This is a genomic window from Burkholderia ambifaria AMMD, assembly GCF_000203915.1.
Classification (GTDB): domain Bacteria; phylum Pseudomonadota; class Gammaproteobacteria; order Burkholderiales; family Burkholderiaceae; genus Burkholderia; species Burkholderia ambifaria.
Window position 1 is genome coordinate 1661627 of record NC_008391.1, and the last position, 454874, is coordinate 2116500.

A 454874-nucleotide genomic window follows, 5' to 3' on the forward strand; every position below is an offset into this window, starting at 1 on the left:
CGCGTGCGTTCGACTCGCCGCCGAGAATCTGCCCCAGCACGTCGCGGTCGACGACCGCATCGAAGAACCGGCCGACCGTGATCGTCGCCGACTGCTTCGCGGTCAGCAGCGCGTTGTTGGCCTGCGTCAGCGCGTCGGTACGCAGGTTCTGGTCGCGTTCGTCGATGCCGCGGCGCTGCTCGAGCGCGAACACCAGCGCTTCCATGTCCTGCCTGAAACGGCGCACGGCGAGGCCGAACATGAGCGAATGCGCATCGGAGCCGGTCACTGGCCGCCCCTGGTTGATGGTCACGTCGAATTCGCTGCCGCCGAGGTCGCGCTGGAATTCGAGCAGCGCATTCGCGAGCACGCGCCCTTCGCTGTACTGGCCGATGCGGCTGCGCACGGAATGCGCGACGTCGCCGATCGCCTTCCATAGTCCGGCGGCGAACAGGTGGTCGCCCCGCTTGCTGATGTTCATCGGATGGCTCCTTATTGGTCTTGTGTCGGTCTCTCAGGCTCGCCAGCGGGCCGGACGGCCCGCAGCCTCGCTACTGTAGGAGAAATTCAGGCAACGCGGAAGGTGGGGGCCGGCACGTCACGGCAACACATCATCTGATGCGACAATTGACGCGTCGACTTACTCGCGAGCAGTTCATGCGCACCACCTTGTCCCTCGACGACGCACTGCTCGCCAAAGCGCAGCAATTGACCGGCGTCACCGAAAAATCGGCTCTGGTGAGAGAAGCGCTGCGCGCTTTGATCGCGCGCGAAAGCGCACGACGACTTGCCCGCCTCGGCGGCACCGAGCCCGACCTTGAATCCGTTCCACGCCGGCCGTCAGAGCCCGCATGATTCTTGTCGACACTTCAGATCGCGCAACCCGCGGCACGAAACTCCGCCACAAATGAAAACGGCGGACGCGCCCGTGGGCATCGTCCGCCGCCATCCATCAACGTACCGAATCGCGCCCCACTCGGGACGCGGCCTTCAGCCCGTCACGTTCAGCCCCCTCACTCCGCCTTGCCGTCCCGCAGCCGCGGAATCGCGAGCGGATTGCTTTCCTGCAGCCCTTCGGGCAGCAGATCGTCCGGGAAGTCCTGGTAGCACACGGGCCGCAGGAAACGCTCGATCGCGGTCGCGCCGACCGACGTGACGGACGAATTCGACGTCGCCGGGAACGGCCCGCCGTGCACCATCGCGTCGCACACCTCGACGCCGGTCGGATAGCCGTTGACGAGCAGACGCCCGGCCTTGCGTTCGAGGATCGGCAGCAGGCGGCGCGCGAGCGGCTTGTCGTCGGCGTCCATCTGCAGCGTGGCCGTCAGCTGGCCCTCCAGCGCGTCGAGCACGTGCGCGACTTCGTCGAGATCGCGGCAGCGCACGATCAGCGATGCCGGCCCGAACACCTCGTGGCTGAATGCCGGCTCCGCCAGGAACGCCTGCGCGGCGACTTCGTACACCGCGCCGCCTGCCTGGCATTCGGTCTGCGCCGTCTCGCCCGCGCCGATTTCACGCACGCCCGGCAGTTCGGCCAGCTTGCCGCGACCGTTGCGATACGCGTCCGCGATGCCGCGCGTCAGCATCACGCCGGCCGGCTTCTTCGCGAGCGCCTGCGCGGCGACCGACTCGAAGCGGTCGAGATCGGGACCGTCGATCGCCAGCACGAGGCCCGGGTTCGTACAGAACTGGCCGACGCCAAGCGTCAGCGAATCGACGAAGCCGGTCGCGATCGCGTCGCCGCGCGCGGCCAGCGCGGCCGGGAACAGCACGACCGGGTTGATGCTGCTCATTTCCGCATAGACGGGAATCGGCTGCGGACGCGCGTTCGCGAGCTGCACGAGCGCCATGCCGCCCTGCCGCGACCCGGTGAAGCCGACGGCCTGGATCGCCGGATGACTGACGAGCGCCGCGCCGGTCACGCGGCCCGGGCCAATCATCAGCGAGAACACGCCGGCCGGCATCCCGCACTTCGCCACCGCCGCGCGGATCGCGCGACCGACCAGCTCGGACGTGCCGAGGTGCGCCTCATGGGCCTTCACGATCACCGGGCAGCCGGCCGCCAGCGCCGACGCGGTATCGCCGCCGGCCACGGAGAACGCGAGCGGGAAGTTGCTCGCGCCGAACACGACGACCGGCCCAAGCCCGACCTTCTGCAGCCGCAGGTCCGAACGCGGCAGCGGCGTGCGCTCGGGCTGCGCGGGATCGATCGACGCTGCGAGGAAGCGCCCGTCGCGCACGACGCGCGCGAACAAGCGGAGCTGGCCGACGGTGCGGCCGCGCTCGCCCTGCAGCCGCGCGACGGGCAGGCCCGTTTCGGCGTGCGCGCGTTCGATCAGCGCGTCGCCGAGCGCGACGATTTCGTCGGCGATCGCTTCGAGAAACGCCGCGCGGGCCGCGAGCGGCTGGGCGCGGTACACGTCGAAGGCCTCACGCGCGAGTTCGCACGCGCGCTCGACGTCGGCCTGCGTCGCGACGCCGAAGGCCGGCGCATCGATCGGCGCGCCCTTCGACGGGTCGAACGCGTGCAAGGTACCGGCCGAGCCGGCCACCGCGTCGGCGCCGATCAGCATCTCTCCAGTCAATTGCATGGGGTGTGCTCCGTGGTTCGGGAATGATTCGCTCATTGTAGCTCAACAGATATGATGTCTGCCGACGACATTTCGACATTTGCGCGGCGCGTCGGCAGCGCGGCCGCGTGCGTCAAATCCTTACCCATTCAGCCTAAGCACGATTTTCTGACCCTTTCGCGTCACCCGGCAAAGGGAAAACCCGAGGTTTCTGCGTGGCGGCGTTGCTCATAAACTCGCGGTCATGTCATACGACGACGTACCTTAACGTGCCCAACAATCAGACCACCTCCCGCGATCTTCCGATCGAACTCGCCGGCAGCGCGCGCCGGACCGCTGTGCGCTACTGGATCCTGGCGATGCTGTTCGTCGTCACGACGCTCAACTATGCGGACCGGGCGACGCTGTCGATCACCGGCACGCCGATCCGCAAGGCCTTCGGCATCGATCCGGTGACGATGGGCTACATCTTCTCGGCGTTCAGCTGGGCGTACGTGCTCGCGCAGTTGCCGAGCGGCTGGCTGCTCGACCGCTTCGGCGCGCGCCGCGTGTATGCGGCGAGCATTTTCCTGTGGTCGGCGTTCACGCTGCTGCAAAGCACGATCGGCCTCGGCGGCAGCGCCGCGTTCGCGGTGACCGCGCTGTTCGTGATGCGCTTCGCGGTCGGCATCGCCGAGGCGCCCGCGTTTCCCGCGAACGCGAAGGTCGTCGCGAGCTGGTTCCCGACCGCCGAGCGCGGCACGGCGTCGGCCATCTTCAACGCCGCGCAGTATTTCGCGGCGGTGGTGTTCTCGCCGCTGATGGCGTGGCTCACGCATGCGTACGGCTGGCACCACGTGTACCTGTGGCTCGGCCTCGCCGGCATCGCGCTCGCGTTCCTGTGGCTGCGCGTGATGAAGGACCCGGTCGACCATCCGGCGGTGAACCGCGCGGAACTCGAGCATATCGAGCAGGGCGGCGGCCTCGTGCGCTCGACGGCCCGGCCGAGCGCGGCGCACGGTAGCGGCGCGGCGTCCAAGGCATCCGAAGGCAGCCGCGTCGCCGGCTGGTACTACGTGCGCCAGCTGCTGTCGAACCGGATGCTGCTCGGCGTCTATCTCGGCCAGTACTGCGTGAACGTGCTCACGTACTTCTTCCTCACGTGGTTCCCGATCTACCTCGTGCAGGCGCGCGGGATGTCGCTGCTGAAGGCCGGCTTCATGACGTCGCTGCCGGCGATCTGCGGGTTCCTCGGCGGTGTGCTCGGCGGGATGCTGTCGGACCTGCTGATCCGTCGCGGCGTGTCGCTGACGCTCGCACGCAAGATTCCGATCGTCAGCGGGATGCTGCTGTCGATGGTCATCATCGGCTGCAACTACGTCGACAGCGAAGTGCTGGTGATCGTGCTGATGGCCGTGTCGTTCTTCGGCAAGGGAATCGGCTCGCTCGGCTGGGCCGTCGTCGCGGATACCGCGCCCAAGGAAGCGATCGGCCTGTCGGGCAGCCTGTTCAACATGTTCGGCAACACGGCCGGCATCGTCGCGCCGATCGCGATCGGCTACCTGGTCGGCGCGAGCGGCTCGTTCAACGGCGCGCTCGTGTTCGTCGGGCTGAACGCGCTCGTCACGGTGTTCAGCTATCTGGTGATCGTGAAGGACATCAAGCGCGTCGAGCTGCGTCATCGCGACGCGTGAGCTTCGGCGGGAATGGAAGGATGATGACGGCGGCCGCGTGCAAACGGCCGCCGTTTTTGCGTCAGGCCGCCGAATGCGCGACGCGCAGCATGTCGTGCACGCCGGACGTCATCAGCGCGAGAAACGCGACCAGGCCGATGTAGCAGAGCGCGTAGGTCGTCTTCGTCTCGATCGACGTCGCGTAGTACGCGCGGTTCTCCGGCGCGGCCGGGTCGTAGCGCCACGCGCGCTTGAGCTGCGGCAGCGCGAGGATCGCCATCACGATCAGCAGCGGGCTCGGCCGGTACACGAACAGTGCGATCAGCACGGGCACGCCCGCGAACCAGATGCGCGGCGACAGCACCGCGGTGATGCGCCCGCCGTCGAACGGCGACAGCGGAATCATGTTGAACAGGTTCAAGAAGAAGCCCGTGTACGACACAGCGAGCAGCAGGTTGCTGTCGTAGTGGCGCGCGGCCGCGTAGCAGGCCAGCGCGCCGAGCGTGCCGACGAACGGCCCGGCCAGCCCGACGTACGCCTCGGTTTCGGCATCGTGCGGCATCTCCTTCAACTGGATCCACGCGCCGACGAACGGAATGAACGTCGGCAGCCCGACGTCGAGACCGCGCCGCTGCGCGGCCAGGTAGTGGCCGGCCTCGTGCACGAACAGCAGCGCGACGAAGCCGGCCGCGAAGCGCCAGCCGTAGAACAGCGCGTAGACCGCGATCGACGCGAGCATCGTGCCCGCGGACATGAGCACCTTGCCGAGCTTCAGGCCGCCGAAGATCAGCAGCAGCAGTTTCGTCATTCGTTGCGCTCCGTCTCCGGCACGCCGGACGCCTCGGCGATGACCGGTACCGCGGCTGCCTTCGGCTTGCGGCCGAAGAAGCGCTTCAGCGCCGCCGCGCCCCCCAGCAGCGCGATCGCGCCGACCTTGAAGAACTTCAGCGCGAACGCGCCGATCAGCGCGAGCAGGCCGAGCTTCTTCGCGCCGACGCCGACGATCAGCGCCGCGAGACCGTACTCGGCGACGTGGTCGGTCGACTTGTTGAAATCGGCGTAGCGCTTGCCGTCGTTGAAGCGGATGTTCGCGAGCAGGTCGTCGGCCGAGGGCTTGTACTTCGGCAGATCGGCGAGCGTCGACGCCATCGTCAGCGACAGGTAGCCGTCGCGGCCGAGCACGAGCGTGCGGTAGTTCACCCCGTCGTTCTCCGCGTTCGCGGCCGCGCCCTTGTCGCGGATGATCGCGGACCACACGAGCCGGTGCGTGGCCGCGTCGTATGCCGGCGCCTTCGCCCAGCCGGCCACCTCGGTTTCCGGCAGGCCGCGCTCTTTGCGCGCCGGGTTGCCCTCCTCGGTGCCGGCCTGCAGGCTCTTCAGCAATTCGTCGGGTTTCCAGTCCTTCGCGTCATCGTCGCGGATATAGCCGCTCGGCTCGAACGACACGACCGAGATCCAGTCGGCGTCCGGATCCTCCGGCAGCACGAGCCCGACCAGCTTCGATTCGTCGATCGAGTTGCCCATCGAGCGCAGGTAGCGGCCGGCTTCGGCGGCCGGCACGAACGATTCGCCCGCTTTCAGCTTCAGCACGGCTTCGTGCTTGATGTCGATATCGGCCGGCCCGCTGACGACGGCCTTGTTGGCGGCCGCGGCGGCGGCCCTCATTTCGACCTGCGCGGCTTCGGTTTGTGCGTGGCCGCGGGTCGCGGCGAATGCGAGCATCGCCACGCAGGCGACGCGGACGGCGAGTTTTTTCATTGTTGGATTCCCCTGGACTGCCTTGTTGTGAATGTGCACGGCGTCCGGCCCGAGCGTTGTGGTCGCGGGTCCGGCGCCGCCTCTCAGTGGCACGGAGGCTATGGTAACGCAGCGTCGCCGCGCGTCAGGGGACGAAATGCGGGGGCGGAAGGGAGTCCCGGGCGGCAGCCGGCGGAATCGGCGACGCACGCCGTTCCGGAATGCTTACCTGTCAGGTAATGCCCGGCGCGTGCCGGATTGCCTATCATCTGCACCATGAACTCGACCGCCACCCTCCATTCGCTCCCTCCGTCCGCCGGCCGCGCGTCCGGCATCGGTCCGCTGCTGCGCACCTGGCGTCAACGCCGGCGCCTGAGCCAGATGGCGCTCGCGCTCGAGGCGGAGGTGTCCGCGCGACACCTGAGTTTCGTCGAATCGGGCCGCGCGCAGCCGAGCCGCGACATGGTGCTGCATCTCGCGGAGCGCCTCGACGTGCCACTGCGCGAGCGCAATGCGCTGCTCGTCGCCGCCGGCTATGCGCCGCTGTTTCGCGAGCGGCCGTTCTCCGATCCGCAGCTCGATGCCGCGCGCCACGCGGTCGAGGCCGTGCTGCGCGGTCACGAGCCCTACCCGGCGCTCGCGGTGGATCGCCACTGGACGCTGCTCGCCGCGAACCGGATGCTCGGCGCGCTGGTCGCGCAAGCCGATCCGGCGCTGCTGCAGCCGCCCGTCAACGTGCTGCGGCTGAGCCTGCATCCGGACGGCCTCGCGTCGCAGATCGTCAACTGGCACGAATGGCGCGCGCATATCCTGCACCGGCTGCAACGGCAGATCGACGCGAGCGGCGACCGCGCGCTGCATGCGCTGCGCGACGAACTGGCCGCCTATCCGGCACCGGCCGGCCAGCGCGACGACACGCATGCTCGCACCGACTACGCGGACATCGCGGTGCCGCTGCGGCTGCGCACGGCGGCCGGCGAGCTGACGTTCTTCAGCACGACGACGGTGTTCGGCACGCCGGTCGACGTCACGCTGTCGGAGCTCGCGATCGAGGCTTTTTTTCCGGCGAATCCGGAGACGGTGGATGCGATGCGGGCACTGGCGGAGAAGTTGCCGGCGGAGTGACGCGATGGCTGACCGCCTTCACGTATAAAGCGACGCCTGCGGCAACTCTCCCGTCAGCGCAAACCGCCCGACGTCGCGCATCCGATAGTCGAGCGGATCGTGCAGCGTATGCGTGCGCGCGTTGCGCCAGAAGCGGTCGAGGCCGAGCGACGCGGCCGTCGCGCGTGCGCCGCACGCATCGAACAGCGCCTCGCCATTGTCGAGCGCCGCGCGCTGCGCGACGATCTTCGCCTCCGACACGGCGAGCGCCACTTCGGCACGTTCGTCGGCCGTCAGCGCATCGCGCCGCGACCATGCGCGCTCCAACTCGCGCGCCGCGCGGTCGGCCAGCGATGCGGCCGCGACCGCCCGCACGCGCATGTCGCCGAAGCGCTGCAGCGTATAAGGATCGTCGCTCGCCTGCGCGACGCCCGCATGTATCCACGGCCGGCCATCCTTCAGCACATAGTCGCGCGCCTCGGCGAGCGCGCCTTCGGCAAGCCCGACGAACAGATTCGTCAGCACCAGCTGCGACACCAGCGTGCGCAGCGTCGCGCGCGGAGTCGGCGGTGTTTCCGAGCGATGCAGCACGTCATCCGGCGCAAGCGTCACGCCGTCGAAGCGCACACTGCCGCTGTCGGTCTGGCGCTGGCCGATCGGATCCCAGTCCTCGTTGACCGTGATCCCGTCACGATCGGTCGGCACCACGCCGAACACGGTGCGGCCCGTTTCCGGATCGTGCGCGGACACGGTCATCCGCTGCGAGCCGCGCGTGCCCGAGCAGAAGCCCTTCACGCCGTCGAGCCGGTAGCCGCCGTCCGGCGTCGCGGTCGCCACCAGCCGCGTGTCGAGCGGGTTGACCGCATTGCCCCACCACCAGCGATGCTCGACCGTGCCGCGCAGATAGCGTTCGCGCTGGGCCGCGCTGCCCCACACGTCGACGCTCACGATCTGCAGGATCTGGAACCCGACCAGATGCGCGAGCGCGCTGTCGACGCGCGCGATCTGCCGGATCGTGTCGTAGATCGCCGGCCAGGCGGCTTCCTGTCCGCCGAATTCGCGCGGCACCGCGAGCGTCAGCAGGCCGGCGTCGGCGAGCCACTGCTTCTCGCCGGCCGCATGACCGCCCGCGCGGTCGCGCGCGGCCGCCGTCGCACGCAGCGAGTCGATCGCGCGCGCCAGCGCATCGGCGTCGGTCGCGCGTGCATCGGAATCCGGCGCAAACGTCGCCGGGCCGCGGCGATCGTTCATGCGACGGCTTCCCGTGCAACGGGTTCGTGCGCCGCGACTTCGCCGGACAGCGGCACCAGCGCGCCGAGCGAACGGCCGGTCAGCCGCGACAGGATCTCGCGCCGCCAGTCGTCGTAGATCGCGCGGTACTCGGCGATATCCGCACCGAACACATGCGCGGTATGCGCGTACTCGTCATGCAGATAACCGTCGAGCCGCGCCTGCGTTTCCTCGTCGGCCGCGATCACGCGGTCGATCAGCGCATCGCGCTCGGCGGCCGGCAGCGCTTTCAACGTGTCGAACCACCACTGGACGATCTGCACACGATGCCACTCCTCGTCCGGACGAATTCGGTTTTCGCCGTGCTCGCGCATCGCGCCATCCGCGATGCGGCCGGTCTTGCGCTGGATCCACAGCTTCGCGAGGATGTGCAGCTCGTAATGCCATTCGAACGCGAGAAAGCCCGCGACGTCGCGCACCGCGATATCGCCGATGCGCGCCCAGTGCGCGGCAACGAGTCGCTCGACTTCCGGCAGCGGATCGCGCCCCGTCAGTTCGGTCACGCGCTCGCGGCCGATCACCGCGTGCGCGCCGTCGTCGCCGAGCTGGCGCGACAGGATCAGCTGGAAATGCGGATCGTCGCGGAACAGCGTGTCGATCGCCTTCGCGACGACCTGCACGATGAACAGGTCGTGCGACGCCATCTTCGTGTAGTAGTCGGCGACGGCGGCCAGCTCGTCTTCGCTGCGCGGCTCGCGTGGCGGTGTCGTGAGCTTGTCGGGAAAGCCGGGACGATGGCGTCGCGCGACGTCCAGGAACAGCGCTTCCTCGAATTGTCCGTTCCATTCGCGCGGTGCGCCGATGGGCAAGGTCATGGGTATCGTTCTCTCAGGGTCTGGAAAAATGAAATGAGCCGCGCTCGTGGCGCCGCTCAGGTACGCCGGGTCACGTGTCGGACCAGGCGGTCGCCCGTGATTTGCACGGCCGATACGAGTGCGATCAGGATCACGATCACGGTCGCCATCACGGTGGTGTCGAAACGCTGGTAGCCGTAGCGGATCGCGAGGTCGCCGAGCCCGCCCGCGCCGACGGCGCCCGCCATCGCGGTCGAGCCGATCAGCGCGACGACGGTGATGGTGAAGCCGCCGAGCATGCCGGGCAGCGCCTCGGGCAGCAGCACGTGCCACACGATGTGGCGGCGTTTCGCGCCCATCGCGAGCGCGGCCTCGATCAGCCCGCGATCGACTTCGCGCAGGCTCACTTCGGCAATGCGCGCGAAGAACGGAATCGCGGCGATCGACAACGGCACGACGGCCGCCCACACGCCGATCGTCGTGCCGATCAGCACGCGCGTAAACGGCAGCAGCGCGACGAGCAGGATGATGAACGGCGTCGAGCGGAACACGTTGACGAGCGCGCCGAGCACGGCGTTCACGCCGCGCCGCTCGTAGATGCCGCCGGGCGCGGTCGTCACGAGGATCACCGCGAGCGGGATGCCGATCAGCGCGGCGACGGCGGCCGACGCGGCGACCATCGACAGCGTGTCACGGATCGCGTCGAGCAGTTCGGGCCACCAGAGTTCAAACATAGCCGAGCACCTCCGCGTGATTCGCATGGCGGCGCGCGCGCTCCAGCAACGCGGCGACCGCGCCGCCGTGTGCCAGCGACTGCCCGGGCGACGCGGCGATCACGAGGCGCCCCTGCGCATGCCCCTGGATCCGCTCGATCCCGCCATGCAGGAAACGCACCGAGCCGCCGAGCGCCGCCGCGAGCGCGCCGACATCCGGCTCGCCGCCGCTTTCACCCGTATAGCGGACGTCGAGCACGACCTGCGCGCCGTCCGGCAGCGCGGCCTGCTCGGGCAACGGCTGCACGCGCGCGGCCAGTTCGGCCGGCAGGTCGTGCACGAGCGTGCTGAGCAGCGCGCGCGTCGCGCCGTGGCGCGGATCGCCGAACACGCGCCATACCGGGCCCGTTTCGACGAGCTCGCCCTGCTCGATCACCGCGACCGTGTCGCACACCGCGCGGATCACTTCCATCTCGTGCGTGATCAGCACGATCGTGAGCCCGAGGCGGCGATTGATGTCGGCGAGCAGTGCGAGAATCGACTGCGTCGTCTCGGGATCGAGCGCCGACGTCGCCTCGTCGCACAGCAGCACCTCCGGATCGTGCACCAGCGCCCGCGCAATACCGACGCGCTGCTTCTGGCCACCCGACAGGCTCGCCGGATATGCGTCGCGCTTCGCGGCGAGCCCGACGAGATCGAGCAACGCATCGACCTTGCGCGTGCGCTCGGCCTTCGGCACGCCGGCGATCTTCAGCGGCAGCGCGACGTTCTCGAACACCGTCTTCGCCGACAGCAGGTTGAAATGCTGGAACACCATCCCGGTGCGGCGGCGCAGCGCGACGAGGCCATCCTCGTCGAGCGCGCCGACGTCGACGCCCTGCACGCGCACGCTGCCCGAACTCGGACGTTCGAGCCCGTTCACGAGCCGCAGCAGCGTCGACTTGCCGGCGCCGCTGCGGCCGATGATCCCGAACACTTCGCCGCGCCGTACGTCGAACGTCACGTCGCGCAGCGCGGCGGCGTGGCCGCGCGGCGTCGCGAACACCTTGCCGACGTGGACGAGCGACACGGCGGCGACGTCAGCCCGCGTGGCGGCTTCCTGATGCGCGCCATGCGCGTCGCGTGCCGCCGCGCCGGCCCGCACGGCCGATGTCTCGATGAAACCCAGCGTATCGAACAGTTGCGTCATCGCTTCGCTCCGTCACGTTCATGCATGCGCGGGATGCGCGGGTTCCGATGCTGGCGCGGCGGCCAGCCGGTGCCGCGCGCCCGTATGCCAGGCCGGCAGCCGCGGGCCGCCGCCGAACAGCTTCTCGCGCAGCGTCGGCGCGGGATCGTAGTCTTCCTTGTAGATGCCGCGGTTCTGCAGCTCAGGCACGACCCAGTCGACGAAATCCTCGAACGACTCGGGCATCACCGTGCGCGTCAGGTTGAAACCGTCGATGCCGGTCTCGTCGATCCACGACTGCAGTTCGTCCGCGACCTGCGACGGCGAACCGACGATCGGCGCGTAGCGCCCGCCGAGCGACATCTGTTCGAGCATCCGGCGCACGGTCCACGTGCCGGTCGTGCTCTTGCGCGAGATCGCGTCGACGGCCGACTGGATCGAATCGGTCTTCACGTACGAGATCGGCTCGTCGAGCCCGTACTTCGCGAAGTCGATGCCGGTCGAACTCGCGAAATGCGCGAGGCCGGCTTCGGGGCTCGCGTAGCGCCGGTATTCGTCGAACTTCTCGCGGGCGAGAAGCTCGGTCTCGGCGGTCACGACGCTCACGCCGGCGAAAATCCTGATCGAGGCCGGGTCGCGGCCCTGCCGTGCGGCGGCCGCGCGGATATCGAGCGCCGCCGCGCGCGCGGCGGCCTTGCTCTGCCCGTTCACGAACACGCACTCCGCGTGCCGCCCCGCGAACTCGACGCCGCGCGCGGACGAACCGGCCTGGTACAGCACCGGCGTGCGCTGCAGCGACGGCTCGCTCAGGTGGATCGCGTCGACCGAATAGAACGGCCCGTCGTGCTTGACGCGCCGCACCTTGCCCGGCTGCGCGAACACGCGCGCCTGCGCGTCGCGGATCACCGCATCGTCGTCCCAGCTTTGTTCCCACAGCTTGTAGACGACGTCCATGTAGTCGTCCGCGCGTTCGTAGCGGTCGTCGTGGCCGATCTGCTGCGCGAGGCCCATTCCGCGCGCGGCGCTGTCGAGATAGCCGGTCACGATGTTCCAGCCGATGCGCCCCTTCGTCAGGTGATCGAGCGTCGACATGCGGCGCGCGAACAGGTACGGCGGCTCGTAGGTCAGGTTCGCGGTCACGCCGAAGCCGAGATGCCGCGTGACCTGCGCCATCGCGGGCACGAGCAGCAGCGGATCGTTGACGGGCACCTGCACCGATTCGCGCAGCGCGGCGTCCGGGCCGCCGCCGAACACGTCGTACACGCCGACGATGTCCGCCAGAAAGATCCCGTCGAACTTGCCGCGCTCGAGCGTCCTCGCGAGATCGGCCCAGTAGTCGAGATCGGTGTAGTGCGCGGAGCGGTCGCGCGGATGCGTCCACAGCCCGTGGTTGATGTGTCCGACGCAGTTCATGTTGAACGCGTTGAGCAGGATCTTCTTGCGGTTCGGCGTCGTCATGTTCCCTCCGTCACCACGCGATCGCGTAAAGCGAGCCGAACGCGTTGTCGAGCGCACGGCGCACCGCCGGCGAGTGCTGGTAGATCGCGATGAACTTGCGGATGCGCGGATCGTTCACGCTCTCGGGCCGCACGACCCACTGGATCGCGAAGTTCTTGTTCTCGGTGCCGTCGAACAGCAGTGCGCTGTTCGGGTCGGTCGTGCCGGCGAGCTTGATGAAGCTCGGGTAGCCCTGCGCGAGGTCGACGTCGTCGAGCGAGCGCGCGAGCTGCGAAGCCTCGAGCGCGATGATCTTCAGGTGCTTCGGGTTGGACACGATGTCGTGCGTCGTCGCCCGGTAGTCGCTGCCCGGCTTCAGCGTGATGAGGCCAGCGCGCTGCAGCAGCAACAGACCGCGCCCGCCGTTGACCGGATCGTTCGCGATCGCGACGCGCGCGCCGTCCTTCAGCTCGGCGAAGCTTTTCACCTTCTTCGAATAGAGGCCGATCTTCATGATCGTGCCGGGCGCGATCGACACGAAGTTGTAGCCGCCCTGCTTCTTCGCGTTCTCGAGAAACGGGATGTGCTGGAAGTAGTTGACGTCGATGTCCTTGTTCGCGAGCGCCGCGTTCGGCGTATTCCAGTCGGTGAACTCGACGATCCGCACGTCGAGGCCCTGCTCCTTCGCCTCCTTCGCGGCGATCTTCAGCGCTTCGATCTGCGGGCTCGTCGAGATGCCGACCTTCAGCGGCGCGGTGTCGGCGCGCGCGCCGCCCGGCAGCGCGACGGCGAGCCACGCGGCGAGCAGCGCGGCCGCCGTCAGGCGAGCCGGCAGGATGAGCCGTGCGAGGCGGACGGCGCACGAGCGGGCGGATAAAACGGCATGCGGCATGGGAACCACTCTCCTGTCCAAGGACGGTATCGACGGATGAGCGACGCCGCGGCGAACGCGCGAGCGTTCTCCGGACAGTCGTCGCATCGGAAAAGGATCAGCCGATGATAGAGAGCGGCAGGAAGGCGGTCTACGAAGCGATTGTGCGAAGAAAATCGCGCGCGGCGATATGGCGCGCGATCGCGGTCGGCCCGGCGCCCGGCCGGCCGACAGGCCGAAATCTCGGCCTGCCCGCCGGACGAATTCCGAAATCTCGGCCGGCCAAGGCGGCCACCCTTTCCGCAGACGAAACAAATCCCTTATAAATCAATGCATTAAAAATATTCAGGCAGGCCGAAATTCTGGCACGGGGGTTGCGTAATAGACGGCACACGATGCCGCGAAGCGATGCAGGCATCCCACAATCAGGAGACACGTCTTGCAGACCTCTATCCATACCCCGTCCCACCCGGAACCGATTGCCGAAGCCAGCGCCGGCGCCGCCACGCGCACACGCTTCTGGCCGGAAGGCTGGTGGAAGCTGATGGAAATCCGCATCGGCATCATCCCGCTGCCGGTGTACGTGATCCTGTTCGCGCTGATCGTCGGTTTCTCGGTCACGGGCAAGGTGCCGGGCGAGATCTCGATGGCGATCGCCGTGCTCGCGTTCTTCGGCTTCACGTGCGCGGAACTCGGCAAGCGCCTGCCGCTCTTGCGCAACATCGGCGCGGCCGCGATCTTCGCGACCTTCGTGCCGTCGGCGCTCACCTACTATCACGTGCTGCCGAAGCCGGTGCTGAACCTGACGGTCGAGTTCACGAAGTCGACCAACTTCCTGTACCTCTTCATCGCGTCGATCATCGTCGGCAGCATTCTGAGCATGGACCGGCGCGTGCTGATCCAGGGCTTCGTGAAGATCTTCATCCCGCTCGCCGCCGGTTCGGTCGCGGCCGCGATCGTCGGCACCGCGGTCGGCACCGCGCTCGGCCTCGGCGCGCGCCACACGCTGCTGTACATCGTCGTGCCGATCATGGCGGGCGGTGTCGGCGAAGGCGCGATTCCGCTGTCGATCGGCTATTCGGAACTGATGCACCTGCCGCAGGGCGAGATGTTCGCGATGGTGCTGCCGCCGGTGATGCTCGGCAGCCTGACCGCGATCATCCTGTCGGGCGCGCTCGACATGCTCGGCAAGCGCCTGCCGCACCTGACCGGCAACGGTCGTCTGCAGGTCGGCGAAAGCGACGACCTGGCGCCGCAAAACGAAGAGATTCGCGGTCACGTCGACGTCACGCACATCGCGGGCGCCGGCATCACGGCGATCACGCTGTATCTCGTGGGCCTGATGGCGCACAAGCTGTTCGGCCTGCCCGCGCCGGTCGCGATGCTGTTCCTCGCGGTGCTGGTGAAGCTGGCGCGCGCGGTGTCGCCGCCGCTGCAGGAAGGCGCGTTCGTCGTCTACAAGTTCTTCTCGACCGCCGTCACGTATCCGCTGCTGTTCGCGATCGGCGTCGCGATGACGCCGTGGGACAAGCTGACCGCCGCCTTCACGGTCGTCAACGTCGTCACGATCGTGTCGACCGTCGCGACGCTGATGGGCACCGGTTTCGTGGTCGGCCGCCTGCTGAAGATGTACCCTATCGACACCGCAATCGTGAACGCCTGCCACAGCGGACAAGGCGGCACCGGCGACGTCGCGATCCTGACCGCCGCGAACCGGATGCAGCTGATGCCGTTCGCGCAGATCGCGACGCGCATTGGCGGCGCAATCGTCGTCACGGTGACGCTGATCCTGGTCGCGCACTTCGGATAATGCACGGCCGCGCGCACCGTCGCGCAGGCTGCTTCGCACGCGCCGCCGCCGGCCCTGCCGGCGCGCGGCGCGCGTCATTGCGGAGGGCCGGTTGCGGAGGGCCGGTTGCAGGTGACCGGTTGCAGGCTTCGATGAGGGCGAACGTGCAGAAGAGCTTCAAGGGAATCCCGTGGTGGGGCTGGGCGTCCGCCGTCGTGCTGTATGTCGGCGTGGCGGGCGCGGCCGTCGATTTCGCGTGGGAACGTGCGATCGACGCGCTGGAGGAAACCGGCGCGCACCGGCTCGACCTGTATGCGTCGAGCCTGAAGAGCGAACTCGGCCGCTTCGAGATCCTGCCCGGCCTGGTCGCCCGCCAGGACGGCGTGCGCGCGCTGCTGAAGGCCGCGCCGCAAGACCGGCCCGCGCTCGCCCACACGGTGAACACGTACCTCGAAGCCGTGAACCGCGACGCGGGCAGCGGCGCGGTCGACGTGATCGACCTGCGCGGCGAAGTGATCGCCGCGAGCAACTGGAACGAGACGATCAGCTTCGTCGGCACGAACGTGTCGTACCGGCCGTACTTCAAGGACGCCCTCGCGCACGGCAGCGGCCGCTTCTTCGGGATCGGCACCAACACCGGCGTGCCGGGTGTCTACTTCGCGAGCGCGGTGCGCGACGACGGCGTGCCGATCGGCGCGGCGGCCGTGAAGATCAGCGTCGACCCGCTCGAATCCGCGTGGCGCGCGCCGGGCGTCGCGGCGATGGTGGTCGACGGCAACGGCGTGATCGTGATCTCGACCGAGCCGGCGTGGAAATTCACCGCGCTGCGCCCGATCACCGCGCAGCAGCAGCGCGACATCCAGGCGTCGCGGCAATACGCGGGCCGCACGGTCGACGTGCTGCCGTACCGCCACATCGGCGACCGCAGCGCCGCCGCGTGGTTCGGCACGTTTCCCGATCCGCGTCGCGCCGGCCGCAACACGCGCTATCTCGTGATGTCGCGCCCCGCGCCGCAGGCCGGCGATTCGCTGATGGTGCTGCTGGACATCGCGAGCGCGCGGCGTCAGCAGGAGACCGCGTTCGTGTTCGTCACCGGCGCGTTCCTGATCGCCGCGCTGCTGGCCGGCTACGCGATCCAGCGCCGTCGGGCGATCGTCGCGCGGCTGAACGCGCAGGACGCGCTGCGCCGCGCGAACGACCGGCTCGAGCTGACCGTCGCGCAGCGCACCGCCGCGCTGACGGCCGCGAACGAGCGGATGCAGCGCGAGATCGTCGAACGCGAGCGCACCGAGCAGCGGCTGCGCGATTCGCAGCAGGAAGTCGTGCATGCGGGCAAGCTCGCGGTGCTCGGGCAGATGGCCGCCGGCCTCACGCACGAGCTGAACCAGCCGCTCGTCGCGATCCGAACGCTGTGCGACAACGCGCGCACGTTCTTCGAGCGCGGCCAGCCGGCGCCGGCATACGCGAATCTCGAACGGATCGGCAAGCTGGTCGACAGCATGGCGGTGCTCACCGGCGAGCTGAAGACCTTCGCGCGCAAGCCCGACGTCGAGCGCGTCGCCGTGTCGCTGACCGAGGCCGTCGCGCATGCACGGTTCATCTACGATGCGCGGATCCGCGACGAAGGCGTGCAGCTCGACGTGAACATCGCGCCGGGCACGACGGTGTCCGCCGAATCGAGCCAGCTGCAGCAGGTGATCGTGAACCTGCTCGGCAACGCGCTCGATGCGGTGCACGATGCGCCCGTGCGGCGGATCGTCATCGAAGCCGCCAAAGTGGACGATGCGAACGATGCGGACGAAGCCGGCCGCGTGCGCTTGACCGTCTCCGACAGCGGCGCCGGCATCGCGCCCGACGTGCTGCCGCACCTGTTCGAGCCGTTCGTCACCACCAAGCCGCGCGGCCAGGGCCTCGGGCTCGGCCTCGCGATCACGTCGCGCATCGTCGAGGCGTTCGGCGCGAAGATCGCCGCGACGAACCGCGACGCGGGCGGCGCGCAGTTCACCATCGAATTCGCGGCGGCGACGCCGCAGCAAAGGACAGAGCATGGAAGATGAGATTCGCGTGCTGGTCGTCGAGGACGATGAAAACGTCCGGATCGGCGTCGAGCAGGCCGTCGCGCTCGCCGGGTTCCCGGTCGACGCGTTCGCGTCGGGCGCCGACGCGCTCGCGCACGTCGCGCCCGGCGCGCCCATCGTGATCGTGTCGGACGTGCGGATGCCCGGCATCGACGGGCTGCAGCTGCTCGAGCGCGTGGTGGCCGTCGATGCGCAGATCCCGGTCGTGCTGATCAGCGGCCACGCCGACATTTCGACGGCCGTCGGCGCGATGCACGACGGCGCGTACGACTTCATCGAGAAGCCGTTCTCGTCGGACGTGATCGCCGGCCGCGTCGCGCGCGCGGTCGAGAAGCGCCGGCTCACGCTGGAGGTGCAGGGGCTGCGCGCGGCGCTCAACAACTGGCAGGGCATCGAGGCGTTCGTGCTCGGCAAGTCGCCCGCGATGGCCGACGTGCGCAAGAAGATCCTGCGCCTCGCCGATACGTCGGTGTCGGTGCTGATCACCGGCGAGACGGGCACCGGCAAGGAACTGATCGCGCGCAGCCTGCACGACTTCGGCAGCCGGCGCGACGCGCATTTCGTCGCGCTGAACTGCGGCGGCCTGCCCGAACAGATTTTCGAGAGCGAGCTGTTCGGCCATGAGGCCGGCGCATTCACCGGCGCGATCAAGAAGCGCATCGGCAAGATCGAATGGGCGCACGGCGGCACGCTGTTCCTCGACGAGATCGAGACGATGCCGATTCCGCTGCAGATCAAGATGCTGCGCGTGCTGCAGGAGCGCGTGGTCGAACGGCTCGGCGCGAACGAGCTGATTCCGGTCGACTGCCGCGTCGTCGCCGCGTCGAAGGCCGATCTCGCCGAGCTCGCGGCCGACGGACGCTTCCGCGCGGACTTGCTGTATCGGCTCAACGTCGCGCAGATCGAGCTGCCGCCGCTGCGCGAACGGCGCGAGGACGTGCCGCTGCTGTTCGAGCATTTCGTGCTCGCGGCCGCGCGTCGCTTCGGGCAGCCGGCGCCCGTCGTCACGGCTGCGCAGGTGTCCGAACTGATGACGCATGCGTGGCCCGGCAACGTCCGCGAACTGCAGAACGTGGCCGATCGCTTCGTGCTCGGCCTGACCGGCGACAGCCTGCTGTCGTCCGGCAGCGCGCCCACGGCGGGCGGCACGCTCGCGGAGCAGCTCGCGTATTTCGAGCGGATGCTGATCGAGGACATGCTCCGGCGTCACAACGGCAACGTTGCGGACGCAAGCGTTGCACTCGGCATGCCGAAGAAGACGCTTTATCACAAGCTGCGCAACCTGCGGATTCCCGCGCGCGGCGACGCGGCGGCCGACGGCGGCGAATGACGCGAACGAGGATACGCACAACGGCATGGATTGCATCGACATCTCCGAACGCGGCCGCCTCATTGGCCAACCCCGCGGCCACCTGATCCGCGGCATCACCCGCGCGCAGAAAACCTTCCGCCCGAGCGACTGGCCCGAACGGCTCGCGGGCGTCATCACGCTGTTCGTCGGCGAACGGCGGCCCGGCTATCCGTGCGCGCTGTCGCGGCTCGCGATGCCGGTCGTCGACGGCGGCGCCAAATGCCTGTTCGTGTCGGACGAATTGCGCACCGTCTGTGCCGATGCATTCGACTTCGCGATGCAGTTCGCCGCCGACAACGATCTGCCCGTCGAGCTTCAGACCGCGCCCGCGCTGGCGGTGCAGTGATCTTGGGGCCGCGTTCGGCGGCCTTTCCCCTTTTTCCTTCTGCCCCTCCGATGCGCGTGTGCGCAGGCGTTCGCACGCGCGTTCGGCGGCGAAACGAATCGTCAGATGATTGAAGGCTTCGATACATCCCCACGCTGCGACAAGGGTTTTCAGCCGAGCCATCAATAAAATTGATCGTCGCGATGAAAATTATGCGTTTTCCTTGCAGGTCGCCGTGATGCATAGTTGCGTCGTGTTGACGCACCTTTGAGTCTTTCAGCCATGAACATGCGAATCGAGCCGTCGGTGCTCGCGAACCCGGACCTGCAATTTGCGACGCTTTCGTCGGGCATCAGCCTGCCGTATGTCGAGCGGGGCAGCGGCGCGCCGATGGTGTTCGTGCACGGATCGTTGTGCGACTACCGCTACTGGGATCCGCAACTCGCATCGCTGTCGGCACATTACCGCTGCATCGCGCCGAGCCTGAGCCACTACTGGCCGGCCGTCGAAGCGGGCATCCAGGACGAGTTCAGCTGGCAGAACCACGTCGACGAGCTCGCCGAATTCATCGACGCACTCGATCTCGGCCCCGTGCATCTCGTCGGGCATTCGCGTGGCGGCAGCGTCGCGTTCAACGTCGCGCGCCAGCACCCGCACCTCGTCGAGTCGCTGACGCTCGCCGATCCGGGCGGTCCGCTGCAACAGCCGGGCGTGCGCGAAGCCGCGCTGCCGGCCGCCGCGATCGCGCTGCGCACGAAGGCCGTGAACCTGATCGGTCAAGGTGAAGTGGAAGCCGGCCTCGAGATGTTCGTCGACTCGGTGAGCCTGCCGGGCGCATGGAAGAAGAGCACGTCGCGCTTTCGCACGATGGCGATCGACAACGCGAGCACGCTGCCGAAGCAGCTGCGCGATCCGCTGCCCGCGTATTCGCAGCATGCGGCGTCGGATATCGCGTGCCGCACGCTGCTGATCGACGGTCAGCGCAGCCCGAAGATGTTCCGCAACAACGTCGACACGCTGTCGCAGTGGATCGGCGATGCGCAACGGCAGACCGTCGCCGGTGCGTCGCACGGGATGAACGCGGCAAGCCCCGCGGTGTTCAACCGTTTCGTGCACGAGTTCGTCGCCGCGTAACGCGCTCGGGCGGCATTCGTTCCGCCCGCAACTCCCCTTCTCTTTCGACGCGAATCGACGCGGCCCGCCCGCGTCGGTTCGTCATCCCATGCGTTACGCGATCGGTTCAGCCTTGCGCGTCACCGCATCCGGCAATCCGAACACGCTGTCGAACGACCAGTTGTACACGAACGTGAAGATCGGGAAGAACACGATCAGCACCGCGTCGTACAGGAACGCCTGCAGCAGCGACACGTCGAGCCACCACGCGATCAGCGGAATCAGGAACGTCACGAGCGCGATCTGGAATCCGATCGCATGCACGATGCGCCGCCCGACGGTGCGCGTGGTTTCCGCACGCCGCCGCTCCCACGCCTCGAAGCCGAAGTTGTAGAGGAAATTGACGGTGACGCCCGTCGTCGAGATCATCACGCCGAGCAGGCCGCTCGTCGTCGCGCTCGCGCCGCTCAGCATGCCGAGTACCGACGACGCGACGAGGATGCCGAGCACCTCGAACATCACGACGTAGACTATGCGTCTCTTCCATCCTTGCATCACTCATCACCTTCGTATCGAACCAGGTGGCGAGACTACAGCGGGCACTTCGCCCGCAAAAGTCAGGTCCTTTCAATTTTTCTGACAGGAGGCCGCACGTGCTGACCAGCGACCACATCGACATGCTGCTGACCGTCATCGACAAAGGCTCGTTCTCGGCCGCCGCGCGCGCGCTCGGTCGCACGCCTTCGGCCGTCAGCATGGCGATCGCGAATCTCGAGGCCGAGCTGGACCTCGTGCTGTTCGATCGCGGCACGCGCGAGCCGACGCCGACTGCCGCGATGGCCGCGCTGCTGCCCGATGCGCGGTCGATCGCCGAACGGCTGCAGGCGCTGCGCGCGCATGCGCAGCATCTGTCGGAAGGCGTCGAGGACACGCTGCGGCTCGGGCTCGCGGCGGAACTCGACGGCGCACCCGTTGCGCGTGCGCTGAGCGCCGTCGCCGCGAAGTATCCGGCGCTCGCGATCAGCATCGTCACCGCGCCGCAAGATGCGATCGTCGACGCGCTGCATCGCGGCGCCGTCGATCTGTGCGTCGCGTACGGCGGGCTCGATCTTCATCCGCAGGAACAGATCCACGCGCTGTGGACCGAGACGTTGATCGCCGTTGCCGCGCCGGGACATCCGGCGATCGCCGAAGCCGCGCATCCCGAGGCGATCGAGCGCTTGTCCGGTTTCCGGCAGATCGTGATCGCCGATCCGGAACGGCCGCTCACCGACGTGCGGCCGGTGATCGGTAATCGCACGTGGAAAGTGACCGACATGGCGACCGCGATCGCGTTGGTAAAGGCCGGCCACGGCTGGGCCAACCTGCCCGAATCGACGATCGGCCGGTATGTCGACACCGGCGAGCTTGCGCCGCTCGTGTTCGCGAACATCCGCAACGGGCTGCTGCTGCCGGTGTATCTGCGGCGGCCGAAGCACACGGGGCTTGGCAAGGCGGCGAGCGAACTGGTGCGGGCGTTGCGGGCTGAAGGCCACGCAGCCTGATCGGGGTGTGCGGCGGGACACCGCCGCACGCCCCCGTTCGGAGGGACTGGATGGGCCTGACCGTTAGTTGCGGTATAGACGACGCACCATGAAAAACCCCCGGTCACGCAGGCCTGAGCCTGCATGCCGGGGTTCTTCGATTCGCGGCCGACGAGCGACGAATCGCCCGCCGTTCACGCTCAGCGCGCCGCCACGTCCGCCTTGCCCGTCGCCGCATCACCCACCGCCGTCGGCGCCGGTGCATTCCCCCACCCGCCGCCCAGCGCGCGAATCAGATTGACGGTCGACACCGCCTGCGCACCGGTCAACTGGTTCGCCTGCAATTGCGACTGCAGCACCGACCGCTCGCTGTCGATCACGTCGAGATAGGCGACTTCGCCTTCCTGATACTGCGTACGCGACAGCGTCGCCGCACGGCGCGACGCGTTGACGGCCGCATCCTGCGCGCGAATCTGGTCGTCGAGCAGACGCAGATCGGCGAGGTTGTCCTCGACCTCGCGGAACGCGACGAGCACCTGCTGCCGGTAGTTCGCGACCTGCTCGTCGTACTGCGCGCGCGCCTGCTGCACGCCGGCCGCACGCCGCCCGCCGTCGAACAGCGGCAGCGTCAGCGCGGTACCGGCGAACGGCCCGAGCAGGAACGTGCGGCTCGACCACAGGAACAGGTTGCCGAGCGTCGACGCCTCATACCCGAACGCGCCCGTGATATCGAGCTTCGGGAAATACGCCGACTTCGCCAGGCCGATCCGCGCGTTCGCCGCCGCCATCGCGCGCTCGGCCGCCGACACGTCCGGACGCCGTTCGAGCAGCGCGGACGGCAGTCCCGCCGGAACCTTCACCGCGACCGGCACGATCGGCGTTTCCTTGAACGCGAAGTCCGCGGGCGCCTTGCCGAGCAGGATCGCGAGCGCATGCTCGGACGCCGCGCGCCGGCGCGCAACGCCGACCGCATCGGCCTGCGCGGTCGCCAGTTCGTTCTTCGCGCGCGACACGTCGAGCTCGCTGATGTCGCCTTCGTTGAAGCGACGCTGCACGAGCTTCAGCGCCTGGTCGCGCAGCTCGACCGTGCGGCGGTACAGGTCCTGGTCCGAGTCGAGCTGGCGCAGTTCGAAGTAGTTCTGCGCGACGTCCGCCTGCAGCGCGAGCTGCACCGAGCGGAACAGCGCTTCGCTCTGCGCCTGGTCGGCGCGCGACGCCTCGACGTTGCGGCTCACGCGGCCGAACAGGTCGGCCTCGTAAGACACCGTGCCCTGTGCGCGCCACAGCGTCGCGTTGGTCGGGCCCGTGCCCTGCGGCTGGAGCTGCGACGCCGACGACAGCCCCTGGCGCGTCGGCCCGAACCCGGCGCCGACCTGCGGGAACCACTGCGAGCGCGCGGTGCGGGTCGCCGCACGCGCTTCCTCGACGCGCGCCGCCGCGGCCTTCAGGTTCTGGTTCGCGGCGAGCGCCTGCGACTCGAGCGAGTCGAGCACCGGATCGCCGAACACCTTCCACCATTCGCCGCGATGCTCGCCGTCCGCCGGTTCGGCGGTCTTCCACGTGCCGGCCTGTTCGCCGGCCGCGAGCGTCGGCGCTTCCTTGAACGCCGCGGGCGTCGACACGTCCGGGCGCTTGTAGTCAGGGCCCACCGCGCACGCGGCGAGCAGCGTCGCGAGCAGGGTGCTCGCGGCCGCCACCTTCGCGAAGCGCATCAGGCCATTCGAGTTGTACATGTTGTCCATCTTGTTGTCCTCAAGCATCCGAAGCCGGCACGCCGGTAGCCGGCACGCCCGAACCCGACGCGCCATAGCCGGCGGAGTCCTTCCCGGCGACGTGGATCTTGCCGCCCGCGAGCGTGCGCAGCACCACGTAGAACACCGGCGTCAGCATCAGCCCGAACAGCGTCACGCCGAGCATCCCGAAGAACACCGCGATACCCATCGCATGCCGCATCTCCGAGCCCGCACCCGTCGACGTGACGAGCGGCACGACGCCCATGATGAATGCGATCGACGTCATCAGGATCGGGCGCAGCCGCAGCCGGCTCGCCTCGATCGCGGCCTCGAGCGGCGTCCTGCCGTCATGCTCCAGTTCGCGCGCGAATTCGACGATCAGGATCGCGTTCTTCGCCGACAGCCCCACCAGCACCATCAAGCCGATCTGCGTGAAGATGTTGTTGTCGCCCTGCGTGAGCCACACGCCCGTGAGTGCCGACAGAATGCTCATCGGCACGATCAGGATCACCGCGAGCGGCAGCGTCAGGCTTTCATACAGCGCGGCGAGCACCAGGAACACGAGCAGCACGCTGATCGGGAACACCCACATCGCCGAATCGCCCGCTAGGATCTGCTGGTACGTGAGGTCGGTCCACTCGAACCGCACGCCGCGCGGCAACGTTTCATGAGCGATGCGCTCGACCGCGGCCTGCGCCTGCCCCGACGAGAAGCCCGGCGCCGGGCCGCCGTTGATGTCGGCCGCCGTGTAGCCGTTGTAGCGCACGACCATTTCCGGGCCGAACGTCGGCGTCACCGTGACGAGCGACGACAGCGGCACCATCTCACCCTTGTCGTTGCGCGTCTTCAGCTGCAGGATGTCGTCCGCGCGCTGGCGGAACGGCGCATCGGCCTGCACGCGCACCTGGTACACGCGCCCGAAGCGGTTGAAGTCGTTCACGTACAGCGAGCCGAGATACACCTGCATCGTGTTGAACACGTCGGTGACCGGCACGCCGAGCTGCTTCGCCTTCACGCGGTCGAGATCGACGTTGAGCTGCGGCACGTTGATCTGGTAGCTCGTAAACAACGGGCCCAGTTCAGGCGCCTGCTGCGCGCGCTTGATGAAGTCGTTGGTCGCGTCCGACAGCTTCGCGTAGCCCACTGCGCCACGATCCTCGATCTGCATCTTGAACCCGCCGAGCGTGCCGAGGCCAAGCACCGGCGGCGGCGGGAACACCGCGACGAACGAGTCCTTGATCGCCCCGTACTGCTGGTTCAGCGCACCCGCGATCGCGCCGGCCGACAGCGCCTTGCCGTGCCGTTCCGAGAACGGCTTGAGCGTGACGAACACGATGCCCGCGCTCGAGCTGTTCGTGAAGCCGTTCACCGACAGCCCCGGGAACGCGACCGCGCTCTCGACGCCCGGCTGCTTCAACGCGATCGAGCCCATGTCGCGGATCACCTTCTCGGTGCGGTCGAGCGACGCGCCGTTCGGCAGCTGCGCGAACGCGATCAGGTATTCCTTGTCCTGCGCGGGCACGAAACCGCCCGGCACGATCTTCGACACCAGCACGGTCGCGCCCACCAGCACGAGGTACACGCCGAGCATCAGCGTCTTGCGCGACAGCACGCCGCGCACGCCGCGGCCGTAGTTCTCCGCGCCGCGATGGAACACCTTGTTGAAGCGCTTGAAGAAACCGCCGAGCACGCGGTTCATCACGCGCGTGAGCCAGTCCTCCTTGTCGCCATGACCCTTCAGCAGGATCGCGGACAGCGCCGGCGACAGCGTCAGCGAGTTGAACGCCGAGATCACCGTCGAGATCGCGATCGTCATCGCGAACTGCTTGTAGAACTGGCCGGTCAGGCCCGACATGAACGCGAGCGGCACGAACACGGCGACGAGCGTCAGCGCGATCGCGATGATCGGCCCGCTCACTTCCTGCATCGCCTTGTAGGTCGCCTGCCGCGCGTTCATCCCGCTTTCGATGTTGCGCTCGACGTTCTCGACCACCACGATCGCATCGTCGACCACGATACCGATCGCCAGCACCATCCCGAACAACGACAACGCGTTGATCGAATAGCCGAAGCCGAGCAGCAGCGAGAACGTGCCGATGATCGACACCGGCACCGCGATCAGCGGAATCAGCGACGCGCGCCAGGTCTGCAGGAACACGATCACGACGATCACGACCAGCGCGATCGCCTCGAGCAGCGTATGCACGACGGCCTTGATCGACGAACGCACGAACTGCGTCGGGTCATAGACGATCTTGTAGTCGATACCGGCCGGCATGTCCTGCTTCAGCTCGGCCATCGTCTTGCGCACTTCGTCGGAGATCTGCAGCGAGTTCGCGCCCGGCGACTGGTTGATCGCCATCGCGACGGCCGGCTTGTTGTCGAGCAGCGAGCGCAGCCCGTACTCGGACGCGTCGAGCTCGATGCGCGCGATGTCGCGCAGATGCGTGACGCCGCCGTCCGGCGTCGTCTTCACGACGATGTCGCCGAACTCGTCTTCCGTCTGCAGACGGCCGCGCGCGTTCACGGACAGCTGCAGCGGCGTGCCCGGCAACGACGGCGACGCGCCGATCACGCCGGCCGCGACCTGCACGTTCTGCTCGCGGATCGACCGCACGACGTCCTCGGCGGCCAGCCCGCGCTGCGCGACCTTCTGCGGATCGAGCCACACGCGCATCGCGTAGTCGCCCGAACCCCACAGCTGCACCTGGCCGACGCCCTGGATCCGCGACAGGCGATCCTTCACGTTGATCAGCGCGTAGTTGCGCAGGTAGGTCATGTCGTAGCGGTTGTCCGGCGAGATCAGGTGGACCACCATCGTCAGCGTCGGCGAGCTCTTCACCGTGGTGATGCCGAGCCGCTGCACGTCTTCCGGCAGGCGCGGCAGCGCCTGGTTCACGCGGTTCTGCACGAGCTGCGTGGCCTTGTCCGGATCGGTGCCGAGCTTGAACGTGACGGTGATCGTCATGTTGCCGTCGCTGTTTGCCTGCGACTGCATGTAGAGCATGTCCTCGACGCCGTTGATCTGCTCTTCAAGCGGCGACGCGACCGTCTCGGCGATCACTTTCGGGTTCGCGCCCGGGTATTGCGCCTTCACGATCACGGAAGGCGGCACGACTTCCGGATACTCCGAAATCGGCAGCAGGAACATCGCGATCACCCCGCCGAGCAGGATGATCACCGATAGGACTCCTGCAAAGATCGGCCGGTCGATAAAAAATTTGGAAATATTCATGGGTTGCTCTGTCTGGTTGAACGCGGAAGCGAAGCGGCGGGCCGCTTACGAATCCGCCTTCGCCGGTGCGGCCGGCTTCGCAGTGCTCGCGAGCGGCGCGGACGGCGCATCGCCGCCCGTCATCGGGACCATGTGCGGCTTCACCTGCTCGCCGGGTCGTACGCGCTGCGTGCCGTTCACGATCACGCGGTCGCCGGCGGAAAGTCCGCTCACGATGACGCGCCGGTTGCCGTGCTGCATCCCCTGCTGCACTTCGCGATACGACACGCGGCCCTGCTGGTCGACGACGAACACGAACTTCTTGTCCTGGTCCGTGTTGATCGCCGCGTCGTCGACGAGCAGTGCCTGGTGCGGCGCGCTGCCGCCCACCTTCACGCGCGCGTAGAGGCCGGGCACGAGCGCACCGTCCGCATTGTCGAAGCGTGCACGCACGCGGATCGTCCCGGACGACGTGTCGAGCCGGTTGTCGACCGAATCGATTTCGCCGCTGCGCGAGTAGCCGGTTTCGTTCGCGAGACCGAGCTCGACCGGCACCTTGCGGCCGTTGCGCGCGCCGTTGATGTATTGCAGGTAGGTCTGCTCGTCCGCGTCGAACGATGCGTAGATCGGCGACACCGACACCAGCGTCGTCAGCGGCGCGGCCGACGCACCGGCCGACACGACGTTGCCGAGCGTGATTTCCGCGCGCGACACGCGGCCCGAGACCGGCGCCGTGATCCGCGTATAGCCGAGGTTGATGCGTGCCGTTTCCAGCGCGGCTTCGGCGGCCTTCAGGTTCGCGCTCGCCTCGCGCGCGGCGTTCTGCTTCTCGTCGTAGTCGCGCTTGGCGATCGCGTTGTCGCCGATCAGCCGCTGCGCGCGCTGCCAGTCGCTCTGCGCGTAGCCATTGCGTGCCTGCGCGCCGGCGAGCTGTGCCGCGGCACGGTCGACTTCCGCCTGGTACGGGCGCGGATCGATCACGAACAGTACGTCGCCTTTCTTCACGAGCGCGCCGTCCTTGAAGTTCACCGCGACGATCGTGCCCGACACCTGCGGGCGCACGTCGACTTTCTCGACCGCTTCGAGGCGGCCCGAATAGCTTTGCCAGTCGGTGACGGTCTGCGGCACGACGGTCGCGACGTCGACTTCGGGCAGCGGTGCCGCCGCCTTTTCGGGCGCGTTCGCGCTCACGCGCATCGCGCCGAACGTGCCGAGGCCGACGACGGCGAGCGTCACGATCGCCGCGGTGGCGATTCGGGAACGGGAGGTGCGTAGGATGGCCATGTGGATCTCCAGTAAGCGTGGATTGGTCTGTTTATTCGGAACGGTTCGGCTGGCGCGCCTGGAAGCGGCACTGGAAGAAGCGGACGGCTTCCTCGAGCGCGGCTTCGTGCGTCGCGAGCGCCGCGTGCGTGACGTCCGGGTAGCGGATCACCTGCGTGAGCACGCCCGATGAAATCAGGCAGCCCGCATATTTCTCCGCTTCGACGTGCAGCACGTCGTTCTGCGCGGTGACTACGAGCGTCGGCGGCAGGCCCGCGAGGCGCACCGATTCGAGCGGCGCCGCATACGGGTGCATGCGCTGCGCCGCCTGCGGCAGATAGGCGCGATAACAGGCCGCGCATTCGCGCGCGGTGATGTCGGATGACAGGCGTTCGGCGTCGCCGATGCGCGTCATGCTCGGGTCGAGCATCGGCCCGAACAGCGCCTGCGCGGCGATCGACACTTCGCCGCGATCGCGCGCGATGAACGCGAGACAGTTCGCGAGCTGGCCGCCCGCGTCGTGGCCCGCGACGCCAATCTTCTTCGGATTGCCGCCGAACGCGCGGGCGCGGGTCGCGGCCCACACGGCGGCGCGATACGCATCCTCCGGCGCGGCCGGGAAAGGAAAGGCCGGCGCGAGCGAATAATCGACCGACACTACGAGAGCTGGTAAGCGTTCTGCTAAAAAGCGCGCGGCGAAGTCGGCGTCGTCGAGCGAGCCGCGCACGAAACCGCCGCCGTGGAAGTAAAGCACTACCGGCAGTCCGGTCTTGTCCGCGCGCCGATAGAGGCGCAGCGAGATGTCCTGCGCGTAGCCGGGGATTTCCACCTCCGCGACCGTCAGTGCCGCGCCGGCTCTGGCTTCGGCGGGCAATGCGGCTTTCAGGAATTTGCTGAATTCAGAAGCGTCCATGACGATGCAGGATCCATTTCGAGATGGAACGAATTCTGGGTCCGGCAGACATCGGGATAAATGCCTATAATCCGGCAACACAATTCAACACCCCCGAACAATCCCAGGCTGCGTTTACCCATGAGGTAGCGCAGCCTTGTTGTTCCGGTCATAAGATTGCGGAGGTTGTGATGGACCGGCTTCAGGCCATGCAGGTGTTTACTCGCGTCGTCGATACAAGCAGCTTCACCAAGGCAGCAGAAACGCTCGGCCTGCCGCGGGCGTCCGTCACGACGATCATCCAGAATCTGGAAGCTTTCCTCGGCGTGCGCCTGATGCACCGGACCACGCGCCGGCTGTCGCTCACGCCGGACGGCGCCGCGTACTACGAAAGGTGCGTGCGGATCCTCGCCGATGTCGAGGAAACCGAAGCGAGCTTCCAGGCAAACAATCGCAAGCCGCACGGAAAGTTGCGTATCGACATGCCAGGCTCGATCGGGCGGCTGCTCGTGATCCCGTCCCTATGCGAATTCCATACGCGCTATCCGGACATCGATCTGCAGCTCGGCCTGTCCGACCGGCCGGTCGACCTGCTGCAGGAAGGCGTCGACTGCGTGATCCGCGTCGGTGCGCTGCAGGACTCGTCGCTCGTCGCGCGCCGCGTCGGCCTGTTCGAATGCGTTTCGGTCGCGGCGCCCGCGTATCTGGAGAAGTACGGCGAACCGCAGACGATCGAGGACCTGAGCGATCACAAGGCCGTCAATTACTTCTCGAGCCGCACGGGCCGCACGATCGACTGGACGTTCCTGACCGACGGCAAGGAAGTCGAGGTCAAGATGAACGCGATCGTGTCGGTCAACGACGCCGACGCGTACGTGACATGCGGGCTCGAAGGCTTCGGGCTGATCCAGCCGCCGCTGTTCATGGTGCTGCCGCACCTGCGCGACGGCCGGCTCAAGGAAGTGCTGCCCGGCCTGAAGCCGCTGCCAATGCCGATCTCCGTCGTGTATCCGCACAGCCGGCACCTGTCGCCGAAGGTGCGCGTGTTCGTCGACTGGATCGCCGAAGTGTTCGACCGCTGCCCGCTGCTGAGCGGCAAGGGCAGCCTCGACGCGACGTGCAGCAAGCGCACGTTCGAGGAAGCCGAGCGCGCGCCGGTGCTCGACACGCCGGTCATCAACGAGTGGGTCGCGTAAAGAGCAACGGTGGGGCAAGCGCTCCGCTTGCCCTCTACGCTTCATCCGCGCGCTCACCGGCCTGACGAGCGCGCGGCGCGGCCGGACCGCCTCACCACCCGCGCGAGCGCCCTCGCCGCGCCGACGCGCTGCCCGCGAACCTGCCGTCCACAGTGACGTTCAACCACGCCGATCTGGTTGCTGAGGAACGCGATGGTCTGCTCGATCCCGCCGCGTACGCTCGGGTGGCATCGAGCCAGCAGCTGATATTCCGCCATCAGCGTGCGCGCGAGTTGCCGCCGGCGCTGCACCAGCGCCTGGACATGCTGCAGTTGCGGGTCGGCAAGCGGCTCGGCAAACCGGGCGCTCGACGGCGCGTCATCGAGTATGCACGCCAGTTCCGTCATCATGCGCGCATGGGCCCCTTTCCCCTCGAGCGGCAAGTCCAGCGATCGCGCGACGAACGCACGGGCCTGATGCAGGTGAACGACCGCCACCGGCAAGCGTGCCGCCTGCAGCGCGCACGCCGCTTCGCACTCGTAGCCGCCGGCCGATTCCACCACCACGAGCGCCGGTGACCACTCGGCAATCGCATCGGTCAACGATTCGATGCCGAACGTCTCGTTCCGGTAGCCGAACACGAGTCGCATCGACGAAGCGCACACTTCGATGATCTCGCGCGTCACGCCGACGCCGACGCAAATGCGCTCGGGCATGAGGTCCCCGCCGTCCGGCTGGTTCACGTCCGCGATCATCGGCGCCCCCTTCCCATGCGCCGGGAGCCGCAACCGGGGTGACCATTGCGAGAACTGATATAATCAAATTGTAATATCTGGAACCGGTTCCATTTTCGACGAGGTTCCGTCGATCGCGCGGCCGATCTCCGCCCCCGGGCGTTGGATTGCCAACGATTCGCGGCCGCATCGACCCGGCAAGCGGCGCGGGCACCCTCGATGGCCATTCGATGTTTTTTTATCGACTTCACGATCAGGATTCCTCATCTTCAGGTTGCTCATGCGATTCCGAGTCGATCAGAAACCGGTCTCGATCCTGACCGCGCAACCATACCGGTTCCCGCCCCACTCCCGACCAGGCCTGCCCCGTTTCCGGGTTGAAGTATTTCACCCGTCGCCGCTTCCCCGGCGCACCGCTCTGGGCGGGAAACACGTCCTTGACGCCAAATCCGAATTCCTCGATGCACTGCCGGATTTCGAGCAACACCATCGTCGCAATCGCGAGTCGCTCCCGAACCAGTTGCTCCTCGAGCAGCGCCTTCTTTTCCATGAACGACTTGTACACCAGCATGACCATCCTCCCCGAGCAACTCCTCCAGAATCCCATTGATTTGGATTACTAAAATGCTACGACACTCGATCCGAAGCTTCCATGTTCATGGCCGCCGCGTTCAGAATTGTTGACAATTTCCCGAATCGGACCCATGCGAACATGCGCCGCGGATCGCCGGCCGACATCCGGCTCCAAGCTGGGCGCGAATCCGCCTTATCCGCGTTGCGTCCGGCTCGATATCACCACACGCGACAAATAGGTGCACCCACCATGCACGTTCTATATCTCGAGGACGACACGACGTATGTCGAACTCATCAATTCGATACTGGGAGAGGCGGGACACAGCGTGCATTCCGTCGGCAACGGTCATGAGGCGATCCGCCATCTCGAACGCACGGTCGTCGATCTGCTGATCCTGGACTGGGAGGTACCGGGCCTGTCCGGCTTCGAAGTGCTCAAATGGGCACGCGAGCGGATCGGCGGCACGCTGCCGATCCTGTTCCTGACGATCCGCGCGCACGAAAACGAGGTTTTTTCCGCGATCACGGCGGGCGCCGACGACTACATGATCAAGCCGATCAATCGTTTCGAATTGCTGGCGCGCATCAACGCATTGCTGCGCCGCGCCTATCAGGGCGGCGATATCCAGCAGGACGTGCTGGACATCGGCATCTACCGGATCGATACGAAGGCGCGTGAGATATGGGTGCACGGCACCCCGGTGAAGCTGACGCCGCGCGAATTCGAACTCGCCGTCCTGCTGTTTCGCCATTTCGGCCGCATCATGCCGCGCGAAGCGCTGATCCGTTCGCTCTGGGGACGCGACATGGCCGGCGCGTCCCGCAGCCTCGACACGCACATCTACCGACTGCGCACGAAACTCGCGCTTCAACCGTCGAACGGTGTGCGTCTCAGCGCGGTCTACACGCTCGGCTACCGGATCGAAGCGGTCTGACGCGCGAGCATTCGATGCGCGGCACAGAAGAGACCTTTGCGCCGGCAAGGACAATCGCATCAGCCCACGCGCGATACGCGTCGCACCGCTGTCGCCCTTGCGGCATGGGGCTGCGGGGCGCGGTTCGCCGCCCTGATGGCCGTGTGGAATGCGATTGTTCCGCGCTGACGACAATTCAATTCGCGGCTGCGCCATTTATCGCAACCCGGCGGACACCTAGAGTAAACCCTGTCGCGCACCTCGTTGCGCATCGAACAGCCCCGTTTGACGGGACCGGAGCCAGCGCCCGCGCGCCAACTCCGACCAACACAGGAGTTACGTCATGAACCGCCGCCATCTTCTTTCCGCGCTCGCCCTCGCACTCGCCGTGTCCGCACCGGCCTTCGCCGATACGAACACCCCGCAAGCCGGCGATTACGGCAACGCGTCGTCGTACACGCAACACAACAATGGTCCGCGCACCCGCGCCGAAGTCAGCGCGGAAGTCGCGCAGGCGCGCCGCGACGGCACGCTGGCCTGGCTGCGCAAGGCGAATTCGTATCCGCAAGGGCTCGAACTCGCGCAAGGCCCGTATCGCTCGATGCCGGAAAGCAACCAGCTCGCAGGCGGGGGCCGGTAAACGTGCAACGCCGCGCAGCGGATGAACCGGTGCGCGGCGTCGTGACATCGCTGTCGAACACGCGATGAGTGAGTCAATTAGCTAGTCAGTTGCAGGAGCCTGTGATGAACGATCAACTTCCTTCGCCGCTCGATCATTGGGACGACACCACGCCGGTCTGGACGCCGTTCCGTTCGGCGCCGCGGTCGTCGCACTGACCGCCACGTCGACGTCTCGCTGATGCCGTCGTGCTGCCGTCAACGGCGCGGCACGCCGTCACGCCACTCGCCCCAGTGCGTGACGATGTCCTGGACGAGCGGATTGCCCGCGCGGTACAGGTTCTCGGTCGCCGGCGCGAAGCCCCCCTGGTCCGCGTAGTTCAGCAGGTTGTCCGCGCTCGTCTGCCCCGCATACGGCCGGTCGAAGTCGGACCCCGTGCGCAGCACCGCGACGCGCGACAGGTCGACCCGCTTCACGCTCGCCGCGCGCTTGAGCGCTTCAAACGTCGCGTTGTCTTCCTGCGCGGTCATGCAGTAGGTGCCCTTGCCGTCGGTCAGGATCTTCGTCCACTGGCGCGCGCGCTCGCCGATCAGCGTGCCCGAGAACCACGTGTTGCCCGATGACGTGTCGCACTGGATCACCGTCGGCGGCCGGTTCGCCGGCGCATACGTGAACTTCGCGCGCGCGGCCTGGGCCTGCGCGCTGTCGGCGAGCACGACGTTGCGCGACAGCGCATACGCGGCGTCAGTCAGCTGCGGATTGAGCTGGAACACTTCGGTGCGGTAGTCGAGCGGCGGCTTGTCGTTCGGACTCTTCGTGTTGATGCCGAGAAAGCCCGTGTTCCAGCCGGCCGGAATCTCGCGCGCATCGAGCTCCCACTGCAGGCTGAAATCGACCAGATATTTCGACCATGCGGCGGAGCCGACCGTGCCTTGCGCGGGGTCGACGCCCGCGATGCCCGAGATCAGGAAATACGTGCGGCGCAGGTCGAAGCGCTGCGAGAACGTGAGCGCCATGATCGTCGCCGACGCATTCGCATAGCCCATGCCGGTCGTGACCACGCATACGTCCTGCTTGTTGCAGTGGACGTTCGGGTAGTCAGGTGACAGGCCGGGCACGGCGATGTCGCGCCACGGGCCGATGCGGTCGAGCCACGCTTGGCCCTCGGGACCGAACATCGTGATGATCATGACCTTGACCGGGCGGCCCTGTGCACCGGTCTCGGCGAATGCGGCGTTGCCCGCGTTGTTGCCGGGGTTGTCCTGCGCGATCGACGGCGCGGTCGCACAGGCCGCGAGCGAGAATGCGGCGGCGGAAAGGATGGAGCGAGTCAGCATCGGCGTTCCTTGTTTCGGGATGTTGGGTGAGAACGGCTGTCGGAGACTGCGCGAGGAGTATAGAACGCGCCTGCGCGATGCGGAACCCGACTACGAAACGGCGGGCGGTGTTTCGTGCGAAGAGAGGCGTGTTGCGTGATGGAAACCGCACGGTCGCCGTTGCACCACAAACATCAGGAATGCTATCGGATTGGCCGCCACGTGCGACGTCGGCCGCCTCTCGCCGTTACACGCGCACGAGCCCCGCCACACCATAGCCGAGCACGACCAGCGCGGCGACCACATGGCTTGCCGCCAGCCACGCCGGCGACTTCACGAAACGCCCGATCGCGCTGCCACCGAACGCGAACACGAGCTGCCCCGCGAGGCTGCCCGCAAACACGCACGCGGCACTGGTCAGCCAGTGCCGATGCGCACCGGCGGCGACCGTTGCATAGCCGTAGAACAGCAGGATAGTCAGCGGATTCGCGAGCGTGACGACAAACATCGACGTGAACGGACGAATGCCCGGCGGCGGCGCATCGCCGTCGAGCGTGCGGCGCCGGTCCCGTAACGCGTGCCACAGCATGCGGGCGCCCATCGCGAGCAGCACGAGCGCGCCGACGGTGCGAAACAGCCACAGCTGCGACGCGAGCGTACTCGCGAGCAGCGCGCCGAGCGTGAACGCAAGGACCGCATAGCAGCCGTCGGCAGCGGCAACGCCCACCGCCGCGCGCACGCCGGTAGCCGTACCGGCACGCATGCCGTAGTTCGCGATCATCAGCGCAACGGGCCCGACCGACAGCGCGATCGTCAGCCCGAACAGGAAATCGTTCACCGGTCCTCGATGCCTTCGACGGAAGGCATCGATTCTAACCACGTCAAAATGATCCGCGGTGTGAATGCGGCGTCAGGCAACGTCGACGCGCGACGGCCCGTCCACCATCTCGCCGATCACGGCCGCGCGGTCGAAACCGTCGGCGCGGAAGCAGGCGAGCACGTCGTCGACCGCTTCCGGCGCACACGCGACCAGCAGACCGCCCGACGTCTGCGGATCGGTCAGCAGTGCCTGCGCGACGGGCGGCAGCCCGTCGGCGAGTCGGACATCGGTGCCGTACGCGGCCCAGTTGCGGCCCGACGCACCGGTGAACACGCCGTCGGCGACGAATGCCTCGACGCCCGCGAGCCACGGCAGCGACGCGTAATGCACGCGTGCGGTGAGGTTCGCGCCGCGTGCGAGCTCGAGCGTGTGGCCGAGCAGCCCGAATCCCGTGACGTCGGTCAGCGCATGCACGCCCGGCAGCGCGGCGAGCTCGGCGCCCGGCCGGTTCAGCTTGGTGGTGGTGGCGACCATCTGCGCGTAGCCCGCGGCGTCGAGCTGGTTCTTCTTCAGCGCGGCCGACAGCACGCCGACGCCGAGCGGCTTGCCGAGTACGAGCACGTCGCCCGCGCGCGCGGCCGCGTTGCGCTTCACGCGCGACGGATGCACGACGCCGATCGCCGCGAGTCCGTAGATCGGCTCGACCGAATCGATCGAATGGCCGCCCGCGACCGGAATGCCGGCCTCCGCGCACACCGATTCACCGCCGCGCAGGATCGCCGCGATCGTCTCGTGCGGCAGCACGTTGATCGGCATCCCGACCAGCGCGAGCGCGAGTATCGGCTTGCCGCCCATCGCGTAGACGTCCGACAGCGCGTTGGTCGCCGCGATGCGGCCGAAGTCGAACGGATCGTCGACGATCGGCATGAAGAAGTCGGTCGTCGCGACGATCGCCTGCTCGTCGTTCAGCCGGTAGACGGCCGCGTCGTCGGAGGTCTCGGTGCCGACCAGCAGATCCGGGAACAACGCCGGCGGCGTCGCCCGCTTCAGCAGCTCGGACAGCACGCCCGGCGCGATCTTGCAGCCGCAGCCGCCCCCGTGCGACAGGCTCGTGAGGCGCGGAACGGCGGGCGGGGTAAGGGTGGCTTCGGTCATCGTCGGCATCCGGTGAATAACAACGTTCCATTATCGACAATTCCGCGCGAGCGCGCCCGATACCCACATAATTGACGGCGCCCGCCGCTCCCGCCCCTCTCTTCGCTCATGGATCACCTCTTCATCGGCCTCGTGCTGTGCTCCGCGCTGCTGCACGCCATCTGGAATGCGTTCCTGCATGTCAGCGAGGACCGGCTCGTGCAGCTCGGCACGATGTCGCTGCCGTATCTCGCATTCGGCGCGGCGGGCGCCGCGCTGCTGCCCGCGCCGGCGCGCGCCGCGTGGCCGTACATCGCCGCGTCGGCCGCGCTCGAGGTCGCCTACTGTTTCACGCTCGCGCGTGCGTACCGCAACGGCGAGTTCGGCCAGATCTATCCGATCGCGCGCGGGATTTCGCCGCTGCTCGTGTCGGTGCTCGCGCTGGCAGCGCTGCACGAGCAGCCGACCCCGTTCGGCTTCGCGGGTATCGCGCTGGTGTCGTTCGGCATCATGTCGCTCGCGCTGCGGCGCGGCTTCAGGTTCTCCGGGGAAGGCGTGCCGTATGCGCTGCTCACCGGCGTGTTCATTGCCGCGTATTCGATCTGCGACGGCGTCGGCTCGCGCGTGTCCGGCAGCGCGCTCGGCTACATCGCGTGGGTGTACCTGCTGTGGAGCGTGCCGCAGCTCGTGCTGGTCTGCGCGCTGCGCGGCGGCCCGCGCGCGGTGCTCGGTTCGCGCACCGCGCTCACGCAGGGCGCGATCGCCGGCACGATCTCGCTCGCCGCGTACGGCATCGTGATCCTCGCGTACCGGCATCTGCCGGTCGCGACGGTGTCGGCGCTGCGCGAGACGAGCTCGATCTTCGCGGTCGCGATCGGCTGGTTCGTGATGCGCGAGCGGCCCGGCGCGCAGCGGCTCGCCGCATGCGCGCTGGTGGTCGCGGGCGCGGCGCTGATCCGACTTTGAGCGAGCAGAGGCGCGCCGCGCAACGCATGCGCCGGCCGCGTCTCGACATCCTGCACCACGCCGCGACAGCGCCGTCGCAACGCCCCCGTCAAGCCGGCGCAACGATCTCGCCGAACGCCCGCTCGTCGATCGCCTCGGCGAGCGTCGCGAACGCCGTCGCGATTTCGTCTTCCGGCACGCACGCATAGCCGAGCAGCAACCCCGACGCCGCGCGTTCGCGTTCCGCGTAATAGCCGGACAGCGGCCGCACGACGATATTGCGTTCGAGCGCGGCCTGCGCGACCGCGCGATCGTCGACCCCGTCCGGCAGCCGCGTGACGAGATGCAGCCCGGCGTCGCTGCCGAGTGCGTGCAGCGTATCGCCGTAGCGGCGCGCGACCGCATCGAGCAGCACCTCGCGGCGCTGTCCGTACAGCGTGCGCATCTTGCGGATATGCGACACGAAGTGCCCTTCCGCGATGAACTCGGCGAGCACGGCCTGCTGCAGCAGCTGACCCTCGCGGTACAGCTCGGCGCTCGCGGTCGCGAAGCTTTCCGCGAGCGGCTCCGGCGCGACCAGATAGCCGACCCGCAGCCCCGGGAACAGCGTCTTGCCGAAACTGCCGACGTAGATCACCTGCCCGGCCGTATCGAGCCCCTGCAGCGACGCGAGCGGCCGGCTGCCGTAGCGGAACTCGCTGTCGTAGTCGTCCTCGATGATCCAGCAGCCGTGCTGGCGCGCGTATTCGAGCAGCATCCGCCGCCGCGCGAGGCTCATCACCATCCCGAGCGGATACTGGTGCGACGGCGTGACGAGCATGAGCTTCGGCGGCTCGGCCAGATCGGCGGCCGATGGCGCGATCCCCTCGTCGTCGACCGGAATCGGCCGCGTGGTCAGCCCCGACACGTTCAGCACGCTGCGCACGCCCCAGTAGCACGGATCCTCGGTCCAGATGGCGTCGCCCGGATCGGTCAGCAGCCGCACCGCGAGGTCGATCGACTGGTGGATGCCGGTCGTGATCACGATCTGCTCGGGCGTGCAGCGCACCGAGCGCGACGTGCGCAGGTAGTCGGCCAGCGCCTCGCGCAACAGCGCGAGCCCGCCGCCCGGCGCGTAGGTCAGCAGGTCCGGGCGCAGGCGCCGCCAGTACTTGTTGTGCAGCCGCGTCCACACGCGCGCCGGAAAGCGCGACACATCGGGCACGCCCGGCATGAACGCGCCGCCCTGGCGCTTCGACACGCCCGCGCCTTCGACGAGCCGCGTGCCGCGCACGGACAGCCGCCGTGCCGACGATGGCACCAGCGCCGGGCCCGCGGCCGGATCGGGCGGGGCGCCGACGATTTCGTCCGGCGCGCTGTCGGCGACGAACGTGCCGCGCCCAGTGGCCGAGTTCACATAGCCTTCGAGCGCAAGCTGTTCGTAAACCTGCGTGACCGTGTTGCGGGCGATCCCGAGCTCGGCCGCGAGCAGCCGCGACGACGGCACGCGCGTGCCGGCCGGCAGTTCGCGCGACAGGATCGCCTGCTGCAGCAGCCGATGCAGCTGTCGGTAGATCGGCTGTTCGCCGCCACGCACGAGGCGCTGCGCCAGCCAGTCCGACAACACGCTTGCGCGCATGATTGGCTCCTGATTATTTATTGAAATGGCTCTGATTGTCAGAGCCAAATGTGATTATAGTCGCCTCCATGGGCTGCCAACGCGGCCGATTTTTATCCCACCGGACAGACATCAAGGAGATGACCGTGAAGAATGCCGACCTGCAGGCCCGCAAGAACGCCGCCACCCCGCGCGGCGTCGGCGTGATGTGTGATTTCTACGCAGCCCGCGCCGAGAATGCGGAGCTGTGGGATGTCGAAGGCCGCCGCTTCATCGATTTCGCCGCCGGCATCGCGGTGCTGAACACGGGCCATCGCCACCCGAAGATCGTCAAGGCGATCACGGAGCAACTGAATAGCTTCACGCACACCGCTTACCAGATCGTCCCGTACGCGTCGTACGTCGAGCTGGCCGAGAAGATCAACGGACGCGCGCCGGGCGACTTCCCGAAAAAGACGGCCTTCTTCACGACCGGCGCCGAAGCCGTCGAAAACGCGATCAAGATCGCACGCGCCGCGACCGGCCGTCCGGGTGTCATCGCGTTCTCGGGCGGCTTCCACGGCCGCACGATGATGGGCATGGCGCTGACCGGCAAGGTCGCCCCGTACAAGCTGAACTTCGGCCCGTTCCCGGGCGACGTGTTCCACGCCCCGTACCCGAACGCGCTGCACGGCGTGAGCACGGCCGACTCGATCAAGGCGATCGAGATGCTGTTCAAGGCCGACATCGATCCGAAGCGCGTCGCCGCGATCATCTTCGAACCGGTCCAGGGCGAAGGCGGCTTCTACCCGGCGCCGGCCGAGTTCGTGCGCGCGCTGCGCAAGATCTGTAACGAACACGGCATCCTGCTGATCGCCGACGAAGTGCAAACGGGCTTCGCCCGCACCGGCAAGCTGTTCGCGATGCAGCACTACGACGTGCTGGCCGACCTGATCACGATGGCGAAGAGCCTCGCGGGCGGCATGCCGCTGTCGGGCGTCGTCGGCCGTGCCGACGTGATGGACGCGGCGGCTCCCGGCGGCCTCGGCGGCACCTACGCGGGCAACCCGCTGGCGGTCGCATCGGCGCACGCGGTGCTCGAGATCATCGACGAAGAGAAACTGTGCGAGCGCGCGACGCAACTCGGCGACGTGCTGAAGGCGAAGCTGAATTCGCTGCAGGCCGACGTGCCGCAGATCGCCGATGTGCGCGGCCCGGGCGCGATGGTCGCGGTCGAGTTCCTGAAGCCGGGTTCGGGCGAGCCGGACGCCGACTTCACGAAGCGCGTGCAGGCGCGTGCGCTCGAGCGCGGGCTGCTGCTGCTCGTATGCGGCGTGTACTCGAACGTCGTGCGCTTCCTGTTCCCGCTGACGATTCCGCAGGCCGTGTTCGACGAAGCGCTCGTGATCCTCGAGGAAGTGCTGAAGGAGACGGTCGGCGTGCCGGCCTGAGTTCCCGCTGTCTTCCACTGATTGCGCCGCCGCCGTCTTCATGACGGCGGCGGCCGTTTCATCCGTCCTTTTTCAAAGCAGGCTATTCATATGAGCACGGTTCAGGAAACCCTGGCACTGAAAGACCCGTCGCTGTTCCGCCAGCAGGCGTACGTCAACGGCGAATGGCAAGGCGCGGCGAACGGCGAGTCGTTCGAAGTCCGCAACCCGGCGACCGGCGGCCTGCTCGGCACCGTGCCGGCGATGGGCACGGCCGAGACGCGTCACGCGATCGACGCCGCGAACGCCGCATGGCCGGCGTGGCGCAAGAAGACCGCGAAGGAGCGCGCGGCGATCCTGCGCAAGTGGCACGACCTGATGATGGAAAACGCCGACGACCTCGCGCTGATCCTGACCACCGAGCAGGGCAAGTCGCTGGCCGAGGCGAAGGGCGAGATCGGCTACGCGGCATCGTTCCTCGAGTGGTTCGCGGAAGAAGGCAAGCGCGTGTACGGGGACACGATCCCGACGCCGGCGAGCGACAAGCGCATCGTCGTGACGAAGGAAGCGATCGGCGTGTGCGCGGCGATCACGCCGTGGAACTTCCCGGCTGCGATGATCACCCGCAAGGTCGGCCCGGCGCTCGCGGCAGGCTGCCCGATCGTCGTGAAGCCGGCCGAGGCGACGCCGTTCTCCGCGCTCGCGATGGCCGTGCTGGCCGAGCGCGCGGGCGTGCCGGCCGGCGTGTTCAGCGTCGTCACGGGCGACCCGAAGGCAATCGGCGGCGAGCTGACGTCGAACCCGATCGTGCGCAAGCTGTCGTTCACCGGCTCGACGCCGGTCGGCCGCCTGCTGATGGCGCAATGCGCGGCGACGGTCAAGAAGGTGTCGCTGGAGCTCGGCGGCAATGCGCCGTTCATCGTGTTCGACGATGCCGATCTCGATGCGGCCGTGCAGGGCGCAATCGCGTCGAAGTACCGTAACAGCGGCCAGACGTGCGTGTGCACGAATCGCTTCTACGTGCACGAAGCCGTGTACGACCAGTTCGCGCAGAAGCTCGCGGCTGCGGTCGGCCAGTTGAAGGTTGGGCGCGGCACGGAGCCGGGCGTCACGCAGGGTCCGTTGATCAACGAAGCGGCCGTGCTGAAGGTCGAGGCGCACATCGAGGACGCGCTCGCGAAGGGCGCGACCGTCGTGACGGGCGGCAAGCGCCATGCGCTCGGCCACGGCTTCTTCGAGCCGACCGTGCTGACGGGTGTCACGCCGGCGATGAAGGTCGCGAAGGAAGAGACGTTCGGGCCGCTCGCGCCGCTGTTCAAATTCAGCAGCGACGACGAGGTGATCCGCCTCGCGAACGACACCGAGTTCGGCCTGGCCGCCTACTTCTTCAGTCGCGACATCGGCCGCGTGTGGAAGGTCGCCGAAGCGCTCGAATACGGGATGGTCGGCGTGAACACGGGCCTGATCTCGAACGAAGTCGCGCCGTTCGGCGGCGTCAAGCAGTCGGGCCTCGGCCGCGAAGGCTCGCACTACGGCATCGACGACTACGTCGTGATCAAGTACCTGTGCCTGGCTGTTTGATGGTTCAGGGCCTGTCGCGTTCGTGACAGGCCCTGACCGCCCGGCCGGAACCGGGCGGTCACGACGCGGGCCGGTACCCCTCTCCGCCGTGTCCGCGTCGCCTCCTTCCCGCGCGCGATGTCGACATGCTTCATGTGCGCGATGTCGATCCCGCGTCGGCCGAACGTCATACCGTTCGGCAATTTCGTCCAAGTCCGATTTCTCGTTGCGCTGCCACCCGCTAGATTGAGCGTTCCACCCCGCTCCGGTTGCCTGCGCATGAACACTTCTTCCGTCCGCCCGATCCGCGTGCTCTCCGCGCTGCGTCCTATCGCCCGCCCGGGCGTCGTCGTGACTTGCACGCAAGGAGCCCGCGCATGATCGCGAGAACGTCCGGTCCGGCGGGAAAGCCCGGCGGCGCGAGCAATCACCAGCCGTTCAACATCGTCTACGATGGGCCCGCGCTCGGCGAGCACCGGATGGACGTACGCGACCTCGCACCGGTGCTGCTCGCAATCGCCGACCTGTTCTCGTGCGCGAACAAGGAACTCAATGGCGAGCACGCCGAGGTACATCTCGAGGTCAGGGGCAGCTTCAAGGCCGGCTCGTTCCACGCCGAACTGATCTTCGTGCAGTCGCTCGCGAGCCAGATCCGCGATCTGTTCGCAGGGCCGAGCGCCAATGCGTTCAGCAACGCGCTGGCGATCCTCGCTGCACTGGGGATCGTCGGAGGCGGCGGCCTGATCGGCCTCATCCGCACGCTGCGTGGGCGCAAACCGCATCGCACCGAGCCGGACGGAACGAACGTCAGGATCTGGATCTCGGAGCAGGAATGCTTCGTCGTCGATGAACCGATCGTCCGGCTGTATCGGAACCGGGCCATTCGCGTGAACCTGCAGAAAGTGCTGTCGCCGCTCGAACGCGACGGCATCGACCGCTTCGGCATCGTGCGCGACGACACCGTGGAACTCTCGATCGAGTGCGACGAACTCGATACGTTCGCGAGCAGCGACGATCCCGGCGAAGTGGTCACCGACACCATCGCGCTCAAGATGCTGAAGCTCGAATCCGTCGTGTTCAAGGACGGCAACAAATGGCGCGTGCACGACGGCACGTCGGCGTTCTTTGCCGCACTGGACGACGAGCAGTTCATCGCGAAGGTCGATGCCGGCGAGCGCTTCGGAAAGGGCGACGTGCTGATCGTCGATCTGCGTCAAACGCAGATCATCACCGACGAAGGGCTTCGCAACGAATACCGGATCGTCAAGGTTCGCGAGCACCGCGCGCCGCTGCAACCGGCGCTGATTTGATTCCTGCCGTGGGCTGAGGTATGCGCGGGGTGCGCCCGCGCCCCCTTTCACCGAAACACGTTCACCGCATCCACCAGCCGCGTCGCCTGCTGCTTGAGGCTTTCCGACGCCGCCGTGCTTTGCTCGACCAGCGCCGCGTTCTGCTGCGTGATGTTGTCCAGATGCACGACCGCCTGATCGACCTGCGCGACGCCGGTGCTCTGCTCGGCCGTCGACGAGCTGATTTCCGCGATCAGGTCCGACACGCGCTTCACCTGCGTGACGATGTCCTCCATCGTCTTGCCGGCGCCGTCAACGATGCGTGCGCCGGATTCGACGCGGTCGACGCTCGCGCCGATCAACGTCTTGATTTCCTTCGCCGCGTTCGCGCTGCGCTGCGCGAGCGCCCGTACCTCGCCGGCGACCACCGCGAAACCGCGCCCCTGATCGCCCGCGCGCGCCGCTTCGACCGCCGCGTTCAGCGCGAGGATGTTGGTCTGGAACGCGATCCCGTCGATCACGCCGATGATGTCGGAAATCTTGCGCGAACTCGCCGTGATGTCGTTCATCGTCGCGACGACTTCGCTCACCGCCTGCCCGCCGCGCTCGGCCGCGTCGCTCGCGGACACCGACAACTGGTTCGCCTGCAGCGCCGTCTCCGCATTGCTCGACACCGTGGCCGTCATCTCGGCCATCGACGCGGCCGTCTGCTGCACGCTGGTCGACGCCTGTTCGGTACGCGCGCTCAGGTCGTTGTTGCCCTGCGCGATCTCGTTGCTCGCGCGCTGCACGTTGTGCACCTGCTCGCTGACGTCGTCGACGAGCCAGCGGAACATCAATCCGAGCTGGTTGATCGTGCGCAGCGTCATGCCGATCTCGTCGACGCGGTTCATCGCGACACCGGTGCGGCTCTCGCCGGTCGCGACGCGCAACGCCTGATCGCGCAACTGCATCAGCGGTCGCGCGATCTGCGCGTCGAGCCACAGCCCGGCCGCAACCGATACGCCGGCCGTCGCCGCCGCAAACACGGCCAGCCCGCCGCCAGTCAGCCCGCAGGCCCAGCCTGCGCCGACGACGGCCGGCGCGAGCACGCACAGCGTCGAATGCAGCCGCGCCCGCACCGACATCGTCTGGAACAGCGACGCGACGCGCATCAGCCCGGTCCGCACGATCAGCCCCTTGTGGAAACGGCGGTTGCCGGCCTTGCCTTCGCGGAACGCGCGATACAGCGCGTCGGCCGCCGCGATCTCGTCGCGCGACGCCTTCGTGCGCACCGACATGTAGCCCGTCGGCTGCCCGTTGCGCATCACCGGCACCGTATTCGAGCGCACCCAGTAGTGATCGCCGTTCTTGCGGCGGTTCTTCACGAGTGCGGTCCACGGTTCGCCGTTTTTCAGCGTCGCCCACATGTCGGCGAACGCCTCTTTCGGCATGTCCGGGTGCCGCACGACGTTGTGCGGCTGACCTTCGATCTCCTCGGGAGAAAATCCGCTGACCTGGATGAACGCGGCGTTCGCGTACTTGATGTAACTGTCCGCGTCGGTGGTCGACATCAGCGTCGCGTCGTCGGGAAATTCGAATTCGCGTTGCGTGACAGGCTGGTTATTGCGCATGGTATGGAGTTCCGGGTTGCGGATCTTGCGTCCGCTTGTGGATGGGATCGAGACCGTACGCATCGCGGTCGGCCCGCATGCGTTCGGTCACACTCCTGCGCTTTCGGCAAATCTGACGAAAACATTATGCCGGGCACGGGTAAATATGCATTAGATTTGCATCATCTTGATTCAGCCGAACATTTTGTTTATACGTGAATCAAAAAATCCATTTTTTATCCGATACCCATTTGAATCTCGTCGAATCGGAAACCCGAGATTCGCCGCCGACGATTACCGAAACACGTTCACCGCATCGACGAGCCGTGTCGCCTGCTGCTTGAGGCTTTCTGACGCCGCCGCGCTTTGCTCGACGAGCGCCGCGTTCTGCTGCGTGATGTTGTCCAGATGCACGACCGCCTGGTCGACCTGCGCGACGCCGGTGCTCTGCTCGGCCGTCGACGAGCTGATTTCCGCGATCAGGTCCGACACGCGCTTCACCTGCGTGACGATGTCCTCCATCGTCCTGCCCGCATCGTCGACCCGCCGGGCACCCGACTCGACCCGGTCGACGCTCGCGCCGATCAGCGTCTTGATTTCCTTCGCGGCGTTCGCGCTGCGCTGCGCGAGCGCCCGCACCTCGCCGGCGACCACCGCGAAACCGCGCCCCTGATCGCCCGCGCGCGCCGCTTCGACCGCCGCGTTCAGCGCGAGGATGTTGGTCTGGAACGCGATCCCGTCGATCACGCCGATGATGTCGGCAATCTTGCGCGAACTCGCCGTGATGTCGTTCATCGTCGCGACGACTTCGCTCACCGCCTGCCCGCCACGCTCGGCCGCGTCGCTCGCGGACACCGCGAAGCGGTTCGCCTGCAGCGCGGTCTCCGCATTGCTGTCGACGGTGGCCGTCATCTCGGCCATCGATGCGGCCGTCTGCTGCACGCTCGACGCGGCCTGTTCGGTGCGCGCGCTCAGGTCGTTGTTGCCCTGCGCGATCTCGTTGCTCGCGCGCTGCACGTTGTGCACCTGCTCGCTGACGTCATCGACGAGCCAGCGGAACATCAGCCCAAGCTGGTTGATCGTGCGCAGCGTCATGCCGATCTCGTCGACGCGGTTCATCCGCACGCCACGCCGGCTTTCGCCGGTCGCGACATTCAGCGCCTGGTCGTGCAGCTGCTTCAGCGGGCGCACGATCTGCGCATCGAGCCACAGCCCAGCCGCCACCGACACGCCGGCCGTCGCCGCCGCGAACGCCGCGAGCCCGCCACCAGTCAGCCCGCAGGCCCAGCCCGCGCCGACGACGGCCGGCGCCAGCACGCACAGCGCCGCATGAACGCGCGCGCGCACCGACATCGTTTGCGGCAGCGACGCGATGCGCAGCAGCCCGGTCCGGACGATCAGCCCCTTGTGGAAGCGGCGCTGGCCCGCCTTGCCTTCGCTGAACGCGCGATACAGCGGGTCGGCGGCCGCGACCTCATCGCGCGGCGCGCGGGTGCGCACCGACATATAGCCATGCGGCGCGCCGTTGCGCATCACGGGCACCGCGTTCGCGCGCACCCAGTAATGGTCGCCGTTCTTGCGGCGGTTCTTCACGAGCGCGGTCCACGGTTCGCCGTTCTTCAGCGTCGCCCACATGTCGGCGAACGCCTCCTTCGGCATGTCCGGGTGCCGCACGACGTTGTGCGGCTGGCCGACGAGTTCGTCGGTCGAGAAGCCGCTCACGTGCGCGAACGTCGTGTTCGCGTAGGTGATGATGCTGTCGGCATCGGTGGTCGACATCAGCGTGACGTCGTCGGGGAATTCGAATTCTTGCTGGGTGACAGGCTGGTTATTGCGCATGCAGGGCTCCGAAAGGCGGATCCGGGCACAGGATCCGCGCGGCGCGAAAATCACGCTCAGTAGCCGAAAAACGGTTTATCGCTTCACGACGGTCTCCTCTAACTGTCGGCAATTTCCCGAAAAACCTTAATCCGGACGCGCGTAAAATATCGAATTCGGCCTTCCGGATGATTTCGATCAAATAATCCCGTGATAAACGCGCCCGGCGCTTTGCGGGATGCAATCCGATTGCGTTAGGGAATAACGTCAAGCGACGCACCAATTCAGGCAATCGTTGCGTGTATCGAAACGATTCAGCCTGATCGGCTCCATTCAACCGGCATTCTCGTATTTCCATTCGCCCGATACCACCCACACGGAGAACGACATTGCAGAACCCGCCGCTGCCGCAGGCCACGCCGAAGATCCTCGTCAGCATGTGCGTGCTCGGTCACCCCGTCCGATACAACGGCTCGGCGAAGACCGCCGCGCACGAAACGCTTGCGCGGTGGCAGTGTGAAGGACGCTTGGTGCCCGTGTGTCCGGAACTCGCAGGGGGCATGAGCGTGCCGCGTCCGCCCGCCGAAATCGCGAACGGCGAATCGGGGCAACGCGTTCTGGCGGGTGCCGCGCGCATCGTCGACGTGCACGGTACCGACGTGACGGCGCAGTTCGTCGACGGCGCGCAAGCGGCGCTCGCGCTGGCACGCGCGCACGATTGCCGCTTCGCGATCCTGGCGGACGGGAGCCCGTCGTGCGGAAGCCGTTTCATTTACGACGGGAGTTTTGCGGGCCGGCGGCTTGCCGCTGACGGCGTGACGGCGGCGCTGCTGCGCCAGCATGGCGTGGAGGTATTCGCGGACACCGAGATCGACGCGCTCGCCGCGCGCCTCGCGCAACCATCGGCCCGCTGAATGACGATGTGGCCGGCACGAAGATCGCGCGCGGCCACATCGTCCGAAAAGGGAACACGATGAAGCGGCGCGCATGCCGCGCGCGCTTCACCGCTTCACCGCATCACACGCGTTCGATCGCGATCGCGATGCCTTGGCCGACGCCGATGCACATCGTGCACAGCGCGAAGCGGCCGTTGGTGCGATGCAGCTGGTACATCGCGGTCGTGACCAGACGCGCGCCCGACGCGCCGAGCGGATGGCCGAGCGCGATCGCGCCGCCGTTCGGGTTCACGCGAGGGTCGTCGTCGGCGACGCCGAGCATGCGCAGCACCGCGAGACCCTGCGACGCGAACGCTTCGTTCAGCTCGATCACGTCGAACTGGTCGATCGTCATCCCGAGCCGCGCGAGCAGCTTCTGCGTGGCCGGCGCGGGGCCGATGCCCATCACGCGCGGCGCGACGCCGGCCGTCGCGATGCCGAGCACGCGGGCGCGCGGCGTCAGGCCGAAGCGCTTCGCGGTGGCCTCGTTCGCGAGCAGCAGCGCAGCGGCGCCGTCGTTGACGCCTGACGCGTTGCCGGCCGTGACCGAGCCGTCCGGACGCACGACGCCCTTCAGCTTCGCGAGCGCTTCGAGCGACGTTTCGCGCGGATGCTCGTCACGCGAAAAGACGACCGGATCGCCCTTCTTCTGCGGAATCGTGACCGATACGATTTCCTCGGCGAGCGTGCCGTCCTGTTGCGCACGCGCGGCCTTCTGCTGGCTGCGCAGCGCAAACAGATCCTGATCGGCGCGGCTGATGTTGTAGTCGACCGCGACGTTCTCGCCTGTCTCCGGCATCGAATCCACGCCATGCAGCTGTTTCATCAGCGGATTGACGAAACGCCAGCCGATTGTCGTGTCGTAGATGTCGGCCTGGCGCGCGAATGCGCTGGCGGCCTTGCCCATCACGAACGGCGCGCGCGTCATGCTTTCGACGCCGCCGGCCACCATCAGCGCGGCCTCGCCCGACTTGATCGCGCGCGCGGCCACGCCGACCGCGTCCATCCCGGAACCGCACAGGCGGTTGATCGTCGAACCCGGCACGCCCTCCGGCAGGCCCGCGAGCAGCGCGGACATGCGCGCGACGTTGCGGTTGTCCTCGCCGGCCTGGTTCGCGCAGCCGTAGATCACGTCGTCGATCGCCGTCCAGTCGACGTCGCGGTTGCGCTCGACGAGCGCCTTGAGCGGCACCGCGCCGAGGTCGTCGGCGCGCACGCCGGACAGCGCGCCGCCGTAACGGCCGATCGGGGTACGAATCGCATCACACAGAAAAGCTTCGGTCATCAGTGTCTCCGGTCTCATGCAAAGCAGGGAAGTGAATGAAACGCGCCCCTTGCATTGCCCGCCGGGATGCGCTTAAATGTTCTATATACGAACATAAGATCGTGTATCGAACGTTCAACGCATCATAGGGAGTGCGGGGACAACCTGTCAAGCGCCCGGTCGGCGGGGCGGTTGGCGTGTCAGGCCCCATGCGCTATCTTCTCGGCTGCACGACAATCCGACCGTTCATGACAACCGAAGACATCCAGACGAAACCCGGCGACTCCTATGTGCAGTCGTTCGCGCGCGGCCTCGCGGTGATCCGCGCGTTCGACGCCCAGCGCCCGGAGCAGACGCTCACCGAGGTCGCCTCGGCCACCGGGCTGACCCGCGCGGGCGCGCGCCGGATCCTGCTGACGCTGCAGACGCTCGGCTACGTCGAAGCGGACGGCCGGCTGTTCCGGCTCACGCCGAAGATCCTCGAGCTCGGCTTCGCGTATCTCACGTCGATGCCGTTCTGGAATCTCGCCGATCCGGTGATGGAGCAATTGTCCGCGCAGATCCACGAAAGCTGCTCGGCCGCCGTGCTCGACCGCACCGAGATCGTCTACGTGCTGCGCGTGCCGACCCGCAAGATCATGACGATCAATCTGTCGATCGGCAGCCGCCTGCCCGCGTACTGCACGTCGATGGGCCGCGTGCTGCTGTCCGCGCTCGACGACGCGGCGCTCGACGAAACGCTCGCGCAGAGCAGCATTCGCGCGCATACGCCCCGCACGATCACCGACATCGGCGAGCTGAAGGCGACGATCGCGCAGGCGCGCCAGCAAGGCTGGGCCGTGGTCGACCAGGAACTGGAAGTGGGCCTGATGTCGATTTCCGCGCCGATCCGCAACCGGCGCGGGCAGGTGATCGCCGCGATGAACATCAGCGGCAACGCGCAGCGGCATACCGCGAAGCAGATGGTGAAGGAGTTTCTCGGGCCGCTGCAGCAGGCCGCGCAGACGGTGTCGGAGCTGGTGGCACGGCGCGGGTAAATCGGCCTGGCGCGCGCGGGACGTTTCCCTCGCAGCCGGGGCGCCGCGGTGGGCTGCCTCGATTTTCGTGTCGCGATACGACGATTCGCGCATAAAAAGACGGGCGGCATGCGCCGCCCGCTCAACTCTCTGACTCTATTGCAACGTCCTTCTCACGGAGGGCGGAGCGAACCCCGCACCCACCAATTTAGTGACGCGGCAAAGCGTGGTCAATTTGACTAGAACGAAATTGCACGGCGCTTTTCGGTCAGCGTGCCGCCCGGCCGCTCACGCGCCCAGCAACATCCCGTTGCGCACCGGTACCGTCCCCGTTACGCGCCCGAGCGGCGCGCCGGCCGTCACGAAGCGGATCGCGCGCCGCATGTAGAACACGCCGTCGGTGCTGCTCGATACCGTCGTGATCGCGCCGGTCAGCGGATCGACGATGTCGACCAGCGGATCGCCCGCGCGAATCGTCGCGCTGATCGCCGACCGGCGAACGCGCCCCCCTCGCCCGTCGGCCGGCGCGGATCACCCCAGCGGCGCGGCACGTCAGTCCATCGACTCGCGCGCGGTCTCGCGCAGCATCGCGACCGCGATCAGCGACAGCACCACGCATGCGGCCACATAGCCGGCCGGCGCGAGCTTGCTGCCGGTCGTCTTCACGAGCCAGGTCGCGACCAGCTGCGCGGTGCCGCCGAAAATCGTCACCGCGAGCGCATACGCGATCGAGATCCCCGTCGCGCGCACATGGCGCGGCAGCGATTCGCACATCAGCGCCATTTCGGATGCCGACCCGAGCGAATAGAACAGCAGCATCAGCGCAGTCAGCGGCAGGATCACCGACAGCGTCGGATGATGGTTCATCAGCCAGAACGCCGGGAACAGCAGCAGGACGAGCACGCCGCGGCCGACGAAGATCGGCATGCGCCGGCTGCCGAGACGGTCCGACAGCCAGCCGAACAGCGGACACGTCACCAGCATCACGCAGCCCGACGCGACGCCGACGAACATCGACAGCTTCATCGGCAGCCCGAGCGTATGGATCGCGTAGGTCGGCATGTAGAAGGTCAGGATGTAGGTCGACACCGTGCCGCCCATCACCGTCAGCATCAACAGCAGCACCGTGCGCGTGTGCCGCGAGAACAGCTCGAGCAGCACGCCGCGTTCGATGCCGTGGTGGCTGTCGCCGGGCGCATCGTCCGCGAGCCGGCGGCGCAGGTACATGCCGACTGGTGCGATCAGCACGCCCACGAAGAACGGCAGGCGCCAGCCCCAGCCCTCGAGCGCATCCTTCGTCAGCGTGTTCGACAGCAGCGCCGCGAAACCCGAACCCATCAGCGCGGCGCCGCCCTGCGTCGCGAGCTGCCAGCTCGCGCGGAACGCACGGTGCGACGTGCCGCCCTGCTCGATCAGCGTGGATGTCGCGGCGCCGAATTCGCCGCCCTGCGAGAAGCCCTGCATCAGCCGCGCGCAGACGACCAGCAGCGGCGCGGCCACGCCGGCCTGTGCGTAGGTCGGCGCGATCGCGATCAGGCCGGTGCCGAGCGCCATCAGCATGATCGTCAGGTTCAGCGCGGCCTTGCGGCCGCGGCGGTCCGCATAGACGCCGAGCACGACGCTGCCGAGCGGCCGCGTGAAGAAGCCGGCGGCAAACGTCGCGACCGACAGCAGCAGCGACGTGGTCGGGTCGCTCGACGGGAAGAACAGCTTGCCGATCAGTACTGCGAAAAAGCCGTACACGGTGAAATCGAAGAACTCCAGCCAGTTGCCGATCACGGCCGCCGCGATCGCGCCGCGCTTCGTGACGGCCGGTGCGCCGCGCGTATCGGTTCCGGCGGCGCCCGTCGACGCGGGGTGCAGCGCGAGATGGTCTTTCTGCATCGTTCGTCTCTCCTCTCAATGCGGCCGGAAGCGCCGGCCGGTCGTCGCCCGCCGCCGCCGGGATTACTGCCCGAGGTAACGCTCCACGAGGCGCGTCCAGAACGCCGCGCCGATCGGCAGATTGCGATCGTTGAAGTCGTACTTCGGGTTGTGCACCATGCAGCCGTCTTCCCCTTCGCCATTGCCGAGCCGCACGAACGAGCCGGGCCGCTGCTGCAGCATGAACGCGAAATCCTCGCTGCCCATCAGCAGGTCGGCCTGCTCGACGACGTGCGCGTCGCCGACCAGCTCGCGCGCGACCTGCGCGGCAAAATTCGTTTCGGCATCCGTATTGACGACGACCGGATAGCCTTCGATGTACTCGACGAGTGCGGTCGCGCCGTAGCTCGCGGCCTGCGACTCGGCGAGCTCGACGATGCGGCGCTTCAGCAGCGCGCGCACTTCCGGGCTGAACGAACGCACGCTGAGCTCGAGGCGCGCGCCGTTCGGAATCACGTTGTTCGCGGTGCCGGCGTGCATCGAGCCGACCGTGACGACCGCCGGCTGCGACGGGTCGACGTTGCGCGCGACGATCGTCTGCAGCGCCATCACGATGCTCGCCGCGACGACCACCGGGTCGACCGTCAGGTGCGGCCGCGCCGCGTGGCCGCCGACGCCCTCGATCGAGATGATCGCCTTGTCGCCGGCCGACATGAACGGGCCGCGCCGCGTGAGGAACACGCCGGGCGCCGCGCCCGGATGGTTGTGCATGCCGAACACCGCGTCGCACGGAAAACGCTCGAACAGGCCGTCGTCGATCATCTTCTTCGCGCCGCTGTCGACGCCGTGCTCTTCGGCCGGCTGGAAATACAGGTGCACGGTGCCGGAGAAGTTGCGCGTCTTCGCGAGATGCTGCGCGGCGCCGAGCAGCATCGTCGTGTGGCCGTCGTGGCCGCACGCGTGCATCTTGCCGTGCGTGCCGCTTGCATACGGCAGGCCCGTCGCCTCGAGGATCGGCAGCGCATCCATGTCCGCGCGGATGCCGATGCGGCGCGTGCCGTCGCCGACCCGCAGCGTGCCGACCACCCCCGTCTGCCCGACCCCGCGCGTCACCTGCCAGCCCCATTGCTCGAGCTTGTCGGCAACGAGCGCGGCCGTTTCGTGCTCCTCGTACGCGAGTTCCGGGTGGTGGTGAATGTGATGGCGGATCTCGCGCAGCCCGGCGGCGGCGGGCATCAGATCCTCGATTTCGGTGAATCGGACGTCGGTGGTCATCGAGCGGCTCCTGCTGATGGGAAAGCGAGCCACTATATCGAGCCGATATCGGCTCAATAAGATGCGGAATTTTTCACCGCGATAAGTTTTTTTAATCAGGGTTAATACGGGGTCATTCATGCGCGCGGCAAGACACCGATGTCCGCGGCGACAGCCCGCTTGATGTGTTGCATTGCTTTGAGGAAGCGGCGGCCGCGCGAGCCGTCGAAAGAACGGGGACGTTCGTGGCGAAGGTGTATCGCGACGCGGCCATGAGAGCTATCGACCTGGTCAAGAACCCTGAGCTGACCCACCCTTGGACGTATCCAGCTCTGCCAGCAGGACGCTGGGAGAACTGGATGGGCCAGCAATTCGGCAATCCGCCTGCGCGGCTATTACATCTGCGCGCCTTGCATCGACGGGTAATCGATGTAGCCTTCGGCGCCGCCAGCGTAGAAGGTATTACGGTCACCCGTGTTCAGCGGCGCGTTCGCCTTGAGGCGCTCCAGGAAGTCCGGATTAGCCAGAATGGCCTGACCATAGGCCTCGATGTCCGCCAGACCGGCCTTGACGTCCGAGCCGATCTGCTCGCGCGGCCGGCTGGGGCGGTTGACGATCAGCACCGTCCTCCACAGCGCCCGGATATCGGCCAGGAGCGGCTCGTTTCCCACGTGCAGAAGGTGGAGATAGGCCAACCCCAGTTTGTCCAGCTCGCGCACCAGATAGCGGTACAGGTCGGGACCTTCGGTGCCCTCGTCAATGCCGTTCATGGGAACGCCCGGCGACAGGCGAATGCCGGTGCGACCCGGTCCGATTTCCTCGGCGATGGCCTTGGCGACTTCGATCGCGAATCGGGCACGGTTCTCGATCGAGCCACCGTAGGCATCCGTCCGGGTGTTCGCGCTCGGTGCGATGAACTGGTGGATCAGATAGCCATTGGCACCATGGATCTCGACGCCATCGGCCCCGGCCTCGACGGCGCGGCGTGCGGCGATGCGGAAGTCGTTGACGGTCGCGGCGATCTCGTCAACGCTCAATGCACGCGGCTCCGGGATGTCGACCATGCCATTCAGCGTGAACATCTGGGCGCCTGGGGCAATTCGCGACGGCGCGACCGGCTGGCGATGATGGGGGGTGTTGTCAGGGTGCGAAACACGCCCGACGTGCATCAACTGAATGAACAGACGGCTACCCTTGGCGTGCACGGCAGAAGCAACGCCGCGCCAGCCCGCTACATGCGCATCGGTGTAGATGCCGGGGGTGGCCAGATAACCCTGACCATCATCCGACGGCTGCGTACCTTCGCTGATCAACAGACCGACGCTGGCGCGCTGGGCATAGTACTCGGCCGCCAGGTCGCCCGGCGTGCCGTCCGGCTTGGCGCGACTGCGCGTCATGGGCGCCATCGCGAAGCGGTTGGATAGTTCGATTGCGCCCAGTTCAACAGGCTGCCAGATATGTGTCATTTTTCGTTCCTCTATATGTTCCGAATCGAGCACTCCGGGTGCCGAAGCGAATGCGTTAGCCGATATTCAATGCCTGAACCAGCTGGCCACCTTCAGGCGTGCTCCAACTGCCGGCCAGTTCGGCGATGAGCTGGTTGGTGCTCGTCAAGGTGACGCCTGCACGCTCCATGCGGCGCAACGCAATGTCGTCGGCAATCTTGCTGGGCGAGCCACCTGCGTCGGCGACCACCTGCACCTCGTGGCCCTGTCCAACCAGGGTCAGCGCCGGATACACCGTACAGACGTCGTTGGTGACGCCTGCCAGGATGAACTTCGTACGGCCGGTCGCCTTGACGGCAGCAGCGAACGCTTCGTCGTCCATAGCATTGACGATGCCCGCGCGCTTGATGCGAGCAGCGAATTCGTCGGGAAGGATGGCTTCGAGCTCGCTCAGCAGCGGGCCTTGAGCCGCCTCTTCCATGCTGGAAGTCAGCACCGTCGGGATGCTGAGGATCTTGGCAGCCTTGGCGAGAATGATGGCATTCCTCTTCATTTCATCGAAGGATGTGGAAGTCACCCAGCCCATGGTACCGACTTGGTGGTCGATGAGGAGCAACGCTGCGCTCGCACCGGTGAGTCGTTGGAAAGTCACGATGTTCTCCTGGAGAAATTGACGTGCGGATTAAAGGTGGTTTGCAGGCACGATGGGGGAATCCAACGTGCCGAATTCACCGCGCTGGTAGGCGGCTATCGCGGATGCCAGCGCTGCACTCGAAGCCATGGCCATCGGGCCTTGCCAATGCACCGGCTGGCGTAACGGCGGTCCGCTGAAGAGCACGGCTTTTGCGTTACCTCGTGTCGCCGAAAGGACGAGTTCGTGTCCCGTCTTCTGCGCAGGAAACGCCGGCACGGCGAATTGCTCGCGCTCGAAAAGCTGCCCGTTGATCGCCAGGTCGCCGTAGATCGGCATCACGAATGCAGCATGTCCCGCGGGAACAGGCACGCAGAGTTCAGCGCCATCGTGCAGGGCGATATCGAGCAAGGTCAGCTCGGTCGGGGTTTCCAATGGCGACTTGGCACTACTGAATGTTCCAAGAGGCACCCGCACCTTGGCGCCAGCCGCATGGATCACCGGCACGTCGGAAGGCGCCAGGCTCAACGCGAACGGCGCGCCGTTCTGCCGCGCCTCGGGAAGGTTCACGAAGATCTGCAGGGTATGGACCGTCTTGCCTGTCTCGACGGGGAACTCTTCGTGCACCACGCCCCGCCCGGCGGCTGTCCAGTGCAGCCCACCAGGCTGGATCACATTGTGATTGCCGAGTGAATCACGATTGTCGATGCCGGTTTCCGAATCGAGGAACAGATAGGACACCGCAGAAAATCCGGCGTGCGGATGGGCGGGAAACTGAGGGGCGCTGATCCACGCGTGGTCCACGCCCAGAATCGGGTCGATCGGCTCGCCGTTGCCGCCCTCCGCGCGCAACGAATAGGCGCGGAAGTGGCTGCTCAGATTCATCGGTCGCAGGCGGGAAATCACCGGAGAGACGACTACTGGTTTTGCTTGCGCCGACGCCGTCACACCGCGCTCGTCGAGCAAGTCACCTGGCCGGCCATCGGCCGGGGGTCGAATCGCATCGGGGGTAATTGATTGGCTCATGGTCAGGTCCGCTGAATCGCAAGGCCCCATCATGAACCGGCTCGTTTACGGGATAAACCGGCTCCAGTAGAATTCATTGCTCCAATATTGGAGCAATGGTATGACCCATCTCGATGACATGGCGCTGTTCGTGGAGGTCGTGAAGGCCAAAGGGTTTCGGGGCGCGGCCGATGCGTTGGGCATGCCCAATTCAACCTTGTCTCGCCGTATAGGTGCCTTGGAAAAGGCGATCGGTTTGCGGCTGCTGCATCGCACGACGCGCAAGGTCGAACCGACGGAAGCCGGGCTGCTGTACTACGAACGCAGCAAGCGCATCGTCGAGGAGGCGAGGCTCGTTCATGAGCAGCTCGGAGAAATGCTTGCCCAGCCCAGCGGGCTGTTGCGCGCGTCGTTCCCCGAAGGCTTCGCCAACATCTTCCTGGCTCCGTTGGTGGCCGAGTTTGCCCGGCGCTATCCCGGCATACGCTTCGAGTTTGATTTATCCCCTCGCCTGGCAGATCTGGTGAGCGACCCGGTTGATGTCGCCATTCGGATGGGCGAGCCCGCCAACTCCAACTTGATCGCTCGCCAGCTTGCGCGATTGCCGCGACATCTCTACGCCTCACCTCGCTATCTCGATATGTTGGGCGAACCTCAGCATCCCGACGAGCTTGTCCAGCATGAATGTTTGCGGCTGCGCGGATCAAAGTCCGATATCTGGACCGTGCAAAACAGAGATGAAACGGTGGACGTCGCAGTTGGAGGACGGTTTCTGCTCAACAGCGTCGGCATGATCCAACGCCTGGCAGCCCTGGACATGGGGATTGCCATATTGGCGGAGAGCATCGTTACCGATGACGTAGCCCAGGGGCGGTTACGTCGTGTGTTGCCACAGTGGGAGGCCACCCCGGTACCCGTCTATGCATTGACCGAAACCCGTCTTTTGCCGGCGAAGACCCAGCGGTTCATCGACTTCCTGCGAGAGCATCTCTCGAGCATCTGACGCATCCACATTGATCAGCATGACGGTCGGACGATGACTGAATCGCTCAGGTGCGCGCCCACGCGTCGGCAGTTCTGGGCTCTCCGAATCTTTCTACCTTTAGAACCCGGACTATTTCTGGGGTAAGGGCCAATTGGCACCTTTGTTTCGCAAATAGCGACGCCATTATTCCCCCGTCAATCAAGTCGTTCATTTCGCATTTTTATACAATAAATTCGTTGACGCACACACCCCCAACGAAAAAGTAAATTTCTCGTTTTTAAAAAATTAAATCGTTTGTTATCGGATACTCCGCCGATATTGAGTATTTCTCTGGATTAACCGAGATTGATATGAAATTTTGCGAGACGTGCCATCGCGAACACTGCTAAGGTGCGTCGGTGCGGCTGCGCGCATGGTCCGGCGAGCCTCGACAAGCCCTTGCGCGGTGTGCCGCCGCTGCAATGGGCGCCTTGCATTATTCGATTGTGCTTCTCTATTTTCATTGATAGCGGAACAGCCTCAGACGAAAGTCTGGGACTGCGGCCAATGATGTCCGGATTTTGCGCGGAGGGGGCATCTCTTGCCGCGATTTCACCACGCCTTCCCGGTGTCATTTATCGCGATGAATCAGACACGTTATGACGCGTTACCGGACGAGTTGCGCGTTCAACTCGACAAGGCGTCACTATCCATTGAGGTTTTAAATCCTATGGGAAAGGTGGCATGAGCAATCCGATCAAGAATATCGTTATCGTCGGCGGCGGCACCGCGGGGTGGATGACCGCCTCGTACCTCGTCCGGGCGCTCCAGCAGCAGGCGAACATCACGCTCATCGAGTCCGCGGCGATCCCCCGCATCGGCGTGGGCGAGGCAACCATCCCGAGTTTGCAGAAGGTGTTCTTCGACTTCCTCGGGATACCGGAGCGGGAGTGGATGCCGCAGGTGAACGGTGCGTTCAAGGCCGCGATCAAGTTCGTGAACTGGAGGAAGTCGCCCGACCCCTCGCGCGACGATCACTTCTACCATCTGTTCGGCAACGTGCCGAACTGCGATGGCGTGCCGCTTACCCACTACTGGCTGCGCAAGCGCGAGCAGGGCTTCCAGCAGCCGATGGAGTACGCGTGCTATCCGCAGCCCGGCGCGCTCGACGGCAAGCTGGCACCCTGCCTGGCCGACGGCACGCGTCAGATGTCCCACGCGTGGCACTTCGACGCGCATCTGGTGGCCGACTTCCTGAAGCGCTGGGCCGTCGAACGGGGGGTGAAGCGCGTGGTCGACGAGGTCGTGGACGTTCACCTGGACGAGCGCGGCTACATCTCCAGCCTGTCCACCAAGGAGGGGCGCACGCTGGAGGCGGACCTGTTCATCGACTGCTCCGGCATGCGCGGGCTCCTGATCAATCAGGCCCTGAAGGAGCCCTTCATCGACATGTCCGACCACCTGCTGTGCGACAGCGCGGTCGCCAGCGCCGTGCCCCACGACGACGTGCGCGACGGGATCGAGCCGTACACCTCGGCGATCGCGATGAACTCCGGGTGGACCTGGAAGATTCCGATGCTCGGCCGGTTCGGCAGCGGCTACGTGTTCTCGAGCAAGTTCACGTCGCGCGACCAGGCCACCGCCGACTTCCTCAAACTGTGGGGCCTCTCGGACAATCAGCCGCTCAACCAGATCAAGTTCCGGGTCGGGCGCAACAGGCGCGCGTGGGTCAACAACTGCGTGTCGATCGGGCTGTCGTCGTGCTTTCTCGAGCCGCTGGAATCGACGGGCATCTACTTCATCTACGCGGCGCTTTACCAGCTCGTCAAGCACTTCCCCGACACGTCGTTCGACCCGCGGTTGAGCGACGCATTCAACGCCGAGATCGTCTACATGTTCGACGACTGCCGGGATTTCGTGCAGGCGCACTACTTCACCACGTCGCGCGACGACACGCCGTTCTGGCTCGCGAACCGGCACGACCTGCGGCTCTCGGACGCCATCAAGGAGAAGGTTCAGCGCTACAAGGCGGGGCTGCCGCTGACCACCACGTCGTTCGACGATTCGATGTACTACGAAACCTTCGACTACGAATTCAAGAACTTCTGGTTGAACGGCAACTACTACTGCATCTTTGCCGGCTTGGGGCTACTGCCCGACCGGTCGCTGCCGCTGTTGCAGCACCGACCGGAGTCGATCGAGAAGGCCGAGGCGATGTTCGCCAGCATCCGGCGCGAGGCCGAGCGTCTGCGCACGAGCCTGCCGACGAACTACGACTACCTGCGCTCGCTGCGTGACGGCGACGCGGGGGTGTCTCGCAGCCAGCGCGGGTCGACGCTCGCGGCGCAGGAAATCCTGTAGTGGAGCGCACCCTGGACCGGGTTGGCGCATTCGCGGCCACGCACGCCGCGGTGGCGGCCTGCGATCCGCTGCACGCGCGCGCGCTCGTTCTGCAGCTGCCGGGCCTGAACCGTAAAAAGGACGTGCCCGGTATCGTCGGCCTGCTGCGCGAGTTTCTCCCGACGCGCGGCGTGCCCGCCGGCTGGGGCTTCGTCGAAGCCGCCGCCGCGATGCGGGACATCGGGTTCTTCCTCGGGTCGCTCAAGCGGCACGGACACGAGCCCGCGGACGCGGTGCCCGGGCTCGAGCCGGTGCTGCTCGACCTGGCGCGCGCGACCGACCTGCCGCCGCGCGAGACGCTCCTGCATGTGACGGTCTGGAACCCCGCGGCGGCCGACGCGCAGCGCAGCTACACCGGGCTCCCCGACGAAGCGCACTTGCTCGAGAGCGTGCGCATCTCGATGGCGGCGCTCGAGGCGGCCATCGCGGTGACCGTCGAGCTGTCCGACGTGTCCCTGCGCTCGCCCGCGTTCGCGCAGGGCTGCGACGAGCTGGCAGCCTATCTGCAGAAAATGGTCGAGTCGATCGTGTACGCGTATCGCTTCATCTCGCTGCAGGTCTTCTACGACGAGCTGCGGCCCTACTACGAACCGATTCGAATCGGAGGCCAGAGCTACCTCGGCCCCGGTGCCGTGGAAATGCCCCTCTTCGTGCTGGAGCACGTGCTGTGGGGCTCGCAATCGGACCACCAGGCCTATCGAGAATTCAAGGAGACGTACCTGCCCTACGTGCTTCCCGCGTTCCGTGCGGTCTACGCGCGGTTCGCCGGCGAGCCGGCGCTCCTCGACCGCGCGCTCGGCGAGGCGCATGCGATCGGCACGCGGAGCGAGCCCGTGCGGGCCGGCCTGGCGGCCCTCGACCGGGTCTTCGAGGTTCTGCTGCGCTTCCGGGCGCCTCACGTCAAATTGGCCGAGCGCGCGTACGAAGTCGGGCGAAGCGGCCCCAGCATCGGCAGCGGCGGGTACGCGCCCAGCATGCTCGGCGATCTGCTCACGCTCACGCGCGCCGCGCGGTCTCGCATCCGCGCCGCGCTCGACGCATCCTGACACACGCGGCCATGTGTTCCATCTCACAAGGAGAGTTTGCCCCCATGACTCAGATGAGCCCCGCGAACGGGCGCGATAGCAACCACTTCGACGTGATCATCCTCGGCTCGGGCATGTCCGGCACCCAGATGGGCGCCATCCTGGCCAAACAAAAATTTCGAGTGCTGATCATCGAAGAGTCGTCGCATCCGCGGTTCACGATCGGCGAATCGTCGATCCCCGAGACGTCTCTGATGAACCGCATCATCGCCGATCGCTACGGCATCCCGGAGCTCGACCACATCACGTCGTTCTACTCGACGCAGCGTTACGTCGCGTCGAGCACGGGCATCAAGCGCAACTTCGGCTTCGTGTTCCACAAGCCCGGCCAGGAGCACGACCCGAAGGAGTTCACGCAGTGCGTGATTCCCGAGCTGCCGTGGGGCCCGGAGAGCCATTATTACCGGCAAGACGTCGACGCCTACCTGTTGCAAGCCGCCATCAAATACGGCTGCACGGTCCGCCAGAGGACGAGCGTGACCGAATATCACGCGGACAAGGACGGCGTCGCGGTGACCACTGCCCAGGGCGATCGGTTCACCGGCCGCTACATGATCGACTGCGGCGGGCCGCGCGCGCCGCTCGCGACCAAGTTCGGGCTCCGCGAAGAGCCGTGCCGCTTCAAGACGCACTCGCGCAGCCTCTACACGCACATGCTCGGGGTCAAGCCGTTCGACGACATCTTCAAGGTCAAGGGGCAGCGCTGGCGCTGGCACGAGGGAACCCTGCACCACATGTTCGACGGCGGCTGGCTGTGGGTGATTCCGTTCAACAACCACCCGCGCTCGACCAACAACCTGGTGAGCGTCGGCCTGCAGCTCGACCCGCGCGTCTACCCGAAAACGGACATCTCCGCGCAGCAGGAATTCGACGAGTTCCTCGCGCGGTTCCCGAGCATCGGCGCGCAGTTCCGGGACGCCGTGCCGGTGCGCGACTGGGTCAGGACCGACCGCCTGCAGTTCTCGTCGAGCGCCTGCGTCGGCGACCGCTACTGCCTGATGCTGCACGCGAACGGGTTCATCGACCCGCTGTTCTCCCGCGGGCTCGAGAACACCGCGGTGACCATCCATGCGCTCGCGGCGCGCCTCATCAAGGCGCTGCGCGACGACGACTTCTCCCCCGAGCGCTTCGAGTATATCGAGCGCCTGCAGCAAAAGCTGCTGGACCACAACGACGACTTCGTCAGCAGCTGCTACACGGCGTTCAAGGACTTCCGGCTGTGGGACGCGTTCCACAGGCTGTGGGCGGTCGGCACGATCCTCGGGCAGTTCCGGCTGGTGCAAGCCCACGCGAGGTTCCGCGCGTCGCGCGACGAGGGCGACCTCGATCACCTCGACAACGACCCGCCGTACCTCGGGTACCTGTGCGCGGACATGGAGGAGTACTACCAGTTGTTCAACGACGCCAAGGCCGAGGTCGAGGCCGTGAGCGCCGGGGACAAGCCGGCCGAGGAGGCCGCGGCGAGAATTCACGCCCTCATCGACGAACGGGAGTTCGCCAAGCCGATGTTCGGCTTCGGGTACTGCATCACGGGGGAAAAGCCGCAGCTCAACAACTCGAAGTACAGCCTGCTGCCGGCGATGAAGCTGATGTACTGGACGCAAACCAGCGCGCCGGCAGAGGTGAAAAAGTACTTCGACTACAACCCGATGTTCGCGCTGCTCAGGGCGTACATCACGACCCGCATCGGCCTGGCGCTGAAGTAATCGACCAACGACGACACAAAAACGATGGACGACATTCAATTCGATGAAGCGAGCGTCAAGGCGCAACCCCAAGCGGCGTACGACGCGACCACGCTCGTGGCCGCGAGCTGGTACGTCGCGATGCGCTCGGACGCCCTCAAGGACAAGCCGACGGAGTTGACGCTGTTCGGCCGTCCGTGCGTGGCGTGGCGCGGCACGACGGGCCGGGCCGTGGTGATGGACCGCCACTGCGCGCACCTCGGCGCGAACCTGGCCGACGGGCAGATCAAGGACGGGTGCATCCAGTGCCCGTTTCACCACTGGCGCTACGACGAGCAGGGCCAGTGCGTTCACATCCCCGGCCACAGCCAGACGGTGAGCCGGCTGGAGCCCGTCCCGCGCGGGGCGCGCCAGCCGACGCTGGTCACCGCCGAGCGATACGGCTACGTGTGGGTCTGGTACGGCTCACCGCAGCCGCTGCACCCGCTGCCCGAAATTGCCGCGGCCGACGTCGACAACAGCGACTTCATGCACGTGCACTTCGCGTTCGAGACGACGACGGCGGTGTTGCGGATCGTCGAAAACTTCTACGACGCGCAGCACGCAACTCCCGTGCACGCGCTGCCGATCTCGGCCTTCGAGCTCAAGCTCTTCGACGATTGGCGCCCGTGGCCGGAGGTCGAGTCGCTGGCCCGGGCGGGCGCGTGGTTCGGCGCCGGGATCGACTTCACCGTGAACCGATACTTCGGGCCCCTCGGCATGCTGTCGCGCGCGCTCGGCATGGACATGTCGCAGATGAACCTGCACTTCGACGGCTACCCCGGCGGGTGCGTCATGACGGTCGCGCTGGACGGCGACGTCAAATACAAGCTGCTCCAGTGCGTGACGCCGGTGAGCGACGGCAAGAACGTCATGCACATGCTCATCTCGATCAAGAAGGTGGGCGGGATCCTGCGCCGCGCGACCGACTTCGTGCTGTTCGGGCTGCAGACCAAGCAGGCCGCGGGGTACGACGTCAAGATCTGGAACGGGATGAAGCCGGACGGCGGCGGCGCGTACAGCAAGTACGACAAGCTCGTGCTCAAGTACCGCGCGTTTTACCGGGGGTGGGTCGACCGTGTCGCCGAGCCAGCCACACGACCGCGCCGCCGCGAGTGAACGCCGAGACATGCGCCGTTCGAAGCCTCGGGCGGCGTTCCTCGCAATCCTTCACTTGATCCTGACGACGACCTTGCCCTTGGCGCGTCCTTGGGCCAGGTATTCCAGTGCATCCTTTGCTTGTTCAAACGGAAATACCTTGTCGATCACAGGATGGATACGTTCGGATTCGAGCAGTTTGCCGATCTCGGCGAGTTGAGCTCCGTCGGGGCGTACGAAGAGAAACGAGTACGTGACGCCTCGCTTTTTCGCAAGCCGCATGATCTTGCGGCTCATCAGGCCGAATACGAACTGCAGAATGAAGTTCAGCCCGCGAGCACGGGCGAACGCTGCGTCCAGCGGCCCGATAAGAGAGACGATCTTACCGCCCGGCTTCAGGATTCCTACCGATTTTTCAACCGCGTCACCCCTGATCGTGCCAAGCGCCACATCGTAGTCGTGCAGCACTTTCTCGAACGCTTGCTTCTTGTAGTCGATTACTTCGTCCGCGCCGAGGCTTGTCACCAACGGGATATTGCCCGTGCTGGTATTGGTTCCCACCTTGGCGGCGAAATATTTGGCCAGCTGGATCGCAAACGTTCCAATACCGCCGGACCCCGCGGGAATGAACACCTTCTGACCCGCCTGAAGATTGGCACGCTCCTTCAGTGCTTGCCATGAAGTGAGCCCGACCATGGGGACCGAGGCGGCCTGCACGAAGTCCAGATTGACCGGTATCGGGGCTGCAGCGCTCTCCGGTACCACGGCAAATTCGGCGATGGATCCTCTTCCAAGGTCGAACAGACTTGCAAATATGGCGTCGCCTTTCTTGAAGCGAGTGACGCGGCCGCCGACATCGATCACGATACCGGCCAGATCGCTGCCCATGGTCGCGGGCAACTGGAACTTCACGACGGGTTTGAACATGCCCGTTGGAATCATGTTGTCGATCGGGTTCACCCCCGCGGCGTGAACCTCGACCAGCAGTTCGTCGGGCTCGAGCGTGGGGCGCGGCACTTCGGCGAACCCGATCTCGGGTGATTTGCCATAGCGTTTGAATGTGAGTGCTTTCATGTTGCGCTTGCTCCGATGCTGCGTTGTATTCGCGAGAAACTTCATACCCTCTGGTCTACAAGGTATTCATTGCGATAGAAATTCCAGTGCCGTGGGTACGAAGTTGGCGTAATGCTGGAAGATTCCGCCGTGGCCGGCGTCCTGATAAATGACGAGTTGCGCCTGCGGTATGCGGCGGGCCATATCGTGGCTGAGCGCGGTGGGCACCATGATGTCGTTATCCCCATTGGCGATCAGGACAGGCATGGGCAGGCTGGCGATATCCTGGGGCGCCTGCTGGCCCCACGCCTTGATCGCCTTGAGTTGACGAAGGAAGGCGCGAGGTGTCGGCCCCTTGTCGCGGCCAGCCTTACGTTCCTTCAACCGTTTCAAGAAGGCGCTTGCCGCCTGCTGGCCGTTGGTTGTGGACGTGAAGAACAGATACGCCTTCGAATCGCGCAGCGTTAGCAGGCCTTTGAGCATGAGTGGCGTGGACACGGCACCCACACGATCGATACCGTGACCGCCGGCAGGGCCCGTGCCAGTGAGAATGAGCTTGCGCACCAGGCCTGGCGCCTTGAGCGCCACGTCCTGCGCGACGAAGCCGCCAAGCGAGAAGCCGAGCAGATCGACTTGATCGAAACCCATTGCGCGAATCAGCGCGATGGTGTCGCGCGCCATCTCGTCCACGGTCACGGGCGCGATGCCACCGGATAAGCCGATTCCTCGATAGTCGATGGCGATAACGCGATGTTTTTGCGCCAAGCCATCGACGATGCGCGGATCGAAGTTGTCCAGCACCGCGCCCCAATGGTTCAGCAAAACCAAAGGAATGCCGCCGTGCGGACCCAGTTCGCGGTAGGCGAAGCGGGTTCCTGCCGCATTGACGAACTTGTTCGGTGCCCGTGCATACGACGTTATCGACTGGGTGTCCGCGTTGATGCTCTTCATCATTCACTCCTGGGTGCTGCTTTCATATGTCGAGCATCATGCTGACCGGAAAAAAGGTGGGACTTCAATCCGCGCCGAAAACCGATGCTCAAGTGTGGCCTCAAGCATCGATTCGGACAACGACTCTTCGTCGACTGCGCGCGGCGCTCAAATGCGCGCCCGCAGACGCCGCGTGCGAAACGTTCCCCAGCCGCTGCTGAAAGCAGACTTCAAGAATGCTGCAAGTCCGCCCTCGTCGGGGCGCGGTTCTCTCCCCCTCGCAATGCGCTTGAGCTGGCGCGTGTACCACAGCACCTCCATGATTCCGAGGCGATCGACAGCCTTGAGGCCGGTACTGATTGGTTGCACCTGCTGCGGGCTGTCGCGCCCTTGAAGCAAGGCGGCGGGCGCATCGGGATCGATCGCGAGCAGCCGCGCCAGGCCCACCACATCCAGCGCGCTGGAGTGCAGCGCCGCGTTCATGCCGGCGGCGGTCCGAAAACCACCGGTCACCATGAGCGGCACGTTGACTGCCGCGCGCACCTTCTGGGCAAAATCAAGGAAGTAGGCTTCCCGCGCCGCGGTGGATGCCTTCTTCGGTTCTTGCATCGCCCCGCTCATGGCAGGCGCCTCATAGGTACCGCCGGAAATCTCGATCAGATCGATCCCCGCATCGCTCAGCGCGCGGATTGTCTCGATCGATTCTTCTTCCGTAAAACCACCGCGCTGGAAGTCGGCCGAATTGAGCTTGATTCCCACCGGGAAGTCCGGGCCGACCTGCCGGCGGATTTCCGCATAGACGGCCAGGACGAAGCGGCGCCGCTTCTCGGGACTGCCGCCCCATTCGTCGCTGCGGCGGTTGTGGTGCGGAGAAAGAAATTGGCTGATCAGATAACCATGGGCTCCATGGATCTCTACGCCACTGAACCCGGCCTTCCTGCAAATGGCCGCGCTGCGCCCGAAGCGCTCGATGATGTCTTGAATCTCGGACGGGGTCGCTTCGCGCGGTGTCTCGAAGAATGCCACCATGTCCTCGCGGAAAGGAACCGCGGAGGGCGCCAGGTTGAAGGCGTTCAAACCCTTGGTCGATTGCTTTCCAGGATGGTTGAGCTGCACCCAGATCGACGCCCCTTGCGCGGTTGCAGCCTCCGCCCACTGGCGCAGCACGGGCAAGTCTGCGTCGTCCTCAATCACGACATTCCCGGGCTCGCCCAACGCGCGGCGGTCGATCATCACGTTCCCCGTCATGATCAGTCCGAGCCCCGACGCAGCCCAGCGTCGGTACAACTTCACCAGGTCCGGTGTCGGGCGATTATCGTAGGTGCCCAGGGTCTCGCTCATGGCGGCCTTGGCGAGCCGGTTGCGCAGCACGCTGCCATTGGGCAGGCGCAGCGGCTGGTTCAGCAAATCGGGTTTCATGGCAACTCAGAAGACGGTGCGGTCGTAAGGCAAGACGATTTTCGGAGGCTGCAGGAACGCCGTCAGGCCCTGGAACCACAACACTTCCCGGAAGTCGCCACTGATGATCAGGTCTTTACTGCCCACTCCCCTGAGGAAGGCCGCCTGGGCATCCTTGGCCGACAGAATCTCGAAGCCTTTGGCGGCACTCGTAAAGGTGAGCGTGAATCGAGGCGTCGCTGCCAGCCCCGCAAACGATCGGACGGTGCCATCTTTGATCACAAAGTAGCGCCCGGCACCCGAAACCGTACGAATCTGGCATACCAGGTTCTTGGACGCAACGTAGCGCGCGGCGTTGGCGTCGCGCCTGATCTTGCGTCTCAGCAGCTGGGCGAATGCCCACAACAGGAACTTGAACTTGAGCATTTCGGCATCCTTTTGATCTGAGAAAAGTGCGTTCGAACCATGACGAGCGTCGCGTCACTCGCTCAGGAACTGAACTGCGTGACCCAGGAAGCGTTGCGGGTACTGAAACTGCGCGGCGTGGCCGGCATCCGGGTAAATGAACAACTGCGCATTTGGCAGATTGCGCGCCATGTAGAAGGAGTTAATCGTCGGGACCATCACGTCGTTCACGCCATTGAGGATGAACGTAGGCTGCCGGATGCCGCGCAGATACGCGAAAGGATCGTCTTCCGAGAGCCTCGGCATATACAGCACGTTGGCCTCGATCTGTGCGATCGAGACCTCCGGCGAGGATGGCGGATCCTGGTCGGCTCGCATATGGCGCCGCTCCCAGAACGCCCTTGCCGCCTGCTCTGCTTCTGCTGATCGTCCGAAGAACAGGTAGAGAAAGTCTTCGAACACCGGGACCGGATTGACCGCGGTGGTCAACACGCGCTGCTCCATTTCCGGATTCCCCCCGCGCGGCCCGGTGCCCAGCAGCATCAGCTTGCGCACGAGCTCGGGATGGCGCCAGGTCAGGTCGAGCGCCTGAAACCCGCCCAGCGAAAAACCCAGAACGTCGATTTGCTGCAAGCCGAGTGCGCGAACGAAGGCCGCTGCGTCATCGGCCATGTCCTCGATGCGAGTTCGTGGTTGTCCGCCGGAGGAAGCGACGCCGCGACCGTTATAGAGAATGACTTCGCGGCTTTGGGCAAGCCCATCCGTCATCAGTGGATCCCAGTTGTCCATCCCGCCGCGGAAGTGCTGCAGGAACAGTAACGGCGGCTGCGAAGAATCTGCGTTACCCCAGCGGCGGTAGGCGAATCGAGTACCGTTGACATCCACGAAGCGCGTGGGCGTAGTGATATGGGTGTCGGTCATCGTGGTATCCATCGTTCCGCCGTTTGGTGCAATTGAATGGTCAAGCGCGGAGCTGATAACGCTCGGCCGCGTGTGCTTGTCGAATGTCCGACAACAGTCCCTGTCGAGCGCCATCCAGCGCGTCCCACCGCCCGGCTACGTGCAGCGGAGGGATCGTGACCAGTTCGCGACGGTCGAACCCGATCAGTGCGGCATCAACCAACTCGCCCACTTCCATCACCTCGGGCAGCGTGTTCACGTCGACCCCGGCGCGCTCCCAGATCTCCGTGCGCGTCGCCGCCGGCAGGACGGCTTGCACGTAGACACCCTTGGGTGACAACTCGAGATTCAGGCCCTGCGACAGGAACAGCACGAACGCCTTGGTCGCGCCGTAGATCGACATGCCGAACTCGGGCGCGAAACCCACCACCGAGCCAATGTTGACGATCGAGCCGTTACCGGACCGCACGAAGCGTGGCGCGACGGCGGCTGCAAGCCTCGTCAGTGCCGTCGTGTTGAGCGTGATCAGGCGTTCGATGCTTTCAGGGGTTTGCTGCAGGAAGCCGCCCGACTGAGCCACGCCGGCATTGTTGATCAGAATTCCTATTGGATCGTCATCGCGCAGACGAGCCTCGAGCGCGGACAGATCGGCGGACTGGGTCAGGTCGGCCTGCAGCACTTCCACGGCCACACCGCTTTCCTCACGCAGGCGCGCTGCCAGGGCATCGAGTCGCGCCTTGTCGCGGGCGACGAGGACGAGGTCATGGCCACGCCGAGCGAAGCGCTCGGCGTAGGTGGCACCGATGCCGCTGGAGGCGCCGGTGATGAGGACGGTCGGAAGCGAGGTCATGGGTACTTTCCTTTGCAAGGGTTCTTCTGGCGGAGACTCAGTCAAGGGCACGAAGCCTTAGCCGGAAATCGTCGGGTAATCGATGTAGCCCGCCGCGCCGCCACCATAGAGCGTCGCCGGGTTGAGTTGCGTCAGCGGTGCGCCGTGCTTCAGGCGTTCGACCAGGTCCGGGTTGCTGATGAACGGACGGCCGAACGCGAACAAGTCGGCTCTGCCCTCATTGAGTTGAGTGGTGGCGAATTCCACGTCGTAGCCGTTGTTGGCCAGATAGGTCTGCTTGAAACGGCGGCGCAGCGCGTCATAGTCGAACGCGGCGACATCGCGTGGGCCGCCCGTCGCGCCTTCGACCACGTGCAGATAGACGATGCGCTGCGCGTTGAGCTGTTCGGCGATGTAGTCGTACTGCGCTTGCGGATCGCTGCAGGAAATGCCGTTTGCCGGCGAAACCGGCGAGATGCGCACGCCGGTGCGCTCTGCGCCGATTTCCTTGACCACTGCGGCGACCACTTCGAGCAGCAGCCGCGCACGATTCTCGATCGAGCCGCCGTAGTCGTCGGTGCGCTGGTTGGCTCCGTCCTTGATGAACTGCTCCAGCAGATATCCGTTCGCGCCGTGAATTTCCACGCCGTCGAAACCTGCGGCAATCGCGTTGGCCGCAGCCTGTCGAAAGTCGTTCACGATGCCCGGCAGCTCGGCGAGCTCCAGCGCGCGCGGCTCGGACACGTCGGCAAATCCGTTGTTGACGAAGGTTTTCGTCTCGGCGCGGATCGCGGAAGGCGCGACCGGCGCCGTGCCGCCAGGTTGCAGGTCGGTGTGCGAGACGCGGCCCACATGCCAGAGCTGCACGAAGATGCGTCCACCCTTGGCATGGACGGCGTCCGTGACCCTCCGCCAGCCAGCAATCTGCTCGGGTGTGTACAGGCCGGGCGTGTCCTGATAGCCCTGGGCCTGGGCCGAAACCTGAGTGGCCTCGGTGATGATCAGGCCGGCCGACGCGCGCTGCGCGTAGTAGGTCGCGGCAAGCTCGCTGGGCACCAGCCCGGCGCCGGCACGGTTGCGGGTCAGCGGTGCCATGACGATGCGATTGGTGAGCGTCAGGTCACCGAGGGCGTACGGCTCGAAAAGCGTTTTCTCTGACATGTCGTTCCAGCTCGGGTGGTGAGAATGTCTTAATGATGACGGTCATAATCTAACGTGTCAAGACTTTGATGACGACCAACATCAATGTATAGTCAGGCCATCAGACAGGAACGCGCCCACGGAGAGGAAAAGTGAAAGTCACCAAGGCACAGGCCCAGGCCAACCGGGCCCACGTTGTCGAAACAGCGTCGACGCTATTCAGGGAGCGCGGTTTTGATGGGGTCGGAGTTGCTGATCTGATGAGTGCAGCCGGGTTCACCCACGGCGGCTTCTACAAGCACTTCCGCTCGAAGGCCGATCTGATGGCGGAATCGGCGGCCTGCGGCATGGCGCAGACCGTTGCGCTGTCGGCCGGGGTGGACGCAGCGGAGTTCGTGCGACAGTATCTCGCGCGCGAGCACCGCGACGCGCGCGCAACCGGCTGCACGATGGCCGCGCTGGGTGGGGATGCCGCGCGTCAACCCGAGGCGGTCCGGGCCACCTTCGCGGACGGCATCGAAAGACTGCTGGCGGCGTTGGTCCAGGAACGTGATCCGTCAGACGGTGCAGACGCGGCGGAGGCGCGAGCCGACTGCCTCGACATCATGGCGCATGCGGTCGGCGCGATTGTGTTGTCGCGCGCATGCCCGGATGATTCGCCACTGGCCGACGAAATCCTGACGGTATGCCGTGACAAGATTCTCGCGACACTCGGTCCGTCGAAGACAGCGCGCAAACCGGGCCGCAATCAGGGGAACGACAGCTCCGCCCAGTCGAAGTGACGCCGGGCGGCGGTGGCTGTGTGGAAGGGCTTTACATTGTTTACCGCAGCGAACCACCCGAACATCATCGGACAAGCGTCACTTATCGGCCGCATACGAAGCAAACACCTTCGTCAGGTGTGCGACGAATGCTTTGACATTCGGACTGCTGCGCCGGCTCTCCGGCCACAGCGCCGTGATCGTGGAGCGCGGTTCGACGAACTCGGTGAGGACCTGCACCAGCTCCCCGCGCTTGACGTAGGAATCGGCCACATAGGCGGGTGTGATGCCGACGCCTCCGCCGGCGACCATCACGGCGGCGACGGCATCGCTGGTATCGACGACGATGCCGGCGTCCGGTATCAGGTCGAGCGATCCGTCACCGGTGACAAAATTCCAGCGAAAGACCTGTCCTGAACTCTGAAATCGGAAATTCACGCAATCGTGATCCACGAGGTCGTCGGGGTGTTTGGGAACACCGCGCCGGGCCAGATAGTCCGGGGACGCGTACGCGCCGATATGGTGAGGGGAAAGCTGGCGCGAGATCAGACGAGAACCGGTTAGATCTCCTACGCGAATGGCCACATCGACGCCTTCACCGACCAGATCGACGAAATGGTCGCCCAGGCGCAGGTCGATGGACAGCTTGGGGAAACGCTTCCGAAACGCAGGTAGCGCAGGCGCGATCAGATGAATCCCGATCGGGAGCGGCGCGGTGACTTTCAGGGTGCCGGCCGGCTCGGATCGCGCCGAGACCGCGGCCTGCTCGATGGCCTCCATTTCCGCAAGCAGGCGCAACGTACGTTCATGCAGCTCGCGCCCCTCCTGGGTCAGCGTCAACGATCGGGTGGTCCGGTTGAACAGCTTGAGCTCGAAGTGCTGCTCGAGACGCTGGATGCTCTTGCTCACGGCGGACGGTGTGACGCCGAGCGCCCGAGCGGCGGCCGAATAACTCCCCAACGACGCCGCACGGCTGAATGCGATGAGACCCGTCAGGCGGTCCAGGCTGATTTGTTCCATGGCGGAATGATTGAAGAGAGTTTGGCGCTGATTATCAATATCAATTGGCAAGTATAGAGTGCTGTCCAAGACGCCGCACTGGGTTGCGTCAGCCGACAGGACCTACTTTCATGACTACCGATTTCGCCGCCCGTTCACTCGATAACAAGTCCGTCCTCATCATTGGCGGAACCTCCGGCATTGGCCTTTCCGCGGCCAAACAAGCGAAGGCCGCCGGGGCGAACGTCACCGTGATCGGCTTCAACGCGGAGGGCGCCGAACGCGTCGCCGCCGAGAATGGTTTCGCGGGTTGGCGCGCCGCCGACGTGACCAAGCCGGAGACCCTCACCGCGGCGCTGGCCGACATCGCACACGTCGACCATCTCGTCCTCCTCGCCGGGACCTTCGTGGCAGGCAAGGTGCTGGAAGCGGATGTCGACTATCTGCGTCGGGCGTTCGACGAACGTGTGTGGGCAGCCGTGCACACGTTGCGCACGCTCGGTGACCGCCTGGCCGCCGATGGCTCCATCACGTTCATTTCAGGCGTGCTGGCCGACCGGCCCAATGCGTACGGCACGGCCATTCTTGCGTCGGCGTCCGCCGCGATGGAAGCGCTGGCCCGTGGTTTGGTGCTTGAACTGGCGCCGCGCCGCGTCAACACCGTTTCGCCCGGCACCACCGACACGCCGCTGCTTGCCCGCACGCTCGGCGACGGTCGCGACGCATACGTGAACGCATTGAAAGAAAAATTGCCGCTGCATCGTTTGGGTACCGCCGACGAAGTGGGCGCCGCGGTGGTGTTCCTGATGAGCAACGGTTTCATGAACGGCGAGACGATCCACATCGACGGCGGCGCCCGTCTCGTGTGATGTGGCCTGAAAGGCTTCCGGTATTTCCACACTGACAAGGAACAAGAAGGAGGTTTGGTGCCTACGCTGTTTGATCCCATTCGACTGGGCGCGATCGAAGCGCCCAACCGTATCCTGATGGCGCCCATGACACGTGCCCGGGGAACACGCGAGCACGTACCCACCGCGATGATGGCCGACTATTACAGTCAACGCGCATCCGCGGGTCTCATCATCTCGGAGGCCATTGGCATTTCCCGGCAGGGGTTGGGTTGGCCCTACGCGACCGGCCTGTGGACGCCTGCCCAGGTGGCCGGCTGGCGAAAAGTGACCGACGCCGTGCACGAAGCGGGCGGCCGCATCATTGCCCAGCTGTGGCACATGGGCCGCGTGGTGCATCCGAGCTTTCTCGATGGCGCGCAGCCTGTCTCGTCGTCCATCACGACGGCGCCGGGCCATGCCCATACCTATGAAGGAAAGCAGTCCTACGCGCCGGCACGTGCACTGTCGATGAACGAAATTCCCGCCGTGATCGAACAGTTCGCCGCCGCTGCACGTAACGCACTGCAGGCCGGCTTCGACGGCGTGCAGTTGCATGCTTCGAACGGTTATTTGATCGATCAATTCCTGCGAGACAGCGCCAACTTCCGCAGCGACGCGTATGGCGGCTCGATCTCCAATCGGCTCCGGCTTCTGATCGAGGTAACCGAGGCTGTCGCAGATGTCGTGGGCGCCGATCGCACCAGCGTTCGCCTGTCTCCCAACGGCGAAACCCTGGGCGTGCGTGATAGCGATCCGGTGCCGCTGTTCATCGCGGCCGCCGAGGCGCTATCCACGGTTGGGATCGCGTTCCTGGAACTGCGTGAGCCACCACTGAACGGCAGTTTCGGCGTCGGCTATCTCGATCCGCTCGCGGCACGGATTCGCCCGGCTTTCAAAGGACCGCTGGTGCTCAACTCGGATTTCGACGCGGCCCGAGCCCAGGCTGAACTCGATGCCGGGATTGGCGATGCCGTTGCTTTCGGGCGCCCTTTCATCGCGAATCCGGATTACCCGCGCCGTCTAGCCAATTCGATTCCGCTTGCGTCGGACGACCCGACAACGTGGTTCACGCAAGGCGCGGACGGTTACGTCGATTACCCGGGCGCGACGTCGGCTTGACGACACGCTGCGTGACGCGGCTCAAGAGCGAACGGTGCCATCGGCAACGACGCACTTGTCGATCCGGCCGCGTTCGTTGACGGTCACTCGCGCACGCGCAATCTCACGCTCGCGGCCGTATCCGCGGCGATCGTGCCGCGCATGTCGACATTCACCTCGTCGGTATCACCGTGCGAACGCCGTGGCCTTGGTCGCATTTTTTTGACGCCACCCATCGCGAAGCCGAGCTGCCGTGCGCGCCCATCACGCGAGTTTCTTTTCGCCCGCATCCCGCATTGCCGAGACAACGACCGCTCGCGGTCGCGACGGCTCCATTCGCAGCAACCGTTACTTCCCTGCAACCGTACGAAAGGAAAACCATCATGTCATTCGTTACCACGCAAGACGGCGTCCAGATTTTTTACAAGGACTGGGGCCCGAAAGACGCGCAGCCGATCGTCTTCCATCACGGCTGGCCGCTTTCGTCGGATGATTGGGATGCCCAGATGTTGTTTTTCCTGTCGAACGGGTATCGCGTCATTGCCCACGACCGGCGCGGACATGGGCGCTCCGCGCAAGTCGCCGAAGGTCACGACATGGACCATTACGCAGCCGATGCGTTCGCCGTTGTCGAAGCGCTGGATCTCCGGCATGCAGTGCATATCGGCCACTCCACCGGCGGCGGTGAAGTCGCCCGCTATGTCGCGAGGCACGGCGAGCCGGCCGGGCGTGTCGCCAAAGTGATACTGGTCAGCGCGGTGACACCGCTGATGCTGAAGACCGAGGCCAACCCGGACGGCGTGCCAATCGACGTATTCGACGGGTTGCGCACCGGCACCGCGGCCAATCGCGCCCAGTTCTTTCTCGATGTGCCGAGCGGCCCGTTTTACGGATTCAATCGAGCCGGCGCGAAGATCGATCAAGGCGTGATTCGGAACTGGTGGCGCCAGGCGATGATGGGCAGCGCCAACGCGCATTACGAGGGCATCAAGGCGTTCTCCGAGACGGACCAGACCGACGATCTCAAGGCGATCAGCGTGCCGACGCTCGTACTGCATGGCGAAGACGACCAGATCGTCCCGTATGAGAATGCTGCGCTGAAGGCCATCAAACTGCTGAAGAACGGCACGTTGAAGACCTATCCGGGCTACGGCCACGGCATGCTGACGGTCAATGCCGATGTGCTCAATGCGGATCTCCTCGCTTTCGTGAAGGCTTGAAGATTCTCATATCGATCCGGTATCCGATGTTTCAGCGTGACGATTGTGACAAGGCTGGGGAAGCGCATTCCCGATGACGGGTCGCTTCCCGGCCACCACGAGGTTCCGAGACACGACGTGCGCAGCGCGATGCAGCGACGAGCACGATCCCACAACAGCCACGCGTTCGTGAAAGCGGTCGGCTCCCCGGACCGTGGCCGCAATGTCGACCGGTGCCGTGGTGACCTCCCACTGAGGATCCGGCACGTCGTCCGCCGCCCCGTCGAGCGAGCCCTTGATTTTTGAGACGAACGGTCTATTATTCACCCATGGACGTTCGAACTGATCCGCCTCGCCGCCGCGGCAGGCCACCGAAGCAGCACGAAGACCTCGTCGCGACGCGCGACATGCTGTTGCGCACCGGGCTGGAAGTGCTCACCGAGAAGGGCTTTTCGGCCACCGGGCTCGACGAGATCCTCGGGCGCGCCGGCGTGCCCAAGGGCTCGTTCTATCACTACTTCGACAGCAAGGAGGCGTTCGGCCTCGAACTGATCGATCGCTACGCGGACTTCTTCGCCCGCAAGCTCGACCGTCATTTCAGCCAGCCCGAGCCGTCGCCGCTGGCACGCGTGCGCGCGTTCGTCGACGATGCGCGCGATGGCATGGCGCGCCATGAATACAGCCGCGGCTGCCTGATCGGCAACCTCGGCCAGGAAATGGGCGCACTGCCGGAGAGTTTCCGTGCGCGTCTGCGCGCGACGTTCGAGGACTGGCAACGCCGGCTGGCCGCGTGCCTCACCGCCGCCCAGCAAGCCGGCGAGCTCGCCGAGTCGGCGGACCCCGCCGAGCTGGCCGCGTGCTTCTGGATCGGCTGGGAAGGCGCGGTGTTGCGCGCGAAGCTCGAACGCAGCGACGTGCCGCTTGCGCTGTTCGCGCAGTTTTTCTTCAATGGATTGCCTCGCCGCTGAATTTTTTTGCCATTAACTAGACGATCGGTCTAAAAAGGAGGACGCATGTTCCAGGGCATCGTGATCGACAAGGACGGCACCGGCCAGCACGCGCGGCTGCAAACGCTGGACGACGCGCAGTTGCCCGCGGGCAACGTGACGATCCGGGTCGGCTATTCGACGTTGAACTACAAGGACGGACTCGCGATCACCGGCAAGAGCCCGGTGGTCCGCAAGTTCCCGATGGTGCCGGGCATCGATCTGGTGGGCGAGGTCGAGCACAGCACGCATCCGGATTACCGCGCGGGCGATCGGGTCGTGCTCAACGGCTGGGGCGTCGGCGAAACGCACTGGGGCGGCCTGGCCCAGAAGGCACGCGTCGACGGCGACTGGCTGGTGCCGCTGCCGGCCGCGTTTTCGCCGCAACAGGCGATGGCCATCGGCACGGCGGGCTACACCGCGATGCTGTGCGTGATGGCGCTGGAACGGCATGGCGTGCGCCCGGACGACGGCGAGATCGTGGTGACCGGCGCGGCAGGCGGCGTCGGCAGCGTCGCCATCGCCCTGCTCGCGCGGCTCGGCTATCGCGTCGTCGCCGTGACCGGCCGCCCGGCCGATGCCGACTACCTGCGGCAGCTCGGCGCGGCGGAGATTCTCGACCGCTCGCAATTCGGCGCCCCGGGCAAGCCGCTCGGCAAGGAACGCTGGGCCGGCGCGGTCGACGTCGCGGGCAGTCACGTGCTCGCCAACGTGTGCGCGACCACGCGCTATCGTGGCGTGGTGACGGCCTGCGGCCTCGCCGCCGGCATGGACTTTCCCGCCACCGTCGCGCCGTTCATCCTGCGCGGCGTGACGCTCGTCGGCATCGACAGCGTGATGTGCCCGCGCGCCGAGCGGCTGGAGGCATGGCGCCGGCTCGCGTCCGATCTCGATGTCGGGAAGCTGGGCGCGATCGGTCATCAGGTCGGCCTGGGCAACGCCATACCGCTTGCCGAGGAACTGATCGCCGGCAAGATACGCGGCCGCATCGTCGTGGACGTCAACGCATGACGCCGGCAACCCGTCGTTTCATGTCCGGCCGGCGACTCGCGCGTCGTGTTCGCCCGTGCCACTTTATCCAGGAGACCTCATGACCGCTGCCAATCACGCGCCCGTCAGCCGCTTTCCGGTGCCGGCGCTCGACGACCTGCCCGACGACATTCGCGAACGGATCGCGGCCGTCCAGGAAAAGTCGGGCTTCATCCCGAACGTATTCCTCACGCTCGCGCATCGCCCGGACGAATTTCGCGCGTTCATGGCGTACCACGACGCGCTGATGGACAAGCCGGGCAACCTCACCAAGGCCGAACGGGAAATGATCGTCGTGGCCACCAGCGCCGTGAACCAGTGCCAGTACTGCGTCATCGCGCACGGCGCGATCCTGCGCATTCGCGCGAAGGATCCGCTGATCGCCGACCAGGTCGCGACCAACTACCGCAAGGCCGACATCACCGTCCGGCAGAAGGCGATGCTCGACTTCGCGATGAAGGTTTCGCAGAGCGCACACCTGGTGGGCGAAGCGGACTTCGACACGCTGAAGTCGCATGGCTTCACCGACGAGGATGTCTGGGACATCGCGGCGATCTCGGCGTTCTTCGGCATGTCGAATCGCATCGCGAACGTGACGAACATGCGGCCCAACGCGGAGTTCTACGCGCTGGGGCGTTGAGCGCGTGCGCCGGCCTCGGTCGGCGCGATCCGCCGAGCCGGACGCTGGAACCGCGCGACACGGAGAGGGATGTCGCGGGTCCGACGGGCCGGCTCACGGCAAGCAGGAGCAGGAGCCGGTCAGCGCTCGCTCCACTCCTTCAACGCCTCCAACCCCGCCGGCAGCGTCGCGTCCGGGAACACCGTCGACAGCGTCGCGTCACGCCACCGTGCCGCCTCCTCCGCGCGCTGCGTTTCCGCCTGCTCGCACACGAACAGCGCATCGCTGCCGAGCAGCAGCCGCATCGGCACGTCGTCGCGACGCGACAGCTCGACGATCAGCGCCGCGATCCGTGCGGGATCGCCGACCTCGTGGCCGCCATACGAACCGAGCAGTTCGAGAATCTTCCCGACCGACGGCTGATAGTCTGGCAGCAGGCCGTCGACGTGGCGCTTCGCCTGCGCGGCCCATTCGGTGCGCATCCCGCCCGGCTCGAGCGTGCACACGCGCACGCCGAACGGCGCGACTTCCTTCGACAGCACGTCGCTGAATCCGCCGACCGCCCACTTCGCGGCCTGATACGCGGACAGGCCGGCCGTCGCCGTGCGCCCGCCAACCGACGACACCTGGAAGATGTGGCCCGCGCGTTGCGCCCGCATCGTCGGCAGCACCGCGCGCGTCAGGTTGACCACGCCGAACAGGTTCGTTTCGATCTGGTCGCGGAAGTCGTCGGCGCCCATCTGCTCGAACGGCGCCGTATGACCGTAGCCCGCGTTGTTCACCAGCACGTCGATGCGTCCGAACGCGTCGCGGGCGGCGGCCACCGCATGCGCGGCCGCCGCTGCGTCGGTCACGTCGAGCTCGATCGGCAGCAACCGGTCGCCGTACTGCGCTTCCAGATCCGCGAGCCGCGCCGGATCGCGCGCGCCGGCCACCAGCCGGTCCCCCGCCGCCAGCACCGCTTCCGAGATTGCACGCCCCAGGCCGCGTGCGGCCCCTGTCACCAGCCAGACTTTCGACATTTCCATTTCTCCGTAACGTTGAAACCGCAAAAAATGAATGATTACTCACTCATTAATATGGGCGCTGAACCGGTCGTTTTGACCGTGCATCGCCCTGCCTGAAACCGCCTTCCATCGTCGTGGCGACGCCCGAACCGAACGCGCCGCCCTTCTCTCTCTACAACTTTCCGCTATCACACCGCGTGCAACACGGCCCACAGCGCGCGAAACCCGGCTTCCCGGTACGCATCGGCCCGCGCCGGATCGCGTGCGATCGACTCCATCGCCGTTTCCGCGATCGACGTGAACAGCGCCGTGCAAAACGCATGCGCATTGTCGGCGTCGAGCCCGCCCGCGGCGGCACTCTGCGCGCGCAGCAGCGCGGTGATCGCGCCGAAGCCTTCGGTGCCGGCCGCGCGATGCGCGTCGTCGATGCGGCCGCTCACGTCGAGCTGCCGCAGCGCGCGCTGCCCGTGCGGATCCGCGACGCCCCACGACACATAGCTGTTCCACACATGTCGCATGGCCTGCTCGGCCGGCGCGTGCTCGGGAAACCCGGTGATCATCGCGTCGCGCAGGTCGGCCTTCAGGCTCAGGTACAGCGCGTTCAGCAGCGCATCCTTGGTCTCGAAATAGGTGAACACCGTGCCTTCCGCGACGCCGGCGAGCCGCGCGATGCGCGCGGTGGTCGCACTCGCGCCGTCCTCCGCGAGCGCGCGGGCAGCCGCGGCGAGGATGGCGTCGTGCTTGTCGGGACTGCGCGGTCGGGCCACGTTCGATTCCTTTAATGAGTGAGCGCTCAATCATAATCGCGCCGACCACGGGACGGCAAGCCCTGTTACATAAGGGGGAACCCATCCGCAATCGGTCAAAAGCGTGCACTATTAGCGTTTCCACGTACTGGCGCGCCAACGCACCGGCGGCCGGCGCTTCGATGTTCGTTCCACGCTCACCCGTTTCAGACCGCGATCCACTCATGACGAATCAGCCCAACCAGACCGAAGCCGACCAGCCCGTCGACATGATCATCTTCGGCGGCGGCGGCGACCTGGCCGCCCGCAAGCTGTTGCCCGCGCTGTACATGGCGCACCTGCACTGCAACCTGCCGCCGCAGACGCGCATCATCGCGGTCGGCCGGCGCGACTGGGGCATCGACGGCTACCGCAAGTTCATGGACGAGCAGTCGCGCCCGTTCATCGACGAGAAGGCGTTCGACGCCGATGCATGGGCCCGCTTCCTCGACCTGTTCAAGTACGTGCTGATCGACGTGAACGCGCCGGAAGACTATGCGCGCCTCGCCGAAGCGGCGCGCCCCGACGCGATCCACGTGTTCTACCTGTCGACGTCGCCGGAGCTGTTCACGACGATCTGCGACAACCTGTCGGCCGCGCACCTCGTCGATGCGCGCTCGCGCGTCGTGCTCGAAAAGCCGCTCGGCCACGATCTCGCGTCGGCGCAGGCGATCAACGATGCGGTCGGCCGGCATTTCGCGGAATCGCAGATCTACCGGATCGACCATTACCTCGGCAAGGAAACCGTGCAGAACCTGATGGTGCTGCGCTTCGGCAACCCGATCTTCGGGCCGCTGTGGCAGGCGCCGAGCATCCGCAGCGTGCAGATCACGGTGGCGGAGACGGTTGGCGTCGGCAGCCGCGCGGGCTTCTACGACCATACCGGCGCGCTGCGCGACATGGTGCAGAACCACCTGCTGCAACTGCTGTGCATCGTCGCGATGGAGCCGCCGGTGTCGCTCGACCCGGATGCGGTGCGCGACGAGAAGCTGAAGGTGCTGCGCTCGCTGCGGCCGATGGCGCTGTCGGATGTCGCGCGCGATACTGTGCGCGGCCAGTACACGGCCGGCGCGGTCGACGGCCAGCCGGTCAAGGGCTATCTCGAGGAAGACAACGTGCCGGCGGACAGCCACGCGGAAACCTTCGTCGCGCTGCGCGCACACATCAACAACTGGCGCTGGGCGAACGTGCCGTTCTTCCTGCGCACCGGCAAGCGGCTGCAGCGCCGCCAGTCGGAAATCGTGATCGAGTTCGCGGACATGCCGTTCTCGATCATCCCGACCGGCCCGCGCCACTACAGCAACCGCCTCGTGATCCAGCTGCAGCCGGAAGAATCGATCCAGCTGCAGATGCTCGCGAAGGAGCCGGGCAGCGGGATGAAGATGGTGCCCGTCAGCCTGAACCTCGACCTGCAGCAGGCGATTCCGGAACGGCGCGCGGAAGCCTACGAGCGGCTGCTGATCGACGTGATCCGCGGGCGCCTCACGCACTTCATGCGCCGCGACGAGCTCGAAGCCGCGTGGTCGTGGGTCGAGCCGATCCTCAACGGCTGGAAGCAGCTGGGCGATCGTCCGCGTCTCTACACGGCCGGCACGTTCGGGCCGGCGGCCTCGTCGGCGCTGCTCGCGCGCGACAACATGTCGTGGTCCGAGGAAGCCTGATCACGGGATGACGGCAGGCCCGCGGCGCAAAGCGCCGTGCGGCATGCCGGATCACACCGGGCGCCCGATCGGGTGCCCGCCCCCAGCTCCGCGTCGCCCTCCACCCTCCCAATGCTCCGCCGTTACAGCGGCTCCAGCCACGCAGCCTTGCGCCGCGCCGGCGCCCCGCTGCCGCCGCTGCTGCCGCCCAGCACCTCGATCATGTAATCGACGAACGACGCGATCCGCGACGAAATCGCGGTGTTCCGGTAATACACCGCGTTGATCGGCTGTTCGACGTCGAGCGTCTGCCGCGCGAGCACCTGCACGAGCCGGCCGGCCTCGCGATCCTGCGCGGTCATGAAATCCGACAGGCACACGACGCCCGCGCCCTCCAGCGCGAGCTGCCGCAGCGTCTCGCCGCTCGACGACCAGATGGCGGGCTCGATGCGGCACGGCTCGCCGTCCGCGCCGAGGATCGGCCAGACGTTCAGCGATTCGGGCTGCGTGAAGCCGAGCAGCGTGTGCCTGGCGAGATCCTCGACCTTGCGCGGCTGGCCGTGCGCTTCGAGGTATGCGGGGCTCGCGAGGATGCGCAGCCGGCTGTTGCCGATGCGCCGGCTGTGCAGCGTCGAATCCTTGAGCCGGCCGATGCGGATCGCGACGTCGGTGCGCCGCTCCAGCAGGTCGATGATCCCCTCGTTGCTGTTCAACTCCAGTTCGACCTTCGGGAACCGTTCGCGGTAGCCGTGCACGAGCGGCACGATCACGTGCAGCATGAACGGCGTCGCGGCATCGACGCGCAAGCGCCCCGACGGCATCTCGCGCCGCGCGAGCATCTGCTCCTCGGCGGTCTCGACCGATTCGATGATGGCGCGCGCATCCTGCAGGAACGCACGCCCTTCTTCGGTCAATTCGAGCCGGCGCGTGGTCCGGCGCAGCAGCGTGGTCTTCAGCTTCTCCTCGAGCCGCGCGAGCGTGCGGCTCGTGGCCGACACGGTGAGGTCGAGCTGCTGCGCGGCAGCGGTGATCGAACCGGAGTCGACCACGGCGGCAAAGGCCTGGAGTTCGTCGAGCGTGATCTTCATTGATGGATTCTTGATTCAAAATCAAAACAATTTGGTTTATAGACCCATTTTTCCGCAAAAGTAAAGACGGCACACTGCGCTCCATCGTCACCGGACCCTGGAGCACCGTCATGCCACTTGCCCTGCTTGCGCTGACCATCAGCGCATTTGCCATCGGCACCACCGAATTCGTGATCGTCGGGCTGATCCCGACGATCGGCGCCGACCTCGGCGTCAGCCTGCCGTCGGCCGGCCTGCTCGTCAGCCTCTATGCGCTGAGCGTCGCGATCGGCGCGCCGCTCCTCACCGCGCTCACCGGCCGCGTGCCGCGCAAGACGCTGCTCGCCGCGCTGATGGCGCTGTTCACCGTCGGCAACCTCGTGGCCTGGCAGGCGCCCGGCTACGAATCGCTGATCGTCGCGCGCGTGCTCACCGGCCTCGCCCACGGCGTGTTCTTCTCGGTCGGCTCGATCATCGCCACCACGCTCGTGCCGAAGGACAAGGCCGCCAGCGCGATCGCCACGATGTTCAGCGGGATGACCGTCGCGTTCGTCGCCGGCATTCCGCTCGGCACCTTCATCGGCCAGCACTTCGGCTGGCGCGCGACGTTCCTGGTCGTCGCGCTGTTCGGCCTCGTCGCGTTCGTCGGCGCGGTCGCATTCGTGCCGCGCGGCCTGCCGCGCACGCCGCCGGCGCCGCTCGCCCGCCAGTTCCGCGTGCTCGCCCAGCCGCGCCTGCTGCTCGTCTATGCGATGACGGCGGTCGGCTACGGCGGCTCGCTGATCGCGTTCACCTACATGGCACCGCTGCTCGAACAGATCGCCGGCTTCACGCCGTCGCAGGTCAGTCTGGTGCTGGTCGGCTATGGCGTGTCGGTCGCGTTCGGCAACGTGTGGGGCGGCAAGCTCGCGGACGCCGTCGGCCCGGTCAAGGCGCTCAAGCGGATCTTCCTGTTGCTCGCGATCGTGCTGCTCGCGCTGACCTTCACGGTGCACGTGAAGTGGCTGGCGGTGCTGACGATGCTCGCATGGGGCGCCGTCGCATTCGGCAACGTGCCGGGGCTGCAGGTGTACGTCGTCAAGCAGGCGCGCCACTTCGCGCCGGACGCTACCGACGTCGCGTCGGGCTTCAACATCGCCGCGTTCAACCTCGGCGTCGCGGGCGGCTCGTCGCTCGGCGGCCTGATCGTCGCGAACGTCGGCCTCGGCCATACGCCGTGGATCGCCGCCGTCGTCACGCTCGGCGCCTTCGCGCTGACCGCATTGAGCGGCCGCCTCGACCGCGGCCAGGGCCTGCCCGAGCGCACGGCCGAACCCGTCGAACTTGCCCATTGAACGTCACTTTCCCGCAGGAGCGCATCAGCATGAACGCATCGACCCAACGTCCGCCGTTCGCCGGCAGGACTTTCGAAGTCCGTTACGACGGCCTCACAGCGCTGAACGCGTATGACGAGGACGGCCTCCACATGCGCTACGAGATCACCGAAGGCCCGTACGCCGGCGCGAAGGGCGAAGTCGCGTACACGTGGCGGCACGTCGCCGGCGAGACCTACGCGATCTCGTGGCAGGAAGCCGACCGCGCAACCGTCGTGCACCTCGACGATTTCGCCGCCGGCACGTCGCACGCATTCTTCACCGCGGCTTCGCTCGATTTCCACCGGCTCGAAGGCAGCCTGCGCGCGCGCTGAACGGAGCAACCCGACCATGTCCACTTCACTCGACAAGCTCGCCCGCGGCGGCTTCAGCATCGGCATCGAATTGCCGCTCGACAACGACTGGTCGCTGGCTGGCGCCGCGAAGCGCCAGCATGACGGCCGCCGTCCCGGCGTGCCCGACCTGACACTTCATGCGACGCTCGCGCGACTGGCCGACACGCTCGGCTTCCGCGCGCTCTGGGTGCGCGACGTGCCGGTGTACGACCCGTCGTTCGGCGATGCCGCGCAAGTGTTCGAGACCTTCTCGTATCTCGGCTACCTCGCCGGCATCACCCGCGACATCCTGCTCGGCACGGCAGCCGTCGTGCTGCCGCTGCGCGAACCGCTGCTGACGCTGAAATCGGCCGCGACGATCCAGGAGCTGAGCGACGGACGCCTGCTGCTCGGCGTCGCGAGCGGCGACCGGCCGGTCGAATATCCGCTGTTCGGCCGCGACTTCGCGTCACGCGGCGCGAATTTCCGCGACCAGATCGCGCTGCTGCGCGATGGCGCGCGCGGACACCTGCCGCCGGGCCTGGACGTGCTGCCGGCCGCGCGTTCGCCGGTGCCGCTGCTCGTCGCGGGCCTCGCGCAGCAGACGCCCGCATGGATCGGCGAACACATGGACGGCTGCCTCGCCTATCCGGGCACGCCGGACGATCACCTGCAGCGCGCCGCGAACTGGCGCGCGGTGGCCGGCGACAAGCCGTACGTGAGCTTCATCCACCTCGACCTCGCGGAAGATCCGCACGAACCGCTTCAGCGACACCGCTTCGGCGCGCGCGCCGGGCGCATCGCGCTGACGGAAGAGCTCGCGGCGATGCGCGACGCGGGCGTGCAACACATCGGCCTGCATCTGCGCCGCAATCGCCGGCCGCTCGACGAGACGATGGCCGAGATTGCCGCGGACGTGCTGCCGGCGTTCCATCCGGCCAGCAACCCGCACACGTGTGTCGCATGAGGCCGGCCCCGGCCAGCGCCGATTCTTGAATTTGAATCAAATATTTTTGACCTCTGAAGGCGTTTATCTCATCAGTCCCGAACGCCAGAATGACTTCCATACCGAACCCGTTCCACTTTCCCAGGAGCCCACGATGAGCAACGTTCCCGCATTCGGCCTCGGCACCTTCCGCCTGCAGGGCCAGGTCGTCATCGACTCGGTCCGCAACGGCCTCGACGTCGGCTACCGCGCGATCGACACCGCGCAGATCTACGGCAACGAAGCCGAAGTCGGCGAAGCGATCGCCGCATCGGGCGTGCGCCGCGAAGACCTGTTCCTCACGACCAAGATCTGGGTCGACAACTACGCGCCGGAAAAACTGGCGGCCAGCCTCGAGGAAAGCCTGCGCAAGCTGCGCACCGACATCGTCGACCTGACGCTGATCCACTGGCCGGCGCCGGGCAACGGCGTGTCGATCCACGCGTTCATGACCGCGCTCGCCGACGCGAAGGCGAAGGGCCTCACGCGCCAGATCGGCATCTCGAACTTCAACATCGAACTGACGAAGGAAGCGATCGCGGCCGTCGGCAAGGATGCGATCGCGACGAACCAGATCGAACTGAGCCCGTACCTGCAGAACCGCAAGCTGGTCGAGTTCCTGAACGGCGAAGGCATCCACGTGACGTCGTACATGACGCTCGCCTACGGCAAGGTGCTCGGCGACCCGGTGATCGGCGCGATCGCGCAACGTCACGACGCGACGCCGGCGCAGGTTGCGCTCGCGTGGGCGCTGCAGCTCGGCTACTCGGTGATTCCGTCGTCGACGAAGCGCGAGAACCTCGCGAGCAACCTGCTCGCGCAGACGCTGCGCCTGACCGACGAAGACATGGCGCAGATCGCCGCGCTCGAGCGCAACGGCCGCGAAGTCGACCCAGCCGGCCTCGCGCCGACGTGGGACTAAGCGCGCCTCACTCGTAATCGACCCGTCCGCGGCCAGCCGGCCGCGGCACCCGACAGGACCTCACCATGACCCACGACCCGCTTTTTCAACCGCTGCGATTCGGCGCGCTGACGCTGCCGAACCGTATCGTGATGCCGCCGATGACGCGTTCGCGCGCGAGCCAGCCCGGCGACGAAGCCAACGAACTGATGGCCGCGTATTACGCGCAGCGCGCGAGCGCCGGCCTGATCGTCAGCGAAGGCACCTACATCGCGCCGCTCGGCAAGGGCTACGCGTGGACGCCCGGCATCCACACGCCGTCGCAGGTCGCCGGCTGGCGCCGGGTGACGGACGCCGTGCACGCCGCGCACGGCCGCATTTTCGCGCAGCTGTGGCATGTCGGCCGGCTCAGCCATACGAGCCTGCTCGGTGGCAAGCAACCGGTGTCGTCGTCGCCGATCCAGGCGAAAGGCGTGAACGTGTTCATCGCCGGCGAGGACGGCAGCACGCCGGGCTTCGTGCAGGCGTCCGAGCCGCGCGCGCTGTCCGTCGACGAGATCCGCGAGATCGTCGATCAATACCGCGCCGCCGCCCGCAACGCGATCGAGGCCGGCTTCGACGGCGTCGAGCTGCACGGCGCGAACGGCTATCTCGTGAACCAGTTCATCGATTCGAACGCGAACACGCGCACCGACGCGTACGGCGGCTCGCTGGAAAACCGGCTGCGCTTCCTGCGCGAAGTCGTGCAGGCGCTGATCGAAGGCACCGGCGACGCGTCGCGCGTCGGCGTCCGCCTCGCGCCGCTGACCACGTTGAACGGCTGCGTCGACGACGATCCGGAAACGACCTACCTCGCCGCCGCGAAGCTGCTCGGCGAACTCGGCATCGGCTACCTGCACATCGCGGAAGCCGACTGGGACGACGCGCCGCTGATGCCGGTCGAGTTCAAGCGGCAACTGCGCGCGGCGTTCCCCGGCGTGCTGATCTACGCCGGCGCATACACGGCCGAACGCGCCCGCGAAGCGATCGCCGCCGGCTGGGCCGACCTGATCGCATTCGGCCGCCCGTTCGTCGCGAACCCCGACCTGCCCGAGCGCCTGCGCACCGGTGCCGCGCTCGCGCCGCACGATCGCAACACGCTGTTCGGCGGCGGTGCGAAAGGCCTGATCGACTATCCGACGCTCGCGCAGGCCGCGGCCTGAGCGGGCGGCCGCAACGACTCCGAGACTGCTCATGAGAATCACGCTCCCTTCCCGCCTGGGTTTCGGCACCGCGCCGCTGGGCAACATGTACCGGGACATCCCGCACGAAGAAGCGCTGGCCACCGTCGATGCGGCGTGGCGGGGCGGCATCCGCTACTTCGACGCCGCGCCGCTGTATGGCGCCGGCCTCGCCGAGCTGCGTCTCGGTGAAGCGCTCACCGGACGGCCGCGCGACGAATATGCGCTCGGCACCAAGGTCGGCCGGCTCGTCCTCGACGAACACGAGGACGCGTCGCAACGCGATCTCGGCGAAAAAGGCGGGCTGTTCCGTCACGGGCTGCCGAACCGGATCGTCTACGACTACACCGCGGACGGCACGCTGCGCTCGATCGAGGCCAGCCTCGCACGGCTGCGCACCGACCGGCTCGACACCGTGTGGATTCACGATCCGGCCGTCGATTTTCACGGCGACGCATGGCGCGACGTGTTCGACGTCGCGATGTCGGGCGCGGCGAAGGCGCTCACGCGGCTGCGCGACGAGAAGGTCATCAAGGGCTGGGGGCTCGGCGTGAACCGCGTCGAGCCGTGCGAACTCGCACTCGAGCGTTCGGATCCAGACGGCTTCCTGCTCGCCGGACGCTATACGCTGCTCGATCACGCGGGTGCGCTCGAACGGCTGATGCCGGAAAGCGCCGCGCGCGGGCTCGGGATCATCGTCGGCGGCCCGTACAACTCGGGCGTGCTGGCGGGCGGCACGCATTTCGAGTACCAGCCGGCCACGCAGGCGATGCTCGAGCGCGTCGCGCGCATCCGTGGGCTCTGCGAACGGTTCGGTGTCGACATTCGCGCGGTGGCCTTGCAGTTCTCGCTCGCCCATCCGGCCGTCGCGGCAGCGATTCCCGGCGCCAGCCGGCCCGAGCGCATCGACGAGAACCTGCGTCTCGCGGCGGCGCCGATCCCGGCGGCACTGTGGGCGGCGCTGAAGGCCGAGCGCCTGATCGCCGAGCACGCACCGACGCCGGCCGGCGCGGATTGAAGCGGTCTCAAGCGGTCTGAAGCGGCGGACGTAGCCGCTGCGGCGCGCAGCGGTGGCGTTCGCGCGCCGGCAATCGCGGCGGCTATCGTCGCGATTGCCATTTCCGAATTGCAGCCTGCGCAATCGGCGTCTAGCGTTTACGGGTTCGACTCCGCACGATCGTCACCCGACCTGAAAGGACGCGCCGCCATGCCAAGCCCCTCCCCGACACGCGACATGTTGCTGGCCTTCGCAGCCGGTCTTTCATTCGCGGCCTGCGCCGCGCCGGCCTACGCCGACGATGCCGCCGGCCTCGCGCCGCCCGGCCCCGCGACACCCGTGCTGTCGACGACGGCGACCGGCGTGCAGATCTACACATGCGAATACGATGCCGACCACCGGCTCGCGTGGGCATTCCAGCGCCCGGAAGCGATGCTGTTCGATGCCGGCGGCACGCTCGTCGTGCGGCACGGCGCGGGGCCGTCATGGGAAGCGCTCGATGGCAGCCGCATCACCGGCAAGAAGCTCGCGGAAGCGCCGAGCGCGCGCGCCGGCAGCGTTCCTCAATTGCTGCTCGCCGCGACGCCGGCCGCAACGGGCACGAAGGCCGCGGCCGGCACGCTCGCCGGCGTGCGCTTCGTGCAGCGGCTCGACACCGCGGGCGGCACGCCGCCGGAGCCCGCGTGTTCGACCGAGCATGCGGTCGGCCGCTTTCCGTATTTCGCGCGCTACGTGTTCCTGAAGTAACGCACGACGGCGGCCGCCCGAATCAGGGCGCCGCCGTCACATGCGACTTGATCAGTTATCCTTTGTTTTTACGGCATCGCTCCGCTTCCGCGCGATGCCTCAGCCTCAGCGAATCCGCATCGATAGTTCGACATCGCCACCGAACGGCACCGACAGATAGCCGTTCTGCGGCGCGCGCACGTAGGCGAGGTAGTCGGGGCTGTATTCCGCATTGTCGGCAACGACGAACGCGCCGGCCCGCAGCCGCGGCTCGACCCGTTCGAGAATCTCCGGATACAACGCCTTCGCGCCGTCGAGCAGCAGCAAGTCGACCGTGTCCGGCAGATCGCTGGCCAGCGTGCGCAACGCATCGCCTTCCCGAATCTCCACCAGATCGGCCAGCCCGGCCGCCGCCAGATTGGCGCGCGCCCGCGCGACCTTCGACGCTTCGAACTCGCTCGTGATCACCCGGCCGCCGCCGTTGTCGCGCAGCGCGGCCGCAAGGTGCAGCGTCGAGATGCCGAACGACGTGCCGAACTCGACGATCGACCGTGCGCCGCAGCCGCGCGCGAGCATGTACAGCAGCGTGCCCGTCTCGCGCGACACCGCGAGCGGATAGTCCTTCAGGCGTGCATAGAAATCGGCGTAATCGGTCTTGCTGCGCATCAGCCGCATTTGCTCGTCGTGCGACACGTTGGCGAAATCCGGGTTCGATGCGGGCGACGAGGCTTCGGCTTCGTCGAACAGGCGCGCGAGCAGCGACGCCAACGGGTCGTGAATCAGGGTGGTCATGCGAATCTCCGAAGTCAGGTTGAGTGCGTCAGTACGCCCGACTAGAATATGACGAATCATTCAGGTTTTACTATTCGCATTGGCAGACCCGTCATGACCGACCGCCGCAACGCCCCGATCGCCTCGCGCAAGCAGCCCAAGCAGGCCCGCTCGACCCGTCTCGTCGACGACGTGCTGCAGGCCGCTATTCAGGTTTTGGCGACCGAAGGCGCGCAGCGCTTCACGATGGCGCGCGTGGCCGAGCGCGCCGGCGTGAGTGTCGGCTCGCTGTACCAGTACTTCCCGAACAAGGCGGCCGTGCTGTTCCGGCTCCAGCACGACGAATGGCGGCAGACCTCCGAGATGCTGTGCGGGATGCTGCAGGACACGCGCCAGACGCCGCCCGAGCGGCTGCGCACTGCCGTCCACGCGTTCATCCGTTCGGAATGCGACGAGGCGTCGATGCGCATTGCGCTCGACGACGCCGCGCCCCTCTATCGCGACGCCCCGGAGGCGCGAGAAGTGAAGGCCGAGGGCAACCGCGTCTTCAGCGCGTTCATGCGCGAAATGCTGCCCGACGTGTCGGACGCCACGCATGCGCTCGCGTGCGAACTGGTCATGACGACGCTCACGACGGGCGGCAAGGCGTTCTCCGAAACCGAGCGCACGCCCGCGGAAATCGACGCCTATTCGAACGCGATGGCCGACATGTTCTGCGTGTACCTCGCGCATCTCGCGCAGGCTTGACGGACAAGGCGCCAGGACCAGGCGCCAGCGCGGCACCGATATCATCCGGATTTGGGTTGCGCGCGGCCGCTTTTAAGCGTCCGCCCGGCCTCGACGAAAGACATCCGTAAGCCTCGACGCATCACCCTGCCCGCCGCCCCCGCCTTCAAATAATCGCCTTAACGGATTCGAACTAGGCGTATACACGCGTTCCGCGACGACGAAGCCCCGTTGCACGCCGATATAAGCGCTGCGACATGCGCTGCATGCTCTTCCCCCAATGGGACGTGATGGGCCGTTCGCCTAACCTTCGCTACGGCAAAGCGCACGTGACGGGGTCGACCCCACCACGCGTCGTACGACGCGACACACTCGCGCCCGCTTCGAAGCGCGTACGACGACATGGCTCACGCGTCATGCGTCATGCGTCCCCACGACGTTGCCGACAATTTCAACCAGATACGAGACACCCTGACGACGGTCCGCTACAGGCCGTTTCAGCATGCTGATAAAGGAGCAAGCTCATGAGTGATACCCCGGTGCAGCCGACGGTCGGCGTCGGTGCGGAACAACCCGACTTCGGCACCAAGGGAGCCATCGACCGGTACTTCGACATTTCGTCGCGCGGCAGCACGCAGCGTCGCGAAATCGTCGCGGGCGTGACCACTTTCCTCGCGATGGTCTATTCCGTGTTCGTCGTGCCCGGGATGTTCGGCAAGGCCGGCTTCGACACCAGCGCGGTATTCGTCGCGGTCTGCCTCACCACCGCCTTCGGTTCGCTGCTGATGGGCCTGTGGGCGAAGCTGCCGATCGCGATCGGCTGCGCGATTTCGCTGACGGCGTTCACCGCGTTCGGTCTCGTGCTCGGCAAGGGCCTGCCGCCCACCGTCGCGCTCGGCGCCGTGTTCCTGATGGGCCTCGTGTTCACCGGCATCTCGGTCACCGGCGTGCGTTCGTGGATCCTGCGCAACCTGCCTGCGGGCGTCGCGCACGGCACCGGGATCGGCATCGGCCTGTTCCTGCTGCTGATTGCGTCGAACGACGTCGGCCTCGTGATCAAGAACCCGGGCGCCGGCCTGCCGGTCTCGCTCGGCCAGATCACCGCGTTCCCGGTCATCATGTCGGTCGTCGGCCTCGCCGCGATCTTCGGGCTCGAGAAGCGCCGCGTGCCGGGCGGCATCCTGCTCGTCGTGGTCGCGATCTCGCTGATCGGCCTCGTATTCGACCCGGCCGTGAAATACCGCGGCATCTTCGCGCTGCCGTCGCTGAGCGCGCCGGGCCACGCATCGCTGATCGGCGCGATGGACATCAAGGGCGCGCTGTCGATGGCCGTGCTGCCGAGCGTGCTGGCGCTCGTGATGACCGCCGTGTTCGACGCGACCGGCACGATCCGCGCGGTCGCCGGCCAGGCGGGCCAGCTCGACGAGAACGGCCGCATCATCAACGGCGGCCGCGCGCTGACCGCCGATTCGATCAGCTCGATTTTCTCGGGCTTCCTCGGCGGTGCGCCGGCCGCGGCCTACATCGAGTCGAGCGTGGGCGTGGCCGCCGGCGCGAAGACGGGCCTCGCGGCCGCGGTGGTCGGCCTGCTGTTCCTGGTCGTGATGTTCTTCTCGCCGCTCGCGGGCCTCGTGCCGTCGTACGCGACCGCACCCGCGCTGATGTACGTCGGCCTGCTGATGCTCGGCAGCGTGAGCAAGCTGCACATGGACGACATGGTCGACGCGATGTCGGGCCTCGTGTGCGCGGTGTTCATCGTGCTGACCGCGAACATCGTGACGGGCATCATGCTCGGCTTCTCGACGCTCGTGATCGGCCGCATCGCCAGCGGCGAATTCCGCAAGCTCAACGTCGGCACCGTGCTCATCGCGGCCGTGCTCGTCACGTTCTATCTCGGCGGCTGGGCGATCTGAGCGCGGCTCATGCGCGACGTCGCTTGCGAAAAGGGCGGCGCGCAGCGGGACGACACCGTCTCCTCCCACCATCGTCGTTGATGGTCTCCCGGCCTGGAAACACATGTTTCCAGGCTTTTTTTGCGGGTGAGCCACGGGGCTCCGGCGCCCCGCTCGGCCGGCACGGGGCGGCATGCGTCGCGTCCCTTCACGAATCCGCACGCGGTGCTACGATCGCGCTTTGTCCTCCGAAACCGTCATGAATCCGTTCGGCATCGTCTCCGAATCAGACACGCGGACCGCGGCGCACAAGCCGCCGTTCATCCCGTCGTTCGGCTTCGTCGAGGTTCATGAATCGCGGCCGATCGACGCGCCGCCGTCGCGCATCATCGACGCCGTGGCCACGCTCAACATGCGGGCCGATCCGGTGATCGACGCGCTGCTCACCGTGCGCGAAACCCCGGCGGCCCTCGCCCGCACGCTGCGCAATCGCCAGCCCCAAGCCGCGCGCGAGCGCTTCGGCTTCGACACCTTCACAGTGCTGCATCGCGACGACACGTCGCTGTCGCTCGGCCTCGTCGGACGCTTGTGGCACCCGACGCCCGACGTGCGGACGATCGCCGACGCCGCGGCCTTCATGCGGCACGACGATCCGCACGACGCCAAGCTCGTGCTGCGCTTCGAGGTGATCGGACTGCGCTCCGGCATGCGCCTGCTGCGCACCGAAACCTTCGTGCATTGTCCGAGCGCGCGCACGCGGCTGCTGTTCCTGCCGTACTGGCTCGCGATTCGACTGGGAAGCGGCTGGATCCGGCGGCGCACGCTGGCGGCGGTCGAGACGGCGCTCGCGTAGACCGTCAGAACGGCTTGATCAGGACCAACCCGACGACGATCCCCGCAGCCGCCACGACCGCGCCCGCCGCCTGCCCGAGCCATCGCGCGGGCACGACGACGAGATCGTCGCGCTCCATGCGCCGCAGCGTGCCGGCCAGAATCCCGTGCAGCGCCGCCAGCGCGGTGACGACGACCAGTTTCACCGATAGCCACGTGGCGCCGAACCAGTGACCGTTCAGCGCGATCGCGATCCCCGTGATCCAGACGAGCGCGAGTGCGGGCGCCGTCACCGTACGATCCCAGCGCCGCACCGCACGATGTACGGCCAGGTTGGCGATACGAACGCCAATGGACAGCATCAGCAGCCCGCCGACGAACGTGACGACGGCGGCGACATGCACGGCCTTCAGCACCAGGTAGATCATTGCGCATGCCTCCTGCGCGCGATCCATCCGGCGCTCGCCAGCCCCGCAAACGGCACGACGGCCGACAGCACGAGCCGCGCGACCTCGCCCTTGCTCCACAGCCCGCTCGACGCGCTGCCGACGACCGCCCACACGTACATCGCGAACGCGATGCCGTGAACCGGGCCCATGACCGATACCGCGGCCGGATACCCGGCCAGATGCTTGAGCGGCACGGCCACGCACACCAGCACGACGAGCGTGGTCGCTTCCAGCAACGACAGGTATTGCAGGTTGCGCAGCGCGTTGCGATCGTCTTGTTTCATGGACAGGCCTCCAGGTGGGTCCGCCGCGATTGTCGCGCGTGGCGCGGGTTCGAGCCATTGGCTAGAATGACATCTTTCAACGGATTCTGGCCACGGGCCGCGAACGCCATGCATACGCTCGCCGTGCTCGCTTTGCCCGATGTCGTCCCGTTCGATCTGGGCGTGGCATGCGACACGTTCGCGCGCGTGCGCTCGCCCGACGTCGCGCAGGCATACCGCGTGCGCGTGTGCAGCGAGCATCCGCGCGTCGCGGGCGATTTGTTCGAACTGCGCCCGCCGTTTCGTCTCGACGCGCTGGCCGATGCCGACACGATCGTCGTCCCCGGCACGTCCGTGCCGCTCGCGCCCACGTCGCGTCGCGCGATCGCGGCACTGCGCGCGGCCGCCGCGCGCGGTTGCCGGATCGCGTCGATCTGCAGCGGCGCGTTCGTGCTCGCGGAAGCCGGGCTGCTCGACGGCCTGCGCGCGACGACGCACTGGCTCGCGGCCGCCGAACTCGCGCGCCGCTACCCGAACGTCGAGGTCGACCCGAACGTGCTGTTCGTCGACAACGGGCAGATCCTGACGTCGGCAGGCGCCGCGGCCGGCCTCGATCTGTGCCTGCACATGATCCAGGCCGACTACGGCGCGGCGGTCGCCGTCGATGCCGCGCGCTGCGCGGTGGCGCCGCGCGTGCGCGAAGGCGGGCAGGCGCAGTTCATCGCGCCCGAATGGCCGGCCGGCGGCGACGGGCTGCAGGGCCTGATGGACTGGCTGCAGGCGAACCTGCGCAAGCCGCTGACGCTCGACGCGATGGCCCGCCACGCATCGACGAGCGTGCGCACGCTGACGCGGCGCTTTCAGGCGCACACAGGCACGTCGCCGCGGCAATGGCTGCAGACCGCACGCGTCAGGCATGCGCAGCAGTTGCTGGAGATGACGGAGCTGTCGATCGAGCACGTGGCGACGGAAGCCGGGTTCGGTTCGGTCACCGCGTTTCGCGAGCGCTTCGCCCGCATCGTCGGCACGTCGCCGCAGCGCTATCGCCAGGCATTCCGCGCGCGCGCCGGCGCGTGACGTTCATCAGGAACGCGACCTGACGCCCCCTTTCGCGCCAACCGGACCGCTCGATGACCCGCATCCGCAACCACCTGAACACCGCGCAGCTCCACGCGTTCGTCTCCGCCGCGCATCACAAGAGCCTGCGCGCCGCCGCGCGCGAGCTCGGCGTCACGCAGCCCGCGATCACGCATACGATCCGCGAACTCGAAACGGCGCTGAACGCGGAACTGCTCGTGCGCAGCGTGCGCGGCGTCGAGCTGACCGCGTGCGGCCATGCGCTGCTGCCGCGCGCCGAGCAGCTGCTCGGCGACATGCGCCGCACGGTCGAGGCCGTCGAGCAGGTGAAAGGGGAAATGTCCGGGCGCGTCGCGGTCGGCACGATGCCGTCGATCGCGCTGACCGCGCTGCCGCACGCGGTCACCGCATTCCGCCGGTCGATGCCGAACGTCAGCCTGCATCTCGAGGAAGTGACGGTGCCCGACGCACTCGCGCAGCTGCGCAACGGCACGCTCGACATCGCTGCAATGCACCATGTGCCCGCGCTCGACCGCGATTTCACGCAGGTGCCGCTGCTGTCGACCGAATTCACCGTCGTGATGCGCGAGGGCCACCCGCTCGCGCACGCGCGCCGGTTAGAGGAATTGCTCGACGCCGAGTGGATCGTCACGGTCGGCGCCGAGCAGTTCCCGCACAGCGTAATGAGCGCGATGTTCGACGCGCGCGGGCTGCCGCTGCCCAAGCGCCTGCTGCGCTCGCCGATGTCGTTCGCGGTGACGCTCGGGCTGGTCGCGCGCTCCGACGTGATCGGCTGTTTCACGCGCCCGCTGGCCGCGATGGTGGCGCCGCTCGGCATCCGCACGGCCGAGCTCGACGAAAGCATGCCGCGCTTCGACCTGTCGATCATCGCGCGCCGCGACCTGCTGCCGACGCCCGCCGTCTCGGAATTCGTCAGTTGCCTGCAGCGCGCGGTCAACGAAACGCTCGGCTGAACCGTTCCTAGGTCTGAAACGGTCGCGCGCCGCATGCGCGGGCGTCGGGTCCGGTATCGGGGCTTGTCCTAGGCGCCCTCCGGGTATTTTGTCTTGATAATCTTGCGCACGTCGCGCGCCCGCATCGGGCAGGCGAAACGGACAGTCCGATGCGAAACCGCGCCGGACCGAAGGCTTACGGCGCGGCACAACCGCGCACCCATCGAACAAAACGAGGAGTGACCGAGTGAAAAAGATTCTTGCGGCTGTGACCGTGGCCGTGCTCGCCGTGTCGGCCGGCACCGCGTACGCGAAGGACTGGACGACCGTGCGCTTCGGCGTCGACGCAAGCTACCCGCCTTTCGAATCGAAAGACGCGAGCGGCAAGGTGGTCGGTTTCGACGTCGATCTCGGCAACGAGATCTGCCGCCGCATGAACGCGAAGTGCGTGTGGATCGAAAACGACTTCGACGGGATGATCCCGGCACTGAAGGCACGCAAGTTCGACGGCGTCCTGTCGTCGATGTCGATGACGCCGGCGCGCCAGGAACAGATCGCGTTCTCCGAGAAGCTGTTCAACACGCCGACGCGCCTCGTCGCGAAGAAGGGCGCGGGCCTGATGCCGACCGCCGAATCGCTGAAGGGCAAGTCGATCGGTGTCGAGCAGGGCACGATCCAGGAAACCTATGCGAAGACTTACTGGGCCGCGAAGGGCGTGAAGGTCGTGCCTTACCAGAACCAGGACCAGGTCTACGCCGACCTGATCGCCGGCCGTCTGGACGGCGCGCTGCAGGATGCGGTGCAGGCCGAGATCGGCTTCCTGAAGACGCCGCGCGGCGCGAACTTCGATTTCGCCGGCAAGGACATCGACGATCCGAAGACGCTCGGCAACGGCGCGGGCATCGGCCTGCGCAAGGAAGACACCGACCTGAAGGCGAAGATCGACAGCGCGATCACCGGCATGCGCAAGGACGGCACGTACCAGAAGATCGCGAAGAAGTACTTCGATTTCGACGTGTACGGCAAGTAATACCGCGTAACAGCGCGCTTCTCATCCGCGCAGACGGGCTCCGCAAGGAGCCCGTTTTTTTTGCGCGCGTGCGACCAAACGCTGCGGACGACGCATGCGCGCAGGCCCGCCGGACCGTTATTTTTTACGCGCCAACCCGCTGATTCGGAAAGGGAAACGACGCGCCGCTCGCGTGGTTTGATAGGTTCGCGGAAGGCAACGTACAATCGATCTTCCACGCATACGGATCACTCGCGGCTGCGCCGCCCTCCCCTCATCATGCAAACGCAGACCCATCCGCTGATTTCCCCCGCCGTCGGCACCGAGCGCCAGATCACGAGCTTCCACTACGGCCCGCGCGGCGGCAAGAAGGTCTACATCCAGTCGTCGCTGCACGCGGACGAACTGCCCGGCATGCTGGTCGCCGCGCTGCTGCGCCGCAAGATCGCCGCGCTCGAGACGGCCGGCAAGCTGCGCGGCGAAGTGGTCATCGTCCCGGTGCCGAACCCGATCGGCCTGTCGCAGCACGTGTTCGGCGATCATCTCGGCCGCTTCGAGCTCGGCTCGATGCAGAACTTCAACCGCAATTTCTACGATCTCGCGGCGCTCGTGCTGCCGCGCATCGAAGGCCGCCTGACGAACGACGCGCAGCGCAACCTCGCCGCGGTACGCGCCGCGATGCGCGAGGCGCTCGACGAGCAGAAGCCGCGCACCGAGCTGGATTCGCAGCGCCTCGCGCTGCAGAAGCTGTCGTTCGACGCCGACATCGTGCTCGACCTGCATTGCGACAGCGACGCGGTGCTGCACCTCTACACGAATCCCGATCTGTGGGAAGACGTCGAGCCGCTTGCGCGCTATCTGGATGCGCAGGCGTCGCTGCTCGCGCTGAATTCGGTCGGCAATCCGTTCGACGAGATCCACAGCTTCTGCTGGTCGGATCTGAGCAACCGCTTCGGCGATCGTTTCCCGATCCCGAACGGCGCGATTTCCGTCACGGTCGAACTGCGCAGCGAGCGCGACGTGTCGTACGAGTTCGCCGAGAAGGACGCGCAGGGGATCGTCGAATACCTGACGGAACGCGGCGTCATCGACGGCACGCCCGCGCCGCTGCCGCCGCTCTCGCATCCGGCCACGCCGCTCGCGGGCACCGATCCGCTCGTGGCCCCCGTGTCGGGCGTGATCGTGTTCCGCACGCCGGTCGGCGCATGGATCGAGGCCGGCCAGGAAGTGGCCGACATCGTCGATCCGCTGACCGATCGCGTGATCACGCTGAAGAGCAGCGTGTCGGGCGTGCTGTACGCGCGCCAGATCGTGCGCTTCGCGACGGCCGGGATGGAAGTCGCGCGCATCGCCGGCGCGACGCCGATCCGCACCGGGTCGCTGCTGTCGGCCTGAACGGCCTAGGCGGCCTGGGCCGCGAGCCCGCGCGCCGCCTCGCTGCGCGCGCCAACGACATCGCCCGCTTGCGTGGGCGATGTGCTTTTGGGCCCGGCGGGAGGCCCGGCGGGAGGCCTGGCGGGAGGTCCGGCGCGGCAGCCGGGCCGCGGCTTGCTCGCGTCGACGTTCAGAACGCCGGCACGATCGCGCCCCCGAACTTCTGGTCGATGAACTTGCGCACGTCGTCCGACTCATAGGCCGCGACGAGCTTCTTCACCCACGGCTTGTCCTTGTCCTGCGCGCGCACCGCGATCAGGTTCGCGTACGGCCCGCGCAGATCCTCGATCGCGATCGCATCCTTCGCCGGCGTGAGCCCGGCCTTCACCGCGTAGTCGGTGTTGATCGACGCGGCGTCGAGGTCGGGCAGCGCGCGCGGCAGTTGCGCGGCGTCGAGCTCGACGATCCTGATCTTCTTCGGATTCTCCGCGACGTCGAGCGGCGTCGCGTTCACGCCGTTCGTGCCGGCGCCCGCCTTCAGCTTGATCACCCCGTATTTCTGCAGCAGCAGCAGCGCGCGGTTGCCGTTCGACGGATCGTTCTGGATCCCGACCTTCGCGCCGGCCGGCAAGTCCTTCAGGGACTTGAGCTTCTTCGAATAGAAGCCCATCGGCGCCGTGTAGGTCAGCCCGACATTGACGATCCGGTAGCCGCGCTGCTTGATCTGGCTGTCGAGAAACGGCTGGTGCTGGAAGCCGTTCGCATCGAGGTCGCCCGCGTCGAGCGCCGCGTTCGGCTGCACGTAATCGTTGAATTCGATGACCTTGATCGCGAGGCCCTCGCGTGCGGCGACTTTCGTCACCTCGGTCCAGATCTGCGCGTCGGGGCCGCTCATCGTGCCGATCTTCAGCGTCTGCGGGTCGGCGTGCGCGCCGGGCGCGGCAAAGGCCAGCGCCGCGGCAAGCGCGCCGAGGCCGGTCAGGATCGAACGTCGCATGGTGTCCTCTTTGTCCCGTGTAGTTGTTCAAGCGCGCATCGTGGCACGGGGCCGGAACGCCACCAACCAAGCTTATTTCATGTGCATATTCCTGATTCCGATCGAATCTCAGGCGGAATCGGTATAACTCCCCGCTGTACAAGCGGGCAGAATCCAGTGTCGCTTCGGCACCACACATTGGTCATATGACAGTCGCTGTCATATTCATTACGTGGCCCGCCGATAAAGTTGCCGCCGGTCCGTGAAAGCGCCCGCAGAGAGCGCCGGAACCGCAACTGGACACGCCATTCATTCGCTCGGAGAATCCTTTGAACAAGAAACTGTTGACCATCGCCATCCTCGCAGCAACGGCCGGCACGGCACACGCGCAAAGCAGCGTGACCCTGTACGGCGTGATCGACGCCGGTATCAGCTACGTGAACCACAGCAAGACCGCGAACGGCGGCAGCGGCAAGCTGTTCAAGTACGACGACGGCGTGGCCCAGGGCAGCCGTTGGGGCCTGCGCGGCACCGAAGACCTCGGTGGCGGCCTGAAGGCGATCTTCGTGCTCGAAAACGGCTTCAACAGCGGCAACGGCTCGATCGGCCAGGGTGGCGCGATCTTCGGCCGCCAGGCTTACGTTGGCCTGAGCCAGTCGCAATTCGGCACGGTCACGCTCGGCCGTCAGTACTCGTTCTCGACCGACATCCTCGGTTCGAACTACTCGACGGGCGGCAACACGGTCGCGGGCAACTACGCGTACCACGTGAACGACGTCGACCAGCTCACGTCGAGCCGCATCAACAACTCGGTGAAGTTCCAGAGCGCGAACTACGCCGGCTTCACGTTCGGCGCGTTGTACGGCTTCTCGAACTCGACCGACTTCGCTGGCGCAGCGGGCACGGGCGCCACGAACACGGGCGGCTCGTCGCGTGCATACAGCTTCGGCGTGAACTACGCGAACGGCCCGTTCGCACTCGGCGCGGCCTACACGGACATCCGCTTCCCGAGCCAGTCGTCGCCGGCATTCTCGACGACGATCGCGAACATCAGCACGGGTAACATCCGCGACCTGCGCACGTACGGCGTCGGCGGCCGCTACATCTTCGGCCCGGCAACGGCATGGGCCCTGTGGACGCGCACGCAGTTCACCCCGGTCGCAGCGGGCGCATCGGGCACGTTCTACAACGCATATGAAGCTGGCCTGAAGTACGCATTCACGCCGGCCCTGTCGGCAGCGGCGGGCTACACGTACACGAACGCCACGCAAAACGGCGGCTCGGCACACTGGAACCAGGGCAACCTGGGCCTGGACTACGCGCTCAGCAAGCGTACGGACGTGTACGGCCTGGTCGTCTACCAGAAGGCGTCGGGCAACAACGTGCAAGCGCAGATCGGCTCGAGCACGAGCTACTTCAACACGTCGGGCACGGGTTCGTCGAATCAGCTGGCCGCTCGCGTCGGTATCCGTCACAAGTTCTAAAGCATCCGCTTAACTTGCGGATCACGACGGCAAGAAGCGCCCCGCTCCATGCGGGGCGCTTTTTTATGGGCTTTTAAGTTTCGCTTAATTCTGGGCTGAGAGGATGCTTCCACCCCCCCTGTTGGCCGCCTGAGCATCGGCGGCTTTTTTTTTGAGAACCGCTGCGGCACCGCCATCAACTGCCCACAAGACAGGATCGGAGGCCAAGATGATCGAAGATACCGTTTACAGCCATCTGCACGCGCTTCTGACGCGCCAGCATTCGCTACCGGTCCAGAGCTGCCGCGTGTCGGTGGAAATGCAGCGCCCGTGGGGCCGCCCGTACCGGCTCGTCGAATGGACGATGCATCTCGACGCCCCCGCGCGGCGCCAGATCGTGCCGGCCGAATCGACCGACGAAGAGATCGCCGAGGTCGTCGCGTCGCACGTGCCGGGCCGCCTGTACGGCGACGGCCGGCTGCAGTTCTGATTCCCTCCTGAGCGCGTCGCTGCCCGCATCGCAACCGGCCCGCACGCATCGTGCGGCACTCGGTCTCGTTTGACGCGGCAACGAAGTCTGCTACGCTGCGCGTTTTCGTCCACGCAACACACGATGGAAAACGCATTCAACGAACGCGGCGTGACGATCACGCGCAACGGCCTGTCGGCCGCCGGTCAAGTCTTTCCGCTGCGTGACATCCGCAACGTCGACGTCGTCAAGATCCCGAAGAATCGCGTCGTGCCCTGGCTGATCTCGCTGATCGGCGTGGCCGCCGCCATCGCCGGCGGCATCGGCGGATCGAGCGGCGCGCTGGTCGTCGGCGTGATGCTCGCCGTCGTCGGCTATCTCGCCTGGACCACGCAGGACGTCACGTACCGGCTGATGGTCGAGATGCCCGACGGCAAGCGCGAAGCGCTGTCGAGCGTCGACGCCGAGTTCGTCGAGCGCGTCGCGCAGATCGTGCGCGAGGCACGCGCCGCGACGGCCGCCGGCTGATTTCCGCTGCGCCCGCCCACCACCTACTATGAATTGAGCGGCACGCCGCCGCATCGTTCGAGGAGGTGGGCATGAACCCCCAATCGCTGTCCGGCATGCTGCGCGCGCAGGAGTTGCTGCTCGTCTCGATGATTCGCACGCTGCCGCCCGACACACGCCGCGCGCTCGTCGACCTCTACGCCGAACAGCTCGCGTTCGCCGAACAAACCGGCTTCGAAGGCCACGGCGATCGCGCGACGCACGATGCGTTCATTGCGCATGCGCGCAACCTGCTGATTCGCATCGAAGCGCTGGCCTAGCGTCCGTCTTTCCCGAATTCATCCCCGCGCGGCTCGCCCGACCCGCGCCGACGGCGCGTGTCCGCACTCGCCGTTTTCCGTTCTTGTATTGACAATGATTCTCATTTACACTGACAGAATCATTCGTTCCGTTCAATTCGCCGTTTGCCGCCTGTCGCGCGCGAACGGGCCAGCCAGGTGAACCCGTCACCCAGCCAGCCTTCGGGCTCGTTATCGTCAATGGGAGACCACCTGTGCATTGCTATTCGCTGGCGCGGCGGCCGATCTGTGCCGCGCTGTTCGGCGTGTTCGGCCTGTCCGCCGCCCCCGCTTACGCCGATTCCACCGCTAACGCCGCTGACGCCACTTATGTCGATTCGTCGTCGAAGGGCGCCAACCCGCCGTCTGCCGTCCTAGTCGCCGCATCCACGCGCGGCGATGCGGCGCTGCTCGACCCCGTCACCGTCACGGCCACCCGTACCGCCACCGCCGCGAGCCGCACGGCCGCGTCCGTGTCGGTGATCACCGACGACGATCTCGAGGAACAGCAGGCCACCAACATCAAGGACGCGCTGCGCTACGAGCCGGGCGTCACGGTGCGCCGCACCGCGTATCGCCCCGGCAGCGCCGCACTCGGCGGCGGCCGCGACGGCGATTCGAGCATCAACATCCGCGGCCTCGAAGGCAATCGCGTGCTGCTGATGGAAGACGGCATCCGCCTGCCGAACGCGTTCTCGTTCGGGCCGCTCGAAGCCGGGCGCGGCGACTACTCCGATGTCGACACGCTTAAGCGTATCGAGATCCTGCGCGGGCCGGCATCGGCGCTGTACGGCAGCGACGGGCTGACCGGCGCGGTGAACTTCATCACGAAGGATCCGCGCGACCTGCTGTCGATCTACGGCAAGCCCATCTACTTCTCGTTCCGGCCGAGCTACGACTCGGCCGATCGCAGCGTCGGCGCGACGGTGTCGGCCGCGGGCGGCAACGACCGCGTGCAGGGGATGATCATCGCCGACGGCCGGCGCGGCCACGAAGTCGACACGCGCGGCAGCAACAATTCGGCGAGCACGCTGCGCACGACGTCGAACCCGCAGGACGTCTATTCGGAATCGCTGCTCGGCAAATTCGTGCTGACGCCCACCGCGCGCGACACGATCAAGTTCACAGCCGAAACCGTGCAGCGGCGCGTGAGCACCGACGTGCTGTCCGCGATCAACCCGCCGACCACGCTCGGCCTCACGACGAACGACCGCCTCGAGCGCAACCGCTTCAGCGTCGACTACGACTTCCGCGACGATGCGTTGCGCTGGTTCCAGACCGCGCACGTGCAGTTCTACTACCAGGACGCGAAGCAGGATCAATACGCGTTCGAGACGCGCGGCAGGCAGCCTTCGCGCTCCCGCGACAACCAGTACCAGGAGCGCACGTTCGGCGGTTCCGCGTTCGCCGAAAGCGGCTTCTCGACCGGCCCGCTCGCGCACAAGCTGCTGTACGGCGTCGACGGCAGCCTGTCGCGCGTGACGAACCTGCGCGACGGCACGGTGCCGGGCGTCGGCGAGGCGTTCCCGAACAAGGCGTTTCCCGATACCGACTACACGCTGTTCGGCGCGTTCGTGCAGGACCAGATCGGTTACGGCCGCCTGCTCGTCACGCCGGGGCTGCGCTTCGATACGTACCGGCTGAGCGCGTCGCAGAACGATCCGTTGTTCACCGGCACCGCGGTGTCGACGAGCGCGAACGAAGTGTCGCCACGCGTCGCGGTGCTCTACGAGATCACGCCCGCGCTGATTCCGTATGCGCAATACGCGCACGGCTTCCGCGCGCCGACACCCGATCAAGTGAACAGCAGCTTCTCGAACCCGGTGTACGGCTACACGTCGATCGGCAATCCGAACCTGAAGCCGGAGACCAGCGACACGTTCGAAGCGGGCCTGCGCGGCAAGGCCGGCACCGGCTACGGCGTCGTGCGCTACAGCGCGGCCGCGTTCACCGGCCGCTACCGCAACTTCATCTCGCGCACGACGATCTCGGGCAGCGGCCGGCCGGTCGACCCGTTCGTGTTCCAGTACGTGAACTTCGCCGACGCGCGCATCCACGGCTTCGAAGGCCGCGCCGAATGGGTGATGCCCAACGGCATCACGTTGAAGACGGCGATGGCGTTCACGAAGGGCTCGACGCAGAACAACGGCGCGGCCAGTCAGCCGCTCGATACGGTCACCCCGTTCTCGGCCGTGTTCGGCGTGCGCTACGAACCGGGCGAGCGCTGGTTCGTGCAGACCGACCTGCTGTTCCAGGCCGCGAAACGCGACAAGGACATCCCGGCAGATGCGTGCCCGGGAGCCAGAACGTCGTGCTTCGCGCCGCCGTCGTCGTTCGTCGTCGACCTGCGCGGCGGCTACCGCTTCAACAAGCACGTGAGCGCGACGATCGGCATTCGCAACCTGTTCGATCGCAAGTACTGGAACTGGTCGGACGTGCGCGGCATCGCGGCCGATTCGCAGGTGCTCGACGCGTACACGTCGTCCGGGCGCACCGTCGCCGTCAGCATGAAGGTGGATTTTTGAAGCGCGCCCCCGCGCGTTCCTGCCCAACCATTACTTGAAGGAGTCCGACATGATGCATTCCGCCCTTCCCGGTCAATCGGCCACGCCGGCCCGCGCGGTCGCCGCATTGCGCGACGCGTTCATCAAGCTCAAGACCGAGCGCCAGCTGCGCAACCGCGACGTCGCACAGGCGCTCGGCATCAGCGAAGGCGAGGCGCTCGCCGCGTTCGTCGGCGAGCACGTGGTGCGGCTCGACGCGCGCTTTCCGGCAATGTTCGAGGAAATGCCGCGCCTCGGCCGCGTGATGGCGCTCACGCGCAACGACACGGCCGTCCACGAGAAGGACGGCGAATATGCGCAGATGAGCCATGACGGCCCGGTCGGCCTCGCGCTCGGCGACATCGACCTGCGCATCTTCTACCGTCACTGGGCGTCGGCGTTCGCGGTGCACGACCAGACCGCGCACGGTCCGCTGAAGAGCCTGCAGTTCTTCGACGCGCAGGGTCATGCGATCCACAAGGTCTACCTGCGCGCGCACAGCGATCACGCGGCGTATGACGCGTTCGTCGAACGCTGGCGCGCGGCGACTCAGGAGCCCGGGCTCGACGTCGTGCCCGCCGCGCCGAAAACGCCCGAGCGCGCCGACACCGAGATCGACGTCGCGGGGTTTCGCGCGGCGTGGGACGCGATGACCGACACGCACCAGTTCTTCGGCATCACGCAGCGCTTCGGCGTGAGCCGCATGCAGGCGCTGCGTCTCGCCGATCCGCACTACGCGTATCCGGTCGAAACGGCGCGCGCGCTGCGTCACATGCTCGAACGGGCCGCGCTGAGCGGTCAGCCGATCATGGTGTTCGTCGGCAACGCGGGAATGATCCAGATCCACACGGGCCCCATCGCGAACGTGCGCGAGGTCGGCGCGTGGATCAACGTGCTCGACCCGAGCTTCAACCTGCACGTGCGCGAGCGGCTGATCGCCGCCGCCTGGGTCGTGAAGAAGCCGACGAGCGACGGCATCGTCACGTCGCTCGAACTGTTCGACCGGCAGGGTGACCACGTCGCGCTGCTGTTCGGCGAGCGCAAGCCCGGCAAGGTCGAACGCGACGACTGGCGCACGCTCGTCGCGACGCTGCCGTCGGCCGCACACGGGGACGCGCGGTGAGCGCGCGATCGTTCTCGCCGCGACGTCGCGTCGTGCTCGCGAGCGCGGTTGCCGGCGCGCTCGCGGGCGCGCTGCCCGGCCGCGCGCTGCCGCAGGCCGCGCAAAAGCGCGTCGTCGTGATCGGCGGCGCGCTCGCGGAAACCGCATTCGCGCTCGGCGGCGCCGACGCGCGCGGCTACCGGCTCGTCGGCGCCGACACGACCTGCACGTACCCGGACGCCGCGAAGCGCCTGCCGAAGGTCGGCTACCAGCGCGCGCTGTCGGCCGAGGGGCTGCTGTCGCTGCGCCCCGATCTCGTGCTCGCGTCGGCGGAAGCCGGCCCGCCCACCGCGATCGCGCAGGTGAAAAGCGCGGGCGTCGCGGTGACGACGTTCGACGAGCGCCACGACGTCGACTCGGTACGCGCGAAGATCACCGGCGTCGCGCGGGCGCTCGACGTGCGCGATGCGGGCAGCACGCTGCTGCAACGCTTCGATCGCGAGTGGCAGGCCGCGCGCAGTGCAGTCGCCGCGCGCGTGCCCGGCGGCGCGCAGCCGCCGCGCGTGCTGTTCGTGCTGAACCATACCGGCAACCAGGCGCTCGCGGCCGGCCAGCGCACGGCCGCCGACGCGATGATCCGCTACGCGGGCGCGCGCAATGCGATGCAGGGCTTCGATCACTACAAGCCGCTGACGAGCGAAGCGCTCGCCGCCGCCGCACCCGACATCCTGCTGATCTCCGACGAAGGGCTCGCGGCGGTCGGCGGCCGCGCCGCGCTGCTTGCCGCGCCCGGCTTCGGCGCGACGCCGGCCGGCCGCGCGCAGCGCGTCGTGTCGCTCGATGCGCTGTTCCTGCTCGGCTTCGGCCCGCGCCTGCCGCTCGCCGTCACGACCCTGCACCGACGCCTGTCGGATGCGCTTGCCTGATTCCGGATTGACCCGATGTCCGTTCCTGCTTCGCCCTTCCACGCACCGTCGCACGCATCGTCCGCCTCACGCTCCGGCGCCGCGCGCGTCGGCACGTCGCGCCGCTTCGCGCCGTTCGCGCTGGCCGCGCTCGCTTGTCTCGTGTGCGCGATGTCTGTCGTCGCGCTGTGCGTCGGCGCATACCGCATTCCGCTCGCGGAAGCATGGGCCGCGCTGACCGGCGATCCGGCCGCGCAGCAGGCGCGCGCGGTGCTGTTCGACATCCGCGCGCCGCGTGTCGTGCTCGCGCTGCTGGTCGGCGGCGGCTTCGGTGCAGCCGGCGCCGCGATGCAGGCGCTGTTCCGCAATCCGCTCGCCGACCCGGGCCTCGTCGGCGTGTCGAGCGGCGCGGCACTCGGCGCGACGACGACGATCGTCCTCGGCCCCGCGCTGTTCGCCGCGCACGCGAGCGCCGCCGTGCTGCCCGTCGCGGCGTTCGCGGGCGCGCTTGCCGTCGCGGCGCTCGTCTACCGGCTCGCCGCGTCGCGCGGCCGGCTCGCGCTGCCGCTGCTGCTGCTCGCCGGCATCGCGATCAACGCGCTGGTCGGCGCGGCGATCGGGCTGCTCACGTTCGTCGCCGACGATGCGCAGTTGCGCTCGCTGACCTTCTGGAGCCTCGGCAGCCTCGGCGGCGCGCAATGGTCCGCGCTGGCGGCCGTCGCGCCGTGCGTCGCGATCGGCTGCGTGCTGCTCGCGCGCGAACGCGATGCGCTGAATGCGCTGCAGCTGGGCGAAACCGAAGCGCTGCATCTCGGCGTGCCCGTGCAGCGGCTGAAACGGCGCGTGCTCGTCGCGGTCGCGCTCGCGGTCGGCGCACTCGTGTCGTGCGCGGGCATCATCGGCTTCATCGGGCTCGTCGCGCCGCACTGCGTGCGCCTCGCGTGCGGCCCCGACCAGCGCGTCGTGCTGCCCGGCGCCGCGCTGCTCGGCGCATTGCTGACGCTCGCCGCCGATCTTGCCGCACGCACGATTGCCGCGCCCGCCGAAATTCCGCTCGGCGTGCTGACCGCGCTGCTCGGTGCGCCGTTCTTCCTCATGCTGCTGTGGAAGAACCGCGGTGCGCTCGGCGGGTAATCCTTTCTTCACGACGATCATGCTGACCGCCCACCACCTCGACGTCGCCCGCCGACACAACGTCATTCTGCGCGACCTGTCGCTGTCGATCGAACCCGGCCGCGTGACCGCGCTGCTCGGCCGCAACGGCGCGGGCAAGAGCACGCTGCTGAAAACTTTCGCCGGCGAATTGACCGGCAGCGTCGCGCCGAACGGCGTGCGCGTGACCGGCGACATCACGCTGAACGGCGAACCGCTTGCGTGCATCGACGCGCGGCGTCTCGCGTGCCTGCGCGCGGTGCTGCCGCAGGCCGCGCAGCCGGCGTTTCCGTTCAGCGTCGATGAGATCGTGCTGCTCGGCCGGTATCCGCATGTGCGGCGGGGCGGCGCAACGTCGCACCGCGATCGCGACATCGCGTGGCAGGCGCTCGAACGCGCGGACGCCGATGCGCTCGTTGGTCGCGACGTCACGACCTTGTCCGGAGGCGAACTTGCCCGCGTGCAGTTCGCGCGCGTGCTCGCGCAGCTGTGGCCGGATGACGACGCAATGGAAGCCGGGCCGCGGTACCTGCTGCTTGACGAACCGACCGCTGCGCTCGATCTCGCGCATCAACACCGGCTGCTCGATACCGTGCGCGCCGTCGCGCGCGAATGGCGGCTCGGCGTGCTCGCAATCGTCCACGATCCGAATCTCGCCGCGCGGCACGCGGATTCGATCGCACTGCTCGCCGACGGGACGATCGTCGCGCACGGCACGCCGCGCGACGTGATGACACCCGCCCATATCGCGCAGTGCTACGGATTCGCGGTGAAGATGGTGGAAACCGGAGACGGTGCGCCACCCGTCATGGTGCCCGCATAGCGCACGCGCGGCCCGCATCGATGTCGCACCTTGCCGATAGGCACGCGTTTCACATCGCATCATTCGCGCTTCGCGCATCCCCTTCGAGGAGACTCACATGCCGCTTCCGATGACCCGCGTCATCCTGTACGTCCGCGACGTCGCGTTGCTGAAGGCGTTCTATCAGCGGTATTTCGCGCTGCCCGTCATCGAGGAAATCGACGGCGAATGGGTGGTGCTCGACGCGGGCGCCGTCGAACTGGCGCTGCATCTGGCCGGCCCGACGTTCCGCCGCGCGGCCGCTCCCGCGAACGCGAAATCCGACTCCAGCACCGTGAAGTTCGTCTTCCGGATCGACACTGATATCGACGCGCATCGCGACCGCCTCGCCCGCGACGACGTGACCGTGCGCGATCTCAAGCGCTACGACGGCTATCCGTACCGGATGTACGACGGCATCGATCCGGAAGGCAATATTTTTCAGGTGATGCAGCCGGAATGAAGGCCGGAGCGGCGAAGTGGGAAGGCCGCGCTCAATGCCCGACATCCGCCGCGCCGAACGTCCGCATCTTCCATCCGAGCCGCACGGCAAGCATCCGCATCGAAAATCCGGCCGCCAGCGCGACCACCGTCGCGAACCCGGCATCGATGCCGAGATACTGCATCCCGACATACAGCGTCCCCGTGAAGAACGCGACGCTCGCATACAGCTCCTCGCGCAAAATCAACGGCATCTCGTTGCACAGCAAATCGCGCAGCATCCCGCCGCACACGCCGGTGATCACGCCGGCCAGCACGATGATGATCGGCGCGGTGCCCGTCGATGCGCCGACGTCGCAGCCGATGATCGTGAACGCCGCGAGGCCGATCGCATCGACGGTGACGAACAGCGCCTTCATGCGCGCGAAGTGCCGCGCGGCCCACGACGCGACGGTCGCCGCGGCGAGCGTGATCACGAGGTACTCGGGGCGCGCGATCCAGCCGAGCGGATAGTGGCCGAGCAGCACGTCGCGCACGGTGCCGCCGCCGAGCGCCGTCACCGCGCCGACGAGCGCGAGCCCGAAGCGGTCCATCCCGCGCCGCATTCCCATCAGCGCGCCCGACATCGCTTCGGCGACGATCGCAATCAGATAAAGCGTATGCATCGCGCGCCTCAGTCCTCGGTACGGAACAGGTCGAGCACGCGTTCGCGCTCGGCCGCATCGACGGCCGCGGGCATCGGCTCGTCGCGCTTGTCGTGTGCGTCCGTCGCATCGGATTCCGGCGCGGCGCCGCACGCGAAGCGGCTGCGGATGTACGGCGGCACGTCGGCGGTGCAGGTGCCGCGCGTGTATTCGGCGTACACGAAATCGCCGTCGACGAGCGCGAGGTCCTGCGGCGGCGTTGCGTCGACCGGCGTGCGTCCGGCAACCGCCGTCTTCATGTAGTCGAGCCAGACCGGCAGCGCGAGCGTCGCGCCGGTCGCGCGCCCCATCGGCCGCGGGGGGTCGTAGCCGAGCCACGCGACCGCGACGATGCCCGACGAATAGCCCGCGAACCATACGTCCTTCGAGCCGTTCGACGTGCCGGTCTTGCCGGCCGCGTCGTCGCGGCGCAACGCGAGCGCGCCGCGCGCAGTGCCGGCCCGCACGACGTCGCGCAACATGCTGTCCATCACGAACGCATTACGCGCCGACACGACGCGCGTGCCGTCCGGCGTCGGCGCGTCGTACAGCGCGCCGCCGTGACGCTGCTTCACCGACAGGATCAGCCGCGGCACCATCCGCCTCCCGCCGTTCGCGAACACGCCGTACGCGCTCGCGAGTTCGAGCGGCGTCACGGCGCCCGCGCCGAGCGCGAGCGGCAGCGACGCCGGATTGCGCTGCGCGTCAAAACCGAAGCCCACCGCGTGCTGCTGCACGTAGCGCGCGTCGGCGGCCTGCATCAGGTTGACCGCGACGAGGTTCTTCGAGCGCACGAGCCCACGCCGCACCGGGATGAAGCCCTCGTACCGGTTGCCGTAATTGCGCGGACGCCACGGCCGCGCGCCGGTTTCCGCATGCGTGAGCGTGCGCTGCGTATCGTCGACCAGCACGCCGGGGAAATAGCCCTTCTCCAGCGCCGCCGAATAGACGAACGGCTTGAAGCTCGAACCCGGCTGCCGATACGCCTGCAATGCGTGGTCGAACACGTTGCCGTTGAAATCCGCGCCGCCGACGAGCGCCAGCATGTCGCCGGTGGCCGCATCGAGCGACACGAGCGCGCCCTCGAGCCCGTTGCGCGCATCGCGCTTCGCGCGTGGCTGCCGGCTCAGCGTGCGGTCGAGCGCGGCTTCGGCCGCGCGCTGGTCGCGCATCGTAATCGTCGTCGTCACGTCGAGGCCCAGCGTGTAGGCGTCGTCATGGAATCGCTCGACCATCATCCGACGCGCGCGCTCCGCGACGTACGGCGCCGCGATGATGCCGGGCGGCGGCGTGGTCGCGAGCGCGATCGGCGCGTCGACGGCCGCGCGATACGCCGCATCGTCGAGCTCGCCGAGCGCATGCATGCGGCCGAGCACGTAGTTGCGCCGCGCGGTCGCGCGTGCCGGGTTGACGACCGGATTGAACGCGGACGGCGCCTTCGGCAGCCCGGCGAGGACGGCCGCCTCGCCCGCGCTCAGCGCGTCGAGCGGCTTGCCGAAATAGACGTTCGCGGCCGCCGCGAAACCGTACGCGCGCTCGCCGAGATAGATCTGGTTCATGTACAGCTCGAGCAGCTTGTCCTTGCCGTATTGGCGCTCGAGCTTGATCGCCATCAGGATCTCGGCGAGCTTGCGGCTCAGCACCTTGTCGCGCGTCAGGTAGAAGTTGCGGGCGACCTGCATCGTGATCGTGCTGCCGCCCTGCCCCGGCTGCCCCGTCACGAGGTTCGCGAACGTCGCGCGCGCGAGGCCGCCGACATCGATCGCGCCGTGCTGATAGAACTTCGCGTCCTCGGCCGCGAGCAGCGCGTGCCGCATCAGCGGCGGAATGCGTTCGAGCGGCACGAACTCGCGGCGCTCGACGCCGTACTCGGCCAGCAGCTCGCCGTCACGCGAGAAAATCCGCAGCGGCAACGCGGGACGGTAGTCGGCCAGATGTTCGATGGACGGCAATTGCGTCCAGATGCGGTCGATCGTCCATGCGCCGATGCCCGCGCATGCGAGCGTCAGGCCGAGCAGCGCGCCTGCGAGGATCCGCCATGCACGGCGGCGCGGCGATGCAGGAGGCGGCGCCGGTGGCGGCGGAGGGTTGGCGGTGTGGTCGGTCATGCGGGCTCCTTCTTCGATGCGGCGACCGCGGGCGCTCGAGTGGCGCCCATCGGTCACGGAAGGCGCGCATTGTCGAAGGGATGCCGGAATACCGGAACATTCTTTAGCCAAAGTTTGGCTGGCTAAATTTTATTCAGGAAAGGATGCGGATGGCCGGCGGCGGCACCGGTCGAACCCCGCTGCGGATGAGCCGGTTCGCCTGTACCATCGTCCGCATGTTCGATACGTACCTGCGCCTGTGGGACCTCGTTCCTGACGGCGGCCCGATCCTGACCGCGAGCGGCGGCGTGCTGCCCGTCGTCTGGCACGCGCGGCCCGCGATGCTGAAAGTCGCCACGTGCGACGAAGAGCGCCGCGGCAATGCCCTGATGACCTGGTGGAACGGGGACGGTGCCGCACGCGTGTTGCTGCACGACAGCGACGCGGTGCTGCTCGAGCGCGCGCAGCCGGCGCCGACGCTCGCCGGCCTGTCCGCCGCGGGCCACGACGACGATGCGATCCGGATCGCGTGCGCTGCCGTCGCGCGGCTGCATGCGCATCGCGCCCCGGCGCCGCCCGCGCTCGTGCCGCTGCACGACTGGTTCTACGCGCTGCTGTCGCACGACACGGACGACGACGTGCTGCGCCGCTCAGCCGCGACGGCGCATCGGCTGCTGGCCGTGCAATCCACCGACGAAGTCGTGCTGCACGGCGACATCCATCACGGCAACGTGCTGCACTTCGGCGACCGCGGCTGGCTCGCGATCGACCCGAAGGGTTTGCGCGGCGATCGCGCGTTCGACTACGCGAACCTGTTCTGCAATCCCACGCACGATATTGCGGTCGATCCGGCGCGCTTCGCGCGGCGCGTCATGCTCGTCGCTGAAGTGACGCGGATCGACCGGCGCCGGCTGCTGCAATGGATCCTCGCATGGGCCGGTTTGTCGGCAGTCTGGATGATGGAAGATGCGCTGCCGGCGGATACGCGGGTGGAGGTCGGGAGGCTGGCGGCGGCTGTGCTCGACCGATAGCAATATCGCATCGGCTATGAGAACGTGGTTCGTCGAGAATTTGTCTGGCGGCTCGCGGCCAACTACGGTCGTAGCCAATTGCGCCTGTGGATTTAACCCGTCGCGCGAACACGCTCGCACGCACGCCGGGCATTCCGGCTGAGGTAGGATTGCCCCTGTCTTTCCTTGCTTGCATCCTATATTTGTCGTTATGGGTTGCTTTCCGAGAGGAGAAGAGCCGTGAATCACATCCACATCGTCCCCACCGTTTTGCGACTGGTGCTTCTGGGACTCGTGCTTCAATCCGGCGTCGCGTTGAGCCAACAGTCACTGGACGAGCAACTGGCCGGCGCATGGACGTATGTCTCGGTCGATACTGTCCGCCCGGATGGCAGCCGCACACCAATGTACGGACCCCATCCCCACGGTCTGGTGATCTTTGACGGCCATGGGCACTACGCGCTGGTGAATTCGCGCAGCGACTTGCCCAAGTACGTATCCAACGATCGAATGAAGGGCAGTGCGGAGGAATATCGCGCCGTAGTGCAAGGCTCGATTGCCCACTTTGGTACATACGTCGTCAACGAAGCAGACAAAACCATCACCTTTCACATAGATGCGAGCACGTTCCCAAACTGGAATGGGGTCGAGCAGCGCAGACCGTTTGTCCTCTCGGGAGATGAGCTTAGATGGACGACGCCTGCAGCCTCCGGAGGCGGCTCGGGAGAGGTCGTGCTAAGGCGAGCCAAATAACTTTGAGCTCGGGCAGGGTAGTTTCCGTCGTCCTGCCGGATGACCAAACCAAAGTGAACCGCTCAGTGTTGGTGTGCTGCATCGATACCGGCAAGCAAAGTGATCAGGCTTACCCAGTGTTCGAGCGGGTGCCGGCCGACCGTTAATTCGGACGTCTGGTTTTCGTAGGGTCAATGATGGTAGTGGGTCGATCTGCGCCGGTGGCGTGCGCTGGGCGGCGGTCGGCCGAGTTCGGCCATCAGTGGTCAGTCGACGAACCGGTTGAAATCGTCGACAATCTTCGAGGCCTCGCTTAGTTGCGCGAGGTCGCGAACCCGCCTCCGCCGCCGTCTGGCCTTTCCTCGGAAGTAGTCATGACACTACCGCTCGTCTTTTTGCCCGCAATGCCGTGCGACGGACGCATGTATGGGGATCAACTCGAAAGGTTGAGCGATCTGGTCGCGCCGTCTGTTCATGTGCTTGCCTATCCTACGTTCGCGGAAAGTGCTGAGAGCTTGCTTCTTTCCATTGACGGCCCATTCATCATCGCAGGCACGGCCTACGGTGGCTGCCTCGCGATGGAAGTGCTGGCGCGTGCGCCCGAACGTGTACGTGGAATCTGGTTGATGAACTGCCAGCCGGGGGCACATCCGTATCCGGACGTAGTTCGCGCCACCAGCCGGAGGATTCGGACGGGGTAGCATGAGCAAGTGATCGCGGAGTTCGCCGAAAGCGCCATTCCCCCTGAAGATGTCGGGTCGAGAGCCGCGTTCGTTCAAATGGCTCGCGATACCGGATCGGACATGTTTGCGCGACAATCCGATGCGACGTTGACCCGCTCGGACCGGTGGTCGACGCTCGCAACGAGCACGATTCCAACACTTCTCATATGGGGCAAGGCAGACCGCTTCGTTCCGGTTGATGTCGGCCTTCATATTGCCAAGATAATGCCACATGCTCGATTCGAGTCGCTCGAAGGCTGCGGGCATTTTCCAACACTGGAGCGGCCATCGATCTGCACCGATATTTCACGACGCTGGCTCATCGAACAAGTTGTCGACAGCCACGTTCAGAGCATCGAAGTCAGATGAGAAAAGGACGAATCCCCTGGGCGAGAAAAGGCGCAGCATGGAACACAAACAACACAAGTTGAAAACCGAAATGGCGACGAAGCTAAGAGACGCACTGGAGCAAGTTTCCGATGAGCGCTCCTTCGTGGAATTTCTGGCGCATCTCGCGACCGACTGGTTCACTGAAGCAGAAATCGAAGCAACCACGCCTTCATCACCCTATTCCAGTGGTGCATTGGGCTGGGAAAATGGTTCCATCGGCTCCTTCCTGGAGGCCTCGTGCGCATGGGCAAATGCGTCCACGAAGGGATTGAAATATTACACATCGTCGGAAAATCCTTGGCGCCGCGCCGCTGACATTTTGATGGCAGGCAAGATCTACGAGTAAGCTACTCGTCCGATTTGTAGTGTTGCGGCTTCGCGTGGTCAGGCGGTGTCAATTGCTTGAGTGAATGCCCCCTGTCCAGAACGATGCATGACCGTTGTGGGTCGAAGAGAGACTTTCGAGGACCGAGACAAGCTGGTGCGGACCTCGCGTGATCCATTCGCGGCGCGCTTCGCGGACCTACTGCTGCGATAGCCAGGCCGGAACAATGCTTGCTGTTCGTAAGGCAGATCAACCGCATGGCCGAACAGCACAAACCCGGCGAGAAGGTCCGGACGTCTGGCATCTACAAGGTGGTGAAAGTAGGCGACGGTGGCTCCGGTTTCGAAGTGACGGATGTGGAAGGCGAGCATTTTCCGTCCACGCGCAGCGGCGAAGGTCAAACGACTTGACGACGAGACGCCGGCCGCAGCGGCGGCATGCCACTGGGCGTGCTGACGCGATCGTTGGGAAGGACAAGTACTATGAGAAAGCTACCTAGAACACGGTCAATACTTCCGGCTCTGATGATTTTGCTCGCCGGCTGTGCCGCTGGCGGCATGCCGTATAGCGGGCCGCACCTCACTCCAACAGAATGCCGCGACCTAGCGGCGCTCAGGACAAACGCGCCCCCTACGATGGCGCAACACCAGAGCGAACTCGCTGCCCTGAGGAAAGCGGGCTACGACCCGTCACCGTGGTATGACGATCCCTACTACCCGGATGATCTACAAGCGGCACAGCGCCTGGTCGACTATTGGTTCGAAACGGAGTGCCAGCACCTTCAACCCGGCTGAGATCGGCAGCTGGGTGACTGACGCGGATGTTCCCGACCGGCCAACAAGCGTCGTTCGCTGCGCTCGGCTATCGGACGGTGGACCGACTGCCTCGCACCGGCAAGCGGCCGGTCCGATTCGGTGGACGGCAACATGCGCAGAATCCGGGGGGGCGTACGTTGGCGGATAATCTAATTTTTTGCGCTAATTTAGCGTGCGTGTGATCCTCCCTAATCAGAATTACGAGGAGCTTTCGTGACTGTCGACTCCAAAATTATTTCCCGCTTGGACGAATTGGTCGAGTTGGGCAAGCGTGTACTAGCGACTCGGCGCTCTCCCACGCCCGGCTTTTTAACCGGTGACTTCGTTGACGTTCAACTTGCAAACCAATGGCTCACAAGTTGCCTTAACCTTCTGTCCAGAGTGCTAGGGGAAAACAGCGCCCACTATCAACGCGTCAAGGAACAGTTCCCGGAATACCCTAAGTGGGCGAATGTTGATCAAGCTTTCGGGGTTCTACTTGCGGCGAAGGACGACTACGAATCTGGAAGCATCTTCAGCATTAAGACGCTTATCGAAGCAGAGGTCTTTGATGAGTTCTTGGGCCAAGCAGAGCACCTATTGGAGGCAGGCTATTTTCAGCCGGCGGCTGTCCTTGCTGGAAGCGTCTTAGAGGATGGTCTGCGAAAACTCTGCTTGGCAAACGACGTGACGTTACCGGATAAAGCAAAGCTAGATTGGATGAATTCCGAATTGGCAAAGAAGGGAAAATACTCAAAGCTCATGCAGAAAAGAATCACTGCGATTGCCGATCTTCGGAACAGTGCTGCACATGGCAAGTGGGACGAATTCGAGAAATCGGATGTGGAATCAATGTTGCGCGATGTACGCGACTTCATGACCAAATATTACGACTAGCATGGGCGAGGCGATGGTGAACAACGTGTGGAGCGGCCAGCTCACCTGGAAGCTGGCCGGCTGGCAGGCGACGGGCGAAAAGAAAGGTGGCGGCCAAGGCGAGGCGTGGCCAGTGGCCCGCACGGGTGATGTGGCGTTTTTGAAGGTATTGAAGAGTCAAAACGACCCCGAGCGACGCGCTCGCATGTATCGGGAGGCGGTGGCTCTTTCCACGTACAAACACCCTGGAATTCCATTTCTCATTTGGACTCGCTTGGCAGCCGCAAGACGAGGGTGTCCACGCCACTGATAATGCTCAAGAGCTCGGCAACTGTTTCCTACGGCTTAATGAGTTGGCGCCGGACAGTCCTAATAAACGGGACCAACGGAGTGACGTTACGTTTGTAGTAGGCATTCTCTTTTACGTATTAACGGGGAAAAACCCGAGCGTGTTAGAAGAATCTGAGACCGGGCGTCGACCGCACCAGCGTCCAGGAGCATCTGAAAGTATCCGCGCCGTGGCCAACGATTGGACGCTTTCAACGCTTGCTTTGTTTGACCGTGGTTTTTCCCCGCTGTTGAATAGCAGATTCCAGTCTGCGCGAGAACTGAGGCAGGAGCTGAAACGAATTATGGAAAATAAGCCAACCCCGGCAGCCGGGGAGGTCCTTTCAGAAATCAGAAAGAGGCTGGAGGCACAAGGTGCGGAACAGAACCGCACTTATATCATGAAGATACATGAGGCTGTCAACGCTATACGCCTGGTCCGGAACCAGGTCGAGGCAGAGATTGGAAACCATCTGTCGGGGATAGAAACGGGATTCTATAAATCTGAACCGCGTCACTCTTGGCTGAACATGGGTTTTGACACTCCGGGTACTTCATATCCTCGGTTCCGGCCTACGTTTGACTTTCAAATCGTTTCCGACGAACTCATCATCTCTGTCTTCTCAGAAGATCGGACGGGTGAGCCTCAGATTATCTGGCGTACGGAGACGACCAACTCTGACTTTGGTGATGTTTTTCGTCAAAAAATCAAGGATGTGTTCGTTGGCGGCTTGAACGATATTTTCGGTCGATAGTTTGCGGCGGTTGCATTTGAACTGGCACTGCCCGGAGTGATCTGGACATCTGGACGGCGGTTGACCAACGCAAAAGCAGCCGTTGCTTTGATGAAATATCGAACGGCCGAATCGGGTCGCCTACCGCCGGTCGAGCCGCACCGAGCGCCAACCGGCGACTTCCGGCCACAAAGCGACGTTCACATACGCCATCGCGTCGGACGTTCGCGCGTCGGCTCCGCTACGTAACCGGCCACCCGGTCATCGAATGCGAATGCTCCTTCATCACCTTTGCGGAGGGTGGACTGATGCGATGGTAGCGGCAACTGTCGAACAGAAAACAGACCAACGACGATCAATATGCGGCGCACGGCGATCGTTTCGTGAACGGGTCGCGTCACTGAGTGCAACCTCAAAGCCTATGGAAGGTCTACGCTGCGAACCCTGCGCCCAGTCTGCAGGCAATACTATCCGAGCCCTTCTGCTCTTTCCGAGGCCTCCATTAGCAATTACTCACAGTCGAAGCTGTCCCCCGCGCTACAATCCCGGGGCGAGAGTTTGTTTGAAAAGAGATTAATCTATGACTCATAAAATCTTTGATTGGCTGGACATTGCCGGAGACTTCTCAGAAACTTTGTTGGTCGGAAATGGAGCCAGCGTTGCAGTACACGGCGAATTCGGATACAGGGGCCTATACGAAGCGGCACAAGTGCATCGCTTTATCGACGCTGCGGTACAGGACGTCTTCACGAAGTTTGAAACGAACGATTTTGAACTCGTGCTTCGCCGGCTGTGGCAGACGAAACAGGTAAATACCGCGTTGGGCATTGCCGTGAAGGAGGTGGACGACGCCTACTCGGCGGTACGTGGTGCCTTGATTAAGACGGTCCAAAGGGTGCACGTGTCCTATGAAGACGCCAAGGCGTCCCTTTCGCCCATCTACAAGTTCATGCGGCAATTTCGAACTGTCATATCGTTAAACTACGATCTCATCGTCTATTGGGCGGCACAGTTCGGAAATGACGATCTGGGGAGCAGATATCATTTCAAGGACGGATTCAACCGAAGCGTTTTCGCTGACAACTGGGCGATGTATAGAGAATCATATGGCGGCATCGAAAATCCGACCATTTTCTGCTATCCGCATGGCAATATCGCGCTCGGCATGACAATGTCTCTTGACGAACAGAAGATATTGGCTGTTTCGCAGGATTTGTTGAACTCAATCATTGATGCCTGGAATACCGGGACTTGTGCGCCGATTTTTGTTTGTGACGGTACGTCTAAGCAAAAAATCGAAGCTATCTCGAAGTCGAACTACCTCCGAAGCGTGTACGATGGTCCGTTAAGCGAAGTCGGTGAGTCACTAGTGATTTATGGTTGGGGCATCGCGAAACAAGAGGAACATATTCTAAAACGGATAGGAGAAGCCGCTCCGAAGCGGATCGCTGTTTCCGTGTATGACGGCATGCAGACCTACTGCGACCACGCACATAGAGTCCTTTCGGATATTGGTGTCAGGGACATACGGTTCTTTCACTCCAATAGCGATGGAGCTTGGAACAATCCGGTTCCCTTGACTCCCTAGCTCGAACTTGCGCACGTCTTCGGTTAAGTTTGGCCCTTCGTAACGGCAGCCTTCGGACGCGCGCTTATTTCGACTGACTCGCTACGTATGGTGCAAGCATGAGAATCGGTTCGTTAGGCTGCGGATTCTACTCTCGTGCTTGTTGCGTCGGTCTGCGGCATGCGTCAGCACCTTCAGACGCTCTCGGTTGTCTCAACGCAAAGCAGCGGTGCTCGCCGGCCGCGAGAATTGCGTCTATTGGGCACAGGCCGGCGGATTTGAGGCGACAGTAGTGGCCGAGAGCACCGGTTCCGTGCCCCTTCCACGGAACCGACGCTGTAGTCTTCACCGGCAGCTTTCCGGTCAGATTAGTGAAGGCGTACTGCCGGCCACGAGCGGACGGTCGACGTATGTGCCGGATTCGTCGACAATCAGCGGCAACGGGCGGCGACTATCGTTAAACGAACCTTCTGCGACATGACACGCGAATTCCTCGTCATTTTTCAATACCACGAGCCTGAGCCACGGCAGCTATTCGAGCGTGGAGTGGTCGAAGACTATGAATCTACGACCGGTGTTTTCATCGCGGCGGACTCAGCAGACCACGCTTTGATTTGGTGCGAGGCAATCGCACAAGAGGTCCTTTGGCGCTGCAATGACGACAGGTCGTTAGATTGGAAGCACTTGGGATATTCGCGCTGGATTGAATCCGATCCCGACACATCGTCATGGAGTCATTGTTTGGACTTCTTTCAGCATGTGTGGGTCGGCGAAATGCCGAACTTCGATGCCATGGGTACTGACGCGTACGCTAGGTGGCAGAAGCGATAGCGCGATCATCCCACCACACGCCGTCCCAACGACCGATCTTGAGAAATGCGAGGGACCGCTTCGGGTCGACAAGCGCCCTCCCCCCGAAAATCCACAAACACCTGAAACGAAAAAACCCGCCGACTCCCACCGGCGGGCTTTCCTATCCGACTTGCGCGACGCTCACCGCCCCGGATTCAGCGTCAGGTTCATGTGACGGTTCACATCCTTGTACAGCAGATATCGGAAACGCCCAGGGCCACCCGAATAGCACGCCTGCGGGCAGAACGCGCGCAGCCACATGAAGTCGCCCGCTTCCACCTCCACCCAGTCCTGGTTCAGGCGATAGACGGCCTTGCCTTCGAGCACGTACAGGCCGTGCTCCATCACGTGCGTCTCGGCGAACGGAATCACGCCGCCCGGCTCGAACGTCACGATGTTCACGTGCATGTCGTGACGCATGTCGCTCATGTCGACGAAGCGCGTCGTCACCCATGCGCCGTTGGTGCCCGGCATCGGGATCGGCTCGACGTCCTGCTCGTTGGTCACGAACGCTTCGGGCAGCGCAATGCCGTCGACGGCCTGGTAGTGCTTGCGCACCCAGTGGAAACGCACGGCGGCATCGCTGACGTTGTGCAGCGTCCAGTCCGCGCCCGGCGGAATGAACGCGTAGCCGCCCGGCTTCAGCGTGTGCTTGTTGCCCTGCAACGTCAGCTCCGCCTCGCCTTCGACGACGAACAGCACGGCTTCGGCGTTCTTGTCCTGCTCGGGCTTGTCGCTGCCGCCGCCCGGGTTCACTTCGACGATGTACTGCGAGAAGGTTTCGGCGAAACCCGACAGCGGACGCGCGATCACCCACAGGCGCGTGTTGGTCCAGAACGGCAGCCAGCTCGTGACGATGTCGCGCATCACTCCCTTCGGAATGACCGCGTACGCCTCGGTGAACATCGCGCGATCGGTCAGCAGATCGGTCTGCGGCGGGTGGCCGCCATGCGGCGCGTAATACGTTGTCTTAGACATAAAGCATCCAGGCAATGGGTTGGTCCGGCCCCGGGTCGCAACGGCCAAGCGCGGCACGCGCGTGGGGCGCGCATGCGGCGGCGGGACATCGTTGCCGGGGTGGCTTGAAAGCGCGGGCGCCTTCGTTCGGTCGGCCAGGCTTCGCGACGGGTCCGCCCGGTTCAGCGGGCGGGGCGACCCATGCTTGTGAGTCCGGCGGCCGGGCCGCGGACACTCGCGGTCATGCGGCGGGGCACGGGGGACGGCACGGTTCGATTCCGTACGCGAGCAGCGTTGACGATAGCGAAGTCGATTTCGATCGACCAATTAAATGTTGCGATGACATCCATTCGATTTCGCACTACCCGGTAGCGCCCGCGAGGGCCGGTGCACGCGTGTCGCGCGCGTTCGGTGCGTCAGGGAAATCCTGATCACGGACGAGCCGAGCCCCAGATTGCATGTCAATGCAACTGGCGATGTCGTCTATCAGCGGGAAAGGTACAGCGGGAGGGAATGTGCCAACCCGTCGAGCGGGGCCGGGCATGAACTGCGGAAGGGAATGAAGCCGCCGGTCTTGCCGGCGACGGCGGCCCGGCTGAGGCCGCCGGGCCGACTGTCGAATGGGATGCCGACGCGTCGCGCATGCCGGTGCGCAAGTCGCGCACCGTGCCGCGCCCGCGGCGATCAGTCCCAGTCGCGGTGGTGGCGATGCTTGCGGTGGCGATAGCCGCGATCGCCGTGATCGCGCTCGTACGAGCTGCGCGACATGTTGCCGCCCAGCGCCGCGCCTGCGCCACCGCCGACGGCCGCGCCCAGCAGGCCGCCCGTGCGGCCGCCCATTGCGTTGCCGGCTGCGGTACCCGCGCCGCCGCCGAGGGCGCCGCCGATGATTGCGCCGGTGCGCTCGCGACGGTTCGACGTCACTGCGCCGCCTGCGCCGCCGCCGATCGCGCCGCCGATGACGGAGCCGGTGCTGCCACCGACCGCGCCACCGACCGCTGCGCCGGCAACCCCGCCGAGCGCGCCGCCAAGGGCATTGTTCAGGTCACCGGCCATTGCCGGCAATGCGGTCGCGCCGGTCAGCACGGCGACGACGAGAGTGGGGGCAATTTTCTTCCACATTCCCGTATTCTTCCTTGTTCGCAATCTGGTTATTGAAGGTCCGCTCGATACGACGATCTGAATCGATCGACGTGGAGACCAGCATTGTGCCGAATCCCGGACCAATTCATTTCAATGAGCTTGCGGCGAAGAATAGCACCGGTCGAGCCCCGTTGCAGTCGACATTCTCGTAACAAGTTGTTTACCGAAACGGGACTCGGAAAGGCTTGCCGAAATCGCCGCCAAGGCCCGCCGGTAAAGGCTCGCGCAACGAGCGAACGGTCGCGGGGACGGTACGGGAAGCGTCGACGGCGGGCGTTCGGACACAGGTGGCAACACATCGGTGCGCGCCGCGGGGCGCCAGTCGGTTTTCCGATGGTGAACGAGGGTCAATACACGCCCGGAAGCAGCCGCCAGGTATGCGCGCAGTACGCGTCGTATTCGGCGCCGAACTGCGCGCGCAGCAGCGCTTCCTCGGAACGGATGCGCGCGACGAGCGGCACCATCGTTAGCGCGACGAGCAGCAGCCCGACGCCCGATCGGAACGCGAACGCCCAGCCGAGCGCATTCACGATCAGGCCGAGATAGCTCGGATTTCGGATCCTGCGATAGATGCCGTCCGTGACCAGCGTGTGGCCCGGCTGGATCGCGACCAGCCCGCTGAAGCGCTTGCCGAGCACGAACACGGGCCAGAGGCGCAGCATGCCGCCGGCGACATACAGCACCACGCCGATCCACCGCACCGTATCGCCGCCGAAGGTCCACACGTCGAGCCGGTCGGTCAGCGCGGGCACATAAGCAAGCAGAAACCCGCTGGCCGCGAAGGCCGGAAGCACCCAGCGGTTGTCGCGGTCCTCGCGTTCGCCGGCGTTCAGGTTGCCTTCGGTCAACAACGCGGCGGCGGCCAGCGCGAGCGTCGCGACGGCGATGACGGTCAGTTGCGGGTGCGAAAAGAAGGCGGCGAACCCGCCGATGCCGAGCACGGCGAGCCCGAGGTAGACGAGCGCGGACACGCTCGACACGATTGCGACCTTGCGCGTAACGGCCATGGCTGCCTCGCCGGGGTGGGTTTTCCTGTGAAGTATAGGAACCCGGGCGGCCGATGCGCACGCGCGCCGTCATGCGGCGCGCGGAACGTTGTTGCAAGAAGCGGCGAGCCGGCGTCGGCCGTCGCTGCCGATCGACGTGATCGACGTGCGGGGCAGCCCCGCGCCCGCCGGCTGGTCAGCGAATGCGGAAGTGGCCGCCGATCCCGACGCTGACGGGCGGTGCGTAGTACGCGGGCGCATAGCCGTAGTAGACCGGCGCGGGTGCGTAGCCGTAAGGCGGCGCGACGTAGCAGCCGGACAGGCCGGCGATCAGCGCAAACGTGATGAGAATTTTGTACATGGCTCGATTCCCGGCGAAGAGGACACATTGCATCTCGCGACGGCCGACACGACGGCGCGATCCGACGTTCCTGTCGCTCGATACGGCAATGCGCGGAGTCTAGCGCCGGGGCCGGCGGGACGAGTTTCGCGACCGGTTACACGTGTTACGTCGCGTGACCGCTGAAACAGGTGCGTGCGGCGCGACAGCCCACGGGCACTGGCGCCGCCCCGCATGACGAGCCCGACACGCGTTACACGAAACGTTCGCGGATGCGCTGCGCGACCGATTCGAGCGCGGCCGCGTCGGCAATGTCGCGCGCATGCAGCCGCAGCTCGACACCTTCCCAGCGCGGGATCACGTGGAAATGCACGTGCGGGACCGTCTGGCCCGCCGCCGCGCCGTTGAACTGGCCGATGAACACGCCGTCCGGCCCGAGCGCCGCGCGCACGGCCGCCGCGACGCGCTGCGTCATCCGGATGCCGGCCGCGGCCGCATCGCCGGACAGCTCGAAGATCTGCGCGGCCGGCTCCTTCGGGATCACGAGCACGTGACCGTCGGCCTGCGGCATGAGATCCATGATCGCGAGGGTTGCGTCGTCTTCGGCGACCTTCACGCACGGCAGTTCGCCGCGCAGGATTCTGGCGAACGGGTTGTTGTTGTCGTAGGACATGGCGTTTTCCGATTGTTCGATGGGCGGTTTGACTGGGAACGATGCCGGACGATTATCGGCCGACGGCCGGTCGGATTTCAACTTGTCGGCGCGAACCTGCGCGTTCGACATATGCGACACACGCGATTCGCATACGCCGGCCAGCATATCGCCCGAGCGACGCCGCCCCCGGCGTCGTCACTCCCCCGCGATTGCCACCGCTTGCCCGAACCTGCGACACTGCCGGATCGTTGCCGGCCGGCACGCCACCGAGGACGCTCGCGCATGACGATCCCCTTCAAATCGCTGATCCTGCGCGGCGTCGCAATCGCGCTCGTCGCCGCGCTCGGCTACACCGGCTACATGCTGTCGCGGCTCGCTCCGATCGCGACGGGCTATGCGGCGAAGGCGCTGTGTTCCGGCGTGTTCGTGTCTGGCCGTCCGGCAGCATCGGTGATCGACGTCGACATCATGGCCGGCGTGCATCCGCTGCTGAAACTGGTGCGCCCGTCACTCGATCCCGAGCATCACCGCGCGGTCGCGACGTTCGCCGGTTTCGCGCGACGCGAGGCGGATTTCCGGCCCGGGCTCGGCTGCACGCTCGCGCTCGGGCCGTCGCCCGGCATGCTACCGGCCTCGCTGCCGCCCGTCGCCGATCCCCCATCCGTGAACGATGCCGCGCCGGCCGCACCGCCCGCCGGCATCGACGCACGCAAGCTGCACATCGCGCTCGACCGCGCGTTCGACGAACCCGATCCGGCGCGGCCGCGGCGCACCCGTGCCGTCGTCGTGATGTGGCGCGGCCACGTGATCGCCGAACGCTACGCACCGGGCTTCACGGCCGACACGCCGCTGCCCGGCTGGTCGATGACGAAGACCGTGACGGCCGCGCTGGCCGGCGTGCTCGTCGCGCAGCACAAGCTGTCGGCGGATGCGTCGGCGCTGCTGCCCGAATGGCGCGCCAGCGGCGATGCACGCGCGGCGATCACGCTCGACGAGCTGCTGCGGATGACGAGCGGCCTGGAATTCAACGAAGACTATGACGACCCGCTGTCCGACGTCGCCGTGATGCTGTTCACGCAGCCCGACACCGCGCGCTTCGCGTCGGCCAAGCCGCTCGTCGCGCAGCCCGGCACGCAGTGGTACTACTCGAGCGGCACGAGCGCGATCGTCGCGCGCGTGATGCGCGAAGCGCTGGGCGGCACCGAGGCCGACTACCTCGCGTTTCCGCGCCGTGCGCTGTTTGAGCCGCTCGGGATGCACAGCGCCGTGTTCGAGCCCGATGCGGCCGGCACGCTCGGCAGCCCGTCTTATTTGTATGCGAGTGCGCACGACTGGGCGCGCTTCGGGCAGCTTCTGCTGCAGGACGGGGTGTGGAACGGGCAGCGGCTGCTGCCGGAAGGCTGGGTGCGCTACCTGACGCGCGCGACGCCGCAATCAACGCACCAGGAATTCGGCGCGCATCTTTGGGTGAAGGTGCCGGAGCCGTTCAACGATCGCGATCCGCATGCGAGCGCGATGCCCGCCGACGCGTTTCATGCGGTCGGTCATGAAGGCCAGTTCGTGAGCGTGGTGCCGAGCCGCGAGCTGGTGGTCGTGCGGCTCGGGTTGTCGCGGCCGGAATCGGCGTGGAACCACGAAGCGTTTCTCGCGCGCGTGCTCGACGCCGTACCGGCATCCGGCTCGTGACCCGACCTGACGTGACGTGACGCGGCGGCGGCGGCCACACCACCCCGCCCGCTCCGCGCGCGACTTGCGACGCGTTACGGGTTCGCGCTGCCCGCGTACTGCTTGAAGCCCTCGCGCGTCGCCAGACGCTCGATATAGCGCTTCGCCGCCGGGAAGTCCGGATGCTCGAACGGCGTGCCGAACCAGCGGTTCACCGACAGGCCGATCGGAATGTCCGCGAGCGTGAAGTGGTCGCCGGCCACGAACGCGCCGGTCGCTTCGAGCTGCGCGTTCAGCACCTGCATATGCTTCGTCCAGCCCGCGATCGACTGCGCGATCGCCGCCGGGTCCTGGTGCTCGGGCGACTTGCGCACGAGGCCGAGGAACGCGCCGACCCACGAACGGTTCAGGTCCGAGCCCTGCCAGTCGATCCACTGATCGACCCGCGCGCGCGCCTGCGGCTCGGCCGGATAGAGCGCGTCGCCGCCGTAACGGTTCGCGAGATAGCGGATGATCGTGTTCGACTCCCACAGCACGAAGCCGTCGTCCTTGATGACGGGCACGAGGCCGTTCGGATTCAGCGCGAGATAGGCCGGGTCGTTGGTCGTGCGAAAGCCCGCGCCCCAGTCTTCCTGCTCGAACGGCAGGTTGAGTTCGGTGCACAGCCACAGCACCTTGCGCACGTTGATGGACGGAATCTTGCCGAGGATGTGCAGCATGCAGGCTCCTTGTGAGGTCGAATGCGAAGCGTTCGGGATGCCCGAAACGGCCCGAACGCGCTCCCGTCGAATTTATACACGAGCGCGCGTAAATCGACAGGGCCGCACGCGAGATCGGCGTTCGCGGCCCGCCGCACCGCTTACATCGGCTTGAGCACCATCAGGAAATAGACCGTCAGCATCGCGAAGAACGCCGGATAGCCGAGCAGCTCCCAGCGCTTCGCATAGCGCCAGTAGCGCGCCGGCAGCGTGGCTTCGCCGTTCGCATGCGCGAGGTTCGCCAACGCGGCCAGCTCGATCTGCAGCCACACGACCGGCAGCCAGCACGCGCCCGCGATCGCATACAGCACGATCGACGCGACGAGCCACGGCGTATGCCACGGCCAGCCGGCCGTATGCGCGAGCCACAGCCCGGACGCCGGCTGGAAGATCACGGCCGGTGTCGTGAACCACCAGTCCGCGCGCACCACGAGCCGCGACACGGCCGCGATCGCGGGCACCGACCGCGTGCGGTTCGCGAAGAACAGGTAAAACGCGGTGCCGAAGCCCGTGCCGACCATCAGCACGGAAGACAGGATGTGAAGCGCCTTGATGACGAGATAGGTATTCATGGTCGTTCTTCTTCTGAAAACAGGATCAACAGGATCGCGAGAATCGGCACGTTCTTGATCACCGGGCCGAACGGTTCGGCCAGCAGGCCGGGCATCGTGACCGCGATGACGGCCGAATACGCGACGATGAGCACACCTTGCGCGGCCCACAGACGGCGGGACGGCGCAGCGATGGTCGCCACCCCTAACGCGAAGTCCAGCGCGCAGGCGGCGTAAAGGGCGATCAGCGCGGGCAGCCCGGTGAGGTGTGCGCGGGCGAGCATCGCAAGGCTGTCGCTCTGCGGGTGGACGAACGCGCTCACGATGGCCGTCCAGATCCACACGATCGCAAGCGCGCCGACCAGCAGCGGCCGCCGCCACATCGCGAGCGCGTCGCGGCGCAGCGCGAGCGCGTCGGCGCCGATGAAACTGCGCAGGCCGCGCGGCGGCCGGCCGAGCACGGCCGCCAACGCCGCGGGATCGCCGGTGTTGCCGCCGCGCAGCATCGTCCATGTATCGCGGGTCAGCATCGCGCCCGGCAGCGTGCCGACCAGCGCGGCCGCCGCACCGACGAGCGGGCCCGGCAGCGCAATGCGGGCTGCCGGCGGGAAGCCCAGCGCGGCGCGATAGCCGCTCAGCATCTCGCGGTATTCGACTTCATCAGCGCCGACCGCGTCGATGACCGAATTGCCGGCCGCCGGCGAAACGACGAGTCGCGCGACGAGTTCGGCGAGATCGTCGACGTGCACCGGGCGCAGCCGTTGATGGCCGCCTTCCGGCAACGCGTGCACGGGCAGGCTCGCGAGCATCCGGAAGAACCGTGCCGACGTGCCGGCCGCGCCGTAGACGAGCGCGGGCCGCACGATCCGGTAGTCGAGCGGCAGCGTCTGCAGAAAGGTGTCGGCTGCGTACTTGCTGGCGAAATACGGCGTGTCGCCGCGCTCGACGCCCAGCGCCGAGATCTGGATCACGCGCCGCACGCGGGCGCGGCTGCATGCGGTGAAGAGCGCGCAGGGCGCCGCGCGATGCACGGTGTCGAGCGTCGCGTCGCGCCGGTCGGTGAGGATCCCGACCGCATTGATCACGACGTCGACGCCGTCCAGCCGGGCCAGCCACGCGTCGGGGTCGACGTCCGTCGCGAAGTCGATCGCGACATCGTGCGGGCCCACCGCATGCCGCACGCCGCGCAGCACGCGATGGCCGCCGGCTTCCAGCCGCGCGCACAACGCCCGCCCGATGAACCCGTTCGCGCCGCAGACGAGGATGTTCATGTCGCACTCCACGGTGCGGCATGCCGGCGGATCGACAGCAGGGCCTCGTTCATTTTCATCCTCTATTTACTGTTGTTTCTGTAATGACAGAAACAATGCCTTCAAAAAAAGCGGGCTGCGCGCCCGCACTTCCGATACCGCTTACTTCGACGACTTGCGCCTGACCGTCTGGCTGATCTTCGCGCCGATCCCGAGCGCCTTCATCAGCGTGTCGGGTTTGAGCCGCAGCATCTCGTCCGACCAGGTGGTGAGCGTCTCGACGAACTGCAGCGTGTCGCGGATGCGCTGTTCGGTCTCGCGGCTTTCGTCGGCGATCTCGGGGCTCGTCAGGCAATCGCGCAGCACCGTGAGCGTCGGTTCGATCTCGCGCTGCCGCCGCCCTTCGACGATCAGCTTGAACAGTTCCCAGATGTCGGTCGACGTCTCGAAATGGTCGCGGCGATCGCCCAGCACGTGCACGACCTTCGCGAGCCGCCACGCCTGCAGCTCCTTCAGGCTCGTGCTGACGTTGGAGCGCGCGACGTTGAGCGTCTCGGCGATCTCGTCGGCGGCGACCGGCCGCCCGGCCAGGTACAGCAGCGCGTGAATCTGCGAGACAGTGCGGTTGACGCCCCATCGCGAGCCCATTTCGCCCCAGTGGAGAATGAATCGTTCGGCAATCGGTGTGAGTTCCATGTCGGGAAATTTAGTTTTTTCAGTTATTTCTGTCAAGAGAGAAATAACTGGCGGCGCCGCGAATCGCCGTGGCGGCGGCTCGACCCCGGGACGATCGCGACTGCGGTCACCGCCCGCCTTTCCCGCCGTGGCCGCCCGCTTCCATTACAATGCGCGGGATTTTTCCGATTTCAGGCCGTCCGCGCCTTTCTGACTAGAGGTTTCCATGATCATCAAACCGCGCGTGCGTGGCTTCATCTGCGTGACGACTCATCCGGTCGGCTGCGAAGCCAACGTCAAGGAACAGATCGACTACGTGACTTCGCATGGCCCGATCGCCAACGGCCCGAAGAAGGTGCTCGTGATCGGCGCGTCGACCGGCTACGGCCTCGCCGCCCGGATCTCGGCCGCATTCGGCTCGGGCGCGGACACGCTGGGCGTGTTCTTCGAGCGCGCCGGCAGCGAAACGAAGCCGGGCACCGCCGGCTGGTACAACAGCGCCGCGTTCGAGAAATTCGCCGCCGAAAAGGGGCTGTATGCGCGCAGCATCAACGGCGACGCATTCTCCGACAAGGTGAAGCAGGTCACGATCGACACCATCAAGCAGGATCTCGGCAAGGTCGACCTGGTCGTCTACAGCCTCGCGGCGCCGCGCCGCACGCATCCGAAGACGGGCGAAACGATCAGCTCGACGCTGAAGCCGGTCGGCAAAGCAGTTACGTTCCGCGGCCTCGACACCGACAAGGAAGTGATCCGCGAAGTCTCGCTCGAGCCGGCGACGCAGGAAGAGATCGACGGCACCGTCGCCGTGATGGGCGGCGAGGACTGGCAGATGTGGATCGACGCGCTCGATGAGGCCGGCGTGCTGGCCGACGGCGCGAAGACGACCGCGTTCACGTATCTCGGCGAGCAGATCACGCACGACATCTACTGGAACGGCTCGATCGGCGAAGCGAAGAAGGATCTCGACAAGAAGGTGCTGTCGATCCGCGACAAGCTGGCCGCGCACGGCGGCGATGCGCGCGTGTCGGTGCTGAAGGCCGTCGTCACGCAGGCGAGCTCGGCGATTCCGATGATGCCGCTCTACCTGTCGCTGCTGTTCAAGGTGATGAAGGAACAGGGCACGCACGAAGGCTGCATCGAGCAGGTGTACGGGCTCCTGAAGGACAGCCTGTACGGCGCGACGCCGCACGTCGACGAAGAAGGCCGTCTGCGCGCGGACTACAAGGAGCTCGATCCGCAAGTGCAGGGCAAGGTCGTCGCGATGTGGGACAAGGTCACAAACGAGAACCTGTACGAGATGACCGACTTCGCCGGCTACAAGACCGAATTCCTGCGTCTGTTCGGCTTCGAGATCGCCGGCGTCGACTATGACGCGGACGTGAACCCGGACGTGAAGATCCCCGGCATCATCGATACCACGGTCTGACGACCACGCCCGCCGCGTGCATGGGCGCACGGCGGGCTGCCTTTACAGGCGACGTCAGACCGGCGTCGCCTCGTCCAGATAAACACCGGCCGACAACGTGGCCTTCACCTGCCGCGTGAAGTCGTCGGTGGCCACCTCCTCCGCTCCGGATTCGATCGCGTCGTATGCCTGGCGCACGACGTCGGCCGGCGTCGCCTTCGGCACGTCGAGGCCGCGTGTCAGGTCCGTATCGATGAAGCCGGCGTGCAGCCCGACCACCTGCGTGCGCTGCTCGCGCAGCGAATGCCGCAGCCCGTTGGTCAGCGCCCACGCGGCCGACTTCGACACGCCGTAGCCCGACAGGATCGGCCGGTTCACCCAGCTCGCGACGGACAGCACGTTCAGGATCGCGCCGCCCCCGTGGCCGGCGAGCGTGGCCGCGAATGCGCGCGACATCGCCAGCATCCCGAACACGTTGGTTTCGAGATGATCGCGCAGCGCGTCGACCGCGCCGTCGTCGGTCAGGCTGCCGAGCCGCGCGATGCCCGCGTTGTTGATCAGCAGCGTGACGTCGCGCGCGGCTTCGGCCGCCGCGGCGACCGCCGCCGGATCGGTGACGTCGAGCTTCACGGGCACCACGCCCGGCAGCGTCACGCCGGCCGGATCGCGCGCGCCCGCATAGACCTTCCGCGCCCCGCGTTCGAGCGCCTGCTTCGCGAATTCGAGCCCAAGCCCGCGGTTCGCGCCCGTGACGAAAACGACTGCACCTTCGATCTTCATGATCCTTCCTTTCATCGTGTGAATGAAACCATGCCGCCATCGCGTACCGAGCCGTTGCACGGCCGGTACTGGATCGCAGGCTCGCTGCCCACGCCCGCTGCCCCCCAGACCCGGACCGACCTTCATCCCTGCCGCGCGAGTCGCCTTCGCTTCCTTTGCGAAGTCGGCTACACTGGATGTCAATGTCGATCACCATTGTCTTTGCGATGCATTGTGTCAGCGCACGCTCACCACGTCAATGGTGATCACCATTGTGTTTTTCAATCGACGTAATGGCTGGAATGAGGGAGGGATCGATGGGCGTCTCGAGGCAACAGGCTGCCGACAACCGCAACGCGATCGTCGCGGCCGCCGAGCGGCTGTTCCGGGTGCGCGGTGTCGACGCGGTCGGTTTGACGGAACTGATGAAGGAAGCCGGTTTCACGCAGGGCGGCTTCTACAACCACTTCAAATCGAAGGATGCGCTGGTCGCCGCGGTGATGGAAAAGGCGATGCAGGACGGCGCGGATTCGCCGCGCGCCGGCAGCGTCGCGCAACAGGTGACGTCGTACCTGTCGACCGCGCATCGCGACAACGTCGAAGCCGGGTGCCCGCTGTCCGCCTTCGCGGGCGATGCGCCACGCCTGACCGACGCGGCACGCGCCTGCTACGCACACGGCGTCGCCGGCTATCTCGAACGGCTGGAACGGTTGGTGGCTATGGAGGGCGCGGCTGCGGCGGACACGCGCCGCGACGCGATCGCCGTGTTCAGCCAGATGGTCGGCGCGCTCGTGCTGTCGCGCGCGGTCGCCGGCACCGATCCGGCGCTGGCCGATGAAATCCTCGACGCGGGGCGGCGCGCGCTCGCCGGCCAGCCCGACGATCCGGCCGTGCCGGCCGCGTAGCGGCACGACGGGCGCGAGTCGCGCGTGATCGCTATTCCACGGCCCGTGCGGCGTCCCACAGCGGCTGCCGGCCCAGCGCGGCATGCCACGTAGCGAAGCGCGTGCGCCACGACTCGAACGGCTCCTTCAGCGGATGACGCGGATCGTCGCTGAGCGCATACGCCATCCCTTCAATCAGCCAGCGCGGCTTGGTCGCGACCGCGAGGTTGCCGAGCACTTCGGCCTGGCGGTGGTGGATCAGTTCGTGCGCGAGAAAGTAGGTCTGCCAGCCGCGCGGCGCAATGACCACGCCGAAATCTCCGAGAGTGAGCGCCGCGCGTTCGCCGAGGCCGAACTTGTCCGCACATTCGCGCGTCGAGCAGAACACGACGCGCGGGGCGTCGCGAAACGGCCCCACGGCCGCCGCCGCGCGCACGTAGCCGTCGCGATAGAGCTGCTTCGCTGCGTCGAACTTCGCGGCATCGTCCGTGCAGATGTCCGCGCTCGGGCATGACACGCCGGGAAGCAGCGCGGGCGCGACGACGCGCAGCGGCTTGACGAGCGCGTAGGCGGCGATCGGCAGCGCGACGAGCAGGCCCGTGAGGGTGAAGGCGACGTGGGAGCGTTTCATCGAGGCGACGATTCCTTGGGTGTGCTCGTGGGTGTTTCCGGCACGAATATATCGGAGCCGCGATGCCGCCGGGCGGCTTTTCCGTTCCGCCCGGCTTCCGGTTCACGGCCGCGTGCCGTCGCACGCGCGGCGATCGCATCCCGCCCCGTTACACGAGCTGCTTGTGAAAATACGTCGTTGCACACAACGCGCCGTCGGGCATCAGCGCATAGTTCGGCACGACGCCGACGCGCTGCCAGCCGGCCCGCTCGTACAAGCGCTCGGCGTCGCCGCCCGTCACGGTGTCGAGCACGAGCACAGTCTTGCCGGCGTCGCGCGCGGCTTCGTCGGCGGCAGCCATCAGCCGCGCGGCGATACCCTGCCGGCGTGCATGCGGAGATACCAGCATCTTCGCGACGTCCGCGCGATGCGGCTGGTTCTCCGGCTGCGCGGTCACGAGCTGCACGGTGCCGACGATCCGGCCGGCGGCATCCTCGGCGACGAGCAGGATGCGCTCGCCGTTCGCGACGCCATCGGCGACGCGCGTCCAGAACGCGACGGCCGTCGAGCGCTCGATCGGCAACAAGAAGCTGACGGACGCGCCGCCTTCGACGCAATCGATCAGCACGTCGGCGAGCGCGTCGACGCAGGCACGCGCTTCGCTCGCATCGACGCGGCGGACGGTAACGGATGCGGTCATACCCTCTCCGGCAATCAGGCGCACGGCACGCATTCAGCGGCTTGCGCCCGGATCCAAAGGAACGCCGGCAGCCCGATGCGTGTGCAACGGCGGCCGGTGCCCCGGCAACACGGCGCGGGTGGCGCGTGTTACCGCCCCATGATGCTAAGCGATGAAAATTCCCGTTGCATCGCCTATGCTTAGCCGCCAACAGGAGGAGCAAACGCATGTCAACCAGCCACGTCGACCCCGCCGAAACCCATGACCTCGTCATCACCCGCACGCTGCGCGCGCCGCGCCAGGCGCTCTGGCGCGCGTGGACCGACCCTGAACTGCTGAAGGAGTGGTGGTGCCCGAAACCATGGACCACCGAAGTGCGCGCGTTCGACCTGCGCCCGGGCGGTGCCTTCCACACGTTCATGCGCGGCCCCGACGGCGGCACGAGCGACAACCCCGGCTGCTTCCTCGAAATCGTGCCGGAAGCGCGGATCGCGTTCACGTCGATGCTCGCCGGCGGCTGGCGGCCGCACGTGCCGTGGCTGGGCTTCACGGCCATCATCACGATGGCCGACGACGCCGCCGGCTGCCGCTACGACGCGCGCGTGATGCATCCCGACGCCGCGACGCGCGAGCGCCACGAGGCGCTCGGGTTCTTCGAAGGCTGGAACATCTGCATCACGCAACTCGACGAATTCGCGGCCACGTTGCGCTGAATCCGGGTGAGCGTACGGTCCGATTGCATGCCGTCGCGCGTGCGCCTAGGATTCCTGAAGGAAGCATGACGACACGCCGGCATCCGGCGTGCACCGTCGCGCGCATTCCGCGGGAGGCGACATGCTGCACATGCACACGCATTCGACCCGGGTCAGCCGGCACCTGAACGCACCGCGCGGGCGCGTCTACCGCGCGCTGCTCGACCCGCACGCGGTCGAACAATGGAAGGTGCCCGATGGCATGACATGCCGCGTCCACGCCTATGACGCACGCGAAGGCGGCGCGCTGCGCGTGTCGCTGAGCTACGACGAACCGTCGGACAGCCCCGGCAAGACCACCGCGCACACCGACACCTATCACGGCCGCTTCGTGACGCTCGTGCCCGACGAGCGGATCGTCGAAATCGATGTGTTCGAAACCGACGATCCGATGCTGCGCGGCGCCATGACGATCACGATCACGCTGTCCGACGAGGCAGGCGGCACGCGCGTCGAGGCGGTGCACGACGGTGTGCCGCCCGGTGTGCCGGTCACCGACAACGAAGCCGGCTGGCGCATGGCGCTCGCCCGGCTCGCGGCGCTGGTCGAGACGGGCTGAGCGCCAAGGCGGAGCGCGATACGCGTCAGGCGAGCCGGTAGACGTGCGAAACGGTCCCGCGGAACAGCGCGTCGCGCTCGTTCGGGCTCGCGTGTGCGGTCAGGCGCTTGAATGCGTTCCAGCCGTTCACGTAGGAATACGAGCCCTTGTCGACCGGGAAATTGCTCTCGAACATGCAGCGCTCGGCGCCGAACGCTTCGATGCAGGTGAGCATCCACGGCTTCCACGCATCCGCGAGCTGTTCGGACGACGGCGGCCGCGCACCCTTTTCGAAATCGAAACCGTTGATCCGCATCCCGAGGCCACCCACCTTCACGAATACGTTCGGCAACCGCGCGAGTTCGCGCATCGACGCCGACCAGCGCTGGAAGACTTCCGGCCGCTTGTCCGCATAGCTCGCGATCCGCACGACACCGCCGCAGTGATTGACGATGATGCGCGTGTCGGGATTCGCCTTCGCCAGATCGAACAGCTCGGGCAATTGAGGAAAGAACAGCCACGCGTCGTACGAGAGCCCGAGCGGCGCGAGCTGCGCGACGCCGGCCCGGTACGCGGGATCGAGCAGCAACCCGCGCGGCACCGCCGACAACGGGTTCGCGAGCGACGGATCGGCATCCCATGTGCTCAGATGTCGAACGCCGCGAAAGCGTCCGCGCCCCGCGTCGAGATGCGCGTCGAGCACGTCGCGCACGCGCGCGCCGAGTCGCAGGTCCGCATGCCCGACGATGCCTTTCGCGACGGCAGGGCCGCTGTGCTGAAGCGGCTCGGTCACGCCCGCGATGTAAGCCGTCTCGCCCACGGGCTTCAATTCGGCCGGCCCCGCATCGCGATAGCGCGTCAGCGCCTGCATGTAGACGGATGCCTGGATGTTGTGGCCCGAGCGCGCATCCTGCAGATAGTCGTCGAGCATATAGATCCAGCCCGGCCGCTCGTAGAAGTGGTGATGCGCATCGACGATCGGCAGATCCGGCTCGAGTGCGGGTTCGAGCGCGGACGCGAGCCAGTCGTTTCGTACCGCGAGATAGTTGCCTTGCGTCGTCATGCGGGGAGCTCCGTTTTCAGCCGGCGTGCGCGTATCGGCCCATGCAGGGACGGCGAGCGAGGCGGCGGCCGCACCGAGCAGCCGGCGTCGTTTGATCGAAAGGGTCATGTCATTCGCTCCGGTCGAACGCGTACAGCGACAGCGTCAGCAGCGTCGTGATCGCCAGGACGATCGCGAGGCCGAGCATCCCGGCCGTGAAGGTGCCGAAGCTGTCCTTCAGGTAGCCGACGAGATACGGGCCCGCGAATCCGCCGAGCGCGCCGATCGAATTGATCAGCGCCAGGCCGCCGGCCGCCGCCTGGCCCGACAGGAAGCGCGAAGGCAGCGTATAGAAGATCGTGCGTCCGGCAATCGTGCCGATCAGCGCGAGCGTGATGCCGACGAGCGCGGGCCCGAGCGTCAGGAAATGGGTCGACACGCCAAGCGCCACCGCGCCGATGCACAACCCGATCGCGAGGTTCGCGACCGGTGCGCCGCGTCGGTCCACCCGCTTCGCCCACCACAGCAGCGCGATCGTCGCGAAGAAGTACGGCAGCGCGGACAGCCAGCCGGTCTGCATCGTCGACATCCCGTGCGCCTTCAGCATTTGCGGCAGCCAAATGCCGATTCCGTACGAGCCCATCGTGAAGCCGAACGAGATCAGCGCGAGCAGGTACACGCGCACGTCTCGCAGCGCGACGCCGAAGCCCTTCTTGCGGCCGGCGGCGGCGCCTTCGCGCTCGAACGCGCGCTGCAGCGCGCTACGCTCGTCGTCCGACAGCCACGCGGCCGTGGCCGGCGAGTCGGACAGGCGCTTCAGGACGAGAAAGCCGAGCGCGCACGCGGGCAGCCCTTCGACGATGAACATCCACTTCCAGCCGGCCAGGCCGAGCGCGCCGTCGAGCTGCAGCAGCCACGTCGACAGCGGACCGCCGATCAGCGACGAGAGCGGCGTCGACACGGTGAACCACGCGAGCACGCGCGTGCGGTAGCTCGCGGGAAACCACACGGCGAGGAAGAAGATCACGCCGGGGAAAAAGCCGGCCTCGCCGATGCCGAGCAGCAGCCGGATCGCATAGAAGCTGGTCGGCCCCGTCGCGAGGGCGGTCGCCGCCGCCATGAGCCCCCACGTGATCATGATGCGCGCGAGCCAGCGCCGCGCACCGAAGCGGTATAGCGCGAGATTGCTCGGCACTTCGAACACGCAATAGCCGGCGAACATGATCCCCGCGCCCCAGCCGAACTGCGTCGCGGTCAGGCCGAGATCGCGGTTCATCGTCAGCGCCGCGAACCCGACGCTCGTGCGGTCGAGATAGTTGAAGAAGTACGCGAGCGCGAGCAGCGGAATGAAGCGCCATGCTGCCTTGCGTACGGCCCGTTGCTCGATCGACGCGTCGGTCTCGCGATCGGCGGCCAGCGCCGGGGAAGCGGATGTCATGGTTGTCTCCGTGGATGCGGCGCTCCGCGCCCGCGCGAGCGCGCGGCCGGGATGCCTTTTGTTGGTTCGATGGATTGCAGCGGCGCTGGCGCTACGCGCTCGCCGCTTCGTTCGGCGAAGGCATATCGTTGGGTACGCTGGTTACGCCCGGTACGCCCGGCGGCAGCCCGTTCGCACCGTGCCCGTGCCGCCCCGTGACGACGCCTGCGTCGATCAGCGTGCGTGCCTCGTCCGGCGTATAACCCAGCTCGCCGAGCAGCGCGCACGTGTCCTGACCGAGCGCGGGCGGCGCCGAGCGCAGCCGCAGGCGCTCCCCGCCAAGCGTGAGCGGCAGCAGCGCGGTGCGCGTGTCGACCGGCCGGCCGGCGCTGCTCGCGTCGGCCGGCAGCGTCACGGCTTCGAGGCCCCCGGTCGCGAGCAGATGCGGATCGTCGAACAGGTCCTGCGGCTTCGTGATCGGCGCATACGGCAGGCCGATCGATTCGAAGATCGCGCCGATCTCCGCGGCCGAATGCGCGGCGAGCCGCGCACGCAGTTCGGGCAGCAGCCACTCGCGGGCCTGCACGCGGAGGTTGTTCGTCGCAAGGCGCGCATCGTCCTTCAGCGCGGCCAGCCCGAACGCATCGCAGAACAGCGCCCACTGCGTGTCCGACACGACCGCGAGAAAGATCTGCTCGCCGTCCCTCACCGAAAACACGTCGTAGACCGCCCATGCGGAAATGCGGCTCGGCATCGGCGACGCGGCCTGCCCCGTCACCGCGAACTGCATCATGTGCTGCGCGACGAGGAACACGTTGTTCTCGAACAGCGAGCTCTGCACCTGCTGGCCGCACCCGGTGCGTTCGCGCTGCGCGAGCGCGGCCATCGCGCCGATCGCGCCGAACATCCCGCCCATGATGTCGTTGACGCTCGAGCCCGCACGCAACGGCCGGCCTTCGGGACCCGTCATGTACGCGAGGCCGCCCATCATCTGCACGACTTCGTCGAGCGCGGTGCGATGTTCGTACGGCCCCGGCAGAAAGCCCTTGTGCGACACGTACACCAGGCGGGGATTCAGCGAGGACAGCGCGGCATGACCGAGGCCGAGCCGGTCCATCGTGCCGCTCTTGAAGTTCTCGCTGAACACATCCGCCGTCGCGACGAGCCGCCGCACGATCTCGAGCCCGCGCGGATCCTTCACGTCCACCGCCAGGCTCTTCTTGTTGCGGTTGAACATCCCGAAGAAGCCCGCGCCGGAACCGCGCAGCGCACGCGTGCTGTCACCCGCGATCGGTTCGATCTTGATGACTTCCGCACCGAGATCCGCGAGCAGCATCCCGCAGGTCGGGCCCATGACCATGTGCGTCATCTCGATCACGCGCACGCCTTCGTACGGCAGCGCCGAAGCCGGTTGGCGATCGTTCATTGCGCGACTCCCGTCAGGCATCCTTCGGGCTGGGTCGCGCTCGGCGCGCGGCCGTCCGCATACCAGAACCCCTTCGGCAGCCCTGCGTCCGGCACGTGGCCGTACAGCGCCTCGGCAGGCAATGCCGCGTGCAGGATCGCGCGCGCGGCGAGCAGCGCGTCCACGTCGACGCCCGTGTCGTACCCCATCGCCTCCAGCAGGAACACGAGATCCTCGGTGACGATGTTGCCGGTCGCACCCGGCGCATAGGGGCAGCCACCCAGGCCGCCCTGGCTCGCGTCGAGCGTCGTCACGCCGGCGTCGAGCGCCGCGACGACGTTGGCGAGCCCCTGCCCGCGCGTATTGTGGAAGTGCGCGCCGCCGGCCTTGTCGCCGACTTCGCGCCGCAGGCGCATGAACAGCCGGCGCACCTGCGCCGGGTTCGCGTAGCCGCTCGTATCGGAGAGCCCGATCTCGTCGACGCCGCATTCGGCCATCGCAGCCGCCATCGCGATCGTCTCGTCGTCGGAGACCGCGCCGGCGAGCGTGCAACCGAACGCCACCGAGACGCCCGCCTCGATCTGCACCGACGGAAACCGCGCATCGCGCAGCGCGACGATCGCGCGTACCTCGTCGATCATCTGCGCCGGCGTCTTGCGGATGTTCGCCAGCGAGTGCGCTTCGGTCACCGATACCGGCAACGTCAGCTTGTGGACGCCCGCCTCGAACGCGCTTTCGGCGCCGCGCAGGTTCGGTGCAAGCGCGGCGACGCGCAGCCCCGGAATCGCCAGCGCATGCGCGACGACTTCCCGGATGTCGGCCATCTGCGGCAACAGCCGCGCGGGCACGAACGATCCGACCTCGATTTCGCGCAGGCCGGCCGCGGCGAGCGCGGTGATCCAGCGCAACTTGTCGGCCGTCGGCATCACGGCCTTGATGCTCTGCAGACCGTCACGCGGCCCGACCTCGCTCACCAGCACCTGCGGATCTTCGGAAACACTCATTCGACACCTCAAAGTTCTATCTGAAAGAACATCGTTCTGTTTGACGGAACTTTAGAGGCGCACCGAATCGGCTGTAAGCGGGGTATACCCGTGAAAATGCAATTTTTTGGAACTTGAGTTCTGCCAGACAGAACGCTATAGTCGATCGACCGTCACCCAAAGGAACAGCAAGCCGTGCCCCCGACCTCGACTCCCGCAGACCCCACCGGCGACGCGCCTGATGCGTCGGCCGAAGCCTCCAGCGGCGTCGCCGTCCTCGATCGCGCGTTCGCGATCCTCCACGCGTTCGGACCCACCGACGACCGGCTGTCGCTCGCGGAACTGTCGCGCCGCACCGGGCTGTACAAGAGCACGATCCTGCGCCTGCTCGCCGCGCTCGAGCACGGCGGCTTCGTGCGCAAGCTCGACGACGGCCAGTACGCGGTCGGACACGAGCCGTTGCGGCTGGCCGCGCTGTATCAACGCTCGTTCCGGGTCGGTCCGGTCGTCGAACCGTTGCTCGAGACGCTGAGCCGCGAACTCGGTGAAACGGCATCGTTCTACGTGCGGCATGGCGACATGCGCTCGGTGCTCTACCGCGTCGAACCCGCGCGCACGGTGCGTGTGTCGATCCGGGTCGGCGAGGAGTTTCCGGTTCGCCAGGGGGCGTCCGGGAAAGTGCTGCTCGCGTTCACCGACCCGCACGATGCACAGTGGAACGACGTGCGCGAACAGTTGTGGGCCGCGTCGTACGGCGAGCGCGACCCGGAGACGGCGTCGGCATCCGTGCCGGTATTCGGTGCGGCCGGCGATTGCGTCGGCGCGCTGACGGTGTCCGGTCCCAAATCGCGGCTTGCCGCCGCGCCGGCCATGGCCGCAGCGCTCGCGATGCTGTTGCCGCTCGCGCAGAAGGCGACCGTCGCGCTCGGCGGCGCAGGCACGCGCTACGACGCGCAACCCGTGCGCGACAGTCTCGCGCGGTTCGTGGCAGCGGCGCACGACACCGCGCAGCCGTAGCCGTAGCCGCAGCCATAGCGGGCCACGCGCGTGCGGCGCCGCGACTGCGCAAACGGCAGCCGCATGCGACACTGGCCGCCCGCGCATGCACCGCGTCGCCCGCCGGCGCGATGCATGCAACCGTCGTCCGGACACGTACAAGGGCCCCCACCATGAACGCCGCGCGCACCGCCACCTGGTATTTCGATTTCGTTTCTCCGTTCGCGTACCTGCAGCAGGAACGGTTCGACCAACTGCCGCCTGCCGCCGCATACGAGCCGAAGCCGATCGTGCTCGGCGCGCTGCTCGCGCACTGGGGCCAGAAAGCGCCGGCCGAGATCGCGGCGAAGCGCGTCTTCACCTATCGCCACGCGCAATACCGCGCGGACAAGCTCGGCATCCCGTTCCGGATGCCGCCCGCGCATCCGTTCAACCCGATCCGGCCGCTGCGGCTCGCGATCGCGATGGGCAACTCGCCCGATGCGATTCGGCGGATCTTCCGGCACATCTGGCGCGACGGCCAGGACGTGTCGACGCCGGAGGGCTTCGCCGCGCTGTGCGAGGCGGTCGGCTTTCCCGAAGGCGTGACGGCCGTCGACGCGCAACCGGTGAAGAACGCGCTACGCGCGAACACCGATCAAGCGATCGCGCACGGCGTGTTCGGCGTGCCGACCTTCGAACTCGACGGCGACCTGTTCTGGGGCGAGGATGCGACCGACATGTTCGTCGACTGCGCGACGTCGCGCGCATGGCTCGACTCGCCCGAAGTACGCCGCATCAGCGCGCTGCCCGAAGGCATCCGGCGCGGCTGACCGCACGCGCGACGGCGCCTACCCGTCGCGCCCTTCGACGAGCAGGGGCACGGCCTCGCGCATCATCGAGACGAAACGCACGAGCCGCGACGGATAGAACTGCGCGTGCGGGTAGGTCATGTAGACCGGCAACGGCGCGGCGTACCAGTCGGGCGCGAGATGCACGAGCTCGCCGCGCGCGAGATGGTCCGCCAGCATCCAGGACGAACCGACGCACGCGCCGACCCCGAGCAGCGCCGCGCTGCGTAGCGCGTAGAGATTCGCGGTCGTGATGCGCGGGCGCATCGCGATGCGGCGCGTGTCGCCCGTGACGGTGTGCGTCAGCGTCAGCTCGGTCCGGTAATACGTGCGCAGCGCGAGCCACGGCAACGCGGCGAGCGCGTCGGGATCGGCGGGCACGTCGGCGCCGTTCAGCACGGACGGCGCGGCCACCACGAAGCGCGGCACCTTGCTCAGCCGGATCGCGACGACGGACGGATCGGTCGGCTCGCCGACCTGGATCGCGCAGTCGATCCCGCTGCCGACAAAATCGCGCACCTCGTCCTGCAGCAGCCATTCCACCGAGACACGCGGGTAGTCACGCAGGAACCGCGCGAGCGGCTCGACGAAGCGCTCCTGCCCGAACGCATGCGGGACCGCGACCCGCAGCAGGCCGTCGGGCTCCTCCTGCGCGCCGCGCAGGTCGGCCTCGAACGCCGCCCAGTTCGTCAGCAGTTCCTTCGCGCGCGTGAAGCAGCGCTCGCCGTCGACGGTCAGCCGCATCGCATGGGTCGTCCGCTGCAGCAGCCGCATCCCGAGCGAGCGTTCGAGCGCCTGCAGCCGCCGGCTGATGGTCGGCTGCGTCGTGTGGAGTTGCGCGGCGGCGGCCGACAGGCTGCCGGCCTCGACTATGCGCACGAAGGTTTCCATCAGCTCGAAACGATAGCCGGCGCCGTCGACGGGCACGACCTGGATGCGCGCAGACCCACCTGTGGCGGGCAAATCGGGGATTTTCTCGGTCATTCGTCAAGCGTATAACAAATCTGCGCCCGACGGCACTACCGTGGCCGGCCGCCGGCCGGCACACTCGCGTCCATTCGATACCCGAACAAGGATGTACGCGATGTCCACTCCGACCCGTCTCGACGCCGCGCCCCGCGCGGCGCATGCACCGGCCCCCGCGGCCGCCTCGTCGATGCTCGATCGCCGGCTCGTGCTGCTGCTGGCCGCGGCCGCCGGCCTCGGCGTCGCGCCGCTCTACTATGCGCAGCCGATGCTCGCCGCGCTGGGGCCCGATCTCGGCGCGTCGGCGCGCGCGATCGGCTTCGTGCCGACGCTCACGCAGCTCGGCTATGCGCTCGGCATCCTGCTGCTCGCGCCGCTCGGCGACCGCTTCGACCGCCGCCGCGTGATCGTCACGAAAGCCGCCGCGCTGGTCGTCGCGCTGCTGCTCGCGGCGGTCGCGCCGTCGCTCGGGTTGCTGCTGGCCGCGAGCTTCGCGATCGGCTTGACCGCGACGATGGCGCAGGACGTCGTGCCGGCCGCCGCGACGCTCGCGCACGATGCGCATCGCGGCCGCATCGTCGGCACGGTGATGACGGGGTTGCTGCTCGGCATCCTGCTGTCGCGCGTCGTCGCCGGCTTCGTCGCGGAAACGGCCGGCTGGCGCGCGATGTTCGCGCTCGCGGCCGCCAGCGTCGCCGCCATCGGCATCGTGGCCGCACGCGGGCTGCCGCGCTTCGAACCCACCACGCAGCTGTCGTACCGCGCGCTGATCGGGTCGCTCGGCGAATTGTGGCGCCGTCATCCCGCGCTGCGCCGCGCCGCGCTCGCGCAAGGGCTGCTGGCCGTCGGGTTCAGCGCGTTCTGGTCGACGCTCGCGGTGATGCTGCACGGCGCGCCGTTCCATCTCGGCAGCGCAGCCGCCGGCGCATTCGGCCTCGCGGGCGCCGCTGGCGCGCTGGCCGCGCCCGTGGCCGGACGCCTGGCCGATCACCATGGTCCCGAGCGTGTCACGCGGCTCGGAATCGGGATCGCGACCGTGTCGTTCGCCGCGATGGCCGCCGCGCCGCTGATGACGCCGCATGCGCAACTCGCGCTGCTCGCCGCCGCGACGATCGGCTTCGATCTCGGCGTGCAGGCCACGCTGATCGCGCACCAGGCGATCGTCTACCGGATCGACCCGGCGTCGCGCAGCCGTCTCAACGCGGTGCTGTTCGTCGGCATGTTCATCGGGATGGCGACCGGTGCCGCACTGGGCAGTTCGTTGCTCGCGCAACTGGGCTGGAATGCGGTGATCGTGCTGGCCGTGGCGACGTCGCTGGCTGCGCTGGCCGTGCGGGTGTGGCGCCGGTAATTCGCGACGTCAGGAATGCGGGGCGGGCAGGCCGCAGGGCTTGCCCGCCTTTTCTTTTATTTTCTTTCGGTGCTGCGCGGCCGGGCGCAGCGCGGCAGATCCGCACCGGACGCGGAACGTTTTCGGTCATCCGGCGCAAGGTCCGCGACGGCTCATCAAATTATCCAGTTCAACCGATTATTTTTCGCCCAGTGTGCAGCGATCCGTGCGCAACCGTCAGATGATTCTGCATCACCGCGCCGCACGGCCCGCTCCAATCCGGCCCCACCCGGAATCCGCGTTTTCTCAGGGGATTCCCGGTATTTTTTCCCATTTTCTTCGAAATTACCGATGACATACTTGCCCCCCGTTGCGCTCCGGTGCGAGCGCGCTTCCTGATCCTGTCGGCCGCGCTTCATGTGTCGTGCGTCCGCCGGGTCGCAGAACATGAACAATTTCGACACCACGATCCAGACCTTCCTCACCCATATTACGTTCGGACCGCTGATGAACCACGCGATCCGCGTAATCGCCGGCCTCTATACGTTCAAGGGCTTCGTGCTCATCCCCGTGCTGTGCTGGCTATGGTTCCAGCCGGGCCCCCAACGCGAACGGCAACGCGAGCTGGTCATCGCGACCGTCGCGAGCGGGCTCGTCGCGCTTGCGTTCGGCCGATTGCTCGCGAAAGCCCTGCCGTTCCGCGTGCGGCCGATCTACAACCCCGACCTGCACCTGCACTTCCCGTCCGAGGAATTGCGCGCGGCCACGCTGCAGGCGTGGAGCTCGTTTCCGAGCGATCACGCGATGCTGTGGATGGCGATCGCGACCGGGATCTTCATCATCGCGCGCCGCGTCGGCGTGCTCGCGCTGCTGTATGCGGTCGTGTTCATCTGCGTGCCGCGTGCGTATCTCGGCTTTCACTACCCGACCGACCTGATCGCCGGCGCGGCGATCGGCATCGCGATCGCGTGGCTGCTCACGCGCGATGCGATTCGCGCGCGCTTCGCGCCGCAGGTGCTGGACGCGATCCGGCGCTTCCCCGCGCCGGCCTATACGCTCGCGTTCCTGCTGTGCTTCGAGTTGATCACGCAGTTCGACGAACTGCTGACGCTCGCGCAGTCGGTCAAGCACACGACGATGTAACGGGACGGCGCCGCAATGCATCCGCTGCTGTCGTCACGACGCCCGGGCACGCGCTGCCGGCCCTGCGCGGCGGCATCGCGTCGTGCGCATGCCGCCGCCCGCATCGCCTTCGCCGCAGCGATCGCCGCCGCGAACGTCAGTCGCGATCGGGTGCGCCGAGCGGGAAGAACGCGCGGTACGGCCGCGCTTCGTCGACTGCACGCGCGAACGACGGCCGCGCCAGCAGCCGCTTGCGATACGCGATCACGTTCGCGAACGACGGATCGATCCGGTGCGTCCAGTCCGCGTAGAACAGGAACGGCGCCGCGCCGCAGTCGGCGAGGCTGAAGCGGTCGCCGGCCGCCCATTCGCGATCGGCCATCGTTCGATCCAGCCATGCATACGATGTTTCGAGCATCGCACGCGCATCGGCGACACCCCGCGCATCGCGCTCGTGCTCCGGCCGCAGCGCATCGTGCACGACCTTCTGCTGCGGCGTCGATACATAGTTGTCGAAGAAACGATCCATCGTCCGGACTTCCAGCGCCGCGCGCCGGTCGTCGGGCACCAGCCGCGCGGGGCCCGGATGGTAGAGGTCGAGGTACTCGATGATGATCGTCGCCTCGATCACGGGGCGGCCCGCGTCCACGAGCACGGGGAACCGCTTCAGCGGCCACAGCGCAGCCAGTTCCTGCATCGGCTTCGGATCGTCGTGCGCGAGCACGCGATAGTCGAACGGCGTGCCGTTCTCGTACAGCGCGGTCAGCACCTTCTGGCAGTAGGACGAAAAGGGATGGGCGTAAAGCGTCGGTGTCATCGCAGGGTCTCTCAGGGTGTCGGCGCCGCGTCATGCGGCGCCAGGGAATCGGATAACTGGACGACGAACGGCGCCACGCCGGTTCGACACGATCCGAATATTTTTTTGTTGTGCGGCTTCGCGCCGCTACGACCGGCCGTCCATCACGACGCGGCCTTCGCCCCGCCAGCGCAGCATCCCGCCGCCGAGATTCGCGACGGCGTCGAACCCGGCCTTCAACAGAATCACCGTCGCCTGCGCGGAGCGGCCGCCGGCACGGCACACGGTCACGATCGGCCGGTCGCGCGCCAGCTCGCCGGTGCGCGCGGCCAGTTCGCCGAGCGGGATCGGGGTCGCGCCGGGCAGGTGGCCGAGCGGACCGGCGAATTCGTCGGGCTCGCGCACGTCGACGACCTGCACCGCCGGCAGGTGATCCTCGAGCCACTGCGGATCGATTTCCCAGAAACCGGCGAACGTATAGACGAGCGGCGCCCAGTCGGCCGCCGCCAGCGCGTCGGGCGCGTTCGCGGCGACGCCGCACTGCAGGTTCGCGGGCACCGCGACGTCGATCTGGCGCGGGTGGGCGAGCCCGAGGTTGCGCATGTAGCCGGCGAAATCGTCTTCGCTGAGATCGCCGCCGAGGCGCGGATTGAAGCGCCGCTCCTCGCCGACGCTCGTCACCGTCAGCCCGCGATAGTCGTGCGCGGGATACAGCAGGCAGGCGGCCGGCAGCGTGAAGAGACGGGCATGCACCGCGCGATACAGCGCGCGCGGGTCGCCCTGCTGGAAGTCGGTGCGGCCGGTGCCGCGAATCAGCAGGCAGTCGCCGGTGAACGCCATCGATTCGTCGTCGAGCACGAGGCTGATGCAGCCGCTCGTATGGCCCGGCGTCGCGCGCACGGTCAGGTAGCGCGCGCCGAATGCGCAGCGGTCGCCGTCGTTCAGGTAGCGGTCGGCGCCCTGCGCGCCGCTCGCGGCCGAAATCGCGATCGTGCTGCCGGTGCGCTGCTTCAGCAGCCACGCGCCCGTCACGTGATCGGCGTGCACGTGGGTGTCGACGGTCGCGACGAGCCGCAGCCCGAGCTCGTCGAGCAGCGCCGCGTCGCGGCGCACCTGCTCGAACACGGGATCGATCAGCAGCGCTTCGCGCGACGCGGGATCGGCGAGCAGATACGTGTAGGTCGACGACTGCGGGTCGAAAAGTTGCCGGAAGATCATTGGGAAGTTGCTCCGTCGGCTGGGGGTGTGTCGGTTGTGCGGGTGGCTTGGATGGTGCAAGCCAGCTCGCATGCGTCGCCGGCGCGCGGGGCGCGCGTTCCTACAGCGTAGTTCAAAACACACGTGCCGCCGCCACCGTTGCATGCGGCGAGACGTCATGCCGCGCCCGGATCGTCGCGGGCACTGCCTTACACTGTCGCCTCTTCTCGTCTTACGTTCACAGGAATTGCGTCGATATGTCTCTGACGATCGATCCCAAGCAAGCCGCCGCGCTGCTGGCCGTCGCCGACACCGGCAGCTTCGAGCAGGCCGCCGTGCGCCTGCACGTGACCGCGTCCGCCGTCACGCAGCGGGTCCGTGCGCTGGAGGCGAGCCTCGGCACGCCGCTCGTGCTGCGCACGCGGCCGTGCCGCCCGACAGTGGCCGGGCAGCGCGTGCTGCAGCACCTGCGCCGCGTCGCGCTGCTGCAGGCCGACCTGCAAAGCACGCTCGCGACCGAGCGCGAATCGCCGATCTCGGTCACGATCGCGCTGAACTCCGACAGCCTCGGCACGTGGTTCCTCCCCGCGCTGACTTCGGTGCTCGCGGGCGAGCGCATCCTGTTCGAACTGATCGTCGAGGACCAGGACCACACGTTCGCGCTGCTCGAAAGCGGGATGGCCGTCGGCTGCGTGACGACCGAGCCGAAACCGATGCGCGGCTGCGTCGCGACACCGCTCGGCACGATGCGCTACCGGCTGCTCGCTGCCGCCGCGTTCGCGGGGCGGTGGTTTCCGCGCGGCCTGAACCGCACGAGCGCGCGCGATGCGCCGGTCGTCGCGTATTCGCGGCGCGACACGCTGCAGTCCGCGTTCCTGAAGGAGAAGTTCGGGTTGCCCGAAGGCGCGTATCCGTGCCATTACGTGCCGGGCACGCACGCGCATTTCGCGGCGGTGCGGCACGGGCTCGGCTACGCGATGGTGCCGGAGCCGCTGCTCGGCAGCGCACCGCTCGATGCACAAGGGCTCGTCGATCTCGCGCCCATGCATCCGACCGACGTGACGCTGTACTGGCACGCGTGGACGGTGCAGTCGCCGACGATGGCGTCGCTGTCCGCACGCGTGGTCGAAGCGGCGCGCCGGCTGCTCGCGCCGCTGCCGTGACGAGCGGGTAAGCGACAGCATCGGCGCGGCAGGGGGCGCGGTACACACGGCGGCGAGGAACCCCGCCGCGCCGCCTATACTTTTTGCATCGGCCTCGCGAACGCGCCGCGCGGCCGATCAGGCCAATCCGGCCGCCCGCTTTCCCGTGAGGAGAACATCATGTCCCGCCGCTATATCGATTGCCGCGACTTTCCCAGCGCGATGAACTGCTCGGTCGCGATTTCCGCCGACTCCGACAACGAACTGCTGGAGGCCGCCGTCCAACATGCGGTCTCGGTGCACCAGCACGCCGACAGCCCCGAACTGCGCACGCAGTTGAAAGCGCTGTTCCGCGACGGCACGCCGCCCGTCGATGCGCCCCGGCAAGCGTAATCCGCCGGCACGACACATTCGACGCACAGCTAGCAACATCATCCCCTGCTTCGCGCCACATCGCGCCGGCGCTCGCCGCCGGCCGGCGCATTCCACTTTACGCGCGACGCTGCGCGAAATACGCACCGACCGCGTCGATGAAGGTATCGATGTCCGCGCGCGACACGTCGCAGTGCGTGACGAAGCGTGACGCGTACAGCATCTGCGTGAGGATCCCGCGCGCCTTGAGCCACGCTTCGAGCGGCGTGCAATCGGCTTCGGGAAATTGCGCGAACACCATGTTCGTCGCATGCGACAGCACCTTCACTTGCTCGATGCGCGCGAGCCCCGCCGCGAGATGCGCGGCGTTCGCGTGATCGTCGGCCAGCCGTTCGACGTTGTGCTCGAGCGCATACAGGCAGGCCGCCGCGAGAATGCCCGACTGCCGCATCCCGCCGCCGAGCACCTTGCGCCAGCGCTGCGCGCGCTCGATCAGCGCGCGACTGCCGACCAGCACCGAACCGACCGGCGCGCCGAGCCCTTTCGAGAAGCAGATCGACACGGTATCGAACGGTGCGCACAGTTCCGCGATCGGACGACCCGATGCGACGGCGGCATTGCACACGCGCGCACCGTCGAGGTGCGCGGCCAGCCCGCGGCTGCGCGCGAACGCGACGGCTTCCTGGACATAGCCTTCCGGCAACACGAGGCCGCCGATCGTGTTTTCGAGCGCGAGCAGGCGCGTGCGGGCGAAGTGGTTGTCGAGCGGCTTGATCGCCGCGGCGATCTTCGCGAGCGGCAGCGTGCCGTCCGGTGCGTTCTCGATCGGCTGTGGCTGGATGCTGCCGAGCACGGCCGCGCCACCGCCTTCGTACTTGTAGGTGTGTGCGAGCTGGCCGACGAGGTATTCGTCGCCGCGTTCGCAATGGGCCATCAGCGCGGCAAGGTTGCTCTGCGTGCCGCTCGGGAAGAACAGGCCGGCTTCCTTGCCGGCCCGCTCGGCCGTGACCGCCTGCAGGCGTAGCACGGTCGGGTCGTCGCCCCATACGTCGTCGCCCACTTCGGCGGCAGTCATCGCGGCCAGCATCGCCTGGCTCGGACGTGTCACGGTATCGCTGCGTAAATCGATCATTGTCGTGCCCTGAGTGAACGCGGACCGGAACCGATGCGCCCGGCCCTGCCGAAACGAGACTCAGAGTGTACGCAATTCACCCAGCGGCTGCCGACGGCAAGCGCGCCGCGATCCCGCATGCACGCAGTCGTTCCGATGATGCGACGCGCCATATTGACGCACGTGCGGCAGACCGCCACGGCGCGGCCGCCCGCCGCGCGAACGACCTTCTTGATACGAATCAACGATTTATGCCGAATTCGCGCGCGGCAGGCTGGACATCTGCGACGAGTTGGCGCATTTCGCGGCGCAACATCGCGTTCCATACTCCAGCCAACCCCGACGCCGGTTCGGCCGGGGTCCGCCGGCACCCGCCGGCGGGTATCGTCAGCCTCGGTCAACTGGTATGGACTCCGCTCTTTCGGCCCTCGATCTGGCCCGCCTGCAATTCGCGTTCACCGTCTCCTTTCACATCGTCTTCCCGGCGCTGAGCATCGGCCTCGCCAGCTTCATCGCCGTGCTCGAATATCGCTGGCTCAGGACCGGCAAGCAGTACTACAAGACACTCTGCCTGTTCTGGTCGAAGATCTTCGCGGTCGCGTTCGGGATGGGCGTGGTCTCCGGCGTCGTCATGAGCTATCAGTTCGGCACCAACTGGTCGGGCTTCTCGAGCTTCGCCGGCGCCGTCACCGGCCCGCTGCTGATGTACGAGGTGATGACCGCGTTCTTCCTCGAAGCCGGCTTCCTCGGCATCATGCTGTTCGGCTGGAATCGCGTGAGCCCGCGCGCGCACTTCGGCGCGACGCTGATGGTCGCGATCGGCACGCTGATCTCGACGTTCTGGATCCTCGCGTCGAACAGCTGGATGCAGACGCCGCAGGGCTTCGAGATCGTCGACGGCCGCGTCGTGCCGACCGACTGGTTCGCGATCATCTTCAACCCGTCGTTCCCGTACAGACTGTTCCACATGGCGATCGCCGCATTCATCGTCGCCGCATTGGTTGTCGCCGCGACGGGCGCATGGCACCTGCTGAAGGGGCGCCGCGACAAGGGCGTGAAGAAGATGTTCTCGATGGCGCTGTGGCTGCTGCTGGTGCTCGCGCCGCTGCAGGCCGTGATCGGCGACCAGCACGGCATCAACACGCTGAAGCACCAGCCCGCGAAGATCGCCGCGATCGAAGGCCTGTGGGAAACCGAAAAGGGCGGCACCGCGCTCAACCTGTTCGGCATTCCGGACATGAAGGCCGAAACGACCCGCTATGCGGTGAAGGTGCCGCATCTCGGCAGCCTGATCCTTACGCACAGCTGGGATGGCGAGATCCGCGGGCTGAAGGATTTCCCGCCTGAAGACCGCCCGAATTCGACGGTCGTGTTCTGGAGCTTCCGGATCATGGTCGGCCTCGGCTTCGCGATGATCGGCCTCGCCGCGCTCGCGTGGCTGCTGCGCCGCCGCGGCACCCTGTATGAATCGAAGTGGTTCCAGCGCTTCGCGCTCGTGATGGGCCCGACCGGTTTCGTGTCGCTGCTCGCGGGCTGGGTGACGACCGAAGCGGGCCGCCAGCCGTGGGTCGTGTACGGCGTGATGCGCACCGCTAAGGCCGTGTCGCCGCTGTCGGTGCAGCAGGTCAGCCTGTCGATGATGACGTTCGTGATCGTGTACTTCCTCGTGTTCGGCACCGGCGTGTACTACATGCTGAAGCTGATGAAGGCCGGCCCCGCGCTGCCCGATGCCCCGCACGACGCGGATCACGACAGGCCCGACACGCGCCTCGATCACACCGCGCGCCGCCCGATGTCGGCTGTTGACGAGCTGATCGAGACCGTCTGAGCCCACCCCTTTCGCAAACGAGAAAACCTATGGACGTCACCGTAATCTGGGCCGCGATCATCGCGTTGGGGCTCTTCATGTACGTCGTGCTCGACGGCTTCGACCTCGGCATCGGCATCGTCTTCCCGTTCTTCCCGGACGAGAAGGAACGCGACCTGATGATGAACACCGTCGCGCCCGTGTGGGACGGCAACGAGACGTGGCTCGTGCTCGGCGGCGCCGGGCTGTTCGCGGTGTTTCCGATCGTCTATTCGACGGTGCTGTCGGCGCTGTACCTGCCGCTGATCTTCATGCTGGTGTGCCTGATCTTCCGCGGCGTGTCGTTCGAGATCCGCGCGAAGGCGCGGCGCACGAAGCAGCTGTGGGATCTCGCGTTCATCGGCGGCTCGGCCGGCGCGACGCTGTTCCAGGGGATCGCGCTCGGCGCGTTCCTGCAGGGCATCAACGTGAAGGACGGCGTGTTCGCGGGCGACGCATTCGACTGGCTCACGCCGTTCAGCCTGCTGACGGGCCTCGGCCTGATCGTGACATACGCGCTGCTCGGCTGCTGCTGGCTCGTCGCGAAAACGGAGGGCGATCTGCAACGGCGCCTGCATCGCGTCGTGTGGCCGCTGACCGTCGTGCTGCTCGGCTTCATCGCCGTTATCAGCCTGTGGACGCCGCTGCAGGATCCGGCCATCGCGCAGCGCTGGTTCGATTCGGGGCTGTTCTGGCGACTGCTGCCGGTGCCGTTCCTGGTCGCCGCGTGCGCGGTGTGGATGCGTCGCGCGGTGCGCGCGCGCCACGACATGACGCCGTTCATGCTCGCGCTGGCGCTCGTGCTGCTCGGCTATGTCGGCCTGCTCGTCACGATGTTCCCGTATGCGATTCCGCAGACGATGACGATCTGGGAAGCGGCGGCGCCGCGTTCGAGCCAGACCTTCACGTTGGTCGGCGCAGCGGTTATCCTCCCCATCATCATCGCCTACACGACGATGGGTTATTGGGTATTCCGAGGCAAGGTGCGCCATGAAGACCAGCATTACTACCACCACTGATTCCGCCGCTCGCCAGCCCGACGCGCCGCGTCCGCGGATGCGCGGCTGGATGTGGTTCGTCGTTCTGTGGGCGGGCGGCGTGATCGGCGCCGTCACGCTCGGCTATGCGTTCAAGATCTTCATGAACCTGACGCTGTTTGCGGTGAAGTAGGCCGGGCGGCTGACCGGCATTCCACCCTCCGGACGCATCGCGCATCTGTCGATTACCCGACGGATGCGCCGCCCCACCACCACGGTACGGGTTATTGCGGCGCGCGGCGCACGACGCCGAGTTTCAACCCCAGCATGCCGAATATGCGGTTCATTGTCTGGACGGTTCCGTCGCTGCGACCCTGTTCGATATCCTGAATCGTCTTCGTCGATACGCCGGCGAGCTTCGCCATTTCGGCGCTCGTCAGCCGCATCGTCTTCTTCAGATGACGCACCGATTCGCGCAACGGCCATTCGGGATGCGCGAGGACGTCGTCGATCGCCTGGCGCCGCAGCGCAAGCTGTTCGGGAAGCGACATCGCGTTGTAGCGTTGGTCCATGGTGTGGCCGCCGACTTGTCCGCAGCAGGACCATTTCGGCATAAATCTATACAAATCGCGCCCGAAAGCGCCGGCAAATTATGTAGATATCTGCCGAAAAAGAGATCTTTGTCGTCGCGCCGGACGGGGACGGGGCCCGCCGGAATGCCGCAACGCCTACCGCCGCCCGCCCAACGCCGCCTCAATCTTGCGGTCGGTCTTGTACTGGCTCAACGCATACACCGACCAGATCGCGGCGGGCAGCCAGCCGATGATCGTGATCTGCAGCAGCAGACAGATGATCCCGGCGATCGGGCGGCCGATCGTGAAGAACTGGAACCACGGCAACAGCAGGGCAAGCAAAAGGCGCATCGGGAATCCTCCGGGTGACGTCGTTGAAAGTTCAGGCGCAGACAATATGACGGGCCGCGCCTCCCATTTCAAGTCCGAAGCGGCACTCGCCTGCCGACGCAGCGGGCGATCGGTGTAGCGCCGGACGCCGCCCCGCCGGCGGCATCCGGCATGCCGCATCAACGCCCAATACCCAGCCCCGGCAACACGTGCGTGTTCTCGGCCACGACCGCGTTCAGCAGACGCGGCTCCACGCCGAGCAACCCGAGGATCGTCGGCGCGACCTGCTTCGTGCCGACCAGATCGCTCACCGTGCGCGCGCGATGGAGGCCCGGATACGACACGAGCAGGCCGAGGTGGCTGTCGTCCGGCGCGTTGCCGCCGTGCTCCTCGTCCTTCTTCGTGCTCGACGTGTAGATCACGCCCGGATTCGGCTGGACGATGATGTCCGGCGTACGGCCGTTGGCCGGATCGCCGAACCGGTCGGCCAGCGCCGCGCCGTACAGGATGGTCGCCTGAGCACCGTCGGCACAGATCCCCGGCGCGTTGCAGCCGAGGTTCGCCTTCAGCGTCTGCACCACGGCCGTGCGCTGGCCGCGGTCGCGCAACCAGATCAGGCCGACGTCGTCGGTCTGCACCAGCCCCGTGCCGACCAGGCCCGAACCGTCGTTTAGGTTGCCCGTCGTTGTGTTGTTCTGGCCGAAGTTGCCGTTCGGGTCGATGTAGTCGTTCGCTTCGAGCAGCTTCGTCAGCGTGTCGCCGTTCTTCACGAGCTTCGCGTGGTCGGTCGGCGACTGGCCGTGCTTCGCCGTGACGATCACGGCCGTCGACGAATACAGGTTGGCCTGCTTCAGCGCCGCGACGACATGGCCGATCGAGTTGTCGACGTAGGTGATCGCGTTCGCGACCTGCCCGTTCGGCGTGAAGTTCGCATCGAGGTAGCCGCCGCCCTTCGTCACCGGCGCCTTCTGCGCGACGCTCAGCGTCTGGAAGTCGGCGCCGAACAGCGTCGGCACCGGCGCGCGCTTGGTGCCCGTCGAGTCACGGCCGTTGATCTGGTTGATCAGCGCCTGCACGTGCAGGTTGTCGAATTGCGCGGTATGCGAATAGACGTCCGTATAGGCCGTTTGCGTCGCCGGATCGATCGAGTTGATCTCGGTGCGCATCAGATCGTCGACGCCCTTGCCCGACGGCCCGTTCACCCAGTCGTAGCCCCACGCATGCTTGTCGGCCCACGCGGTGTACGCGTTCGGCACGCCGGCCTTCACGGCTTCGAACACCGTGTTGGTCTTCACGTAGTTGTGCGGGTACACCGGCACGCACTTGCCGTCGACCTTCGCGTTCGGGATCGCCTGCGGGTTGAACGCGCCGCCGCCATCGAGGTGCACGAGCGCGCCGCCGTTGAATGCATCGATGCCGGTCGTCTCGTCGAACACGACGTTCCAGCCCTGCTTGCCCGAGCAGGTCGTGTCGCCCGGCGCGTACAGGTGGCGGTCGTACGACACGTCGTAGAACAGGCCGGCCGTCTTCGGCGAGCCACCCGTCACGAGCGCCGCGAGGCCGGGGAACGAGTCCGACAGGCCCGGCGTATATGCGTTCGTGTACGTGACGCCGCTTTGCGCGAGCACCGCGATGTTCGGGCACGTATTCGCGCCCACGCAGCGCGCGAGATCCTGCTCGTGCAGGCCGTCGACGCTGATCAGCAGCACGTGCTTCACGACCCGGTGCGCGTGGCCGGCGCTCTCGCCTTGGCCGTTGCCGTCCTGCTTCGCCGCGTAGGCGCCCGCGCTTGCGAGCGCCAGCGCGCCCGCCACCATCAGCGCCATGTTTCGTTGTTTAGCGAATCTGGAAATCATCACCCCACCTCATCGATTGACGTTGAACCGCATGACTTGCCGACAAGCGCGCCAAATATCGGCGCGTCGTGCGGCGGTCGCATGAAGCGGGGCTTTCTGTTTTCTATCAAACGTAACCAATCGCAATTGACATCGCGCAGTCGCAATGCGGTGCGTGCCCGGGCGTGGCGGGTTGCGGCCGGTTCCGACCGTATTTTTTTCCCGGTTGGCGCACGACTATTGGCGTGCGATAAAGGGTTTTCCCCTAGCCCGGAGCACGCGTATGTCGACCCTGGAAGCTCTCCGATTCGTGCTGGACGATGCACGTACCCCCGAAATCATTCGCCACCACGTCGTAGACGCGCTGCAGTACGCGCTGCGCAACTACGGCCAAGTGTTCACCGCGAAGGAAATCGAATGGCTCGCGCAATGGGACGATGCCCGCCTGCCGCTGGCCGCGAAGAAGGAACTGGACAAGCGCGAACCGGCGATCGCCGCGCGCTGACGGGAAGCGCGCCGCCGCGCCCGATTGCCGATCGGACGCGGCGGCGGCGGATGAGGGAATGACGCGCGTTACTGCAGGCCGAAGTCGACGCGCGTCGTCGCGCCCTTGTCCTCGATGCCCTTCGCATCGAGCTTCGACGCCACGACGAACATGCGGCTCGAATCGATCTTGCCGTCGAGATACTGGCGCACGGCCTGCGCGCGCTGCTGCGCGAGCGCACGCAGCGCGTTGTCGTCGGCCGGCGCATGATCGGCCAGCGCCTGCTTCATGTCCGCCTCGGGCAGCGTCTTCTGCAGGCCGACCAGGTTGCGCGGCTTCTTGAAGTCGGCGGCCTTGTACGCACGCGTCAGGTACTTCTCGTACTCGGCCTGGTCGACCTTCACCGACATCGGATCGACGCTCTCGCCCTGGCCGATCACGTCCTTCAGCTTCTGCTGGCGCACCAGCCGGTCGACGTACGCGTCGCGCAGCCCCGGCGTGTCCTTCGCCGGATCGACGCGGCCGATCAGGTCGAGGCGGATCGACGGCTTCTCGGTCAGCATCTTCACGACGGTGTCGAGCTTCTTCTGCTGCGCGTCGGTCAGCTGGTACGAGCCCGGCGCGAACTCGACGTAGCCGAGATCCTCGCCGCCGCTGCCGCCGAACGCATTCGCGAGCAGCGAGAACGGCGACGTGACGGCCTTCGCGATCAGGTTCAGCACCGCGCGCCAGATCAGCCCGCCGACGCTGAATTCCGGATTCGACAGCGAACCCGACACCGGCAGGTTCACGTCGATCTGGCCGCGCGTGTTCTTCAGCAGCGAGATCGCGAGCTTCACCGGCAGCTTCGTCGCCGTGTCGTTGTCGACGTGGTCGCCGAACGTGAGCTGGTCGATGAAGATGTGGTTGTTCGCCTGCAGCTGATCGTTCGCGAGCTGGTAGTGCAGGTCGACGTTGAGCTTACCCTTCGTGATCGGATAGCCCGCGTACTTCGCGGAATACGGCGTCAGGTTGGTCAGCTCGATGTCGTGCGCGGTTGCCGTCAGGTCCAGCGCCGGCTTCTCGCTCAGCGGATTCACGGAACCCTTGATCGAGATCGGCCCGTTGCCCTCGAGGTTCGCGGCGACGTCGACCGGCGCGGACGTCGTCGAATCCGTGCCGAACGCGCCGACGGTGCCCTTGATCGCGACGAGGTGCGCCGTGTAGTTCGGCTTGATGAAGTTGTCCGTGTACGTGACGCGGCCGTTCTGCAGCAGCAGCTCGCCGAAATGCATCCGCACCGGATTCTGCGGCGGCGGCGCGGCCTTCACGACGACCGTCGCCGATGCGGCGGCCGGCGCGGACGCCTGCTGCGCAACCGCGGCCGATGCAGCGGCCGGCGAGGTCGCGCCCGGCGACAGCGGCACGGGCTCGCCCTTGCTCGCATCGCGCGTGAGCGATTGCGCGGGGCCCGTCTCCTTCGCGACGACGTCCTTCAGGTTCAGCCGCCCCTGCGCATCGAGCAGCACGCGACCGTAGAAGTTCGTGAACGTCACGCGCGCGGCGTCGACGTCGGTGCCCTTCTCGTCGTGGTTCACCTTCAGGTTCGTCAACGCGAGCGAGCGCCAGCCCGCGAACGGATCGGACGTCGCCTTGTCGAGCATCCGCACGTCGACCAGTGCGGCATCGCCGCGATAGGTCGCGCGCGGCGTGTCCTTCACCTGCGCGAACGTCAGGTTGCCTTGCGCGTTGAGCAGCGCGCTCGCGATGGTCGCGTTCAGCGCGCTGCCGAAGTACGGCTCGAACGCGGCCGCGTCGAGGCGGTTGCCGTTGATCTTCAGGCCGAGCTTCAGCGGCTGCGCGGTCACGTCGCCCGACACGTTGAGCGCGCCCTTGCGGTTCAGCGTCGCCTTCAGCTGCACCGGCAGCGGCTTCGTCATGTCGTCGCTGATCTTCTGCACCGACAGGTCGAGCGGCTTGATCGCGAGCTTCACCGGGCGCGGCGTCGACAGGTCCGTGAAGTTGGCGGCAGAGTCCTTCACGTTCAGCGCGTCGATCCGGTAATGCCACGTCGGCGCGGCCGCCTCGGCCTTGCGCGCGACCGTGCGCTTGGGCACCGCCGCCTGCGCGGGCTCGGCCAGCGCCGCGAGATCGATCTTGCCGTCCTTCAGGCGTTTGACGTCGAGCGCGAGCCCCGTCGCGTCGACGCTCGCGATTTCCGCGGTGCGCGTGGCGACATCGACCTTCGCGATCTTCGCGCTCGCGTCGGGCAGCACGATCGCGGGCGCCTTCGCGTCCGGCGTCGCGAGCTTCAGCGACTTCAGGCTCACGGTGCTGTCAGCGATCTGCGCGTCGAGCGGCGTCTTGCCCCAGTCGGCCGTCGCGTTGACGGTCGCGCCGAGCGTGCCGTCGAGCACGCGCGCACGGGTCGCCTCGCCGAGATACGGCTGCAGCGCCGGCAGCGCGAGCGCATCGACCGTCAGCTTCGTGTCGGCCTGCTTCGCCGCGACGCTGAACGCGCCCTCGGCCTTCACGTCGCCGCCGCGCGACAACGACGTCGACAGCGTGTACTTCGCCGGCGTCTTGCCCTGCAGCGTGAAGCCGTCGAGCGTCGCGGCGAGCTTCGTCAGCGACATCGCGGTCGGCGTTGCGGGCACGCGGTCGTCGACGTTGATCGTGCCGCCGTCGATCGCGAAATGACGGATCGTCAGGTCGAGCGGCGGTGCTTCCTTCGCGGCGGTTTCGGCCTTCGCACCGCTCGCGCCGCTCGCAGCGGCGGTGGCGGTGGCCGTCGATGCGGCGGCGCCCGACGCGGCCGGCTTGCCCGCGGCAGCCTTCGGCGCTGCGGCCGGCTGACCGGCGAGCTTCTCGACGTTCAGCACGCCCTGCTTGTCGCGCGCCAGGTCGACGACCGGCTGGTCGAGCCGGATCTCGTCGAAATGCAGCACGTTGCGCAGCGGCTCGAGGCCGGCGGCCGCCACATGCACGCCGCGCGCGGCGAACAGCGGCTCGGACGCGCGGCCGGTGACCTTCGCGTCGTTCAGGTCGACGGTGCCCGACACGCGCAGCGTGGGCGTGTCGCCGCTCATCACGAAGTTCAGCGTGAGGTCGCTGCTCAACAGGCCGCTCGTGACGATCACCGGCAGCTTCGCCGGCGCGTACGAAATCAGCTTCGGCACGTCGAGCCGGTCGAACTTCAGCGCGACTTCCGACTCACGCGACTGCGCGAACGGCTTCGTCTTGCCGTCGATCGCGATCGGGCTGCCGTCGAACCGCGCGCGCAGCTTCGGCTGCACGAAGATGTCGGTCTTCGACGCCAGCGTCGCGATGAACGGAATGCCGAGCGTCCAGTTGTCGACCACGTGCTTTTCGTTCAGCAGGCGATCGTCGAAGTCGATCCGGCCGTCGTTGACCTGGATGTTCGACACCGAGAACTGCGTCGGCTTGCTTTCCGGCTTGGGCGACGGCTTCGAGAACTTCTCGATCAGGTCGGTGAAGTTGAAGCGCTGCGCGTCGTAGCGGACGATATGGAAGCGCGGCGAGTCGACGCGCACTTCGTTGACGATCGGTGCGCCGCGAAACAGCGACGACCACGACGGCCGCACGACGAGCTTGTCGATGTCGATGAAGCCGCCCTGGCCGCCGCGCTCGCCGACGTGCACGCCGTCCGCTTCGAGATTGAGCGTGTACGGGTTCAGCGCGATGCGCTGGATCGTGGACGGCCGGTCGAGCTGCTGGCTCAGTTGCTGTTCGGCGATGTGGCGGATCAGCGGCGGCGCCGCGAAGAATCCGAGCAGTCCGAACAAAACGATGAAGATCAGCACGCCAAGGCCGATACGCCGGGCCCGGCGCGAGCGTGCAACGCCGCCGAGGGTTTGAAGGGTCGAGGGTACGGTTTCTTTCTCTGCGCTTGCCATGCTTGAATATCTCGGAAATGGATGCCGGCCGCACCGGAAAACCGGCACGGCCGCGCACGCAATCCCGAAAGTATAGGCTCAGGTGGTGACGGAACGGCGTTCGGGTGCGAGCGCCGCGCCCGCGGATCGGACAGCGGCGGCGCCTATCCGTTCATTTCCGGACCACGGCGGGCGGCATCCACGAGCCGTCGGTCGCTTGCGGCTTCGGCGCGTAGAGGCGCAACGCGAGCGCGAAATCGGTGCGCGGCGCCGGCAGCCAGTTCGCCGCATGCGCGCCGCCCGACGACGCCGACACGACCACGTCGATCGAGCCGTCGTGATTGCGGCGCAGCCGGTCGCGGTCGCCGAGCGAGCGGCGCGCCGAGCCGACGTCGGGCAGCGCGCCGTTGGTGGAGTACGGTGTCAGCGTCCAGAACCCGCGCACCGGCGGCAGCGCGCCCGGCGCGAAGTGCAGCACGTAGCGGTTCGCGCCGTTCAGCGGATGGCCGTCGCTGTCGACGCGCACGAGCGCGAGCGTCTCGTCGTCACGCGTCGCGGTGCCGAACTGCGTGTAGGCCGCGTACGCGCGCAGCGCGTAGTCCTGGCCGTACTTGCCGGCCGCGTCGCCGATCCAGCTCCAGCCGTTCGCGTTCAGCAGGTTCGGCGGCGGTGCCGCGAGCCGCGCGCGCGCTTCGGCGACGCCGGCCGTCGCGGCGCTCAGGCGATCGCCGGTCCACAGCACCGAGTAGCCGGCCGACACGCCGATGTCGTTCAGCAGTTCCTGCGCGTGCGCGTCGTCGGCGGGTGCCGGGTTGTCCTGCAGCACCTGCGCGAAACGCGTGAAGAACGCCTTCGGGTCGAGCGCGGCGACCTGCTCGGCCGGCGTGCCGCCGCTCGCCGCTTCCGACGGCGCGCTGCCCGCATGGACCGCGACCGACGCGCCGCGCGCGCTGCCCGTATAGACGGACAGCGGCACCACGCGGATCGCCCGCTGCAGTTTCTTCACGTTCGTGAGGTCGCGCCCGCCGCTCGTCTGCAGCCGCACTTCGAGCCATGCGTTGGCCGACGGCACGTCGACACGCAATGCGCCCTTCGGCAGCGTGCCCTGCCAGTCCTTCGCGGCAAAGGCAATCGTTTGCGATCGCGCGGCGCCACGCGCGCCCCGCGCCGCGACACTCGACGACGACCACAGCACGTTCGTCCACATGTCGAGCGCGCGGGCATCCCAGTAGCGGCCGCGGGTGTCGGGCAGCGTGACGATCACCGGCTCGGCGCCGACGTCGAGCCAGCCGGTCGAGTCGAGCGTGTCGACGCCCGGCAGCGGCGGGTTGAGCGCGCCGACGGGCGGCAGCGCCTGCGCGTGACGCAGCGTGTTGAGCGGCGCCTGGCCCGGCTGCGCACCGTCGCCGCCTGTCGCGGCTTCCTTCGCGACGTCCATCAGCACGAGCGGATACGCATATATATAGGAATCGGCTACTTCGGCGCGCATCCAGCCGGTTTTCCGCTGGATCGCGTCCGGTTGCGACGCGCAGCCCGCCAGCAGCGCCGCCAGGACCAGCGACGCGCCTGCCGCGCGCCGCAGCGAAATTGATTCTCGTAGGTTTTCAATCATTGTGTACTGGCCGAATATCGTTCTTGTCAGTCAACGCCTTGTTCGACCCACGATCGGCGAAAGCAAGGCACCCCAGCCTGCCCGGTCGCCGCTTCGCTAGGCGGGCGCTGATGTCAGGCCGGTATCATAGCGCCTAAGGGCATCCCCCAATATGCCGAATAACGGGCGGAGCGGTAGTTGCGGCTTCGATAGTCCCCGGGCGGCGGAAGGCAAAGCGGTCCGGATGCAATGCATCGGTGGGGCCGGGCTCCGGCATATAAGGGTGACAAATCGGCAGCCCCGGGCCGGTACACACGTCCGTGCGTTGCATCGTCGCCCCTTGACCTTCCCATCATGGGAATGTTGATACTGAGGTCATTCGCGGCACGAACCGCGCTTTTGGGGAATCCGACATGACTGAACCACTCGCGTCCGCGGGCTTGCAAACGATCGAACTGGCCGTCGACGGCATGCATTGCGGCGGCTGCACGGGCCGCGTGCAGCGTGCCCTCGCCGCCGTGCCGGGCGTCGTCGAGGCCGCGGTCGATCTCGACGCGCAGGCGGCGACGGTCACCGCGCAGGATACGGTCGAGCCCGCGCAGCTCGTCGATGCGGTCAGTGCGGCGGGATATCGCGCGACCGTGCGCGAAGCGGCATTCGAAACCGTCGCTGCCGCGCAGGCGGAGCACGCGCCACGCGCCGAAGCGCTGCCCGCCACGCCGGCGGCGCTGCCCGCGGCTGGGGCTGGGGCTGGGGCTGGGGCCGGGGCCGGGGCCGGGGCCACGATCGAACTCGAGATCGACGGCATGACCTGCGCGTCGTGCGTGTCGCGCGTCGAAAAGGCGCTGGCGAAGGTGCCTGGCGTCACGCGTGCGTCGGTCAACCTCGCGACCGAACGCGCGACCATCGACGCAGCCCCGGACGTTTCCGCGTCGCGACTGGCCGAAGCCGTACAGCAGGCCGGCTACGGCGCGACAGCGGTCGCAGCGCCGCCGCCGGCCGCCTCCCGCGATCTCGAATTCGACATCGGCGGCATGACGTGCGCATCCTGCGCCGGCCGCGTCGAAAAGGCGCTGGCCGCGGTGCCGGGCGTCGCGCGCGCGTCGGTCAATCTCGCGACCGAGCGCGCATCGGTGCATGGCGCCGGCGCGCTCGACGCCGCCGCGCTGATCGCGGCGGTCACGACGGCCGGCTACCGCGCATCGCTCGCCGCCGCGCCGGACGCCGGCGCTGTAGTCGAAGTTCCCTCCAGCGACGCGGCACAGGCCCCCGAGGCCCGCAAGCGCCGCGAAGCGATCCGCGAACGCAATCTGGTGATCGGCTCGGCCGTGCTGAGCGCACCGCTCGTCGTACCGATGCTCGTCGCGCCGTTCGGCATCGACGCGATGCTGCCCGGCTGGCTGCAGCTCGTGCTCGCGTCGATCGTCCAGTTCGGCTTCGGCGCGCGCTTCTACCGCGCCGCCTGGCACGCGGTGAAGGCGCGCACGGGCAACATGGACCTGCTCGTCGCGCTCGGTACATCGGCCGCGTTCGGCCTGAGCCTGTGGATGCTGGTGCGCGACCCCGTCGACCCAGGCCACCTGTATTTCGAGGCATCGGCCGTCATCGTCACGCTGGTGCGCTTCGGCAAATGGCTCGAAGCCCGCGCGAAACGCCAGACGACCGAGGCGATCCGCGCGCTGAACGCGCTGCGTCCCGACCGCGCGCGCGTCGTCGAGCACGGCGTTGAACGCGACGTGCCGCTCGGGCAGGTGCGCGTCGGCACGACCGTCAGCATCCGTCCCGGCGAGCGCGTGCCCGTCGACGGGCGAATCGTGTCGGGCCGCTCGCACGTCGACGAATCGCTGATCACCGGCGAAAGCCTGCCGGTGCCGAAGGACGACGGCGATCCGGTCACCGCCGGCTCGATCAACGGCGAAGGCGCGCTCGTCGTCGAAACCACCGCGATCGGCGCGGAGACGACGCTCGCGCGCATCATCCGCCTCGTCGAATCCGCGCAGGCGGAAAAGGCGCCGATCCAGCGGCTGGTCGATCGCGTGAGCGAAGTGTTCGTGCCGGCGATCCTCGGCATCGCCGTGCTGACGCTGATCGGCTGGCTGATCGCCGGCGCCGGCACCGAAACGGCGATCCTCAACGCGGTCGCGGTGCTCGTCATCGCGTGCCCGTGTGCGCTCGGCCTCGCGACGCCCGCGGCGATCATGGCCGGCACCGGCGTCGCGGCGCGCCACGGCGTGCTGATCAAGGACGCGCAGGCGCTCGAACTCGCGCAGCGCACGACCGTGATCGCGTTCGACAAGACCGGCACGCTGACCGAAGGCAAGCCGTCCGTGACCGCGTTCGACGCGGTCGGCATCCCACGTGAGCAAGCGCTCGCTCTCGCGGCCGCGGTCCAGCGGCAAAGCGATCATCCGCTCGCGCGCGCCGTGGTCGCCGCGCACGAAGCGGATGTCGTGGCCCGCGGTGGCGGCGCAGGTTCGGCCGATATCGTCGCGGCCGATGCGCGCGCGGTGGCCGGCCGCGGTGTCCAAGCGCACGTCGACGGGCAGCTTCTCGCGCTCGGCAGCACCCGCTGGCGCGATGAACTCGGCATCGACGTGCCGCCGGAACTCGACGCGCGTGCCGCCGAGCTCGAACACGCGGGCAACACGATTTCGTGGCTGATGCGCGCCGATGCGCCGCGCGCGTTGCTCGCGCTGATCGCGTTCGGCGACACCGTGAAGCCCGGCGCGCGCGACGCGATCGCCGCACTGTCGGCGCGCGGCGTCGCGAGCGTACTCGTGACGGGCGACAACCGCGGCAGCGCGGCGGCCGTCGCGGCATCGCTCGGGATCGGCGAAGTGCATGCGCAGGTGCTGCCCGACGACAAGGCACGCGTGGTGGCCGAACTGAAGCGCACGCACGGCGGCGTCGTCGCGATGGTCGGCGACGGGATCAACGACGCGCCCGCGCTCGCCGCGGCCGACGTCGGCATCGCGATGGCGACCGGCACCGACGTCGCGATGCATACGGCCGGCATCACGCTGATGCGCGGCGATCCGGCGCTCGTCGCCGATGCGATCGACATCTCGAAGCGGACGTACCGGAAGATCCAGCAGAACCTGTTCTGGGCGTTCGTCTACAACCTGATCGGCGTGCCGCTCGCGGCGCTCGGCTGGCTGAACCCGGTGATCGCGGGGGCGGCGATGGCGTTCTCCAGCGTCAGCGTCGTGACGAACGCGTTGTTGCTGCGGAGGTGGAAAGGACGGGCGAGGTGACGAAAGGAGGCGCGAACACGGGCGGAACGGCATTCTGCCCGCTGTTTGGAGGTTTCATCGGCTTCGACGGATCCACAGGTAATACGCACCAATCGCGACCAGCATCGCTCCGTCGATGACACCGAGAAACGGAAGCGGGCTCGTCCATTTATCCATATTGGTCGTGCGGGAGTAGTAGGGTGGACCGTCGCCGTATGCCTCGTTCAGATTGATCGCGTTGAACGCCGCAACGAACAGAATTGACATCAGCAATGTCGCACTGATCACTATGCGCAACAGGCGTTTTCGCATGTCAGTATTGAACCGTCAGTGGAACATAACACTCGGGCATGCCCTTCGTTGCGGCTTCGATCTCGCGAACGAAATTTTCCATTCCCGAATGGAGATTGATGCATCCGGCGGAGCCGGCATGCGTGCCCCCGTGGATAAAGAATCCGCCGCGACCGAACGTCCGGGTCCCAGGCATGACGTGGATAGTCAGTCGATAATCCCCCAGGCCGCGCGCGAAGCAAGGTTGTACCAGCGATTCTTCCACATTTGGGAAGGCTGAATCCAGTATCGACCTGATGGTATAGGGCCAACATTTTCCATCTGGTGGCGAGCGCTCGAATAATCGAAACTGCCGCGATTATCGGGACGGCCGGAAACTGCAGGATAGACACCCGTTGTATTCCCCGTCATGACCAAAAAACGCCCATCGAATCGGAGCGAAATGGAAGCGCGTGCGCAAGCGGGTACGGTCGGAATACCGCGTTCGGCAGCATACCTGTTCTCCATCGTTCGTTATCCTCGTTTATTGACGATTTGAGTGCGCCTACTTATCGGCCACCCATCATAAAAGGACAACGCTGGATTTCAGTCGCGGCACGGAATGACGCACACCGTGTTCAATGTGTTGAATCGGGCTGACGGGCCGCTCCAGAGCGCCTCGCGACTCGGGCGCGCTCCCATGTGAAAACATGTCGAACCGCAAACAGTGAGCGTCCGATCCTCGAATCTTCGCGGCTAGCCCGGCACGACCGGCTTGATCAGCGTCGTCGTGATCGGCGCGAAACCGCACGCCCGATAGAGCGCTCGTGCGGCCGTGTTGTGATTGAACACCGACAGCCCGATTTCGGTGACGCCGTGACGGCGTGCCTCGGCCTCGAGTGCCTCGAGCGTGCGCGTGGCCCAGCCCTGGCGGCGCCGGGACGGGACGATGTCGAGGTCGTAGATGAACAGCGTGCGGTTCGGCCCTTCGGGCACGATCGCGTACCAGAGGTCGCCGACCGTGTCGCCGGTGGCAGCCTCGATCAACTGGACGAGTGTCTGGCCGGAGGTGAGCAGGCCGTCGGGCAGCAGCGTATCGAAGCAGGCGCGGGCGCGGCCCGCCGCGTCTTCGCTCGCGTTCTGCCCGGAGGACACGAGATCGCGCGCGTAGCCGTCGATGGCGCGCGTGCGGTATGCGTGGAATTCGCCGGCCGTCATCGGCCGCATCTGCAGCATGGCCCGGGTGTCGCGAAGGAAGTCTGACTTCCAGTGTAGCGGGACGGTCGCACCGGCGCGCGATGCGGCGGTGAAAAACGGGCAGGCAATCGCGGCGAGCGCCGCGCCGGATCGGCGGATCGGCGGATCGGCGGATCGGCGGATCGGCGGATCGGCGGATCAGCGGATCAGCGAATCAGCGAATCGGCGAATCAGCGAATCAGCGAATCAGCGAATCAGCGAATCAGCGACGGTACACGACGATCGGCGCGAAGTTCGCACGACGCATGCGATCGGCTTCGGCGCTACGCGCAGCGTACGAGTATTCCGCGTCGAGCGGCAGGTGCGGGGAGACGAACAGATCGTCGATCTTTTGCAGCAGGGCAAGAATGAAGCTCATGTGAGACTCCTGAGATAGATCTAGGGTTTTCCCTTAGATGGACTCCATTCTAAGGGTTTTCCCTGAACTCTGCCAGCTCACCGCATCAGTTTGCCGCACCCGCGCCACCCGTCGACGGACGCGCCGCACCGCCCGCCCCGGCGGGCGGAGCGTTGCAGGTAGGGTCAGACGATTTAGTGCGTTCGACGCGCGCGCTTTGCGGCCGCCGCCTCACGGTTCGCGTTGCGCTGAAGCCGGTCGACCTGCGACAGCATGGCTTCGTGGTGTTCCGCGAGTGTCATCAGCGTTGCCTGCTGTGTCGACAGGTCGGCAGCCAGCCGGTCGATCCGCTGTTGCCGGGCTTCCAGATCCTGCTTCAGGTGCGCGATCTGCCGCGTTTGCAGCACCAGCGCGACGAGCCCGGCAAGCACGACGACCGCCAGCGCCAGCAGCAGCCGGTTGACGCGACGCATCTCGCGGTCCGCCGCCTGCTTCAAGCCGGCCGTCTCGGCCTGCAGCGTGGCAAGCCGGTCCGACAGCGGGCGCAGATGAGTGTCGGGGTCGAAGTCCGACGCACCCGGTTGCGCACGATCCGCCGACGGCTTCGTCACGAACGACGCGGCTGACGCCACCGGCTGTACGACCGGCGAGGCCGACGCTGCGGTTGCTCGCGCGGCGTCGCGGGGGCTCGCGGGACTTGCGGGACTTGCGGGAATCGCTGCAACTGCGGGCTCGGCCAGTTCGGCCGCCGCCTGCGGTTCAGCAGCAGAAGGCTCGGCGTGCGCCGGCATCGATTCCAGCTCGGCGCCGACCGCCGCCGCTTCCCGCGCGCCGGCCACCGCTGCCGGGTCGCGTCTACCAGCGGCCGCACGTCGCCTGCCGCCGGAGGATGCGCGGCGCCCCTTCGTGGTCTCGGCGGGCGTCCGCGCTGCTTCATCCTGCGTGACCGGCGCAGCGGCACCTTCCGCCTCGGCGTCCGCTTTAACGGGACGGGCGCCGAGCACCGCGTCGAGCGCACCACCTACCGCCGCGGCATTCGACGTCGCATGATCCGCGTTCGTCCCGGCCGCGTCGCCGGCTTTGGGCACGCTACCTTTCTTCACATGGCCGTCGCCGGTTACCGGCTCACCGGCCGCGGCCACCGCAACGCCATCGGCATGCCACGCATCGGCGCGCTTCGTTGCGTCGGCATCGGCCGCGCGCGCGGCGTTGGCGTTGGCGTTGGCGTTGGCGTTGGCGTTGGCGTTGGCGTTGGCGTTGGCGTTGGCATCAGCATCGGCATCAGCCACATCACCATTTCCCCGCGTCGCCGCAGACGCTCCCGTCATCGCAACATCGGCAGCCTGCTCCACCGCATCGACACCGTCGCCGTCCGCATCCGCATCCGCAGCGTGACCGTGCGCGGCGAATCCGTCCAGCATCGCCTGCCGACCAGCGTCCTCGCCAGCCGCAGCAGCGTCCGTGTCGCCATCCGCCATCGCGTCATCACGCGCGACGACCGGCGCACGCGCCGCCGGCTCGAGCACCGGATCGCCGAACAGGTCGAGCGTGCGTTCGTCCCGCGACGCCTCGCCAGCCGCCGCGTGACCGGACCGCGCGGTGGCCTTGGCGGCTGTGTCTGCCGCGGCCGCGACGGAGCGCAGGCGCGAACGGGCCGACGAGCGGTCGGAGCGGGAACGGGAGCGAGGCAGGGAAACGGATTCGGTCATGGAGTCGGATTACAAGCCCGCGAACGCGGAATCGGAGGTCGAACGGAATCAGCGACGGCCATTGTCGCATGACCGATCGCCGATCCGATCGATCGGATGCCGTCTATTCGTCGCCCGACAACCCGTTGCCTTCGTCGAATCGCGTCACGCACGACAGCGCGCGCAGCTTGTCGCAAATCGCGCGGTATTCGAGATCCGACACGCGGCCGAGCGCGATGCGCACCTCGTCGTGCTCGCCGGTGTCGTCGGCGCGCTGCACGATGAATTGCTTCACGCGCGCGCTGTCGGGGCCGAGCGCCGCGTGCAGCGAATCGAACGTCAGCGCGCCGCTTACGACCGTCAGCGTGAACTGGCGGCGCTGCCGCACGGTGAAGTAGCGCCGCTCGAGCGGCTTGATGCCGGCCAGGATGATCAGGATGATGATCGTCGCGGAGATCGACGCGGCGTACAGGCCGCCGCCCACCGCCAGGCCGATCGCGGCGACCGACCACAGGCTCGCGGCCGTCGTCAGCCCGCGCACGATCTCGCCGCGCAGCAGGATCGAGCCCGCGCCGAGGAAACCGATGCCCGACACGACCTGCGCGGCGATCCGCGACGGGTCGAGCACGATGTGGTCGCTGGTGCCGAGCACGTCGGCGAAACCGAACGCCGACACGATCATGATGAGCGTCGAGCCGACACAGACGAGCATGTGCGTGCGCAGGCCAGCCGCCCACGACAGGCGCTCACGCTCGAAGCCGATGACGCTGCCGAGCGCCGCCGCGAGAACCAGCCGCATCACGAGTTCCAGGTTGCCGAGCATCCGATTTATCTCCTTTTTTGGGGGCGGCCGCGCGGAATGGTTTATCCTTGGGCCCGGCCGCGCCGCTCCGGGCCGCGCCGACTCGATTCGATCCAAGCGCTCAATCCCGCCATGTCCGTTCCCGATTCCGATTCCGCTCAGACCGCCCGATTGCGCGACCATTTTGCGCACGTCATCTTGCCGATCTGGCAGGGTTCAGGGTTCGACCACACGTTGCGGCTGCCGTTCGAGGCCGTCGATCCGGCCACCCATGCCCCGCTGCCCGCCACCCGTTATCGCGCAATGGCATGCGCGCGGCAACTGTTCGTGTTCGCGCAGGCCGGCAACACCGCGCACGCGGCCACGCTGTTCGACTCGCTGTGCAGCCGCTTCCGCGACCCGCGCCACGGCGGCTGGTTCTACAGCGTCGACGCGCAAGGCGCGCCGCTCGACACGACCAAGGACCTCTATACGCACGCATTCGTCGTGTTCGCGTGCGCCGCATGGCATGCGGCGTCGGGCGACGCCGCGGCGCGCACGGTCGCCGAGGACACCGCCGCATTGATCCAGGACCGCTTCGCGCCGCAGCCGGGCGACGCGCTGCTCGACGCCGCGCGCCACGCCGATTTCTCGTCGTCGGGCGGCGGCGCGCTGCAAAACCCGTTGATGCACCTGACCGAAGCATGGCTCGCGGCCGCCGATGCGTTCGGCGATGCGGCGTTCAACGATGCGCTCGCACGCACCGCGCAGGCCGTCGAGCGCACGTTCGTCGATCCGGCGACCGGCTGCGTCGCCGAGCTGCCGCTCGGGGCGCCCGACAACCGCTTCGAGCCCGGCCACCAATTCGAATGGTTCTATCTGGTCGACGCGGCCGGCGCTCGGCTCGCGCAGACCGGGCTTCCCGACGCACTCGCGCGCGCGTTCGCGTTCGCCGAGCAGCACGGCATCGATCCGCAGACGGGCGCCGTATGCGCGGCCGTCGACGCGCAAGGCGCGTGCATCGACGGCACGCAGCGAATCTGGGCGCAGACCGAATACCTGCGCGCGCTCGCGACGCACGGCGGCACGCCCGCTTCCGCGCCGCTCGCGCGGCAGATCGAGCGCTTCGCCGCGCGCTTCCTGCATCCGCGCGGCTGGTTCGAGTGCAAGACGGCCGACGGGCAGGTGTCGCGCGCCGACATGCCGTCGACGACGCCCTACCACCTCGCGACCGCTTACGCGGCGCTGCCCGCCGCGTCGTAACCGGCGTCGGCAAACGACGGCGCGCGCTGTTCGCGAACCCCGTGAATCGCGCGCGCGTCGCCCAGCTCGAACACCGACACCGCCTGCATCAGGTGCGCGGTCTGCTCGTTCAGCGACGCGGCCGCCGCCGCGACTTCCTCCACCAGTGCCGCGTTTTGCTGCGTCAACTGGTCCATCTGCGTAACGGCCTGGTTCACCTGCTCGATGCCGACGCTCTGCTCGACCGACGCGGCCGTGATCTCCGACATCGTCTGCACGACGCGCGTGATCGACGCCGATACCGTCCGCATCGCGTCGCCGGCACGCTCGACGAGTTCCGAGCCGCCGTCGATCTGCGCGACCGACTCCTCGATCAGCGCCTTGATCTCCTTCGCCGATTGCGCGCTGCGCTGCGCGAGCGAGCGCACTTCGCCCGCGACCACCGCGAAGCCGCGGCCCTGCTCGCCGGCCCGCGCGGCCTCGACCGCCGCGTTCAGCGCGAGGATGTTGGTCTGGAACGCGATGCCGTCGATCACCGAAATGATCTCCGCGATCCGGCCGGAGCTCTGCGCGATGCCACGCATCCGGTCGATCACGCTGTCGACCACGCCGCCGCCGTGACGCGTCGCGTCGAGCGCCGCGTCGGCCAGTGCGCTGGCCGCACGGGCGCTGTCGGTGTTCTGGCGCACGGTCGCGGTCAGTTCCTCCATGCTCGCGGCGGTTTCCTCGAGCGATGCGGCCTGCGTGCCCGTGCGCGCGGACAGGTCCGCGTTGCCGCCGGCGATCTCGCCCGCACCGAGGTGGATCGCGTCGGACGCTTGACGCACGGTGCGCACGGTGTCCGCGATGCTCGCCTGCATCGCGGCGAGGCCGCGCAGCATCCGGTCGATCTCGAACACGCCCGCCGGCCGCACGGCTTCGTCGAGCCGGCCCTGCGCGATCCGCTCGAAATGGCGGCCGGCTTCGTCCAGCGGCGCGACCACCGCGCGCCGCGCACCCGCGTAAATGGCCGCGCTGGCCGCGAGCATCGCCACCAGCAATACGATGCCGACCCACTTGAACCACTGCATCCCGCTGTCGATCGTGTCGAGCGCGGCGCGGCTCGACGCGCCGCCGTAGTCGACGAAGCGGTGCAGTTCGGCGAGATACGCGTCCTGGAAGCGTTGCGTCGGCTGGTCGAGGAACGCCTGGATGTTGTCGGCGTCGAGGAACTGCACGAGTTCGCCCAGCGCGCCGCGCAGCGCGCGATAGCGCTCGGCGAGCGCCGCGACCTGCGCGCGGTTCGTTGCGTCGACGGCCTGCGCGGCCGTCAGCGCGGCGAACGCCTTGTCCGCTTCCGCGAGCGAAGCGCTCGCATGGCGGATGATCTCGTCGGGTTTCGGGCCGCCGCGCACCATCCGCGTGCCGGCACGCGACAGGTTCACGCGCGCGTCGAGCAGGCGCTCGCTCGCCTGACTGGCCGCACCGACCTGCGCGATCGCGACGTTCGACAGATCGTCGACGCCGCTGCGCGTCGACGCGAGCGCCCAGAAGCCGAGCGCCTCGATGGCGACGAGAAAGAGGCAAAACACGGTCAACACGCCGAGCAGACCCGACGCGAGCTTGATTTTTCCGAACATGGGGGGAGATTCCTGGAGAGCCGACGATGGAGCAATGCCCCGGCATTAGCGGCATTTCTTCGTCGGACTTTAGGCTCTCGGCCCGGCGATCTCCGTCATTCCCGCCGAATCGCCGGCAAACGAGCATGACTCGCGCGTTCGACGCAATAATCGCGGCGCATCGCGCCGGTAATTGCAAGAAACGTGGACGAATTTCCTTGCTTATCCGCAGCCCCCTTCCTAGAGTTCAGCGCAAGCGGACATGGATTGCGAGGAAGTCGATGACGGACATCACGGACCACGCGCGCGGCGCATTGCGCGCGCAACCGTTCAGCATGCTGCTGCGTACGGAGCTGATGCATATCGGCGACAACGAGGTGTCGCTGTGCCTGCCCGTGCGGGACGAACTGCGCCAGCAGCACGGCTTCGTGCACGGCGGCGTGATTGGCTATCTCGCCGACAACGCGCTGACGTTCGCCGGCGCGCTCGTGCTCGGCCCGCGCGTGATCACCGCTGAATACAAGATCAACTACCTGCGGCCGGCCGTGAATGGCACGCTCGTCGCGCGCGCGAAGGTCGTCTACGCGGGGCGGCACCAGGCGACCTGCCAGTGTCACGTCTTCGTCATCGACGGCGATCACGAGCGGCTCGTCGCAATCGCGCAAGGGACGATCAACCGCGTCGGCGACGGCAAGATGCCGGATTCGCCGGAGGAAACGGCGTAAGTTGCTTTGTACCCAAAGGCCGGCGGATTGCCTGCCCGCGCATTGAGGATCGCACGTCCGGACACCGGCGATGCGACGTGGCCGGCAAACCGCGGCAGCACACGCGTCGCGCGTCGTCCGGCCTACCGCTTCATCGCGGCAAGATAGACGGCATCGCGGTCACGGCGACCGACTGCGACAACCAGTACGATCACTTCCGTATCGCGCACTTCGTAGACGAGTCGGTAGCCGACGCTGCGCAGCTTGATCTTGTAGCGATCCGGATGGCCATGCAGCTTGGCCGACGCAATGCGGGGATTCTCGAGGCGCTCGGCGAGTCGGGATTTGAACTGGTCGCAGATGGTGCGATCGAGCTTCTTCCACTCCTTCAACGCAGGTTCGAGAAAGGCAAGCTCAAAGGTCATTCAGCTTGACCTTGACGACCTTGTCCTTCGCACGCGTATTGGCAAGCGCGTTGTCTTCTATATCTTCGAGACGTTCGACCATCGCTTCCCACGTCTTCGCCGGGATGCAATAGAACGCGGGCTCGTTGTGATTCAGAATCGCAACCGGAAAGCCCTCGCCCGCCGCGACGGTTCCCATCGGATTGCGCTTCAGTTCCGAAACGCTCGCCGTAACATTGGCCAGAATGGTGTGAGGCATATCGGCTCCTTCGTTGATCGAGGCCCGATTTTACTCTATTTAGCACCAAATTTGATGCCATATTTGGCACCCACCGAATTGGCTGTCCCGTGCGCAAGCGCATATCGCGAGTAGCGCTTTCGAATCGGCGAGCCGGCGCCACCTATTCCGCGTCGTCGCCCCTCAGCGGCAAAAATCGCGGCGCCACGCGCGCCCGGACGTTGCCGTCCCCGTCGACGCGATAAATCCCGCGCGCCGCATTGTGCGGGTGCTCCACCGCTTCGGCCACGCTCAGCACCGGCGCAAAGCATGCGTCGCTGCCTTCGAGCAGCGCGCGCCAGTGCGCGGAGGGCTGCTGCGCAAATACCTCGGCGAAACGCGCCTTCAGCGCCGGCCAGCGCGCGCGGTCGTACTGCGACGCGGGATCGACGTCGGTCAGCCCGAGCCGCTCGACCAGCAGCGCGTAGAACGGTGGCTCGAGCGCGCCGATCGTCACGCATTCGCCGTCCGCGCAGCGATATACGTCGTAGAACGGCGCGTCGTGGAAGAGGCTTGGCTGCGCGCCATCGAGCTGGCCGTTCGCGCGCGCCCACAGCGCGAGCGAGCCGAGCATCGACACGATATCGACGATCGCGCCGTCGACCACCCGCCCCGGGCCGCCGCCGCGCACGTCGAACAGCGCGCAGACGATCCCGAACGCGAGCCCGAGCGCGCCACCCGCATCGCCGACGACGGTCGGCGGCACGCCGGGGCGGCCGTCACGCGGCGCGGACAGCGACAGCAGCCCCGTCAGCGCGACGTAGTTCAGGTCGTGCCCGGCGGCCGTCGCGAGCGGCCCGTCCTGGCCCCAGCCCGTCATCCGTCCGTACACGAGCTTCGGATTGCGGCGTGCACAAGCGTCGGGCCCGAGGCCGAGACGCTCCATCACGCCCGGTCGCAGCCCCTCGATCAGCGCATCGGCCTGCGCGATCAGCGCGAGCGCCGCATCGCGGCCGTCCGGTGTCTTCAGATCGAGCTCGACGACCGTCTTGCCTTCGCGCAGCAGGTCGCCGTCGCGGCCCTGCAACGCGTCCGGCGCACTCGTGCGGCCGGCCGGACGCGCGATCAGCGTGATGCGCGCGCCCATTCCGGCGAGCATCCAGCCCGCGAGCGGGCCGGGGCCGAGACCTTCGAATTCGACGATATGGACGCCGGAAAGCGGCGCATCAAGCGACATACGGTTCTCCTGTCGGCCCCCGTTAGCGTTTCAGCGCTTACGGGTGCCCCATGCTTCGCGGTGGACCAGCGTTGGCGCTTTAGCGCTTACGCGGGTCCCATGCTGCGCGGTCGCCCAGCGTTAGCGCTTTGGCGCTTATGCGGGTCCCAAGCTTCGCAGTCAACCACCGTTAGCGCTTTGGCGCTTACCGGCGTCCATGCTTCGCGGTCAACCACCATTAGCAGCCCGCACCCCAACGCAACGCATCGCCCACCGAATCACACGCGTCAAATGAAAAAATCCCCGCGCAGCGGTTCCGCTTCGCAGGGATCGGGACAAGGTTCGCGCGTGCAGGCTTGCACGTGAAAACCATCGTGCGTCAGAACGCGTCGCCCGGCACCCTCACCCACCCCTCCATCAGCACACGCGCGCTGCGGCTCATGATCGCCTTCGTGACGGTCCACTCGCCGTTCTCGAGCTGCGCTTCCGCGCCGACGCGCAGCGTGCCTGACGGATGCCCGAAGCGCACCGCGTTGCGCGCACCGCCGCCCGCCGCGAGATTCACCAGCGTGCCGGGAATCGCCGCGGCCGTGCCGATCGCGACCGCCGCCGTGCCCATCATCGCGTGGTGCAGCTTGCCCATCGACATCGCCCGCACCAGCAGGTCGACGTCGCCCGCATTCACGCGCTTGCCGCTCGACGCGACATAGTCGGCCGGTTTCGCGACGAACGCGACCTTCGGCGTGTGCTGGCGCGTCGCGATCTCGTCGAGCGTGTCGATCAGGCCCATGCGCAGCGCGCCGTGCGCGCGAATCGTCTCGAACTTCTCGAGCGCCTTCGGGTCGCCGTTGATCGCGTCCTGCAGCTCCGTGCCCGTGTAGCCGATCGCTTCAGCCTCGACGAAGATGGTCGGAATCCCCGCGTTGATCATGGTCGCCTTCAGCGTGCCGATGCCCGGCACGGCCAGGTCGTCGACGAGGTTGCCGGTCGGGAACATCGAGCCGCCCGCGCCTTCTTCCTCGGCGGCCGGGTTCATGAACTCGAGCTGCACTTCGGCGGCCGGGAACGTGACGCCGTCCAACTCGAAGTCGCCCGTCTCCTGCACCGCGCCGTTCGTGATCGGCACGTGCGCGACGATCGTCTTGCCGATGTTCGCCTGCCAGATCCGCACGGTCGCGACGCCGTCGCGCGGCACGCGCGACGCATCGACAAGACCGCCGCCGATCGCGAACGGGCCGACCGCCGCCGACAGGTTGCCGCAGTTGCCGGTCCAGTCGACGAACGCCTTGTCGATCGCGACCTGCCCGAACAGGTAGTCGACGTCGTGACCGGGCCGCGTGCTCTTCGACACGATCACCGTCTTGCTGGTGGACGAAGTCGCGCCGCCCATCCCGTCGATCTGCTTGCCGTACGGATCGGGGCTGCCGATCACGCGCAGCAGCAGCGCGTCACGCGCGGCGCCCGGCGTCTGCGCGGCATCCGGCAGGTCCTGCAGCCGGAAGAACACGCCCTTGCTGGTGCCGCCGCGGATGTAGGTCGCCGGAATCCTGATTTGCGGAATGTGAGCCATGTTTGCGTTATCCCTGTGTGATCCGGTCAAGCCGCCTGCGACGATTCGAGGAAGTCCTGCGCGAAGCGCTGCAGCACGCCGCCCGCGTCGTAGATCGACACTTCCTCGGCCGTATCGAGCCGGCACGTCACGGGCACCTCGACACGCTCGCCGTTCTTGCGTTGAATCACGAGCGTGAGATCGGCGCGCGGCGTACGCTTGCCGATCACGTCGAAGGTCTCGGTGCCGTCGATCCCGAGCGTGGTGCGGTTCGTGCCCGGCTTGAACTCGAGCGGCAACACGCCCATCCCGATCAGGTTGGTGCGGTGAATCCGCTCGAACCCTTCGGCGACGATCGCCTCGACGCCCGCGAGCCGCACGCCCTTCGCGGCCCAGTCGCGCGACGAGCCCTGGCCGTAGTCGGCGCCGGCGATCACGATCAGCGGCTGCTTGCGGTTCATGTACGTCTCGATCGCCTCCCACATGCGCATGACCTTGCCTTCCGGCTCGACGCGCGCGAGCGAGCCCTTCTTCACCGCGCCGTCGACGACCGCCATCTCGTTGATCAGCGTCGGGTTCGCGAAGGTCGCGCGCTGCGCGGTCAGGTGGTCTCCCCGGTGCGTCGCGTACGAGTTGAAGTCTTCTTCAGGCAGGCCCATCTTCGCGAGGTATTCGCCAGCCGCGCTGTCCAGCAGGATCGCGTTCGACGGCGACAGGTGGTCGGTCGTGATGTTGTCGCCGAGCACCGCGAGCGGGCGCATGCCCTTGAGCGTGCGTTCGCCGGCCAACGCGCCTTCCCAGTACGGCGGGCGACGGATATACGTGCTCTGCGCGCGCCAGTCGTACAGCGGCGCCGCACGCTCGCCCGCATCGGCCGTGCGCGCGAACATCGGTTCGTAGACCTTGCGGAACTGCTCGGGCTTCACGCTCGACGCGACGATCGCATCGATCTCCTCGTCGGTCGGCCAGATGTCCTTCAGTGTGACGGGCTTGCCGTCCTGGTCGTGGCCCAGCACGTCCTTCTCGATGTCGAAGCGGATCGTGCCGGCGATCGCATACGCGACGACGAGCGGCGGCGACGCGAGGAACGCCTGCTTCGCGTACGGGTGGATGCGGCCATCGAAGTTGCGGTTGCCGGACAGCACGGCGGTCGCGTACAGGTCGCGATCGACGATTTCCTGCTGGATCTTCGGATCGAGCGCGCCCGACATCCCGTTGCAGGTCGTGCACGCGAACGCGACGATGCCGAAGCCGAGCTTTTCCAGCTCCGGCAGCAGGTTCGCTTCTTCCAGATACAGCTCGACCGCCTTCGAGCCCGGCGCAAGCGAGCTCTTCACCCACGGCTTGCGCGTGAGGCCCTTCGCGTTCGCGTTGCGCGCGAGCAGCGCCGCGGCAATCACGTTGCGCGGGTTGCTGGTGTTCGTGCAGCTCGTGATCGCGGCGATGATCACCGCGCCGTCGGGCATCTCGCCCGGCTTTTCTTCCCACTGGCCGGCGATCCCGCGTGCGGCGAGATCGGACGTCGGCAGCCGCTTGTGCGGGTTCGACGGGCCGGCCATGTTGCGCACCACGCTCGACAGGTCGAACGTCAGCGTGCGCTCGTATTGCACGTTGCCGAGCGTATCGGCCCACAGGCCCGCCGTCTTCGCGTAGGTCTCGACCAGCTTCACCTGCTCGTCGCTGCGGCCGGTGAGGCGCAGGTAGTCGGTCGTCTGGCCGTCGATGAAGAACATCGCGGCCGTCGCGCCATATTCGGGCGCCATGTTCGAGATCGTCGCGCGGTCGCCGAGCGTGAGGCTCGCGGCACCTTCGCCACGGAATTCCAGATACGCGCCGACCACCTTTTCCTTGCGCAGGAACTCGGTCAGCGCGAGCACGACGTCGGTCGCGGTGATGCCGGGCTGGCGCTTGCCGGTCAGCTCGACGCCGACGATGTCGGGCAGGCGCATCCACGATGCGCGGCCGAGCATCACGTTCTCCGCCTCCAGGCCGCCGACGCCGATCGCGATCACGCCGAGCGCATCGACGTGCGGCGTGTGGCTGTCGGTGCCGACGCAGGTGTCCGGGAACGCTACGCCGTCCTGCGCCTGGATCACCGGCGACATCTTCTCGAGGTTGATCTGGTGCATGATGCCGTTGCCCGGCGGGATCACGTCGACGTTCTCGAACGCCTTCTTCGTCCACTCGATGAAGTGGAAGCGATCCTCGTTGCGGCGATCCTCGATCGCGCGGTTCTTCGCGAACGCATCCGGATCGAAGCCGCCGCACTCGACGGCGAGCGAGTGGTCGACGATCAGCTGCACGGGCACGACCGGGTTCACCTTCGCGGGGTCGCCACCGCCGTCGGCGATCGCGTCGCGCAGGCCGGCGAGATCGACGAGCGCCGTCTGCCCGAGGATGTCGTGACACACCACGCGCGCCGGGAACCACGGGAAATCGCGGTCGCGCTTGCGCTCGATGATCTGCTTCAGCGAATCGGCAAGGATCGCCGGATCGCAGCGGCGCACGAGGTTTTCGGCGAGCACGCGCGACGTGTACGGCAGCGTGTCGTAGGCGCCGGGCGCGATCGCTTCGACCGCGGCACGCGCGTCGAAATAGTCCAGCGACGTGCCGGGCAGGGGTTTGCGGTAGGCAGTATTCATCATGTGGGGCGGGAAATCGGGGTATGACGTCCGGCGCGCGCCGGCGCCCGTTTCTCGGGGCCGGCGCGCGGCTGGCGGATCAGCGCTTCTCGATCGGCACGAACTGCAGGTCTTCCGGCCCCGTGTAGTTCGCGCTCGGACGGATGATCTTGTTGTCGACGCGCTGCTCGATGATGTGCGCGCTCCAGCCGGACGTGCGCGAGATCACGAAAAGCGGCGTGAACATCGCGGTCGGCACGCCCATCATGTGATACGACACGGCGCTGAACCAGTCGAGGTTCGGGAACATCTTCTTCGCGTCCCACATCACCGATTCGAGGCGCTCGGCGATGCTGTACAGCTTCAGGTCGCCGGCTTCCTTCGACAGCTTGTGCGCGACGCCCTTGATCACCTTGTTGCGCGGATCGGAGATCGTGTAGACCGGGTGGCCGAAGCCGATCACGACTTCCTTGTTCTCGACGCGGCGGCGGATGTCGGCTTCGGCATCGTCCGGCGAGCTGTAGCGGCTCTGGATTTCATATGCGACTTCGTTCGCGCCGCCGTGCTTCGGCCCGCGCAGCGCGCCGATCGCGCCGGTGATCGCCGAGTAGATGTCCGAGCCCGTGCCCGCGATCACGCGGCCGGTGAACGTCGATGCGTTGAACTCGTGCTCCGCGTACAGGATCAGCGACGTGTGCATCGCGTCGACCCACGACTTCGACGGCGTCTTGCCGTGGAGCAGGTGCAGGAAGTGGCCGCCGATCGAATCGTCGTCGGTCTCCGTCTCGATGCGCTTGCCGTTGTGCGAGAAGTGATACCAGTACAACAGCATCGAGCCGAGCGATGCCATCAGGCGGTCGGCGATGTCGCGCGCGCCCGGCAGGTTGTGGTCCTCCTTCTCCGGCAGCACGGTGCCGAGCACCGACACGCCGGTACGCATCACGTCCATCGGGTGGGCCGATGCCGGGATCTGCTCGAGCACGGCCTTCAGCGCGTTCGGCAGGCCGCGCATCGCGCGCAGCCGGGTCTTGTACGCGGCCAGTTCGGTCATGTTCGGCAGCGTGCCGTGCACGAGCAGGTGCGCGATTTCCTCGAATTCGCACGACTCGGCGACGTCGAGAATGTCGTAGCCGCGGTAGTGCAGGTCGTTGCCGGTCTTGCCGACCGTGCAGAGCGCCGTGTTGCCGGCCGTCACGCCCGACAGCGCCACCGACTTCTTCGGCTTGAATGCGCCTGCGGCGGCCGGTGCTGCTGCGTCTTTCGTCTCGCTCATGTTTCCGTTCTCCAATAGGTATCTGGGTAGCTGTCGACCGCACTTGGCGCTTCAGCGCTTTGGCGCTTGGCGCGGTCGCGTGCAAAGCGTTCCGGGAATCGTGTCCCGGTGCGCGGGCCGCGTTACTTCTTGCCCTGCGCGAACAGTTCGTCGAGCTTGCGCTCGTATTCGTGATAGCCGAGGAAGTCGTACAGCTCCGCGCGGGTCTGCATGGTCGGCACGGCGGCCTTCTGCGTGCCGTCGCGGCGCAGCGTCTCGTAGAAGTTCAGCGCGGCCTTGTTCATCGCGCGATACGCGCCGCAGCAGTACAGCGCGATGTCGACTTTCGCCTCGCGCAGCTCGTCGACCGTGAACAGCGGCGTCGAGCCGAATTCGGTCAGGTTCGCGAGGATGGGCACCTTCACGGCTGCCTTGAAGCGACGGTAATCGTCGAGCGTCTTCATCGCTTCCGGGAAGATCATGTCGGCGCCGGCTTCCACGTAGGCAATCGCGCGCTCGATCGCGGCGTCGATCCCTTCGGCGGCGGCCGCGTCGGTGCGGGCCATGATCACGAACTGGTCGTCGGTGCGCGCATCGACCGCGGCCTTCACGCGATCGACCATTTCCTCGAGCGGCACGACTTCCTTGCCCGGACGATGGCCGCAGCGCTTCTGGCCGACCTGGTCTTCGAGGTGAACCGCCGCGACACCGGCATTGATGAACGAGCGGACCGTGCGCGCGATGTTGAACGCGCCGCCCCAGCCAGTATCGATGTCGACCAGCAGCGGCAGGTCGGTCGCGTTGGTGATCCGGGTCGCGTCGATCAGCACGTCTTCCATCGTGCTGATGCCGAGATCGGGGATCCCGAGCGAATTCGCGGCGACGCCGCCGCCCGACAGGTAGACGGCCTTGAAGCCGACGGCCTGCGCCATCTTGGCCGCGTACGCGGTGATCGCGCCGACCACCTGCAGCGGCTGCTCGGCCGCGACTGCCGCGCGGAATTTCGCGCCGGCGCTCTGAAGATGCGTGTTGCTCATGAACGGCCTCCTGAAGGAATGACCATTAACAGCAAGGACCGGGCCAGCTCGCAAAATCCCGCTAACTCACTGATTCTTAAGCAACCGGCACGAGTGGTGAATCGCCCGACGATTTCAATTCGGCAATTTCAGGTTTCAAAAATGAAATCGCGCGCGCATAATCGATCGCCATGGACCTCTCCTCGACCAAGCCCGTCGGCCCGGCCGACCGCACGGTACGCCCGCGCATCTGGGCGATGGGCATCAGCCGCCTGCGCGACCTGTTTCGCGAGATCGCCGGTGAATTCGACGAACGCGCCGACGTGCGCATCGTCACGCGGGCCTACGAAGACGCGCTGAGCGCGATCGCGGAAGCCGGCACCGCGCGGCCCGACGTGATCGTCGCGGCCGGCTCGAACGGCGGCTTCCTGAAAACGCGTGCGCAGGTGCCGGTGGTAGTCGTGTCGCCGACCGGCTTCGACGTGATGCAGGCGCTCGCGCGCGCACGGCGCGACGCGTCGCGGATTGCCCTCGTCAGCGCCGGCGAGACGCCGCCGGAGGTGCGCCGCTTCGTCGCCGCCTACGGCCTCGACGTGCAGTTTGCGTCATATCAGTCCGCTCAGGAAGCGGAAGCCTGCGTGCACGACCTGCACGACCGCGGCATCGAGACGATCGTCGGCCCCGGCCTCGTCACCGATCTCGCGGCGAGTGCCGGCATGGGCGCGGTGTTCCTGTATTCGCACGCGTCGGTGCGCAAGGCGGTCGAAACGGCACTCGAAGTCGCGTACGCGACGCACGCCGAGGCGTTTCGCCGTCAGCGCCTCGACAACCTGTTGCAGCACCTGCGCGACGGCGTGGTCGCGCTCGACGCGCGCGGTCACGTCGAGGCGATCAACGAGCGGCTCGCGTCGGCGCTCGGGGTCGAACCGGCGGCGGCCGTCGGCCGCGCGCTCGTCGACCTGCGGCCCGAGCTGCGCACGCTGCGCGGCGAGGATGGCGACGCGCTCGCGACGGTGCGCGGCGTGCGCTACGTCGTGCATCGCGGGCCGCTCGTCGATCGCGGCGTCACGTCGGGCAGCGTGCTGACCTTCCAGGAATCGCGCGCGGTCGAACGGCTCGACCGCGCGCTGCGTTCGCAGCCGAATACGCAGCAGTTCGCGGCGCGCTACGCACTCGACGACGTGGTCGGCGCGTCCGCGCCGATGGCGCGCGTGCGCGACCTCGTGCGCCGCTACGCGAAATCCGACGCGACCGTGCTCGTGCTCGGCGAGAGCGGCACCGGCAAGGAGATGATCGCGCAGAGCCTGCACGCGCTGTCCGTGCGGCGCAGCTATCCGTTCGTCGCGATCAACTGCGGCGCGTTTCCGGAAGCGCTGCTCGAGAGCGAGCTGTTCGGTTATGAGGAAGGCGCGTTCACCGGCGCCCGGCGCGGCGGCAAGACCGGGCTGTTCGAGGCCGCGCACCGCGGCACGCTGTTTCTCGACGAGATCGGCGAGATGCCGCCGTCGCTGCAAAGCCGACTGCTGCGCGTGCTGCAGGAGCGTGAGGTGATCCGCCTCGGTTCGACCGAGCCGATCCGCATCGACGTGCGCGTGATCGCCGCGACGCACCGGCCGCTGCTCGCGGCCGTCGAAGCCGGCACGTTCCGCGCGGACCTGTATTACCGGCTCAACATCCTGAACATCGGCCTGCCGCCGCTGCGCGAGCGCGCGGCCGACATTCCGGCGCTCGCGGCCACGCTGCTCGTGCAGGCCGCGCGGCGCGAGCCGCGGCTGGCCGAACGCGTGCGCGAGGTCGACGACGCGATGCGCGTGCTCGGCGCGACGCAGGCGACGCTCGCCCGCTACCGCTGGCCCGGCAACGTGCGGGAATTGCAGAACGTGGTCGAGCGGATCGCGGTGGAACTGGCCGAGGAAGTCGACGAGCAGGATCCGGGCGCCCCGTGCGCCGCGCTCGCGCCCGACGCGCTGCAGGCGATCGCGCCGGAGTTGTTCGCGACACCGCCCGAGGCCGCCGATCCCGACGACGCGCAGACACTGCAAGCACGCCGCCGCCGCGCGGAAGCCGACGAGATCCGCGCGGTGCTCGATGCGTGCGGCGGCGACCGCGATCGCGCGTGTGCGATGCTGGGCATCAGCAAGACGACGCTGTGGCGGAAGCTTTCGGCGAAGTAGGTTCGGGGCGGGATGTGCGTCCGGGGCATGACGCGCTGAACCCGCGCCGGCGTCAATCGGCCTTGTGATAGTGGCGATATGCCTTCGCGCGATTGCCGCACGACGACATCGAGCACCAGCGGCGGCTACCGTTCTTGCTGTCGTCGATAAACAGCCACTGACAGGCGTCGTTCGCACAACGCTTGACCTTCGCCAGCCGCGCGCTGCCCAGCAGGTCGGTCGCCGACCACAGCACCGGGCTCAACAGCCCCGCGAGCGTCGCGCCCGCACCCCCGATCCGCCACCCATAGCCGCCGTCGATCCGCGCGAGCGCGACGCGCGGCGCCGCTTCCGCCAGAAAGCCGCCCAGCAACGCGAGATCGTCGGCGTGCGGCTCGCGCCGCTCCGCTTCCGCGAGAAAGAGCCGGTACAGCGCCTCGCGCAACGCGAGCGCGCGCGAGAGCATTGCCGGCTCGTCATCTTGTTTCTCTTCTCCTGCACGACATGCGTCGGCCAGGCCAGCCGGCACGCCCGCCTGCTCGCGGCACCACGCGAACAGGTCGTCCAGCGTGCCGAACGTTTCGGTCGGCGCGTCGGTGCCGCGCCAGTACAGCGTGTTCGCGAAATCGATGCTCAACGTGTCGGACGGCGCCGGAATCAGGCAGTCCGTCGTGACGGAAGGTTGCGTCTTGTTCATGCCGCGATCGTATCTAACCACCATGCCGGTTGACAAGCGCGGGGACGCTTTCTAACATAACCGGCATGGTGGTTAAAACAGCTTTGCCGCACCGATGTCCCCCTTCAGTTCAAGGAGCCAAAGATGATCGATCACCTTTCGTTCGGCGTTGCCCACATCGACCGCAGCCGCGCGTTCTACGACAGCACGCTCGGCGCGCTCGGCTACAAGCGGCTGTATAGCGACGACGGAGCCCTCGGCTACGGCACCACCGAACCGGTGTTGTGGTTGCAGCACGCGGCGCGCCCCGTCGCCGCCGATCCCGAGTCGGGGCTGCACGTGTCGTTCCGCGCGGCGTCGCCGGTGGAAGTCGATGCGTTCTACCGGGCCGCGCTGGAGCACGGCGGCCACGACAACGGCGGGCCGGGCAAACGCGAGCGCTACGGCCCCGGCTATTACGCGGCGTTCGTCGTCGACCCCGACGGGTATCGGCTCGAAGCCCATTGCGAGTTGGACAACGTCGTCTGAGCCGCTTCGTACGGACGCGGATGAACGACAAGGGCCCGATTCCGCATTGCGCGGAATCGGGCCCTTGTCTTTGCTGCATCGGTGTTCAGTTTGCGACAGTCGCCGCTGGCGACTAAACGATGCGATCGGACCGCGCGGCGGGTGGCGAGGCGTGGCGGCCGGTTGCACCGCCCTGCGACGCGCGCGAGCGAGCGCTTACCGCGCGTTGCGCGTGCTCTGCAGCTGCTCGCCGAGCCCGTCGATCCCGAGGCGCACCGTCTGACCGGCCTTCAGGAACACCGGCGACGGCTTGATCCCCATCCCGACGCCCGGCGGCGTACCGGTCGTGATCACGTCGCCCGGTTGCAGCGTCATGCACGTCGACAGGTAGGCGACCAGCTGCGCGACGGTGAACACCATCGTGCGCGTGTTGCCGTTCTGATAGCGGTGACCGTCGACCTCGAGCCACAGGTCGAGGCGCTGCGGATCGGGCACCTCGTCGCGCGTGACGAGCCACGGGCCGATCGGGCCGAACGTGTCGAAGCCCTTGCCCTTGTCCCACTGGCCGCCACGCTCGATCTGCCATTCGCGCTCGGACACGTCGTTGACGACGCAGTAGCCGGCGACGTAATCGAGCGCACGCGCTTCGTCAACGTCCTTGCACGTCGTGCCGATCACGACACCGAGCTCGACTTCCCAGTCCGTCTTCACGGAGCCCTTCGGAATGTCGATGCCGTCGTTCGGACCGCAGATCGAACTCGTCCACTTGCCGAATACCACCGGCTCCTTCGGCACCGGCATGCCGGCTTCGGCTGCGTGATCGGCATAGTTCAGACCAATGCCGATGAATTTGCCGACACGCCCGACGCACGCGCCGATGCGCGGCTCGCCGGACACGAGCGGCAGCGTGGCCGGGTCGATCGCGCGCAGGCGCGTGAGACCGGCGTCGGACAGCGCGTCGCCGGCCAGATCCGGCACGTGCGCGGACAGGTCGCGAATCCGGCCATTTGCGTCGAGAATGCCGGGCTTTTCCTGGCCGGACGGGCCATAGCGAAGCAGTTTCATCGTGCTCAACCTCTGTTGTCGAATGGGACAGGATACCGGCCGACGCAGCCGCGTGCGGCCACGCGCCGGACTGAATGTCGATCGTCGATGACGCGCGTCGGCGCCATATCCGGCACACCGTTCGACACGCGAGACTCGCGCGGGCGCAGCGATCGCGGCGTCGCACCGAAGTGCGACGCGCATCGAACGGGCGGCCGCCGGTCTGCGCATCGGCGACGACGGCCCGGTATCCGCGGCATGTACCGGCCTGAGCGGGCCGGCTTCACGCGCGGCCGCGCCGTCGCTGGCCCGCTGCTCTTTGTACCATCGGCGGCCCGCCGTGAAATGGCGCGCGACGGATACCGACTATTGGTGCGCCTGCGGGTGTTGCATCGCAGCATCCGGGGCGCGAGTGGAGAACGGCAGGGTGTCGGACGGCGCCGGTGCGTTGTCGTCGGGGCACGAATACACAATATTCGTTGCGACCCTGTCATCGAAAAGCGTGGTTGATCCGTTCTTGTTCGGTAACGATCGGTAAAAAGACGCTGCATTACACACTAAAAGTTTGTTGTTAAGCTCGCGCGGACGGCCGTCAGTACCGCATGCGGCTTCTCGAATCCGCGTGTGAAGCCGGCCAGCGTGCGTCGCCCACCGATTGGCCATTCCCGGACTTCCTACTCATGACGCAAACGACCACTGACCCGCTCCCCGGCAGCGACGCACGGGAGTCGATGGGTGCAGCCGACCGCTATCGCGCGCCCGCGCTCGACAAGGGTCTCGACATTCTCGAACTCCTGTCGGAACAAAAGGAAGGACTCACGCGCACCGAAATCACGAAGGAGCTCGGACGCAACGCGAGCGAGATCTACCGGATGCTCGAACGTCTCGTTGCGCGCCGCTATGTGATGCGCTCGAGCGGCGGCGACCGCTACACGCTCAGCCTGAAACTTTTCGCGCTCGCGCACCGGCATCCGCCGATGAACCGGCTGATCGCCGAAGCGTTACCGCTGATGCAGCGCTTCGCCGACGCCGCCGAGCAGTCGTGCCACCTAAGCGTCTACGATCGCGGCAACCTGCTCGTGATCGCGCAGGTCGACGGCCCTGGCGCGTGGGGCGTGTCGGTGCGGCTCGGCTCGCGCGTCGGGCTCGCCGACACGGCGTCGGGGCGGGTGATGCTGTCGTTCCAGGGCTCCGAGCAGCGTGCGCACATGCTGGCCGAGCATCGCAAGGTCAAGGGCGAAACGCCGATCAACGAACAGGAACTCGCCCACGCGTGCCAGTCGATCCGGCAGGCCGGCTATGTGCGCCAGGACAGCCGCCAGGCGTACGGCGTCACGGATCTGAGCGCGCCGATCCTCGGCCCGTCCGGCCAGGCGATCGCGGTGCTGACCTGCCCGTACATGCGCCGGATCGACGCGCACACGACGCCGTCCGTCGATGTGGCCGTTGCAGGACTGCGCGATACGGCCGGTCAGTTGTCGATGTGCCGCGTGGAAATCGGCTGAACGTGCGGGCGCCGCACGCCCGGCGCTACGCTAGAATAGCGGCCCTCTCAAAAACTACGGCGGCCGGTTGTCACGGCCGTCGTGTCCGATGGATGTCATGGCCAAACTTCTGAACGATCAAGAATTCCAGCGTTTCTCCGAACTTCAGCAGAAGCAGGCGAGCTTCACGATCACCGCCGAGGAAGCGGACGAGCTGCGCGACATCGTCGCGCGCGCCCAGAAGAAGCGCGACGATCGTGCCGCAGCGATGCTGGCGATCGAGAACTACATCGAGCAGTTCGGCATCACGCCCGACGAACTCTTCTCGCCCGAGCAGATCGGCGACGCCGCGCGCACCTACGGCCTGATCACGGCCACCAAGAAGGAACGCACGCTGCCGCCGTCAATCACGTTCAACGGCAAGCCGTACCAATGGACCAAGACGCTTCCGGACGACGTGCGCGGCGCGCTGTTCGACGCGTTTACGTCCGGCGAATCGGTCAAGCGCTTCATCGCGATGCCGAAGGACACCGCGCGTTGCGCACTGACCATCGCCCGCCTCGAGCGCGAAACCGGTGGCGTTTATGCGGACGCGCACCTCGAAGAACTCGCGATTTCGCGTGACCAGGTGAACGACGCGGCGTCGAAACTCGCCGCGTAAACGCTGTCGCGGGCACGGTTCATGCGTGCGCGCACCGGCGCGAACGCCGGCAAAGGCTGGCGCCGCGCCGGGTGGAGCACTCCGTTCGCAGGCTCCCGAAAAGTCTCACCGAAGCGTCCCGTAAGCGCTCACCCGGGCATCCCGTAAAAGCTCACTTAACGCTCCCGGAGAGGCTCATCGCCCCTCCCGAACGTCCTCACCGACACCTCCCGCAGACGCTCACCGCCCCTTCCCGGAAAGGCTCACCAGGGCTTCCCGCAAGGGCTCACCGGCCGTTCCCGGGAAGGCTCACCGAGTGCTCCTGTATCGGCTCACCCAGCCGCTCCCGGAAAAGCTCCCTCACGGCTCCCGAAAAATCTCACCTTTGTTTTGATTCCAATGCTGCGGGTGCAAATGCGGGTGCCAGCACGCCGCGCTATGCCGTCCGAATCGGCGAAATGCGAAGGCCATCGACGCGCGCCGCTCGCCCCGCCCGCCGCGGATGCTCCGACTCGACGCTAGCGCCTTTCCTCACTGGTCACGGAGCGTCGCATCGCTTCACGGATTCGATCGAACGCGCCGAATGGTCTGCATTGCGAACCGTGAAGAATCCGCGCAACGGCGGCTATGCGTCACGCCACAACGCCACAACTCCACATCATGCGTTCCGCGTTGACGGCGCACGCTATCGCCGCACGTTCGCGCACCCTCGCCCACGCGACTACGATTGCAGCTTCATCCTGAACCCGACCACGCCGGGTTCCTCCGTCGTCGACACCGCGAAACCGCATGACTTCGCCAGCGAAATCATCGCGGTGTTCTCGCGCAGCGCCTCGCCGATCATCCATGCGGTGCCGCGCGATCGCGCGTAGTCGATGATGCAGCTCATCATCAGCCGCCCGAGGCCCTTGCCCTTCTGATCGGGCCGCACGGCAATCGCGAACTCGGCCGTCTCGTTGTCCGGATCGGCGACCGCGCGCGCCACCGCGAGCGTGTGCGACCGGCCCGACACGTCGGTAAACGACACGATGAAGGCCATTTCACGGTCGTAGTCGATCTGCGTCATGCGCGCGACTTGCGAATGATCGAAGCTGCGCACCGCACCGAAGAACCGCATTCGCAGATCGTCGGGCGTCATCGCGCCGAGCAACTCGTTGTGCGCTTCTTCGTCTTCCGGACGGATCGGACGGATCGTCACGGTCTCGCCGCGCCATTCGAGCGTCTGCTCGAGATGACGCGGATACGGCATGATCGCGAGCCGGCTGCGCCCCGCCGCCAGCGTGAGGCGCGGCGCGATGATGTATGCGCGGTCGGACAGCACGCGCAGCGTGATCGACATCGCGACGACCTCGCGCACGTCGCAAACGACCTGCGACAGCGCCGTCAGCGCATCGAGCGTGGGTTCGACGGGCGCACGGCGCGCGTAGGGCGAGCGCTCCATGACTGCGCGGGCGAGCACCGTATTCAGCGGCGGTAGCCCGTACACGATGAATGGCGCCGATACGCCGTCGGCCGGCGGCACGGCATAGCGGAATACCGGACCGAAGTTCGAATCGTCGTACATGTCGACCGTGATGTCGACGACCCTGGCGGCCGCCGACGCGTCGGCCGGCTCACTGTGCATCCCGAAGTGAGCGAGCCAGCGCAACGCCGCATCGCCCGCCAGTTCATGCTCACGGGCCTCGACCATTCGGCGAGCCTCGGCCTGCGCGGACGCGACGCACTCGAGTGGCTGCAGCGGCGTGCCCTCGGGCGTCTGCATCAGCAACTGCCGCCCGAGGTTGTAGTCGACCAGCCGCGCGTATGCGCGCGCAAGCCGCTGCGGCGTGGTGTACACCGGGATCCCGTTCGCGTGCAGGGCGTCGCGCGTCGCCGCGTCGACAGCACCGAAGAAGCACGCGAGGATGCCGCGGTATGCGTATTGCCGCGATTCGATCAGCGTGCGCGCAACCGCCTCGGCCGGCGCGCTGTGGGACGTCGAATGCACGACGAACAGCGCGCCCGTTTGCGGAAACGGCGCGAGCGCCTTGACGGCCGCGCCGAAATGCTCGGGACGCGCATCGTCGCCGAGCATCAGCGGATTGCCCGGCCCGGCGAGATGCGGCAGCGCGGCCGCTACCGCCGACGTCGCCGCTGCCGGCCAGTCGGCCAGCACGTCGCGCACCTCCGCGACCGCATCGCCCGCAAGCTTCGCGACGCCCGCGTCGCTCGTCACGAGCGTCGCCGCGCCACGCGCGGTGACGCGACCGACGCCGAGCGTCTCGATCTCGTCCAGCAGATCGTCGAGCGCATCGACGCGCACCATCCCCGCACGCTGGAACGCCGCCGTGTAAAGCGCATCGCCGGGGTCGGCGCGCCCCGTGCGCAGCGCGAGCACCGGCTTGTTGCGCGCCGCCGCGCGCGCTGCCGACATGAACTTGCGTGCGGCACATACGGTGTCGAGCTCGAGCAGGATCGCGCGCGTGCCGGGATCGCTGGCGAGGTAGTCGAGCACGTCGCCCGCATCGACGTCGGCCTCGCTGCCCAGCGCGACGACATGCGAAAAGCCGAGGCCACGCGCATCGGCCCAGCCCAGTACCGCGTTCGTCAGCGCATTCGATTGCGACACCCAGGCGACGCCGCCCGATCGTGCCGTATAGGCCGGCGCGCCGAAATGCGCATGCCGTGCGGGCGACAGCACGCCGAGACTGCCGGGCCCGACGATACGGAGCACGAACGGCTTCGCGGCCTTGAGCGTGCGATCGAGTGCCGCGCGATCGGCGTCGGTGCGCGCTTCGCCGACGATCACCGCGACGCGCGTGCCGAGCTCGCCGAGCTTGCGCACGATGCCGGCCCACGTGGCAGGCGGCGTGCAGATCACGGCGACCGATGGCGGCGCGGGCAGGCGGTCGACATCGGTCACCACCGCATGCCCGTTCAGCTCGCGGTACTTCGGATTGACGGGCCACACGGGCCCGTCGAACGCACCGTCGAGCACGCGCGCCCACACCATCGCACCGATACTGCCGGCGCGCGACGATGCACCGACGACGGCGACGGACCTGGGCTGGAACAACGCATCGAGATGGCGGACGGTCACATCGACTCCCTGCGGTAACGAAAGACGATTCGACCGGCACACGGAACAGATAGCCACGTGCCAGCCGACGCGAACTCCAAGCATAGGCGAACCCGATGCGGCTGCCTATATGCCGAACGGCCGACTGTGCGATGCGCATCAATGCCCGCAACATGAGCCGGTAACCGACGCCTTCGCGCGACGCAACGAGCGACGGCGACACGATGCGGTCATCCGGTCGCCGCTTCAAAGGTGAGGATTTACAGGAGCCATGGTGAGCAAGTTCGGGAATAGCACGGCGCAGCGTGTCATTACGCGTGAGGTGAAGGCAATCGGCCGTACGTCAGCACCGCGAAGATCGAGCATGCCGATGCGCGCATGCCGCGTCATTGCGCGGTTGTTTACGGGAAATCGTGGCGATATCCGCGCGAATCGCAGCGAATTCGCAAAAAGGTATCCGTTAATCGCGCGACATTGCCGTTTGATTCGCGGCCCCGAATCGCATTGCGGCGACCCAAAAACAAAACGGTGCGACGGCCGCATGGCCGTTCGCACCGTCAGTCAGCGCACGAAAGGTGAGGATTTTCGGGAGTCAGTCCTTGATCAGGAAACGCGCGCGGTTCTTGCCGAGCCACGCCGGCGCACGCCCGCGGCCGCTCCACGTTTCGCCCGTCTTCGGGTTCAGGTACTTCGGCGGCAACGGACGCTTCGGCTTCGCGGCAGCGGCGGCGCCCATCGGAAGAAAACCGAGTTCCTCCGCCGTAATGTCGAACTCCTCGATTTTCGCCCGAATGGCGGCAATCGCATCGGCAATCGCCTTTTCGCGTTCCTTGTCGATCTTTTGCTGAAGTTTTTCGAGCTGCGCAGTCAGTTGCCTGTAGGTCGCCATATGGATGGGACTCCGTGAGTGTTATTCATGAAAAATAGCCGACTCCAAGCGAATAGAAAAGCGCTTCACCCGATCATGATTTCCTCAGCCGGTCGTGACGGGATCAATAACCGCTTTTCTTCTTGCATGCGAAGAGAAGATTTCGCACGGCGTCATCGGTCGATCGCTGGATGACATCGAATTCCCCATTGCAGAGGGCTCGCGCGTTGTCCGTGCAATTGCTCCAGTCGCCCCCGGTGCACTGCACCTGCGTAGTGGGGCGTCCGTCCGAAGTAAACAGTGGCGCCCCGCCGCCGCACCCGCCCAGCCCCGCAACAAGGGCCAACAATCCGGCCCGACACCAATGCGTTCGAGGCCACCGACAGACCGCCGCAAGCATGTGTTTCATTGTTGTTTCCGTCAACCTATTTTTGAATGTCGCGAGTATGCCATGCACTGTCGCACCGCGTTCAGTCAGGTGTCCGCTCGGGGCGTCCGCGCGTCTTGTACGGCACGGCCCGGCGCGGATCGTCGGTGATGCGAACGAATACCTGCTCGACGTCGGGAAGCGCGCCGAGTTCGCGCGCGAGCGCCTGCCGATCGAATGCCGGATCGGCACACCCTTCGACGTAAATGAAGCGCCGCTGCACGGTGATCCACAGGCTCGTGCCGTGCAGACGATCGGTGCCCGCGAAATGCGTTTTGGCCGCCGCGGCGATCGGCGCGTCATACATATAGGAATTCGGTTTCGTGCAGCGGTGGGCGAGCCAGCAGGTGGTCCCGCGCTCGACCCGGTAGTGCGCGTCGTCTTCCATCTCGGCGCGCGTCATCCACGGGCCGAGCGGCAGCGGGCATTCGGCGAAATCCCGCGACAGCACCACGAACGGATCGTTGTACCAGTTGCGCCGTGCCGCGGGTGCATCCGCGTCACTCGACTGCGCGAACGAGGACGTCGCCGCCAGTACGGCCAGCCATCCGGCGATGCCGATTCGCTTCATCGTTGTCTCCTGTCGGGCACTTCACCGGTGCCGCTCATCATGTCCGCGCGCATCCGCCGCCGCTTGCCAACGGTCGATTCCCAGCGCCGCCAGTTTCTTGTAGAGCGTCGCCCGACCGATGCCGATCCGCGCGGCCGCTTCCACCACCTTGCCGTCGCAAGCGACCAGCGCATCGATCAGGAACTGGCGCTCCCACGCGGCCAATGCATCGGTATACGAAACGACCGGCGCACCAGGTGCACCAGGCGCAACCGATGCGTCGCCCGCATCGCGGCCGGCCGACGACGGCGCGACCCGCCCGCCCGCCGGCACGCTGTCGGGCGCCACACGCACTGGCCCGAGGAACGGCGCGAGCGCACGCGCGTCGATCACCGAGCGATCCGACAGCATCAGCGCACGCTCGAGCGTGTTGCGCAGCTCGCGCACATTGCCCGGCCACGGGTACGCGCACAGCACCAGCAGCGCATCGTCGGTCAGTTCGCAGTGTGCGGCGCGGCCGTGCTGCGCGGCCAGTTCTTCCAGCGTCGCGTAGACGAGCGCCGCGATGTCGGACGCGCGCTCGCGCAGCGGCGGCGCGTGAATCGTCAACACGTTGAGCCGGTAATAGAGATCCGCGCGAAAGCGGCCGGCCTCGACCAGCGCGGGCAGGTCGGCCGACGTCGCGGCGATGATCCGCACATCCGCGCGCACGATCCGGTTCGAGCCGACCGGCTCGAACTCCTTGTCCTGCAATACGCGCAGCAGCTTGCCCTGCAGCGGCAGCGGCATGTCGCCGATCTCGTCGAGAAACAGCGTGCCGCGATCGGCCAGCTCGAACTTGCCGACGCGCCCCTTGCGATCGGCACCGGTATACGCACCCGGCGCCGCGCCGAAGAATTCGGTTTCGAGCAGCGTGTCGGGAATCGCCGCGACGTTGACGGTCACGAGCGGCTGGAGCGCGCGCGCCGACGCCGCGTGGATCGCATGCGCGAGCAGTTCCTTGCCGGTGCCCGTCTCGCCGAGCAGCAGCACCGGCGAATCGACCTGCGCCGCGCGCCGCGCCTGCCGCTTGGTTTCGAGGCTCGCGGCGCTCGTGCCGACGAAGCTCGCAAACGTGTATTTCGCTCGGCGCGCCTGTGCGAGCGAACGCTGCGTCGCGATCAGCTGTTGCTGAAGCTGCGCGTAGCGGGAAAAGATCGGCGTGAGCGTCTTCAACTGGTCGAACAGCGCGAAGCCGATCGCGCCGACCGTCTCGCCCGCCTCGTTCTTCAACGGCAGGCGCGTGACGACGAGCGGCTCGCGGCCCGTCTCCATGATGTCGAGCAGGATCGGCTGTCCGCTCGACACGACCTCGCGCATCAGGCTGTTCGGAATCACCGCCTCGCAGTCGAGGCCGACCGCCTGCTGCGGATCGGCGAATCCAAAACGCGCCGCATAACGCTCGTTCATCCACACGACGCGCGCGTCGCGATCGACGACCACCGTGCCCGCGCTCGAATCCTCGAACGTACGAAACAGCGACTCGGCGGCGCGCCGCAGCACGTCGCCGTAATTGACGGGCAGGCGGACCCAGTCGTTCATCATCGTGTCGTCGTCTCCGCATATGCTTGGCCGGATGTCTCCGGAACGAGACGAAGTATCTCATTTTGGAGATACGCCGGAATGCCTTGTCAGGGAAAGCCCTGCTCGATCCGACGGGCTGTCCGGACGGACGGATCGTCTCCAGACGGAGACGTTTTATGTAGAATCTTCAGACATTGGCCGGCGCGGGCCCGCCGGCCTGCGCCGGACCCATGTCCGGCGGCGCAATCCGGCCGATGGCACGAAACCTGCACGAACCCGTCCCGGTCCGCGGCGCGTCCCGCGATCGAACAACAACCAAAGCCATTCCAAGCAATTAGGAGACTCCCTTGTCTTTCGTGATCGTCCTCGCCGCGCTGGCGTTCCTGATGTTCGCCGCGTATCGCGGCTACAGCGTGATCCTGTTCGCGCCGATCGCCGCGCTCGGCGCGGTCCTTCTGACCGACCCCGCCGCCGTCGCACCGGTCTTCTCCGGCATCTTCATGGAGAAGATGGTCGGCTTCGTCAAACTCTATTTCCCGGTGTTCATGCTCGGTGCCGTGTTCGGCAAGGTGATCGAACTGTCCGGGTTCTCCGAGTCGATCGTCCATGCGGCGATCCGCTACATCGGCCGCTCGCGTGCGAATGCGGTGATCGTCGCGGTGTGCGCGCTGCTCACCTATGGCGGCGTGTCGCTGTTCGTCGTGGTGTTCGCGGTGTATCCGTTCGCGGCCGAACTCTATCGCCAGAGCAACATTCCGAAACGATTGATGCCCGGCGCGATCGCGCTCGGCGCGTTCTCGTTCACGATGGACTCGCTGCCCGGCACGCCGCAGATCCAGAACATCATCCCGACCACGTTCTTCAAGACGACGGCCTGGGCCGCGCCCGTGCTCGGCACGATCGGCTCGCTGTTCATCGTCGTCGTCGGCCTCACGTACCTGGAATGGCGCCGCCGTTCGGCGATGGCGAAGGGTGAAGGCTACGGCACGTCGCTCGTCAACGAACCGGAACGCGTCGAAGCGAAGTCCCTCCCGCATCCGGCGCTGGCGATCCTGCCGCTGATCCTCGTGGGCGTGTCGAACTTCGCGTTCACGAAGCTGATCCCGCAGTGGTACGGCGCCGCGTCGTACACGGTCGCGCCGGACGTGCTGCCCGGCGTGCACGCGCCGGTCACGACGTCGATCAAGACCGTCGTCGCGATCTGGTCGGTCGAGGCCGCGCTGCTGCTCGGCATCGTGCTGGTCATCCTGACCGCGTTCAAGCGCGTGAGCGGCCGCTTCGCTGACGGCTCGAAGGCCGCCGTCGCCGGCGCACTGCTCGCCGCGATGAACACCGCGTCGGAATACGGTTTCGGCGGCGTGATCGCCGCGCTGCCGGGCTTCCTCGTCGTCAGCGATGCGCTGAAGAGCATTCCGAACCCGCTCGTGAACGCGGCCGTATCGGTCAGCTCGCTCGCCGGCATCACCGGTTCGGCGTCGGGCGGCATGAGCATCGCGCTCGCCGCGATGTCGGACCTGTTCATCAAGGGCGCGCAGGCGGCCAACATTCCGCTGGACGTGCTGCACCGGGTCGTCGCGATGGCAAGTGGCGGCATGGACACGCTGCCGCACAATGGCGCGGTCATCACGCTGCTCGCGGTCACGGGCCTCACGCACCGCCAGTCGTATCGCGACATCTTCGCGGTCACCATCATCAAGACGCTCGCGGTGTTCTTCGTGATCGCCGTGTACTACACGACGGGCCTCGTGTAAGCCTGTGCATCGGGCGGCGTTCCGCACGCCGCCGCACCTCGGCCGGCCGCATCGACGCGGCCGGCGCTCCGTTCCCCCGCACCCTCTCGATCGCCCTGCATCGCCGCAACAGGCAGCGCAGCGCGACGTCCATCACGTGGCACCTTCCCGGTAGGGCCGCATGCAAATCGGGCGAACCGCCCCGGATCCGCCTCCGCCGATCCGCTCCCCGCCCGACCGGAACCGCCCAACGCCACGCCGCGGCATGGCCCGGACGGCTCGCACGCCTCAGCACCCGCCACGCGCCACGCGCCGCCATCCGCCATCCGCCATCCGCCATCCGCCATCCGCCACTCCCACTCCCACTCCCACTCCCACTCCCACTCCCACTCCCATTGTTACCAACAGCAGAACACTGCGTTGGGAGCGATCGCATTTTTCCCGCGCGTAGCCGGGCCTACACTGTTTTCAACCGCAGCCGCTTCGTCGAACGAAGGCCGGCCGCCCAGTCTGAAACATGGAGGTCCCGATCATGAAGCGCCTGATTCATGCAGTTACCATCGCCCTGGCCGTATCGGCCCCGCTCGCCGCGCACGCGCAGTCGAACCCGCCGCTCACGCGCGCGCAGGTCCACGCCGAAGTGAAAGCGCTCAAGCAAGCCGGCTTCCAGCCGAGCGACTGGTTCTATCCGGCCAGCATCGTTTCCGCCGAAGCGAAGATCGCCCGCGAGCAGAGTGCCGGGTATGGCAGCGATCGCGGCGCGTCGTCGGAGTCGAGCCAGTAATCGCGGCCTCCGCTCCCCCAGCAAGCCCGACCGCAGCCGTTTCCGCCGTTACGCCTTCACCGGCTGAATCAATTTCGCGCATGCCGCTGCCTGCGGATCATCGGCCGGCAGCTTCGCGCATACCCCATCGAACTGCTTCACCACCGACCTGACCGACGCATCGTGCCCGCCGCCGCCGCGCCAGCGGTTCAGTTGCGTGACGACCTTGGTCAGCGCGCGCAGGTTCGCCCCATAAAACGCATCGCGTGTCTTCCCGGCCTGCGCGAGCACGCTCGCGGCGATCGCCTCGATCCGCGCTGAATCGTCCGGCGCCAGCGCGACCGCATTCGCGAAGTAGGTCGCGCCCCAGCGCAGTTTCGTCGCCGGTCCGCTCGCCGAGTCGTACGCCTTCCGGTACCAGTCGAGCACCGCGGCCTTGTCGCCGCGCGCCTTCGCATTCGCGGCCAGTCCGGACATGAAGTAGTACGGCGTCGCCGAACGCGGCAACTCGGCCTTCAGCAAGACATCGGATTCGTCGTACAGCCCTGCGTCGGTCAACGTGTCCGCCCCTTCGCTGACGAGCGCCTGCCGCTCGTACGGATTCGCGGCGCCCTGCACCGATGCCGCGATCTGCTTGCGTGCGGCATCGACCAGCGCCGGTGCGGGGAGCGGCGCGCCGTCGTGCGCGTCACCGCGCGCGAGCAGCACGCGGCCGTGCAGCGCCATCAGGCGGTCGATCGACGACAGCGTCGTGTCGGTCGACAGGCGCGCAAGCGCCGCGTCGTATGCGCCGCGCAGCTTCGCGCGCTGCGCGGCATCGCCGCCGAGGTAGGCGACCACGCGCGCGGGCGCCGCGACGAGCACATCCGAATCGGCCCGCGCCAGCACCGGCTCGCGCAGCACCGCACGCAGCGCATCGGCGAGCGCGGCCTTGTCGAGCGCGCCGGCCTGCGCGGGATCGTCCGAGGCCGCGACCACCGCCGACTTCAGCGCGAACCGCGCAGCGTCCGCCTTCGCGCCGGCTGCGCGCGCACGCTGCGACAGCGTCTGCAGCGTCACCGCGACCCGATCAGGCGGCACCGGCAGCGCGCCGTCGGTGTCCCATGAATAGTCGGCGAGCAGATGCCATTCGTCCGGCGTCAGCGACGCGCCGTTGTTCAGCGCGGTCGAGAGCGTCTGCCGCACCGGGTGCGTGGCCGTCATCCCGAGCGACAGCGCCTGCATGTAGCGATCGAGATCGGCTTCGCCCGGCAGCCGCGTCACTTCGGTGCCGTCCGGGCGGAACAGGATCATCGTCGGATAGCCGTGCACCTTGAAGCGCTCGCCGAGCTTCTGCGCGCTTTCAGTGTCGCCGTCGAGATACACCGGCACGAAGAACGACGAGCGGGTCTTGAATGCCTGCTGGCTGAAGATCGTCGACTTCACCTGATTACACGACGGGCACCACACCGCGCCCCAGTACAGCAGCAGCGGCTTGCCGGTGCGCTTCGCCAACGCGAACGCGGCATCGACGTCGCCCTGCTGCCACGCGATGCCGGGCGGCAGATGCGCGCCGTCGCCCGAAGGACTCGACACGGCAGCGCCCTGCGGCGCGGGGTTGGCGAACGCCGCACCGGCGGCGGCGAACAGGCAGGCGGCAGTCAGGTTGCGGAGAACGGTTTTCATCGAGGCGGGTTCCGTTGAAAGAGACGGTTGCGGGAAGCGGCGTCGCGCGACGGTCGGCGCCGACACGTCAGCGACGGCCGGCCCATGCGTGCGAAGCGGCGAGGCGAAAACACGGCGAAACGACGAAACAACGAAGGGCGTCGGCGGATGGCGCCGCGCATGCCGGAACCGGCCGTGCACGTCGTGCAGGCATCGACGCAAAAAGCCGCGACCGGCAAATCGCTCGACGATACGATTTACGCGGCCGGTTGAAAACGAACGAATTCTCGAATGAATATGACGTGCGGCATCGCCGTGGGCGCAACGATGCACTGCGCTGCGCGCATGCACCCATTACTGCCGCCCCTTGATCCGCGCCATCTGATACACCGACGCATACGCGCCGTCGCGCAGCGCATAGTCCGGCGCCTCTCCCTCGATCCGGAAACCGTGCTTTTCATACAGCGCGATAGCCGCCGGGTTGTCGACGAATACGGTCAACTCAAGCCGCGTGACATTCAGCCAGTTTTCGGCGAGTTCGATGGCGGCGGCCAGGAGCCGGCCACCGATGCCGCGACCATGATGCGACGCATCGACCATCATTCCGAGCGACGCCGCATGACGCCGGCGCGGGTTCTGCTCCGGATGCAGCGCGAGATGGCCGACCACCGCGCCGTCAAGCTCGGCGACGAGGCTCACGCCCTGTTCGTGCAGGCGGTCGAGTCGCTGCTGCCATTTCTCGTGCGACGGAAATGGTTGCTGGAGCGTGTTCATGTACACCGCGGGGTGCGCGACGATTTGCCGAATCGCGTCGACGTCGTGCGTCTCGCTGTGCCGGATCGTGATATCGGTCATGACTGGGTAGAGTCGAAAGTATCGGGCCGGGGCACGTTGCCGCGCGAACGCAACAACGCATCGAGCTTATCCGATTTCACACGAATGAAACATGGTCACAGCGCAACGCGATTCCGTTGCATGCACAACCACACCACATTGCTCCGACCTAACGAAATCGGTAATTTATGACCGATCCAGCCGCCGGGAATCGGTAATTTCAGACCACCACTCCGGCATCTTCTGGGCGCGCCACCAATTAGTTGCGCTCGCAACATCAACACCATCCGCACCGCACGTCATCGCGTGTCATCTGCGCATCACGTCGACGTCATCTGCGCTCCCTAGACTGGGCGCCGCCCCACCCGGCAGTCGCCGGGCACGCGTGGGCCCACATCCTGCCCCGCGCATCACGAGCGTGCGGCACGCAGGATCGCGACAACGGCCGACGCGCCGACACGCACACGCACACGCACACGCATACGCATCGCCAGCCGTCCCGGAAGGGGGACGACGCACGGGCGCAACAGACGAAGTCACGAACGCTCCCATCATCACAGGATCAGAACGCCATGACGTCACGCCGCAAATTTCTTCAGCAAACCGCGACTTCCGGCCTCGCCGCCGCCGCGCTGTCCGCGTTTCCGCCGAGCATCCGCCGCGCGCTCGCGATTCCCGCGTTTCACGAAACGGGGACCATCAAGGACGTCAAGCACGTCGTGCTGCTGATGATGGAAAACCGCGGGTTCGACGGCTACTTCGGCACCTTCAAGGGCGTGCGCGGTTACGGCGACCGCTTCGCGGTGCCGTCGCCGAACGGCCGCGACGTGTTCCACCAGACCTACACGAAAGCAACGCCCGCGACGACCATCACGCCGTACCACCTCGATGCGCGCCAGGGCAACGCGCAGCGCGCGGGCGGCACGCCGCACACGTGGGCCGACTCGCAGGCCGCGTGGGACCATGGCCGGATGAACCGCTGGCCGGACGCGAAGACGCCGCTGTCGATGGGCTATTACGACGCGGCCGAAGTGCCGTTCCAGCGCGCGCTCGCCGACGCGTTCACGCTGTGCGACCACTACCACTGCGGGATGCACACGGGCACGATCGCGAACCGGCTGTTCTACTGGAGCGGCACCAACGGCCCGAACGGCATCAACCCGGCCGACGGCAGCCGCGTGAAGCTCGCCGCGCTGAACAACCAGTTCAACGGCGGCAACGACATCGGCCCGTCGAGCCAGGGCTGGACGTGGACGACCTACGCGGACCGGCTGCAGCAGGCCGGCGTGAACTGGAAGGTCTACCAGAGCCTGATCGACAACTTCGGCTGCAACGAGATGATGAGCTTTTGCCACTGGCGCGCGGCCATCGAGCAGATGCCGGCCGCACGCCGGCCCGCGTACGTCGCGTCGACGGACATCACGCAGCCGGTGACGGCGGCCGGCGCGTTCTACGATCCGGCGATCGACGATCCGTTGAGCCCGCTCGCGAAGGGTTTCGGCAACACGATGCCGCATGGCTTCCTCGAAACGTTCCGTGATGACATCCGCAACGGCACGCTGCCCGAGGTGTCGTGGATCATCCCGCCTTCCGTGTACAGCGAACATCCTGGGCCGTCGAGCCCCGCGCAGGGCGCGTGGTACGTGCAGGCGGTGCTCGACGCGCTGACCGCGAACCCGGACGTATGGAGCAAGACCGTGCTGCTGATCAACTACGACGAGAACGACGGCTTCTTCGATCACATGCCGTCGCCGGCCGTGCCGTCGCGCAACGCGGACGGCTCGCTCGCGGGCGGCCATACGCTCGCGGCTGCCGACGTGGCCGTCGAGTATCACGACTTCGCGCCGGCCACGTCGAGCCAGCCCGCGGCCGACGGCCGTCCGTACGGCCCGGGCCCGCGCGTGCCGATGTGGGTCGTATCGCCGTGGAGCCGCGGCGGCTGGGTCAACTCGCAGGTATTCGACCATACGTCGACGCTGCTTTTCCTCGAGAAGCGCTTCGGCGTGGTCGAGCCGCAGATCAGCGCGTATCGCCGCGCGGTGTGCGGCGACCTGACGAGCGCGTTCAACTTCCGCACGCCGAACAACGAACCGCTGCCGACGCTCGCGGGCCGCACGACGAAAAGCCAGGTGGACGCACTGAGCGCCGCGCAGCAGGCCGCGCCGAAGATCACGCCGCCGGCCACGCCGTCGCTGCCCGCGCAGGCCACCGGCGTGCGCCCGTCGCGCGCGCTGCCGTACGAGCTGCATGCGAGCGCGCAGGTCGATGCCGGCAAGGGCACCGTCACGCTGAAGTTCGCGAACACCGGCCGCGCGGCGGCGGTGTTCCACGTCTACGACAAGCTGCACCTCGACCGCGTGCCGCGCCGCTACGTCGTCGAGCCGGGCAAGGCGCTGCGCGGCGACTGGGCGGCGCTCGCCGACGACAGCGGCAAATATGACCTGTGGGTGCTCGGCCCGAACGGCTATCACCGCCGCTTCACCGGCGACCTGGCCCGGCTGGCCGGCGGGCGGGCGCCGCACCCGGAGATCCGGGTCGGCTATGCGGGCGCGAGCGGCAATCTGCATCTGCGGCTGCGCAACGACGGCGGCAGCCCCGTGCGCTTCACGGTGAAGTCGAACGAGGTATACGGCGCGCTGTCCGGCCGCGGCGCGAACGACGATCACCGCCACGGCCACGAGAACGACAACCGCGCCGGCACGACGTGGACCGTCACGGTGCACGCCGGCAGCCAGTCGGAACTGCACTGGAAGCTCGACTCGACCGGCCACTGGTACGACTTCGTCGTCACCGCCGACAGCGACGCGAGCTTCTCGCGCCGCGTGGCCGGCCGCGTCGAAACGGGCCGCCATTCGGTCAGCGACCCGGCGATGGGGCTCGCCGACCGCTTCTGACGGCACCCGCGCCCGCCCGGCCCGATTCCCGGCCGGGCGCCGGGCGCGGCAAGGCCCGATCCGGCTCAAACGCCCGCCCGGCGGGCCTCAAACATCAGAAGGATGGGTGGTACAACCCTCTTTTCGAGCCCACGAAAATGCTCCGTGTTACGGCCTGTTCGCGTTAAACTTCGTCAAGCTGCATTCAACAACGACATCTTCGCCAATCTGGCACACACACGACACGAGGATAGGTTCGATGCGCACTACCGGCTCATCCGGGGCAATGACCCTGCTCACCGAACACGACCCGGCCGACGGCCGCGAACTCCGCTCGCTCAGGCTCGAATCGACCAGCGACGGCAAGAGCGTGCTGCTGATCGAGATCGACGAACGCAAGCCCGGCATTCACCGCGAGGTCCGCTACGAGATCACGCCGGCCGAACTGATCGCGGCGATCCGCTCGCACGGCGCCGAGCTGCCCGGCGAAAACCACGGCGCCGCATCGCTCGCCCGCACCTCTTCCTGAAGTCGAACGGTGAGCCGCGTGCAACGCCTCGGCTCACCGTTCTGCCCGCATCTCCCTGCCGCTGTCAGGCGCTTTCCGTCATTCCCCGACGCACGGTTGAAAATGGCCGATAATCGGCCCATCTGTGTAGTCTCCCCACGCGCTTCCTTTTCGGCCAGCCGTCATGCTCCGTGACCTCGTCGCCCAATACGGGCCGCTTCTCGTGTTCGCCAACGTACTCGCGGCGGCCATCGGCCTGCCCGTGCCGGCGATGCCGACGCTCGTGCTGTTCGGCGCGATGGCCGCGATGCATCCGGCGATGATCGGCTCGCAGCTCGTGACGGTGCTCGCGCTGTCGGTGCTCGGTGCGCTGATCGGCGACACCGTGTGGTACGTCGCCGGGCGGCGCTACGGCGGCACGACGCTGAAAACGATCTGCCGGCTGTCGCTGTCGCGTGATACCTGCGTGAAGAAGACCGAACGTTTCTTCGGCCGCTACGGCGTGCGCGTGCTCGCGGTCGCCCGCTTCATTCCGGGGCTGTCGCTCGTATCGGTGCCGATGGCCGGCGCGCTCGGCACGCGCTATCGCACGTTCGCCGGCTACGATGCGCTCGGCGCCGCGCTGTGGACGATCGTCGGGCTCGTCGCGGGGCTCGTGTTCTACCGGCAGATCGACTGGCTGTTCGCCGGCGCGGGCCGGCTCGGCCGCGCGGTGCTGCTGGTGATCGTCGCGCTGCTGGCGATCTATGCGGCCGTGCGCTGGATGCGCCGCCGCGCGCTGATCCGTCAGCTCGCGAGCGCGCGGATCGGCGTCGACGAGCTGGACCGTCTGCTGACTGATGCGTCGGCGCCCGTGGTGCTCGACGTGCGTTCGCCCGAGCACCGCAAGCTCGACCCGTTCACGATTCCCGGCGCGCAATTCGCGGACGAGCGGCGCATCGACGACATCGTCTCGCGCTATCCGCTCACGCAGAAGTTCGTCGTGTATTGCTCGTGCCCGAACGAAGTGACGGCCGCGCTGATGGCCAAGCGCCTGCTCGACGCAGGCTTCACCGATGCGCTGCCGCTGCGCGGCGGCCTCGATGCGTGGCGCGACACCGGCCGCCAGCTCACGTCGCTGGTGGAAGAGGTACCGGCTGCGAATGATCCGGTGGCGGGTTTGCACAAGCCGGCCTGATCGAACTGACGGCAGGCCGGCCGCGCAAGACGGGAAATACCGTGGGGGACGTTGCATCCCCCTTCGATCAGAACGCGTGCAGCGGCAGGTTCACGACCAGGCGATACTCGGTGTTCGTCGCGTCCGAGTAGTGCGCGGAACCGTTGTGCCACATCGCGATGAACGTGACCTTCGTGTCCTTCAGCTTGCCGCTCTGGAACGTGTACGACGGGATGAAGCCGAACTCGTGGTGACGGCCCTGCACCGGCGCGCCGTTGCTCCAGTAGATGCTCGACTTGCTCGGATCGTTCGCCGCGCCCGCGCTGCCGTCCGCCCCCCAGCCCGTCACGCCCCACACCATCGCCTTGAAACCCGGCAGGCCTGCTTCCTTGCCGTAGAACGTGTAACGCAGCTGCAGCGACTTTTCGTGCGGCGCGTTGTAGTCGACGTCCATCGAGTTGGTCAGGAAGATGCCGTTGGTTTCGTTCAGGTAGTCGAAGAACTGATCGCCGAGCACCTGCTGGAAGCCGAGCAGCAGCTCGTGCGGGCCGTGCTGCGCGGCCAGCGACAGGCTGTATGCGTTGTTGTCGATCTTGCCCTGCAGCGCGTCGCCGGTGTCGTGCGTCGAGTAGACGTTGCCGAAGCCCGTCCACTTGATCGTCTGCGTGCTGCCGATGCTGTGCTTCACCGACGCGTAGTACTGGTGCCACACGTCGTCGGCCTGGTTCGCGTACAGCGCGACTTCGCCGTTTGGCGAGTAGTCCCACGTGCCGCCGACATACGTCAGGCGGTTGATGCGCGTGCCGCCGTATTGCGTGGTGAGGTTGGTGAGCGTCGTGTGACCGCGTGCGTCGGTCTTCGTGAAGCTGCCGGCCTCGAGCATCACGTTCTTGAATTCGTTGCTGACGATCGTCGCGCCGAGGAACGTCGGCGGCAGCGCGCGGTTGTCGTGCTGCTCCATGAACGGGTTGTCGACGGCTTGCAGACCGTACTTGACCACCGTGTTCGAAATGCGCGCCTTGATGTCGTAGATGCCCGGGTAGGCCCACGCGAGCTGGTTGCCGCCACCGCCGCCCTTCGCGATGTGCACCATGCTGCCGGCGCCCTGGCCGCCGTCGAGCTTCAGCGCCGCATACAGCGACGCGTCGAAACCGATACCGATCAAGCCCGTCGTAAAGCCCGACTCGAAGTTCGCCATCGCGCCCTGGACCCACGCGTGGCGGTGCGGCCCGCCCTTGCTGTCGAGCACGTCGGAATAGTTGCGGAACAGGAAGTCGAGATGGCTGTCGGCAATGAAGCCCTTCGACTTCGACTGGGCCGACGGCTCGTCCGGCGGCGTGACGGCCTGCGTCGCTTCGGCGTTGATCACGGCGTTCGGGGTCGTTGCCTGCGCAACGGTCGAGCTCGCGCCGGCCGCCGGCGCGGCCTGCGCGACCGTCAGCGGTGCGGGGGCCGCGTCGTCGGCGTGCGCGACGCCGGTCAGCGACACGCCCGCGAGTGCCGGCAAGCCCCATGCAAGCAGCATCTTCGATGCCGTCCCGATCGTCTTCTGCTTTTTCATCGTCATTCTCGTCTTGTGTTGATGTCGTCCACGCCGGTTGCGATCCGCTTCCAGCCCCCCGGCGAGCCCGGTTAAGGACGCGCCTTTACCCGCGGCGCGAAGGTCGTTCGCGCCGCACCCTACCCCTGTCGACCTGCCTGGTTATGTTTGCTGCGTCACTTCACGCCGCCACACCCGCCCGGATGCACGCGACACGCGCCGCCGAGCCGTGCCGCACTTCCGGCAGCGGCACGTCCTGCGCGCACGCGTCGATCGCGACCGGGCAGCGCGTGCGAAACGCGCAGCCGGACGGCGGGTTGAGCGGCGACGGCATCTCGCCCGCCAGCAGCATCGGACGGCGAGCACGCTCGCGCGCCGGCTCCGGCGTCGGCGCCGCATCGAGCAGCGCCTTCGTGTACGGGTGCTGCGGCACGCCATACACGTCATGCCGCGTGCCGAACTCCATCACGCGGCCGAGATACATCACGAGCACGCGCTGGCTGATGGCCTTCACCACCGCCAGATCGTGCGCGACGAACAGATAGGACAACGACAGGTCGCGCTGCAGATCGCGCAGCAGGTTCACGATCTGCGCCTGAATCGACACGTCGAGCGCCGAGACGGGTTCGTCGCAGATCACGAGCTGCGGCTCGCTGATCAGCGCACGCGCGATCCCGACGCGCTGGCACTGCCCGCCGGAAAATTCGTGGGGATAGCGCAGCAGGTGATGCGCATTCAGGCCGACGCGCTCGAGCATCGTGATCACGCGGCGGCGCACTTCGGTGCGGCCGAGGCCCGCGTGGTGCGTGACGAGCGGCTCCGCGACGATCTGCTCGATCGTCATGCGCGGATCGAGCGACGCGAGCGGATCCTGGAAGATCATCTGGACTTCGCGGCGCATCGCGGTACCGCGCAGGTGATCGGGCGCGACGGCATCGCCGCGCCAGCGCACCGTGCCGGCCGTCATCGGCACGAGGCCGATCAGCGCGCGCGCGAGCGTCGACTTCCCGCAGCCCGATTCGCCGACGAGCCCGACCGTCTCGCCGCGCTTCACGTCGAACGACACGCCGTCGACCGCGCGCAGCGTGCCCTTCGGCGACCACGGATAGCCGCCGAGCGGCACGCGGAAATGCACCTTCAGATCCTCGACGGACAGCAGCGTGTCGCCCGTCGCGCCGGCATTGCGGCGTGCTTCGACGCTCATCGCAGACCTCCCGTCAGATCGGCCAGCGGCCGGTGGCACGCGCGCACCGCGCCCGCCGCGCCATAGGTTTCGAGCACGGGGCGCGCCGCACCGCAGCGCTCCTCCGCATACGTGCAGCGTTTCGCGAACGCGCAGCCGGCCGGCGCGGTGCCGGGCATCGGCGGATTGCCGGGAATCGCGACGAGCGGCGCATCGTCCGCGTCGGTCAGGCGCGGCAGCGCGTTGAGCAGACCGATCGTGTACGGATGCGACGGCGCCGCGAAGATCGAATCGGCCGGCGCGTATTCGACGGTGCGGCCCGCATACATGACCATCACGTCGTCCGCGAGGCCCGCGACCACGCCCATGTCGTGCGTGATCAGCACGATCGCGGTGCCGCGCTCGCGGTTCAGTTCGCGCAGCAGGTCGATGATCTGCGCCTGCACGGTGACGTCGAGCGCGGTGGTCGGCTCGTCGGCGATCAGGATTTCCGGCTCGGACAGCAGCGCCATCGCGATCATCACGCGCTGCCGCATGCCGCCGGAGAACTCGTGCGGATACATGCGGATGCGGCGTGCCGCATCGGGAATGCGCACCGACTCGAGCGCCTCGATCGCGCGCCGGGTCGCGTCCTTGCGCGACAGCTTGCGATGCAGCTGCAGCGTCTCGGTCATCTGCCGCTCGATCGTCAGGAACGGATTGAGCGACGTCATCGGATCCTGGAAGATCATCGCGATCCGGTCGCCGCGCACCGCGTTCAGCGCGCGCGTGTCCATCTCGAGCAGGTTGTCGCCGCGATAGCGCGCGGTGCCCGTCGTCGTGCCGTTGCCGGCCAGCAGGCCGAGCAGCGCCATCACGGTCTGGCTCTTGCCCGAGCCCGATTCGCCGACGATGCCGAGCGTCTTGCCGGCCTCGAGCGAGAACGACACGCCGCTCACGGCGTCGACGGGCGGTGCATCCTTGCGCGTGAAGCGCACGCCGAGGTTGTCGACTTCAAGTAGTGAGGCCATTTCAGCGATCCTTCGGGTCGAGCGCGTCACGCAGGCCGTCGCCAACGAAGTTCACGCAGTAAAGCGTCACGCACAGCATGACGGCCGGTGCCAGCAGCAGCCACGGCATCGATTCCAGTTTCTGCGCGCCGTCCTGGATCAGCACGCCCCAGCTCGTCATCGGTTCCTGCACGCCGAGGCCGAGGAACGACAGCACCGATTCGGTCAGCACGATGTTCGGCACCGAGACCGTCGCGTACACGACGACCACGCCGAGCAGGTTCGGCACGATGTGGCGCCGCACGATCGATGCCGGCGACACGCCGATCGCGCGCGCCGCATCGACGAACTCGCGGTTGCGCAGCGACAGCGTCTGGCCGCGCACGACGCGCGCCATGTCGATCCACGAGAACGCGCTGATGGTCAGCACGACCAGCAAGAACGAGCGGCCGAACAGGGTCATCATCAGGATCGCGATCAGCAGGTACGGGATCGCGTACATCATGTCGACGATGCGCATCATCACGGAGTCGACGCGGCCGCCCGCGAAGCCGGCGGTCGCGCCCCACGCGACGCCGAACAGCCCGGACACCAGCGTGCCGAGCAGGCCGACCTCGATCGACACGCGCCCGCCGATCAGCGTGCGCACGAGCAGGTCGCGGCCGAGTTCGTCGGTGCCGAACCAGTGCTGGTTGGCGAACGTCGGCGGCAGGCTGATCGACGCCCAGTCGCTCGTCGCGGGATCGGCGGCGAGCAGCCACGGGCCGGCGAAGCACGCGAGCGTGATCAGCGCGAGCAGCACGAGGCTGAACAGGGCCGCGCGGTTGTGAAGGAAGCGCGCGAACGCGAGCGCGAGCGGCGAGCGCGAACGCGGCGGCGAGTCGGTCTGCACGGGCAGACTGACGACGGGAGTAGTCGGGGTCATCGCAGTGCCTCGCTCAATAACGGATGCGCGGATCGAGCCACGCGTACGCGAGGTCGACCAGCAGGTTGAACAGCACTGCAAACACGGTCGTCAGCACGACGAGGCCGAGCACCAGCGTGTAGTCGCGGTTGATCGCGCCGTTCACGACGAGCTGCCCGAGCCCCGGCAGCGCGAACACCGATTCGGTGACGACGGCCGCCGTGATCGACGTGATGCAGACCGTGCCGAACAGCGACACGACCGGCATCAGCGCGGGCTTGAGCGCGTGGCGCAGCACGATCGTCGAGCCCGGCAGGCCCTTCGCGCGCGCGGTGCGGATGTAGTTGCTCGACAGCGTCTCGATCATCGAGCCGCGCATCACGCGTGCGAGCAGCGACACGTTGATGAAGGTCAGCAGCACGATCGGCAGCAGCCGGTACTGCCAGCCGCCGTCGCCCCAGCCACCGGCCGGCAGCCAGCCGTTGCCGGCCGACGTCTTCAGCAGGATCGCGAAGATCCACACCAGCACCGGGCCGAGCACGAACGGCGGCACGACGTTGCCGAAGTTGCCGAGCAGCATCACGAAGCGGTCGATCACGCTGTCGCGGCGCACGGCCGCGACGGTACCGAGCAGCACGCCGAACACGATCGAGACCGGGATCGACACGCCGCCCACGCCGAGACTCACGGGCAGCGCCTTCTTCACGAGATCGTTCACCGACCAGTCGACGTAGCGGAACGACGGGCCGAGATCGCCGCGCAGCAGCGAACCGAGATACAGCAGGTACTGCTTCCACAGCGGCTCGTCGAGGTGGTACTTCGCGTTCAGGTTCGCGAGCGTCGCCACGGACAGCTGCTTCTCCGTATCGAACGGGCCGCCGGGCGTGAAATGCAGCAGCAGGTAGCAGACGGTGATGACGGCGAGAATCGTCGGCACCGCCCACAACGTGCGTCTCAATGCGTAGGCCAGCATGATCGCTCCGCTCAGTGCTTGATCAGGTACATGTCCTGCGACGCACGCATGTCGATCACGTTCTTCAGCGAGTAGCCGCCCACGTAGGGCTTCACGAGACGGTCGGCCGAGTACTGGAATAGCGGCAGCATCGGCGTGTCGTTCATCGCCGTGTCGTGCGCCTGCGTGAGCAGCGCGGTGCGCGCCTTGTCGTCGAGCTTCTGGTTGCCTTCGTCGACGAGCGAGTCCATCTGCTTGTTGCAGTAGCCGACGGTGTTCTGCGAGCTGCCGCAGCGGATCAGGTCGAAGAAGGTCATCGCGTCGTTGTAGTCGGCGAACCAGCCGTCGCGCGCGATCTGCACCTTGCCGTCATGCCGTTCCTTCATCAGCACCTTGAACTCGACGTTCTCGAGCTTCGTGTTGATGCCGAGCTTCGTGCGCCATTCCGACGCGGTGAACAGCGCGACCTTCTTGTGCAGGTCGTTGGTGTTGTACGTGAGCGTGAACGACAGCGGCTTCGCGTCCGAATAGCCGGCCTGCTTGAGCAGGTCCTTCGCGGTCGCGACACGCTTGGCCATCGGCCACGACGCCCAGTCCGGCGTGAACGGCTGCGCGCCCTTCGTGCCGTTCGGCATCAGGCCGTACATCGGCTTCTCGCCGGCCTGCGTGAGCTTCGACGTCAGCACGTCGCGATCGATCACCATCGACAGCGCCTGGCGCACGCGCTTGTCCTTGAGCGCCGCGTCGCTGTTGTTCAGGTAGTAGTAGTAGGTCGCGAGCTGCAGGCCCGGGCGTAGCTCGCCGCCGAACTGCTTGCTGACCTGCTGGAAGATGCCCGACGGGATCGAGTAGCTGTAGTCGATCTGGCCGGCCTGGTACATGCGCATCGCGGTTTCGTCGCTTTCGATCGGCAGGTACGTGACCTTGTTGATCACGACCTTCGACGCGTTCCAGTACTTCGCATCCTTGGTCGCCACGATGCGGTTGTTCGGCTGCCAGTCGACGAGCTGGTATGCGCCGTTGCTGACGATGTTGCCGGGGCGCGTCCATGCGTCGCCGAACTTCGCGACGGTGTCCTTGTTCACCGGTGCGAGCGGCGCCATCGCGGTCAGCTCGGGGAAGAACGCGACGGGCACGTCGGTCGTCACTTCGAGCGTGTACGGGTCGACGGCGCGCACGCCGAGCGTCGTCGGCGCGGCCTTGCCGGCGATGATGTCCTTCGAGTTCTTGATGAACTCGACGAGGATCGTGTACTTCGAGCCCGTCTTCGGATCGACGAGACGCTGCCACGAATAGACGAAATCGGCGGCCGTCACCGGCTGGCCGTTGCTCCACTTCGCATCGTGGCGCAGCTTGAAGATCCACGTCTGCGGCGTCTTGCGCTCCCACGACTGCGCGACGCCCGGCACGACCTGGCCCGCCGCGTCGATGCGGGCGAGCCCTTCGAACAGATCGAGGCCGATCGTGTTGCCCGTCCACGATTCGATGTGCGCCGGATCGAGCGACTCGACTTCGGCGGGCACCTGGCGCGTCAGGTCCTGTTGAGGAGCGAGCGCGACGTTCGACGGAACGGTCACGGCGTGAGCGGCGGGCGTCGTCAGGGCGAGCGCGGCCAGCACGGCCGACATGGCATGCAAGGATTTCATCGTGGCGGTCTTGAGAAGGTTGTTCGGTGAGCGTCGCGCGGCGAATGCCGCGGTTACGCTTGAGACGCTGACGGGTGCAGCGATTGGGGAGGCCCGTGGTTCTCGTATTGCATCTTAGTATTCCTTACGTTTCTTTCGACAGGCATTCCGTCTCTGAAACGAAGGAATACCTGTGCGTTAGAACAGCCTCGGTGTACCGACCCAGACCACCACCGACTCGATCTTCGCGGTGTTGACCCAGCTGTGCGGGACCGTCGACTGGTAGTGCGAACTGTCGCCGGCCTGCAGGACGAACGTCTTGCCTTCCAGCGTCAGCGACACTTCCCCTTCAATCACATACAGGAATTCCTCTCCTGCATGCGTCGTTACTTCCGACCGCTTCTGCCCCGGCGGCAACCGCACGAGGATCGCCTCGAGCTGACGCCCTTCGGACACGTTCGTCAGCCTCGCGAACAAATTCGCCGAATCGGCGAATCCGAAGAAGCGCAACTGCTCGCCTCTGCAGACCGAGCGTTCCTCGCTCGGTGTGTCCACGAAGTACTGCACCGTCACGCCGAGCGCCTGTGCGATACCGGCCAGCGACGTCAGCGACGGCGACGCGAGCCCGCGCTCGACTTGAGACAGAAACGGCTTCGAAATACCCGCGGCGGTAGCGGTGTCGTCGAGCGTGCGCTTGAGTCGTTGGCGCAACGCGCGAATCTTGCTGCCCAGAGCGGCAGCGTCTGCCGATCGCGAGTTTTCAGTGGGGGAAACCATAGCAGGCCGAAAAGTGGTCGTCAAAAAATGTTTGATGGAAAGTAACTAAGTTAAATCGAGATGCCTTAATCTTCAGGTTCGCACACGTCTTCGGTGTCGAGCCCGGTGCACTAAACAGGGCACGAAGCGTGCGAAACGACGCGCTATCTTGCCAGACTCGCCGGCTTCACAGGCAAGCTGCAAGCGGCTCTCCGGGAATTTGCGGAGAACGGGCGCACAGCTTACAAGTAAATGACGAGACAAATGTTCCTGAAAGCTGCTGCCATATTGGGAGTTTCCCTGAGTGGCGCGGACCCGACGCACCGGACCGGCAAACGTTACCATTCGCGCGCCGGTCGAGGCCGCGCACCGCCTTGTCGGGCGGTGTCCGACCCCGGCCCGGGCTAACCGCCCGACTGCTCCATCGCCGCGCAAAGCCTACCCGGCCACCGTGCTCCGGCGCCAGTTCGACCCCAAGGCGACGCGCGATCCGCGCCGTCCGTTTGAAACGAGATTGATGATGCACGCACCTGTTTCCCAAACCCGATCGTTTACGACGGTCTTCCTCATCGAAATGTGGGAGCGCTTCGGCTACTACGGCATGGCCGCGCTTCTGGTCCTCTTCATGGTCGACCGGCTCGGTTTCACCGACAGCCATGCGAACCTGACCTGGGGCGCGTTTACCGCGCTCGTCTACGCGTCGCCGTCGATCGGCGGCTGGATCGGCGACAAGGTGCTCGGCGCCCGTCGCACGATGATCATCGGCGCGGCCGTGCTGTGCGCCGGCTACCTGATGCTGGCGGTGCCGAACGACGCGCTGGCGTACATGTACGCATCGCTCGGCGTGATCGTCGTCGGCAACGGCCTGTTCAAGGCCAACGCGGCGAACCTCGTGCGCCGCATCTACGAAGGCGACGATGCGCGCATCGACAGCGCGTTCACGATCTACTACATGGCGGTCAACATCGGCTCGACCGTGTCGATGCTCGCGACGCCGTGGATCAAGGATCACTGGGGCTGGCACACCGCGTTCGCGGTCTGCTGCGGCGGCATGCTGCTCGCGATCCTGAACTTCATGCTGATGCACCGCACGCTCGCGCACATCGGCTCGCAGCCCGACGACGAACCGATCCGCTGGAAGCGCCTCGGCGGCGTGGCGGCAGGCGGCGTCGCGCTCGCGCTGATCACGCTGTACGTGCTGCAGCACAAGCAGCTCGCGGTCGCGAGCGTGTGGACGGCCGCGTTCGCGATCCTGGCGATCTTCGCGTACATGATCGCGAAGTCGGAGCGTTCGGAGCGGGCGGGCCTGATCGCGGCGCTGGTGCTGATCGGCCAGGTGATCCTGTTCTTCATCTTCTACGTGCAGATGTCGACGTCGCTGACGCTGTTCGCGCTGCGCAACGTCGATCCGCGCTTCATCCTGTTCGGCACGACGCTGTTCACGTGGAGCGCCGCGCAATTCCAGGCACTGAACCCGATCTGGATCATGATGCTGAGCCCGCTGCTCGTGTGGATCTACAACGCGTTCTCGAAGAGCGGCCGTGACCTGCCGGTCGCGGCGAAGTACGCATTCGGCTTCGGCGCGGTGGCGGCCGGCTACCTGGTGTTCACGATCAGCGGCCGCTACGCGGTGGACGGCCGCGTGTCGTCGTGGTTCATGGTGTGGGGCTACGGCCTCTACTCGCTCGGCGAACTGCTGGTGAGCGGCCTCGGCCTCGCGATGATCGCCCGCTACGTGCCGGCGCGCATGAGCGGCTTCATGATGGGCGCGTATTTCGTCGCGACGGGTGTGTCGCAGTATCTGGGCAGCGTCGTCGCGAACTTCGCGCAGATGCCGTCGCACGACCTGCCGGCCACCGAATCGCTGCCGCTCTATCTTTCGCTGTTCGAGAAGCTCGGCTGGCTCGCCGCGATCGGCATGCTGCTGGCGCTGCTGCTGCTGCCGATGATGAACCGCCTGTCGCGCCAGCATCAGCGCTGCGCGGACGAGCGCCGCGAGGAAGAAGCGGTGCAGGCGCAGGCGATGGCCTCGGCTCAGTAAGTACTATCCCTCGGCGTGCGGCATGCACGCCACATTCTCCCGCCAGCACGGCCAGCACGTCCTACACTGGTTGCAACGGCGCAACCGTTCCATCGCGGTGCGCACTGGCGGGAGAACATCATGAAAAGCAAAACGACTCGGCTCTTGAGGCTACTGTCGGACATCCGGCACGCGCAGCGCTGCACCGCATTGCGCGCCGCCCGGGCCGCGGCCGAAGCCGACGCGGTGCTCGCGCAGCAGGACGATCCGAAGTCCGACGAACGCGACGACACCGAATCCGACGACGCGACGGCGGCCCCCCGCTCCCGCATCGGCTCACCTCACTGAGCGCACCGACGCCGCGCGGCCCCTTGCGTGCCGCCTGCGCGCGCTCCCGCGCCGCTCATGCGGCCGCGCCGCGCCAGCGCGCGAACCACGATCCCGATCCGGCCACCGCCATCATCAGCCCCACCGCGCACGCGTCGGCCGCGAGCCCCACGCCGATATGCCGCAGCTCGGCGCCGTTCGCGACCGGATGCAGCAGCGAATCGATGACGAGCGAGATCGCCGCGCCCGCGACGAAGCAGATCAGGCCGCGCCGGCCCACCGCGACCACGGGCTGCACGGCGTGCGCAATGCGCGCGATCCAGCCGTAGCGCACGCAGTCGGCCATCAGCCACGCGAGCGCCACGAAGCTCACGATGCGCGGCAGCGCGAGATCGCGCTTGAGCACGCCTTCCGGCACCGGCAGCCCCGAGAACAGCTTGTAGCTCGCGCAGCCGAGCACGATCGCACACGCGACGCCGGTCGCCGCGGCACTCCAGCGCCCGAGCGCGACGTGCCGATAGAACGGCTGGCTGCGCGCGAGCACGCCGCCGACGAACATCAGCTGCCACGCGAACGGGTTGAAGCTCCAGCGGAACGCATCGGTGTCCAGCAGTTCGGGGCCGAGCCAGCCGGCCGCGAGCCACGACGCCGCGCCGAACGCGACGAGCAGCCACGGGTGGCGGCGCGCGAACGGCACGACGACCGGCGACGCGAGCGCGAACAGCACGTACATCGGCAGCACCGACGCGAGATACGGCTGGCGCTGGAACGTGAGCAGCTCGGCCGCGCCCGTGAGCGGCGACGCGAGCATCACGCTGACGTCGTCGAGCGCGAGGTTCGGCGCGTCGATCCCGTAATGGTCGAGCACGGCGGACACGACGAGCATCAGCGTCGACGTCGCGAGAAACGCGCGATAGATCTGCATCGCGCGGTGCACGAACCGCCGCTGCGCGGCGCGCGCGCCGTGCTGGTCGGCGATCGCGCCGTAGGCGCTCGCGGTCGCGAAGCCGCCGAGAAAGACGAACACCTCGGCCGCGTCGCACAGCGCGAACGCGTGGAGCGTCACGCGCGACAGCACGCTCGCACTGATGTGATCGACGACGATCATCAGCAGCACGATCCCGCGGAAGAAATCGACTTCGATCAGGCGGCCGCCGCGCGCCGGCGCAGCCGCGGCGACGGGCGGCATGCTCAGCGACATGGCCGCACCTGCGCGAGCACGGCGCGGCACGCACCGACGGAGAATTCGAAAGGAAGAAGGCGCAGCCGATCAGCGGCGATACGCGTATGCTCGCATCGCGCCAGCCCGGCCGGCCCGGCACGGAGATGACCGTTCATGGAAAAGCCGCATACGAAGAGAAGACGGTCAGATCAGTCTAGTGTCCGCTGGGGGATACCCTAAGTAACAAAATGCAACGGAATCTTCTGTTCGATTACACGGATGACGTCGACGATACGAAGCTGGCGACGCGGTCAGTGTGACGTCAGTGCGTCGCCAGTTCGTCGCCAGCATCGCGGCATTCGAAGCGACGAACGCGCAAGGCGTAGCCGGTTTCCGCGCGGCCGTCGTGCGGCGGGAAATGACGCTGAGCGACGCTGACCGACGCTCAGCGACGCGCGGGCAGGCGCCGCATCAGCATCGCGCTGTGCCACGCGGTCAGCGCGACGGCGACCCAGATCGGCCCGTACGTCGCGAGCTGCGCGACGCTCAGCGTCTCGCCGAGCAGCAGCAGCGACACCGCGACGAGCAGCACGGGCTCGACGTAGCCGAGGATCCCGAACAGCGCCATCGGCAGCATCCGGCTCGCCTTCAGGTAGCTCGCGAGCGCGAGCGTGCTGAGCACGCCGAGCCCGGGCAGCAGCACGGCCCACAGCAGCGGATGGCTGGCGACCGGCGTCGCGCTCGTCGACACCATCGCGAGCGCGACCGGACACAGCAGCACGATCTCGACCGCGAACGCGACCAGCGAATCGGCGTTGATCCGACGGCGCAGCACGAAATACGGCGGATAGCCGAGTGCGACGACGAGCGTCGGCCACGCGAACGCGCGCGTCGCCCACACCTCGTGCGCGACGCCCAGCGCCGCGAACGCGACCGCCGCCCATTGCAGCGGATCGAGCCGTTCGTGATAGTAGAAGCGGCCGACGAGCACCATCGTCAGCGGCAGCAGGAAATAGCCGAGCGACACTTCGAGCATGCGCCCGTGCAGCGGCGCCCACAGGAACAGCCACAGCTGCAGGCCGAGCAGCGCCGCGCTCGCCGGCAGCGCGATCAGCAGGCGCCAGTCGCGCACGCTGCGTCGGACCAGCTCGACGAGCGCGGGCCAGCGGCCACGCAGCGCGATCAGCGCGAGCGCGCCCGGCGCGGTCCACACGATGCGCCACGCGAAGATGTCGAGCCCCGTGAGCGGCGCGAGCAGTTTCGCGTAAGCGGACATCAGCGCGAACAGCGTCGACGCCAGCACCGACAGCACGATGCCGCGCCCGGCCTCCGGATACCCCGTCATATTGTTTTCGCCTTACTGCTGCTGGAAGCGATCGAAGCGCCTTTCGATCAGACGTTCCTCGAACGTGACCTCGGTCACGCGTGCGGCCGGTGGCCCGTGGCGCAGCCACGCGAGCATCCGGTCGATCTGCGCGCCGGGGCCCTGGATCATCGCCTCGACGCTGCCGTCCTCGAGATTCGCGACCCAGCCGCGCAGCTTCAGCGCATGCGCCTCGCGTACCGTCGCGTGCCGGAAGCCGACGCCCTGCACGACGCCGCGCACCCGCACGTAGTAGGTCTCGATCCGTTCGTCCAGTTCATTACGGCTCATCGCGTCGCCCTCCTGTTGCATTCAAGCCCGGCATTGTAGTCGCGTCGGCCGCTTCCTACACGCGCCCGGCAGGCCGGCCATCGGCCGCCGCCCGGTGCGGCCGCGCAGTGCTACCGCCCGCGCGGCGCTCGCGTCGCCGGGCGCGCCGACCACGTACAATCTCGCCGACGCACAACCGCCGCGCCGCCCGCGCGCGGCCCTGAAGGAAACGCATGACTGATACCTCCCGCGATCTCGTTCTCGTCACCGGCGCGTCCGGTTTCGTCGGCTCGGCCGTCGCGCGCATCGCGCAGCAGAAAGGCTATGCGGTGCGCGTGCTGGTGCGCCCGACCAGCCCGCGCACGAACGTCGCGGATCTCGACGCCGAGATCGTCACCGGCGACATGCGCGACGAGGCTTCGATGCGCGCCGCGCTGCGCGGCGTGCGCTACCTGCTGCACGTGGCGGCCGACTACCGGCTGTGGGCGCCGGATCCGGACGAGATCGAGCGCGCGAACCTCGAAGGCGCGGTCGCGACGATGCGCGCGGCGCGTGCCGAAGGCGTCGAGCGGATCGTCTACACGAGCAGCGTCGCGACGCTGAAGGTCACGAGCGCCGGCGATCCGTCCGACGAAAACCGGCCGCTGACCGCCGAGCAGGCGATCGGCGTGTACAAGCGCAGCAAGGTGCTGGCCGAGCGCGCGGTCGAGCGGATGATCGCCGACGAAGGGTTGCCGGCCGTGATCGTCAACCCGTCGACGCCGATCGGCCCGCGCGACGTGAAGCCGACGCCGACCGGCCGCATCATCGTAGAAGCCGCGCTCGGCAAGATTCCCGCGTTCGTCGATACCGGCCTGAACCTGGTGCACGTCGACGATGTCGCGCACGGCCACTTCCTCGCGCTCGAGCGCGGCCGGATCGGCGAGCGCTACATCCTCGGCGGCGAGAACCTGCCGCTGCAGCAGATGCTGGCCGACATCGCGCAGATGACGGGCCGCAAGGCGCCGACCATCGCGCTGCCGCGCTGGCCGCTCTACCCGCTCGCGCTCGGCGCGGAGGCCGTCGCGAAGTTCACGAAGAAGGAGCCGTTCGTGACCGTCGACGGGCTGCGGATGTCGAAGAACAAGATGTATTTCACGTCCGCGAAGGCCGAGCGCGAGCTTGGCTATCGCGCGCGTCCGTACCGCGAAGGGCTGCGCGACGCGCTCGACTGGTTCGGCTCGGCGGGCTACCTGAAATAGCACAACGCGGCGTGCTTCACGCCGCTTTGCGCACTTTGTTACACGTCGCTGACGGACCGGCACCGGCGCAGCGGTTAAAATCGCGGGTCTTACGCAGAGAAGACACGCATGAACCTGAACGATCAGATCGATTCGCTCAACGCGGGCGTCGATCAGCTGCTCCACGATCACCACGCCGCGCAGCAGGCGGCACGCAGCGCGGAAGCGTTCGCGCGCGCCGCCGCGGCGGAAGCCCAGGCCGCCGCCGAGCGTCACGCCGCGGCGGAGACCGAAGCGCTGGCCGCCGCGCAGCGCCACACGGCCGCCGCCGCCGACGCCACAGCCGCGCAGCAGCGCCACACCGATGCCACCGCCGCGGCCGAAGCCGCCGCCCAACGCCACAACGAAGCCGCCGCGCAGGCCGAAGCCGCCGTCCAGCGACACACCGAAGCGACCGCGCTGACCGAAGCGCTCGCGCAGCGTCACGCGGATGCGGAAGCCGCGTCGCAGCGCCATGCGGCCGCGATCGCCGAAGCCGAGGCGGCCGCGCAACGTCATCACGCCGCCGCGACCGAAGCGGAAGCCGCCGCGCAGCGTCATGCCGCCGCCACCGCGGAGGCCGCGGCCGCCGCGAAACGCCATGCGGATGCGACCGCCGAAGCCGAGGCCGCGACGCAACGTCACGCGGCCGCGATCGCCGAGGCCGAAGCACTCGCGCAGCGTCATCTGCAAGCGATCGCCGAAGCGGAAGCCGCCGCGCAGCGGCACGCCGATGCGACCGCCGAAGCGCAAGCCATCACGCAACGCCATACCGAAGCCATCGCGCAAGCCGACGCGGCCGCGCAACGCCACGCGCAGGCCACTGCCGAAGCCGAGGCCGTCGCGCAACGCCACGGCGAAGCGATCGCGCAGGCCGAAGCGGCCGCCGAGCGTCACGCGAAGGCGATCGCCGACGCGGAAGCGCTCGTCGAAGCCGTCGTGAAGGACGCGGCGACGAACCTAGCGGCGTCCGACACCGCGATGGCCGTTGCAGCCGTCGCGGCCGAAGTCGTCGAACCGGCCGTCGAACCCGGTGCCGCGCCAGTTGCCGCCGATGAAGGCGCTGCGGTGCCGGCCGATGCGAGCACCGCCATCGTCGCGACGAACGCCGCCTCCAGCGCGATCGAAGTCACTCCCGTCGAAGCAGCGGACACGCCCGCTGACAAGCCCACGCTGCACGTCGCACGCCCGTCGCAGAACGAATTGACGCTGACCGTCAATGGCCAGTCGATCACGCTGCACCCGGAGCAACTGGGCCAGCTGATCGAGGAACTCGCGCATGCGCGCGCGTCGATGCAGCCGGAACCGCCGCCCGGCATCCCGGCTGGCTGGCGCTTCGTGACGACGAAGAACCCGATGATGGCCGTGCAGAAGCAGTCGAACGGCGACCGCCTGCTGGTCGCGCGCCACACCGGCTACGGCTGGGTACCGTTCACGTTCTCGCCGGACGTCGTGATCCAGATGTACATGATGCTGACGCAGCGGTAAGCGGGCGCACCACCACCGCAAAAGAAACAGCCCGATCGGTTCACACCGATCGGGCTGTCTGCTTTCCAAAGTCCGGAAGTCAGCCGGCACACGCCGGCATCCTTCAGTTCAACGCTCCACCGGCGCCTGCACCCGCGCCTTCCACTGGCCGCCCTTGCCGCGCCAATAGCGCCACGCGGACGCGAACGTCGCACCGACGTAGAACAGCGCGACGAGCGGCAACGCGGGCGCCCACAGCGGCGAGCGCCGGTAGTAGCGCAGCATCGGCGCATACGCGGTGCACATCGACGCCCACGCGAGCCACGCCGGCCACGCGCGCGCGCCGTACGCCAGCGCGGCGACGGGCGGCACGAGGTAGATGATCGTCATCCCGAGCAGCGTGCCGGCGAGCAGCAGCGGCGAATAATGGAGCTGCGTGAACGCGGTGCGCGCGATCATGTTCCAGATGTCGCGCCAGCTGTCGTACGGACGCAGCGACACGCTGCGATCGGCCAGATCGAGCCGGATCGGATGCCGGCCGCTGCCGCGATGCTTGATCTGCGCGGCGAGGCTGCAGTCGTCGATCAGCGCGCCGCGGATCGATTCGATCCCGCCCGCCTCCTCGAGCGCGCTGCGCTTGACCAGCATGCAGCCGCCCGCGGCGCCGGCCGTCCGGTTGCGCGGATTGTTGATCCACGAGAACGGATAGAGCTTCGCGAAGAAGAACACGAACGCCGGAATCAGCGCCTTCTCCCAGAACGAATCGCAGCGCAGCCGCACCATCAGCGACACGAGATCGCGCTGTTCGGCCTGCGCGCGCGTGACGAGCTGGGCGACGGCGTCGGGCGGATGGCCGATGTCGGCATCCGTCAGCAGCAGGTAGTCGGCCGGCAGCCCGAGCGTGCGCACCGCCGCGATGCCCTGCGACTGCGCCCATACCTTGCCCGACCAGCCGGACGGCAGCGGCTTCGCAGCCAGCACCGTCAGGCGCTCGGCGCGGTTGATCGCGAGCGCGGCCGCACGGGCCGCGTCGGCGGTGCCGTCGTCGCTGTGGTCATCGACGATGATCAAATGAAAATCGCCCGGATAGTCCTGCTCGAGCAACGACGTCGCCGCCTGGGCGATCACGTCGACCTCGTTGCGCGCCGGCACGACCGCGACGACGGCCGGCCAGCCAGCCTCGGCCGCCGCGCCGCGCGCCTGCGGCGGCAGCGCCCGCGCGGGCCGCGCGCGCCAGAAACCGCCGCGCGCGACGAGCAGCACGATCCAGATCAGCAGCGACAGGCCGGACACCAGGAAAGTAATCGCCAGCATCATCGGCAAGCCTCCTGCCGGACACCGGCGCGAGCAACGCAGCCGCCCGCGGCGCACGAGCGGTCGAGCATATTTAGGGTCGAAGTAAAAGCGCCCATGACCGCACAGGCGGCAGGGCAATACGCGTAAGAATCGACGGTCATCGAATGGCCTTGAAATGAGCGCGACGCCGGGCAGCCGAACCGGCTGCCCGCGAAAGCGCGCAGTTTACCGGGTTCCGCGCGCGCCAGCGCCGACGCGGCTCTGCTGTGGATGCAACACGCTAGATACAGCACCAGAGCACGGACGGCCCGATAGGGTTAAAATGCGCGATTAATTCGGGGTTCCGGGGCCTGGCCTGGCCGGTTCGTTCCTGCCTTCATAACATCAAGCCGGGGCGAGCGAGCCGTGCCAGCTCCTCGAACCCCGGCGTCTGTCGTCGGAGTTCGCTCATATATGCGAGTCATCCTTGCCCAGCCCCGCGGCTTCTGTGCGGGGGTTGTCCGCGCCATCGAAATCGTCGATCGCGCGCTGCAACAGCACGGCGCGCCGGTCTATGTGCGTCATGAGATCGTGCATAACCGGCATGTCGTCGAAAATCTGCGTAATAAAGGGGCACGATTCGTTGAGGAACTCGACGAGGTGCCGCACGGCGCCGTGGCGATCTTCAGCGCGCACGGTGTCGCCCAGACGGTCGAACGCGACGCCGAAACGCGCGGGCTCGACGTGCTGGACGCCACGTGCCCGCTCGTCACGAAGGTGCACGTGCAGGGCCGCCAGTACGTCGCGGCGGGCCGCCGGCTGATCCTGATCGGCCACGCGGGCCATCCGGAAGTCGAAGGCACGATCGGCCAGATTCCGGCCGAGGTGATCCTCGTGCAGAGCGAGGCAGAAGTCGATACGCTGACGCTGCCGGTCGATACGCCGGTCGCGTACGTGACGCAGACCACCCTGTCGGTCGACGACACGCGCGGCATCATCGAAGCGCTGCAGCGCCGGTTCACCGACATCGTCGGCCCGGACACGCGCGACATCTGCTACGCGACGCAGAACCGCCAAGCCGCCGTGCGCGAGTTGAGCGGCCAGGTCGACGTGCTGCTGGTCGTCGGTGCGACGAACAGCTCGAACTCGAACCGCCTGCGCGAGATCGGCACCGAAAGCGGCGTGCCGAGCTATCTCGTCGCCGACGGCTCGGAAGTGAAGCCCGAATGGTTCGCGGGCGTGCAGACGGTCGGCCTGACCGCCGGCGCGTCGGCACCCGAGGAAATGGTTGAGGATGTAATCGGCGCGCTGCGCGCGCTGGGGCCCGTCGATGTCACGACGATGGCGGGCCGTGAAGAAAAAGTCGAATTCAAGTTGCCGGCGAAGCTTACGCAAGCTGTCGCCCGCGAAGTTTAAGGAGGACATCTCTTGTCTATTCCGCTGCTCCAGCAAGTCCGCGTCGGCGCATACATCATGCGCCAACACCTGTCCGGCAACAAACGCTATCCGCTCGCGCTGATGCTCGAGCCGCTGTTCCGCTGCAACCTCGCGTGCAACGGCTGCGGCAAGATCGACTATCCGGACCCGATCCTGAATCAGCGCCTGTCCGTCGAGGAATGCCTGGGCGCCGTCGACGAGTGCGGCGCGCCCATCGTGTCGATCGCCGGCGGCGAGCCGCTGCTCCACAAGGAGATGCCGGAGATCGTCAAGGGCATCATGAAGCGCAAGAAATTCGTGTACCTGTGCACGAACGCGCTCCTGATGGAAAAGAAGATGGACGACTACGAGCCGAATCCGTACTTCGTCTGGTCGGTCCACCTCGACGGCGACAAGGAGATGCACGACCATTCCGTGTCGCAGGAAGGCGTGTACGACAAGGCGGTCGCGGCCATCAAGGAAGCGAAGCGCCGCGGCTTCCGCGTGAACATCAACTGCACGCTGTTCAACGATGCGATCCCCGAGCGCGTCGCGAAGTTCTTCGACACGCTCGAGCCGATCGGCGTCGACGGCATCACCGTGTCGCCGGGCTACGCATATGAACGCGCGCCGGATCAGCAGCACTTCCTGAACCGCGACAAGACGAAGAACCTGTTCCGCGAGATCCTGAAGCGCGGCGAAGGCGGCAAGCGCTGGTCGTTCAGCCAGTCGTCGCTGTTCCTCGACTTCCTGGCCGGCAACCAGACGTACAAGTGCACGCCGTGGGGCAACCCCGCACGCACCGTGTTCGGCTGGCAGAAGCCGTGCTATCTGGTCGGCGAAGGTTACGTGAAGACCTTCAAGGAACTGATGGAAGACACGAACTGGGACAACTACGGCGTCGGCAACTACGAGAAGTGCGCGGACTGCATGGTCCACTGCGGCTTCGAAGCCACCGCCGTGATGGACACGATCTCGCATCCACTGAAGGCGCTGCGCGTGAGCAAGAAGGGCATCAAGACCGACGGCCCGTTCGCACCGGACATCTCGATCGCGAAGCAGCGTCCGGCCGAGTACGTGTTCTCGCGCCACGTCGAGATCAAGCTCGACGAAATCCAGCGCGCCGGCAAGGGCAAGCTGCAGAAGCCGGCGAAGTCGGCAACGGCCGCTTAAGCGCGTGTCGCCACGCGGAGGCTCGCGCCTTCGCGCAGGCAGGCGGCAAGGAAGCGCCACGGAGTTCGCTCCGTGGCGCTTTTGTTTTGTCGGGCCTCGTGAACGGGGCCGCCGCGCATCCGCGCACGCATCGGCATGCGCACGCCGCTCGCCCAGGCTAGTGTCGCGACTCCGCCGCCGCGATCAGCTGCCATGCGGTCGGGCCGGGATCGAGCAGCGGATCGGACGGCGGATCGAGATCGTGCTGATGGGTTTCCTCGGACGGCAGCGTCTGCCATTTCGCAATGCCGATCTCGTCGCCGCACACGGTGCATCGATAGATGCCCGCGATCTTCACTTCGCTGCCCGGCGGCAGGTTCTCGCTGAATGCGCGGCCGATTCCGCACGTGAAATAGCCGCCGATCCTGTATAGCGCCATCGCTCCTCCTGAGTGAAACGAATGCGTTCGCGCCGACACGCACGATCGTCGCAAACGCGAGGATGGATCGTCATCGACCGAACCCGTTCGGCTCGTGTCGTGACATTAGACGGCGAGAGTCAGCCCCCGTGAATGGGACTCGTACGAAACACGGCCCGGGCGTCGGTCGCGTGGCCGCCGCTCAATGCAGCACGGCCGGCTCCCGCATCTTCGCCGCCGCGTGCGCGACCAGCGCCGGCTGTTCGGCCGACGCAAACGTGCAGACGTGATTCCATAGCTCGGCGAGCCGGTGTCGCGTGAGCGTCGCGACACACGCGTCGTTCGCGGCGAGCACGCGCTCGAGCACCGCGCATTCGTCGTCGTGCAGCGTCCATGCGCCGCTTTGCGCGGCGCGCGCCACGCTCGCGTCGAGCACGCGCTCCGCCTCGACGCAGAGGTCGATGCTCGCATCGGGGGATACCGCATCGTCGAGCGCGAGGAACACTAGATAGACGCTCGTGCGCAGCCGCATCAGCAACGTTTCGCTGCCGTGCTCGCCGCGCAGTGCGACGAGCGCCATGTGGCATTTCAGCGAAATGTCGCGCACATGCGCGGGCGGCAGCGGCAGCAGCCACTCGCGCGTCAACGGCGGGCGGCGACGGCCCTTCCGGACGGCCTTCATGATTCGTCCTCGCTTGCGGCAACGTCGTCCGCATCGAATGCCGGGCACGCGGTGCGGCACGCGACGCCACCGCGGCTTGCGTCGCGATTGCCGTTCGCGCGGCGCCGCGCGCCATACACGTCGTCCCGCCGCCGCGTCGCGCACGCCGCCGGCAGCCGGCGGATCAGCGACGCGCGCAACGCGGCGGGGAGTCGGTTCGCGCATGCCATGCTCGTCTCCCGCATCAGAACGTGTTCTCGCCCTTCAGGTAGTACGCGGTCTTCACGAAGAACGCCTTCACCGGATGGCCGCTCTGCGCGTCGCGCGCCGCACGCTGTTCCATCGCCGCCTTCTCTTCCTGCGAGCGGTCGGGCAACGGGTTGTGCACGCGCTCGAGCGCACGCTGCATCGCGAGCGGATAGTTCTGGTTGCCGGCCGCCGTCGCACGATAGCCGGCGCGCGTCATCTGCATCAGCTGCACGTCGGTCTCGGCACGCGCCGCCTTCCAGCTCAACGGCGCGGCGTTCTGCCACTCGGTGTCGACGGACTGCGCGAAGCTCGCGACGGGCAGCACGGCAAGCGCGCCGGACAGAACGGCAAGGGAAACAAGGGATCGCATCATGGCCTCCAGATGGTTGTTTGCGCATCGATCTCGATGATCGATGCGGTGTAGTCATCGTATGCCGCGAGGCCGTGCGCTTGAATAGCCGATTCCGCAATTGATATTTTCGGCACCGGCAGTCGGGGCGCGATCCGCGCATTCGCGACTGCCGCCTGTGCGGAATTTCTTTATTTCATTCAACTACCTGATCGCGTTTTCGCAGACGATTCGAATCAGCTCGTGAATCGCCTTTGCAGTTTTCGAAATGACATATTTCCGCCGGGATTTCTGCCGAAGCTTGGCCTGGCAAGGCTTTCGGCGCGATGCAGCATGCATGGACGCACGCGAGAAAAAACCTATCGAACGAGCCGGTTTCGCTGACGCGCAGCAAATCCTCCGCGCCGATTTACCGTTCTGAGACAAGACGTGTCCGACGAGTAAGCGCGATAATTGCGCATCGGCCGTATGTCACGGCTCTCATGCCTTCCCCATTCTTCACTCGAGTTCCGCCATGTCCGACATCGACACCACCGCCATCGACAGTTGGCACGCACACGTCTACTTCGACGCCGCGAGTCGCGACGCGGCCTGGGCGTTTCGCCTCGTCGTCGAAGAACGGTTCGGCGCGATCATCGAGCTCGGCCGCTTTCACGAACGCCTCGTCGGCCCGCATCCTGCGTGGTCGTATCAGATCGCGTTCGACGCCGCGCGGTTCGACACCATCGTGCCGTGGCTCGTGCTGAATCACGGTGCGCTCGACATCTTCCTGCATCCGAACACGAACGACGAACTGCGCGACCACCGCGACAGCGCGGTGTGGATCGGCAAGTCGCACGAACTGAATCTCGGCGCGCTGGGAGGCTGAGGGGCTGACGGCGGCTTGCGCGACATCCACGTTTCGGTTCGCGATGAAACGTCCGGCGGCGTTGCATCAATACAGTGGTTCCGTTATCCACGCTCGCCGGAACCCGTCATGACCCACGCCGACACCGATGCGCAACGCATCCATCGAGACTGGCACGCCGCCGTCGTCGCACGCGACCTCGACGCGCTGATGTCGCTGTACGCGGACGACGCGATCCTCGAAACGCCGCTGATCGTCGTCACGCTGCCCGATCGAGGCACGGGCGTGCTGCACGGCAAGGCCGCGATCGGGGAGTTCTTCGCGGCGGGCCTGCGCAATCCGGGCAACAAGCTCGGACGCTGGCACCGCACGAGCACGTTCTTCTCGAACGGGCGGCAACTCATATGGGAATATCCGCGCGAAACGCCGGAAGGCGATCAGGTCGATCTCGTCGAGGTGATGGATCTGCGCGACGGGCTGATCGCGCATCACCGCGTCTACTGGGGATGGGTCGGGTTCATCGCGCTGCGCGGCGCGGCACAAGCGGCCGGACGCGAATGACGCGCACCGGGCCGTCCACGCCCACGCTCACGCTCACGCAACGTACATAGCGACACTGACGAACTGGCACAGGCTGCCGGCCAGCACGAACAGGTGCCAGATACCGTGCCCGTGGCGGATGCGCTCGTCGTTGATGAAGAAGTAGATGCCCGCGCTGTAGATGACGCCGCCGGCCACGAGCCAGGCAGTCCCCACGGGCGGCAACGCATGGATCAGCGGGCGGATCGCGACGAGCGCGAGCCAGCCCATCAGCACGTACAGCACCATCGACACGATGCGCGTGCGCCGTCCGAGCGTGAGCTCCTGCGCGATCCCGAATGCGGCGAGCCCCCAGCTCACGCCGAACAGCGACCAGCCCCACGGGCCGCGCAGCGTGACGAGCGCGAAGGGCGTGTAGCTGCCCGCGATCAGCAGATAAATGGCCGAATGGTCGCACTTCTGCAGGATCGCCTTGAGCCGCGGGTTGCGCACGCTGTGATACAGCGTCGAGATCGCGTACAGCAGGATCAGCATCGCGCCGTACACGCTGAAGCTCACGATCTTGTAGGGATCGCGATCGAGCGCGCCCATCGTCACCAGCGCGACCAGCCCTGCCACCGACAACACCGCGCCGACGAGATGGGAAATGCTGTTGAAACGCTCACCGACATGCACGACGGATTCTCCTGCGCGGATTCATCGGAAAAAGCAAAAGCCCTATGATACCGGCGCGGCGAGCGAGCCATGCTGAAGCCGGTCAAACGCGGCGGCGACGGCAGCGCCCGCGTGCGTCGCCCGGCTCCCAAAAGAAAAAAGCGCCGCGAATGCGTTCGCGGCGCTTCCTGGTCCATCACCGGACCGCCCTGCCGGGCAGCTTCACCAGCCCGGGTTCAGCAACACTTCCCCGCCCCCGACCCGTACCGCGCGTTCTGACGCTCGCGGAAGAATTCCTCGTACGTCATCGGCTCGCGGTCCGGATGGGTTTCGCGCATGTGCGCGACGTAGGTGTCGTAGTCGGGCAGGCCGACCATCAGCCGCAACGCCTGCCCGAGGTAACGCCCCGCGCTGCGCAGGTCGCCGCCGAGATCGCTGAACATCGCGGCCTCCCGTTATCGGCCGCTGCCGAGCGCCTGCGCGGCCGGCATCGCCTCGTACGGCGTCTCGCGCACGGTCGGCTTCGACTCGCGGCGCGCGCGCAGCACGGCGAGCAGGCCGTACACCGCGATCGCCACGACGACGAAGATGAACAGGCCGGCCAGCGCCGCATCGATGTAGTCGTTGAAGATGATCCGCTGCATCTGCGCGATCGACTTCGCCGGCGCGAGCACCTTGCCTTCGTCCACCGCGGCCTGCAGCTTCGCGGCGTGCGCGAGGAAGCTGACCTTCGGATTCGAATCGAAAATCTTCTGCCAGCCGGCCGTCAGCGTGCAGATCAGCAGCCACGCGGTCGGCACGATCGTCACCCACGCGTAGCGCTCGCGCTTCATCTTGAACAGCACGACGGTGCCGAGCACCAGCGCGATCGCGGCGAGCATCTGGTTCGAGATGCCGAACAGCGGCCACAGCGTGTTGATGCCGCCGAGCGGATCGACCACGCCCTGGTACAGGAAGTAGCCCCACGCGGCCACGCACAGCGCGGTGGCCACCAGGTTCGCGGGCAGCGACTCGGTGCGCTTGAGCGCCGGATGGAACGTGCCGAGCAGGTCCTGCAGCATGAAGCGGCCCGCGCGCGTGCCGGCGTCGACGGCCGTCAGGATGAACAGCGCCTCGAACAGGATCGCGAAGTGATACCAGAACGCCATCATCGCTTCGCCGCCGATCACCTGGTGCAGGATGTGCGCCATGCCGACGGCCAGCGTCGGTGCGCCGCCCGCGCGCGCGATGATCGTCGTCTCGCCGACGGCCTTCGCGGTCTGCGTCAGCATGTCGGGCGTCAGCACGAAGCCCCATTGCGTGACCGTGTTCGCGACGGCTTCCGGCGTCGAGCCGAGCACGGCCGCCGGCGCGTTCATCGCGAAGTAGATGCCCGGCTCGATCACGCACGCGGCGACGAGCGCCATGATCGCGACGAACGATTCCATCAGCATCGCACCGTAACCGATGAAGCGCGCGTTGGATTCGTTGTCGATCAGCTTCGGCGTCGTGCCCGACGAGATCAGCGCGTGGAAACCCGACACCGCGCCGCACGCGATCGTGATGAACAGGAACGGGAACAGGTTGCCCGACCACACCGGGCCCGTGCCGTCGACGAACTTCGTCAGCGCGGGCATCTTCAGTTCCGGTGCGACGACCAGGATGCCGATCGCGAGGCCGAGGATCGTGCCGATCTTCAGGAACGTCGACAGGTAGTCGCGCGGCGCGAGCAGCAGCCACACCGGCAGCACCGATGCGACGAAGCCGTAGCCGATCAGGATCCACGTGAGCTGCGTGCCGTTGAACGTGAACCACGCGGCGAGCGTCGCCGAATCGTGCACGTGTTGGCCGAACGCGATCGATGCCATCAACAGCACGAAGCCGATGATCGACACTTCGCCGATGCGGCCCGGACGGATGTAGCGCGTGTAGATGCCCATGAACAGCGCGATCGGAATCGTCGCGGCGACCGTGAACGTGCCCCACGGCGAATTCGTCAGCGCCTTCACGACGATCAGCGCGAGCACCGCGAGGATGATCACCATGATCAGGAACGCGCCGAACAGCGCGATCACGCCGGGCACCGTGCCGAGCTCCATCTTGACGAGGTCGCCGAGCGAGCGGCCGTCGCGGCGCGTCGAGATGAACAGCACGATGAAGTCCTGCACCGCGCCGGCGAACACGACGCCGGCCAGGATCCACAGCATGCCGGGCGTGTAGCCCATCTGCGCGGCGAGCACGGGGCCGACGAGCGGCCCGGCGCCGGCGATCGCGGCGAAGTGATGGCCGAACAGCACGTACTTGTTGGTCGGTACGTAGTCGAGGCCGTCGTTGTACTTGACCGCCGGGGTCATCCGCAGCCCGTCGAGCTGCATGACCTTGCTGGCGATGAAGCGGCTGTAGAAGCGATATGCGATCAGATACACGCAGACTGCGGCGATCACGATCCATAGCGCGCTGACACGTTCGCCGTGCCCAAGTGCGATCGTCCCGAATGCGAACGCGCCGAGCAGCGCGACCGCGATCCAGAGCAGGGTACTGGAAGCCCGATTCATGGCGTCTCCTGGTCTCCAATGTGTTTTTGAGTGGATGCGGCGAGGGGCCGAACCCGCGTGACGTCGATGCGTCGTGCCGCGTCTCGAGAAAGCCGTGGCAGTGGGCCGTAGTATTCCGCGCGATGGGGGAGGCTTACAAGCGCACAACTACGTATGCGGGGCTACGTAGAATTACGTAGACAGGGGGGATGAGGGTGCGCGGCGGTGCTGGATCGCCGCGCGGTGCGACGTGACGTGGCACCCGGCCGACCCGGCACATCGCGTGCCGGGCCGGGCCGCATGCATCAATGCTTGTCGATCAATGCTTGTCGTCGACCTTCTTCGGCTTCGGCACCGACGGCACCTTCGCGTACTGGAACGCCGGCGTGGCCTTCAGCGCATCCTTCGTCGCGCCTGGCAGGTAGATGTTGCCGTTGCGCACGTCGAGCGACCCGATCGGCACCGCGACGTCATGCGCGGCCACGCCGAGGAAGCCGCCGGCCGACACGATCGCCGCCGACACCGAGCCGTCCGGCGCGACGATCAGGTCGCGCACCGTGCCGACTTTCTGGTTTGCGTCGTTGTACACGACCTTGCCCAGCACGCTCTTCTTCACGCTCCACCCTTCGAGCAGCGCCTGCGATTGTTCGACGGTCACGCTGAGCGGCTGCGCGCCGGCGATCTGCGCGTGCGCGCTGACGCTCGATGCGAGGACGGTTGCTGCGATGAGGGTCTTGTAGAACTTCATGTAGTTTGCACTCCGGTTCGGTTGTTGTTGATTCCGGGAGCGAAGCGACGCGGGCGCAACGGCTGATCGGTGAGCACCCCGCGGATGGCCGCCCCGCGGATGGCCGCCCCGCGCTTCGTCGGTCGCGTGGCGGTCGGCCGCGCCGCCACTGCGTGTGTGCATGACGGACCGGCATAGCCGGGCCGCGGCGTGCAGCACGGCGTTCATGGTAGCGACATTCGCCGGATCGTGCGTCCAGCGTGCAACGCGGCAGGCGGATCGAGCCGGAGCCAGATCAATGACCGTGCGGATAGTTGGTGCGCACGGCCCGGAAACAGCGACGCCGCGGCCTGTCGATCAGGAGAACATGGCAAACGGTCAACAGATCTTCACCGGTGCATCGAACCACGCGGCGGGCGCAACCCCGCCAACCTGCCCCGCAGCCACGCCGCGTCACGCGTTGCGCGAATACACCCGGCGATGCCGCACCGCCTCGGCCAGCACGTCGAGCACCGGCTCGGTCTGCGACCAGCTCAGGCACGCATCGGTGATCGACACGCCGTACTGCAACGGCACGCCCGGCTTCAGATCCTGGCGCCCGGCCTCGAGATGGCTCTCCACCATCACGCCGACGATCCGGTGCTCGCCCTGCCCCAACTGCCGTGCGAGATCCTGCGCGACGTCGATCTGCCGCTCATGCGACTTGTTCGAGTTCGCATGCGAGCAATCGACCATCACCTGCTCGCGCAACCCGCTCTTGCGCAGCACCGCGCAGCTCGCCTCGACGTGCTCGGCGTCGTAGTTCGGCCCGTTCTTGCCGCCGCGCAGGATCACGTGCGCATCGTCGTTGCCGCGCGTCTCGAAGATCGCGGCCATCCCCATCTTCGTCATCCCCATGAACGCGTGGCTCGCGCGCGCGGCGACGATCGCGTCCGACGCCACCTGCACGCCGCCGTCGGTGCCGTTCTTGAAGCCGATAGGGCAGCTCAGCCCCGACGCGAGCTGGCGATGGCTCTGGCTCTCGGTCGTGCGCGCGCCGATCGCGCCCCACGCGATCAGGTCGGCAATGTATTGCGGGCTCAGCAGGTCGAGGAATTCGGTCGACGCCGGCAGGCCCAGCGCGTTGATGTCGAGCAGCAGCTGCCGCGCGGCGCGCAGCCCTTCGTTGATGCGGAAACTGCCGTCCAGGCGCGGATCGTTGATGTACCCCTTCCAGCCGACCGTCGTGCGCGGCTTCTCGAAGTACACGCGCATCGTGATCAGCAGGTCATCCTTCAGCGCATCGGCGGCGGCCTTCAGGCGACGTGCGTAGTCGAGCGCCTGGTCGTGGTCGTGGATCGAGCACGGGCCGACGACGAGCAGCAGCCGGTCGTCGCGGCCATGCAGGATGTCGCCGATCGCGCGGCGCGTGTCCTCGACGAGTGTCTGCGTGGAGGCGGGCACCGGCAGCTCGTCCTGCAGCAGCGCCGGGGAAATCAGCGGACGCACGGCGCCGATGCGGACGTCGTCGATGCGCGTGGTGTCCTGCGTCGCGTCGGCGCTGCCTACCTCGCGATCGTGGGAAGGATTGTCGAGGTTCTGCATGAGAATTCTCCGGGGGACGTCTGGAATGATTGGCAGCCTCGATTATGGCACTCGCGCATGGCGACACGCCGCTCGCGCAGAACTTCCGCACAAGCGCTCACGTCGCGACGCGAGCCGGCCGTTCGGCCGAGTGGTCGCATGCCATCGAAGTACCGTACGATCGTGGCTGTCCCCTGCCGATGCGGGCCGTCGTTCGACGCCGGCGGCACGACGCACCATCCGTCCGTGATTGACGTTCGCAACCTGACCCGACCCGCCAAGATGACCGTATCCGAACTGCTCAGCGCCATCCGCCAGCCCTACGCCGACCTGCTCGCGCAAGCGGCGGCGCAACCGGTGGCCGTCGTCGAACCGGCCTACCGGAAAGCCGACGGCACGCTCGCCACCGAAGGCCCGCTCGCGCTGCCGTGCCGCGCCGATTTCGTTCACACCGGAGGCGAATCGGCCGGCCAGCCGGCGATGGTCGACTCGAATGCGCAACTGGATTTCGAACCGTTCGCGTTCGAACTCGACACGGCGGCCGTGTCGATCCAGCCATTCGTGTGGGACTGGGTGACGGTCGAAGCCGACGGTTTCGACGAAGCCGCGGCCACCGACGCGTTCAAGGCATGGTTCTTCGCGTGGTTCGACGCCGACGACGCACGCGTGCCGGCCGAGGACGGCCTGCACGGCGTCGTTCACTATCTGTCGGAGCCGGTACGCACGGAGCACGGATGGCAGGTCAACGCGGATCTCGGTTCGGCGCCGGGAGCCGCCGTCGAGGACTTGCTGTTCCGGCTCGTCGATGCGGGCGCCACGCGGATCAGCATCGGCTGAATCGCCTCACCCTCACTCACCTGCCAACATGAAAAAAGCATTCGCCGCGTTGCTGCTGTGCATCGCATTGCCCGCGTCGGCCGAGGTCAGCACGGAAGTGCTGTGCTTCAGGACGACCGGCGACAAACCCGTGCGATTCGAGCTGCGCACGTATTACGACGACGTGGCCAAGTGGCAAGGCGGCGTCGTCCGGTATGCGAAATCGAAGTCGGCCATCCCGCTGCTGTTCAAGCACGAGGATCACGAGGAGCTCGCGGAAGGCCGCCCGTACCAGTACACGACAACGTGGTGGGAAATGGTCGACGGCAAGATCAACGGCGAATATGAAATGATGAGCCAGGGTGCGATCGTCTATTCGATGACGTACACCCATGCGCGTACCGGCAAGAAGACCGATTTCACGTGGGCGCAGGACGTCGATGCGTCCGCGAAGACGGGGTGCCGCTGGTGATCCGGATCGGGCGGTCTCGCGACGCGGGGCCGTCAACCGGCGCGCCCGCTTGCGCGCCGGCGCGAGGTTGACTCGAGCCGCCCGTCAGCCCGCGTCGCCCGGCGCGTCGACGTCGATCCCGAGTTCGGTCGCCATCCGCTGAACGAGCGCGTTCAGCCGCGCCACTTCATCCGCAAGCCGCTTCTGCTCGGCCTTCAGCGCCTCGAACTCGGACGGCGGAACGGAATCCGTGCCGCCACCGGTATCCGGACCGACGAAGTCTGCGACGTTCACCTCGCCGCACATCAGGTGCAGCCAGCGGTTCTCGCGCGCACCGGCCGCACGCGGCAGCCGGATCACGAGCGGCTGCGCACGCGCCGCGAGTTCGTCCAGGAAGGCCTCGACCGACGAGATGTCCGCGAAGCCGTGCAGGCGCGCGCTGTTCAGGCGCAGTTCGGCGGCCGTCTGCGGGCCGCGCAGCAGCAGGATCGTCAGCAGCGCGATCGCCTGGCTCGGGATGCCGAGCACGCGATTCATGTTGTGCTCGAAACGCGGCACGCGGCTGCTGCTGCCCTCCATCACGAGGCTCAGGTGCTTGAGGCTGTCGATCGCGGTCGTGACCTCGTCCTCGCTGACGTTCATCACCGGCGAGCGTGCGGTTTTCTGATTGCAGCCCGCGGTCAGCGCGTTCAGCGACAGCGGATAGGTGTCCGGCACCGTGTGCTGCTTCTCGACGAGCACCCCGAGAATGCGGGCCTCGAGAGGCGTGAGTTCGCGCAAGGCGCGTGGCGTGGGCATATCCGGCGTGGTGTTCATGGATGGCGTCGCAGCGTGCAGCAGGTGAAGGGAAACGTCGCGGCCCGTCCGGCGTCGCGAACGGGCGAGCCATATGATAGCTCGCGACGCGGGGGCCGACGCCAGTTGCCGCCGCGCCGCGCGCACTTGCCGCAGACGGCTTTCGTCCAACGTATCGGGCGTGCGGCGGCGCGCGACGATGCGTGCATTCGGCGCCGCGCATTCACGCTGCGTGGCTGCGGCTGGCGTCGCCGCGCGTTTGCGCGTCATGCAGGCCGGCGCTACGATACGCGTTCAGCCGGAGAGGCGGCGCCGTACGCGGCCGCCTTCGCACGCCACGTCGGCACCGCGCATCGCCCGTCCCGCCCGCCGGGTTGACGCGCATGCGCGGCACTCGCCACTCGTCAACACGGTTCAACCGTTTACTCGTTCACCACCATGACCGCATCCTCTTCAGCGCCGAACGTGCGCGCCATCGTCACCGGACACACGCGCGGCCTCGGCGCGTCACTCGCGGAGCAGCTGCTGCAGGAAGGCATCGCCGTGCTCGGCGTGTCGCGCAGCCGTCATCCGTCGCTCGCCGCGCAGGCCGGCGCCCGATTCGCCGAAATCGAACTCGACCTGTCGGATACGTCGGCTGTCGCGACGTGGCTGGCCGGCGACACGCTGCGCAGCTTCGTCGACGGCGCGTCGATCGTGCTGCTCTTCAACAACGCGGGCATCGTCGATCCGATCGGGCCGCTCGACGCGCAGGACCCGGCGCTCGTCGCGCGCGCGGTCGGCCTGAACGTCGCGGCGCCGCTGATGCTGTCGGCCGCGCTCGTGCAGGCGGTATCGGCCCCGACCGAATGCCGGATCCTGCACCTGTCGAGCGGCGCCGCGCGCAACGCATACGCGGGCTGGAGCGTCTATTGCGCGACCAAGGCCGCGCTCGATCATCACGCACGCGCCGTCGCGCTCGACGCGAACCGCGCGCTGCGGATCTGCAGCGTCGCGCCGGGCGTCGTCGATACGGGCATGCAGGCGACGATCCGCTCGACCGGCGAAGAGAACTTCCCGATGCGCGAGAAATTCGACGAGTTGAAGGCGAGCGGCGCGCTGTCGACGCCCGAGGCTGCCGCGCGGCACCTGATCGGCCATGCGCTGAGCGACGCGTTCGGCGCCGAGCCGACGGCCGACGTGCGAAGCCTGCCGGCCGGCTAAACCGCACACGCGGGCGCGTCAGCCTTCGAGCCGCTTCGTCCAGTCTTCCACCTGCCGCTCCGTGAGGCGCTTTTCGAGCATCCTGCGCCAGCCGGGCGGCAACACCGGAACGCCGCACAGCGCATCCAGCGCGGCCATGTCGAGCGTGCGCCGGTACAGCACATCGAGCACCGTCGACAGCGGCCATTGCGGATATCGGCGCTCGTGCAGCGCCAGCACATCGCCCGGCGCCACCCAGCCTTCGTCCAGCACACGGTAGTACCAGCCGGTCCGGCCGCTTTGCTGCACGAGCGCCGCCATGCGCGGATGGTCGAAACGCGCATTGAGCTTCCAGCACGGCTGCCGCGACTGCGACACCTGCAGCACGGCGCCGCCCAGCGTGAACACGTCGCCGAGACACACGTCGTGCTCGGTCACGCCGTGCGTCGACAGGTTCTCGCCAAAGGCGCCCGGCCGCCCGAGCACGTCACGCGCCCCGATCTGCTCGGACCACCACGGATAGTGGTCGTAAGCATAGTGATGGACCGCCTTGTCGGGCCCGCCGTGATGCCGCGCATCGGCCTGCCCGTCGCCCGCGAAGCCGAGCGCGCCGAGCCACAGACGCGCGTCGACCGGCTGCTTGTCGATCGCACTCAGGTGCGGCGTGCCGGCCAGCGGCCGGCTCGTGCCGACCCGCACCGCGGCGATGGCGACCGCGATCGCCGGCCGCGCGTCGCTGCTCATGCCGGCACACCGTCCGGCAGTGCCGCGAGCAGGCGTTCGAGCTCGCGCGTGCGCACGTCGCCGAGCGGCAGCAACGGCCGCCTCGGCTCGCCCGCGTCGAAGCCGCGCAGCCGCAACCCGGCCTTCACGGTCACCGGCAGGCCGCCGTCGACGATGAACCGCAGCAGCGGCAACTGCGCGTGAAAAACCGTCCTGGCGCGCGCCAGGTCGCCCGCGCGCATCGCGTCGACCAGCGCAATCGGCAACGCGGCATTCAGGTTCGGCGCGGCCGTGCACCATCCGGCCGCGCCAGCGGCCAGCGCGGCAAGCGCCATCGGATTGCTGCCGTTGTAGAACGGGATCGCTCCGTCGCTCAACTGCGCGAGCCGGTGCATCCGCCCGATGTCGCCGGTGCTCTCCTTGACCATCGTCACGTTGTCGACGGTTCGGCAGATCGTCGCGATCAGGTCGGGCGACATGTCGACGCCGCTCGTCGCGGGGTTGTTGTACAGCATGATCGGGATGCCGATGGCGTCGCCGATCGCGCGGTAATGCGCGACGATCTCGTCGTTGCCGAGCTTCCAGTACGACACGGGCAGCACCATCACGGCATCGGCGCCGGCCTGTTCGGCTAAGCGCGCGCGGCGCACCGCACCGGCCGTCGTGAGATCGGAAATGCCGACGACGGTCGGCACGCGCCGGCGCACCGCGCGAATCGACGCGGTGGCGACCGCCTCCCATTCGGCGTCGGACAGGTACGCGCTCTCGCCGGTACTGCCCAGCGGCGCGATCGCGTGGACGCCATCGGCGATCAGGCGCTCGATCAGCGCATCGAGCGCCGGCAGGGCGATGGCGCCGTCGGCGGAGAACGGCGTAACCGGATAGGCGATGATGCCTTGCAGCAGGATGGACACGATATGGATTCCTCAGTGATGGATGGACGCGACGAACGCAACGTGCGTGTTCATGCAATACAGTCCGGATGCGTTCGCAATGCGCGACGCGCGTAGTAGTCGAACGTCACGGCATCGCGCTTCGGCTTCGAAATCCAGTCGTGCGCTTCCCGCGCGAGCGCCGGCGGCACCGGCTTGATCTCGCCGGCCGACATCGCCAGCAGTTGCAGCTTCGCGGCCCGCTCGATCAGCAGCGCAAGGATGCAGGCTTCCTCGATCGTCCTGCCGACCACGAGCTGGCCGTGATGCGACAGCAGGATGGCGCGCTTATCGCCGAGCGCCTTCGAAATGATCTCGCCTTCCTCGTTGCCGACCGGCACGCCGGGCCAGTCCTTCAGGAATGCGCAATCGTCGTACAGCGGGCAGGTGTCCATGTGCGACACGACGAGCGGCTGCTCGAGCATCGACAGCGCCGCGACATGCGCCGGGTGCGTATGGATGATGCAGTTCACGTCCGGGCGCTCGCGATAGATCCACGTATGGAACCGGTTGGCCGGGTTCGGAATGCCTTCGCCGTCGACGACGTCGAGATCCTCGTTCACGCGCAGCAGGTTCGCGGCCGAGATCTCGTCGAAGCCGAGCCCCAGCCGCTGCGTGTAGTACGTGCCGGCGTCGCCCGCGCGGCAGGTGATCTGCCCGGCCAGGCCCGAATCGTGACCGGCGTCGAACAGGATCCGGCACGTGAGCGCGAGCTTTTGCCGCACGGACCAGCCGCTGTCGCCCACCTCGTTCTCGAGACGCCGCTCCGCCAGCGCGACCAGCGCCTCCTTCGTCAAATTCAGCGTTTCCGCCATGTTCACCTCCTGAATGGATCGGATCTGCCGCGCCGTCCGCGGCCGTGTCCGTGGACACGAAAGACACACGATACACCACAGGACACTTTGTGTCATGCGTTACAATCGATTTTTCGAAGGACACTTGGCGCCCCATGACGATTCGCCTGAAGCTGCTCAGAAAACAGAAGGGCTGGACGCTCGATGTGCTGGCCGACGAGACCGGCCTGACCAAGAGCTACCTGTCGAAAGTCGAGCGCGGCCTGAGCGTGCCGTCGATCGCGGTCGCGCTGAAGCTGTCGAAGGCGCTGAACATCGACGTCGAGCAGCTGTTCTCGGAAAGCCACAACCGCGAGCTGATCACGGTCACGCGCGCCGGCGAGCGCACGGCGATGGGTGCGGCGGCCAACAGCCACGCGCACCGCTTCGAAAGCATCGCGGCCGGCGTCGCGCCGAAGAAGATGCTGCCGTTCGTCGTGCATCCGCCGCACGAATTCGTCGCGTCGACGTTCCGCGAGCACGAAGGCGAGGAATTCCTGTTCGTGCACAAGGGGCGCGTCGAAATCGAATTCCCGAACGAGACGGTGCAACTCAAGACCGGCGATTCAGTCTATTTCAACGCACTCATCCCGCACCGCACGCGCAGCCTCGGCGCCGCGCAGGCGGAGATCCTGGTCATCGTCAGCCACGACGACTAGCCTCGTCACTTCTTCGCGCAAGGATCTTCCGATGGTCACGAAGGCCACCGCACCGTTCCAGCAGATCAAGACGCTCGTTCGCCAGAAGGTCGACGCGAGCGAGTGGCGCCCGGGCGACCGCATTCCGTCCGAACTCGATCTCGCCGCGCAATTCGGCGTCGCGCGCATGACGGTCAACCGCGCGCTGCGCGAGCTGACCGAGGAAGGCGTGCTCAAGCGCATCGCGGGCGTCGGCACCTTCGTCGCCGAAGTGAAGCCGCAGTCGAACCTGCTGATGATCGCGCACATCCGCGACGAGATCCGCGCGCGCGGACACGAATATCGCTGCCGCGTGCTCAGCCAGTCGCGCGAACCCGCGTCGTTCGACGTCGCGGCCGCGTTCGGGCTGGCGGTCAACACGCCGGTCTTTCACGTGGTGTGCGTGCACGAGGAAAACGGCCGCCCGATCCAGCTCGAGGATCGCTACGTGAATCCGGCCGCCGCACCCGAATTCATCGATCAGGACTTCCAGGCCGAGCCGCCGTCCGAATACCTGTTCAACAACGTGTCGCACTACGAACTGGAGATCGAGCACGTCGTCGACGCGGCGCTGCCGACGAGCGAACAGGCGCGGCTGCTCGACATGCGCGCCGACGAGCCGTGTCTCACCCTCACGCGCCGCACCTGGACGAACGGGCTGCCCGTCACGTTCGTGCACTTCCTGCATCCGGGCAACCGCTACCGGCTCGGCTCGCGCTTCAAGCCGGGCGCCGGACGGCACCAGACCTGAATCGGCTTCGGCACCTGAAAACGACCACGCGCGGCGGCCGCTTCATCGCGAAACGGCCGCCGCGCGCGTGACGGCGCTCGATATTCGCCGCTCAGATTGCTCCGACCTGCCCCGCGTCGCGCGTCCACACGACCGGAAACAGCGGATGCTCGAGCGGTGCGCCATCCGGCAGTTCGTCGGCCAGCCCCGGGAAATCGGGCGACGTTTTCCAGCGGCGCGGCGCGTGCCGGATGTCGTCGCCGACGAAGCGGATCGAGAACGCGCGCCGGCGGTTCTGCGTACCGCCCGACGCATGCAGCGTCAGCATCCGGAAGCACACCATGTCGCCGGGCTCGAGCGCCCAGTGGCGAATCGGGAATGCCGAGCGGTCGGCTTCGATGTCGGGCAGGTCGGCGAGGCTGCCTTCTGGGAACCACTTCGCCTCCTTGTCCATGAACGTGCGCGGCATCAGCCATGGCCCCAGGTGCGAACCCGCGACGAATTCCAGCGTCGATTCGAGCGGCACCGGATCGACCGGAATCCACATGCTGACGTTGTCGTCGCCTTCGATGTTGTAGTACGGCTGATCCTGGTGCCACGGCGTGCGCTGCCGCGTGCCGGGCTCCTTCACGAGCAGATGGTCGTGATGCAGGCGAACAGTCTTCGTGCCCATCAGCGCGGCGGCCACCGACGGCGCGGGCGACCGCACGATGAAGTCGCGATACGCGTCGTTGTGCCGCCAGTTGCAGAAGTCCTCGAAGAACCAGCCCGGATCGTCGGGCCGGCTCGCGACCTTCGCACGCTCGCTCGGCTGCGCGAGGTTCGCGTCGATGCCGGCGCGCAGCGCGGCCACTTCGTCGGGCGAGAAAATACCCTTGATGCACACCGCGCCTTCGTCGCGGAAGGCGGCGATCAGTTCGGGCGTCACGGCTGTCGCGACGCGGTCCTGGATACTCGTCATGGCTTGCCTGTCGATTGAATGAAGCACGGGATCACGGGGGGCATGGGGTCACGGCGCGCTGGTTAGCTGCTGCTTCGCCCCGTAGATGTCGAAGTCGAAGTATTTCGCGGCGATTTTCTGGTACGTGCCGTTCGCGCGGATCGCGGCGATCGCGTCGTTCAGCCGCTTCTTCATGTCGGCGTCGCCCTTGCGCACGCCCATCGCGACGCCGTAGCCGGTGATGCGCACGTCGGTCACGTCGGGGCCTGCGAACGCGTAGCCCTTGCCGCGCGGCGTCTTCAGGAACGAATAGCCGGCCTGCGTCTTGTCCTGGAAGGTCGCGTCGAGACGGCCGTTCACCAGATCCTGATACACCTGGTCCTGATTCTGGTACGACACGATCGTCACGCCCTTGGTCGCCCATTCGGCCTTCGCGTACGCCTCCTGCGTGGTGCCCTGATCGATCCCGACGCGCTTGCCGGCGAGCGACGCCGCGGTCGGCAGCAGCTTCGAGCCGGCCGGCGCGACGAGCGCGCCCGGCGACGCGTACAGCTTGTTCGAGAAGTCGATCTGCTTGAGCCGCTCGTCGGTGGCCGTCATCGCGGACATGATCACGTCGAACTTGCGCGCGCGCAGCGCCGGAATCATCCCGTCGAAGCCCTGTTCAACCCACACGCACTTCGCGCGCAGTTGCTCGCAGATCGCATCGCGCAGGTCGATGTCGAAGCCGGCGAGCGAGCCGTCGGGCTGCTTCGCCTCGAACGGCGGATAGGTGGGATCGATGCCCCAGCGGATCATCGCCGTGTCCTGCGCGAACGAGACGAGCGGCGCGAACGCCAGCACGGAAACGACGAGCTTTGCAGTGCGGTTCATGGTGTGTCCTTGTGGTCTCGACGTGGCGGGCGAGCGCCGGGCGTCCGTTGGGGAGCGTCGTTGCCGGCGGGCCCGGCGTGGTACGCGAAAGACTGGGACTTCCTTCGATGAAACTGCGATGCAGTCTAGACCGCTCGATTTTTGAGCGCAAGCGGGGTGAGTGGATTGGAGGCGGCTGAAGGGTGAGATAGGGACGAAGGGCTGGATTGAGTGGCCGAATTGGCGAGATTTCCCCGGATTTTCGAGTGTTTACCCGGCGTGATGTTTGGCTGCCACAGGACGAGTTTTCGCTGATACCTGCCGGAGGCGAACGACTACACAGCGCGGTCTATCAAGGCATTTTTCCACCCCCGCCGCCCCGTGCAGCCTATACCGCACGAATATCGTCGCGATGCCTCGCGAGCAACCCTAGCCCCATGTTCGGCGAACCCACGATTGCCCACGGTCTCCGGCCATGCTAAAAGTCCTCGCACGCATTTGGAAATGAAATGCTCGAATCCAGAAAAGTGCAGAAATGAATCGACCTTTGTTCGACCTCGACCTGTTGCGCGCACTCGTGATGGTCGCCGATTGCGGCAGCTTCACGACCGCGTCCGCGCGCCTGCATTCGACGCAGTCGACGGTCAGCCAGAAGGTGCGGCGGCTCGAGGAGATCGCCGGGCATCGCCTGCTCGACCGCGGCACGCGCGACGTGCGGCCGACCGACGCCGGCGTGACGGTGCTCAGCTACGCGCGGCGCATGATCGCGCTGAACGACGAGATGCTGGAAGCGCTGTCGGGCGCGACCGTCGCGCTCACGATCCGGCTCGGCGTGCCCGACGATTTCGCGGCGGGCCGCACGACCCATGCGCTCGCCGCGTTCAAGCGCGATCATCCGCAGGTGAAACTCGAAGTGACGTGCGGGCTGAGCCGCGACATCTGCGCAGCCTACGATCGCGGCGAGCTCGATCTCGTGCTGATCAAGCAGCGGCGCGACAGCCGCGAGGCGGTGGTGCGCTGGCCGGAGAAGCTGCGCTGGATCGACAGCGCGCGGCATCCGACGATCGAGCTCGACCCGGTGCCGCTCGTCGTGTTTCCGCCGCGCGGACTCTATCGCGACGACATGATCAAGGCGATCGAGGAGCGCGGCCGCCGCTGGCGGATCAGCTTCACGACGTCGAGCCTGAGCGGTATCCAGGCGGCCGTCGCGGACGGGCTCGGCATCAGCGTGCTGCCCGCGCGCGCGGTGACCGACGACCACGTGGTGCTGACCGACGAGCACGGCGGCTTCGCGCCGATCGGGAACATGGACATCGCGATCCTGCATCGGCCGACGGCCGATCCGATGGTCAGCGAACTGACGAAGGCGCTCGCGGCGATGCTGGAACACGAGCCGGAATAAGCGCGGCCGTCGCGATACGGAGCGGCTGCGACGGAGCACCGGCGCAACCGGGCAAGCCCGCGCTCGTCAGAACATCGTGTTCCCGTTCGCCGCATGCTCCGGCACCGGCTGGTTCACGTCCCAGTGCTCGACGATCTTGCCGTGCTCCAGCCGGAAGATGTCCATGATCGCGCTGCCGCGCGTGCCGGGCTCGCGCACCGCATGCACGTGCAGGATCACGTAGTCGCCGTCGACGAACGCGCGCTTGATCTCGCTGTGCGACTGCGGATATTTGTCGCGCAGGAACGCGACGAACTTGCGGAAACCGTCACGCCCGTCGGCCGCGTTCGGGTTGTGCTGCACGTATTGATCGCCGACATACGCGAGCGCGGCATCGGCATCCTTCTCGTTCAGGCCTTTCTCGTAGAACGCCAGCACCGTGCGGCGATTCGCTTCCTGCTGCGCTTGATCCGGCCCGGCCGCCGCCGCATGCGCGGCCGTCACCGCGAACGTCGCCGCGGCCATCCAGCGCGTCCATCGTGCGGCCCGTGCCGCCATCGTGCGTGTGCGTCGCATCGTCGTCTCCCGCAGGATCAGGCTGAAAGAGCCCGATCATACCCGGGGTGATGCGGCGCCGCGCTCAGACCAGCACGCCGTCGCGCGCGACGATCCTTCCCGACGACACGACGAGCCGGCGCGTCGGCCGCGCGACGACGGCCTCGGCGAACGTCAGCGCATCGACGAGCACGACATCCGCACGCTTGCCGGCCTCCAGCCCGTAGTCGGCGAAGCCGCAACCGCGCGCTGCGCTGTGCGTGACGCAGTCGAGTGCGACTTCGAGCGCGTCGTCGCCGCGGAAATCGTTGCGCATGCCGATCAGCATCGCGCGTTCCAGCATGTCGGGCGAACCGTACGGCGTCCACGTATCGCGCACGCCGTCGTTGCCGCCGATGACGGTCACGCCGGCCGCGCGGCACGCGACGACCGACGGCACCGGCACCGCGGCCGGCGCGGTCGTGACGATCGCGACGCCGAGTTCGGCCATCCGCGCGAGCAGCGCGTCGCGCTCGCGTTCGGCAACGTCGCCGAGGCAGAAGCCATGGCTGATCGTGACCTTGCCCTGCATGCCGAGCGCGGCCGTGCGCTGCAGGATCAGGTCGAGCGAGTACGCGCCCATCGACCCGCGCTCGTGCAGGTGCAGGTCGAGCCCGCGGCCGTGGCGCTCGGCGATGCCGAACAGCACGTCCACCGCTTCGACCGGATCGCCTTCGATCGCGCACGGGTCGAGGCCGCCGAGCAGGTCGGCGCCCGCGCCGAGCGCGTCGGACAGCAGCGCGGCGGTGCCGGGCCGCTTGAGCACGCCCGACTGCGGAAACGCGACGATCTGGATGTCCACCTGGCCGCGCAACGTCTCGCGCGTCGCGAGCACGCCGTGCAGATGCCGCAGCCCGGCGTCGGTATCGACGTCGACGTGCGTGCGGATGCGCGTCGTGCCGGCCGCGAGGAACGCGCGCGACAGCGCGAGCGACGCGGCGCCCGCATCGTGGCCGCTCGTCGCGCGGTAGTGGCGCTCGTTCTCGATGCGGTCGACGAGGCGCGGCCCCACCGCGTTGCGATACCACGGCATGCCCCAGTGGGTCTTGTCGAGATGCGTGTGGCCTTCGACGAGGCCGGGCAGCGCAAGCGCGAGCGCGCCGTCCTCGATCGCACAGCCCGCGGGCGCGTCGAGCGACGGGCCGACACGCGCGATGCGCTCGCCTTCGATCAGGATGTCGAGCGCTTCGTCGGCATGCGTGCGGACGTTGCGGATCAGCAGATTCGTCATGTCGGTTCCGGTGTGGTCGGTCGGTGCGGGACCGTCACGATGCACGCACCGTGACGGCGGTCAGGTCGTTATCGCGGGAAACGCAGCGCCGGCGCGGACGGGGGAAGGAACCACGGCCGGCGCGGCGCGAACGGTCGCAGGGAATGCGGTCACGATATCGGACGGGGCTGCCCGCGGCCAATTAAATGTCGCGATGCAGCGCATTCGATTTCGCGATGCGCGGCACGCATGCGCGCCGGGTCGAGCGCGACGATGGGGCGGGATCGCGGCGAAAGCGGCGAAAGCGGCGAAAGCGCCGGTAGCGCCGGTAGCGCCGGAAGCCGTGGAAGTTGTCGCAGTTGTCGCAGTTGTCGAAGCGGTCGAAGCGGTCGAAGCGGTCGAAGCTATCGAAGCCGTCGAAGCTGTCGAAGCGGCGGAAGCGGCGGAAGCGATGGAAACAGAGGAAAAGCCAACCGTCGCACAGCGCGCCACGTCATAGGAATAGGGCCGCCCGGAGGCCACGTCGCGCCGTGCCAGGCACCCACGTCAACGCCGCGCCGTGCCGTGGAGTTGCCCGGCAACAGACTTTACACGTTGTTACCCGGCCGCACCGGACGCGCATCCACCCATTACTTATACTCACGGCGAGTTCGCCACCCGTCCCGGAATTCGTCGGCGAACACGTTGCCGATGCAGGAATCATCATGATGCGCATGCCTTCCACCAAGACCGTTCTGTTCGCCTCGCTCGTCGCCGTGGCGGCGCTTCCGCTGACCGCCTGCGTCGCACCCGGCTACTACGGTGCGCAACCCGGCTATCCGCAGCAGCAATATGCGACGCCCGGCTACGCACAGCCCGCGTATTCGCAGCCCGGCTACGTACAGCCGCAGCAGCCGGCTTATCCGAACCAAGCGCCGCAGTACGACCAATACGGCAACCCGCAGCCTTACGGCGGCCAGTACGGCAACGGCTACGGCGCGCAATACGGCACGGTCGCGAACATCCAGCCGGTCAGCGGCTCGGTCGGCACGTCGGGCGTGGCCGGCACCGTCGTCGGTGCGCTGGTCGGCGGCGTGCTGGGCAACCAGTTCGGCCGCGGCCACGGCCGCGAGGCGGCCACCGTGATCGGCGCGCTGGGCGGCGCCGTCGCCGGCAACCAGATCGGCCAGCAGATGGGTGCGGCCCAACCGCCGAGCAGCTACCGGATCGACGTGCGGATCAGCGACGGCTCGACGCGCTCGTTCGACGTGCAGTCGCCGGGCGACCTGCGCCCGGGCGATCGCGTGCAGATCAACGGCAATCAGCTGTCGCGTTATTAATCCAGACCGCATGCGCCTGACCTGATCGGGCGCATCGCGCGCATCAGGCGCATTGCGCAGATTGCGCGCATCGCCTTACTCGACGCCGCGCGCCGCCGCGGCGCTACGACGCGCGCGCTTCCCTTCATCTCCTTCCTTCTGTCAGCGCAGCACGCTTGCCGCGCTGACACGTCACCGTCAGCTCCCCCACATCGCCGATACTCGCGCGAGCCACCCGTTTGCGCTTAGCATTGTCGATGCCCTGCCGCGCATCGCGCAGCAGATTCCGACACCCCAACAAGAACTGCATCCGATGATCACGATCCGCCTACTCGACGCCGCCGATGCGGCGCAGTTCCAGTCCGTGCGCCTGCGCGCAGTCGACACGTCGCCGACCTCGTTCCTGTCGACCCGCGACGAAGAATCCGGCATCACGGTCGACGAATTCGCGACGCGCATCACGCCGAGCGGCGTGCAGGCCGTGTTCGGCGCATTCGACGGCGCAACGCTCGTCGGCATCACGGGCGTGCGTCGCGATCCACGGGTGAAGGTCGCGCACAAGGCGCTGATCTGGGGCGTGTTCGTCGATCCCGCGTATCGCGGGCGCGGCATCGCGCAATCGCTGCTCGACAGCGCGACCGCGCATGCGGCGCAAGCGTGGCAATGCAGGCAACTGATGCTGTGCGTCAACGAGGTCAACGGCACCGCCGAACGCCTGTACGCGTCGCAAGGGTTCGTCCGCTTCGGCACGGAACCGCGCGCGCTGTTCATCGACGGCCGCTTCTACGACGAGCACCACATGGTCAAGACGCTGGCGTAACGCGCTCGCGTGCCTTGACCGGCCGCACGCGAACGCTTGCACGCGCGTTACCTCACCGCGTATCGGTGACCGTCATGTTGACGGCCTGCCCGGCGATCGTCACGTTCGTCAGCGTCATCGCGCTCACGTTGAACGCGTAGATCGGCCCCGGCGACGTGACGGTCGGCGTGCCCGACGCGACCGGCGTGCCGAAGTCGCAGTTGCTGATCGTCACGCCGGAGATCGGCTGCACCGCCGGCGTCGGCGGCGTGCCGTTGTAGTCGAACGCGACCGGCCCCTGCGCGACGATCGCCTGGAAGCACGACGCGGTCACGCCGTTCAGCGTCACGTTGCTCGCCTTCACGTCGGAGATCGTCACGTTCTGCACGACCGGCGGCCGCGTGCGCACGGCGTCGTTCGCGGGCTGGTAATCGCAGTCGAACGTGACGATGCCGCCCTGCGCGGCCGACGGATTGCCAGCCGACGGCGTCACCACGCCGAGCGGCACGCTCGCGTTGACCGGGCTGCCTGCGAGCAGCGCGCTGCCGTAGCCGCCGCCCTTCAGCGTCACGCCGTTCGGCAGCGTGACGCCCTTCACGTGGAAGTCCTTCACGTAGCCGCCCCGGTTCATGTTCGTCTTCACGCGAATCGCGATGTTCAGCGGGTTGGTCTGCCAGTTCGCGTTCAGCATCGACAGGTTGGTCGCGTAGATCTGCTCGACGCCGCCGCCCATCTCGCTGCCGAGCGTGATGCCGCCGTGCCCGCTGTTCATCGTGCAGTCGCGGATCAGGTGCCGCTTCGCGGGGCCGTATTCCGTGTCGCGGTCCTTGCCCGACTTGATCGCGATGCAGTCGTCGCCGGTGTTGAACGTGCAGCGTTCGCACAGCACGTCGGTGCACGCATCCGGATCGAAGCCGTCGTTGTTCGGGCCGATGCTGTTCGTCGTCACGCCGCGCATCACGACATTGCGGCTCGCGGTCGGATGGTGCTGCCAGAACGGCGTGTTCTGCGTCTGGTAGTGCTCCATCAACACGTTGGTGCAGCCGATGAATTCGACCATGCACGGCCGCAGGTAGTGACCGAGGCCGAAGATGCGCTTCTCGACCGGCACGCCGGCCTCGGACAGCGCGGGCAGGTAGTTCTGATCCTGCTGCCACGGCGTGACGGGCGACGTGAGCAGCGCATAGAGCGCGTCGGGGATCGCGGGCGCGACGATCCGCAGGTCGACGTTGTTCGGATTCGCATAGTTCTGGGCCGGCACCGTCGCGCCCGCACCGTACGCACCCGACGAACCCTTGTAGGTCCACCAGCACACGCTGCTGCTGCCCGAGCCGGAGAACGGCGTCATTGCCTGGCCGTTCAGCACCGACGTCGGCCCTTCGCCGGTCAGCGCGATGTTCGTCGCGTTGCGCGCATAGACGGGAGCGCCGTAGTTCAGGCAGTCGTTCGCCTGCCAGCGGCTGTAGTACAAGCGGCCATTCGCGCCGCAGTCGACCGGGCCGTCCTTTGCGTAGTCGGCCGGGTTCGGGCTGAAGTAGATCGTGCAGTTCGCGCTCAGGTGGAAATTCACGTTGCTCTGCAGCACGATCGGCCCCGCGCAGTACCAGTTGCCGGGCGGCACGACGACGCGGCCGCCGCCTTCGCGCACACACGCGTCGATCGCCGCGAGAAACGCCGGACGCGAGTCGAACGCGCCGGGCGCGGTCGTCAGTTCGGAACCGGGGCTGACCGGAGATTTCGCCGCCGGGTACGGCGACGTCTGCGCGACGGTCGCGCACGCGCGTGCGCCGTAGTGCGTGACGTCGAAGTCGTGCCGGCGGAACGCGAGGCGCGACACATGCGCGAGCGATGCCGCGATGCGCGCCGCCGCACCGTGCTCGCCCCAGATCAGGTCGACCGCCGCATTGGGCGACGTGCCGGCCGCGGCGAACGCGCGGGTGGCCGCGAGCGGTCCGCCGAGTGCGGCGCCGCCGGCGAGCGCGCCGGTCCAGCCGATGAAGTCGCGACGCGAGACGCGCCGCGGCGCGGGCGATCGAACAGACGAGGACGAACGGCGACGGTTTGCGGCCATGGACATTCCTTCAATGGTTGGGGGATCGATGCGCCGGACGGCAGATCTCTATTCATACGTCGTCGTACTACATCGCGCAGTCTAGACGCGATCGGAGCCGCGGATGAATCTGTCGTTTACCCTGTTTGATCGGCGCTGCCTGGCGAACGTGAGCGCATACTCACATTTCTAATGGACTGCTCAAGAGATATGTCGTCGTATATTTATGCGCACAAACTGCAGTGAAAATGCCCCGCTCGACGAGGTCAAGCGGGGCGACTGCGCTACTTGCCAGCTGCTGAAACGGTCCCCTCTGCCGGCTCGCGCCCCGCCGACGCGGCCGGTTCGAACACCAGCACGAGATTGCCCGGCTCACGCCCGCCGGCCGGTGCGCCGGTTGCTCGCACCAGCGGCGCGGGGGCGCTGACCTGCAAGTCATGCGTTTCATCGTAGCCGTCGAAACCGTCGCGTCCGCGCTTCACCAGCGTGATCGTACGGCCCGCACTGGACACCATGTCCGGGTTGCCGGCATTGCTCGTCAATGCGACCTTTGCGCTGCCAGGACCGTCTGCGCCGTTCAACGCACCCGGCGACTGCAACAGCACGACATGGACATCGGGACTCGTCGTCCGTACGCGGATCGGCAGCGTCGCGCCGAAATTCCGCTGCGCGCGGTCCATCGCGGTCAGCTCGACCACGTCGTTCCATGCCGAATCGTCCGGTTTCGACACGAACAGGCTGTCGCCGATGTGCGCGGTCAGCTTGATCGTCTTGACGACGGCTTGCGGCGACGTCGGTCCTGCCTCGGCGATGCCGGTCAGTGCACCGCACGCGACAAGCGCCGCGAGTTGTAGGTGGATCTTCATTGTGTCGTTCCGCCTTCTGGATGGTTGAAACCCGATGGCCGAAACAACCGGCCCGTTTCGCGCGCCCGATTCCGCCATTGCGTGAAAATCCGCTATTCACTTATCCCGAAATTAACCCGCGATGCCCCGGTGAATTCGGTGCGCGCAGCCGCATGCGCATGCGGTCGGATCGTCCGCATGCGATCGCGACCGTGCGGCGGATGCCCTGCACAGTCAGCGACGACGGCATCCCGCGCACGGCTCGCGCCGCGGCATACCATCACGATAGGTCGCGAAACGCCGCACCAGAATCGATGAATACCTGCACGCTTTACCGGCTTTCCATTTACCTGTGCAATCTCGAAATCAACCGGAAATTGCGCGGCGAGCGTGTCGCTTTCGCGCGCGGCGGCCTCGGTGATTCCGCCTCTGGTCAGCCCCCTGCCGCCCGCGCTATCGTTTCTCCACCTTCACAGCCCAGGAGCCGCCTTTGCGTACCCGACACGGAGTCGACCTCATCCGCGCCCGCGCGCTGTTCGATCGCGAGCGCCGTGCATTCACCGAAGCCATGCCGATCTCCCGCGCGTTGTCCGCGGAAGCCGCCGAGCATCTGCTGTTCGGCGTGCCGTTGCACTGGATGCAGGACTGGTCGACCCCGTTCTCGCTGGTCGTGAAGGAAGCGCGCGGCGCGACCTTCACCGACGTCGACGATCATCGCTACGCGGACTTCTGCCTCGGCGACACCGGCGCGATGTACGGCCATGCGCCCGAGCCGGTCGCGCGCGCGCTCGCCGACCAGGCGACCCGCGGCTACACGACGATGCTGCCGAGCGAGGACGCCGCCTGGGTGTCGCGCGAACTCGCGCGCCGGTTCCGGCTGCCCGTCTGGCAGTTCGCGCTGAGCGCGAGCGACGCGAACCGCTTCGTGCTGCGCTGGGCGCGCGCGGCCACCGGCCGCAACACGATCGTCGTGTTCAACGGCTGCTATCACGGGACCGTCGACGACGTGTTCGTCGATCTCGTCGACGGCCGCCCGATGCAGCGCGACAGCCTGCTCGGGCAGTCCTACGACCTGCTCGCGAACACGCGCGTCGTCGAGTTCAACGATCTCGACGCGCTCGAAGCAGCGCTGAAGGCGGGTGACGTCGCATGCGTGCTCGCCGAGCCCGCGATGACGAACATCGGGATGGTGCTGCCGGAGCCGGGCTTCTGGGAAGGGGCGCGCGCGCTGACGCGCCGCTACGGCACGCTGCTCGTGATCGACGAAACGCACACGATCAGCAGCGGCCCGGGCGGCTACGCGGCCGCGCACGGCCTCGACGCGGACGCGCTGGTGGTCGGCAAGCCGATCGCCGGCGGCGTGCCGTGCGCGGTGTACGGTTTCAGCGCCGAATTCGCGGAACGCGCGAAAGAGGCGAAGCTGAACGCGCCGCCCGGCCATTCCGGGATCGGTACGACGCTCACCGCGAACATGCTTGCGATGCGAGCGATGCGCGCGACGCTCGCCGAAGTCGCGACCGACGCCGCGTATGCGCACATGTTCGAACTGGCCGCGCGACTCGCCACCGGGCTCGAACAGGCGATCGCGAAACACGGGCTGCCGTGGTGCGTGACACGCATCGGCGCGCGCACCGAGTTCCAGTTCACACCCACGCCGCCGCGCAACGGCACGATCGCCGGCGAACAGCTCGACAGCGAGCTCGAGCACATCGTGCATCTGTACCTGTTGAACCGCGGCGTGCTGATCACGCCGTTCCACAACATGATGCTGGTGTGTCCGCAGACGACGGCCGACGACGTCGACATGCTCGTCGCGCAGTTCGACGCGTGTCTGGGCGAGCTGACGTGATGTGACGACGTTTCGTTCGACGAGCCCGGGACACGAGCCGGGCCACCGGCTGCTGCGGCGAAGCGACATGGCGTGCGTCGCCGCGCCCTTCACTTTGCCGCTCGCCTCGGGCATTAGGTCGCTCGAAAGGCATCGGCTCGCCATGAACGATCCGCGTGGCGGCCCGCCGGCGCCGCGCTACGCGGCCTTCAACGCGCGCCGCGCCACTTCCGCGAAATAGCGCGCGCCGACCAACAAGATCTCGTCGTTGAAATCGTACGTCGCGTTGTGCAGCGGCACGCCGCCGTGCCCGGCCGCCTCGCCGTTGCCGATGAACACGAAGTTGCCCGGCACCATCTGCAAGAACGCGCCGAAGTCTTCCGAGATCATCATCGGCCGCACGTTGGCGTTCACCGCGTCGGCGCCCGCGACCTGCGCGGCGGCCTGCGCGGCCGTGTCGACCCATTCCGGAGAATTCACCGTCGGCGCGAACTCGTGCGTGTACTCGAACGTGCAGGTCGCGCCGTGCGTACGGCAGATGCCGTCGCTGATCTCGCGCATCCGCGTTTCCAGCAGCGCCTGCACGTCGCGCGAATAGCTGCGCGTGTCGCCCTTGATCGTCACCGTCGACGGAATCACGTTGCGCAGCCCGTCGGTGATGAACTCCGTGCACGAGATCACGGCCGGCTGGCCCGGATCGAGATTGCGCGACACGATCGTCTGCAGCGCGAGCACGATCTGCGAGCCGATCACGATCGGATCGATGCCCATGTGCGGGCGCGCCGCATGCGTGCCGCGCCCGTCGATACGGATTACGAAATTGTCCTCGCTCGCCATGATGCCGCCCGCGCGCGTCGAGAACGTGCCGGCGCGCATGCCCGGCATGTTGTGCGCACCGAAGATCGCGTCCACCGGAAAGCGCTCGAACAGGCCGTCGGCCATCATCGCCTTCGCGCCGCGCCCATGCTCCTCGGCCGGCTGGAAAATGAAGCGCACCGTGCCGTCGAAGCCCCGGCGCTCGGCCAGCAGCCGCGCGGCACCGAGCACCATCGACATGTGGCCGTCGTGCCCGCACGCGTGCATCTTGCCCGGCGTGCGCGACGCATGTGCGCGGCCCGGCGCGTGCTCGGCGATGTTCAGCGCGTCCATGTCCGCGCGGATGCCGATCGCGCGCGTGCCGGTGCCGACCGTCAGGTTCGCGACGACGCCCGTGCCGCCGATCCCGCGATGCACGTCGAGCCCGAGCGTCGTCAGAATCCGGGCGACGTAATCCGACGTGTTCACTTCCTCGAAGCCCGTCTCCGGATGCTGGTGCAGATGCCGGCGCCAGGTCTTCAGTTGCCCCTGCAGCGTGCTTTCTTCGATTGCATCGATTGCGTCCATCGCGTTTGCCTCGTCGATCGTCAGGTCGTTGGGTTCGCTCAGGCCACCGCGGCCGCGTGGTTCAGCCAGTCGCGCTGGCGCGCGAGCACCGCGTCGGCCGTGTCGCCGACGCACTGCCGGTAGACGGACGGCGCGGTCGCGCCTTCCGTGTTGATCGCCAGCACGCGCGAATGCGCATCGAGCCCCGCCTGACGCGCCAGCGCCGGGTCGCGCATCAGCACGGTCAGCCCCGCGATGCCCGCCGCGCCCGACTCGCCGGACACGAACGGCACGTCGCGTTCGCTGCCGGCGGCCAGCGCGCGCATTGCCCGGACCGCGTCGTCGTCGTCGATCAGCATGAAGTGATCGATGCTCGGCTCGAGGAAATCCCACGCGAGCGGCGACGCCTCGCCGCACGCGAGCCCGGCCATCACCGAGTCGACGCTGCCCGTCGCCTTCGTCGCGCGCCCGGCGAGCGCGCTCTGGTACAGGCAATCGGCCTGGCGCGGCTCGACGACGATGAAATGCGGCCGCCGCGCGCCGGCGTGCTCCCAAAGATAGCTCGCGATGCCGGCTGCCAGACCGCCGACACCGCCCTGCAGGCACACGTGCGTGAACGGCCAGCCGCCATCGTCGGGATCGTCCGCCCGCTGCTGCGCGAGCGCTTCGGCCGCGATCACGCCGTAGCCCTGCATCACGTCGCGCGGAATCGCCTCGTAGCCGTCGTACGACGTATCCGACACCACGTGCCAGCCGTTCTCGTGCGCAAGCTGCGCGGCGTGCACGACCGATTCGTCGTAGTTGCCGGCGATCCGCACGATCCGCGCGCCGTGCGCGGCGATCGCGTGCTCGCGCTCCGCGTCGACGTGCGCATGCAGCACGATCACGCAGCGGCAACCGATCGCCCGCGCGGCGGCGGCCAGCGCGCGGCCGTGATTGCCGTCGGTCGCGCTGATCACCGTGAGGTCGGCGAGCGACGCCGCGTAGCGGCCCGTGACGAGCCCTTGCGGATCGAGTTCCTCGCGGGGCCGCAGCCGCTTCACCAGCCGCATCAGCGCGATCGGCGCCCCGAGCGCCTTGAAGCTGCCGAGCGGCGAGCGGCACGCCTCGTCCTTCACGCTGACGCTCGCGACGCCGAGCCGCGCGGCGAGATCCGGCAGCATGCGCAACGGCGTGCGCGCGGCGCCGACGAGCGGCCAGTGCGACAGCCACGCGCCGCTCTCGTCGGCCGCCGCGATGTTCATGACACGGCGCAGCGCATCGGGATAGTCGGTGCGCGACGCGCGGGGGTTGGCGATCAGCATGGCGGGAAGGGCTCCGGAAAAGGGCCGCGCGGGCGGCCCGTCGGTGGATGCGGTGCCGAGCGCATACGGGTTGCGCTCGCCGTCGGTCCGAAAAATAATATTGCGCGGGCTCATCAAAAAAATCGCCAAATTGACGGGTCGGACGCAAAAATTTCTCATTCTTTCGAGGTTGCCGCGCCATCATGCCCACCCCACTCGATGCGTTCGATCGCAAGCTGCTGATGGAAGTCCAGCGCGACGCGCACACGCCGCAGAACGAACTCGGCGCCCGCGTGAACCTGTCGACCGCCGCCGTGAACCGCCGCCTGCGGCGGCTCGCGGACGACGGCGTGATCGAGCGCTATACGGCGGTCGTCGCGCCGGACAAGGTCGATCATCCGCTGACGATCGTCGTGAACGTGGAGGTCGAGAGCGAGCAGATCGACCTGCTCGACGCGATGAAGCGGACCTTCGAGCGCTGCCCGCAGATCCAGCAGTGCTACTACGTGACCGGGGAATGGGATTTCGTGCTGATCCTGGCCGTGCGCAACATGGATCAGTACAACGCGCTCACGCGCGAGCTGTTCTTCGCGAACAACAACGTGAAGCGGTTCAAGACGCTGGTGAGCATGAGCCGCGTGAAGGTCGGGCTCGAGGTGCCGGTGGACCTCGGCGAGTGACGTCAGCGCCCGTCGGCGGCCAATGACCCGAAAAACGTCGCGACCTTGGCCTTGCTCGTCGTCTGCAAGCGCGACATGAGCCCGTGATCGATGTGTCGCAGGCCGTAAGTCGCGCCGATGTCGCGCTGCAACCGGCACCACAGATGGCTCGCGATCTCCGCGTCGACCATCGCCCGGTGAGCGCGGCCCGTCTGCGGCAAGCGCAGCATGTCCGCGAGGCTCGACAGGCGGTGACTGCGCGCGTGCGGATAGATGCGCCGCGCGACGAGCATCGTGCACGCAAACGCATGCTCGGCCGCCATGCCGAGCATCCCGAGCTCGGCCTGCCAGAACCGCTTGTCGAAGCCGGCGTTGTGCGCGACCACCGGATGGTTTCCGACGAACGCGGCGGCTTCCTTCATGACCTGCGACACCGGGGGCGCCGACGCAATCATCTCGTTGGTGATCCCGGTGAGCGCGACGACGTCGGACGGAATGCGGCGTCCCGCGTTCATCAGGCTCTGGTAACGGTCGACGATCTCGCCGTCGCGCAGCAGGATCACGGCGATCTCGGTCGCCCGGTCGCCCAGGTTCGGAGAAAGCCCGGTGGTTTCGAAGTCCAGTACCGCTACGGTTTGCATGGTTGAATCGGAGGAAAGATACCTGGCAAGGAACGTCGGTCGGCACGCGTCGCACCGACAAGAAAGCGCCATAGTATCCCGGGCGCCGCCTGCGGCGGCAAACGCCCTCGTCACGCACGGCTCACCGCCGCTTTTTCCCTGCGCACCGGCGCGCTCGCCATTGCCGCCGCGGAACCACCGCGGATGGTCCGATCCACGCACCGATCGGCACATCCGCACACCCGCTACATCAGCGACAACTGAAGCTCGCCGCCGAATTCACGTCGCCCGAGCCGTTGTAGCGCGCGACCTGAGGATACGGGCACAGCGGACGCGTGCGTCCAGGCCCCCACGAGGTCGGCACGTCCGCATTCGGCAGCGCGTTCGTCGCGTCGCGCGCGGTGGCAACGATCGCGGCGGGCGCCTGCCCCTGCTCGACCCACGCCACGAGCGGCGTCAGCATGTCGAACTGGTCGGCCGCCGGCCCGCCCGCGCAGTGGTTCATCCCCGGCACCGGATAGAAGCGCGCGAAGCTCGACGCATCGCCGCCGTTTGCCTGCGCGACCTGCGCATACCAGTCGCGCGTGTCGTTGAACGAGAACACGGGATCGCCGGTGCCGTGATAGACGAGCAGCTTCGCGCCGCGCGACTTCAGCGCGGACAGGTTGGTCTCGTCGGGCGGCGTCATGAACGACCACGACGATTGCGTGTACACGCTGTTCGTCGCGAAGATCGCCGGCGCGTCGTTGTCCATGTCGAAGCCGAGCGCGAAGCCGGCGAGGTTCGCGAGCGTCGCGGCGGTTTTCGGCGGCGTCATGAACGTGAACGCCATCGCGGCCGGGTCGAGCGTGATCGAATTCGATTGCTTCCAGCCGGCCCAGCCGGCGGCGGCCACACCGGGATCGTACGGAAAGCTCGCGTAGAGCGCCGTGCCCGCGCTGTTGCGCGCACCCGCGAACACGTTCTCGAGCGCACTCTTCTGCGCGGTCGTCAGGCAGGCTCCGGTGCGCGTGCCGTTCGCGCAGGCCGGGATGTCCGTCTCGACGCTGAAGTGCGCCTGACAGGCGGCGACGTCCTGCACCATGCCGTCCGTCGAGCCATCGAGCGCATCGCACTTGTCGAGAATCTTCGCGCCGACGAACTGGCGCTCCGCGTCGTTGAAGCCGCTGCGGATGTCCGGCAGCCCGTTCGAGCCGGTAGCCGACGCGATCTTCGCGAACTGCTGCGCGCCGTACATCTCGCCGATCGCCGCCTTCGGCAGGTGAAAGCCCGGGTCGCCGGCGATGATCCCGTCGTAGTCGCCCGGATTGCGCACGGCCGTGACCATCGCGTGACGGCCGCCGTTCGAGCAGCCGCCGAAATAGCTGCGGTCGGGCGCCTTCCCGTACGCGAGCCGGATCACCTGCTTGGCCATCGGCGTGAGCGCATCGACCGCGCCGTAGCCGTAGTCGAGCCGCGCCTGCGGATCGAGGCCGAACAGCGGGTTCTGCGCGGCGCTGTGCCCGGAATCCGAGCTGATCACCGCGAAACCCTGGTTCAGCGCGTCGGTCAGCGGCCCGCCGCCGCCGATCTCGCCGGTCGCGGTCACGACGTTGCCGTCGAGGCCGCCGTTCGCCTGGTAGAAGAAGCGGCCGTTCCACGCCTTCGGCAAGCGCATCTGGAAGCCGATCGCGTAGGTGTTGCCGTCCACCGCGCTCACGCGCTCGTTCATCTTCCCGGCGATCACGCAGTGTTCGGCGATCGGCTTGCCGGCCACCGTCAGCGCGCCGGCGGCCGCGGTCGTCACCGACGTGAACGATGTGTTCGCATACGCAAGCTTCGCGGCGAGCGCGTCGCAGGTCTGCGTCATCGCGGCCGGCGTCGCGGCGCTCAGATGCGTCGGCGCGGAGCTGACCGAATCGTCGCCGCCGCAACCGGCGAGCATGGCCGCCGACAGCGGCGCGATACAGAGGAATGCAGATTTTCTCTTCACGATATCTCCCGTTCGTCAGGCTGCCGAATCAGAACATGTGCCGGACGCCGACCATCGCGCCGAGCTGCCCCATCCCCTGGCCGGGCGTCGTGCCGGCCCCGCCGCCGCTGACCGCGTAGCGCGCATGCGCGCTGTTCCACAGATACGACGATTGCGCGTAGACGGCCGTGCGCTTGGTCAGCAGATAGGTCGCGCGCAGCGTGGCCATCGTCGCGCGCGTGTCGTGCGCGCTGTTGACGATCCGGTAGCCTTCGCCGTCGACGACGAAGTCGGGCTTGATCGCATACGACGCGCCGAGGAAGAACAGGTCCGAATGCGCGCCGGCCGCGGCCGGCGAGCCGGTCGACACGCGCCGCCCGATCCAGCCCGCGCCGATGCGCGCGCCCGCCGCCTGCGCGTAGGCGCTCACGTGCGTGCGCGCGTCCTTGCCGCCGCTGCTGGTGAAGGCAACCGGCGCCACGCCGTCGAAGAAGTTCGCGGCGGCGCCCGTGCCGCCGCGCTGCTCTTCGTACGACGCCGCCGCACCGAAATACGCGCTGTCGTACTTGAGCATCACCGACCAGTTGCGGCATTGCACCGCGTCGCCCGGCACCTGCCCCGCGCACGTGCCCTGCCCCGGCGAGTTGCCGGTGCCCGCGCCGTCGCGGCCGAACGAATACGCGGCGCCAAGCGTCACGCCGCGATACGTGCCGACGTAGGTCACCGCGTTGTCGGCGCGGCCGTTCGGCACGTACGCGTCAAGCGAGCCGAGCCCGTAGATGTCGGGGCCGATGATGTCCGCGCCCTGCAGCGCGAGATAGGTCATCGTGTACTGGCGGCCGAACGCGAGCGTGCCGAAGCCGCTCTTCAGCCCGACGAACGCCTGCCGCCCGAACAGCCGCCCGCCCTGCCCGAGGTCGCCGCCGCGCACGTTGAACCCGCTTTCGAGCGTGAACACCGCCTGATAGCCGCCGCCCAGATCCTCGGTGCCGCGCAGGCCCCAGCGTGACGGCAGCTCGCCCGTCACGCCCGGCATGCGCACCACGTGGTCGCCGGCCGCGTTCGCGTGCGACACGAACTCGACGCCCGTGTCGATGATTCCGTACAGCGTCACGCTCGACTGCGCGTGCGCGCCCGGCGCGGCGAGTGCGCAGCAGGCGCCGGCGGCCAGCAGGCCGTTCCTGGTTTTCGTGTTCATTGCGTTTGTCTCCAGACCTTGAGTAGGCGCGCTCTGACGGCGCGCATCGAAAAACCGTGAAAGTCAGTCGCCGGCTTGCGGGCGGCGAATCAGCACCAGCGCGGCGACGGCCGCGACCAGCGTGACGGGGATGCTCGCGCCGATCACGACCGGCGCGCTGCGGCCGGCGGCCAGCAGCGTCGCGGCCGCGAGCGGCCCGACGACGGAACCGAGCCGCCCGACCGCCACCGCCGCGCCGACGCCCGTGCCGCGCATCGCGGTCGGGTAATAGATCGCCGCGAGCGCATACAGCACCGACTGCCCGCCGACCACGAACATCCCGGCGGCAAACGCGGCCGCCGCGAGCGACGCGAAGCCGGGCGCGGCCGAGAGCGCGGCAAGCGACAGCACGATCCCGACATACATGCCGCCGACCACGCGCGACGCGCGCATCCGGTCGAGCGCCGCGCCGATGCCGAGCGCGCCGAGCCCCGCGCCGACGTTGAACGCGATCTGCACGAGGCCGACATGTGCACGGTCGAGCCCGCGCGCGGCCATCAGCGACGGCAGCCAGTTCAGCAGGAAGTAGAGGACGATCAGTGTGCAGAAGTAGCTGATCCACAGCGCGAACGTCGACGTCGTGCGGCCGTCGCCGAACAGCGTGTGCGCGACGCTGGTGCGTGCGGCCGGCGTGCCGGCGACGTCGAGATACGCGCGCGATTCCGGCAGGCACCACGCGAGCAGCGGCACGAGCAGCAGCGGCCCGGCGCCGCCGACGTAGAAGATGTGCCGCCATTCGGTGTCGCCGGCGAGCAGCACGCCGATCAGCGACGCGATCACGCCGCCGAACGGAATGCCGCAGTACATCGTCGCCACCGCGCTGCTGCGCAAGCGCGGCTCGACCGCTTCGGACGACAGCGCGATCAGGTTCGGCATCGCGCCGCCGAGGCCGATGCCGGTGAGCACGCGCACGACGACGAGCATCCAGAAGCTCGACACCTGCGCGGTCGCGATCGACAGCAGTCCGAACAGCACGGCCGACGCGATCAGCACGCGCTTGCGGCCGATCCGGTCGGCGAGCCGCCCGCCGAGCATCGCGCCCGGCAGCAGCCCGAAGGTGCCCGCGCTGAACGCGATGCCCATCTGCGACACGGTCAGCCCGAACTCATGCGCCATGCGCGGCGCGGCGACCCCGACCGACTGCAGGTCGAGCCCTTCGAGGAGGGCGACCGCGAAACACAGCGCGAGCGTGGTCGCGACCGTGGATTTTTCGGCAACGTAAGTGTTCATCCTGTCTCCAATCCCATGTCTTGTCGTCGGTCGGCCCTGCAACGGCCGCCGCGCGCCGCCGCCGCCCAGGGGCGGATCGGCGCGCGAGGTGTCGTCCGAACGGCCGCCTTTATCAGGCAGCCTGATTCGCTGGCCGCAAGAATGCCTGCCGGTGTCGTGGCCGGCCGGTCGTTATGCCTGCTTGGTCCTGCTCGTTCCTGCTTATGCCTGCTCGTGCTGCCTACGCGTAAATCACGTCGGGATCGCGCCGCGCCGGGTCGTACAGCGCGTCGATCGTCGCCGCGCGATGCTGCTGCACGGCCGCCTGGTTCAGCGAACCTTTATCGGTCACTTCGCCGAGATCGAGCGACGGCGGCGTGTCGATCAGCCGGATGCGCGCGACGAAGGTCGAACCGCCGCTGGCATGCCGGTTCAGCGCGGCAAGCCACGTCGTGAACGCCGCGCGCACGGCCGGTGCGCGCAGCGCGTCGGACACCGGCGCGTCGGCGGGGAGCCCCGCCAGCGCGCGGCACGCGTCGACGCGCGGAAACACGAGCAGCCCGATGTCGTCGCGGTTGATTCCAGTGACGACCACGTCCTGCACGTACGGCGCGCCGCTCGACACCGCGTTCGCGCGCAACGGCCCGACGCTGACGAAGGTGCCGCTGCTCAGCTTGAAGTCCTCGGTCAGCCGCCCGTCGAACTGCAGCCCGAGTTCCGGCCGCTGCGGATCGGCGAAGACCCCTGCGTCGCCGCTGCGGTAATACCCTTCGTCGTCGAACACGTCGCGTGGATCGACGTCCGCGTGCCAGTAGCCGCGCATCACGTTCGGCCCCTTGAAACGCAGCTCGAGCTTGCCGCCGCACGGCACCAGCTTCGCGTCGCAGCCGGGCGCGGGCAGCCCGATATAGCCGGCGCGCATCAGCGGCCCCGTCGTGAACAGGCACGACGGCGACGCCTCCGTCATCCCGAGGCCGGCCATGATCCGGATGCGCTCGCCGCAATGCGCGTAGGTCACGCGGTCGAGCCGGTCCCACGCGGCCTGCGACAGCCCCGCGCCGCCGAAGAAATACAGCTTCACGCGCGAGAAGAACGTGTCGCGCAGCGCGGCATCGCGTTCGAGCGCGACGGTCAGCTCTTCCCAGCCCTTCGGCACGTTGAAGTAGATCGTCGGCGCGATCTCGCGCAGGTTGCGCACGGTTTCGTCGAAGCGGCCCGGCATCGGCCGGCCGTCGTCGATGTACAGCGTGCCGCCGTTGTACAGCGCGATGCCGAGATTGTGACTGCCGCCGAACGTGTGATTCCACGGCAGCCAGTCGACCAGCACCGGCGGCTCGCGCGTAAGCTCGGGCATCGTCTGGCGCAGCATCTGCTGGTTGCTGCACAGCATCCGGTGCGTGGTCGGCACCGCCTTCGGCTGCTTCGTCGAGCCGGACGTGAACAGGATCTTCGCCAAATGATCGGGGCCGACCGCCGCGTGGATCGCGTCGATCGTGCGCGGGACCGTGGCGAGCAAGCGCGAGAGCGGCACCGCACGGCCCTTTCCGTGCGCGCCGGCATCGTCGTCGCGTGCGACGATCAGCGCCGCATCGGGCGGCAACGTGGCGTCGAGCGCACGCATGAACGGCGCGCGCTCGGCGACGAAGACGGCGCCCGGGCGCAGCACGCCGAGCGTGTGGCGCAGCTTGCCGTAGTCGGTCGACACGAGCGAATACGCGGGCGAGATCGGCGCATACGGCACGCCGGCCAGCATCGCCGCGAACATCAGTTGCAGATGCTCGAGATCGTTGCCGGACAGCACCGCGAGCGGACGCTCGGCCGACAGCCCGAGATCGACGAGGCCCTGGCCGAGCGCGCGAGCGCGCTCGAGCATCTGCGCATAGGTGATCTCGATCCAGCGGCCATCGGCGCCGCGCCGCGCGGCCAGCACGCGGTCGGGGTGCGCTTGCGCGCCGCGCACGAGGCAGTCGGTCAGGCGCGTCGGGTAGTCGCCGAGCGGTTCGCGCGAACGCAGGTACCACGTGCCGTTTTCCGCGCGGCGAATCTCGGCCGCGCCCACGGCGACGGCCGCCGCGCGATAGCGCACGCCGCCCGTGTCGCTCACCTGCCCGCTTACGGGCGTCGCTACATTCATCGTCGGCTCGCTCATATCGGGTAATGCCGCGGCGTGGTCTGCACGGTGATCCAGCGCAGCTCGGTGAATTCGGCGATCGACGCACGGCTGCCGAAGCGTCCGTAACCGCTCGCCTTGGTGCCGCCGAACGGCATCTGCGCCTCGTCGTGCACGGTCGGCCCGTTGATGTGGCAGATCCCCGACTCGATCCGTCGCGCGAGCGTCATCGCCCGTGCGATATCGCGGCTGAACACGCTCGCCGACAGCCCGAACTCGCTGTCGTTCGCGAGCGCGACCGCTTCGTCGTCGCTGTCCGCGCGCAGGATCGCGACCACCGGCGCGAACGATTCCTCGCGATAGAGCCGCATGTCGCGCGTGACGCCGTCGACGATCGCCGGCTGCATCGTCGCGCCGTCGATCCGGCAGCCGAGCGGCAAGCGCGCGCCGTGCGCATGGGCATCCTCGACGAGCGACGCCGCGCGCGCGGCGGCCGCCGCGTCGGCCATCGTGCCGAGCGGATGGCCGGCCAGCGGATCGCCGGCGACCAGCGTGCGCGCCTTCTCGGCCAGCCGTTCGACGAGCGCATCGGCGATCGGCCGCGCGGCGATCACGCGCTCGGTCGACATGCAGATCTGCCCCTGGTTGAAGAACGCGCCGAATGCGATCGCGTCGACGGCTGCGTCGACATCCGCATCGTCGAGCACGAGCACCGGCGCCTTGCCGCCGAGTTCGAGCAGCACGGGTTTCAGGTGCGCGGCCGCGTGGCGCGCGATGATGCGCCCGACGTGCGTCGACCCGGTGAAGTTGATCCGCTTCACATGCGGATGCGCGATCAGCCGCTCGACGAGTTCCGGCGCATCGGCCGCCGCATGCGTGATCACGTTGACGACGCCCGCGCCGAGCCCGGCGTCGTCCAGCACCGCGCCGATCAGCACGTGCACGCCCGGGCACGCTTCGGACGCCTTCAGCACGACCGTGTTGCCGCACGCAAGCGGCATGGCGAGTGCGCGCGTGCCGAGGATCACCGGTGCATTCCACGGCGCGATGCCGAGCACCACGCCGCACGGCACGCGCATCGCGAGCGCGAGATTGCCGGGCACGTCGGACGGGATCACGTCGCCGTCGATCTGGGTGGTCATCGACGCGGCCTCGCGCAGCATGTTCGCCGCGAGCGTCACGTTGAAGCCGAGCCAGCCGGGCGTCGCGCCGGTTTCGGCAACGCCGGTCGCGATGAATTCGTCGATGCGCGCGTCCATCAGGTCGGCCGCCTTCAGCAGCCGGCGGCGCCGCTCGGTCGGCGCGAGCGCCGCCCAGGCGGGAAACGCGCGGTGCGCGGCGTCGATCGCCGCGTCGGCGTCGGCCGGGCCGGCCGCCGGCGCGCGTGACGCAAGCGCGCCCGTCGCGGGGTTGAATCGGTCGAAGGTTCGCCCGTCGCGGGCGGTGCACCACTCGCCCGCGATCAGCATCCGTCTGTCGGTCATGTCGTCTCCTGCCTTGCCTGTCTCTTGCGGTTGCGTCGGCGGTGATATCAGCGCTTGTATGCCTGCAGGCCCGGCTTGATTGCCTTGTCGTCGAGGAACTGCTTCAGCCCCTGCTCGCGGCCGCGCTCCGGGTCGCGCAACTGCGCCTGGTCGAGCTTCGCATACAGATAATCCTCGCACTGCTCCCACGTGAGCTCGCGCGAACGCTTGAAGCCATGCTTCGCCGCGCGCAGCACGACCGGGTTCTTGTCCATCAGCCGTGCGGCGAGCGCGATCGTCGCGTCGCGCAGCCCGGCCAGCGGCACGCTGCTGTTCACGAGGCCCATTTCCGCCGCTTCGACGCCGGTGAACGTGTCGCCGGTCATGATGTAGTGCAGCGCGCGGCGATGCCCGACCGTGTCCGCCATCGCCTTGCTGACGAGGTTGCCCGGCGGGATGCCCCAGTTGATCTCCGACAGCCCGAACACCGCTTCGTCCGCCGCGATCGCGAGGTCGCACGCGACGAGCGGCGAGAACCCGCCGCCGAAGCACCAGCCGTTCACCATCGCGATCGTCGGCTTGTTGTACATCCGCAGACGGCGCCACTGCCATTCCGACGCGTCGCGCCGCACCTTTTCCTGCAACGCGTCGGAGCCGCCGTCGATCTCGCGGAAATATTCCTTCAGATCCATACCGGCCGTCCATGCGCTGCCCGCGCCGGTCAGCACCAGCACCTTCGCGTCGTCGTCGAACTCGATCGCGTCGAGCACCTGCAGCATTTCCTGGTTCAGCGTCGGGCTCATCGCATTGCGCTTGTCCGGACGGTTCAGCGTCACCCACGCGATGCCGGCCTCCACGTTCACTTCAACGGTCTGCCAGCGGTTGTCGTACTTGCTCATGTCTGTTCCTGTCGTTCGTTCCTGTGCGATTCGGTGCGCAGCATTCCTGCTGCGGACGGCTTCATTTAATATCAGGCTACCTGATATTGCAAGCGGCACGAGCGCCGGTGTAAACCCGGAGCGCAAAGCGGGGGGAAGCGACGGAATCGGGGAACGGTCAGGCGACCGGCAACGCGGCCGCGGGCCCCGCGGCCCGGGCCAGGATGGTTCGAAAAGGGGGTCGGTCAGCCGCGCAGGTTGCGCGAGAACAGTTCGAGCGCGCGCTGCACGTGCGCGGCGTCGTCGGCGGAGATGTCGCCGAGCATGCGCGTCTCGAGCGGACGCAGCACGGCTTCGCATTCACGCAGCATCGCCGCGCCTGCGTCGGTCAGCGTCAGCAGGATGATGCGGCCGTGCGACGGGTCGGCCTCGCGCGTGACGAAACCGCGGGCGGCCATCACGCTCATCACCTCGTTCGCCGATTGCGGCGTGATCCATGAGCGCTCGGCCAGTTGCGCATTCGACGACGCGCCGCGCGCCTCCAGCACCGACAGCGCCGTGTATTGCGCCAGCGTGATGCCGAGCGGTGCGAGCGCGTCGGTCATATGCCGGCGCAGCAGCCGGTCGAGACCGCCGATCACGTAGGTCAGGCGCTGCGGCGCGCGCGCCTTCGGCTTGTCGCCCGTCGCGCGGGCGGCGTTCTTCGCGGTGTTCTTCGGAGGCGCGGGCTTGGTCGGTGCGGAACTCATGGTGCGGGCGGGATGGAATTGCGGGCCATCTTACCAGCAGGGCGGGGCGGTGAAAGGGGTGGTCCAGCAAGTCAGACGGCCGCCGCGCGCTCATGCAGGCGCGGCAGGCCGCGAGCGTGACGGTGAAGCCCGCTGCGTCAGCGACATCCCATGAACGGGATCCAATACGCGATCAGCCGCGCGGCGCGCCCATGAATCGCGCGGTCGGCAGCCCCGCATGGCGCGTCTGCGCGACGAACACGCCGCCGGCATCGGCATCGCTCGCCAGCGCGTCGTCGCTCAGCCCAACACGCGCACTCGTCACGTACAACCGGCCTTCGCCATCGAGCGTCACGCAGCTCGGCTGCGCGGTCGGCACCGCGATGCGTTCCGTCTCGACGCCGTCCGCGGCGTAGCGCACCACCCGCCGGCCGCCCCACTGCGCGTTCCACAGGCCGCCGTCGCGGTCCATCGTCGAGCCGTCCGGGTCGCCATCCGCATCGGTCAGCCGCGCGAACGGCCGCACGCCGGCCACACCCGCGCGGCCGTAATCGCACACGAGGATTTCACGCACGAGCGAATCGCAGAAGTACATCTTCGAGCCGTCCGGCGAGAACGCGATGCTGTTCGCGATCGCGGCCGGCGGCAACGCGAGCCGTTCGAGCGTGAGGTCGGCATTGAGCCGGTAAAACCCGCCGACCGCGCGCGGCGGGTCACCGCCCTCGTCTTTCATCCCGAACACGAACGCGCCGGACGGATCGCAGCGCCCGTCGTTCAGGCGCGTCGGCAGATCGGGCTCGACGTCGACGATCCGCGTGAACGCGCCGCTGCGCAGGTCGAAGAACGCGAGTTGCGTCGCGAGCCCGACGAGCAGCACGTCCGGATCGTGCGTCAGCGCGAAGCACGCAAGCCGTTCGGGCATCGGCCACTGCGTGAGGTCCGAACCGTCCGCGCGGCAGCGCCACAGTTGCGCGCCTTCGATATCCACCCAATACAGCGCGTGCGTCTTGTCGCACCACGTCGCGCCTTCGCCGAGCGTGTTGCGGGTGTCCGCCAGCCGCGTCGCCGACGCGGCCGGATCAATCTGTTGCATTCCGTCTCCCGATACTTGTTGCATGCGCAGGCAGCCACGCATTCGTCAGATCTTCATCGCGCGCCGCTGGTTGCGACGATACTGGTCGAACAGCACCGCGAGCAACAGAATTCCGCCGCGTATCAGATATTGGTAAAAGGTCGGCACGTTCAACAGGCTCATCGCGTCCTGCACGGAGCCCATGATCAGCACGCCGACCAGCACGCCGGAGATGGTCGCCACACCGCCCGTCAGCGACACGCCGCCGAGCACGCACGCGGAGATCACGCCGAGCTCGAGGCCAACCGACGTCTTCGGGTCGCCGAGGCTCATCCGCGACGCGAGCATCACGCCGGCGAAGCCGGTCACGAGCCCCTGCAGCACGAACACCGCGATCTTGATGCGCATCACCGGCAGCCCCGCGAGCAGCGCGGCCTCGCCGTTGCCGCCGACGGCCAGCACGTTCTTGCCGAACACCGTCTTGCGCAGCAGGAAGCCGAACACGACGAAGCCAACGATGTTGCTCCAGATCGGATACGAGATGCCGAGGAACGAGCCGGCGCCGAGCTCGAAGAAGCGTTCCTCGGAGATCATCACCGCGTCGCCGTTCGACGTGATGAACGCGAGCCCGCGCACGACTTCCATCATCGCGAGCGTGACGATCAGCGAATTGATCCGCCAGCGCGCGATCAGCACGCCGTTCACGAGCCCGACCGCGCCGCCCGCGAGGATGCCGGCCACGGTACCGAACACCACGCTGTGCGTCGCGGTGATCAGCGTCGACGCGACGACGCCCGAGAACGCGACGATCGACGCGACCGACAGGTCGACTTCGCCGAGCGCGAGCACGAACATCATCGTCACCGCGATCGAACCGATCAGCGTGACCGACAGCAAAAGGCCCTGGATGTTGCGCGGCGTGAGGAAGTCCGGCACGGTCAGCGACAGCGTCGCGAACAGCACGAGAAACACCATCACGATGCCGGAGCGGTTGATCAGTTGCCACACGCCGCCGCGCGCTCGCGCGGGCGCGGCCGTGGCATCCGGGGACGGGGAAGTGCGTTGGGGTTGCATTGCCTGGCTCATATCAGTTCAGTTGCTTTCCGGTTGACTGCACGGCGCTAACGCGGCAGCGCGAGCTTGATCAGCGCGTCGGGCGTCGCCTGCGCCTTCGCCACTTCGCCCGCGATCCGTCCTTCCTTCATCACGATGATCCGGTCCGACACGCCGATCACCTCGGCCAGGTCGCTCGACACGAGGATCACCGTGCGGCCCGCTTCCGCGAGTTCGTAGAACAGGTTGTAGATTTCCGCGCGCGCGCCGACGTCGATGCCGCGCGTCGGCTCGTCCATCAGGAACACGTCGATGCGCTCGGCCAGCCAGCGCGCGAGCACGACCTTCTGCTGGTTGCCGCCCGACAGCGCGCCGATCGGCGTGTCGCCGTCGGGCGTCTTGATCGCGAGCCGCTCGATGTAGCGTTGCGCGAGGTCGCGTTCGCGCCGCGCGTCGAGCAGCACGCGCGCCGGGCTGAAATGACGGCGCGCGCTGATGTTCAGGTTGTCGGCCACCGACGCGATCGCGACGATGCCTTCCTGCTTGCGATCCTCCGGGCACAGCGCGATGCCGGCGCGCACCGCGTGGCGCGGGCTCGAAAACGCGACGCGCTTGCCGCCCAGCTCGACGTGGCCGCCGCTCGGGCGCGTCGCGCCGTACAGCAGCTTCATCAGCTCCGAGCGGCCCGCGCCGACGAGCCCGAAGAAGCCGACGATCTCGCCGCGGCGCGCGGCGAACGACACCGGCTCGGACAAGCCGGGCCCGGTCAGCCCCTTCGCCTCGATCATCACGTCGCCGGCCGCGCGCGGCCGGTAGCCGTACACGTCCTCGATCGAGCGGCCGACCATGCAGCCGATCAGCTGGTCGCGATCGAGCTCGGCGACCGATTCGAACGTCTCGATCCGGCGGCCGTCGCGGAACACCGTCACGCGGTCGCACAGCGCGTCGACTTCCTCCATCCGGTGCGTGACGTAGATGATCGCTCGCCCTTCCGCGCGCAGCGAGCGGATGATGCGGAACAGCTGCGTCGTCTCGCGCGCGGACAGCGAACTCGTCGGTTCGTCGAACGCGATCACGCGCGCGTCGCGCATCAGCGCCTTGCCGATCTCGATCATCTGGCGCTGGCCGATCGACAGATACTTCACCGGGATGTCCGGATCGATGTGCTCGCCGAGGCGCTCCAGCGCATCGAGCGCACGCACCGCGAGCGCGCGCTCGTCGACCACGCCGAGCCGGCTCGGCAACTGCCCGAGCATCAGGTTCTCCGCGACCGTCAGCTCCGGCACCAGATGCAGCTCCTGGTAGATGATCGCGATGCCGGCCTCGAGCGCGGCGCGCGTCGACGCGAAGCGCTGCACCGTGCCGTTCAGCGTCAGCGTGCCGGCCTGCGGCTGGTTCACGCCGGACAGCACCTTCAACAGCGTCGACTTGCCCGCGCCGTTCTCGCCCATCAGCCCGTGCACTTCGCCCGCGCGCACCGACAGCGACACGGCATCGAGCGCGCGCACGCCCGGGAATGTCACCGTGATCCCGTCGAGCGAGAGCAGCGCGCCGCCGGGCGGCGCGGCGGCGCCGTGCGTGGCCGCGTCGTCGTTGCCGGACACGGCCGTGATCGTCTGCATCGTCATCGCGTCGTCGCCTCGCACGCTCAGATGCCGAGCTCGGTGCGCACGGCCTGCCAGTTCGCGCGCGTCATCAGCTTGCCGCTCGTCTGCGTGTCGGCCGGCGGCGTCTTGCCGTTGCGGATCCAGTCGACGAGGTTCTGCGTGCTGTCCTTGCCGTGGTTCGTCGAGCTGACCGCGATCGTCCCGTAGAAGCCGGTCGGCTCCTTCTTCTGGAATTCGGCGAACGCTTCGCCCGCGCCGTTGATGCCGACGCCGATCACGTCGGCCGCCGGGATGTGCAGCTGTTCGGTCGCGCGCACCGCGCCGAGCACGGTTTCCTCGTTCAGCGCGTAGACCACCCACTTCTTCACGTTCGGATGGCGCGCGAGCACGGGCGCGGCGGCGCTGAAGCCGCCTTCGTCGTCGGTCGTCTTCTGCGGCGCATCGAAGATGTTCTCCTTGCGGAAGCCGTTCGCGAGCAGCGCCTGCGTCGCGCCGTCGGTGCGCAGCTTCGCGGTCGGCAGCTCGTAGTTGGTGATGCGCAGCGCGCCGACTTCCTCAGGCTTCCAGCCGCGCCGCTTCATCTCGTCGGCGATCGCCTGGCCGACCTGGTTGCCGATCTTGATCGCCGACATCCCGAGATGCGGCACGTTCGACAGCGGCTTGCCGGTCGAGTCGACGAGCTGGTCGTCGACGGTCACGAACTTCATGTTGTAGCGCTTCGCGCGCGCGGCGATCGCCGGCCCGAGGCGCACGTCGGGCGCGCAGATCACGAAGCCCTGCGCGCCTTGCGAGCCGAGGTTGTCGATCGCGGCGAGCACCTTCTCGCCGTCCGGCGTGCCGATCTTCACGACCGAGAAGTTCTCCTTCTGGCCGAGCGAGGCGGCCGCGTTCTGCTCGTTGATGAACCATGCCTGCTCGGGCATCTTCACCAGGAAGCCGATCTTCAGCGGCGCGTCGGCGTGCGCGGCGCCCTGCATCCCGAGCGGCGCGAGGCAAAGCGCGGCCAACAGTGCGCGCAGGGTGTGTCGGCGAGTCGTGCGGTTCATGCGGTGTCTCCTTGTATTGGCTTGGGTCTTCAACATCCGTCGTACACGGTCGCGCTCGCGATGAGGCGCGCCGGCACGTTTTCAGCGGCCGAACGCGTCGGTCCCGACGCGCCGCCCGAACAAAAATGCGTCGGCGACGAGCCGCAACGGCCGTACGTCGACGTCGCTTTCGCCGCGCGCGATCAGCGCGCGGAAGTGAGCATACAGCGCCGGATACTCGCGCTGCGGGCCGATCTCGACCGGCTCGCCGGCGATCGACAGCTGCGCGCCGCCGCGGCTGATCGCGAGCACGCCGTCCGACGTGTCGACCGCGATCTCCCATTGCTCGACGGGGCCGTGCCGCCAGTCGAATTCCGCGTGCACGGGCACGCCTTCCGTATCGGCGCAATCGAGTTCGGCCGCGATCGGCGTCTGCACGTCGCTCGGCACGTAGAGCGTCGCTTCGCGCAGCACGAGCTCGCGCGGCAGGATCCGCGTGACGATCGACAGCGCGTTGATGCCGGGATCGAACACGCCGAGGCCGCCCGGCTCCCAGATCCACTGCTGCCCCGGATGCCAGCGCCGCACGTCTTCCTTCCAGCGCACCTGCACCGCGCGGATCGTGCGCGTCGCGAGCCACGCGCGCGCCGGTTCCACCGCGCTCGCGCAGCGCGAATGCCAGGTCGCGAACAGCGTGAGGCCGCGTTCGCGCGCGAGCGCGTCCAGCGCGGCCACTTCGCCGAGCGTCGCGCCCGGCGGCTTCTCGAGCATCACGTGCTTGCCGGCTTCGAGCGCCGCGCGTGCCTGCGCGTAGCGCACCTGCGGCGGCGCGCACAGCGACACCGCCTCGAGCCCGGGCTCGGCTGCCAGCAGCGCACCGAGCTCCGGATAATTGCGCACGCCGTTGACTTCCGCGTGACGGCTCGCGCAGGCGGTCAGCGCGAAGCCCGGTTCGGCGGCGATCGCCGGCAAATGCTGGTCACGCGCGATCTTGCCGATTCCGATCACGCCCAGCGAAATCTCCTTGCTCATCTGCGTTCCTCCTTCGCTACTCGGTCAGTGCGCCCAGCGCAGCACGAGCGGATCGAGCCGGCGCGCGATCGCGAGCAGCTCCGCGCGCGTGTCCGGATGCAGTTCCGGCATCGGATGCCGCGGCCGCTCGCACGCGATCACACCGCCTTCGCGCATCAACGCCTTCGCGGTGAGAATGCCGGACTGGCGGTTCTCGTGATTGATCAGCGGCAGCCACGCCTGATAGCGCGCGTATGCGTCGTCCTGCCGCCCTTCGCGCCACGCTTCGAGGATCGGCCGGATGCCGTCCGGATACGCGCCGCCCGTCATCGCGCCGGTCGCGCCGGCATGCAGGTCGGCGAGCAGCGTGATCGCCTCCTCGCCGTCCCACGGCCCTTCGATCGCGTCGCCGCCGAGCCGGATCAGCTCGCGCAGCTTGTTCGCGGCGCCGGGCGTCTCGATCTTGAAGTACGCGACCTGCTCGATCTCGCGCGCCATCCGTGCAAGCAACGGCGCGGACAGCGCGGTGCCGCTCGCGGGCGCATCCTGGATCATGATCGGGATGTCGATCGCATCCGACACGCGCGCAAAGAAGTCGACGATCTGCGCTTCGGGCACGCGGAACGTCGCGCCGTGATACGGCGGCATCGTCATCACCATCGCCGCGCCGAGCTGCTGCGCGCGCAGGCTGCGCGCCGCGCACACGTGCGTGCTGTAGTGCGATGTCGTGACGATCACCGGCACGCGGCCGGCGACGTGTTCGAGGATCGTGCGCGTGAGCACGTCGCGTTCGTCGTCGGTGATCGCGAATTGCTCGGAGAAGTTCGCGAGGATGCACAGCCCGTCCGAGCCCGCATCGATCATGAAATCGACCGCGCGCTTCTGGCTCGCGAGGTCGAGCTCGCCGGTCTCGGAAAACGTCGTCGGGACGACGGGGAAGATGCCGCGATAGCGCGGTGTGCTGCTCGATGTCATGGTTCGGGTCCTGCGTCGGTCGAATCGGCGTTCAGCCGGAAAAACAAGGCGTTCAGGATTCGCGGGCCAATGCGCCCGCGGCCGGCTCGGGCGCGCGCAGCGCGGCCCGGACCACGAACGTCATCAGCACCGCGAACAACAGCGTCGCCGCGAGAAAGTACAGGCCGGCCGCGAGACTGCCGGTCGATGCCTTGATCAGGCCGATGCCGTACGGCCCGAAGTAGCCGCCGAGATTCGCGAGCGAATTGATCGCGGCGATGCCGACCGCCGCGCTCGTGCCGGTCAGGAATTCGCCGGGCAGCGCCCACACGACGGCCTGGATCGAATAGAGCGAGAACGCGGTCAGGCAGATGAACGCGAACTGCAGCGCGGGCTGCCGCACCCATGCGCTCGCGGCCATCGTCACGGCGGCCGCCGCCGACACGACGACGATGTGCCAGTAGCGCTCGCGCTTGCGGTCCGAATGGCGCGGCACGACGAGCAGGCCGACCACCGCGAACAGATACGGTACCGCGGACAGCAGCCCGGTCGCCGCATCGCCGGCACCGAATGCGTGGATGATCGTCGGCAGCCAAAGCGACAGCCCGTAGATGCACAGCGGAAACGGCAGGAACAGCGCGGCGAGCAGCAGCACGCGGCGGTCGCGCAGTGCGGCGAGCGGATTGCCGTGCGAAGCGGGTCGATACGTGTCGCGGTCGGCGGCGAGCTGCCGCGCGATCCAGCGGCGCTGGTCGTCGTTCAGCCAGCGCGCATGCGCGGGCGACTCGGGCAACAACCGCAGCGTGGGCCATGCGAGCAGCACGGCCGGCAAGCCGCTGACGACGAACAGCGTCTGCCAGTCCGACAGGCCGAACCAGCCGTGCGTCGACAGCAGCCACCCGGCGAGCGGGCCCGTCACGATGCCGGCGAGCGGCTGCGCGAGCACGAGCAGGCCGATCACGCGCGCACGGTCGCGCATCGGGAACCATTGCGTGAGGAAGTACAGGATGCCGGGATAGAGGCCGGCTTCGGCCGCGCCGAGCAGGAAGCGCAGCACGTAGAAACTGGCCGGCCCCTGCACGAGCGCCATCGCGATCGTGATCACGCCCCACGTCGCGAGGATGCGCGCGAACCAGACGCGTGCGCCGAAGCGTCCGAGCGCGAGGTTGCTCGGCACTTCGCACAGGAAGTAGCCGATGAAGAACAGGCCGGCGCCGAGGCCGTAGGCGGCATCGCCGAGGCCGATCGCCGCGTTCATGTGCAGCTTCGCGAAGCCGACGACCGTGCGGTCGACGTAGGCGACCACGTAGATCAGCGCGAGGAACGGCACCAGCTTGCGCGTGAGCAAGCGGGTCAGTTGCCGTTCGTCGACGGCTGCCGGCGAATCGGACTGTTCCGCCATCGCGTGGGCGGGCGTGTACTGCGTCGTCATCTTGTCTCCTGTCGGCCCACGTTGGCGCTTCAGCGCTTACGGGGGCCCCATGCTTCGCGGTAGCCCACGTTGGCGCTTTAGCGCTTGCGGGGGTCCCATGCTTCGCGGTCGGCCTCCGTCTGCGTCTTGGCGCTTGCGGAGGCCCCATGCTTTACGGCGGCCCGGTTAAGCGCCCTGCCACAGCCGGCACTTCACCCTACTTCCCTCAGGCTCCACCGCGATCGGTTTGTCGCTCAATGCGAATGGCTCGGCACGTCCGCGCCGCGCATGCCGACCAGGAAGTCGAGGTCGCACCCCTCGTCGGCCTGCAGCACGTGATCGATATACAGCCGCGCGTAGCCGCCCTTGCCGAGCTGCGCGGCCACGCCCGGCGCCGCTGTCGGATCGACGTCCGACAGGCGGCGCTGCAGTTCGTCGTCCGGAATGTCCAGGTGCAGCGTGCCGGCCTCGCAGTCGAGCTCGATCCAGTCGCCGTTGCGCACGGCGGCCAGCGGCCCGCCCGCGGCCGCTTCCGGCGCGACGTGCAGCACCACCGTGCCATACGCGGTGCCGCTCATCCGCGCGTCCGAGATCCGCACCATGTCCTTCACGCCCTGGCGCAGCAGCTTCGGCGGCAACCCCATGTTGCCGACCTCCGCCATCCCCGGATAACCGCGCGGCCCGCAGTTCTTCAGCACCATCACCGAACTCGCATCGACGTCGAGCGCTTCGTCGTTGATCGTCGCCTTGTAGTGCTCGAGGTTCTCGAACACCACCGCGCGGCCGCGATGCTTCAGCAGCTCGGGGCTCGCCGCCGACGGCTTCAGCACCGCGCCGCGCGGCGCGAGATTGCCGCGCAGGATGCAGATCCCGCCGTCGGCGATCAGCGGCCGGTCGAGCGGGCGGATCACCTCGTCGTCGTAGTTCGGCGCTTCGCGCACGTTGTCCCACAGCGACTTGCCGTTGACCGTCAGCGCGTCGGGGTGCGGCAGCAGCCCGCCTTCGCCGAGCCGGCGCAGCACGGCCGGCAGGCCGCCCGCGTAATAGAACTCCTCCATCAGGAAGCGCCCGGACGGCATCAGGTCGACGATCGTCGGCGTGTCGCGGCCGATACGCATCCAGTCCTCGAGCTCGAGCGGCACGCCGATGCGGCCCGCGATCGCCTTCAGATGGATCACCGCGTTGGTCGAGCCGCCGATCGCCGCGTTCGCGCGGATCGCGTTCTCGAACGCCGCGCGCGTCAGCACCTTCGACAGCACGAGCCCTTCGAGCGCCATCTCGACGATCCGGATGCCGGACATGTGCGCGAGCACGTAGCGGCGCGAATCGACGGCCGGAATCGCCGCGTTGTGCGGCAGCGCCACGCCGAGCGCCTCGGCCATGCACGCCATCGTCGACGCGGTGCCCATCGTGTTGCAGGTGCCGGCCGAGCGCGACATGCCGGCTTCGGCCGACAGGAAGTGATGCAGGTCGATCTCGCCGGCCTTCAGCGATTCGTGCAGTTGCCACACGGCGGTGCCCGAGCCGATGTTCTTGCCTTCGAGCTTGCCGTTCAGCATCGGGCCGCCCGACACGACGATCGCCGGCACGTCGCAGCTCGCCGCGCCCATCAGCAGCGCGGGGGTCGTCTTGTCGCAGCCGGCGAGCAGCACGACCGCGTCGATCGGATTGCCGCGGATCGCTTCCTCGACGTCCATCGACGCCAGGTTGCGCGTGAGCATCGCCGACGGCCGCAGGTTCGATTCACCGTTCGAGAACACCGGGAACTCGACCGGGAACCCGCCCGCCTCGAAGATCCCGCGCTTCACGTGCTCGGCGAGCTTGCGGAAGTGCGCATTGCACGGCGTCAGTTCGGACCACGTGTTGCAGATGCCGATGATCGGCCGACCGTCGAACTCGTGATCGGGGATGCCCTGGTTCTTCATCCAGCTTCGGTACATGAAGCCGTTCTTGTCGTTCGTGCCGAACCATTGGGTGGAGCGCAGCCTGGGTTTTGTTGCCGACATCGTCAGTCCTGTGGTGACGGGATACCGGCGCAGTCTAGGCAGAATTTTGATAACTCGCTAATGACGTTTTAGGCGATTACGATATCGATTCCGATATCGATATAAACCCGTACCATGCTCGAAGCCAGCCCATGGGGAAACCGCAGCCGCCTGAAGACGCGCCAGCTCCTGCTGGTCGTCGCGCTCGCCGACGAAGGCAGCATTCACCGCGCGGCGGCCGCGCTGAACATGACGCAGCCGGCCGCGTCGAAGCTGCTGCGCGAGCTCGAGGAATCGATCGGCGCGGTGCTGTTCGAGCGCCTGCCGCGCGGGATGCGGCCGACGCTGTACGGCGACGCGCTGATCCGCCACGCGCGCGCCGCGCTCGGCAGCCTCGACCAGGCGCGCGAGGAACTGGCCGCGCTGAAGGCCGGCCATCTCGGGCATGTGGCGGTGGGCGCGATCACGTCGCCGGGGTTGCGGCTGGTGCCGCCGGCCGTCGCCGCGGTGAAGGGCACGCATGCGAACGTGCGCGTGTCCGTCGCGATCGACACGAGCAATGCGCTGCTCGAACATCTCGCGCAGGACAAGCTCGACATCGTGCTCGGCCGGCTGTCAGCCGAACACGACAAGTTGCACCTGCGCTACGAGCCGCTGACCGGCGAGCCGGTCGCGGCGGTCGTGCGGCCCGGCCATCCGCTGCTCGCGCAGGCGCCGCTATCGCTTGCCGACGTGCAGCGTGCCGCGTGGGTCATGCCGCCGGCCGGCAGCGTGCTGCGCCACCGCTTCGAGCTGGTGTTCCAGCGCGCGAGCCTCGCGCCGCCCGCGAACGTCGTCGAGACGGCCGCGCTGCTGTTCATCACGCAACTGATCGAGCAGAGCGACATGATCGCGGTGCTCGCGGAGGACGTCGCGCTGTACTACGCGCGACATGGCATCGTGTCGGTGCTGCCGCTGGAGATGGATTGCCGGATGGACGATTTCGGGATCATCACGCGCACCGACCGGCTGCATTCGCCGGCCGTCGCGGTGATGGCCGACGCGATCCGCACGGCCGCGCGGGAGGTGTACGGGGTCGCGTTGTAACGTCACGCCGCCGCGAACTCGATCACCGGTTCGCACCGGATCGGGAAGTTCACGGAGTTCGCGATATAGCACTTCGCATGCGCATCGTGATGCAGCCGCTCGGCCAGCTCGCGATCGTCGCCCGCGCGGATCGTCACGCGCGGGTGCAGCACGATTTCGGTGAAGCGCCCGTGCTCGGGGCTGTCGAGCATCGTCCCTTCGGCGTCGTCGACGTACGCGAGCACGCGGATGCCGGCTTCCGAGCAAAGATGCAGATACCAGAGCTTGTGGCACGCCGATGCCGACGCTAACAGCAAATCCTCCGGATTCCAGCGCGCCGCATCGCCGCGAAACGCCGCGTCCGATGAGCCCGGAATGTCGGGCTTCGTACCCGCGCTGATCACATGATCGCGGCCATATTCGCGGTACCCGGACGTGCCGGTTCCGCGGTTGCCGGTCCACTCGACTGCCACGCGGTACTTGTGTTCGCCATGCGCCATCTCGCTCTCCTGTGCCATCGGATGTGATGGCCGCCATTGTGTCACCGGAATGCCCGGGCGCGAACGCAACGCCCGCAGCGCCCGCGCGATGACGGTCGCGCATCTCGATTCGGCGCGACGCATCGTGATGCGGCTCGTCGAAGGCAACTGAGGCCGGCCGGCGTCCGAGCGCGCGCTCGCCGATTTCCGGCCGCCGCCCCGCGGCACGGCATGGCACGGGCACCGGATCGGCCGCCCCGCCCGAACACTTGCACTCCCCGCCCCCCACGCAACAAGGTCAACTTACGATTGCAAATACATCTCATTTGCATTAGATTTCGGCGCGCAAATGAACTGTTTGGAACACGGATGCCGGCGCGAGACGGCCCGCGGTGCCCGAACGCGGACCAATCTCTGAAGGACAGGGTATGAGCAGGAAGAACTGGGCGGCCGCACCGATGGCCATCGTCGTCGGCACGGCCGGCCTGAGCGCCGCCGAGGCTCAGGAACTGTCGCTGCCCGCGATCGAAGTGTCCGGGCAGCGCACGACGGCGCCGTTTCGCGCGCCGGAATCGACGAGCGCGACGCGCACCGAGACGGACGTGATGGAGATTCCGTTCGCGGTCAGCAGCGTCGACAAGAAGCTGATCCAGACGGTAGCGGCCACACGCGGCGAAGACCTGTACGACTGGGTCGCCGGCGTCGCGCGGCAAAATAACTTCGGCGGGCTGTGGGACAACTACGCGGTGCGCGGTTTTGCCGGCGACGGCAACACGTCCGGCACCGACTACCTCGTCAACGGCTTCTCGTGGAATCGCGGCATCAGCGTGCCGCGCGACACCGCCACGCTCGAGCGCATGGAAGTCCTCAAGGGGCCCGCGTCCGCGCTGTACGGCCGCGGCGACCCCGGCGGGCTCATCAGCTACACGACGAAGCAGCCGCAGTTCGCGCGCGCGAACACGATCGGCGTGTCGGCCGGCAGCTACGGCGCGCTGCGCGAGACGCTCGATTCAACCGGCCCCGTCACGAAGTCGCTCGCGTACCGCTTCATCGCGATGAACGAGGACAACGGCAGCTTCCGCGATACCGTGTCGAGCAAGCGCTACCTGTTCGCGCCGTCGTTCACGTGGGACATCGGCGCGGACACGACGCTCCACTACGAATTCGAGACCGCCCGCCAGCGCGCGCCGCTCGATCGCGGCGTGGTCGCGGTCAACGGGCAGCTCGGCGCGGTGCCGGCGTCGAGGTTCATGGGCGAGCCGCGCGACGGCGACTACGACGTGCGCAACTCGGGCCACCAGTTCACGCTCGAACATCGCTTCAATGCCGACTGGTCGGTCAACGCCGGCTTCGCGCAGCGCGACACCGACCTGTCCGGCCGCTCGTCCGAAGCGTTCGCGCTGCAGCCGGACGGGCGTACGCTATGGCGCCGCTACCGGCAGGTCGCGTTTCACTCGAACGACGTGCAAGGGCGCGTCGAGGTGGCCGGCAAGGCCCGCACGGCCGGCATCGGCCATACGTTCGTGATGGGCGTCGACGCGTACCGCTTCAACTACGACCAGTTCGTGTCGCGCTCGACGCCGACGGCCGCGGCGCCGTATGCGATCGACATCTTCGATCCGGTCTACGGCCAGCCGGCGCCCGTGCCGCGCACCGCGACGAACCTGCTCGAGCGCGACGACGGCCAGGGCCTGTACGCGCAGGACACGCTCGCGTTCGGGCCGCACTGGAAAGTGCTCGCCGGGCTGCGCTGGGACCGCTTTCACCAGTCGGTCGAGAACCGCCTGAAGGGCGTGACGACGACCCAGCTGCAAACGGCGCTGAGCCCGCGGCTCGGCATCGTGTACGAGGCCAGCCCCGCGCTGTCGCTCTACGCGAACACCGCGTATTCGTTCCGGCCGAACAACGGCGCCGACGTGAACGGCCGCGCGTTCGATCCGGAGAAGGGGCACGGCTACGAAGCCGGCGTGAAATGGGCCGGCACGCGCTGGCTCGCAACCGTCGCCGCGTTCTACGTGAACAAGCGCAACGTGCTGACCGCCGATCCCGCGAATGCCGGGTTCTCGCGTGCAGCCGGCGAAGTACGCAGCCGCGGCGTCGAATTCGAATGGAACGGCGAACTCGGCCACGGGTTGCGCGGCATCGTCAACCTCGCGTACGTCGATGCGCAGGTCACGCACGACAACGTGCTGACGCCGGGCGCACGCCTCGTCGACATTCCGCGGCTGAGCGGGAGCGCGCTGCTGATGTACGAAACCGCGCTGGCGCTCGTCGACAAGGCCGGCGCGGGCGCGGGCGTGATCTACGTCGGGCGCCGCGCGGGCAATACCGCGAACACGCAGGATGGCTTCGATCTCCCCGCTTATGCGACCGTGCAGCTCAACGGCTACGTGCAGGTCAACAAGCATCTGCGCGCGTCGGTCGTGCTGAACAACCTGTTCAACCGCACGTACTACGTCAGCTCGTACAACAGCCTGTGGGTCACGCCGGGCGCGCCGCGCAGCCTGTTCGCGTCGCTCGCGTATTCGTTCTAGAACGGCTGGTCGACGGGCGTCGCGCGCCGGGCGCGAACCGTACGTGTGGTGCGTGGAAAGCCCCGACGCCGCAGAGCATGTCCGCCCATTGCCGCAAGGTGCGCGTCGACCCTCGCTACATAGCCGAGCGTCGCCCCGACACCGCCGCCGTCGTCCCGCGCACCACCAACCGCGGCAACGAAGCGATCCGCACGCGCGACGCATCGTCGATCCGGCCGCCCGCCTCGCGCAGCGCGTTGAGCAGCTCGACCGCGAGCCCGGCGGCCTCGGCGGTCGGGATCGCGACCGTCGTCAACGTGGGACGCGTGTCGCTCGCCAGATGAATATCGGTAATGCCGACGATCGACAGGTCGTCGGGCACGCGCCGGCCGCGATCGGCCGCCGCATGGAGCGCCCCGATCGCAGGCAGATCATTGGTCGCGACCAGCGCGGTCAGCCCGGGATGCGCGTCGAGCAGCCGGCCCGCCGCGCGCACGCCGCCTTCGATCGAATCGGAATCGGGCCCCGCCGCGACGATCGATGCGTCGAGCCCCGCTTCGCGCATCACGTCGACGAAGCCGTCATAGCGCGCCGCCTGCACGCCGCTCGCCGAGCCGCCGACGATCACGCCGATCGTCCGGTGCCCGAGTTCGAGCAGATGCCGCGTCGCGATCCGCCCGGCTTCGCGGAAATCCACCGCCACGCACGGCAACCCTTCAGGCGGCGCATCGGGCCGCTCCCACAGACACAGCACGACCGGCACGCCGCGCCGCGCGACGTCCACCAGATCCGGCAAGTGCAGGTTCGCGTTGGTCACGAGAATGCCTTCGGAGATCGTGCCGGCGATCTGGTCGAGATACGCTCTGCCCTGCAACGGATCTTCGTTCGTATTGCAGACGATCAGGAACTGCCCGTTGCGGCGCACCGCGCGCTCGACCGCGAGCGCGAACTCCGGATAGAACGGGTTCGCGATGCTCGATACCATCAGCGCGACCGTCGGCGCGCGCCCTTCCGCGAGGGCCCGCGCCGCGAGATGCGGCCGGTACCCGAGCGCCTGCACGGCTTCGAGCACGCGCGCGCGGGTGGCTTCGCCGACGCGACCACGGTTGCGCAGCACGTTCGAGACCGTCGCGGCCGTCACGCCGGCGCGGCGGGCCACTTCATCGAGTGTCGCCATGACTTGCTCACTATATGAGACGTTGATCCAGTATTTGCTTCGCTCACCGAAGCGGCGCACTATCGCCGCACACCCTGCCGCCCGACCGACGGGCGCGACTCGGCCGCGATCGCTATCGGCTCTTTTTTTGATCGCGATGATTAAGCGCTTAAGCACTGATGAAAGCGCATTAAAACATGGAGCGGAGACAATGGCGAGCATCTCGATGCGACGCGTGCAGAAAGCCTATGGCGAGCACGCGCCGGTCATTCGCGACGTCGATCTGGAGATCGGCGCGCACGAGTTCTGCGTGTTCCTCGGCCCGTCCGGCTGCGGCAAGTCGACCCTGCTGCGGATGATCGCGGGCCTCGAGGACCTGAGCGACGGCGAGCTGTCGATCGACGGCCGCCGCGTCGACGACGTGCCGGCCGCCGAGCGCGGCGTCGCGATGGTATTCCAGAGCTACGCGCTGTTTCCGCACATGACGGTCTACGAGAACATGGCGTTCGGGCTGAAGCTCGCGCGCGTGCAGAAGGCCGAGATCGACCGGAAGGTGCGCGACGCCGCGCGGATCCTGCAGCTCGATACGCTGCTCGAGCGCAAGCCGAAGGCGCTGTCCGGCGGCCAGCGGCAGCGCGTCGCGATCGGCCGCGCGATCGTGCGGGAGCCCGGCGTATTTCTGTTCGACGAACCGCTGTCGAACCTCGACGCGGCGCTGCGCGGCCAGACACGCATCGAAATCGCGAAGCTGCACCGGCAGTTCGAACGCGCGAGCGTCGTCTACGTGACGCACGACCAGACCGAAGCGATGACGCTCGCCGACAAGATCGTGCTGCTGCACGCCGGCGCCGACACCGCGCAGCACGGCAGCATCGCGCAGATCGGCGCGCCGCTCGACCTCTATCACCATCCCGCCAGCCGCTTCGTCGCCGGCTTCATCGGCTCGCCGCGGATGAACTTCCTGCCGGCCGTCGTCATCGCCTGCGACGCGCAGCGCACGACCGTCACCGTCGTGCCGTCCGGCGAAACCTTCACGCTGCCGCGCGACGGAGCCGCGCTCGCGCCGGGCGCGACCGTCACGCTCGGCATCCGCCCCGAACACCTGACGCTCGGCGCCGCGCCCGACGCGACGACGCTCGCGCGCGACGTCGCGCTCGTCGAACGCCTCGGCGAGCAGACCTACGTGCACCTCGACCAGCCCGGCGGCACGCCGCTGATCGCGAAGGTGCCCGGCGACGCGCCGCTGCGCATCGGCGAGCGCGTGCACGCGCAGGCGCCGGCCGCGGCCTGTCACCTCTTCACCGAAGACGGCCGTGCGGTGCCCGCGCGCGCCGACGTTCCCGTCCACCACTACGCATAAGGATCGGCATGCGCCTCGGAGTCTGTTACTACCCGGAACACTGGCCGGAATCGATGTGGGCCGACGACGCCCGCCGGATGAAGGCACTCGGCATCGCGCAGGTGCGGATCGCCGAATTCGCGTGGAGCCGCATCGAGCCGTCGCCGGGCGAATACGACTGGGGCTGGCTCGACCGCGCGGTCGACGTGCTCGGCGCGGCCGGCCTCGAGATCGTGATGTGCACGCCGACCGCGACGCCGCCGAAATGGCTCGTCGACCGTCACCCCGACATCCTCGCGATCGGCGCGGATGGCCGGCCGCGCGGGTTCGGTTCGCGCCGCCACTACGACTTCTCGTCGCCGACCTATCTCGAAGCGTCGCGCCAGATCTGCACGGCGGTCGCCGAACGCTACGGCCGCCACCCGGCCGTCCGTTACTGGCAGACCGACAACGAGCTCGGCTGCCACCAGACGGTCGTCAGCTATTCGCCGGCCGCGCTCGTGCGCTTTCGCGAATGGCTGAAGGCGCGCTACGGCACGATCGACGTGCTGAACCGCGCGTGGGGCACCGTGTTCTGGAGCATGGAGTACCGGCATTTCGACGAAGTCGACGCGCCCATCGGCACCGTGACCGAAGCGCATCCGTCGCATCGCCTCGACTACCGGCGCTTCGCGTCCGACGAGGTCGCGCGCTATCACCGGATGCAGGTCGACGTGATCCGCGCGCATTCGCCAGGCCGGCCCGTCGCGCACAACTTCATGCAGCTGTTCACCGAGTTCGATCATTACGAAGTGGCGCGCGACCTCGACATCGCGACGTGGGACAGCTATCCGCTCGGCGCGCTCGAGGAGCAATGGTTCGCGCCCGAGCTGAAGGCGCGCTGGCTGCGCACCGGCCATCCGGATTTCGCGTCGTTCAATCACGATCTCTATCGCGGGATGTCGAAGCTGCCGTTCTGGGTGATGGAGCAGCAGCCGGGGCCCGTGAACTGGGCGCAGTGGAACCCCGCGCCGCTGCCGGGCATGGTGCGCCTGTGGAGCTGGGAAGCGTTCGCGCACGGCGCCGGCTGCGTGTCGTACTTCCGCTGGCGGCAGGCGCCGTTCGCGCAGGAGCAGATGCATGCGGGCCTGCACACGCCGGACGACCAGCTCGACGAAGGCGGCCGCGAAGCGCAGCGCGTCGCGCGCGAAATCGCCGCCGTGCTCGACGCCGGCGCCGATGCCGACGCGAACGGCGCGGTGCGCGCCCCCGTCGCGCTGGTGTTCGACTATGAAGCGAAGTGGCTCTTCGAAGTGCAGCCGCAAGGCGCCGATTTCCACTACCCGCGCTGCGCGTTCGAGTACTACTCGGCGCTGCGTTCGCTCGGCCTCGACGTCGACGTGATCTCCGCGCATGCGCCGCTCGACGGCTACCGGCTCGTCGTCGTGCCGCCGCTGCCGATCGTGCCGGACGACTTCGCGGCACGGCTCGCCGCATCGGGCGCGCATGCGGTGTTCGGCCCGCGCACCGGTTCGAAGACCGCCGACCTGCAGATTCCGCCGACGCTGCCGCCCGGCCCGCTCGCGTCGATCCTGCCGCTGCGCGTGTGGCGCGTCGAGTCGCTGCGGCCGAACGTGACCGAGCCGATCGACGGCAGGTTGCGCGACGGCTCGGCGTTCACCGGCGACGCACGCCGCTGGCGCGACCTCGTCGAGCTGCACGACGACGCCCACAGCGTCGTGCGCGCGCGCTTCGCCGACGGTCATCCGGCCTGCGTGTCGCACGGCGCGCTGCACTACTGGGCCGCGCTGTTCGACGACGCGACCACCGCGCGCCTGTTCGCCGACGTCGCGGCCGAAGCCGGCCTGACACCGTCGCCGCTCGGCGACGGCGTGCGCGTGAGCCGACGCGGCGGCCTGACCTACGTATTCAACTATGGCGGCACGCCGCACATGCTCGATGGGGTGCCGCCGTCCGCGTTCGTGGTCGGCGCCGCGCAGGTCGAGCCGCAAGGCGTCGCCGTGTATCGAAGCCGTTCGTAGCAACCGCCCCCGGCGCCGCGACGCGCCGGTCACGCACAACGACAGACACACAGGACTGGAGACACACATGACACATCGCCCCCTTCGCGTCGCCGCCCGGCTTGCGACCGCCGCCGCCATCGCGTTCGCTTCGCTCGGCGCCGCGGCGCCGGCCAGCGCGGGCACGCTGACGATCAACATCGCGTTCAAGGGCGCCAGCCAGCGCGCGGTCTGGCAGTCGACGATCGAGGCGTTCCACAAGGCCCATCCCGACATCGACGTGAAGCCCACCTTCGTCGACGAGGAAGCGTACAAGGTGCAGCTCCCCGCGTGGCTCACGACCGTCGCGCCCGACGTGGTCAACTGGCACGCGGGCGAGCGCATGGCGTACTACGCGAAGCGCGGGCTGTTCGAGGACCTGAGCGGCGACTGGGCGAAGAACGGCTGGGACGCGATGTACGCGTCGACGCGCAGCGCATCGTCGTACAACGGCAAGCAATACGCGGCGCCGACCGTCTATTACTCGTGGGGGCTGTTCTACCGCAAGGACCTGTTCCGCAAGGTCGGCATCGCCGACGAGCCCAAGACCTGGGACCAGTTTCTCGATGCGTGCAAGAAGCTGAAGGCGGCCGGCATCACGCCGATCGCGGTCGGCGGCCGCGACGCGTGGACGCTCGCCGGCTGGTTCGACTATCTCGACCTGCGCCTGAACGGCAACGCGTTCCACCAGCAGCTGATGGCCGGCGACGTGCCGTACACGGACCCGCGCGTGAAGAAGGTCTATACGACGTGGAAATCGCTGATCGACTCGGGCTACTTCATCGACAACGCGCTGTCCTACGATCTCGACGGCGCGCAGCCGTTCCTGTTCCAGGGCAAGGCCGCGATGATGCTGATGGGCACCTTCATCGCGGCCGGCTTTCCGCCGAACGTGAAGCAGGAAATGGGCTATTACCGGTTCCCGATCATCGACCCGAAGGTGCCGACCGCCGAGGACGGCCCGGTCGAATCGCTGCACATCCCGACCAAGGCGAAGAACAAGGCGGACGCGCATACGTTCCTCGCGTTCGTCGAAACGCCCGAGATGGGTGCGAAGCTCGCGGAAGGGCTCGGCTCGCTGTCGGCCAACAGCAAGTCGCCGGAGCCGGCCGATCCGATTTCGCGGATCGGCTTCCGGATCCTCGCCGACACCAAGGGCGGCGTCGCGCAGTTCTATGACCGCGACATGACCAAGGAAATGGCCGACGAAGGGATGAAGGGGATGCAGCAGTTCCTCGCGAATCCCGCGCAGCTCGATACCGTGCTCGCGCAGCTCGAACAGACCCGCAAGCGGATCTACAAGAAGTAACCGCGTGACCCATGCGGCGGCCGCGTGTGCGTGCCGCCGTGTCCGCCCAGGAGGCTTGCCGTGTCCCGTCCGATCACGTCCACCCCGCCCGCCGGCGCCACGCCACCGCGTGGTGCATCCGCCGCCACCGCGTTGCGCGCGCGCCGCCCGTCGCCCGCCGTGCGGCGGCAACAGCGCGCCGCGTGGCTCTTTCTCGCGCCCGCGTGTGCGATGGTTGCCGTCTATGTGATCTGGCCGATCCTGTCGACGCTGTGGCTGAGCCTCTGCAACTGGGACGGGATGACCGAGCGCACGTTCGTCGGTCTCGCGAACTACGTCGAGCTGCTGCATGCGCCGACCTTCTACACCGCGCTGCGCAACAACGTGATCTGGCTTGCGCTGTTCATGCTCGCGCCGCCGCTCGGCCTCGCGCTCGCGCTGTACCTGAACCAGGCGGTGGCCGGCATCCGGCTCGTGAAGTCGCTGTTCTTCGCGCCGTTCGTGCTGTCCGGCGTGGTGGTCGGGCTGATTTTCTCGTGGTTCTACGATCCGACCTTCGGGCTGCTCGCGCTGATCGCCGGACACGGAATCCCGGTGCTCGGCGATGCGCGCTATGCGACCTTCGGCATCGTGTTCGCCGCGCTGTGGCCGCAAACCGCGTACTGCATGATCCTGTACCTGACCGGCCTCACGTCGGTCAACCCGGAGCAGATCGAAGCGGCGCGGATGGAAGGCGCGCGCGGCTTCGCGCTGCTGTGGCACGTCGTGCTGCCGCAGTTGCGCCCGACCACGTTCATGGCGATCGTCGTCACGGTGATCGGTGCGCTGCGCAGCTTCGACCTGATTTCGGTGATGACGGGCGGCGGCCCGTTCGAGAGTTCGACCGTGCTCGCGTATTACATGTATGACCAGGCGATCAAGTACTACCGGCTCGGCTATTCCACGTCGATCGCGGTCGTGCTGTTCGCGATCATGCTCGTCTACATCGTGTTCCAGTTGCGCCGCATGCTGCGCAACGAGCAATAACCTGACTGGTGGCCATCATGTTTCCGACTCCCGTTGCTCAATGGAAGCCTGTCTCGCGCCGGCTGTACAAGCTGTCGCTGCCCGTCGCGCTCGTGATCTGGCTGCTGCCGATGATCGCGGTGTTCGTCACGTCGGTGCGCTCGACCGAGGAGCTGGTCGAAGGTCACTACTGGGGCTGGCCGCGGCACTTCTCGATGATCAGCAACTATCGCGACGCGCTGACCACGTCGCCGATGCTGCATTACTTCTGGAACAGCGTGCAGATCACGGTGCCGTCGGTGATCGGGTCGATCGCGCTCGCGGCGATGGCGGGCTTTGCGCTCGCGACCTACAAGTTTCGAGGGAGTACCGCACTGTTCGGGACGTTCGTCGCGGGGAATTTCGTGCCGGTGCAGGTGTTGATGATTCCGGTGCGGGACTTGTCGCTGCGGCTCGGCGTGTTCAACACCGTCGAGGCGCTGATCCTGTTTCATGTCGCGTTTCAGACGGGGTTCTGCACGCTGTTCCTGCGTAACTTCATCAAGCAGTTGCCGTTCGAATTGATCGAGGCCGCGCGGATTGAAGGGGCGGGCGAATGGACGGTGTTCTGGCGGATCGTGTTGCCGCTGATCCGGCCTGCGTTGGCCGCGCTCGCGATTCTCGTGTTCACGTTCGTATGGAACGACTACTTCTGGGCGCTGTGTCTCACGCAAGGCGACGAGGCCGCGCCGATCACCGCGGGCGTTGCCGCGTTGAAGGGGCAATGGACGACGTCGTGGAATCTCGTGTCGGCCGGGTCGATTCTCGCCGCATTGCCGTCGGTCGCGATGTTCTTCGCGATGCAGAAGCATTTTGTCGCGGGGCTGACGTTCGGGGCGACGAAAGGGTGAGCCGACGCTAATCGCTGATTGCAGATTCTGATCTCCTCCTCTTTCATCGAGAGGTTGCCCGCTTCGGCGGGCTTTTTTTGGGTTCCGTTTCCGGTGTGACGGTGCGGTGAATAGAGCGGCCATTCTCCGCATAATTTGCGGTGAATATTGAATCGTGCGGCGAATCGGTGGGATAATCTCCGCATCATGAGCGGAGATTACACTTTCATCTGGGAGTCGGCCGACTGGCCTGCATGGCGCTTCGACCTCCCGACACTCGCCGCGCCACTCGCCGACGTCAGCCGTGCGCAAGGCATGCTGGTCGGGCGACTGACGGATATCGGCTTGTCGCTGCGCGCCGAGGCCAGCCTGGCCGCGCTGACGGAGGACGTCGTCAAGACCAGTGCCATCGAGGGCGAAAGCCTGAACGTCGCATCGGTTCGATCGTCGATTGCGCGCCGGCTGGGTGTCGATATCGGTGCGCTGGCGCCAGTCGATCGCCACGTCGAGGGCGTGGTCGACATGGTGCTGGATGCGACGACCCATTCGGCGGCGCCGGTCACCGAAAGCCGCTTGTGCGGGTGGCATGCCGCCCTTTTCCCGACCGGCTATTCGGGAATGTCGCGCATCACGGTCGGCGCATGGCGTACGGACGCGAGCGGCCCGATGCAGGTGGTGTCCGGGCCGATCGGCCGGCAGCGCGTGCATTTCGAAGCACCGCCCGCCTCGCGCCTGACCGGCGAGATCCACCGCTTTCTCGCATGGCTCAATGCGTCGCCGGCCGAGCCTTTGCTGATCCGGGCCGGCCTGGCCCACCTGTGGTTCGTCACGCTCCACCCGTTCGACGACGGCAACGGCCGTATCGCGCGCGCGCTCGGGGATCTGGTGCTGGCGCGCGCCGACGGGAGCCCACAACGTTTCTATAGCCTGTCGGCGCAAATCCAGCGCGAACGCAACGCGTACTACGACGTGCTGGAGCGTACGCAGCGCGGTTCGCTCGACGTCACCGAATGGCTCGCGTGGTTTCTGAACACCCTGGGGCGGGCCGTCGATCACGCGCACACGACGCTCAATGCGGTCCTGGTCAAGGCGCGCTTCTGGCAACGATATGCGGGCCTCGCGATGAACGAACGCCAGGCCAAGGTCATGAACCGCTTGCTCGACGGCTTCGAAGGAAAGATGACGACCACCAAATGGGCAGCCCTCGCAAAGTGCTCGCAAGATACGGCGCTGCGCGATATCGGCGAACTCGTGTCGCACGGTGTGCTGCGTCGTTCGTCGTCCGGCGGCCGGAGCACGAGTTACGAGCTGGCGCCGTTCGACGGCTGACGCCATCGCCGGCAAGCGTAGCCGGACTGCCGTCGTGGTTTCCCGCCTTTCGGCTCTCCCGCCGAGTCGGACGCCGGATGTCTCGCAGGGCCGACTATGCGTCGCCCGCCCCACCCTCCCTCAACCGCGCATCCACCGCACCGATGTTCTTCTCATGCGCGACCAGCATCAACGACAGCGCGTGATGGATGTCCGGATCCGCGAGCGTCGGCAGCAGCGCCCGCAGCTTGCGCACGACCCATCGCTGGCCGCGGTTCAAAAACGTTATCCGCTCGGCTAAGTCGTCGATCGCCATCGCCTTTTCATAGAACGACCCGGTCGCGCGCGTCGGCGTCGCGCCGAGCGTGCGGATCGCATCGACCAGCACGCTGCACCAGTGCGCTTCGTCCTGGCGAATATGCGCGATCAGCCGACGCAGTTCGGGATCGTCATGGACCTCGGCCGCCGTCTCCGACGCGACGCGGGCTCCCGCGCGCTCCGCCTCCAGCAATTCATCGAGCGCCGCGAGCAAGGCCGCCCGGTTTTCATCCGTGTCGTCTGCCGATGAAGCCGCGTTTTTCTCGACGATCGCCGCCGCATCGAGCACGATCCGGCGCAGCACGTCGCCGGCCGATTCGATCGCGCCGATCCTTCCGGCACCCGTGCCCGCATACAGCGCCATCGCCTCGAAATCGCCCGTCATCGTGCGCAGCGGCGAATCGGTGCTGAACAGGTAGATCGGCCGCCCTTCCTCGTCACCGATCACGACGCGCTCGTCGCCGAACGGATCGCCCCGCTCGCCGCGCGTCACGCTCGACGGCAGCACCCGAACCCGCGCACCGCGCGGCCAGTTGATGTGAAAGATATCGGTCAACAGCGTATCGCCGTCGCGCGCATCGACGATCCGCTGCTGGTGGTACGCATGCGCGAACGACTCGTGCGTCGCGATGAAGGCCGTGCCCATCACCGCGCCCTGCGCGCCGAGCGCCATCGCGGCGGCCACGTCCGCGCCGTCGACGATCCCGCCTGCCGCGAGCACCGGCAAGCGCGTCGCGCGCACCACGTCGGGCAGCAACTCGGCCAGAGGCCGATCGCCACGCACATGGCCGCCGGCCTCATGCCCCTGAACGATCAGCACCTGTGCACCCGCGGCCTCGGCCGCACGCGCATCGTCGAGCGACCCGACCTGATGAACCACCCGCACGCCCGCGTCGCGCAGACGCCGCACGACGCCCGGCATCACGTCCCAGAACAGCGCGACGACGGGCACACGCAACGCGATACACGCGTCGAGCTGGGCATCGAGCAATTCGGGTGGCGTCGACGCGGGAATCAGGTTGATGCCGAACGGCCGGTCGGTGGCCGCGCGCACCTGTTCGACCTCGCGCCGGATCAGCGCGACCGGCTCGCGCACCATCCCGAGAAAGCCGAACCCGCCGGCCGCGCTTACGGAGCTCGCGAGCTCCGCCCGCGCGACGCCGCCCATGCCGGCGAGCACGATCGGCCACGCACAGCCGAGCAGGTCACAGACGGGGCGATTCAGGATCTGGACGGCGCGAGCCGCGGGCCCGTCGTCACGCATTGGAATCGACATGCAGCGTCCTCCTTCAAGGATCGGCGGCGCGTCACGGTCAACCGCCAGCGCGCGTGTCGCGCGAAGGCGAAACGGGTCGTGTCGGGCCACGCATCGAATGGATCACATTGTGACATATTCGATCGCGGGACCGCACCGCTAGCCCGATTTGCTTGATACACGTCATGGCGCCAATGCCCGCTCCGCTCATCCGGCTCAGGTCCACCCTTCGAGCCGCAACGTCGACCGCACAAGCCGCTGCTCCTCTTGCTCGATCTCGCGCAGATAGTCGACGCACTGCCGGATATGCTCGCTCGCGGCCTTGCGGGCTTGATCAGGCAGCCGCCCTGTCACCGCGTTATAAAGCCGCGCATGCTGCCGGTCGATCTGCTTCTTCAACGGCTCGCGGTGATAGAGGTTATTCACCGACGCGAACACGGAACTGAGCAGCAGATCGGTCAGCGACTGCAGCGTATTCACAAGCACCGGATTGTGCGACGCCTCGCAGATCGCGAGATGGAACGCATGGTCGAGCTTCGCCCGCGCGGCGGGATCGAGATCCTGCGCATCGGCCGCCGTCATTTCCTCATAGCGACGCTTGATCAGGATGAAATCGGCCGGCGTACCGCGCAGCGCCGCGAGCCGTGCGGCTTCGGTCTCGAGCATCCCGCGCACCTCGAACAGGTCGTACAGCGTGCGCGGCTGCGAGCCGAGCAAATGCATCATCGGCGAGACTTCGCGCTGCGGGGTCAGGCTCGCGACGAACGAACCCTTGCCGTGCGTCGTGTCGATGATCCCGCGCGCACGTAGCAGCTTCATCCCTTCGCGCACGGCCGTGCGCGACACGCCGAGCTTCTCCGTGAGCCGCCGCTCGGACGGCAGCGCCTGTCCGGCCTTCAGCACGCCGTCGACGATCAGTTGCTCGATCCGCTCGGCGACGACATCGGCGACATTGCGCGCCGGCGCTTGTCGAACTTGCGTTTCCATACTGGTATGACCACTTCGGGGGGATATCGCCGATTTTCTCACAAACCCTTGTGTCGATTGGGTTTCCCGTCACCGCAAACCCCACCCGCCAGGCCCACTTCGAAAAACTGGTACGACCACGTTCGCGACGTCTGGACACGCACGGGCCGCCCGCCAAGAATGCCGTTCATCCGGTGCGCCGCGGTTGCCGCGGCCGCCTGCATGGTGGAGACGGAGACACACGATGAGTTTCATCTACGACGAACGGATCGACGGCCCGCTGGCGACTGTCGACCGCGACACGCTCGTCGCCGCGCTCGCTGCGGCGGCGCCCGGCCTCGACGTGCTGCACGAGCGCGAGGCACTGAAGCCGTTCGAATGCGATGGCCTCGCCGCGTACCGCACGGTGCCGCTCGCGGTCGTGCTGCCCGACACGGTCGAGCAGGTGCGCGCGGTGCTGCGCGTCGCGGCCGCGCACGGCGTGCCGGTCGTCGCGCGCGGCGCGGGCACCGGCCTGTCGGGCGGCGCGATGCCGCTCGAAAAAGGCATCCTGCTCGTGATGGCGAAGTTCAACCGGATTCTCGAAATCGACGCCGATGCCGGCATCGCGCGCGTGCAGCCCGGCGTGCGCAACCTCGCGATCTCGCAGGCCGCCGCGCCCTACGACCTCTACTACGCGCCGGACCCGTCGTCGCAGATCGCCTGCTCGATCGGCGGCAACGTCGCCGAAAACGCGGGCGGCGTGCACTGCCTGAAATACGGGCTGACGGTGCACAACATCCTGAAGGTCGAGATCCTGACGATCGACGGCGACTTGCTGACGCTCGGCGCCGACGCGCTCGACGCACCCGGCTTCGACCTGCTCGCGCTGTTCACCGGCTCCGAAGGCATGCTCGGCATCGTCACCGAAGTGACGGTGAAGCTGCTGCCGAAACCGCCGAGCGTGAAGGTGCTGATGGCGAGCTTCGACGACGTCGCCGAAGCCGGCGCGGCGGTCGCGCGGATCATCGGCGCGGGCGTGATCCCGGGCGGGCTCGAGATGATGGACAACCTCGCGATCCGCGCGGCCGAGGACTTCATCCATGCAGGCTATCCGGTCGATGCGCAGGCGATCCTGCTGTGCGAACTCGACGGCGCGGCGACCGATGTCGAAGAAGACGCCGAACGCGTCGCCGCGCTGCTGCGCGACGCCGGCGCGTCGGAGATCCGCGTCGCACGCGACGAGGCCGAGCGGCAGCGCTTCTGGGCCGGCCGCAAGAACGCGTTTCCGGCGGTCGGCCGCATGTCGCCCGACTACTACTGCATGGACGGCACGATCCCGCGCCGCGAGCTGCCGCGCGTGCTCGAAGGGATCGCGGCGTTGTCCGCGCAATACGCGCTGCCGGTCGCGAACGTGTTCCATGCGGGCGACGGCAACATGCATCCGCTGATCCTGTTCGACGCGAATCGTCCCGGCGAACTCGACCGCGCGGAAGCGCTCGGCGGCAAGATCCTCGAGCTGTGCGTCGCGGTGGGCGGCAGCATCACCGGCGAACACGGCGTCGGGCGCGAGAAGATCAACCAGATGTGCGTGCAGTTCAACGCCGACGAAATCACGTTCTTCCACGCGGTGAAGGCCGCGTTCGATCCGCGCCGCCTGCTCAATCCCGGCAAGAACATCCCGACGCTGCACCGTTGCGCCGAATTCGGCGCGATGCACGTCCATCACGGCAAGCTGCCGTTCCCCGACTTGGAGCGCTTCTGATGCGACGCGAACGCGAACCCGAATCGATCGACGACAGCGCGGCGCTCGTCGCGCAGGTCGACGCCGCGATCCACGATCGCCAGCCGCTGCTCATCCGCGGCGCGGGCACGAAGTCCTTTCTCGGCCGCGCCGTCGAAGGCCGCACGCTCGACGTGCGCACGCACCGCGGCATCGTCGCGTACGACCCGACCGAACTCGTGATCACCGCACGCGCAGGCACGCCGCTCGCCGAACTCGACGCGATGCTCGACGCGGCCGGCCAGATGCTGCCGTGCGAGCCGCCCACGTTCGGCGGCGCGGCCACGGTCGGCGGGATGTTCTCGGCCGCGCTGTCGGGGCCGCGCCGCCCGTGGGCGGGCGCGGTGCGCGATTTCGTGCTCGGCTGCCGCGTGATCACCGGCCACGCGAAGCACCTGCGCTTCGGCGGCGAGGTGATGAAGAACGTCGCGGGCTACGACGTATCGCGGCTGCTTGCGGGCAGCTTCGGCTGCCTCGGCGTCGTGACGGAAGTGTCGCTGAAGGTGCTGCCGAAGCCGCGCGCGAGCCGCGATCTCGCATTGCCGCTCACGGCAGCCGAAGCCGTGCAGCGCGTGGCCGGATGGCGTCGCGCGGGGCTGCCGCTCGCGGGCGCGTGCCACGCGGACGGCGTGCTGCGCGTGCGGCTCGAAGGCGGCGAGGGCTCGGTGAAGGTCGCGCACGAAACGATCGGCGGCGAGAACATGGACGATCGCGCCGACGGCTTCTGGGGCCGGCTGCGCGACCTGTCCTTGCCGTTCTTCGACGATCCGCGCCCGCTGTGGCGCGTGTCGGTGCCGGCCGCCGCGCCGCTCGATGCGCTGCCCGGCGCGCTGCTGGTCGACTGGGGCGGCGCGCAGCGCTGGCTGAAGAGCGACGCCGCGCCGGCCGACGTGCAGCGATTCGCCGCGCAGTGGGGCGGCCATGCGAGCTGCTTCACGCCCGGCGCGACGCACGAGCCGTTCCAGCCGCTGCCGGCCGCGCTGCTGCGCGTGCACCGGCAGTTGAAGGCGCAACTCGATCCGCACGCGATCTTCAATCCCGGCCGCCTGTACGCGGACCTCTGACGCCTACCCGACTGCGAACCGCCGATGCAAACCAATCTCAGCGAAGCAAGCAAGGCCCTCGACCGGGCCGATGAAGCGGAAGCGATCCTGCGCGCGTGCGTGCACTGCGGCTTCTGCAACGCGACCTGCCCGACCTATCAGGTGCTCGGCAACGAGCTCGACGGGCCGCGCGGACGCATCTACCTGATCAAGCAAATGCTCGAAGGCGAGCCGTGCGGCGAGCGCACGCAGCAGCATCTCGACCGTTGCCTGACCTGCCGCAACTGCGAAACGACCTGCCCGTCCGGCGTGCGCTATCACACGCTGCTCGACATCGGCCGCGCGGAAGCCGAGAAGCGCGCGCGACGTCCGGCCCGCGAGCGCCTGCTGCGCGCCGGCCTGCGTCACGTCGTACCGCGGCCGGCGACGTTCGCCGCGCTGCTGAAGGCGGGCCGCGCGCTGCGCCCGCTGCTGCCCGGCACGCTGCAGGACAAGATCCCGGCCACCGTGCCGGCGGCCGCGCCGCGCCCGCCGGTGCGCCATGCACGACGCGTGCTGATGCTCGAAGGCTGCGTGCAGCCTTCGCTGTCGCCGAACACCAACGCGGCCGCGGCCCGCGTGCTCGACCGGCTCGGCATCAGCGTGACGCCGGCCCGCGAAGCCGGCTGCTGCGGCGCGACCGAATATCACCTGAACGCGCAGGAGGCCGGGCTCGCACGCGCACGCCGCAACATCGATGCGTGGTGGCCCGCGATCGAGGCCGGCGCGGAAGCGATCGTGCTGACGGCGAGCGGCTGCGGCGCGTTCGTGAAGGAATACGGCGACCTGCTGCGCTCCGACCCCGCGTATGCGGACAAGGCGCGGCGCGTCAGCGCCCTCGCGCGCGACCTCGCCGAAGTGATCGCGGCCGAGCCGCTCGACGCGCTGGCCGACGCAACGCAACGCCGCGTCGCGGTGCACTGCCCGTGCACGCTGCAGCACGCGCAGCGGCTCGGCGGCGCTGTGGAAAGCATCCTGCGGCGGCTCGGCTTCGATCTGACGAATGTCGCCGACGGCCACCTGTGCTGCGGGTCGGCCGGCACCTATTCGCTCACGCAGCCCGAACTCGCGACCCGACTGCGCGACAACAGGCTCGACGCGCTCGAAGCCGCGCGGCCGGACCTGATTGTCACGGCCAACATCGGCTGCCAGACTCACCTGAACGGCGCGGGCCGTACGTCCGTGCGCCACTGGATCGAGCTCGTCGACAACCGATTGGTCAACTGACCGCTGATTCCGGAGGACTTCCATGCAAACGAAACCCGAACTCGAACTCGCGGACGTCGAGCGCATGCTCGCCGCCGCCCGCGCGGAAGCGGAGCACCACGGCTGGGCCGTGTCGATCGCCATCGTCGACGACGGCGGCCACCTGCTCGCGTTCGCGCGTCTCGACGGCGCATCGCCGGCCAGCAGCTACATCGCGCACGACAAGGCGCGCGCGGCGGCGCTCGGCCGGCGTGAGACGAAGGCGTATGAGGATATGATCAACGGTGGCCGCACCGCGTTTCTGAGCGTGCCGCTGACGGGGTTGCTCGAAGGCGGCGTGCCGGTCATGGTGGACGGCCGCATTGCGGGCGCGATCGGTGTGTCTGGCGTAAAGTCCGAACAGGACGCCCAGATCGCCCGCGCCGGCACACAAAGCGTCGCGGCCTGATCCGCGCGCGTTTTTCATTCCCCGGGAGGAATCACGATGATCGACCAAGCAGGACTGCAAGTCGCGCCAGCGCTGAGCCAGTTCATTGAAAACGAAGCATTGCCGGGCACCGGTATCGACAAGGCCGCGTTCTGGAGCGGTTTCTCGGCGCTGGTGCACGACCTCGCGCCGCGCAACCGCGAGTTGCTCGCGGAACGCGACCGCCTCCAGCACGAACTCGACACGTGGCATCGCGCGCATCCCGGCCCGGTGCGCGACCATGCCGCGTTTCGCGCGTTCCTCGAACAAATCGGCTACCTCGTGCCGGTCCCGGCGAACGTCGCGGCAGCCACCGCGAACGTCGACAGCGAGATCGCGACGCAGGCCGGCCCGCAGCTCGTCGTGCCGCTGTCGAACGCGCGCTATGCGCTGAACGCCGCGAACGCACGCTGGGGCAGCCTGTACGACGCGCTGTACGGCACCGATGCGCTGCCAGAGGACGGCGGCGCCGAACGCACGTCGGCCTACAACCCGACACGCGGCCAGCGCGTGATCGACTACGCGCGCAACGTGCTCGACAACGCGGCGCCGCTCGCGAGCGGCTCGCACCGCGACGCGCTGCGCTATCGCGTGGAGGACGGCCAGCTCGCCGTCGAGACGGGCAAGGGCGTCGTGCACCTCGCGCACCCGGCGCAATTCGTCGGCTACCAGGGCGCGGCGGGCGCGCCGTCCGCGATCCTGCTGAAAAACAACGGCCTGCACATCGAGATCCAGATCGACGCGTCGACCCCCATCGGTCGCGCCGATCTCGCGAACGTGAAGGACGTCGTGCTCGAAGCCGCGGTCAGCACGATCATCGACTGCGAGGATTCGGTCGCGGCGGTCGATGCCGAAGACAAGGTCCAGCTGTATCGCAACTGGCTCGGGCTGATGCAGGGCACGCTGGTCGAGGAAGTCGCGAAGGGCGGCAAGACCTTCACGCGCCGCCTGAACGCCGATCGCGAATACACGACGCCGGCCGGCGGCACGCTGTCGCTGCACGGCCGCTCGCTGCTGTTCGTGCGCAACGTCGGCCACCTGATGACCAACGGCGCGGTGCTCGACCGCGACGGCAACGAGATTCCGGAAGGGATTCTCGACGGCGTCGTCACCACGCTGTGCGCGCTGCACGACCTGAAGGCCAAGCGCAATTCGCGCACGGGCTCGATCTACATCGTGAAGCCGAAGATGCACGGCCCCGTCGAAGTCGCGTTCGCCGACACGCTGTTCGCGCGCATCGAGGATCTGTACGGCCTGCCGCGCAACACGCTGAAGATGGGCATCATGGACGAGGAGCGCCGCACCAGCGTGAACCTCGCCGCATGTATCGCGGCCGCCGCCGCGCGCGTCGCGTTCATCAACACCGGCTTCCTCGACCGCACCGGCGACGAGATGCACACCGCGATGGAAGCGGGCCCGATGATCCGCAAGGGCGAGATGAAGTCGTCGGCGTGGATCACCGCATACGAGCGCAACAACGTGCTCGCGGGCCTGTCGGCCGGCTTGCGCGGCCGCGCGCAGATCGGCAAGGGCATGTGGGCGATGCCGGACCTGATGCACGCGATGCTCGAGCAGAAGATCGCGCATCCGCGCGCCGGCGCGAACACCGCGTGGGTGCCGTCACCGACCGCCGCGACGCTGCACGCGCTGCACTACCACCAGGTCGATGTGCAGGCCGTCCAGCAGGAGCTGGAGAAGACGTCCTACGCGAGCGAACGCGACGCGCTGCTCGAAGGGCTGCTGACCGTGCCGGTCGTCGAGCGCGCCGCCTGGAGCGAAAGCGAGATCCTGAGCGAGGTCGAGAACAACGCGCAGGGCATCCTCGGCTACGTGGTGCGCTGGGTCGAACAGGGCGTCGGCTGCTCGAAGGTGCCCGACATCCACGACGTCGGCCTGATGGAAGACCGCGCGACGCTGCGCATCTCGAGCCAGCACATCGCGAACTGGCTGCGCCATGGCGTGATCACCGAGGCGTTCGTGCTCGACGTGTTCAAGCGGATGGCGCGCGTCGTCGACCAGCAGAACGCGGGCGACCCGAACTACCGCCCGATGGCGCCTGACTACGGCCAGTCCACCGCGTTCAAGGCCGCGTGCGCGCTGGCGCTGCAGGGCACGTCGCAGCCGAGCGGTTATACCGAGCCGCTGCTGCATCGGTTCCGGCTCGCGTTCAAGGCGCAACAACAGGGCGCGTGAGCGTTCGCATGCGGGCTTTCCCGCATGCGGCTTCACGACACGGGCGGCCATTTCGGCCGCCCGTTTTCGTATGCGGATTCACGCGGACGCTGAAAACGGATAATCGATCCGTATCGCTCGGCCTTCGGCGCAGAGCCTTGTACTGCAACGCTTGCGCGCACGCTCGGCAAGCGTCGGCCGGCGCGATAATTTGATCCGGATCAATGGCTTGCAACATTTTTCGCGCTCGATAATGCCCGCGCTATACTCGGACCATTGCGCGCCGCGATTCGTCGGATCGTCGAATCGCGGCAGATCTATCTCGCCGGTGCGCCGGTAATCCGGCGGCTTATCCGGCTGCGATGATCGATGATCGCGCCCGCGTTTCCTGTCGGTCGGGCGGAATGCGTATCGGGGGCCGCGTAACGGATCGCCGCCGGCCAATCAATACGAACACACTCGCATCGGCCCGCCGCCCGGCGGCGATGCCCCCTCGATCCACGGACCATGGCAGAAACCGACTACGCAATGCCCAGCGAATCCGGCCTGACGGGCCGTGTCGCCGCTCATCTGCGCCGGCTCCTGCTGCCGCACCTGATCTTCTATTCGGGGCTGCTGCTCGGCCTGCTCCTGCTGCTGCTGTGCGGAATCGTGCTGTACGAGGCACGCATCGACGCGCGCGACCGTGCGCGCATCACGCAGCACAACATCGCGTTGATGGCGTCGTGGGACATCGAGCGCAACATCGAGTTCTTCGCGCTGTCGCTGCAGGCTGTCGTCGAAGGCGAGAACGATCCGGCGGTCGTCGCGCTGCCGATGCCGCTGCGCCGCCAGGTGCTGTTCGATCGCGCGACCACCGCCAAGTATCTCGGCGGCATCTATGTGCTCGACGCGAACGGCGACATTGCGGTCGACGGCAAGAGCGACGTGCCGCGCAAGGCCAATTTCGGCAACGAACGGTATTTCACCGTGCATCGCGACCATCCGGACGTCGGCCTGTACGTCAGCGATCCGTACCATTCGCGGCTGCGCGCCGGCTCGCCGAGCATCGCGCTCAGCCGGCGCATCACGCGCCCCGACGGGTCGTTCGGCGGCGTCGCCGTGATATCGATCCGGCTCGAATATTTCCAGAACCTGTTCTCGCGCCTCTCCCTCGGCGATCGCGGGTCGATGGCGCTGATCAATACGTCCGGGCTGATGCTCGCGCGCCAGCCGTACGAACCGGCGATCGTCGGGCGCAACATCAGCAAGGCCAGCACGTTCCGGCACTTCATGACCGCCAGCGAAGGCAGCTTCTCCGACACCGCGTCGATCGACGGCGTGCGGCGCCTGTACGTGTTCCGGCACCTCGAGAACCTGCCGCTGATCATCATGGTCGCGCGCTCGGAAGCCGACACCTACGCCGCGTGGTACGACCGCGCGATCCCGATCGGCTCGGCGATGGCCGTGCTCGCAATCGGCTTCGTCGGCCTGTCGCTGCTGCTCGACGTGCAGTTGCGCAAGCGTCACCGCGCGGAAACCGAACTGCAGGCGCTCGCGCGCACCGACGGCCTCACCGGCCTCGACAACCGCCGGATGCTCGACGTCACGCTCGCACGCGAATGGCGCCGCGCGGCGCGTTCGCAGCACGCGCTGTCGCTGCTGTTCGTCGACGTCGATCACTTCAAGCGCTACAACGACACGCAGGGCCACCAGGCCGGCGACGACGCGCTCGCCGCGGTCGCCCGCTGCATCGCCGGCTGCCTGCGCCGTCCGGCCGACTATGCGGCCCGTTACGGCGGCGAGGAGTTCGTCGTCGTGCTGCCCAATGTCGACACGAACGGCGCCGTGACGATCGCCGAAGCGATCCGCACCGGCATCCTCGATCTCGGCATCCGGCACGACACGGGCGTGTCCGGCCGCCTGACCGCAAGCATCGGCGTGACGACCTGCTATCCGGAACGCGACGACAGCATCCAGGCCGCGCTGAAGCTCGCCGACGACGCGCTGTACCGCGCGAAGGAATCCGGGCGCAATCAGGTCGTCGTACTGACGTCCTCGTCCGTCGAACGCATGCCGCGGCGCGCCTGAGCGCGGCGTCGGGCCGGCCCCTCCGGCTGCCACACCGCCGCCTGCGGGCAAAATCGCCGACAATGTCGGCTCGCCGCGCCGCCGCGCGACACACGCGGCCGCCGGCCCGCGTCCGCGTCTGCTTCGCACCACCATGAGACTCAAGGCAAAGATTTTCCTTCTGGCCATCGTGCCGTTCCTGCTCGCGATCGCCGGCATCGGCTTCGGCGTACGCCAGCAGGCGACGTCGCTCGCGCGCACGCAGCACGCGACGATCCAGGCCGCCTACCTGTCGAGCAAGGAAGTCGAGCTGAAGCATTACGTCGAGCTCGCGACGAGCGCGATCATGCCGCTGTACGACGCGAGCGGCCGCAATGCGCGCGACGAGGGGCTACTGCGCACACAGGCGCTCGCGATGCTGCAGAAGATGGATTTCGGCCCCGACGGCTATTTCTTCGTATACGACCTGCACGGCAATTCGCTGATGCATCCGCGCGAGCCCGAGCGCGTCGGCCACAACTTCTGGTCGATGCGCGACCCGCAAGGCGCGCTGACGATCCAGCAACTGATCGGCGCCGCGTCGCACGGCGGCGGCTACGTGCGCTACGCGTGGCAGCGGCCGTCGACGGGCAAGGTCGCGCCGAAGCTCGGCTACGTCGTCGCGCTCGAACGCTGGGGCTGGATGGTCGGCACCGGCATCTATCTCGACGACGTCGACACCGCGCTGCAACGCATCGACGCGCGCGCGTCCGCGAACATCGAGCGCACGATGAGCTGGCTCACCGCGATCGCGCTGACCGGCGCGGCGGTGATCGCCGTGTGCGCGCTGGTGCTGAACGTCAGCGAATCGCGCAGCGCCGATGCGAAGCTCAAGCAGCTCGCGCAGCGCGTCGTCGAATCGCAGGAGCAGGAGCGCGAGCGGCTGTCGCGCGAGCTGCATGACGGGATCAGCCAGATGATGGTGTCCGCGAAGCTGATGCTCGAGTCCGCGCTCGCGCGATTCGAGCGCGGCGCGACGCGCATGCCCGAAGCCGAGCAGGCGCTCGCGACGGGGGTCGGACGGCTCGGCGACACGCTGCGCGAAGTGCGGCGCATCTCGCATGCGCTGCGCCCGGCGATGCTCGACGATCTCGGCCTCGCGGCCGCGCTCGAGCAGCTCGTGCGCGAACTCGGCGCGGAGAGCGGCATCGACATCGGCTATACGCAGGTTGCGCACAGCGGCGCGCGGCCGTTGCCCGCGCCGGTCAATACGGCGCTGTTCCGGATTGCACAGGAAGCGCTCAGCAACATCGTGCATCATGCGCAGGCGTCGCGCGCGGCCGTCACGCTCGACGTCGGCGCGCATGCCGTCAGACTGACCATCGCCGACAACGGCTGCGGCTTCGACGCCGAGCGGACCCAGACCGATGCACGCCGCGGCATCGGGCTGCGCAACATGCGCGAGCGCCTCGACGCGCTCGGCGGCACGCTGACGATCACGTCGCAGGTCGGCCACACCGTCGTGGCCGCGCGCGTGCCGCTGCGCGCCGCCTGACGAGCACCACCATAACCGGAGACCTTTGCCCATGAGCGCCCCCGACACTGACCGGCCCGCCGCCCGACTGCTGCTCGTCGACGACCACCCGCTGGTGCGCGACGGCCTGCGGATGCGGCTCGAGGCGGCCGACCTGTCCGTGGTCGGCGAAGCCGGCAACGCCGACGAAGCGCTCGCGCTGGCCGCGTCGCTCGAGCCCGATCTCGCGCTGATGGACGTCGGCATGAACGGGATGAACGGCATCACGCTCGCCGGCGTGTTCCACGAACGCTTTCCGGGGATTCGCGTGCTGATGCTGTCGATGCACGACAACATCGAGTACGTGACGCAGGCCGTGCGCGCCGGCGCGAGCGGCTACCTCCTGAAGGATTCGCCGGCGAGCGAGATCGTCCGCGCGATTGGCGCGGTGCTGGCCGGGCAGACGTTCTTCAGCGAAGGGCTCGCGGCACGGATGATCCAGGCGAGCGCGACCGCGTCGCCGCTCGACCGCTTGACGCCGCGCGAACGCGACATCCTCGACGCGCTGGCCGAGGGGCTGTCGAGCAAGCAGATCGCGCAGCAGACGGGGTTGTCGGTGCGCACGGTGGAAACCCATCGGCTGAATCTGAAGCGCAAGCTCGAGATCGAAGGGCAGGCGGAGCTGATCAAGTTCGCGGTCGAGCATCGGCGGCGATAGGGCGCGCCCGGCGCCCCGTCATTGCGAACGCGAAGCCGCCGCCGCAACAAAAAAGGCGCCCCGAGGGCGCCCTTCATGCATACCGACCCAAACGGATCGGCAAGCGGCGATCAGTTCGTCCGCGAGTTGTGCTTCTGCAGATACGCGATCAGGCCGTCGATGCCGCCCGTTGCGAGCTGGCTCTTGAACTGCCCCTGGTAGACCTGGATCAGCCACGCGCCCGACATGTCGATGTCGTAGATCTTCCAGTCGCTGCCGACCTTGCCGAGCCGGTAGCCGACCGACTGGCTGTCGCCCGGCGTCGTGACCGTCGACTGCACCAGCGCATCGGCACCCGACGCGCCGCCTGGCTTGAACGAGAACTTCGCGTCCTGGTTGCCGAGCTGCGCGAGCGACGCGGCATAGGTGCGCGTCATCAGCACCCTGAACTGCTTGTAGAGTTCCTGCTGCTGTTGCGGCGTCGCCTGCTTCCAGGCATCGCCGACCGCGATGCGCGTCGTGCGCTCGAAGTTCGTCACCGGCAGGAAGCGCTGCTCGACGACTTGCGTGATTTTCGCCATGTCGCCGCCGCGTGCAGCCGGATCGGCCTTCATCGCGTTGACGGTGCCCTCGACCGCATTGCGGACGATGTCGACCGGCGCGCTCTGCGCGAAAGCGGAAACCGACACGGCGGCGGCCGCGACGAAAGCAAACAGATGACGTTTCATACGGATATCGCACTCGATGAGAAAAAACGGGCCGGCGGATTGCATCGATTGCATCGGCCGGTGGGTCGAAGTATAGCGGCCCGAACGCCCGCCTGCCGCCCGGTGACCGACTGTTACCTTTGAGCCCCTTTTGTCACAGGACCGCCGCCGCGGCACGATTCGGGCCGATTATGTAAATATCCGCTTACCAATGGTCCGATCATTCGCGCCGATTCCCTCGCCGCGGAGCAAATATCCTTCCCGCCCCTTCATGCTGCAACGTTGCGACCGACGTCACGCGGCGCCGGTATACTCGTTGCTTTGCCCTTGCCAGCCCCATCGCACCGCCACATGGTGACATCTCTCATCGTCCGACTCGTCGCATTGTCGGTACGCCGCCCCGTCTGGGTCGTCGTGCTGTCGCTCGTCATTGCCGTCTTCAGCGGCGTCTATGTCGCGCAGCACTTCAAGATCAACACGGACATCAGCAAACTGGTCGACGCGGAACCGCAGTGGGCCGCGCTCGGCAAGGCCGTCGACAAGGCCTTCCCGCAACGCAACGGCACGATCCTCGCGGTGGTCGAGGCGCCGGCGCCCGAATTCGCGACGGCCGCCGCGCACACGCTCACCGAAGCGCTGCAGAAGCAGGCCGACGCCGGCCGGATCGGTCAGGTCGCTGAACCCGGCGGCGGGCCGTTCTTCGAGCACAACGGGCTGCTGTTCCTGTCGTCGCAGGAAGTGTCGGACACCACGTCGCAGCTCGCGAGCGCGCGTCCGCTCGTCAACGAACTCGCGAAGAACCCGAGCCTGACCGGGCTCGCGACCACGCTGTCCACCACGCTCGGCCAGCCGCTCCTCACCGGCCAGGTGAAGCTGCCCGCGATGGCGAAGCTGCTCGCGCGCAGCGCCGCGACGGTCGACGACGTGCTCGCCGGCAAGCCGGCCGCGTTCTCGTGGCGCGGGCTGGTCGACAGCGATGCCGCGCGCCAGCCCGCCCGCGCGTTCGTCACCGTGCAGCCGGTCGTGAACTACGGCGCGCTGAAGGCCGGTGCGGAAACGACCCAGGTGATCCGCGACACCGCGCAAGCGCTCGGCCTCGAGCAACGCTACGGCGCGGTCGTGCGCCTGACCGGCGAACAGCCGCTCGCCGACGACGAATTCGCGTCGGTGGAAGACGGCGCCGCGCTCAACGGCGCGCTCACGCTGCTCGCCGTGCTCGTGATCCTGTGGCTCGCGCTGCGCTCGAAGCGGATGATCGGCTCGGTGCTCGTCACGCTGTTCGTCGGCCTCGTCGTGACGGCCGCGCTCGGCCTCGCGATGGTCGGTTCGCTGAACATGATCTCGGTCGCGTTCATGGTGCTGTTCGTCGGCCTCGGCGTCGACTTCTCGATCCAGTACGGCGTGAAGTACCGCGAGGAACGCTTCCGCGATGAACGCATCGATCACGCGCTGATCGGCGCCGCGCACTCGATGGGCATGCCGCTCGCGCTCGCCACCACGGCGGTCGCGGCGAGCTTCTTCTCGTTCATCCCCACCGCCTATCGCGGCGTGTCCGAGCTCGGCCTGATCGCGGGCGTCGGGATGTTCGTCGCGCTGCTGACCACGCTCACGCTGCTGCCCGCGCTGCTGCGCCTGTTCGCGCCGCCGGGCGAATCGAAGACGCCGGGCTTTCCGTGGCTCGCACCGGTCGACGATTTCCTCGATCGCCATCGCAAGCCGATCCTGATCGGCACGCTCGCGGTCGTGATCGGCGCGCTGCCGCTGCTCGCGTTCCTGCACTTCGACTTCAACCCGCTGCACCTGAAGGATCCGCACAGCGAATCGATGGCGACGCTGCTCGCGCTGAAGGATTCGCCCGAAGCGGCCGTCAACGACGTCACGCTGCTCGCGCCGTCGCTCGCCGAGGCCGACGCGGCCGCGAAGCGCCTCGACGCGCTGCCGGAAGTCGGCCGCACGACGACGCTCACGACCTTCGTCCCGGCCGACCAGCCGGCCAAGCGCGCGGCGATCGCCGCGGCCGCGAGCGAGCTGCTGCCCGCGCTGACGCAGCCGGCCGCGCCGAAAGCGACCGACGCGCAGCGCGTCGCCGCGCTCAAGCGCGTGTCCGACCTGCTGGGCTACGCGGCGGAAGATCACCCGGGCCCGGGCGCGGCTGCCGCCCAGCATCTGTCGGCATCGCTCGCGAAGCTCGCCGCCGCCGACAGCGCGACGCGCGACCGCGCCGAACACGCGTTCTCCGACACGCTGCGCATCGCGCTGAACCAGCTCGCGACGCTGCTGCAGCCGCAGGACGTCACGCGCGAATCGCTGCCGCCGCCGATCGTGCGCGACTGGGTCGCGCCGGACGGCCATGCGCTCGTGCAGATTTCGCCGAAGGTGCCGAAGGGCGTCGACCCGAACGACGACACGATGCTGCGCCGCTTCGCGAAGGCGGTGAAGGCCGCGGAGCCGGGCGCGACCGGCGGCCCGATCTCGATCCTGCATTCGGCCGACACGATCATCAACGCGTTCCTGCACGCGGCGCTGTGGTCGATCATCTCGATCACGATCCTGCTGTGGGTCACGCTGCGCCGCTTCGGCGACGTGCTGCGCACGCTGGTGCCGCTGCTCGTGTCGGGCCTCGTGACGCTCGAGATGTGCGTGCTGCTCGGCATGTCGCTGAACTTCGCGAACATCATCGCGCTGCCGCTGATGCTCGGCGTCGGCGTCGCGTTCAAGGTGTACTTCGTGATGGCGTGGCGCGCGGGACAGACGGGCCTGCTGCACTCGAGCCTCACGCACGCGGTGCTGTTCAGCGCCGCGACGACGGCAACCGCCTTCGGCAGCCTGTGGCTGTCGCATCATCCGGGCACGTCGAGCATGGGCAAGCTGCTCGCGCTGGCGTTGACCTGCACCCTGATCGGCGCCGTGGTGTTTCAGCCCGTCCTGATGGGCAAACCGCGCGTCAAACGCGCCCAGAACCAATCGCAAGGAAACAATGAATAAGGTGCGAATCATTGCGGCGACCGTCGCTGCCAGCACGGTGCTGAGCGGCTGCGCGACCGGCCCGAACCGCAACCCCAACGACCCGCTCGAGCCGATGAACCGGGCGATGTACAAGTTCAACGACACGGTCGACACGAACATCGCCGTGCCGATCGCGAAGGGTTACCAGAAGATCACGCCGACGCCGATGCGCACCGCGATCAGCAACTTCTTCTCGAACCTCGGCGATCTCGGCAACATGGCGAACAACCTGCTGCAGTTGCGCATCACCGATGCGACGCAGGATCTGATGCGCGTGGCGATGAACTCGGTGTTCGGCGTCGCCGGCCTGATCGACATCGCGACGCCGGCCGGGCTGCCGAAGCATCACCAGGATTTTGGGCTGACGATGGCGCGCTGGGGCATGCCGTCCGGCCCGTACCTCGTGCTGCCGGTGTTCGGGCCGAGCACGATCCGCGACGGCGTCGGCCGCGCGGTGGACGTCCGCTTCAACCTGCTGAACTACATCGAGCCGGCCGCGCGCAATCCGATGTACATCGCGCAGTTCATCAGCGCGCGTTCGGATCTGCTCGGTGCGACCGACCTGCTGAAGCAGGCGGCGCTCGATCCGTACTCGTTCGTCCGCGATGCGTATCTGCAGCAGCGCAAGTCGCTGACGTATCGCGGCCAGTCGGCGTCGGCCACGCCGCCGAACTACGCCGAGCCGGGCGAGGCGGGCGCGGTGCCGGCGGCCGCTCCGGCCATGCCGGGCTTGCCGAACTACGAGGATCCGGGTGAAGCGGGCGGCGCATCGGGCGCGGCGCCGAACAACGCGCCGGCCGCGCTGGGGTTGCCGCAGTACGACGATCCGGGTGCCGACGGTGCGATGCCTGCGAGCGCGCCTGCCGCGGCGCCGGCGGCTGCATCCGCTGGTGCGACGACGGCGCCGGCCGCCAACGGCGCGCCGATCGCGCCGGCGATGCCGACCCTGCCCGCGAGCACCCCGGCTGCGCAGTAACGCGACACGGAATCCGCCGGAAAGCCGAAGAGCGCTGCATCATGCAGCGCTCTTTTTTTATGCCTACGCGGACGAAAAAAGAAGGGGAAGAGGAGAAGCGGCGAACGCCGCTCAGACGATCCGCATCGCGCCCGCACGCTCGAATGCGTGCCGCGCCTGGATCAGCGTCGTGCGCGCCGCGCGCGCGTCGCCCGCGACCTGCAGCAGCGGGCCGAGCTGCGACGGCTGCTTCAGCAGTTCGCGCAGGATCGGCAGGATCGCGGTGCTGCCGTCGTCGCGCAGGCCGGCCGTCGCCGCGCGCGGCAGCGTGCGCCACGCCGGGTCGACGATCGCGCGGCACACCGCGAACGGCACGCCGCGCGACGCCGCGAAGGCCGCGGCGATATGCGACTCCATGTCGACGGCGAGCGCGCCCTTCGCGCGATGCAGCGAAGTCTTTTCCTGCTCGCTGACCACCGGCGCGCTGACCGCCGCCATCGTGCCGCGCGTGACGCGCGCCCACACCGGCGTGTCGTGCAGCGCGGCGACGAGCCGCGCGCTCCAGGCCGGATCGGTCTGCACGCGGCCGAACGGCCCGTCGATCGCGTCCGCGATCACGAGCGCGCCGGGCGCGAGGTCGGGCGCGAGCCCGCCCGCCGTGCCGAAGCTCACGATGCCCGCGCAACCGCGCGCGGTCGCCTCGGCCAGCGCGCGCTCGAGCCGGTCGGCGCGCGCGGCGAACACGGCCTCGACGCCGTGACCGCGCGCGATGCGTGCCTCGAACGCCATCCCCGTGACGGCGATGACGGGCAACGTGCCGTTGTGCTGCGTCGGCGCCACGCGTTACAGCCCGAACGTCACGCGCGTGGCGTTGTTGCGCTTCAGGTTGCGATAGCGCGCGAGCGCCCACAGCGGGAAGAACTTGCGATAGCCGTGGTAGCGCAGGTAGAACACGCGCGGGAAGCCCGTCGCCGTGAAGCGCGTCTCGTCCCACAGCCCGTGTTCCTTCTGCTCGGCGATCAGGTACTCGACGCCGCGCGCGACGGCCGGGTTGTTCACCTCGCCGGCCGCCATCAGGCCGAGCAGCGCCCAGGCCGTTTGCGACGCGGTGCTCGGCGCCTGCTCGAAGCCGCGATAGTTCAGTTTGTAGCTGTCGCCATCCTCGCCCCAGCCGCCGTCCTTGTTCTGGATCGACAGCAGCCACTGCGCGCCGCGCTTCACGCGCGGATCGTCCGGCGTCAGGCCCGCGGCGTTCAACGCGCACAGGGCCGTCCACGTGCCGTACACGTAGTTCATCCCCCAGCGGCCGTACCAGCTGCCGTCCGGCTCCTGCTCCTTCAGCATGTAGTCGAGCGCGCGGCGCGCCGGCTCGCTGTTCAGCGGCGTCTCGCCGAGCTGCGCCAGCATCGACAGGCAGCGGCCCGACACGTCGGCCGTCGGCGGATCGAGCAGCGCGCCGTGATCCGAGAACGGAATGTTGTTCAGGTAGTACTGCGTGTTTTCCGGTTCGAACGCGCCCCAGCCGCCGTCGCTGCTCTGCATCCCGACGACCCACTCGCGCGCCCGCGCGATCGAATCGCGAAACGCGTCGTTGTGCTTGAGTTTCTGCACGCGATCCATGGCCACCGCGACCACCGCGGTATCGTCGACGTCCGGGTAGTGCGGGTTCGCATACTGGAACGCCCAGCCGCCGGGTCGCACGTGCGGGCGGCGCGAGATCCAGTCGCCGCGCACGTCGAGGATCTGCAGCGGGCGCAGCCATTCGAGGCCGCGGATCACGGCCTCCTCGGCGCGCGCGTCGCCGGTCTCGAGCAGCGCATGCGCGGCGAGCGACGTGTCCCACACCGGCGACAGGCACGGCTGGCAATACGCTTCGTCCTCCTGCACGACGAGCAGCTTCTCGATCGACTTGCGCGCGATCGCGCGGTTCGGATGATCTTCCGCATAGCCGAGCACGTCGTACATCATCACCGCGTTGGCCATCGCCGGATAAATCGCGCCGAGGCCGTCCTCGCCGTTCAGGCGCTCGTCGACGAACGACACGGCCTGACGGATCGCGCGTTCGCGCGTGTAGTTCGGGAACAGGCCGTCGGCCGCGCGCAGCGCATGGTCGACCACGCGGAAGAACGCGAACCAGCCGGGGCTCTGGTGGCCCTGACGCGGCAGCAGCCCGGCGTTGACGGGCGGGTCGACGAACAGCTCGTCGATGCGCACGCCGCGCGGGTTCTTCGCGATCGGACGCTTCGCGTTCAGCACCAGCAGCGGCACGATCACGGTACGCGCCCAGTACGACACCTTCGACAGGTGGAACGGGAACCACTGCGGCAGCAGCATGATCTCGACCGGCATCATCGGCACCGCGCGCCACGGAATCGCACCGTACAGCGCGAGCTGGATCCGCGTGAACACGTTCGACATCTCCGCGCCGCCCATCGCTTGGATCGCACGGCGCGCGCGCTGCATGTGCTCGGCGTTCTCGTCGTCGCCGATCACCTTCAGCGCGAAATACGCCTTCACGCTCGCGCTGATGTTCGGCGCGCCATCGGTGAACAGCGGCCAGCCGCCGTCGGCCTGCTGGACGCGGCGCAGATAGCGGCCGATCTTCTGTTCGAGCTCGAGGTTAGGCGTCTCGCCGAGATAGTGGACGAGCAGCACGTATTCGGCGGGAATCGTCGAGTCGGCCTCGAGTTCGTAGACCCAGTGGCCGTCCGCGTTCTGTGCGGCCAGCAGCGCATCGGTCGCGCTGGCGACGGCGGCGTCGAGCCCGGCCGGCACGGTGCCGGCGGACAGGGTAGCCATTTCGGTGAGATCGTTCATCGGTCCCTCTGTTACTTACTGTGTCTGGAGCACGTCCGCGGCCAGCTGGCCGGAACAGATCGCGCCCTCGATCGTGGCGGGCAAGCCGGTGGCAATCCAGTCGCCCGCCAGCACGAGATTGGTCCAGCGCGTACGCGCGGCCGGACGCTTCATTTCCTGCGACGGCACCGCCGCAAAGCCTGCGCGGGGCTCGACGACGAGCTGCCACGCGGGAATCGTTTCCGGGTTCGCGCCGCTCACGCGCGCGACGTCTTCCCAGATGCGCCGCGCGAGCGCGTCGCGCGGCATGTCGAGCCAGCGGCCCGCGTCGCGGATCGTCGCCGCGAGCATGCCGCCGCCCGCGCGCACCGCGTCGACCACACCGTTGACGACGGCCGTCTGCGGCGGGCCGCCGGCCGGTGTGTCGACCGCGAAGTACGCGGTCACGACCGCGCTGAACGTGTCGGGCGCGGTGAGATCCGGAACGAGCGGCTGCGCGACCTCGGGCGGCACGGCGAGCACGATCGCGTCGCCCGGCGCGAGATCCACGCGCTCGCCGCCGACCGTGACCGCATCGACCGCATTGCCGTGCGCGCCGAATTCGAACGCGTCGAGCCGCGAGTTCAGCCGGATCTGCGCGCCGCCGTGCTGCAGCATCCGCAGCGCCGGTTCGACGAAGGCGCTACCGAGCCCGTGGCGCGCGACGAGCGGGCGGCAGCCCGGGCCGCCCGCGGCAAACGTGCCGCACAGCACCGCGCGCGCGAGTTCGGCACTCGCGTGGCGCGGCTCGACGTTCAGCACCCCGAGGAAATAGGGGCGCAGCCAACGATCCCACAGCACGCCGTCGCATCGCATCGTCTGTGCGAGCGAGCGGCCGGTGCGCGCGAACGCGAGCGAGGCCAGCGCGAGGTAGTCGAGCGGCGTGGTACCCGGCGCGCGCGACGCGGCGTCGAACAGCCACGACGGCCAGCGCCCGTTGCCGAAGCGCAGCGTCCAGCGCTGCTGCGACGCGACGTCGGCCACCGGACATTCAGGCAGCGCGGGCCCCGTGAGCTGATCGGCCGCGCCGATCGCACGCAGGTAGCGCTGCGTCGCGGGCTGCCCCGCGAACACCTGATGCAGCCCGCTGTCGAGCGTCGTGTTCAGTGTCCCGTCGAACCACGAGCGGCAGCGGCCGCCCGCGTGCGCATGCGCGTCGTGCAGCACGATGCGCCGCCCGCGACGTTGCAGCTCGACGGCGGCCGACAGGCCCGCGAGTCCTGCACCGATCACGTGGACGGTTCTGGGCATCGGCTCAGAACAGCGCGTAGCGCGCGGCGATCATCAGCATGCGCGCCTTCGGCTTGCGCAGCGGCGCGCGCGGCGCGGCGAAGCCGCGCGCGACCGCGGCCTCCAGAATGCAGCGATACGCGCCCGACATGATGCGCGGCGCCTTCACCTGCGCACGCGTGCAGGTATCCATCACGGCGTCCGCCGCGCGGAAATGCTCGAGCGCGCGCTCGACCAGCGTCGCGCACACGCGCGGCAGCGCCGGGTCGCGCACGATCGTCGCCGGATCGGTGATCGCGATGCCTTCGCGCGCGAGCAGCTCGCGCGGCAGGTAGCAACGGTTGATCGCCGCGTCGTCGTCGATGTCGCGCAGGATGTTCGTCAGCTGCAACGCGCGGCCGAGGTGATGCGACAGCGCGATGCCTTGCGCTTCCGGGATCCCGAAAATCCTCACCGACAGACGGCCGGCCGCGCTCGCCACGCGATCGCAGAACAGGTCGAGCGTCGGTTCGTCCGGCGCGCAGATGTCCTCGGCGGCGTCCATCGCCATTCCGTCGATCATCGCGTGGAAATCCTCGCGCTTCAGGTCGAACGCGCGGATCTCGCGCTCGAGCGCGACCAGATGGCGCGGCGGCTGGCCGGCGAAGCACGCGTCGATGTCCGCGCGCCAGCGATCGAGGCCCGCGTTGCGCTCGGCGCGCGGCAGGTCGCTGTCGGCGATGTCGTCGACCGCGCGGCAGAACGCGTAGACCTGGAACATCGCGTCGCGCTGCACCGCCGGCAGGATGCGCATCGCCAAATAGAAAGAACTGCCCGATGTGACGGCAGCGGCGTCGGTTTCTTGTTCGTCCACGACGAGATTGGAAACGGCCAAGACGAGCTCCACGGAGACGCCCACGCGGGGCGATTGAAGAAGCCATGCCCGGCTGGGTTGGTCAGGGCGTCAAATGCGTGCGAGATATGCGAACGATCGACGCAGACAGGCACAAATTACCGGCCGGAAGCCGGAATTGGGCGAAAGTATAGCAATCTTTGAAGTTCGATGGCGGACCCGTGCCGCGCCTGGCGGCCCGCGCAAAGGCCGGCGGGAGCTGGTGCGGCCGGCCCCGGCGGGGAACGGCGTCGCGCCGCGCGTCAACCGTAGACGATGTCGCGCTGCAGATCGAGCGCGATGAGCCCCATTTCGCGGGTCAGCTGCAGCACTGAGCGGCGTTCGAGCCGCGAGCCCATGAAGCTCGTCACGCAGCCGTCGGGCTCCGCCGTGAACTGGAACGACGCGCCGCCGGTGCCGAACCACGCGCCCGGGACGTCGGGCGACTCGTGCCAGTCGAGCTGGTCGAACACGCGGGTGATGCCCGCGCGCACCGCGTCGCTCGGGCCGATCGGCGGCGCGATCTCGCCCAGGTCGTCGAGGGAATAGGGGCCGGGCTTGTCAGGCCGCCGGTAGAAAAGGTAGTCGACGTTCATGGGGCGCCATCGGAAGCAAAGTGTCAAATTAGCGCGCTTCGGCGCAAAATCAAATCAGATCAGGACGAAATGTGGCCTGTAGGAGACAAAAGGGCTTCGTCACGGCAACCGGTGCGGGTATGCGCACAGTCGGCCCGCGCGTGCCGGCTTGAACGCGCGCCGTTTCGGCCACGCACCTTCGTCTAAGATGAACATCTTTCTCGAAAAAGACGGACACCATGGAGACGAACGTAACCGCCGCCGCGCCCTCCGACCATCCCGTTTTCGTGCTGGTGCACGGCGCGTGGCACGGTGCGTGGTGCTATGCGCACGTCGCGGCCGCGCTGGCCGAGCGCGGCTACCTGTCGATCGCGCGCGACCTGCCCGCACACGGCATCAACGCCCGCTTTCCCGCATCGTATCTCGAACGGCCGCTCGACAAGGACGCTTTCGGCGCCGAGCCGTCGCCGGTCGCGAATACCACGCTCGACGATTACGCGACGCAGGTGATGGAGGCCGTCGACGACGCGTACGCGCTCGGCCATGGCAAGGTCGTGCTGGTCGGCCACAGCATGGGTGGCCTCGCGATCACGGCCGCGGCGGAACGCGCGCCGGAGAAGATCGCGAAGATCGTCTATCTCGCCGCGTTCATGCCCGCATCGGGCGTGCCGGGCCTCGACTACGTGCGCGCGCCCGAGAACAAGGGCGAAATGCTGGCGCCGCTGATGCTCGCGAGCCCTCGCGTCGCCGGCGCGCTGCGGATCGATCCGCGCAGCGGCGATGCCGCGTATCGCGCGCTGGCGAAGCGCGCGCTGTATGACGACGCGGCGCAGGCCGACTTCGAGGCGATGGCGAACCTGATGACCTGCGACGTGCCGGCCGCGCCGTTCGCGACCGCGATCCCGACGACCGCCGCGCGCTGGGGGGCGATCGACCGTCACTACATCAAGTGCCTGGAGGATCGCGTGATCCTGCCCGCGCTGCAGCAGCGCTTCATCGACGAAGCCGACGCGTTCGTGCCCGGCAACCCGACGCACGTGCACCAGCTCGACACCAGCCATTCACCGTTCGTGTCGCAGCCGGCCGTGCTGGCGGCCGTGCTGGTGGATATCGCGAAAAGCTGAACGACGCGCGGCGCCGGCAAGGCGACGCCACGGTCACGCGGCGCTCACGTGTACGCGATCGACCGGTCGCGCCCGAGCCGCTTCGCACGATAAAGCGCGGTGTCGGCCTCGTTGACGAGCACGTCGGGCGCCGTCGCGCCCACCGTCGCGCACGCACCGCCGACGCTCGCCGTCACCGGCACGCTGACGCCTTCCGCGTCGACCGGCGTGCTGCCGATAGCGTCGCGCACCTTGTCCGCCACCCGCATCGCCTCGTCGAGATTCGTGCACGGCAGCAGCAGCGCGAATTCCTCGCCGCCGAAGCGGCCGAACGTGTCCTGGGAGCGCACGATCGACGCGACGCGGCGCGCCGTCTCGCGCAATACCGCATCGCCGGCCGCATGCCCGAACCGGTCGTTGATCGTCTTGAAGTGATCGAGGTCGAACAGCAGCATCGACAGGTCGCCGCCGTAGCGCTGCCAGCGCGCGAACTCGTCGCCGAGCCGCGCCTCGAAGAAGCGCCGGTTCGCGATGCCGGTGAGGCCGTCCCGATTCGCATGCTCGCGCAGCTTCGCGACTGCTTCCTCGCGCTCGCGCTGCATCACGCTCACGTGCGTGACGTCCGAGATCGTCACGCACACGGCCTCGACTTCGCGGCCACGCGTGAGCGGCATGAACGTGCAGTCCTGCTGCATGTAGTCGACGCCGCCGGTGATCGGCCGGTCGTGCTCGAAGCGAAACAGGTAGGGCCGCTGCTCCCACGAGCTGAACGCGAAGCTGCCGAGCTGGAACACGCTCTCGAGCTTGCGTTCGAGCCACGCGCGCGGCAGCTCGGGAAAGCAGTCGAACAGGTTGCGGCCGATCACGTCGGCAGCCGGGATGCCGCTGTGGTCCTGCATGAAGCGATTCCACATCAGCACGGTCATCGAGCGGTCGAGCACGAACAGGCCGAAGCCCACCCGTTCGATCACGAGGTCGCTCAGCGACGCCGCGGTGGCGGTGGTGGCGGGGCGGGTAGTAGTAATAGTAGTAGCGGTCATAGCGCGGACAGCAACGCGTCGAGCGAGTCGCCCATCAGCCGGATCGAATCCTCGGCCATCAGCATCACGAAATGTGCGCGGAACGCGTGATCCTCGAGTCCGAAATTCACTTCGAGCAGCAGCGCGACGCTCCATGCGAGCACGTTCGGCTGGAACACGTCGTCGAACGACACGTTCGCGCCGAGCAGCCCGGGCGGGAAGAACACGGGCTTGCGACCGAGCTCGTCCAGGATCGACGACACGCACGCGCTCATCAGCACGTTCGCGACATCGAACACGACCTCGTCCTGCGTCGCCATGCCGGCATACACGCCGTCGCCGAACGTGCGCTCCATCAGCGACATGAGCCGCGCGACACCCGCGCTGCGGCACAGCACGATCGCCTCGCCCTTGATGTCGGAACGGAAGCCCTGGCGCACGGCCGTCACGTTCTCGCGGATGCCCGTCATCTCGCGCAGCGCGTCGCCCGCATCGGCGGCCTTCACGACGCGCACGCGCGGTACCGACAATTCGATGAAATGTCCGAGCAGCAGCGCGAGCCGTGCGGCGGCGCGCCCCATCGCGAGGTTGGCGATCTCCTGCAACGCGTCGCGTTGCTCCGCCGTGAACACCGATTCAGGCATACAACCCATACTCCTTGAGAATGGGCAGCAATGCCTCCGACGTCACGGGCTTGGCAACGAATGCGATCGCGCCCAACTCGCGCACGCGTGCTTGCGCCTGCGGCTGAATATCGGCGGATACCACGATCACGAACGTGTTCAGATCTTCGTGGCGCAGTGTCTCCAGCACCTGATAGCCGTTCAAGTCGGGCATCGTCAGGTCCAGAAACATCACGGAAGCTTTGCCGTCACGATAGAGCGCCAGCGCCTCGCGACCATTCGCCGCATACGCGACATCGACGTCCCAGTCTCCGGGCAGTGCCTTTGTCAGAAGTTTGCGAGCGAGCAAAGAGTCGTCGGCGATCACGATCGGCAAAGGCATGGCAGCGAAGCGGTATTCGGAATGGTCTCTCTCGCGTTAACGACCGCGCGGCGCGCTTCTTGAGGCGCCATGCAATCAAGCGCTGGCAGCCACCGTGCGGACGCGCGCGGGCGCCGCGGCACGATGCACGCGACACACCGCGCCGCAAACGCCGGCGGGCGCATATATCTGTCATAGGGAAAGCAAGGCGCGATTCTCTGAGTAAACCGGAGGCGGTGCAACTCGCCATATTCACCATTTCGAACAAAATCGATCCGATCCCCCGGCATTCCGAAAACAGCCGCGATCATTTTCGAGATAAGCACGCAAAATTTTTCTTTGTGTACGTTTGCGCTGCCGGATTCATAGCGTTTTCAAACTTTCGATTTACCCCGTCGGAATCACCAGGTTGCCCCGCTGCGCCGGGTACGGCGGGTCGGCGCAACTCGTTTATGATTGAACACCGCAGCTTGACCCGCTCTCTTCAATGACGTCCGAACGTCCCGCCGACTCCCGCCCGCCCGCCTCCACGCCTGCCGACGACTGGCAGGATGGCGGCAGTTATTCGGCCGGCGCGCCCGAGCACGATTTCGCGGTCCGGCGCGTGACGCTGATCGTGCTGCTGGTCGCGGCGATCGTGCTGCCGTGCATCTACGTGTCGGTCATGGCGTACAACGACCTGAAGGCACGCGAAGCCGCGGCGAGCGACGTGACGATGCGCACCGTGCGCGTCGCCGAGGAGCATGCGCTCAAGGTGTTCGACCTGACCGAGACGCTCGATGCGCGCATCGTCGACCTCGTGCAGGACATGGACGACGCCAGCGTGCGCCGCCAGGAATCCGACATCCACGAAGCGCTGAACACGATCGGCGGCGGCTATCCGCAGGTGGCCGCGGTGTCGATCTTCGGCGCGAGCGGCATGTTGCTCGCGAACAGCCTCTACTATCCGGCGCCCTACGCGTCGATCGCGAACCGCGACGACTTCGCCGGCATTCGCGACGGCAAGGTCATCGAACATATCTCGCGGCTGATGATGGGGCCGCTCAAGCTCGAGAACATCCCCGTGTTCAACACGGGCGTCGCGCGCCGTCATAGCGACGGTTCGTTCGCCGGGATGGTGTCGATCGCGCTGAAATCGTCGTACTTCAATTCGTTCTACCGCGAGCTCCTCGGCGGCGCGGCCACGCCGATGACGATGGCGCTCGCGCGCTCCGACGGCGCGGTGATCGCGTCGTATCCGCCGCCGCCGTCGCTCGCGCACACCGATCTCACGACCACGTTCGGCAACGAACGCAACGATCCGCGCGCGGGCATCGTGCGCGTGCGTCACGACGGCGCCAGCGAGATCGTCGCGTACCGCCAGGTCGGCAGCTATCCCGTGTACGTGACCTGCGCGTACCGCACGTCGGCGATCCGGCGCGAATGGTACGAACACTTGAGCGTGCTGGTCATCTCGATGTTCGCGCCGTCGATCGCGCTGTGGTCGGTGATCTGGCTGTCGCTGAAGCGGCTGAAGGCGGAAGAGGAGGCGTGGGATCGCTGGCAGGCGGAAGCGTCGATGCGGCGCTCGATCGAATCGGCGTACCGGCAGTCGCGCAAGATGCAGGCGCTCGGCAACCTGGTCGGCAGCGTCGCGCACGATTTCAACAACCTGCTGATGATCATCTCGAGCAACGTGCAGATCGCGCGGCGGCGCGGCGTCCAGCATCTCGACAAGGAACTCGGCGCGATCGAACGCGCGCTGAAGAACGGCCAGTCGCTCACGCGCCAGCTGCTCGGCGTCGCGCGCAAGCAGCCGCTGCACAACGAGACGATCGACATCGGCCAATGGGTCGGCACGTGCCGCGAACTGCTGAAGACGTCGCTCGGTTCGAAGTCGTCACTGGTCGTCGCGATCGAGCCCGGTGTATGGCCGATCCGCGTCGACGTCGCCGAGCTCGAACTCGCGGTGATCAATCTCGCCGTCAACGCGCGCGACGCGATGACGATCGGCGGCCGCTTCACGGTCGGCGCGCGCAACGTGACGCTGCGCCGCGAGGACGGCTTTCCGCTGACCGGCGACTTCGTGCAGATCTCGCTCGACGATACGGGCTCGGGCATGGCGCCCGAGGTGCTCGCGCGCGCGTTCGAGCCGCTGTTCACGACGAAGGCGCAGGGGATGGGAACGGGGCTCGGGCTGCCGCAGGTGTTCGCGTTCTGCGAACGCTCGGGCGGCCTGGCGACGATCGACAGCGCGGTCGGCGCCGGCACGTCGGTGCGCCTCTACCTGCCGCGTGCAGGCGTCGAGGACATCGTCGCGCGGCCACCGGCCGTCGCGCACGACACCAGCGCGCTCGCGGGCCTGCACGTGCTGCTGGTCGAAGACAACAGCGAAGTCGCGGCCGGTACGGAAGCCCTGCTCACGCTGCTCGGACACCGCGTCACCTATGCGCCCACCGCCGACGACGCGTTGCGCCTGATCGAAGGCGCGGCCGCGAACGACGCGTTCGACCTCGTCATCTCGGATATCCACATGCCGGGCCGCCTGAACGGCATCGATCTCGCCGAAGCGATCGACAAGCGGCCGGGGAAGCTGCCCGTGATCCTGGTCACGGGTTACGCGGAGGAACTCGACCGCACGCGCACCGTCAACGTGCGCGTGCTGTCGAAGCCGTTCGACATCGCGCTGCTCGACGAGATCCTGCTCGGCATCCGCGAAGCGCGCGATGCGCGGCACACCGACACCTGACCCGCGTCACGCGGGCCGGTGCCGGCAGCTCGAACGGTGCGGCGATCAGGCGGACTTCAGCATGCGCACCCAGTCGACGTAGCGGTCGACGAAGCCCTGCAGGAACTTGCGGGTGTCCTCGCTGACGATCTGGCCTTGGTCGTCGATGCGCGCCGGGTCGTGCTTGATGAACATTTCCGGCTGCGCGAGCGTCTTCACGTCGAGATACGCGAGCACGTTGCGCAGGTGCTGCTGCGCGAGCGCGGTGCCGGTCGCACCCGGCGACGTGCCGAGCACCGCGCCCGGCTTGCCGGACCACGAGTTGTGCCCCCACGGGCGCGAGCCCCAGTCGATCGCGTTCTTCAGCACGCCCGGAATCGAGCGGTTGTACTCAGGCGTGACGAACAGCAGCGCGTCGGCCGCTTCGATCGACGCCTTGAAGCGCTTCGCGACGTCCGGCAAATCCGCATCGTAGTCCTGGCTGTACAGCGGCAGTTCGCCGATCTCGACGAATTCGAACGAGAAATCGGCGGGCGCGAGCGAAATCACGGCGTGCGCGAGCGCGCGATTCCAGGAACCGCGACGCAGACTGCCGACGACGACGGCAACACGATAGGACATGGCTTTCTCCTTCCGGTGGGTGAGGAATCGGATCGATTGATTCGAAACAGGCTACAAAGGTCTGTTTATAGGCAAGCCAGCCCGCGAACCGTCCCACGGGGCCGACCGCCCGACTTTCCACAAGGTTTTCCACAGAAATTGTGGATAACTCGATCGTTATGGTCTGATGTTACAAACCGCCCGCATCGCGATTTCGCGCCACGCGACGCAAGGTTCCGGCAAGCATAGCGCAGCGCGTCGGCCGGCTTCATGAAATCGTGACGGAACATGCGTTGCAGCGCGGCGTCGCGCCCAGTAAGCTGCTCGCAGCGCGCCGCCCGGTGGCGCACGCGATTGCTTCCGCTTCGTAAGGCTCCCGACCCGCCATGCCGTCCGCGTACGACGATCCTCCCTATCTCACGCAACTGCGGCGCGACCTGCTGCGCTTTGCGCGACTCCAGCTACGCGATGCCGATGCGGCCGAGGATGCCGTGCAGGAAGCGCTGACCGCTGCGTGGTCGCACGCGGGCGAGTTCGCGGGACGGTCCGCGCACAAGACCTGGGTGTTCGGGATCCTGCGCAACAAGCTAATCGACATCCTGCGCGCGCGGCAGCGGACGGTGAGCCTGTCCGCGCTCGATGCGGAGCTCGACGGCGAATCCGCGCTCGATCGCGAGCTGTTCAAGGAAAACGGGCATTGGGCCGCGCATACGAAGCCGCGGCCGTGGCCGCGCCCCGAGACGCTATTGCAGCAACAGCAGTTCTGGACGCTGTTCCAGGTGTGTCTCGATCACCTGCCGGAACACATCGGGCGCGTGTTCATGATGCGCGAATTCCTCGATGTCGAGATCAACGACATCTGCACCGAACTGACGTTGACGACGAACCATTGCAGCGTGCTGCTGTATCGGGCGCGCACGCGCCTGCGCACCTGCCTCAGCGAAAAAGGACTGACGACCGAAGATGCTGCCGGGGAAATGTAGGGACGTGACGCGACTGCTGTCGGATGCGCTCGACCGGTCGTTGACGCTGCATGAGCGTCTGCAGGTGCGCGTGCATCTGCCGGCTTGCAGCGGATGCCGGGCGTATCGTGGGCAGATTGCGGTGCTGCGGACGGCGGCGCAGGCGGTGGGGGGGCGGGGGGTGGGGGATGATCGGGATGCTTCGTCGGCGGGGGACGAGCGGGGGTGAGTTGGCTGGGGCTGTGTCGTTCGCGGTCATGCGTTGCGGCGGCTGCCGGGGGATGTTCTTGTCGACGTTGACGCGGTGACGCGGGAGGTCGCTCGGGTCGCTCGGGTCGCTCGGGTCGCTCGGGTCGCTCGGGTCGCTCGGGTCGCTCGGGTCGCTCGGGTCGCTCGGGTCGCTCGGGTCGCTCGGGTCGCTCGGGTCGCTCGGGTCGCTCGGGTCGCTCGGGTCGCTCGGGTCGCTCGGGTCGCTCGGGTCGCTCGGGTCGCTCGGGTCGCTCGGGTCGCTCGGGTCGCTCGGGTCGCTGGCGGTCGCTCGCGGTCATCGAGTGCGGCGCCGGTGGCGGGGATGCGCGCGAAGTCGCCGGCGGTGTGTGAATCCGGTGGGTCGATCCGGCTCGCTCTGTGATTGCCGCTGCGAGCCGCGGCACGAGAATTCAGTCGATCAATCCGGCACGCCCGCGCCGGACTGACGCAATAAGAAAAATACGCCGACCAACAATTACTCGAACAGCGTCCGCACCGACTCGGGCGGCCGGCCGATGGCTGCCTTGCCTCGATACACGACGATCGGACGCTGCAGCAGAATCGGATGGGCGGCAATCGCTTCGTAGGCCTCCGCATCGGCCAGACTCTCGCGGGCCAAATCCAGCGTCTTGTACGGCTCCTCGCCATCGCGAAGCATGTCGCGCACCGGGCGACCAAGCTGACGATGCAGCGTGTCCAGTTCCTCGACCGTCGGCGGCGTCTTCAGATACTCGACGACATTCACCGGCGTGCCAGTGGTGTTCAGCGCCTCGACCAGCGCGAGCGTCTCGCGGGACTTCGAGCAGCGGGGGTTGTGATAGATCGTGATCATCATTCAGGCCAGGATGGGAGAGGCACGTATTGTAGCCAGTCTGGTTAGGGGCGTTTTGGTGCGGTGCCGGCGCGCGTGAGGAAGGGGAATCAAATTCTCGGATGACATTTGGTGCCCCGTCGCCCCCGTCGCCCCCGTCGCCCCCGTCGCCCCCGTCGCCCCCGTCGTCCGTGATGCCCGTGATGCCCGTGATGCCCGTGATGCCCGTGATGCCCGTGATGCGTTTATGCGCATAAAGTGCGTCGGGCTGGGGGCGATACGTGAGCCGTCTTCGCTCGCGAATAGCGCGGGGCGAATTGCACGACGCATCTCTATGGCGTGCGGGCTACGAGCCGGGGGACCGCCATATGGTTTATCGGTCGCATAAAGCTGTGGCTTCCCAGAGCGGGGCGGTCCACCGATATCCGCAGCCGGGCTCATGCATACCGATGCGTCGACTGATCAGCGAGGCGATACGGGATGTTGTTCGGAGCATCGTCGTGGGGCGAGATTTACGCTTGCGAGCCGACGGGGCGACCGCGAATGGTCGCAGATCCTCTCGATGGTTTATGCGCATAAAGGCCGGGGGCAATCAATGCAGTGTCGCTGCACATGACGCGTATCCCGTCGCCCTAAGCAACGCGTAGTTCATCGGTCGGGCTCGTGCTCAAAGCAAGGCCCCGAGGCGTAGATGCTCTCCGCTGCGCGGAAGTTTATGCGCACAAATTCCGCCGCCGTCTCGGCAACGTCTTCCCACAACAAGCGGAAGGGCAGGCCCTGATACATCTCAACGATCAGCATCTCGAACGCGCTCCCGAGACGTCGACCTGCGTGAAGCTTGCTCCACCACTCATCATCGCGGCCCGGCAATCTCACTTCTAACCACGGCCGCCATCTGGCATCCCCCCTCGTTTATGCGCATAAACCGATAGCCCGAATGGCCAATGCGTAGTTTGTGAACGACAATTTCATTGAAATATAAATATCGTCCTGTAGAATTCCAACGACCAAAAACAGGAGTGAAAATTGGCCGCGGAAATCATTGCAGTCACTCAACAAAAAGGTGGCGTCGGCAAAAGCACGATTGCCATGCATCTCGGCGCGGCATTCCATGAGAAAGGGAAGCGTGTCCTCGTCATCGACGCCGACGGTCAAAACACACTGATTCACTGGTCGAGCGCATCGGGTGACAGCGACGCCGGCATCCCGTTCCCCGTCGTCAACCTCGCTGAAGCCGGCGGCCAAATCCATCGCGAGATCAAGAAGTTCATCAACGACTACGACATCATCGTCGTCGATTGCCCGCCGTCGATCACCGAGAAGGTCTCCGGCGTCGTGCTCCTGGCCGCATCGATCGCCGTGATTCCGACTTCGTCGTCGCCGGCCGACTACTGGTCGAGCGTCGGGCTGGTCAAGCTGATCCAGCAGGCGCAAGTGATGAACGAAGACCTCCGTGCCGTCTTCCTGCTGAACAAGACCGAAGAGAAGCGCATGCTGACGCGCGAACTCAAGCGCGCGCTCGAGGAACTCGGCTTCCCGTTGTTGAAGACGCAAATCCCGACCCGGGAAGCGTACAAGCAAGCGATGGCGCTCGGTCAGACCGTGCTGCAGATGAACGACCGCGGCGCCAAGCTGGCCGCCGCGGAAATCCGCGCATGTGCCGACGAAATCGTCGCCATGCTGCCCTGACTTTATGCGCATAAAGGAGTCACATGAAGCCCTCCCAATTTGCAAAAGGATTCCAAGCGCGCCCGGATATCACGACGAGCGAGAAGCGCACGGCGCTTGATCGGCTCAATGCCATCGACGGCATCGTCAAGTCCGACACGGCCACGCCGGCCCCGACGAAGTCCGCCAAGAAGGACATCACGCCGCCGCCGGCTATGGAAGTCCTGCTCGATCCGTCGGTCGACGAATCGCCGCAATATCGCGCGTGGCGCCTCGAGAGTCGCTATGCGCCCGGCCAGGTGATCGAGCTACCGCTGAAGGCAATCAAGCACAGCCCGTTCAACCCGCGGCACTTCTATCTGAAATCGTCGATTGCCGAGCTCGCGGTCAACCTCGCGAAGCAGGGGCAGCAGCAGGCGATCCACGTGATTCCTGACTACGACAATCCGGGTACGTATTTCGTCAGCGACGGCGGCCGTCGCGTGCGCGCGCTGAAGGAAGCGAACAAGGAGTCGGTGAAGGCGATCGTGATCGACGTGCCGATCGGGATCCAGAGCTACAAGCTCGGCTACGACCTGAACGTGCAACGCGATTCGCAGACGGTGTTCGACAACGCCGTCGTGTGGCGCCGCTTCCTCGACGACAAGCACTTCCAGAGTCAGAAGGAACTGTCCGAACATCTCGGCCTCGACGAGTCGACGGTCGCGGTTGCGCTGTCGATCGGCAAGCTGCCGGAAACCGTGATGCAGGAGATGGTCGCGCGCCCCGATCGCTTCGGTTCGAACATGGCGTATCAGGTCGGCCGATATCACAATGCGCGCGGTACCGAGGCAACGCTGCGGCTGATCAACAAGATCGTGTCCGACGATCTCAGCACGCGCCAGGTATCGGACATCGTCAAGGGCCGCGTCGCGGCGCAGGAGACGCCGAAGCCAGCGGGCCGCCAGCGCTATGCGCAGCGTCTCGAGATCAAGCTCGGCGGCAAGTCGGTCGGCGACCTGAAGTCGTATGGCGAAGACCGCATCGAACTGCGCCTGCGCGGCCTCCCGAAGGACAAGCGCGACGCGATCCTCGAGCAGCTCGAGCGGATGCTGTTGTCGGAGTGAGGGAAACGGCCGGCAGGGCCTGGCGATGCGCCGGGCCCGCCGGTTGGGCGGGCGGCCGGCGGCGGCCCGTCAGAGGGGCCTGAACGGGCCTCAGGCGGCCCGCGATTGATTCAGCGTGAACGACAGCAGGTCGCCGTCGGTCGGCTCGCCCCAGGTCTTCTGGGCCAGCCAGTCGAAAAATGCCGTCTCTGCGAGCTTCGAATCGAGACCGCGCTTGCGCCAGTCGTCACGCAGGTGCGAGCCCATCGTCGGCAACACTTCCGACTCGAACGACTCGCGCGCCACTTCGCGCTCCGCGTCGCCCTGCTCCTCGTACAGCACCTTCGCTTCCTTGCGGCGGAACGCCGAGAATTCGCTCAACAGGCGCGCCTTCAGATCATCCGGCTGCGCCGCGACGGCCTTCGCGGCGGGCATGCCGGACGGCAGCGTGTCGACGGACTCGACCGGCGGCGCATAACCCTTCTTCAGCGCATCCTTGAACAACGCGGGCGCACTGCGCACCGGCGGCAGCGTCGTGCTGCGCATCCGCTGTTCGGTCATCTGCAGCGCGGCGCGAATCCGGTTTTCCTCGCTGTCCGCGTAGAGCGTCTGCGCTTCCTTGAGCGGAATCCCGAGCTTCACCATCCGGTCGACCAGCGTGCTGTCGAACACGTTCGGATGCTCGTCGAGCGCGAGCATCGGCTGCTTGCGCTCGGTCACGCGGAACTGGATCTCCGCGACCCGCCGCCCTTCGCGATGCTCGATCAGCTCGACGAAGATGTTGGTGACTGCATTGACCTCGGCGATCGCCGGACGCAGATAGTCGCGCTTGAAGTACTTGTACTCGCGCTTCGCCTCGTCGCCGGCCTCCGTATCGGGGGTGCCCGACAGGATCGGCCGCCACCATTCCCACGGCTCGCGCATCGTCAGGTGGCTCGGGTTCGTCAGGTAGCGCACGCAGATCTCGTAGAGCGCGAGACCGGCGCTGCTGCGCAACTGGCTCTGGAACTGCAGGCTCAGACGCGCGTACTGGACCGGGTCGAGCAGCTTCTTCTTGATCTTCGGTGCGAACGAGAATTCGACCCACACGCGACGGGTGGCCGGATCCTCGAGAATTTCGGCATCGGCGATCAGCGTCGAGATCCCCCACTTGCGGCCCGGCTTCTGGCTCGACGTCCCCGTGCTCCATTCGACCTGGACCGACACCATGCGGCGCAGGTGTTCCTTCACCAGTGCGGTGTCGTTCGAATCGAAGGCGGAGTTGGCGACGATATCCGACAGCAGCGCGCGGTAGGTGTCGCCCGAGTCGTCGGCCTGCTGCGCGACGGCGAGCAGGACGTTGAACAGCTTGCGGGTCAGGAGGGTGATCTTGCCGCTTTTCGGCTGAATTGCGATCGCCTCGACGGCCTTACGCAATTCGGCTGAACTGGCACTCACCACATCCACATCGGTTTTCTTGGCGCGCTTCGTGGCCATGCGTCGGGTCGGAGGGAGAAGTTTCACGGAAGGATAGCGCCTGTGGTGATGTGCGTCCAGAACGACATGCTCACCATAGCCGGTGATGTGCGCGTACAAACCGGCACTCACCCCAACCCTCTCCCGAAAACCCTCACCGGTCCGGATTTACAGCGTTTCGGACTCGTCCAGACGTGTCGCGGGATGCGTGGATTCACAGATTTTTGCCTGTGCTCGACACGTGCGAAACTTGCTCCCGTATCGGCTCACCTTTCGATTTGTCGTAATTTTACGACTGCGCTTCCGGGTCCTCGTCACAGGGTCGCTATTGGGTCTCACGGCCGCGCTCGAATGGGCCCGCACCGGCCTGTATGCATGTACAGCCGTGGCAGAGCGGGAGACCGCGATTTCCTCCGTGATCCGGAAATCCGCGCCAAAAAGGCGCTCTGCCGCGTCGATCCCAGCCGTTTCGCAGGCCCGGGCGCGCATTGTACAGCGCACAGAAACCGTTCGGTCCCGAAAATTCTCACCTCACCGGCTCGGAATTCTGTGACCGGGATGCCGAGGAATCCCCGACACACGTGGGATCAGCCGCCAGGACCTCCCGAAAAGCCTCACCTTATTGAAAAAAGCGGCGCTCCAACGGATGCGAAAGCCGCTCCCGAAAAACCTCACCGTAACCGCCGCGGTATCAAAAATGTCAATGGCATCCGATACTTATGTGCGGCAGGCGTTCGGGTGGGCCCGGCGATCATCCCCCGAAAAACCTCACCTTTCCGGCATCCGGCCGAATGCGACAGCTGCCTGTCGGCTCCTGAAAATTCTCACCTGTGCCAAAAGGTGGCACAGCGAAAATCAGATTTCGGTCAGTCCGGGCGGGCTTTTCAGCGAATTTTCCCTGCGACGCCCCCTGAAAAGCCTCACCTTTGACTAATTTTTAGGCAAACGCAGCTCCCGAAAATACTCACCCATATGGCGCATGGCCGCCCTGTGATTGATGCCCCGAAAAAGCTCACCTCAAGGGATCCGGCCAGGAAAACCCGGGTTTCGCTCCCGAAAAACCTCACCTTTGGAGCTTCACAGTCCCCACATGGCACCTTTGCGGTGCAAAATGACGCTCGTTTCCCGGAAACCCTCACAGCAAAACCCTGTGGCGTCCCGTGAAACCTCACCTTTCACGAAAACTGCCCAAAAGATGGGCAGAATGAGGGCGCGAAGAAGGTCCTGCAAATTCTCACCTGTGTCTGCACAGGCAGAAAACTGTGCGCTCAGGAACAGCGCGGGTTCCGCGGCTGTGTGGCCCCGAAAAACCTCACCTTTGGGAAATCTCGTGTTTCACTGTGATCCCGAATCCGCTCACGACCTTTCCTGCATCGGCTCACGCAGCTCCCCGAACCCCATCACTTCAGCTCCCGCAGAACATCACCTTGGCTCCCGTAAAACTTCACCTTGTCGGCCGGAAAGCCTTGGTACATAAGGCTGTGCCGTGGCGTTAACGTTTTTAACTAAGGGTTCAAGGGTGTTTACTTCTAATACTCTCAAGACATCTGTCGTCGAGTTTTCCACAGAGACCCCAAACCCTGAACACCGACAGGCTACGATGACGCTCGGCATGTGAAACAAATGCACTTTTTCGGGATCTGCTCCAAAACGCTTTCAGTACAAGCACTTGGCTCGTTTTCTTCGCTTTGTTTCACGGCTGCTTCGACCGAATCGGCTCACAGCCCCGGTTTCTGTGCACAGCGACGTAAATTCGCCACGGCCGATCAAAATAAGTATCAAAAAATACGTATTTCGTTATGATCGCAACATCTCAATGTCTGTGAGGCTGTCATGACGCTGGATGAAATGCGTGAAGCCATTCGGGAAGAACTGGAATCGCTGCGCGCGAGCGGCGCACGCCGCCAGGAGTTGTCGCTGCATGCGTGCAAGCGCCTGTTCTTCGATCTCGGCATCCGGCCGTCGGCCGCCAACGTCCGTGATCTGACCCAGACTGGCAGTGCCAGCGACATTCCGAAGGACATCGACCATTTCTGGGAACGGATCCGTACCGCGTCGAAAGTCCGGCTCGACGGCGCGGCGATTCCGAAAGCGGTCGAGGAAAAGGCCGGCGCCTTGCTCGGCGCACTATATGAAGAAGCATTAAAGGCGGCGAGGGAAAGTCTCGACGTCGACCGCGAACAGATTCGCGCCGGCGTGAGCGATGCGGAACAGCGGCTGCGCGACGCAGCTGTTCGCCAGGAAACACTCGAAGGCGCGCTGACGCGCAGTGAAACCCGCAACGACCAGCTGCAGGCGCGCGTGACCGAGCTCGAAGTGCAGCTGGCCTCGCAATCGACGCACGGTTCGGCAAATGAAGCGACGCTGCTCACCACGATCGCCCGCCTCGAAAAGGAACTGGCCGCGATGGCCGCCCGCGTCGACGCCGAGCAGACGCAGAACGCCGCGCTGCGCGACCGCATCGATACGCTGCAAGCGGAATTGCAGCAGCGCACCGAACACTATGCGCAGCAGATCAAGGATGCGGTGGCCGAAGCCGAGCGTCGCGTCAAACCGATGCTGGTCGAGCTGGACTCGTTGCGCAGCATGGCGGCGACCTACCAGAGCGGTTTGCGCGACGTGCAGCGCAAGGAATTCGATTTCCTTCAGCAATTGAGTTCGGCCAAGGCGCGTGCGGACCGGCTCGAGGAACAGTTGCGCAGCCAGGGCGATGAACTGGAACGCGCGACGCGCGACGCGAATAGGCTGCGCGCGAGCCAAGGGATGAATCCGGAAATCGCCGCGCTGATCCGGCGCCTGGCCAATGCGGGTCAACTGGATGCGGACGCGTATGCTGCGATCGGTACGTCGCTGGACCACGAAGTTCCGGTGCCGAGCCAGTGCCCGCGTTGCGACGGTGAACCGGAACTGGCGCAAGGCGATGACGGGTTCGAAGTTTCGTGCCCCGAATGCGAACATGCGTCGGGGCCGTGGCCTTCCCGATTTGAAGCGATCGCGCGTTTTGCACGCGACTGACGCGCCAGCCGGCACAGCAATCGCACAGGTGAGGTAATGCGGGATGCGTGAGGTGAGGTTTTTCGGGAGCTGTGAAACGGTGAGGCTAGGCCACGCAAGGCTGCTCACGGATCATGTCGCGTGAGCAGCCGTGCTTGGCATCAGTGAGTTTCGTCGGGGACGAGCGCGTCACCGTTGGCGAGACCGTCGCGCCAGTTTTTCCATGCGCGATGCAGGCGGTTCGACGAGATCGGCCGCATGAAGCCGAGCCATTTGCCGACCCGCTCGGGCGGCACGTCGTGTTCGAACAGTTCGGCCGCATACGTGTTGCGCAGCGTTTGCGGGCTCGCGCGCGCGCTGCGCGACGACGTGAGCCCCGCCGATTCGACGATCGCATCGATCGCGCGCAGCATCGTCGCCTTGTGCATCGGCCGTCCGGTGTGCGACGCCGGAAACACGAGTTCGCCGGGAATCTCCTGACGCTTGCGCTCCACGAGCCACGCCTCGAGCAACGCGATCGCGAACGACGCCAGATGGGTTTCGCGTGCGAAATCCGGATGCGTCGACGGGATCTGGAGCGACGTTCCGCTCGTGTTGATGCAACTAATAGTAAGCGCCCGTGCTTCGCCGGTCTTCACGCCGGCGCCGAGAAACGCAGCGACGAGCGCGCGGTCGCGCCGCTCTTTCCAGTACGCGGAGCCCGATACGCCGATCGGCGAAAACAGGTAAGCCAGCAGCTTCGCGCGTTCGGCCGGTGTGAGGAAACCGGTCGGCTCGTTGTCGCGTGCCTGGCGCCAGTTCGCTTCGCCATCCTGAGCAATGAAGCGGGCCGGATTGGTGGACGCGAGCTCGGTGCGCCGGATGTGGTCGAGCACGCGCTCGATCAGCCGAAGATAGCGCATGCGCTGCGTTTTCCGGATAGGCAGCTCGCCGACGAAGTTCGCGATCGATGCGGTATCGACTGTCGCCAGGTTTTTCTGGTGGGCCCGCAGCCACGTGAGAAACGCACCCCATTGGGCGCGATAGACGTCGGCTGACGAACGGCGGTAGTCCTGCATGGCAAGCCACGCGTCGAATGCGGTTTCGGGCGACACGATCCAGTCGGATGCGCCGCGGTCGAACAGATCCTTTTCTTCCGGGCGTGCAGGGGTGTCGGAGGGCGTGGGAAGGGACATATTATTTATTCCGTTAGTTGCGTATATGGTAGCCCTTTGCGCAACATCGCGGGCAGCAGGATGCGGGAGCCGGCCGCCGTGTCGGACGATCCGGGCGGGGCATCAGTTGCCCCATGCCTTGGACGGACGTTGAACGCGCTCGCGGTGCGCGGCTTCCTGCGACCGCGCCGCGGCTTCATACGCGAGAACCGCGAACGAGAAGACGGCGGGCAGCGCGTTCGACCGGCCGAAGTCGATCGGATCGTCTGTTTCGGGAAAGGTCATGTCCGACGGCCGTTCGAACAGTTGACGCATGCCGGCGTCGTGCCGGCTGGCAAAGCCGAGATCGGCGAGCGCCTCGGCTTCGATGGCGTGCAGCAGACGCCACGACAGCGGGACGCGCTGACGGATGTAGCGCTCGGCTATATGGCGGACGATCAGCTCGAGGTCGTGCGCGGCAGCCTTGAAGCTGAGCGCGGCCAAATCTTGTTCTTCTGTCATCGCAGGCTCCTGTCGACCGGAGCGGCGCCTCGGTGCGCCGACCCGGCCATGCATGGCGGAATGTCCCTATACTGTACAAACATACAGTATTTTCCGCAACTGGCCGTTCGGCCAGCTATCCGCATTTTCAGCGATGGATCACGATCAGTAATGCGCGCGCTTCGGCCTTGCCGGGGTTGCGGATCGCATGCGGCGTGTCGGCCGCGTAGCGGGCGGTGTCGCCCGCCTTCAGGCGCCGGCTCGCGGCCGCGGCATCGATTTCCATCGCGCCGTGCAGCACGGTGAGGTGCTCGCGCGTGCCGGGTTCGTGCGCGTTCGATACGAGCGCGCCGCCGCCCGGCAGCGTCAGTTCGTACCACTCGAATTTGCCGGCCAGGTCGATCGGGCCCCACACGCGCAACTGATAGCGGCCGTCGTGACCGGCGAGCGTCGGAATGTCGTGCGGGCCGTCCACGCGGATCGTCTCCGCCGCCTTCGGTTGCGAGAACAGTTCGTCGAGCGTGATGCCGAGCGCATTGGTGAGCCGCCACGCAACCGCGATCGTCGGATTGGCCTTGTCGCGCTCGATCTCGGAGAGCATCGACTTCGATACGCCGGCCGCGCGCGACAGGTCGTCGAGCGTCAGCTTGCGCTCGTTGCGCAGGCGCTGGATTTGCTCGCCGACCCGCGGCGGCGTCACGCCCGACGGTTGCGGTGCGGCGGCGGCAGGCGTGCGCCGCGACGCGGAGGAACTTGCCATTTGGTTTCCGTTCGCTTAGAGTTGTTCGGTATTTCGAATTCTAGTTCGGAATATTGGATAAATGCGGTCAACCGAACGACCGACTATAACAGTAGCAGGCCGTTGCGCCGCCGCCACGAGCGGGGCGCTGCGGAATGCGAATCCCTGTCAGGAGCTTTGCGATGCGTGATGCCTTTCTCGCCCAGGTGCGCGGGACGCTCGACCAGATCCGCGCGGACGGTTTTTACAAGACCGAGCGCGAGATCGCGAGTCCCCAGGCGGCGGCCGTGCGGCTGGCCGGCGGTGCCGGCGTGCTGAATTTCTGCGCGAACAACTATCTGGGCCTGGCGAACGATCCGCGCCTGGTCGCCGCGGCGCAGGCCGGTCTCGAGCAGGACGGCTTCGGCATGGCATCGGTGCGCTTCATCTGCGGCACGCAAACCGTGCACAAGCAGCTCGAAAGCGCGCTGGCGTCGTTTCTCGGCACCGAGGACAGCATCCTCTATTCGAGTTGCTTCGATGCGAACGGCGGCCTGTTCGAGACGCTGCTCGACGAGAACGACGCGGTGATCAGCGACGAGCTGAACCACGCGAGCATCATCGACGGCGTCCGCCTCTGCAAGGCGAAGCGTTTCCGTTACAAGAACAACGACCTGTCGGACCTCGAGGCGAAGCTGAAGGAAGCCGACGCCGCGGGCGCGCGCCACAAGCTGATCGCGACCGACGGCGTGTTCTCGATGGACGGCATCATCGCCGACCTGAAAGGCATCTGCGACCTCGCCGATCGTTATGGCGCACTCGTGATGGTCGACGATTCGCACGCGGTCGGCTTCATCGGCGCGCATGGCCGCGGCACGCCCGAGCACTGCGGCGTCGACGGGCGCGTCGACATCATCACCGGCACGCTCGGCAAGGCGCTGGGCGGCGCATCGGGCGGCTATGTCGCCGCGCGTCGCGAGGTGATCGAGCTGCTGCGCCAGCGTTCGCGCCCGTACCTGTTCTCGAACACGCTGACGCCGAGCATCGCCGCGGCATCGCTGAAGGTGCTGGAGCTGCTCGGCAGCGACGAAGGCGCGAAGTTGCGCGAACGTGTGCGCGAGAACGGCGTGCGGTTCCGCGAGCAGATGACCGCCGCGGGCTTCACGCTCGTGCCGGGCGCCCATCCGATCATCCCGGTGATGCTCGGCGACGCGCAGCTCGCGACGAACATGGCCGACAAGTTGCTCGCCGAAGGCGTCTACGTGATCGGCTTCTCGTTCCCGGTCGTGCCGCGTGGCCGCGCGCGCATCCGCACGCAGATGAGCGCCGCGCATACCCCCGAACAGATCGATCAGACGGTCGCCGCGTTCGTGCGCGTCGGCAAGTCGCTCGGCATCATCTGACGGAGGCGTGACCATGAAAGCACTGGCAAAGCTCGAACGCGGCCCGGGCCTCACGCTCACGCGCGTGAAGCGCCCCGAAGTCGGACACAACGACGTGCTGATCAAGATTCACCGCACGGCGATCTGCGGCACCGACATCCATATCTGGAAGTGGGACGACTGGGCGCAGAAAACGATTCCCGTGCCGATGCACGTCGGTCACGAATACGTCGGCGAGATCGTCGAGATGGGGCAGGAAGTGCGCGGCTTCGCGATCGGCGATCGTGTGTCCGGCGAAGGCCACATCACGTGCGGCTTCTGTCGCAACTGTCGCGCGGGGCGCCGGCATCTGTGCCGCAACACCGTCGGCGTCGGCGTGAACCGCGAGGGCGCGTTCGCCGAGTATCTGGCGATTCCCGCGTTCAACGCGTTCAAGATCCCGCCCGAGATTTCCGACGATCTCGCGTCGATCTTCGATCCGTTCGGCAACGCGACGCACACGGCGCTGTCGTTCAATCTCGTCGGCGAGGACGTGCTGATCACCGGCGCGGGCCCGATCGGCGTCATGGCCGCCGCGATCGCGAAGCATGTCGGCGCACGCAACGTCGTGATCACCGACATCAACGACTACCGGCTCGAACTCGCGCGCAAGATGGGTGCGACGCGCGCGGTCAACGTGTCGCGCGAGTCGCTGCGCGACGTGATGGCCGACCTGCACATGACGGAAGGCTTCGACGTCGGCCTCGAGATGTCGGGCGTGCCGAGCGCGTTCACCAGCATGCTCGAGGCGATGAATCACGGCGGCAAGATTGCGCTGCTCGGCATTCCGCCCGCGCAGACGGCGATCGACTGGAACCAGGTGATCTTCAAGGGGCTCGAGATCAAGGGCATCTACGGTCGCGAGATGTTCGAGACCTGGTACAAGATGGTCGCGATGCTGCAAAGCGGCCTCGATCTGTCGCCGATCATCACGCATCGCTTTGCGGCCGACGATTACGAGAAAGGCTTCGCCGCTATGCTGTCCGGTGAAAGCGGCAAGGTGATTCTCGACTGGACGGTCTGAGTGCCGAGGGGGCAGCGCGGCGCGTTTGCCGACTGCCCGGCGCGTGCCGGCGCGAGCGTTTGTCGGGCCGATCGGCTTCGACGAGCGCGTAAGGTGAGATTATTCGGGAGCTGTGCTCGCGTGCTGTATGGCGGTTCGATCGCGCTTTCATGACGCGTTTGGGGCGCGCAATGCAGCGGTTGCGCGTTGCGCAACGCCTGCTGGCACACCCCTTCTCGTTTGCGGAACGACGGCGATCACGCTGCGATTCCGCCGGATGCATCGGTGACATGCAATCGCGCATGCACCTCACCCATCAAGCCCCCGCGCACCAGTCCATTCTTTGTCGCGTCGCCCGACGCGTGTTTTTCTTCCCGCCCTTCCGCTTTCTCTTGCCGTGCTTGAGTAGCGAGCCCTCTCCGCATCATCCGCTGACGGCGGCTTTGCTCTGTTCCCGCGGCGGCACATTGGCAGCACCTCACCGCACAGCGCAATCACGCTGCAGCCTCGATGCGTGAGGCGATCAATGACGTGCGAATTCACCCTTCAGCAGCCGATCGACGTCGATCGGTGCGCTGCCCGCTATTCGATTCCTTCACCGTTCGACCATCGCGGTTCGAACTACAGACTCGACACGACGAACCACCGCCGCCCGCCATCGGCACCAGCCCACGTTCACCCCTCCCACCGCCAGGGCCATACCACACGGTTGTTGACGAGGGAGAACGATCGTTCTACCGTAAACCCATGAACACACATGATGACCTCTCCGGCGAACCGGCCGTTCGCGACCGGCTGCTCGACGCGGCCGAAGCGCTGATCTACTCGGGCGGCATCCACGCCACGGGTGTCGATGCGATCGTGAAGCGGTCCGGCGCCGCGCGAAAGAGCTTTTATTCGCATTTCGAATCGAAGGAGGCGCTGGTCGTCGCCGCGCTCGAGCGCCGTGACGAACGCTGGATGCGCTGGTTCGTCGATGCAACGCTCTCGCGCGGCAAGTCGCCGCGCGCGCACTTGCTCGGCATGTTCGATGCGCTGCGCGACTGGTTTGCGCAACCTGATTTTCACGGCTGCGCGTTCCTGAACGCATCCGGCGAGATTGCCGACGCCGACGATCCCGTGCGCGTCGTCGCGCGTATGCACAAGGCGCGTCTGTTGGCGTTCGTGCGCGAGCGGTTCGACGCGTATGCCGACGACGCCGGGGTCGAGCGTCGCGGGCTGGCCCGTCTCGCGCGTCAATGGCTGGTGCTGATCGACGGCGCGATCGGCGTGGCGCTCGTCAGCGGCGATGTAACCGCCGCGCGCGATGCGCGCGCAACGGCAGAACTCTTGCTCGATACGGTGTCTCGAGCGGCGAAGTAGTGCGTCCCAACCGGCTGCGTTCGTGCGCAGCCAGAACCTTGAACAGGAGCATTCCATGTCCGCTTCCCCGGAAGTTCGTCCCCCCGTTCCGCCGTTCACGCTCGACACGGCGCGCCAGAAAGTGCGCGCCGCCGAAGATGCGTGGAACACGCGCGACCCGCAGCGCGTCTCGCTCGCCTATACGCCGCAGAGCCAGTGGCGCAATCGCGCGGAGTTCGTGACGGGCCGCGACGAGATCGTCGGTCTGCTGCAGCGGAAATGGACGCGCGAGCTCGACTACCGATTGATCAAGGAGCTGTGGGCGTTCGGGGGAAATCGCATCGCGGTGCGATTCGCATACGAATGGCATGACGACGCGGGCAACTGGTTCCGCTCATACGGGAACGAGAACTGGGAGTTCGACGAAAACGGATTGATGGCGCATCGCCACGCGAGCATCAACGACCTGCCGATTCGCGAAGCGGATCGCCTGTACCACTGGCCGCTCGGGCGTCGTCCGGACGATCATCCGAGCCTGTCCGATCTCGGGCTGTGACGCAGCACGATGACGACACGTGAACGCGCTCGATCGTGCATCGAGCGCGTCTCCTGTGCTCAATGGTGAGGAAATACGGGAGCTGCGTGTTGAGGTGAGTGTTTACGGGAGATGGAGCATTCCGTGCGGAACGGTGTGACTCTTCACGCGCTGCGTCTCACCGATCAATCGTCGCAGGAAACGGCGCGAATGTGCTGACGGACGCAGTACCGCGCGCATCAACGTGCGTGATCGGTTGCCGATCGCACGCGAAGCGCACGTGATTCGAACGCGGTATCCGCGGCACCTTCGCAAAACGCACGGTGAGATGCAATCGGTGTGCATCGATGCGCGATGCAACTCACCGATTTGAAATCGACAACGACACACACGCATGCGCGTACGCATGAATGCAAACGCGCACATCGAAATAGACGAAGGTGCGCGGCAGTCAGTCGTGTTGCTCACCCTCGAACACGACATCCATCGACCACCTCGCGCCCCCTTCACATCATTCCGTCAGCCGGCGATGCGCGCCGCGATCGCCTCACCGACTTCCTGCGTTCCTGCCTGGCCGCCCAGATCGCGCGTGCGCGGCCCGGCGCGCAGCACGTCCTCGATCGCCGCGACGATCGCGTCATGCGCTTCGCGCTCGCGTCCGGCGCCGTTGCCGAGGAAGTCGAGCATCAGCGCCGCCGACCAGATCATGGCAATCGGGTTCGCGATGAACTGGCCGGTGATGTCCGGCGCGGAGCCGTGCACCGGTTCGAACAGCGACGGAAAGGTTCGATCGGGGTTGAGGTTCGCCGACGGCGCGATGCCGATCGTCCCCGTGCAGGCCGGCCCGAGGTCGGAAAGGATGTCGCCGAACAGGTTCGACGCGACGACGACGTCGAAGCGGTCGGGCTGCAGCACGAAGCGCGCGCACAGGATGTCGATGTGCTGCTTGTCCACGGCGATCTCGGGATAACGCTCGCCCATTTCGGCTGCGCGCGCGTCCCACCACGGCATGCTGATTGCGATGCCGTTGCTCTTCGTCGCGACGGTCAGCCGCTTCGCGCGGCGCTGGGCGAGCTCGAACGCGAATTTCAGCACGCGCTCGGTGCCGTGGCGCGTGAAGATCGACTGCTGAATGACCACTTCGCGCTCGGTGCCTTCGAACATCGTGCCGCCGACGGACGAATATTCGCCCTCGGTGTTCTCGCGCACGATCATGAAGTCGATGTCGCCCGCCTTGCGGCCGGCCAGCGGCGACGGCACGCCGTCGAACAGGCGCGCGGGCCGCAGGTTGATGTACTGGTCGAACTCGCGGCGGAACTTCAGCAGCGAACCCCACAGCGAAATGTGATCCGGCACCGTCGCGGGCCAGCCGACCGCGCCGAACAGGATCGCGTCCATGCCCGACAGCTGCGTCTTCCAGTCGTCCGGCATCATCTTGCCGTGCTGCGCGTAGTAATCGCAGCTCGCCCATTCGATCTGCTCGAACTGAAAGCGGATGCCGAAGCGCGCGGTCACGGCGTCGAGCGCGCGGAGGCCCTCGGGCATCACTTCACGGCCGATGCCGTCACCGGGGATGACGGCAATCCTGTACGTCCTGTCGCTCATGCAAGCCTCCTTGGCTGGTCGGGCCGCCGGCAGCGTGCGCGGCGGAACATGACGCCATTTTATTTATTTCCAATCAGATTAGAATCACGTGAAAGGTTAATCGACTTTACACGAATCGTGAACAAATCGCCGAATCTCGACGACCTGCGCGTATTCAGCCTGGTCGTCCGCCTGACGAGCTTCAGCGCGGCCGCCGAGCAGCTCGCGGTGTCGCCCGCGTATGTGAGCAAGCGCATCGCGCTGCTCGAGGCGCAGCTGGGCACGCGCCTGCTGCATCGCTCGACGCGCCGCGTGACGGTCACGGAAGCCGGCGAGCGCGTGTTCGCGCGTGCCGAGAAGATTCTCGACGACGTCGATCATCTCGTCGAGGATGTGTCGACCACGCGCACGGTGCCGCGCGGCACGCTGCGTATCTCGAGCAGCTTCGGCTTCGGCCGCCATGTCGTCGCGCCGGCGCTGCTCGACTTCTCCGCGCGCTATCCGCAGCTCAACGTGCGGCTCGATCTGTTCGACCGGCTCGTCGACGTCGCGGGCGAAGGCTACGACCTCGACGTGCGTATCGGCGACGAGATCGCCGACCACCTGATCGCGCGCCGCCTCGCCACCAACCATCGCGTGCTGTGCGCGTCGCCCGACTATCTCGCTCGGCGCGGCACGCCGCGCACGCTCGCGGATCTCGCGTCGCACGACTGTCTCGCAATCAAGGAGCGCGACCATCCGTTCGGCGTCTGGCGGTTGAACGTGCGCGGGGAAACGGCCACGGTGAAGGTCGGCGGCGCGCTGTCGACGAACCACGGCGAGGTGGCCGTGCAATGGGCGCTGGCCGGACGCGGGATCGTGCTGCGTTCGATCTGGGAAGCGGCGCCGCTGATCGAGCGCGGCGAGCTCTGTCGCGTGCTGCCGGACGCGATTCAGCCGGCGAACATCTGGGCCGTGTATCCGGAACGCGTCGCGGCGTCGGCGAAGGTGCGCGTGTGCGTCGATTTTCTGGTGGAGGCGCTCGCCGGGTTGAACGCCGCGGCGAGCGACGATGCGGGCTGAAATCGGCCAAAGGTGAGCTTTTACGGGGGCATGTGCGGCGCATCGGCAGGCGCCTATTTACGGCATGCAGACGCGTCGCGCGCCGCTGTGTCTAGTAGGCACTGACGCATCGGCGCCCGCGATGCGCCGGGCCGACCGACGATGGTGCCCGCGCGCGGCTTATGCCGCTTTCACCGCGCTCGCCACACCGAGCATCAAGTCGAGATTCTGCACGGCCGCGCCGGACGCCCCTTTACCGAGATTGTCGAACACGGCGGCCAGCAGCACCTGACCGTGCTCGGCATTGACGAACACGCTGAGCCGCAGGTCGTTCGACCCGTTCAGCGCTTGCGGATCGAGATGCGTGATCGCGCGCGTGTCTGCGAGCGGCGTGACCTCGACGCGGCGCGCGCCGGCGTAATGGTGCGCGAGACACGCATGCAGCGCCTCACCGGTCACGCCGGCCGGGAGCAGGCGCAGCTCGATCGGCACGGTCAGCACGATGCCCTGCCGATACGCGCCGTATGCCGGCACGAACAGCGGACGGTGCGCGAGCCCCGCGTGCAGCTGGATCTCGGGCACATGCTTGTGCGCGAGCGCGAGGCCGTAGACCTGAAGCGGTTGCGCGCGTGCGGCGCCGTTCGATTCGAACGCGTCGACGGCGGCACGCCCGCCGCCCGAGTAACCGGACACCGCATGGATGCATACCGGGTAATCGCGCGGCAGCAGGCCCGCCTGTTGCAGCGGCCGAAGCAGGCCGACCGCGCCGGTCGGATAGCAGCCCGGATTGGTGACGCGCCGCGCGTGCGCGATTGTCTGTGCATGTCCGTCGACCATCTCGGGAAAACCGTAGACCCAATCGGGTTCGGTGCGATGGGCCGAACTCGCGTCGATCACGCGTACCGCCGGATTCCGGATGAAGCCGACCGCTTCGCGCGCCGCGGCGTCGGGCAGGCACAGAATCGCGATATCGGATGCGTTGATGGCTTCGGCGCGCCGTGCCGGGTCCTTGCGCTCGGCATCCGGCAGCGTGACGAGCCGCAGGTCGGTGCGATCCCGCAGGCGCTCGTGGATCTGCAATCCGGTCGTACCTTGGTCGCCGTCGATGTAGACAATGGGGAGGCTCATGATGGTCGCGTTCCTCGTTTCGGGCATCGGGAAAGCCGTATCGTCCACCGAACGCCTAGAATAGGAAAAGTTGAATTTCCTGATTGCCGGATTCAGTTTTCCTGAACGAGAGGTGACGCATGCGCGAGATCAGTCTGGACCGATTGCGTACGCTGGTCGCGATCGCCGACCAGGGATCGTTCGTGGCCGCCGCGCAACTGCTTCATCTGGCGCCGCCGACGGTCAGTCTTCATGTCGCCGAACTCGAAAGCCGCATCGGCGCGCCGTTGCTGTCGCGCACGCGCGGCAACGTGCGGCCGTCGACCATCGGTGCGGTGCTGGTGGAGCGGGCGCGCCGCTTGCTGGCCGAGGTCGAATCGACACTCGACGACGTGGAGCGGCAAGTGCAGGGGCTCACCGGTCGCGTGCGCCTCGGCGCGTCGACTGGCGCGATCGCCCACCTGTTGCCGCAGGCGGTGGCTCGGTTGCGCGAGCGGCATCCGGATATCGACGTGCAGATCGCGGTGCTCACGTCGCAAGACACGCTGGCGCGCATCGCGCAGGGCACGCTCGATGTCGGGCTGGTCGCGCTGCCGCAGCCGGCGGTCGCGGGGTTGTCGATCCGCGCGTGGCGGCGCGATCCGGTGCTGGCCTTCCTGCCCGCGGACTGGCGGCTTCCGGCGCGTGTGACGCCGGCCTATCTGGCCGCGCGTCCGCTGATTCTCAACGATGCGACCACCCGCCTGTCGCGGCTCACGACGGAATGGTTCGCGCTCGGCGGCCATCGGCCCGAGCCACGCATCGAACTCAACTACAACGATGCGATCAAGAGCCTGGTCGCCGCGGGTTACGGCGCGACGCTGCTGCCGCACGAGGCGGGCGCCCCGCCGCCCGACGCACGCATCGTCATGCGGCCGCTGCGTCCGGCGTTGTGGCGTGAACTGGGTATCGCGCATCGGGTCGGCCCGGTCGAGCGCTCGACACAGCACGTGCTCGACGCGTTGTGGGCGCTCGGCGCGCGGTAGGGAATCGCGCTGCCGTTCAGGACGCATGCCGCGGTGGCGACTCGACCGGACGCGGCATGCGCGAGGTCGAACGCTTCTGCCTGTCGCCGGGCGCGGCCACATGCGGGCCAGCTGGTGCCAACGCCCACGCCAGGGCCGGCACCAGCACCAGCACCCGGCGCCGCCCCGTTACAGCCGGTTGTCCCTAGCGAGCATCAGCACGCGCGCCCAGCGCCGTGCATCGCGCTTGTCCATCATCGGCAGCTTCCATTCGCCGCGCACCGCGTCGCGCACGCGCACGACCAGATGCCAGCGGCCGTCGATCGGCGCGGCCTCGCAGCCGTCGAGCTGCGATAGCGTATAGCGGCCGTCCGCGCCGTCTTGCGACAGCCACAGCAGCCCCTGCGACGCGGACACGCGCACCTCGCCCCATGCGCGATGCACGATATGGGTCCAGCCTTGCTCTTTCGTGTTCGGCGCGATGTCGCGGCGGCGTTTGATCCACCACGCGATTAACGCGATCAGGATGGCGCCGGCGAGCACGGCGGCCGCGATCGCGACCGGCTGGCCGAACTGCGCGGCGATGACGTGAAACAGGTGAACCGCGCCCCATCCAATGGCGATGAGCGCGAACAGCGCAAGGAAAATCGGCATGTCGAATCGGAATAGAGGACGGACCGGCGCAGGCAGCGCGCCGGTCCGCCGCACAGGGCATTACCGGCGGCGGTGAATGTCGTGCGTGACGAAGCCCGCGTCGTTGACGGGCAGCGCGAGGCCGTCCTTCACCGCGAGCGTCTTGCGGATGTCGTCGAGACCCGCGGACCAGTGGTCGCGCATCGTCGACAGACCGAACTGATAGTCCTTGTAGTGGTGCTCGTACGCCTTCTGCTGATAGATCAGGTGCTGGATGTTGTACTTCTTCCCGCTCGACATCGCTTCAGCCTCGACGCACCACGGATCGTTCTTGCGCTGCTCCTCCGGCACCTGCTCGAGCACGTGGCGCAGCACGTTGCGGTAGCGCTGTTCGCGCTGCAGCGTGTCGGTGACGAAACGCGTGCGGCTCGAATACTGCACGTCCTTCGTGCGTTCCGCGACGTCGGCCATCGTGCGCGGCAACGGCCCGCGCGCGCTCCACAGATCGACCTGGAACGCGAGCGTGTCGCGGCGCGGGCGCGCGCGCAGCACTTCCATCAGCGGCGTGTTCGACACGACGCCGCCGTCCCAGTAGTACTCGCCGTCGATCTCGACGGGCGGGAACGCGGGCGGCAGCGCGCCGGATGCCATGAAGTGCTCGGGCGTGAGGCGAATGCGCGAGTTGTCGAAGTACACGAAGTTGCCGGTGCCGACGTTGACCGCGCCGACCGACACGCGCGTCTCGCCCGAGTTGATCCGGTCGAAATCGCACAGCTTCAGCAGCGTCGCGCGCAGCGCCGACGTGTCGTACCAGCTGATCTTTTCCGGATGATCGGACACGCCCGGCAGCGGCGGCGGGAAGCGCGGCACGAAGAATCCCTGCTGGCCCTGCATCATCGCGCTCGCGGCCTGCGACGCGGTGAAGAACGTGCGGATCTGGTCGATGCTGTTGAACAGCGCGAATTCGAACGCGGCCGGCATCGCGGGAAAGAACGCCGGCTGGCAGATCGTTTCCCAGAATTCGCGCAGCCGCTCGACGCGATGTTCGGGCGCATTGCCGGCGATCAGCGCGGTGTTCAGCGCGCCGATCGAGATGCCTGCGATCCAGTCGAGCGGAACGTTCGCTTCGTGCAGCCCTTCGAACACGCCGGCCTGATACGCGCCGAGCGCGCCGCCGCCTTGCAGGACGAGCGCGATCGTTTCGTACGGCAGCGACCGCGCAGCGGCCGGTGCGCCGGCCTCGTGTTGCAGGTCCGCCGCATCGACGGCCTGCTTTTCTGTACGCGCGTGCGGTTTCATCAGTTGCTCCGAGAAATGCCGCCGTGGATGGCGGACACGGAAGGCGTGACGTCGATCGACGGCACGCCATCGTGAGTCTTGAGAATGGGCGGTGGTGCGGGCATCGCCCCCCGTCAGGGAGGCGAAGACATTACTGCATGAACCAGCCGTGGCTGACGATGAACGACTGCCCCGTGAGCGCGGCGCTCGGGAACGCCGACAGGAACAGCACCGTCTGCGCGACGTCCTGCACCGTCGTGAACACGCCGTCGACCGTGTTGCCGAGCATCACCTTCTTGATCACGTCCTCTTCGCTGATTCCGAGCTCCTTCGCCTGCTCCGGAATCTGCTTGTCGACCAGCGGCGTGCGCACGAAGCCCGGACACACGACGTGCGAGCGCACGTTGTGCTTCGCGCCTTCCTTCGCCAGCACGCGCGCGAGGCCGAGCAGACCGTGCTTGGCCGTCACGTAGGCCGACTTCAGCGGCGACGCTTCGTGCGAGTGCACCGAGCCCATGTAGATCACGACGCCGCCGCGATCATCCTTGTACATGTGCTTGAGCGCCGCCTTCGTCGTCAGGAATGCGCCGTCGACATGGATCGCCTGCATCTTCTTCCAGTCGGAGAACGCGTAGTTCTCGATCGGATTGACGATCTGGATGCCGGCGTTCGACACGAGGATGTCGACCGAGCCGAACGCTTCGGCGACCTTGTCGATGCCGCTGTTCACGGCCTCCTCGTTGGTCACGTCCATCGCGACGCCGATCGCCTTGCCGCCTGCCTTGTTGATCTCGTCGGCCACCGCGTTCGCGCCGTCCTGGTTCAGGTCGGCGATCGCGACGGCCGCACCCGCCTTGGCCAGCTCCAGTGCGATTTCCTTGCCGATGCCGCTTGCGGCGCCCGTGACGACTGCGGTCTTGCCATTCAGGTTGCTCATTTCGAATTCCCGTGGTGAAAGGATTGACAGGGAGAAAGGACTGCGGACGTGTTATTGAGCCAGGTAATCGTAGACGACTTCGCCGAGGCCGAGCGTCAAATCCGCGACGATGTGGCGCGCTTCGACGATCTCGAGCACCGGCAGGTCGGCCACCGGCGCAAGTGCGTGCGGTGCCAGCTCGAGCGACGCGGGGCCCGTCCATGCGCCCTTCATCTTGATGTCCTGCATGTAGTAGCGCACCAGTTCGCACACGCGGGCGGTGCCGTCGACGTGCGGGATGATCTTCAACAGGAAGTTCGGGCCGGCGAGGCGTTTCGCCTGCTCTTCGATGTCGAGGTCCTTGTGCTTGTAGCCCATCGTGCCGGTCGCGACGCGCACCTTGCCGTAGTCGAGCGTGCCCAGGATGTGATCGGTGTTCACGTGCAGCGTGGGCGACGCGAGCTTCTTCGGGAAGCCCCACAGCTCGCGGCCGCCGGCGATCGGCGGGTGATCGTCGAGATACATCGCGAGCGTGTAGCCGCCGGCCTGGCCGTTGTATTCGACGGGGATCACCTGACCGCTTTCGGTGTAGTCGCCGAAGCCGGTCGAATCGGCCATGCGAATGAATTCGTAATGTACGAGCGGCTCGGTGATCTGCAGCGGCTCGGGGACAATCTCACGCAGGCGGTCCGGATCGGTGCGATACGTGATGATCAGAAACTCACGATCGACGAAACGGTACGGCCCCATCGGGAAAGCAGGGCTCGTCAACGGCATCGCAAACGCTTTCGATCGGACATCGCTGATTTTCATGCGGACTCCTTGTTGTTGATCGCTTCGTGGATGATTGGTCGTAATCGTATGCCTGTGCGTCGCCGTTGTGCGATGCCGCATATGGAATTAATTGTTGCCGATTTCGATTCATTTGCCGCCTAAATATTGAGACAAGCGGCACAAACAGCGCGGACGGCGCCCGGTGACCCGATATTCATGCGCATCAATGAAGCCACGATACGAAAAAGGTGAGGTTTTACGGGAGAGTTGGTGAGCTTCTACGGGAGACGGTCGCGCGGCGATGTGACAATTGTGTGAACTTGTGTTGCAGCGCGGGCTCTAAGTGCGTTCGCGCGCGGCGCACTGGCCGGTCCTGATCACCGATGGGCCGACGGATTAAGCAACGCTTAAGCGGGTGCGCCCTAGCATCGTTTGCCTCCGACCGGTACGGCCGGTCACTCATTACGCCCCACGCAACCGGATTCATGCAGAACCTCAATCTCACCCTGTTTTCCGCCATCAATGCCGGCGCCGCGCCGCACCCCGGCGTTGCCCGCCTCGCGATCTTCGCCGCCGACTGGCTCGTCTATGCGCTGCCTGCGATGCTGCTGCTGACCTGGATCTTCGGCGAGCGTGCGACGCGGCGCCAGGCGATCGAAGCCGGCGTCGGCACGTGCGTGGCGCTGGCGCTCGCGCAGGTGCTCGGGCATTTCTGGTTCTCGCCGCGGCCGTTCATGGCCGGCGTCGGCACGCAACTGATTCCGCATGTGCCGGATAGCTCGTTTCCGAGCGATCACATGACGTTCGCGTGGAGTCTCGCCGTCGGCATGATGCTCGCCGGCACCACGCGGCTGACCGGGTTCGTGATGGCCGCGATGGCCGTCGCGATTGCATGGGGTCGCGTGTATGCGGGCGTGCACTGGCCGTTCGACATGGCCGGCGGCGTGCTGGTCGGCACGGCCGGCGCGCTGGCCGCGCACCTGTACGGGCAACGCGTGGTCGAGCTGCTCGAACGGATCGGCGACGTGGTGCACGCGGTGATGATGGGGCGCGAGCGCGCGCCCTGAGCGGGAGAATCAAGCGGAGAAGTGCGGGCCGGGCTCCGTCAACCGGGCGTCTTGGTCGATTCGGTCGATGCCGACGTGCTGTCGCCTGCTTCATGCAGTTCGGGCGTTTCGCCCGGGTGCCGGACGGCGTCGCGTTCGAGAGAACTTTCCTTCAGGATCGCGCACATCGCGACGAACAGCGCGAGCACGACGGCCGCCAGGCCGCAATAGCCGGCGATCTTCAGGTTGCGAAGGAAAGGCGAAGCGTGGCTTTCTCTTGTCATGACCGGGCGCTCCTGGGCGGGCTGCGGCGGCTGTCGCCCGACAGCGGCGTCGCAGGCATACATATATACCAGCCGCCCCGCCGATGCCAAGCCCGCCGATGCGCGGGCGCCCGTTCGCGTCAGTCTTCCAGCGTTTCGTGCACGGCCGCCGCGCCGCGCTTCCAGTACGCCGCCGCGCGGATGCGTGACTTGTCGATGCCGCGCTCGCCGGTCAGGTGCAGGCGCACGGCGCGCATCGACTGCGCTTCACCCGCCGCCCACACATAACCGTCGCCGGAGGACGGCAGCGGCAGGTCGCGCACTGCATTCAGCAGCGCGTCGCCGTGCGCCGCGTCGGCTTCGGCGCGAAAGCGCCAGATTTCATGCACGTCGGCGCGCGTATCGAACGCGATCTGCGCGGTCCGATCCGCGACTTCCAGCACGACCGCCGCCCGGGCGCCGGCCGGCAGCTGCTCGAGACGCCGTGCGATCGCCGGCAGCGCCGTATCGTCGCCGATCAGCAGATGCCAGTCGAAATCGATCGGGACCACGAACGAACCACGCGGGCCGCCGATGCCGAGCCATTGGCCGACGCGAGCTTGCGCCGCCCACTGCGATGCGGGGCCCGGATGGTTCAGCACGAATTCGAGATCGAGTTCGCAGGCGGCGCGGTCGAAGCGGCGCGGCGTGAAGTCGCGCGCAATCGGCTTCGGTTCGCCTTCGGGAAACTCGGGGCCGTTCGCGCCGAGCGTCGGCACCGCGGGCCGCTCGGCGCCGGGCGGCGGGAAAAACACCTTCACGTGGTCGTCGAACGACGACGATTCGAAATCAGCGAGGTCGGGGCCGCCGAGCGTGACGCGCAGCAGATGCGGCGTCACCGCGTGCACGCGCACGACCTGCAGCAGGCGGAACTTGAGGGTATGGCGCACGCGGGTCACGGTGCGCTCGGATGTGTTCTGCATCAATCCGTTCTCCTTAGGTTTGGCGGGACGGCGCGGATTACGCGCCGGTGCCGCCTTCGATTTCGGCCGTCGCGCGGCGCATGATCGCCGCGATGCGCCGTTGTTCGTCGGCGTCGGCGGCGCTCTTGTGCAGCAGCGCCCGTTTGAGCGCGAGACGCGCTTCGACGAACTCCGGAAGCCAGCCGGGCTGTGCGTCGTCCGGTGCTTCGCTGCCCGCCGATTCGCCGGCGAACGCGCGGCGCATGAATTCCATCTTGCGCGCGAGGTGCGTGAGGCGCGCGAACAGCGTGTCGACGCGTTCGCGCTGCGCATCGAGATGCGCGCGACCGGCATCAGTCAGCGCATAGCGCTTGCGATTGCCTTCGGCCTGCGACGCGACGAAGCCGACTTCCTCGAGATACGTGAGCGCCGGATACACCATGCCGGGGCTCGGGCTGTAGAAGCCGTTCGAGCGCGTGTCGAGCGCCTTGATCAGCTCGTAGCCATGGCTCGGCTGCTCGGCGACCAGCGCGAGCAGCAGCAACTGGAGATCGTCGGAACTGAACTGGCGGCCGCGCGGCATGCCGTCGTCGCCGAAATCGCCAAAGCCGCCGCGTCCGCCACGGCCGCCGAACGGACCGCCGCCGCCAAAGGGGTCGTGGCCGCGGCGATGGCGGCCGATTGCGTGCCAGAGGCCGGCGAACCAGTCAGGGGCGGCATGCGGACCATGACCGTCGCATCGGGCATGGCCGCGGGAGGGGTTGTGTCGCATGATCGTGTCCTATATGTCGGAAAACATATCTAAAGATATATATCGAAAGATAGGGTGTCAAGGACGGATTATTGGGGTTGGATGGGGGCGTGCGGCTGTGCCGAGCGGCCTGCGGCGCGGATTCCTGTCGGCGCGTTCCGTCGATGTCGTCGTCGGCCCGCTCGCGGCGACCGGACGGCCGGTGCCGGATCCGGTGTTGCGGTCATTCAATTAATTGATCGCGGCGCACGCGCTTGCCGATGATTTCCCGAAACATTCCGAGTGGCACAGCCGGATTTATGAATAAATTAATCAATATCAATTATAAAAACACCGGCAACTATTGTTTAAATTCCAGAAATTACTTAATTTAATTATCGCCCGATCAAACAAATTGTCCGCGACAGCAAAGGCCGTCAAATCCGCCTCGTCATTCAATGACGCATACCGTTGCAGCGCTTGTCTGACGGTCATTTCCGAGGCGATGAAGAATTTCGACCCTTTATCCACGACTCTGAAAATTCGTCGAAATGTGAAGCATTGCAATATAAAGCCCCCACGCCGGGTATTCCGGTTGCGATGCGTGATTTAATTTGGCAGGATTTTCATCAGGTTGTCCGATTTTAAAACAACAAACCGCTCGACAATTCAATTTACCGAAATAACGCGCGGCGCGCCGAGCAACGATTGGAAAGGAAGCTGACCAGAAAAATGGGGTAAAGAGGCGGCGAACGGCCCACACCGTTCGCGATCATTGAATCAATCGCTTGTCCGGTGGCGTCGATGCGTCACGCGAGCGAGCGATCCGGGCGAATCCGACACGGGGCGGCCATGGCGATACTCAAGAATGATTCTTCCGGAGAAGCATGCTTGCTCCGCGCGTATCACGTGTTCGGCCGCGACGACGCGCGCTGCGACACGGTCATCCGGGATGGGTCGGTGTCGCGTGTCCATGCCCATATCCGCTGGGTCGGCGGCCTCTGGGAGCTCTACGATCACAGCAGCAACGGCACGTCGGTATCGGGCGTCGCGCTGCGCGACGGCGAGCACGCGGTGCTGCACCGCGGCGACGTGATCCGGTTCGGCAGGGCCGGCATTGCACCGTGGCGTGTCGATACGCTCGACGATCCGGCCGATACGCTATGGCCGATACGAGGCGCCGCGGCCCCGATCGTGCTCGCACCGCGCCAGATCCTGCCTGCCCCGGCCGCGCAGCCGGTCACGATCGTCCGTTCGCCGGCCGGCGAATGGCTGTGCGACGACACGTTGCCGCCGCGCGCGCTCCACGACGGCGATGAAGTGTCGACCGGCGACTTCGCGTGGCGCCTCGCACTCGTGCGCCACGGCTCGACGGTGATGCTCGCCGCACCCGCCGATCCGGCCGCGCCGACGCAATTGCTCGAATTCTTCGTCAGCCGGAACGAGGAGCACGTGCGCATGCTGCTGCACGTCCGCGGCGGCGTGGTCGACCTCGGCGAGCGCGCCCATCACTACAGCCTCGTCACGCTCGCCCGCGCACGCGCGGCCGACATGCAGGCCGGCTACGACGCCGCCACGCAAGGATGGATCGAACTTGACCGGCTGGCACGCATGCTCGGCACCGATACGTCCCATGTCAACGTGCAGATTCACCGCGCACGGAGCCAGTTCGCGGCGTTGCCGGGGCTGGGCGCGCGCCAGCTCGTCGAGCGCCGGCGCGGCAGCGTCCGTTTCGGCGATTTTGCATTCCGCGTCATGCGCGGTGACCACCTCGAATGCCAGTCGGTGCCGGCCGTCGGGCCGCGTATCGACGTGCAGCGTGCGGCGCCGGCCCCGGTTGTCCATTGCCCGTGAACGCGCGAGAACCGGCCGTATTGCCGACCGCATCTCGTCCGCCGACCGGGCCGGACGCTGCTGCGCCGCGCGAGCATGCCGCGCCTTTCGCGGCGCTTGCCGGCAAATGGCATTACCGGCTCGGCGCGCTGCTCGGCGAAGGCGGCAACGGCGTGGTGTTTCGCGCGATCTGCGACGAGACGGGGCAAGATGTCGCGATCAAGCTGATGCGAGACGATGCCGCGCTCAGCGCGGCGGAGCGCGCGCGCCGGCGTGCGCGCTTCCGGCGCGAGACGAGCCTGTGCGAGGCGCTGCGGCATCCGAACATCGTGGCCCTGCTCGACCAAGGGCAAGCGCCCGACGGGCGGCTGTTCGCCGTATTCGAACTGGTGCAGGGCAGGACCGTGCGCGACCGGCTCGCGGCGCAAGGGCCGCTGTCGGCCGTCGACACGGGGCGGCTGATGACGGAGGTGCTCGACGCGCTCGCGGCCGCCCATCGGCGCGGCATCGTGCATCGGGATCTGAAGCCGCAGAACATCGTGATCACGATGGCCGATGACGGGCCGCACGCGAAGCTCCTTGATTTCGGCATCGGTGCGTTGCTGCCCGGTACCGACGACGTCGCGCGCGACACCGCGACGCTGGCGACCGAGGTGCTCGGCTCGCCGCCCTATTGCGCGCCGGAGCAATTGCGCAACGAGCCGCCGACACCCGCCAGCGATCTTTATGCGTGGGGCCTGATCGTAATCGAATGCCTGACGGGCGATGTCGTCATGCAAGGCGCGAGCGTGGCCGACATCCTCTATCAGCAGCTGAGCCCGGTGGACGTCGCGCTCCCGCCATCGATCGCGTCGCATCCGCTCGGCGCGGTACTGCGCCACGCACTGAACAAGAATCCGCAGCAGCGCGCCGCGTCGGCCGACGCGCTCGCGGCGCAGTTTCGCGCGCTCAACTTCGCTGCGCTCGTCGGCCAGTTCGATGCCGGTCGCGCGGGCCGGCCGATGCCTCCGCGCCCGCTTGCGCACGGCGAGACGATGGCCGCGCTCGGCGAATTCCGACAGATCACCACGCTGTGCTGTTGCGTGGCGATCGCCGGAGAGGGGCGGCAACGCCATGCCGGCACCGAGCACGGCAATGCGATCGACGGCTACGAGGAACAGTGGCTGACGAAGTGCGCCGATATCGCCGTCGGTTACGGCGCGCACGCAGGCGGAAGGCTCGGCGACACGCTGCTGTTCCATTTCGGCCTGCAAGGCGATATCGACCGGCCCGAGCGCCGGGCGGTGCGTGCGGCGCTCGACATCGTGCGGGTGGCCGGGCGCGCGCGGCTGCCGGTGCCGACGGCGGCCGGCGGCCGCGTTGCCGGGGCAGGAGATAGCTGGCGGGTCGAAGTGGCGGCCGCGATCCACGTTGGGCAGGCGCTCGCGCATGCGTCGCACATGTCGGGCGGCTCGACGCCCGCCGCGGCGTCGCGGCTGCTGCGGCTCGCCGGGCCCGGACAGATTCTGATCAGCGACGATGCGCGGCTCGCGCTCGAACGGCATGCCGATTTCCGGCCGACCGCATTGCAGCTGGCGCGGGCGGGCCTCGCGCCGCAGCCGGTTCACGAGTTGCTCGGCGAGCGGCACGCCGATACGCCGTTCGATTCGCTCGACGCCGGCATGCGTGCACCGATGGTCGGCCGCGCGCGCGAGCTCGACGCGCTGCTGCACGCGTGGCGGGAAACGCAAGGGCGCCATCGTCGCGCGATGCGCGGCGAGCCGGCGCCGCACGGTGTGCCGCGGCTCGTCGTCGGCGAGGCTGGGCTCGGCAAGTCGCGGCTCGTGCACGCGTTGTGCGAAGCCGTTCGGGACCGGGGCCACGCGTTCGCGCATTGCGGGTGCCTGCCCGAGCGGGAGAACCACGCGCTGTTTCCGGTCCTGCGGTTCATCGGCGCGCATTGGCATATCGATGCCGATAGCCCGCCCGGCATCGCGCTCGCGGCGATCGATGCGATGATCGCGCCGCTCGATTGCGATCATGCGGCCGCCCGGCTCGCGCTCGCGACCTGGCTGGGGCTGCCCTGCGATGCGAAGGGGCTCCTGTGGTCGAGCGTGCGCGAGCAGCACGCGTTGTTCGATGTCCTCGAGCAACTGATCGTGTCGCTCGGCAACGGCGCGCCGGTCTTGCTCGTGATCGAGGACGTTCAATGGCTCGATCGCTCGACCGAGGACTTTCTCGCGTATCTGCAGCGCTCGCCGCGCGCGGCGGCCCTGGGCATCGTGCTCACGTCGCGCCCCGACAAGCTCGCGCGCTGGCGCGGCGCGACCGACCGCGTGGTGCTGCGCCGCCTGCCGCGCGACGACGCGCAGCGCCTGCTGTCGGCGCATCTGGGCGAGGGCGCGTTCGATCCGGCGTGGCTCGACCGGCTTGCCGATCGCACGGCAGGTATCCCGCTGTTTATCGAGGCCGTCGCGCGCGAATTGACGATGAGCGGCGCGGACGGCTCGCCCGCGGCCCCGGGGGCAACGGACCCTTATCCGCTTCCGCTCAGTCTCGGCGGCATGCTCGGTCTTGCATTCGACCGGATCGACGGCGCGCGCGACACCGCGCAGCTCGCCGCGACCATCGGGCTCGAGGTGGATGCGCAACTGCTCGCCGACGCATCGCCGCACGATCGGGGCACGCTCGACGCGCATCTGCGGCTGCTGCTCGAAGAGCGGATCGTGTATGCGCAGCATCGGCGCGATCGCGTGTTCTATTCGTTCCGCCATGCGCTGATTCGCGATGCCGCGTATGAATCGATGCCGCCGGCCGTGCGGCGCGGCAATCACGCGCGCGTCGGCCGTACGCTCGTCGCGCAAGCCGATCGCGGCGCCGGTGCGCATGCGTTCGGCGTCGCCGGGCACTTCGCGCGCGCAGGCGCTTGGGCGGAGGCGATCACCCACGGCATCGACGCGGCGCGCCGCGCACTCGAACGTTCCCGGTACGACGACGCGATCCGCTACGGGCAGACCGTGTTCGAATGGCTCGGCACGGCCGACTACGCGCAGCGCGAGCACGACAGTGCGCGTATCCGCGCCACGTTGACGCACGCGACGATGGCGCGGTTCGGCTGGGCGGATCCGCAGGTGCGCGAGCATGCGGAGCAGTTGCTGCGGCAAATGCAGACGCTCGACGATCCGGAACTCGAGATCAGCGCGTTATGGACGCTGTCGACCTACTACCACGTCGCGGGCGATCGTCCCACCGTGCGCGGGATCGGCCTGCGGCTCGACGCGCTCGCGACCGAGCGCGGCGATGCCGGCGTTCAGGTCGCGGCGGACGCGATGCGCGGCATGAGCCTGTGGGTCGACGGCCACTATGCGCGCGCCCGCGCCGCGTTCGACGCGGTGCTGGCCGGCTATGACGTGCGGCGCGACGCGGGCCACCGGCGCATCCTGGGGCTCGATACGCGCGCATGGACGATGGCATCGCTCGCGAGCGTGCGCTGGTGCATGGACGACGACCCGCAGGCCTCGCTCGCGATGGCGCGCGAAGCCGTGTATTGCGCGACCTGCCTCGACCATTTGCCGACGCTCGGCGTCACGATGCTGTACCTCGCACGCACGTACCAGCTCGCGGGCGATCGCGACGCGGCGCGATCGTTGTCGGTAGCGCTGCTTCGGCTGTCCGAGGCGCACCGGCTGCGCGCGGTCGGGCACTACGCCGCGATCATCCATGCGTGGACGCAAGAGGATCGCGCGGGCGTTGTCGCGCATCTCGATGCGCAGCGGCAGTCGGGCGGCCTGCTCGGGCTGACCTACTACGCGTCGCTGCTTGCCGAGCTGGATGCCGCGCGCGGCGACTACGGCGCCGCGCTCGCGCAGATCCGGCAATGCCTCGCATGGTGCGAGTCGACCGGGGAACGATATTACGAAGCCCAGCTGTTGCTGAAGGAGTGCGAGTACCTGCGCCGGGCCGATCCGCGCTGCGGCGGCGTGGCCGCGCTGGACGCGTGCCGGCGCGCAGTCGAAATTGCAACGACGGCGGGCATGGGCCGGATCGCCAGGCTCGCCGAAGCCACGTTGCAGTCGTTGCCGTAAGCAGTCCCATTCGTCATTCAGGAGAGCAGACCGATGAGCAAGGATCTTCGATTACCGACGTACGATCAGTTTCTCGAATACCGCGCGACCGTCATCCGGGCGATCGCGCTCGCATGGCATTCCCCGGCATTTCTCGACGAACTCGAGAACGATCCGGTCAACGCATTGCGCGAGCATTTCGACTATCACTTTCCATTCAAGCTCGACCTGAAGGTGCAGATCAAATCGTCGGCGTGGACGCCGACCGTCAACGGCGACTGGACCGCCGGCCACAAAAACAAGCTGACGCTGTATTTGCCGCCCGCGCCGGCGGACGAGGCGCAATTCGCGCAGGCGCTGGCCGCGTACAACGCGAACCACATCACCATCATGGAATGACTTCGGGGAAACCGACATGGCAAAGGACAACGCTAATCCGACGCTCGAATCGATGCTGGAGTTTCAGAAGGTCTATCTGCGTGCGATCGCGCTTTCATGGCGGGACCCGGCATTCAAGCGCGAACTGCTGGACAAGCCGCTGGATACACTCGCGAAATACTTCGGCTACCAGTGTCCGTGGATCCTCGACATCGAGATCGAGAAGACGCACGGCGATCATGGCTGGACGAGCGACGGGAAAGGCGGCGGGAGCTGGAACCTGCCGCGCAACGTGATGACGGTCGGCATACCGGAGCAACCGACGAATCTTGACGAGGAGGCCGTTGCGCTCGCGGCGTACTGCGACGCGGGGCCGTGTTACCTGTTCACCTGCTGCTGATCCGGCGCGGCCGAGCCGCGTACCCCACGCGCGGCCCCGGGGCGGTTGCCCGGGCCGCGCGACGTTTTTCCGACCCGCCGCACGGAACCAGACGATGCTCGATGACCTTTCGCGCGTGTTGCGCTTCAAGCCGCATTTGCTCGTGCTCGATGCGGGGCCCGAGACCCTGTTCGTCGTCGACGAGTTCAAGCGCACGATGCTGTCCGGTGCGATCTTCGTGCGGATCGCCGCGTGCCTGCGGGCGCGCATGACGACCGCCGAGATCGTGACGACGCTTGCCGGCACGTTCGGCGAATGGGACGTGCTCGCGCGGCTCGACCACCTGGTGCGCCGCGGCTACGTGCGCGCCGATCCGCCGCACGACGACGATGCCGCGCGCGGCTTCTTCGAGCGCGCCGGGCTCGACGGTGACGCGGCTTGCGCGCGCGTCGTTCAACTGCGCGTCGCGGTCGAGGCGTTCGGTGCCGACGATGCGGCGCTCCGGCGCGCGCTCGACACGGCCGGCATCGATGTCGTGCCGGACGCCGAACTGACCGTCGCGATCGCCGATACGCACGATCGCGACGATCTCGCCGCGTGCGCCGAGCGCGTGGCGGCGCGCGGCGGGGCATTGCTCCTTGTGGCGGCCGGTGGCGTGCAGACGCTGATCGGGCCGTTGCTGGCCGGCGGCGGCGCGCTGGCCGATGCGCCGTGCATCGAATGCGTGCGCTACTGGATTCGCATCAACCGGCCGGTCGAGACACTGCTTGCGCGCCATCACGGCAGCGCGGCAACGCGTCTGCCGCCGGCCGCGTCGCGTGCCGGCGCCGCTGCCGCCGCGGCGTTCGTGGCGGCGACGGTCGAGCAGATCGCGGTCAACCGCACGATAGCGGAACGTTCGCAAACGCATATCGTGGCGCAGCGCATCGATACGTTGACCGTCGAACGGCACCGCGTGATCAGGCGTCCGCAATGCCCGTGCTGCGGCAAACCCGCATGGATGCGCGAGCAGGCGGCGCGTGCGCCGCGGCTCGCCGATCATGCGCCGTTGACGCGCGCCGACGGCGGCTACCGTACCGCCGACCCGCAACAGGTGTTCGAGCGTTATGCCCATCTGATCTCGCCGGTCAGTGGCGCGATCGCGTATCTGCACCCGATGCCGAAGCGGCACGCGGGCCTGCGCAAGGTCTATGCGTCGGGCTTTCTCGTGTGCCCGGCCGCCGTACCGGGCAGCAACCGGTTCGACAGGATTTGCTCCGGCAAGGGCCGCACCGACGAGCAAGCCCGCGTGAGCGCGCTATGCGAAGCGCTCGAACGATTCAGCAGCGTGTATCAGGGCGACGAGGCGAGGCTGACCGGCAGCATGGAAAGCCTGCTCGCCGATCAGGCTTGCGACGCCGAGCCCATCCACGTGAATGAGCTTCAGCAGTTCAGCGAACGGCAATTCGCGGCGCGCGACGCGATCAACGCATTGACCCGCGATGTCCGCAAGCAGGTGCCGCCGCGCTTCACGTCGCGCGACGTGATCGACTGGACGCCTGCATGGTCGCTCGTGAGCGGCCGGCGCCGCCTCGTGCCGCTGAGTTACTGCTATGCGGAAACGCCGGACAGTGCACAGGCGCCGGCCGCGTGCGTGCACAACCCCAACGGCTGCGCGGCGGGTTCGAGCATCGACGAGGCGATTCTGCAAGGCATGCTCGAGTTGATCGAGCGCGATGCGGTCGCGATCTGGTGGTACAACCGGCTTGCACGCCCCGGCATCGATCTCGCGAGCTTCGATGATTCGTATTTCGATGCGCTCGTGCGCGAATACGCGACGCTCGGGTGGCGTTTGTGGGCGCTCGACATCACCACCGATCTCGAGGTGCCGACCGTGGCCGCGCTCGCGGAAAATCCGCAAGACGGGCGCTTCTCGATCGGTTTCGGCTGCCATCCGGACGGTCGGATCGCGGTGCAGCGGGCACTGACCGAAGTCAACCAGTTGCTCGATGTCGCCGCGGATGCGCCGCATCCGTGGGACCGCGACAAGCTCCCGGCAACCGGATTTTTGTATCCGGCGGCCGGCGCGCGTGCAACGACGCGTTCGACTTGGGAACCGGTCGAGGCCGCGTCGCTACCGGCAGCGCTCGCGCATTGCATCGGGCGCATCGCGGCGGCCGGCATGGACGTGCTCGTCGTCGACAAGACGCGGCCCGACATCGGCTTGTCCGTGGTGCAGGTCATCGCGCCGGGGCTGTGTCATTTCTGGCCGCGGTTCGGCGCGCGACGGTTGTATTCGGTGCCGGTCGAACGCGGTTGGCGTGCGCAGCCGTGCGACGAGATGGAGCTGAATCCGGCGCTGCTGTTTCTGTGACATGACCGCGGGCGCGTCGGCGTCGGCGGCGGCGGAACGCGCCGGGCGGACCGATTCGGCCCGCCCGGTGCCGCCGGGCACCGCGTGCGGATCATGCCCCGGCCATGTCGAGGTGCCCGTTCGGCATTACTGGCTGATGATGGTGAGGTACGCATCCCAGGTGACGTAGCCCTTCAGTTGCGCGTGCCGGTCGTAAATGGCGGCGACGAACGCATACGTTTCGTTGTTGCCGGGGCAGAGCACGGTCGCTTTCGCGTAGTAGTCCGCGCGTGCTTCCTCGTTCACGGTGTTGTTATCGGGCCAGCCCCGCGCCGGATAGGGCTCCGTGCTGTTGTCGGTGAGGTACGAAACGTAGCCGAGCAGATTGGCGGTCTTCGGAACGAAGTTATACAAGAAGCACTTGTATTCGGCCGTGCCGGTCAGCGACACGGTACGCCAGCGGATCACGTCGTCGACCTGGGCCTTGATCCGCAGATTGCTGCCGCCTTCGCCCTCGTTCTGTCCCGACGTCGTGCCCTGGCCGAAGCCGTACGCCGCATTCGCCAGCGTGGTGATCATGTACACGGTATCGGGATTGTTGCCGAGCGACGTTGGCTGGTCCGGATGCTGGCTGAGCGAGTTGTTGTTGCTCTTCAGGATCTCGTCGACATCGAACGCGATCAGCACATCGACGATTTTGAAGGTATCCAAGATCTTGGGCATGGCAGTTCCTTTCACGCTTTCTCGTTGAAAAACACTCTGCTGAGTGACGACGCCCGTGGCATCTGCATCTCTCCCATCCTGCGAAGCGGCGCTTGCGGAGAAGGCGGCGCGCGGAAGAGTATCGACAGCGTACGAAGGATCGATCCGCGAATCGATTACACACGCTTACAGCACGCGTGCAGGTGAATCCTGCATCCGGTGCGCGGATGTCCCGGCGTCGCGGGAACCCGTGTCCTGCAGAGGGCGGATATGTCGATGCTTCGTACTCCGGGATCTGCCGATGTCGATCGACACGCTGAGCGATTTCGCCGGCTGGGCGGACAAGCTCGAAAGCCGGCAGATTCCGACCGGCTGCTTCATGGGGCGCCCGACGGTCAACTACACCGTCGCAGTGCCGCGATACGGGACATGAGGGGAGCAGAGGCGCGGTAGTCGCCGTCGAGCGAGATGAAAGCCGCGACCCGAACCGGCGCGGCGCCTTCGTCGTCGGGCAATCCGGATTCGCGCAACATTGGGCTCGTGGAGGCCGCGAAAAGCCTTGCAGCAGGACGCTGCGATCCGCCCGACACGTCAGCGCAATCGCACCATACGGATTACATCACTCGCTCGAAGCACTCCGACACGCATCCCGATACACCCCGGGACTACACCCGAACCTCGCCTTGAACGCCCGCCCGAAATGCGTGATGTCCGAAAACCCGCACGCGATCGCGAGTTCCAGCAGCGTGCGATTGGTATCGGCCGGATCTTCCAGCGCGCGCCGGCTCGCTTGCAGCCGATACTCCTGGATCAGGCTCTGCGGTGTCCGCTCGGATGCGGCCAGCGCGCTATACAGCGTGCGCCGCGACACGTTCAGCGCGCTCGCCAGCTTGTCCGGCGACAAGTCGGGATCGCTGTAGTGATGCGACAGGTAGATTTCCGCGTTCATGCGCAGCGCAGCGCTGCGCGCATCCGTGCCGGTCAGCGAATCGCTCGCCTCGCGTCGAATCACCGAATCGAGCAGCATCAGCGTCGACTGCTCGAAACCGAACAGGCTTTCCGGATCGTTCGGCACCTGCCCGTCCATCAGGTAATGGATCGATTGAAGGGCCAATTGCGCATTGCCGACGGTCCGGCGCACCTGCACGCCCGCACGCTCGACGAACCAGCGCCACATCGTGCCGCTTCTCGGCGGCGTCAGCGCGGCGACGAAGCGCGACGCGTTCGTCGATTCGATCATGTACGGCTGCGTCGCATCGTAGATCACCCATTCGCCCGGATTGACGGTCGACGTCGCGTTGCGCTGCGTTACGCGGCTTTGTCCGGCGATCTGGAACAGGATCTTGTAGCAATCGCTGTCCGCGCGCGACGCGAGCGAGCGGTCGCGATCGACGCGGATCGCGGTGGTGTCGACCTCCGCCATCCGCAGGCCGCCCACCGTCGCGACCCGCACCGACATCCGGAACTGCGGGCCGGTGTCGTGAAAGACCAGCGGCAGGAAGCTGTCCGCGATCAGGTCGCGCAGATTCGTGCTGCTGTTGCTGGCGTCGACGACGAGTGCGTGTGCCATTGCCGGAAGAGGGTGAGGGCCGGGGAACGCGTCAAGGTTAATGCAAACGGCCCGGACGCGCGTTGAGACGCCGCCATTGTCGGCAGCGCTGCCACGCGGCGTCAATCGTGGTTTCTCCACGTTCTCCCCGGCCGCCGCCGCGCGACGCCATCGATCTGCACGCTGAAGCCAAAAGTGTGCACGCAACGCCGAACGGCGCCGGCGGCGCATCCATAGAATCGGAAAGCGGTCGGCAAGCTGTCCTGTCGAATCGCACGGGCTGGCTCGCGCCATGAAAAACAACCACCGATTTCAAGGAGATGCCGCCGAAGGCCGGGCGACAGACGCATGCGGCGGCAGCGCGCGCCGGTGAACGTCGCGCGCACGACAGCGGGCGCATACCAGGATGTCCGATAGAACTTTCGATTACATCGTCATTGGGGCCGGCTCGGCGGGCTGCACGATCGCGACCCATCTCGTCGAGCGCGGTCTGGGCACCGTGCTGCTGCTGGAAGCGGGCGGCCACGACAAGGATCTGTTCATCCACATGCCGGGCGGGCTGGCGAAGGCGATTCCGCGCTACACGTGGCCGTATGCGGCCGAGCCGTCGGACGACGTGAAGGGCCGCTCGATCGCGGTGCCGCAGGGGCGCGTGCTCGGAGGCTCCAGCTCGGTCAACGGAATGCTGTACGTGCGCGGGCACCGCAACGACTACGACCGCTGGGAGACCGAGTTCGGCTGCAAGGGCTGGGGCGCGGACGACATGCTGCGCTACTTCGCGAAGGCCGAGAACAACGAATCGCTGACGGCGCCCTATCACGGCAACAACGGGCATCTGCAGGTCACCGAGATCCGCTATCGCCATCCGCTGTCGCAGGCGTTCGTGCGGGCGGGCCAGCAGATGGGGCTCGACTACCTGGTCGACTACAACGGCGAGCGGCAGCAGGGCGTCGGGTTCTATCAGGCGACGATCTTCAACGGCGAGCGCGGCTCCACGGCGGCGACCTACCTGAGCGCGATCCGCAACCGTCCGGAACTCAGCCTCGAAGTCGATGCGCTGGTCGAGCGCGTGGAAATCGAAGGCGGCCGCGCGACCGGCGTCACGTATCGGCAGGGCAACCGTCGCGTGACGGCGCGCGCGCGGGCCGAAATCATCGTGTCGGCCGGCGCGATCGGCTCGCCGAAGATCCTGCAGTTGTCCGGCATCGGGCCGCGAAAGGTGCTCGAGGATGCCGGCGTGCAAGTCAGGCACGTGCTGCCGGTGGGCGAGAACTTCCACGATCACATGCACATGTCGGTCAATGCGACGATCCGCACGCCGGTGTCGCTCTACGGTCAGGACAAGGGATGGCGCGCGCTGAAGCACGGCATCCAGTGGAAGTGGTTCCGCTCGGGCATCCTGACGTCGCCGGTGCTCGAAGGGTTCGCGTTCGTCGATACCTGCGGGCAGGGGCAGCCGGACGTCCAGTTCCACTTCCTGCCGACGATCGACTCGTTCGACGATCCGATCGGCGTGACGGCGGGGCGCACGCACGGCATCACGATCAAGACCGGCCATCTGCAACCGTATTCGCGCGGCCGCGTGACGATCCGATCGTCGAACCCGCAGGAGCTGCCGCGCATCGACGGCCGCTATCTGGCCGACCGCCGCGACGTCGACGGCCAGATCCGGGCGGCGAAGCTCGCGCTGAAAATCCTGCGCCAGCCGGCGCTCGCGGAGCATGTCGACGAGATCTTCTCGCCGGACTGCCCGCCCGACGACGACGCGGCGATCGAGGACTGGGTGCGCGGCGCGGCGAAGACGGTCTATCACCCTGTCGGCACCTGTCGGATGGGCACGGATGCGGCGTCGTCCGTCGTCGATCCGCAACTGCGCGTGCACGGTATCGCGGGGCTGCGCGTGGCCGACAGCTCGACGATGCCGAGCATCCCGAGCGGCAACACGAACGCGCCGACCATCGCACTCGCCGAAAAGGCGTCGGACCTGATCGCCAACGCGGCCTGATCGGGCCTTTCACACTCAATGGGATTTCCGGAGGAATACAGATGGCACTGGTTCGGATGCTGGACGAAGTCAGGGCGTTTCTCGCGCGCGAACACGGTCATTACATCGACGGCCGCGCGGTAGCCGGCCGCGGCGAACGGATCGACGTGCGCGATCCGGCCACGCGCGCGGTGATCGGCTCGGTCGCGCAGGCGACCGACGACGACGTCGAAGCCGCGCTCGCGTCGTCGCATCGCGCGTTTCGCGGCGAGTGGGCCAACCTGACGCCGGCCGATCGCGAGCGGATCCTGCTGCGCTTCGCGGACCTGATCGAAGCCCATGGCGAAGAGATCGCGCAGATCGAGACCGCGCAGTCGGGCAAGCTGATCGGGCTGTCGCGCGTGATCGAGGTCGGCTGGTCTGCGCGCTGGCTGCGCTATTACGCGGGCTGGGCCACGAAGATCGCGGGCGAAACGCTCGCCCCGTCGTTTCCCAGCATGAACGGCGAGCGCTACACGTCGTTTACGCTGCGCGAACCGCTGGGCGTCGTGTTCGGGATCATTCCGTGGAATTTCCCGGTGATGATCCCCGTGTGGAAATTCGGCGCGGCGCTCGCGACCGGCAACACGGTGCTCATCAAGTCGTCGGAGTTCACGCCGCTCACGATGCTGCGCATCGCCGAGCTGGCGACCGAAGCCGGCTTGCCCGCCGGCACGCTGAACGTGATCAACGGCACCGGCCAGGTCGGCGCGAAGGTGATCGGCGATCCGCGCGTGGCGAAGGTGTCGTTCACGGGTTCGGTGCCGACCGGTCGCATCATCGGCGAGCAAGCCGTCAACGCAAACTTCACGCGCTTCACGCTCGAGCTGGGCGGCAAGAACGCGGCGGCATTCCTGGCCGATACACCGGTCGACAAGATTCTCGATGGCATCGTCGAAGCGGGGTTCCTGCATAGCGGGCAAGTGTGCGCGTCGGCCGAACGCTTCTTCGTGCATCGTTCGAAGTTCGACGAGGTGGTCGAAAAGATGAAGGCGCGCTTGGACGGCTTCCAGCCGGCCGATCCGATGGACGACGCGGGGATGATCGGCCCTGTCTGCAACGAACCGCAGTTCCGCAAGTGCGTCGACGCGTTCGACGTTGCGCGCGCGGAAGGCGACACGATCGTCACCGGCGGCGGCGCGTACGCGCGCGACGGCTTCTACGTGAAGCCGACGATCGTGCTGCCGCGTTCGCTGGAATCGGCTTCGTACCGCAAGGAGATTTTCGGGCCGGTCGGCGCGTTCGTGCCGTTCGACGACGAGGAAGAGCTGATCGCGATGATGAACGACACGCCGTTCGGGCTGACCGCGAGCCTGTGGACGAACGATCTGTCGAAGGCGCTGCGCTACGTGCCGCGCATCGAAGCCGGCACCGTGTGGGTGAACATGCATACGCTGGTCGACCCGGCCGTTCCGTTCGGCGGCGCGAAGGGGTCCGGCATCGGCCGCGAATATGGTTCGTCGTTCATCGATGCCTATACCGAGCCGAAAGCGGTGACCATTCGCTTCTGACGAAGCCGCCTCTCGCGCAACCCGCCCGGGCAGAACCGGGCGGGCGTTTCAGTCACAAGCGGCTGCCGCTCAGAACCGCGTACTGAACCCGATCCGCGCGACCGACTGCAGCGCGCCGCTCGACGCGCCGTTCGCGTCCATCACGCCGTTGATCTGCGCGTGGCTGCCGCGGCTCGCGCGCTGATGCACGCCCGCGACGTACACCATCGTGCGTTTCGACAGCCAGTACTGGACGGCGGCCAGGAGCTGGTGCGCATGCGCGTTATCGAGCGTATCGTTGCCCTTCATGTACGTGTAGCTCGCCCCGATCACCCAGACCGGCGACGGATGCCAAGCGGCGCCGGTCTCTGCAGACCACGCGCCCGCACCATTCCACGCGTTGTGCACGGTCGTGAACAGTGCCTTCGCCGTGACCGTGCCGAGCATGTAGTGCGCGCCCGCGCTCCAGTTGCGCACGGTGGTGGCCGGCCGCCCGTCCGCCGCGCCGTACTTCTGGTTCGTATAGGCCGCGCCCGCGCCGAACGGGCCGTTGTCGTAGCTCGCACCGACGCTGACCGTGTTGTTCGCGCCGACCGACCCCGCGACGTTCCCGAAGCCGTACAGCGCGCCGAAGGTCAGGCCCGAGATCGACGCGCTCGTGTACTTGACCGAATTCGCGACGCGATTGCTGCCCGCGACGCGGTCCCAGTCGAATGCGCCGGTCGGGTTGTTCGACAGCGCGAGCTTGTCGAACGGCCCGTTGCGAAAGCCGTACAGCCCGACGAGATCCTGCGCGATCTCGTTGCCGCTCGCGGCCAGCGAATCGACCATGAACTCGTACTGGTTGCCGAGCGTCAGCGTGCCGTAGCGGTCGTTCTGCAGCCCGACATAGGCCGTGCGCGCGAACAACCCGCCGCCGATCATCGAGCCGTTCGCGAGCGAGAATTGATTGACGAGCCGGAAGATCGCGCGCGTGCCGGCGCCGAGATCCTCCTTGCCTTCGAAGCCGAGCAGGTTCGGGAAGAAGATGTTGTCGTCGAATTTCGCGTTGCCGTGACCGCCTTCGTTGCTGACATAGCTGATGCCGGCATCCAGCAGCCCGAACATCGTCACGCTGCTCTGCGCGAAGGCCGCGGCGGGGATCGTGCAGGCCGCGAGGGCCAGCAGGGTCTTTTTCGTCATCTCCAAATGCTCCTCACATGTTTCCGGTCTTGCCGGAATATTTTTGATGGGACTACTGATTGATATGAAGGTAGTGAATCGTTCGGCTGCCGATTCGGTCGTGCTGGGAACGGGAACGCGATCGATCGGAATCGGAACCGGATCGGAGCTGGATCGCGCACGCGGGCACCGGCGCGTGGCGCATGCGCCGATGCCCGCGTGCGTGGGGCCGCTATACCGTCGAATACCCGCCGTCCACCGGCACGATCGCGCCGGTGACGAAAGACGCGCCGGGCGAGCACAGGAACAGGATCACTTCCGCCACCTCGTCGGCCGTGCCCCAGCGCGCGAGCGGCGTGCGCTCGAGAATCCGCCGCGACGCGTGCGTGTCGGCCATCAGCCCGCTGCTGAGCGGCGTGTCGATCCAGCCGGGCGCCACTGCATTCACGCGGATGCCGCGCTCGGCCCACGCCTGCGCGAGCGAGCGCGTGAGCTGCGCGATGCCGCCCTTGCTCGCGCTGTAGGCCGGGCGGTCCTTGCTGCCGAAGTACGTGTACATCGACGCGACATTGACGATGCTGCCGCCGCTCGCCGACAGCGCCGGCAGGCGGCGTCGGATGCCCGCATCACCGACGTCAGGTTCACGTTCAGCACGAGCTCGAACTGGTCCAGCCTGTACTCGTCGGCGTGCCGGCTGATGCCGACGCCGTTGACGAGCGCGTCGACGCGCGGCAGCGCGCGGATCCTGCGCGTCAACGCTTCGCCATCGGTCACGTCGAGTTCCACGCAGCGGATCCCGGGATGCACCGGCGCATGCGGGCCGGCGGCCTCGAGCCCGAGCGCGACGACCGACGCGCCCGCTTCCGCGAAACGCCACGCGGTGCGCGCGCCGATGCCCGACGTGCCGCCCGTCACGACGACGGTCTTGCCGTCAAACGACCAGGGTCGGCTCATGCTCGATGCTCCCGACGGTGTGAGGACGGCGCGCATGACGGCGCGGCGGCGCAACCAGGATCTTGATCTGCGCGCGATCGGCGAGCAGCGCGTCGAAGCCGTCGGCGACGGCATCGTCGAGCGCGACCGTGCGCGTGACGATCGACGTGAGATCGAGCGCGCCCGACCCGATCAGCCGCAGCAGGTCTTCGTACACGTGCCGGTAGCCGACGCTCGCCGTGAAGGTCAGCTCGTCGTTGACCGCGCGGAACGCATCGAAACCCGCATGCGGCATCAGGCCGACCATCACGAGGCGGCCGCCCTTGCGCAGCCCCTGCATCGCGGCCTCGAACGTGGCCGGCAGGCCGGCCGCCTCGAAGCTCACGTCGACGCCGAGCCCGCCCGCCGCCTCGCGAATCGCGTCGCGCAGCACCGGCGCGTCGAGCGAGCGCGCGTCGAACGCGTGCGTCGCGCCGAAGCGCGCGGCCGCGGCGAGCCGCTCCGGCGACACGTCGACCGCGACGATGGTCGTCGCGCCCTGCAGCTTCGCGAGCATGATCAGCAGCAGGCCAATCGGCCCGAGGCCGAACACCGCGCAGGTGTCGCCGAGCCGCAGCTCGCCGCGCCGCAGCGCATGCAGCGCGACGGCCGCCGGTTCCATCACCGCGGCCTGTTCGAGACTGATGTCGTCAGGGAGCCGATGCAGCATGTAGGCCGGCACGACCGCGAAGTCGGCCATCCCGCCATCGCCCATCAGGCCGGCGAAGCCCATCGATACGCACAGGTTGTACGAGCCCGAGCGGCAGTACGCGCACTGGTGGCAGTGATACTCGGGCTCGACCGCGACGCGGTCGCCCGGGGTCAGCGTCGTCACGCCCGCGCCGACTTCGACGACGGTGCCGCAGAACTCGTGACCGAGCGTGAGCGGTGCGGTGCGGCCGGACAGCGGATGCGGCGTGTCGACCGGAATCGCGTGCGGGCCGTCCGCATATTCGTGCAGGTCGCTGCCGCAGATGCCGCAATACGCGACCGCGATGCGGACCTCGCCGGGCCCCGCGCGTGGCGTGTCGAGATCGACCACGCGGAGGTCGCGTGGGCCGTGCCATTGAAGTGCACGCATGTCAGCGTCCTCCGAGGTTCTGGGTATCGAGACGGGTGGTGGCGCCGGCGAGCGCGCGCTTGCGCAGCACGGCGGGCGCGGTTTCGACGAGGCCGAACGACAGCACGCACGCGAGAATCGCGCCCGCGGCCGACGTCCACATCGCGAACTGCAGGCCGTACCTGTCGGCCGTGAAGCCCGCGACGGTCGGCGCGATGAAGCCGCCGATCAACTCGCCCGCGCCCATGATCAGGCCGAGCGCGCCGGCGATCGCGCGGGGCGGCACGGTTTCGGCCGGGATCGTCGCCATGAACAGCGTGAAGCAGCCGAGGCCTGTGTACGTGGCGAACACGAGTGCGCCGAGCGCCCAGACCGAGCCGACATGGATCATCACGACCGGGCACACGGCCGCGACCAGCGCGAACGCGATCATCGTCGGCTTGCGGCCGATGCGGTCGGAGATCGCCGGCACCGCGAAGCCCCAGAACACCCATGCGGCGCCGAGGCAGGTCATCACGATGCCCATGTCGGCCGGCGACAGATGGCGGCTTTCCACGAGGAAGACCGGCGCGAACGAGATGATCACGACGAACCACGTGAGGAAGAAGCAGCTGATCAGCACGCAGAGCAGGATGTTGCGTTCCTTCAACAGCGCCCAGCGGTTGATCGCCGCGCCGCTCGCGGCCGGCGCGCCGGCGCCGACGGCCTGTGCATGCCGTACGCCGCCGGGCGGCACTTCACGCACCCAGCGCCAGATGCAGAACGCGATCAGGAAGCCCGGAATGCACGAGACGTAGAACGCCTCGCGCCAGCCGTAGGCGGTCGCGATGCCGATCACGACCGGCGGGCCGATCATCGCGCCGAGCAGGCCGGCGGCCGAGCCCTGCAGCAGACCCATGTTCAGTCCGCGGCGGCTCGGCGTCGAGCTCTCGATCATCAGCGATTGCGACAGCGGCAGCACGGGCCCTTCGGCGATGCCCATCAGCGCGCGGAACGCGATCAGGCTCGCGAAGCCGCCGACGAGCCCCGACAGCGCCGAGCACACGGAGAAGCCGAGCACCGCGGCGATCAGCAGCGGCTTGCGCGTGCCGCGCGCATCGGACCATGCGCCGGTCGCGGCACCCGACAGCGCCCACGTGAGCGCGAGCGCGGACGACACCATGCCGAGCTGCGTATTCGACAGATGCAGCTCGGCCGACATGAACGGGAACAGGAACGACAGCGCGAGGCGGTCGAAGAACACGAAGCCGAACGTCATGAACAGGATCAGCAGCAGCCTGTTCTCATACGTCCATGCCGGTCTGGAGGAGGGGTGGGATGTCATGAGCGGCCTCGTCGCGCGTCAGCGAAACAGCTTCTCGATCGCTTGCGCGCCGAGGCCGACCTTCTCGTAATGGGCCTTGCACATCGCGATGTACGAATGCACGTCGAAGTAGCCGTCGGGGTTGCCTTCGTCGTCGAGCCAGATCAGCGGGCCCTTGACGATGAAGAACGCGCGCATCGGCTCCGGATGATCGAACGCGACGAGCGTATGGCCTTCGCCGGGCGTTTCATACACGAAATCGCCGCGCGTCGCGGTCCATTCGTGCTCCAGGTATCCCCACTTGCCCGACAGCGTGTACGCGAACACCTCGTGCGGGTGATAGTGGCGGTTCACGAGCCCGGCTTCCTTCGCCATCAGGATGTCGCACCACTTGTTCTGCGACGGCGAGATCCATAGCGGCCGCGATGAAACCGTTTCGGTGAACGGAACGTAAAGGCGCTCGTCGTCGCTGGCCGCGTTCGGGATGTAAGCTTCCGGCAGCGCATCGGGCTTGAACGGATTGGCAATCGGCGCGATGTTTTGCCAGAATTCGGATACGGCTTTGTCGACCACGGTGTGTCTCCTTGTCGTTGGATGTCGTGGGGTCGACTTTAGCCAGCCGGTGCGCGGCGCTCTTGACTGGGCTGGACGAATTGCTTGATCGGGCCGGACATCGCGCCGCACCGCACTGCATCAATACCCATACGCACCATCCCCCAATCCGTGCCGCTCCGCACGACAGGCGATTCCAGGAGGCGACGTGACGAATTCGACCGTTCTTTCATGCACGCGAGGCTCGACGGCCGACGTGCCGGCGCGCGACCGGATGGCGTACTGGGATGCGTTCAACGCCGCGACGCTGGTCGGCCTGCGCTGCTCGTCGCTGTCGCCGGCGGGGCTCGAGGTCGAGAAAACCGATCTCGCGCTGCCGGGGCTCGGCGTCGCCGACATCAGCGGCCGCGATCACGTGATCGAGCGCAGCCCCGCGCTGGTGCGTCAGCTGCCGAAGGAGTCGCTGTTCGCGTGCCCGATCCTGAGCGGTCGCGCGTATTTCATCCAGCGCGACCGGTGCCTGCTCGCGGAAGCCGGCGACGTCGTCGTGTACGACACGCGCGTGCCCTATCTGTTCGGATTCCTGACGCCGATGCGGCAGCTGCTGGTGGACATTCCGATCACCACGTTCGACGACCGCTTCGACGCGGAGCTGGCGGCGCTGCCGCTGCGGATCGCGCCGAAACCGGGCGCGGGCGCGATGCTCGGCGCGACGCTGCGCGCGAGCGTCGAGCGGTTCATGCGGGATCCGGTCGAAGAGGACGCCGCGCGCTTCGTCGAACATACGCGCACGCTGGTCGCGGAGCTCATCGACGCGGAAGTGAACGGCGCGGGCGCATCGCGCGCGTCGCTGTCGTACCTGCTGACCGCGAAGCAATACATCGCGACGCATCTCGGCGACCCGGAGCTCGGGCCGCAGGCGGTCGCCGATGCGGTCGGGCTGTCGTTGCGGCACCTGAGCCGGCTTTTTGCTGGCGAAGGAGACTCGATCACGCAGCACATCTGGTCCGAGCGGCTGTCGCATGCGCATCGCGAACTGGTCGATGCGCGCCTGCGCAAGACGAGCATCGGCGAGATCGCGTTTCGCTGGGGGTTCTCCAGCCAGGCGCACTTCAGCCGCGCGATTCGCGAACGCTACGGTGCGTCGCCGATGGCGCTGCGCAGCGCCTGTTGAAACAGCGGAACCGGTGTTGAAGCGGCGCGTGGTTCATGCGCCGTTTTCGTTTTCGTTGTGGTTTCGTTGTGGCGGAGGGGCGTCAGTGTGTTCGTGTTGCCGGTTGCTGGTTGCCTGTTGCCCGACACGATGCGCGGCAGGCCGACGGATCGCAGATCCGCCGTCCGCCGAACCGTTGAACCGTTGAACCGTTGAACCGTTGAACCGTTGAACCGTTGAACCGCGAACCCGCGGTCCCAAGCCGTCCCCCCGGCCCCGGCTCTCACACCGCGCTGGCCTCGTCGATCTTGCGAATATCTTCGTCATCGAGCTTCACGCGGATCGCTTCGCCGAGCAGCGCGAGCTGCGACAGCGACGTCGCGCTCGCGATCGGCGCGGTGATCGTCGGCCGCGCGATCTGCCACGCGAGTGCGATCGCGGCCGGTTGCGTGCCGTGCTTCGCCGACACGTCGTCGAGCGCCGCGAGAATGCGCAGGCCGCGCGCATCGAGATAGCCGGCGACGCGATCGCCGCGCACGCTCTTCTTCAGGTCGGCCTCGCTGCGGTACTTGCCCGACAGGAAGCCGCTCGCGAGTGCGTAGTAGTTGACGACGCCGAGTTTCAGGTCGCGCACGACCGGTTCGAGATCGTGCTCGTATTCGGCACGGTCGATCAGGTTGTATTCCGGCTGGATCACCTGGTAAGCCGGCAGGCCGTCGCGCTTGCTGATGTCGGCGGCTTCGCGCAGGCGCGCGCCGCTGTAGTTCGACGCGCCGATGATGCGCACCTTGCCCGCGTCGATCAGCGTCTGGTAGGCGGCGAGCGTTTCCTCGAGCGGGGCCGTGTCGGCGAGATCGCGGTGCGAGAAATACAGGTCGATGTAGTCGGTCTGCAGGCGGCGCAGCGAATCGTCGGCGGCCTTCAGGATGTTGTCCTTCGACAGGCCCGCGCGCGCCTCGAGCAGGCCGACCTTGGTCGCGATCACGACCTGGTCGCGCTTGCCGGAGCGCTTGAGCCACTTGCCGATGATCGTTTCGGATTCGCCGCCGCTGTTGCCGGGCGCCCAGGCCGAATAGACGTCGGCCGTGTCGATGAAGTTGATGCCGGTGTCGGCGAGCGCGTCGAGCAGCGCAAACGATGCGTTCTCGTCGACGGTCCAGCCGAAGACGTTGCCGCCGAAGGCGAGCGGGGAAACCTGGATGTCCGACGTGCCGAGGGTGCGTAGTGCCATGTTGCTCTCCTGATGCTGCGGGGTGAACGGGATTGAACGGCGGGACCGGTCGAGTTGAATGCGACGGGATGGCGGAGGGGCGACGCGCTTTCGCCGTTGTCGCGGGATGCTCGAATATTCTCGCGCATCGACCGGGATCGTGCAGCGATCACGCGGCCGCGGTGACGGAGGACTTGCGGCGGATGACGGACGAATCGTCCGCTATGTGCACCATCCGTGCGACTGCGTTCGATCGGGAACCGAATTTTGCCGTGGTTGGGCGCGGCAGCGGACGGTCGAGAGGCGGGTGGAAACCGGCGTTCTGTGACGCAGCATCGGAGCGGAACGAAACACGGGCGGCTAGTGGCCGCCCGCGATCGGTCAATCATCAAGCGTCACCGCAACTGCACCGCCGCGAGAAACAGCACCATGCTGCCGATCGCGCCATCCAGCACGCGCCACGCAACGGCCTTGCGGAACCACGGCGCGAGCAGTCGCGCCCCGTATCCGAGCCCGAGGAACCACACGACGCTGACCGCCATCGCGCCGATCGCGAATGCGAGGCGCGCGCCTTCCGGCTCGCGCGCACCGGCCGTGCCAATCAGCAGGAACGTATCGAGATACACGTGCGGGTTGAGCCACGTGAACGCGAGCGTCATCAGCACGATCGCGACCGTGCTCTGCGGCGGCGGCGCGACGGCGTCGCCGCGCACGTCGAGCGTTTCGTGTCCAGGCTTGAACGCCCGGCGCAGCGCGTTGAAGCCGAACCATGCGAGATACGCGAGGCCGACGTACAGCACCACGTGGACGAAGGTCGGATAACGTTCGACGAGCACCGACGCGCCGCCGACGCCCGCGCCGATCAGGATCATGTCGGACAGCGCGCACAGCAGCACGATCTTGCCGACATGCGAGCGCATGATGCCTTGCCGGAGCACGAATGCATTCTGCGCGCCGATGGTGACGATGAGCGACCCGCACAGGGCGGCGCCGTGGGAAAAAGCGATCCAGTTCATGATGGGGAAAGGTGAAGCCGTAGACGGGGGAATCAGTTGGCGCTAGTCTGCGGTCAGCCGCAACATAAGAGAAGCTAATTCACCTAATGCTGATTAAGGAAATCTAATGCTCGACTACGCGTTGCTCGACGCCCTGGCCGCGGTGATCCGGCACGGTTCATTCGAACGGGCGGCCAAGGAGCTGAACGTCACGCCGTCGGCGGTATCGCAGCGCGTGAAGCTCCTGGAGGAGCGCGTCGGCAGCGTGCTCGTCAAGCGCGGGCAGCCGTGCGTCGCGACGACGTCCGGCGCGCTTCTATGCCGGCATACGGAACGCGTGCAGTTGCTCGAGGCCGAACTGGGCGGCCGGATGCCCGCGTTGCCGGGCCAGATCGCGAGCGCGTGGCCGACATTGCGCGTGGCCGTCAACGACGACAGCGTCGCGACCTGGTTCATCGACGCGGTCGGGCCCTTCTGTACCGAGCGCGAGACCTTGCTCGACCTCGTGATCGACGACCAGGACCATACAGCCGCGCGCATTCGCGACGGCAGCGTGCAGGGCGCGGTGACCGCGCAGGCCGAGCCGATCCAGGGATGCCGGTCGACGCGGCTCGGGCGCATCCGCTATCGCGCGGTGTGTTCGCCGGCGTTTTACGACCGCTATTTCGGCGCCGGCATCACGCGCGATGCGCTGCGCCGCGCGCCGTGCGTGATGTTCAATCCGAAGGACGGCCTGCAGGCGCGCTTCATCCGGCGCGTGACGCGTGCGGATCTCGATCCGCCGCAACACTGGATCCCGCATGTCGCGGGCTATCTGCGCGCATGCGAAACGGGGCTCGGATGGGGAATGTGCCCGGACCGGATGGTCGATCGCCAGTTGGCGGCGGGCGAACTGGTCGACATGTCGCGCGGGCGGACCGTCGATATCGAGCTGTACTGGCAGAGCTGGCGCCTGTCGATCGGCTGGCTCGACGACTTCAGCGCGGCGCTCAAGACGCGTGCCGCGCTGTTTCTCGACTGATCGTAGCGGGAGGAGGTGAGAGAGCCGCGAGAAGCGGGCGGCGGCGCGCAGGTCGCGCGCCGCGCGGGGTCAGAGGTGATGGAGGCCGTCGAAATCGACGATCTGCACGAGGCGGCCCTGCATTTCGATCAGGCCGCGCTTCTGGAACTTCGACAGCGTGCGGCTGACCGTTTCGAGAGTCATGCCGAGATAGCTGCCGATGTCTTCGCGCGTCATCCGCAGGTTGAATTCCGACGGCGAATAGCCGCGCTTCAGGTAGCGTGCCGACACGTCGAGCAGGAACGCGGCGACGCGCTCTTCTGCGTTCAGCGAACCGAGCAGCATGGTTTGCGACGTCTCGCGCACGATCTGCTCGCTCATCAGCTTGTGCATGCGCAGCTGCATCGTGCCGGCCTCCGAGCAGAGCGACTTGAGCGCGCTGTACGGAATCACGCAGACCGAGCTGTCTTCCAGCGCGACCGCGGTGCGCGGGTGGGTATCGTCGCAGATGCCGTCGAGGCCGAGCGCTTCGCCCGCGAGGTGCAGGCCGGTGACCTGTTCGCGGCCGTCGTGGCGCGTGGCGACGGTTTTCAGCGAACCCGAGCGCACGGCGTACAGGTTGTCGAACGTGTCGCCTTCGCGGAACAGCGCTTCGCCGCGCTTGACCGGACGCGCCGCGCAGATGACCGACTCGAGGCGGCTGAGCGCTTCGGGTGCGAGGCCCTGCGGCATGCACAGATGCCGCATGGCGCACGACGAGCAGTGCGGGGCCTGGCGGGGAGCCGGCCGGCTGCCTGCATGGAACGGGGCCGCGGGGCGTGTGGCGACGGGCGTCAGCATAATCGTTTACTCCGGCGTTGAATCGACGAAATCATTGTCCCACCGCAAGTTGCCGCTGTCGGGTGACAAAACGTCGCGACCGCGCGCGCATGCCGCAGGCATCGTAGCGGCATGCACGGTGCACGTGCGCGCTGCGTACGCTGCCGCTCAGAGATCCTGATCGGCGTCGGTATGCGCGGCGGCCGGGATCAGCAACACGGGCAGCGTCGCGTGCCGCACGCACTGTTCGGCGATGCTGCCGAGCACGAGGCGACGGAACCCGCGGCGGCCGTGCGTGCCGAGCACCAGGAGATCGGCGCCGAACGCTTTCGCCCCATCGAGGATCAGCGTCGACACGTCGTTGATCGACGACGCCTCGCTCATCACCGTCGCGCCCTTCACGCCGGCCGCCTGCATCAGCTTCGTGAAATCCGCCGCGAGCGCATTGCCTTGCGCGACGAGCTGGTCGCGCAGCACGGACGGGTCGTAGCCCGGCACGTTGTAGTAGATCGCGGCGTTCTCGACGACGTAGAACGGTTGCAGTTCGGCACCGTGCTCCTTCGCGAGCGCGAGCGCGGCATCGAACGCGTGGCGGGACGTGTCGCTGCCGTCGATGGCAACCAGAATGCGCTTGTACATAGTGTCTCCGAGTGGCGGGTTGGACGAAAGTCGGCCGAACGGCCGAGTGGGCCCTGCGTTGCTGCGAGGCAGAGTAAACCAACGGCTGGGACTCTGCAGCGACGTGCCGGTCGTCGCGATCGCGAGCCATGCGCGCGCTGCATGCCGCGTTTCGCGATGAGCGTAACGCGCGCGACGGTTGGCTGCGCGCAATGACAGCGCGCGACCGTCGAGCGAATACGAGCTCGCCCAACCGGTCACGGCTGCCCGGCATCGTGCGGCGGCGCGGCGCGGCGCGGCGCGCGAGCGCGTCCGGCCCGCACGCCGGCGTCATCGACGTATGCCGACGACCACCTGACGAACCGCTAGCCTCGCCCTCCATTGGACCGCATCCGCGTCGCGACGGCGTGACTTCGATCAACGCCCGTGCATCGGCGTTGCTGAGGATTCGACGCCCGATATCGCGAAACCGAGAATGCCGAATCCCGCGCCGATATCGATACCACAGCCGATCCGAACGATCGCGCTATCGACGACACATCGACCGCAAAACCGGCACGCATCCGCCACCGACCTCGCCGCGCCAACGGGCCCCTCGAACGACCGATTCAAACGCTGCACGCACTACTCCGGCACCGTCGTGATTTCGATCACCCGTTCCGGCCGGCGTCCGTGGCCGGGCCAGTACGCGCTGCCGTACATCCGATGAATCGGGCCGTACGGCGCGTCGGCTGGGTGCGACGGCGCGTCGAACCCCTTCTCGATCACCATGTAGCCGGCACGCAGCGCGAACGCCGGATGATTGCCGCCGGGCCGGCTGTCGAAGCCGGCGAAGCCGTCGGTGCCTTCGGGCACCGCGTTGACGAGCGACGCGTTGCTGCCCGTGATCTGGTCGGGCGAGAACGCGAGACCGCTCGCGAGACGGGCGGCCTCGCGATTCTTGCCGTCGGTGTCGACGGTGCTGTCGTGCGTATCGTCGTTGTCGAGTTCGATGCTGCGCGGGTGCACGGCGCGCCCTTGAGCTGACGTTTCCATCGCGGCTCTCCTGGCGGCGAAGCGCTCCGGATCGAAGCAAGTCCCGTTCCGGGCAAGACGGGAAAACGGCGCGCGGGCGATCGCCACGATCGCCGGGCGCGCGCTGATTTGTCATGATTTATTTCAGCTAGAACCGCCGTTTTCTACAGAGTATGATTCTTTTCCTGCGAAGCGGCGACAGGGGATGCAGTCTCGCCGCCTCTGCCCGCACGGGGACGTCGCAGCACCCTTAAAGACGGGTAGCGAACAACAAACAAGGGACTAGAGGTGGCGGATTCATGCAAGCGACTACTGCTTTCACGCACCGCGGTTATCTGTTGAACTGCGCGCCCGCGCGCGCCAGTGACGGGTCGTTCAAGCCCTACGTCGTGATCTCCCGATCGAGCGACGGGGAGCTCGTCGCCAACCGCTTTTTCCCGACCGAGCTCCAGTTCAACGACGAAGGCGACGCGATCGCGCACGCGCGCGACTGGGCCGTGCGCTGGATCGACGCGAGCAGCATCACGATCTGACGCCGTCGCGCGGCGTCGGCATCCACGTTGGCCGTCCGGCCGATCCCCCGGCGTGCCGCTGCCGGACGAAAACGCGGTAATCTTGCGGAACCCGTTACTTTATTAGCGGCCGTGCGATCGAGCGCGGCTGCCTGCATTGGCATATGTCGACATCACCCGTCCGTCAGTGGGGCCTCGAAGAAATCGTCGCCGGCTTGCGCGAGTCGCGCGAGGAACTCCATCGCACGCGTCATCCGCGCGGCATCCGCGAGCTGCCGTCGCGCGACGCGATCTGCAAGATTGTCACCGGCCTGCGCGCGTCGATGTTTCCGACGCACTACGGCGCGCCGGATCTGACCGACGAAAGCGTCGACTACTACGTCGGCCATACGCTCGAAAGCACGCTGCGGGTGCTGTCCGAGCAGGTTCGCCGCGCGCTGCCGTTCCTGCCCGAGCATGCGGACACGCCGTTCGCCGAGCTCGACGAACGCGCGTTCGAGATCGCGCGCGAGTTCGGCCGGCAGTTGCCGTCGATTCGTGCGCTGCTCGTCAGCGACATCCAGGCCGCGTATGCGGGCGATCCGGCCGCGCAGCACATCACCGAGATCCTGCTGTGCTATCCCGGCGTGCTCGCGATGATGCACCATCGGCTCGCGCATGCGTTGCACCGGCTTGGCGTGCCGCTGCTCGCGCGATTCATCAATGAAATCGCGCACTCGGCCACCGGCATCGACATTCACCCGGGCGCGCAGATCGGCCCGAGCTTCTTCATCGATCACGGCACCGGTGTCGTGATCGGCGAAACCGCGATCATCGGCGAGCGCGTGCGCGTGTATCAGGCCGTCACGCTCGGCGCGAAGAGCTTCCCGGCCGATGGCGAAGGCGCGCTGGTCAAGGGCAATGCGCGCCATCCGATCGTCGAGGACGACGTGGTGATCTACGCGGGCGCAACGATTCTCGGCCGCGTGACGATCGGGCGCGGCTCGGTGATCGGCGGCAATGTGTGGCTCACGCACAGCGTGCCGCCCGGCACGAGCGTCGCACAGGGCAAGGTTCGCGAAGGCGGCAGCGCCGACAAGCCGTAACGCAGCGCGCGAACGGCGCCGCTCGTCGGAGGTCAGTGCTTGCCGGCCGGCGAGCGATGCTTGTACAGCACGTCCTGGTCGACGCGAATCAGGTTCTGCCCCGCGTCGACGACGAAATCCACGCCGTTGTAGGCGCTGCCCGTCAGCAGCAGGATCGCGCTCGCGACGTCGTCGGGGCCGGCGATGCGCGCGAGCGGCGTCGACGCGCGGCTCGCGTGTTCGAAGTCGGCTTGCGTCTGGTCGTCGCTCGGCAGCATCAGCCCGGGGAACACCGCGTTCACGCGCAGCACCGGCGACGACGACAGCGCGAGCATCTGCGTGAGGTTGCCGAGCGCGGCCTTCGCGACCGTGTAGCTGAAATGGTCGCGGTGGAAGTTTTCCTTGATCTTCTGGTCGACCACGTTCACGACGACGCCCTGCGTGCCGGCCGCACGGGCCCGTTCGTAGAACGCGCGCGTGAGCAGGATCGGCGCGCGACAGTTGACGGCCCACGCCTGGTCGAACGCCGCGAGGTCGAAGCTCGGGAAATGGTCCTGCCAGAACACCGACGCGTTGTTGACCAGCACGTCGAGGCGGCCGAAGCGCGCATACACCTGGTCGATCAACGCGGTGATCTGTGCAGCATCCGACAGGTCGGCCTGCAGCGCGACGGAGTCGTGCCCGCGTTCGGCGATCGTGCGGGCCGCCGCATGCGCGGCATCGGCCGAGCGGTCGTAGTGAACCGCGGTGCGATAGCCGTGCGCGGAGAAATACTCGGCGAACGCGCGCCCGGCCCGGCGCGCGGCGCCGGTCACGAGTACGACCGGCGCATTCGCCGCTTGCTTCGTGGACTGCATTACGTATTCGTCAGGTTGACTGAAGAAGGATTCGCGACGATCGACAGGAATTCGCGCCGCGTCGACGGGTCGGTGCGGAACGTGCCGAGCATGCGCGACGTGACCATCTCGACCCCCGGCTTGTGGATGCCGCGCGTCGAGATGCACTGGTGCGCGGCTTCGAGGATCACGCCGACACCTTTCGGCTGCAGCACGTCGAACAGCGTATCGGCGATCTGCACGGTCATTTTTTCCTGGATCTGCAGACGCTTCGCGAACGCATCGACCAGACGCGCGAGCTTCGAGATGCCGACGACGCGATGGTTCGGCAGATACGCGACGTGCGCACGGCCGATGATCGGCACCATGTGGTGTTCGCAGTAGCTCTCGAAGCGGATGTCCTTCAGCACGATCATCTCGTCGTAGCCGTCGACTTCGCTGAACGTGCGCGCGAGGATCTCGCGCGGCTCCAACGCATAGCCGGCGAAGAACTCCTCGTACGCGCGCACCACGCGTGCGGGCGTGTCGAGCAGGCCTTCGCGGGCGGGATCGTCGCCGGCCCAGCGCAGCAGCACGCGAACGGCTTCCTCGGCTTCTTTCCGGCTCGGGCGGGATGCGACCGGCTCGGGGCGCGCGGTTTTTTTACCCATCTAGTGGCTCCATCGAATGCGGCCGCCTGCGGCGGCGCGAATATCCGGTCATTGTTTCATGCTTTCGCGGCGCGTGTGTGCGGGCCGCCGCTCGCCTGGCTTCACTTCGGCCACTCGTCCTGCTCGTCGTTGAACAGCGACGCGACCACTCCACGCAGCCACGCGGTGCGCGGATCGTTGTGGAACTTGCGGTGCCAGTGCTGCTTCAGGTCGAAGCGTGGCAGCGGCAGCGGCGGCTCGACCGGCACGATGAACGCGTGCTCGGCCGCGTACGCATAGCCGATCGCGTGCGGCACCGTCGCGATCAGGTCGGTGCGGCTGAGGATGAACGGCAGGCTCATGAAGTGCGGCGTCTCGAGCACCGCGCGCCGGTGCATGCGCTGCTTCGCGAGGTATTTCTCGAGCACCTCCTGGCTGCGGCCTTCGGCGCGCACGACCGCGTGCCCGCAACCGAGAAACTGCTCGACCGTGAACGGCGGCGCCTGTTCGAACGGATGGCCGCGTCGCATCAGGCAGACGAACCGGTGCGTGAACAGCCGCTGCTGGAAGAAGTTGTTGCCGTCGAGATCGGGGAAGTAGCCGACCGCCAGATCGATCGAGCCGGCTTCGAGGCCGCGGCCGACTTCGTCGTGCGCGGGCGAGACCGAGCGCAGGTTCGCATGCGGCGCGCGCGTCGCGAACGCCTGCAGCAGCTTCGGCAGGAACACGATCTCGCCGACGTCCGACAGCGCGATCGAGAACGTATGCGTGCTCGCCGCCGGATCGAAGTCGTGCGGCGCGACGAGGCCGCGCTCGATCTGCGCGAGCGCGTCGCGCGCGGCCGGCAGCAGCGCGAGCGCGCGCGGCGTCGGCTCCATTCCGCGCGACGTGCGCACGAACAGCGGATCGCCGAAATACGCGCGCAGCCGGCCGAGCGCCGTGCTCACGCGCGGCTGGCTCACGCCGAGCAGGTCGCCGGCGCGGCTGACGTTGCGCGTGTCGTCGAGCGCGACGAGGTAGGGAATGAGGTTCAGATCGAGCGTGTCCATCGTCAGGCCGGTATCTAGAAAGCGTATACAACATATCTCCTGAATCGCATTGCTGCATAGTCGGGAAAGCGCTCAAATGTGTTCGACGATTCGAATTAATGTTCAGGAGACGAACAATGCGCACCCAGGTCGCCATCATCGGCGCCGGTCCGTCCGGCCTTTTGCTTTCCCATCTGCTGCGCCTGCAGGGCGTGGATACCATCCTCGTCGAAGCGCGTTCGCGCGAATATTGCGAGAACCGCATTCGTGCCGGCGTGCTGGAACAGGGCACCGTCGACACGCTGAACGAAGCCGGCGTCGGCGAGCGGATGCGCCGCGAAGGGCTCGAGCATCACGGCATCGAGCTGCTGTTCTCCGGCCAGCGCCATCGCATCGATTTGAGCGCGCTCACCGGCGGGCGCGCGATCACCGTCTACAGCCAGCACGAAGTCGTGCGCGACCTGATCGCGGCCGGCGACGCGCATGGCCACGCGATGCACTTTGAAGTCACCGACGTCGCGCTGCACGATGTCGAGAGCGAGCACCCGTTCGTCACGTTCAAGCACGCGGACGGCCGCGCGGACCGCATCGACTGCGACTACATCGCCGGCTGCGACGGCTTCCACGGCATCGCGCGCCAGACGATTCCCGCCGAGCGGCTGAACACGTTCGAGCGCGTGTATCCGTTCGCATGGCTCGGCATCCTCGCCGACGCGGCGCCGTCGCTCGACGAACTCGTCTACGCGCATCACGAGAACGGCTTCGCGCTGTTCTCGATGCGCTCGCCGACGGTCACGCGCCTCTATCTGCAATGCAAGCCCGACGAAAACCTCGCCGAATGGTCCGATGCGCGGATCTGGGACGAACTGCACACGCGCTTCTCGAACGACACCGGCTGGACGCCGACCGAGGGCCGGATCACGCAGAAGAGCGTGACGCCGATGCGCAGCTTCGTCTCGGAGACGATGCAGCACGGCCGCCTGTTCCTCGCCGGCGACGCCGCGCACATCGTGCCGCCGACCGGCGCGAAGGGGATGAACCTCGCGGTGGCCGACGTCCGCGCGCTGTCCCGGGCGCTCGGCGCCCGCTACCGCGACGGCGACGCGACGCCGCTCGAGCGCTATTCGGCGACCTGTCTCGAACGCGTGTGGCGCGCCGAGCATTTCTCGTACTTCATGACGAACATGCTGCATGCGTCGCCGGACGACTCGCCGTTCGTCAATCGCCTGAAGTTTGCCGAACTGAAATACGTGACGCGCTCGCGGGCCGCCGCGCAGTCGCTGGCCGAAAACTACGTCGGCCTGCCGTTCGACGACCAGCCGACCCCCGAGGGATCCCGCCTTGACAACGCGCTGTGCGCGACTCTATGATCGGCCATCGTTCGCTAATCGAATCTAGGTTCGAATATCGAACAAATACCGAAGGTCGACAACGGCCTCCGGCGCGGCACGCGGCACGCGCGTGTCCCCTCGACAGGCCGCGCATCGTGCCGCGGGTTCGTATCAGGAAGAGACATGGTCAACAAGATTTTCGAATCGCTTCAATCGGCGGTCGCGGACGTCCACGACGGCGCGACCATCATGATCGGCGGCTTCGGCACGGCAGGCATGCCGTCCGAGCTGATCGACGCGCTGATCGAGCAGGGCGCGCGCGGCCTGACGATCGTCAACAACAACGCGGGCAACGGCGAGACGGGCCTCGCGGCGCTGCTCAAGGCGAAGCGGGTGCGCAAGATCATCTGCTCGTTCCCGCGCCAGAGCGACTCGCAGGTGTTCGACGCGTTGTACCGCGCGGGCGAGATCGAACTCGAGCTCGTGCCGCAGGGCAACCTCGCGGAGCGGATCCGCGCGGCGGGCGCCGGCATCGGCGGCTTCTTCACGCCGACGGGCTTCGGCACGAAGCTCGCGGAAGGCAAGGAAACGCGCGTGATCGACGGCAAGTCGTATGTGTTCGAGACGCCGATCCACGCCGATTTCGCGCTGGTGAAGGCGTACAAGGGCGACCGCTGGGGCAATCTCGTGTATCGCAAGACCGCGCGCAACTTCGGGCCGATCATGGCGAGCGCCGCGAAGGTCGCGATCGTGCAGGTGTCGGAAGTCGTGCCGCTCGGCGGGCTGAACCCGGAACACATCGTGACGCCTGGCATTTTCGTGCAGCGTGTCGTCGAAGTGCCGCAGGCCGCACATGCGGCCGAGCTGGCTGCCGAACGTGCTGCATCCCAAGCCGCCTGACTGCCCCGAGGAATTCGAAATGAAACGACTGACCCGCGATGAAATGGCCAAGCGCGTCGCCCAGGACATCCCCGAAGGCGCTTATGTGAACCTCGGCATCGGCGTGCCGACGCTGGTGGCCAACCACCTCGATCCGAGCAAGGAGATCTTCCTGCACAGCGAGAACGGCCTGCTCGGCATGGGCCCGGCGCCCGCGCCCGGCGAGGAAGACGACGAGCTGATCAACGCCGGCAAGCAGCACGTGACGCTGCTCACCGGCGGCGCCTATTTCCACCACTCGGATTCGTTCGCGATGATGCGCGGCGGCCATCTCGACTACTGCGTGCTCGGCGCGTTCCAGGTGTCGGCGAACGGCGATCTCGCGAACTGGCATACCGGCGCGCCCGATGCGATTCCGGCCGTCGGCGGCGCGATGGACCTCGCGATCGGCGCGAAGCAGGTGTTCGTGATGATGGAACATCTGACCAAACAGGGCGAGAGCAAGATCGTCGCGCAATGCTCGTATCCGGTCACCGGCGTGCAGTGCGTGAGCCGCATCTATACCGATCTCGCCGTGCTCGACGTGACGAGCGACGGCCTCGCGGTGAGCGAGATCTTCACCGACCTGTCGTTCGACGAACTGCAGAAGCTGACCGGCGTGCCGCTGATCGACGCGACGCGCAAGGCCGCGGCCTGAACGGCAAGCGTGCCGGCGCGCGCGATGCTGCGCACGCCGGCACGCTTGGGTAGACAATAGGCGCACGCCGTTTCCCCAATCTGATGCCATGCTCGAAGACAGCGCCCGCCTGACCTCCCTCATCTGCGGCACCGAGCCGCTCAACCGGATCTGGTCGCCCCGCGCGACGATCCAGCGGATGCTCGACGTCGAAGCCGCGCTCGCGCGCGCGCTCGCCGCGCAGCAGGTGATTCCCGCCACCGCGGTCGCGCCCATCGAACGCGCGTGCGATGCCGATCGGCTCGACGCCGACGCGCTCGCGCATGGCGCGGCGCTCGGCGGCAATCTCGCGATTCCGCTCGTCAAGCAGCTCACCGCGCAAGTGAAGGCCGACGACCCCGAGGCCGCGAAGTTCGTGCACTGGGGCGCGACGAGCCAGGACATCATCGATACCGCGACCGTGCTGCAGCTGCGCGACACGCTCGACGTGCTCGAGCCGCTGCTCGACGAAGCGTGCGCGTCGCTCGCGACGCTCGCGCGCACGCATCGCGCGACACCGATGATCGGCCGCACGTGGCTGCAGCAGGCGCTGCCGATCACGCTCGGCCTGAAATTCGCGCAATGGCTCGATGCGCTGCTGCGCCATCGCGCGCGCTTCGCCGAATTGCGCGAGCGCGCGCTGGTGCTGCAGTTCGGCGGCGCGGCCGGCACGCTGGCGAGCCTGCGCGAGCATGCGGCCGGCGTGAGCGCCGCGCTCGCGGCCGACCTGAAGCTCGCGCTGCCGGCCGTGCCGTGGCATACGCAGCGCGACCGCATCGCGGAAGCCGCGTCGTGCTTCGGGATGCTGATCGGCACGCTCGGCAAGATTGCGCGTGACGTGTCGCTGCAGATGCAGACCGAAGTCGGTGAGCTCGGCGAACCGGCGGCCGCCGGCAAGGGCGGCTCGTCGACGATGCCGCACAAGCGCAACCCGGTCGGTTGCGCGGCCGTGCTGACGGCCGCGGTGCGCGCGCCGAACCTCGTCGCGACCGTGTTCGCGGGGATGGTCCAGGAGCACGAGCGCGCGCTCGGCGGCTGGCAGGCCGAATGGGACGCGCTGCCCGACCTCGCGCGCCTGACCGGCGGCGCGCTCGCGCAGATCGCGCAGATCGTCGCGGGCCTCGACGTGAACACCGAACGCCTCGCCGCGAACCTCGACCTGACGCACGGGCTGATCCTCGGCGAAGCCGTGATGCTCGCGCTCGGCGACCGGATCGGCCGGCTCGATGCGCACCATGTCGTCGAGCATGCGTCGAAGGAGGCCGTGCGCACCGGCGCGACGCTGTTCGACGTGCTCGCCGCCGACGCGACCGTATCGGCCCACCTGTCGCGCGACGCGCTCGCGCGGCTGCTCGATCCCGCACATTACGTCGGCGAGGCGCAGGCCTACGTCGACGCCGTGCTCGCGCTGCACGCCCAGCACGCGAGCCCGAAACAACCAGGAGAACACTGATGCCCTTCGCCACTGTCAACGGCGTGAAACTGCATTACCGGATCGACCGTGCCGCGCGCGACGACGCGCCGTGGCTCGTCTTCTCGAACTCGCTCGGTGCCGACCTGCAGATGTGGGCGCCGCAGATTCGCCCGCTCACGCAGCACTTCAACATCCTGCGCTACGACACGCGCGGTCACGGCCATTCCGATGCACCGGCCGGCTCGTACACGGTCGACCAGCTCGCGGGCGACGTGATCGGCCTGCTCGACCACGTCGGCATCGATCGCGCGCACTTCTGCGGCATCTCGATGGGCGGCCTGACCGGCGCCGCGCTCGCCGCGCGCTTCCCGTCGCGCATCGTGCGCGCCGTGCTGGCGAACACCGCCGCGAAGATCGGTTCGCCGGAAGTGTGGGCGCCGCGTGCGCAGAAGGCGCGTACCGAAGGGATGGCCGCGCTCGCCGACGCCGTGCTGCCGCGCTGGTTCACCGACGCGTTCGTCGAGCGCGAGCCGCGCCTGTTCGATGCGATCCGCGACACCTTCGTGCATACCGACAAGGACGGTTACGCGGCGAACTGCGACGCGCTCAACGCGGCCGACCTGCGCGAGGAAGTGAAGGGCATTGCGCTGCCGGTGCTCGTCGTGACCGGTGCGAAGGACATGTCGACGCCGCCGGACCAGGGCCGTGCGCTGGCTGCCGCGATTCCCGGCGCGCGCCACGTCGAATTCGACGCCGCGCATATTTCGAACATCGAGTGCACCGACGGTTTCAACCGCGCGCTGCTCGACTTCCTGACCGCGTGAGGCACTGACGATGGACGATCAGCAACGTTATGAAGCAGGGATGAAGGTGCGCCGCGCGGTGCTCGGCGACGCGCACGTCGACCGTTCGATCGAGAACCGCACCGAGGTGACCGACGAATTCCAGAACCTGATCACGCGCTATGCGTGGGGCGAGATCTGGACGCGCGACGGCCTGCCGCGCCATACGCGCAGCCTGTTGACCATCGCGATGATGGTCGCGCTGAACCGCGGCGAGGAACTCGCGCTGCATCTGCGCGCCGCGCGCAACAACGGCGTGACGCGCGACGAGATCAAGGAAGTGCTGCTGCAGACCGCGATCTACTGCGGCGTGCCGGCGGCGAACTCCGCGTTCCATCTCGCGGACAAGATCTTCAAGGAACAGGATGGGGCCGCCTAGGCGGGGCCGGCAGTGATCCGGTCGCACGGCGTGCCGATGCTGGCGAGCCGTGACGATCGACAAGCGCGCCGGCGGCGAATCGGTGCGTGAACGAAGGCAAGGCGCGGCCACGAGGCCGCGCTTGTTGCATATATCAATGTTGGATGGGACCGAAGCGAGCGCTTAAGCGCCAGTTTCGGCCGACAAGGAGACTAGCGATGAATCGCACAACCGTGGTCGATGTCCAGACCTTCATCAACGAGCAGCCGTTCGGCGGCTTTCAGTGGCTCGTATTCCTGATGTGTTTCGTGATCGTGCTGCTCGACGGCTTCGATACGGCCGCGATCGGCTTCATCGCGCCGTCGCTGCTCGGCGAATGGAACCTCACCAAACCCGATCTCGCGCCCGTGCTGAGCGCCGCGCTGTTCGGCCTCGCGTGCGGCGCGCTCGTGTCGGGCCCGTTGTCCGACCGTCTCGGGCGCCGCTCGCTGCTGCTCGGCTCGGTATTCCTGTTCGGCGTCGCGTGCCTGATGTCTGCGTTCTCGAACACGATCGGACACCTGACGATCCTGCGTTTCATTACCGGCGTCGGGCTCGGCGCCGCGATGCCGAACGCGGTCACGATGATGGGCGAGTTCTGCCCGGACAAGCGCCGTGCGACCGTGATCAACCTGATGTTTTGCGGCTTCCCGCTCGGCGCGGCGTTCGGCGGCTTCCTTGCCGCGTGGATGATTCCGCATTTCGGCTGGCGCAGCGTGCTGGTGCTCGGCGGTGTGACGCCGCTGCTGCTCGGCGTGCTGTTGCTGCTGAAGATGCCGGAATCGGTGCGCTTCATGGTCGCGCACGGCCGGAGCGTCGACCGGATCCGCACGACGCTCTCACGGATTTCGCGCGACGCGCTGAACGCCGGCTCGTTCGTGATGACCGAAACCGCGCCGCAGACGGGCAGCAAGGGGCTCGGCGTCGTGCTGTCGCGCTCGTACATCGTCGGTTCGGTGATGCTGTGGCTCGCGTACTTCATGGGCCTTGTGATCTTCTACGCGTCGATCAACTGGATGCCGATCCTGCTGAAGGACGCCGGCCTCACGCCGAAGAGCGCGACGCTGATCTCCGCGCTGTTCCCGCTCGGCGGTGTCGGCGCGGTGCTGTGCGGCGTGCTGATGGACCGCTTCAACGCGAACCGTGTGATCGCCGTGTGCTACGCGCTGACCGCGATCAGCGTCTATGCGATCGGGCAGGCGGCGGGGAATGTGGGGCTGCTCGTGCTGGTCGTATTCATCGCCGGCGTGCTGATGAACACCGCGCAATCGTCGATGCCGGCGCTCGCCGCCGCGTTCTACCCGACCGAAGGGCGCGGCACGGGCGTGGCATGGATGCTCGGTGTTGGCCGCTTCGGCGGGATTGCCGGGTCGTTCCTCGTGGCGGAGCTGACGCGCCGGCACTTTTCGTTCGCGGGCGTGTTCGGGACGATCGCGGTCGCGGGCCTGCTCGCATGCCTCGCGTTGCTGATCAAGCAGATGGCGCGGCCGCATGGCGTCGCGCAGCCGGGCGGCAAGATCGAGTCGCTCGGGCATTGAGCGCAATCGGGGCCGGGGCGATGCGCCGGCTCCGCGTGGGTTGCGGTGGGTCGGAAGACGGCCGACGCGTAACAGCAGACCGGGCCGCGTCAGCGGCCCGTTGATTTCACGGCCGCGGCGCCGTTACTCCTCCGCGTCGTGTTCCTTGACGAAGTTGCGCAGATACGCGCGCAGCGCGGCCTCCCGGCTGCGATGATCGGCGAGGTTCGCGGCGCCCATGTCTTCCTCTTCACCGAACATCGTCGGCGGCGCGCAGTAGACGCCGATCTCGATGTCTTCGCGCAGCACACGGATCTCGTGCGTCAGCGGATGGTACTCGGCAATCCAGTGCATGCCCTCGATGTGCTCGCCGGCTTTCAGCATTGGCTTCACGGCAATCTCCATGCAGTGGCGGCGCAACCGCCGAAGCGGTTGCACGCGCCCGTACCAAAAGGGTACGCCTGCATGACGGGAAGCTCAACGGGTGCGCTGGTGCGCGTTTACTGCGGCAGCAGATGTGCGATGAGCGGATACAGCGACAGGATCAGCAGCACGGCCATCGTCACGTTGAAGATGCGCAACGCGCGGCGGTTCGACAGGAAGCGGCGCAGGCCGAGGCCGAACGCGGCCCACAGGCAGATGCACGGAAAGCCGATCAGGATGAACACGACGGCCATCCACGCGGCGTTCATCCCGTAGTCGGCGGACAGGCGGATCGTCGTCGCGGCGGTCAGCACCATCATCCACGCCTTCGGATTGACCCACTGGAACGCGGCGGCTTCGAGGAGCGTCATCGGGCGCGGCTTCGCGCCTTGCGCCTTCACCTCGCCGGACGTGCCGATCCGCCATGCGAGGTACAGCAGGTAGGCGACGCTCGCGATTTCGAGGATCGTGTACAGGACCGGCATGCGGCGGAACGCTTCGCCGAGACCGAAGCCCACGCACAACATCAGGATCGCGACGCCGATGCTGATGCCGAACAGGTGCGGCATCGTGCGGCGGAAACCGAAGTTGACGCCGGAGGCGAGCAGCATCGTGTTGTTGGGGCCGGGCGTGATCGACGTGACGAGCGCGAACAGCATGCCGGCGGGCAACGCGCTCAGGGTGAGGAATTCCATCGCGGATTCTCCATTGGGGTTCGAGACTGGGATGGAGTCAGTTTAGCGACGGTTTTATGTACAGTACCGGTACAGTTATGTTGACGGATGCCGGTACGGGGAGGGAGGGGTGTGCGCGGCGGTGGTCGAAGGAGTGGTTGGTTCTCAGAAAAGATGTCCGCGGTCCTGCCAGACGAATGCAACCAGATCCACTTCGACCGCAGCGTATCGAGGCAGCCGGAATGCGCTGAGTGACGTTCTGGCGTGTACGCCCGCTTCGCCGAACACGGAATACACCACCTCCGATGCGCCATCGGCGACGGCACTGTGTTCTTCGAATGCAGGGTCGCTTTGCATGTAGACGCCGATGCGCGGAACTGCCCGGACCCGATCGAGGGTGCCGAGTGATCGTTGTAATAGCGCGATGCAGCGTGCGGCACAGATCATCGCGCCGCGCCGACCACTGTCCACCGACACTTCCGATCCGATCAAACCGCGAATGGTGATTTCACCGTTAAGCTTCGGAATCTGTCCACTGACGAAGATCTGGTTGTCACAGCGCATGAGCGGAGCGTACCGCCCGGCCGCACCAAAGTCCTCGTCGACGGCGAGTCCCAGCGCATCGGCAATTCCGCGGAATATCGCGTCCCGGTTCATGTCGATCGTCTCCGTTTCGTCGTCCGGCGCCGCGGTATTCATTGATACACCGGCGGGGAATCGCGGGACGTGTCCGTCGAATGCGCGATCGCGTGGCCGCCATACGCAACAGCCGCCGCGTCCCAGCCGACGTCGATGTGCGATGCCATGACCTGCAGGTCGCGCCAGTGACGTTGTGCAGGATGGGCGTCGAATGCCACGGCGGTGCCCATGCTGCCGATCAGTCGTCGGATCGCGTCGACGCAAAGCTGCGCGATGAATGCGCGATCACGCCTGATGCGGACCGTCTCGGCGGGCGACACCGCGCGCCGCGCGATGCCGGCCGTGTGCAAGGTGCGGACCAGCGTGTCGTAGAGACGACCCGCGCAGGTGAGCTCCGCGTCGCTTTTCGCGATGTGCCCGCAAAGCATCGCGTCGCAGCTTCTACCGCGGCTGCGGAGCGTATTGATGCAGTGCCGGTACGCGCCCTGTGCGCAGCCTAGAATCGGTCCGATGATCCACGTCGTGCTGTACGGGATGAGCGCCACGTCGTACAGATACGCGTCGGGATGCAGGTCGGCGCCGGCGGGATGCGGGCCAAAATAGTTCGAACGAGCGAAGATCCACTCGTCCGATACGTACAGATTGTCGAATGCAATATCCCTGGAACCTGTCGCGCGCATGCCGGATACGTGCCATGTGTCGAGCGCACGGACGTCTTCGCGTCGAACCACGACCTTGAAGATCTCCTGGGCCTCCGGTGCGTCCGTCCCGCTGAGTCGTGCCGAGACGATCACCCAGGTTGCGTGATCGATGCCCGAGCTGTAGCGCCAGATGCCGTTCAACCGGAATCCGCTGCCGTCCCTGACGAACGTGCCGTTCTGAACCGTGGCCGTCGCGAACAGCTGTCGCGGCCCGTTCGCGAAGATGATGTCCTGACAGGCGGCGGGCAGGCGCGCCGCAGTCGTCACATGTCCGCCGACGACACTTAACATCCAGGCCGTGGACGCGCACGCGGTGGCTGCGAGCCGCGCAGCTTCGACGAGTGTCGGAAAGTCCTGTTGCAATCCGCCGTAGCGGCGCGGTGTCAGCAGGTGGAGGAGCCCGGCGTCGTGCAGTTCGGCCATTGTCTCGGGCGACAGGCGCGCGAACTGATCGGCCGCCTGTGCGCGAGCCTGCCAGCGCGGGAGCAGTTGTTCGATGCGTCGGCCGATCTGTGTGCGCTCGAGTTCGAGCCCGTCCACGCATGACCGGATCGTATCCATTGACGGGAGGTCATCATGCAGCTGCATCACGTCGCGTCTCCTCGCGGCCCGGCCACTCTGCGCGGTACGGGGTGATCGAAGCAGAACACGGGCTCGATGCAGGGTTCGCCCAGCAGCGAGACGAATTCCTCGATCGATCGTGCGTCGTTGGAGGCGACGAACTCGTGAAAATTCGTCCCGTTCCAGAGCAGATAGACATGTTCGAACTGCTCGTGGATCGACGCGACGAGCGTATCGAACGTCACCTGTCCGTTTTGCATCTGCGAAAGCATCTGGTTGCGCTTCCAGTCGATTTCCTCGCGGCTGAAGTAACGACTCTTGTGCAGTTCGTCCTTGACGCTCTCGCGCTTGTCGTACTCGTCGAGCGAATCGCAGTTGAGCTTCTCGAGGAAGAAGATCAATCCGTTCGGCTTGAGCAGACGCGCGACATGACGAATCTGGTCCGCGCGATCCACGCCATAGAACTGAAATGCGGCAGTCTCGTAGATGTAGTCGAACGTGCCGGAGAAGCGGTCGAGGCGCGCATGCTCCCGGAACAGCCGAGGGGTGACGTGGGCGAATGCCTGCGGGTGGAACGTCGAGAAGTCGTGATTGGCGAACTGGTTGAACGCCGTTTCGTTGGCCGGATTGGGCGAGTTCGTGAAAGTGCGGATCAGGCCATTCGATCGTTTTGCCAGCGTTCTGCCGTTGGTGCCGTCGAAGGCATCCACTTCGTAAAACTCGAAGTGCTGATCCGCGTGCTGCCTGCGACGTTCGGAATACCGCGTGAGCGCGACGCCGACGCGCGACATTTCCTCCAGTATGGCCGGCACGCTGGCAAGAAAATGCGTGAACAGCGGCCCGGCTTCGGCGACCATCAGGTCGTGATACGCAAGCACGTCCGGATCGCGCAGCAAATGGCGGATGCGGCTCGCGACCGATTGCTTCGGCACCTGCGTCGCGCCCGTCGCAAGGCTGTGAAAATAACTTGCCATCCGGATCATCGGCGCGCTTTCCAGGTATTGCTCCGCGCCGTCCTCGATTCCGCTTGACGTCATGGTTGACCTCTTCGCATGTGGTATCAGTTCAAACCCTGGGCGGACACCTTGCCGCCGAACGTTCTTGGCAGCGCCCGGAGGAAGTCGATGCTTGCCGGAACCGCGGCGGAATCCAGATGGCGGCGACAATGATCGAGCAGCTCGATTGCATTGGCCGCAGATGTCGCAGCCGGAACGACATAGGCTTTGGGGACGCGTGCGCCGTCTGACCGGGAAACCGGTACGACGAGCGCTTCCGCAACGGATTCGTGGTCGAGCAGTACCCGCTCGACGGCGCGCGGATTCACCGGCACGCCGTCTCGATCGAACAGGTCGCCCTTCCTGCATTGAAAGAACAGGAATCCGTCCTCGTCCATCGCGAACAGATCACCGGTCATGAACACGCGCGATTCACCGAAACATCCTTCGCGAATGACGCGGGCGGTATCGCTTTCGCGCCCCCAGTATTTCTCCATCAGCAGATCGCCGGCTACCGCCAGTTCACCGACCTCCCATGGCCGGACCACGAGTGCATTGTCGTTGCCGACGAGGTAGGTTCTGATGCCCGGAATGGCTTTGCCGACCGAGCCGATACGTCGGTCGAGTTCGGCGGGCGGCAGGTAGGCGATGCGTTTGCACTCGGTCGAACCGTAGTTGCAGTAGATCAGGACAGCCGGTAGCGCACGCCTGAGCAGGCGAATGTACTTGCCGGGAAACGCCTGTCCGCTGGTCGAGACATACCGCAGCGATTGCAGTCTCGAGGCAGGCAGGTCGCCCGATTCGCACAGACGGAAAAGCGCCGGCGGAAAGACGTGCAGGCCGGTTATGCCGTGCCGCTCGATGATGTCGACGATGGCGGCGGCCGAAGCGGGCAACGCCGTCTCGACCACGGCACGGCCCCCGAACAGCAGCGGCATGACCGTGTTGTAAAAGCCGTAGTCCGAGCTCAAGCCCGGGGAGAAACTGAGCACGATGTCGCGTTCGCTATTGGCGAGATAGCCGGAGACCGAGCGGAACGCGGCAATCATGATCCGGTGCGTGACGAGCACGCCCTTCGAATCGCCCGTCGAGCCGGATGTGTAGAAGATCGTTGCTGCGTCATCCGTGGAGGGATTGCCCGCTTCGGATGCGCCGTCGGCCGCGAAGCAGACGACATATTCCGACAGGTCGCCGCGGGTTGCGTCGATCGTGACCGCGCGATGACGGGACGCGATGCGGGGCGAGGTCGATCGCGATGCCACGAGCGCGCTGGCGCCGCAATCCGCGATTTGCTGCTCCAGTTCGGCGGTGTCGATCGTGTGCCTGATGCATGCCAGTACGCATCCGGCCTTCAGGATGCCGAATGCGGCCGCCACCGCATGCACGGACATCTCCGAATAGATCGCGACGCGCGCGCCGGCGGGAATGCCGAGACGCTGAAGCGTATCGGCTATCGTCAACATCACGTCCAGCAATTCGCCGTAGGTTGCCGAACGTCCGTCGACCACCAGCGCGACTTTGTCTCGCCGGCTGCTCGCGCTGCGCTCGAAGTATTGCGGGAATCGTTCAATCATGGCATCAGCCTTCATGTGAGGACACCGAGGCCGACGAGGGGCTGTGGCCTTTTCGAATGCGGGGCGCGAGCGAGACCAGCAACCCGAGGCAACCCATGCACACGGACAGCACCATGATCACCGTGTCTGGTCCGAAACGCGTCGAGAACGCGCCTACCGCGACGCCCGCGAGCGGCTGTGTCATGTTGTTGAGGAGGATGACGACTCCCGTCGTCTTGCCGTAGTCGCGCGCGGGGATGATCTTCTGCCGCGTGCTCCGGATGTACACGTTGAACATCTTGTCGAATCCGACGATCAGGAGGAAGCCGAAAACGTACCCCGGAATTCCCGGGCTGGCTGCCGCGATAACGCCGCCGATACAGATCGAACCGAAGCCGACGAGGCCGAGGACGCGCCTCGGGACATGCAACCTCGCCGTCGTCAGCAGAATCGCGATCGTCACGCACGCGCCTACCGTTTGCAGTCCTGCGTAATAGCGTCCGCTTTCGTGATGAAAGCCGGTGACCATCGCGGCGGATGTCGCGAGCGTGACGCCGATCACGAGGTTCTCCGCGGCAGCCAACATGATGACGGACTTGAGGCCAGGAAGACGGATGACGTGAGACAAGGCCGTCTTGATCGGCGTGAACCAGGTGCCGTGCGTGCCTTCCGGCATCACGAATTCGAACGCGCTGGCCTTTTGCCAATAGGCGAGCGCGACGTCGGCTGTGACAAACAGCACGGCCGCGGCCACCACGACGAATTCCCAGCGCCACCACGACAGCATGATCGCCGCGAGCATGGGGCCGAGCACCAGACCAAGCTGGTCGGCCAATTGCGAATACGACAACACTTTTTCGAAGCGATGGCTGCTGAATATCTGCGGCAGCATCACCTCGCGCGCAACGATGCCCTGACTCGTCAGCATGCCGCACAACGCGGACAGCGCGATCAGCCATCCGATACCGCCGACGAGGTCGTAGGCGACGACGCCCGCGACGCATACTGCCGCGCGGAGAACCTGACTGACGCGCATCAGTTTCGTGGGCGAATACCGGTCGCAAAGCGCACCTAGAAACGGGAAGCACAGGTATCTCGGCAGTGTTTCGAGCGAAAACGCGATGCCCGACCAGGACACGCGTCCTGTCATCTGAAAGATGACCAGCGGCACGAGAAACAACAGAATCTGGTCGGCGAGGCGGGCAAGGAAAAGCGAATGGAAAAAGGCTTGATGCTGGGCGCGCACGAACAGTCACCTTTCTTTTGCGCGGAGCACGCGATGCATGCGCGCTCCTGCGGACGTTGCCGGGAGGGCTGGTACCCCGGGGCCTCCCGGAATGAGCGTATCGAGCGTCAGTAAGCGGACGCTTCTGCAGACTCCAGGTTATGCCGTTCGTGTCCCTTGAGCGGGGGATTGAAGACGCTGACAAGCACCAGATCCCCGTCTTTGCCGCCGCGCAGGTAATGCTGGTCGTGTCGATCGAGCACGTAGATGGTGCCCGGGCGGATCGGAAAGACGTTACCGTTCATGTCCTCGACCTCGCCTTCGCCTGCAATGCAATAGCAGGCTTCGAGATGGTTGCGGTATTGCAGGAGCGATTCCGTACCCGCACGCACCACCGTATGGCACACGCCGTAGCCCATGCCGTCCTTTTCCGTCAACAAGCGATGGCTTGTGCCGGAGCCCCATTCGACAAGCAGGCCATCCTTTTCGACGTCTCTCAGGTTCCTGACGAACATATTCGCACTCCTTTCTTTTTGTAAGAAATTATTGTCCTGCTCTCAGCGGAAGCGAAGCCACGAAAAAGCAAGCCAGTGCCCGTAACAGAATGGCCGGCTAAATCATGTAGTTTTTCAACATTAACCGCTGATGGCGTGGCTGGTCAAGGGCAGAATATGGGGGAATTTCCGGTGATTATGCAAATCTACCTTGGAGGCGTTGGGGTGAGGCTGGACAGGAGTTATGTAGTTTATCTACATTTTTTGTGGATTGCCTGGCTTGCCGACATAATCCGTGGCAGTGTTTCCCTGGCAGCGACACTGCCTTGCGATCGCGATGGAGCGAACAAGCAGAGCGATCTCCGGTGCGTACCAAGACGTTCTCGTGTGGGCACGGCCGGCCGAGCCAACTCGGAGTTCCTCCAGCGATTGGCATCGAATGGAATACAAGGGCGCCGACAACTGATGTTCCCTGCGGGGCCGACTATCGTTCTCTTCTTTTATCATTCGGCTACAAACCGTCCATGACCCACGCTGCCTAAAGTGTGATTTATTCGCATTGCTTGCAAATATCCAAGGCTTCAGATACCCACAGGAGTCTATCCCCAACCCTTCTATTTCCCCTTCACTGATCGCCAGTAGACGCAACGATCAAGTCGATCAAAGCCCGTGACGCCGCAGACAACCGGCGATGCGGCGCATAGATCACCGAAAACGGCCGTGTGCGCCCACGAAGATGAGGCAGCACTTCGACGAGACTCCCGGCCCGCACGCGATCCTGAACAATGAAGTCATAGGTCTGGCAGATGCCGGCGCCGCTCTGCGCCATGGAAACAACCCCAAGCACGTCGTCGGAGACCGCGACGTTCGACGGCGGGAGCCAATCGATGTCCTGCCCGTCATCCCGGAACACCCAGGGCGCGATACGGCCGCTGCTGGGCAGCATGAAAGGCAAACACAGATGGTGCGCCAGATCCGCCACGTTCTCCGGCACGCCTGCGCGCGCCACGTACTCCGGCGACGCGACAAGGCACAGCGCCGCGTCCTCGAGCTTGCGTGCGACCAGGCCGCTGTCCGGCAATTCACCTAGCCGGATCGCCAGATCGAACCCTTCGGCCACCAGATCCACGTTCCGGTTCGCGATGTTCAGCTCCACGCGAACCTCCGGGTGCTGCTGCGTGAACTGCCGCAGCAGCGGCGGCAGACGATAGTGTCCGTACGTCGTCGGTACGCTGATGCGGACATGGCCGGTTAACGTGCCGCCGTGCCCCTGAATCGCACGCTCGGCGTCGTCGATCAGCAAGAACGCCGCACGCGATTGCTCCAGATAGAGCCTGCCTTGTTCCGTCAGGCTCAGCCGTCGAGTCGAACGGCGCAGCAATTGCACGCCCAGCCGCGTCTCCAGACGGGTAATGGCACGGCTGAGAACGGACGGTGTGCTGCCCAGCGCCACCGCGCCCGCTGTCATCGAGCCTTTTTCGATCACCGTGACGAATGCTTCCACGTCACCGAGATGGTCGAATCTTCGCGCCATCTTGTCCTCCAAAGAACAGAAGATTTACTTTTAAGCCAGTTTATCTCCTTGAGCGGGCCAAATAAAGTGAGCGCATCGTGACTGCGTCGTCCGGTCACTCACCGAAATCAAGGAGCAAACCATGAATCGTGACCCTCGCGACCGGCAGGGCCTGACCGTGCTGTTCGTACTCACGAGCCACGCGACGAAAGGCGCGACCGGCGAGCCGACCGGTTTTTACCTCGGCGAAGTGACGCATCCGCTTGCCGAACTCGACGCGGCCGGCATCCCGGTCGAATTCGCGTCGATCCAGGGCGGCGAGCCGCCCGTCGATGGGCTCGAGCTGACGGATGAAGTCAACGCGCGCTACTGGAACGACAGTGCGTTCCGCGACGCGCTGCGCCACACGCAGCGACTGGGCGATGTCGACGCGTCGAAATACGCCGCCGTCTTCTTTGCGGGCGGCCACGGTGCAATGTGGGATTTTCCGGGCAATGCCGACGTGCAGCAGGTGACGCGCGCGGTCTACGAGGCTGGCGGCGTGGTCGGAGCGGTATGTCACGGCCCTGCGGCGCTGGTCGATGTGACGCTGGGCGACGGTACTTACCTGGTCGCCGGCAAGAACCTCGGCGCATTCACGGATGAAGAGGAACGCGCGGTCCAGCTCGACCACGTCGTGCCTTTCCTGCTTGCGAGCACGTTGACGCAGCGAGGTGCGCATCACCATCCCGCACCGAGCTGGACGGCGAAGGTCGTGGTCGACGGGCGTCTCGTGACCGGCCAGAACCCGCAGTCGGCTGCCGGTGTGGGCGCGGCGATTCGCTACCTGTTGCTGAACCGATCCGAACAGGCCTGACATTCCCCGATGGAGAAAACCATGTATTCGATGCGCAAGCTCGCCGTAGCCGCGATGCTCGGCATTGCCGCGTACAGCGCTCACGCCGCCAACGTGCTCGTAGTGTTGTCGGATTCCGATCACCTCGATCTGAAGGACGGCAAAGTGTTCGCGACGGGCTTCTACCTGAACGAACTGATGCAGCCCGTGAAGGCCCTGCTTGATGCAGGCCATCAGGTGACCTTCGCCACGCCCGAGGGGAAGGCGCCGACGATGGATGCCACGTCTGCCGACAAGATGTACTTCAACGGCGACGAAAAGGCGATGCGCGACTACCGGGCTTTGCTGGACAAGTTGCAGATCACGTCGCGTGCGCACTCTCCCGTGATCAGTCTGGCGCGGGTCGAGCAGATCGGTTACGGCCACTTCGATGCCGTCTATGTTCCCGGCGGTCATGCGCCGATGCAGGATCTTCTGACCAGTCCCGCGGTGGGCAGGCTGCTGGCCGATTTTCATGCGCGCGGCAAGACCACGGCGCTCGTTTGCCATGGGCCGATTGCGCTGCTGTCGACGCTGCCCGATGCACCGGGCTTTACACGGCAACTCGCCGCCGGGAAGGCCGGCGATGGCGCGCCGAAATGGATCTATGCCGGTTACCGCATGACGGTGATCAGCAACGCGGAAGAAGAGCAGGCGAAAGCACTGCTCGGCGGCGGCGCGATGAAGTTCTATCCGCAGACGGCGTTGCAACGCGCCGGTGGAATTTACAGCAGCAACGAGGTGCCCTTTACCGCTCACATGGTGACCGATCGCGAATTGATCACAGGCCAGAACCCGGCGTCCGCACTCGACGTCGCCGGCCAAATGCTGAAGCGGCTGAAGTAATGCCACGCAATGGACCGGCATCGCCGGTTCTTCGATGATGCAAAGGAGAACGAACACATGGATCTGCAACTGCAAGGCAAAACCGCGATCGTCACGGGCGCTACCGCCGGAATCGGCATGGCTATCGCGCGAACGTTGGTCGGCGAGGGCGTGTCGGTCACGATCACGGGGCGTCACCGCGACAAACTCGACGAAGCCGTCGCTCAAATTACCGCGGCAGTCCCGGAAGGCAGCGTACGCGGAATCGTTGCCGACGTGAGTGGCACGCGAGGCGTTGCCGAACTGATCGACGCGCAGCCGGATACGGATATTCTCGTGAACAATCTCGGCTACTACGAAGCCAAGCCGTTCGCGGAAATCACCGATGACGACTGGCTGCGAATGATCGACGTCAACGTGATGTCGGGGGTGCGACTGTCACGCCATTACTTTCCTCGCATGCTTGCGAAGAACTGGGGGCGTGTGATCTTCATGTCCAGCGAGGTCGGCGCGTTTACGCCGCCGGACATGGTGCATTACGGCGTCAGCAAATCGGCACAGCTCGCGGTCTCGCGCGGCATGGCCGAACTGACGAAGGGTACGGGCGTGACCGTCAACAGCGTGCTGCCGTCCGCGACGCGTTCCGAAGGCATCGTCGCGTATTTGCGGCAGACCGCGCCGCGACCCGGCATGAGCGATGCGGAAATCGAATCGCACTTCTTCGAGACCTATCGCCCGAGCTCGCTGATCGCCCGCATGATCGAAGCCGACGAGATCGCCGCCATGGTGGCCTTGCTGGCCAGTCCGTTGGGCGCAGCATCCAACGGCGCGGCGGTGCGCGTCGAAGGCGGCACCTTCCGGTCGATTCTCTGAACGGGTGCGTCGATATGTCCGCCCATGTCATCGTCGCGCTCGTCGAAGCGAAGCAAGGTTATGAGGCGGTGCTGGTGCAAGCGCAGCGGGAACTTGTCGAAATGGCGCGCAACCAGTCCGGCTGTCTCAGCTACGAACTGCATGAATCGCTGGAGCAGCCCGGGACGGTGGTCTTCTTCGAGCAATGGCTGGACCGTGCGTCCTGGGAGCATCACATGCGCAGCCCGCTGATGGACGCATTCCGCGCGAGCGCTGGTCAGTGGATCGAAAACTTCCAGTTGCTGCATCTGCGCCAAATCGCATAACCCCGTCCAACTCACCGACTACCCCTCATCATGTTCAAGCGCTCGAATCGAGTCACGGCAATTGCGTTCGCCTTTGCCTTCATCAGTTGCGCGACTGCAGCGACTGCGGCGGCCGATACCCGGCTCGAGCGCTGGCGAAGCTATGCCGGAGTAAGTTGGGAGACTCCGAAAGGCGATGGGGATCCCGCGCCGTTCGCAGGCTCGGTCAATGCACCGATTGCCGGCCTTCATTTCGATGCACGCGGCGCCGCATACGTGAGTACGCCGCGCTTCGTCGCGGCATCGACGCCGGCGACGCTCAGCAGGCTGGATACGCGATCGACGACCGGCCCGGCGCGGCTGACGCCATTTCCGTCGATGGAAGGCAATGCCATATCGACCGCGCCTGCCGAGCATTTGCGCAACGTGCTGGGCTTTTACGTCGACCGCACAAACGATTGGTTATGGGCGCTCGACATGGGGTTCGTTGCCGGCGAATCCGAAGCACCCGCGGGCGCCCAGAAAATCGTGGTGTTCGATCTGAAGTCGGGACGAATTGTGAAGCGCATCGGCCTCGACGGCGTGGCCGATCGTGCCGGCAGTTTCCTCAACGACATCGTGGTCGACGAACGCAGGCGCATTGCCTACGTTTCCGACAGTGGCTCGCGCAGTGCGCCCGATAACAAGGTGGGCTTGATTGTTGCCGACTTCGCTTCGGGTACCGCACGGCGTGTGCTGGACAGGCATCCGGATTTGCAGGTCGAAGCGGGGGTGAAGGTCGTTTCCCATGGCGCTGAAGTATGGCCGGGAAAGCCGCTGCTGATCGGTATCAACGGAATCGCGCTGTCGCCGGACGGCGCAACGCTGTACTGGACGGTGACGACGGGGACACGCGTACGTTCGGTTCCGACCGCCGTTCTGAGACAGCACGGTTCGACGGATGCCGAGATTGCCGCGGAGATTCGTGATCTTGGCGCCGTTGGCAGCAATACGGACGGCATGGTGACGGATTCGCGGGGCGCGCTCTACATTACCGACGTCACGCATAACGGCATTGTGAAGTACGAACCGCGCACGGGGGCGATGTCGTTGATCGCATCTGACGATGGCGTGCATTGGCCGGATACGCCGGCGGTGCTGCCGAATGGCGATCTGGTCTTTACGGCTAGTGCGCTGAATGATCACGTCGCGGGGCGGGTCGCCAGTGGGCACGAGCGCTACGAGTTGTGGCGGATGTCGATTGGGGGCAAGTGATTGAAAATCGGTGGTGCGTGTGTATCGGTCGATAGATGGTTTATAGCCTGCCGGGAATGTAACCGCGTATGGGCTTGTGGTGTTGGCTCTTGGCAGGAGGGCGATGGGGACCGAAAACCTCAGACTTGAGCAACCCGAAAGTGACTTGCAGATGCCCGCATCATCGCCGCGAGTGAATGTATCATCGCCGAATGGGCTGAATTCTTCGCGCTGAAGATCATTCAACCTTCTTCGCTTACGGGTCATACTCAGTGCTCTGGGCTGCACCGGAATCGGCGTGAACCGTCTAGATCAAATATTCGTTCAATTATCGATGCTCGTAGGTTCAGGTATCGTGCTGGCATTCGCTTTCGAGGGAATCGCTTCCTTAGCTTATTCCCGATTTCCAGTCGATGATGCACGTGCCTGCTTCCTCGGACTCGTCTGCCATGAAATTGCAAACCATCATGCCGATTCAATGCTTTGCGAGTAACGGTCTTCGAACCGAGCGCCTGATTCTGTCCCGCGCTCGCCGGAATGATGCAAGCGATTTGCTCAGATACTACAGCGAGAATCGACATCATCTCGAACCGTGGAATCCGTCAAGGTCCGAGAATTTTTACACAGTAGTCGAAATTGAGAAGCGGCTGTGTGATATGGAAACTCAAATGCAGGAAGGTAATGCGTTACACATATTGATACGTCGTTCCGAAAGTGCTGCGCTTGTCGGGGAGTGTAGTTTCACCAATATTGTTCGCGGGCCATTCCAAGCATGTCATTTAGGATTCTCGGTAGCTGCTGACGAAGAAGGTAATGGATTGATGTACGAAGCCTTGTCGAAAGCAATTGAATTCACCTTTGATGTATGTGGTTTGCATCGCATAATGGCGAACTATAAACCTGAAAATTCCCGAAGTGCTCGACTATTGGAACGATTGGGATTCGAAGTGGAAGGGCGTGCTCGGGCATATCTCAAGATAAATGGTCAGTGGGCCGATCACATTCTCACGTCTCGTATTAGTGAACTCGACTGATTGGGTATCTATTTGTGTCGAATTATCTGCGTCGCGTAATGGATGACGACGTTGGTGTTGTGACGTGCGTAATTGTGCGCGACTTTGGAGGTTGATTTGTGCATGCATGGCTGATTAGTGGTTGAGTCGATTTAATTAAGGGGTGGTCGGATGCGTCATATTTTTGATCGGCTGGTGAGATTGTATAGAATTTGATTGAATGCTCGGTGTGCTGAATTCGTGAATCGATGTGTCGATTGTTTTTTTGATCTGTACAGCAAGCGAATCTTGACGTGCTTGCGTTCCGGGACATGCTGCTGATTTCCTTTTCTTCAGCGAGATAGTCCGACATGAAATCCGAGCTGGTTCTGGAAAAAAGCCATTCCTCTTCGCTGGCGCAGTTGTACGTCTGATTGTCGTTCGAGACGATCTCGGACATCAGTTCGACGATGATCAGTTACGTACCGGCTACTTACGCTCGAAGTCACGGGCTCCGCTGCGCTACTCGGCTTGACGAGGGCATCACGCCAGTTCGGCGCGGTCGCGGGCGGTGCCGCGGTTGAGCAGGTTTTCCGGCCGCACGCTCATCTTTTTGGCCGAAGCCGGCAGCGCGCTGGCCGTGTCGTCGCGTGCGGCCGAGCTTTTCTTCATCGCCCTGTTCCAGGGCATGTACCGAGTGTCCATGATGTCCGACGTGCCGGAAATGGTCGGACACGAGGGGCAGCATCGCTTCAACGCGATCTTGGGCGCGACCGACGGCGTGTCGGTGGTCGGCGGCAGCCTGCTCGCATCGATGATTACGAAGACGATTTTTCCCTTAATTTCCATGCCCAAGGACTTCTTTTTTGAGGTGACAACGATGGTGTTCTTCTCAGAAATAGTGGGTTCTCGGAAAAGATGCCCGCAGTCTCAATATGTTGTCTTGACTAAGAAGTGACGCGCCCTGGGGTATTGTGGCTGCAGTTTTTGGAGCCCTCGTTTCTGCCTACCGCCGATAACTTCCAGCCCCGGCGAACCATTCTCGTTGCTTTCTGTGGCTTTCGTTTGTATTTCTATTTGGGGGTTCGTAATGAAGCAGGAAGTCGCTGTGCTGAATTTAGACTCAAACGCGCTATTGACAGACGTTAACAGGTTGCCTAGATTAGTCACATGAACGCACTTTTCGTTACGACTACCACGACCACCACCACGACCGCCAATGGCGGGCCGGGGGGAGGTTGCACGTCGTAAGTCAGTGCCTCAAACCATCCCCAAGCCCCGCCGGAAACGGACGGGGCTTTTTTTATGCTCCGTTCGACCGGTACCAACGTCAACGGAGAACATGATGGACGATTTCGATCACCGCGTGCTCGGCAACAAACTCGATCTTTTTCATCAGCAGGATGAAAGTCCGGGCGCCATCTTCTGGCATCCACGCGGGATGGTCCTTTATCGGGTTGTCGAGGAATATATTCGGGTCCGGATGCGTCAGGCCGCCTTTGCTGAAGTGCGGACTCCTCAGATCGTGTCGCGCGATCTTTGGGAACAGAGCGGTCACTGGGAGAAATTCGGGCGAAACATGTTTTCTCTCGAAAGTGACAATAACCCGTACTGTCTCAAACCGATGAGTTGTCCGTGCCATGTGCAGATTTTCAAAAAAGGCAGTCGGTCGTACCGCGATCTCCCGATCCGATATTCCGAATTTGGGGCCGTCCATCGGGCCGAACCATCCGGGGCGCTACATGGCCTCATGCGTGCCCGTGCGTTTACGCAGGACGACGCTCATGTGCTTTGCATGCCGGATCAGGTCGAGATTGAAGTCGCACGATTTTGCGTATTGCTGAAGACGATCTACGCAGACTTCGGATTCGGCGAATTCGATGTGGCTTTGTCGACGAGGCCGGCGGTTCGCGCGGGTGACGATGCGGTCTGGGATCGCTCGGAAGCGATGCTGGCATCCGCTGCGCGGGCAGCGGGTCTGGATTTCGCGATCCAGGCGGGAGAAGGGGCGTTCTACGGCCCCAAGCTCGAATTTCATCTGTTCGACCGTCAAGGGCGGAAGTGGCAGTGCGGGACGATCCAGCTCGATTTCGTATTGCCGGAGCGGCTCGGTGCGGCATATGTTGCGGAGGACGGTGCGAAGGCGACGCCCGTCATGTTGCACCACGCAGTGCTGGGAAGCCTCGAACGGTTTATCGGGATTCTTCTCGAACACTACGAGGGATGGTTGCCCACTTGGCTGGCACCGGACCAGATCGTCGTTGCGAACATTGGGAAGGATGACCGCGCATTCGCCGACAACACGGCGTTCGCCTTCGAAGACATCGGCTGTCGGGTGCTGCGCGATTTCCGTGCCGAACGCCTGCCGCGCAAGATCTTCGATGCAAGGGAACTGGCCGCGCCGATTGTCGCGATAGCAGGACGCAAAGAGGCGCTGGCTGGCGAAGTGTCGTTACGATTGAGAGATGGGGAGCAGCACGTGCTGACGATCAACGATGCACTCGCGTACCTGAAGCAGCACGCGTGCGTCCCGTCTGCGACGCGGGTGTTCTGATTTGAAAACAGCAATGTTTTCGGCGACCGCAGGCGGATAGAGGGCGCATGGCGGATCAGTCGATTCAATCAACAACCACAATTCAATAAGTAATTCTAATAAAATCATGAGAGAAGCCAGTGAGCAAGTAATTCAATGGGCCGAGGGTTATCGTAAGTCTGCGCCGTATCGGTGCAGCGAACGGGTGTTTGAGATGGTGTTCGAGATTGGCAGTTGCACATGCATGGACGAACTGGGCCGGATGCTGATCGACATCGGCCACCTCGCGGGCTTCGACCATGTTTGTTACCAAGAGTATCGGATGAGCGGCGGGACACTGAAGAATTGCCGCACGCTGTCGAACTACCCAGAGGCGTGGCTATCCCTCTATCGAGATCGGGCTTATCTGACGATCGATCCGATTGCGCAGCACGCGCTATCGTCGTTGATGCCGCTGATCTGGGGCGACCGCATATTCGCGACAACCGAACAGCGCGAATTTCGAGACGAAGGCCGCATATATGGGTTAAACGACGGGGTGTCGTTTCCGGCGCATAGCCGGCATGGCGACGTGGCATGCGTGAGCTTTGTTCGACAGGCGCGGGCGTTGGACGACGGCGACATGCCCTGCGACGTCCCATCATGGGGTGCCCTTGTCGCGAATCTCATGCTTGATGCGTGCCGCAGGCTGGAGGCGGTGCAATCCGATGCACCGTGCCTCAGTACGCGTGAGCTCGAAATCCTCAAATGGGTTGCTGAAGGAAAGTCGACTTGGGATATTTCGCGCATTGTGTCGCTGACCGAGCACGGCGTACTCCATCACATCCGGAGCATCATGAAGAAGTTCGACGTGCCGACGCGTCGGCAAGCCGTACTTATGGCGTCCAGATTTGGTTTGTTGTAATTGCCTGGTTGCGCGAGGCGGATCAGAGACGTGTTCGTACCGATCCGTCTCGCCACGTCGGCAAGGGCACTACAAGTCTTTGTAGTGTGAGACCGCATCGAAAATCGGCAAAGTGGTATCGACGCAAGCGACCAGATCAAATTCTGATCGTCCAATCGGCGGCTGGTACGGACCTGCGGTACCGGCCCATCACAATCGCGATGGTAGATGAGGTGAACGCATGGCTGATGTTTGTGAAGCAATCCTGAGCCCGGTCGTTGATGGGGAAATCGATGCAATGTTGATCGAACTGCAGGCAGGCCTCGACGATCATCCATTCCGGCACGTGTCGTCGCGCGCAGCGCTAGAAAAAATCTTCCCGCACTACCTAGCGATGTCGCAGGCGTTTCCCTACCTGCAGGCCGGTGCGCAAGCTAACGCTGTTCTTGAGGCCATTAAGTCGAATCGGCCGATGACGCGGGACGTCGAAATCACGAGCGTGGTGGGAAATTTTCTCTGCTGGGACGAGACGGGCGGCGCATACGTCATCGAACGATACGGTAAGCAGGGGTTGCATAGCATTCTGGATACCGGCAAATGGTTTCATGCCAGCCTCCTGAAAAACGACATCGAGACGCTGACTGGACACGTCGCAACCCCGGATTTCAGCGCACCGACGGGGCCGTATCTGACGAAACTGCTCGCAGGGCTTGGAGCGCCATCCGCGCTTGAGCGGTGCGCGAACATGGTGGCGTTCGAATTGCACGCGAATTCGATGATCGACGCGCTCTGGGAATCGACGAGCCGCTGTTATGGCGTCGACCGCCAAGGGCTCGTCTATTTTCAATGCCACGTTGGTGGCGACGATCCCGCCGAGGCGTATCACGTCGAGATGACGAGGAGGATGATTCAGCTCATCGTCGGTGACGAGGACATCCCGAGATTCGCCGAGCGCGTTGCGCAGGCGGTGTCCGACAACATTTCCTGGTGTGCGGCACTCGTGTCCTTGGCTAAATGAACATGAGAGACGAACTCGATTCCGATCCCGTATTGCTCGAGATCGATGCATATCGTTCGCAGCGTCGCGGACGCCGAGATGCGGTTGCGATCGCGAAGGTCATCGGCGCGACAGCGATGTTCGGTTTGCTGGCATGGCTGGCGTGCCGGGCCGGCAACGCCATTGCCCGTGTCGTCCTGGTGGTTGCCGCGGGGTTCGTATTGAGCGGGTTCCTGAACCTCGCGCATGAATGCCTGCATCGAAGCTTCGTGGGGGGGAACGCCGTCAACGCGATCGTCGGCAATCTCGCCGCGAATGTCCTGTTCGTGAACTACACGGCCTATACAGACAAGCATCTGAAACATCACCGGTGCCTGGCGACGGACGGCGACACGGAATCGGTTGCCCGCTTCGACACCTTGTATGCCTACGCTGCTGCGATGACCGGTGTCGGCTTTCTCGTTGCGAACCTGCGCCTGAACGCGTGCCTGATCGGAGGAGATGCTCCGTCCTATCTCGCGACCACGCGCCGGAAATCGCGTGCGCGCCGCGAAGCGCTTTGCATCGCCGCATGGTTGCTCGTCATCGTCGCGGCAACCGGGGCTTGGCCGTCGGCACTGGTCACGGCTTATATCGGTCCGGTGTTTTTCGCTTACTTTTGGTTGATGTTCTTCGGACTGCCGGAGCATTACGGCTGCGAACCGGTGCAACCGCGCTACCTGGCATCGCGGACAACGATGAGCAACGGTATCGTTCGGTTCTTCATGTGGAATGCGAATTTTCATACCGAACATCATCGCTATCCGGGGGCGCCGGCACCGTTGCTGGCCAAAATCGCCGAGCGTCCGGATGCCGGCATGCATCGTGAATCGTCTTATCTGAAATGGCACTGGCGCGTTTGCCGGGAACTTCTCCAACGTCGGGAGCACGGGGCAACTCATGGCTAAACTCATCGTGGGCAACGTCGATAACGAAGCAATGATCGGGGACACGAAGCGTGCATCGCTTCCGCTTCGCCAGGTATCAGCGATTGCAGCAAGGCGCCTCGTCTGGCAGATGACGAGTGACGATGTTGCTATCTTGCCGTCGCCGGTATCGGGCGACATGATCGCGTACATATCCGACGTGATGGGACGCCAGCTTTCCGCTGCGCAGATCGTGTCGCCCTCCTCCGATATCTCCGATCCAGTAGTCCTGACTTCAGACCGCCTGCTCGATGAGGCGACGTTAGTCGCATTGCGAGGACTGCGCGTCGGCGGGGCTGGCTGGACGGTTTATCCGTACTTTCATACGTCATCGGTCGGGTTGCTTTGCGATCAACTCCGCATTGTGCAACCCGTGTCGAACGGATCGAACTTTATGGAACAGGCCGGTGCCGAACTGCTGAATCGCAAGGCAGTGTTCCGTGCGCTTGCATCCGGTCGCGTCGGATGTGCGGACGGGCGCGTGTGCCGTTCGTTCGGCGAGTTCTATCTGACGCTGCGCGACATGCTGGCGAGACATGCGAGCGTGATCGTCAAGCAGGACGTCAATGCCGGCGGAGACGGAAACATTGCGGTCACGCTCGAGCGTCGGGACAGTTATCCGGGGGTCCGCAAGGTGTACGCGCTGACGCACCTGTCGGACGTCGATACCGTCTTTGCGCGTGACCTGTGGACGACTCAGACCGATACCGTCGGCAACTGCCAGGTGATCGTTGAGCGGTTTCACGAAGGCTCGGATGTCTTGTATGCGGAATACGAGATCGGAGCGGATGCGTGCCGGCTGGTGAGCTACGGCGATCTGCGGATGGACGCTTCGGGCGACAAGCGTGGTAACGGCATGATCATGTGGACCGGGTTCCAGATCCCGAGCCAGCTACCTTCCGGTGTGATCGACGCGTTTCTGGCCCAAGGCGACGTGCTTGCGTCGATTGCCCGGCGTCTCGGATTTGTCGGGCGCGCGAACTTCGATGCCATCGTAACCGACGACGGCGAAATCGTCTTTACCGAGATCAACGGGCGCATCGGCGGTTGCAGCCATCTCGACGCAATCCTGTGCGAACTGGTGGGGCCGGACTATCTGTCCACGCATACAGTCGTGACGCGCAATAGAGTGCCCGTCCGCGACCTGCGCGCGGCGCTGACCGTTTCGCGTAGGCTCACGCCGCAGCGCGGCGAAGCTGGCGTCATTGTGCTCACGGAAGATACTGCGGGTACCGGCACGATCGAGTACATGGTGTACGCGCGGGATTTGTCCGGCGCGCTTGCGCTCGAGCGTACATTCCGGCGCGAGTTCGAGCTGGCTCAAGAGTCGGTCGCACTACCGGGGTGAGACGATGCATGCAATCAAGTTCACGCGCCCGTCGGCATGGCTTACGGGAATCGCCGAAGGTGTGTCGGTTTCGACGCGGATATTGCTGATTTTTCAGTTCCTCGTGAATCTGTCTGTGTTCGGGTCGCTGCCGTTGCTCGCTGCGTTCCTTGACCTGGAGCGTCATCTGGATGCGGGCAGCGTTGCTAGCGTACTGACGGTGAATCTGCTGGCGAGCCGGCTACTGCCGCTGGTGCTGGGCCCCTCGACGGATCGCTTCAGCAGCCGCGTACTGACCACGCTCGGTCTGATTTGTCGTGCGGCGGGTTTCGTCGGATTAGCGGTGGCGCTGTCGGTTCCGGGACTGCTGATGTGGGCATTTCTGTCCGGACTCGGTGCTGCCCTTTACGAAACCACCGCGTATTCGATTTTCGGGTCGCTCGATGCCGCCGCACGACCCAAGGTATTTGCGCTGAACAACCTGGCGCTCAATCTCGGGGCGCTGGTCGGTCCGGCGCTGCTCATCGTCGTTCCGAACACGGACCGGACGTTGCCGTTTCTGGTGAGCGGGGGGATCTTCGCGGCACTCGCATTCGTGGCGCCCTGGATATCCGGGCGGCGAGCACGCAACGCAGCCGCGGTCCATCCATTACGTGGCTTGCTGATAGCATTCGGCGACAGACGGTTCCGTCGACTGTGCTGGGCGCTCGTTCCGTTCTGGACCGTGTATACGCAGATCTATGTCTTCATCCCGTTGACGTTTTCGCATGGCGTGAACGGCTACAACGGCGTCAGGCCGTTCTACATCACGAATGCCCTGATCGGTATCGCCACGGCCTCGCTGGGCATGGGCTGGTTTCAGCGTACGACGTGGCGATCCATGATGACGATCGGGCATGCGGCAATGTGTTGCTGCTTCGCGATGGCGGCGTTTCTGTTCGGGCATGGCTGGGGCACTGGCGCATCGCTGATCATCCTGATTGCCGTCGCGATCGTCTTCACGTTCGGCGAAAGCCTGATTCTTCCCGCATCGAATATCGCACTGGCCGATCTGACGACCGACGGGAACGCCGGCAGCTATTTCGGCGCGTCGGCGATCTCGTGGGCGATCGGCGGGATGCTGGGCAACTTCATCGGCAGTGCTGCGGCGGGCTGGCCCGGGCTTACGCTGGGATGGGTCGTGTTCACGGGAATCGCCCTAATCGGTCTGCTGGCGTTCTGCGGAGGGCGTCGATGATTCGCGAACCTACCGCCGGAAAGAGCGCGACCGGCACGGTCCTGACGACGGTGAGCCGCGCGCCTGCCACGCACTTCGGCTTCGTCAACCCGCCCGTATATCGCGGGTCGACGGTACTTTTCGAATCCTTCGACGAAATGGCGCCGGGCGCGGCTCCTTATCACTACGGGCGCTGGGGAACACCGACGACGGACGCGCTATGCGGCGCGATGGCGGAAATTGAACATGGCGTTGCCGCGCTGGTGATGTGTTCGGGGCTGGCCGCCATCGCGACCGTGCTGCAGACACTGGCTGCTCCCGGCGGGCACGTATTGATCTCGCGTTCGTCGTATCCGGCGGCACGCAAATTCTGCGACGGGGTGCTGCATCGGCAGGGTGTATCGATCGACGAATTCTCGCTGGACGATCCGGCTGAACTGGCGGCGAAACTCGGTGAACGTACGTGTGTGGTTTATCTCGATCTACCGGGGTCATCGCATTTCGATATGTGCGTGCTACGGGAGGTCGTCGAGATCGCCGGACCCGTTCCGGTCGTCGTCGACAATACTTGGGCCACACCATATTTCTTCAATCCGCTCGATCACGGTGCGAGCGTCGCCATTCACAGCATGTCGAAGTACATCGGTGGCCATGCCGATTCGATGGTCGGTGCGGCAGTGTTTGCGAGCCTCGACATGTACGAGCGTGTGAAGAACGTGAGCCGTCTAGCGGGGCAGGCCGTGGGCGCAGACGACGCGAATCTGGCACTGCGAGGATTAAGGACGTTGGCAGTACGAATGGATCGGCATTTTCAGTCGGCATGCGATGTCGCATCCTGGTTGCGGGATCATCCGCTGATCGAAAGCGTTTACTACCCTCCGCTGGCCGGCGACAGCGGTCACACCGCTTGGCGGGCACAGTATTCCGGTGCGGGCGGTGTGTTTGCGTGCGTGCTCAAGGATAGCGGCGAGGAGGCGGTCAGAAACGTCATCGACGGTTTTTCGCTGATCGGGCGAGGATGGGGCTGGGGCGGTTATGAGTCGGTAGCCTGCCCGATCACGGTGTCCCGAGACGATGCGAAGCGTATCGGCATACGGTTGAGCATCGGGCTTGAAGATCCCGATACGCTTCGGCACGATCTGGATGCCGCGCTGTGTACGGGACACCGATGAAGGGCAGGGGTGTACTTTCGGAAAAAAGGGGCGATCAATGACGGAAGCAATGCAATATCTCTACGGGAAATGTCACTGCGGCGCGATACGCTTTCGCATTCGATCGGCTGCGTCGCGCAGGGTGATCGATTGCAATTGCTCGATCTGCTTCGCGTCGGGATTCTTGCACGTTCCCGTCGAGCACGACGATTTCGAACTGCTCGAGGGTGGCGAGCATTTGACGCTATACCGCTTCAATACCGGGATTGCGGAGCACACATTCTGCAGAGTTTGCGGCGTGAAGCCGTTTTATCGTCCGCGTTCTCATCCCCACGACTACAGTGTCAATCTGCGCTGTCTAGATCTTCCCGGGGCCAACGCTTTCGATGTGGTTGCGTTTGATGGCAAGAACTGGGAAGAAAACATCCAGTCCTTTCCGCAATGACTCGGACGCGATGCGACAACTCCCGGACATGAAGCCGGTCGTCGGCGTGCTGTGCTCCGCAGAGGATATCGAGGTACCCGGGTGGGGGTGCCTTTCCCATCAAGCCGTGTTCGAACGCTATCTGCAGGCTGCGACGGAGTTTGGCGGGGTACTGCCGTTACTGATCGGTTCGACGAATGATCTCGCATCCGATCGAAGTCTCGACACGCTGCTCGATCGTCTTGATGGAATCGTGCTGCCAGGGGGCGCGAGTAACGTCGACGTTGCGTTTTACGGTGGCACGCGACCGCACGTGGGATCGCTCGACCGGATGCGTGACAGGATGGCGATCCGTGTCGTCCGGGAAGCCGTAGCATCGGGGCGCCCGGTGTTCGGGATATGCCGCGGCATGCAAGAGATCAATGTCGCGTTGGGCGGTACCCTTTGCGCGACACTTCATGACGAGCCTGGGCGACGAGATCACCGGGCGAATCGCGCACTGGCTTTCGAGGACCGCTATCGGGACGTTCATGCGGTCGAATTGGTGCGCGGCGGCTGGCTTGACGAGGCGATTCGGACAATATCGCCGGATTGTCGGCACGCTCATGTGAACTCGTTGCATGGGCAGGGCATTGAGGCCCTGGCGAACGGACTGCGGGTCGATGCATATGCCGACGACGGCACCATTGAGGCAGTATCGCATATGAGGGCGCCGATCTTCGGTGTGCAGTGGCATCCTGAGTGGTATGTGCGGGATAGCGCGTTGAACCGTGCAGTCTGGGCACGGTTCGGTCGTGAATGTACAGTTTATTTGCACCGTCGATTGGTCGGTAAGTCCTGCCGCGATACGCCGACGGAGGCGGGCGGCACTCACCAAGACGACTTTTGTGGGAATTTTCGCACCCAAGGGACCTGCCCACCGCCTTTAGTACGGTGAAGGTATGGAGTTCATTCCAGCCCCCGTTGAGTGGGCCCGCAATATGGGGCGAATATTGTATGCGATCACTTTTTTTGACGACGATTAGTTCATGCCGGAAAATAATTCTGTAAATTCATTTAAATTCGATGTCGCCGCGATTGCAATCTCGATTTGCTCACTAGTAGCCTCACTTTGGGCTGCGAACGAGGCTAGCCAAAATACGCGGAACACTAATCGCCCATATGTGACGGTGGTTCCCATGTGGGACAAATCGAACAAACTCCCTGGTATCTACCTCAATAACGCCGGCCTCGGGCCCGCCATCCTGACCGATATGACCGTGACAATTCAAGGGCGGATATATTCCGGTCTTGGCCCCGATATTTGGCCGAAATTTGAGCGCGATATGGGGTTTCCGGATACATGCTTCAAGACCGCCTGGCCTCGTCCATATGACGTCCTCAAGGCAGGTGAGGAAACTCCGTTGTTCGTAGTAACCGAGGATGCGAATGCGCTCTGCCAGGCTAAACTTGCAACCGTCCTGAGCGACGATCTTCGCATTCATATAGCGTATCAGTCGTCGTACGAAAAACCGTATACGTACGACGGCAGCGTTCATATGTATTCACCGAGATTGCTCGAGCTCGCGGCAGCCGGAAAGAAATTTGATGCAGCTTTGGACCAAATGTTCAAGTCATTTGATAGTCCGCAATGACGTCGCCTGGATGTGCATACCTGTTGCATGAAAGAGCACGCCTGCGTCCGAGGTTTCCCTCGCAGGAATGCGCCCATGCTGGGTGCACAAAGAAAACGCCCGCTCACTAGCGGGCGTCTGAAGAGGGGGCACAAACATGTCGCAGAACGACGTCCAGCGAAGTATGCCCCGCTCTCTATGTACTGTTGTCGAGTATAGGGTGGCGATTACGTAAGAGTGGCCATCTTTTTCAGATACGCGACGAATGTTTACCGCGTCATCCGGCGACACCCGCCTTGAGCGACACGACGTAGCGAAGTACGTCTCAAACGCGTCGTTCCGCCATCTTGTAATCGAAAGGCGGCAACCGCTCATTGCGATACCAGAAAAGGGTGTTTGGTACGTCTCCGGAGATATCGACCACAGCTCAGCTCGTCCAGAGCGCTTCCCGAATCCACTTTCGCACCCTCCCGTAGACAGCCCGGAACGCAACCCACCCTCACGACGTCTACCACTACAGAGCCCTCCATCGTCGAGCGACCTGGATGAGCGTCCCGTTTCCATTCGACTGGAGAAATCGATATGACACGCATCCACAAGCTATCCATCTTGGCGGCCCTCCTTTCCGCGCTGCCGCTCGCCGTCTCCGCGCAAGCAATCAAACTGACGGACCCTCAGATCGCGGCGATCGTCGTGACGGCCAACCAGGTCGACATCGATGCCGGCAAGCTCGCGGAAAACATCACGCATACGAAACCGGTCAAGAACTTTGCCGCATTGATGGTCACTGATCACACCAATGTGAACAAATCGGCGGTCGCGCTCGCGACCAAGCTGAACCTGAAACCGGAAGCCAACCCGACGAGCGACGCGTTGAAGAAGGAGGGCGATGACAACGTCGCCGCGCTCAAGGCGCTCAAGGGGCACGCATTCGACAAGGCTTATGTCGATCATGAGGTGACCTATCATCAACAGGTGATCGATGCACTGGACAAGACGCTCATTCCGTCGGCGAAGAACGACGAACTGAAAGCGCTGCTCGTGAAGGTCCGGCCGGCATTCGTCGCACATCTCGAACATGCTCGCGCGTTGCAATCGACGCTCGGCGGCGGTAGTGAGAAGAAGGCCTACTAAGCCCGCGCCCTCGACGGCGCGGCGGCGAACCATGTGCCGGATCGTCGTGGCGGCGGCACTGGCATTCGTGGTCGCGGACGTCTCCGCCGCCACGACGCACCGCATCACCATCGAAGGCATGCGTTTCAACCCGCCCAGCGTGACGGTCGCGCGCGGCGACAAGATCATTTGGGTCAACCAGGATCTCGTCGCGCACACGGCCACGGCCGCGGGCCTGTTCGATTCGCATGAAATCCGACCCGATGCTTCGTGGACGTATGTCGCGAACACACCGGGCCGCCACGCATATATCTGCACGTTTCATCCTACGATGAAAGCGACACTGACCGTGAAGCGCAAACCATGACGCACCATGCGGACGACCCCGAACCCAAGCCGCTGCCGCTTACGGAAGAAGACGACCGTACGCTTGCCGCACGCGTCGCGAGCGGCGAGCGCGCGGCGTTCGAACAGCTGATGCGTCGCTACAACCGGCGGCTCTACCGGCTTGCACGGGTGACGTTGCGCGACGATGCCGAAGCCGAGGATGCGCTGCAGGAGGCTTACCTCGCGGCGTTCCGCGCAATTCCGCGTTTTCGCGGCGACGCGTCGCTGTCGACCTGGCTGTCGCGGCTCGTGCTCAACGAGTGCTTGACGCGTCAGCGCCGCGGCGCGCGGCGCGACACGATCGCGCCGATGGTCGGGCTGTCGTCAATTGCCGACTTCGAGCGGGAAACCATGGATGCAGACCAGAACGAATCGCCGGACCGTGCGCTGATGCGCACCGAACTGCGCACCTTACTGGAGCGCAGGCTCGATGCGTTGCCCGAAGCGTTTCGCATCGTGTTCGTGATGCGCTGCGTCGAGGAATTCAGCGTCGAGGAAACTGCCGAGTGCCTCGGCATACCCGAGGCGACGGTGCGCTCACGGCATTTCCGGGCAAGGAGCATGCTGCGCGAGTCGCTCGCACGGGACATCGATCTGGCCGAGCGCGATGTGTTTTCGTTCGACGGGGAACGATGCGATCGCATCGTGCTCGGCGTGCTGGCGAAAAGCGCTTCGCGTTGATCTAGCCGAGGCCGACAGGCGCGCTATGCGTCCGTCGGGCCGGGTGCGGCGGATCCACGCACACCCGCGCGCTGACCGGTGATCATCTCGACCAGCCACTTCTCGACGAGTGCGGTGTACGCACTCTGGCTGGCAGCGTCCGACAGCCCGTGATCGGCGCCTTCGAGAATCCGGTACGTCAGCGAATGCGCGGACAGGCATGCCTGCAGATAGCTGGCGATCGCCGTGTGCGGCACGATCTGATCGTGCTCCGATTCGACGAGCAACACATCGCCGCGAAAGCGGGACGCCGCGCGCAGTGCGCGATTGTCGGACGCCGGCACGATGCGTTTGCGATACGCGACGAGATCGTGCTCGACGTGCAGCGCCCGCTTCGGCGTATTCCAGCCGTCGTCGAGATAGAGCGCCGGTACGCGCAGGCCGAGCCAGCGTACGGGGCGCAATTCGGTCAGGATGGTCGCGAGATAGCCGCCATAGCTGCTGCCGACGACGGCGATGGCATCGCGATCGATCAACGGGTGGTCAACCAGTGTGTCGTAAGCGGCGAGCAAATCGCGAAGATGAGTTTCGCGCGTCACGTTTTGCTGCTCTTCCAGCGTACGTCCATGCCCGGTCAGATCGAACGTCAGGCAGACGCAGCCGAGCGCCGCCGCCTGCCGCGCCCGCTCGAGATACTGCTCCTGGCTGCCGCCCCAGCCGTGCACGAACAGAACGCCCGCCACGGTGGTCTTCGGCGCGAGCACGGTACCGTCGAGGTAGCCGTTCTCGACCTTGATGCGCACACGATAATGCTCCGCTGTCATGTCTCGCTGCTCCTTCGGAAGGGATGACGATCGACCGTGTAGTACTTGGTGAGGGCGCCGGCGTGGGCATCGACACCGCGATAGACGATCTGCGCGCCGGCCGGTATCGCCGGGTCGTCGCCGTAAATCTCGCGCGTCGCGGCGGCCACGGCGTCAACCTCCATGTCCGTCCTGAACATGCGCAACGCGCCGATTTCCGCGCCCGATGCGCCGCCGATCCGCCACGATTGCTCCAGTACGCCGCAGTGGCGCACGCCTTGTGCATCGGTGCCGAACGCGACATCGTAGTTGCGCCGCGACGCGAAAAAGCCCGCGTAATCGCGTTGCACGGCGGCGTCGAATGCGCATGCCTTTTGGATCGCCTCGCTGACCTCGGCCGTGACGTCGAGCCGCGCCAGCACGTCGAAGCCGCCGCGGACGACGACGAGGTCGGTGCCGCCATACACTTCGTGGCCGTGATTGTTGACGGTCAGATGCTGAACGCCCCAGTAGCTCGCCACCAGATCGTCCAGCGTGACCTGCCCGACGCTCAACGTCTCGATCGAATCGAGATGGCGCTCGACGACGATGCCGCCGGTGCGCAACGCGTCGTCGCCGAACTCGTCAAGCTCCGCTTCCAGCTCCGCCATGTCGGCCACCAGTGTCTGCCCCGTTCCGCCGATTCCGCTGGGCCGCTTGAGCCGCACGCGGCCGTCCTGCCACAGGCGCTGCGCGGCGTCGCACGCATCCTCGCGCGAGAACGCGGAGTAACCCGGCAGCGTCAGCGCCGCCGCGTGTTCCGCGAATGCGGCGGACCAGCCGGGCGGCTTGGCGCGGGCGCCTTCGACCAGACGATGGGCAATCACCTTGGTCGCGACGAACGGAAACGGCACGACGCCACCGAACAGGTCCCGTACGGATCGGACCCCGAGTTCGCGTGCTTGCGACACGGTGAGCGTATCGTTCGGGATCACGTAACGGTTTGCAGGGTATCTTTCGGTCCGACGGAACTCGCCCGCAAGCCGTGTTCCCTTCAGTGCGGCGATCTGCGCGCCGAGCTGGCGCAGCGTGTCGGCGACATGACCGACGTGCGGCGTCCCCTCGTCCCGAAAGTGAATGAGGACGACCGGTAGTGCCGGCGTTACGCGCGCCAGTTGGACCCGTGGTTTCAAATCGCCCCCTTCGCGCCGGCGGCGCGATTGTCATGAATGCATCGTCGCGGGCGGTTTCGCCTGTCGAATCCGCTCATCGCGGTGATGTAGCAAGATTCATTCGCCTACGTTCCCGGGCTGGCATGCACGAGCAGACGCAAGGTTGCGGGGCGGTCAGCGCGGCACGAGTTCACCGCGCCGCAACGCAAATCAATGATGGAGCAACGGATAGGCCACGAGCCCGAATAGCGCCGCCGCAGTGACGATGACCGGCTCCTGCAGCTTCCTGAAGCGCCACAGCAGCAGCACGGTTGCGACGGCGACCAGTGCGGTCGGTATGTCGACGATCGAGCGTTTCGCGATCACGAGGACGGAGCCCGTGATCGCACCGACGGCTGCGGCGGTGATTCCGTCCACGAACGCCTTGACGTCCGGACGGTGCCCGTACTTCTTCATGTACGGCGCGGGAATGACGGTGAACAGATAGCAAGGCAGGAACGTGCCGAGCGCCGCGACGCACGCGCCGGGCAAGCCGGCGACGAGATACCCGATGAAGCCGACTGTGATGACGACCGGCCCGGGCGTGATCATCGCGACCGCAACGGCATCCACGAACTGCCTGTCGTTCAGCCAGTGATGTTCGGTGACGACGCCGCCGTAGAGGAACGGCACGATCGCGAGCCCCGAGCCGAACACGAACGCGCCCGCCTTCGTGAAGAACGCGCCGATCTGCACGAGCTGCGGCAGGTCGATGCCGCTCAGTATTCCGCTGGCGGCCGGCAGGTTGGCGGCGGCTACCGCATGCAGCCCGCCCCGATGCAGCCACTTCGGTGGCGCGCGCCACAGCCAGCCGATCAACCCGGCAGCGATGAAGAGCCACGCGATTTCCGATTCGGTGACAAACGTGACGACGGTGAGCGTCAGGAAGATCGCCCAAAGCAACTTGTCGTTGCCGACGGTTTTGGTGGTCAGCTTGTACGCGCTCATCGCGATGATGCCGACCACCGCGGCGCCGACACCATAGAAAACCGCCTGCATCCACGACAGCCCGCCGAAGTGCGCGTAGGCGAAGCCGAGCGCGAGCACCATCAGGAACGACGGCAGCACGAACGCGAATCCGACGAGCGTCGCGCCCAGCAGACGATAGTGGACGAAGCCGAGATAGATCGCGAGCTGCGCGGCCATCGGCCCCGGCGCGAGCTGGGCCAGCGTGAGTCCTTCCTTGTAGTCGGCTTCGGTGATCCAGCCGCGACGCTCGACCAGGTCGCGACGCATGTAGCCCGCGAGCGCGACCGGCCCGCCGAAGCCGAACGTCCCGAGACGCAGCATGTAGGCAACCAGCTCGCCGAGCGAGTAGGTCGGTTCGGTCGCGGCGATGGCGGTGGTCATGACCTGGCTCCGTTCCCGTTCTTTCCGGTCGATGAGAAATGCGCGTACAGCGCGTCGAGCACGGCGCTCATGTGCTCGAGCAACTGGTCGTCGTTCTCCGCGCGCTGGCGCGTGCCGGCCATCACGGCCTCGAAGCCGATCGCTTCGGGCGCCGCGGGGCCGCCTACGTCGAGCGCATGCACGATCTCGCCGAGCCGTACGAGTGCAGCGTTCGTATCGAGCGCGAAACTCGCGAGCAGCACTTCGAACGTGACGCGCTCGCCCACATGCGTGAACGCAGCGCCGTCGAAATCGAAGCCCAGCGCGTCAGCGGGGCAATCCGCCGGCGACGCGAGCCAGATGAAGCGCGCGTGGGTGTCGATGAAGCGGCGGATCAGCCACGCGCTGGCGACTCGATCGACCCACATGCGCTGGCGCGTCGCCCAGGTTCGTCCCTGATACTCGTCGATTGCGAGCACGCGGACGGGGCGCTCGGCAGCGTGCGGCTCGCCCGGCGACAGCACGGTATCGACCAGCGCGACGAAATCCTGCAGCGCGACTTCGGCACGGGTCGCTGCGTCGCACGGGAAGTAATCGATTGACCGGATCGCGTCGAAGTCCTTGCGGATGCGTCGCAGCAAGCGCGTGAGTTCCACGGCGGACTGTCCGGCGAAGGTCTTGCGGGCCTCCGCGAGGGTCTGAATGAAGGCGGTGTAGTCGTCGCGTCGATCGAAGAGCGTCCGGAACTCCAGATCCTGCGCCGCGTCGAGACTTGGCGCGCGCAACAGGTGGGCGGTGCCGCCGCTCTCGGCGATCGCGTCCGCGAGTTCGCGCAGGGCTGCTTCGTGCTCGTCCGAGTACGGGAGCAGATAGATGCCGTCGCGCAACACCGCGCAGCCCTTCGCCTTCAGGGAACGCCAGAACCGCATGCGCGCCGTCGCGTTCTGCGTCGGAAGCGTCAGGATGAGGAGCGACCATGTCGTGAGCGCATTCATGTAGAAAATGCTACTCAAGCGTTATCAGCTCTACAAGAAAACTTTGGCGAAGGCTGTCGCGGCGGGGCGGCGGGCAACTCCCTTCTTCGTCTGACGTTTGGCCGATATACCCCTCCCCCCTATATGGAAAGCAGATTTGAGATATAGTCCCCCCCGGTATATGAAGGGACTGCCATGAGCCACACCATCAAGGAAAAGCAAAAGCTGCTGAACCGTGTCCGCCGCATCAAGGGACAGGTCGAAGCGATCGAACGCGCGCTGGAGGACGAGCGCGGTTGCAACGAGATCCTGCGCCTCATCACGAGTGGTCGCGGCGCGATGAACGGCCTGCTCGCGGTCGTGCTTGAGGATCACATCCGCAGCCATCTGGTCGATGCCGAACATCACGCCGATGAAGGCAGCGCGACCGAACAGCTGATCGAAGTCGTTCACAGCTACTTCAAGTAATCGAGGGCGCAATGAACGACTTCAGGAACGACGCCTTCGGCGCAGGGCACGACCACATCTTTCTCGGCGCGGCGCACGAGCAGAACGAACGCAGGACGTGGATGGTCATCGCGCTGTGCGCGGCGATGATGGTGGCCGAGGTCGTCGGCGGGTCGATGTTCGGCTCGCTGGCGCTCATCGCAGACGGCCTGCACATGTCGACGCATGCGGGCGCGATGCTGATCGCCGCGCTCGCCTACACGTACGCTCGCAAGCATGCGAGTGACCCGCGCTTCGTGTTCGGCACGGGCAAGCTCGGCGATCTGGCGGGCTTCACGAGCGCGATCGTGCTCGCGATGATCGCGCTGCTGATCGGGTACGAGGCGGTTGCGCGCCTGCTCGCCCCGGTACCGATTCATTTCGGCGAGGCCATTCCGATCGCGGTTGCCGGCCTGCTCGTCAACGTCGCGAGCGTATGGCTGCTGAGCGGCGACCATCATGGCCATAGCCACGGGCATGGTCATCACCATCACCACGGGCATGCGCACGACGCTCACGAACACGAGGAGGACGCGCACCGGATCTTCGATCAGCAAGGCGTGTTTCTCGTATCGGTGTTCGAGGATGGCGTCCCGCCGGTTTTCCGTGTGACCCCCGCGACGAACGACACGAAGCGCGTCGACGCGAGCGCCGTGTCGGTGACGACGATCCGTCCGGACGGCACGCGGCAGACGTTCGCGATGGAAAGTCGCGGCGCTTACCTGGAGTCGACCGACGACATTCCCGAGCCGCATGAATTCAAGGCGATCGTCCGCTTGAACGGCCGCGAGCACGCGTTGGCATTCGAGGAGCACGACCATCGCGCGTCCACTGCGGCGGCGCGCGACCACAACATCCGTTCCGCGTATGTCCACGTGATCGCCGATGCGGCCGTGTCCGTGTTGACGATCGTCGGGCTGCTGCTCGCGCGCGCATTCGGTTGGGTGTGGATGGATCCGCTGGCCGGCATCATCGGCGCGCTGGTGATCGCGAACTGGTCGTACGGCCTGATGCGAGACACCGGCGGCATCCTGCTCGACATGAATTCGGACCGTCGTCTGACGGACAGTGTGCGCGATGCAATCGAAGGCGTGGGCGACCGCGTCGGCGACCTGCATGTCTGGCGGCTCGGGCCGGGGCACATGAGCGCGGTCGTGTCGGTGGCGACGGCGGACCCGAAGCGGGATGCACGCTTCTATCACGGCGTGCTCCAGCGTTTCAGGAACCTGTCGCATGTCACCGTCGAAGTGATACCCGCGACGCGAGGGCAGTAAACATGGCGGTCAAATCCCCTTGCGTCGACGTATGTTCGTTCGACGGCCGGACCGGCTACTGCGTGGCATGCCTGCGCACGCGCGACGAAGCGCGCGGCTGGAAGAAGATGACGGACCACCGGCGTCACCAGATCGTGAACGACCGCGCGGCGGCACGCGAAGCTGACGCGGGAAACGACCGACTGATTGCAGCCTTGCGCGGCCGGACAGCGACACGCCGCGCGTGTATGCGTTCATCTATTGCCGACGACGCACGCCGCGTAGGACCGCGAGCCGGCCCGACCCGGCACGCGTCGTCGGCAACGCTCCGCTTTACATCTCGTATCGCAACGTCGCCATGACGCTGCGCGGTGCCCCCGGCAGGTTGAGGTTCGCGTTCGAGCCGTGTGCCGAGACGATATAGCCCTTGTTGAACAGGTTGTAGAGGTTCAACTGGAGCGACATCGGGCCGCGCGCGTACCAGGCCATCATGTCGGCCGTCACGTAACCCGGCAAGGTCACCGTGTTCTGCGGATCGGCCATCCGCGCGCCGACGAAGTTCAGGCCGCCGCCAACGCCGAAGCCGTTGCCGAGATTCTTGGTCAGCCACAGATTGCCGGAGTGACGCGGCGTGAGCGTGGCCCGCTTGCCCTGCAATGCAGCGGTCGAATTCGTGACGGTGGCATCCAGGTACGCGTAGCCTGCCAGCACGCGCCAGCCGTGGCTGAGCTCGGCTGCGCCGCTGAGTTCCACGCCGTCGGTCCGCTGCTCGCCGATCGGAATCAGCGCCGTGCCGGCTCCGTTGGTGATCTTGATGTTGCTGCGATCCAGCCGGAACACCGAGATCGTCGTGGTGGCCTTGCCGCCGAGCCAGTCGTACTTCGCACCGATCTCGGTATTGGTCGTGATTTCCGGCGCGAGCTCCGCATTGTTGGCCGCGAGCGAGAACGCCTCGCCCGACGGCTGGAACGAGCGGCTCCACGACACGTAGTACGACTGCGTCCGGGTCGGCTGCCAGACCAGGCCCAGGCGCGGGCTCCATGCGGTGTCGGTACGCGACAGGCCCGGCTGTTTGGGCCGGCGGTCGAGCGTCTCCTGCTCGAAGCGGTCGTAGCGGATGCCGACCAGCGCCTTCCACTGATCGTTGAAGCTGATCAGGTCCTGCGTGTAGAACCCGAGCGTCTTGAAGATGCCGAGGTTGTTGGTGGCCGGCGTGGTCGACGTGTGCAGCGGCAGCGTCGGCAGCGCCGGCGCGAACAGGTCGAAATTCATCGGCTTGCCGTTCGCGCCGGCGACGGGAGCCGAATAATTGACGAGATCCTTGTTCTGCTGGCCGATTTCCATCCCGTACAGCAACTCGTGCTTCATGCCGAACAGCGTGGCCTTTTGCGTGAGATCGGTCTGGTTGAACCAGCCGTGTTCCTCGCGATAGACGTTGCCGTGATTCAGCGTGAACGTCCGGCTCGCTTCGTTGACGCTGCCGACGAGCGTGTTGTTCCGGTCGAGCGAATAGTGATAGTAGCGAGTGGCATTGCGGATCGACCACTGTTCGTTGAACTCGTGCTTGATCGTCGCGGTGCTCGAATAGACACGCGATCGCGAATAGTCGACCTCGCCGGCGTTCGCCGCGCCGTAATAGGCGGATGCCGGCACGTCGACCGGCCGTCCCTTGTAGGCCGGGATGCCGAAGTCCGTCACACGGCGATCTTCGAGGTAGTCGGCCTGCAGCAATACCGTCGTCTTCGGCGCGATGCGGAATTCGAACGACGGCGCGACCGCCGTGCGATTCAGAAACTGCTGCGACCGATAGCTCTTGGCTTCCTCGTGCGCGCCGGTGATCCGGAACGCGGCCGCGCCGTTCGCGAGCACGCGGCCGACATCGGCTTCGACCCGACGGTCGGCCCACGAACCGTAGCTGACACCCAGGTTGGTGACGTCGACTCCGGGCTTTTTCGTCACACGGTTGATTAGTCCACCTGAAGAACCTCGGCCATAAAGAACGGCGGCAGGGCCCTTGACGACTTCTACGCGATCGACGTTCGACAGATCGCGGAAATAGAGCGCATCGTCGCGAATGCCGTCGACGAACTGGTCGGCAATCGCGGAGAAGCCGCGAATGGTGACCTGGTCGCGCTGACCGTCGCCGGTGGAGAACCCGACGCCCGCGACGTTCTTCAACACGTCCTGCAGGGAATTGGCGTGCTGATCACGCATCACTTCGGCCGTGACCACGTTCACCGTCTGCGGGATGTCGCGCAGCGGCGCGTCGATCCGGGTGGCGCTGACCGCGTTGGTCGGGTTGTAGCCTTCGCCCGGATCACGGACCGCGCTCGCGTTCACCGAGACGGCCGGCAACATGTCGGTCGTCGCGCTCGTCGGCGCGGCGGTGTTTTCCTGCGCGAAGGCCGCGACAACCATGATCGGCTGGCACGCAACGGCGGCCAGTACGGCGCGTCGTGCCGGGTGCAATACTCGTCTCATCTCCCAACCTGTCGTGTGCGTAATGATTCGTAATTTCGTAACGCGACGCATTATCATTTGAAAGGAATCGAAGGTCAACAAGTGTTGCAATGCACTCGATTGTTGATTTGTCTGATGTTTATGCAGCGCGATGGGGCTGGTCGTCACGCATTGCGTGTCGATGCAGTCGATATGTGCGTCGGTCTCGTCCAGAATGTGCTCGAGGATTTCCGCAGGACACGTGTTCCTGTACGGATGTCGCAGCAAGTAAGTACCCGCTGCGACAGGCAACCCCCGGCGTCCGCCGCCCCCAACCTCGAGGTCGACCCGTCATGAGCGTTCCATCACCCATTGCCGGCAAGCGTGCGATTCCGCGGACCGTGTGGGCGCTGGGCCTCGTCAGCCTGTTCATGGACCTATCGTCCGAGCTGATCCATGCGCTGCTGCCGATCTATCTGGTGTCGACGATGGGGATGAGCGTCGTCGCGCTCGGCATCCTCGAAGGAGCGGCCGAGGCGACCGCGATGATCGTGAAGGTGTTCTCCGGCGCGATCAGCGACTGGCTCGGGCGCCGCAAGGGACTGCTGCTGCTCGGCTACGGCCTCGCGGCGTTCACCAAGCCGTTGTTCCCGCTCGCGTCCACCCCGGCCGTGGTCGTGACGGCCCGGCTGCTCGATCGCGTCGGCAAGGGAATTCGCGGCGCGCCGCGCGACGCGCTGGTGGCCGACGTCGCACCGCCCGAAATCCGCGGCGCGTGCTTCGGCCTGCGGCAGTCGATGGATACCGTGGGCGCGTTTCTCGGCCCGCTGCTCGCCATCGCGCTGATGTTGTTGTTCGCGGATCGCATCCGGACCGTGCTCTGGTTCGCCGTGGTGCCGGCGTTCATCGCGATCGCGCTGATCATATTCGGCGTGCGGGAGCCCGATCGGGCGGAATCGCAACGGCGCTTTCGCTCGCCGCTGCGCTGGAGCGCGCTGCGCGAGTTTCCGCGCAGCTACTGGTTCGTCGTCGCGGCCGGCGCGACCTATACGCTCGCGCGTTTCAGCGAGGCGTTCCTGGTGCTGCGCGCGCAGCAGACCGGGCTCGACGCCGCATGGATCCCGGCGGTGATGGTCGCGATGAGCGTCACCTATTCGCTGTCCGCGTGGCCGGTCGGCATCCTGTCGGACCGGCTCGATCGACGCGTGCTGCTCGCGGCCGGCATGGTGCTGCTGATCGCGGCCGACCTGCTGCTGGGCATCGGCACGTCGACGATCTCGATGTTCGTCGGCGTGGCCGTGTGGGGGCTGCACATGGGCTTTACGCAGGGCATCCTCGCCGCGATGGTGTCGGAAACCTCGCCGGCTACGCTGCGCGGTACTGCGTTCGGCGTATTCAATCTCGTTAGCGGCATCTGCATGCTGCTCGCCAGCAGCCTCGCCGGCGCGCTGTGGACGCATTTTGGCGCGTCGACCACGTTTGTCACGGGTGCCGCGCTGGTCGTGGTGCCGTTGTGTCTGTGCCGGTTCATGCCGCGACCCGGCACGTCGGCGGCGTGACGCGTCGCATGGCGGTTTCGCGGATGTCCCGCGTACGGCCAAGCTGACCGCCGGGCGCGACAGGGCGCCTGTCCCGAGCCGGCGGCTTGGCCTGTCCCGCTGCGGCAGAACGCTCCGGCACCTACACCGTCTTGCCCCGCCGTCTTTCCTTTCAGAATTGAAAGATGGTCCGGCGTTTGCGATAGAATGCCTCCCCGTTCGCCGTGGCCATGCCCGCGGACGGGCTCCGGCACTCGAAACGGCGCACGCCGTGCTCGCGGAATTCCGTTCCCGTTTCGATGCCGGCGATCGATCTGCCGTTGGAAACACATGTTCCGTAATTTGGATTGCTAATGAAGAAGAAGCACAACATCACCCGGTACATCGTCATCGCGATGGCGCTGGGCATCGCCGTGGGCTACGCCTGTCATAGCGCGTTTCCCGACCCGAAAATGGCCAGGGAAGTCGCCGGCTACGTGTCGTTGCTGTCCGACGTGTTCCTGCGGCTGATCAAGATGATCATCGCGCCGCTGGTGTTCGCGACGCTGACGGTCGGCATCGCGCAGATGGGCGACAGCGGGTCGGTCGGCCGCGTGGGCGTGAAGGCGTTCGGCTGGTTCTTCATCGCGTCATTCACGTCGCTGGTGCTCGGTCTCGTGACCGCGACGATCCTGAAGCCGGGCAGCCACCTGAGCCTGCCGCTGCCGGCCGCCGATGCGACGCTGAACCTGAAGACGGCCGCATTCACGCTGAAGGACTTCGTCGTCCACCTGGTGCCGAAGTCGATCGCCGAGGCGATGGCGAACAACGAGATCCTGCAGATCGTCGTGTTCTCGATCTTCTTCGGCACCGCGCTGTCCGCGCTCGGCGACGCCGGCAAGCGCCTGACCGGCGTGATCGACGATCTCGCGCAGGTCATGCTGAAGGTGACGGGCGCGGTGATGTGGTTCGCGCCGGTCGCCGTGTTTGCCGCGCTGGCGTCGACGATCACGACGGAAGGGCTCGGCATCCTGCTCACGTTCGCGAAGTTCATGGCGAGCTTCTATCTGGCGCTGGCGCTGCTGTGGGGCGTGCTGACGCTCGCGGGCGTGACGTTCCTCGGCAAGCGCGCGTTCACGCTGATCCGCCTGATTCGCGAGCCGTTCCTGCTGTCGTTCGCGACGGCGAGCTCCGAAGCCGCGTATCCGAAGCTGCTCGACGCGCTCGACCGGTTCGGCGTGAACCGCAAGATCTCGAGCTTCGTGCTGCCGATCGGGTATTCGTTCAACCTCGACGGCTCGATGATGTACTGCACGTTCGCGGTGCTGTTCATCTCGCAGGTGTACGGGATCGACCTGCCGCTCGGCACGCAGATCACGATGCTGCTGATGCTGATGGTGACGTCGAAGGGGATGGCCGGCGTGCCGCGCGCGTCGCTCGTCGTGATCGCGGCGACGCTCAGCCAGTTCCACCTGCCGGAAGCCGGGCTGCTGCTGATCATGGGTGTCGACATGTTCCTCGACATGGGGCGCTCGGCGACCAACGCCGTCGGCAACTCGATCGCGGCGGCCGTGGTCGCGAAGTGGGAGGGCCAGCTCGGCGATCCGCGCGACGACGCGGATTCGGGCGGCGGCGAGATCAAGCAGGTGGAGGTGCGTGAGACGGCGACGTCCGCGTGATGTTCCGGTAGTCAATGATGTTTTCCGGCCTGGATTCGACAGGGATTCAGGCCGGCGCGAGACCCGCCGGCGACCTTCCCGATTCGCCGAACAAGCCCTCCGCCAGTTCTTCAATACGCCGCATTCCAGCCAGCGGTGACATGCCCGCAGGCGAACACCCGTTTTCCCCGATAGTCGTGCCGGACGCGTAAGTGGTCATTCACTCTCGCGCAGTCGTCTGCAGCGCATCTCTCGCATGCGCGGGCGGTCCGCAATTTTTTTCGATTTATTTGACGTCATCCTCCGCCTAAAGGCAGAGGATTCCCACACCTGGCGATGCACGTCCGCATCGGAGAATGTTCACGGCAGCGTTGGTATCTCGATCATGCACGACACCACAGTCACTGCAGGCCCACTCTCTTATTCGCAGTCCGGCGATACCTTTCGGCCGCGTCGTGCTGTCTTTCGACCCGCACGCCGAACAGGACTGGGTAGAACCGCTTTCGTCGACTTCCTCGAACGTGGCCCCGTGCGCGATCGCCTTGTAGCGGAGCTTGCTTCGGAAGGACGACCAGGATGCGTCGTAGACGCTCTTCGCCATCCTGGTTCTGGCGAGCTTCGCGGCCGACACGTTGCCGACCGCGATGTAATCGAAACGCCGCACCAGATCGAGCGCGAGCTTGTGCTGGAAATCGGCACGGGCATTCGCCACTTTGGCGTGCAGCTTCGCGATATGTCGCTTGTGCTTGCGCGCCCGTTGAGCTTTCGCCAGTTTCTCCGCCGCGCGTCGGCCGAATCGGTCATTGGGCAGCTTCTCGCCGGTCGAAAGTGTGGCGAAGTCTTTCAGGCCGAGATCGATGCCAACACCGGAACGGACCGGGCGGGCCTGCATATCGGGCATCTCGATCACGATGTTGAGAAACCAGTTGCCGCGCGCATCCTGTGCGAAGTTGGTCCCATCCTTGATCTTGCCTTCGGGAAGCGGCCGGCTACTGAACACGCGAAAGGTATTGCCGGCGAATCGGAACGCATCACCCTCGCGCTTCAGGTGACAGCCCTTCAGTGGCACCCAGCCAAGCGACTTCCTGCCGCGATAGCGCAGGTAAGGCCGACGGTGCTGGCTGCGCGACTTCGCGTATTGCTCGCACGTCGCGTTGATCGTGCCGGAGTGAATGCCAAGCGCCTTGCTGCTGCCGCTCGTCAGTCCATTCAGGTCGAAGCCTGTTGGCCACTTCTTGCTCCATTTCAGCGCGTGCTTCTGCGTATCGTTGCAGAAGTTCCAGACGTAGTTCACCGCACGGCTCTGCTTGTTGAGCAGTCCGTTGAGCGACTTCACCCGGTAGCGGTAGACAAGAATCATGCCGGTGATCCTAACCCGTGGAAGAAGCTGTCTGTCAACAGCAATCCTTTCCTTCCCGCCATCCGCCCCGAAGGAAGTCCCCTTGGGGGAAATAGCTGGTCTCTCGGAGCAAATTCTGATGAAAAAGCCATTCAGGAGAACCTCAGCCATGGTCGCCAGAAAATCGATTCGGGCCGTGCTGCTCGCCGCCGCGATCGCCGCGATCGCACCTTACGGATATGCGGGTAATACCACCGACTGGCTGGCGAATACATATGGCACGCTCGCGGCGCACGTCGGCAACGTCGCGCGTTCGATGTGGGTCGCGCCCGAAGGCGTGATCTACACCGCGTCGATGTGGGACGAGGATGAGGGCGGCGTCGCGATCTACCAGAACGGCAAGAGCGTTGGCTCGATCGGCGCGCATTCCGAATTCCAGGGCAGCGCGATCACGGGCAACGCGACGTCGCTGTTCGTCGCGCTGCAGCCCGGCAGCACCTACGGCAGCGGCGCGGTCGGGCGCTACAGCCGCGCGACGCACTTTCGCGACAAGCTCATTCAGGTCTCCGCCGCGACGAACCAGCCGCGCATCGACGTCGTCACCGGGCTCGCGACGGCCGGCTCGCTGCTCTACGCGAGCGATTTCTACGGCAACCGCGTGCGGGTGTTCACGACCGACGGCGTCTGGCAGCGGGACATCGGCGTGTCCGCGCCGGGCGCGCTCGCGGTCGACGCAGCGGGCAACGTCTGGGTCGCGCAGAAAAGCGCCGGCGCGGTCGTCGAATTCAGCCCGGCCGGCGCGCCGCTGAACACGATCCGGCTGGCTGCCGGGTCGCAGCCGTCGGCGCTCTATGTCGATGCGGCGGCGGGGGAGCTGCTGGTCGGCGACGAAGGCCCCGACATGAACATCAAGCGCTACACCGTATCGGGCCGGCCCGCGCTGGCCGGCACGTTCGGCGTGCGCGGCGGCTATCTCGACACGACGGCGGGCATCAAGGGGCAGGTCGGCGCGAAGCGCTTCACCCGGATCGTCGGGATCGGCAAGGACACGGGCGGCAACCTGTACGTGCTCAATAACCCGTGGGGCGGCAGCTGGGATCTCGGCCGCAACGGCGCGACCGACATTCATGCGTACAGCAGCACCGGCAGCCTGCGGTGGACGCTGCAGTCGCTCAACTTCGAAGGGATCGCGTCACCCGATCCGGTCACGGACGGCGCGCTGTTCTACAGCGGCACGCACATCTACGGCGGCACCGCGGGCGGCACCTTCATCGCGAATACGGTCGATCCGTTCACGTATCCGTCGGATCCGCGCATCAACATGAACGACACGCAGCGCGACGAGCACTTCGGGCTGCTGACGTCGGTCGGTGCGAACCGGATCCTCGTGGCAGCGGGGCAGAATCCGCCGGTTTATTACTTCTTCCACTTCAACGCGGCCAACGGCTATGTCGCGATTCCCGACGGATCGATCCCGGGGCCCGCGTTCAACACGACCCGGCGCGTGTCGGCCGGCTTCAGCCTCGACAGCAAGGGCGACGTATGGGCCGGCCTCGACAAGACCGGCGCCATTTATCACTATCCGCTGACCGGCTTCGATGCGAGCGGCAAGCCTTCGTGGGGGCCGGGCGTGCCGACGCCGGTGCCGGCCAGCATTCAGCCGCTGACGCGCGTGGTCTATCTCGCCGACAGCGACACGATGGTGCTCGCGCAGGGCGTGGTCGGGAGTACGGACTGGACGTCGATCGGCACGCGCATCGAGGTGTATCACGGCTGGAGCGCGGGCAACACAACGAAGCCGAATCCGGTGATCACGCTGCCGCACAGCGGCGCGAAGTCGATCGACGCGGCCGGCAATCACTTGTTCGTCGGCTACTGGTTCAGCAGCAGCGGGCCGCTGTGGCCGAACATCGACGCATTCAACCTCGACACCGGCAACCTCGACACGACGCTCGTCAATGCAAGCCCGGCGACCGTGGATACCAGCAGCGCGATCGACGCGATGTACAGCGTGCGCGCGTACCGCCGCTCGAACGGTGAGTACGTGGTGACGAAGAACAACGTGAAGGGGAACAGCATCACCGTTTATCGGTGGACGCCTTGAGGGCGGCGCCTTGAACGCAACGATGACATCACGGTGGCTGTCATCGAAACGTCTTCGCTGTAACCATATGTAATAGGTCGGCTCCGCAATGGAACCGGTCATCCACTTGACACTGGGCGGCGCTGTAATTCCGGCACGTCGGCGATAGCCGACGCAACCCATTCGATCGCTTGGCACAAGCCCTCGCCACCGCGCGACACGGGCAGACAAGGCCAGGATCATGCCGGACACGTCAGACGATCATCGCCCCCACTGTTCAAGAGGATTCCTATGAAAAATAGCCAGGTCAAGCGTGCGCTCCGGCTCGGAGCCGTCATGTCGGCCGTGCTGCTTGCGTCGCAGGCGCACGCGGATGGGTTCAATGCAGCCGATGCCGCTCGCGTGCCGAGCGGTCAGTTCGTCACGCCGCTGGCCGTCCGTGGCGCGGTCCAGCAGTTCCTGAATCCCGGGTTGCCCGCCTATCCGCATTTCGTCGCGGGGGAGGCCGTGCGCTCGCAATTGAGCCCGGACGGCAAGACGCTGGCGATCATCACCGCCGGCCAGAACTCGCTGTACAAACCGGACGGTTCCGTCGACACCGCGAACTCGACGCAATTCATCTTCCTGTACGACGTGGCGGGCGCGAACAAGACGCGCCCCGTGCTCAGGCAGGTGCTGCAGCAGACCAACGCGTTCGTCGGCCTGGCGTTCTCGCATGACGGGAGCACGCTCTACGCGACCGGCGGCAGCGACGACGCGGTCTACGTCTATGCGCAGCACGGCGGCACGTGGGCGCTGTCGACCACGATCGCGCTCGGCCATGGGGGCAAGGGTGTCGGCATCCGCGTGCAGCCGAACGCGGCGGGGCTCGCGTTGTCGGCCGACGGCAAGACGCTGGTGGTCGCGAACAACTACAACGATTCGATCAGCGTGATCGATACCGCGACCAACAACGTGCGCTACGAGCACGACCTGCGCCCGTTCTTTGCGGGCAACGAAGGCCGCAGCGGCGACGCCGGCGGCACGTTCCCGTTCGCGGTCGTCGTGAAAGGCAACGGCGTCGCGTATGTGTCGTCGGATCGCGATCGCGAAATTGTCGCGATCGACGTGTCGTCGCCGTCTCGCGCTCGCCTGGTCAAGCGCATCAAGCTGGACGGCAACGCGCTCGGCATGACGCTCGACGCGTCGCAATCGAGGCTGTTCGTCGCGCAGGACAACGCCGACCAGGTCGCGGTGATCGACACGAACACCAACGCGATCGTGACGCGGATCGACGCGCGCGCACCGTCCGGTGTGCTGGCGCACGGCCAGACGCACACGGGCGCGGCGACGTATGCGGTCACGCTGTCGCGCGACGGCCGGACGCTGTATGCGACCAACGCCGGCGCGAACGAAATCGCGGTCATTCCGCTCGTCGGCGAGCGCGCGTATCACGTCACCGGATTGATTCCGACCGCCTTCGAGCCGCACGACGTGACGTTCAGCGCGGACGGCACGTGGATGTACGTGGTGAACGGCAAGAGCACGACCGGCCCGAACCCCGGCCACCTGTTCGGCGCGACACCTGCACAGGCCGCCGCGTCGCGCGCATCGAACGAATACCAGTTTCAGCTCGAGCGCGCGTCGCTCGTGAGCGCGCCGGTGCCCGCGGCGGGCGAGCTGCCGAAGCTGACGCAGCAGGCCGCGCGCAACAACTTCTATCGCCCGGAAGACAACGACCGGGATAACGAAGTGATGGGCTTTCTGCGCCGTCACATCAAGCACGTGATCTACGTCGTCAAGGAAAACCGCACGTTCGACCAGGTGCTCGGCGACCTCGGCAACGGGGCCGACGGCGATCCGCGGCTCGCCCAGTTCGGCCGGAACATCACGCCGAACTTCCATCGGCTGGCGAGCCAGTTCGTGACGCTCGACAACTTCATGAACCCTGGCGACGGCAGCATGGACGGCTGGTCCTGGGCGCTTCAGGGGCGCGTCACCAACACCGAGACGATTACGCAGCAAATCAACTACGCGGCGGTCAATCGCGGGCTGTCGTACGAGAGCGAGGGCACGAACCGCAGCGTGCCGGTCAACTGGGAATCGGTGCAGCAGCGCGATGCGGCTGCCGGCCCGGCCGGCACGACGAATTACAGCAACGCGGCGGCCGGCCTGCCGGGCGGCGCGGCGAACCTGCTGCCCGGCACCGGCAACCATGCGTCGTCCGATGCGCCGTTCGGCCGCCAGCGCGGCTACATCTTCGATGCGGTGCTCGCCGGCGGCGGCACGGTCCGCAACTACGGATTCCTCGTCAACAACATCGGCAGCATCGGCACGGCCGCGAACCCGATCGTCGACCCGCGCGCGTCCGGCGTCGTCCAGGTCGCCGCACTGGACCCGCGGCTGGCGTCGATGACCGACGTGTACTTCCGTGGCTTCGACCAGACCTATCCGGACCAGTGGCGCCTGAACGAGTGGAAACGCGAGTTCGACCAGTATGTCGCGAGCGGCAACCTGCCGACGCTGTCGCTGGTGCGCCTGTCCCACGATCACATGGGCGCGTTCGGCACGGCGTTCGCCGGCGTGAATACGCCGGAAACGCAGCAGGCAGACAACGATCTGGCGGTCGGCCGGCTCGTCGAGGCCGTCGCGAAGAGCCCCTATGCGAGCGACACGCTGATCGTCGTGACCGAGGACGACGTGCAGGATGGCCCCGACCACGTGGATTCGCATCGCGGGCCGGCGTACATCGTCGGGCCGTACGTGAAGCAGGGCGCGGTGATCCGGACGCGCTACAGCCAGGTCAACGCGTTGCGGACCATCGAGGACGTGCTCGGCACGCAGCACATGAACCTGAATACCGCCTACCAGCGACCGATGAGCGACGTGTTCGACGTGCATGGCCCGGCGTCGTGGAGCTATACGGCGGTCGCGTCGAAGGCGCTGAAGGGCACCGGGCTGCGACTGGCCGAAGGGGCGGGCGAGAGCCTGCTGCACTACGCGGCCGGGCCCGATGTCACGCCGACGCATGACGCGGCGTACTGGGCGAAGGTGACGGCGAAGTTCGACTTCGACGATGCCGACGAGGTGCCGGCGGATCAGTTCAACAGGGTCTTGTGGAAAGGCATGATGGGATCGAAGCCGTATCCGAAGCTGCGGGGCGTGACGCAGAAGGTGGCGAGCCGCGACGACGATTGATCGTCCGGGCGGCTGCTTTGGAAGTCGGCCCTCCCGGCGGGAGGGCCTTGTTTTTTGCGCGGGGGCGGTCGACTGGGATGCTCGATCTCACGCGCGCCATATCAGATTCGCACTGTGTTCCGTTTCCGATACGAGGCGGAAACCAAGGCGTTCATAGAGTCCCCGTGCGGGATTGCCGTGCAGCACGCTGAGCGATACGGGCACGTGCGCACGTGCCGCTTCGACCAGCAACTCGCGCAGCACGGCTTCGCCGATGCGTTGCCCTTGTCGGGCCGGCAGGATCTGGATCTGGTGAACGTGCCATTCGTCGGCGGAGCGCGTCACCTTCAGCAATCCAATCGCGTTGACGCCGGTGTCGGCGCTTTCGCAGACGATCATCGCGTCTTCGAAGTTCGCCGCGATGCGCCGGTGGTGCGCTTCATCGTCGGCAGGCGCGCCGACGCGTTGCAAATGCTCGGTCATCGTGAGCCGGCGCAGCATCAGCAGAAAGGGCAGGTCGGACGAGGATGCGGGACGCAGGCGGATCGCCGGTTTCATGAGCGATGGGGATGCGCTCGGGGTTCGAGCTTCGACGCCGATGATTGCAGCAATCGCGACGCAGGTCAAAGCCCCGGCAACGGAATCTGCCGCCCCGCCGGGCGATGTTCGAGGACATCCGTGACTTCGTATTCGGTTTTTGCTCCGTCCGAGGTTTGCCACTGCTGCATACGGACGTTGCAGACCAGCACGTCACCCTTGCTGAAACTGATCTGGCTGTTGTTCACGCGCGACAGGAATCCGGCATCCGTGATCGCCGCGTGTATCGTCGACGCGCCGTCGTACAGCCGCCACTTGTTGTCGTCCTTGAACGCGAGCGACACGATCGAGAACGCCATCTTTCGATGTTCGTCGAGAAGGAGCGCGTCGGTTTGTCCGGGCGCGTGAAACCATGCGATCTCATCGCGGGTGATCGTCTCGAACACCTCGGTGTCGGTGCCGGTCGCGAAAATCACGATGCCGTCGCGCGCGAGCGGCGCAAGCACGTGCTCGGTGGCCTGTCGAACGCCGACGTCGCGCAGCAGCGTGAGGACCGACAGGTCGATCTCGAGTTGCTCGCCGTCCACGTGCAGCAATGCGGTGTGGTCCTGCATCTTCACCCGCTGGATCTCGCGCCCGCGCAACCACTTGAGGACGGCGAAGAGACCCTTCCTCGCCTTCGGCGCGGCGATGCCGAGCGCGGTCAGGATCGTGACCGCGTTGGCAAGGGCCGTGCTTTCGTTGCCGCTCAGTAGGTCGCGCATGCGGCCGAGCAGCGAGGTCGCGAGCGTGAAGTCGATCCCGAAGCTGCCGGTCTTGAAGCTGCCGCGCACGTTCACGCGCGGTCGAACCTGATCGCCGCAGAGTGCCCGTGTCGATGCCTCGAGCAGATCTCCGATCGCAAGGAGTGCGGGCGCGAGTTCGCGCACGTCCATTTCGGAAGATTCGAGTGCGGGGCCGTCGTAAGTGACGCGAAATCGGCTCATGGTGTCGGGGCGGCCGAAATCGGCCGGGCCGGTGCGGTTTTCATGGCGTGCGGTCATGCGAAATGTCGGCTGGAGACGTGGACGATACAGGAATCGAATTCGTTCGGATGCCTTGAATGTTAAGCGTGATCGATCGGCTGTGCGCGACGTTGGCCATCGGGCCAGGGCGATCGTCCGACGTGTCCCGACAGTGCCCGCCAAGCATCGAACTTTTCCACTGATTTCCCGGTTACAACCGCCGACTCGCGCGTGCAGCGGGTTACGCCGCTTCTGGCCTGCGGGCGATCCGCTCGCGGATTTCGGGCGACGCCAGGCACATCGCCACGGCTTCGTAGCCGGGCGCACCACGGTAAGGCGCCACGCGGGAAGGCGGATTGTGATTCGCCGGACACAGGATGATCGCCTCATCGGGCCCGACCGCCGACAGATCGAGAATGGCCGACGAACGCGTCATCAGGAACAGCGGACGCGCGTCGGTCGCGGCGCGTGCGCGCAGCCACGCGATCAACGCCTGTTGCGTGGGCCGGTCGAGATCCTGTTCAATCAAATCGACGACCAGTGCGCTCGGGCCCTCCGCTTCGAGGCAGGCAAGCAGCGCGGTCAGGGCCGGCGATTGCGTCGCGCCGCCATCGGCGAGCGACGCCAAAGCGCGCGCCACACGCGCGTGCCATGCCGGGTCGGCCTGCAGCGCTCCCGATGCCGCGGCAGCGCCGTTTTCCAGCCGATCGAGTCCCACGAGCACCGCGCCGGGCAGCGCCTCGGCCAGCCGCATCGCCAGTCGCGTCTTGCCGCTTCCCAGCGAGCCGATGATGTAGTTCAACGGGCGAATGTCGTGAAACTCGAACCACTCGCCACCCCACGGCCACGGCAGATTGAACGCGACACCGGCGCCGCGATCGTCGAGCAGCTGCGTCAGCTCCCCGTCGGACGGCATCCGGCCGCGCGCAAGGCCGGTGCGCATCGCACGCACGCGATCGAGCTTGTGGACGAGATCCTGAATGCCGAGGTCGAGCGCCGCTTCGTGAGCGGCCAGCGCGTCATCGAGACTGCGCGCGTCGCCACCGAGCACGCTCGCGACCTGCGCCAGGCTCAGGCCAAGCGCACGCAGCGCGACGATGTCGGCGGCGCGTGCGAGGTCCTCGGGGCCGTACACCCGATAGCCCGCCGGCGTTCGCTCCGGCGCGACGAGGCCGTGCCGCTCATAGACCCGCAGCGCCTTCACCGATACACCGAGCCGCGCGGCTGCCGCCGAAGCGCTCAAGCGAAGCGTGGACGTGCCCATTCGTCACCCCTGTCTGCCGTCGATTCGTCACCGCCAGCATAAAGGCGACCCCAAGGGCCGGGTCAAGCGCGTTCACGCAATCCGGTACACGCGCATCGCGTTGTCGTGCCAGATCGCCTGACGCGCCGCGTCGTCGAGGTCCGCCATCGCGCGGGCAAACGTACGCAGCAGCGCCGGATACGACACGCGCAACCCCGCCACCGGAAAATTGCTCGCAAACAGGCAGCGCTGCCAGCCGAATATCGCGATCGTGTCGCGGATGATCCGCGCGTTGTCGGCCTCGTTCCACACCGCATCGCGCAAGCCGAGTTCGGAGATCTTCACGGTCACGCGCGGCGATGCGGCCAATGCTTCCATGCCGCTGCGCCAGCGCGCGAGCCCCGCTTCCGAGCGATCCCACGGCAGCCCCGCGTGTTCGAGCACGACGTCGATGCCGGGCGCATCGGCCAGCAGCGCGGCCGCGTCGCCGAGATGCCAGAACGGCACGCGCAGATCCCAGCCGAGGCCATGCGCGGCGAGCCGCTCCAGCGCGGCCGGCCAGCGCGGATCGCGCAGCGTGCCCGGCCCGTCGACGGACGCATCCGGCGCCGCGGCGGTGCGCGGCTTGAACCGCACGCCGCGCACGCGCGGCCACGCGGCCTGTTCGGCGAGCCGCTCGTGCGCATCGTCGGCCAGCAGGTCGACCCACGCGACGACCGCCGACGGCAGTCCGTGCGCGGCCGCGACCTCGTGCAGCCAGCGCGTTTCCGCGAGCGCCTCGTCGCGTGCCCGTTCGGCCTCGACGTGCACGCTCGCGACGATCGGCGCGCGTTGTGCGGCATGCCGGTAGTCGTCCACGCCGAAGTCGCGGCACAGAGCCGCGTAGTCGCCGAACATGAAGCGCGCCGGGTCGTAGCGTTCCTGCAGCCACGGGTAGTGCGCACCCGCGTCGAGCTGCCACAGGTGATGATGCGCATCGACGAGCGCCGCCGGCAGCGCGTCGCCGCGCCGCTCAGCGCGCGCCTGCGAGCACATACGACGCATCGGGTTCGCGCAGCGTCGGCCATGCGCCGACGAACCGCCACGCATCGAGATCGAGCTCGCGCACGTAGTCGTCCTGGAACGACACGTACGCGACGCGCCGTGACGGATGGAACGACAGCGCGGTCGGGTTCGCGGGCAGCGCGATGCGTTCGATCTCCTCCAGCTGCCGCGCATCGAACACCGAGATCGACCGCTCGCCGGAATTCGTCAGCAACAGCAGGTCGCGGCCGTCCGGCGCGCTGGTGCGGTAGATGCGGTTCGGATCGCTGCGCGTCTTCACGCGGCGGCCGCAGGTCATCGTGTCGGTGTCGATCTCGACGAGCGTATCGTCACCACGATTCGCGACGAACAGCATGCGCTCGTCGCCCGACAGCGCATTGCCTTCGGGACGCGGGCCGGGCATCACCGCGCGCGGCGCGACGGTCGCGTCACGCGGATGAAACTGCGTGACCGTGTTCGACAGCAGATGCACGCCGTATGCGCGGCTCGCATCGCGCGTGAGCGTCACGAGGTGGGTCTTCACGCCGCCGGACGGCACGGCCATGTTCGGCACGCTCTGGCGGGTCGGTTCGTCGAACACGAGCAGCATGTCGTGCGCTTCGCTCATCGCGTACAGCCGGCCGTCGCGATCGGTCGCCATCCCGTGCGGCCGGTAGTACGGCCACAGGTCGAGCATCCGCGTCTGCGTGCGCTCGACGAGGTCGATCTCGGCGATCCGGTGATCGCCTTCATGGCCGCGCGACCAGGCCGTCTCGATCCCGAAGATGCCGACGTACGCGAATCGTTCATTCACGTCGACGGTGAATTCGTGCGGGAAGTTCGGCAGCACGAGATGCTTGAGCGCGGCTTTCGTCTCGAGGTCGTAGAAGCTGAAGGTATGGGCGCATTTCTGCACCAGCAGCAGGATGTCGTTCATGGTGTGTCTCCGTTGTTTCGTTCGCGTGTTCGCGTGTCGGCGTGGGTCAGCCTTCGCAGCGCTTCGGCAGCGTCAACGCGAGCAGACCGGCCACCGCGAGCGTGACGGCGAGGCTGTACACACCGGCCGCCGCGCTCACGTGCTGGGTCAGCACGCCGACCGCATACGGGCCGCAGAAGCCGCCGAGGTTGCCGAGCGCGTTGATCAGGCCGCGCGCGCTGCCGGCCGTCTCGACGCTGCACAGCTTCGGCGGAATCGCCCAGAACACGCCGGCGGCCGCCTGCAGGAAGAAGCCGCAACCGATCAGGAACGCGAACGACACGACCATCGATGCATGCGTGAGAACCGACAGCGCGAGGCACGCGGCAAAGCCGACGAGCGGCAGCAGCACGAACAGGCGGCGCTTGCCGGTTCGGTCTGACAAATACGACGTGGCGAACATCCCGATCACCATCGCGACATACGGCAGCATCGCGAGCAGGCCGACCTTGCCCATCCCGCCGTGCGTAAGGTTTTTCAGCAAGGTCGGCAGCCACATCGTATAGCCGTAGATGCCGACCTGATAGCAGAAGTTGATTGCGATCAGCAGCCAGATCGTCGGGTTGCGCAGTATCGCGCCGAACGACGCGGCGGCCGGCGAGCCGGCGGCCTGCTTGCGCGCCTGTTCGTCGCGCAGCGCGTCGAGGATGTACGCCTTCTCGCGCGGCGACACCCAGCGCGCGGTTTGCGGGCCGTCGTCGGCGAACATCATCCACGCGAACAGGCACAGCAGCGACAGCGCGCCGGCGCTGAAGAACAGGTGACGCCAATCGTACGCGGCGAGGATGAAGCCGGACAGCGGCGCGGTGATCATGCCGGCGAGCGGTACGAACATGATGACCATCGCGTTCGCGCGGCCGCGTTCGCGGTCGGGAAACCAGTGGCTGACCATCGTCAGCACGACGGGCAGCATCCCGCCCTCGGCCACGCCGAGCAGGAAGCGCAGCGTCAGCAACTGCCACGTGTGGGTGACGAGCCCGGTCAGCACCGACAGCACGGCCCAGCTCACGAGCGACCAGGCGATGAAGGTCTTGCCGCTGCCGAGCGCCGCGCGCCGGCCGCCGGGGATCTGCAGGAACAGGTAGCCGAAGAAGAAGATGCCGCCGGCGAGGCCGGCCATCGTCGCGTCCATGCCGAGATCGGCGTTCATCCCACCCGGCATCGCGAACGCGATGTTCACGCGATCCATGTACGAAACGATGCACGCGAGCAGCAGCGGCGGAATCACGCGCAGCCAGCGGCGGCGCGGAATGGCTTCGCCGGCTTCATAGGCCGGGGTGGCGGGGTTCAACAGGTTCATGGTGTCTCCGATCCATGTGACGAGCGGCGGCGGTCATCTGTCGGACCGCCGTCACGCCGATGCGCAACGTTGTTGCAGGTGCAACCGGTGTGTGGCTAGCGTCCCCAGCGCAGCACGAGCGGATCGAGCCGCCGCGCCGCGTCGAGCAGGCCCGCTCGTACCTCGGGGTGCAACTCGGGCCACGGCGCGCGCGGCCGGTCGCACGCGATCACGCCGCCTTCCTTCATCAGCGCCTTCGCGGTCAGGAAACCCGACTGGCGGTTCTCGTAGTTGATCAGCGGCAGCCAGCGCGCGTACTGCTCGCAGGCTTCGTCGCGGCGTCCGGCGAAATACGCATCGGTGATCCGGCGGATACCGTCCGGATAGCCGCCGCCCGTCATCGCGCCGGTCGCGCCGGCATCGAGATCGGCGAGCAGCGTGATGCCTTCCTCGCCGTCCCACGGCCCTTCGATCGCGTCGCCGCCGAGCGCGATCAGCTCGCGCAGCTTCGACGCGGCGCCGGCCGTCTCGATCTTGAAGTACGACACGGCGTCGATCTCGCGCGCGAGCGTCGCGAGCAACGACGCAGGCAGCGCGACGCCGCTCGCCGGCGCGTCCTGGATCATCAGCGGAATGTCGAGGCCATCGGCGACTTCGCGGAAGAACGCGCGCACCTGCGCTTCCGGCACGCGGAACGTCGCGCCGTGGTACGGCGGCATCACCATCACCATCGCGGCGCCGCATGCCTGCGCGTGGCGGTTGCGCTCCGCGCAGAGGCGCGCGCTGAAATGCGACGTCGTGACGATCACCGGCACGCGGCCGGCGACGTGCTCGAGCGTCGTGCGCGTGATGAGCTCGCGTTCATCGTCGCCGAGCGCGAACTGCTCCGAGTAGTTCGCGTGGATGCAGATGCCCTGCGAGCCGGCATCGATCATGAAGTCGAGGCAGCGGCGCTGGCCGTCGAGGTCGAGCGCGCCGTGCGCATCGAAGATGGTCGGCGCAACCGGAAAGACGCCCTGGTAGCGTGCGTTCATGGCCGTGCTCACTCGACGATGTCGAACTGGTCGAGGAACTCGGTCTTCAGCGTGAGACCGAGGCCCGGCACGTCGTCGCGCAATTGCAGGAAGCCGTTCTCGGCCACCGGCTCGCCGTCGAAGATGTAATAGAACAGCTCGTTGCCGACCTCGACGTCGAACATCGGGAAGTATTCGCTCATCGGCGACGCGAGCGTGCTCATCGTCAGGTGATAGTTGTGCATCTGGCCCGCATGCGGAATCACCGGCACGCTGTACGCCTCGCACAGCGCATTGATCTTGTGCGCCATCGTGATCCCGCCGACGCGGTTCGTGTCGTACTGCACGACCGACACGGCCTTGCGGTCGAGCAGCTGCTTGAAGCCGTACAGCGAGAACTCGTGCTCGCCGCCGGAGATCGGAATGCGCGTGAGCTGGTTCAGTTCCGCGTAGCCGTCGATGTCGTCGGCGATCACCGGTTCCTCGAGCCAGCGCGGCTGGTACTTCTCGAGCTTCGGCAGGATGCGCTTCGCGTACTCGAGATTCCAGCCCATGTAGCACTCGAGCATCAGGTCGTTGTCGTAGCCGATCACCTCGCGGATCGCCGCGACCGACTTCAGGTTCTCCACCACGCCCTGCTGCCCGTGCGCGGGCCCGTAGCCGAAGCGCATCTTGAACGCGCGGAAGCCTTCCTTCATATAGCGCTGCGCCTCGTCCTGCATCTCTTTCAGGTCGGTGCGGTAGAGCTTCGAGTAATAGCAGGGGATCTTTTCCTTCGTGCGGCCGCCGAGCAGCTTGAACACGGGCTTGCCGACACTCTTGCCGAGGATGTCCCAGATCGCGATGTCGACCGCCGAGATCGCCGCCATGCCGATGCCCTTGCGGCCCCACGCGTGGGTCGCGCGGTACATCCGCTGGTTCAGGTACTCGTAGTCCCATGGGTCCTGGCCGATCACAAGCGGCGCGAGGTACTGGTCGATGATCGCCTTCGCGATGTGCGGCGCGAGCGCGACGTTGCCGAGGCCGACGACGCCGTCGTCGGTCTCGACTTCGACGACGGTCCACGCATGAAAGCGGAACGTGCTCATGGTTTCCTGCGGCGCGTACAGCAGGTCCATCGCGTTCGAGCAGAAGTTGCCCTGCGGCGGGACGGTCTTGCCTTTCCACTGGAATACGCGGGCGCGCACGGAGCGGATCTTCATGTTGGTGTCTCCTGGAATCGATGTTGTTGTGTGCAAGCGGCGCGCGGGGGTCACGCCGAAACGGTGGGCGTGCGGCGCGCGGCGCCCATCCGGCAGGCGATCTGCAGCGCCTGCCAGGTCGCGCCGACGTCGGCCGTGCCGCGCCCCGCGATGTCATACGCGGTGCCGTGCGCGGGCGTCGTGATCGGCACGGGCAGCCCGCCCTGCACGGTCACGCCGCGCGAGAAGCCGAGCAGCTTGATCGCGATCTGCCCCTGGTCGTGGTACATCGTGACGATCGCCTGGTAGTCGCCGGCCTGCGCCTTCAGGAAGATCGTGTCGGCGGGGAACGGGCCGTGGAACGGCGCGTCGGTCGGCCAGTCGCGCGCCTGCAGCTTGCGCACCGCCGGCTCGATGATGTCGACTTCCTCGCGGCCGCAGCTGCCGCCGTCGCCGCCGTGCGGGTTGAACGCGGCGATCGCGACCTTCGGCGTCGCGACGCCGTTCGCGAGCAACGACCGGTAAATCAGTTCGGACGCCTGTTCGATGCGCTCGACGCTCAATTGGGCCGCCGCTTCCTTCAGTGGAATATGCGACGAGATGCGCGCGGTCCACAGTTCGCCGAGCGTGTTGAATTCGCAGAAGTAGCCGGTCACGCCGAGCGCGGCCGCGAAGTGATGCAGCTCGTCGTCGTGCCTGAGCCCGCCGAGCTTCATCGCGTACTTGTTCAGCGGCGCGAAGCAGATCGCGTCGATGTCGCCGGCGAGCGCGGCGTCCAGACACTGGTCGAGCACGGTCAGCGTCGAGCGGCCGCCGGCCGCGCCGGGCTGGCCGACCGTGACCTGCGCGGGATCGATCGTGTCGACCGCGACGAACGCGGCGCGCGCGGTGGACGGCCGGCCGCGCACGGCGGCGAGCGATTCGGCGGGCTCGACCTCGACCGTCACGCCGGCCACGCGCTGGCCGGCTTCCCACAGCCAGCGGTCGCCGATCAGCACGAGGTTCGCGCGGCGCGTCGCGTCGGGCCGCGCGAGCAGTTTCGCGATCAGTTCGGCGCCGATGCCGGCGGGGTCGCCGAGCGTCAGCGCGACGACGGGCAGGGCGGCGGCGGTCGTCATGAGGCGTCTCCGTGACGGGCGGCAGTCGGTTGCGGGTTCATGCGGTGTCTCCGGTGGCGGCGCGTGGCCGTTGGTCTATGGGGTTCATGCTAGGTAGACGGAATGAGTCGGTAAATTGAAAACTCTTGATGAATCGATAACCTGGAGTAATCGAAATGGGCTCGATCGATCGACGAGACTCGACTCCCCAATTGCTGAACCGGCTGCGGATGCGGCAGATCGCGCTGCTGCTCGCGGTGGATGAATGCTCGACGCTGCGCGCGGCCGCCGGGCAGCTGGGCCTCACGCAGCCGGCCGCGACGAAGATGCTGGCCGAGCTGGAAAGCGCGCTCGGCCAGCGGCTGTTCGACCGCGTCGGGCGCGGGCTCGTGCTGAACCCGGCCGGCGAGCGCGTGCTCGGCTATTTCCGCGGGATTCGCGGCAGCATGGAGGCGCTCAATCGCGAGCTCGGCGAGCTGCAGCTCGGCAGCGCGGGGCGGCTCGCGATCGGCAGCATCATGGCCGCGTCGCCGGGGCGGCTCACCGAGGCGCTGGTGCAGTTGAAGGCGCGTTATCCGCTGCTCGCGATCGACATCGCGGTCGATACCAGCGACCGGCTGATGCCGCAGTTGCGCGAAGGCGTGCTCGAAGTGGTGATCGGACGCAACGTCGGCACCGATTGCGACTTCCGTGTGGTGGATGACGAGGCGCTCGCGATCATCGCGGGCCGCGACCATCCGCTCGCCGGCGCCGGGCCGGTCGAATTCGACGCGCTGCTCGATTACACGTGGATCCTGCAGCCGGCCGGCAGCCCGGCGCGCGAGGTCGTCGAGCGCGAGTTCCGCGCGCGTCACCAGCCTATGCCTCGGGGCCTCGTCGAGACGGGCTCGATCCTGACGACGATGAACCTCGTCGACCGTTCGCACATGCTCGGCGTGATTCCGCTGACGGTCGCGCAGCGCAACGCGGAGCACGGGCTCGTGGCGATCCTCGATTACGAGCTCGGCCAGAAGCTGCCGTCGTACGGGAGTCTCGTGCGGCGCGACCGGCCGCTGAGCATTCCCGCGCAGCAGTTTCTCGCGCTGTTCCACCGGGAAGGCGGGCCGGGCGATGACGGCGGCGCGTAACGGCGCGGTTTGCCAGCCGAGGCGGCCGAGCCAGCCGCGCCAGCCGAGGCGACCGAACCAGCCGAATCAGCCGAGCTGGCCGAGCCAGCCAAGCACGCCGAACAAGCCGCGTCGGCCGCGTCGGCCGAATCCGCCGAATCCGCCGAACCAGCCGAACCAGCCGAACCAGCCGAACCAGCCGAACCAGCCGAACCAGCCGAGGCACCACCATCGCGGAACGCAGTGAAGCGCGACGGCGACGCTGGCGACGCTGGCGAGACGGGGGAGGCAGGCGAAGCCGAAGCGGACGGCTTCAGCGCGCCGACGGTGCAACCGGCGCTTCGGCGAGCGGCGGCGTCGCTTCCGACAACGCGCGATCCGGCCGGATCCGCAGCGCGGCGACGATGCCGATCAGCAGCATCGCGACCGACCCGACGAACGGCACCGTCCAGCTGCCGGTGCGATCGACGAGATAGCCGAACAGGATCGGCGACAGGATCCCCGCGATCGCCGAACCCGCGTTCATCATTCCGCTTGCGATGCCCGCGTGTTGCGGCGCGATGTCGCTCGGCACGGCCCAGATCGGCCCGATCGTCAGTTCGAGGCACAGGAACGACCCGGACAGGCACAGCGCGATGCCGGCCGTCGAATGCACGAACGCGAGCGGCAGCAGGCAGACGAGCGCGCCGGTGAAGCTCGTGACGATCACGCTCTGGCGCGACAGCGCGAGGTTGCCGGTCTTGCGATAGATGCGGTCGCACAGCCAGCCGCCGAGCGTGTCGCCGACCACGCCCGCGAAGAACACGCCTGACGCGAACAGCGCGGTCGATTTCAGGTTAAGGCCCTGGCCGTTCAGGAAGAAGGTCGGCAGCCACGTGAAGAACAGCCACGCGGTCCAGCCGTAGCAGAAGTACACGAAGATCGTCGGCGCCATCCGACGGAACAGCGGCCCCCACGGCGTCGGGCCGGATGGCGCTGCCCGGCGGGCGGTCGCAGCGGTGTGCGTGCGGCCGACGCCATTGCCGTCGCTTTCTCCGCGCGGGTACTCGCGGAAGCCGACGACCCACCACACGAGCCACACCATTGTCACCGCACCGATCACGAAGAATGCCGCGCGCCACGACAGCCACGTCATCAGCGCGGCGACGATCGGCGGCGTGACCGCGTTGCCGAGCCGCGAGAACGAATGCGTGAAGCCCTGCACGACGCCGCGCCGTTCGCGCGAGAACCAGTGCGTGATCGCGCGGGCCTGCGCGGGCAGCGTCGCGCCTTCGCCGATCCCGAGCAGCAGGCGCGCGGCGAACAGGAGCGCGAGGCTGTGCACGAGCCCGGTCATGAACGTCGACGCGACCCAGATCAGCCCGCAGCCGATCAGCGTGATGCGCGCGCCGAAGCGGTCGGCGATCCACCCGCCGCCGATCTGGCAGATTGCGTACGAATAGGCGAACGCGGAGAACGCGATGCCGAGCTCGGTATTCGACAGCCCGAGCTCGGCCTTGATCGCGCCGGCCGCGGTCGCGAGGTTCACGCGGTCGACGTAGAGGATGAACGAAAGCGCGCATAGCAGCCACAGCGTGTGGCGCCGTTGACGGTGATCGGTAGGCATGTGTCTCACTCCATTTTCGTGCGCGGCGTTGCAATGACGCAGCGTTCACGGGCGGGGCCAGCATCGCGCGCAGGAGGAGGCACCGTCTAATGAATCTTTTCGATCAATTGATAACCTGAGGCGTTCGGAATTGCCGGGCGCGGGTCGCGCTGGAGGACGATCCTCCCTGCTGATGCGCGACGTACGCTCGGCGTCGCTCGAAGGCGGGGGGAAACACGTTCTCCTGAATTGGAGCGGATCGGTGCGCGAGCAACGGACAGCGATGTCCCGCCCGCGTGGGTCGACGGCATCAGATGCCGTCCGCACGGGCTCCGGAGGTGCCGATCATCGCTTGCCTTTGTAAAGAAGTGATGGCGGCGACAGGGGAAGGCGCGCGCCAGTTCAACCGGCACGCGCCTTCCCACTCAAATGCGCCCCAGCAACACCAGTATCACGACGATGACGACGACCAGCCCGAGAGTGCCGGATGGCCAGTAGCCCCAGCCTCGGCTGTGTGGCCATGCGGGAAATGCTCCGATGAGAAGCAGAATCAGAACGATGATAAGGATCGTACCGAGCATCGCACCCTCCTGAACGTGGTGATAGGACGGTGCCTGCTGTCGCAATTCGCGTGCCGCGACACTGGGCAACTCGAAACTCTCTGAAAGCGCATTGTCTGAATTGATGGAATTCATTTCATGAATACCGACCGATTCAGAAAATAAATTTCAAAAATGTAAGCTCGATCGCTATGCTGGGCCTTCGGTTCCATTCAGGCGGACAGGCAATGGCTGAACTCTTTCTGGTACGGCACGGGCAGGCGTCGTTCGGCACGGACGACTACGACCGGCTGTCCCCAGCCGGCGACCAGCAGGGCGCGTGGCTCGGCGAATACTTCGCACGGCAGGGCCTGACGTTCGACCGCGTGATCTGCGGCACGATGAACCGCCATGCGCAGACGGTCGACGCGATCCTGCGCGGGATGGGCCGCGAAGGCGTGCCGGTCGAGCGCCATCCGGGCCTGAACGAATACGACTTCCACGGGCTGTTCGCGGCGGCGGCCAGCGACTATCCGGAGATCGCGCGGCTCGCGGCCGGCTCGATGAAGGAGCACTTTCGCGCGCTGCGACAGGTGCTGCATCTGTGGGCCGACGACAAGCTCGGCCACACCGCGCCCGAAACCTGGGCGCATTTCCAGCAGCGCGTCGCCGACGCGCGCGCCGCGATCCGCGACGGCGGCAGCCAGCGCGTGCTCGCGGTGAGCTCCGGCGGTCCGATCGCGGTGACGGTGCAGCAGGTGCTCGCCGCGCCGCCGTCGAGCGCGATCGCGCTGAACCTGCAGATCCGCAACAGCAGTCTTTCGCAGTTTTTCTTCAACGCCGAAGCGTTCCACCTGGCGTCGTTCAACGGCATCCCGCATCTCGAGGATCCCGAACGACATGCGTGGCGCACCTACGGCTGACCCACGAACGATCGCGACGATGACGAACCCTTCCCAGCCCCTCGACGTAGCCCGCCTCATGCGCTATCTGGAAGCGCACGTGCCGGGTTTCGAAGGCCCGCTCGACATGGAGAAGTTTGCCGGCGGCCAGTCGAACCCGACCTTCCTGCTGCATGCGAAGAGCGGCCGCTACGTGCTGCGCCGCCAGCCGCCCGGCGAACTGCTGAAATCCGCGCACGCGGTCGATCGTGAATTCCGCGTGCTCACCGCGCTGTCGGGCACCGCGGTGCCGGTCGCGCATCCGTATCACCTGTGCGAAGACCGCGACGTGATCGGCAGCCTGTTCTACGTGATGAGCTTCGAGGACGGCCGGATCTTCTGGGATCCGGCGCTGCCGGAACTGCCGAAGGCCGATCGGGCGATCTGCTACGACGCACTGCTGCGCACGATGGCCGCGCTGCACGACGTGGACGTCGACGCGGTGGGCCTCGCCGACTACGGCCGCCCCGGCAACTACTTCGAGCGCCAGATCGGCGTGTGGACGAAGCAGTATCGCGCGGCGGAAACCGAGCGCCTCGGCGCGATGGAGACGCTGATCGACTGGCTGCCGAAAGCGTGCCCGGAGGACGCGGGCCGGCCCGCGCTGGTGCACGGCGATTTCCGGATCGACAACCTGATGTTCGCGCGCGACGACTATCGCGTGCAGGCCGTGCTCGACTGGGAACTGTCGACGCTCGGCAACCCGCTCGCCGATCTCGCGTACTTCTGCATGTGCCTGCGGCTGCCGTCGGGCGGACAGGTGCGCGGGCTCGCGGGCCAGGATCGTGCCGAACTCGGCATTCCCGATGAAGCGGCGATCGTCGCGCGCTATTGCGAACTGCGCGGCATCGAGCCGATCCGCGACTGGCACTTCTATCTCGCCTTCAGTTTCTTCCGGCTCGCGGCGATCGCGCAGGGCGTGAAGGCGCGTGCGCTGCAGGGCAACGCGTCGAGCGAGCAGGCGCTGCGCGTGGGCGCGATGACCGGGCGGCTGGCCGAAATGGCCGTCGGCGTGATCGACGCGCATCGCTGACATCGCCGAGCGGCGGCACGACACATTACAACATGGAGGAGCACAGCAACATGGCAACGAATCTGTTCGACCTGACGGGCAAGATCGCGCTGGTTACGGGCGCGAGCCGCGGCATCGGCGAGGAAATCGCGAAGCTGCTCGCGGAGCAGGGCGCGCACGTGATCGTGTCGAGCCGCAAGCTCGACGACTGCCAGGCGGTCGCGGACGCGATCGTCGCGGCGGGCGGCCGCGCCGAAGCGCTGGCCTGTCACGTCGGGCGGCTGGAGGATATCACCGCGACGTTCGAGACGATCCGCGGCAAGCACGGCCGGCTCGACATCCTCGTAAACAACGCGGCCGCGAACCCGTATTTCGGGCACATCCTCGATACCGATCTCGCCGCGTACGAAAAGACCGTCGACGTGAACATCCGCGGCTACTTCTTCATGTCGGTCGAGGCCGGCAAGCTGATGAAGGCGCAGGGCGGCGGCGCGATCGTCAACACCGCGTCGGTGAACGCGCTGCAGCCGGGCGACCGGCAGGGCATCTACTCGATCACGAAGGCGGCCGTCGTCAACATGACGAAGGCGTTCGCGAAGGAGTGCGGGCCGTTCGGCATCCGCGTGAACGCGCTGCTGCCGGGCCTCACGAAGACGAAGTTCGCGGGCGCGCTGTTCGCCGACAAGGACATTTACGAAAGCTGGATGGCGAAGATCCCGCTGCGCCGCCATGCGGAACCGCGTGAAATGGCCGGCACAGTGCTGTATCTCGTGTCGGACGCGGCGAGCTACACGAACGGCGAATGCATCGTCGTCGACGGCGGCCTGACGATCTGAGCGCGCGATGAAACTCGACAGCTATGCGGGGCAGGCCGTGATGATCACCGGCGCTGCGAGCGGCTTCGGCGCGTTGCTCGCGAGCGAGCTGGCCGCGATGGGCGCGCGGCTCGCGCTCGGCGACCTGAACGCCGACGCGCTCGAACGCGTGGCCGCGCCGCTGCGCGCGGCCGGCGCCGACGTGATCGCGCAGCACTGCGACGTGCGCGTCGAAGCTGACGTGGCATTGCTGGTGCAGTCGGCCGCCGCGCGCTTCGGGCGGCTCGACGTCGGCATCAACAACGCGGGCATCGCACCGCCGATGAAGGCGCTGACCGACACCGACGAAGCCGATCTCGACCTGAGCTTCGCGGTGAACGCGAAGGGCGTGTTCTTCGGGATGAAGCACCAGATCCGCCAGATGCTCGCGCAGCGCGAAGGCGTGATCCTGAACGTCGCGTCGATGGCCGGGCTCGGCGGCGCGCCGAAGCTGGCCGCGTACGCGGCGTCGAAGCACGCGGTGATCGGGCTCACGAAGACGGCCGCGCTCGAATACGCGCGCCACGGCATCCGCGTGAACGCGGTGTGCCCGTTCTACAGCACGACGCCGATGGTCACCGACAGCGACATCGGCGACCGCCAGGACTTTCTCGCGCAGGGCTCGCCGATGAAGCGGCCCGGCCGGCCCGACGAAATCGTCGCGACGATGCTGATGCTGTGCGCGAAGGAAAACACTTATCTGACCGGGCAGGCCGTCGCCGTCGACGGCGGTGTCTCGGCCTTCTGACCGAACCGAACACGCAATCTCGAGGAGTCGATCATGGACTTTGGCTACACCCCGAAAGTGGAAGCGCTGCGCGAACGCGTGCAAGCGTTCATGGACGCGCACATCGTGCCGCGCATCCGCCAGTGGAACGACGAAGTGCACGCGGGCCAGTATCCCGTGTCGTTCATGGAGGAGCTGAAGGAACGCGCGAAGGCCGAAGGGCTGTGGAACCTGTTCCTGCCGCACCTGAAGGACGACGAGCCCGGCACGGGCCTGACCAACCTCGAATACGCGCCGCTCGCCGAGATCATGGGGCGCGTGAGCTGGGCGTCGGAAGTGTTCAACTGCAACGCGCCGGACACCGGCAACATGGAGCTGCTGCACATGTTCGCGACGCCGGAGCAGCGCGAACAGTGGCTGCTGCCGCTGCTGCGCGGCGAGATCCGGTCGGCGTTCGCGATGACGGAGCCCGACGTGGCGTCGTCGGATGCGACCAACATCACGACGCGCATCCGGCGTGACGGCGACGACTACGTGATCGACGGCCGCAAGTGGTTCATCACGAACGCCGCGCATCCGAACTGCAAGATCTTCATCGTGATGGGCAAGACCGATCCCGATGCCGAGTCGCACCAGCAGCAGAGCATGATCCTCGTGCCGCGCGACACGCCGGGCGTGACGATCGTGCGCAACATCACGGTGGTCAATCACCATGCGCCGGAAGGGCACTGCGAGATCACGTTCGACAACGTGCGCGTGCCGGCGCGCAACCTGCTCGGCGAGGAAGGCAGCGGCTTCGCGCTCGCGCAGGCGCGCCTCGGGCCGGGCCGCATCCACCATTGCATGCGTTCGATCGGCGCGGCCGAGCTGGCGCTGGAGCTGATGGTCGACCGCGCACAGTCGCGCGAGGCGTTCGGCAAGCCGCTGAACCGGCACGGCACGGTCGGCGAATGGATCGCTCGCTCGCGCATCGAGATCGATCAGGCGCGCCTGCTGGTGCTGAAGGCCGCGTGGATGATCGACAAGGTCGGCGCGAAGGCCGCACGCAAGGAAATCTCGATGATCAAGGCGCTCGTGCCGACCGTGTACACGGACGTATGCGACCGCGCGATGCAGGTGTTCGGCGCGATGGGCCTGAGCCCCGACACGCCGCTCGCCGACATGTGGACCTGGGGCCGCGCGCTGCGCTTCGCCGATGGCCCGGACGAGGTGCACCTGCAGGCGATCGCGCGCATGGAGATCAAGGACGCCGTGCGCGGCTCGACCGAGCCGTACCTGACGCGGCCGCCGCGCGGCTGAGCGGCGCGCCGCGATGCGCGGGGCCGGCATGGACGAACAGATGGTGCACGCCGTAACATGGGGGGCCTGTTCCCGCTCATAACGGGCTTGCGCTGGCCGTCAGAAGGGCCGAGCGCAAGGATTGCGACGAAGCGAATACTCGACGTATTCGCAAGGAGCATGACGCAGCGATCGGCCCTTCTGGCGGCCAGCCCCGCGAATGATTTTTTCCAAACAGGGGAACGCGCCTTGCCGGCCGTATTGCGGCGTCGATCGTCGCTTGTTTGGCATGGCCAAACGGCGCTCCTCTCTCCTTGCACTACGACCGGCAAGGCGCGTTCGCAAGCCCGTTATGAGCGGGAACAGGCCCCTGGAGACCCGGCGATGCGCCTTTCGAAGATTGATCTGAACCTGTTCGTCGTATTCGAGGCGATCTACAACAAGCGCAACCTGACGCGCGCGGCCGAGGTGCTGAACCTCACGCAGCCGGCCGTCAGCAACGCGCTCGCGCGGCTGCGCAAGACGCTGAACGATCCGCTGTTCGTCAGCACGCCGGCCGGGATGATGCCGACCCCGATGGCCGAGAACATCGTCGGCCGCGTGCGCGAGGCGCTGCAACTGCTCGATTCGAGCGCGCACGAAGGCGACGTGTTCGATCCGGCCTCGTCCGAGCGCGTGTTCCGGCTCAGCATGAGCGACCTGACCGAAGCGCTGCTGCTGCCCGCCCTCGGCGAGTTGCTGCAAACACATGCGCCGGGCATGCACGTGCGCAGCTACACGATGGACCGCCGCGAAGTGGCGACTGCGCTCGCGAACGGCTCGGTCGACATCGCGATCGACGCGCCGCTGATTGGCGATCCGCATCTGCACCAGGCGCTGCTCGTGCGCGACCGTTACGCGTGCATGATCCGCGACGATCACCCGTTCAAGGGCGACACGCTGACCATGGACGACTACCTGTCGATGGGGCACATCCACGTGTCGAGCCGCCGCAAGGGCAGCGGGCACGTCGACGCGGAGCTGACGCGGCTCGGGCTGCGCCGCAACATCCAGATGCGCGTACAGCACTACATGGTCGCGCCGCTGATCGCGATGCGCGGCGATCTCGCGCTGACCGCGCCGCTGCGGCTGCTGCAGCGCTATCCGGCCCGGATTCTCGAACTGCCGTTCGAGATGCCGGGGCTCGAATACTTCTGCTACTGGCATCGCAGTGCCGATCAGGACCAGGGTAGTCAGTGGCTGCGGGAGCAGTTGATGACGCTGATGGGTGGGATGGGGGAGGTGCGGTGATGCGTCGTGCGTTCGCCGGTGTGCGCCGGCTTGCCGCTTAAAACGACTCGTCATCGAAGCGCGACGACGCAGGCCGGCGCTTCATGTCCTTCAACCAGTCCCTGACCTTGTCCGGATCTTCGAACTCGCGCAGCGCCACGGCGAGATCCTGATTGCCGCGCTGCATGCCGGCAATATCGCGCGTGAGTATGCGCATCACGGTATCGGGCGCGACCTTGGTGGACGACGCGATGCCGTACGTGCGCCGGAAATCGTTCTCGACGTGCTGGATCTCCTGATCGAGCTCGCGGATCTGCTCTTCCAGGATGCCGTTGTAGCGCGTGAGCCGCGCTTCGCTGAGCCCGTCGATCGCACGCCGGTCGATCTGCTCGATCTCCAGCTGCAGCTCCAGCAACTGCAGCAGATTGCCCTTCGCATAAGCGTGATTGACCCGCTGCATCAGCACGGTCTTGCGTTCCTGCTCGCGCGGATCGGTTTCGCGATCGGGGTGCAGCGCGCTGGCGAGCTTCCGATAGATTTCGCGGATCGACTTGTTCGATTCGGCCTGCTCGGCTTCGATCCTGGCCTGCGCGGCCGATTGCTTCGGCGCTTTCTTGCGCTTCGCGCGCTGGGCTTCGCGGGCTGCGTGAGCGGCCATGTCGCGCTCGAACTGTGCGTCGAGTTCGGCCTGCAGCCGCTCGGCGAGTTCGTCAGGGGATAGTGCGTCGAGATCCTCCGGCGGTTGCGATTGCGGCTCGAAATCGGGCTCGGCCTCGGCCTCGGCCGCCGCGTTGCCCACGTTCGCAGATCCGACATGCCGGTTGTAAATGACCTTCAGCGCCGCGTCGTCGCTGACCTGCATTAAATCGCGCGCCATATCGGCGATCAGGTCGGACAGCGTGCGTTGCTCGGCCTTGCTCAAGCCCTTCTGCAGGAACGCGTCGTCGAGCAGGTGGAGCAGTTTGATCCGCAGCGCGGTGGATTCCTGTTCGAGCGGCAACAGCGCGTCGACGAACTTCTTCTGGAACGCCGGCATCACGGCGTCCCACGCGCCGAGACGCTCGCGCCGCTTCTCGATCTGCTTGACGAGCGTATTGAACGTTTTCTGGGCTTTCGACAGGCTGGCTGTCTCGTGACCGGGCGCGATGGCGACCGCGGCACCGCGACGTGCGGTCATGTGAGTATCCTCCGGCCGCGGCGGGACGCGCGGCAGGGCGGTATTTTAGCCGGATGGGCGTGGTGCTGCCGGCCTTCGGTGTTTCGCTGCGTGATCGTGAGCCGCGTGACCGCGCGCCGGGGTGAGCGGAAGGCGGGACGTCGCGAGGCCGGTTACATGAGGCCCGACGGAGGGAAGATCGGGGGATTGCCGCGGCCGGCCGGCCAGACAAGGGCGCGCATGCGCCGCAACGACAGCGCCTGCCGTCCCCCCGCCCCCAACCTCAAAACAACTGCCCTTGCCCCGAAATCACGCGTTCGAAATCGTCGCGCAGAAACGGCAGGATCGCATCAGCCACCGGTTGCAACTGGCGGCTCACATAGAACGCGTAGTCGATCGGCGAGCGCATCGTCTCGAGCGGTTCCGGGCCGGCCGTCGTCATCACGTAGCTGATCCAGCCGCCGCGCTGGTACTGCAGCGGCCGGCCGCGCGCCTGGTTGAATTCGTCGGCGATCCGCGCGGCGCGCACATGCGGCGGCACGTTGCGCTGATATTCGCTCAACGGCCGGCGCACGCGCTTCCGATAGATCAGTTGTGCATCGTATTCGCCGGCGAGCGTGCGGCGCACGTAATCGCGAATGAAGTCCTGGTACGGCTCGCGCTTGAACACGCGCCGGTAGAGCTCGCGCTGGAATAGCTGCGCGAGCGGCGTCCAGTCGGTGCGCACCGTTTCGAGCCCCTTGAACACGAGGTCCTCGTCGCCATTCGCCGCGACCGCGAGGCCCGCATAGCGCTTCTTGCTGCCTTCCTCCGCGCCGCGCACGGTCGGCATCAGGAAGCGGCGGTAATGCCGCTCGTATTGCAGTTCGAGCGCGCTTTCCAGCCCGAAGCGATCGCGCAGGTGCGTTTGCCACCAGCGGTTCACCTGCTCGACGAGCGCGCGGCCCTTGGTGGCGGCCGCATCGTCGTCGTGCTCGCGCCCGAGCCACACGAAAGTCGAATCGGTGTCGCCGTAGATGACTTCGTAGCCCTGCGCTTCGATCAGCTCGCGCGTGCGATGCATGATCTCGTGGCCGCGCATCGTGATCGACGACGCGAGGCGCGGATCGAAAAACCGGCAGCCCGTCGAGCCGAGCACGCCGTAGAACGAATTCATGATGATCTTCAGCGCCTGCGACAGCGGCGCGTTGCGCTGGCGTTTCGCTTCGTCACGGCCTTCGGACACGCGCCGCACGATGTCGGGCAGGCAATGCGCGGTACGCGAGAAGCGCGCGCCGAGAAAGCCCGGCACCGACGCGTCGTCGCTCGGGTGCGCGAGCCCTTCGATCAGCCCGACCGGATCGATCAGGAACGTGCGGATGATCGACGGATAGAGGCTCTTGTAGTCGAACACGAGCACCGAATCGTACAGCCCGGGCCGCGAATCCATCACGAAGCCGCCGGGGCTGTTCTGCCCGGTTACGTCGCCGAGGTTCGGCGCGACGTAGCCGAGCCGGTGCATGCGCGGCAGGTACAGGTGCGTGAACGCGGCGACCGAGCCGCCGGTGCGATCGGCCGCGAGGCCCGTGACGCTCGCGCGTTCGAGCGCGAAGGACAGCAGGTCGGCCTTCTCGAAGATGCGCGTGACGAGTTCGCAGTCCTTCAGGTTGTAGTGCGCGAGCGCGGGCTTGTCGTGATCGAAGCGGCGCTGGATCTCGTCCATCCGCTGATACGGATTGTCGACAGCCTTGCCTTCGCCGAGCAGCGACTGCGACACGTATTCGAGGCTGAACGACGGGAACGACCACGTTGCCGATTTCAGCATGTCGATACCGTCGAGGATCAGGCGGCCGGCCGCCCCCGCGAAGAAGTGGTCGGGCTGTTGACCATGTGCGCGCCACTCGAGCACGCTGCCGCCGCGCCCGAGCTTCAGCGGCACGCCGTATTGCTCCGCGTGCGCATGCAGGATGCGCAGGTCGAACTGCACGACGTTCCAGCCGATCACCGCATCGGGATCGTGCGCGCCGAACCAGTCGTTGAGCCGCATGAGCATCTCGGCCCGGTTGTCGCAGTAGTCGAGGTTGAAGTCGACGGCCGGCGCGTCGCCGTTGGGCGGCCCGAGCCTGTAGACCTGCCGCTGCCCGCAGCCTTCGAGCGCGATCGAATACAGCTCGCCGTGGACGCTCGTCTCGATGTCGAGCGACACGCAGCGCAGCGTCGGGCGATAGCCGGTCGCGGGTTTCAGTTCGCCGTCGGTCAGCGTGCCGTCGCGGCCGGCCGTGCCGCGAAACAGCACGGGCGCCGTGATGAAGCGCTCCATCGTGTAGCGGTCGGGCGGCTGGATGTCGGCTTCGTAGACGTCGATGCCGGCCGCGGCGAGGCGTTTCTGGAGCCCGGACAGATTGCGGTAGCGGCGGCAATAGAGGCCGGCGACGGCGCGCTGGCGGAAGTCGCGCAACGCGAGCGGGCGCAGTTCGGCATCACGTTCGCCGGCCAGCGTGCGTTCGGCGAGCGCCTGCTGCTCGGCCGGCACGAACGCGACGGCTTCCTGCGGGCGCAACCGCACGCGGCGCGGGCCGTGTTCGGTTGCCAGCCAGAACTCGATCTCGATGCCGGACGCTGTGTCCCGCCAGTGGCGGGTGAGGATGAAACCCTGCTCGAACTCCGTCAAAACGCTTGCTCGTGTGGATGCTCAGGCGGCGGATTTTAGCCCCTCTCGCGGCTCCCGCGCGTCGCTCCGCGGTGGCCGTGCGGATCGTTACAGCCGGCCGCGGCGCCGCGCATCGTCCTCCACGCGCGCGAGCAGGCTGTCCAGCGCCTCGATCGGAATCGGCTTCGCGAAATGATCGTGGAAGCCGGCGTCCGTGGTGTCCTGTCGGTCCGACGACCGCACATGTCCGGACAGCGCGACATAGTACGAATCGGGCGCGGCGCCGGTCGAGCGCAACGCGTGGAGCAGCTCGAAGCCGCTGACGTCCGGCATGCTGAGGTCGATCAGCATCAGATGCGGCGCGAACTCGCGGGCGAGCGGCAGCGCATCGCGCGCGTGGTACGCGACACGGGACGTGTGGCCCTTGATCTGCATCAGGATGGCGAGCGTGTCGGCCGATTCGCGGTTGTCGTCGACGATCAGGATGCGCAGCGCATGCGTGGAGGATGGCGCCGGCACCTTTTGCACATGCTCGACCGCACGATTCGATTCCGCGATCGGCAGCCGGACGGTAAACGTCGACCCCGCGCCGATCCCGGCGCTGTCGGCCGTGATGCCGCCACCATGCAGGTCGACGAATTTCTTGCTGATCGCGAGCCCCAGCCCGAGCCCGCCGGGTGCGTGGCGCTCCGCGGCATGCTCCTGCTCGAACGGGTCGAAGATCGATTCCTGCGCGCCGGGCACGATGCCGATCCCGTAATCGACGATCTCGATCGCAACCACGTTCTGTTCGGTGCGCACGTGGAGCTCGATGCGCTCGCCGTTCGGCGAATACTTCGACGCATTGTCGAGCAGGTTGTACAGCACCTGGACGAGCCGGACGTCGTCGCCGTGAACGATCACGGGCGCGGGCGGCAGCCGCACGATGATCCGCTGCCCGCGCGCGTCGACCTTCGGCTGAATGCCCTGCACGCTGCGGTACACGATATCGCGCACGTTCACCGGCGCTTTCTTCAGATCCACCTTGTCGGACTTGATGCGTCCGATGTCGAGCAGATCGTCGACGAGCCGCACGAGCTGTTCGATCTGGCGATCCGCGATGTCCTTGCATTGCGTGAGCGCCGGGCCCAGTTCGGACGACGGCAGGCCTTGCAGGATGCCGATCGTATGCCGCAGCGGCGCGAGCTGGTTGCGCAGCTCGTGCGCGAGCGTCGCGATGAAGACGTCCAGCCGCCGCGTGGCCGCTTCGAGTTCCTCCACGCGCTTGCGCTCGGTCATGTCGCGCGTGATCTTGATGAAGCCGCGCAACTGATGCGACTCGTCGCGTACGGCCGTGATGGTCACGCTGGCCCAGAACCGCGAACCGTCCTTGCGCACGCGCCAGCTTTCGTCCTGGAAGTGACCGTACGCGGCGGCGGCTTCGAGCGCGTGCGCCGGGCGGCCGGCCGCGATCGCATCGGCCGGATAGAAGCGCGAGAAATGGCTGCCGATGATTTCGTCCGTCCGGAAACCCTTGATGCGCTCGGCGCCCGCGTTCCATGTCGCGATGTTGCCGTGCGGGTCGAGCATGAACACCGCGTAGTCGGTGATCGACGCGACGACCGTCTGGAAGCGGAACTCCGCATAGCGGTCGAGCAGCGGCTGCTCGTGCTGGGCCGGCGGTGGGTCCGAAGGGATGGGCTGCGGCTGGTCTGGCGTCATGATCGGAAAACCCGTTAAACCTGTCGATCGCGCTGCGAATTCCATTATGGCGCGATGGATTCATACCCGGTCGCGCGACGGTCAGCATCGCAGAGAGCATAGCCGCGAAACGGCACCGGATCAAAGCGCCCGGCCGCGCCGGCCGACACCTGAGCCGATACCTAGGCCGGTACCTAAGCCGGCATCGGCGCGAAATCCCGCTTCAGGTCGGTCGGCCGCTGCGGCCGCTGATACAGGTAGCCCTGTGCATACTGAATCCCGACCGCATGCAGCGCGCGATGCTGCTCTTCCGTCTCCACGCCCTCGGCGATGATCTTCAGCTCGTAGTGGTGCGCGACGGCCGCGATGCCTTCGATCAGCCTGGCATTGCCGGTCGTCAGCTGCGAAATGAACTGGCGATCGATCTTCACGTAGTCGAACGGAAAGCGCGACAGCATGTCGAGGTTGCTGTGATGCGTGCCGAAATCGTCGATCGCGAATCGCGCGCCCGTCGCGCGCAGCGCGGCAAACATCGCGGTGGTGCGCGCATTCTTTTCGAGCAGGATGCGCTCGGTCACTTCGAGCACCAGCGTGAACCCCGGCGGAAGCCCGCGGATCGCGTCTTCGACGACGGATACGAAGCGCGGGCGTTCGAGATCCTTCGGCGCGACGTTGATCGCGATGCGCAGCGGCATCGCCGGCGTGAGCGCGGTCAGCTCCGACACGGCCGTGCGCAGCACGAACTCGGTCACCTTCGGCAGGATCGCGCTCGATTCGACCTGCGGGACGAACACGGCCGGGCTGATCAGCCCCCATTTCGGATGATGCCAGCGCAGCAGCGCCTCGACGCCGATGGTCCTGCGCGTTTCGACGTCGACGATCGGCTGATACACGACGTGAAGCTCGTTGCGCTTCAACGCGTTGCGCACGGCCTTCAGCAACAGCCGGCGCGGCGCCATCGCGAGCAGGTACGCGGCCGCGACGAGGCCGTTCACCAGCAGCGCGATCGTCACGCAAATCAGCCGATAGTGCCGTTCCACCTGCTGAACATAGGATTCCGACGACGTGACGGAAACCGTGAACGGCCACGCGCCCGAGGCGATCGTGCTGCCGGCCGACGGGGCCGCGTGGAACGCCGGCACGAACTCGCCATGCTGATCGAGACCGCCCGCGCCGTTGACCGACAGCATCGCGGTTTCCGCGCCGAAGCGCGCGCCGTGCGACAGCATGTCGGCCACATAGTCGCCTTCGATCAGATAAAGCACGCCCGAGGCGGGCGCGGTTGCACGAAACACCGCCAGCACCGGGACGCGATGCTGGAACGGGGTCTGCCGAAGCAGCGTGATGGCCGTCATCCCCGGTGGCGGGGCGTGCACATACGCGTCCAGCGACACGTCGATCGAGCCCAGCGCCGACGAGCACGTGACGCGACCGTCGTTGGCCAGCGCGACGGCGCGCAGATAGCGCAGGTGAGTGCCTACTTCGGCGAGCGTCCTGAAGACTGTCGCGCAGGGTCGCCCGACCAGCGCGGTCAATTCGGCCGGGTGCCGCGAGCGCACGCCGTCGAGGATGCGGTCGACCGAGATCACGATGTCGTTCGCGACGACGCGTTCGTGCTCGGCTACCGATTCGCGTGCGAGGCGTTCGGCCACGACGAGCGCCATCAAGAGCACGAGGATGCAGATGATCAACGCAAGCGAGAAGACGATATGCGGCCACGCACCGCTGCGCTGGAACGCGGGTTTTGAGCCCGGCGGGGCTGATTCTCCGATCGCGCTTGTTGTTGTATGCATGGCAATGCAGGTCGAACCGGTCGATGGATTGGCGCGGAGCATTTGCCGTGCCTGGCCGGGGCAACGGGGCTCGCGCCGAGATCTGGACGCAAATCGATTCTATGCTTGCGGTACGCAAGCCAACGCATCGCGACGGAGTCACGGGATTCGACGCGCATCGCTATACAACCATTCATTATGTATAGATATCGACGGCGCGCACCGAAAAAAAACCCGACCGCATCGGTGTGCGGCCGGGACAGAAGAACACCTTCTCTTGGCACGAGGATGGTGCGCGGCAAGTATATGACGCGACGCACGATTGCGAAATATTGTTCGTCAACAAATGGTGTGGTTTTGTGATTGACTCTCAACGGGAAATATTCGCGCAACGGGGCGTCTGCGGGATCTCTCGGCAATTTGCTGTCAACGCCGGTCAACACGCGCGATGCGGGGTTCTTCTTTCTGGATCGGGGAATACCCGAGCATGACGGGCGCGCCGTCGCGCCGCCCGCGCTTCAGAAATCGTTGCGCATCTTGTGGAACAGGTCGCGCGGTGATTGGTGCGTATCCACGGCGGTGAGGACGTCGGTCAGGAACCACGGCAGATTTAGTTGCGTGTCGGAATCGCCGACGCACACGCGGATCGGCGGGGCCTTCGACGTGGCGCGGGAGCCGGGCGCCGTGCCCGCAGAGGTGGAGGACGGTACACAGTTTTTCGCTTGCTGCGGAACCGGCGACGCGGTACTGCCGGCGAGCGCCGGCATGCTGGCGGCGGCAAGCGCGATCAGGATGGCGAAAGGGGTGGCGCGTTTCATATGACTCTCCGGCGATGCACGTTCGACACCGTCGGCGAACCGGAGTTCGAGATCACCGGTGGCCGACCAAACGTCAAGAATCGTTTGGATCACCGGCCGGATGCTTGCGATGTGGAATGCGCTCATTTATCGTGCCGCCACGACGGCGCCGGCAAGTTCGACACGGCGCGTCAAGCCAAGATCGCAAGGAGCATTCGTCATTACCGCATTCAATCGTCGCACGCATCTTCGTGCCTTTCTCGTGGCATCGATCGCCTGTCTCAATCTGTCGCAGCCCGCGGCGGCTGCCTACACGGAATCGTGGATGAACGACCAGGACGTCAAAGCGTACGCGCAGCAGCACGCCAAGCATGCGCCCGTCGCGACGAGCAGTGCGACGGCATCCGTGAAGCCGGCGCGGCAAGCCGTTCGTTCGCCGTCGAAGGCGCCGGCCGCGGCGCATGCCGACGCGAAGCCCGCGTCGAAGCCACACGCGGCGCCCGCGAAGCCGCGCAAGGTTCAACATGCGGCCAGCGCCGATCCGAAGGCGCACGCCGCGGCGAAACCGAAGGCCGCGCCGGCGGCACACACGAGCGCAACGATCCAGCGTTGACGCGTCACTGATATCCGTAACAGCGCTTCAATCCCGCGTAGTCATAGTAGTGACTCGCCGGCGCGATCTTCGCGCCATCGCATGCGGCCTGGAAATCCGTCTCGCGCTCGTTGTACAGCATCTTCACGATGAGCCGCGAGCCGTTGCGATACACGTCCCATTGCATGTTCGCGGCCATCGGCGACACCTGGTCGCCGCGCCACGGGTTGTTCGCATACGTGTAGGTCTGCGCCTGCGGCGTCGGCACGAACACGCCCTTCAGGTTCATGATCGACGCGAACGGAATCACGATTTCCGCATGCGTGAAGCGCAGTTTCGCGGCGCGCGTCAGGTCGCCGCGCGCGATCGCGTCGACCTCGTTGAAGAAGTCGTCCTGCAGCACCTTCGCCATCCGGTACGTGACCGGGTTTGCTTCCTGGATGCCGGGCCCCTTCTGGTAATAATCCTCCGCGTCCTGCAGGTAGGCGAGCGTCTGGGCCTGCTCCGCGCCGAGGTACTTCTCCATCGTGACGCCGCCCGTTTCGGCCGTCATCGCGGGCGCGACCTGCAGCAGGTTGTACAGCACGTTCACAGCATCGACGGCCGACGCGATCTTCGTCTTGCCGTCGCCCTTCAGCGTGTTGGTGAACTTGCCGTCCGACGACGTAAACGCGTAGGTGCCCGTGTTCGCGAACGTGTAGCCGTCGCTGCCGAGCTTCGCGATGAAGGCTTGCGACACCAGCGCGGCGAGCACCGTCTGCGCGACTTCCCCGACCTGCGGCGCCGCCTTGATCGTCTTCAGCTTGTCGGCGACCGCCGCATCGCTCGAATAGGCCTGGTATGCCTGGCTCGCCTGATAGGTCGCGTAATACGGATCGGATGTATCGGTCACCAGATCGGTGGCTGGCTTCAGCGAATGGAAATACAGCAGGAACCGGTTGGTGCCGGCGGGCTGCGCAATCGGCGCGCTCGCGGGATAGCCGGACGGCGCGGCCGGCAGCGTGATCGCGGCGGCGAGTGCCGGCTGCGCGGCGACGAGCGCGGCGGAGAAGTAGGTCGAACTGTCGACCGCGCGGTCCTGCCCCGAGTTGACGACGACGATCTGCCGGCCGCCCGACGCGAACAGCGCCGGCAGTCGCTGCGCGAGCCGCGCGGCGAGCTGCTGGTGTTCGCGGATGCCGGTTTGCGTGAGATTGCCGTAGCCGGGCGTTGAAATCCCCGGCACGCCGTAGCCGAGCAGTGCGTTGGCCTTCATCATCGCGTACGTGTCGGCCTTCAGCTGCGCGCCGAGCGCGGTCAGCGCGCCGTCGGCCTCGGCCTTGACCAGCATCGAATAGATCGCGCCGTCGTACTTGAACCCTGACAGTCCGCGCGAGCCGTGCCGTGCAACGAGCTCGGTGTAGACCGGTGCGTAGCCGGCCGGCGGCGCTTCGTAGGTCGCCGCGTCCTGCTGCGGACGATACGGCGTTTTCGTCTGGTAGTAGGTCGCGGGTGCGGGCGTGGGTTTCGGTTGCGGAGGCTGCGGCGCCGGC

At 66.7% G+C, this 454874-nt stretch carries 416 protein-coding genes and 3 pseudogenes (2 of these 419 running past the window's edge); 199 read left to right on the top strand and 220 right to left on the bottom strand.

From position 1 onward, the window contains the following. On the bottom strand, positions 1 to 460 hold the 5' portion of the coding sequence (locus tag BAMB_RS23425; RefSeq protein ID WP_011659634.1) for a hypothetical protein. The gene continues 92 nt to the left of window position 1, outside the view; only the first 460 of its 552 coding nucleotides appear in the window; it begins with the start codon at positions 458 to 460; the stop codon falls past the left edge of the window. Between the two features lie 176 nt (positions 461 to 636). Between BAMB_RS23425 and BAMB_RS34320 the strand changes: the two genes are divergently transcribed. After that, positions 637 to 834 carry a type II toxin-antitoxin system VapB family antitoxin gene (locus BAMB_RS34320; RefSeq protein ID WP_006752328.1) on the top strand — a complete coding sequence of 66 codons (198 nt, stop codon included), beginning with the start codon at positions 637 to 639 and terminating at the stop codon, positions 832 to 834. Between the two features lie 158 nt (positions 835 to 992). On the opposite strand, the gene BAMB_RS23430 is transcribed toward BAMB_RS34320, so the two are convergent. Then, a complete protein-coding gene (locus BAMB_RS23430; RefSeq protein ID WP_011659636.1) occupies positions 993 to 2570 on the bottom strand; it encodes an aldehyde dehydrogenase (NADP(+)) in 1578 nt (525 codons plus the stop codon). A gap of 248 nt (positions 2571 to 2818) precedes the next feature. Here BAMB_RS23430 and BAMB_RS23435 point away from each other — a divergent pair, with 248 nt between their 5' ends. Then, positions 2819 to 4222 carry an MFS transporter gene (locus BAMB_RS23435; protein ID WP_041491536.1) on the top strand — a complete coding sequence of 468 codons (1404 nt, stop codon included), beginning with the start codon at positions 2819 to 2821 and terminating at the stop codon, positions 4220 to 4222. A 61-nt stretch (positions 4223 to 4283) separates the two neighbouring features. Here the strand turns inward: BAMB_RS23435 and BAMB_RS23440 are convergent, their stop codons facing one another. Together BAMB_RS23440 and BAMB_RS23445 are read right to left on the bottom strand one after the other, a co-directional pair. Further along, on the bottom strand, positions 4284 to 5009 hold the full coding sequence (locus BAMB_RS23440; protein ID WP_011659638.1) for a site-2 protease family protein: 726 nt from the start codon (positions 5007 to 5009) through the stop codon (positions 4284 to 4286). Next, positions 5006 to 5959 carry a DUF2167 domain-containing protein gene (locus tag BAMB_RS23445; RefSeq protein WP_011659639.1) on the bottom strand — a complete coding sequence of 318 codons (954 nt, stop codon included), beginning with the start codon at positions 5957 to 5959 and terminating at the stop codon, positions 5006 to 5008. The genes BAMB_RS23440 and BAMB_RS23445 overlap by 4 nt, the downstream gene beginning before the upstream one ends. A 255-nt stretch (positions 5960 to 6214) precedes the next feature. Between BAMB_RS23445 and BAMB_RS23450 the strand changes: the two genes are divergently transcribed. Further along, the gene (locus BAMB_RS23450) at positions 6215 to 7063 is read left to right on the top strand and encodes a helix-turn-helix domain-containing protein (RefSeq protein WP_011659640.1); all 849 of its coding nucleotides are present in this window, start codon (positions 6215 to 6217) and stop codon (positions 7061 to 7063) included. 18 nt (positions 7064 to 7081) lie between these two features. On the opposite strand, the gene BAMB_RS23455 is transcribed toward BAMB_RS23450, so the two are convergent. The 6 genes from BAMB_RS23455 to BAMB_RS23480 are packed head-to-tail and all read right to left on the bottom strand — an operon-like array spanning position 7082 to position 13336. Next, positions 7082 to 8293, bottom strand: coding sequence for an acyl-CoA dehydrogenase family protein (locus tag BAMB_RS23455; protein ID WP_011659641.1), 1212 nt, complete (start codon positions 8291 to 8293; stop codon positions 7082 to 7084). Further along, a complete protein-coding gene (locus tag BAMB_RS23460; RefSeq protein ID WP_011659642.1) occupies positions 8290 to 9147 on the bottom strand; it encodes a hypothetical protein in 858 nt (285 codons plus the stop codon). Before BAMB_RS23460 ends, BAMB_RS23455 begins: the two co-directional genes overlap by 4 nt. Positions 9148 to 9203: 56 nt before the next feature. After that, on the bottom strand, positions 9204 to 9860 hold the full coding sequence (locus tag BAMB_RS23465) for a methionine ABC transporter permease (RefSeq protein ID WP_006752338.1): 657 nt from the start codon (positions 9858 to 9860) through the stop codon (positions 9204 to 9206). Further along, positions 9853 to 11028, bottom strand: coding sequence for a methionine ABC transporter ATP-binding protein (locus BAMB_RS23470; RefSeq protein WP_011659643.1), 1176 nt, complete (start codon positions 11026 to 11028; stop codon positions 9853 to 9855). The genes BAMB_RS23465 and BAMB_RS23470 overlap by 8 nt, the downstream gene beginning before the upstream one ends. An 18-nt stretch (positions 11029 to 11046) precedes the next feature. After that, the gene (locus tag BAMB_RS23475; protein ID WP_011659644.1) at positions 11047 to 12465 is read right to left on the bottom strand and encodes an LLM class flavin-dependent oxidoreductase; all 1419 of its coding nucleotides are present in this window, start codon (positions 12463 to 12465) and stop codon (positions 11047 to 11049) included. Between the two features lie 10 nt (positions 12466 to 12475). After that, a complete protein-coding gene (locus BAMB_RS23480; protein WP_011659645.1) occupies positions 12476 to 13336 on the bottom strand; it encodes a MetQ/NlpA family ABC transporter substrate-binding protein in 861 nt (286 codons plus the stop codon). Between the two features lie 418 nt (positions 13337 to 13754). On the opposite strand from BAMB_RS23480, the gene BAMB_RS23485 reads away from it, so the two are divergent. From BAMB_RS23485 to BAMB_RS23505, 5 genes are all read left to right on the top strand, one after another. After that, a complete protein-coding gene (locus BAMB_RS23485; protein WP_011659646.1) occupies positions 13755 to 15125 on the top strand; it encodes a 2-hydroxycarboxylate transporter family protein in 1371 nt (456 codons plus the stop codon). Positions 15126 to 15256: 131 nt separating this feature from the next. Next, on the top strand, positions 15257 to 17161 hold the full coding sequence (locus tag BAMB_RS23490; protein ID WP_041491537.1) for a sensor histidine kinase: 1905 nt from the start codon (positions 15257 to 15259) through the stop codon (positions 17159 to 17161). Continuing rightward, positions 17151 to 18512, top strand: coding sequence for a sigma-54-dependent transcriptional regulator (locus BAMB_RS23495; protein WP_011659648.1), 1362 nt, complete (start codon positions 17151 to 17153; stop codon positions 18510 to 18512). Before BAMB_RS23490 ends, BAMB_RS23495 begins: the two co-directional genes overlap by 11 nt. 25 nt (positions 18513 to 18537) lie before the next feature. Further along, the gene (locus tag BAMB_RS23500) at positions 18538 to 18879 is read left to right on the top strand and encodes a DUF3579 domain-containing protein (protein WP_011659649.1); all 342 of its coding nucleotides are present in this window, start codon (positions 18538 to 18540) and stop codon (positions 18877 to 18879) included. A 261-nt stretch (positions 18880 to 19140) separates the two neighbouring features. Then, positions 19141 to 19992, top strand: coding sequence for an alpha/beta fold hydrolase (locus tag BAMB_RS23505; protein WP_011659650.1), 852 nt, complete (start codon positions 19141 to 19143; stop codon positions 19990 to 19992). A 93-nt stretch (positions 19993 to 20085) separates the two neighbouring features. Here BAMB_RS23505 and BAMB_RS23510 read toward each other — a convergent pair whose 3' ends face one another. Then, on the bottom strand, positions 20086 to 20526 hold the full coding sequence (locus tag BAMB_RS23510) for a PACE efflux transporter (protein WP_011659651.1): 441 nt from the start codon (positions 20524 to 20526) through the stop codon (positions 20086 to 20088). A 98-nt stretch (positions 20527 to 20624) separates the two neighbouring features. Between BAMB_RS23510 and BAMB_RS23515 the strand changes: the two genes are divergently transcribed. Then, positions 20625 to 21515 (top strand): LysR family transcriptional regulator, encoded by an 891-nt coding sequence (locus BAMB_RS23515; protein WP_011659652.1) that lies wholly within the window; start codon positions 20625 to 20627, stop codon positions 21513 to 21515. A gap of 179 nt (positions 21516 to 21694) precedes the next feature. Here the strand turns inward: BAMB_RS23515 and opcM are convergent, their stop codons facing one another. Genes opcM through BAMB_RS23535 form a run of 4 tightly spaced genes read right to left on the bottom strand, consistent with a single transcriptional unit; the run spans position 21695 to position 28617 of the window. Beyond that, complete coding sequence (gene opcM / locus BAMB_RS23520; protein ID WP_011659653.1) at positions 21695 to 23236, bottom strand: multidrug efflux transporter outer membrane subunit OpcM; 1542 nt, start codon at positions 23234 to 23236, stop codon at positions 21695 to 21697. Positions 23237 to 23246: 10 nt separating this feature from the next. Beyond that, the gene (ceoB, locus tag BAMB_RS23525; RefSeq protein WP_011659654.1) at positions 23247 to 26462 is read right to left on the bottom strand and encodes a multidrug efflux RND transporter permease subunit CeoB; all 3216 of its coding nucleotides are present in this window, start codon (positions 26460 to 26462) and stop codon (positions 23247 to 23249) included. A 45-nt stretch (positions 26463 to 26507) separates the two neighbouring features. Then, the gene (gene ceoA / locus BAMB_RS23530; RefSeq protein WP_011659655.1) at positions 26508 to 27725 is read right to left on the bottom strand and encodes a multidrug efflux RND transporter periplasmic adaptor subunit CeoA; all 1218 of its coding nucleotides are present in this window, start codon (positions 27723 to 27725) and stop codon (positions 26508 to 26510) included. A gap of 31 nt (positions 27726 to 27756) precedes the next feature. Next, positions 27757 to 28617 carry an alpha/beta hydrolase gene (locus tag BAMB_RS23535; RefSeq protein ID WP_011659656.1) on the bottom strand — a complete coding sequence of 287 codons (861 nt, stop codon included), beginning with the start codon at positions 28615 to 28617 and terminating at the stop codon, positions 27757 to 27759. A 170-nt stretch (positions 28618 to 28787) separates the two neighbouring features. Between BAMB_RS23535 and ceoR the strand changes: the two genes are divergently transcribed. Continuing rightward, entirely contained in the window at positions 28788 to 29792 is a 1005-nt protein-coding gene (ceoR, locus tag BAMB_RS23540) for a putative multidrug efflux transcriptional regulator CeoR (RefSeq protein ID WP_006750356.1), read from the top strand. Positions 29793 to 29845: 53 nt separating this feature from the next. On the opposite strand, the gene BAMB_RS23545 is transcribed toward ceoR, so the two are convergent. Beyond that, positions 29846 to 30526 carry a hypothetical protein gene (locus BAMB_RS23545; protein ID WP_011659657.1) on the bottom strand — a complete coding sequence of 227 codons (681 nt, stop codon included), beginning with the start codon at positions 30524 to 30526 and terminating at the stop codon, positions 29846 to 29848. A 232-nt stretch (positions 30527 to 30758) separates the two neighbouring features. Continuing rightward, positions 30759 to 31076: an H-NS histone family protein gene (locus tag BAMB_RS23550; protein WP_011659658.1), complete on the bottom strand. Its 318-nt coding sequence runs from the start codon at positions 31074 to 31076 to the stop codon at positions 30759 to 30761. A gap of 252 nt (positions 31077 to 31328) precedes the next feature. Between BAMB_RS23550 and BAMB_RS23555 the strand changes: the two genes are divergently transcribed. Further along, positions 31329 to 32015: a response regulator transcription factor gene (locus BAMB_RS23555; protein WP_011659659.1), complete on the top strand. Its 687-nt coding sequence runs from the start codon at positions 31329 to 31331 to the stop codon at positions 32013 to 32015. 322 nt (positions 32016 to 32337) lie between these two features. Next, positions 32338 to 32634 carry a DUF4148 domain-containing protein gene (locus tag BAMB_RS23560; RefSeq protein WP_011659660.1) on the top strand — a complete coding sequence of 99 codons (297 nt, stop codon included), beginning with the start codon at positions 32338 to 32340 and terminating at the stop codon, positions 32632 to 32634. Between the two features lie 236 nt (positions 32635 to 32870). On the opposite strand, the gene BAMB_RS23565 is transcribed toward BAMB_RS23560, so the two are convergent. The 3 genes from BAMB_RS23565 to selD form a co-directional block, all read right to left on the bottom strand. Further along, positions 32871 to 33950, bottom strand: coding sequence for a purine-nucleoside phosphorylase (locus tag BAMB_RS23565; RefSeq protein WP_011659661.1), 1080 nt, complete (start codon positions 33948 to 33950; stop codon positions 32871 to 32873). A 226-nt stretch (positions 33951 to 34176) separates the two neighbouring features. Next, positions 34177 to 34767: a LysE family translocator gene (locus BAMB_RS23570; RefSeq protein ID WP_011659662.1), complete on the bottom strand. Its 591-nt coding sequence runs from the start codon at positions 34765 to 34767 to the stop codon at positions 34177 to 34179. 72 nt (positions 34768 to 34839) lie between these two features. Next, on the bottom strand, positions 34840 to 35904 hold the full coding sequence (gene selD / locus BAMB_RS23575) for a selenide, water dikinase SelD (RefSeq protein WP_012366916.1): 1065 nt from the start codon (positions 35902 to 35904) through the stop codon (positions 34840 to 34842). Positions 35905 to 36012: 108 nt separating this feature from the next. Between selD and BAMB_RS23580 the strand changes: the two genes are divergently transcribed. Further along, positions 36013 to 36849 carry a DMT family transporter gene (locus BAMB_RS23580; RefSeq protein ID WP_011659664.1) on the top strand — a complete coding sequence of 279 codons (837 nt, stop codon included), beginning with the start codon at positions 36013 to 36015 and terminating at the stop codon, positions 36847 to 36849. 88 nt (positions 36850 to 36937) lie between these two features. On the opposite strand, the gene pdxR is transcribed toward BAMB_RS23580, so the two are convergent. Beyond that, complete coding sequence (pdxR, locus tag BAMB_RS23585; RefSeq protein ID WP_011659665.1) at positions 36938 to 38446, bottom strand: MocR-like pyridoxine biosynthesis transcription factor PdxR; 1509 nt, start codon at positions 38444 to 38446, stop codon at positions 36938 to 36940. Between the two features lie 119 nt (positions 38447 to 38565). On the opposite strand from pdxR, the gene BAMB_RS23590 reads away from it, so the two are divergent. The 3 genes from BAMB_RS23590 (at position 38566) to BAMB_RS23600 (ending at position 42704) form a co-directional block, all read left to right on the top strand. Continuing rightward, positions 38566 to 39855, top strand: a complete 1290-nt coding sequence (locus BAMB_RS23590; protein WP_045554962.1) for a 4-aminobutyrate--2-oxoglutarate transaminase — start codon at positions 38566 to 38568, stop codon at positions 39853 to 39855. Between the two features lie 90 nt (positions 39856 to 39945). Continuing rightward, positions 39946 to 41415 carry an NADP-dependent succinate-semialdehyde dehydrogenase gene (gene gabD, locus BAMB_RS23595; protein ID WP_011659667.1) on the top strand — a complete coding sequence of 490 codons (1470 nt, stop codon included), beginning with the start codon at positions 39946 to 39948 and terminating at the stop codon, positions 41413 to 41415. A gap of 356 nt (positions 41416 to 41771) precedes the next feature. Further along, positions 41772 to 42704 carry an LAPAL motif-containing putative phage structural protein gene (locus BAMB_RS23600; RefSeq protein WP_011659668.1) on the top strand — a complete coding sequence of 311 codons (933 nt, stop codon included), beginning with the start codon at positions 41772 to 41774 and terminating at the stop codon, positions 42702 to 42704. Between the two features lie 47 nt (positions 42705 to 42751). On the opposite strand, the gene BAMB_RS23605 is transcribed toward BAMB_RS23600, so the two are convergent. The 3 genes from BAMB_RS23605 to BAMB_RS35500 all read right to left on the bottom strand — a co-directional run bounded on the left by BAMB_RS23605 (position 42752) and on the right by BAMB_RS35500 (position 46532). Then, complete coding sequence (locus tag BAMB_RS23605; RefSeq protein ID WP_041491538.1) at positions 42752 to 44296, bottom strand: methyl-accepting chemotaxis protein; 1545 nt, start codon at positions 44294 to 44296, stop codon at positions 42752 to 42754. A gap of 273 nt (positions 44297 to 44569) precedes the next feature. After that, positions 44570 to 46114, bottom strand: a complete 1545-nt coding sequence (locus BAMB_RS23610; RefSeq protein ID WP_011659670.1) for a methyl-accepting chemotaxis protein — start codon at positions 46112 to 46114, stop codon at positions 44570 to 44572. Then, positions 46104 to 46532, bottom strand: a complete 429-nt coding sequence (locus BAMB_RS35500) for a hypothetical protein (RefSeq protein WP_162487080.1) — start codon at positions 46530 to 46532, stop codon at positions 46104 to 46106. Before BAMB_RS35500 ends, BAMB_RS23610 begins: the two co-directional genes overlap by 11 nt. On the opposite strand from BAMB_RS35500, the gene BAMB_RS23615 reads away from it, so the two are divergent. Further along, positions 46483 to 47007 (top strand): 2-thiouracil desulfurase family protein, encoded by a 525-nt coding sequence (locus BAMB_RS23615; RefSeq protein WP_011659671.1) that lies wholly within the window; start codon positions 46483 to 46485, stop codon positions 47005 to 47007. The two genes, BAMB_RS35500 and BAMB_RS23615, sit on opposite strands and share 50 nt — an antisense overlap. A gap of 103 nt (positions 47008 to 47110) precedes the next feature. On the opposite strand, the gene pcaF is transcribed toward BAMB_RS23615, so the two are convergent. Further along, the gene (pcaF, locus tag BAMB_RS23620) at positions 47111 to 48313 is read right to left on the bottom strand and encodes a 3-oxoadipyl-CoA thiolase (protein WP_041491539.1); all 1203 of its coding nucleotides are present in this window, start codon (positions 48311 to 48313) and stop codon (positions 47111 to 47113) included. Positions 48314 to 48540: 227 nt separating this feature from the next. On the opposite strand from pcaF, the gene BAMB_RS23625 reads away from it, so the two are divergent. Further along, the gene (locus BAMB_RS23625; protein WP_041491540.1) at positions 48541 to 49329 is read left to right on the top strand and encodes an IclR family transcriptional regulator; all 789 of its coding nucleotides are present in this window, start codon (positions 48541 to 48543) and stop codon (positions 49327 to 49329) included. A 531-nt stretch (positions 49330 to 49860) separates the two neighbouring features. On the opposite strand, the gene BAMB_RS23630 is transcribed toward BAMB_RS23625, so the two are convergent. From BAMB_RS23630 to BAMB_RS23650, 5 genes are all read right to left on the bottom strand, one after another. After that, complete coding sequence (locus BAMB_RS23630; protein WP_011659675.1) at positions 49861 to 51192, bottom strand: MFS transporter; 1332 nt, start codon at positions 51190 to 51192, stop codon at positions 49861 to 49863. A gap of 63 nt (positions 51193 to 51255) precedes the next feature. Continuing rightward, the gene (locus tag BAMB_RS23635) at positions 51256 to 52446 is read right to left on the bottom strand and encodes a M20 aminoacylase family protein (RefSeq protein WP_011659676.1); all 1191 of its coding nucleotides are present in this window, start codon (positions 52444 to 52446) and stop codon (positions 51256 to 51258) included. Between the two features lie 374 nt (positions 52447 to 52820). Next, complete coding sequence (locus BAMB_RS23640; RefSeq protein ID WP_011659677.1) at positions 52821 to 53891, bottom strand: alkene reductase; 1071 nt, start codon at positions 53889 to 53891, stop codon at positions 52821 to 52823. 55 nt (positions 53892 to 53946) lie between these two features. After that, positions 53947 to 54522, bottom strand: coding sequence for an isochorismatase family protein (locus tag BAMB_RS23645; protein WP_011659678.1), 576 nt, complete (start codon positions 54520 to 54522; stop codon positions 53947 to 53949). Positions 54523 to 54552: 30 nt separating this feature from the next. Continuing rightward, positions 54553 to 55386, bottom strand: coding sequence for a pirin family protein (locus BAMB_RS23650; protein ID WP_041491541.1), 834 nt, complete (start codon positions 55384 to 55386; stop codon positions 54553 to 54555). A gap of 241 nt (positions 55387 to 55627) precedes the next feature. Here BAMB_RS23650 and BAMB_RS23655 point away from each other — a divergent pair, with 241 nt between their 5' ends. The 5 genes from BAMB_RS23655 (at position 55628) to BAMB_RS23675 (ending at position 62798) form a co-directional block, all read left to right on the top strand. Then, positions 55628 to 56509 carry a LysR family transcriptional regulator gene (locus BAMB_RS23655; RefSeq protein WP_011659680.1) on the top strand — a complete coding sequence of 294 codons (882 nt, stop codon included), beginning with the start codon at positions 55628 to 55630 and terminating at the stop codon, positions 56507 to 56509. A 705-nt stretch (positions 56510 to 57214) separates the two neighbouring features. Then, positions 57215 to 58831 (top strand): tryptophan halogenase family protein, encoded by a 1617-nt coding sequence (locus BAMB_RS23660; RefSeq protein WP_011659681.1) that lies wholly within the window; start codon positions 57215 to 57217, stop codon positions 58829 to 58831. Then, positions 58831 to 59916 (top strand): monodechloroaminopyrrolnitrin synthase PrnB family protein, encoded by a 1086-nt coding sequence (locus tag BAMB_RS23665; RefSeq protein ID WP_011659682.1) that lies wholly within the window; start codon positions 58831 to 58833, stop codon positions 59914 to 59916. Before BAMB_RS23660 ends, BAMB_RS23665 begins: the two co-directional genes overlap by 1 nt. Positions 59917 to 59960: 44 nt before the next feature. Then, complete coding sequence (locus BAMB_RS23670; RefSeq protein WP_011659683.1) at positions 59961 to 61661, top strand: NAD(P)/FAD-dependent oxidoreductase; 1701 nt, start codon at positions 59961 to 59963, stop codon at positions 61659 to 61661. Positions 61662 to 61685: 24 nt separating this feature from the next. Then, entirely contained in the window at positions 61686 to 62798 is a 1113-nt protein-coding gene (locus tag BAMB_RS23675) for a Rieske 2Fe-2S domain-containing protein (protein WP_011659684.1), read from the top strand. Between the two features lie 51 nt (positions 62799 to 62849). Here the strand turns inward: BAMB_RS23675 and BAMB_RS23680 are convergent, their stop codons facing one another. The 7 genes from BAMB_RS23680 to BAMB_RS23710 all read right to left on the bottom strand — a co-directional run bounded on the left by BAMB_RS23680 (position 62850) and on the right by BAMB_RS23710 (position 69453). Continuing rightward, complete coding sequence (locus tag BAMB_RS23680; protein WP_041491692.1) at positions 62850 to 63851, bottom strand: NADP-dependent oxidoreductase; 1002 nt, start codon at positions 63849 to 63851, stop codon at positions 62850 to 62852. A 66-nt stretch (positions 63852 to 63917) separates the two neighbouring features. Beyond that, on the bottom strand, positions 63918 to 64781 hold the full coding sequence (locus tag BAMB_RS23685) for an alpha/beta fold hydrolase (RefSeq protein ID WP_011659686.1): 864 nt from the start codon (positions 64779 to 64781) through the stop codon (positions 63918 to 63920). Positions 64782 to 64928: 147 nt separating this feature from the next. Continuing rightward, positions 64929 to 66179 carry an NADH:flavin oxidoreductase/NADH oxidase family protein gene (locus BAMB_RS23690; protein WP_011659687.1) on the bottom strand — a complete coding sequence of 417 codons (1251 nt, stop codon included), beginning with the start codon at positions 66177 to 66179 and terminating at the stop codon, positions 64929 to 64931. Positions 66180 to 66185: 6 nt separating this feature from the next. Further along, complete coding sequence (locus tag BAMB_RS23695; RefSeq protein WP_011659688.1) at positions 66186 to 66584, bottom strand: hypothetical protein; 399 nt, start codon at positions 66582 to 66584, stop codon at positions 66186 to 66188. Between the two features lie 54 nt (positions 66585 to 66638). Then, positions 66639 to 67484: an alpha/beta fold hydrolase gene (locus BAMB_RS23700; RefSeq protein ID WP_041491693.1), complete on the bottom strand. Its 846-nt coding sequence runs from the start codon at positions 67482 to 67484 to the stop codon at positions 66639 to 66641. A gap of 40 nt (positions 67485 to 67524) precedes the next feature. Beyond that, entirely contained in the window at positions 67525 to 68313 is a 789-nt protein-coding gene (locus BAMB_RS23705) for an SDR family NAD(P)-dependent oxidoreductase (RefSeq protein WP_011659690.1), read from the bottom strand. 57 nt (positions 68314 to 68370) lie between these two features. Next, positions 68371 to 69453, bottom strand: a complete 1083-nt coding sequence (locus BAMB_RS23710; protein WP_011659691.1) for an alkene reductase — start codon at positions 69451 to 69453, stop codon at positions 68371 to 68373. A 131-nt stretch (positions 69454 to 69584) separates the two neighbouring features. Between BAMB_RS23710 and BAMB_RS23715 the strand changes: the two genes are divergently transcribed. Next, a complete protein-coding gene (locus BAMB_RS23715) occupies positions 69585 to 70214 on the top strand; it encodes a TetR/AcrR family transcriptional regulator (protein ID WP_011659692.1) in 630 nt (209 codons plus the stop codon). Positions 70215 to 70292: 78 nt separating this feature from the next. On the opposite strand, the gene BAMB_RS23720 is transcribed toward BAMB_RS23715, so the two are convergent. After that, positions 70293 to 71213 carry a LysR family transcriptional regulator gene (locus BAMB_RS23720; RefSeq protein ID WP_011659693.1) on the bottom strand — a complete coding sequence of 307 codons (921 nt, stop codon included), beginning with the start codon at positions 71211 to 71213 and terminating at the stop codon, positions 70293 to 70295. A 110-nt stretch (positions 71214 to 71323) separates the two neighbouring features. On the opposite strand from BAMB_RS23720, the gene BAMB_RS23725 reads away from it, so the two are divergent. From BAMB_RS23725 to BAMB_RS23750, 6 genes are all read left to right on the top strand, one after another. Next, on the top strand, positions 71324 to 72061 hold the full coding sequence (locus BAMB_RS23725) for an SDR family oxidoreductase (protein WP_011659694.1): 738 nt from the start codon (positions 71324 to 71326) through the stop codon (positions 72059 to 72061). Positions 72062 to 72118: 57 nt separating this feature from the next. Next, positions 72119 to 73201: an alkene reductase gene (locus tag BAMB_RS23730; protein WP_041491694.1), complete on the top strand. Its 1083-nt coding sequence runs from the start codon at positions 72119 to 72121 to the stop codon at positions 73199 to 73201. Positions 73202 to 73563: 362 nt separating this feature from the next. Next, positions 73564 to 74400: an alpha/beta fold hydrolase gene (locus BAMB_RS23735; protein ID WP_011659697.1), complete on the top strand. Its 837-nt coding sequence runs from the start codon at positions 73564 to 73566 to the stop codon at positions 74398 to 74400. A gap of 308 nt (positions 74401 to 74708) precedes the next feature. After that, a complete protein-coding gene (gene acuR / locus BAMB_RS23740) occupies positions 74709 to 75347 on the top strand; it encodes an acrylate utilization transcriptional regulator AcuR (protein ID WP_011659698.1) in 639 nt (212 codons plus the stop codon). Positions 75348 to 75392: 45 nt separating this feature from the next. After that, a complete protein-coding gene (gene acuI, locus BAMB_RS23745; RefSeq protein ID WP_011659699.1) occupies positions 75393 to 76376 on the top strand; it encodes an acrylyl-CoA reductase (NADPH) in 984 nt (327 codons plus the stop codon). 79 nt (positions 76377 to 76455) lie between these two features. Beyond that, positions 76456 to 77034 (top strand): peroxidase-related enzyme, encoded by a 579-nt coding sequence (locus BAMB_RS23750; protein WP_011659700.1) that lies wholly within the window; start codon positions 76456 to 76458, stop codon positions 77032 to 77034. A gap of 119 nt (positions 77035 to 77153) precedes the next feature. Here BAMB_RS23750 and BAMB_RS23755 read toward each other — a convergent pair whose 3' ends face one another. Together BAMB_RS23755 and BAMB_RS23760 are read right to left on the bottom strand one after the other, a co-directional pair. Next, entirely contained in the window at positions 77154 to 78035 is an 882-nt protein-coding gene (locus BAMB_RS23755; protein ID WP_011659701.1) for an SDR family NAD(P)-dependent oxidoreductase, read from the bottom strand. A gap of 173 nt (positions 78036 to 78208) precedes the next feature. After that, entirely contained in the window at positions 78209 to 78787 is a 579-nt protein-coding gene (locus BAMB_RS23760; protein ID WP_011659702.1) for a TetR/AcrR family transcriptional regulator, read from the bottom strand. A 203-nt stretch (positions 78788 to 78990) separates the two neighbouring features. Here BAMB_RS23760 and zwf point away from each other — a divergent pair, with 203 nt between their 5' ends. Then, on the top strand, positions 78991 to 80466 hold the full coding sequence (gene zwf, locus BAMB_RS23765) for a glucose-6-phosphate dehydrogenase (protein WP_011659703.1): 1476 nt from the start codon (positions 78991 to 78993) through the stop codon (positions 80464 to 80466). A 122-nt stretch (positions 80467 to 80588) separates the two neighbouring features. On the opposite strand, the gene BAMB_RS23770 is transcribed toward zwf, so the two are convergent. Then, positions 80589 to 81533, bottom strand: a complete 945-nt coding sequence (locus BAMB_RS23770) for a LysR family transcriptional regulator (protein WP_011659704.1) — start codon at positions 81531 to 81533, stop codon at positions 80589 to 80591. 110 nt (positions 81534 to 81643) lie between these two features. On the opposite strand from BAMB_RS23770, the gene BAMB_RS23775 reads away from it, so the two are divergent. The 7 genes from BAMB_RS23775 to BAMB_RS23805 all read left to right on the top strand — a co-directional run bounded on the left by BAMB_RS23775 (position 81644) and on the right by BAMB_RS23805 (position 88049). Then, a complete protein-coding gene (locus BAMB_RS23775) occupies positions 81644 to 82846 on the top strand; it encodes an MFS transporter (RefSeq protein WP_006751516.1) in 1203 nt (400 codons plus the stop codon). A gap of 29 nt (positions 82847 to 82875) precedes the next feature. Beyond that, positions 82876 to 83199 (top strand): MoaF-related domain-containing protein, encoded by a 324-nt coding sequence (locus tag BAMB_RS23780; protein ID WP_011659705.1) that lies wholly within the window; start codon positions 82876 to 82878, stop codon positions 83197 to 83199. A gap of 16 nt (positions 83200 to 83215) precedes the next feature. After that, a complete protein-coding gene (locus BAMB_RS23785) occupies positions 83216 to 84166 on the top strand; it encodes an LLM class oxidoreductase (protein WP_011659706.1) in 951 nt (316 codons plus the stop codon). Between the two features lie 133 nt (positions 84167 to 84299). Further along, on the top strand, positions 84300 to 85106 hold the full coding sequence (dkgB, locus tag BAMB_RS23790; RefSeq protein WP_011659707.1) for a 2,5-didehydrogluconate reductase DkgB: 807 nt from the start codon (positions 84300 to 84302) through the stop codon (positions 85104 to 85106). Positions 85107 to 85171: 65 nt separating this feature from the next. Further along, positions 85172 to 86287: an alkene reductase gene (locus tag BAMB_RS23795; RefSeq protein ID WP_011659708.1), complete on the top strand. Its 1116-nt coding sequence runs from the start codon at positions 85172 to 85174 to the stop codon at positions 86285 to 86287. Positions 86288 to 86318: 31 nt separating this feature from the next. Next, positions 86319 to 87323: an aldo/keto reductase gene (locus BAMB_RS23800; protein WP_011659709.1), complete on the top strand. Its 1005-nt coding sequence runs from the start codon at positions 86319 to 86321 to the stop codon at positions 87321 to 87323. A gap of 189 nt (positions 87324 to 87512) precedes the next feature. Beyond that, a complete protein-coding gene (locus BAMB_RS23805) occupies positions 87513 to 88049 on the top strand; it encodes a DUF3455 domain-containing protein (RefSeq protein ID WP_011659710.1) in 537 nt (178 codons plus the stop codon). A gap of 105 nt (positions 88050 to 88154) precedes the next feature. On the opposite strand, the gene BAMB_RS23810 is transcribed toward BAMB_RS23805, so the two are convergent. After that, a complete protein-coding gene (locus BAMB_RS23810) occupies positions 88155 to 88820 on the bottom strand; it encodes an O-methyltransferase (RefSeq protein WP_041491542.1) in 666 nt (221 codons plus the stop codon). 48 nt (positions 88821 to 88868) lie between these two features. On the opposite strand from BAMB_RS23810, the gene BAMB_RS23815 reads away from it, so the two are divergent. The 3 genes from BAMB_RS23815 (at position 88869) to BAMB_RS23830 (ending at position 92270) form a co-directional block, all read left to right on the top strand. Continuing rightward, positions 88869 to 89546 (top strand): TetR/AcrR family transcriptional regulator, encoded by a 678-nt coding sequence (locus BAMB_RS23815; protein ID WP_041491543.1) that lies wholly within the window; start codon positions 88869 to 88871, stop codon positions 89544 to 89546. Between the two features lie 503 nt (positions 89547 to 90049). Further along, positions 90050 to 91438 carry an NCS2 family permease gene (locus BAMB_RS23820; RefSeq protein ID WP_011659713.1) on the top strand — a complete coding sequence of 463 codons (1389 nt, stop codon included), beginning with the start codon at positions 90050 to 90052 and terminating at the stop codon, positions 91436 to 91438. A 238-nt stretch (positions 91439 to 91676) separates the two neighbouring features. Beyond that, entirely contained in the window at positions 91677 to 92270 is a 594-nt protein-coding gene (locus tag BAMB_RS23830) for a hypothetical protein (RefSeq protein WP_041491545.1), read from the top strand. A 4-nt stretch (positions 92271 to 92274) separates the two neighbouring features. Here BAMB_RS23830 and BAMB_RS23835 read toward each other — a convergent pair whose 3' ends face one another. Both BAMB_RS23835 and BAMB_RS23840 read right to left on the bottom strand, forming a co-directional pair. After that, entirely contained in the window at positions 92275 to 92676 is a 402-nt protein-coding gene (locus BAMB_RS23835; RefSeq protein WP_011659715.1) for a CopD family protein, read from the bottom strand. After that, positions 92673 to 92981 (bottom strand): DUF3817 domain-containing protein, encoded by a 309-nt coding sequence (locus BAMB_RS23840; protein WP_011659716.1) that lies wholly within the window; start codon positions 92979 to 92981, stop codon positions 92673 to 92675. The genes BAMB_RS23835 and BAMB_RS23840 overlap by 4 nt, the downstream gene beginning before the upstream one ends. Before the next feature lie 108 nt (positions 92982 to 93089). Here BAMB_RS23840 and BAMB_RS23845 point away from each other — a divergent pair, with 108 nt between their 5' ends. From BAMB_RS23845 to BAMB_RS23860, 4 genes are all read left to right on the top strand, one after another. Next, positions 93090 to 94037: a GlxA family transcriptional regulator gene (locus tag BAMB_RS23845; protein ID WP_011659717.1), complete on the top strand. Its 948-nt coding sequence runs from the start codon at positions 93090 to 93092 to the stop codon at positions 94035 to 94037. Positions 94038 to 94090: 53 nt separating this feature from the next. Then, complete coding sequence (locus BAMB_RS23850; RefSeq protein ID WP_006754278.1) at positions 94091 to 95011, top strand: LysR substrate-binding domain-containing protein; 921 nt, start codon at positions 94091 to 94093, stop codon at positions 95009 to 95011. Positions 95012 to 95237: 226 nt separating this feature from the next. After that, positions 95238 to 96020, top strand: a complete 783-nt coding sequence (locus tag BAMB_RS23855) for an ABC transporter substrate-binding protein (protein ID WP_011659718.1) — start codon at positions 95238 to 95240, stop codon at positions 96018 to 96020. Between the two features lie 258 nt (positions 96021 to 96278). Continuing rightward, the gene (locus BAMB_RS23860; RefSeq protein WP_011659719.1) at positions 96279 to 97394 is read left to right on the top strand and encodes a succinylglutamate desuccinylase/aspartoacylase family protein; all 1116 of its coding nucleotides are present in this window, start codon (positions 96279 to 96281) and stop codon (positions 97392 to 97394) included. A gap of 169 nt (positions 97395 to 97563) precedes the next feature. On the opposite strand, the gene BAMB_RS23865 is transcribed toward BAMB_RS23860, so the two are convergent. Next, positions 97564 to 98370: a MetQ/NlpA family ABC transporter substrate-binding protein gene (locus tag BAMB_RS23865; protein ID WP_011659720.1), complete on the bottom strand. Its 807-nt coding sequence runs from the start codon at positions 98368 to 98370 to the stop codon at positions 97564 to 97566. A 308-nt stretch (positions 98371 to 98678) separates the two neighbouring features. Here BAMB_RS23865 and BAMB_RS23870 point away from each other — a divergent pair, with 308 nt between their 5' ends. From BAMB_RS23870 to BAMB_RS23915, 10 genes are all read left to right on the top strand, one after another. Then, positions 98679 to 99833 carry a porin gene (locus BAMB_RS23870; RefSeq protein WP_011659721.1) on the top strand — a complete coding sequence of 385 codons (1155 nt, stop codon included), beginning with the start codon at positions 98679 to 98681 and terminating at the stop codon, positions 99831 to 99833. Positions 99834 to 100041: 208 nt separating this feature from the next. Next, positions 100042 to 100302: a DUF2866 domain-containing protein gene (locus BAMB_RS23875; protein ID WP_006754283.1), complete on the top strand. Its 261-nt coding sequence runs from the start codon at positions 100042 to 100044 to the stop codon at positions 100300 to 100302. Positions 100303 to 100425: 123 nt separating this feature from the next. Continuing rightward, entirely contained in the window at positions 100426 to 100809 is a 384-nt protein-coding gene (locus BAMB_RS23880) for a DUF6232 family protein (RefSeq protein WP_011659722.1), read from the top strand. A 71-nt stretch (positions 100810 to 100880) separates the two neighbouring features. After that, a complete protein-coding gene (locus tag BAMB_RS23885; protein WP_006754285.1) occupies positions 100881 to 101108 on the top strand; it encodes a hypothetical protein in 228 nt (75 codons plus the stop codon). A gap of 233 nt (positions 101109 to 101341) precedes the next feature. After that, entirely contained in the window at positions 101342 to 103651 is a 2310-nt protein-coding gene (locus BAMB_RS23890; protein WP_011659723.1) for a TonB-dependent hemoglobin/transferrin/lactoferrin family receptor, read from the top strand. A 49-nt stretch (positions 103652 to 103700) separates the two neighbouring features. After that, positions 103701 to 104792 (top strand): hemin-degrading factor, encoded by a 1092-nt coding sequence (locus BAMB_RS23895; RefSeq protein ID WP_011659724.1) that lies wholly within the window; start codon positions 103701 to 103703, stop codon positions 104790 to 104792. Then, on the top strand, positions 104789 to 105697 hold the full coding sequence (locus tag BAMB_RS23900) for a heme/hemin ABC transporter substrate-binding protein (RefSeq protein ID WP_011659725.1): 909 nt from the start codon (positions 104789 to 104791) through the stop codon (positions 105695 to 105697). The genes BAMB_RS23895 and BAMB_RS23900 overlap by 4 nt, the downstream gene beginning before the upstream one ends. A 15-nt stretch (positions 105698 to 105712) precedes the next feature. Beyond that, complete coding sequence (locus BAMB_RS23905) at positions 105713 to 106810, top strand: FecCD family ABC transporter permease (protein ID WP_011659726.1); 1098 nt, start codon at positions 105713 to 105715, stop codon at positions 106808 to 106810. A 19-nt stretch (positions 106811 to 106829) separates the two neighbouring features. Next, positions 106830 to 107651: a heme ABC transporter ATP-binding protein gene (locus tag BAMB_RS23910; RefSeq protein ID WP_011659727.1), complete on the top strand. Its 822-nt coding sequence runs from the start codon at positions 106830 to 106832 to the stop codon at positions 107649 to 107651. Between the two features lie 97 nt (positions 107652 to 107748). Then, positions 107749 to 108132 carry a VOC family protein gene (locus BAMB_RS23915; protein WP_011659728.1) on the top strand — a complete coding sequence of 128 codons (384 nt, stop codon included), beginning with the start codon at positions 107749 to 107751 and terminating at the stop codon, positions 108130 to 108132. A gap of 31 nt (positions 108133 to 108163) precedes the next feature. Here the strand turns inward: BAMB_RS23915 and BAMB_RS23920 are convergent, their stop codons facing one another. Together BAMB_RS23920 and BAMB_RS23925 are read right to left on the bottom strand one after the other, a co-directional pair. Beyond that, a complete protein-coding gene (locus BAMB_RS23920; RefSeq protein ID WP_011659729.1) occupies positions 108164 to 108775 on the bottom strand; it encodes a trimeric intracellular cation channel family protein in 612 nt (203 codons plus the stop codon). Positions 108776 to 108783: 8 nt separating this feature from the next. Next, complete coding sequence (locus BAMB_RS23925) at positions 108784 to 110901, bottom strand: penicillin-binding protein 1A (RefSeq protein WP_011659730.1); 2118 nt, start codon at positions 110899 to 110901, stop codon at positions 108784 to 108786. A 215-nt stretch (positions 110902 to 111116) separates the two neighbouring features. On the opposite strand from BAMB_RS23925, the gene BAMB_RS23930 reads away from it, so the two are divergent. The 10 genes from BAMB_RS23930 (at position 111117) to BAMB_RS23945 (ending at position 118378) form a co-directional block, all read left to right on the top strand. Further along, complete coding sequence (locus BAMB_RS23930) at positions 111117 to 111911, top strand: aminoglycoside phosphotransferase family protein (protein WP_041491695.1); 795 nt, start codon at positions 111117 to 111119, stop codon at positions 111909 to 111911. A 219-nt stretch (positions 111912 to 112130) separates the two neighbouring features. After that, positions 112131 to 112643: a lipocalin-like domain-containing protein gene (locus BAMB_RS23935; protein ID WP_011659732.1), complete on the top strand. Its 513-nt coding sequence runs from the start codon at positions 112131 to 112133 to the stop codon at positions 112641 to 112643. 353 nt (positions 112644 to 112996) lie between these two features. Further along, positions 112997 to 113323: an alpha/beta fold hydrolase gene (locus BAMB_RS35980; RefSeq protein ID WP_227739326.1), complete on the top strand. Its 327-nt coding sequence runs from the start codon at positions 112997 to 112999 to the stop codon at positions 113321 to 113323. 9 nt (positions 113324 to 113332) lie between these two features. Next, on the top strand, positions 113333 to 113713 hold the full coding sequence (locus BAMB_RS35985) for an alpha/beta fold hydrolase (protein WP_227739328.1): 381 nt from the start codon (positions 113333 to 113335) through the stop codon (positions 113711 to 113713). A gap of 37 nt (positions 113714 to 113750) precedes the next feature. Continuing rightward, positions 113751 to 114080: a DUF7660 family protein gene (locus BAMB_RS34335; RefSeq protein ID WP_011659733.1), complete on the top strand. Its 330-nt coding sequence runs from the start codon at positions 113751 to 113753 to the stop codon at positions 114078 to 114080. A 236-nt stretch (positions 114081 to 114316) separates the two neighbouring features. Continuing rightward, positions 114317 to 114469: a hypothetical protein gene (locus BAMB_RS35510; RefSeq protein ID WP_166488189.1), complete on the top strand. Its 153-nt coding sequence runs from the start codon at positions 114317 to 114319 to the stop codon at positions 114467 to 114469. Between the two features lie 72 nt (positions 114470 to 114541). Beyond that, positions 114542 to 114853 carry a DUF4148 domain-containing protein gene (locus BAMB_RS34340; protein ID WP_082089671.1) on the top strand — a complete coding sequence of 104 codons (312 nt, stop codon included), beginning with the start codon at positions 114542 to 114544 and terminating at the stop codon, positions 114851 to 114853. A 234-nt stretch (positions 114854 to 115087) separates the two neighbouring features. After that, positions 115088 to 115750, top strand: coding sequence for a HEPN domain-containing protein (locus tag BAMB_RS23940; protein WP_011659734.1), 663 nt, complete (start codon positions 115088 to 115090; stop codon positions 115748 to 115750). A 428-nt stretch (positions 115751 to 116178) separates the two neighbouring features. Beyond that, positions 116179 to 116811, top strand: a complete 633-nt coding sequence (locus BAMB_RS35515) for a hypothetical protein (protein ID WP_127456209.1) — start codon at positions 116179 to 116181, stop codon at positions 116809 to 116811. A gap of 559 nt (positions 116812 to 117370) precedes the next feature. Continuing rightward, complete coding sequence (locus BAMB_RS23945) at positions 117371 to 118378, top strand: DUF4917 family protein (RefSeq protein WP_011659736.1); 1008 nt, start codon at positions 117371 to 117373, stop codon at positions 118376 to 118378. 972 nt (positions 118379 to 119350) lie between these two features. Here BAMB_RS23945 and BAMB_RS23955 read toward each other — a convergent pair. The 5 genes from BAMB_RS23955 to BAMB_RS23970 form a co-directional block, all read right to left on the bottom strand. Then, positions 119351 to 120187 (bottom strand): bifunctional allantoicase/(S)-ureidoglycine aminohydrolase, encoded by an 837-nt coding sequence (locus BAMB_RS23955; protein ID WP_011659737.1) that lies wholly within the window; start codon positions 120185 to 120187, stop codon positions 119351 to 119353. 663 nt (positions 120188 to 120850) lie between these two features. Further along, positions 120851 to 121288 carry a hypothetical protein gene (locus BAMB_RS23960; protein ID WP_011659738.1) on the bottom strand — a complete coding sequence of 146 codons (438 nt, stop codon included), beginning with the start codon at positions 121286 to 121288 and terminating at the stop codon, positions 120851 to 120853. Positions 121289 to 121656: 368 nt separating this feature from the next. Beyond that, entirely contained in the window at positions 121657 to 122316 is a 660-nt protein-coding gene (locus BAMB_RS23965; RefSeq protein ID WP_011659739.1) for a methyltransferase family protein, read from the bottom strand. Between the two features lie 175 nt (positions 122317 to 122491). Then, a complete protein-coding gene (locus BAMB_RS35520; protein ID WP_011659740.1) occupies positions 122492 to 122656 on the bottom strand; it encodes a hypothetical protein in 165 nt (54 codons plus the stop codon). Between the two features lie 232 nt (positions 122657 to 122888). Then, complete coding sequence (locus BAMB_RS23970) at positions 122889 to 123308, bottom strand: HIT family protein (protein WP_006760790.1); 420 nt, start codon at positions 123306 to 123308, stop codon at positions 122889 to 122891. Between the two features lie 264 nt (positions 123309 to 123572). Between BAMB_RS23970 and BAMB_RS23975 the strand changes: the two genes are divergently transcribed. Further along, positions 123573 to 124976, top strand: a complete 1404-nt coding sequence (locus BAMB_RS23975; protein WP_011659741.1) for a serine hydrolase domain-containing protein — start codon at positions 123573 to 123575, stop codon at positions 124974 to 124976. 74 nt (positions 124977 to 125050) lie between these two features. Here BAMB_RS23975 and BAMB_RS23980 read toward each other — a convergent pair whose 3' ends face one another. From BAMB_RS23980 to BAMB_RS23995, 4 genes are all read right to left on the bottom strand, one after another. Then, positions 125051 to 125674, bottom strand: coding sequence for a glutathione S-transferase family protein (locus tag BAMB_RS23980; RefSeq protein WP_011659742.1), 624 nt, complete (start codon positions 125672 to 125674; stop codon positions 125051 to 125053). 140 nt (positions 125675 to 125814) lie between these two features. Beyond that, the gene (locus tag BAMB_RS23985; protein WP_006750625.1) at positions 125815 to 126285 is read right to left on the bottom strand and encodes a DUF2269 family protein; all 471 of its coding nucleotides are present in this window, start codon (positions 126283 to 126285) and stop codon (positions 125815 to 125817) included. After that, positions 126282 to 127535 (bottom strand): SDR family oxidoreductase, encoded by a 1254-nt coding sequence (locus tag BAMB_RS23990; protein ID WP_011659743.1) that lies wholly within the window; start codon positions 127533 to 127535, stop codon positions 126282 to 126284. Before BAMB_RS23990 ends, BAMB_RS23985 begins: the two co-directional genes overlap by 4 nt. A 141-nt stretch (positions 127536 to 127676) precedes the next feature. Continuing rightward, a complete protein-coding gene (locus tag BAMB_RS23995; RefSeq protein ID WP_006760784.1) occupies positions 127677 to 128210 on the bottom strand; it encodes a GbsR/MarR family transcriptional regulator in 534 nt (177 codons plus the stop codon). Between the two features lie 205 nt (positions 128211 to 128415). Here BAMB_RS23995 and fabV point away from each other — a divergent pair, with 205 nt between their 5' ends. Next, the gene (fabV, locus tag BAMB_RS24000; protein ID WP_011659744.1) at positions 128416 to 129618 is read left to right on the top strand and encodes an enoyl-ACP reductase FabV; all 1203 of its coding nucleotides are present in this window, start codon (positions 128416 to 128418) and stop codon (positions 129616 to 129618) included. Positions 129619 to 129672: 54 nt separating this feature from the next. Here the strand turns inward: fabV and BAMB_RS24005 are convergent, their stop codons facing one another. Further along, positions 129673 to 130377 (bottom strand): SDR family oxidoreductase, encoded by a 705-nt coding sequence (locus BAMB_RS24005; RefSeq protein WP_011659745.1) that lies wholly within the window; start codon positions 130375 to 130377, stop codon positions 129673 to 129675. 296 nt (positions 130378 to 130673) lie between these two features. Between BAMB_RS24005 and BAMB_RS24010 the strand changes: the two genes are divergently transcribed. Further along, positions 130674 to 131261, top strand: a complete 588-nt coding sequence (locus tag BAMB_RS24010; RefSeq protein ID WP_011659746.1) for a TetR/AcrR family transcriptional regulator — start codon at positions 130674 to 130676, stop codon at positions 131259 to 131261. Between the two features lie 31 nt (positions 131262 to 131292). On the opposite strand, the gene BAMB_RS24015 is transcribed toward BAMB_RS24010, so the two are convergent. Then, the gene (locus BAMB_RS24015; RefSeq protein WP_011659747.1) at positions 131293 to 131871 is read right to left on the bottom strand and encodes a membrane protein; all 579 of its coding nucleotides are present in this window, start codon (positions 131869 to 131871) and stop codon (positions 131293 to 131295) included. Positions 131872 to 132019: 148 nt separating this feature from the next. Continuing rightward, complete coding sequence (locus BAMB_RS24020) at positions 132020 to 132550, bottom strand: GNAT family N-acetyltransferase (RefSeq protein WP_011659748.1); 531 nt, start codon at positions 132548 to 132550, stop codon at positions 132020 to 132022. 206 nt (positions 132551 to 132756) lie between these two features. On the opposite strand from BAMB_RS24020, the gene BAMB_RS24025 reads away from it, so the two are divergent. After that, positions 132757 to 133242 carry an SRPBCC family protein gene (locus BAMB_RS24025; RefSeq protein ID WP_011659749.1) on the top strand — a complete coding sequence of 162 codons (486 nt, stop codon included), beginning with the start codon at positions 132757 to 132759 and terminating at the stop codon, positions 133240 to 133242. A gap of 121 nt (positions 133243 to 133363) precedes the next feature. Continuing rightward, positions 133364 to 133840: an SRPBCC family protein gene (locus tag BAMB_RS24030; RefSeq protein ID WP_011659750.1), complete on the top strand. Its 477-nt coding sequence runs from the start codon at positions 133364 to 133366 to the stop codon at positions 133838 to 133840. A 25-nt stretch (positions 133841 to 133865) separates the two neighbouring features. Here BAMB_RS24030 and BAMB_RS24035 read toward each other — a convergent pair whose 3' ends face one another. The 4 genes from BAMB_RS24035 to BAMB_RS24050 all read right to left on the bottom strand — a co-directional run bounded on the left by BAMB_RS24035 (position 133866) and on the right by BAMB_RS24050 (position 138687). Next, on the bottom strand, positions 133866 to 134990 hold the full coding sequence (locus BAMB_RS24035) for an amidohydrolase family protein (protein ID WP_011659751.1): 1125 nt from the start codon (positions 134988 to 134990) through the stop codon (positions 133866 to 133868). 1 nt (position 134991) lies between these two features. Beyond that, positions 134992 to 136299 (bottom strand): MFS transporter, encoded by a 1308-nt coding sequence (locus tag BAMB_RS24040; protein WP_011659752.1) that lies wholly within the window; start codon positions 136297 to 136299, stop codon positions 134992 to 134994. Between the two features lie 91 nt (positions 136300 to 136390). Then, positions 136391 to 137704, bottom strand: a complete 1314-nt coding sequence (locus BAMB_RS24045; protein WP_011659753.1) for a CaiB/BaiF CoA transferase family protein — start codon at positions 137702 to 137704, stop codon at positions 136391 to 136393. Next, on the bottom strand, positions 137701 to 138687 hold the full coding sequence (locus BAMB_RS24050; protein WP_011659754.1) for a hydroxymethylglutaryl-CoA lyase: 987 nt from the start codon (positions 138685 to 138687) through the stop codon (positions 137701 to 137703). Before BAMB_RS24050 ends, BAMB_RS24045 begins: the two co-directional genes overlap by 4 nt. A 174-nt stretch (positions 138688 to 138861) precedes the next feature. Here BAMB_RS24050 and BAMB_RS24055 point away from each other — a divergent pair, with 174 nt between their 5' ends. Both BAMB_RS24055 and BAMB_RS24060 read left to right on the top strand, forming a co-directional pair. After that, on the top strand, positions 138862 to 139683 hold the full coding sequence (locus BAMB_RS24055) for an IclR family transcriptional regulator (protein WP_011659755.1): 822 nt from the start codon (positions 138862 to 138864) through the stop codon (positions 139681 to 139683). A gap of 152 nt (positions 139684 to 139835) precedes the next feature. Further along, positions 139836 to 140474, top strand: a complete 639-nt coding sequence (locus BAMB_RS24060; RefSeq protein WP_011659756.1) for a 2-hydroxychromene-2-carboxylate isomerase — start codon at positions 139836 to 139838, stop codon at positions 140472 to 140474. 18 nt (positions 140475 to 140492) lie between these two features. Here the strand turns inward: BAMB_RS24060 and BAMB_RS24065 are convergent, their stop codons facing one another. Further along, positions 140493 to 141476 (bottom strand): LysR family transcriptional regulator, encoded by a 984-nt coding sequence (locus BAMB_RS24065; protein ID WP_011659757.1) that lies wholly within the window; start codon positions 141474 to 141476, stop codon positions 140493 to 140495. Positions 141477 to 141576: 100 nt separating this feature from the next. Here BAMB_RS24065 and BAMB_RS24070 point away from each other — a divergent pair, with 100 nt between their 5' ends. Further along, entirely contained in the window at positions 141577 to 142809 is a 1233-nt protein-coding gene (locus tag BAMB_RS24070) for an MFS transporter (protein ID WP_011659758.1), read from the top strand. Between the two features lie 155 nt (positions 142810 to 142964). On the opposite strand, the gene BAMB_RS35525 is transcribed toward BAMB_RS24070, so the two are convergent. Continuing rightward, the gene (locus BAMB_RS35525; protein ID WP_127456211.1) at positions 142965 to 143237 is read right to left on the bottom strand and encodes a hypothetical protein; all 273 of its coding nucleotides are present in this window, start codon (positions 143235 to 143237) and stop codon (positions 142965 to 142967) included. Here BAMB_RS35525 and BAMB_RS24075 point away from each other — a divergent pair. After that, positions 143236 to 143931 (top strand): phosphatase PAP2 family protein, encoded by a 696-nt coding sequence (locus BAMB_RS24075; protein WP_041491547.1) that lies wholly within the window; start codon positions 143236 to 143238, stop codon positions 143929 to 143931. The genes BAMB_RS35525 and BAMB_RS24075 overlap by 2 nt on opposite strands. Positions 143932 to 144067: 136 nt before the next feature. On the opposite strand, the gene BAMB_RS24080 is transcribed toward BAMB_RS24075, so the two are convergent. Further along, positions 144068 to 144727: a glutathione S-transferase family protein gene (locus BAMB_RS24080; RefSeq protein ID WP_011659760.1), complete on the bottom strand. Its 660-nt coding sequence runs from the start codon at positions 144725 to 144727 to the stop codon at positions 144068 to 144070. A gap of 126 nt (positions 144728 to 144853) precedes the next feature. Beyond that, positions 144854 to 145924, bottom strand: coding sequence for a rhodanese-like domain-containing protein (locus BAMB_RS24085; protein WP_011659761.1), 1071 nt, complete (start codon positions 145922 to 145924; stop codon positions 144854 to 144856). 236 nt (positions 145925 to 146160) lie between these two features. Here BAMB_RS24085 and BAMB_RS24090 point away from each other — a divergent pair, with 236 nt between their 5' ends. Continuing rightward, a complete protein-coding gene (locus tag BAMB_RS24090; RefSeq protein ID WP_011659762.1) occupies positions 146161 to 147066 on the top strand; it encodes an HTH-type transcriptional regulator ArgP in 906 nt (301 codons plus the stop codon). Between the two features lie 159 nt (positions 147067 to 147225). Next, the gene (locus tag BAMB_RS24095) at positions 147226 to 147438 is read left to right on the top strand and encodes a DUF1059 domain-containing protein (RefSeq protein WP_006750651.1); all 213 of its coding nucleotides are present in this window, start codon (positions 147226 to 147228) and stop codon (positions 147436 to 147438) included. Between the two features lie 97 nt (positions 147439 to 147535). Here BAMB_RS24095 and ltaE read toward each other — a convergent pair whose 3' ends face one another. After that, positions 147536 to 148549: a low-specificity L-threonine aldolase gene (gene ltaE, locus BAMB_RS24100; RefSeq protein WP_011659763.1), complete on the bottom strand. Its 1014-nt coding sequence runs from the start codon at positions 148547 to 148549 to the stop codon at positions 147536 to 147538. 385 nt (positions 148550 to 148934) lie between these two features. Between ltaE and BAMB_RS24105 the strand changes: the two genes are divergently transcribed. From BAMB_RS24105 to BAMB_RS24115, 3 genes are read left to right on the top strand one after another with little or no spacing between them, the layout of a single operon-like run. After that, positions 148935 to 150356, top strand: a complete 1422-nt coding sequence (locus BAMB_RS24105) for a cytochrome ubiquinol oxidase subunit I (RefSeq protein WP_011659764.1) — start codon at positions 148935 to 148937, stop codon at positions 150354 to 150356. Between the two features lie 29 nt (positions 150357 to 150385). Continuing rightward, positions 150386 to 151393 carry a cytochrome d ubiquinol oxidase subunit II gene (gene cydB / locus BAMB_RS24110; RefSeq protein ID WP_011659765.1) on the top strand — a complete coding sequence of 336 codons (1008 nt, stop codon included), beginning with the start codon at positions 150386 to 150388 and terminating at the stop codon, positions 151391 to 151393. After that, positions 151365 to 151544: a hypothetical protein gene (locus BAMB_RS24115; protein ID WP_011659766.1), complete on the top strand. Its 180-nt coding sequence runs from the start codon at positions 151365 to 151367 to the stop codon at positions 151542 to 151544. The genes cydB and BAMB_RS24115 overlap by 29 nt, the downstream gene beginning before the upstream one ends. A 91-nt stretch (positions 151545 to 151635) precedes the next feature. Here the strand turns inward: BAMB_RS24115 and BAMB_RS24120 are convergent, their stop codons facing one another. The 3 genes from BAMB_RS24120 to BAMB_RS24130 form a co-directional block, all read right to left on the bottom strand. Further along, positions 151636 to 151923 carry a helix-turn-helix domain-containing protein gene (locus tag BAMB_RS24120; RefSeq protein WP_041491548.1) on the bottom strand — a complete coding sequence of 96 codons (288 nt, stop codon included), beginning with the start codon at positions 151921 to 151923 and terminating at the stop codon, positions 151636 to 151638. Between the two features lie 156 nt (positions 151924 to 152079). Continuing rightward, positions 152080 to 152274: a YqaE/Pmp3 family membrane protein gene (locus tag BAMB_RS24125; RefSeq protein WP_011659768.1), complete on the bottom strand. Its 195-nt coding sequence runs from the start codon at positions 152272 to 152274 to the stop codon at positions 152080 to 152082. Positions 152275 to 152432: 158 nt separating this feature from the next. Beyond that, positions 152433 to 154109, bottom strand: a complete 1677-nt coding sequence (locus BAMB_RS24130; protein ID WP_011659769.1) for an alkaline phosphatase family protein — start codon at positions 154107 to 154109, stop codon at positions 152433 to 152435. A gap of 262 nt (positions 154110 to 154371) precedes the next feature. Between BAMB_RS24130 and BAMB_RS24135 the strand changes: the two genes are divergently transcribed. Continuing rightward, positions 154372 to 154593: a hypothetical protein gene (locus BAMB_RS24135; protein WP_011659770.1), complete on the top strand. Its 222-nt coding sequence runs from the start codon at positions 154372 to 154374 to the stop codon at positions 154591 to 154593. Between the two features lie 68 nt (positions 154594 to 154661). Here the strand turns inward: BAMB_RS24135 and BAMB_RS24140 are convergent, their stop codons facing one another. Beyond that, complete coding sequence (locus BAMB_RS24140; protein WP_011659771.1) at positions 154662 to 158468, bottom strand: DUF748 domain-containing protein; 3807 nt, start codon at positions 158466 to 158468, stop codon at positions 154662 to 154664. Positions 158469 to 158619: 151 nt separating this feature from the next. After that, entirely contained in the window at positions 158620 to 160059 is a 1440-nt protein-coding gene (locus tag BAMB_RS24145; protein ID WP_011659772.1) for a DUF1254 domain-containing protein, read from the bottom strand. A gap of 392 nt (positions 160060 to 160451) precedes the next feature. Here BAMB_RS24145 and BAMB_RS24150 point away from each other — a divergent pair, with 392 nt between their 5' ends. Then, the gene (locus BAMB_RS24150) at positions 160452 to 163292 is read left to right on the top strand and encodes a heavy metal translocating P-type ATPase (RefSeq protein ID WP_011659773.1); all 2841 of its coding nucleotides are present in this window, start codon (positions 160452 to 160454) and stop codon (positions 163290 to 163292) included. Between the two features lie 54 nt (positions 163293 to 163346). Here the strand turns inward: BAMB_RS24150 and BAMB_RS24155 are convergent, their stop codons facing one another. Then, complete coding sequence (locus BAMB_RS24155; protein ID WP_011659774.1) at positions 163347 to 163583, bottom strand: glycoside hydrolase family protein; 237 nt, start codon at positions 163581 to 163583, stop codon at positions 163347 to 163349. Between BAMB_RS24155 and BAMB_RS35530 the strand changes: the two genes are divergently transcribed. Next, positions 163582 to 163842, top strand: coding sequence for a hypothetical protein (locus BAMB_RS35530; RefSeq protein ID WP_158380543.1), 261 nt, complete (start codon positions 163582 to 163584; stop codon positions 163840 to 163842). The two genes, BAMB_RS24155 and BAMB_RS35530, sit on opposite strands and share 2 nt — an antisense overlap. A gap of 455 nt (positions 163843 to 164297) precedes the next feature. Here BAMB_RS35530 and BAMB_RS24160 read toward each other — a convergent pair whose 3' ends face one another. From BAMB_RS24160 to BAMB_RS24170, 4 genes are all read right to left on the bottom strand, one after another. Next, positions 164298 to 164777, bottom strand: a complete 480-nt coding sequence (locus BAMB_RS24160; RefSeq protein ID WP_011659775.1) for a GNAT family N-acetyltransferase — start codon at positions 164775 to 164777, stop codon at positions 164298 to 164300. A 223-nt stretch (positions 164778 to 165000) separates the two neighbouring features. Beyond that, on the bottom strand, positions 165001 to 165156 hold the full coding sequence (locus BAMB_RS35535; protein ID WP_006761860.1) for a hypothetical protein: 156 nt from the start codon (positions 165154 to 165156) through the stop codon (positions 165001 to 165003). Between the two features lie 173 nt (positions 165157 to 165329). Then, on the bottom strand, positions 165330 to 166844 hold the full coding sequence (locus tag BAMB_RS35540; protein ID WP_011659776.1) for a hypothetical protein: 1515 nt from the start codon (positions 166842 to 166844) through the stop codon (positions 165330 to 165332). 103 nt (positions 166845 to 166947) lie between these two features. After that, positions 166948 to 167646 (bottom strand): MgtC/SapB family protein, encoded by a 699-nt coding sequence (locus BAMB_RS24170; protein ID WP_011659777.1) that lies wholly within the window; start codon positions 167644 to 167646, stop codon positions 166948 to 166950. 111 nt (positions 167647 to 167757) lie between these two features. Here BAMB_RS24170 and BAMB_RS24175 point away from each other — a divergent pair, with 111 nt between their 5' ends. Continuing rightward, positions 167758 to 168867 carry an AGE family epimerase/isomerase gene (locus tag BAMB_RS24175; protein ID WP_041491549.1) on the top strand — a complete coding sequence of 370 codons (1110 nt, stop codon included), beginning with the start codon at positions 167758 to 167760 and terminating at the stop codon, positions 168865 to 168867. On the opposite strand, the gene BAMB_RS24180 is transcribed toward BAMB_RS24175, so the two are convergent. Then, positions 168840 to 170465 (bottom strand): methyl-accepting chemotaxis protein, encoded by a 1626-nt coding sequence (locus BAMB_RS24180; RefSeq protein ID WP_011659779.1) that lies wholly within the window; start codon positions 170463 to 170465, stop codon positions 168840 to 168842. The two genes, BAMB_RS24175 and BAMB_RS24180, sit on opposite strands and share 28 nt — an antisense overlap. 260 nt (positions 170466 to 170725) lie before the next feature. On the opposite strand from BAMB_RS24180, the gene BAMB_RS24185 reads away from it, so the two are divergent. Continuing rightward, a complete protein-coding gene (locus tag BAMB_RS24185; RefSeq protein WP_006757720.1) occupies positions 170726 to 171169 on the top strand; it encodes a PaaI family thioesterase in 444 nt (147 codons plus the stop codon). Positions 171170 to 171291: 122 nt separating this feature from the next. Here BAMB_RS24185 and BAMB_RS24190 read toward each other — a convergent pair whose 3' ends face one another. The 7 genes from BAMB_RS24190 to prpB form a co-directional block, all read right to left on the bottom strand. After that, on the bottom strand, positions 171292 to 171573 hold the full coding sequence (locus tag BAMB_RS24190) for a type II toxin-antitoxin system RelE family toxin (RefSeq protein ID WP_011659780.1): 282 nt from the start codon (positions 171571 to 171573) through the stop codon (positions 171292 to 171294). Then, complete coding sequence (locus BAMB_RS24195; protein WP_011659781.1) at positions 171563 to 171811, bottom strand: type II toxin-antitoxin system Phd/YefM family antitoxin; 249 nt, start codon at positions 171809 to 171811, stop codon at positions 171563 to 171565. The genes BAMB_RS24190 and BAMB_RS24195 overlap by 11 nt, the downstream gene beginning before the upstream one ends. Before the next feature lie 142 nt (positions 171812 to 171953). Next, complete coding sequence (locus BAMB_RS24200; protein ID WP_011659782.1) at positions 171954 to 173006, bottom strand: CaiB/BaiF CoA transferase family protein; 1053 nt, start codon at positions 173004 to 173006, stop codon at positions 171954 to 171956. 358 nt (positions 173007 to 173364) lie between these two features. Then, positions 173365 to 174555, bottom strand: a complete 1191-nt coding sequence (prpF, locus tag BAMB_RS24205) for a 2-methylaconitate cis-trans isomerase PrpF (RefSeq protein ID WP_011659783.1) — start codon at positions 174553 to 174555, stop codon at positions 173365 to 173367. A gap of 26 nt (positions 174556 to 174581) precedes the next feature. Then, positions 174582 to 177176, bottom strand: a complete 2595-nt coding sequence (gene acnD / locus BAMB_RS24210; protein ID WP_085963177.1) for a Fe/S-dependent 2-methylisocitrate dehydratase AcnD — start codon at positions 177174 to 177176, stop codon at positions 174582 to 174584. Positions 177177 to 177255: 79 nt separating this feature from the next. Continuing rightward, complete coding sequence (gene prpC / locus BAMB_RS24215) at positions 177256 to 178428, bottom strand: bifunctional 2-methylcitrate synthase/citrate synthase (protein ID WP_011659785.1); 1173 nt, start codon at positions 178426 to 178428, stop codon at positions 177256 to 177258. Between the two features lie 122 nt (positions 178429 to 178550). Continuing rightward, complete coding sequence (gene prpB / locus BAMB_RS24220; RefSeq protein WP_011659786.1) at positions 178551 to 179444, bottom strand: methylisocitrate lyase; 894 nt, start codon at positions 179442 to 179444, stop codon at positions 178551 to 178553. A gap of 170 nt (positions 179445 to 179614) precedes the next feature. Here prpB and prpR point away from each other — a divergent pair, with 170 nt between their 5' ends. After that, positions 179615 to 181597 (top strand): propionate catabolism operon regulatory protein PrpR, encoded by a 1983-nt coding sequence (gene prpR / locus BAMB_RS24225; RefSeq protein WP_011659787.1) that lies wholly within the window; start codon positions 179615 to 179617, stop codon positions 181595 to 181597. A gap of 52 nt (positions 181598 to 181649) precedes the next feature. Here prpR and BAMB_RS24230 read toward each other — a convergent pair whose 3' ends face one another. After that, positions 181650 to 182297, bottom strand: a complete 648-nt coding sequence (locus BAMB_RS24230) for a CGNR zinc finger domain-containing protein (RefSeq protein ID WP_011659788.1) — start codon at positions 182295 to 182297, stop codon at positions 181650 to 181652. A gap of 99 nt (positions 182298 to 182396) precedes the next feature. Between BAMB_RS24230 and BAMB_RS24235 the strand changes: the two genes are divergently transcribed. Continuing rightward, a complete protein-coding gene (locus BAMB_RS24235) occupies positions 182397 to 182780 on the top strand; it encodes a VOC family protein (protein WP_011659789.1) in 384 nt (127 codons plus the stop codon). 195 nt (positions 182781 to 182975) lie between these two features. Here the strand turns inward: BAMB_RS24235 and BAMB_RS24240 are convergent, their stop codons facing one another. Then, positions 182976 to 183824 carry an ureidoglycolate lyase gene (locus BAMB_RS24240; protein ID WP_011659790.1) on the bottom strand — a complete coding sequence of 283 codons (849 nt, stop codon included), beginning with the start codon at positions 183822 to 183824 and terminating at the stop codon, positions 182976 to 182978. 659 nt (positions 183825 to 184483) lie between these two features. Between BAMB_RS24240 and BAMB_RS24245 the strand changes: the two genes are divergently transcribed. Together BAMB_RS24245 and BAMB_RS24250 are read left to right on the top strand one after the other, a co-directional pair. After that, positions 184484 to 185308 carry an IclR family transcriptional regulator gene (locus BAMB_RS24245; protein WP_041491551.1) on the top strand — a complete coding sequence of 275 codons (825 nt, stop codon included), beginning with the start codon at positions 184484 to 184486 and terminating at the stop codon, positions 185306 to 185308. An 88-nt stretch (positions 185309 to 185396) separates the two neighbouring features. After that, a complete protein-coding gene (locus BAMB_RS24250) occupies positions 185397 to 185948 on the top strand; it encodes a hypothetical protein (protein WP_011659792.1) in 552 nt (183 codons plus the stop codon). Positions 185949 to 186648: 700 nt separating this feature from the next. On the opposite strand, the gene BAMB_RS24255 is transcribed toward BAMB_RS24250, so the two are convergent. The 5 genes from BAMB_RS24255 to BAMB_RS24270 all read right to left on the bottom strand — a co-directional run bounded on the left by BAMB_RS24255 (position 186649) and on the right by BAMB_RS24270 (position 192414). Then, on the bottom strand, positions 186649 to 189006 hold the full coding sequence (locus BAMB_RS24255) for a GNAT family N-acetyltransferase (protein ID WP_041491552.1): 2358 nt from the start codon (positions 189004 to 189006) through the stop codon (positions 186649 to 186651). Between the two features lie 571 nt (positions 189007 to 189577). Beyond that, on the bottom strand, positions 189578 to 189874 hold the full coding sequence (locus BAMB_RS24260) for an H-NS histone family protein (RefSeq protein ID WP_011659794.1): 297 nt from the start codon (positions 189872 to 189874) through the stop codon (positions 189578 to 189580). Between the two features lie 103 nt (positions 189875 to 189977). After that, positions 189978 to 190262 carry a hypothetical protein gene (locus tag BAMB_RS34370; protein WP_012367057.1) on the bottom strand — a complete coding sequence of 95 codons (285 nt, stop codon included), beginning with the start codon at positions 190260 to 190262 and terminating at the stop codon, positions 189978 to 189980. A gap of 61 nt (positions 190263 to 190323) precedes the next feature. Further along, positions 190324 to 190851, bottom strand: coding sequence for a BON domain-containing protein (locus tag BAMB_RS24265; protein WP_011659796.1), 528 nt, complete (start codon positions 190849 to 190851; stop codon positions 190324 to 190326). A 21-nt stretch (positions 190852 to 190872) separates the two neighbouring features. After that, complete coding sequence (locus BAMB_RS24270) at positions 190873 to 192414, bottom strand: sigma-54 interaction domain-containing protein (RefSeq protein WP_011659797.1); 1542 nt, start codon at positions 192412 to 192414, stop codon at positions 190873 to 190875. 326 nt (positions 192415 to 192740) lie between these two features. Between BAMB_RS24270 and BAMB_RS24275 the strand changes: the two genes are divergently transcribed. Both BAMB_RS24275 and BAMB_RS24280 read left to right on the top strand, forming a co-directional pair. Continuing rightward, entirely contained in the window at positions 192741 to 194144 is a 1404-nt protein-coding gene (locus tag BAMB_RS24275) for a GntP family permease (protein WP_011659798.1), read from the top strand. A gap of 511 nt (positions 194145 to 194655) precedes the next feature. Next, positions 194656 to 194907 (top strand): DUF4148 domain-containing protein, encoded by a 252-nt coding sequence (locus BAMB_RS24280; protein WP_011659799.1) that lies wholly within the window; start codon positions 194656 to 194658, stop codon positions 194905 to 194907. Positions 194908 to 194955: 48 nt separating this feature from the next. Here BAMB_RS24280 and BAMB_RS24285 read toward each other — a convergent pair whose 3' ends face one another. Together BAMB_RS24285 and BAMB_RS24290 are read right to left on the bottom strand one after the other, a co-directional pair. Further along, complete coding sequence (locus tag BAMB_RS24285) at positions 194956 to 196551, bottom strand: thioredoxin family protein (RefSeq protein ID WP_011659800.1); 1596 nt, start codon at positions 196549 to 196551, stop codon at positions 194956 to 194958. Positions 196552 to 196884: 333 nt separating this feature from the next. Further along, positions 196885 to 197385: a GNAT family N-acetyltransferase gene (locus BAMB_RS24290; protein WP_011659801.1), complete on the bottom strand. Its 501-nt coding sequence runs from the start codon at positions 197383 to 197385 to the stop codon at positions 196885 to 196887. Between the two features lie 551 nt (positions 197386 to 197936). On the opposite strand from BAMB_RS24290, the gene BAMB_RS24295 reads away from it, so the two are divergent. From BAMB_RS24295 to BAMB_RS24305, 3 genes are all read left to right on the top strand, one after another. After that, positions 197937 to 200258, top strand: coding sequence for a phosphocholine-specific phospholipase C (locus BAMB_RS24295; RefSeq protein WP_011659802.1), 2322 nt, complete (start codon positions 197937 to 197939; stop codon positions 200256 to 200258). A gap of 238 nt (positions 200259 to 200496) precedes the next feature. Beyond that, positions 200497 to 200766 carry a hypothetical protein gene (locus BAMB_RS24300; protein WP_006760823.1) on the top strand — a complete coding sequence of 90 codons (270 nt, stop codon included), beginning with the start codon at positions 200497 to 200499 and terminating at the stop codon, positions 200764 to 200766. A 163-nt stretch (positions 200767 to 200929) separates the two neighbouring features. Next, positions 200930 to 201922: a DedA family protein/thiosulfate sulfurtransferase GlpE gene (locus BAMB_RS24305; RefSeq protein WP_011659803.1), complete on the top strand. Its 993-nt coding sequence runs from the start codon at positions 200930 to 200932 to the stop codon at positions 201920 to 201922. 67 nt (positions 201923 to 201989) lie between these two features. Here the strand turns inward: BAMB_RS24305 and BAMB_RS24310 are convergent, their stop codons facing one another. The 7 genes from BAMB_RS24310 to BAMB_RS24340 form a co-directional block, all read right to left on the bottom strand. Next, on the bottom strand, positions 201990 to 203462 hold the full coding sequence (locus tag BAMB_RS24310; RefSeq protein ID WP_041491698.1) for an OprD family outer membrane porin: 1473 nt from the start codon (positions 203460 to 203462) through the stop codon (positions 201990 to 201992). Positions 203463 to 203622: 160 nt separating this feature from the next. Further along, a complete protein-coding gene (locus BAMB_RS24315) occupies positions 203623 to 204645 on the bottom strand; it encodes an ABC transporter ATP-binding protein (protein WP_011659805.1) in 1023 nt (340 codons plus the stop codon). Continuing rightward, entirely contained in the window at positions 204642 to 205634 is a 993-nt protein-coding gene (locus BAMB_RS24320) for an ABC transporter ATP-binding protein (RefSeq protein WP_011659806.1), read from the bottom strand. Before BAMB_RS24320 ends, BAMB_RS24315 begins: the two co-directional genes overlap by 4 nt. A gap of 1 nt (position 205635) precedes the next feature. Continuing rightward, a complete protein-coding gene (locus BAMB_RS24325) occupies positions 205636 to 206538 on the bottom strand; it encodes an ABC transporter permease (protein WP_011659807.1) in 903 nt (300 codons plus the stop codon). Between the two features lie 13 nt (positions 206539 to 206551). Then, a complete protein-coding gene (locus BAMB_RS24330) occupies positions 206552 to 207490 on the bottom strand; it encodes an ABC transporter permease subunit (protein WP_011659808.1) in 939 nt (312 codons plus the stop codon). Between the two features lie 11 nt (positions 207491 to 207501). After that, positions 207502 to 209115, bottom strand: coding sequence for a peptide ABC transporter substrate-binding protein (locus BAMB_RS24335; RefSeq protein WP_011659809.1), 1614 nt, complete (start codon positions 209113 to 209115; stop codon positions 207502 to 207504). Between the two features lie 177 nt (positions 209116 to 209292). Then, entirely contained in the window at positions 209293 to 209871 is a 579-nt protein-coding gene (locus tag BAMB_RS24340; RefSeq protein ID WP_006753630.1) for a cupin domain-containing protein, read from the bottom strand. A 496-nt stretch (positions 209872 to 210367) separates the two neighbouring features. Between BAMB_RS24340 and BAMB_RS24345 the strand changes: the two genes are divergently transcribed. Both BAMB_RS24345 and BAMB_RS24350 read left to right on the top strand, forming a co-directional pair. Continuing rightward, positions 210368 to 211891 (top strand): peptide MFS transporter, encoded by a 1524-nt coding sequence (locus tag BAMB_RS24345; protein WP_011659810.1) that lies wholly within the window; start codon positions 210368 to 210370, stop codon positions 211889 to 211891. Between the two features lie 120 nt (positions 211892 to 212011). Further along, on the top strand, positions 212012 to 212218 hold the full coding sequence (locus tag BAMB_RS24350) for a hypothetical protein (RefSeq protein WP_011659811.1): 207 nt from the start codon (positions 212012 to 212014) through the stop codon (positions 212216 to 212218). Positions 212219 to 212273: 55 nt separating this feature from the next. On the opposite strand, the gene BAMB_RS24355 is transcribed toward BAMB_RS24350, so the two are convergent. The 3 genes from BAMB_RS24355 to BAMB_RS24365 form a co-directional block, all read right to left on the bottom strand. Next, a complete protein-coding gene (locus tag BAMB_RS24355) occupies positions 212274 to 213398 on the bottom strand; it encodes an OpgC domain-containing protein (RefSeq protein ID WP_011659812.1) in 1125 nt (374 codons plus the stop codon). A gap of 406 nt (positions 213399 to 213804) precedes the next feature. Next, a complete protein-coding gene (gene rarD, locus BAMB_RS24360) occupies positions 213805 to 214704 on the bottom strand; it encodes an EamA family transporter RarD (protein WP_011659813.1) in 900 nt (299 codons plus the stop codon). 12 nt (positions 214705 to 214716) lie between these two features. After that, on the bottom strand, positions 214717 to 215013 hold the full coding sequence (locus tag BAMB_RS24365; protein ID WP_041491699.1) for an acylphosphatase: 297 nt from the start codon (positions 215011 to 215013) through the stop codon (positions 214717 to 214719). A 212-nt stretch (positions 215014 to 215225) separates the two neighbouring features. On the opposite strand from BAMB_RS24365, the gene hpnA reads away from it, so the two are divergent. Continuing rightward, positions 215226 to 216233, top strand: a complete 1008-nt coding sequence (gene hpnA, locus BAMB_RS24370) for a hopanoid-associated sugar epimerase (protein WP_011659815.1) — start codon at positions 215226 to 215228, stop codon at positions 216231 to 216233. 108 nt (positions 216234 to 216341) lie between these two features. Continuing rightward, complete coding sequence (locus BAMB_RS24375) at positions 216342 to 217739, top strand: hypothetical protein (RefSeq protein ID WP_011659816.1); 1398 nt, start codon at positions 216342 to 216344, stop codon at positions 217737 to 217739. Between the two features lie 108 nt (positions 217740 to 217847). Here BAMB_RS24375 and BAMB_RS24380 read toward each other — a convergent pair whose 3' ends face one another. Next, the gene (locus BAMB_RS24380; RefSeq protein WP_011659817.1) at positions 217848 to 219035 is read right to left on the bottom strand and encodes a glycosyltransferase; all 1188 of its coding nucleotides are present in this window, start codon (positions 219033 to 219035) and stop codon (positions 217848 to 217850) included. Between the two features lie 432 nt (positions 219036 to 219467). Here BAMB_RS24380 and ispH point away from each other — a divergent pair, with 432 nt between their 5' ends. Further along, positions 219468 to 220409 (top strand): 4-hydroxy-3-methylbut-2-enyl diphosphate reductase, encoded by a 942-nt coding sequence (ispH, locus tag BAMB_RS24385; protein WP_011659818.1) that lies wholly within the window; start codon positions 219468 to 219470, stop codon positions 220407 to 220409. A gap of 12 nt (positions 220410 to 220421) precedes the next feature. Continuing rightward, the gene (gene hpnH, locus BAMB_RS24390; RefSeq protein ID WP_011659819.1) at positions 220422 to 221582 is read left to right on the top strand and encodes an adenosyl-hopene transferase HpnH; all 1161 of its coding nucleotides are present in this window, start codon (positions 220422 to 220424) and stop codon (positions 221580 to 221582) included. A 157-nt stretch (positions 221583 to 221739) separates the two neighbouring features. Here the strand turns inward: hpnH and BAMB_RS24395 are convergent, their stop codons facing one another. The 4 genes from BAMB_RS24395 to BAMB_RS24410 all read right to left on the bottom strand — a co-directional run bounded on the left by BAMB_RS24395 (position 221740) and on the right by BAMB_RS24410 (position 223259). Beyond that, positions 221740 to 222000 (bottom strand): hypothetical protein, encoded by a 261-nt coding sequence (locus BAMB_RS24395; protein WP_006750234.1) that lies wholly within the window; start codon positions 221998 to 222000, stop codon positions 221740 to 221742. A gap of 181 nt (positions 222001 to 222181) precedes the next feature. Beyond that, positions 222182 to 222661 (bottom strand): hypothetical protein, encoded by a 480-nt coding sequence (locus BAMB_RS24400; RefSeq protein WP_011659820.1) that lies wholly within the window; start codon positions 222659 to 222661, stop codon positions 222182 to 222184. Next, the gene (locus BAMB_RS24405) at positions 222658 to 222870 is read right to left on the bottom strand and encodes a hypothetical protein (protein ID WP_041491553.1); all 213 of its coding nucleotides are present in this window, start codon (positions 222868 to 222870) and stop codon (positions 222658 to 222660) included. Before BAMB_RS24405 ends, BAMB_RS24400 begins: the two co-directional genes overlap by 4 nt. Positions 222871 to 222884: 14 nt before the next feature. Beyond that, a complete protein-coding gene (locus BAMB_RS24410) occupies positions 222885 to 223259 on the bottom strand; it encodes a hypothetical protein (RefSeq protein WP_011659821.1) in 375 nt (124 codons plus the stop codon). Between the two features lie 493 nt (positions 223260 to 223752). Here BAMB_RS24410 and BAMB_RS24415 point away from each other — a divergent pair, with 493 nt between their 5' ends. Together BAMB_RS24415 and BAMB_RS24420 are read left to right on the top strand one after the other, a co-directional pair. Then, complete coding sequence (locus BAMB_RS24415) at positions 223753 to 224106, top strand: DOPA 4,5-dioxygenase family protein (RefSeq protein ID WP_011659822.1); 354 nt, start codon at positions 223753 to 223755, stop codon at positions 224104 to 224106. Positions 224107 to 224214: 108 nt separating this feature from the next. Then, entirely contained in the window at positions 224215 to 224646 is a 432-nt protein-coding gene (locus BAMB_RS24420) for a nuclear transport factor 2 family protein (protein ID WP_011659823.1), read from the top strand. Positions 224647 to 224679: 33 nt separating this feature from the next. Here BAMB_RS24420 and trhA read toward each other — a convergent pair whose 3' ends face one another. The 5 genes from trhA to BAMB_RS24445 form a co-directional block, all read right to left on the bottom strand. Next, positions 224680 to 225300: a PAQR family membrane homeostasis protein TrhA gene (trhA, locus tag BAMB_RS24425; protein ID WP_006761278.1), complete on the bottom strand. Its 621-nt coding sequence runs from the start codon at positions 225298 to 225300 to the stop codon at positions 224680 to 224682. 215 nt (positions 225301 to 225515) lie between these two features. Beyond that, positions 225516 to 225722: a YbdD/YjiX family protein gene (locus BAMB_RS24430; protein WP_006761279.1), complete on the bottom strand. Its 207-nt coding sequence runs from the start codon at positions 225720 to 225722 to the stop codon at positions 225516 to 225518. Positions 225723 to 225734: 12 nt separating this feature from the next. Beyond that, entirely contained in the window at positions 225735 to 227813 is a 2079-nt protein-coding gene (locus BAMB_RS24435) for a carbon starvation CstA family protein (RefSeq protein ID WP_011659824.1), read from the bottom strand. Positions 227814 to 228111: 298 nt separating this feature from the next. Then, entirely contained in the window at positions 228112 to 228540 is a 429-nt protein-coding gene (locus BAMB_RS24440) for a PRC-barrel domain-containing protein (RefSeq protein ID WP_011659825.1), read from the bottom strand. A 432-nt stretch (positions 228541 to 228972) separates the two neighbouring features. Beyond that, positions 228973 to 230103 carry a 3-deoxy-7-phosphoheptulonate synthase gene (locus BAMB_RS24445; protein WP_011659826.1) on the bottom strand — a complete coding sequence of 377 codons (1131 nt, stop codon included), beginning with the start codon at positions 230101 to 230103 and terminating at the stop codon, positions 228973 to 228975. Positions 230104 to 230364: 261 nt separating this feature from the next. Between BAMB_RS24445 and BAMB_RS24450 the strand changes: the two genes are divergently transcribed. Further along, a complete protein-coding gene (locus BAMB_RS24450) occupies positions 230365 to 230919 on the top strand; it encodes a hypothetical protein (RefSeq protein ID WP_041491700.1) in 555 nt (184 codons plus the stop codon). A 28-nt stretch (positions 230920 to 230947) separates the two neighbouring features. Further along, positions 230948 to 231370, top strand: a complete 423-nt coding sequence (locus BAMB_RS24455) for a hypothetical protein (RefSeq protein ID WP_011659828.1) — start codon at positions 230948 to 230950, stop codon at positions 231368 to 231370. 84 nt (positions 231371 to 231454) lie between these two features. Here BAMB_RS24455 and BAMB_RS24460 read toward each other — a convergent pair whose 3' ends face one another. Continuing rightward, a complete protein-coding gene (locus tag BAMB_RS24460; RefSeq protein ID WP_011659829.1) occupies positions 231455 to 232165 on the bottom strand; it encodes a YceH family protein in 711 nt (236 codons plus the stop codon). 417 nt (positions 232166 to 232582) lie between these two features. Here BAMB_RS24460 and BAMB_RS24470 point away from each other — a divergent pair, with 417 nt between their 5' ends. Beyond that, complete coding sequence (locus BAMB_RS24470) at positions 232583 to 233347, top strand: SDR family oxidoreductase (protein ID WP_011659830.1); 765 nt, start codon at positions 232583 to 232585, stop codon at positions 233345 to 233347. Positions 233348 to 233365: 18 nt separating this feature from the next. Here the strand turns inward: BAMB_RS24470 and BAMB_RS24475 are convergent, their stop codons facing one another. The 3 genes from BAMB_RS24475 to BAMB_RS24485 are packed head-to-tail and all read right to left on the bottom strand — an operon-like array spanning position 233366 to position 235796. Continuing rightward, a complete protein-coding gene (locus tag BAMB_RS24475) occupies positions 233366 to 234070 on the bottom strand; it encodes an MOSC domain-containing protein (protein WP_011659831.1) in 705 nt (234 codons plus the stop codon). Then, positions 234067 to 234963 (bottom strand): dihydrodipicolinate synthase family protein, encoded by an 897-nt coding sequence (locus tag BAMB_RS24480; protein WP_011659832.1) that lies wholly within the window; start codon positions 234961 to 234963, stop codon positions 234067 to 234069. Before BAMB_RS24480 ends, BAMB_RS24475 begins: the two co-directional genes overlap by 4 nt. A 50-nt stretch (positions 234964 to 235013) precedes the next feature. Continuing rightward, positions 235014 to 235796: an aldolase gene (locus BAMB_RS24485; protein WP_011659833.1), complete on the bottom strand. Its 783-nt coding sequence runs from the start codon at positions 235794 to 235796 to the stop codon at positions 235014 to 235016. Between the two features lie 134 nt (positions 235797 to 235930). Between BAMB_RS24485 and BAMB_RS24490 the strand changes: the two genes are divergently transcribed. Both BAMB_RS24490 and hutC read left to right on the top strand, forming a co-directional pair. Then, positions 235931 to 236473 (top strand): helix-turn-helix domain-containing protein, encoded by a 543-nt coding sequence (locus BAMB_RS24490; RefSeq protein WP_011659834.1) that lies wholly within the window; start codon positions 235931 to 235933, stop codon positions 236471 to 236473. A gap of 31 nt (positions 236474 to 236504) precedes the next feature. Continuing rightward, positions 236505 to 237242: a histidine utilization repressor gene (hutC, locus tag BAMB_RS24495; RefSeq protein ID WP_011659835.1), complete on the top strand. Its 738-nt coding sequence runs from the start codon at positions 236505 to 236507 to the stop codon at positions 237240 to 237242. Between the two features lie 91 nt (positions 237243 to 237333). Here the strand turns inward: hutC and BAMB_RS24500 are convergent, their stop codons facing one another. Together BAMB_RS24500 and BAMB_RS24505 are read right to left on the bottom strand one after the other, a co-directional pair. After that, on the bottom strand, positions 237334 to 238182 hold the full coding sequence (locus tag BAMB_RS24500; protein ID WP_011659836.1) for a phytanoyl-CoA dioxygenase family protein: 849 nt from the start codon (positions 238180 to 238182) through the stop codon (positions 237334 to 237336). A 48-nt stretch (positions 238183 to 238230) separates the two neighbouring features. Beyond that, the gene (locus BAMB_RS24505) at positions 238231 to 239034 is read right to left on the bottom strand and encodes an ABC transporter substrate-binding protein (RefSeq protein WP_011659837.1); all 804 of its coding nucleotides are present in this window, start codon (positions 239032 to 239034) and stop codon (positions 238231 to 238233) included. Between the two features lie 514 nt (positions 239035 to 239548). On the opposite strand from BAMB_RS24505, the gene BAMB_RS24510 reads away from it, so the two are divergent. Continuing rightward, the gene (locus BAMB_RS24510; protein WP_011659838.1) at positions 239549 to 240415 is read left to right on the top strand and encodes a LysR family transcriptional regulator; all 867 of its coding nucleotides are present in this window, start codon (positions 239549 to 239551) and stop codon (positions 240413 to 240415) included. A gap of 66 nt (positions 240416 to 240481) precedes the next feature. On the opposite strand, the gene BAMB_RS24515 is transcribed toward BAMB_RS24510, so the two are convergent. Then, positions 240482 to 240970 (bottom strand): nuclear transport factor 2 family protein, encoded by a 489-nt coding sequence (locus BAMB_RS24515; protein WP_011659839.1) that lies wholly within the window; start codon positions 240968 to 240970, stop codon positions 240482 to 240484. 64 nt (positions 240971 to 241034) lie between these two features. Beyond that, positions 241035 to 242219 (bottom strand): amidohydrolase family protein, encoded by a 1185-nt coding sequence (locus tag BAMB_RS24520; RefSeq protein WP_011659840.1) that lies wholly within the window; start codon positions 242217 to 242219, stop codon positions 241035 to 241037. Between BAMB_RS24520 and BAMB_RS35545 the strand changes: the two genes are divergently transcribed. The 3 genes from BAMB_RS35545 to BAMB_RS24535 all read left to right on the top strand — a co-directional run bounded on the left by BAMB_RS35545 (position 242218) and on the right by BAMB_RS24535 (position 244316). Next, complete coding sequence (locus BAMB_RS35545) at positions 242218 to 242697, top strand: hypothetical protein (RefSeq protein ID WP_158380544.1); 480 nt, start codon at positions 242218 to 242220, stop codon at positions 242695 to 242697. The genes BAMB_RS24520 and BAMB_RS35545 overlap by 2 nt on opposite strands. A gap of 205 nt (positions 242698 to 242902) precedes the next feature. Further along, on the top strand, positions 242903 to 243517 hold the full coding sequence (locus tag BAMB_RS24530; protein WP_011659842.1) for a glycine zipper 2TM domain-containing protein: 615 nt from the start codon (positions 242903 to 242905) through the stop codon (positions 243515 to 243517). A gap of 292 nt (positions 243518 to 243809) precedes the next feature. Further along, positions 243810 to 244316, top strand: coding sequence for a GNAT family N-acetyltransferase (locus tag BAMB_RS24535; protein WP_011659843.1), 507 nt, complete (start codon positions 243810 to 243812; stop codon positions 244314 to 244316). Between the two features lie 52 nt (positions 244317 to 244368). Here BAMB_RS24535 and BAMB_RS24540 read toward each other — a convergent pair whose 3' ends face one another. Next, positions 244369 to 246366: a glycoside hydrolase family 28 protein gene (locus tag BAMB_RS24540; protein ID WP_011659844.1), complete on the bottom strand. Its 1998-nt coding sequence runs from the start codon at positions 246364 to 246366 to the stop codon at positions 244369 to 244371. A 263-nt stretch (positions 246367 to 246629) separates the two neighbouring features. Next, positions 246630 to 247211, bottom strand: a complete 582-nt coding sequence (locus BAMB_RS24545; RefSeq protein WP_041491557.1) for a hypothetical protein — start codon at positions 247209 to 247211, stop codon at positions 246630 to 246632. Positions 247212 to 247680: 469 nt separating this feature from the next. On the opposite strand from BAMB_RS24545, the gene BAMB_RS24550 reads away from it, so the two are divergent. Beyond that, on the top strand, positions 247681 to 249039 hold the full coding sequence (locus BAMB_RS24550; protein ID WP_011659846.1) for an aspartate aminotransferase family protein: 1359 nt from the start codon (positions 247681 to 247683) through the stop codon (positions 249037 to 249039). 177 nt (positions 249040 to 249216) lie between these two features. Here BAMB_RS24550 and BAMB_RS24555 read toward each other — a convergent pair whose 3' ends face one another. After that, positions 249217 to 250401 carry a M20 aminoacylase family protein gene (locus BAMB_RS24555; protein WP_011659847.1) on the bottom strand — a complete coding sequence of 395 codons (1185 nt, stop codon included), beginning with the start codon at positions 250399 to 250401 and terminating at the stop codon, positions 249217 to 249219. A 38-nt stretch (positions 250402 to 250439) separates the two neighbouring features. Next, a complete protein-coding gene (locus BAMB_RS24560; RefSeq protein ID WP_011659848.1) occupies positions 250440 to 251684 on the bottom strand; it encodes a diaminopropionate ammonia-lyase in 1245 nt (414 codons plus the stop codon). A gap of 182 nt (positions 251685 to 251866) precedes the next feature. Between BAMB_RS24560 and BAMB_RS24565 the strand changes: the two genes are divergently transcribed. Further along, complete coding sequence (locus BAMB_RS24565; RefSeq protein WP_011659849.1) at positions 251867 to 252343, top strand: Lrp/AsnC family transcriptional regulator; 477 nt, start codon at positions 251867 to 251869, stop codon at positions 252341 to 252343. A gap of 2 nt (positions 252344 to 252345) precedes the next feature. Here BAMB_RS24565 and BAMB_RS24570 read toward each other — a convergent pair whose 3' ends face one another. The 16 genes from BAMB_RS24570 to BAMB_RS24645 all read right to left on the bottom strand — a co-directional run bounded on the left by BAMB_RS24570 (position 252346) and on the right by BAMB_RS24645 (position 272657). Beyond that, entirely contained in the window at positions 252346 to 252963 is a 618-nt protein-coding gene (locus BAMB_RS24570; protein ID WP_011659850.1) for a 3'-5' exonuclease, read from the bottom strand. Between the two features lie 229 nt (positions 252964 to 253192). Beyond that, positions 253193 to 254914: a tannase/feruloyl esterase family alpha/beta hydrolase gene (locus tag BAMB_RS24575; RefSeq protein WP_011659851.1), complete on the bottom strand. Its 1722-nt coding sequence runs from the start codon at positions 254912 to 254914 to the stop codon at positions 253193 to 253195. Between the two features lie 28 nt (positions 254915 to 254942). Further along, positions 254943 to 256091 (bottom strand): porin, encoded by a 1149-nt coding sequence (locus tag BAMB_RS24580; protein WP_011659852.1) that lies wholly within the window; start codon positions 256089 to 256091, stop codon positions 254943 to 254945. A gap of 63 nt (positions 256092 to 256154) precedes the next feature. Next, positions 256155 to 257360: a 3-(3-hydroxy-phenyl)propionate transporter MhpT gene (mhpT, locus tag BAMB_RS24585; RefSeq protein ID WP_011659853.1), complete on the bottom strand. Its 1206-nt coding sequence runs from the start codon at positions 257358 to 257360 to the stop codon at positions 256155 to 256157. 220 nt (positions 257361 to 257580) lie between these two features. Next, positions 257581 to 259488, bottom strand: a complete 1908-nt coding sequence (locus BAMB_RS24590; RefSeq protein WP_011659854.1) for a feruloyl-CoA synthase — start codon at positions 259486 to 259488, stop codon at positions 257581 to 257583. Further along, on the bottom strand, positions 259485 to 260933 hold the full coding sequence (locus BAMB_RS24595) for an aldehyde dehydrogenase (RefSeq protein ID WP_011659855.1): 1449 nt from the start codon (positions 260931 to 260933) through the stop codon (positions 259485 to 259487). The genes BAMB_RS24590 and BAMB_RS24595 overlap by 4 nt, the downstream gene beginning before the upstream one ends. A 47-nt stretch (positions 260934 to 260980) precedes the next feature. Beyond that, on the bottom strand, positions 260981 to 261811 hold the full coding sequence (locus BAMB_RS24600; RefSeq protein WP_011659856.1) for a p-hydroxycinnamoyl CoA hydratase/lyase: 831 nt from the start codon (positions 261809 to 261811) through the stop codon (positions 260981 to 260983). Positions 261812 to 262035: 224 nt separating this feature from the next. Beyond that, complete coding sequence (locus tag BAMB_RS24605) at positions 262036 to 262539, bottom strand: MarR family winged helix-turn-helix transcriptional regulator (protein WP_011659857.1); 504 nt, start codon at positions 262537 to 262539, stop codon at positions 262036 to 262038. Positions 262540 to 262711: 172 nt separating this feature from the next. Then, the gene (locus tag BAMB_RS24610) at positions 262712 to 263611 is read right to left on the bottom strand and encodes an SMP-30/gluconolactonase/LRE family protein (protein ID WP_011659858.1); all 900 of its coding nucleotides are present in this window, start codon (positions 263609 to 263611) and stop codon (positions 262712 to 262714) included. A 45-nt stretch (positions 263612 to 263656) separates the two neighbouring features. Continuing rightward, entirely contained in the window at positions 263657 to 264676 is a 1020-nt protein-coding gene (araH, locus tag BAMB_RS24615) for an L-arabinose ABC transporter permease AraH (protein WP_011659859.1), read from the bottom strand. Positions 264677 to 264711: 35 nt separating this feature from the next. Further along, complete coding sequence (araG, locus tag BAMB_RS24620) at positions 264712 to 266271, bottom strand: L-arabinose ABC transporter ATP-binding protein AraG (RefSeq protein WP_011659860.1); 1560 nt, start codon at positions 266269 to 266271, stop codon at positions 264712 to 264714. A 20-nt stretch (positions 266272 to 266291) separates the two neighbouring features. Further along, the gene (locus tag BAMB_RS24625) at positions 266292 to 267296 is read right to left on the bottom strand and encodes an arabinose ABC transporter substrate-binding protein (protein ID WP_011659861.1); all 1005 of its coding nucleotides are present in this window, start codon (positions 267294 to 267296) and stop codon (positions 266292 to 266294) included. 81 nt (positions 267297 to 267377) lie between these two features. Continuing rightward, positions 267378 to 268307: a Gfo/Idh/MocA family protein gene (locus BAMB_RS24630; protein WP_011659862.1), complete on the bottom strand. Its 930-nt coding sequence runs from the start codon at positions 268305 to 268307 to the stop codon at positions 267378 to 267380. 24 nt (positions 268308 to 268331) lie between these two features. Further along, a complete protein-coding gene (locus BAMB_RS24635) occupies positions 268332 to 269261 on the bottom strand; it encodes a dihydrodipicolinate synthase family protein (protein WP_011659863.1) in 930 nt (309 codons plus the stop codon). Between the two features lie 52 nt (positions 269262 to 269313). Beyond that, complete coding sequence (locus tag BAMB_RS24640; protein WP_011659864.1) at positions 269314 to 270672, bottom strand: MFS transporter; 1359 nt, start codon at positions 270670 to 270672, stop codon at positions 269314 to 269316. Positions 270673 to 270905: 233 nt separating this feature from the next. Further along, positions 270906 to 272657 carry an IlvD/Edd family dehydratase gene (locus BAMB_RS24645; RefSeq protein WP_011659865.1) on the bottom strand — a complete coding sequence of 584 codons (1752 nt, stop codon included), beginning with the start codon at positions 272655 to 272657 and terminating at the stop codon, positions 270906 to 270908. A 114-nt stretch (positions 272658 to 272771) separates the two neighbouring features. Here BAMB_RS24645 and BAMB_RS24650 point away from each other — a divergent pair, with 114 nt between their 5' ends. Then, the gene (locus BAMB_RS24650; protein ID WP_011659866.1) at positions 272772 to 273722 is read left to right on the top strand and encodes a LysR family transcriptional regulator; all 951 of its coding nucleotides are present in this window, start codon (positions 272772 to 272774) and stop codon (positions 273720 to 273722) included. Positions 273723 to 273724: 2 nt separating this feature from the next. Here BAMB_RS24650 and BAMB_RS24655 read toward each other — a convergent pair whose 3' ends face one another. Beyond that, on the bottom strand, positions 273725 to 274201 hold the full coding sequence (locus BAMB_RS24655; protein WP_011659867.1) for an OsmC family protein: 477 nt from the start codon (positions 274199 to 274201) through the stop codon (positions 273725 to 273727). A gap of 61 nt (positions 274202 to 274262) precedes the next feature. On the opposite strand from BAMB_RS24655, the pseudogene BAMB_RS36205 reads away from it, so the two are divergent. Both BAMB_RS36205 and BAMB_RS24660 read left to right on the top strand, forming a co-directional pair. Continuing rightward, positions 274263 to 274352 (top strand): annotated as a pseudogene (locus BAMB_RS36205) (GntR family transcriptional regulator); the annotation flags it as partial. Positions 274353 to 274608: 256 nt separating this feature from the next. Continuing rightward, positions 274609 to 276714, top strand: a complete 2106-nt coding sequence (locus tag BAMB_RS24660; protein WP_011659868.1) for a TonB-dependent siderophore receptor — start codon at positions 274609 to 274611, stop codon at positions 276712 to 276714. A gap of 115 nt (positions 276715 to 276829) precedes the next feature. Here BAMB_RS24660 and BAMB_RS24665 read toward each other — a convergent pair whose 3' ends face one another. Beyond that, a complete protein-coding gene (locus BAMB_RS24665) occupies positions 276830 to 277870 on the bottom strand; it encodes a LacI family DNA-binding transcriptional regulator (protein ID WP_011659869.1) in 1041 nt (346 codons plus the stop codon). 190 nt (positions 277871 to 278060) lie between these two features. On the opposite strand from BAMB_RS24665, the gene BAMB_RS24670 reads away from it, so the two are divergent. The 6 genes from BAMB_RS24670 (at position 278061) to BAMB_RS24695 (ending at position 285718) form a co-directional block, all read left to right on the top strand. Then, on the top strand, positions 278061 to 279209 hold the full coding sequence (locus tag BAMB_RS24670) for an ABC transporter ATP-binding protein (protein WP_011659870.1): 1149 nt from the start codon (positions 278061 to 278063) through the stop codon (positions 279207 to 279209). Positions 279210 to 279217: 8 nt separating this feature from the next. Further along, the gene (locus tag BAMB_RS24675; protein WP_011659871.1) at positions 279218 to 281209 is read left to right on the top strand and encodes a beta-galactosidase; all 1992 of its coding nucleotides are present in this window, start codon (positions 279218 to 279220) and stop codon (positions 281207 to 281209) included. A gap of 67 nt (positions 281210 to 281276) precedes the next feature. Next, positions 281277 to 282536, top strand: a complete 1260-nt coding sequence (locus tag BAMB_RS24680; protein WP_011659872.1) for an ABC transporter substrate-binding protein — start codon at positions 281277 to 281279, stop codon at positions 282534 to 282536. Positions 282537 to 282596: 60 nt separating this feature from the next. Next, on the top strand, positions 282597 to 283541 hold the full coding sequence (locus BAMB_RS24685) for a carbohydrate ABC transporter permease (protein ID WP_011659873.1): 945 nt from the start codon (positions 282597 to 282599) through the stop codon (positions 283539 to 283541). 17 nt (positions 283542 to 283558) lie between these two features. Next, entirely contained in the window at positions 283559 to 284410 is an 852-nt protein-coding gene (locus tag BAMB_RS24690; RefSeq protein ID WP_011659874.1) for a carbohydrate ABC transporter permease, read from the top strand. A gap of 186 nt (positions 284411 to 284596) precedes the next feature. Next, positions 284597 to 285718, top strand: a complete 1122-nt coding sequence (locus tag BAMB_RS24695) for a Fic family protein (protein WP_011659875.1) — start codon at positions 284597 to 284599, stop codon at positions 285716 to 285718. Between the two features lie 94 nt (positions 285719 to 285812). Here BAMB_RS24695 and BAMB_RS24700 read toward each other — a convergent pair whose 3' ends face one another. Continuing rightward, positions 285813 to 287291, bottom strand: a complete 1479-nt coding sequence (locus BAMB_RS24700; protein WP_011659876.1) for a nitronate monooxygenase — start codon at positions 287289 to 287291, stop codon at positions 285813 to 285815. A 195-nt stretch (positions 287292 to 287486) separates the two neighbouring features. Continuing rightward, positions 287487 to 288257 carry a transcriptional regulator GlcC gene (gene glcC / locus BAMB_RS24705; protein ID WP_011659877.1) on the bottom strand — a complete coding sequence of 257 codons (771 nt, stop codon included), beginning with the start codon at positions 288255 to 288257 and terminating at the stop codon, positions 287487 to 287489. 223 nt (positions 288258 to 288480) lie between these two features. Between glcC and glcD the strand changes: the two genes are divergently transcribed. From glcD to BAMB_RS24745, 8 genes are all read left to right on the top strand, one after another. Further along, positions 288481 to 289980: a glycolate oxidase subunit GlcD gene (gene glcD / locus BAMB_RS24710; RefSeq protein WP_011659878.1), complete on the top strand. Its 1500-nt coding sequence runs from the start codon at positions 288481 to 288483 to the stop codon at positions 289978 to 289980. Then, the gene (gene glcE / locus BAMB_RS24715) at positions 289980 to 291062 is read left to right on the top strand and encodes a glycolate oxidase subunit GlcE (protein WP_011659879.1); all 1083 of its coding nucleotides are present in this window, start codon (positions 289980 to 289982) and stop codon (positions 291060 to 291062) included. Before glcD ends, glcE begins: the two co-directional genes overlap by 1 nt. Positions 291063 to 291086: 24 nt before the next feature. Further along, positions 291087 to 292307, top strand: coding sequence for a glycolate oxidase subunit GlcF (gene glcF, locus BAMB_RS24720; RefSeq protein WP_011659880.1), 1221 nt, complete (start codon positions 291087 to 291089; stop codon positions 292305 to 292307). A gap of 22 nt (positions 292308 to 292329) precedes the next feature. Further along, positions 292330 to 292734, top strand: coding sequence for a GlcG/HbpS family heme-binding protein (locus BAMB_RS24725; protein ID WP_011659881.1), 405 nt, complete (start codon positions 292330 to 292332; stop codon positions 292732 to 292734). A gap of 36 nt (positions 292735 to 292770) precedes the next feature. Further along, entirely contained in the window at positions 292771 to 294945 is a 2175-nt protein-coding gene (locus BAMB_RS24730) for a malate synthase G (RefSeq protein WP_011659882.1), read from the top strand. A gap of 486 nt (positions 294946 to 295431) precedes the next feature. Continuing rightward, positions 295432 to 296994 (top strand): sensor domain-containing diguanylate cyclase, encoded by a 1563-nt coding sequence (locus BAMB_RS24735; protein WP_011659884.1) that lies wholly within the window; start codon positions 295432 to 295434, stop codon positions 296992 to 296994. 133 nt (positions 296995 to 297127) lie between these two features. Then, entirely contained in the window at positions 297128 to 298507 is a 1380-nt protein-coding gene (locus BAMB_RS24740) for a cache domain-containing protein (RefSeq protein ID WP_011659885.1), read from the top strand. A gap of 31 nt (positions 298508 to 298538) precedes the next feature. Then, the gene (locus BAMB_RS24745; protein ID WP_011659886.1) at positions 298539 to 299183 is read left to right on the top strand and encodes a response regulator; all 645 of its coding nucleotides are present in this window, start codon (positions 298539 to 298541) and stop codon (positions 299181 to 299183) included. Between the two features lie 110 nt (positions 299184 to 299293). Here the strand turns inward: BAMB_RS24745 and BAMB_RS24750 are convergent, their stop codons facing one another. Then, the gene (locus BAMB_RS24750) at positions 299294 to 299890 is read right to left on the bottom strand and encodes an MlaC/ttg2D family ABC transporter substrate-binding protein (RefSeq protein ID WP_041491702.1); all 597 of its coding nucleotides are present in this window, start codon (positions 299888 to 299890) and stop codon (positions 299294 to 299296) included. 330 nt (positions 299891 to 300220) lie between these two features. Here BAMB_RS24750 and hpnN point away from each other — a divergent pair, with 330 nt between their 5' ends. Both hpnN and BAMB_RS24760 read left to right on the top strand, forming a co-directional pair. Beyond that, entirely contained in the window at positions 300221 to 302854 is a 2634-nt protein-coding gene (hpnN, locus tag BAMB_RS24755) for a hopanoid transporter HpnN (protein WP_011659888.1), read from the top strand. After that, the gene (locus tag BAMB_RS24760) at positions 302847 to 303851 is read left to right on the top strand and encodes an MlaA family lipoprotein (protein WP_011659889.1); all 1005 of its coding nucleotides are present in this window, start codon (positions 302847 to 302849) and stop codon (positions 303849 to 303851) included. The genes hpnN and BAMB_RS24760 overlap by 8 nt, the downstream gene beginning before the upstream one ends. A gap of 111 nt (positions 303852 to 303962) precedes the next feature. Here BAMB_RS24760 and BAMB_RS24765 read toward each other — a convergent pair whose 3' ends face one another. From BAMB_RS24765 to BAMB_RS24785, 5 genes are all read right to left on the bottom strand, one after another. Beyond that, entirely contained in the window at positions 303963 to 304670 is a 708-nt protein-coding gene (locus tag BAMB_RS24765) for a phosphorylase (protein ID WP_011659890.1), read from the bottom strand. A gap of 3 nt (positions 304671 to 304673) precedes the next feature. After that, positions 304674 to 306647: a squalene--hopene cyclase gene (gene shc / locus BAMB_RS24770; protein ID WP_011659891.1), complete on the bottom strand. Its 1974-nt coding sequence runs from the start codon at positions 306645 to 306647 to the stop codon at positions 304674 to 304676. Between the two features lie 15 nt (positions 306648 to 306662). Continuing rightward, entirely contained in the window at positions 306663 to 307916 is a 1254-nt protein-coding gene (gene hpnE, locus BAMB_RS24775; RefSeq protein ID WP_011659892.1) for a hydroxysqualene dehydroxylase HpnE, read from the bottom strand. A 4-nt stretch (positions 307917 to 307920) separates the two neighbouring features. Continuing rightward, a complete protein-coding gene (gene hpnD, locus BAMB_RS24780; RefSeq protein WP_011659893.1) occupies positions 307921 to 308769 on the bottom strand; it encodes a presqualene diphosphate synthase HpnD in 849 nt (282 codons plus the stop codon). A 260-nt stretch (positions 308770 to 309029) separates the two neighbouring features. Next, a complete protein-coding gene (locus tag BAMB_RS24785) occupies positions 309030 to 309362 on the bottom strand; it encodes a hypothetical protein (RefSeq protein WP_006751672.1) in 333 nt (110 codons plus the stop codon). Positions 309363 to 309580: 218 nt separating this feature from the next. Between BAMB_RS24785 and BAMB_RS24790 the strand changes: the two genes are divergently transcribed. Beyond that, on the top strand, positions 309581 to 310465 hold the full coding sequence (locus tag BAMB_RS24790; RefSeq protein ID WP_011659894.1) for an alpha/beta fold hydrolase: 885 nt from the start codon (positions 309581 to 309583) through the stop codon (positions 310463 to 310465). A gap of 44 nt (positions 310466 to 310509) precedes the next feature. On the opposite strand, the gene BAMB_RS24795 is transcribed toward BAMB_RS24790, so the two are convergent. Genes BAMB_RS24795 through BAMB_RS24805 form a run of 3 tightly spaced genes read right to left on the bottom strand, consistent with a single transcriptional unit; the run spans position 310510 to position 312468 of the window. Further along, on the bottom strand, positions 310510 to 311484 hold the full coding sequence (locus BAMB_RS24795) for a GGDEF domain-containing protein (RefSeq protein WP_011659895.1): 975 nt from the start codon (positions 311482 to 311484) through the stop codon (positions 310510 to 310512). After that, on the bottom strand, positions 311481 to 312107 hold the full coding sequence (locus BAMB_RS24800) for a chemotaxis protein CheC (protein WP_041491559.1): 627 nt from the start codon (positions 312105 to 312107) through the stop codon (positions 311481 to 311483). The genes BAMB_RS24795 and BAMB_RS24800 overlap by 4 nt, the downstream gene beginning before the upstream one ends. Continuing rightward, positions 312100 to 312468 (bottom strand): response regulator, encoded by a 369-nt coding sequence (locus BAMB_RS24805; RefSeq protein ID WP_006751668.1) that lies wholly within the window; start codon positions 312466 to 312468, stop codon positions 312100 to 312102. The genes BAMB_RS24800 and BAMB_RS24805 overlap by 8 nt, the downstream gene beginning before the upstream one ends. 466 nt (positions 312469 to 312934) lie before the next feature. Here BAMB_RS24805 and BAMB_RS24810 point away from each other — a divergent pair, with 466 nt between their 5' ends. Beyond that, the gene (locus BAMB_RS24810; protein WP_011659897.1) at positions 312935 to 315175 is read left to right on the top strand and encodes a hybrid sensor histidine kinase/response regulator; all 2241 of its coding nucleotides are present in this window, start codon (positions 312935 to 312937) and stop codon (positions 315173 to 315175) included. A gap of 45 nt (positions 315176 to 315220) precedes the next feature. Here BAMB_RS24810 and BAMB_RS24815 read toward each other — a convergent pair whose 3' ends face one another. Then, on the bottom strand, positions 315221 to 315775 hold the full coding sequence (locus BAMB_RS24815) for an NADPH-dependent FMN reductase (protein WP_011659898.1): 555 nt from the start codon (positions 315773 to 315775) through the stop codon (positions 315221 to 315223). Positions 315776 to 316140: 365 nt separating this feature from the next. Here BAMB_RS24815 and BAMB_RS24820 point away from each other — a divergent pair, with 365 nt between their 5' ends. After that, positions 316141 to 316737, top strand: a complete 597-nt coding sequence (locus BAMB_RS24820) for an RNA polymerase factor sigma-70 (RefSeq protein ID WP_006751665.1) — start codon at positions 316141 to 316143, stop codon at positions 316735 to 316737. Beyond that, the gene (locus BAMB_RS34420; protein WP_011659899.1) at positions 316718 to 316945 is read left to right on the top strand and encodes a zf-HC2 domain-containing protein; all 228 of its coding nucleotides are present in this window, start codon (positions 316718 to 316720) and stop codon (positions 316943 to 316945) included. The genes BAMB_RS24820 and BAMB_RS34420 overlap by 20 nt, the downstream gene beginning before the upstream one ends. Before the next feature lie 495 nt (positions 316946 to 317440). Here BAMB_RS34420 and arsC read toward each other — a convergent pair whose 3' ends face one another. Both arsC and BAMB_RS35555 read right to left on the bottom strand, forming a co-directional pair. Further along, on the bottom strand, positions 317441 to 317800 hold the full coding sequence (arsC, locus tag BAMB_RS24825) for an arsenate reductase (glutaredoxin) (RefSeq protein ID WP_011659901.1): 360 nt from the start codon (positions 317798 to 317800) through the stop codon (positions 317441 to 317443). Positions 317801 to 318424: 624 nt separating this feature from the next. Beyond that, a complete protein-coding gene (locus BAMB_RS35555; protein WP_158380545.1) occupies positions 318425 to 318577 on the bottom strand; it encodes a hypothetical protein in 153 nt (50 codons plus the stop codon). A gap of 225 nt (positions 318578 to 318802) precedes the next feature. Between BAMB_RS35555 and parA the strand changes: the two genes are divergently transcribed. Together parA and BAMB_RS24835 are read left to right on the top strand one after the other, a co-directional pair. Then, on the top strand, positions 318803 to 319465 hold the full coding sequence (gene parA, locus BAMB_RS24830) for a ParA family partition ATPase (protein WP_006751663.1): 663 nt from the start codon (positions 318803 to 318805) through the stop codon (positions 319463 to 319465). Positions 319466 to 319488: 23 nt separating this feature from the next. Further along, complete coding sequence (locus BAMB_RS24835; protein WP_011659902.1) at positions 319489 to 320550, top strand: ParB/RepB/Spo0J family partition protein; 1062 nt, start codon at positions 319489 to 319491, stop codon at positions 320548 to 320550. A 90-nt stretch (positions 320551 to 320640) separates the two neighbouring features. Here the strand turns inward: BAMB_RS24835 and BAMB_RS24840 are convergent, their stop codons facing one another. Next, the gene (locus tag BAMB_RS24840) at positions 320641 to 322005 is read right to left on the bottom strand and encodes a replication initiation protein (RefSeq protein WP_012365031.1); all 1365 of its coding nucleotides are present in this window, start codon (positions 322003 to 322005) and stop codon (positions 320641 to 320643) included. A 1812-nt stretch (positions 322006 to 323817) separates the two neighbouring features. On the opposite strand from BAMB_RS24840, the gene BAMB_RS24845 reads away from it, so the two are divergent. Further along, a complete protein-coding gene (locus tag BAMB_RS24845) occupies positions 323818 to 324999 on the top strand; it encodes a DNA-binding protein (RefSeq protein WP_011659904.1) in 1182 nt (393 codons plus the stop codon). A 140-nt stretch (positions 325000 to 325139) separates the two neighbouring features. On the opposite strand, the gene BAMB_RS24850 is transcribed toward BAMB_RS24845, so the two are convergent. From BAMB_RS24850 to BAMB_RS24860, 3 genes are all read right to left on the bottom strand, one after another. Continuing rightward, positions 325140 to 326153 carry a tyrosine-type recombinase/integrase gene (locus tag BAMB_RS24850; RefSeq protein ID WP_011659905.1) on the bottom strand — a complete coding sequence of 338 codons (1014 nt, stop codon included), beginning with the start codon at positions 326151 to 326153 and terminating at the stop codon, positions 325140 to 325142. A gap of 102 nt (positions 326154 to 326255) precedes the next feature. After that, positions 326256 to 326633, bottom strand: a complete 378-nt coding sequence (locus BAMB_RS24855; RefSeq protein WP_011659906.1) for a DUF2471 family protein — start codon at positions 326631 to 326633, stop codon at positions 326256 to 326258. 127 nt (positions 326634 to 326760) lie between these two features. Continuing rightward, positions 326761 to 327372, bottom strand: a complete 612-nt coding sequence (locus BAMB_RS24860; RefSeq protein ID WP_011659907.1) for a helix-turn-helix domain-containing protein — start codon at positions 327370 to 327372, stop codon at positions 326761 to 326763. 161 nt (positions 327373 to 327533) lie between these two features. Between BAMB_RS24860 and BAMB_RS24865 the strand changes: the two genes are divergently transcribed. From BAMB_RS24865 to BAMB_RS24880, 4 genes are all read left to right on the top strand, one after another. Continuing rightward, positions 327534 to 328733: a glycine C-acetyltransferase gene (locus BAMB_RS24865; RefSeq protein ID WP_011659908.1), complete on the top strand. Its 1200-nt coding sequence runs from the start codon at positions 327534 to 327536 to the stop codon at positions 328731 to 328733. A 13-nt stretch (positions 328734 to 328746) separates the two neighbouring features. Continuing rightward, positions 328747 to 329775: an L-threonine 3-dehydrogenase gene (gene tdh, locus BAMB_RS24870; RefSeq protein WP_011659909.1), complete on the top strand. Its 1029-nt coding sequence runs from the start codon at positions 328747 to 328749 to the stop codon at positions 329773 to 329775. 726 nt (positions 329776 to 330501) lie between these two features. Next, positions 330502 to 331116: a TetR/AcrR family transcriptional regulator gene (locus BAMB_RS24875; RefSeq protein ID WP_011659910.1), complete on the top strand. Its 615-nt coding sequence runs from the start codon at positions 330502 to 330504 to the stop codon at positions 331114 to 331116. A 55-nt stretch (positions 331117 to 331171) separates the two neighbouring features. Continuing rightward, on the top strand, positions 331172 to 331651 hold the full coding sequence (locus tag BAMB_RS24880) for a nuclear transport factor 2 family protein (protein ID WP_011659911.1): 480 nt from the start codon (positions 331172 to 331174) through the stop codon (positions 331649 to 331651). Positions 331652 to 332149: 498 nt separating this feature from the next. Here the strand turns inward: BAMB_RS24880 and BAMB_RS24885 are convergent, their stop codons facing one another. Continuing rightward, positions 332150 to 333235, bottom strand: a complete 1086-nt coding sequence (locus BAMB_RS24885; protein WP_011659912.1) for a tartrate dehydrogenase — start codon at positions 333233 to 333235, stop codon at positions 332150 to 332152. A 117-nt stretch (positions 333236 to 333352) separates the two neighbouring features. Here BAMB_RS24885 and BAMB_RS24890 point away from each other — a divergent pair, with 117 nt between their 5' ends. Then, positions 333353 to 334276 (top strand): LysR substrate-binding domain-containing protein, encoded by a 924-nt coding sequence (locus BAMB_RS24890; protein ID WP_011659913.1) that lies wholly within the window; start codon positions 333353 to 333355, stop codon positions 334274 to 334276. 159 nt (positions 334277 to 334435) lie between these two features. Here BAMB_RS24890 and argC read toward each other — a convergent pair whose 3' ends face one another. Continuing rightward, positions 334436 to 335383: an N-acetyl-gamma-glutamyl-phosphate reductase gene (argC, locus tag BAMB_RS24895; RefSeq protein WP_011659914.1), complete on the bottom strand. Its 948-nt coding sequence runs from the start codon at positions 335381 to 335383 to the stop codon at positions 334436 to 334438. Positions 335384 to 335502: 119 nt separating this feature from the next. Here argC and BAMB_RS24900 point away from each other — a divergent pair, with 119 nt between their 5' ends. Further along, on the top strand, positions 335503 to 336387 hold the full coding sequence (locus BAMB_RS24900) for a LysR family transcriptional regulator (protein WP_011659915.1): 885 nt from the start codon (positions 335503 to 335505) through the stop codon (positions 336385 to 336387). A gap of 168 nt (positions 336388 to 336555) precedes the next feature. Here BAMB_RS24900 and BAMB_RS24905 read toward each other — a convergent pair whose 3' ends face one another. From BAMB_RS24905 to BAMB_RS24920, 4 genes are all read right to left on the bottom strand, one after another. After that, the gene (locus tag BAMB_RS24905; protein WP_011659916.1) at positions 336556 to 337020 is read right to left on the bottom strand and encodes a hypothetical protein; all 465 of its coding nucleotides are present in this window, start codon (positions 337018 to 337020) and stop codon (positions 336556 to 336558) included. A 60-nt stretch (positions 337021 to 337080) separates the two neighbouring features. Continuing rightward, positions 337081 to 338298, bottom strand: coding sequence for a patatin-like phospholipase family protein (locus BAMB_RS24910; RefSeq protein ID WP_011659917.1), 1218 nt, complete (start codon positions 338296 to 338298; stop codon positions 337081 to 337083). 130 nt (positions 338299 to 338428) lie between these two features. Continuing rightward, positions 338429 to 339214 (bottom strand): 3-hydroxybutyrate dehydrogenase, encoded by a 786-nt coding sequence (locus BAMB_RS24915; protein ID WP_011659918.1) that lies wholly within the window; start codon positions 339212 to 339214, stop codon positions 338429 to 338431. A 51-nt stretch (positions 339215 to 339265) separates the two neighbouring features. Further along, a complete protein-coding gene (locus tag BAMB_RS24920) occupies positions 339266 to 340006 on the bottom strand; it encodes an acetoacetate decarboxylase (protein ID WP_011659919.1) in 741 nt (246 codons plus the stop codon). 446 nt (positions 340007 to 340452) lie between these two features. Between BAMB_RS24920 and BAMB_RS24925 the strand changes: the two genes are divergently transcribed. After that, on the top strand, positions 340453 to 341034 hold the full coding sequence (locus tag BAMB_RS24925; RefSeq protein WP_011659920.1) for an undecaprenyl-diphosphatase: 582 nt from the start codon (positions 340453 to 340455) through the stop codon (positions 341032 to 341034). Between the two features lie 38 nt (positions 341035 to 341072). On the opposite strand, the gene BAMB_RS24930 is transcribed toward BAMB_RS24925, so the two are convergent. From BAMB_RS24930 to BAMB_RS24940, 3 genes are all read right to left on the bottom strand, one after another. Further along, positions 341073 to 341297: a hypothetical protein gene (locus BAMB_RS24930; RefSeq protein ID WP_011659921.1), complete on the bottom strand. Its 225-nt coding sequence runs from the start codon at positions 341295 to 341297 to the stop codon at positions 341073 to 341075. 119 nt (positions 341298 to 341416) lie between these two features. Beyond that, entirely contained in the window at positions 341417 to 342238 is an 822-nt protein-coding gene (locus BAMB_RS24935) for a siderophore-interacting protein (protein WP_011659922.1), read from the bottom strand. Between the two features lie 37 nt (positions 342239 to 342275). After that, the gene (locus tag BAMB_RS24940) at positions 342276 to 342989 is read right to left on the bottom strand and encodes a PadR family transcriptional regulator (protein ID WP_011659923.1); all 714 of its coding nucleotides are present in this window, start codon (positions 342987 to 342989) and stop codon (positions 342276 to 342278) included. Between the two features lie 810 nt (positions 342990 to 343799). Here BAMB_RS24940 and BAMB_RS24945 point away from each other — a divergent pair. The 5 genes from BAMB_RS24945 to BAMB_RS24965 all read left to right on the top strand — a co-directional run bounded on the left by BAMB_RS24945 (position 343800) and on the right by BAMB_RS24965 (position 351933). Next, positions 343800 to 344801 (top strand): FHA domain-containing protein, encoded by a 1002-nt coding sequence (locus tag BAMB_RS24945; RefSeq protein ID WP_011659924.1) that lies wholly within the window; start codon positions 343800 to 343802, stop codon positions 344799 to 344801. Beyond that, a complete protein-coding gene (locus BAMB_RS24950) occupies positions 344798 to 348844 on the top strand; it encodes a TOMM system kinase/cyclase fusion protein (RefSeq protein ID WP_011659925.1) in 4047 nt (1348 codons plus the stop codon). The genes BAMB_RS24945 and BAMB_RS24950 overlap by 4 nt, the downstream gene beginning before the upstream one ends. A 33-nt stretch (positions 348845 to 348877) precedes the next feature. Continuing rightward, positions 348878 to 349222, top strand: coding sequence for a BMA_0021/BMA_0022 family TOMM bacteriocin (locus BAMB_RS24955; RefSeq protein WP_011659926.1), 345 nt, complete (start codon positions 348878 to 348880; stop codon positions 349220 to 349222). A gap of 16 nt (positions 349223 to 349238) precedes the next feature. Continuing rightward, entirely contained in the window at positions 349239 to 349601 is a 363-nt protein-coding gene (locus tag BAMB_RS24960) for a BMA_0021/BMA_0022 family TOMM bacteriocin (RefSeq protein ID WP_011659927.1), read from the top strand. Between the two features lie 94 nt (positions 349602 to 349695). Next, on the top strand, positions 349696 to 351933 hold the full coding sequence (locus tag BAMB_RS24965; RefSeq protein WP_011659928.1) for a TOMM precursor leader peptide-binding protein: 2238 nt from the start codon (positions 349696 to 349698) through the stop codon (positions 351931 to 351933). A gap of 126 nt (positions 351934 to 352059) precedes the next feature. Here the strand turns inward: BAMB_RS24965 and BAMB_RS24970 are convergent, their stop codons facing one another. Next, a complete protein-coding gene (locus BAMB_RS24970; protein ID WP_011659929.1) occupies positions 352060 to 352635 on the bottom strand; it encodes an AidA/PixA family protein in 576 nt (191 codons plus the stop codon). A gap of 280 nt (positions 352636 to 352915) precedes the next feature. Here BAMB_RS24970 and BAMB_RS24975 point away from each other — a divergent pair, with 280 nt between their 5' ends. Then, entirely contained in the window at positions 352916 to 353047 is a 132-nt protein-coding gene (locus BAMB_RS24975) for a betaine-aldehyde dehydrogenase (RefSeq protein ID WP_011659930.1), read from the top strand. 186 nt (positions 353048 to 353233) lie between these two features. On the opposite strand, the gene BAMB_RS24980 is transcribed toward BAMB_RS24975, so the two are convergent. Beyond that, positions 353234 to 354184: a helix-turn-helix domain-containing protein gene (locus BAMB_RS24980; RefSeq protein WP_011659931.1), complete on the bottom strand. Its 951-nt coding sequence runs from the start codon at positions 354182 to 354184 to the stop codon at positions 353234 to 353236. Positions 354185 to 354569: 385 nt separating this feature from the next. Here BAMB_RS24980 and BAMB_RS24985 point away from each other — a divergent pair, with 385 nt between their 5' ends. Then, a complete protein-coding gene (locus tag BAMB_RS24985) occupies positions 354570 to 356168 on the top strand; it encodes a GMC family oxidoreductase (RefSeq protein ID WP_011659933.1) in 1599 nt (532 codons plus the stop codon). Positions 356169 to 356209: 41 nt separating this feature from the next. Then, a complete protein-coding gene (locus BAMB_RS24990; protein WP_011659934.1) occupies positions 356210 to 357697 on the top strand; it encodes an NAD-dependent phenylacetaldehyde dehydrogenase in 1488 nt (495 codons plus the stop codon). A 69-nt stretch (positions 357698 to 357766) separates the two neighbouring features. On the opposite strand, the gene BAMB_RS24995 is transcribed toward BAMB_RS24990, so the two are convergent. From BAMB_RS24995 to BAMB_RS25015, 5 genes and pseudogenes are all read right to left on the bottom strand, one after another. Next, positions 357767 to 358858, bottom strand: coding sequence for a porin (locus tag BAMB_RS24995; RefSeq protein ID WP_011659935.1), 1092 nt, complete (start codon positions 358856 to 358858; stop codon positions 357767 to 357769). Between the two features lie 211 nt (positions 358859 to 359069). Further along, positions 359070 to 359791 (bottom strand): annotated as a pseudogene (locus BAMB_RS25000) (SDR family NAD(P)-dependent oxidoreductase). Next, on the bottom strand, positions 359769 to 360890 hold the full coding sequence (locus BAMB_RS25005) for a 2,3-butanediol dehydrogenase (RefSeq protein ID WP_011659937.1): 1122 nt from the start codon (positions 360888 to 360890) through the stop codon (positions 359769 to 359771). Before BAMB_RS25005 ends, BAMB_RS25000 begins: the two are co-directional and overlap by 23 nt. Position 360891: 1 nt before the next feature. Continuing rightward, positions 360892 to 362193, bottom strand: coding sequence for an MFS transporter (locus BAMB_RS25010; protein WP_011659938.1), 1302 nt, complete (start codon positions 362191 to 362193; stop codon positions 360892 to 360894). Between the two features lie 18 nt (positions 362194 to 362211). Beyond that, positions 362212 to 362745: a 2,4'-dihydroxyacetophenone dioxygenase family protein gene (locus tag BAMB_RS25015; protein ID WP_011659939.1), complete on the bottom strand. Its 534-nt coding sequence runs from the start codon at positions 362743 to 362745 to the stop codon at positions 362212 to 362214. Positions 362746 to 362932: 187 nt separating this feature from the next. Here BAMB_RS25015 and BAMB_RS25020 point away from each other — a divergent pair, with 187 nt between their 5' ends. Further along, positions 362933 to 363898, top strand: a complete 966-nt coding sequence (locus BAMB_RS25020; RefSeq protein ID WP_011659940.1) for a helix-turn-helix domain-containing protein — start codon at positions 362933 to 362935, stop codon at positions 363896 to 363898. A gap of 262 nt (positions 363899 to 364160) precedes the next feature. Here BAMB_RS25020 and BAMB_RS25025 read toward each other — a convergent pair whose 3' ends face one another. Next, positions 364161 to 365108, bottom strand: coding sequence for an aldo/keto reductase (locus BAMB_RS25025; RefSeq protein WP_011659941.1), 948 nt, complete (start codon positions 365106 to 365108; stop codon positions 364161 to 364163). A gap of 374 nt (positions 365109 to 365482) precedes the next feature. Then, positions 365483 to 366103: a LysE/ArgO family amino acid transporter gene (locus BAMB_RS25030; protein WP_011659942.1), complete on the bottom strand. Its 621-nt coding sequence runs from the start codon at positions 366101 to 366103 to the stop codon at positions 365483 to 365485. Between the two features lie 106 nt (positions 366104 to 366209). On the opposite strand from BAMB_RS25030, the gene BAMB_RS25035 reads away from it, so the two are divergent. Beyond that, entirely contained in the window at positions 366210 to 367103 is an 894-nt protein-coding gene (locus tag BAMB_RS25035; protein ID WP_011659943.1) for a LysR family transcriptional regulator ArgP, read from the top strand. Positions 367104 to 367172: 69 nt separating this feature from the next. Here BAMB_RS25035 and fnr read toward each other — a convergent pair whose 3' ends face one another. The 3 genes from fnr to BAMB_RS25050 all read right to left on the bottom strand — a co-directional run bounded on the left by fnr (position 367173) and on the right by BAMB_RS25050 (position 369554). Continuing rightward, entirely contained in the window at positions 367173 to 367922 is a 750-nt protein-coding gene (gene fnr, locus BAMB_RS25040) for a fumarate/nitrate reduction transcriptional regulator Fnr (protein WP_011659944.1), read from the bottom strand. A 147-nt stretch (positions 367923 to 368069) separates the two neighbouring features. Further along, complete coding sequence (locus BAMB_RS25045; RefSeq protein ID WP_011659945.1) at positions 368070 to 368540, bottom strand: universal stress protein; 471 nt, start codon at positions 368538 to 368540, stop codon at positions 368070 to 368072. Positions 368541 to 369143: 603 nt separating this feature from the next. After that, positions 369144 to 369554, bottom strand: coding sequence for a DUF3005 domain-containing protein (locus BAMB_RS25050; protein ID WP_011659946.1), 411 nt, complete (start codon positions 369552 to 369554; stop codon positions 369144 to 369146). Between the two features lie 278 nt (positions 369555 to 369832). Here BAMB_RS25050 and BAMB_RS25055 point away from each other — a divergent pair, with 278 nt between their 5' ends. Together BAMB_RS25055 and epsC are read left to right on the top strand one after the other, a co-directional pair. Next, the gene (locus tag BAMB_RS25055; protein ID WP_011659947.1) at positions 369833 to 370066 is read left to right on the top strand and encodes a hypothetical protein; all 234 of its coding nucleotides are present in this window, start codon (positions 369833 to 369835) and stop codon (positions 370064 to 370066) included. Positions 370067 to 370209: 143 nt separating this feature from the next. Further along, positions 370210 to 371130, top strand: a complete 921-nt coding sequence (gene epsC, locus BAMB_RS25060) for a serine O-acetyltransferase EpsC (protein WP_011659948.1) — start codon at positions 370210 to 370212, stop codon at positions 371128 to 371130. A gap of 32 nt (positions 371131 to 371162) precedes the next feature. On the opposite strand, the gene BAMB_RS25065 is transcribed toward epsC, so the two are convergent. The 3 genes from BAMB_RS25065 to BAMB_RS25075 all read right to left on the bottom strand — a co-directional run bounded on the left by BAMB_RS25065 (position 371163) and on the right by BAMB_RS25075 (position 373623). Next, entirely contained in the window at positions 371163 to 371966 is an 804-nt protein-coding gene (locus tag BAMB_RS25065; RefSeq protein WP_011659949.1) for an SDR family oxidoreductase, read from the bottom strand. After that, positions 371966 to 372595, bottom strand: coding sequence for a GTP cyclohydrolase I FolE (gene folE, locus BAMB_RS25070; protein WP_011659950.1), 630 nt, complete (start codon positions 372593 to 372595; stop codon positions 371966 to 371968). Before folE ends, BAMB_RS25065 begins: the two co-directional genes overlap by 1 nt. A gap of 101 nt (positions 372596 to 372696) precedes the next feature. Beyond that, entirely contained in the window at positions 372697 to 373623 is a 927-nt protein-coding gene (locus tag BAMB_RS25075) for a LysR family transcriptional regulator (protein ID WP_011659951.1), read from the bottom strand. A gap of 116 nt (positions 373624 to 373739) precedes the next feature. Between BAMB_RS25075 and pobA the strand changes: the two genes are divergently transcribed. The 7 genes from pobA (at position 373740) to BAMB_RS25110 (ending at position 380718) form a co-directional block, all read left to right on the top strand. Then, positions 373740 to 374972 carry a 4-hydroxybenzoate 3-monooxygenase gene (gene pobA / locus BAMB_RS25080; RefSeq protein ID WP_011659952.1) on the top strand — a complete coding sequence of 411 codons (1233 nt, stop codon included), beginning with the start codon at positions 373740 to 373742 and terminating at the stop codon, positions 374970 to 374972. Between the two features lie 144 nt (positions 374973 to 375116). Next, positions 375117 to 375833, top strand: a complete 717-nt coding sequence (locus BAMB_RS25085; RefSeq protein ID WP_006756646.1) for a 3-oxoacid CoA-transferase subunit A — start codon at positions 375117 to 375119, stop codon at positions 375831 to 375833. A 19-nt stretch (positions 375834 to 375852) separates the two neighbouring features. Then, positions 375853 to 376509 carry a CoA transferase subunit B gene (locus tag BAMB_RS25090; protein ID WP_006749279.1) on the top strand — a complete coding sequence of 219 codons (657 nt, stop codon included), beginning with the start codon at positions 375853 to 375855 and terminating at the stop codon, positions 376507 to 376509. 88 nt (positions 376510 to 376597) lie between these two features. Further along, positions 376598 to 377980, top strand: coding sequence for a 3-carboxy-cis,cis-muconate cycloisomerase (locus BAMB_RS25095; protein ID WP_011659953.1), 1383 nt, complete (start codon positions 376598 to 376600; stop codon positions 377978 to 377980). Further along, positions 377980 to 378765 carry a 3-oxoadipate enol-lactonase gene (pcaD, locus tag BAMB_RS25100; protein WP_011659954.1) on the top strand — a complete coding sequence of 262 codons (786 nt, stop codon included), beginning with the start codon at positions 377980 to 377982 and terminating at the stop codon, positions 378763 to 378765. The genes BAMB_RS25095 and pcaD overlap by 1 nt, the downstream gene beginning before the upstream one ends. A 10-nt stretch (positions 378766 to 378775) precedes the next feature. Continuing rightward, on the top strand, positions 378776 to 379162 hold the full coding sequence (gene pcaC / locus BAMB_RS25105) for a 4-carboxymuconolactone decarboxylase (protein ID WP_006749282.1): 387 nt from the start codon (positions 378776 to 378778) through the stop codon (positions 379160 to 379162). 197 nt (positions 379163 to 379359) lie between these two features. Continuing rightward, on the top strand, positions 379360 to 380718 hold the full coding sequence (locus tag BAMB_RS25110) for an MFS transporter (protein ID WP_011659955.1): 1359 nt from the start codon (positions 379360 to 379362) through the stop codon (positions 380716 to 380718). Positions 380719 to 380841: 123 nt separating this feature from the next. Here BAMB_RS25110 and BAMB_RS25115 read toward each other — a convergent pair whose 3' ends face one another. The 9 genes from BAMB_RS25115 to BAMB_RS25155 all read right to left on the bottom strand — a co-directional run bounded on the left by BAMB_RS25115 (position 380842) and on the right by BAMB_RS25155 (position 389496). Further along, positions 380842 to 381090 carry a hypothetical protein gene (locus BAMB_RS25115; RefSeq protein ID WP_041490118.1) on the bottom strand — a complete coding sequence of 83 codons (249 nt, stop codon included), beginning with the start codon at positions 381088 to 381090 and terminating at the stop codon, positions 380842 to 380844. Between the two features lie 107 nt (positions 381091 to 381197). Further along, the gene (locus tag BAMB_RS25120) at positions 381198 to 381815 is read right to left on the bottom strand and encodes a LysE family translocator (RefSeq protein ID WP_011659957.1); all 618 of its coding nucleotides are present in this window, start codon (positions 381813 to 381815) and stop codon (positions 381198 to 381200) included. A gap of 144 nt (positions 381816 to 381959) precedes the next feature. Further along, a complete protein-coding gene (locus BAMB_RS25125; protein ID WP_011659958.1) occupies positions 381960 to 382493 on the bottom strand; it encodes a RidA family protein in 534 nt (177 codons plus the stop codon). Next, the gene (locus tag BAMB_RS25130; RefSeq protein WP_011659959.1) at positions 382490 to 383722 is read right to left on the bottom strand and encodes an acyl-CoA dehydrogenase family protein; all 1233 of its coding nucleotides are present in this window, start codon (positions 383720 to 383722) and stop codon (positions 382490 to 382492) included. Before BAMB_RS25130 ends, BAMB_RS25125 begins: the two co-directional genes overlap by 4 nt. Then, positions 383722 to 384861 carry a class I SAM-dependent methyltransferase gene (locus BAMB_RS35990; protein ID WP_198488766.1) on the bottom strand — a complete coding sequence of 380 codons (1140 nt, stop codon included), beginning with the start codon at positions 384859 to 384861 and terminating at the stop codon, positions 383722 to 383724. Before BAMB_RS35990 ends, BAMB_RS25130 begins: the two co-directional genes overlap by 1 nt. Beyond that, positions 384756 to 386279, bottom strand: a complete 1524-nt coding sequence (locus BAMB_RS35995; RefSeq protein WP_011659961.1) for a class I adenylate-forming enzyme family protein — start codon at positions 386277 to 386279, stop codon at positions 384756 to 384758. The genes BAMB_RS35990 and BAMB_RS35995 overlap by 106 nt, the downstream gene beginning before the upstream one ends. Next, positions 386269 to 387489, bottom strand: coding sequence for an MFS transporter (locus BAMB_RS25145; RefSeq protein WP_011659962.1), 1221 nt, complete (start codon positions 387487 to 387489; stop codon positions 386269 to 386271). Before BAMB_RS25145 ends, BAMB_RS35995 begins: the two co-directional genes overlap by 11 nt. Before the next feature lie 107 nt (positions 387490 to 387596). Further along, the gene (locus BAMB_RS25150; RefSeq protein WP_011659963.1) at positions 387597 to 387983 is read right to left on the bottom strand and encodes an ectoine synthase; all 387 of its coding nucleotides are present in this window, start codon (positions 387981 to 387983) and stop codon (positions 387597 to 387599) included. A 604-nt stretch (positions 387984 to 388587) separates the two neighbouring features. After that, a complete protein-coding gene (locus BAMB_RS25155) occupies positions 388588 to 389496 on the bottom strand; it encodes a LysR family transcriptional regulator (RefSeq protein ID WP_011659964.1) in 909 nt (302 codons plus the stop codon). 121 nt (positions 389497 to 389617) lie between these two features. On the opposite strand from BAMB_RS25155, the gene BAMB_RS25160 reads away from it, so the two are divergent. From BAMB_RS25160 to BAMB_RS25245, 20 genes are all read left to right on the top strand, one after another. Then, a complete protein-coding gene (locus BAMB_RS25160; RefSeq protein WP_011659965.1) occupies positions 389618 to 390331 on the top strand; it encodes a type 1 glutamine amidotransferase domain-containing protein in 714 nt (237 codons plus the stop codon). 21 nt (positions 390332 to 390352) lie between these two features. Beyond that, a complete protein-coding gene (locus tag BAMB_RS25165) occupies positions 390353 to 391195 on the top strand; it encodes a type 1 glutamine amidotransferase domain-containing protein (protein WP_011659966.1) in 843 nt (280 codons plus the stop codon). Between the two features lie 57 nt (positions 391196 to 391252). Further along, positions 391253 to 392047, top strand: coding sequence for an SDR family NAD(P)-dependent oxidoreductase (locus BAMB_RS25170; protein ID WP_011659967.1), 795 nt, complete (start codon positions 391253 to 391255; stop codon positions 392045 to 392047). A gap of 14 nt (positions 392048 to 392061) precedes the next feature. Then, a complete protein-coding gene (locus BAMB_RS25175; RefSeq protein WP_011659968.1) occupies positions 392062 to 392352 on the top strand; it encodes a putative quinol monooxygenase in 291 nt (96 codons plus the stop codon). A 30-nt stretch (positions 392353 to 392382) separates the two neighbouring features. Then, a complete protein-coding gene (locus BAMB_RS25180) occupies positions 392383 to 393585 on the top strand; it encodes an L-dopachrome tautomerase-related protein (RefSeq protein WP_011659969.1) in 1203 nt (400 codons plus the stop codon). A gap of 428 nt (positions 393586 to 394013) precedes the next feature. After that, a complete protein-coding gene (locus BAMB_RS34445; protein ID WP_227739332.1) occupies positions 394014 to 394598 on the top strand; it encodes a GNAT family N-acetyltransferase in 585 nt (194 codons plus the stop codon). Between the two features lie 538 nt (positions 394599 to 395136). Continuing rightward, a complete protein-coding gene (locus tag BAMB_RS36000) occupies positions 395137 to 395514 on the top strand; it encodes a hypothetical protein (RefSeq protein ID WP_227739334.1) in 378 nt (125 codons plus the stop codon). 387 nt (positions 395515 to 395901) lie between these two features. Next, the gene (thrS, locus tag BAMB_RS34455) at positions 395902 to 397110 is read left to right on the top strand and encodes a threonine--tRNA ligase (protein ID WP_011659972.1); all 1209 of its coding nucleotides are present in this window, start codon (positions 395902 to 395904) and stop codon (positions 397108 to 397110) included. A gap of 223 nt (positions 397111 to 397333) precedes the next feature. Continuing rightward, positions 397334 to 397993, top strand: a complete 660-nt coding sequence (locus BAMB_RS25195; RefSeq protein ID WP_158380546.1) for a LuxR family transcriptional regulator — start codon at positions 397334 to 397336, stop codon at positions 397991 to 397993. Between the two features lie 277 nt (positions 397994 to 398270). Further along, entirely contained in the window at positions 398271 to 398990 is a 720-nt protein-coding gene (locus tag BAMB_RS25200) for a hypothetical protein (RefSeq protein ID WP_011659974.1), read from the top strand. Positions 398991 to 398992: 2 nt separating this feature from the next. Beyond that, positions 398993 to 399916: a fatty acid desaturase family protein gene (locus tag BAMB_RS25205; RefSeq protein WP_158380547.1), complete on the top strand. Its 924-nt coding sequence runs from the start codon at positions 398993 to 398995 to the stop codon at positions 399914 to 399916. Beyond that, the gene (locus BAMB_RS25210) at positions 399909 to 401282 is read left to right on the top strand and encodes a preATP grasp domain-containing protein (RefSeq protein ID WP_011659976.1); all 1374 of its coding nucleotides are present in this window, start codon (positions 399909 to 399911) and stop codon (positions 401280 to 401282) included. The genes BAMB_RS25205 and BAMB_RS25210 overlap by 8 nt, the downstream gene beginning before the upstream one ends. A 4-nt stretch (positions 401283 to 401286) precedes the next feature. Beyond that, positions 401287 to 402498, top strand: a complete 1212-nt coding sequence (locus BAMB_RS25215; RefSeq protein ID WP_011659977.1) for an MFS transporter — start codon at positions 401287 to 401289, stop codon at positions 402496 to 402498. Beyond that, positions 402495 to 403649: a trans-sulfuration enzyme family protein gene (locus tag BAMB_RS25220; RefSeq protein WP_011659978.1), complete on the top strand. Its 1155-nt coding sequence runs from the start codon at positions 402495 to 402497 to the stop codon at positions 403647 to 403649. Before BAMB_RS25215 ends, BAMB_RS25220 begins: the two co-directional genes overlap by 4 nt. 49 nt (positions 403650 to 403698) lie before the next feature. Continuing rightward, positions 403699 to 404073: a GFA family protein gene (locus BAMB_RS34460; RefSeq protein ID WP_011659979.1), complete on the top strand. Its 375-nt coding sequence runs from the start codon at positions 403699 to 403701 to the stop codon at positions 404071 to 404073. Positions 404074 to 404101: 28 nt separating this feature from the next. Then, positions 404102 to 404989 (top strand): gamma-glutamyl-gamma-aminobutyrate hydrolase family protein, encoded by an 888-nt coding sequence (locus BAMB_RS34465; protein WP_158380548.1) that lies wholly within the window; start codon positions 404102 to 404104, stop codon positions 404987 to 404989. A 91-nt stretch (positions 404990 to 405080) separates the two neighbouring features. Beyond that, the gene (locus tag BAMB_RS25230; RefSeq protein WP_127456224.1) at positions 405081 to 405686 is read left to right on the top strand and encodes a hypothetical protein; all 606 of its coding nucleotides are present in this window, start codon (positions 405081 to 405083) and stop codon (positions 405684 to 405686) included. Positions 405687 to 406247: 561 nt separating this feature from the next. Next, entirely contained in the window at positions 406248 to 406799 is a 552-nt protein-coding gene (locus BAMB_RS25235; protein WP_011659981.1) for a DUF4142 domain-containing protein, read from the top strand. A gap of 31 nt (positions 406800 to 406830) precedes the next feature. Continuing rightward, positions 406831 to 407145, top strand: a complete 315-nt coding sequence (locus BAMB_RS25240; protein ID WP_011659982.1) for a cupredoxin domain-containing protein — start codon at positions 406831 to 406833, stop codon at positions 407143 to 407145. Further along, entirely contained in the window at positions 407142 to 407846 is a 705-nt protein-coding gene (locus tag BAMB_RS25245; protein ID WP_011659983.1) for an RNA polymerase sigma factor, read from the top strand. The genes BAMB_RS25240 and BAMB_RS25245 overlap by 4 nt, the downstream gene beginning before the upstream one ends. 23 nt (positions 407847 to 407869) lie before the next feature. On the opposite strand, the gene BAMB_RS25250 is transcribed toward BAMB_RS25245, so the two are convergent. The 4 genes from BAMB_RS25250 to BAMB_RS25265 all read right to left on the bottom strand — a co-directional run bounded on the left by BAMB_RS25250 (position 407870) and on the right by BAMB_RS25265 (position 412142). After that, positions 407870 to 408649 carry an alpha/beta hydrolase family protein gene (locus BAMB_RS25250; RefSeq protein WP_011659984.1) on the bottom strand — a complete coding sequence of 260 codons (780 nt, stop codon included), beginning with the start codon at positions 408647 to 408649 and terminating at the stop codon, positions 407870 to 407872. After that, the gene (locus BAMB_RS25255; RefSeq protein WP_011659985.1) at positions 408646 to 409800 is read right to left on the bottom strand and encodes a DUF3182 family protein; all 1155 of its coding nucleotides are present in this window, start codon (positions 409798 to 409800) and stop codon (positions 408646 to 408648) included. Before BAMB_RS25255 ends, BAMB_RS25250 begins: the two co-directional genes overlap by 4 nt. Positions 409801 to 409989: 189 nt before the next feature. Further along, on the bottom strand, positions 409990 to 411168 hold the full coding sequence (locus tag BAMB_RS25260) for a chromate transporter (RefSeq protein ID WP_011659986.1): 1179 nt from the start codon (positions 411166 to 411168) through the stop codon (positions 409990 to 409992). Further along, positions 411165 to 412142, bottom strand: a complete 978-nt coding sequence (locus BAMB_RS25265) for a chromate resistance protein ChrB domain-containing protein (RefSeq protein ID WP_011659987.1) — start codon at positions 412140 to 412142, stop codon at positions 411165 to 411167. The genes BAMB_RS25260 and BAMB_RS25265 overlap by 4 nt, the downstream gene beginning before the upstream one ends. Positions 412143 to 412316: 174 nt before the next feature. Here BAMB_RS25265 and BAMB_RS25270 point away from each other — a divergent pair, with 174 nt between their 5' ends. From BAMB_RS25270 to BAMB_RS36210, 3 genes and pseudogenes are all read left to right on the top strand, one after another. Beyond that, on the top strand, positions 412317 to 412589 hold the full coding sequence (locus tag BAMB_RS25270; protein ID WP_011659988.1) for a metal/formaldehyde-sensitive transcriptional repressor: 273 nt from the start codon (positions 412317 to 412319) through the stop codon (positions 412587 to 412589). Between the two features lie 11 nt (positions 412590 to 412600). Beyond that, the gene (gene dmeF / locus BAMB_RS25275) at positions 412601 to 413881 is read left to right on the top strand and encodes a CDF family Co(II)/Ni(II) efflux transporter DmeF (RefSeq protein ID WP_011659989.1); all 1281 of its coding nucleotides are present in this window, start codon (positions 412601 to 412603) and stop codon (positions 413879 to 413881) included. A gap of 2 nt (positions 413882 to 413883) precedes the next feature. Further along, positions 413884 to 414067 (top strand): annotated as a pseudogene (locus tag BAMB_RS36210) (DUF1289 domain-containing protein). Positions 414068 to 414193: 126 nt separating this feature from the next. Here BAMB_RS36210 and BAMB_RS25280 read toward each other — a convergent pair. After that, positions 414194 to 416341, bottom strand: a complete 2148-nt coding sequence (locus tag BAMB_RS25280) for a TonB-dependent receptor (RefSeq protein WP_011659991.1) — start codon at positions 416339 to 416341, stop codon at positions 414194 to 414196. Between the two features lie 311 nt (positions 416342 to 416652). Between BAMB_RS25280 and BAMB_RS25285 the strand changes: the two genes are divergently transcribed. Both BAMB_RS25285 and BAMB_RS25290 read left to right on the top strand, forming a co-directional pair. Further along, on the top strand, positions 416653 to 417858 hold the full coding sequence (locus tag BAMB_RS25285) for an MFS transporter (RefSeq protein ID WP_011659992.1): 1206 nt from the start codon (positions 416653 to 416655) through the stop codon (positions 417856 to 417858). Positions 417859 to 418190: 332 nt separating this feature from the next. Next, a complete protein-coding gene (locus tag BAMB_RS25290; RefSeq protein ID WP_011659993.1) occupies positions 418191 to 419495 on the top strand; it encodes a dicarboxylate/amino acid:cation symporter in 1305 nt (434 codons plus the stop codon). A gap of 286 nt (positions 419496 to 419781) precedes the next feature. On the opposite strand, the gene BAMB_RS25295 is transcribed toward BAMB_RS25290, so the two are convergent. Further along, positions 419782 to 420834: an RNA-guided endonuclease InsQ/TnpB family protein gene (locus BAMB_RS25295; protein WP_011659994.1), complete on the bottom strand. Its 1053-nt coding sequence runs from the start codon at positions 420832 to 420834 to the stop codon at positions 419782 to 419784. 148 nt (positions 420835 to 420982) lie between these two features. Between BAMB_RS25295 and BAMB_RS25300 the strand changes: the two genes are divergently transcribed. Together BAMB_RS25300 and BAMB_RS25305 are read left to right on the top strand one after the other, a co-directional pair. Beyond that, positions 420983 to 422917, top strand: a complete 1935-nt coding sequence (locus BAMB_RS25300; protein WP_011659995.1) for an NHL repeat-containing protein — start codon at positions 420983 to 420985, stop codon at positions 422915 to 422917. Between the two features lie 270 nt (positions 422918 to 423187). Further along, positions 423188 to 426073, top strand: a complete 2886-nt coding sequence (locus BAMB_RS25305) for a bifunctional YncE family protein/alkaline phosphatase family protein (protein WP_011659996.1) — start codon at positions 423188 to 423190, stop codon at positions 426071 to 426073. Between the two features lie 87 nt (positions 426074 to 426160). On the opposite strand, the gene BAMB_RS25310 is transcribed toward BAMB_RS25305, so the two are convergent. The 9 genes from BAMB_RS25310 to BAMB_RS25350 form a co-directional block, all read right to left on the bottom strand. Continuing rightward, entirely contained in the window at positions 426161 to 426610 is a 450-nt protein-coding gene (locus tag BAMB_RS25310) for a GNAT family N-acetyltransferase (protein ID WP_011659997.1), read from the bottom strand. A 65-nt stretch (positions 426611 to 426675) separates the two neighbouring features. Continuing rightward, positions 426676 to 427632, bottom strand: a complete 957-nt coding sequence (locus tag BAMB_RS25315) for an LAPAL motif-containing putative phage structural protein (RefSeq protein ID WP_011659998.1) — start codon at positions 427630 to 427632, stop codon at positions 426676 to 426678. A gap of 202 nt (positions 427633 to 427834) precedes the next feature. Further along, on the bottom strand, positions 427835 to 428857 hold the full coding sequence (locus BAMB_RS25320; protein ID WP_011659999.1) for a MerR family transcriptional regulator: 1023 nt from the start codon (positions 428855 to 428857) through the stop codon (positions 427835 to 427837). Positions 428858 to 428929: 72 nt separating this feature from the next. Further along, a complete protein-coding gene (locus tag BAMB_RS25325; protein ID WP_011660000.1) occupies positions 428930 to 429871 on the bottom strand; it encodes an amidohydrolase family protein in 942 nt (313 codons plus the stop codon). Then, on the bottom strand, positions 429849 to 430796 hold the full coding sequence (locus BAMB_RS25330) for a YncE family protein (protein WP_011660001.1): 948 nt from the start codon (positions 430794 to 430796) through the stop codon (positions 429849 to 429851). The genes BAMB_RS25325 and BAMB_RS25330 overlap by 23 nt, the downstream gene beginning before the upstream one ends. A gap of 46 nt (positions 430797 to 430842) precedes the next feature. Next, on the bottom strand, positions 430843 to 432135 hold the full coding sequence (locus BAMB_RS25335) for an MFS transporter (protein ID WP_011660002.1): 1293 nt from the start codon (positions 432133 to 432135) through the stop codon (positions 430843 to 430845). Positions 432136 to 432230: 95 nt separating this feature from the next. Further along, positions 432231 to 433148 carry a dihydrodipicolinate synthase family protein gene (locus BAMB_RS25340; RefSeq protein ID WP_011660003.1) on the bottom strand — a complete coding sequence of 306 codons (918 nt, stop codon included), beginning with the start codon at positions 433146 to 433148 and terminating at the stop codon, positions 432231 to 432233. 8 nt (positions 433149 to 433156) lie between these two features. Then, positions 433157 to 434329 carry an L-rhamnonate dehydratase gene (locus BAMB_RS25345; protein ID WP_011660004.1) on the bottom strand — a complete coding sequence of 391 codons (1173 nt, stop codon included), beginning with the start codon at positions 434327 to 434329 and terminating at the stop codon, positions 433157 to 433159. Between the two features lie 50 nt (positions 434330 to 434379). After that, the gene (locus BAMB_RS25350) at positions 434380 to 435426 is read right to left on the bottom strand and encodes a 4-hydroxythreonine-4-phosphate dehydrogenase PdxA (RefSeq protein ID WP_011660005.1); all 1047 of its coding nucleotides are present in this window, start codon (positions 435424 to 435426) and stop codon (positions 434380 to 434382) included. A gap of 155 nt (positions 435427 to 435581) precedes the next feature. Between BAMB_RS25350 and BAMB_RS25355 the strand changes: the two genes are divergently transcribed. Next, the gene (locus BAMB_RS25355; RefSeq protein WP_011660006.1) at positions 435582 to 436532 is read left to right on the top strand and encodes a LysR family transcriptional regulator; all 951 of its coding nucleotides are present in this window, start codon (positions 435582 to 435584) and stop codon (positions 436530 to 436532) included. A gap of 66 nt (positions 436533 to 436598) precedes the next feature. Here BAMB_RS25355 and BAMB_RS35560 read toward each other — a convergent pair whose 3' ends face one another. From BAMB_RS35560 to BAMB_RS34480, 3 genes are all read right to left on the bottom strand, one after another. Continuing rightward, a complete protein-coding gene (locus BAMB_RS35560; RefSeq protein WP_011660007.1) occupies positions 436599 to 436844 on the bottom strand; it encodes a hypothetical protein in 246 nt (81 codons plus the stop codon). Then, positions 436825 to 438117: an MFS transporter gene (locus tag BAMB_RS25365; RefSeq protein WP_011660008.1), complete on the bottom strand. Its 1293-nt coding sequence runs from the start codon at positions 438115 to 438117 to the stop codon at positions 436825 to 436827. Before BAMB_RS25365 ends, BAMB_RS35560 begins: the two co-directional genes overlap by 20 nt. Positions 438118 to 438521: 404 nt before the next feature. Then, on the bottom strand, positions 438522 to 438677 hold the full coding sequence (locus BAMB_RS34480) for a DUF3309 family protein (RefSeq protein WP_041491709.1): 156 nt from the start codon (positions 438675 to 438677) through the stop codon (positions 438522 to 438524). 206 nt (positions 438678 to 438883) lie between these two features. On the opposite strand from BAMB_RS34480, the gene BAMB_RS25375 reads away from it, so the two are divergent. The 6 genes from BAMB_RS25375 to BAMB_RS25400 all read left to right on the top strand — a co-directional run bounded on the left by BAMB_RS25375 (position 438884) and on the right by BAMB_RS25400 (position 444737). Continuing rightward, positions 438884 to 439558 (top strand): histidine phosphatase family protein, encoded by a 675-nt coding sequence (locus tag BAMB_RS25375; protein ID WP_041491565.1) that lies wholly within the window; start codon positions 438884 to 438886, stop codon positions 439556 to 439558. Between the two features lie 19 nt (positions 439559 to 439577). Beyond that, a complete protein-coding gene (locus BAMB_RS25380; protein ID WP_041491566.1) occupies positions 439578 to 440609 on the top strand; it encodes a phosphotransferase in 1032 nt (343 codons plus the stop codon). Between the two features lie 50 nt (positions 440610 to 440659). Then, complete coding sequence (locus BAMB_RS25385) at positions 440660 to 441424, top strand: SDR family oxidoreductase (RefSeq protein WP_041491710.1); 765 nt, start codon at positions 440660 to 440662, stop codon at positions 441422 to 441424. A 7-nt stretch (positions 441425 to 441431) separates the two neighbouring features. Further along, on the top strand, positions 441432 to 442190 hold the full coding sequence (locus BAMB_RS25390; protein ID WP_011660013.1) for an SDR family NAD(P)-dependent oxidoreductase: 759 nt from the start codon (positions 441432 to 441434) through the stop codon (positions 442188 to 442190). Between the two features lie 33 nt (positions 442191 to 442223). Continuing rightward, positions 442224 to 443468, top strand: a complete 1245-nt coding sequence (locus BAMB_RS25395) for an acyl-CoA dehydrogenase family protein (RefSeq protein WP_011660014.1) — start codon at positions 442224 to 442226, stop codon at positions 443466 to 443468. 363 nt (positions 443469 to 443831) lie between these two features. Beyond that, complete coding sequence (locus BAMB_RS25400; RefSeq protein WP_011660015.1) at positions 443832 to 444737, top strand: LysR family transcriptional regulator; 906 nt, start codon at positions 443832 to 443834, stop codon at positions 444735 to 444737. Between the two features lie 37 nt (positions 444738 to 444774). Here the strand turns inward: BAMB_RS25400 and BAMB_RS25405 are convergent, their stop codons facing one another. The 5 genes from BAMB_RS25405 to BAMB_RS25425 form a co-directional block, all read right to left on the bottom strand. Then, a complete protein-coding gene (locus BAMB_RS25405; protein ID WP_011660016.1) occupies positions 444775 to 445893 on the bottom strand; it encodes a J domain-containing protein in 1119 nt (372 codons plus the stop codon). 262 nt (positions 445894 to 446155) lie between these two features. After that, a complete protein-coding gene (locus BAMB_RS25410; protein ID WP_011660017.1) occupies positions 446156 to 448522 on the bottom strand; it encodes a DNA polymerase II in 2367 nt (788 codons plus the stop codon). 87 nt (positions 448523 to 448609) lie between these two features. Further along, positions 448610 to 450202 (bottom strand): PAS domain-containing hybrid sensor histidine kinase/response regulator, encoded by a 1593-nt coding sequence (locus tag BAMB_RS25415; protein WP_011660018.1) that lies wholly within the window; start codon positions 450200 to 450202, stop codon positions 448610 to 448612. Between the two features lie 173 nt (positions 450203 to 450375). After that, positions 450376 to 452016, bottom strand: a complete 1641-nt coding sequence (locus tag BAMB_RS25420; protein ID WP_011660019.1) for an EAL domain-containing protein — start codon at positions 452014 to 452016, stop codon at positions 450376 to 450378. 455 nt (positions 452017 to 452471) lie between these two features. Continuing rightward, the gene (locus BAMB_RS25425) at positions 452472 to 452771 is read right to left on the bottom strand and encodes a hypothetical protein (RefSeq protein ID WP_011660020.1); all 300 of its coding nucleotides are present in this window, start codon (positions 452769 to 452771) and stop codon (positions 452472 to 452474) included. A 304-nt stretch (positions 452772 to 453075) separates the two neighbouring features. Between BAMB_RS25425 and BAMB_RS25430 the strand changes: the two genes are divergently transcribed. Continuing rightward, positions 453076 to 453363, top strand: coding sequence for a hypothetical protein (locus BAMB_RS25430; RefSeq protein WP_041491711.1), 288 nt, complete (start codon positions 453076 to 453078; stop codon positions 453361 to 453363). A 4-nt stretch (positions 453364 to 453367) separates the two neighbouring features. On the opposite strand, the gene BAMB_RS25435 is transcribed toward BAMB_RS25430, so the two are convergent. Continuing rightward, positions 453368 to 454874: the 3' portion of a histidine-type phosphatase gene (locus tag BAMB_RS25435; RefSeq protein WP_011660022.1), read on the bottom strand. Its footprint extends 116 nt past the window's final position; 1507 of the gene's 1623 nt are visible here — the last part of the coding sequence; its start codon lies beyond the right edge, outside the window; the stop codon is at positions 453368 to 453370.

Excerpts from the sequence above, each read along its gene's own strand:
- BAMB_RS34320 (WP_006752328.1), top strand. The coding sequence starts at position 637 with ATGCGCACCACCTTGTCCCTCGACGACGCACTGCTCGCCAAAGCGCAG.
- BAMB_RS23430 (WP_011659636.1), bottom strand. The coding sequence starts at position 2,570 with ATGCAATTGACTGGAGAGATGCTGATCGGCGCCGACGCGGTGGCCGGC.
- BAMB_RS23440 (WP_011659638.1), bottom strand. The coding sequence starts at position 5,009 with ATGACGAAACTGCTGCTGCTGATCTTCGGCGGCCTGAAGCTCGGCAAG.
- BAMB_RS23445 (WP_011659639.1), bottom strand. The coding sequence starts at position 5,959 with ATGAAAAAACTCGCCGTCCGCGTCGCCTGCGTGGCGATGCTCGCATTC.
- BAMB_RS23450 (WP_011659640.1), top strand. The coding sequence starts at position 6,215 with ATGAACTCGACCGCCACCCTCCATTCGCTCCCTCCGTCCGCCGGCCGC.
- BAMB_RS23455 (WP_011659641.1), bottom strand. The coding sequence starts at position 8,293 with ATGAACGATCGCCGCGGCCCGGCGACGTTTGCGCCGGATTCCGATGCA.
- BAMB_RS23460 (WP_011659642.1), bottom strand. The coding sequence starts at position 9,147 with ATGACCTTGCCCATCGGCGCACCGCGCGAATGGAACGGACAATTCGAG.
- BAMB_RS23465 (WP_006752338.1), bottom strand. The coding sequence starts at position 9,860 with ATGTTTGAACTCTGGTGGCCCGAACTGCTCGACGCGATCCGTGACACG.
- BAMB_RS23470 (WP_011659643.1), bottom strand. The coding sequence starts at position 11,028 with ATGACGCAACTGTTCGATACGCTGGGTTTCATCGAGACATCGGCCGTG.
- BAMB_RS23475 (WP_011659644.1), bottom strand. The coding sequence starts at position 12,465 with ATGACGACGCCGAACCGCAAGAAGATCCTGCTCAACGCGTTCAACATG.
- BAMB_RS23480 (WP_011659645.1), bottom strand. The coding sequence starts at position 13,336 with ATGCCGCATGCCGTTTTATCCGCCCGCTCGTGCGCCGTCCGCCTCGCA.
- BAMB_RS23490 (WP_041491537.1), top strand. The coding sequence starts at position 15,257 with ATGAGGGCGAACGTGCAGAAGAGCTTCAAGGGAATCCCGTGGTGGGGC.
- BAMB_RS23495 (WP_011659648.1), top strand. The coding sequence starts at position 17,151 with ATGGAAGATGAGATTCGCGTGCTGGTCGTCGAGGACGATGAAAACGTC.
- BAMB_RS23500 (WP_011659649.1), top strand. The coding sequence starts at position 18,538 with ATGGATTGCATCGACATCTCCGAACGCGGCCGCCTCATTGGCCAACCC.
- BAMB_RS23505 (WP_011659650.1), top strand. The coding sequence starts at position 19,141 with ATGAACATGCGAATCGAGCCGTCGGTGCTCGCGAACCCGGACCTGCAA.
- BAMB_RS23510 (WP_011659651.1), bottom strand. The coding sequence starts at position 20,526 with ATGCAAGGATGGAAGAGACGCATAGTCTACGTCGTGATGTTCGAGGTG.
- opcM (WP_011659653.1), bottom strand. The coding sequence starts at position 23,236 with ATGGACAACATGTACAACTCGAATGGCCTGATGCGCTTCGCGAAGGTG.
- ceoB (WP_011659654.1), bottom strand. The coding sequence starts at position 26,462 with ATGAATATTTCCAAATTTTTTATCGACCGGCCGATCTTTGCAGGAGTC.
- ceoA (WP_011659655.1), bottom strand. The coding sequence starts at position 27,725 with ATGGCCATCCTACGCACCTCCCGTTCCCGAATCGCCACCGCGGCGATC.
- BAMB_RS23535 (WP_011659656.1), bottom strand. The coding sequence starts at position 28,617 with ATGGACGCTTCTGAATTCAGCAAATTCCTGAAAGCCGCATTGCCCGCC.
- ceoR (WP_006750356.1), top strand. The coding sequence starts at position 28,788 with ATGGACCGGCTTCAGGCCATGCAGGTGTTTACTCGCGTCGTCGATACA.
- BAMB_RS23545 (WP_011659657.1), bottom strand. The coding sequence starts at position 30,526 with ATGATCGCGGACGTGAACCAGCCGGACGGCGGGGACCTCATGCCCGAG.
- BAMB_RS23550 (WP_011659658.1), bottom strand. The coding sequence starts at position 31,076 with ATGCTGGTGTACAAGTCGTTCATGGAAAAGAAGGCGCTGCTCGAGGAG.
- BAMB_RS23555 (WP_011659659.1), top strand. The coding sequence starts at position 31,329 with ATGCACGTTCTATATCTCGAGGACGACACGACGTATGTCGAACTCATC.
- BAMB_RS23560 (WP_011659660.1), top strand. The coding sequence starts at position 32,338 with ATGAACCGCCGCCATCTTCTTTCCGCGCTCGCCCTCGCACTCGCCGTG.
- BAMB_RS23565 (WP_011659661.1), bottom strand. The coding sequence starts at position 33,950 with ATGCTGACTCGCTCCATCCTTTCCGCCGCCGCATTCTCGCTCGCGGCC.
- selD (WP_012366916.1), bottom strand. The coding sequence starts at position 35,904 with ATGACCGAAGCCACCCTTACCCCGCCCGCCGTTCCGCGCCTCACGAGC.
- BAMB_RS23580 (WP_011659664.1), top strand. The coding sequence starts at position 36,013 with ATGGATCACCTCTTCATCGGCCTCGTGCTGTGCTCCGCGCTGCTGCAC.
- pdxR (WP_011659665.1), bottom strand. The coding sequence starts at position 38,446 with ATGCGCGCAAGCGTGTTGTCGGACTGGCTGGCGCAGCGCCTCGTGCGT.
- BAMB_RS23590 (WP_045554962.1), top strand. The coding sequence starts at position 38,566 with ATGACCGTGAAGAATGCCGACCTGCAGGCCCGCAAGAACGCCGCCACC.
- gabD (WP_011659667.1), top strand. The coding sequence starts at position 39,946 with ATGAGCACGGTTCAGGAAACCCTGGCACTGAAAGACCCGTCGCTGTTC.
- BAMB_RS23600 (WP_011659668.1), top strand. The coding sequence starts at position 41,772 with ATGATCGCGAGAACGTCCGGTCCGGCGGGAAAGCCCGGCGGCGCGAGC.
- BAMB_RS23605 (WP_041491538.1), bottom strand. The coding sequence starts at position 44,296 with ATGCGCAATAACCAGCCTGTCACGCAACGCGAATTCGAATTTCCCGAC.
- BAMB_RS23610 (WP_011659670.1), bottom strand. The coding sequence starts at position 46,114 with ATGCGCAATAACCAGCCTGTCACCCAGCAAGAATTCGAATTCCCCGAC.
- BAMB_RS35500 (WP_162487080.1), bottom strand. The coding sequence starts at position 46,532 with ATGCTGACGAGGATCTTCGGCGTGGCCTGCGGCAGCGGCGGGTTCTGC.
- pcaF (WP_041491539.1), bottom strand. The coding sequence starts at position 48,313 with ATGACCGAAGCTTTTCTGTGTGATGCGATTCGTACCCCGATCGGCCGT.
- BAMB_RS23625 (WP_041491540.1), top strand. The coding sequence starts at position 48,541 with ATGACAACCGAAGACATCCAGACGAAACCCGGCGACTCCTATGTGCAG.
- BAMB_RS23630 (WP_011659675.1), bottom strand. The coding sequence starts at position 51,192 with ATGCAGAAAGACCATCTCGCGCTGCACCCCGCGTCGACGGGCGCCGCC.
- BAMB_RS23635 (WP_011659676.1), bottom strand. The coding sequence starts at position 52,446 with ATGACCACCGACGTCCGATTCACCGAAATCGAGGATCTGATGCCCGCC.
- BAMB_RS23640 (WP_011659677.1), bottom strand. The coding sequence starts at position 53,891 with ATGACACATATCTGGCAGCCTGTTGAACTGGGCGCAATCGAACTATCC.
- BAMB_RS23650 (WP_041491541.1), bottom strand. The coding sequence starts at position 55,386 with ATGAATCTGAGCAGCCACTTCCGCGCCTATTCGTTGCGCGCGGAGGGC.
- BAMB_RS23655 (WP_011659680.1), top strand. The coding sequence starts at position 55,628 with ATGACCCATCTCGATGACATGGCGCTGTTCGTGGAGGTCGTGAAGGCC.
- BAMB_RS23660 (WP_011659681.1), top strand. The coding sequence starts at position 57,215 with ATGAGCAATCCGATCAAGAATATCGTTATCGTCGGCGGCGGCACCGCG.
- BAMB_RS23670 (WP_011659683.1), top strand. The coding sequence starts at position 59,961 with ATGACTCAGATGAGCCCCGCGAACGGGCGCGATAGCAACCACTTCGAC.
- BAMB_RS23675 (WP_011659684.1), top strand. The coding sequence starts at position 61,686 with ATGGACGACATTCAATTCGATGAAGCGAGCGTCAAGGCGCAACCCCAA.
- BAMB_RS23680 (WP_041491692.1), bottom strand. The coding sequence starts at position 63,851 with ATGAAAGCACTCACATTCAAACGCTATGGCAAATCACCCGAGATCGGG.
- BAMB_RS23685 (WP_011659686.1), bottom strand. The coding sequence starts at position 64,781 with ATGAAGAGCATCAACGCGGACACCCAGTCGATAACGTCGTATGCACGG.
- BAMB_RS23690 (WP_011659687.1), bottom strand. The coding sequence starts at position 66,179 with ATGAAACCCGATTTGCTGAACCAGCCGCTGCGCCTGCCCAATGGCAGC.
- BAMB_RS23695 (WP_011659688.1), bottom strand. The coding sequence starts at position 66,584 with ATGCTCAAGTTCAAGTTCCTGTTGTGGGCATTCGCCCAGCTGCTGAGA.
- BAMB_RS23700 (WP_041491693.1), bottom strand. The coding sequence starts at position 67,484 with ATGACCGACACCCATATCACTACGCCCACGCGCTTCGTGGATGTCAAC.
- BAMB_RS23705 (WP_011659690.1), bottom strand. The coding sequence starts at position 68,313 with ATGACCTCGCTTCCGACCGTCCTCATCACCGGCGCCTCCAGCGGCATC.
- BAMB_RS23710 (WP_011659691.1), bottom strand. The coding sequence starts at position 69,453 with ATGTCAGAGAAAACGCTTTTCGAGCCGTACGCCCTCGGTGACCTGACG.
- BAMB_RS23720 (WP_011659693.1), bottom strand. The coding sequence starts at position 71,213 with ATGGAACAAATCAGCCTGGACCGCCTGACGGGTCTCATCGCATTCAGC.
- BAMB_RS23725 (WP_011659694.1), top strand. The coding sequence starts at position 71,324 with ATGACTACCGATTTCGCCGCCCGTTCACTCGATAACAAGTCCGTCCTC.
- BAMB_RS23735 (WP_011659697.1), top strand. The coding sequence starts at position 73,564 with ATGTCATTCGTTACCACGCAAGACGGCGTCCAGATTTTTTACAAGGAC.
- acuR (WP_011659698.1), top strand. The coding sequence starts at position 74,709 with ATGGACGTTCGAACTGATCCGCCTCGCCGCCGCGGCAGGCCACCGAAG.
- acuI (WP_011659699.1), top strand. The coding sequence starts at position 75,393 with ATGTTCCAGGGCATCGTGATCGACAAGGACGGCACCGGCCAGCACGCG.
- BAMB_RS23750 (WP_011659700.1), top strand. The coding sequence starts at position 76,456 with ATGACCGCTGCCAATCACGCGCCCGTCAGCCGCTTTCCGGTGCCGGCG.
- BAMB_RS23755 (WP_011659701.1), bottom strand. The coding sequence starts at position 78,035 with ATGTCGAAAGTCTGGCTGGTGACAGGGGCCGCACGCGGCCTGGGGCGT.
- zwf (WP_011659703.1), top strand. The coding sequence starts at position 78,991 with ATGACGAATCAGCCCAACCAGACCGAAGCCGACCAGCCCGTCGACATG.
- BAMB_RS23770 (WP_011659704.1), bottom strand. The coding sequence starts at position 81,533 with ATGAAGATCACGCTCGACGAACTCCAGGCCTTTGCCGCCGTGGTCGAC.
- BAMB_RS23775 (WP_006751516.1), top strand. The coding sequence starts at position 81,644 with ATGCCACTTGCCCTGCTTGCGCTGACCATCAGCGCATTTGCCATCGGC.
- BAMB_RS23780 (WP_011659705.1), top strand. The coding sequence starts at position 82,876 with ATGAACGCATCGACCCAACGTCCGCCGTTCGCCGGCAGGACTTTCGAA.
- BAMB_RS23785 (WP_011659706.1), top strand. The coding sequence starts at position 83,216 with ATGTCCACTTCACTCGACAAGCTCGCCCGCGGCGGCTTCAGCATCGGC.
- dkgB (WP_011659707.1), top strand. The coding sequence starts at position 84,300 with ATGAGCAACGTTCCCGCATTCGGCCTCGGCACCTTCCGCCTGCAGGGC.
- BAMB_RS23795 (WP_011659708.1), top strand. The coding sequence starts at position 85,172 with ATGACCCACGACCCGCTTTTTCAACCGCTGCGATTCGGCGCGCTGACG.
- BAMB_RS23800 (WP_011659709.1), top strand. The coding sequence starts at position 86,319 with ATGAGAATCACGCTCCCTTCCCGCCTGGGTTTCGGCACCGCGCCGCTG.
- BAMB_RS23805 (WP_011659710.1), top strand. The coding sequence starts at position 87,513 with ATGCCAAGCCCCTCCCCGACACGCGACATGTTGCTGGCCTTCGCAGCC.
- BAMB_RS23810 (WP_041491542.1), bottom strand. The coding sequence starts at position 88,820 with ATGACCACCCTGATTCACGACCCGTTGGCGTCGCTGCTCGCGCGCCTG.
- BAMB_RS23815 (WP_041491543.1), top strand. The coding sequence starts at position 88,869 with ATGACGAATCATTCAGGTTTTACTATTCGCATTGGCAGACCCGTCATG.
- BAMB_RS23820 (WP_011659713.1), top strand. The coding sequence starts at position 90,050 with ATGAGTGATACCCCGGTGCAGCCGACGGTCGGCGTCGGTGCGGAACAA.
- BAMB_RS23830 (WP_041491545.1), top strand. The coding sequence starts at position 91,677 with ATGAATCCGTTCGGCATCGTCTCCGAATCAGACACGCGGACCGCGGCG.
- BAMB_RS23835 (WP_011659715.1), bottom strand. The coding sequence starts at position 92,676 with ATGATCTACCTGGTGCTGAAGGCCGTGCATGTCGCCGCCGTCGTCACG.
- BAMB_RS23840 (WP_011659716.1), bottom strand. The coding sequence starts at position 92,981 with ATGAAACAAGACGATCGCAACGCGCTGCGCAACCTGCAATACCTGTCG.
- BAMB_RS23845 (WP_011659717.1), top strand. The coding sequence starts at position 93,090 with ATGCATACGCTCGCCGTGCTCGCTTTGCCCGATGTCGTCCCGTTCGAT.
- BAMB_RS23850 (WP_006754278.1), top strand. The coding sequence starts at position 94,091 with ATGACCCGCATCCGCAACCACCTGAACACCGCGCAGCTCCACGCGTTC.
- BAMB_RS23860 (WP_011659719.1), top strand. The coding sequence starts at position 96,279 with ATGCAAACGCAGACCCATCCGCTGATTTCCCCCGCCGTCGGCACCGAG.
- BAMB_RS23865 (WP_011659720.1), bottom strand. The coding sequence starts at position 98,370 with ATGCGACGTTCGATCCTGACCGGCCTCGGCGCGCTTGCCGCGGCGCTG.
- BAMB_RS23875 (WP_006754283.1), top strand. The coding sequence starts at position 100,042 with ATGATCGAAGATACCGTTTACAGCCATCTGCACGCGCTTCTGACGCGC.
- BAMB_RS23880 (WP_011659722.1), top strand. The coding sequence starts at position 100,426 with ATGGAAAACGCATTCAACGAACGCGGCGTGACGATCACGCGCAACGGC.
- BAMB_RS23885 (WP_006754285.1), top strand. The coding sequence starts at position 100,881 with ATGAACCCCCAATCGCTGTCCGGCATGCTGCGCGCGCAGGAGTTGCTG.
- BAMB_RS23895 (WP_011659724.1), top strand. The coding sequence starts at position 103,701 with ATGATGCATTCCGCCCTTCCCGGTCAATCGGCCACGCCGGCCCGCGCG.
- BAMB_RS23905 (WP_011659726.1), top strand. The coding sequence starts at position 105,713 with ATGTCCGTTCCTGCTTCGCCCTTCCACGCACCGTCGCACGCATCGTCC.
- BAMB_RS23910 (WP_011659727.1), top strand. The coding sequence starts at position 106,830 with ATGCTGACCGCCCACCACCTCGACGTCGCCCGCCGACACAACGTCATT.
- BAMB_RS23915 (WP_011659728.1), top strand. The coding sequence starts at position 107,749 with ATGCCGCTTCCGATGACCCGCGTCATCCTGTACGTCCGCGACGTCGCG.
- BAMB_RS23920 (WP_011659729.1), bottom strand. The coding sequence starts at position 108,775 with ATGCATACGCTTTATCTGATTGCGATCGTCGCCGAAGCGATGTCGGGC.
- BAMB_RS23925 (WP_011659730.1), bottom strand. The coding sequence starts at position 110,901 with ATGACCGACCACACCGCCAACCCTCCGCCGCCACCGGCGCCGCCTCCT.
- BAMB_RS23930 (WP_041491695.1), top strand. The coding sequence starts at position 111,117 with ATGTTCGATACGTACCTGCGCCTGTGGGACCTCGTTCCTGACGGCGGC.
- BAMB_RS35980 (WP_227739326.1), top strand. The coding sequence starts at position 112,997 with ATGACACTACCGCTCGTCTTTTTGCCCGCAATGCCGTGCGACGGACGC.
- BAMB_RS34335 (WP_011659733.1), top strand. The coding sequence starts at position 113,751 with ATGGAACACAAACAACACAAGTTGAAAACCGAAATGGCGACGAAGCTA.
- BAMB_RS35510 (WP_166488189.1), top strand. The coding sequence starts at position 114,317 with ATGGCCGAACAGCACAAACCCGGCGAGAAGGTCCGGACGTCTGGCATC.
- BAMB_RS34340 (WP_082089671.1), top strand. The coding sequence starts at position 114,542 with ATGAGAAAGCTACCTAGAACACGGTCAATACTTCCGGCTCTGATGATT.
- BAMB_RS23945 (WP_011659736.1), top strand. The coding sequence starts at position 117,371 with ATGACTCATAAAATCTTTGATTGGCTGGACATTGCCGGAGACTTCTCA.
- BAMB_RS23955 (WP_011659737.1), bottom strand. The coding sequence starts at position 120,187 with ATGTCTAAGACAACGTATTACGCGCCGCATGGCGGCCACCCGCCGCAG.
- BAMB_RS23960 (WP_011659738.1), bottom strand. The coding sequence starts at position 121,288 with ATGTGGAAGAAAATTGCCCCCACTCTCGTCGTCGCCGTGCTGACCGGC.
- BAMB_RS23965 (WP_011659739.1), bottom strand. The coding sequence starts at position 122,316 with ATGGCCGTTACGCGCAAGGTCGCAATCGTGTCGAGCGTGTCCGCGCTC.
- BAMB_RS35520 (WP_011659740.1), bottom strand. The coding sequence starts at position 122,656 with ATGTACAAAATTCTCATCACGTTTGCGCTGATCGCCGGCCTGTCCGGC.
- BAMB_RS23970 (WP_006760790.1), bottom strand. The coding sequence starts at position 123,308 with ATGTCCTACGACAACAACAACCCGTTCGCCAGAATCCTGCGCGGCGAA.
- BAMB_RS23975 (WP_011659741.1), top strand. The coding sequence starts at position 123,573 with ATGACGATCCCCTTCAAATCGCTGATCCTGCGCGGCGTCGCAATCGCG.
- BAMB_RS23980 (WP_011659742.1), bottom strand. The coding sequence starts at position 125,674 with ATGCTGCACATCCTCGGCAAGATTCCGTCCATCAACGTGCGCAAGGTG.
- BAMB_RS23985 (WP_006750625.1), bottom strand. The coding sequence starts at position 126,285 with ATGAATACCTATCTCGTCATCAAGGCGCTTCACATCCTGTCTTCCGTG.
- BAMB_RS23990 (WP_011659743.1), bottom strand. The coding sequence starts at position 127,535 with ATGAACATCCTCGTCTGCGGCGCGAACGGGTTCATCGGGCGGGCGTTG.
- BAMB_RS23995 (WP_006760784.1), bottom strand. The coding sequence starts at position 128,210 with ATGGAACTCACACCGATTGCCGAACGATTCATTCTCCACTGGGGCGAA.
- fabV (WP_011659744.1), top strand. The coding sequence starts at position 128,416 with ATGATCATCAAACCGCGCGTGCGTGGCTTCATCTGCGTGACGACTCAT.
- BAMB_RS24005 (WP_011659745.1), bottom strand. The coding sequence starts at position 130,377 with ATGAAGATCGAAGGTGCAGTCGTTTTCGTCACGGGCGCGAACCGCGGG.
- BAMB_RS24010 (WP_011659746.1), top strand. The coding sequence starts at position 130,674 with ATGGGCGTCTCGAGGCAACAGGCTGCCGACAACCGCAACGCGATCGTC.
- BAMB_RS24015 (WP_011659747.1), bottom strand. The coding sequence starts at position 131,871 with ATGAAACGCTCCCACGTCGCCTTCACCCTCACGGGCCTGCTCGTCGCG.
- BAMB_RS24020 (WP_011659748.1), bottom strand. The coding sequence starts at position 132,550 with ATGACCGCATCCGTTACCGTCCGCCGCGTCGATGCGAGCGAAGCGCGT.
- BAMB_RS24025 (WP_011659749.1), top strand. The coding sequence starts at position 132,757 with ATGTCAACCAGCCACGTCGACCCCGCCGAAACCCATGACCTCGTCATC.
- BAMB_RS24030 (WP_011659750.1), top strand. The coding sequence starts at position 133,364 with ATGCTGCACATGCACACGCATTCGACCCGGGTCAGCCGGCACCTGAAC.
- BAMB_RS24035 (WP_011659751.1), bottom strand. The coding sequence starts at position 134,990 with ATGACCCTTTCGATCAAACGACGCCGGCTGCTCGGTGCGGCCGCCGCC.
- BAMB_RS24040 (WP_011659752.1), bottom strand. The coding sequence starts at position 136,299 with ATGACATCCGCTTCCCCGGCGCTGGCCGCCGATCGCGAGACCGACGCG.
- BAMB_RS24045 (WP_011659753.1), bottom strand. The coding sequence starts at position 137,704 with ATGAACGATCGCCAACCGGCTTCGGCGCTGCCGTACGAAGGCGTGCGC.
- BAMB_RS24050 (WP_011659754.1), bottom strand. The coding sequence starts at position 138,687 with ATGAGTGTTTCCGAAGATCCGCAGGTGCTGGTGAGCGAGGTCGGGCCG.
- BAMB_RS24060 (WP_011659756.1), top strand. The coding sequence starts at position 139,836 with ATGAACGCCGCGCGCACCGCCACCTGGTATTTCGATTTCGTTTCTCCG.
- BAMB_RS24065 (WP_011659757.1), bottom strand. The coding sequence starts at position 141,476 with ATGACCGAGAAAATCCCCGATTTGCCCGCCACAGGTGGGTCTGCGCGC.
- BAMB_RS24070 (WP_011659758.1), top strand. The coding sequence starts at position 141,577 with ATGTCCACTCCGACCCGTCTCGACGCCGCGCCCCGCGCGGCGCATGCA.
- BAMB_RS24075 (WP_041491547.1), top strand. The coding sequence starts at position 143,236 with ATGAACAATTTCGACACCACGATCCAGACCTTCCTCACCCATATTACG.
- BAMB_RS35525 (WP_127456211.1), bottom strand. The coding sequence starts at position 143,237 with ATGTTCTGCGACCCGGCGGACGCACGACACATGAAGCGCGGCCGACAG.
- BAMB_RS24080 (WP_011659760.1), bottom strand. The coding sequence starts at position 144,727 with ATGACACCGACGCTTTACGCCCATCCCTTTTCGTCCTACTGCCAGAAG.
- BAMB_RS24085 (WP_011659761.1), bottom strand. The coding sequence starts at position 145,924 with ATGATCTTCCGGCAACTTTTCGACCCGCAGTCGTCGACCTACACGTAT.
- BAMB_RS24090 (WP_011659762.1), top strand. The coding sequence starts at position 146,161 with ATGTCTCTGACGATCGATCCCAAGCAAGCCGCCGCGCTGCTGGCCGTC.
- BAMB_RS24095 (WP_006750651.1), top strand. The coding sequence starts at position 147,226 with ATGTCCCGCCGCTATATCGATTGCCGCGACTTTCCCAGCGCGATGAAC.
- ltaE (WP_011659763.1), bottom strand. The coding sequence starts at position 148,549 with ATGATCGATTTACGCAGCGATACCGTGACACGTCCGAGCCAGGCGATG.
- BAMB_RS24105 (WP_011659764.1), top strand. The coding sequence starts at position 148,935 with ATGGACTCCGCTCTTTCGGCCCTCGATCTGGCCCGCCTGCAATTCGCG.
- cydB (WP_011659765.1), top strand. The coding sequence starts at position 150,386 with ATGGACGTCACCGTAATCTGGGCCGCGATCATCGCGTTGGGGCTCTTC.
- BAMB_RS24115 (WP_011659766.1), top strand. The coding sequence starts at position 151,365 with ATGAAGACCAGCATTACTACCACCACTGATTCCGCCGCTCGCCAGCCC.
- BAMB_RS24120 (WP_041491548.1), bottom strand. The coding sequence starts at position 151,923 with ATGGACCAACGCTACAACGCGATGTCGCTTCCCGAACAGCTTGCGCTG.
- BAMB_RS24125 (WP_011659768.1), bottom strand. The coding sequence starts at position 152,274 with ATGCGCCTTTTGCTTGCCCTGCTGTTGCCGTGGTTCCAGTTCTTCACG.
- BAMB_RS24130 (WP_011659769.1), bottom strand. The coding sequence starts at position 154,109 with ATGATTTCCAGATTCGCTAAACAACGAAACATGGCGCTGATGGTGGCG.
- BAMB_RS24135 (WP_011659770.1), top strand. The coding sequence starts at position 154,372 with ATGTCGACCCTGGAAGCTCTCCGATTCGTGCTGGACGATGCACGTACC.
- BAMB_RS24140 (WP_011659771.1), bottom strand. The coding sequence starts at position 158,468 with ATGGCAAGCGCAGAGAAAGAAACCGTACCCTCGACCCTTCAAACCCTC.
- BAMB_RS24145 (WP_011659772.1), bottom strand. The coding sequence starts at position 160,059 with ATGATTGAAAACCTACGAGAATCAATTTCGCTGCGGCGCGCGGCAGGC.
- BAMB_RS24150 (WP_011659773.1), top strand. The coding sequence starts at position 160,452 with ATGACTGAACCACTCGCGTCCGCGGGCTTGCAAACGATCGAACTGGCC.
- BAMB_RS35530 (WP_158380543.1), top strand. The coding sequence starts at position 163,582 with ATGTCAGTATTGAACCGTCAGTGGAACATAACACTCGGGCATGCCCTT.
- BAMB_RS24155 (WP_011659774.1), bottom strand. The coding sequence starts at position 163,583 with ATGCGAAAACGCCTGTTGCGCATAGTGATCAGTGCGACATTGCTGATG.
- BAMB_RS24160 (WP_011659775.1), bottom strand. The coding sequence starts at position 164,777 with ATGCTGCAGATGCGGCCGATGACGGCCGGCGAATTCCACGCATACCGC.
- BAMB_RS35535 (WP_006761860.1), bottom strand. The coding sequence starts at position 165,156 with ATGAGCTTCATTCTTGCCCTGCTGCAAAAGATCGACGATCTGTTCGTC.
- BAMB_RS35540 (WP_011659776.1), bottom strand. The coding sequence starts at position 166,844 with ATGACCGAATCCGTTTCCCTGCCTCGCTCCCGTTCCCGCTCCGACCGC.
- BAMB_RS24170 (WP_011659777.1), bottom strand. The coding sequence starts at position 167,646 with ATGCTCGGCAACCTGGAACTCGTGATGCGGCTGGTTCTCGCGGCGGCG.
- BAMB_RS24175 (WP_041491549.1), top strand. The coding sequence starts at position 167,758 with ATGTCCGTTCCCGATTCCGATTCCGCTCAGACCGCCCGATTGCGCGAC.
- BAMB_RS24180 (WP_011659779.1), bottom strand. The coding sequence starts at position 170,465 with ATGTTCGGAAAAATCAAGCTCGCGTCGGGTCTGCTCGGCGTGTTGACC.
- BAMB_RS24185 (WP_006757720.1), top strand. The coding sequence starts at position 170,726 with ATGACGGACATCACGGACCACGCGCGCGGCGCATTGCGCGCGCAACCG.
- BAMB_RS24190 (WP_011659780.1), bottom strand. The coding sequence starts at position 171,573 with ATGACCTTTGAGCTTGCCTTTCTCGAACCTGCGTTGAAGGAGTGGAAG.
- BAMB_RS24195 (WP_011659781.1), bottom strand. The coding sequence starts at position 171,811 with ATGCCTCACACCATTCTGGCCAATGTTACGGCGAGCGTTTCGGAACTG.
- BAMB_RS24200 (WP_011659782.1), bottom strand. The coding sequence starts at position 173,006 with ATGTCGCTTGATGCGCCGCTTTCCGGCGTCCATATCGTCGAATTCGAA.
- prpF (WP_011659783.1), bottom strand. The coding sequence starts at position 174,555 with ATGGCTCACATTCCGCAAATCAGGATTCCGGCGACCTACATCCGCGGC.
- acnD (WP_085963177.1), bottom strand. The coding sequence starts at position 177,176 with ATGAATACTGCCTACCGCAAACCCCTGCCCGGCACGTCGCTGGACTAT.
- prpC (WP_011659785.1), bottom strand. The coding sequence starts at position 178,428 with ATGAGCGAGACGAAAGACGCAGCAGCACCGGCCGCCGCAGGCGCATTC.
- prpB (WP_011659786.1), bottom strand. The coding sequence starts at position 179,444 with ATGAGCAACACGCATCTTCAGAGCGCCGGCGCGAAATTCCGCGCGGCA.
- prpR (WP_011659787.1), top strand. The coding sequence starts at position 179,615 with ATGGACCTCTCCTCGACCAAGCCCGTCGGCCCGGCCGACCGCACGGTA.
- BAMB_RS24230 (WP_011659788.1), bottom strand. The coding sequence starts at position 182,297 with ATGGTGGTTAGATACGATCGCGGCATGAACAAGACGCAACCTTCCGTC.
- BAMB_RS24235 (WP_011659789.1), top strand. The coding sequence starts at position 182,397 with ATGATCGATCACCTTTCGTTCGGCGTTGCCCACATCGACCGCAGCCGC.
- BAMB_RS24240 (WP_011659790.1), bottom strand. The coding sequence starts at position 183,824 with ATGAAACTGCTTCGCTATGGCCCGTCCGGCCAGGAAAAGCCCGGCATT.
- BAMB_RS24245 (WP_041491551.1), top strand. The coding sequence starts at position 184,484 with ATGACGCAAACGACCACTGACCCGCTCCCCGGCAGCGACGCACGGGAG.
- BAMB_RS24250 (WP_011659792.1), top strand. The coding sequence starts at position 185,397 with ATGGATGTCATGGCCAAACTTCTGAACGATCAAGAATTCCAGCGTTTC.
- BAMB_RS24260 (WP_011659794.1), bottom strand. The coding sequence starts at position 189,874 with ATGGCGACCTACAGGCAACTGACTGCGCAGCTCGAAAAACTTCAGCAA.
- BAMB_RS34370 (WP_012367057.1), bottom strand. The coding sequence starts at position 190,262 with ATGAAACACATGCTTGCGGCGGTCTGTCGGTGGCCTCGAACGCATTGG.
- BAMB_RS24265 (WP_011659796.1), bottom strand. The coding sequence starts at position 190,851 with ATGAAGCGAATCGGCATCGCCGGATGGCTGGCCGTACTGGCGGCGACG.
- BAMB_RS24270 (WP_011659797.1), bottom strand. The coding sequence starts at position 192,414 with ATGATGAACGACTGGGTCCGCCTGCCCGTCAATTACGGCGACGTGCTG.
- BAMB_RS24280 (WP_011659799.1), top strand. The coding sequence starts at position 194,656 with ATGAAGCGCCTGATTCATGCAGTTACCATCGCCCTGGCCGTATCGGCC.
- BAMB_RS24285 (WP_011659800.1), bottom strand. The coding sequence starts at position 196,551 with ATGAAAACCGTTCTCCGCAACCTGACTGCCGCCTGCCTGTTCGCCGCC.
- BAMB_RS24290 (WP_011659801.1), bottom strand. The coding sequence starts at position 197,385 with ATGACCGATATCACGATCCGGCACAGCGAGACGCACGACGTCGACGCG.
- BAMB_RS24295 (WP_011659802.1), top strand. The coding sequence starts at position 197,937 with ATGACGTCACGCCGCAAATTTCTTCAGCAAACCGCGACTTCCGGCCTC.
- BAMB_RS24300 (WP_006760823.1), top strand. The coding sequence starts at position 200,497 with ATGCGCACTACCGGCTCATCCGGGGCAATGACCCTGCTCACCGAACAC.
- BAMB_RS24305 (WP_011659803.1), top strand. The coding sequence starts at position 200,930 with ATGCTCCGTGACCTCGTCGCCCAATACGGGCCGCTTCTCGTGTTCGCC.
- BAMB_RS24310 (WP_041491698.1), bottom strand. The coding sequence starts at position 203,462 with ATGAAAAAGCAGAAGACGATCGGGACGGCATCGAAGATGCTGCTTGCA.
- BAMB_RS24315 (WP_011659805.1), bottom strand. The coding sequence starts at position 204,645 with ATGAGCGTCGAAGCACGCCGCAATGCCGGCGCGACGGGCGACACGCTG.
- BAMB_RS24320 (WP_011659806.1), bottom strand. The coding sequence starts at position 205,634 with ATGGCCTCACTACTTGAAGTCGACAACCTCGGCGTGCGCTTCACGCGC.
- BAMB_RS24325 (WP_011659807.1), bottom strand. The coding sequence starts at position 206,538 with ATGACCCCGACTACTCCCGTCGTCAGTCTGCCCGTGCAGACCGACTCG.
- BAMB_RS24330 (WP_011659808.1), bottom strand. The coding sequence starts at position 207,490 with ATGCTGGCCTACGCATTGAGACGCACGTTGTGGGCGGTGCCGACGATT.
- BAMB_RS24335 (WP_011659809.1), bottom strand. The coding sequence starts at position 209,115 with ATGAAATCCTTGCATGCCATGTCGGCCGTGCTGGCCGCGCTCGCCCTG.
- BAMB_RS24340 (WP_006753630.1), bottom strand. The coding sequence starts at position 209,871 with ATGGTTTCCCCCACTGAAAACTCGCGATCGGCAGACGCTGCCGCTCTG.
- BAMB_RS24345 (WP_011659810.1), top strand. The coding sequence starts at position 210,368 with ATGATGCACGCACCTGTTTCCCAAACCCGATCGTTTACGACGGTCTTC.
- BAMB_RS24350 (WP_011659811.1), top strand. The coding sequence starts at position 212,012 with ATGAAAAGCAAAACGACTCGGCTCTTGAGGCTACTGTCGGACATCCGG.
- BAMB_RS24355 (WP_011659812.1), bottom strand. The coding sequence starts at position 213,398 with ATGTCGCTGAGCATGCCGCCCGTCGCCGCGGCTGCGCCGGCGCGCGGC.
- rarD (WP_011659813.1), bottom strand. The coding sequence starts at position 214,704 with ATGACGGGGTATCCGGAGGCCGGGCGCGGCATCGTGCTGTCGGTGCTG.
- BAMB_RS24365 (WP_041491699.1), bottom strand. The coding sequence starts at position 215,013 with ATGAGCCGTAATGAACTGGACGAACGGATCGAGACCTACTACGTGCGG.
- hpnA (WP_011659815.1), top strand. The coding sequence starts at position 215,226 with ATGACTGATACCTCCCGCGATCTCGTTCTCGTCACCGGCGCGTCCGGT.
- BAMB_RS24375 (WP_011659816.1), top strand. The coding sequence starts at position 216,342 with ATGAACCTGAACGATCAGATCGATTCGCTCAACGCGGGCGTCGATCAG.
- BAMB_RS24380 (WP_011659817.1), bottom strand. The coding sequence starts at position 219,035 with ATGATGCTGGCGATTACTTTCCTGGTGTCCGGCCTGTCGCTGCTGATC.
- ispH (WP_011659818.1), top strand. The coding sequence starts at position 219,468 with ATGCGAGTCATCCTTGCCCAGCCCCGCGGCTTCTGTGCGGGGGTTGTC.
- BAMB_RS24395 (WP_006750234.1), bottom strand. The coding sequence starts at position 222,000 with ATGGCGCTATACAGGATCGGCGGCTATTTCACGTGCGGAATCGGCCGC.
- BAMB_RS24400 (WP_011659820.1), bottom strand. The coding sequence starts at position 222,661 with ATGAAGGCCGTCCGGAAGGGCCGTCGCCGCCCGCCGTTGACGCGCGAG.
- BAMB_RS24405 (WP_041491553.1), bottom strand. The coding sequence starts at position 222,870 with ATGGCATGCGCGAACCGACTCCCCGCCGCGTTGCGCGCGTCGCTGATC.
- BAMB_RS24410 (WP_011659821.1), bottom strand. The coding sequence starts at position 223,259 with ATGCGATCCCTTGTTTCCCTTGCCGTTCTGTCCGGCGCGCTTGCCGTG.
- BAMB_RS24415 (WP_011659822.1), top strand. The coding sequence starts at position 223,753 with ATGTCCGACATCGACACCACCGCCATCGACAGTTGGCACGCACACGTC.
- BAMB_RS24420 (WP_011659823.1), top strand. The coding sequence starts at position 224,215 with ATGACCCACGCCGACACCGATGCGCAACGCATCCATCGAGACTGGCAC.
- BAMB_RS24430 (WP_006761279.1), bottom strand. The coding sequence starts at position 225,722 with ATGTTCAGCGATCTCGGCGGCGACCTGCGCAGCGCGGGGCGTTACCTC.
- BAMB_RS24435 (WP_011659824.1), bottom strand. The coding sequence starts at position 227,813 with ATGAATCGGGCTTCCAGTACCCTGCTCTGGATCGCGGTCGCGCTGCTC.
- BAMB_RS24440 (WP_011659825.1), bottom strand. The coding sequence starts at position 228,540 with ATGAAGTTCTACAAGACCCTCATCGCAGCAACCGTCCTCGCATCGAGC.
- BAMB_RS24445 (WP_011659826.1), bottom strand. The coding sequence starts at position 230,103 with ATGCAGAACCTCGACAATCCTTCCCACGATCGCGAGGTAGGCAGCGCC.
- BAMB_RS24450 (WP_041491700.1), top strand. The coding sequence starts at position 230,365 with ATGACCGTATCCGAACTGCTCAGCGCCATCCGCCAGCCCTACGCCGAC.
- BAMB_RS24455 (WP_011659828.1), top strand. The coding sequence starts at position 230,948 with ATGAAAAAAGCATTCGCCGCGTTGCTGCTGTGCATCGCATTGCCCGCG.
- BAMB_RS24460 (WP_011659829.1), bottom strand. The coding sequence starts at position 232,165 with ATGAACACCACGCCGGATATGCCCACGCCACGCGCCTTGCGCGAACTC.
- BAMB_RS24470 (WP_011659830.1), top strand. The coding sequence starts at position 232,583 with ATGACCGCATCCTCTTCAGCGCCGAACGTGCGCGCCATCGTCACCGGA.
- BAMB_RS24475 (WP_011659831.1), bottom strand. The coding sequence starts at position 234,070 with ATGAGCAGCGACGCGCGGCCGGCGATCGCGGTCGCCATCGCCGCGGTG.
- BAMB_RS24485 (WP_011659833.1), bottom strand. The coding sequence starts at position 235,796 with ATGGCGGAAACGCTGAATTTGACGAAGGAGGCGCTGGTCGCGCTGGCG.
- BAMB_RS24490 (WP_011659834.1), top strand. The coding sequence starts at position 235,931 with ATGACGATTCGCCTGAAGCTGCTCAGAAAACAGAAGGGCTGGACGCTC.
- hutC (WP_011659835.1), top strand. The coding sequence starts at position 236,505 with ATGGTCACGAAGGCCACCGCACCGTTCCAGCAGATCAAGACGCTCGTT.
- BAMB_RS24500 (WP_011659836.1), bottom strand. The coding sequence starts at position 238,182 with ATGACGAGTATCCAGGACCGCGTCGCGACAGCCGTGACGCCCGAACTG.
- BAMB_RS24505 (WP_011659837.1), bottom strand. The coding sequence starts at position 239,034 with ATGAACCGCACTGCAAAGCTCGTCGTTTCCGTGCTGGCGTTCGCGCCG.
- BAMB_RS24510 (WP_011659838.1), top strand. The coding sequence starts at position 239,549 with ATGAATCGACCTTTGTTCGACCTCGACCTGTTGCGCGCACTCGTGATG.
- BAMB_RS24515 (WP_011659839.1), bottom strand. The coding sequence starts at position 240,970 with ATGCGACGCACACGCACGATGGCGGCACGGGCCGCACGATGGACGCGC.
- BAMB_RS35545 (WP_158380544.1), top strand. The coding sequence starts at position 242,218 with ATGTCGGTTCCGGTGTGGTCGGTCGGTGCGGGACCGTCACGATGCACG.
- BAMB_RS24520 (WP_011659840.1), bottom strand. The coding sequence starts at position 242,219 with ATGACGAATCTGCTGATCCGCAACGTCCGCACGCATGCCGACGAAGCG.
- BAMB_RS24530 (WP_011659842.1), top strand. The coding sequence starts at position 242,903 with ATGATGCGCATGCCTTCCACCAAGACCGTTCTGTTCGCCTCGCTCGTC.
- BAMB_RS24535 (WP_011659843.1), top strand. The coding sequence starts at position 243,810 with ATGATCACGATCCGCCTACTCGACGCCGCCGATGCGGCGCAGTTCCAG.
- BAMB_RS24540 (WP_011659844.1), bottom strand. The coding sequence starts at position 246,366 with ATGGCCGCAAACCGTCGCCGTTCGTCCTCGTCTGTTCGATCGCCCGCG.
- BAMB_RS24545 (WP_041491557.1), bottom strand. The coding sequence starts at position 247,211 with ATGAAGATCCACCTACAACTCGCGGCGCTTGTCGCGTGCGGTGCACTG.
- BAMB_RS24555 (WP_011659847.1), bottom strand. The coding sequence starts at position 250,401 with ATGGACGCAATCGATGCAATCGAAGAAAGCACGCTGCAGGGGCAACTG.
- BAMB_RS24560 (WP_011659848.1), bottom strand. The coding sequence starts at position 251,684 with ATGCTGATCGCCAACCCCCGCGCGTCGCGCACCGACTATCCCGATGCG.
- BAMB_RS24565 (WP_011659849.1), top strand. The coding sequence starts at position 251,867 with ATGCCCACCCCACTCGATGCGTTCGATCGCAAGCTGCTGATGGAAGTC.
- BAMB_RS24570 (WP_011659850.1), bottom strand. The coding sequence starts at position 252,963 with ATGCAAACCGTAGCGGTACTGGACTTCGAAACCACCGGGCTTTCTCCG.
- BAMB_RS24580 (WP_011659852.1), bottom strand. The coding sequence starts at position 256,091 with ATGAACACGAAAACCAGGAACGGCCTGCTGGCCGCCGGCGCCTGCTGC.
- mhpT (WP_011659853.1), bottom strand. The coding sequence starts at position 257,360 with ATGAACACTTACGTTGCCGAAAAATCCACGGTCGCGACCACGCTCGCG.
- BAMB_RS24590 (WP_011659854.1), bottom strand. The coding sequence starts at position 259,488 with ATGAGCGAGCCGACGATGAATGTAGCGACGCCCGTAAGCGGGCAGGTG.
- BAMB_RS24595 (WP_011659855.1), bottom strand. The coding sequence starts at position 260,933 with ATGACCGACAGACGGATGCTGATCGCGGGCGAGTGGTGCACCGCCCGC.
- BAMB_RS24600 (WP_011659856.1), bottom strand. The coding sequence starts at position 261,811 with ATGAGCAAGTACGACAACCGCTGGCAGACCGTTGAAGTGAACGTGGAG.
- BAMB_RS24605 (WP_011659857.1), bottom strand. The coding sequence starts at position 262,539 with ATGAGTTCCGCACCGACCAAGCCCGCGCCTCCGAAGAACACCGCGAAG.
- BAMB_RS24610 (WP_011659858.1), bottom strand. The coding sequence starts at position 263,611 with ATGCAACAGATTGATCCGGCCGCGTCGGCGACGCGGCTGGCGGACACC.
- araH (WP_011659859.1), bottom strand. The coding sequence starts at position 264,676 with ATGAGCCAGGCAATGCAACCCCAACGCACTTCCCCGTCCCCGGATGCC.
- araG (WP_011659860.1), bottom strand. The coding sequence starts at position 266,271 with ATGACGATGCAGACGATCACGGCCGTGTCCGGCAACGACGACGCGGCC.
- BAMB_RS24625 (WP_011659861.1), bottom strand. The coding sequence starts at position 267,296 with ATGAACCGCACGACTCGCCGACACACCCTGCGCGCACTGTTGGCCGCG.
- BAMB_RS24630 (WP_011659862.1), bottom strand. The coding sequence starts at position 268,307 with ATGAGCAAGGAGATTTCGCTGGGCGTGATCGGAATCGGCAAGATCGCG.
- BAMB_RS24635 (WP_011659863.1), bottom strand. The coding sequence starts at position 269,261 with ATGACATCGAGCAGCACACCGCGCTATCGCGGCATCTTCCCCGTCGTC.
- BAMB_RS24640 (WP_011659864.1), bottom strand. The coding sequence starts at position 270,672 with ATGACGACGCAGTACACGCCCGCCCACGCGATGGCGGAACAGTCCGAT.
- BAMB_RS24645 (WP_011659865.1), bottom strand. The coding sequence starts at position 272,657 with ATGTCGGCAACAAAACCCAGGCTGCGCTCCACCCAATGGTTCGGCACG.
- BAMB_RS24650 (WP_011659866.1), top strand. The coding sequence starts at position 272,772 with ATGCTCGAAGCCAGCCCATGGGGAAACCGCAGCCGCCTGAAGACGCGC.
- BAMB_RS24655 (WP_011659867.1), bottom strand. The coding sequence starts at position 274,201 with ATGGCGCATGGCGAACACAAGTACCGCGTGGCAGTCGAGTGGACCGGC.
- BAMB_RS24660 (WP_011659868.1), top strand. The coding sequence starts at position 274,609 with ATGAGCAGGAAGAACTGGGCGGCCGCACCGATGGCCATCGTCGTCGGC.
- BAMB_RS24665 (WP_011659869.1), bottom strand. The coding sequence starts at position 277,870 with ATGGCGACACTCGATGAAGTGGCCCGCCGCGCCGGCGTGACGGCCGCG.
- BAMB_RS24670 (WP_011659870.1), top strand. The coding sequence starts at position 278,061 with ATGGCGAGCATCTCGATGCGACGCGTGCAGAAAGCCTATGGCGAGCAC.
- BAMB_RS24675 (WP_011659871.1), top strand. The coding sequence starts at position 279,218 with ATGCGCCTCGGAGTCTGTTACTACCCGGAACACTGGCCGGAATCGATG.
- BAMB_RS24680 (WP_011659872.1), top strand. The coding sequence starts at position 281,277 with ATGACACATCGCCCCCTTCGCGTCGCCGCCCGGCTTGCGACCGCCGCC.
- BAMB_RS24690 (WP_011659874.1), top strand. The coding sequence starts at position 283,559 with ATGTTTCCGACTCCCGTTGCTCAATGGAAGCCTGTCTCGCGCCGGCTG.
- BAMB_RS24695 (WP_011659875.1), top strand. The coding sequence starts at position 284,597 with ATGAGCGGAGATTACACTTTCATCTGGGAGTCGGCCGACTGGCCTGCA.
- BAMB_RS24700 (WP_011659876.1), bottom strand. The coding sequence starts at position 287,291 with ATGTCGATTCCAATGCGTGACGACGGGCCCGCGGCTCGCGCCGTCCAG.
- glcC (WP_011659877.1), bottom strand. The coding sequence starts at position 288,257 with ATGGAAACGCAAGTTCGACAAGCGCCGGCGCGCAATGTCGCCGATGTC.
- glcD (WP_011659878.1), top strand. The coding sequence starts at position 288,481 with ATGAGTTTCATCTACGACGAACGGATCGACGGCCCGCTGGCGACTGTC.
- glcE (WP_011659879.1), top strand. The coding sequence starts at position 289,980 with ATGCGACGCGAACGCGAACCCGAATCGATCGACGACAGCGCGGCGCTC.
- glcF (WP_011659880.1), top strand. The coding sequence starts at position 291,087 with ATGCAAACCAATCTCAGCGAAGCAAGCAAGGCCCTCGACCGGGCCGAT.
- BAMB_RS24725 (WP_011659881.1), top strand. The coding sequence starts at position 292,330 with ATGCAAACGAAACCCGAACTCGAACTCGCGGACGTCGAGCGCATGCTC.
- BAMB_RS24730 (WP_011659882.1), top strand. The coding sequence starts at position 292,771 with ATGATCGACCAAGCAGGACTGCAAGTCGCGCCAGCGCTGAGCCAGTTC.
- BAMB_RS24735 (WP_011659884.1), top strand. The coding sequence starts at position 295,432 with ATGGCAGAAACCGACTACGCAATGCCCAGCGAATCCGGCCTGACGGGC.
- BAMB_RS24740 (WP_011659885.1), top strand. The coding sequence starts at position 297,128 with ATGAGACTCAAGGCAAAGATTTTCCTTCTGGCCATCGTGCCGTTCCTG.
- BAMB_RS24745 (WP_011659886.1), top strand. The coding sequence starts at position 298,539 with ATGAGCGCCCCCGACACTGACCGGCCCGCCGCCCGACTGCTGCTCGTC.
- BAMB_RS24750 (WP_041491702.1), bottom strand. The coding sequence starts at position 299,890 with ATGAAACGTCATCTGTTTGCTTTCGTCGCGGCCGCCGCCGTGTCGGTT.
- hpnN (WP_011659888.1), top strand. The coding sequence starts at position 300,221 with ATGGTGACATCTCTCATCGTCCGACTCGTCGCATTGTCGGTACGCCGC.
- BAMB_RS24760 (WP_011659889.1), top strand. The coding sequence starts at position 302,847 with ATGAATAAGGTGCGAATCATTGCGGCGACCGTCGCTGCCAGCACGGTG.
- shc (WP_011659891.1), bottom strand. The coding sequence starts at position 306,647 with ATGAACGATCTCACCGAAATGGCTACCCTGTCCGCCGGCACCGTGCCG.
- hpnE (WP_011659892.1), bottom strand. The coding sequence starts at position 307,916 with ATGCCCAGAACCGTCCACGTGATCGGTGCAGGACTCGCGGGCCTGTCG.
- BAMB_RS24785 (WP_006751672.1), bottom strand. The coding sequence starts at position 309,362 with ATGAACGTCGACTACCTTTTCTACCGGCGGCCTGACAAGCCCGGCCCC.
- BAMB_RS24790 (WP_011659894.1), top strand. The coding sequence starts at position 309,581 with ATGGAGACGAACGTAACCGCCGCCGCGCCCTCCGACCATCCCGTTTTC.
- BAMB_RS24795 (WP_011659895.1), bottom strand. The coding sequence starts at position 311,484 with ATGACCGCTACTACTATTACTACTACCCGCCCCGCCACCACCGCCACC.
- BAMB_RS24800 (WP_041491559.1), bottom strand. The coding sequence starts at position 312,107 with ATGCCTGAATCGGTGTTCACGGCGGAGCAACGCGACGCGTTGCAGGAG.
- BAMB_RS24805 (WP_006751668.1), bottom strand. The coding sequence starts at position 312,468 with ATGCCTTTGCCGATCGTGATCGCCGACGACTCTTTGCTCGCTCGCAAA.
- BAMB_RS24810 (WP_011659897.1), top strand. The coding sequence starts at position 312,935 with ATGACGTCCGAACGTCCCGCCGACTCCCGCCCGCCCGCCTCCACGCCT.
- BAMB_RS24815 (WP_011659898.1), bottom strand. The coding sequence starts at position 315,775 with ATGTCCTATCGTGTTGCCGTCGTCGTCGGCAGTCTGCGTCGCGGTTCC.
- BAMB_RS24820 (WP_006751665.1), top strand. The coding sequence starts at position 316,141 with ATGCCGTCCGCGTACGACGATCCTCCCTATCTCACGCAACTGCGGCGC.
- BAMB_RS34420 (WP_011659899.1), top strand. The coding sequence starts at position 316,718 with ATGCTGCCGGGGAAATGTAGGGACGTGACGCGACTGCTGTCGGATGCG.
- arsC (WP_011659901.1), bottom strand. The coding sequence starts at position 317,800 with ATGATGATCACGATCTATCACAACCCCCGCTGCTCGAAGTCCCGCGAG.
- BAMB_RS35555 (WP_158380545.1), bottom strand. The coding sequence starts at position 318,577 with ATGCTGATCGTTGAGATGTATCAGGGCCTGCCCTTCCGCTTGTTGTGG.
- BAMB_RS24835 (WP_011659902.1), top strand. The coding sequence starts at position 319,489 with ATGAAGCCCTCCCAATTTGCAAAAGGATTCCAAGCGCGCCCGGATATC.
- BAMB_RS24840 (WP_012365031.1), bottom strand. The coding sequence starts at position 322,005 with ATGGCCACGAAGCGCGCCAAGAAAACCGATGTGGATGTGGTGAGTGCC.
- BAMB_RS24845 (WP_011659904.1), top strand. The coding sequence starts at position 323,818 with ATGACGCTGGATGAAATGCGTGAAGCCATTCGGGAAGAACTGGAATCG.
- BAMB_RS24850 (WP_011659905.1), bottom strand. The coding sequence starts at position 326,153 with ATGTCCCTTCCCACGCCCTCCGACACCCCTGCACGCCCGGAAGAAAAG.
- BAMB_RS24855 (WP_011659906.1), bottom strand. The coding sequence starts at position 326,633 with ATGACAGAAGAACAAGATTTGGCCGCGCTCAGCTTCAAGGCTGCCGCG.
- BAMB_RS24860 (WP_011659907.1), bottom strand. The coding sequence starts at position 327,372 with ATGGCAAGTTCCTCCGCGTCGCGGCGCACGCCTGCCGCCGCCGCACCG.
- BAMB_RS24865 (WP_011659908.1), top strand. The coding sequence starts at position 327,534 with ATGCGTGATGCCTTTCTCGCCCAGGTGCGCGGGACGCTCGACCAGATC.
- tdh (WP_011659909.1), top strand. The coding sequence starts at position 328,747 with ATGAAAGCACTGGCAAAGCTCGAACGCGGCCCGGGCCTCACGCTCACG.
- BAMB_RS24875 (WP_011659910.1), top strand. The coding sequence starts at position 330,502 with ATGAACACACATGATGACCTCTCCGGCGAACCGGCCGTTCGCGACCGG.
- BAMB_RS24880 (WP_011659911.1), top strand. The coding sequence starts at position 331,172 with ATGTCCGCTTCCCCGGAAGTTCGTCCCCCCGTTCCGCCGTTCACGCTC.
- BAMB_RS24885 (WP_011659912.1), bottom strand. The coding sequence starts at position 333,235 with ATGAGCGACAGGACGTACAGGATTGCCGTCATCCCCGGTGACGGCATC.
- argC (WP_011659914.1), bottom strand. The coding sequence starts at position 335,383 with ATGAGCCTCCCCATTGTCTACATCGACGGCGACCAAGGTACGACCGGA.
- BAMB_RS24900 (WP_011659915.1), top strand. The coding sequence starts at position 335,503 with ATGCGCGAGATCAGTCTGGACCGATTGCGTACGCTGGTCGCGATCGCC.
- BAMB_RS24905 (WP_011659916.1), bottom strand. The coding sequence starts at position 337,020 with ATGCCGATTTTCCTTGCGCTGTTCGCGCTCATCGCCATTGGATGGGGC.
- BAMB_RS24910 (WP_011659917.1), bottom strand. The coding sequence starts at position 338,298 with ATGAAACCGCACGCGCGTACAGAAAAGCAGGCCGTCGATGCGGCGGAC.
- BAMB_RS24915 (WP_011659918.1), bottom strand. The coding sequence starts at position 339,214 with ATGAGCAACCTGAATGGCAAGACCGCAGTCGTCACGGGCGCCGCAAGC.
- BAMB_RS24920 (WP_011659919.1), bottom strand. The coding sequence starts at position 340,006 with ATGAAAATCAGCGATGTCCGATCGAAAGCGTTTGCGATGCCGTTGACG.
- BAMB_RS24925 (WP_011659920.1), top strand. The coding sequence starts at position 340,453 with ATGCAGAACCTCAATCTCACCCTGTTTTCCGCCATCAATGCCGGCGCC.
- BAMB_RS24930 (WP_011659921.1), bottom strand. The coding sequence starts at position 341,297 with ATGACAAGAGAAAGCCACGCTTCGCCTTTCCTTCGCAACCTGAAGATC.
- BAMB_RS24935 (WP_011659922.1), bottom strand. The coding sequence starts at position 342,238 with ATGCAGAACACATCCGAGCGCACCGTGACCCGCGTGCGCCATACCCTC.
- BAMB_RS24940 (WP_011659923.1), bottom strand. The coding sequence starts at position 342,989 with ATGCGACACAACCCCTCCCGCGGCCATGCCCGATGCGACGGTCATGGT.
- BAMB_RS24945 (WP_011659924.1), top strand. The coding sequence starts at position 343,800 with ATGGCGATACTCAAGAATGATTCTTCCGGAGAAGCATGCTTGCTCCGC.
- BAMB_RS24955 (WP_011659926.1), top strand. The coding sequence starts at position 348,878 with ATGAGCAAGGATCTTCGATTACCGACGTACGATCAGTTTCTCGAATAC.
- BAMB_RS24960 (WP_011659927.1), top strand. The coding sequence starts at position 349,239 with ATGGCAAAGGACAACGCTAATCCGACGCTCGAATCGATGCTGGAGTTT.
- BAMB_RS24965 (WP_011659928.1), top strand. The coding sequence starts at position 349,696 with ATGCTCGATGACCTTTCGCGCGTGTTGCGCTTCAAGCCGCATTTGCTC.
- BAMB_RS24970 (WP_011659929.1), bottom strand. The coding sequence starts at position 352,635 with ATGCCCAAGATCTTGGATACCTTCAAAATCGTCGATGTGCTGATCGCG.
- BAMB_RS24975 (WP_011659930.1), top strand. The coding sequence starts at position 352,916 with ATGTCGATCGACACGCTGAGCGATTTCGCCGGCTGGGCGGACAAGCTC.
- BAMB_RS24980 (WP_011659931.1), bottom strand. The coding sequence starts at position 354,184 with ATGGCACACGCACTCGTCGTCGACGCCAGCAACAGCAGCACGAATCTG.
- BAMB_RS24985 (WP_011659933.1), top strand. The coding sequence starts at position 354,570 with ATGTCCGATAGAACTTTCGATTACATCGTCATTGGGGCCGGCTCGGCG.
- BAMB_RS24990 (WP_011659934.1), top strand. The coding sequence starts at position 356,210 with ATGGCACTGGTTCGGATGCTGGACGAAGTCAGGGCGTTTCTCGCGCGC.
- BAMB_RS24995 (WP_011659935.1), bottom strand. The coding sequence starts at position 358,858 with ATGACGAAAAAGACCCTGCTGGCCCTCGCGGCCTGCACGATCCCCGCC.
- BAMB_RS25005 (WP_011659937.1), bottom strand. The coding sequence starts at position 360,890 with ATGCGTGCACTTCAATGGCACGGCCCACGCGACCTCCGCGTGGTCGAT.
- BAMB_RS25010 (WP_011659938.1), bottom strand. The coding sequence starts at position 362,193 with ATGACATCCCACCCCTCCTCCAGACCGGCATGGACGTATGAGAACAGG.
- BAMB_RS25025 (WP_011659941.1), bottom strand. The coding sequence starts at position 365,108 with ATGGCACTACGCACCCTCGGCACGTCGGACATCCAGGTTTCCCCGCTC.
- BAMB_RS25030 (WP_011659942.1), bottom strand. The coding sequence starts at position 366,103 with ATGAACTGGATCGCTTTTTCCCACGGCGCCGCCCTGTGCGGGTCGCTC.
- BAMB_RS25035 (WP_011659943.1), top strand. The coding sequence starts at position 366,210 with ATGCTCGACTACGCGTTGCTCGACGCCCTGGCCGCGGTGATCCGGCAC.
- fnr (WP_011659944.1), bottom strand. The coding sequence starts at position 367,922 with ATGCTGACGCCCGTCGCCACACGCCCCGCGGCCCCGTTCCATGCAGGC.
- BAMB_RS25045 (WP_011659945.1), bottom strand. The coding sequence starts at position 368,540 with ATGTACAAGCGCATTCTGGTTGCCATCGACGGCAGCGACACGTCCCGC.
- BAMB_RS25050 (WP_011659946.1), bottom strand. The coding sequence starts at position 369,554 with ATGGAAACGTCAGCTCAAGGGCGCGCCGTGCACCCGCGCAGCATCGAA.
- BAMB_RS25055 (WP_011659947.1), top strand. The coding sequence starts at position 369,833 with ATGCAAGCGACTACTGCTTTCACGCACCGCGGTTATCTGTTGAACTGC.
- epsC (WP_011659948.1), top strand. The coding sequence starts at position 370,210 with ATGTCGACATCACCCGTCCGTCAGTGGGGCCTCGAAGAAATCGTCGCC.
- BAMB_RS25065 (WP_011659949.1), bottom strand. The coding sequence starts at position 371,966 with ATGCAGTCCACGAAGCAAGCGGCGAATGCGCCGGTCGTACTCGTGACC.
- folE (WP_011659950.1), bottom strand. The coding sequence starts at position 372,595 with ATGGGTAAAAAAACCGCGCGCCCCGAGCCGGTCGCATCCCGCCCGAGC.
- BAMB_RS25075 (WP_011659951.1), bottom strand. The coding sequence starts at position 373,623 with ATGGACACGCTCGATCTGAACCTCATTCCCTACCTCGTCGCGCTCGAC.
- pobA (WP_011659952.1), top strand. The coding sequence starts at position 373,740 with ATGCGCACCCAGGTCGCCATCATCGGCGCCGGTCCGTCCGGCCTTTTG.
- BAMB_RS25085 (WP_006756646.1), top strand. The coding sequence starts at position 375,117 with ATGGTCAACAAGATTTTCGAATCGCTTCAATCGGCGGTCGCGGACGTC.
- BAMB_RS25090 (WP_006749279.1), top strand. The coding sequence starts at position 375,853 with ATGAAACGACTGACCCGCGATGAAATGGCCAAGCGCGTCGCCCAGGAC.
- BAMB_RS25095 (WP_011659953.1), top strand. The coding sequence starts at position 376,598 with ATGCTCGAAGACAGCGCCCGCCTGACCTCCCTCATCTGCGGCACCGAG.
- pcaD (WP_011659954.1), top strand. The coding sequence starts at position 377,980 with ATGCCCTTCGCCACTGTCAACGGCGTGAAACTGCATTACCGGATCGAC.
- pcaC (WP_006749282.1), top strand. The coding sequence starts at position 378,776 with ATGGACGATCAGCAACGTTATGAAGCAGGGATGAAGGTGCGCCGCGCG.
- BAMB_RS25110 (WP_011659955.1), top strand. The coding sequence starts at position 379,360 with ATGAATCGCACAACCGTGGTCGATGTCCAGACCTTCATCAACGAGCAG.
- BAMB_RS25120 (WP_011659957.1), bottom strand. The coding sequence starts at position 381,815 with ATGGAATTCCTCACCCTGAGCGCGTTGCCCGCCGGCATGCTGTTCGCG.
- BAMB_RS25125 (WP_011659958.1), bottom strand. The coding sequence starts at position 382,493 with ATGAATACCGCGGCGCCGGACGACGAAACGGAGACGATCGACATGAAC.
- BAMB_RS25130 (WP_011659959.1), bottom strand. The coding sequence starts at position 383,722 with ATGCAGCTGCATGATGACCTCCCGTCAATGGATACGATCCGGTCATGC.
- BAMB_RS35995 (WP_011659961.1), bottom strand. The coding sequence starts at position 386,279 with ATGAAGGCTGATGCCATGATTGAACGATTCCCGCAATACTTCGAGCGC.
- BAMB_RS25150 (WP_011659963.1), bottom strand. The coding sequence starts at position 387,983 with ATGTTCGTCAGGAACCTGAGAGACGTCGAAAAGGATGGCCTGCTTGTC.
- BAMB_RS25155 (WP_011659964.1), bottom strand. The coding sequence starts at position 389,496 with ATGGCGCGAAGATTCGACCATCTCGGTGACGTGGAAGCATTCGTCACG.
- BAMB_RS25160 (WP_011659965.1), top strand. The coding sequence starts at position 389,618 with ATGAATCGTGACCCTCGCGACCGGCAGGGCCTGACCGTGCTGTTCGTA.
- BAMB_RS25165 (WP_011659966.1), top strand. The coding sequence starts at position 390,353 with ATGTATTCGATGCGCAAGCTCGCCGTAGCCGCGATGCTCGGCATTGCC.
- BAMB_RS25170 (WP_011659967.1), top strand. The coding sequence starts at position 391,253 with ATGGATCTGCAACTGCAAGGCAAAACCGCGATCGTCACGGGCGCTACC.
- BAMB_RS25175 (WP_011659968.1), top strand. The coding sequence starts at position 392,062 with ATGTCCGCCCATGTCATCGTCGCGCTCGTCGAAGCGAAGCAAGGTTAT.
- BAMB_RS25180 (WP_011659969.1), top strand. The coding sequence starts at position 392,383 with ATGTTCAAGCGCTCGAATCGAGTCACGGCAATTGCGTTCGCCTTTGCC.
- BAMB_RS34445 (WP_227739332.1), top strand. The coding sequence starts at position 394,014 with ATGAAATTGCAAACCATCATGCCGATTCAATGCTTTGCGAGTAACGGT.
- thrS (WP_011659972.1), top strand. The coding sequence starts at position 395,902 with ATGGACGATTTCGATCACCGCGTGCTCGGCAACAAACTCGATCTTTTT.
- BAMB_RS25195 (WP_158380546.1), top strand. The coding sequence starts at position 397,334 with ATGGACGAACTGGGCCGGATGCTGATCGACATCGGCCACCTCGCGGGC.
- BAMB_RS25200 (WP_011659974.1), top strand. The coding sequence starts at position 398,271 with ATGTTGATCGAACTGCAGGCAGGCCTCGACGATCATCCATTCCGGCAC.
- BAMB_RS25205 (WP_158380547.1), top strand. The coding sequence starts at position 398,993 with ATGAGAGACGAACTCGATTCCGATCCCGTATTGCTCGAGATCGATGCA.
- BAMB_RS25210 (WP_011659976.1), top strand. The coding sequence starts at position 399,909 with ATGGCTAAACTCATCGTGGGCAACGTCGATAACGAAGCAATGATCGGG.
- BAMB_RS25215 (WP_011659977.1), top strand. The coding sequence starts at position 401,287 with ATGCATGCAATCAAGTTCACGCGCCCGTCGGCATGGCTTACGGGAATC.
- BAMB_RS25220 (WP_011659978.1), top strand. The coding sequence starts at position 402,495 with ATGATTCGCGAACCTACCGCCGGAAAGAGCGCGACCGGCACGGTCCTG.
- BAMB_RS34460 (WP_011659979.1), top strand. The coding sequence starts at position 403,699 with ATGCAATATCTCTACGGGAAATGTCACTGCGGCGCGATACGCTTTCGC.
- BAMB_RS34465 (WP_158380548.1), top strand. The coding sequence starts at position 404,102 with ATGAAGCCGGTCGTCGGCGTGCTGTGCTCCGCAGAGGATATCGAGGTA.
- BAMB_RS25230 (WP_127456224.1), top strand. The coding sequence starts at position 405,081 with ATGCCGGAAAATAATTCTGTAAATTCATTTAAATTCGATGTCGCCGCG.
- BAMB_RS25235 (WP_011659981.1), top strand. The coding sequence starts at position 406,248 with ATGACACGCATCCACAAGCTATCCATCTTGGCGGCCCTCCTTTCCGCG.
- BAMB_RS25240 (WP_011659982.1), top strand. The coding sequence starts at position 406,831 with ATGTGCCGGATCGTCGTGGCGGCGGCACTGGCATTCGTGGTCGCGGAC.
- BAMB_RS25245 (WP_011659983.1), top strand. The coding sequence starts at position 407,142 with ATGACGCACCATGCGGACGACCCCGAACCCAAGCCGCTGCCGCTTACG.
- BAMB_RS25250 (WP_011659984.1), bottom strand. The coding sequence starts at position 408,649 with ATGACAGCGGAGCATTATCGTGTGCGCATCAAGGTCGAGAACGGCTAC.
- BAMB_RS25260 (WP_011659986.1), bottom strand. The coding sequence starts at position 411,168 with ATGACCACCGCCATCGCCGCGACCGAACCGACCTACTCGCTCGGCGAG.
- BAMB_RS25265 (WP_011659987.1), bottom strand. The coding sequence starts at position 412,142 with ATGAATGCGCTCACGACATGGTCGCTCCTCATCCTGACGCTTCCGACG.
- BAMB_RS25270 (WP_011659988.1), top strand. The coding sequence starts at position 412,317 with ATGAGCCACACCATCAAGGAAAAGCAAAAGCTGCTGAACCGTGTCCGC.
- dmeF (WP_011659989.1), top strand. The coding sequence starts at position 412,601 with ATGAACGACTTCAGGAACGACGCCTTCGGCGCAGGGCACGACCACATC.
- BAMB_RS25280 (WP_011659991.1), bottom strand. The coding sequence starts at position 416,341 with ATGAGACGAGTATTGCACCCGGCACGACGCGCCGTACTGGCCGCCGTT.
- BAMB_RS25285 (WP_011659992.1), top strand. The coding sequence starts at position 416,653 with ATGAGCGTTCCATCACCCATTGCCGGCAAGCGTGCGATTCCGCGGACC.
- BAMB_RS25290 (WP_011659993.1), top strand. The coding sequence starts at position 418,191 with ATGAAGAAGAAGCACAACATCACCCGGTACATCGTCATCGCGATGGCG.
- BAMB_RS25295 (WP_011659994.1), bottom strand. The coding sequence starts at position 420,834 with ATGATTCTTGTCTACCGCTACCGGGTGAAGTCGCTCAACGGACTGCTC.
- BAMB_RS25300 (WP_011659995.1), top strand. The coding sequence starts at position 420,983 with ATGGTCGCCAGAAAATCGATTCGGGCCGTGCTGCTCGCCGCCGCGATC.
- BAMB_RS25305 (WP_011659996.1), top strand. The coding sequence starts at position 423,188 with ATGAAAAATAGCCAGGTCAAGCGTGCGCTCCGGCTCGGAGCCGTCATG.
- BAMB_RS25310 (WP_011659997.1), bottom strand. The coding sequence starts at position 426,610 with ATGAAACCGGCGATCCGCCTGCGTCCCGCATCCTCGTCCGACCTGCCC.
- BAMB_RS25315 (WP_011659998.1), bottom strand. The coding sequence starts at position 427,632 with ATGACCGCACGCCATGAAAACCGCACCGGCCCGGCCGATTTCGGCCGC.
- BAMB_RS25320 (WP_011659999.1), bottom strand. The coding sequence starts at position 428,857 with ATGGGCACGTCCACGCTTCGCTTGAGCGCTTCGGCGGCAGCCGCGCGG.
- BAMB_RS25325 (WP_011660000.1), bottom strand. The coding sequence starts at position 429,871 with ATGTGCTCGCAGGCGCGCGCTGAGCGGCGCGGCGACGCGCTGCCGGCG.
- BAMB_RS25330 (WP_011660001.1), bottom strand. The coding sequence starts at position 430,796 with ATGAACGACATCCTGCTGCTGGTGCAGAAATGCGCCCATACCTTCAGC.
- BAMB_RS25335 (WP_011660002.1), bottom strand. The coding sequence starts at position 432,135 with ATGAACCTGTTGAACCCCGCCACCCCGGCCTATGAAGCCGGCGAAGCC.
- BAMB_RS25340 (WP_011660003.1), bottom strand. The coding sequence starts at position 433,148 with ATGAACGCACGCTACCAGGGCGTCTTTCCGGTTGCGCCGACCATCTTC.
- BAMB_RS25345 (WP_011660004.1), bottom strand. The coding sequence starts at position 434,329 with ATGAAGATCCGCTCCGTGCGCGCCCGCGTATTCCAGTGGAAAGGCAAG.
- BAMB_RS25350 (WP_011660005.1), bottom strand. The coding sequence starts at position 435,426 with ATGACGACCGCCGCCGCCCTGCCCGTCGTCGCGCTGACGCTCGGCGAC.
- BAMB_RS25355 (WP_011660006.1), top strand. The coding sequence starts at position 435,582 with ATGGGCTCGATCGATCGACGAGACTCGACTCCCCAATTGCTGAACCGG.
- BAMB_RS25365 (WP_011660008.1), bottom strand. The coding sequence starts at position 438,117 with ATGCCTACCGATCACCGTCAACGGCGCCACACGCTGTGGCTGCTATGC.
- BAMB_RS34480 (WP_041491709.1), bottom strand. The coding sequence starts at position 438,677 with ATGCTCGGTACGATCCTTATCATCGTTCTGATTCTGCTTCTCATCGGA.
- BAMB_RS25375 (WP_041491565.1), top strand. The coding sequence starts at position 438,884 with ATGGCTGAACTCTTTCTGGTACGGCACGGGCAGGCGTCGTTCGGCACG.
- BAMB_RS25380 (WP_041491566.1), top strand. The coding sequence starts at position 439,578 with ATGACGAACCCTTCCCAGCCCCTCGACGTAGCCCGCCTCATGCGCTAT.
- BAMB_RS25385 (WP_041491710.1), top strand. The coding sequence starts at position 440,660 with ATGGCAACGAATCTGTTCGACCTGACGGGCAAGATCGCGCTGGTTACG.
- BAMB_RS25390 (WP_011660013.1), top strand. The coding sequence starts at position 441,432 with ATGAAACTCGACAGCTATGCGGGGCAGGCCGTGATGATCACCGGCGCT.
- BAMB_RS25395 (WP_011660014.1), top strand. The coding sequence starts at position 442,224 with ATGGACTTTGGCTACACCCCGAAAGTGGAAGCGCTGCGCGAACGCGTG.
- BAMB_RS25400 (WP_011660015.1), top strand. The coding sequence starts at position 443,832 with ATGCGCCTTTCGAAGATTGATCTGAACCTGTTCGTCGTATTCGAGGCG.
- BAMB_RS25405 (WP_011660016.1), bottom strand. The coding sequence starts at position 445,893 with ATGACCGCACGTCGCGGTGCCGCGGTCGCCATCGCGCCCGGTCACGAG.
- BAMB_RS25415 (WP_011660018.1), bottom strand. The coding sequence starts at position 450,202 with ATGACGCCAGACCAGCCGCAGCCCATCCCTTCGGACCCACCGCCGGCC.
- BAMB_RS25420 (WP_011660019.1), bottom strand. The coding sequence starts at position 452,016 with ATGCTCCGCGCCAATCCATCGACCGGTTCGACCTGCATTGCCATGCAT.
- BAMB_RS25425 (WP_011660020.1), bottom strand. The coding sequence starts at position 452,771 with ATGAAACGCGCCACCCCTTTCGCCATCCTGATCGCGCTTGCCGCCGCC.
- BAMB_RS25430 (WP_041491711.1), top strand. The coding sequence starts at position 453,076 with ATGAACGACCAGGACGTCAAAGCGTACGCGCAGCAGCACGCCAAGCAT.